This is a genomic window from Pseudoxanthomonas suwonensis 11-1, from assembly GCF_000185965.1.
Lineage (GTDB): Bacteria > Pseudomonadota > Gammaproteobacteria > Xanthomonadales > Xanthomonadaceae > Pseudoxanthomonas > Pseudoxanthomonas suwonensis_A.
Map to the genome: position 1 here is coordinate 1,842,665 of NC_014924.1, position 450,863 is coordinate 2,293,527.

Genomic DNA, 450,863 nt, shown 5'->3' on the forward strand with positions numbered 1-450,863 from the left:
GCAGCTCGCCATAGCCCAGGCGGGTGCGGTCCTCGACGAACAGCGACCAGCCCGAGCCGTTGCCCAGGCCCTGGATGGCGGGCGGCATGAAGGCGAAGGTGAAGCCCTCCTGGATCGCGGAGAAGCGGGCGTTGAGCTCGGCCGTGATCTCCTCGGCCGTGGCCTTGCGCTCGCCGAACGGCTTGAGGGTGAAGAACACCACGCCGTTGTTCGGGGTGTTGGTGAACTGCAGCGGGTTCAGGCCCGGGAACGCGACCTCGTTCTGCACCCCCTCGACCTCGGAGGCGATCGCCGCCATGCGCTTGAGCACCGCGTCGGTGCGCTCGATCGAGGCGCCCTCGGGCATCTTCACGCCGGCGATGATGTACAGCTTGTCCTGTACCGGGATGAAGCCGGCCGGCACCGCGTTGAACATCACGCCCGCGCCGAGCAGCAGCACCGCGTACACCGCGAACACCGCGCCGCGACGCCCCAGCGCACGCCCCACCGCGCCCTCGTAGCGCTCGGAGCTGCGCTTGAAGAAGCGGTTGAACGGGCGGAACAGCCAGCCGAACAGGCGGTCGATGATCCGGGTCGGACGGTCCTTCTCCGCGCCATGCGGGCGCAGCAGCTTGGCTGCCAGGGCCGGCGACAGGGTCAGCGAGTTGATCGCCGAGATCACCGTGGAGATGGCGATGGTCACCGCGAACTGCTTGTAGAACTGGCCGGTGACGCCGGTGAGGAAGGCCATCGGCACGAACACCGCGCACAGCACCAGGGCGATGGCGATGATCGGCCCGGACACCTCGCGCATGGCCAGGTGCGCCGCCTGCAGCGGCGTGGCGCCGTCCTCGATGTGGCGCTCGACGTTCTCCACCACCACGATGGCGTCGTCGACCACGATGCCGATCGCCAGCACCAGGCCGAACAGGGTCAGGGTGTTTATCGAGTAACCCAGGACGTACAGCACGGCGAACGTGCCCACCACCGACACCGGCACCGCCAGCAGCGGGATGATCGAGGCGCGCCAGGTCTGCAGGAACAGGATCACCACCAGCACCACCAGGAACACCGCCTCCATCAGGGTGGTGATCACCGACTTGATCGAGTCGCGCACGAAGATCGTGGTGTCGTAGATCGACTGGATCTCCACGCCCGGCGGCAGGGTCTGGCGGATCTCCGCCATCTTGCCTACCACGGCGTCGCGGATCTCCAGCGCGTTGGCACCCGGGGCCTGGAAGATGCCGATGGCCGCCGCGTTCTTGCCGTCCAGGCGCGCACGCAGGGTGTAGTCGCCGGCCGCCAGCTCGATCCGGGCGACGTCGGACAGGCGCACGACCTGGCCATCGGCGCCGCTCTTGAGGACGATGCCGCCGAACTCCTCGACGCTCTCCAGCCGGCCCTTGGCGTTGATCGGCAGCAGGAAGTCGCTGCCGCCGGGCATCGGCTCGGCGCCGATCTGGCCGGCCGAGACCTGCACGTTCTGCTCGCGGACCGCACGCAGCACGTCGCCGGCGGTCATGTCGCGCGCGGCGACCTTGTCCGGATCCAGCCAGATGCGCATGGCGTAGTCGCCGCCGCCGAACAGCTGCGCATCACCCACGCCGGGGATGCGCGCCAGCTCGTCCTTGACGTGCAGGCGCATGTAGTTGCGCAGGTACAGTGAGTCGTACTGGCCGTCGGTGGAGGTCAGGTGCACCACCATCAGGAACACCGGCGACTGCTTCTGGGTGGTGATGCCCTGGCGGCGCACGTCCTCGGGCAGGCGTGCCTGCGCCTGGGCGACGCGGTTCTGCACCCGCACCGCGGCCTCGTCCGGGTCGGTGCCGGGGCGGAAGGTCACGGTCAGCTGCAGCACGCCGTCGGAGCCGGCAACGGACTTGAGGTACATCATGTCCTCGACGCCGTTGATGGCCTCTTCCAGCGGCGTGGCCACCGTCTCGGAGATCACCTTGGGATTGGCGCCGGGATACACGGTGCGGACCACCACCGAGGGCGGCACCACGTCGGGGTATTCGCCGATCGGCAGCAGCGGGATCGAGATCAGGCCCGCGGCGAAGATCACAATCGACAACACGGCCGCGAAGATCGGCCTGTCGATGAAGAAGCGCGAGAAGTCCATGGGGGTGGCTCCTGGATTCGGGAAAAGAAGGGCCCGCCCTCCCCACCATCGGGAGGGGGCATCAGGGGAGGACGGGCGCCTGAAGGGCCGCGCCGGGGCGCGGCGCCAAACCGCTCAGTTCATCGCGCGGCAACCGCAGGCGTGGTGGCGGGCTTGCCCATGACCACGGCCTGGGGCTGCACCGGCATGCCGGGGAAGAACACCTTCTGCACGCCGGACACGATCACCTTGTCGCCGGCGGACAGCCCCTGCTCGACGATGCGCAGGCCATCGGCCAGCCGGCCGATCACGATGTCGCGCCGCTGCGCCTTGCCTTCCTCGTCGACCACGTACACGTACTTGCGGTCCTGGTCGGTGAGCACGGCCTTGTCGTCGACCAGCGCGGCCTCGAAGCGGCCGCTGCCCGGCAGGCGGACACGAGCGTAGAGGCCCGGGGTGAAGCGACGATCGGCGTTGTCCAGCACCGCGCGGGCGCGGATGGTGCCGGTGCCGCGGTCGACCTGGTTGTCGAGGAAGTCGACCTTGCCCTCGTGCGGGAAGCCTTCCTCGTCGGCCAGCGCGACCTGCACCGGCAGCGTGCCCTCGCGCTCGCTGGCGCGCTTGCCGCTGCGGGCCAGCTCGGCATAGCGCAGGAAGCTGCGCTCGTCGGCGTCGAAGTGCACGTGCACCTTGTCCAGCGAGACCAGGGTGGTCAGCACGCTGGCACCATCGCCGGCGCCTACCAGGTTGCCGGCGGTCACCAGCGCCCTGCCCGCGCGGCCGTCGATCGGCGCGCGCACCCGGGTCCACTCCAGGTCCAGGCGGGCGGCGTCGACCGCAGCCTGGGCCGCGGCCAGGTCGGCCTGGGCCTGGCGGGCGGCGGCGCGACGCTGCTCCCAGGTCTCGACCGAGATGGCCTGCTCCTCGGACAGCCGGCGCGCACGCTCGGCCTCGCTGCGCGAGACCTCGGCCTGGGCGCGGGCCCGGGCCAGCGCCGCCTCGGCGCGTGCCAGCTCGGCGCGGTAGCTGCGGGCGTCGATGGTGAACAGCACGTCGCCCTTCTTCACTTCCTGGCCTTCGCGGAAGTTCACCGATTCGATGTAACCGGACACGCGCGGACGCAGCTCGACGCTCTCGACCGCTTCGATGCGGCCGCTGAACTCGTCCCACTGCTGCACCGGACGCACTGGGACCTCGGCGACGCCGACTTCCGGCGGCGGCATCTGCTCGGCGGCCTGGCCGCCGGTGCAGCCGGCGAGGACGGTCAGCGCGATCGCGCCGCTGGCACCCAGCGCCAGCAGGCGGCGCGGACGGATGTGGGGTCGGATCTTCCTGTTCATGGGGGTGGCCTCGTATGGCATGGGGAGAGGGAAGTAATGCGGACGGCTTCCTGCCTCCCGCGGATCGGGCAAGTCGTTCGTGTTCATGCGGCCCATCCCGGGCCGGGCGTGCCGGACGCGGCATCGAGCACCGCGGCGAAGTCGCGGCCGAGCATTCCCGGCGGACGCTCGCCGGCGGTGTCGGCGTAACTGACGATGGAGCGCGCATCGGGACTGCTGGTGGCCAGCAGCGAGACCATGGCGCGACCGATGCCCAGCGTTCCGTGCCAGCCGGCGCAGGCGCGGCCGGTGTTGTCCGGGGTCCATACCGGCGCATCGATCGACAGCATCTGCACGCGCACGCCCAGCGGTTGCGCTTCCTCGTGCAGCACCTGGACCAGCATCCGGCTGGCGGCGATCGCGACCGAGGCGTGGCCGTAGCCGGCCCAGCCGCAGCGCGCATGCGGGCCGCCGGCCAGCAGGTAACGGTCGCCGCCGCGCCGCTTCAGCAGCGGCAGCAGGTGCCGGGCCGCGGCCAGGTGCGGGAGCACTTCCTGCTCGAAGCTGGCCGTCAGTACCGGCGCCGGCTGGTCGAGCAGGCGCGAGGTCCGGCGCACGCCGGCGGTGGCATCCACGACGCCGCGCAGCCCACGTGGCCGGCGCGAGACGCGCCGCGCCAGCTCGGCGGCGGCGCCGTCGTCGGAGACCGAGGCGACCATCACCTCCAGCCCCGGCTCGTCGGCGTGCATGGCCGCCAGCCGCTCCAGGCGCGAGGCGTCGCGCGCCACCGCCAGCACCGGGCTGCCGGCTTCCAGCAGCGCGGCGACCACGCCCGAGCCGACGCGACCGCTGGCGCCGAGCACCAGGACCTCTGGAGCCAGCATCCCGCTCATGGGATTTTTTCTCCCGTTGCCGGGATAATCCCGTCAGAGCGACCGTGGCGGCAGCGGCGGGTGGCCGGCAGGGTGACGCCGCCCTGCTGCCGCCGGCGCGGCACGGTGAACTCGCGGAAATGCCCACGGGGCCTGCTTTCCCCCATTCGCGGGAGGTGCAAGTCATTGTCGACACTGGGGGCGTCGACGCGGGAAATGAGGGCCTTGAGGCGCCGTAACAGCATGGCGGCTCTCCTTCGTCGGGGAATGGAGAGGCAAGTTACGCCTCGAATCTGGACTTGATTAGTCCGGATTAAAGGGAATAATCGTCCCGCAGCAGGTCCAATCTCCTGCCGTCACCTTCTCCCCCCAGGATTCCCCCCCCCATGGCCTACGACCTCAACGACACCCTCGTCTTCGTCAAGGTGGTCGAACAGGGAAGTTTCATCGCCGCGGCCCGCTCGCTGGGCCTGCCCAAGACCACCGTCAGCCGCAAGGTCCAGGAGCTGGAGACGCGTCTTGGCGCGCAGCTGTTGCACCGGACCACGCGCCGCCTCGGCCTCACCGAGGCCGGCAACGTCTACTTCGAGCACTGCCAGCGCATCGCCCAGGAACTCGAGGAAGCCGAGGGCGCTGTCGGCCAGCTGCAGGGCGGCCCGCGTGGCTGGCTGCGCTTCACCGTGCCCTACTCCATCGGCATCGCCTGGATCTCGCCGCTGCTGGGCGAGTTCCATGCGCGGTATCCGGAGATCCGGCTGGACATGCACATGAGCAACGACCAGGTCGACCTGATCGGCAGCGAGATCGACGTGGCCCTGCGTGGTGGTCCGCTACCGGATTCGACCCTGATCGCGCGGCGGCTGGCCGGTTTCCGCACCCAGGTGTTCGCCAGCCCGGACTACCTCAGTCGCCACGGCGAGCCGCTGCATCCGGACGAACTCCAGCACCACCGCATCCTCGCCGTGCGCAAGCACTACCACTCGCATCCGACCCGGATCACCTGGCCGCTGAGCGACGGCACCGACACCACCGAGTTCCCGATCAACCCGCTGATGGTCGCCAACGATCCGTCGGCACTGATCGGCGCGGTGCTGTGTGGCGAAGGCCTGACCCTGGCCACCGACGTGACCGCCAAGCCCTACGTGGAAAGCGGCGCGCTGCGCCGGGTGCTGGCGGGCTGGACCGGGCCGGAGGTGGACTTCAACGCGGTGTTCCCGCGCGGCCGGGTGATGTCGCCCAAAGTGCGTGCGTTCGTCGACTTCCTGGTCGAGCGCCTGAGCACCAATGCGGACTACATGATGATGCACTGCCCCGCGCGCTGCCCGCACGAGGCCGCGGCGGAGAAGGCGACCATGGAGGAGGCAAGCGTGCGCGAGGGCAAGCGCATCCTCGAGGAAGTGGCGGCCTGACTGCCCGGGGATTGGCCCCAAGAAGAAGGGGCCGCTTACGCGGCCCCTTCTTCGTCATGCCTGTCGCGTGCGTGGATCAGGAACGCACCGGCACCAGGGTGATCTCGACGCGGCGGTTGGCGGCGCGGCCGGCCTCGGTGTCGTTGCTGGCGATCGGATAACGCTTGCCGGCACCGACGGTGATGAAGCGCTGCGGATTGATGTTCTGCGACACCAGGAACTGGGTCACCGCATTGGCGCGCTGCTCGGACAGGCGCTGGTTGACCTCGTCGCCGCCGACGCTGTCGGTGTGGCCGGCGACCTCGACCACGGTCTTGTCGTACTCGCGCAGGACCTCGGCCACGCTGCTGAGCACCGGGTAGAACTGCGGGTCCAGGTTGGCGCTGTTGAAGCCGAAGGTCACGTTGCCCGGCATGTTCAGGGTGATGTTGTCGCCGTTGCGGGTGACGCTCACGCCGGTGCCCTGCAGCTTGGCGCGCAGCGCGTTCTGCTGGCGGTCCTGGTAGGCGCCGACCGAGCCGCCGGCCAGGCCACCGATGCCGGCGCCGATCAGGGCGTGCTGGCGGCGCTCGACCGCGCTGTTGCCGGTCAGCAGGCCGGCGGCGACGCCGATGCCGGCGCCGATCAGCGCACCCTTGCTGGTGCGGTTCATCTGCTGGTCGCCGGTGTACGGGTTGGTGGTCTGGCAACCGGTGGCCACGGCCGCGACCAGGGCGGCGGTGCCGAGCAGGTTCAGGGTCTGCTTGCGGAAGTTCATTAGGGGCTCCTGTTCGGACGATGCGGCATGGCCGCGGCGCCCCGGATGCTAGTCCGGGGCCCGTGAACGGACAATGTCGATCGCGCCGGGACCCGACGGACGGTTACTCGAACGAGCCCACCGCGTCGTTGGCCAGGTTGTCGAAGCGGGTGTACTCGCCGAAGAAGCGCAGCTTCACCGCGCCGGTCGGACCGCTTCGGTGCTTGCCGATGATGACCTCGGCCAGGCCCTTGTCCGGCGAGTTTTCCTTGTTGTAGTACTCGTCGCGGTAGATGAACAGGATGATGTCGGCATCCTGCTCGATGGCGCCCGATTCGCGCAGGTCGGCCATCACCGGGCGCTTGTCGGTACGCGTTTCCAGCGAGCGGTTGAGCTGGGACAGCGCCATCACCGGCACGTTGAGCTCCTTGGCCAGGGCCTTGAGCGAACGGCTGATCTCCGAGATCTCGGTGGCGCGGTTCTCGCTGTTGCCCGGCACCTGCATCAGCTGCAGGTAGTCGATCACCACCAGGCCCAGGCCGTGCTCGCGCTTGAGACGGCGGCACTTGGAACGCAGCACGTCCGGCGACAGCGCCGGGGTGTCGTCGATGAAGATCTTGGTTTCCTTCAGCATCCGGATGGCGCTGGTGACGCGGCTCCAGTCCTCGTCCTCCAGCTGGCCGGTGCGCAGGCGCTGGGCGTTGACCCGGCCGTTGGAGGAGATCAGGCGCAGCGCCAGCTGCGCGGCCGACATTTCCATCGAGAACACCGCCACCGCCTTCTTCGACTTGATCGCCGCGTACTCGGCGATGTTCAGCGCGAAGGTGGTCTTGCCCATCGCGGGACGCGCGGCAAGGATGATCAGGTCCGTCGGCTGCAGGCCGGCGGTCATGTTGTCGAACTCGGTGTAGCCGGTCGGCAGGCCGGTGATGTTGCCGCCGCTCTCGAAGCGCTTCTGCAGCACCTCGAAGGCGTCGCGCAGCGCGGTGTTGAGGCCGGTGAAGTCGGTGCGGCCGCGGGCGCCGGCCTCGGCGATGGCGAACACCTCCTGCTCGGCGCGGGCCAGTAGCTCGGCGCTGTCGCGGCCTTCCGGCTGGAAGCCGTTGTTGATGATCTCGGTGCCGACCTCGATCAGCTGCCGCAGCACCGCCTTGTCGCGCACGATCTCGGCGTAGGCGCGGATGTTGGCGGCCGACGGCGTGGTCGTGGCCAGCTCGACCAGGTAGGCGCCGCCGCCGATCTGCTCCGAATAGCCCTGCGAGTCGAACCACTCGCCCAGGGTCACCGCGTCGAACGGCTGGCTCTTCTCGGCCAGCTCGCGGATCGCGCGGTAGATCAGCTGGTGGTCGCGGCGGTAGAAGTCCTTCTCCACCAGCACGTCGCCGACGGTGTCGTACGACTCCGGCGCCAGCATCAGGCCACCCAGCACCGCCTGCTCGGCCTCGACCGAGTGCGGCGGGACCCGCAGCTGCTCGATGCGGCCATCGGCGCCATCGCGGTCACGGTCGCGTTCGCGGTCTCGGTCTTTGCGGAAGCCGGGGCGTGCTGCCATTCGGGGTGGTTCCTCGGGTTGGCCGGCGCAGCGGGCGCACGGCCGGGTGGATCAGGTGCGGCTGGCCATCGTATGCGGGGGCCGGGGCCGCCGCCATGGATAACCCTGTGCATAACGCGTGGACATCTCGCCGGACGAGACGCCCACAAAAGCGAAGGGCGCCTTGCGGCGCCCTCCGTGGGTCCTGCGGCCTGGGCCGATCAGGCTTCCGGCTCGACCACGACCTTGACGGTGGTCTCGACGTCCGCGTGCAGGGCGATCTGGACCTCGAACTCGCCGACGTGGCGGATCGGGCCTTCGCCCATGATGACCTCGCTCTTCTCGACCGGCAGGCCGGCGGCGGTGAAGGCCTCGGCGATGTCGCGCGGGCCGACCGAGCCGTACAGCTTGCCTTCGGTCGAAGCGTTGGCCTTGACGGTCACGCTGGCGCCTTCCAGCTTGGCCAGGCGGCCCTGGGCGTCGTCGAGCAGGGCCTTGGCCTTGGCTTCGTACTCGGCGCGCTTGGCCTCGAACTCGGCCAGGTTGGCGGCGGTGGCCGGCACGGCCTTGCCCTGCGGGACCAGGAAGTTGCGGCCGTAGCCCGGCTTCACGGTGACCTTGTCACCCAGGTTGCCGAGGTTGACGACCTTCTGCAGAAGGATCAGATCCATGGTGTTGCTCCTCTATCCGTTAGCCGCGGCATGGAAGCGCGGCAACGCGTGCTGTCCGGATCGGACGAATGGGTTTGCAGCCAGCAGCTGACGTGCCCCGCCAGGGGCCGCATTGGATGCGGCCCCGGGGATGCCACGGATCAGATGTCGTGGTTGTCGGTGTACGGGATCAGGGCCAGGAAACGGGCGCGCTTGATCGCGGTCGACAGCTGGCGCTGGTAGCGCGACTTGGTGCCGGTGACGCGGCTCGGAACGATCTTGCCGTTCTCGGTCAGGTACTGGCGCAGGGTGTTGAGATCCTTGTAATCGATCTCCTTGACGCCCTCGGCGGTGAACTTGCAGAACTTGCGACGACGGAAGAACTTGGACATGGGTGTGCTCCTTAGGCGGCGGCTTCGGCGTTGTCGCCGTCGGTATCGGCGGCGGCGGCAGTGCCCTCGCCTTCCTCGTCACGGCGGCGGCGCTCGCCACGCTCGGGCTTGTCGCCCTTCTCGTCCTTGCTCTTCATGATCAGCGACTGCTCGGTCTCCGGGCCATCGCGGCGGATGACCAGGTGGCGCAGGATCGCGTCGTTGAAGCGGAAGGTCTCGACCAGCTCGTCGATCGCGGCCTGGGTGACCTCGGCGTTGAACAGGACGTAGTGGGCCTTGACCAGGTTCTGGATCGGGTAGGCCAGCTGGCGGCGGCCCCAGTCTTCCAGGCGGTGGATGGAGCCACCGGCGTTCTCGATCAGGCCCTTGTAGCGCTCGATCATCGCCGGCACCTGCTCGCTCTGGTCCGGGTGGACCAGGAACACGACTTCGTAATGACGCATTGTGTTTTCCTTGTGGATGCGGCCCTTGCGGGCCTGGCAGCCCCCCGTCGACCGGGAACGGAAGCGGTGGGGCAAGGGCCCCGCGACCTGCAGGCAGGCGCGGGGAGCCGGAAATTATGCCGGCCCGGGGACTTGGACGCAAATGGCGGCTCCGGGCCGGGTCAGCTGGCCCTGGCGGGACCGGCCGCTCCGGGCCAGCCAGCAGCTGGCTCAGGCCGGCTGGGTGGTGAAGCTCTCGCCGCAGCCGCACTCGGCCTTGGCGTTCGGGTTGCGGAACACGAAGCCCTCGCCCAGGCCCTGGCGGGCGAAGTCGATCTCGGTGCCGTCCACCAGCGGCAGGCTGGTGGCGTCGACGTAGATCCGCACCCCGGCATGCTCGAACACGGTATCGCCCTCGCGCTGGTCGCGGGCCAGGTCGGCCACGTGGCCCCAGCCGGAGCAGCCGGTGCGCTCGACGCCGAAGCGCAGGCCCAGGGCCTGCGGGTCGCGCTGCAGGAAGCGCTGGACGCGCTCCAGGGCGGCGGGGGTGAGGGTGATGGCCATGATCGGGGGAACCTCCGTGAACAGCGCGCCCATTATAGGCACCGGGCACCGCGGGCCGCCGGCCCGGGCGTGGAACGCAGCGGGCCGGCCGGCACGGCGCCTCGCCTGCCGCCACGTGCAACCGCTACACTTCCGCCCTTCCAGATGGGCTTCACGACACAAGGATTCAAGCCATGACGGTGGTCAGCGTCGAACATGCGCTCGCGGGCAAAGTTGCCGCCGGCGGCGAAGTCACGGTACGCGGCTGGGTGCGTACCCGGCGCGACTCCAAGGCCGGGCTGAGCTTCGTCAACGTCAGCGACGGCTCCTGCTTCGCCCCGATCCAGGTCGTGGCCCCGGCCAGCCTCGGCAACTACGAGTCCGAGGTGAAGCACCTGACCACCGGCTGCTCGGTGATCGCCACCGGCACCCTGGTGCCCTCCCAGGGCCAGGGCCAGAGCTTCGAGATCCAGGCCTCCAGGATCGAGGTGGTCGGCTGGGTCGAGGATCCGCTGACCTATCCGATGCAGCCCAAGCAGCACTCGCTGGAATACCTGCGCGAGTTCGCCCACCTGCGCCCGCGCACCAACCTGTTCGGCGCGGTCACCCGCATCCGCCACTGCCTGGCCCAGGCCGTGCACCGCTTCTTCCACGAGCGCGGCTTCTACTGGATCAGCACCCCGATCATCACCACCTCCGACGCCGAGGGCGCCGGCCAGATGTTCCGGGTTTCGACCCTGGACCTGGCCAACCTGCCGCGCACCAAGGACGGCGAGGTCGACTTCTCGCGCGACTTCTTCGGCAAGGAAACCTTCCTCACCGTGTCCGGCCAGCTCAATGTCGAGGCCTATGCCCTGGCCCTGAGCAAGGTCTACACCTTCGGCCCGACCTTCCGCGCCGAGAACTCCAACACCACCCGCCACCTGGCGGAGTTCTGGATGATCGAGCCGGAAATCGCGTTCGCCGACCTGGCCGCCGACGCCGACCTGGCCGAGGACTTCCTCAAGTACCTGTTCCGCACCGTGCTGGACGAGCGCGCGGACGACATGGCCTTCATCGCCGAGCGCGTGCAGAAGGACGCGATCACCCGCCTGGAGTCGTTCATCAACGCGCCGTTCGAGCGCATCGACTACAGCGAGGCGATCCGCCTGCTGCAGGCGTCGGGCAGGAAGTTCGACTTCCCGGTCGAATGGGGCCTGGACCTGCAGACCGAGCACGAGCGCTGGCTGACCGAGGAGCACGTGGGCCGCCCGGTGGTGGTGATGAACTACCCCGAGCACATCAAGGCCTTCTACATGCGCCTGAACGACGACGGCAAGACCGTCGCCGCGATGGACGTGCTGGCCCCGGGCATCGGCGAGATCATCGGCGGCAGCCAGCGCGAGGAGCGCCTGGACGTGCTGGACGCGCGCATGGCCCAGTTCGGCCTCGAGCCGGAGCACTACCAGTGGTACCGCGACCTGCGCCGCTACGGCGGCGTGCCGCACGCAGGCTTCGGCCTGGGCTTCGAGCGCCTGGTGGTCTACACCTGCGGCCTGTCCAACATCCGCGACGCGATCGCCTACCCGCGCGCGCCCGGCAGCGCCGAGTTCTGATCCCCACGCCAGCCTCCACGCCCGCGACGGCGTGGAGGCAGTTGCTCTTGCGAATCACGCATCCCGAATCCCCAATCACGGCCCGCAAATGATCCTGTTCCTGGCCCTGTGTTTCGTCGGCGTGGCCATCGCCGGGGCCAGCGCCTTCGTCATCTTCTGGCCACTGACCCTGGTCCACATCCGCGACCGCCACGCCGGGGGCGCAGCCGACTTCGGCCCGGGCGCGTTCCTCGCGCCTGCCGCCCTGGGCTGGCTGCTCAGCGGGCGTTACCACGCCGTCGGGGACCGTTCCCTCAGCGGCCTGGCCACTCCGGCCCGGGTCGCGCTCATCACCATCTTCGTCGGACTGGGCATGGCCGCCCTGCTCTGGCTTGTCTCGGAGCTAGGCCTATGACACGTGACACCTGGTGGGTCGCCACCCTCGGCCGCACCCTGCACTGGGCGCGCCTGCGCGAACGCGAGGCCGGTACCGCCGAGGTGCTGGACCACGACGGCGCCCTGCACACCTACGACAGCGAGGACACCGCCCGCTCCATGCTGCTGGACGCCGACTTCGTCGAGTTCGACGGCCTGGACGAGGAGGATGCGCTGGCCCGCGGCTTCTCGCTGGACGAGCTGGCCCCGCCGCGCGCCGACGACGATGCCGCGCTGCTGCCGCTGATGACCGTGAACCTGGGGCGCGACGCCTGAGATGTACACGCCGCGCGCCTTCGCCGAGGACGACCTCGCGGGGCTCGACGGCCTGCTGGCGCGCGATCCGTTCATCACCCTGGTCACCTCCGGGGCGGATGGCCTGCCCTTCGCCAGCCACCTGCCAGTGCTGTACCGGCGCGACGGCGAGCGTGTCGGACTGGAAGGCCACTGGGCCCGCCCGAACCCGCAGGCCGGCCACGCCGGCCCCGCGCTGGTGATCGTCCACGGCCCGCACCACTACGTCTCGCCGGGCTGGTACGCGGACAAGGCCGAGGCCGCGCGGGTACCGACCTGGAACTACGCCGCCGCACACCTGTACGGCTCGCTGGAAGCCTTCACCGGAGAGGACGACCTGGCCTCGCTGGTTGCCCGCCTGGGCCAGCGCTTCGAGCCTGGCGTGGGCGGTGACTGGGCCTACGACCACGCCAATCCGCGTGAACGCGCCCAGCTGCGCGGCATCGTCGGCTTCCGTTTCCATGCCGGGCGGATCGAACTGAAATTCAAGCTCAACCAGAACCATCCGCCAGCGAATGTGCAGGGCGCGATCGACGGCCTGCGCGCGCAGCCGGGCGAGGCCGCGGCCGAGGTGGCCGCGCTGATGACCTCGCGCCTGTCCGGTCGCCGGACCTGAGCGGATTCCACGCGTGCCGTGAACGGCAGCCTCGGGGATAATGCAGCGATGAGCGAAGACCTCCACGACCTGATCTCCCGCAACCACGCCTGGTCCGAGCGCGTCCGCGCCGAAGACCCGGAGTTCTTTTCCCGGCTGTCCAAGCAGCAGGCGCCCGAGTACCTCTGGATCGGGTGCTCGGACTCGCGCGTACCGGCCAACCAGATCATCGACATGGCCCCGGGCGAGGTGTTCGTCCACCGCAATGTCGCCAATGTGGTCGTGCACACCGACCTCAACTGCCTGTCGGTGATCCAGTTCTCGGTGGACGTGCTGAAGGTCAAGCACATCCTGGTGGTGGGCCACTACGGCTGCGGCGGCGTGTATGCGGCGCTGACCCGCCAGCGCCTGGGCCTGGTCGACAACTGGATCCGCCACGTCACCGACGTGGCCGAGCACCACGCCGACTGCCTCGGGCACGCCGGCGACACCGAGGTCCAGCACGCGCGCCTGTGCGAGCTCAACGTGCTCGAGCAGGTGGTCAACGTGTGCAAGACCCACGTGATCCGCGATGCATGGGATCGCGGCCAGGAACTGACCGTGCACGGCTGGGTCTATTCCCTGCGCGACGGCCGCGTCCACCACCTGGGCATGGACGTGGACCGCATCGAGGACCTGGAGCCGAAGTACCAGGCCGCCCTCGCCCGGATCGAACAGGACCGCGACCTGCGCTGATCCTTCCCCACCAGCAGGAGCCGCCATGTTCTCCGCCCCGATCAACCTGCAGGCCTGGATCGAGGAACACCGCCACCTGCTCAGGCCCCCGGTGGGCAACAAGTGCATCCACGACGGCGACTTCATCGTGATGGTCGTCGGTGGCCCCAATTCGCGCACCGACTTCCACTGGGACGAAGGCCCGGAGTGGTTCCTGCAGCTGGAAGGCGAGATGGTGCTACGCGTGCAGGAGAACCGCGATGGCGGCCCCGGCTCGCTGCGCGAGATCCCGATCCGCGCCGGCGAGACCTTCCTGCTGCCGCCGCGCACCCCGCACTCGCCGCAGCGCATGGCCGGCGGCGTGGGCCTGGTGATCGAGCGCAAGCGCCTGCCGCACGAGCGCGACGGCCTGCTCTGGTACTGCGAGCGCTGCAACCACAAGCTGTACGAGGAATTCTTCCAGCTGCAGGACATCGAGCAGGACTTCCCGCCGGTGTTCGACCGCTTCTTCGCCTCCATCGAGAAGCGCACCTGCGGCCACTGCGGGCACGTGCACCCGCCCCGCGCCGCGGCCCCGCGCGCAGCATCCGAGGAGACCGAATGAGCGACATCGCCGCGCTGGTGCGCGAACTGGACGCAGCCGATCCGCTGCGCGGATTCCGCGACGAGTTCCTGGTGCCGCCACATGGCGGTGGCGAGCAGCGCTACTTCGTCGGCAACTCGCTGGGCCTGCAGCCGCGCGGCGCGCGCGCCCACGTCCTGGAGGTGCTGGACAAGTGGGCGGCCGAAGCGGTCGAAGGCCATTTCAGCGGCGATACCGCCTGGATGGAGTACCACCGCCTGGTGCGCGAGCCCCTGGCACGACTGGTCGGCGCGCGTCCGGATGAAGTGGTGGCGATGAACACGCTGACGGTGAACCTGCACCTGATGCTGGCCAGCTTCTACCGCCCAGACGCGCGACGCCCGGTGGTGCTGATGGAAGCCGGCGCCTTCCCGTCCGACCGCCACGCGGTGGAATCGCAGATCCGCCTGCACGGGCTGGATCCGGCCGAGTGCCTGGTCGAGGTCGAGGCGGACGAATCCAACGGCACGCTTTCCGACCAGGCCATCGCCGATGCCATCGCCGCCCATGGCCCGCGTCTTGCGCTGGTGCTGTGGCCGGGCATCCAGTACCGCACCGGCCAAGCCTTCGACCTGGCGCGGATCGCGGCGCTGGCGCACGCCCAGGGCGCCAGGGTCGGCTTCGACCTGGCCCACGCCGTGGGCAACCTGCCGCTGGCCCTGCACGATGCAGGGGCCGACTTCGCGGTGTGGTGCCACTACAAGTACGTCAACTCCGGACCCGGCGCGGTCGCCGGCTGCTTCGTCCACGAGCGCCATGGCAATGCCAATCTGCCGCGCATGGCCGGCTGGTGGGGCCATGAGGCCTCGACCCGCTTCCGCATGGCGCCGGAGTTCGTGCCGGCCGTGGGCGCCGAGGGCTGGCAACTGTCCAATCCGCCGGTGCTGGCGATGGCGCCGCTGCGCGCCTCGCTGGAGCAGTTCGAACGTGCCGGCGGCATGGCCGCGCTGCGCGCCAAGTCCGAACGGTTGACCGGACTGCTGGAACGGCTGATCCACGAGCGCCTGGCCGACACCCTGCAGGTCGTCACCCCCGCCGAACCGCAGCGCCGCGGCTGCCAGCTCTCGCTGCGCGTGGCCGGCGGCCGCGGGCGCGGCCGCGCCCTGTTCGAGCACCTGCGCGAGCGCGGCTTCCTCGGCGACTGGCGCGAGCCGGACGTGATCCGGATCGCCCCGGTGCCGCTGTACAACCGCTACGCCGACGTACTCGAGCTGGTCGAGGAAGTGGAGCGCTGGCGCGCCGGCTGAGGCCGGCGTCCCTGTTCCGTCCCGGGCGCGACCGCCCTCCCCGCTCCTCGCCCACAGGATCCCGCCTTGGACAGTCGTGACTCCCGCTCCCTGACCCTGATCGGCGCCGGCCTGGCCGGCTCGCTGCTGGCGATCCTGCTCTCCCGGCGTGGCTGGAAGGTCACCATCTACGAGCGCCGTAGCGATCCGCGGATCAAGGGCTACGAATCGGGCCGCTCGATCAACCTGGCCCTGGCCGAGCGTGGCCGCCATGCCCTGCGCGCCGCCGGCGTGGAGGAAGCGGTGATGCGCCAGGCGGTGATGATGCGCGGGCGCATGGTCCACGCCACCGACGGCAGCACCATGCTGCAGCGCTACGGCCGCGACGATTCCGAGGTGATCTGGTCGGTGCACCGTGCCGACCTCAACATGACCCTGCTGGAGGCGGCCGAACGCGCCGGCGCCACCATCCACTTCCACCGCCGCCTGCATACCGTGGACTTCGATGCCGGCTACGCACGCCTGATCGACGACCGCGACGACCAGCCACACGACATCCGCTTCGACACCCTGATCGGCACCGACGGCGCCGGATCTGCGCTGCGCGCGGAGATGGTGCATCGCGCCGGCATCGGCGAGCGCACCGAGTTCCTGGACCACTCCTACAAGGAGCTGACGATCCCGCCGGCGCCGGATGGCGGCTTCATGATCGAACCGCATGCGCTGCATATCTGGCCGCGCGGACACTACATGTGCATCGCCCTGCCCAACGACGAGCGCACCTTCACCGTCACCCTGTTCCTGCCCAACCAGGCCGCGCCGGGCAGCGGGGACCCCTGCTTCGCCAGCGTGCGCAGCGGCGCCGAGGTGCGCGCCCTGTTCGCCCGCGACTTCCCGGATGCGCTGCCGCTGATCCCGGACCTGGAGAGCGACTGGGAGAACCATCCCCCGGGCCTGCTGGGCACGCTCTACCTGGACACCTGGCACATGGGCGGACGCGCGGTGGTGCTGGGCGATGCCGCCCACGCGATGGTGCCGTTCCACGGCCAGGGCATGAACTGCGCCTTCGAGGACTGCGTGGCCCTGGCCGATGCGATGGACCGCCACGAATGCCTGGCCGATGCCTTCGCCGCGTTCGAGGCCGAGCGCAAGCCCAATGCGGCGGCTATCCAGGCCATGGCCTTGGAGAACTACATCGAGATGCGCGACCGGGTGGACGATCCGGACTTCCTGCTGCAGCGCGAACTGGAGCGGGCGCTGCAGGCGCGCCATCCCACCCGCTTCGTGCCGCACTACACCATGGTGACCTTCATGCGCGTGCCATACGCGGTGGCGCACGAACGCAGCGAGGTGCAGCGCCGCATCCTGGTCGATGCCACCGCCGGCCACGAAGACCTGTCGCAGATCGACTGGGACGCGCTGGAACGGCGCATCCAGGCCGAGCTGCCGGAACTGGACGGCGCGCGGTGAACCGCCACCCGCCGCACGCGGGCTTGCGGCAATCGCGCGCGGCCCGTCCAATACCTGCATGACCGACAGCTTCCTGTTCTACGACCTGGAGACCTTCGGCGCGGACCCGCGCCGAAGCCGCATCGCCCAGTTCGCCGCCGTGCGTACCGACCGCGAGCTGCAGGTCGTGGACGAGCCGATCAGCCTGTTCGTCAGGCCGGCCGACGACCTGCTGCCCTCACCGGTGGCCACCCTGATCACCGGCATCGCCCCGCAGCACGCACTGCGCGAAGGCCTGAGCGAGGCCGAGGCGACCGCGCGCATCGTCGAGGAAATGTCACGCCCGGGCACCTGCACCCTGGGCTACAACTCGCTGCGCTTCGACGACGAGTACGTCCGCCACACCCTGTTCCGCAACTTCTTCGATCCCTACGAGCGCGAGTGGCGCGGCGGCAACTCGCGCTGGGACCTGCTGGACGTGATGCGCCTGGCCCACGCCCTGCGCCCCGAAGGCATCGAATGGCCCAAGCGCGAGGACGGCGCGACCTCGTTCAAGCTCGAGCACCTGGCCCTGGCCAACAACGTGCGCGAGGGCGATGCTCACGAGGCGCTGTCGGACGTGTACGCGACCATCGGCCTGGCCCGCCTGCTGCGCCAGGCCCAGCCGCGGCTGTGGGACTACGCCCTGCGCATGCGCGAGAAGCGCCATGCCGCCAGCCTGCTGGACACCTTCGCCATGAATCCGGTGCTGCATGTCTCGCAGCGCTACCCGGCCGCACGCATGTGCGCGGCGGCGGTGCTGCCATTGGCCGTGCATCCGGACATCAGCAACCGGGTGATCGTGTTCGACCTGGACGGCGACGTGGACGCGTTGCTCGAACAGGCGCCAGAAGAGATCGCCGACCGCCTGTACACGCCGGTGGCCGACCTGCCGCCGGGCGTGTCCCGGGTGCCGTTGAAGGAGGTCCACCTCAACCGCTCGCCGATGCTGGTGCCATGGGGCCACCTGCGCGCGCCGGACTTCCAGCGCCTGGGCATCGACCCGGAGCTGGCGCTGGCCCGCGTCGAACGCCTGCGTGCGCACGGCCCGGAACTGGCCGAGAAGGCCCGCCAGGTCTACGCACGGGGGGCACGCGAGCGCGGCGAGGAGGACGTCGACGGCGCGCTGTACTCCGGCTTCTGCGGCGACGGCGACCGCCGCCTCTGCGTCCAGGTGCGCGCCACCGCGCCGGCCGACCTGGGCAGCCGCGCCTTCGAGTTCCGCGATCCGCGCCTGCCGGAACTGCTGTTCCGCTACCGTGCCCGCAACTGGCCGGAAACCCTCACGCCGGACGAGCGCGGGCGCTGGGATGATTACCGCCGCAGGCGCCTGCTGGCCGACAGCGGCCTGTCCGAATACACCTTCGAAACCTTCTTTGCCGAGATCGCGACGCTGCGCGCGACCCATGCCGGCGACGGCCAGCGCCTGGTGCTGCTGGACCAGCTGGAAGCCTGGGGCCGCGAGCTGCACGACGGACTATGACTGCCTACTTCAGCGAGGCCAGCCTGCGCTTCCTGCGCGGCCTGGCGCGACACAACGACAAGGCCTGGTTCCAGGCCCACCGTGCCGACTACGAGGCGCACGTACGCCAGCCATTCCTGCGCCTGATCGGCGACCTGCAACCGGCGGTGGCCGCGATCAGCCCGCACTTCCGCGCCGATCCGCGCCCGGTGGGCGGCTCGCTGTTCCGCATCCACCGCGACGCGCGCTTCTCCAACGACAAGTCGCCGTACAAGAGCTGGCAGGGCGCGCGCCTGTTCCATGAGCGCCGCCGTGAAGTGCCCGCGCCCTCGTTCTACGTGCACCTGCAGCCGGGGCAGAGCTTCGTCGGCGCCGGGCTGTGGCATCCGGAGTCCGATACCCAGCGCAAGGTCCGCCAGTTCATCTTCGACAACCCGGAGACCTGGCGGCGCTCGGCGCACGCGCGGGCATTCCGCCGCCGCTTCGACCTCGACGCCACCGAGGTGCTGGTGCGCACGCCGCGTGGTTTCCCGGCCGACTTCGAATTCATCGACGACCTGCGCCACCGCAACTGGGTGTTCTGGCGCCCGCTGGACGACGCCACCATGACCGGCCCGCGCCTGCGCACGACGCTGGAGAAGGACCTGGCCGCGTTGGGCCCGTTCGTCGACTACCTCTGCGCCGCCCTGGACCTGGAGTTCTGAGCATGGCCGCAATGCCCGTTCCTTCCCGAAAGAGCCGCTGGCGCCTGCCGCTGGTTGGCGCCGGCCTGCTCCTGGTCCTGCTGGCCGCCTGGATCGCCGCGGGCCCGTGGCTGGCGGTGCGTGGCATCGCCGACGCGCTGGAACGGCGCGACAGCACTGCCCTCGCCCGCCATGTCGATTTCCCGCGGCTGCAGGCCAACCTGCGGGCGCAGGTGCAGGACCGCATGGTGCGCGCGGCCGGTGCGGACGTGGCCTCGCATCCACTGGGGGCGCTGGCGCTGGCTGCCGCAGGCAGCGTGGCAGGCGCCGGGGTCGAGCTGGCGGCTACTCCGCAGGGCGTGGCCGCCCTGCTGCAGGGCCATGTGCTGTGGCAGCGGGTACGCGGCCGCGACCGTGGCTCCAGCGAGGGCTGGAGCGTTGAACCGGCACGTCCGTTGCGGGATGCACGGCTGAGCTATGAATCGCTTTCCCGGGCCACCGTGACCGTCCAGCATGCGCCCGGCAATACCAGCGTCTGGGTGCTGCAGCGCCAGGGCCTGCACTGGCGCCTGGTCGATGTCCGCCTGCCGGGCGACCCGGCCGCGCCGCCACCGGCCTGACGCAGCCCTGTCCGTCCGGTAGTTTTTGCAGGACCCGGAGCATCCGCCGTCCAGCCTGGAGGATCGGAATGGAACAGAAGGAACTGGAGCGCGACGTCACCCCGCAGATGTGGGAGCGCCTGGCCGCACGGCTGGACGTCGAGCTGGCGGCATTGCGCGCGGTGGCCGAGGTCGAGTCGGCTGGCAGCGGTTTCCTTCCGGCGCCGGACCGCCGGCCCAAGATCCTGTTCGAGGGCCATGTCTTCCATCGCCTGACGGCGGGCCGCTACGGCGCCTCGCATCCCAACCTCAGCCATCCGCAATGGGACCGCAGGAAGTATTCCGGGTCGCTGGCCGGCGAATGGAAGCGGCTGGACCGCGCCGCCGCGCTGGATGCCGCCGCGGCGATGCAGTCGGCCAGCTGGGGCGCGTTCCAGATCATGGGCTTCAACTACGCGCTGTGCGGCTTCGACTGCGTCGGGGCCTTCGTCGAGGCCCAGTCCTCCGGGGCCGATGGCCAGCTGGAGGCCTTCGCCAGTTTCATCGCCCGCCCGGGTTCGCCTCTGCTGCTGCCGTTGCGGCGCAAGGACTGGGCGCGCTTCGCGCGTCTCTACAACGGCCCCGGATACCGTCAGAACGATTACGACGGCAAGCTCGCCGCGGCCTATGCCCGGCATGCCGGCAGTGCGGGCGGCCGCGCCGCCGGTCGCGGCACGCGCCAGCTGCCGCCCGGGCGGCCGGAGCCGGCGGCGCCGGACCTGGCGGCGCGCCCGCCCACCGGATCGGTGCGCAGGCAGCGGCGGCGGGTCCTCAACGTCCGTCCCGACAGCGTCGACCTGCGCGACTGGGAGTACCAGCCTCCGGTCTCCTCGGCGCCAAGTGACGTGCGTTATCCGCACGACGTGCGCCCGGTCCTGGACCAGGGCGACACCTGCGCCTGCACCGGCTATGCACTGGCCACGGTGATTGAGTACCTGCTGGTGCGCGCCGGCCGCCATGTCGAACCGGTGTCGCCGCACATGCTCTACAGCATGGCCCGCCGCTACGACGAGTGGGCCGACGAGGAGGACGACGGCAGCGGCAACGACAGCGGGATCGGCTCCTCGCTGCGTGGCGCGCTCAAGGGCTGGCTACGCCACGGCGCCGCCAGCGCCCGCCTGTGGCCGAAGCCGGCGATGCCCGAACCGAAGGCCGACGCCTGCGAGGACTGGTGGACCGACGCGCTCAAGCGCCCGCTTGGCGCCTACTACCGCATCGATCCGCGCTCGCTGCGCGACATGCACGTGGCCATCGACCAGGTCGGCGCCGTCTACGCCAGTGCCTGGACCCACGCCGGCTGGGAGGAGCTGCTCGGCGATGAGCCCCTGCCACGGCCCGAGGATCCGTCCGACCTGCCGCTTATCCGGCGGCTGCGCGGCGATCCGGGCGCCGGCCACGCCTTCGCCATCGTCGGCTACACCCGCGACGGCTTCATCGTGCACAACTCCTGGGGAACGCGGTGGGGCAAGGGCGGCCTGGCCGTCCTGCGCTACAGCGACTGGCTGGAGAACGCGATGGACTGCTGGGTCGCGCAGCTGGGCGTGGTGACCTCCGAGCACGAGGCGATCGCCGAAGCCACCTCGCTGCGCACCGATGCCCAGGGCCGCTGCGCGGTGGTGTCGCGCAATCCGATCCTGGCCGCGCACGAGCTCGCCCCCTTCATCATCAACATGGAGAACAACGGCCGCCTGAGCCGGCGCGGCCAGTTCCGCACCCAGCCCTCGGACCTGGACGCGCTGCTGCGCATCCACCTGGCCGAGGCCTGCCGCCGCTGGGAAATCGGACCCGACGGCGCAGTGGACGTGGCCATCTACGCCCATGGCGGGCTCACCGACGAGGAAGCGGCGGCCGGCTCGGCGCGGCACTGGGTGCCGAAGCTGTACGAAGAGCGGATCTTCCCGGTGTTCCTGATGTGGGAGACCGGCGCGGTCAAGACGCTCTCCAACCTGATCGAGGACCGCCTGGCACCGGAACGGGAGCGCGCCGCCGGCACGCTGCGCAAGCTGCGCGAGCGCTGGAAGGAATGGTGGAACCAGCGTGTGGAGTCGGTGGCACGGCCGCTGGGGCGCCCGCTGTGGGGCGAAATGAAGCAGAACGCACTGCGCATCGGCACGAGCCCCGAGTCCGGCATCCGCCAGCTGCTCGCGCTGTACCGGGCCAACGCCCGGGCCTACGGCCTGCCGGCGCTGCGCCTGCACCTGGTCGGGCATTCGGCCGGCGCCATCCTGCACTCGCACCTGGGCGCGACCATGGCGGCCGAGGGCTTCGACCTGCGCACGGCCAGCCTGATCGCTCCGGCGGTACGCACCGACGAGTTCGACCTCACCCTGGGCAAGGCCGCGCTGAAGGCAGGCACCCGCATGCTGGTGGCGCACCTGTCGGATGCGGCCGAGCGCGCCGACCCGACCTGCAGGCCGTATGGGCACTCGCTGCTGTACCTGGTATCGCGCGCCTTCGAGGACCGGCGCGAGACGCCGCTGCTGGGCCTGGAGCGGCACCTGGTCCCGGCGCGCGCCACCCTGCCCTGGGGCGCGCGGATGATGGCCGTGGCCAGCCCGGCCAGCGAGATCACCCGCCTGCCCAGCGAACTGGTGCTGGATGGCAGCGCCAGCCGCAGCACCACCGCCGCCACCCACGGCAGCCTGGACGACGATCCGGCGCTGCAGCGGCTGATCATCGAGCTGGTGCGCAAGGCCTGAGCCGCTGGCGGCAGCGCCGCCGGCGGCCGCAGGCGCGATACCAGGTACGCGTAGCCCTGGCGGCGTCCCTGCTCAGGCCACCGCCAGCCCGTCGACCAGGGCATCCAGGGTCTCCTGCCAGGCCTGGCGGTCGGCGCCCTCGGCCACCGCCCGCGCGGCACGGTCGAACGCTGCCGACAGCAGCGCGGCCAGCGGCTCCGGGGGCAGTCGCCGCAGCAGGCCCTCGTCCATCGCCTGCGCCAGGCCCTCGCGCAGGGTGCGCCCGCCATGGCTGGCGTCGATCGCGTCCAGTGCCGCGACGCCCAGCGCCGCGGGCGCTTCGACCAGGAGCAGACGCGTGCGCCCCGGCACCGCCATCGCCTCGAGAAATGCGGCGCTGCCGGCCTTGAGTGCCTGCAGGGGCGGCAGCGATCGGGGGGTCGCCGCTTCGATCGCTGCGGCCACGGCCGCCTGCTCGGTCTCCACCACGGCCCGGAACAGGTCCAGCTTGTCGGCGAAGTGGTGGTAGAGCGCCCCGCGCGTCACGCCGGCCGCTGCCACGATGTCAGGCGTCCCGGTAGCGGCATAGCCCTGGGCGACGAACCGCCCGCGGGCCGCCTGGATCAGGGCCGCGCGGGTGGCTTCGGTACGTTCGCGATTGGTTCTGGCCATGTCACCTCTTGCATAAACATACAGTCTGTATGTATCGTCGAATTACATACGGACTGTATGTTTATGGGTCAACGGAGGCAAGCCATGAAGGTCAGCAGCTACTACCCCGTCATCCAGGCCAGCGATGTCGCCGCCACCGCCGACTTCTACCAGCGGCACTTCGGCTTCCGTCCACTGTTCACTTCCGACTGGTACGTGCACCTGCAGCTGGAGGGCCAGCCGGAGGTCAACCTGGCCGTACTTGCGGCAGGCCATTCCACCATCCCCGCCGTGGCACGCGACCTCCACGCAGGTGGCCTGCTGCTCAACTTCGAGGTCGAGGACGTGGACGCCGAGTACGCCCGGCTGACCGCTGCAGGCCTGCCGGTGCTGCTGGAACTGCGCGACGAGGCCTTCGGCCAGCGCCACTTCATCACCGCCGACCCCAACGGCGTGCTGGTCGACGTGATCCAGCCGATCCCGCCTTCCGGGGAATTCGCTTCCGCCTACGCCGACGAGGCCCTGCCCGCCTGACCCGCAAAAGGAAACGCCCGGCGCATGGCCGGGCGTTCGGTACAGCGGTGCCGGATGGATCAGGCGGCCACGGTCTCGGCCGTCTTCCGGTACTCCTCGATCTGGTCGAAGTTCATGTAGCGGTAGATCTCGGCGCCCTTCTCGTTGATCACGCCGATGTCGGCCATGTACTCCTCGCGGGACGGGATCTTGCCCAGGCGCGAGCAGATCGCCGCCAGCTCCGCCGAACCCAGGAACACGTTGGTGTTGCGGCCCAGGCGGTTCGGGAAGTTGCGGGTGGAGGTGGAGAACACCGTGGCACCCTCGCGCACCTGGGCCTGGTTGCCCATGCACAGCGAGCAGCCCGGCATTTCCATGCGCGCACCGGCGGTGCCGAAGGTGCCGTACACGCCTTCCTTGGTCAGCTCCGAGGCGTCCATCTTGGTCGGCGGCGCGACCCACAGGCGGGTCGGGATGTCGCGCTTGCCTTCCAGCAGCTTGGCCGCGGCACGGAAGTGGCCGATGTTGGTCATGCACGAACCGATGAACACCTCGTCGATCGCGGTACCGGCCACGGCCGACAGCGACTTCACGTCGTCCGGGTCGTTCGGGCAGGCCACGATCGGCTCGACGATCTCGGCCAGGTCGATCTCGATGACCGCCGCGTACTCGGCGTCGGCATCGGGCTCCAGCAGCTGCGGGTTGGCCAGCCACTCCTCCATCTTGGCGATGCGGCGCGCCAGCGAGCGGGCGTCCTGGTAGCCCTCGGCGATCATCCACTTCAGCAGCGTGATGTTGCTGGTGAGGTATTCGATGATCGGCTCCTTGTCCAGGCGCACGGTGCAGCCGGCGGCGGAGCGCTCGGCCGAAGCGTCGGACAGCTCGAACGCCTGCTCCACCTTCAGCTGCGGCAGGCCCTCGATCTCCAGGATGCGCCCGGAGAAGATGTTCTTCTTGCCGGCCTTGGCGACGGTCAGCAGGCCATTCTTGATGGCGTAGTACGGGATCGCGTTGACCAGGTCACGCAGGGTGACGCCCGGCTGCATCTGGCCCTTGAAGCGGACCAGCACCGACTCCGGCATGTCCAGCGGCATGACGCCGGTGGCCGCGGCGAAGGCGACCAGGCCCGAGCCGGCCGGGAACGAGATGCCCACCGGGAAACGGGTGTGCGAGTCGCCGCCGGTGCCGACGGTGTCGGGCAGCAGCATGCGGTTGAGCCAGCTGTGGATCACGCCGTCGCCCGGGCGCAGCGAGATGCCGCCGCGGGTGGAGATGAACTCCGGCAGGGTGTGGTGGGTCTTGACGTCGACCGGCTTCGGATAGGCCGCGGTGTGGCAGAACGACTGCATCACCAGGTCGGCCGAGAAGCCGAGGCAGGCCAGGTCCTTCAGCTCGTCGCGGGTCATCGGGCCGGTGGTGTCCTGGGAACCGACCGAGGTCATCTTCGGCTCGCAGTAGGTACCCGGGCGCACGCCCTTGCCTTCCGGCAGGCCGCAGGCGCGACCGACCACCTTCTGCGCCAGCGAGTAGCCCTTGCCGGTGTCGGCCGGCTGCTGCGGCAGGCGGAACAGGTCGGTGGCCGGCAGGCCCAGCGACTCGCGGGCCTTGGCGGTCAGGCCGCGGCCGATGATCAGCGGGATGCGGCCGCCGGCGCGCACCTCGTCGAACAGCACCTCGGACTTGACCTTGAACTCGGCGATGACCTGCCCGTCCTTCAGCGCCTTGCCCTCGTACGGGCGCAGCTCGACCACGTCGCCGTGGTTCATCTGGCCGACGTCCAGCTCGATCGGCAGGGCGCCGGCGTCTTCCATGGTGTTGTAGAAGATCGGGGCGATCTTGCCGCCCAGGCACACGCCGCCGGCGCGCTTGTTGGGGATGAACGGGATGTCGTCGCCGGTCCACCACAGCACCGAGTTGGTGGCGGACTTGCGCGAGGAGCCGGTGCCGACCACGTCGCCGACGTAGGCGACCAGGTGGCCCTTGTCCTTGAGCGACAGGATTTCCTGGATCGGGCCGCGCTTGCCGTCTTCCTCCGGGACGAACGGCGCGTCGGCGCGCCTGTTCTTCAGCATCGCCAGGGCGTGCATCGGGATGTCCGGGCGCGTGGTGGCGTCCGGGGCCGGCGACAGGTCGTCGGTGTTGGTCTCGCCCGGCACCTTGAACACGGTGATGGTCAGGCTCTGCGGCACTTCCGGCTTGCTGGTGAACCACTCGGCGTCGGCCCAGCTCTGCAGCACGCCCTTGGCGTTGGCGTTGCCGGCCTTGGCCTTCTCTTCCACGTCGTGGAAGGCATCGAACACCAGCAGGGTCTTCTTCAGGCCCTCGGCGGCGATGGCGCCGACGGTGGCGTCGTCGAGCAGCTCGATCAGCGGCGAGACGTTGTAGCCGCCGAGCATGGTGCCCAGCAGCTCGGTGGCGCGCTCGCGGCTGAGCAGCGGGTTCTTCTCGCTGCCGAAGGCCAGCGCGGCCAGGTAGGAAGCCTTGACCTTGGCGGCGTCATCGACGCCGGCCGGCACGCGGTTGGTGAGCAGGTCGACCAGGAACTGCTCCTCGCCCGCCGGCGGGTTCTTCAGCAGCTCGATGACCTCGGCGGTCTGCTGCGCGGACAGCGGCAGCGGCGGGATACCGAGGGCGGCGCGCTCGGCGACGTGGTGGCGGTAGGCTTCCAACATGGACAACTCCGGGCTTGGTAACGGAAAACGGTGGGGAATCAGGCCTGCGGCACGATCAGCCGCAGCCCCTTGAAGTAATCTCGGTAGAAGGCGTCGTTCCAGGTGACCAGGCCATCGCACTGCAGCAGTGCGTGGGCCCCGACCAGGAAGGCGGCGATGCCGCGGTGGGCGCCGCCGCGCTGGCGGTGGCGGCGGTGCATCTCGCCGGCGCGCAGCGCCGACTTGGCCTCCAGCGGGCTGAAATGGATGCCCATTTCCTCCAGCGCCTCCTGGACCTCGGCGCCACCACGCAGGGCGGCGCACAGCTCGGCCAGGGTGGTGCCGCACACGACCACCCGGCCGCCGACCAGGGCCTGCCGCAGGCAGGCCTCCACCGCGTCGGCGCGGGGGCCGTCGCTGAGCAGTTCAATCAGGACCGGGGAATCGACGGCGATCATTGCCCGGCGTCGTCGCGCAGGCGTTCGACCGCCTCTTCGGACGACTCGAAGCCGTCGAGGGCGAACTTGCCGCGGGCGCGGGAAATGGCGTCATCCACGCTCTTGCGCAGGATGATGCGGCTGCCGTCCAGCTCGACCTTCAGCAGGGTGCCCTTGGTCAGGCCCAGGGCGTCACGCACGGCCTTCGGCAGCGTGATCTGGCCACGCTCGGCCACGGTCGCTTCCATGGGGGGATCTCCGCCAGCTGGTATGCGGCCATGATACATACCATTTCATGCATACTCAATCCGGCGTACCGTCTGCTGGCCTACAGTGGGCGGGCAAAGACGGACCTGTCATGCAGACGGACCAATAATACCCAGCTGAAACCTTCAGCCGCCCCGGCGGCTCCCCCTCCAAGCCAGAGGAGCCTCGCAATGAGCGATTCCTTCGCCACCCGCAGTCGCCTTGAAGTCGGCGGCAAGTCATACACCTACGCCAGCCTCCCCAAGCTGGCCGAGCGCTTCGAACTGGGCCGCCTGCCCTACTCGATGAAGATCCTGCTGGAGAACCTGCTCCGCCACGAGGACGGGGTCACGGTGCTGCCCGAGCACATCGAGGCGGTGGCGAACTGGGATCCCACGGCCGAGCCGGATACCGAGATCGCCTTCATGCCGGCGCGCGTGGTCCTGCAGGACTTCACCGGCGTGCCCTGCGTGGTCGACCTGGCCGCCATGCGCGACGCGGTGGTCAAGCTCGGCGGCGACGCCAGCCAGATCAACCCCCTGATCCCCTCCGAGCTGGTGATCGACCACTCGGTGCAGGTGGACGTGTTCGGCAAGCCCGACGCGCTGGACATCAACGGCCGCATCGAGTTCGAGCGCAACCGCGAGCGCTACGCATTCCTGCGCTGGGGCCAGAAGGCCTTCGACGACTTCCGCGTGGTGCCGCCGAACACCGGCATCGTCCACCAGGTGAACCTGGAGAACCTGGCCCGCGTGGTCATGACCGCGGACAAGGATGGCGAGGCCTGGGCCTACCCGGACACGGTGTTCGGCACCGACTCGCACACCACCATGATCAACGGCATCGGCGTGCTGGGCTGGGGCGTGGGCGGCATCGAGGCCGAGGCCGCGATGCTCGGCCAGCCCTCGTCGATGCTGATCCCGCAGGTGGTCGGCTTCAAGCTCACCGGCAAGCTGCCGGAGGGCGCCACCGCCACCGACCTGGTGCTGACCGTCACCCAGATGCTGCGCAAGCACGGCGTGGTGGGCAAGTTCGTCGAGTTCTTCGGCGACGGCCTGCAGCACCTGCCGCTGGCCGACCGCGCCACCATCGGCAACATGGCCCCGGAATACGGCGCCACCTGCGGCATCTTCCCGATCGACGCCGAGTCGCTGAACTACCTGCGCCTGTCCGGCCGCAGCGAGGAGCAGATCGCCCTGGTCGAGGCCTACGCCAAGGCCCAGGGCTTGTGGCACACCCCGGACAGCCCGCATGCCAGCTACAGCTCGGTGCTGGAGCTGGACATGGGCGACGTGCGCCCGTCGCTGGCCGGCCCCAAGCGTCCGCAGGACCGTGTCCTGCTGGGCGACATGAAGCAGAACTACCGCGAGAACGTGGCCCTGCTGACCGCCACCCGCGACCGCCGCGACCCGGAGGTGGCCGACTTCATCGCCGAGGGCGGCACCGCCGCGGTCGGAAACGAGGCCCTGCACAAGGGTGTGGCCCATGTCGAGATCGATGGCCAGCAGGTCAAGCTGCGCGACGGCGCGGTGGTGATCGCCGCGATCACCTCCTGCACCAACACTTCCAACCCGGCGGTGATGATCGCCGCCGGCCTGCTGGCGCGTAATGCCGCTGCCCGCGGTCTCAACCGCCAGCCCTGGGTCAAGACCTCGCTCGGCCCTGGCTCGCGCGTGGTCACCGACTACCTGGACAAGGCCGGCCTGCTGAAGGAGCTGGAGAAGGTCGGCTTCTACGTGGTCGGCTACGGCTGCACCACCTGCATCGGCAACTCCGGCCCGCTGCCGCCGGAAGTCAGCGCGGGCATCGCCGCCGGCGACCTGGTGGTCACCTCGGTGCTGTCGGGCAACCGCAACTTCGAGGGCCGCGTGCACCCCGAGGTCAAGATGAACTACCTGGCCAGCCCGCCGCTGGTCGTGGCCTATGCCCTGGCCGGCACCACCGACATCGACCTGACCTCCGAACCGCTGGGCACCGGCAGCGACGGCCAGCCGGTGTACCTGCGCGACATCTGGCCGAGCAGCAAGGAGATCGGCGACACCATCGCCGCGACCATCGGCCCGGAGATGTTCAAGCAGAACTACGCCGACGTGTTCAAGGGCGACAATCGCTGGAACACGATCGATTCGCCGGACGGCGAGCTGTACGTGTGGGACGGGGCCTCGACCTACATCAAGAACCCGCCCTACTTCGAAGGCATGACCATGGATGTCGGCTCGATCAGCGACATCCACGGCGCGCGCGTGCTGGGCCTGTTCGGCGATTCGATCACCACCGACCACATCTCCCCGGCCGGCAACATCAAGAAGGACTCGCCGGCGGGCCGCTTCCTGCAGTCGCGCGGGGTGCAGCCGGCGGACTTCAACAGCTACGGCAGCCGCCGCGGCAACGACGACGTCATGGTCCGCGGCACCTTCGCCAACATCCGCATCAAGAACCTGTTCTTCGGCGGCGAGGAAGGCGGCAACACCCTGTACTTCGGCTCGAACCCGCCGGAGAAGATGTCGATCTACGACGCGGCCATGAAGTACAAGGCCGAGGGCACCCCGCTGCTGGTGATCGCCGGCAAGGAGTACGGCACCGGTTCCTCGCGCGACTGGGCGGCCAAGGGCACCAACCTGCTGGGCGTCAAGGCTGTGGTGGCCGAGAGCTTCGAGCGCATCCACCGCTCCAACCTGGTCGGCATGGGCGTGCTGCCGCTGCAGTTCAAGCAGGGGCAGAACGCGCAGTCGCTGGGCCTGGACGGCACCGAAACCTTCGACATCGCCGGGCTGCAGGACGGCGCCAGCAAGACCGCCAAGGTCACCGCGCGCAAGGCCGATGGCCGCGTGGTGGAGTTCGAGGTCCACGTGCTGCTGCTGACCCCGAAGGAAGTCGAGTACTTCCGCCACGGCGGCCTGCTGCAGTACGTGCTGCGCCAGCTGGCCCAGCGCAAGGCGGCCTGAGCCGCGTCGCCAGGGTCATGACCGGAAAGCCCCGCGGATGCGGGGCTTTCCTTTTGCGGAAGACCGATGCGGTTAGCGGCGTTCCCAGCTGGCGTGCAGCAGGCGCCAGTCCCCGCCCTCCTCGCGCCATCCCGTGGTCACGTCCCAGGCGCCGCCTCGCTCGGGGAGGAAACGGCCGCTGCCTCCGGTCGCCAGTGCGGAAAAGCGTATGGTCGCGCTGCTGCCCTGCACCTCGACTTCGGCCGGTCCGAAGGTAAGGCCGACGCGCTGGTTGGCCAGCACCTGCGCGCGGACCATCTGCTGCAGCGCATCACGATCAATGCCGCCATTGCCGACGAAATCCCCGGACACGTGCTCCATGAAGCGCGCCGGCGCACGTTCCTCCAGCGCCTGCTGCATCTGCCCAAGCGTGTTCCGCAGCTGTTCTTCAGGGGGTTCGCGCGTGCAGCCGGCCGCCAGGAGCAGCAGCGTGCATAGTGCGAGGGCCCTGGCCAGTGGCCGGGGAAACAGGTTGATAGTCGCCATCGACTTCGACTTTTCCATCCGTAACGGTATGCTCCGCACCGGAACGCCGGCCCCATGACGGCGTGGCAGAACTGATGCAGACGCAAGACTACTCCTCGGGAGGGAGCTCAATGAATCCGGATCGTCCCTGGCTGCAGAGCTATCCGAAAGGTGTGCCCGCTGAAATCGATCCGGACCAGTACCGGTCCGTGGCCGCGGTCTTCGACGCGACCGTTGCCCGTTATGCCGACCGTCCCGCCTACCGCAACTTCGGCAAGACCATCACCTATCGCGAAGCCGACGTGCTGGCCAACCAGTTCGCGGCCTACCTGCTGGGCGAGCTCGGCCTGAAGAAGGGCGACCGCGTCGCCCTGATGATGCCCAACTGCCTGCAGTACCCGATCGCCACCTTCGGCATCCTGCGCGCAGGCCTGACCGTGGTGAACGTCAACCCGCTGTACACCGCGCGCGAGCTGAAGCACCAGCTGGTCGACGCCGGCGCCGCGGCGATCGTGGTGGTCGACAACTTCGGCCACACCGTGCAGGAAGTGCTGGCCGAGACCCCGCTCAAGCAGGTGATCACCACCGGCCTGGGCGACATGCTGGGCTTCCCCAAGGGCGCCATCGTCAACTTCGTGCTGAAGTACGTGAAGAAGATGGTGCCGGAGTACGACATCCCCGGCGCCGTGCGCTTCAGGGACGCGCTGGCCGCGGGCAAGCGCCACACCCTGCCGCAGGTCGACATCGACCCGTCCGACATCGCCTTCCTGCAGTACACCGGCGGCACCACCGGCGTGGCCAAGGGCGCGATGCTCACCCACCGCAACCTGGTCGCGAACATGCGCCAGGCCTCGGCGTGGCTGAGCCCGAACGACCTGCGCCCCGGCGAGGAGGTGATCATCACCGCCCTGCCGCTGTACCACATCTTCGCGCTTACGGCGAACGGCCTGGTGTTCATGGAGCTCGGTGGCCTCAACCACCTGATCACCAATCCGCGCGACATGCCGAACTTCGTCAAGGAGCTGAAGACCTCCGGCTTCACCGCGATCACCGGCGTCAACACCCTGTTCAACGGCCTGCTCAACACCCCCGGCTTCGACGAGGTGGACTTCTCCAAGCTCAAGATCGCCCTGGGCGGTGGCATGGCCGTGCAGCGCGCCGTGGCCGAGCGCTGGAAGAAGGTCACCGGCGTGACCCTGGTCGAGGCCTATGGCCTGACCGAAACCTCGCCGGCCGCCTGCATCAACCCGCTGGACCTCAAGGAGTTCAACGGCGCCATCGGCCTGCCGATCCCCTCGACCGACGTGTGCATCAAGGACGAGGACGGCAAGGTGCTGCCGCTGGGCGAGATCGGCGAGCTGTGCATCAAGGGCCCGCAGGTGATGAAGGGCTACTGGCAGCGTCCGGAGGAGACCGCCAAGACCATCGACGCCGATGGCTGGCTGCACACCGGCGACATGGCCCGCATCGACGAGCAGGGCTTCGTCTACATCGTCGACCGCAAGAAGGACATGATCCTGGTCTCGGGCTTCAACGTGTACCCGAACGAGATCGAGGACGTGGTCGCGGCCATGCCCGGCGTGCTGGAAGTGGCCGCCGTGGGCGTGCCGAACGAGCATTCCGGCGAGGTGGTCAAGCTGTTCGTGGTCAAGAAGGATCCGGCGCTGACCGCCGAGGACATCAAGGCCTACTGCCGCCAGGCGCTGACCGGCTACAAGCAGCCGCGCCAGATCGAGTTCCGCGACGAGCTGCCCAAGAGCAACGTCGGCAAGATCCTGCGCAAGGAACTGCGTGACCCGGCGCCGGCGAAGACCGACGAGGCGCCGGCCGCGCACTGATCCAGCGCGCCCCCCGGGAAAACATCCCCGGGCCAGCACCACGGGACGAAAGGCGCGCCGCGCAACCGGCGCGCCTTTTCCTTTTGGTTCCGGGCGGTTACACGACCGCGGTGTAGGATCGCCGGCGTACGAACATCGTACGTCCATCGATCACCACCCCCTTGTCCCTGGAGAGCTGGCAATGACCACCATCGAGAAGCTGCGCCTTGCCCATTACCCCACCATCCGCGTGGAGGGACCGGCCGACGGCAGCGCGCACTGGCTCTACATGCACGCCGATGCCGACACCGGCGTCCGCCCCTGCTGCCGCTTCGAGATGCTGGAGGACATGTGGAGCTACATGAGCGCCATGACCCTGGCGCCCGACCAGCGCGCACCCGGCCAGCTGCGCCACTTCGTGCTGGCCTCGGCGGCCGGCGCCTACAACCTCGGTGGCGACCTGGACCTGTTCATGCGCCTGATCCGCGCCGGCGACCGCGGGCAGCTGCTGGCCTATGCCCGACGCTGCGTGGAAGGCGTGCACCACGTCCATACCGGCTTCGGGGGCGACGTCCACACCGTGGCCCTGATCCAGGGCGATGCCCTCGGCGGCGGCCTGGAGATGGCGCTGGCCTGCCACACCATCGTTGCCGAGGAAGGCGTGGGCATGGGCCTGCCGGAGGTGGTGTTCGGCCTGTTCCCGGGCATGGGCGCGTACTCGTTCCTGTGCAAGCGGGTTAGCCCGCGCCTGGCCGAGAAGATGATCCTCGGCGGCGAGATCCATTCCAGCGAGGAGATGCACCGGCTGGGCGTGGTCGACGTGCTGGTACCCAGGGGCGAAGGCGAGGCCGCGGTGCGCGAACTGATCCGGCAGCACCAGCGCACCCCGCACGCGCAGCTGGCAATGAACGCGGTGCGCAGTATCGGCCAGCCGGTGACCCATGCCGAGCTGCTGGCGATCACCGAGGTCTGGGTGGATACCGCACTGGCCCTGGGCGAGAAGTCGCTGCGGACCATGGAGCGGATCGTGCGTGCGCAGACCCGTCGCGCGGGCATGCAGGCGGCCTGAGCGTGCGGGGCGGCCGGCCCGGCGCGATGGCATCGCCGGGCCCTGCCGCGACCGGCGCATGGCGGATCAGTCGTTGCTGTCGCGGGCCTCGCCCGCCCGTCCGGTGCGCGCGTCAAGGGCACGCCGGCCTTCGGCCAGGGCATCGACCAGCCGTTCCAGCTGCTCGCGCCACTGGGTACGCATCTGGTATTCCGGCAGGCGCATCAGCGCCCCGCCCAGCTCGGCGACCCTGACCAGGCCCATGTTCGCCGCCACGCCCTTGATCGCGTGGGCATGGTCGCGCAGCCGCGACCAGTCGCCCTCGTCGCCGGCCTGCTGCATCGAGGCCACGCAGCCCTCCGCGTCGACCAGGCAATGGCGTACGAACTCGCGCTCGAAGGCCAGGCCCATGCCCATCGCCGCCAGTTCGTCCAGCACCGACGGATCGAGCACAGTGCCCGCATTGCCCGCGCCAGTGGAGCCGATGGTCGATACCGGTCGCGGCTCGCCCGGAAGTCCGGGCTGGCCCGGGCGACGCGAACGCTTCAGCGCCGCGTCGGCAAGTACGTCGAGCAGGCGCGATGCTGCGACCGGCTTGGCCAGGAAGGCGTAGGCCCCGGCCTTCTCGCAGCGCTGGATCGATTCGGGGGTGACGTCGGCGCTGAGGATCACCACCGGGGTCTGCGGACCGCCGCCGGCCTGGATCACGCGCAGCTGGCGCAGCAGGTCCAGCCCGCTGATGCCGGGCATGTGCAGGTCCACCACGGCCACGTCGTAGTCGCGCACGGCCATGGCGTCGAGCACCTCCTCGCCGCCGGCCACGCAGGTGACCTTGTGCCCGGCCTTCTGCAGCAGGCGCTGCAGGACCATGCGGTTGGCCTCGTAGTCGTCGGCCACCAGCACCTGCATGCTGCGCACCCGCGCGCGGTGGCGCAGGAACGGGTCGGCGAAGGCGATGACCTTGCCGTCGTCGCTGGGTGCGGCCTCGACCTCGGCTTCCTGGCCCGGCTCCAGCACCGCGACCCGGCGCGGCTCGGCCGCCGCCTGGAACGGGATCTCGAACCAGAACCGGCTGCCGCGCGGCTCCAGGTTCTCGTAGCCGATCCGGCCACCCATGGCCTCGACAAGGCCGCGGGCGATCGTCGTGCCCAGACCGGTGCCGCCATAGCGTCGGGCCAGGCCGGCGTCGGCCTGTTCGAAAGCCTCGAACAGCCGCTCGCGCATGGATTCGGGGATGCCGATGCCAGTGTCGCTGACCGCGAAGCGCAGCCGCACGACCTGGCCATCGCTGGCGCCGGCCAGCGACACATCCACCCTCACCCGCCCGGCGTCGGTGAACTTCACCGCATTGCCGACCAGGTTCAGCAGCACCTGGCGCAGGTGGACCGCATCGCCGTGCACCAGCGACGGCACCGCGTCCTCCACCACCACCAGGTACTCGAGCTGCTTCTGCCGCGCCTGCGGCTGCAGGATCAGGCCGATCGAATCCACCGCCTCGCGCGGCGAGAAGTTCTCCGGGCTGAGCTTGACCTTGCCGGCCTCGATCGCGGAGATGTCCAGCACGTCCTCGACCAGGCCCATCAGGCTGCGGGTCGAGGCCTGGATGGTGCGCAGGCACTCGCGCTGCTCGCTGTCCAGCGGGGTGGTTGAGAGCAGCTCGGTCATGCCGGCCAGGCCGTTGAGCGGGGTCCGGAACTCGTGGCTCATGTTGGCCAGGAACCGGCTCTTGGCCTCGCTGGCGCGCTGCGCCTCCTCGGTGGCGCGGGTCAGCTGGCGCAGCAGGCTGGACAGATACATCGGCACCGCCACCAGGCCGGCCAGCAGGCCCAGGCCCAGCGCACGCACCGAGTGCCAGAACTCGGTGGCCCAGACCACGGTGCCGAAGCTGGCGACCGCCATCGCCACCGCCGCCAGCAGGTAGCGGTTGCCGTAGCGCAGGCCGTTGCCGATGGTGACCCACATCACCACGATGTAGACCCAGGCCAGCGGCTCGCCCATGCGGATCATGCCGGCGGCCATCAGCCCGTAGTCGGCAAGCATGCCGACCGCGCGCCGCACGTCCGAGCGCCCGGGCCTGGCCAGCAGCCACCCGAAGATGGCCAGGCTCAGCGCCAGCCCGCCCAGCACGATCGCAAGCACGTCGCGGTACTGCACAGGGTCCAGCCCGGCGCGCGAGGACGGCAGCAGGACGTAGGACAGGATCAGCAGGATCAGGACGATGCGCACCAGCGCCTGGCCGTGCTCGCTGTCCGGCCGCCGCACCAGGCGCTGCTTCAGCCAGTCCCAGGCGCTAGCCACCGGCAGCCTCCCCGAGCGGCCGCGGCGAGGCGGCGGAGAACTGCTCGCAGATCATCAGCAGGCGCTCGCGCGCCCGCAGTAGCGCGTCCACGCAGGCCGGGTCGAACAGCCGCCCACGCTGGGCGCAGAGATAGGCCAGGGCGGCGTCGATGGTCCACGCCTCCTTGTACGGGCGCCGCGAGATCAGCGCGTCGAACACGTCGGCCACGGCCACGATCCGCGCCTCCAGCGGGATCGCCTCGCCGGCCAGGCCGTCCGGGTAGCCGCTGCCGTCCCAGCGCTCGTGGTGGCGCAGGGCGATCAGGGCACCGGCCTGGATGAAGCGGTTGGGGCTGTCGGCCAGCAGTTCGTAGCCGATCCGCGGATGGCGGCGCATGACCTCCGTTTCTTCGGGGGTCAGCTGCCCGGCCTTCATCAGCACCGAGTCCGGGATCGCGATCTTGCCCATGTCGTGCAGGGGCGCGGCCGCCTCGATGGTGCGGACCTCCTCCTCGGGCAGGCCCAGCGACTCGGCGATCAGCGAGGCCACCCGGGACATGCGTTCCAGGTGCGAGTTGGTGCCGGCGTCGCGGAACTCGATCGCCCGCGCCAGCCGCGACAGGGTCTCGCGCTCGCGCTCCTCGACCTCGTGCATGCTCGCCAGCAGGCGCTGTTCCAGCGACAGCGCGCGTTGCTTGACGGTCTCGGCCTGCTGCCGCAGCTGCAGCAGGTTGTGGCAGCGAGCGCGCAGCTCGCGCGGGCGCACCGGCTTGACCAGGAAGTCGATCACCCCGGCCTCCAGCGCGGCCTGGCGGATCGGCTCGTCGCCGACCACGGTGATCAGGATGATGGGGATGTCCCGGTGCCGCGGCAGGCGCCGGAAGCGGCGCGCGAACTCCAGCCCGTCCATCCCGGGCATGCGGTAGTCCAGCAGCAGCAGGTCGACCGGATTGTCCTCGCACCAGGCAAGCGCCTGGCGTGCATCGCCGAAGTCGTGCACCTTCAGCTCGGAGGCGATGTCCTCGATGATGTGACGAAGCATCGTGCGTGCCGATGCCTGGTCGTCGACGATGGCGATATCCAAGGCCTTGCCCGTCCCGCCCGTGGTCCCGGCAGCAGCATAGCGCGCGCGGTCCGTACCGGCACGTATACCCTGCTACCCGTCCCGGACCGCTACCCGGTCCGGCCCCTGCCCGGGCGTGCCCCGGGGGACACGCCGGGTCCAACCCCCGCCCTGCTCAGCCCGGCTGGCCGGGACGCATGTACGGGAACAGCAGCACGTCGCGGATCGAGGTGCTGCCGGTCAGCAGCATCACCAGGCGGTCGATGCCGATGCCCAGGCCTCCGGTCGGGGCCATGCCGTACTCCAGCGCGCGGATGTAGTCGGCGTCGTAGTGCATGGCCTCGTCGTCGCCGCCCTCCTTGGCCGCGACCTGCGCCTGGAAGCGCGCGGCCTGGTCCTCGGGGTCGTTGAGCTCGGAGAAGCCGTTGGCCAGCTCCTTGCCGTTGATGAACAGCTCGAAGCGGTCGGTGTAGCCCGGCTCGGTGTCCGAGGCGCGCGCCAGCGGGCTGACCTCCACCGGGTGATCGGTGATGAAGGTCGGCTGGATGAGGGTGTGCTCGACCGTGGCCTCGAAGATCTCCAACAGCAGCTTGCCCCAGCCCCAGGCCGGCTTGACCTTGATCCCCAGGCGCTCGCAGTGGCGCAGCAGGGCCTCGCGGTCGGTGCAGTCGGCGGCGCTGATCTCCGGGTTGTGGTGGCGCACGGCCTCGTCCATGCGCCAGCGCCGGAACGCCGGGCCCAGGTCGATCCTCTGTCCTTCCCACTCCACCTCGGTGGTGCCGAGGACGCTGCGCGCGGTATCGCGGATCACGTTCTCGGTCAGGTCCATGACCTCGTGGTACGTGGCGTAGGCCTCGTACAGCTCGAGCATGGTGAACTCGGGGTTGTGCCGGGTGGACACGCCCTCGTTGCGGAAGTTGCGATTGATCTCGTACACCCGCTCCAGGCCGCCGACGACCAGGCGCTTGAGGTACAGCTCCGGCGCCACGCGCAGGTACAGCTGCAGGTCCAGCGCATTGTGGTGGGTCACGAACGGCCTGGCCGTGGCGCCACCGGGGATGTAGTGCATCATCGGCGTCTCCACTTCCAGGAAGCGGCGCTCGTCCAGCCAGGAGCGGATCGCACGGATGATCTTGCTGCGCTTGACGAACACCTCGCGCGCCTCGGGGGTCACGATCAGGTCGACGTAGCGCTGGCGGTAGCGCTGCTCCACGTCGCTCAGGCCGTGCCACTTGTCCGGCAGCGGGCGCAGCGACTTGACCAGCAGGCGCAGGCTGGTGGCCTTGAGCGACAGCTCGCCGGTGCGGGTGCGGGTCAGGCCGCCCTCGACCGCGACGATGTCGCCGATGTCGAACGACTTGAACGCCTCGTAGGCCTCGCCCAGCACGTTGCCCTGCAGGAACAGCTGGATCCGGCCGGACTCGTCCATCACCTGGGCGAAGCTGGCCTTGCCCATCACCCGCTTGGCCATCAGGCGGCCGGCGATGGCCACGGTGCGCGGCAGCGCTTCCAGCGCCTCGCCGGTCCACTGCCCGGCGTCGGCGAACTCGGCCTGCAGGTCGCCGGCGTAGTCGGCGCGCTTGAAGTCGTTGGGGAAGGCGATGCCGCGCTCGCGCAGGGCCGCAAGCTTGGCGCGGCGCTCGGCGATCAGGTGGTTCTCGTCGACAGGCGCGACGGCAGGGACGGTTTCGTTGGACTGGCTCATGTTCTGGACCGGACGTGGCGCGGGGCGCGCCTGGATTCGGGGCACCCGGCGCGCTGTGGGCGCCGGGCCTGTCGTCGTGTTTGCGGACGCGGGTGGCGGGCTGGCGGCCGGGGCCGCCGCGGGTCAGGCCGCGTCGGTCCGTTTGGCGCCGACCTGCAGGCCGGCCTTGAGGCTGGCCTCGACGAACTCGTCCAGGTCGCCGTCCAGCACCTTCTGGGTATCGCTGCGCTCGATGCCGGTGCGCAGGTCCTTGATCCGGCTCTGGTCCAGCACGTAGTTGCGGATCTGGCTGCCCCAGCCGATGTCGGACTTGGTGGCTTCCACCGCGTCCTTCTCGGCGTTGCGCTTCTGGATCTCCAGCTCGTACAGCTTGGCCGCCAGCATCTTCATCGCGCGGTCGCGGTTGGCGTGCTGGCTGCGCTCGGTCTGGCATGCCACCACGATGCCGCTGGGCACGTGGGTGATGCGCACCGCCGACTCGGTCTTGTTGACGTGCTGGCCGCCGGCGCCCGAGGAGCGGTAGACGTCGGTCTTCAGGTCGGCCGGGTTGATCTCGATGTCGATCTTGTCATCGACTTCCGGCGACACGAACACCGAGGTGAAGCTGGTGTGGCGGCGGTTGTCCGAATCGAACGGGCTCTTGCGCACCAGGCGGTGCACGCCGGTCTCGGTCTTCAGCCAGCCGTAGGCGAAGTCGCCCTCCACGCGGAAGGTGGCGGACTTGATGCCGGCCACGTCGCCACCGGAGACTTCCAGCAGCTCGGTCTTCCAGCCGCGCGACTCGCACCAGCGCAGGTACATTCGCAGCAGCATCTCGGCCCAGTCCTGGGCCTCGGTGCCGCCGGCGCCGGCCTGGATGTCGACGAAGGCGTTGGCGCCGTCCATCTGCCCGGAGAACATGCGCTGGAACTCCAGCGCCTCGATGTGCTTCTCGAAGCGGTCTACGTCGGCCACCACCGCCTCGGCGGTCTCTTCGTCCTGCTCGCTCTCGGCCAGCTCAAGCAGCTCGGTGGAACCTTCAAGGCCCTCCAGCACCGAGGCGATGCCGCCGACGGTCTTCTCCAGCAGCGCGCGTTCGCGCCCCAGGGCCTGGGCCCGTTCCGGGTCGTCCCAGACGTTGGGCAGTTCCAGTTCGCGGTTTACTTCTTCCAGACGCTCTTTCTTGGCGTCGTAGTCAAAGATACCCCCGTAGCGAGACCACGCGACCGGTCAGGTCGGCGATGCGCTGGCGGATGGGATTGAGCTCGATCATGGCGGCAACAGGCAGGTGAAAAGCGGTCGCCGATTCTAGCAGGATGCCGGGCCGGCCCCGGCATCGGGGTCAGGGCCGCACGCTGCCGTTGTCCTCCTGCAGCTCGGGCTTGAACGGGATCTCCGGCGGCGGCCGCCCGTCGGCGGGCTGCTCGTCGAGGTTGGGATCGCTGATGCCGCAGCCGCCGCCCAGCTGCAGCAGCGAGACCACGCAGTTGATCCGCTTGCCGGTGCCCGGGATCGGGATGCCCACCTGCTTGATGCCCTTGCGCACCCATTCGGCCAGCAGCGACTCGCTGGGCACCCAGTATCGGTCGAAGCTGGTCGGCTCGTAGTCGTATGGCGGGCGCTTGAGCCAGGTGCCGGCCTGCTCGATCCGCTCGCGCGTCCAGGTGTCGTTGTCGCCACCCGGCGCCCCGCGGTCGGCCAGCGATTCGCCCGGGCCGCTTCCGGGCCCCTGCCCCGGCCCGCTGCCCTCGCCGGCCCCCGGCAGGCGCGCACGGCCCTGGGCATCGAACAGGCCCGGATCGCGCCGCGCGTTGTCCGACGGCGGACCCCAGCTGTCATCGGCCAGGGCCCTGGCCCAGGGATCGCCGGAGGCGGAGGCATCGCTGCGCGCGGCTTGCGCGCTACCGGGCGCGGGGGCCGGTGTGGGTGTGGCGGACGGTTGCGTTGCGGGGGGCGGATTGGCAGCCGGCACGGTCGATGCCGTGGATGCGGCGGCAGGAGCAGGGTCCACCGCCCGCGGTGCGGGAGCAGCGGCTGGCGCCGGAGCCGGAGTGGCCGGCGGCGTAATGGCCACCGGGGCCGAGGGCATCGGCAACTCGCGCTGGCGCAAGGTGGGGCCGGCGGCCGGACGCGGCTCGACGGCGGGGGGGCGGACCTGTGGCGGCGCGACCGCGATCTGCGGCAGGGGTTCAGCCACCTCGCGCTGGCGCAATCCCGGCTCGCGCAGGACCGGGACGGTCGGCTCGGTGCGTACCGCGGCCGGACGGACGGCCGGGGCTTCGACCACCGTGACTTCGCGCTGGCGCAGTTCGGGCAGGCGCGCCGAGGGCGCGGGCACCTCGGCCGCACGGACCTGCGGCACCTGCAGCGGCGGGGCCTCGACCACGGTCACCTCGCGCTGGCGCAGTTCCGGTTCGCGCGATGCCGGCAGCGGCAGGTCGATCTCGCGCGGACGCGGGGCCTGGATCGCCGGCGCCTGGGCCACTTCCACCTCGCGCTCGCGCACCTGCAGCTCCGGCTCGCGCACCGCGAGCGGACGGGTGGCCACCGGCACCGGCGGGGTCGCCACCTCGTGAATCTCGACCGGCTCCGGCAACGCGACCTCGCGCTCGCGCAGCTGCGAGGGCGCCGGCTCGGCAGGCTGCGGCTCGCGCATCGCCACCGCCGGGAGTTCGGGGGGAACGAACTGCGGCGCAAGCTCCTCTGCCTCCGCCTCAGCCGGGGACTCGGAGGTAGCAGCCGCCTGTGCCGGGGCGGGCGTCGTACCGGCGCGGACCGGCTGGCGCGCCACCGCACCGGCGGAAGCCGCCTGCGCCTGCTCCCGGGTCGCCTCGGCGGAGCCGGGGCTGGCCGCACCCTCCCCGCGCTCGACGAAGCCAATCCCGACCCGGTCGCCCCCGCCCCCGCCAGCCGTCTGTGGCGGAGGCGGCAGCAGCGACTGCAGGTAGGCGATCCACGCCAGCAGCACCACGAACAATATGTGCAGGAAGGCGCTGCCGACACCGGACACGGCGCGCAGCGGGCGCTCCTCGCGCGGTGCCCGCTCCCAGCCCTGCCGGAACAGCGCCAGGAAGGCACGCCAGCCTTCCAGCTCCTCGCCACGCGTCCGCGGCCGGGGCGGCCGCGCGGCCAGCACATCCAGGACCTGGCCGGGCGCGAGCCCCGGGCCTGAACCCGGCAGCGGCGCGGACTTCATCCACAGCGCCCAGCCGTAGGGCAGCCCGGTGCTGCGTTCCACCGGAACGCGGGCGCGCTCGCGCGCGTTGAGCACATCGATGATCCGGGCCGCCCGCGTCACCGCAAGGGCGCCCGGTCAGCCAGCGTTGCCGCGCGGCATGTACGGCGCCGAGCCGGAATCGTGGTCGGTGGCGTCGCGCACCGCGGTCACGCCGGGCACCCGCGCGATCAGGGTCTTCTCGATGCCCTGCTTGAGGGTGACGTCGGCCATGCCGCAGCCGTGGCAGCCGCCGCCGAAGCGCAGCCACACGGTGCCGTCGGCGGACACTTCCTCCACCGTGGCGCGGCCGCCATGCGAGGCCAGCTGCGGGTTGATCTCGTTCTCCATCACCCAGCGCACGCGCTCGACGATGGACGCGGCCTCGCCCGGTGCCTCGCCCTTGATCCGCGGCGCGCGGATGGTCAGCTGCGCGCCGGTGCCCTGGAACACGTAGTCGATCTCCGCGCCATCCAGCCAGCGCACGCTGTCGGAGGCCACGTACAGGGTGAAGCCGTCGCAATCCACCGCCCACTCGTCGCCGGCCAGTTCGGACGGTTCGGCGAACTCCAGCCGCGCATCGGCGCGCGGGGTACCCGGATCGACCGCGCTCAGGCGCACGCCCAGGCCGGGAATGCCCTCGCGTTCGACCAGCTTGCGGAAATGCGACTGCGCGGTGTCTGAGATATTGATCATGCGGGTATTCTAGCCGTGTCCCGGCACCCTCCCGCAGCCGGTGTGCCACGCCCGGCTGCAACGCTGCGTGCACGCCGTCGCGTGGATCATCCGCCGGCAGATGGAGACGAGAACGGCATGCCAGACCCCATTCCGCTGTCGCAGGCACGTTGCATCCCGCGCAAGGGCGCCGAACACCAGCTCGACCAGGCCCGCGTGGCCGCACTGCTGGCCCAGGTGCCCGGCTGGGAGCTGGCCGAGGAAGGCCGCGCCCTGGTGCGCACCTTCCGCTTCCGCGACTACCACCACACCATGGCTTTCGTGAACGCGCTGGCCTGGATCGCCCACCGCGAAGACCACCATCCGGACCTGGGCGTGCACTACGACCGCTGCGTGGTGCGGTTCTCCACCCACGACGTGGGCGGCCTGAGCGAGAACGACTTCATCTGCGCCGCCAAGGCGTCCGACCTGATCGAGGACTGATCCATGGACCGTGCCCTGCTCCTGCCCGCCGCCCTCCTCGGCACCCTGCTGCTGGCCGCCTGCGGCCGCGAGGACAGCGCCCCCGCCGCGCCGGTGCCGCCGCCGACCGAGGTCGCCGCGATCGACACCCCGCCGCCGCAGTACCCGATCGAGCTGGGTTGCGCCGGCATCGGCGGCCAGAGCGTGCTGCAGGTGGAGGTCGGCACCGAGGGCACGCCGACCCGGGTGACCCTGCTGCGCACCAGCGGCAACGACGACCTCGACCGCCTGGCCCAGGAGGCCGTGCAGGGCTGGAAGTTCAAGCCCGCCACCCGTGGTGGCCAGCCGATCGCGCGCACCATCCAGGTACCGGTGAACTTCACCCCACCGCAGGTGCGTCCGGACGAGTGCTTCGCGCTGGACGCCGGCCGCCGGCCCTGAGTCCGTCCACTCCCACCCGCGCCTGACGCAACGGGACCCGCATGCCCGAGATCTCCAGTTCCGCGGTGCTGGTCGCACTGGCGGTGACCTTGGCCGCCGGCCTGGCCACCGGCCTGGGCAGCCTGCTGGTGGTCTTCTCGCGCAGCCCGAACCCGCGCCTGCTCGCCTTCGGGCTCGCCTTCGCCGGCGGCGCGATGGTCTACGTGTCGCTGTCGGAGATCCTCAACAAGTCGGTCTACTCCTTCAGCCTGGCCTATGGCGAGCGGGCCGGGTTCACCGCTGCCACCTGCGCCTTCCTCAGCGGACTGCTGCTGATCATGCTGATCGACCGGCTGGTGCCGAACCCGCATGACAGCCTGGCTACCGACGACCCTGCCCTGCGCGAGCACCACCGCGAGTACGTGCGCCGGGTTGGCCTGATGACCGCGGTGGCGATCACCGCGCACAACTTCCCGGAAGGCCTGGCGACCTTCTTCGCCACCCTGGAGAGTCCAGCCGTCGGCCTGCCGCTGGCCTTCGCCATCGCCATCCATAACATCCCCGAGGGCATCGCCATCGCGGTACCGGTCTATTACGCCACCGGCAGCAAGGGCTACGCCTTCGGCGCCAGCCTCATGTCGGGGCTGGCCGAGCCGGTGGGCGCGGTGGTGGGCTATGCCCTGCTGTCCAGCGTGATGACCGACGCCGTGTTCGGCGCGGTGTTCGGGATCATCGCCGGGGTCATGGTGTTCCTGGCCATCGACGAACTGCTGCCGGCGGCCAAGCGCTACGGCAAGGGCCACGAGACCGTCTACGGCCTGGTCAGCGGCATGGGCGTGCTGGCCCTGAGCCTGGCCATGTTCAAGTGGTGAGCGCCGGGCCGGGCTGGCCCGGGCGCCTCATTCCAGCCGGTCCAGGACCTCGCGCAGCTCCGGCGGCAGCGGCGCGTTGAGGGTGTACGGGGTCCGTCCGGCGTCCAGGGCGAACTCCAGCGAGGCGGCGTGCAGGAACAGCCGGCGCAGGCCGGCCTTGTCGCGCAGGCGGCGGTTGACCTCCGGATCCCCGTACTTGTCGTCGCCGGCCACCGGGTGGCCGATGTGCTGGGCGTGGACGCGGATCTGGTGGGTGCGGCCGGTCTCGATCCGGACCTCGCAGTAGGACTGCCCACCCCGGCGCTCCAGCGCCCGGAAATGGCTGACCGAGGGCTTGCCGGCCTGGTTGACCTGGACATGGCGCTCGCCGCCCTGGCGCAGGCCCACGTGCAGGGGGGCATCCACGCTCATGGTGCCGTCGGGCATGCGCCCGGCCAGCAGGGTCAGGTAGCGCTTGCGGATGCCGCCGCCGGAACCGCCCTCGCGCATCAGCGCCTGCAACTCGGCCAGGGCCGAGCGCTTCTTGGCCACCACCAGGATGCCGGACGTGTCCCGGTCCAGGCGGTGGGCCAGCTCCAGGGTCTGCCCCGGGCGCAGGGCGCGCAGGGTCTCGATGGCGCCGAAGCTGATCCCGCTGCCGCCGTGGCTGGCCACGCCGGAGGGCTTGTCGATCACGAGGATGCGTGCATCTTCGAAGACGATCGACGCTTCCATGCGCTGCAGCAGGCCCGGCGCCGGGGTCCCGCGCTCGGCCTCCGTCTCCACCCGGACCGGCGGGATCCGGACCTCGTCGCCCCCGGCCAGCTTGCGCTCGGCCTTGGCGCGGCCGCCGTTGACCCGGACCTGGCCACTGCGCACCAGCTTGTACACCAGGCTGCGCGGGGCACCCTTGAGCTGGCCCAGCAGGAAGTTGTCCAGGCGCTGGCCGTCACGGTCTTCGGGCACCGTAACGGTGCGGGCTCCTGCCCGGGGGGATGGGTCGGTCATTGGGGGACTAATTCTGTTAGACTCGGGGGGCGATGTAAGGGTTTGATTCCGCTGGAAGAAGTCCACAGGGCCGAAAGCCCAGGCTTCCCGCGACCCCGGCACAGTACGCGACCACCGCCCCCGGGGCGGCCATGTTAGCGGCTTGCAGGCAGACCCGGCCATGGCCCGGTGGGTCAGAGCACCGGTAGCTGAACATGTCCCGCGTGGCGTCCGCGCCACCGGCCCGCCGTACCAAAAACATGAAAAGGAGCGCTCCCGCGGCCCGCCGTGGTGTTGCAGCGCTGGAAACCAGGATCCGCCCGGACGCGCAGTGCGCGAGGGTGCCGAACCCTGCCCTGACGCCGGAAGGCGGCCGGGCCGGATTCCAGTAAGGCGAACGCCAGGCGTTCCGCGCGTCGAGCGCGAAAGGAACGCAACATGAAGCGAATGCTGATCAACGCCACGCAGGCAGAGGAACTGCGCGTGGCCATCGTCGACGGCCAGACCCTGTACGACATCGACATCGAACAGCCGTCGAAGGAACAGAAGAAGTCCAACATCTACAAGGGCCGCATCACCCGCCTCGAGCCCTCGCTCGAGGCCGCCTTCGTGGAGTACGGTGCCGAGCGCCACGGCTTCCTGCCGCTGAAGGAAATCTCCCGCGACTACTTCCAGGCCGGCGTCGACCCGAACAAGGCCGGCATCCGCGAGCTGCTGCGCGAGGGCCAGGAGGTCGTCGTCCAGGTCGACAAGGACGAGCGTGGCAACAAGGGCGCCGCCCTGACCACCTTCATCTCCCTGGCCGGCCGCTACATGGTGCTGATGCCCAACTCCCCGACCCCCGGCGGCGTCTCGCGCCGGATCGAGGGCGAGGACCGGGCCGAGCTCAAGCGCGCCATGGACGCCCTGAACATCCCGGACGACATGGGCGTGATCATCCGCACCGCCGGCGTGGGCCGCGACGCGGAGGAGCTGCAGTGGGACCTGGACTACCTGCTGGCCGCCTGGCGCGCCGTCGCCGAGGCCGCGCTGAGCAAGCCGGCCCCGTTCCTGATCTACCAGGAATCGCGCCTGATCATCCGCGCCCTGCGTGACTACCTGCGCGCCGACATCGGCGAGATCCTGGTCGACACCGAGGAGATGTACAACGACGCGCGGCAGTTCATGGAACAGGTGATGCCGCAGAGCCTGCGCAAGCTCAAGCACTACACCGACGACATCCCGCTGTTCAACCGCTTCCAGATCGAGTCGCAGATCGAGAACGCCTACGAGCGCACCGTGCGCCTGCCCTCAGGCGGCGCCCTGGTGATCGACCAGACCGAGGCCCTGACCGCGATCGACGTCAACTCGGCGCGCGCCACCAAGGGCGGCGACATCGAGGAGACCGCGTTCCAGACCAACCTGGAGGCGGCCGAGGAAGTGGCCCGCCAGCTGCGCCTGCGCGACCTGGGCGGCCTGGTGGTGATCGACTTCATCGACATGTCCTCGTCCAAGCACCAGCGCGCCGTCGAGGACCGCCTGCAGAACGCGCTCAAGTACGACCGCGCGCGCGTCCAGATCGGCCGCATCAGCCGCTTCGGCCTGCTGGAGATGAGCCGCCAGCGCCTGCGCGCCAGCCTCGGCGAGTCCAGCCAGATCGTGTGCCCGCGCTGCGAAGGCCACGGCCGCATGCGCAGCATCGAGTCGCTGTCGCTGTCCATCATCCGCGTCGCCGAGGAGCACGCGATGAAGGAGAACACCGGGCAGGTGCTGGTCCAGGCCCCGGTGGAGATCGCCAACTTCCTGCTCAACGAGAAGCGCGGTGCGCTGCGCGAGATCGAGCAGCGCCACGACGCGCCGATCATCATCGTCGCCGACGAGCAGCTGCAGACCCCGCACTACGAGGTCACCCGCCTGCGCGAGAACGAGCTGGGCGAGGAGAGCAACAGGCCGAGCTACCAGCGCGGCACCCCGCGCAAGCTGCCGGTGCACGCCCTGACCAAGGCCCAGCTCAACATCCCGCCGCCGCCGGCGGTCACCCGCGTGGCCCCGCCGCGCCCGGCCCCGGTCCGCGAGGAGCGCGAGGAGACCCCGGTGCAGCCGGCGCCCGCGCCGGTCGCCGCCCCCGCCCCGTCCACCGGCGGCGGCGTGGTCGGCTTCCTCAAGCGCCTGTTCGGCGCAGCCGATCCGGCCCCGGCGCCTGCGCGTCCGGAACGCACCCAGGCCGCCCCGCAGGGCGAAGGCCGCGGCAACCGCGGCGAGCGTCCGCGCCGTGAGCGTGGCGAGCAGGGCGGCAACGGCCAGCAGGGCCAGGGCCGTGGCAAGCAGCGTGGCCAGCAGGCCCGGGGCGGCAACGCCCAGGGTGGCCAGCAGCAGCCGCAGGGCCCGAAGCAGGAGCGCCAGGAAAAGCAGGACAAGCAGGGGCGCAATCCGCAGCAGCAGCCTGCCGGCAACAAGCAGCAGTCGCAGAAGCAGGACAAGGCTCCGCGTCCGCCGAAGCAGCAGCCCGCCGAGGGCAGCACCGAGGCGAGCGCCCGTCCCGCGCAGCAGCCGCAGCGCCAGCGCAGCGAGGAGCAGCCGGCCCAGCCGGTCGCACGTCCCGCCGCCCCGGCCGATACCGAGGCCACGCTGACCACGGCCGCCGCCGTGGCCGTGCCGACTGCGGTCGCCGCGCTCGACAGCCCGGCCATGCAGCCGCAGGCCGAGGCCGGTGACGCCAGCGAGGCGACCGCCGTGGCCGATGCCGCCGCGGGCACCGAGGAAGCCGCGAACGCGGAGAGCGGCAGCCGCCGTCGCCGTGGCCGTCGTGGCGGCCGTCGCCGTCGTCGTGGTGCTTCGGCCGAAGGCAGCAACGCCGAGGGCGCCCAGGACCCGGGCGAGGACGCCGAGAGCGATGACGACAACGAGGCCGGCAACGAAGCCAGCGCCGAGGCAACCAGCCCCGCGCCGCGCGCCGACCAGCCGGAGTTCGACTTCGACGACCTGCCGGCGCCGGTGACGCCTGCCCCGGTTGCCGAGACCCCTGCCGCCGCCGAGCCGGCCACCCCGGTCGAGGCGAATGTGGTCGAGAACAGCCACGCGGACGCCAAACCGGTCGAAACCGCCGCCCCGGTCGAGGCCGCCACCGCGGCCGAAGCCGCTGTCGTGGAAGCTGCCGAACCGGCCCCGGCGCAGGCCGAACCTCCGGCTGCCAGCGTCGAGACCGCTGCCGTCGCCGCGACCCCGGGTCCGACCCCGGCCGCCGCGCCGGTGGCCACGGTCGAGGCGGTGGTCGAGGAAGTCGCTTCCGCTCCGGCAGCCCCGGCCGAGGCTGCGGCCCAGGCCGCTGCTCCGGAAGCCGAAGCTGCACCGGTCGAAACCACTCCGGCCGATGCCGCCGCGGTTGCCTCCGCGACCGCCGGCGAGCCGGTGGTCGAGACCCAGGCTGCCGACGTCGGAGCCCCGGCCGCCGCGGCGAGCGAACCGGCCGCGGACGCCGAAGCTCCGTCCGCCGACGAGCCGGCCCAGACCGCGGCCCCGGCCAACCCGGGCCCCTTCACCACCGCCGGCCTGTTCGACCAGCTGCCGGAGGCTGGGGCGCAGCCGGCCGCGCCGGAAGCTGCCGAAGCCGTGGAAGAGCCCAAGGCCGAGCCGGCTGAAGCCGCCGACGCCGGAGAAGCCAGCGAGCCGACCCCGACCGGGCAGCCGGCCGAAGAGGACCAGGCGGACGTCCCGCGTCGCCAGGACTGAGTTCCACTGGGGCAGCACGGAAAGGCCCGCCAATCGGCGGGCCTTTTCTTTTTCCGACCTCCCCGTGGAAAGAGGCCAGTGCTGAGGCTCGGCAGGTGGCGGAAGATGAAGGACCCGACCCTCTCCCCAACCTTTTCCCGCCGGGAGAAGGGCTACGCGGTCCGACACCCGGACCGCGCACAACGCACTCACGCTGGGCCAGGTCGGCACCAAGGGGCGCCCAGGCGCGCCCAAGACAAAGCCCGCCAGATGGCGGGCTTTGTCTTTCCCCTCCTCGGTGGCTGAGAGGGGCCGGCGCTTAAAGCGACTGCGCCGGATCCATCAGCCCGTAGCGCGCGGCCAGTCGCGCGAGGGCGATGCTGTCCTGCACGCCGATCTTCTCGAACAGGCGCGACTTGTGGGTGTTGACCGTCTTGGCGCTGAGCTTGAGCCGGCGCGCGATCATTTCCTGGCGCAGGCCCTGGACCAGCAGCATCGCCACCTCCAGCTCGCGCGGGGACAGGACATCGAATGGCGAACCGCCGCGCTCGACACCGGCCAGGGCCATGTTCTGGGCCACGCTGCTGCCGAGGTAGCGCTTGCCGTTGGCCACGTCGCGTACCGCGCGCAGCAGCTCGCGCGCATCGCCGGCCTTGCCGATATAGCCGGAGGCGCCGACATCGAGCAGCCGCTTCGGCAACGGTCCGTCCTCGAGCACGGATACGATCAGCACGCGCGACGGCAGGCCCTCCGCGACAATGCGCTCGGTCACTTCCAAGCCGCTGATGCCCGGCAGGTGCAGGTCGCAGAGGACCACGTCCGGTGGCACCGGCATCCTGCGCAGCTGGCGCAGCGCGTCCTCGCCATCCTCGGACTCGCCGACGATCTCGATGTCGGTCTCAGCCGCAAGGATCATGCGCAGTCCAGTGCGGACCAGCGCGTGGTCGTCGATCAGATATACCCGGATGGTCATGCCGTTCCCTCGGTATGCCCTGCGCCTTGAGCCTATCGCCCCCACTCGGGCCGCTTCAAGCTCGTGCCAGTAGCGCTTGCACAACCTCCGGCGCGACCAGGATGGGCCTGGCCTCCCCTGCTGGAACTGGCGGAGAGAGTGGGATTCGAACCCACGGAAGGTTTGACCCTTCGCCGGTTTTCAAGACCGGTGCCTTAAACCGCTCGGCCATCTCTCCGAATTTTTCGCTTCTACAACCACGCTGCTCGCGCAGCGTCGCCGGTTTTGCCTCCACTTCGTGGAGGCGCCCTCCGGCCTGTCGGCCTGCGGGTCAAGACCGGTGCCTTAAACCACTCGGCCATCTCTCCGAATTTTTCGCTTCTACAACCACGCTGCTCGCGCAGCGTCGCCGGTTTTGCCTCCACTTTCGTGGAGGCGCCTTCCGGCCGGGGGCCTGCAGGTCAAGACCGGTGCCTTGAATCGCTCGGCCATCTCTCCGGATTTTTTTGCGTCTAACGACGCAGCTAACGCGACGCTGCGGGTTCCAGACAAGTACCGAGGCTTGGCCAGCGGCAATTCCCTGGAACCAGATTTTATTAGCGACAACGCCGGCTGGCACTCCGGTGATGCCCACTCCGGTGGACTCGTCCGCCGGCGGGTCGCGGATTGTCGCATGCCAGCGGGGGGCCGGATCAGCTGGCCAGGGCCATCCCGTCGGCGTCTGCCTTGTCGCCTGGTTCGCCCTTGCGGCCGCAGTTGCCGCAATCCAGTCGCGAGGACTCGATCTGCTGCGGCAGGTGTTCGGCAAGGAAATCGATGAACACCCGCACCGCTGGCAGCAGGCCGCGGCGCGAGGCGAACACGGCGTGGCAGATGCCCTGCGGCAGCGACCATTCCGGCAGCACCACTTCCAGTTCGCCATTGCGCACGGCTTCGGCGCACACGGTTTCCGGCAGCATGGTGATGCCGAAGCCGTCCTTGACCATGGACAGCAGCAGCGGGAAGTCGAAGCCGGCCACGCGCGGCTGCAGGTTGTCGACCCGGCGCACCTCGCCGTTCGGGCCGTGCAGCTCCCAGCGCTGGTGCGCCTCGTCCTCGTGCATGCTCAGGGTCAGGTGCGAGGCCAGGTCGGACGGATCCTGCGGGCGGCCGGCACGGTCCAGGTACTTCGGACTGGCGACCATCAGCTCCTGGATCTGCCCGAAGCTGCGCATCACCAGGCTGCCATCATCGTCCAGCCTCGTGCGCACGCGGATCGCCACGTCGAAGCCTTCGTTGATCAGGTCGACGCGGCGGTTGTTGACGTGCAGCTGCAGGCGCACCTTCGGGTACTGCTCGAGGAACTTCGGCAGCAGCTTCGGCAGCTGCTGCTGGGCGATGGCCACCGGCACGCTCACCCGCACCAGCCCGCGCGGCTCGGCGCTCAGGCGGTCGACCACCTCGCGCGCGGCCTGGGCCTCGGTCAGCATGGTCTGTGCATGGCGATAGACGCTCATGCCCACGTCGGTGACCGCGAAGCGGCGGGTGGAACGCTGCAGCAGGCGCACGCCAAGGTCGGTCTCGAGCTGGCTGATGCGGCGGCTCAGGCGCGACTTGGGGATACCCAGCGCGCGCTCGGCCGCGGCGAAACCGCCATGCTCGACCACCATGGCGAAGTAGTAGAGGTCATTCAGGTCCTGCATGGCGCTATCTCCACAGGCGCAACAGATGGTGCCATCTAACCACCTTTATCCCATCCGTGCAACGATGGAAGCTGTGCCCACTCCGCGGCCACGCCGCAGCCCCATCAGAGAGAGAGCACCGCATGAAACTCCTGCATCTGGACTCGAGCGCCCTGGGCGCCAATTCGGTCAGCCGCGAACTGAGCGCGGCCATCGTTGCCAGCTGGCAGGCCCGCCACCCGGGCCTGGAGGTCGAGTACCGCGACCTGGACAGCGAACCCCTGCCCCACCTGACCGGCGCCAGCCTGGCCAAGGCCGATCCCGCCGCGGTGGCGGACGCCGAGCGCGTGCTGGAGCAGTTCCTCGCGGCAGACGTGGTGGTGATCGGGGCGCCGATGTACAACTTCAGCATCCCCTCGACCCTGAAGGCCTGGATCGACCGCATCGCGGTGGCCGGGCGCACCTTCCGCTACACCGCCAATGGCCCCGAGGGCCTTGCAGGCGGCCGCAAGGTCATCATTGCCAGCGCCCGCGGCGGCTTGTACGCCGGCTCCCCGGCCGATTTCCAGGAGCCCTTCCTGCGCCAGGTGTTCACCTTCATCGGCGTGGAAGACCTGGTGTTCGTGCGCGCCGAGGGCGTATCGCTGTCCCCCGAGCACCGCGCCAGGGCCGTGGCCGATGCATTGGCCCAGATCGACGGCGTGGTCGAGCCGGTGGCCGAAGCGGCCTGAAAACGACGGCGGCCGGTCATCGCCGGCCGCCTATCCTGGAAATCCGACCCCGGTCAGCTGATCCGGGTCGCGCCCCCCATGTAGGGCTGCAGTACTTCGGGAACGTCGATCGAACCGTCGGCGTTCTGGTAGTTCTCCATCACCGCGATCAGGGCGCGGCCCACGGCCACGCCGGAACCGTTGAGCGTATGCACCAGCTCCGGCTTGCCGGTGGCCGGGTTGCGCCAGCGCGCCTGCATGCGGCGGGCCTGGAAGTCGCCGCAGTTGGAGCACGAGGAAATCTCGCGGTAGGTATGCTGCGACGGTAGCCAGACTTCCAGGTCGTAGGTCTTGCGCGCGGAGAAGCCCATGTCGCCGGTGCACAGCAGCATGCGGCGGTACGGCAGCCCGAGCTTCTCCAGCACCACCTCGGCGCAGCGGGTCATGCGCTCGTGCTCGGCGTCGCTCTCTTCCGGGCGGGTGATCGAGACCAGCTCCACCTTCTCGAACTGGTGCTGGCGGATCATGCCGCGCACGTCGCGGCCGCCGCTGCCGGCCTCGGAGCGGAAGCACATCGAATGCGCGGTCATGCGCAGCGGCAGCTTGTCTCCGTCCAGGATCCCGTCGCGCACGATGTTGGTCAGTGGCACTTCCGAGGTCGGGATCAGGTAGCGGCGGTGCTCGCCCAGTTCGGTGGAGAACAGGTCCTCCTCGAACTTCGGCAGCTGCCCGGTGCCGCGCAACGAATCTGCATTGACGATCACCGGCACGTTGGTTTCCTCGTAGCCGTGCTCGCCGGTGTGCAGGTCCAGCATGAACTGGGCCAGGGCGCGGTGCAGGCGCGCCAGCTGGCCGCGCAGCACGGTGAAGCGCGCGCCGCTGAGCTTGGCCGCGGTATCCGCATCCAGCCAGCCGTTGCGGGCACCCAGTTCGACGTGGTCCCTGGCCTCGAACTCGAAGCTGCGCGGCGTGCCGTGGCGATGCTGCTCGACGTTGCCCGCCTCGTCCGCGCCCACCGGTACGTCATCGGCGGGCAGGTTGGGAATGCCCTGGGTGATCGCGTCGAGCCTGCCGCGGATCTCCTCCAGGCGCGCCTCGGAGGCCTTCAGCTCGTCACCGAAGCCGGCCACTTCCGCCAGCAGCGCGGAGACGTCCTCGCCCTTGGCCTTGGCCTGGCCGATCGCCTTGGAACGGGTGTTGCGCAGGTTCTGCAGTTCCTGGGTGCGGACCTGGATGGCCTTGCGCTCGGCCTCTAGCGATTCCAGCGCCTGGGTGTCGAGGGCGTAGCCGCGCCTGGCGAGGCGTTCGGCGGTGGCGGCGATCTGGGAACGGAGCAGGCTGGGGTCGAGCATTGCAGGGGCCGGAAGCGCGAAAGGTGGCGCACATTATCCCCCAACCAATGGTGCCCGCGCCCGCTACTGCGCCGGCGCTGTGCCAGAATCGACCGCTCCGTCCGCCGACACGCCGCATGAGCCGAACCGACGAACAACCCGATGGCGCGCTGCGCTACCTGCCACAGGGCCGCTGGGCCGTGGTGGCCGGCGCATTCGTGCTTGGCTGGGTGCTGTTCCTGCTGGTGGTGACCCGGCAGTCGACCGATCCGGTCCCGGGCGAGGCCGCTCCGGCCGCGGCCCTGGCTGCCCTGCCCAACGATCCCCTGCCCGCCCCGGTGCCGGCTGGCGCCAGTGCGCCGCTGCCGCAGGCGGCCGATGGCGAGGGCGCGCGCCTGGTCGAGGAACCGTCGCCTCCGCCCCCGGTGCAGCCGGAGCCGCAGCCGGCAACCCCGTCCCCGGTGGAAGTCGCGCCCGTGCAGCAGGTTGCTGCCCAGCCGCCGGCACTGCTGGCCGGGCAGGAACCGCCGCGCTATCCGGTTTCCGCCCTGCGCAGCGGCGAGAGCGGGACCGTGGTGCTGCGGGTCCAGGTCGATGCCGAGGGCCGCGCGGGCGACGTGGAGATCATCGAGCGCAGCGGCTCGCGCGATCTCGACCGGGCCGCCGCCGACGCTGCCCTGCGCTGGCGCTTCCAGCCGGCGCGTGATGCCGAAGGCCGCCCGATGCCTGGCGAGGCGATCGTCCCGGTCGAGTTCCAGACGCAGTGACGCCGCGCTCACCGCGATGAACCGTATTGCCATGTTGCAATCCGGTTCATCGCTTCAACACCTTCCGGACACATCGGCATGGCGAGACTCGATCCCGTAGTCAACGGATCGAGGAAGCGCGATGGGGACCTGGTATGAGAGCGGACGCGCCACGCCGGCGGCAGGCCATGCGGCCGGCACGAAGCGGGTCTCCCCGGTGCTGCTGGGTGGCTTGGCCATCGCGATGATTGCCCTTGCGCTGGCCTTCCATGCGAGCCGGGATGCCGACCAGGCTGGTCGCCCCGACATGCAGCTCCCCGCCTCATCTCCCGGGGGCGCCTCTGCATTCGGCGATGCCGTGGTCAACCGCCCTCCGCGCCCGCTGGCCGGCAACCCGGTCCCCAGCTATCCGCGCTCGGCGCTGCGTAAGGGCAGCGAGGGCGACGTGGTCCTGAGCATCATCGTCGGCGACGACGGTCGTCCGGTGGACGTGCAGGTGGTCGAGCGCGCCGGCACCGAGGACCCCGCCTTCGACCGCGCCGCGATCGAGGCCGCGCTGCAGTGGCGCTTCGAGCCGGCACTGCGTGATGGCGAGGCGGTTCCGTCGACGGTGCGCCTGCCGATCGAGTTCCGCCGCAACTGAGGGCCGCCGGCGCTCAGGCGGCCGGCGACTCCAGCGCGAAACCACAGCCACGCGCGAGCTGGTCGAAGCCCGGGAACGAGGTGGCGACGGTCGCGATCTCGTTGATCCGCACCTGCCCATCCGCACGCTGCCCGGCGACGCTGAAGGACATCGCGATGCGGTGGTCGTGCAGGCTCTCGATGATGCCGCCGTGCAGCTGCCCGGGATGGATGGTCGCGCCGTCGGCGGTCTCGTCCACCTGCAGGCCCAGGGTACGCAGGCCATTGGCCATGGCCGCCAGGCGATCCGATTCCTTGACCCGCAGTTCGCCCGCGCCCGTGACCACGGTCGGGCCTTCGGCGCAGGCCGCGGCCACGAACAGCGCCGGGAACTCGTCGATCATGTCCGGCACCAGCGCCTCGGGCACCTGGACGCCCCGCAGCGGCGCATGGCGCACCACCAGGTCCGCCACCGGCTCGCCACCATGGGTGGACGGGTTTTCCTCGGTGATGTCCGCGCCCATCAGGCGCAGCGCGTGCAGCAGGCCGGTACGGCGCGGATTGAGTCCGACCGCTTTCAGCCGCAGCTCCGAACCCGGGACGATGCTCGCCGCCACCAGGAAGAACGCTGCCGAGGAGAAATCCGCCGGCACCGCGATGTCGGTGGCGCGCAGGCGCTGGCCGCCACGCAGGCGGGCGCGGCCCGGGGAGAACTCGATGTCCACGCCGAACGCGGCAAGCATGCGCTCGGTGTAGTCGCGGGTCGGGTGCGGTTCGGTGATCGAGGTTTCGCCATGGGCGTAGAGACCGGCCAGCAGCAGCGCGGACTTCACCTGGGCACTGGCCACCGGCAGGGTGTAGTCGATGCCGTGCAGCGCCTGCCCGCCATGGATGCGCAGCGGCGGCGTGCCGTCGGCCCCGGTGTCGATCCGCGCGCCCATCTCCGCCAGCGGCACGGTCACGCGGCGCATCGGCCGCTTCGACAGCGAGGCGTCACCGACCAGCACGCTGTCGAAGGCCTGGCCGGCCAGCAGGCCGGCCAGCAGGCGCATGCCGGTGCCGGCATTGCCGCAGTCCAGCGGGCCGTCCGCGGCGCGCAGGCCGTCCACGCCCACGCCATGCACGATGCGGCGCGACGGCGTCGGGGTCTCGATGCGCACGCCCAGCCGCTCAAAGATCGCCGCGGTGGAGCGAGTGTCCTCTCCTTCCAGGAAACCGTCGATGGTCGAGGTGCCATCGGCCAGCGCGGCGAACATCACCGCGCGGTGCGAGACCGACTTGTCGCCCGGGATTTCCAGGGTGCCGCGCAGCGGCTGCCCGGCGCTTGCGATCCAGTGTTGCGAAGACTGCGACATCAGCTCTCCATCGTCTGCACGCCCGGCACCTTCCAGCGCCGCGAACCAATCACCAATCACCAATCACCAATCACGAATCACGAATCACCAATTACCGCCCTCAGGGCACCGCGACCGGATAGGAACCCAGCACCTTGACCTTGGCCACGTGCTGCTCCAGGTCGGCCAGCGCCTGCTTCATCGCCTCGTCCTCGACATGGCCGGCCAGGTCGATGAAGAACGCGTACTCCCACTTGGCCTGGTGCGAGGGCCGCGATTCGATCCGGTTCATGCTGATGCCATGCCGCGCGAACGGGCTGAGCACGTCGAACAACGCGCCGGGCTTGTCGTGGATGAACACCAGGATCGAGGTGCGGTCGTGGCCGGACGGCGGGAACAGGCGGCGGCCGATCACCAGGAAGCGCGTGGTGTTGTCGCGGTCGTCCTGGATGGGCTGCATGATGACCTTCTTCAGGCCATACACGTGGGCCGCGCTCTCGCCGGCGATGGCCGCGGCGTCGTCGGCGCCACGCGCGCGGCGCGCACCCTCGGCGTTGCTCGACACCGGGATCTTCTCGACCTTCGGCAGGTTGGCGCGCAGCCAGCCTGCGGTCTGGGCGAAGGCCTGCGGATGCGCGTAGATGCGCTCGATGTCCTCGATCCGGCCGCTGCGCGAGAGCAGGTACTGGTGCACCTTCAGCTCCACCTCGCCGCAGATCTTCAGCGGCGAGGTCAGGAACATGTCCAGCGTCACCTGGATCGTGCCCTGCCCCGAGTTCTCCACCGGCACCACGCCGAAGTCGGCGTTCCCGGCGTCGACTTCCTGGAACACCTCCTCGATGCTGCCCAGCGGCAGTCCGTGCGCCGAGCGGCCGAAGTGCTTGAGCACGGCCTGCTGGCTGAAGGTGCCCTCCGGGCCGAGGTAGCCGATCTTCAGCGGCTCCTGCTGGGCCAGGCAGGCGGACATGATCTCGCGGAACACATGCACCAGGACCTCGTCCGAGAGCGGGCCCTCGTTGCGGTCCACCACCATGCGCAGCACCTGGGCCTCGCGCTCGGGCCGGTAGTAGTCCACCGCCGCGGCGAGCTTGCCCTTGGCCTTGCCGACCTGCAGCGCGAACCGCGCGCGCTCGGCGATCAGTTCCTGGATGTGACGGTCGATGCTGTCGATCTGCGCACGCACGTCGGCCAGCATCGGCGCTGGCGCGGCCGGCTCGCGCGGTGCGCTTTGGCCGGCCCTGGCCTTGCCCTTGCGGGCGGCGGCGGGCGGCTTGTTCGCGCTGGTTTTCCTCGTTGCCATCTGGGGATCCGTGGTCATTGGCGGCGGCCGCTGCCGCCGCTCGCATCGCGGGAAAGGTCAGCCGTTGCGGCGCTGGAAATCGGCCATGAAGTCGACCAGCGCCTGCGCGCCTTCCACCGGCATGGCGTTGTACAGCGAGGCACGCAGGCCGCCGACGGCCTTGTGGCCCTTCAGCGCCAGCAGCCCGGCCGCCTTCGATTCGGAGAGGAAGCGCGTGGTCAGGGTGTCGTCCGGCAGGAAGAACGGGATGTTCATGCGCGAACGCACCGCCGGGGCCACCTCGTTGCGGTAGAAGCCACCGGAACCGTCGATCGCGCCGTACACCAGCGCCGACTTGGCGGCGTTGCGGCGGGCGAACTCCTCGACGCCGCCCTGCTCCAGCATCCAGCGGACCGTCAGGCCCAGCAGGTACCAGTTCCAGGTCGGCGGCGTGTTGAGCATCGAATCGCGCGCCGCGTGCGAGGCATAGGTGAAGATGTCGGCGCGCGGCTGGCCGGCGCGCTCGAGCAGGTCGCGGCGCACGACCAGCACCGAGATCCCGACCGGGCCGAGGTTCTTCTGCGCGCCGGCGTAGATCAGGCCGTACTTCGACACGTCGACCGGCTCGGAGGCGATCGAGGAACTGAAGTCGGCGAACAGCGGCGCCGCACCCACGTCCGGGGTATCGCGGAATTCGACGCCGTGGATGGTCTCGTTGGCGGTGATGTGCACGTAGGCCGCATCGTCGCTGAGCTGCCACTGCGCGCGCGGCGGGATGCTGCGGAAGCCGCCGTCCGGCTCCTCGCTGCTGGCGGCCACGTGCACGTCGACGTAGGGCCTGACCTGCCTGATCGCGGTCTTGCTCCAGTGGCCGGTGACCACGTAGTCCGCGACCTGCCCGGGCGAGGCGAAGTTCAGCGCGATCAGGGCCTGCTGGGTGGTGGCGCCGCCGGCCAGGAACAGTACGGCGTAGTCGTCCGGGATCGACATCAGCGCACGCAGGTCGGCCTCGGCCTGGGCTGCCACCGCCATGAACTCCGCGCCACGGTGGCTGAGTTCCACGATCGACGCGCCCGTCCCGTTCCAGTCCAGCATCTCCGCCTGCGCCTGGCGCAGGACTGCTTCCGGCAACGTCGCAGGGCCGGCACTGAAGTTGTAAGCGCGCGTCATGAAGCACCCGTAACAGTAGGGGCCGTAGTATGCCGCAGCGCACCAGTTGCGGGCGCAACCAAGAAAGCGTCCTGGCACGCGTGGGAACCGCCGTGCCGCGGGCGCGGTCACAGCCTCCAGAACCCCTGTGGAACCGCCTCCATGCGCCTGCGCAACCTGTCCCGGATTCCCGCCAGCGAGATCACCGACGAGGCGGTCTACCGCGACCGCCGCCGGCTGCTGGGCATGCTCGCCGCCACCCCGCTGCTGGGCCTGTCCGGATGCGCCGAGGCCGAGCCCCCGCCGCCGCCGAAGACCCGCGTCAGCGTGGCCCAGGCCCGTGCCGGTTTCGGCACCGACGAGGAGCTGACCCGCTACGAGGACATCACCAGCTACAACAACTTCTACGAGTTCGGCACCAACAAGGACGACCCCTCGCGCGCGGCGAAGACCCTGCGCACCTCGCCCTGGTCGGTGGTGGTCGACGGCGAGTGCGCCAAACCCGGCACGATCGGCCTGGAGGACCTGCTGCGCGGCATCGCCGCAGAGGAGCGCGTCTACCGCCTGCGCTGCGTGGAAGGCTGGTCGATGGTGATCCCCTGGACCGGCGTGCCGCTGGGCGAGGTGCTGAAACGCTTCGAACCGACCTCGAAGGCGAAGTACGTAGCGTTCACCACCCTCGCCGACCCGAAGCAGATGCCCGGCCTCCGCTACCGCTCGATCGACTGGCCCTACCGCGAAGGGCTGCGCATCGACGAGGCCATGCATCCGCTCACCCTGCTTGCCACCGGCCTCTACGGCAAGGCGCTGCCGCAGCAGAACGGCGCGCCACTACGCCTGGTGGTGCCATGGAAGTACGGCTTCAAGTCGATCAAGTCGATCGTCGCCATCCGCTTCACCGAGCGCATGCCGAAGACCGCATGGAACGAACTGCAGCCTTCGGAGTACGGCTTCTTCTCCAACGTCAATCCGGCCGTGGACCATCCGCGCTGGAGCCAGAAGACCGAGCGCCGCATCGCCGGCACGAAGAGCAAGCTGTTCGCCGGCCGCATCCCCACCCTGCCGTTCAACGGCTACGCCGACCAGGTCGCCTCGCTGTACGCCGGCATGGACCTGCGCAAGTGGTACTGAGTGGCGACACCAGCACCGCCCGTCCCGGCAGGGCGACTTCGCCGCGCATCATCGCCGCCAAGGCGCTGGTGCATGCGCTGGCGCTGGCCCCGGCGGCATGGCTGGGCTGGCAGGTGGCCGAGGTGTTCCGCACCGGCAGCGATGCACTGGGCGCCGATCCGGTGGCCGAGATCGAGCACTTCACCGGGCTGTGGGCGCTACGCCTGCTGCTGCTTACCCTGGCCATCACCCCGCTGCGCCGGCTGACCGGGCAAACGGTGGTGCTGCAGTTCCGGCGCATGCTCGGGCTGTACGCGCTCTTCTACGCCAGCCTGCACCTGGCTGCGTACCTGGTGCTGGACCTGGGCGGTTACTGGACCCAGCTGTTCGAGGACATCGCCAAGCGCCCGTATATCACCGTCGGTTTCCTGGCCTGGCTGCTGCTGGTGCCGTTGGCGGTGACCTCCACCCGCGGCTGGATGCGCCGTCTCGGCCGGCGCTGGGGCCAGCTGCACCGCGCGGTCTACGCCATCGGCGTACTGGCGGTGCTGCACTTCTGGTGGCTGGTCAAGTCCGACATCCGCGAGCCGGCGCTGTACGCCGGCATCCTCGCGGGGCTGCTGGGCTGGCGCCTGGTGCTGAAACTCAGGGCGCGCCGAACCACAGCAGCGCGCTGAGCGCGCCGGCCAGCAGGATCGCGGCCAGCAGCAGCCACGGCAGGCGCACGCCGTTCGACCGGGCCGGAGGCGGCGCGGCGGCCGGAGCGGCGGTTTCGGTGCTGCTGCGTGCGGGCGCGCCCGGACCGGCCGGGAACTCGACCACGAAACGGTGCTGGCCGTCGAACACGACCTGGTCGCCGGCGACCAGCACCGCATCACGCACCGGCATGCCGTTGACCACGCTGCCCTCGGCCGAGCCCTGGTCGCGCAGGAGCACGCGGGCGCCGTCGCGCTCGAGCACGGCGTGGCGCGACGCGAAGGCCGGCTCGTCGATGCGGATGTCGGCCTCGCGTGCCGAGCCCACCAGGCGCGGCTGGCCGAGGGTGAAGCAGCGGCCGTGATGGGCGCCGCCGACCCCGCGCAGGACCGCGCAGGCTTCGTGGATGGCCGCGCCGGCGGCATCGTCGACGTTCGCGGCCGGCTGCGCCGCGGCCCGAACCAGCAGTTCCACGCCGTCGGCATAGACCGCGTCGCCGGCACGCAGCAGGGCCATGCGCCTGACCGGACGGCCGTTGACGTGGATCCCACGGGCACCGCCGGCAACCTGCAGCCACAGCCCGCGCCTGTCCAGGCAGAACTGGGCCAGCAACGCGCCCGGCGCATCGCCAAGGCCGAGCGTGCCGTTGGCCTGGCGGACCAGGCGGAGTACGCCGGCGGCCAGCGGATGGTCCGCCTGCTGGCGGTTGCTGAAGTGCAGTTGCAGTGCGTGTTCTTGCATGCGTGGCAGACTATCAGCGCCATTGCGCCAGAGGCCAGTTCCGCGTGCGCGTCCCACGATATCCATGGAGTCCAGCTTGTCCCAGATCGACATCGAACACGCCCATTCGCGCACGCCCGAGCAGGTCCGCCAGGCGGTGGAGGGCATCGCCGCCAAGCTGCAGGAGCGGCACGGCCTCAGCAGCCGCTGGGAAGGCGACGTCCTGGCGCTCGGCGGCCCCGGCATCGACGGCCGCATCGAGATGCTGCCGGGCAAGGTCCGGGTGCAGGCCGAACTGGGCTTCCTGTTCTCCGCCCTGCAGGGCATGGTCGAATCGGAAATCCGCCGCGTGCTGGCGGAAAAGCTCGACTGAGGATCACGCGGTCTTTGCGTTTCGGCCGGGACACTGGCCCGAGTCCACTCACCAGAGGATCCGGCCATGACCGTTGAGAACCGCCATCGCGATACCCCCAGCGCCGCCGACGTGCAGGCCCAGGCCGGGCGCTTCGCGCGCGAACTGGGCGACTCGGCGCAGCAGGTCTGGCTGGCCGGGATCGGTGCGCTGGCCCGGGCCCAGGCCGAGGGCAGCCGCCTGTTCGAGCAGCTGGCCGAGGAAGGCCGGCAGGTCGGCAACGGCCAGTCCGGCGATACCGGCGAGCACAGCGCCGCGGCCCGGCTGGAAAGCCTGCGCCAGGCGCTGGACGGTGCCTTCGGCCGGGTCACGGCCAAGGCCACCGAGGCCTGGGACAGTGTCGGCCGTTCGTTCGAGCACCGGGTCCAGGACGCGCTGCGGCAGATGGATGTACCCACCCGCGAGGACCTGGACGCGCTGGGCGCCCGCATCGATGCCCTGACCCGGGAACTGCAGCGACGCACCAGCACCATGCCCGAGGGGGTGGTGCCGCCGGTCCAGCCCAGCGGCCCGGCGCCGGGCGTGTCCACCCCGCATCCGGACGCCGGGATCGGCTAACGCAGCATTCCACTGGTGGCGCCATACGATTTGTTGCAAAGCACAAATCGCTTGGGCAGAATCGAAGCCGGCCCGCCAGTCCAACCGCCGTTTGCTCCCCTCCCCTCTCGGCTTCCGGACTGGCGGGCCTTTTCGTGCCTGCGATCCGGCGCCTCCGGGGCCGTGTACCATCCGGCGACTGCATTCGAAGAGGCCAACGGGGAACTGATGTCCGCCTGGATCCTGGGGGGGAGCCTGGCATTGCTCACGGCAGCCGTGGGCCTGCCCTATACCTGGTACGTGCGTCGCGGCACCCATCGCTGCGCCGCCGGCCTGCGCGCGATCGCCGCGCTGCGCTGGAAGGAGCTGGCCACCCTGGTCGGCCAGGCCATGCAGCAGCGCGGGCTGCGCGACTTCCAGGGCCACCCCGGCGCACTGCATCCGGGCAGCCGCCTGCTGATGACCGACGGCAACCGGCGCTGGCTGCTGTCCTGCAAGCACGGCCGTGCCTACCGCCTGGCCCGTCGCCACATCCACCAGCTGATGGAGGAGATGGACCTGGCCGGCGCCCACCACGGCATCCTGCTGACCGAAGGCAAGGCGCGCCCCGATGCCCAGGCCTCGGCCGCCCGCCACGGCATCGAGATCATCGACGGCCGCCGCCTGTGGAGCCTGGTGCGTCCTTACCTGTCGCCGCTGGTGCTGGTCCAGATCGAGGCCGAGGCCGAGCGGCGCACGCGCCTGGAAACCCTGGGCGTGGCGATCTTCGCCCTGGTGCTGGCGATCGGCCTCGGCGCCTGGGGCGACCGCCTCGAGGCGGCCCTGTCCCGCGGCAAGGGGCCGGTGGCCGCGGAAGCCTCCACGGCGCCCGCGGGCACGGAGGCGGACCCGCCGGCCAGCCAGATGAGCGAGCCGCCGCCGCTGCCGGAGGACGCCGACATCGAAGCCTTCCCCGACGAGGCCACCCTGCAGCTTTATCGCAACGAGGTCGTGCGTTCGGTTTCCCAGAAGCCGGGCGTGGGCCGGGCGTACTGGCTCACCCACCACACCCTGGTGGTGAACCGGACCGGCAGCATCGACGCGATCTGGCCGCTGATCTGCGCCGAGCTGGAGCGCTACCCGGCGCTGCGTGCGGTGCGGGTGCAACTCAATCCGCGGCCGGGCCGCGACGAGCAGGTGCGCTGGCGGCAGTGCCGCGTCCAGTAACGCGGAAGGGTCAGACGCCGGATACGGAAAGGGCGGCCAATGGCCGCCCTTTCCGTTGATTCCCGGGCGCGCCGGTCAGCTGGCCGGCGTGGCCTCGGCACCGTCGGACGGCTGCTCCGGGGCGCCGGCAGCCACGCCTTCCTCGGCGGCCTCGTCCAGCGAGGCATCGACCCGCTCGACCGCCTGCAGGGACTCGCCCTCGCCCAGGCGGATCAGGGTCACGCCCTGGGTGTTGCGGCCGACCTGCGAGATCTCCGAGGCGCGGGTGCGCACCAGGGTGCCGCCGTCGGAGATCAGCAGGACCTCGTGCTGCTCGGACAGCTGGATCGCGCCGACCAGCCTGCCGTTGCGCTCGCTGGTCTGGATCGCGATCACGCCCTGGGTGCCGCGGCCCTTCTTCGGGTACTCGGACAGCGGGGTGCGCTTGCCATAGCCGCGCTCGGAGGCGGTGAGGATGTCGCCCTCGCCGTCCGGCACGACCAGGCTGACCACCTCCTCGCCCTCGGCCAGGCGGATGCCGCGCACGCCGGTGGCGGTACGGCCCATCGCGCGCACCTCCGACTCGTCGAAGCGCACGGCCTTGCCGTTGGAGGCGAACAGCATCACGTCGCGGCCACCGTCGGTCAGGGCCACGCCGACCAGGTTGTCGCCATCGTCCAGGTTGATCGCGATCTTGCCGCGTGCCAGGCGGAAGGCGAACTCGGTCAGCGGGGTCTTCTTGACCGTGCCGTTGCGGGTGGCGAAGAACACGAAGAAGCCTTCGGCGTACTCGCGCACCGGCAGCACCGCCTGCACCTGCTCCCCTTCCTCCAGCGGGATCCAGTTGATGATCGGGCGGCCACGGGCATTGGAGCCGGCCTCCGGCAGCTGGTGCACCGGCAGCCAGAACACCTTGCCGCTGCTGGTGAAGGTCAGCAGGGTGTCGTGGGTGTTCACCAGCCACAGCCGGTCGATGAAATCCTCGTCCTTCGTCGCCGCCGCCGAGCGGCCGCGGCCGCCACGCTTCTGCGCGCGGTAGGCCGACACCGGCTGGCGCTTGGCGTAGCCGGCGTGCGACAGGGTGACCACCACGTCTTCCGGCGCGATCAGGTCGAGGATGTCGAGGTCTTCCTCGCTGGCGCGGATCTCGCTGCGGCGGTCGTCGCCGAACTCGGCCTTGAGCTCGTTGAGCTCGGTGCGGATCACCTGCAGCAGCACTTCCGGATCCTCGAGGATCTCGATCAGGGCGCGGATGGTCTCCAGCAGCTGGCGGTATTCCTCGGTGAGCTTCTCCTGCTCCAGGCCGGTCAGGCGGTGCAGGCGCATCTCCAGGATCTGCTGGGCCTGGACCTCGGTCAGGCGGTAACGGCCCTCGACCAGGCCGACGCCGGCCGGCAGGTCGTCCGGACGCGAGGCCTCGGCGCCGGTGGCGGCCAGCAGCGCGCCGACCAGGCCCGGCTCCCAGGTGCGGTCGAGCATGCGCTCCTTGGCGACCTGCGGGTTGTCCGACGTCTTGATCAGCTCGATCATCTCGTCGATGTTGGCCAGCGCGACGGTCAGGCCTTCCAGCACGTGGGCGCGGGCGCGCGCCTTGCGCAGCTCGAAGATGGTGCGGCGGGTCACCACCTCGCGGCGGTGGCGCAGGAAGGCCTCGAGGATCTGCTTGAGGTTGACCAGCTGCGGGCGGCCGTCGACCAGCGCCACCATGTTGATGCCGAACACCGACTCCAGCTGGGTCTGCTGGTAGAGGTTGTTGAGCACCACCTCGGCGGACTCGCCGCGCTTGACCTCGATGTAGATGCGCATGCCGTCCTTGTCGGACTCGTCGCGCAGCTCCGAGATGCCCTCGATCTTCTTTTCCTTGACCAGCTCGGCGATCTTCTCGATAAGCCGCGCCTTGTTCACCTGGTACGGGATCTCGGTGACGATGATCGACTCGCGGCCGTTGTCGGCCACCTCGATGTCGGCCTTGGCGCGGATGCGCACGCGGCCGCGGCCGGTGCGGTACGCCAGCTGGATGCCGCCGACGCCGTTGATGATGCCGGCGGTGGGGAAATCCGGGCCCGGGATGTACTGCATCAGCGCGTCGACATCCAGCTCCGGCTCGTCGATCAGCGCCAGCAGGCCGTTCACCACCTCGGTGAGGTTGTGCGGCGGGATGTTGGTGGCCATGCCCACGGCGATACCGGCCGAGCCGTTGACCAGCAGGTTCGGGAACCGGGTCGGCATGACCGTCGGCTCCAGCTCCTTCTCGTCGTAGTTGGGCTGGAAATCGACGGTTTCCTTGTCGATGTCCGCCATCAGCTCGTGGGTCAGGCGCGACATGCGCGCCTCGGTGTAACGCATCGCCGCGGCGGAGTCGCCGTCGACCGAGCCGAAGTTGCCCTGGCCGTCCACCAGCAGGTAGCGCAGCGAGAACGGCTGGGCCATGCGCACCAGGGTGTCGTACACCGACTGGTCGCCGTGCGGGTGGTACTTACCGATCACGTCACCGACGATTCGCGCCGACTTGTAATAGGGCTTGTTGCTGTGCGCGCCGAGCTCGTTCATCGCGAACAGCACGCGGCGATGCACCGGCTTCAGGCCATCGCGCACATCCGGCAGCGCGCGCCCCACGATCACGCTCATGGCGTAATCGAGGTAACTGCGGCGCATCTCGTCTTCCAGGTTTACCGGGATGATTTCTTTGGCGAGATCGGTCATCTGGACTCTTCAGCTGGAACGGTCGGCGCCACCCGTGCCGGCGGCGGCGGGAGGCGCTGCGGGAGGACTCCACGCAAGCGCGCGATTGTAGCACGAACGACCACTTCCCTGCCCCTGTTTGCACGCAGAAACAAGCACTTGCGGCGCCAGGCGACGGCGTCCGGGCGGTCTCTGCCAAATGTCCATCGGCGCACTTGCGCCAGGCGGGACAACTGTGCATAGACTGTATACACAGTATGAACAGCACGCTGCACATCTCCCAGGCCGATTCGCGCCCCATGTATCTGCAGATCATGGAGCAGATCCGCGCGCGCATCGCCTCCGGCGACTGGGCCGCCGGCCGCGAGCTGCCCTCGATCCGGGCGCTGGCCGCATCGGTCAACGTCAGCGTGATCACGGTCAAGCGCGCCTACCTGGAACTGGAACAGGAGGGGGTGATCGTCACCCGCCACGGCAAGGGCTCGTTCGTGGCCGAAAGCGGCAGCACCGCACGCGAGCTGCAGCTGCAGAAGCTGGACGAGCACCTGCGCGGCGCGGCCGACATCGCCCGCCAGCTCGGCCTGTCCAGCGACGAACTCCTCGGCCGCCTGCGCGGCATTTATCCGCCGGTGAAACCGCGATGAGCCAGACCCAGCACCTCCACATGCGCGGCGTGCGCAAGTCGTTCCGCTTCTTCGGCCTGCACGACCTGGACCTGGAGCTGGAACCGGGCCAGGTGATGGGCCTGGTCGGTCCCAACGGCGCCGGCAAGAGCACCACCCTGCGCCTGGTCATGGGCATGCTCGCCCCGGACGCCGGCCAGATCCACCTGTTCGGCCATCCGATGCCGGAAGCGCAGGCCGAGGCCAAGCAGCACGCCGGCTTCGTCTCCGCCGATATGCGCCTGCTGCCCAACGCCACCCTCGGCTGGCACCTGCGCCTGCTGTCCTCGATCACGCGCTGATCGCGCTGCTGGTGGCCGGCGGCGAGACCGCGGCCAAACCGGACACGGCGGTCTACATGTTCGTCGCCTTCGCGGTGATGGCGGTCAGCATGCCGGGCCTGTTCGGCATCGGCGCCTCGCTGGCGATGGAGCGCGAGCTGGGCCTGCTGCGGTTGCGACGCGCACAGCCGGCGCCGGCAGGCGCCTGGCTGGTGGCCAAGATCGTCTGCGGCCTGGGTTTCGGCGTACTCGCCTACCTGCCGCTGCTGGCCACCGCGCTGGCCGCGGGCCGGTTGCCGCTGGCGACCGGCGGGGTCGTGCTGCTGAGCCTGGCCCTGCTGGCGGCCGCGATCCCGTTCTGCGCGATGGGCCTGATGATCGGAAGCCTGTTCCGCGGCAACGCCGCGACCGGCTACGCCAACCTGGTCTACCTGCCCGGCTGCTACCTCTCCGGACTGTTCTTCCCGATGCCGGCGTCGCTGCACTGGCAGGTGTCGCTGTGGCCGCAGTTCCATGCCAGCCAGCTGGCCATGCATGCCGGCGGCGTGGAAGGGCTGCAGTTCGAGCCGGTGCTGGTCGCGGCCGGCAGCCTGGCCGGCTTCACCGTGCTGTTCAGCGCGGTGGCGATCTGGAGGCTGGCGCGCAAGGGTTGAGCGGCAGGCAGCCGCGCGGACATGGCGCGGCTGCCAGGTGGCATCAGCCGGCGAACAGCGCCCGCATCTTCGCCAGGTCCGGCTGCTCGACCACGCCGCGCTCGGTCACGATCGCGTCGATCAGCTCCGCGGGAGTGACGTCGAACACCGGGTTCCAGGCGGCGATGCCCTCGGCTACGGTGCGCACCCCGCCCAGGCCGTGCAGCTCGCCCGGGTCGCGCTGCTCGATCTCGATGGCCTCGCCGCTGGCGGTGTCCAGGTCCACGGTCGAGGACGGCGCCACCACCATGAACTTCACCCCGTGGTGGCGGGCGGCGATCGCCAGCTGGTAGGTGCCGATCTTGTTGGCGGTGTCGCCGTTGGCGCAGATGCGGTCGGCGCCGACGACCACCCATTGCACCGCACCGGTCTTCATCAGGTGGGCCGCGGCCGAGTCGGCGATCAGGGTGGCGTCGATGCCGTCCTGCTGCAGTTCCCACACGGTCAGGCGCGCGCCCTGCAGCCACGGACGGGTCTCGCCGGCATAGACCTTGGCGATGCGGCCCTCGGCCATGCCGGCGCGGATCACGCCCAGCGCGGTGCCGAAGCCGGCAGTGGCCAGCGAGCCGGTATTGCAGTGGGTCAGCACGCCACTGCCCGGTGCGACCAGGGCAGCCCCCAGCGCGCCCATGCGGCGGTTGGCGGCCAGGTCCTCGTCGGCGATGGCCTGCGCCTCGCGGGTGGCGACCTCGCGCCAGTCCGCGCCGGCAGTGGCCAGCGCCCTGCGCATGCGCGCCAGCGCCCAGGCCAGGTTGACCGCGGTCGGACGGGCGGCATTGAGCCGCTGCAGCGCCGGCTCCAGCTTCAGCAGCGCGGCGGTGCCGTCATCGGCCTCGACCGTCCCGCTCGCCAGCACCACGCCCCAGGCCGCGGCGATGCCGATGGCCGGGGCCCCACGCACGGCCAGGTCGCGGATCGCCTGGGCGACCTCGTCGCTGTCGCGGCAGGTGACGTGCTCCACCACGAACGGCAGCTTGCGCTGGTCGAGGAGTTCCAGGGCCTCGCCGGTCCACAGGATCGGGCGGATATGGTCGTAACGGTCGAAGTCGAAGGCGGTATCCATCGCGCCATTCTAGCGGCGCGCGGCTAGTCCACCGCGAACTCGGCGCGGCAGCCCTCGTCGACCCACACCCGCTCGGCGTCCCAGCCCCAGGTGCGGTCCTTCTCGCAGGCCGAAGTGGACAGCTGCCTCACCAGCACCACCTCGCGCTCGACCGTGGTGCCGCAGCTGCGCCGGCGGCGGTCGCGCGATTCGCATTCGAGCAGGCGCGCGCCGGGCGGGAAGCCGGTCTCCGCATCGCCGATCTCGAACTCGCCCTTGCAGCCGCGGGAGACACGGATCTCGTTGCGCCCCACGTCCCAGCTCTCGCCGCGCCGGCATGGCGCCGAGGCCAGCTCGCGCAACAGGCGCACCGGCGCGCCGCGCAGGATCACAGGGCAGCTCTCGTTCCTGCCCCGGCTCGACTCGCAACGCACCACCCTGCGGGTGGCGACATCGGCACCGGGGCGGGCACGGAACTCGGCGCGGCAACCGCGCGCGACCCACACGCCCAGCGTGTCCACGCCCCAGTCGGTGTCGCGGATGCAGGCGTTCTGCGACAGCTGGCGCACCAGCACCACGCCGCGCGAGGTATCCATCGGGCAATGCACCCGGCGCGTATCCGGCGATTCGCAGCGCACCTGCTCCGGCAGCGCCGGCCTGGCCGCGGCCGCGGCCGCGGGCGTCGGCACCAGCCAGGCCAGCGCCAGCAGCGCGCCAAGCATCGCGGTGGCACCGGCACGGTTCCCCTCAGGCATCACGTCCACTTCCCGGGCAGGCATTGCCGTCGGATTGTGGTCGGCCGATGCAAACATGCGGTGAACGCCATGCGGCTTCGTTCAGGCTCGCGCGAAGTCGAACGCGAGCACGTCGGCGATGCGCGTAGTGGCCGCCAGCGCCATCAGCAGGCGCTCGATTCCCAGGGCCACGCCAGCGCAGTCCGGCATTCCGGCCTGCAGGGCGGCCAGCAGGCGCTCGTCGACCGGCGGCTGCACCGTTCCGCGGCCGGCGCGCACGCGGCCGTCGCGTTCGAAGCGGGCGCGCTGTTCGGTCGCCTCGGTAAGCTCGTGGTAGCCATTGGCCAGTTCCAGCGGGCCCAAGTACAGCTCGAAGCGCTCGGCCACCGGCGGATCGCCAGCGCGGATCCTGGCCAGCGCGCACTGGCTGGCCGGCCAGTCGTGGACCACGGTGATGCGGTCCGGCGCGAACGAGGGCTGGATCCGGTGGGTCATCAGCAGGTCGAGCCAGTCGTCGCGGTTGAGTCCCTCCGGATCGATGGCGACACCGTCCAGGCGCGCGCGCAGCTCGGCCTCGCTGGCCTGGAACGGATCGACCCCGGCCACCTCCAGGTACAGCTGGCGATAGGTCGTGCTGCGTACTTCCGCGTCGCGCCCGACCAGGGCCAGGGCCGCGCGCACCAGCTCCACGGTCTCGTCGGCCAGGCGCAGGTGGTCCCAGCCGACCCGATACCACTCCAGCATCGAGAACTCGGGGTTGTGGCGGCCGCCGGCCTCGCCGTTGCGGAACACCCTTCCCAGCTCGTAGCAGTCGCCGATGCCGGCGGCGACCAGGCGCTTGAGCGGGTACTCCGGCGAGGTGCGCAGCCAGCGCACCTCCGCGCCAGCCGAACGGTGGCCGGTGAAGCGGGTGCTGAAGCTCTCGATGTTCGGTTCGGTATTGCCGGCCTCCAAGAGGATCGGCGTCTCGACCTCGAGCACCTCGCGCTCGGCGAAGAACGCGCGCACCAGCGCGTAAAGACGCGCGCGCAGGCGCAGCGCCTCGATTCCGGCGGTCGGCGTCCAGTCGGCAGCGCTCAAGCGTGCTGCTCCAGGAAGGCCAGCAGGCGCGCCTCGTCCCAGACCTCGATGCCCAGCTCCCCGGCCTTGGCCAGCTTGGAGCCGGCGGCCTCGCCGGCGACCACGAAGCTGGTCTTCTTCGACACGCTGCCGGCGGCCTTGGCCCCCAGTGCCTCCAGCTTCTCCTTGGCCTCGTCGCGGCTCATCGAGGACAGGGTGCCGGTGAGGACCACGGTCATGCCTTCGAGCGGACCGCTGGCGACCGCATCGGCGGCCGGCAGCAGCGCACGGACCCTGGCCTGGGCCTGCGCCGAGCGCAGCAGTAGTTCGGCATTGCCCGGCGCCTCCAGCCAGGCCACCAGCGCGCTGGCGGTCTCCGGCGGCAGGCCGGCGGTCACCAGGTTGTGCAGCGGCGCATCGACCAGGGCCTGGGCGTCGAAGGCCGAGGCCAGCTGCGCGGCGCGCACCGGCGTGATCTTCGGGATCTCCAGGTCGGCCAGCAGGCTCGCCAGGTCCAGGGTCGCGCCCAGGCGCGGGTCCGGCGCATGGCTGTCGCCGATACGCACGCCGCGCTCGAGCAGGCGGTCGATCACCGCCTGGTTGCCCGGCTGGTCGAAGAAGTGCCCCAGGGCGCGCGCGACCTCGCCGCCGATGTCCGGCAGGCGCCGGAACAGTGGCCACGGCAGGTGGCGGATCAGCTCCAGGTCGCCCAGCCACTGCGCCAGCGCCTTGGCGGTGCTCTCGCCCACGTGCTGGATGCCCAGTGCGTAGAGGAAGCGCGCCAGGGTGGTATTGCGGCTGGTGTCGATCGCCGCGAGCAGGTTGTCCGCCCACCTGGTGGCGACCTTGCCGGACTTGACCCCGCTCTTTGCGGGAGCCACCGGCGTGGTGCCCTCGCGCTCGTCGGCGCGGCGCTTCATCTCCAGCAGGTCGTCCAGGGTGAGCCGGTACAGGTCGGAGACGTCGCGCAGGTAGCCGAACTCGGCCAGCGACTCGATGTAGCGCTCGCCCAGGCCATCGATGTCCATGGCCCGGCGCGAGGCGAAATGGAACACCGACTGCACCAGCTGCGCCGGGCAGCTCAGCTCGCCCGAGCAGCGCCACACCGCCGCGCCCTCCTCGCGCACCACCTCCGAACCGCAGGCCGGACAGGTGGCCGGCATCGACCACGGTCGTGCATCCGGCGGGCGCTGGTCGATCACCACCTGCACCACTTCCGGGATCACGTCGCCGGCGCGGCGCACGATCACCGTGTCGCCGTTGCGCACGTCCAGGCGCGCGACATGGTCGGCGTTGTGCAGGGTGGCGCGGGTCACGGTGACGCCGCCGACCAGCACCGGCTGCATCAGCGCCCAGGGCGTGACCGCGCCGGTGCGGCCGACGCTGACCTCGACCGACTCGACCACGGTGGTCTGTTCCTGCGCCGGGAACTTGTGCGCGATCGCCCAGCGCGGGGCGCGCGAGACGAAACCCATCTCGCGCTGGCCTTCCTGGTCGTCGAGCTTGTAGACCACGCCGTCGATGTCGAAAGGCAGGCCGTCGCGTGCCTCGCCGATGTGGCGGTAGTAGCCGAGCAGGCCATCCAGGCCGCGCACCACCTGGACCAGGTCGCTGACCGGGAAACCCCAGTCGCGCAGCTGGCGCAGGGTCGCCGAATGCGAAGGCGGAAGTTCGCCGCCCTCGACCAGGCCCACGCCATAGGCGAAGAAGCTCAGCGGCCGCTGCGCGGTGATCTTCGGGTCCTGCTGGCGCAGCGAGCCGGCCGCGCCGTTGCGCGGATTGGCCAGGACCTTGCCACCATGCAGGCGGGCGTGTTCGTTCCAGCGCTCGAAGTCGGCTCGGCCCATGTACACCTCGCCGCGCACCTCCAGCACCCTGGGCCAGCCCTTGCCGGCCAGCTGGTGCGGGATGTCGCCGATGGTGCGCAGGTTGGCGGTGACGTCCTCGCCGGTGGCACCGTCGCCGCGGGTCGCGCCCTGGACGAACACGCCGTCCTCGTAGCGCAGGCTGATCGCCAGGCCGTCGAGCTTGGGCTCGGCCGAGAACGCCAGGTCCCCGTCCTCGCGCTCCAGGCGCTGGCGGATGCGGCGCACGAAGTCGGCCACTTCCTCGTCGGTGAAGGCGTTGCCCAGCGACAGCATCGGCACCGCGTGGGTGACCGCCGCGAACCGGCCCGACGGCGTGGCGCCGACCCTGCGGGTGGGCGAATCCTCGGCCGCCAGCTCCGGATGCTCGCGCTCCAGCGCTTCCAGCTCGCGCACCAGGGCGTCGTACTGGGCGTCAGTGATGTCGGGCGCGTCCAGCTCGTGGTAGCGGCGGTTGGCGTCTTCGATCCTGCGCCGAAGTTCGGCGGCACGGTCGGCGGGAGCCGGGCTGGAAGTCATCGGAGGTACGGCGTGGTTCGGGTGCACGATCTTACCCGCCACGCTGCGGCCCCAGGCAGGCTTGCCGTCACGGCCGCGTGGACGCTAGCGTGCGGGGGACGCCACCGCCGGTACCCGCCATGAGCCCCGTGTCCCGCAGAACCTTCCTCCGCGGCAGCGGCCTGGCGGCCGCGGGCCTGGCTACCGGGGTCCTGCCGGGCACCGTGATGGCGCTGCCTCCGCCGCTTCCGGCAGCCGGTGCGGACGGCTCGCCGGTGCTGCTCAACTTCAACGAGTGCCCGCTGGGGCCCTCGCCCGCCGCGCAGGAAGCGGCGCGCGCGATCCTGCCCAGGGGCGGCCGCTACCAGTTCGGCCTGCGCGGGGAACTGGCCGCCGAGTTCGCCCGCCAGCAGGGGCTGCCGGTGGACCATGTCGCGGTGTACGCAGGGTCCAGCGAGCCGCTGGACCGCGCCGCCCTGGCCTTCACCGGACCGGATCGTTCCCTGGTCCTGCCGGATCCGACCTTCGAGGCGGTTGCCGATACCGCCGCCGCCCACGGCGCCCGCGTGCACCGCGTCCCGCTGCTGGCCGACGGCAGCCACGACGTGCGCGCCATGGCCGCCGCCGCGACCGATGCCGGCCTGCTTTACGCGTGCAATCCGAACAACCCGACCGGCTCGGTCACCGCGCGCGGGCAGCTGGAATGGCTGCTGGCGAACCGCCCGGCAGGCAGCGTCCTGCTGGTCGACGAGGCCTATATCGAATACTCCGGCGAGCGCTCGATGCTGGACCACGTGCGTGCCGGCGCCGACCTGGTCGTGCTGCGCACCTTCTCCAAGATCTACGGCATGGCGGGTATGCGCCTGGGCCTGGCCCTGGGCCGCCCGGACCTGCTGGCCAAGCTCGCTGCGTTCGGCAGCAATCCGTTGCCGGTGACCGCGCTGGCCGCGGGCCTGGCCAGCCTGCGTGATCCCGGGCTGGTGCCGGAACGGCGCCAGGCCAATGCGCTCATTCGCGAGCAGGCCATCGCCTGGCTGCAGGCGCGCGGCTATCCCTGCCTGCCCTCGCAGGCCAACTGCTTCATGGTCGACGTCGGCAGCGACGGCAAGGCCTTCAGCGCCGCCATGGCCGACCGCGGCGTGCTGATCGGCCGCGCCTGGCCGGTCTGGCCCACCCGCGTGCGGGTGACCGTCGGCACCGCCGGAGAGATGGCGCGCTTCCGCGAGGTGTTCGCTCAGCTCGCCCCGGCGCGGTCGGCCGCGGCGTAGGCCGCCAGGCGCTGGTCCAGGGTGCCGGCGTGCAGCTCGAACAGGTGCCCGTCCCAGTCGCGGAAGTACAGCGAATCGCCCTCGCCTTCGATCCGTCCACGGCCGCGCAGGATCTCCACGCCCAGGGCCTGCAGGCGCTGGCGGAACAGCGTGATTTCGGCCGCGTCCACGGCGAAGGCCAGGTGGCGGTAGCTGGGCTCGGCCAGCGGCGGCCCCTCCATCGCCACCAGCCACAGGCCACCGAGGACGAAGAACTTCTCGCGCGAGAGTGAATGTTCGCGCCCGGCGCTGTCGTACACCTCGCGCGCGCCCAGGCCCTCGCGGAACAGGCGCGCGCTGCGCTCCAGGTCGGAGACGACGAAAGTAGCGTGGCTCAGGCCGGTGATGGCCATGGCGTCGGCCCGCGGCCGCTTACCAGCGCGGGACCTTGGTCAGCGGCGGGGCTTCGTGCTGGCGGTCGTAGGCGCGCAGCTCGTCGCGGATATGGGCGATGCGCTGGCGCCCGAGGGCGTTGCGGCTGTCGTCCAGGACCACGCCGTCCAGCAGCTCGGCCATGCGCTGCACGGTCGGCAGCATCTTCTCCCAGGCGTCCAGCGCCGGGACCGGCGCCGGCAGGGTCAGGAAGAACGCGATGGCCGGGGTCTCCAGCTCGCGGATGGTGGCCATGTCGAAGCTGCCGGGCTTGATGATGCTGGCCATGCTGAACACCGGGCCGCGGTCCGGATGTCCCTCCAGCAGGCGGTGGAACACGTTCATGTGGCCGAAGACCATGCCGGTCTTCTCCGCGGCCACGACGATGTCCTCGCCGCGCAGCACGCTGCCGGCGCGAGCGGCGACGTACAGCGAGACGATCTTGTCGAAGTCCTGGATCTCGCGCTTGCCGAGGGTGCTGGTCTGGCCGGCGGTTGCCGGTTCCTCCAGGCCCAGCTCGGGCTGGCTGACGTCGTCGGCGGCGTCCGGGATTCCTTCGGCCTCCCCACCTTCGCCGGGCAGCTGCGGCTCACGGCGCGTGGCCGCCGGCGCCGGCGCGGGCGATTCGCGGCGCCTGCCCTGCTGCTCCTTGCGCGGGCGCGAGCCGAAATACCAGATCGCCAGCATCAGCAGCGCTCCTGCAATCAGGATGCCGATGCGCAGCAGGTCTTTTTCGGCCATGGGTCCAGGTCTCCGCCGTGTTCCAGTGTTGGTCCAAGGATGTCATGCCGCCGGCGCCGGAAAAACCCCGGCGTATGGCCGGGCTCAGGCCGCGCCCGCCAGGCGCGCCGCTTCCTCCAGGTCCACGCTGACCAGGCGCGACACGCCAGGCTCGCGCATGGTCACGCCGGACAGCTGGCGCGCGGCCTCCATCGTCGCCTTGTTGTGGGTGACGAACAGGAACTGCACCTTCTCGCTCATTTCCTTGACCATCGTCGCCAGGCGGCCGACGTTGGCCTCGTCCAGCGGCGCGTCGACCTCGTCCAGCAGGCAGAACGGCGCCGGGTTGAGCTGGAAGATGGCGAACACCAGGGCCACCGCAGTCATCGCCTTCTCGCCGCCGGACAGCAGCGAGATGCTGGACACGCGCTTGCCCGGGGGGCGCGCCATGATCGCCACGCCGGTATCGAGCAGGTCCTCGCCGGTCAGCTCCAGGTAGGCGTGGCCGCCACCGAACAGCCGCGGGTAGAGCGCCTGCACCCCGGCGTTGACCCGGTCGAAGGTGTCCTTGAAGCGGCCGCGGGTCTCGCGGTCGATCTTGCGGATCGCCTCTTCCAGGGTTTCCAGCGCGGCGGTCAGGTCGTCGTTCTGCGAATCCAGGTACTGCTTGCGCTGCTCGGCCTCGCCGCACTCCTGGATCGCGGCCAGGTTGACCGGCTCCAGGCGGCGCATGCGCGCCTCGATCTGGTTCACCGACTGCTCCCACTCGCGCGGGTCGGCCACTTCCGGGAGCGTGTTGAGCACTTCCTCGATGGCCTGGCCGTCGGCGGTGATCGCCTGCACCAGCTGCTCGGCCTTCAGCTGCAGGGCCTGCTGCTCGAGGCGGCGCTGGGAGATGCGCTCGCGCTGGGCCAGCGAGGCCTCGTCGCGCTGCTGGCGCGCCTGCTCGTGGCTGCGCAGCTCGTGGTCGATCGCATCCAGCACGGTACGGGCCTCGCCCAGCGCGCGCTCCACGCGCACGCGTTCGCCAAGGGCGGCCTGGTGCTCGGCCTCCAGCGCCTGCACCGGCGAGTCGCCGGTTTCCAGCTGCGAGCTGATCTCGCCCAGGCGCGACTCCAGCTGCGCGCGCTGTGCGGCCATGCGCTGCAGCGACTGGGTCAGGGAGGCGATCTGGGTGCGCTGCGATTCCAGCCCCAGGGCCAAGGCATGGGTGGCGTCGCGGCTGGCGCGCGCGGCCTCGCGGGCCATGTCGCGCGCCTCGCTGCGCTGGCGGCGCTCGGCTTCCAGCGCCTGGCGCGCGGTCTCCAGGTCGCCCATGGAAACCACCGCGTCCTCGAGCCGGGCACGTGCCTCGCGGGCCTGTTCGCGGCTGCCGTCCAGGGTCTGGACCAGCTGCGCCAGCTCGGCCTCGATGCGTTCGATGCGCTGGCGCGCGCTGTCCATGCGGCCCTGCTGGCCCTGCAGCTGGCCGGCCAGCTCGGACACGGCGCGGTGCGCCAGGTACAGCTGGCGCTGCGCATCCTCGCGCGCCTGTTCGGCGGCCAGCAGGCGCTCGCGCAGGCTGGCCAGGCGTTCTTCCAGTTCGGCCTCGCGCGCCTGCAGCTCCTCGATCGTGGTGCGCAAGGCCTGGATCTCGCGCTCGCGCAGCAGCGCGCCCTGCTTGGCGGCACCCTGGCGCGAGACCCGCACCCAGCCCTCGCCCAGGCGTTCGCCGGCGCGGGTGATGACCGAATCGCCTTCCGGCAGCTGCGCCACCAGGGCGCGGGCCTGGGCCAGGTCCTCGGCGGCATGCAGGCGCGCCAGCAGGCGACGGATCGCCAGCGGGCCACGCACCCTGGCGGCCAGCGAGGTCGGGGCGAAGCCGGCCTCGCCGTCGCCGTCGGCGACCAGGGCGATACGCCCCTCGCCGAGGTCGGCCAGGGCCTCGACCAGCTGTTCCGGGGCGTCGACCAGCACGCCTTCGATCAGCTGGCCCAGGGCGCTCTCGACCGCGTTCTCCCAGCCCTCCTCGACCACCAGGCGCTCGCCGACGCGGGCCGAGGAATCCAGGCCGCGGGCCTTGAGCCAGGCCACCGCGGCGCCCTGCTCCTGGCCGAGGGCGGCCTGCTGCAGGGTCTCCAGCGAGGACAGGCGGCCGCGCGCGGCCTGGGCCTGCTTGCGTACCTCGGCCAGTTCGGCCTGGGCGGCGCGCTGCTGGTCCTGTACCGCGGACACGTCCTGCTTGCGGGTTTCCAGCAGTTCGTTGAGGCCGTCGAGTTCGGCCTTGCGGGTCTCGTGCTCGATCTGGGCCTGCTCGAAGGCCTCGGCCAGCGATTCCACGTCCAGCCCGGCGCGTTCGGCCTGCAGGGCCTCGCGGCGGCGCTCGGCTTCCAGTGCCTGGCGGTCCAGGTAGTCGACGCGGGTACGCTCGACCTCGCCGGCGCGGGAGGCCTCGGCGGCCTCGCGACCATGGGCCTCCCAGCGCTGCTGCCAGTCGGCCAGCGCGGCCTCGGCCTCGCGCAGGGCTTCCTGGCGGAACACGTCGTCCTCGCGCAGCTGCTCCAGGCGCGGCTCGGCCTCCTCGACCGAGGCCTGCAGCGCCTCCAGCTTCTCGCGGTCGCCGCCGATGTGGCGGTCCAGCTCCTCCAGCGCGGTGGCGGCCTCGTCTCGCGCCTGGTTCAGGCGGCTGGCCAGCTCGCGCTGGTGCTGGATCTGCTGTTCGATCCGGGCCAGCACGCCGCCGACCTTGTAGACCTCGGCCTGGGCGGCGTTGAGCGCCTCGGCGGCCTCCTCGCGGCGTACGCGGCCGGTCTCGATCTCGCGCTCGGCCTCGCGCTGGCCGGCGATGATCTGCTCCAGCTTCGTCTCCTCCTGCGCCAGCTTCTCGCGCAGGCCCTGCAGCTGCTGGTCCAGCACCCGGAACTGCAGCGCCTTCCACTGCGCGTCCTTGATCTTCCGCTCCGCGGCCAGGGCCTGGTACTGCTCGGCCTGGCGGGCCTGGCGGCGCAGGTGCTCGAGCTGCTTGTCGACCTCCTCGCGCAGGTCGTTGAGGCGGTCCAGGTTTTCCCGGGTGTGGCGGATGCGGGTCTCGGTCTCCTTGCGCCGCTCCTTGTACTTGGAGATGCCGGCGGCCTCCTCCAGGTACACGCGCAGGTCCTCGGGCCGGGCCTCGATGATCTGGCTGATCATGCCCTGCTCGATGATCGAGTAGCTGCGCGGGCCCAGGCCCGTGCCCAGGAACAGGTCGGTGATGTCCTTGCGCCGGCACTTGGTGCCGTTGAGGTAGTACTGGCTCTGGCCGTCGCGGCTGACCGTGCGCTTGACCGAGATCTCGTTGAAGGCCGCGAATTCGCCGGAGATCGTGTGGTCGGAGTTGTCGAAGATCAGCTCGACCTGGGCCATCGACACCGGCTTGCGCGCCGAGGAGCCGGAGAAGATCACGTCGGTCAGCGAATCGCCGCGCAGGCGGCTGGCCGAGCTCTCGCCCATGACCCAGCGCACCGCGTCGATGATGTTGGACTTGCCGCAGCCGTTGGGACCGACGACGCCGGTCATGTTGGTGGGCAGGTGCAGCGTGGTCGGATCGACGAACGACTTGAATCCGGACAGCTTGATGGTGGACAGACGCATGCGGCGGTCGCTTCCCGTGGCGGTGCCGGGCAACGCCTCGGCCCCGCCGGTTGATGTGGTTTGCCCGGAGTTCCCGCCAACCCATTGATTTGCAATGGCGGACACGCCGGGGGACCGGCGCCGGACGGGCCAGTATAGCCGCCGGGGCGGGCTGGCTTCAGGCCTGCGGGCGGTTTGACCAGGATCAGGGCCGGCCGCGCCGCCGCTGCCTAGACTGCGCCGCATTCCATGCAGGAGAAGCGCATGCAGTACGACGTCGTGATCGTGGGGGCCGGCCCGGTCGGCCTGTGCCTGGCACGGGCGGTGGCGCCGCTGGGGCTGAAGGTCGCCCTGGTCGAGCGCCAGCCGCGCGCGGCCCTGGCCGAACCGGCCTTCGACGGGCGCGAGATCGCCCTCACCCATGCCTCGATGCGGCTGCTGGACGAGCTGGGCGTCAACGGGCGGATCCCGGCCGCGGAGATCCATCCGCTGCGCCAGGCCCGGGTCATGGACCGTGACCTGGCCGAGGCCATGGTCGTGCGCCCGCACGGCGGCCACGACCGCCTCGGCAACCTCGTCCCCAACCACCTGATCCGACGCGCGGCCTGGGAGGCGGTGCAGGCCACGCCGGGCATCGAGCTGCATGACCAGGCCAGGATCGGGTCGCTGCATGCCGGCGCGGATTCGGCCTGGGTCCAGCTGCAGGACGGCCCGCGCCTGCAGGCCCGCCTGCTGGTGGCCGCCGACAGCCGCTTCTCCGAGACCCGCCGCGCGCTGGGCATCGATGCCGACCTGCACGACTTCGGCAAGAGCATGCTGGTGTGCCGGATGCGCCACGAACAGCCGCACCACCACGTGGCCTGGGAATGGTTCGGTACCGGCGCCACCCGCGCCCTGCTGCCGCTGGACGAACACCTGGCCTCGGCCGTTCTTACCCTGCCCGGCGAACAGGCCCGCGCCCTGGCGGCGATGGACGAGGCCGCATTCGCGGCCGAGGTCGAGCGCCTGTTCGATGGCCGGCTGGGCCGGATGGAACTGGCCGGAACCCGCCACGTCTATCCGCTGGTGGCGACCTGGTCGCGGCGCTTCGTCGGACCGCGCCTGGCCCTGGCCGGCGACGCGGCCGTGGGCATGCATCCGGTCACCGCGCACGGCTTCAACCTTGGCCTGGCCGGCGTTGAGCGCCTGGCCGCCGTGCTGCGCATCGCCGTACGGCAGGGCCGCGACCCGGGCGACCCGGCGCTGCTGGCCATGTACCAGCGCCGCCACCGCCAGGGCTGCTGGCCGCTGTTCCAGGCCACGCGTGCGGTAGTCGGGCTGTACACCAACGACCGCCCGGCCGCGCGCGTGCTGCGTGCCGCGACCCTGCGCGCAGGCGCGGCACTGGCACCCTTCCGGCGGCTGGTCGCGGCCTCGCTCACCGATGCCGGGCCGGTGGACGCCAGCCCGCTGCAGCGCCTGCGCGCGGGCCTGAGCCAGTTGCGGCCGTCGTGAGGCTCAGGCCTCGCCGCGCTGGCGGTCGATCCAGGCCACGAAACGGTCGACGAAGTCCTCGAGGAAGTCGCGCGTATCCGGGCTGGTGATCCGGCCGTCGTCGGCGACCAGGCCTTCCTTGAACTGGATGAAGGCCTCCGGCTGCGGCAGCACCGCCATGTCCAGGTAGGACAGCACGTTGCGCAGGTGCTGCTGGGCCAGGGCGGTGCCGATCGCGCCGGGCGAGGCACCGGTCACCGCCGCCGGCAGGCCGGCGAAGGCGCTGTCGCCGTAAGGACGCGAGCCGATGTCGATCGCGTTCTTGAGCACGCCCGGGAGCGAGCGGTTGTATTCCGGGGTCACGAACAGCACCGCGTCAGCATCGCGGACCTGCTGCTTGAACGCCGTGCACTCCGGCGGGTAGTCGCCGTCGAAGTCCTGGTTGTAGAGCGGCAGGTTGCCGATCTCGACGTAGTCGAACTCCAGCCGGTCCTCGCCGAGCCGCTCCAGCGCGCGCGCCAGCTGGCGGTTGATCGAGTCCTTGCGAAGGCTGCCGACGATGACCGCCACCTTGCGCCTGTTCATGGGTCCTGCTCCTGCATGGGGTGGCCCGATGCTAGGAGCCGGCGCGCGTGGCCGGGGTGAAGGCGGCGTGGGCGGCTTGCCGGTACGGCGCCGCCCCGGCACTCAGAGCCCGCGGCAGTCCCGCCAATGGCGGTGCCAGGCCTGGAACATCAGCACGTTCCACAGGTGGGTATGCCACTTTCGCTGGCCGCCGAGGAAATCCCGCCAGATCGCGCCCATCCGGTCGGCATCGAACAGGCCCTCGCGGCGCATGTCCGCCGGATGCAGCAGGTCCCCGGCCCACTGCTCCAGGTCGCCGCGCAGCCACTGCCCGACCGGCGCGCCGAAACCGCGCTTGGGGCGGTCGACCATGGTGTCCGGCAGGTAGTCGCGCAGCATCCGCTTGAGCAGGTACTTGCTGCTGCCCTCGCGCAGCTTCATCCGCTGCGGCAGCGACCAGGCCAGCTCCACCACCCGCCAGTCCAGCAACGGTGCGCGCGCTTCCAGGCCGGCCGCCATGCTGGTGCGGTCGACCTTGCACAGCAGGTCGTCCGGCAGGTAGGCCATGAAGTCGGCCAGCATCATCGCCTCGGCCTCGTGGCCGCGCAGGCCCAGCGGGTCGGCCTGGTGGTAGATGGTCGGCGGCTCGTGCGCGCCCGGCACCACCGCTGCCGGGTTGCGCCAGCGCGAGACCCGGTTGCGGTAGACGTCGCCGATGCCCTGCACCCCGGACTCGGCCAGCAGGGTCGCCAGGCCGCCGGTGCGCGCCGACTCGCCACGCGCGCCGGGCACCCGCGCAAGACCGCGGCGCAGCAGGCTGGGCACGGTCCGCGCCATGCGCCAGTTGCGCAGGGCGCGCTGGTAGCGGCCATAGCCGAAGAACAGCTCGTCGCCGCCGTCGCCGGACAGCACCACCGTCACCTCCTGGCGGGCCAGGCGGCAGACCATGGCGGTGGGGATCTGCGAGGGATCGGCGAAGGGTTCGTCGAACATCGCCGGCAACTGCGGCACCACCGCCAGGGCATCGGCGCCGCCCACCTCGAACTCGGTATGCGCCGTACCCAGGTGCGCGGCAACCTCGCGTGCCAGCGGCGCCTCGTCGCGGTCGGAGTCGCGGAAGCCAATGGTGAAGCTGCGCACCGGCGCGCTGCTCTGCGCCTGCATCAGCGCGGCCACGACGGAGGAATCGGTGCCGCCGGAAAGGAACACGCCAACCGGCACGTCGGCGACCATGCGCAGGCCGACCGAGTCGCGCAGCAGCGTATCCAGCGCCACCGTCGCCTCGCCGTCGTCGCCGGCGAACGGTCTGGCGATGGCCTCGCGCATGCGTGCCCGCGGGTCCCACCAGCGGCGCTGGTCGCGGTGCGGGTCGTGCGCGGAGGCCCCGGCCGCCACGGCGGCCGTATCCAGCCGCAGCAGGCTGCCCGGCATCAGCTTGAACGCGCGCTCGTGGATGCAGTACGGCGCCGGGATGTAGTTGAAACGCAGCAGCAGGGCGAGCGCGTCGCGGTCCACCCCATTGTCGAAACGCGGGTACCTCCACAGCGCCTTCAGTTCGGAGCCGAACACCACCGCATCCCCGGCCCAGCCGTAGTACATCGGCTTCTTGCCGACCCGGTCGCGGGCCAGCCACAGGCAGCGGTCGCGCCGGTCCCACAGGGCGATGGCGAACATGCCGTTGCAGCGCTGCAGGGTGTCCTCGATGCCCCACTCGGCGATGGCCGCCAGCAGCACCTCGGTATCGGAGTGGCCACGGAAGCGGTGGCCCAGGGTCGCCAGTGCCGAGCGCAGGGGCGCGAAGTTGTAGAGCTCGCCGTTGTAGGCCAGCACGTAGCGGCCATCGGCCGATTCCATCGGCTGGTGGCCCTGCGGCGACAGGTCGAGGATGCTCAGGCGCTGGTGGGCCAGGCCGATACCGGCCTGGGCATCGACCCAGGCGCCGGCATCATCCGGACCGCGATGCTGCAGGGCCGCGCCCATTTCCCGTGCGTGCGCGGACAGCGCATCGCCATGGAGCCGGGGCTGGGCCAGCAACAGTCCTGCAAGTCCGCACATCTCAGCGGTCCAGTTCCCCGGCTGCGGCGACGATGTCGTCCTCGCCCGGGATGACGAGGAAGGCGGCACCGGCCAGTGGAGTGTACGTGTCCGCACCGACCACGCGGCGCATCGGCAGCGCGCCGTGGCCGGCCTCGACGATCGCGCTGAGCACGCCCTCGCCCACGCCGGCGCTGCGCCGGCCCTCGTCCACCACCAGCACGCGCCGGGCCGAGGCCACTTCGCGGCGGATGAAGTCCTCGTTGAGCGGCACCAGCCAGCGCAGGTCGACCACCCGCACATTCCAGCCATGCTCAGCTTCGATCCGGCGCGCGGCGCGCAGGCTCATCGGCACGCCGTTGCCATAGGTGAAGACCACCAGGTCGTCGTTGCCCTCGCCATACACCCGGCCCTCGCCCAGCGGCATGGCCCTGCCCTGTCCCGGGTACGGGAATAGCCACTGGCCGTCGCCGGCCTCGTGCAGGTCCTTGGTCATGTACAGCGCGATCGGTTCCAGGAACACCGCCACCCGGCCATCGACCTTCGCCAGCGCCGCCAGGGTGCGCAGCATCTCCACCGCATCGTCGCCGCGGCTGGGACAGCCGACCACCAGGCCGGGGATGTCGCGCAGGGCGGTGATCGAGTTGTCGTTGTGGAAGTGGCCACCGAAGCCGCGCTGGTAGCCGAGGCCGGCGATGCGCACCAGCATCGGGTTGCGGTACTGGTCGTTGCTGAAGAACTGCAGCGAGCAGGCTTCGCCGCGGATCTGGTCGCAGGCGTTGTGGAAGTACGCCAGGTACTGGATCTCGGGCAGCGGCAGCATGCCCATGTTGGCGTAGCCCTGGGCCAGGCCGAGGATCATGGTCTCGTCCAGCAGGGTGTTGAACACGCGCGAGCCCCTGAAGGCCTTCTGCAGGCCCTTGGTCACGGTGTACACGCCGCCCTTCTGCGCCACGTCCTCGCCGAACAGCAGGGTCTCCGGATACTTGGCCATCAGCTCGTGCAGGCCCTGGTTGATCTGGATCGCCAGGTGGCGCGGTGCCAGTTTCTCCGGCAGCTTCTCCTCGCCACCGTAGGCGGCGATGCGCGCTGCCTCGGGTGCCGGGCGCGCGGCCTCGGCGGCGACGGCGTCGGGCGTGTACGGCGCCAGCGGCGCGACCACCTCGGCCAGGCTGGCCAGCTTGGGCCGGCGGTCGGCCTCATCGGCCGCGGCGAAGCAGCGGCGACGGGTGGACTCGTACAGCTCCAGCAGTTCGTCCTTCGAGTACAGGCCCGACTCCAGCGCGATCGCCGCGCTGCGCAGCAGCGGATCGGTGGCCTCGACCGCGCACAGCTCCTCGATGCTGCGCCACTCGATCTCGAAGTCGGTGCCGGCGTGGCCCATGATCCGGGTGGTGCGCAGGTGCAGGAAGGTCGGCCGGCGGGTGCGGCGGCAATGCTCCACCGCCGCCTCGACCTGGCCGTAGCCGTTGGCCAGGTCCAGGCCGTCGGCATGGAAGTAGTCCAGCCCCGGCATGTTGCGGAAGCGGTTGCCGATCCAGCCATCCGGAGTCTTCACCGAGATGCCGATGCCGTTGTCCTCGCACACGAACAGCACCGGCGCCGGCAGCTTCTGGTAGGCGGTCCAAGCCGCGGCGTTGAACGCGGTCTGCGCGGTAGCGTGGTTGGCCGAAGCGTCGCCGAAGGAGCAGATGGCGATGCTGTCGTCCGGCACCGGCAAGGCGTGGCCGATGCGCCGCGCCTGTTCGATGGCCACGGCGGTGCCCAGCGCCTTGGGCAGGTGCGAAGCGATCGTCGAGGTCTGCGGCAGCACCCACAGCGGCTTGCTGCCCCATACCTTGTGGCGACCGCCGGAGGCCGGGTCCTCGGCGCTGGCGGCGAAACTCAGCGCCGAATCCATCACCGGGTCCATGCCCGGCAGCTTGCGGAAGCGCTCGGCCATGAAGCCGCCGCTGCGGTAGTGCAGGAACGCCGGATCCGTGTGCCGGGTCGCGCGCGCGACCATGGCGTTGCCCTCGTGGCCGCTGCTGCCGATGGTGTAGAAGACCTTGTTCTGCACGCGCAGCACGCGCGCCATCAGGTCCAGGTGGCGGCTGACGAGCTGCGACTCGAACAGCTCGCGGAAGCCGCGCGCGTCCAGCACGCTGCCCGGCAGCACCGGTTCGTCGTCGCGCGGACGCGACCCCGGCGTGCCGTCCCAGGCGCGCACCGCCTCGGTGAAGTTGCGGTCGCAGATCTCGGCGCGGTTGATGCCCTTCTTCCAGGCGGGGATGGCGGCAGCGTTCATGCGTGGGATGGCTCGGTGTTCCTGTGCGGGGCGGATGGCCGCCCCGGGATCGTGGAGGGTGTCGGTGCCACGCCGCGGCGCATGCATGCGTGCGCTGGCCGTGGCATCGGGGCCGCGAAGGCCGTCAGGTTTGCGGGATTCATGGCCGCGTCGCACGGCCCGCGTGCCACTCGGCACGGGTCTGGCCCCAGACCTCCGCGATGGCACCGCTCGGCGGCGGCAGCTGGTCCATGCGCAGGTAGCGCGAGCCAAGCCGGGTGGCGACGGCCTTGGAAAGGTCGTTCGCCGGCGCGATGGTATGGATCACCTCGTCCCAGCCGAGCTGGTCGAAGGCCCAGTCGATGCAGGCCGCAGCCGCCTCGGTGGCATAGCCCCTGCCCCAGCGGCTGCGCACGATGCTCCAGCCTATCTCCGGACCCGGCCAGCCTTCCGGCTGCCACGGCCCGACCCGGCCGATCCACTCGCCGCTGGCCTGCTCGATCACCGAGAACATCGCGTAACCCTGCAGGTGCCAGCTCCCGACCATCGCCGCCAGCCCGCGCCAGGCCACCGGCCGCGGCTGCAGCCCGCCGATATGGCGGGTGGCCTCCTCATCGGCCATGAACCTGGCCCAGGCGTCGAAGTCCTCCCGGCGCGGCACGCGCAGCAGCAGGCGGGGGGTTTCCAGTTGCAGTCGGGTGAGGTCCATCAGCCGGCTCCAGTGTGATCGGGGGAATGGCGATCGGCCGCGGCCAGGGTCTCAGCTCGCACGGGAACGTACCTGCCACTGCGCGCGGGTCTGGCCCCAGAGCTCGCAAGGCACGTCCGCATAAGGCTCCGGCATGCGGACAGGACCGCGGTTGCGCGAGCCCAGGCGCTGCGCGACCCGCTGCGAGGCGTGGTTGTCCGGGGCGATGCAGTGGATCACCTCGTCCCAGTCCAGCACGGTGAAAGCCCAGTCCATGGCCGCCTGCGCCGCCTCGGTCGCATAGCCGTGGCCCCAGGCCTGGGGGTGGAAGGCCCATCCGATCTCGTTGCCCGGCCAGCCATCGGGCCGCCAGGGGCCGGCCTGGCCCAGCCACAGGCCGGAGGACTTCCCGATCACCGAGAACATGGCGAAGCCCTGCAGGGCCCAGGCGCCGGGCATCTGCAGGAACCTGCGCCAGGCCGCCGCGCGCGGCTGGTGGCCGCCGATGTGGCGGCAGGCCTCCGGGTCGGCCATGAGCTCGGCGTAGCGCTCGAAATCCACGACCTGCGGCAGGCGCAGCAGCAGGCGTCCGGTCTCGATGACGGGGCCGCCGACCATGGCCGTCAGAACGCGTTGATGCCGGTCAGCTCGCGTCCGATCACCAGCTGGTGCACGGTTTCGGTGCCCTCGTAGGTGATCACCGATTCCAGGTTCAGGGCATGGCGGATGGCCGCGTGCTCGGTGGTGATGCCGGCGCCACCGAGCAGGTCGCGGCACTCGCGGGCGATGTCGATGGCCATGCGGCAGTTGTTCCACTTGGCCAGCGAGACCTGCTGCGGCTGCATGGTGCCGGCGTCCTTCAGGCGCCCCAGCTGCAGCACCAGCAGCTGCGCCAGGGTGATGCGGCGGGCCATGTCGGCCAGCTTGATCTGCGCGCTCTGGGTCGCCGCGACCGGGCGGCCGAACAGGATGCGCTCCTTGGAGTAGTTCAGCGCCTCGTCCAGGCAGGCGATGGCGGCGCCGACCGGACCCCAGGTGATGCCGTAGCGGGCCTGGGTCAGGCAGCCCAGCGGGCCCTTGAGGCCCTTGACGTTGGGCAGGCGGGCCGAGTCGGGCACGCGCACGTTGTCGAAGAACAGCGACGAGGTCACCGAAGCGCGCAGCGACATCTTGTGCTTGATCTCCTGGGCGGTGAAGCCGGGCGTGCCCTTCTCCACGATGAAGCCCTGGATGCCCTCGTCGGTCTGCGCCCAGACGATGGCGATATCGGCCAGGTTGCCGTTGGTGATCCACATCTTGGAACCGTTGATCACCCAGTCGCCGCCGTCCTTCTTGGCGTGGGTCTTCATGTTGGCCGGGTCCGAGCCGCCGTGCGGCTCGGTCAGGCCGAAGCAGCCGATCACCTCGCCGGCGGCCATGCGCGGCAACCACTGCCGGCGCTGCTCCTCCGAGCCGTAGGCGTAGATCGGGTACATGCACAGCGAGGACTGCACGCTGACGAAGCTGCGCAGGCCGCTGTCGCCGCGTTCCAGTTCCTGGCAGATCAGGCCGTAGCTGACCGCGTTGAGGCCGGCGCAGCCGTACTCCTCCGGCAGCGAGGAACCGAGCAGGCCCAGCGAGGCGATCTCCGGCACCAGCTCCTTCGGGAAGCGGCCCTGGTCGAAGCAGTCGCCGATGATCGGCAGCACCCGCTCGTCGGTGAACCGGGCCACCGCCTCCTGCACGGCGCGCTCCTCGTCGGAGAGCATGGAACGCACGTCGTACAGGTCGTAAGCGGGAAGGGCCATGTCGGATACCGTTGCGGGAAATGGTTGCGATTGTATCCACCGCGCCCTACCCCGCGGCAATGCGCGCCGCAAAAAAAAGGCCGCCCCTGGGGGCGGCCCTCGTCAGGCGCCGTGGCCTGCTCGATTACTGGCGGGCGGTGGCGCTGCCGGCGCCGGCGTCCACCCCGGCGGTGACGATCTTGCCGTCGACCACCGGCAGGCGGTCGGCCTGCGGCTCCTCGTCCAGGCGCACGGTGGCTTCCTGGCCCTGGTAGCGGTAGGTCACGTCGTAGCCGACCACCTTGTCCTCGGTGCCCAGCGCGACGCGCTCGCCCGGCTTGCTGCCCAGGCGCATGGTGCCGGTGGTGCCGTCCGGGTTGCGGTAGGTCACGTTGTAGCCGACGACCTTGCTCGACTCGGTGGTGGCGTACTCGGTGCGGCACTGGCGTTCAGTGCGGGTGACGACCTTGCCGCCCACATGGCGCTTGTCGACCTGGTTGCCGATCACGCCACCGGCGACCGCGCCGGCCGCGGTGGCGGCCTTCTTGCCCTTGCCGCCGCCGACCTGGTTGCCGATCAGGCCGCCGATGACGGCGCCGGCCACGGTGCCGCCGACGTTGCCGTCACGCTCCGGCAGGCGCTCCTGCACGACCACGTCCTCGCACACTTCGTGCGGCACGCTCTGGCTGGTGGCTTCGCGCACCGGATCGGTGGCGATCACGGTGCCGTAGCGCTTTTCCTTCTCGGTCACCGGGGCGACCGCGACGATGTCGGCGTATTCCAGCGCCGGCTCCTGCGGCAGCAGCACCTCGCTGGCCGGGGTATCACCCTCGAGCGCCGGCGCGGTGACCGCAGCCACGTCCGGGCTGGAATCACGGTTGTTCATGTATGCGGCGGTGGCGATGCCGCCGACCAGCAGGGCACCTGCTGCGATAAGAACGGTAGTGGCTTGCTTCATGGCCCTGGCTCCTGCGGGACTGTCCCGCTGTTTGACGGCCGCATTCCATCACGGCGAACCTGAACAGGAGCAGGAACAAATTTCCAACATCCGCACGCGCCCGCTGCTCCGCGGCATTCTGGTACCCAGTCCCATCCACCGGAGCCCACGTCATGGCCAACCCTATGCTGCTGCCATTCCTGGAATGGGCGCGCCGGCTGCGCTTCCCCACCCTGTTCAAGCTCACCGCCGCGGTGTTCGCGATCAGCGTGCTGCTGCCCGATCCGATCCCTTTCATCGACGAGATCGCGCTGGGCCTTGGCACCCTGGTGCTGGCCAACTGGAAGCGCCGCAAGGATCCGCTGCCGCCCCGCACGCAGGTATTGCCGCGTCGCCGCTGAGGCCCCACGGATGGAGCTGGTCGACAGCCATTGCCACCTGGACGTGGCCGAGTTCGATGCCGATCGCGACGCGGTGATCGCCCGTGCGCGCGAAGCCGGCGTGCGCCGCCAGGTGGTGCCGGCGATCAATGCGGCGGGCTGGCCCGGACTGCGCGATGCCTGCCGCGCGGCGCCGGGCCTGTACCCGGCCTATGGCCTGCATCCGGTGTTCCTGGCCGGGCACGAGCCCGCGCACCTGGACCAGCTGCGCGAATGGGTCGAGCGCGAGCGCCCGGTGGCGATCGGCGAATGTGGCCTGGATTTCTTCATCCAGGACCTGGACCGCAGCGCGCAGTCCGGCTATTTCGATGCCCAGCTGCGGCTGGCGCGGGATACCGGCCTGCCGGTGATCGTGCACGCGCGCCGCGCGGTGGACGCGGTGATCGCCGCGATCCGCCGCATCGGTGGTGCCGCCTCGGGCCAGCCCTCGCGCCTGCGCGGCGTGGTCCACAGCTTCTCCGGCAGCCCGGAACAGGCACGCCAGCTGTGGGACCTTGGCTTCCTCGTCGGCCTCGGCGGCCCGGTCACCTACGAGCGTGCCCAGCGCCTGCGCCGGCTGGTAGCCGACATGCCGCTGGAGTTCCTGCTTTTGGAAACCGACGCCCCGGACCAGCCGGGCGCCTGCCATCGCGGCCAGCGCAACGAGCCGGCACATCTGGTCGAGGTGCTGGAGACGATCGCCCGCCTGCGCGACGAGGATCCGGCGGTGATCGCCGCGGCCACCACGGCCAACGCCGAGCGCCTGTTCGGCCTGCCGCCGGCCTGACCGCTCAGCTGGCTACGGCGCAGGCGAAGCCGCCTGCCCCGGTGCTGACCGCCGGCCGCCCCTTGAGCAGCAGTTCCAGCGCCTTGCCGGCGGCGGCGAAGGCGAACGCGCCGGTGACGTGGGTCGCCGCGCCGAGCCCGCCGCCGCAGTCGAGCTTCAGCGCCGCCTGCGCATCCAGTTTCGGGCGGATGCCGCTGACGCTGCCGTCGATCTGCGGGTACTTCACGTTCTCCAGCGAGTACACCGCCGGCACGCCGAAGAAACGGTCGGGATTGCGCGGGAAGCCGAAATCCGCGCGCAGCTTCTTGCGCACCAGCGCCAGCATGGCGTCGTGCTCGGTGCGCGAGAGGTCGCGCACCCGCACCAGGGTCGGGTCGGTGCGGCCGCCCGCCGAGCCCACGGTCAGCACTGGCTGCCGCCGGCGCCTGCACCAGGCGATGGCCTCGAGCTTGGTGCGGAAGCTGTCGCAGGCATCGACCACCAGGTCATAGCCCCCGCCCAGCAGCTCCTGCAGGTTGCCCGGGGTCAGGAACTGCACCACCGGGCGCGCGTCCACCTGCGGGTTGATCAGGCGGCAGCGTTCGGCCATGGCCTCGGCCTTGCCGCGGCCGTACTGGCCGGCCAGCGCCGGCAGTTGGCGGTTGGTGTTGGACACGCACAGGTCGTCGGCATCGATCAGCACCAGGGTGCCGACCGCCGAGCGCGCCAGCGCCTCGACCAGCCACGATCCCACGCCGCCGAGGCCGACCACCGCCACGCGGCGCCCGGACAGCCATTGCGCGGCGCCAACGCCGTAGAGCCGGTCGATGCCGGCAAACCGTTCCTGCAAAGTCGCTTCCATGGCGCACATTCTACCGGCGCGCCATGCCCGGACGGCTGCAAGCAGCGGCGGCGGCCCCTTATCATTACGCGCCTTCCACCGGAGCCCGCCTGATGGCCAGCCAGCCCACCCGTAGTCCTTCCACCGCCAAGCGCTACCTCGTCGTCTTCATCATCGGCCTGATGGTCGGCGTGGTCGCGGCGGTGATGCTGCTGCGGGCGCTGCAGGCGCGCCAGGATCCGTTCCCGGGCGCGGTGATGCAGGTGATGGCGCACCAGACCCAGGCCCTGAAGGCCACCGCCGCGGCCAACCGCTGCTCCGCGCACGACTCGGTGCCGCGCCTGCAGTCGCTGCGTGCCGTGGCCAACGACCTGGAGGCGGCCTTCCCGGGCCTGGGCGACGACTCCCGCTTCGCCGGCGCCGCCAGCAGCCTGCGCGCCAACCTCGACCAGGCCCTGGCCGCGCCGCCGGCCAACTGCGCCGAGGTCACCGCGACCCTGGAGAAGATCGGCAACGACTGCCGCGCCTGCCACCAGGATTTCCGCTGAACCATCGCTGATGGTGGGCGCCCCCGGCGCCCTCCACATCGCCCGTGGTTGGCACTCCATTCACGGGGTCGCGGCAAGGATGCAGCCACGGACGCGGCCAGACCGCCTCCTCCGGACCACCGCCAAGGAGATCCATCATGAAGTCCCGCATCCTCTGCGTCGCCGCGCTCGGCACCCTCGCCCTCGCCGGCTGCGCCAGCACCTCGCCCAACTACGGCTACGGCTCGTCCTATCCGTCCGGCCCCTCCTATCCGGTGCAGCAGTCGTGCATGGACTGCGGCATCGTCACCCGCATCGACGCGATCGCTTCCGGCCGCAGCGCGCCCTCGGCCACCGGTGCGATCCTCGGCGGCATCGTCGGCGCGGTCGCCGGCCATGAGATCTCCGACAAGACCGGCGGCAGCAAGGGCAACCAGAACATCTCCGCGGCCGCCGGCGCCGCTGCCGGCGCGGTCGCCGGCAACTCGATCCAGAACCGCGTCACCGGCGACACCTACAACATCCACGTGCGCATGGACGATGGCCGCACCGTGGTCGTGAACCAGCGCGACCTCGGCGGCATCCGCGAGAACACCTACGTCCGCGTGGTCAATGGCAAGGTCGTGATCCGCTGAGCGGACCTGCCCCAACCCCGCAAAAAGAAACGGCCCGCAATGCGGGCCGTTTCGGTACTGCAGGATGTCGCCCCGCTCAGGCGGCCTGCACCGCGTCGGCCTGCAGGCCCTTCTGGCCCTGGACCACGGTGAAGGTCACCTTCTGGCCTTCCTTGAGGCTCTTGAAGCCCTGCATCTGGATGGCACGGAAGTGGACGAACACGTCCTCGCCGTTCTCACGGCTGATGAAGCCAAAGCCCTTGGCGTCGTTGAACCATTTGACGGTCCCGGTCTCGCGCTCTGCCATTACTGCTACTCCTGGAACTTTGCTGGGTGGTGGTTACGCCGTTGCCACGGCGGCTGGTTGCAAGGAGTACGCGAGGTGGAACGATGAAGCAGACCATCACCGGAGGACCTACCGCATCACGGTGACCTTGCCAAGCGCAGCGGCCCCAAACTTACCGCCGGCCCACGGCGAATGCAATCATCCCCGGGCCACCCCGATTCCCAAGGAAAACCATATGGATATAACGGTCTTGTGGTACCTGCTGGCCGGGCTGCTGGTGCTGGCCGGACTGGCCGGCGTGGTGCTCCCCGCCCTGCCCGGCCTGCCGCTGGTGTTCACCGGAATGGTGCTTGCGGCCTGGGTGGATGGGTTCGACCGGGTCGGCGGCTGGACCATCGCCGTGCTGGGGTTCCTCACGCTGCTTTCGGTCGCGGCTGACATCCTTGCCGGCGCGGTCGGCGCACGCCGCCATGGTGCAGGCCGGATGGCGGTGGCCGGGGCGGCGCTTGGCACCATCGTGGGGATCTTCTTCGGACTGCCGGGGCTGCTGCTCGGGCCGTTCGTGGGCGCGGTACTGGGTGAGCTCTGGCATACCCGGGACCTGCCCCAGGCCGCCCGCGTGGGTGTTGCGACCTGGATCGGGCTGCTGCTGGGCGCGGCCTTGAAGGTCGCACTCGCCTTCGCCATGCTCGGCCTGTTCGTGCTGGCCTGGCTTTTCTGAATACGTAACAGCACTGCAGGAGCATTCCTTGAACCGGAAGTCCCCCCTCGCCGCGGCCCTTGGCGCCGTGCTTGCCTGCGCCCCGCCCGTGCTGGCGGCGCAGGAAATCACCGCGCGACCGGCCACCGCCGACGCCTGCCTGGCGATCTCGTCCAACGCCCAGCGCCTGGCCTGCTATGACGCCGCGCTGGGCTACGCCACCCCCTCGCCCCAGGAGGCCGACTTGGCCGCCGACGCCGCCGAGCGCGCGGTCGCCGTGGTCGAGGAGGCCGTCGATGCCGGCGAGGCCGACGCCCGCCAGGCCGAGCTGTTCAAGCGCGACCTCGATCCGCAGGCCCGCGCCACCATCGCCAATGCCGGCCGCGGCTCGCTGCTGGACAGCCGCTGGGAGCTGGCCAAGGACTCCAAGCTGGGCATCTTCCAGCTGCGCGCCTACAAGCCGGTGTACGTGCTGCCGGGCTTCTGGACCAGCAAGGTCAACGCCACGCCGTCCTCGCCCAACCCGTCCAACACGGTGACCACGCCGGAGCAGCTGGACAGCATCGAGGCCAAGTTCCAGCTGAGCTTCAAGACCAAGGTTGCCGAGGACCTGTTCGGCGACAACGGCGACGTCTGGGTCGGCTACACCCAGAGCTCGCGCTGGCAGGCCTACAGCTCCGAGACCTCGCGCCCGTTCCGCGAGACCAACTACGAACCAGAAGTGATGCTGGTGTTCCGCAACAACTACAGCCTGTTCGGCTGGAAGGGGCGGATGGCCGGGATCAGCCTCAACCACCAGTCCAACGGCCGCAGCGATCCGTTCTCGCGCAGCTGGAACCGGGTGATCCTCAACGTCGGCCTGGACCGCGACAACTGGGCGCTGATGCTGCGCCCCTGGCACCGGATCGAGGAGAGCCGCGGCGACGACAACAACCCGGACATCGAGGACTACATCGGCCGCGGCGACGCGCTGCTGGTGTACAACCGCAACGGCCACGAGCTGAGCCTGACCGCGCGCCACTCGCTGCGTGGCGGCGACCGTGCCCACGGCTCGCTGCAGTTCGACTGGGGATTCCCGATCAACAACCTCCTGCGCGGCCACGTGCAGGTCTTCGATGGCTATGGCGAAAGCATGATCGACTACAACCACAAGGCCACCTACATCGGCATCGGCTTCGCCCTGCTGGAATGGTTCTGATGCGTGCGACGATCTGGCACAACCCCCGCTGCTCCAAGTCCCGCGCCGTGCTCGAGCTGCTGCGCGCGCAGGGCATCGAGCCGGTGATGTTCAACTACCTGGCGCATGCGCCGGATCCGCAGACCCTGCGCCGGGTGGCGTCCGAATGCGGCGGCGCCCGCGCCCTGGTCCGCGATGGCGAGGCGATCTACGGCGAGCTGGGCCTGGACGAGGCGGACGACGAAGCGCTGCTGGAAGCGATGCACGCGCATCCGCAACTGATCAACCGTCCGGTGGTGATCACCCGCCGCGGCGCGCGCCTGTGCCGGCCGCCCGAGACGGTGATGGAACTGCTCGAATGAGCCACGCCGCTGCACGGCCACCGCTGCCCGTGGTGGCCGGGGGCAGGCTCAGGTCCAGTCGCTGATGCCTTCGCGGCGGTAGACCTCGGCAAAACTGGGCAGCGCTTTCATCCGCCTCGCGTAATCCTGCAGCACCGGCCAGCTGTCGGTCGGCCTGGGCATGTTGCGCGACCAGCGCATCAGCATGGTCAGCACGAAATCCACCGCCGTGCGCTGCCTGCCAAGCATGTACGGGCCATTGCCCTCCAGGTGGTGGGCCACCTGCTGCCAGGCCGCTTCAAGCGCGATGCGTGCCTGGGCCTTGGCCGCCTCCCCGTTGCCCGGGCCCGCCGGCTCGGCCGGATAGAACCAGGCGCGGTAGTGCGGCATCAGCGTGTATACGCAGAAGCACATCCAGCGGTAGTAGTCGCCGCGCGCCGGGGTGCCCGGCGCCGGTGCGAGCCCGGCCTGCGGATACAGGTCGGCAAGGTGCATGGCGATGGCCGCCGACTCGGTCAGCACCTGGCCGTCGATCACCAGGGTGGGCACGCGACCGGCGGGATTGAGGGCCAGGTACTCCGGTGACTTCTGCTCGCGCCTGTCGAAGTCCAGCTGGTGCAGCTCGTGTTCAATGCCCAGTTCGACCAGCAGCCAGTGCACCACCAGCGAGGCGGTGCTTGGGGAACCATAGAGGACGACAGGCATCGCGCGGCTCCTTGGGATGGAAGCGGCGATTATCGCCCCGCCCCGGCCGCAAAAAGCACGGGCCGGCATTGCTGCCGGCCCGTCGGTGCGAAGCGATGGAGCCTGGCTCAGGCCACGACCACCGGGATCTTGCCGATCCGGGCCTGCCACTGCTTCGGGCCGGTCCTGTGCACCGATTCGCCGGTCGAATCCACGGCGACGGTCACCGGCATGTCCTTGACCTCGAACTCGTAGATCGCCTCCATGCCCAGGTCCTCGAACGCGACCACGCGGCTGGCCTTGATCGCCTTGGACACCAGGTAGGCCGAACCGCCGACCGCCATCAGGTACACGGCCTTGTTGTCGCGGATGGCATCGATCGCCGCCTCGCCACGCTCGGCCTTGCCGACCATGCCCAGCAGGCCGGTCTGCTCCAGCATCTGCCGGGTGAACTTGTCCATGCGGGTGGCGGTGGTCGGGCCGGCCGGGCCGACGACCTCGTCGCGCACCGGATCGACCGGGCCGACGTAGTAGATGAAGCGGTTGGTGAAGTCCACCGGCAGCTTCTCGCCGCGGTTGAGCATGTCGACCATGCGCTTGTGCGCGGCGTCGCGGCCGGTCAGCAGCTTGCCGTTGAGCAGCAGGACCTCGCCCGGCTTGAAGCTGGCCACTTCCTCGCGGGTGATGCTGTCCAGGTCCACGCGGCGGGCGTTGGTCGGGTTGTAGGTCAGCTTCGGCCAGTCCTCCAGCGACGGCGGGTCGAGGGCGACCGGGCCGCTGCCGTCCAGGGTGAAGTGGGCGTGGCGGGTGGCCGCGCAGTTGGGGATCATCGCCACCGGCAGGTTGGCCGCGTGGGTCGGGTAATCCTTGATCTTGATGTCCAGCACCGTGGTCAGGCCGCCCAGGCCCTGGGCGCCGATGCCCAGCGCGTTGACCTTCTCGTACAGCTCAAGGCGCAGCTCCTCGACCCGGTTGGACGGGCCGCGGGCGACCAGTTCCTGGATGTCGATCGGCTCCATCAGCGCTTCCTTGGCCAGCAGCATCGCCTTCTCGGCGGTGCCGCCGATGCCGATGCCGAGCATGCCCGGCGGGCACCAGCCGGCGCCCATGGTCGGCACGGTCTTCATCACCCAGTCGATGATCGAGTCGGACGGGTTGAGCATGGCGAACTTGCTCTTGGCCTCCGAACCGCCGCCCTTGGCCGCGACGATCACGTCCACCTTGTTGCCCGGCACGACCTTGACGTTGACCACGGCCGGGGTGTTGTCGCGGGTGTTGAGGCGCTTGCCGGCCGGATCGGCCAGCACCGAGGCGCGCAGCTTGTTGTCCGGGTGGTTGTAGGCGCGGCGCACGCCCTCGTTGACCATGTCCTCCACGCCCATGGTCGCGTCGTCCCAGCGCACGTGCATGCCGATCTCGAGGAACACGGTGACGATGCCGGTGTCCTGGCAGATCGGACGGTGGCCCTCGGCGCACATGCGCGAGTTGATCAGGATCTGCGCCATCGCGTCCTTGGCCGCGGGCGATTCCTCGCGCTCGTACGCGGCGGCGAGGTTCCGGATGTAGTCGACCGGGTGGTAGTAGCTGATGTACTGCAGCGCGTCGGCGACCGACTGGATCAGGTCCTCCTGGCGGATGGACACCGGGGTGCTGGACGGGCTGGACGAGGCGGAAGCGGTCACGGCTGGCTCATTGGCAGGCGGAAAACCCGCCCATTTTAGGCCAAAGTGGGCCTGCGACCGGGCCCCCTGTCACACCGGCACACGCTGTTCCGTCCTGGGACCAATGCAACCTGTTGATCATTTCCATCGACATCAGCACCGCCTGCTGGCCCTGGCCTACCGGCTGCTGGGCACGCGCGCGGACGCCGAGGACGTGGTCCAGGACACCTGGCTGCGCTGGCACCGGGCCGACCAGGCCGCAATCGCCGATCCGGAAGCCTGGCTGGTGACCGCCGCCACCCGGCTGGGGATCGACCGCCTGCGCGCAGCCCGGCGCCGGCGCGAGGTCTATCCGGGCCCGTGGCTGCCGGAGCCGGCCTCCGTCGCCGCCGACGCCCCGGCCGCGAACGAGCCCGCCGACGAGGCACCTGGCCCGGCGCGGGCGCTGGAGCGGGCCGAGGAGGTGTCGCTGGCCTTCCTGGCCGTGCTGGAGCGGCTGGGTCCGGAGGAGCGCGCCGCCTTCCTGCTGCGGGAAGTCTTCGACTACGACTACGCCGCCATCGCGGAACTGCTGGGACGCAACGAGGCGGCATGCCGGCAGATGGTGCATCGGGCGCGCGGCCGCGTCGCCGAGGCGCGGCCGCGCTTCGGGGTCGATCCGCGCCACCACCGCCGGCTGCTGGACAAGTTCATGCACGCCGCGCGCGACGGCGACCGCGAAGCGCTGCAGGACCTGCTCCACGCCGACGCGCAGCTGGTCTCCGATGGCGGCGGCAAGGCACTGGCCGCGATCCGTCCGCTGCATGGGGCTGAGCGCATCGCCCGGCTGTTCTGGGCCGTGGCACGCCGGCGCGACCCGGCGGTGCGCTGGCAGCTCGGCCTGGCCAACGGCGAACCGGCGATCCTGCGCTATCGCGGCGGCGAACTGGTGGGCATCACGGTGGCCACCAGCGAGGACGGACGCATCACTGCGCTCTACACCGTCGCCAATCCGGACAAGCTGGCTGTCACGAACGCATCGCCCGGTGCGTCCTCGTGGTGAAGGCGGCCATGGTGGCCGCCGCAGCAGAGAGCCACATGGACTTCCACCGCGTCGAATACCCGAAGCTTGTCCCCGCCGCATTCAAGGCGCTGTACACGGCCAGCACCGCCGTCCACGAGGGCGTCCTGGAACCCGCCCTGGTCGAACTGGTGTTCCTGCGCGTATCGCAGCTCAACGGCTGCGCCTACTGCATGGACATGCACGGGACCGCGCTGCGCAAGGCCGGCATCGAACCGCGCAAGCTCGATACCCTGGCTGGCTGGCGCGACAGTCGGTTCTTCGATGCGCGCGAGCGCGCCGCACTGGCCTGGGCCGAGGCGCTGACCACCCTGCCCTCCGGCGCGCCGGCCGATGCCACCTACGAGGCGCTGAAGGCGCACTTCGACGATGCCGGCATCGCCACCCTGACGATGGCCGCGGCCCTGATCCAGGCCTGGAACCGGCTCGGCGTGGGCCTGCAACCCGAGCTGCCCTGACCGCGACCGCTCAGCCCTGCGCGTCGAAGCGCTCGCGCAGGGCCTGGCGGTAGCGGCGGCTGCACGGCAGTACGCTGCCGTCCTTCAGGTGGACGCGCGCGTCGCCACTGTCCAGCGGCTCGATCGAGGCGACCTGGGACAGGGCGACCACGTGGCTGCGGTGGATCCGGGCGAAGCGGCCCGGGTCCAGCTGCTCCTCGACCCGGGCCAGGGTGCTGCGCAGCGGGTAATCGCGGCCACGCACGCGCAGGTTCACGTAGTTGCCCGAGGCCTGCAGCCACTCGATCTCGTCGATCGCCACCAGGAACTCGCGGCCCAGCTTGCGCACCAGGAACCGCTCCGGCCGCGGCGCGGGCCCGGCCGCCGGGCCGTCGTCCTCCACGCCGCTACCCGGCAGGCTGGCCTCGCCCTGCCAGCGCCGCATCAGGAACCGGTAGCCCTCCATCAGCACCACCATGGCGGCGAAGTCGCGTGCGTCCTTGAGGTACTCGTAGGCCAGGCCGCGCGGCCAGGGGCCGAAGTCGTAGTCAGCGCCCATCGCGGCGTAGGCCAGCTCGCGCAGGCCGACCATGGCCAGCACGTGGACCAGGCACAGCACCACGCTGGCGACGGCATACAGCGCCAGCCGCCGCCACAGCCGGTGCCAGTAGAAGGGGAAGCGGCCGGTGAACCAGGCCACGCCGGGGACCAGCACCAGCAGCCACACCAGCGCGCTGGAGCCCTCCCACACCACCGGCTCCCAGGACGCCGAACCGGCGCCCAGGCGGCGCAGGTCGATCAGGGTGGTCAGGCTGTTGCCGAGGAAGTTGGCCAGGATCAGCGCGGTCCACAGCCCCGCCTCAACCCAGGGTTTCCAGGGGAGGTAGCGCTGGTAGGACAGGGGCTGGTTCGGCATCGGCGCATTCTAGCCACCGTGTCCCGCCGGCCGGCCCCGGTTCGTCCCTGCCAGCCCGCGATCCGTCCCGGCGGGCGGTCGACTCGTCACCCTGCGTGCCGGCCACGGCCGCGCCGGTGCGAGCCTTGCCGGCCTCGACCCCGGAGCCGCCATGGATACGCCGACCTCCAGCACCACCCTTCCCGCCACCCGTCGCCACGACCTGGACTGGGTGCGGGTCTGCGCCTTCGGCCTGCTCGTCCTGTACCACGTGGGCATGTATTACGTGACCTGGGACTGGCACGTGAACAGCCCCTTCGCCAGCCACGCGCTGGAGCCGGCGATGATGCTCACCGCACCCTGGCGGCTGTCTCTGCTGTTCCTGGTCTCCGGCGTGGCCACCGCCTTCCTGCTGGCCCGGGCCCGGCGCCAGGCCGAGACCGGCGGCGGCCGGGCCAGGTTCCTAGGCGCACGCTCCTGGCGGCTGCTGGTGCCGCTGCTGTTCGGAATGGCCGTGGTCGTGGTCCCGCAGTCCTACTACGAAGTCGTGGAGAAGCTGCCCGGCGGCTACCACGACGGTTTCCTCGCGTTCTGGGGTCGCTACCTGCATGGCGACCAGGGCTTCTGCGGGCCTGAAGGCTGCCTGGTCCTGCCGACCTGGAACCACCTGTGGTTCGTGGCCTACCTGTGGGTCTACACCGTGGCGCTGTGGCTGCTCTGGCGCCTCGCCCGGCCCCTGCTGGAGCGCACCGCTCCTGTCCTTGGGCGGGCGCTGTCGGGCTGGGGCCTGCTGTTGTGGCCGGCGCTGGCGCTGGCCCTGGCGCGGCTGCTGCTGGTCGGCCGTTTCGGCTCGACCCATGCACTGGTGGACGACTGGTACAACCACGTGCAGTACTTCGGCGTGTTCCTGCTCGGATTCCTGGTGGCGCGCAGCGCCGGCTTCTGGGGTGCAGCCGAACGCCTGCGCTGGCCGGCGCTGCTGGCGTGGCTCGCCACCTGGGCCGCGCTGGCCGGCTACATGCACGCCTATGCGGACAGCGATCCGCCCGAGGCGCTGCGCATGGCGATGCGCGTGGCCTGGGGCGTGGACCAGTGGTGCGCGATCGTGGCGGTGCTGGGCTTCGCGCGGCGGCTGGCGCCGGGCGACGGCCCGCTGCTGCGCTACCTGGTGCCGGCGGTATTCCCGGTCTACATCCTCCACCAGACGCTGATCGTGGTCGCCGCGCACAACCTCAAGCCGCTGGCGCTGCACCCGCTGCTGGAAGGCCCGCTGCTGGTGGTGCTGGCGTTCGGCGCCTGCTTCGCCGCCTACGAGGTCATCCGCCGGGTGCCGCCGCTGCGGCCGCTGTTCGGGTTGCGGTACCGCGAGCGTGCGGCACCGGTCGCGGCTCAGGCCGGCGCGGCGTGCTCGACCACCAGCTGCACCGCGGCGCCGCCGCGGTAGTCGTCCGGCTGCAGGCGGTAGGCCAGGTGCAAGTGCGGCGCCGGCGCACCGCCCTGCCAGCCGCCGAAGTGGATCGCCGCCAGCGGCTCGCGCCGTTCGGGATGGCGCAGCCGCAGGCGCAGGTGGCGTTCGCCGATCGGGCGCCACTCCAGCACCTCGAAATGGCCATCGAACAGCGGCTCGGGGAAGCCCTGTCCCCACGGCCCGCCATCGCGCAGCGCCTCGGCGTGGAAACGGTCGAACTCCTGCGGCAGCAGCTCCCCGTCGCTCAGCAGCTCCGCCTGCAGCAGGCCGTCGTCCAGCGCCGCCTGCGCATGCGCCAGCCAGGCCTGTTCGAACGCCGGCAGGTTGGCCAGGTCCAGGGTCAGGCCGGCGGCCATGGCGTGGCCGCCGAAGCGCTGGACCAGGCCGGGGTGGCGCGCATCCACCGCCGCCAGCGCGTCGCGGATATGGAAGCCCGGGATCGATCGGGCCGAACCGCGCAGCACCTGCGCGCCAGGCTCGGCCGGGGCGAAGGCCAGCACCGGGCGGTGCAGGCGCTCCTTCATCTTCGAGGCCACCAGCCCGACCACGCCGGGATGCCATTCCGGGTCGAACAGGCACGGCGCCAGCGGCGGCGCGCCCTCGCCGATCCGTGCGCGGGACAGCGCGGCCTCGGCATCGTCGGTCATCGCCTGCTGCACGGCGCGGCGTTCGGCGTTGATGTCGTTGAGGATGCCGGCCAGCTCGCGCGCCCGTGCCGGGTCGTCGGTGAGCAGGCACTCGATGCCCAGGGCCATGTCCTCGAGCCGGCCCGCAGCATTGAGCCGCGGGCCGACCGCGAAGCCGATGTCCGCGGCGGTCAGGCAGGCCATGTCGCGGCCGCAGACTTCGACCAGCGCACGCAGCCCTGCACAGCCCTGGCCCGCGCGCAGGCGGCGCAGCCCGGCGGCGGCCAGGGCGCGGTTGTTCGCATCCAGCGGCACCAGGTCGGCGATGGTGCCGACCGCGACCAGGTCCAGCAGGGTCGACAGGTCGGGCTCGCCCTGCGGGAACGCACCGGCCTGGCGCAGGTGCCGGCGCAGCGCCACCAGCACGTAGAAGATCACGCCCACGCCGGCCAGGCACTTGCTCGGGAAGGCGTCGCCGGCGCAGTTCGGATTGACGATGGCATCGGCCGGCGGCAACTGCTGGCCCGGCAGGTGGTGGTCGGTGACCAGCACCTGCCAGCCGCGCGCGCGCGCCGCGGCGACGCCGGCATGGCAGGCGATGCCGTGGTCCACGGTGACCAGCAGTTCCGGCTGCAGCGCGGCCAGTTCGTCCACCAGCGCCGGCGAGAGGCCATAGCCGTGGACCATGCGGTTGGGCACCGCGTGCGAGACCCGCTTGGCGCCGAGCATCCGCAGGCCGCGCACGCCCACGGCGCAGGCGGTGGCGCCGTCGCAGTCGAAGTCGCCGACCACCACGATATGGCGGCCGTCGCGGATGGCCGCGGCGAGCAGCTCCAGCGCCGCCGCCAGGCCACCCAGCGCATCCGGCGGCAGCAGGTCGGACAGGCGCGGGCGCGCCAGCTCGAAGCGGTCGGCGCCGCGCGCGGCATAGATACGGCGCAGCAGCGGCGGCACGTTTCCGGGCCAGGACTCGCCCGGGGTGACCGGATCGCGGCGGCGGATGCGGGGTGCGGCCGGGGTCATGCGGGCCGGGATGCAGCGGTCATGCTTCCAGCGTGCGCAGCGGGCCGCGCCAGAACCGCCAGCGCTGGCCGCGGCGCAGGTGCAGCCGGGTGCCGTCCTCGAAATCCAGCAGCAGGGTGTCGAACTCGTCGCGCTCCATCGACGCCAGCAGCGGCGGCAGCACCTGGCTGCCCAGCACCTCGAGCGAACGCAGGTGGCGCAGGTCGACCAGGCTGTCGCCGATCGCACCGCGCGGCGCATCGGCCGCAGGCGCGGCGATCGCGGCACCGGACTCGCCGGCCAGGGCCTGCAGCAGCGGATCGGGACTACGCACGTTCATGTAGCCGGACTGCACGCTGTCCGGCGCGACGCCGGCGCCCCAGAACCACAGCGAATTGACCGCGACCCGGCCATGGTCGACCCGGGCACGGTTCCAGGGATGCTGGTGCAGGGCGATCTGGACCTCGGTGATCAGTGCACGCCAGCGGCGCGCGACCGCATCCTCGCCCTGCGGCAGCGCGGCGAACAGGTCGTCGCCGACCGCATCCTCCGGCGCGGTGAACTCCGGCAGCGGGGTGCCGGGCGGCATGCGCAGGTACCAGCGCGCCGGATGCGGGGCATCCAGCTCGAAGCCAGCATCGCCGAACAGCGGACGCAGGATCGGCAGCAGCGCCTGCGCGTCCAGCACGTCCATGCCCAGGCCCTCGCCCCAGCCCAGCAGGCGGACGCCGTTGAGGTCGGGCGCCACGTGCGCCGGATCGGCGCGCAGCCACAGCGAATCGCCGGCATCGCTGCCGGCATCGGCGCGGCGGGTCAACGCGGCGACCGGCCAGTGGTCGGGGGTGAGGCGGAAATGGCGGCGCAGCTGGGCGCGGCTGCCGCCCTCGAGCTGCTCGCGGTCGGCCCGCCCGCAGGCGCGCGCGGCGACCGGGGGCAGCTCGCCGGGCAACCTCGCCCGGGCCGGCAGCAGCAGCGCGATGGCGGTCATCGCCGGTGGCTCAGCCCAGGTACTCGACGCTGACGATCTCGTACTCGCGCTGGCCGGCGGGAGCGTCGATCACGATCGCATCGCCCTCCTCCTTGCCGATCAGCGCACGCGCCACCGGCGAGGAGATCGCGATCAGGCCCTGCTTGATGTCGGCCTCCAGGTCGCCAACGATCTGGTAGCGCACTTCCTCGTCGGTCTCGACGTCGGCCAAGGTCACGGTGGCGCCGAACACCACCTTGCTGCCGGCATTGAGCTTGGTCACGTCGATCAGGTCGGCGTGCGACAGCTCGCTCTCCAGCTGCTTGATCCGGCCTTCGATGAAGCCCTGCTGCTCGCGCGCGGCGTGGTACTCGGCGTTCTCCTTGAGGTCGCCGTGGCCACGCGCCTCGGCGATGGCCGCGATCACTTCCGGACGCTTGACCGTCTTGAGGTGGTCAAGCTCCTCGCGCAGGCGCTGGGCGCCTTTCAGGGTCATGGGGGCTCTCACGATTGCAGCTCCTTGTGCAGCTCCTGCAGCGACCAGACCGGGCCGGTCCCGCGGAATTCAAGCGAATGCACCAGCGCCTTGGCGCCGGCGACGGTGGTCGAATAGGTGACGCGCTGCTGCAGGGCCTCGCGGCGGATCGAGAACGAGTCGGAGATCGCCGCACGGCCTTCGGTCGTGTTGACGATGTAGGCAATCTCGCCGTTCTTGATCGAGTCGACGATGTGCGGGCGGCCTTCGGCGACCTTGTTGATCACCGTGCAGGCCACGCCGTTCTCTTCCAGCCACTGCGCGGTGCCGCGGGTGGCGACGATGCTGAAGCCGCGCTCGACCAGGGCCTTCGCCACCGGCAGCACGCGCTTCTTGTCCGGATCGCGGACCGAGACGAACGCCTTGCCCGGCTGCGGGGCCCTGATGCCGCCGGCCTCCTGCGCGCGCGCCATGGCCGCGCCGAAGCTGCGGCCCACGCCCATCACCTCGCCGGTGGAACGCATCTCCGGGCCCAGGATCGGGTCCACACCCTGGAACTTGGCGAACGGGAAGATCGCTTCCTTCACCGAGTAGTAGGCCGGGACCACTTCCCTGGTGGCGCCCTGCTCGGCCAGGCTGCGGCCGGCCATGCAGCGCGCGGCGATCTTGGCCAGCTGCACGCCGGTGGCCTTGGACACGAACGGCACGGTGCGCGAGGCGCGCGGGTTCACTTCCAGCAGGTAGACGGTGTCTTCGCCTTCCTCGTTGGTCTGGATCGCGAACTGGGTGTTCATCAGGCCGACGACATTGAGGCCCTTGGCCAGCTCGACCACCTGGCGACGCAGCTCGGCCTGGGTCGCCTGCGACAGCGAGTACGGCGGCAGCGAGCAGGACGAGTCGCCCGAGTGCACGCCGGCTTCCTCGATGTGCTCCATCACGCCGCCGATCAGGGTGTTGCCCTCGGCGTCGGCGATCAGGTCGACGTCGACCTCGACCGCGTTGTCCAGGAAGCGGTCCAGCAGCACCGGCGAGTCGTTGGAGACCTTCACCGCGTCGCGCACGTAGCGGGCCAGGTCGGACTCGCCGTACACGATCTCCATGGCGCGACCGCCAAGCACGTAGCTCGGGCGCACGACCAGCGGGTAGCCGATCTCGCGGGCCAGGGCCAGCGCCTCGTCGGCGGTGCGCGCGGTGCGGTTCGGCGGCTGCTTCAGGCCCAGCTTCTCGACCAGCTGCTGGAAGCGCTCGCGGTCCTCGGCCAGGTCGATCGAGTCCGGGCTGGTGCCGATCACCGGCACGCCGTTGGCTTCCAGCGCGCGGGCGAGCTTGAGCGGGGTCTGGCCGCCGTACTGCACGATCACGCCCTTCGGCTGCTCCAGCTCGACGATCTCCAGCACGTCCTCGAGGGTCAGCGGCTCGAAGTACAGGCGGTCGGAAGTGTCGTAGTCGGTGGAGACCGTCTCCGGGTTGCAGTTGACCATGATGGTCTCGTAGCCGTCCTCGCGCAGGGCGAGTGCGGCGTGGACGCAGCAGTAGTCGAACTCGATGCCCTGGCCGATGCGGTTCGGACCGCCGCCCAGGATCATGATCTTCTCGCGGTCGCTCGGGTTGGCCTCGCACTCGTCCTCGTAGGTCGAGTACAGGTAGGCGGTGCTGGTGGCGAACTCGGCGGCGCAGGAGTCCACGCGCTTGTACACCGGACGCACCTTGTGCGCGCGGCGCAGGGCGCGGATCGCGGCCTCGTTGGTGCCGGCCAGCTGGGCCATGCGGGCGTCGGAGAAGCCGTCGCGCTTGAGCTTGCGCAGGCGCGCGGCGTCCAGCGAAGCCAGGCCTTCGGCGGCCACGCGCTTCTCCTCCTGGATGATCTCCTCGATCTGGTCCAGGAACCACGGGTCGATGAAGGACAGCGCGTGGATCTCCTCCACGCCCATGCCGGCGCGGAAGGCGTCGGCCACGTAGAACAGGCGCTCCGGGCCGGGAGCCTTGAGCTCGCGGCGCAGGGTGGCCAGGTCTTCCTCGTCCGCCAGGTCCAGGCCGGTCGGGTCGAAACCGACCTTGCCGGTCTCCAGGCCGCGCAGGGCCTTCTGCACCGACTCGCGGAAGGTGCGGCCCATGGCCATCACCTCGCCCACCGACTTCATCTGGGTGGTCAGGCGCGAATCGGCCTGCGGGAACTTCTCGAAGGCGAAGCGCGGGATCTTGGTGACCACGTAGTCGATCGCCGGCTCGAACGAGGCCGGGGTCTTGCCGCCGGTGATCTCGTTCTTCAGCTCGTCCAGGGTGTAGCCCACCGCCAGCTTGGCCGCGACCTTGGCGATCGGGAAGCCGGTGGCCTTGGAGGCCAGTGCCGAGGAACGCGACACGCGCGGATTCATCTCGATCACGACCACGCGGCCGGTCTGGGCGTTGATGCCGAACTGCACGTTCGAGCCGCCGGTATCCACGCCGATCTTGCGCAGCACCGCGATCGAGGCGTCGCGCAGGCGCTGGTATTCCTTGTCGGTCAGGGTCTGCGCCGGGGCCACGGTGATCGAGTCACCGGTGTGCACGCCCATCGGGTCCAGGTTCTCGATCGAGCAGACGATGATGCAGTTGTCCGCGGTGTCGCGGACCACCTCCATCTCGAACTCCTTCCAGCCCAGCACCGATTCCTCGACCAGCACCTCGTGCACCGGCGACAGCTCGAGGCCGCGCTTGACGATCTCCTCGAACTCCTCGCGGTTGTAGGCGATGCCGCCGCCGCTGCCACCCAGGGTGAAGGACGGACGGATGATGGTCGGGTAGCCGACCTTGGCCTGGATCTCCACCGCCTGCTCGAAGCTCCTGGCCACCTCGGCCTTCGGGCACTCCAGGCCGATCTCCTGCATGGCCACGCGGAACAGCTCGCGGTCCTCGGCCATGCGGATGGCTTCGCGCTTGGCGCCGATCAGCTCGACGTTGTACTTCTCGAGCACGCCGTTGTCGGCCAGGTCCAGGGCGCAGTTGAGCGCGGTCTGGCCGCCCATGGTGGGCAGCAGCGCGTCGGGCTTCTCCTTGGCGATGATCTTCTCGACCGTCTGCCAGTTGATCGGCTCGATGTACACCGCGTCGGCGGTGTCCGGGTCGGTCATGATCGTGGCCGGGTTGCTGTTGACCAGCACCACCCGGTAGCCCTCCTCGCGCAGCGCCTTGCACGCCTGCGCGCCCGAATAGTCGAACTCGCAGGCCTGGCCGATGACGATCGGGCCGGCGCCGATGATGAGGATGGTCTTTATGTCGCTGCGCTTGGGCATTTCGTTCTCTGGATTGCGGGGAGCGCGCCTGGTGGCTGCGGCTCCCGGGCCGGTAGGCGTGTCGAGGGGCGGTCAGGCCGCCATCGACGCCACGAAGCGGTCGAACAGGGGCGATACGTCGTGCGGGCCCGGCGAGGCTTCCGGGTGGCCCTGGAACGAGAACGCCGGTGCGTCGGTCAGCTCGATGCCCTGGTTGGTGCCGTCGAACAGCGAGCGGTGGGTGACGCGCACGTTGGCCGGCAGGCTGGCCTCGTCCACCGCGAAACCGTGGTTCTGCGAGGTGATCAGCACGCGACCGGTGTCAAGGTCCTGCACCGGGTGGTTGGCGCCATGGTGGCCGTTGGCCATCTTCATGGTGCGCGCGCCGGCGGCCAGGGCCAGCAGCTGGTGGCCCAGGCAGATGCCGAACAGCGGGACCTTCCTGGCCACGAACTCGCGGATCGCCGCGATCGCGTAGTCGCACGGCTCCGGATCGCCAGGCCCGTTGGACATGAACACGCCGTCCGGGTCGAGCGCCAGCACCTCGGCGGCCGGGGTCTTCGCCGGCACCACGGTCACTTCGCAGCCGCGCTCGGCGAGCATGCGCAGGATGTTGGTCTTCATGCCAAAGTCGTAGGCCACCACGCGGAACTTCTTCTCCGCGGTCACGAAGGCGTTGGCGTCCAGGTCCAGCTGGCCCTCGGTCCAGGCGTAGCGCTCGGTGGTGCTGACCACCTGGGCCAGGTCCATGCCCTTCAGGCCTGGGAACTTGCGCGCCGCTTCCAGCGCGGTCTCGACGTCGATGCCCTCGCCTGCCATCAGCGCGCCGTTCTGGGCGCCGCGCTCGCGCAGCAGGCGGGTCAGCTTGCGGGTGTCGATGCCGGCGATGGCGACCACGCCGCGGGCGGCCAGCCAGTCCTGCAGCGGAGCCTCGCTGCGCCAGTTGCTGGGACGTCGCGGGACGTCGCGCACGATCAGGCCGGCCGACCAGACCTTGGCGGCCTCGTCGTCCTGCCCGGTGCAGCCGGTGTTGCCGATGTGGGGATAGGTCAAGGTGACCAGCTGGCGCGCATAGGACGGATCGGTCACGATCTCCTGGTAGCCGGTCATGGCGGTGTTGAACACCACTTCACCCACGGCCAGGCCACTGGCGCCTACGGATTCGCCCTCGAACACGGTGCCGTCTTCGAGGACGAGGATTGCGGGATGGGTCACGTCGTTCGCCTTCAGGTGGAGGAGCCCTGTCGCCGGCCCGCCAGAGGCAGGCTGCAAAAAACCGCGGACTGGCATCTCTCCGGTCCGGGCATGGGGGTAACAGGCGAGCGGGAATTGTACCGGCGACGCCCCCAAAAGGGAACGCCGCCGTTTACCTGGCGAATGGTTTCCCGGGTGACTCAGTCCTGCCCGAAAAGCAGGCCCCGCATGGTGTACAGGCCCGGCGGGCGGCCCGCGAGCACGCTCGCGGCCTGCAGCGCGCCGCGGGCGAAGATGTCGCGGTTGGTGGCGCGGTGGACCAGCTCGATACGCTCGCCCTGCCCGGCGAACTGCACCGTATGCTCGCCGACGATGTCGCCGGCGCGCAGGCTCGCGTAACGCGGCCCGGCGCCGCCGCGGGCGGCGGACTCGCCCAGGGTCAGGGCGGTGCCGGACGGCGCATCCTTCTTGTGGACGTGGTGCTGCTCGAGGATGTCGCAATCCCAGCCCTCGAGCGCGCGCGCGGCCTGCTCGACCAGGGCATTGAGCACGGCCACGCCGACGCTGAAGTTCGAGGCCCACAGCACCGGGATCGAGCCAGCGGCACCCTCCAGGGCCTGGCGCTGGGCATCGGAGATGCCGGTGGTACCGGACACCAGCGCCCGCCCGCGCTTGACGCACTGCACCAGCACCGGGTCGAAGCCCTGCGGCAGGCTGAAGTCGATGGCCACGTCGTAGTCGGGCACGCCGGAGAGCTCGGCGGCGGCGAACTGCGGGATTCCCTCCACAACCCGCTGCAGCGGCGCCCGCCCGGTGACGGCGGCGACCACCTGCCAGCGCTCCGGCGCTTCAGCTGCCAGTCGCAGCAAGGCCCGGCCCATGCGCCCGGAAGCGCCGTGAATGAGTACCCGCAGAGGCTTGTCCATAGGCCACGCAGGCTAGCCGTCCGGCATGGGCGCCGGCAAGCTCGCGGGTGGATCCATGTGGAAGCGCGGCCAGCGGCCGCGCGGATCACCAGACCAGGTCGTCGGGGACCTGGTAGCGCGGATCGGCGTAGGGATCCTCTTCCGCGGTGGCGTTGGGATCGACCTTCAGCGCCACGGCCTGCGGGAAGATCTGCTCGGCCTGGGCCAGCACCGCCCCTTCAACCAGGATGTAGCGGCCGTTGAGCTGGATCACGCCCAGCTCGCCGGCGTTGAGCCTGCGCAGCTGTTCGGCGTTGACGTAGACACGCTTGATCTTGCCGCCGTACTCGAAGTGGCGGGCGATGTCGGCCGCCTCGTCGTTGAGCACCTTGTCCTTCAGCAGCTCCTCCAGCCTGGCCCGCGCCTCGCGCCGCTGGCGCGCCTCTTCCTGGCGGCGCTGCTCGGCCTCGAGCCGCTCCTGCTTCTCCTGCTGCGCGCGTAGCGCCCAGGCCTTGCCCAGGTCCATCTCGCTGGCCGGCTTGCGCTGGGGCGCGGCGTCGCGGCGCTGGCCCGGCTTCTGGCCGGCGTCGCGGCCACGGCCACCTTGCCCCTGCGGCCCGCCCTTGCGGTTGCCGGACGGATGCTGCGGGCGCGGCTTGCCGCCGCCATCCCTGCGCGGCTGCGGGCGGCGTTCGGGCTCGGGCGCCTTGAAGCCGAGGGTGAGGAGCTGGTCGCGGAGGCTGTCGGTCATGTCTTCGGTCGGGCGCGGGCCCGGCATGCGTGGCGGCGGCGTGGCCGCCGCGCGTTCGTCGGATCAGTAGTGAGGCGGCGGCGGTTCGCTGCCGGGATCGGAGTACAGCGCGCCGCGCAGGCCGCGCAGGTCGGCCAGCACCGCCTGCAGCAGCGCGTCGGTGCGGGTGCGCTCCAGGCGCGCCTCGGCCAGCGCCTCGCTCATGTCCGACAGCGCCTGCTCCTGGAACGCCAGCCGCGTTTCCAGTTCAACCAGGCGTTGCTCGAGTTCGTCCTGCCCGTACTGCATGTCTTGCCGTTCCCTGCCGGCGCGCGTGCACCGGCGAATACTGGCCACGCCGCGGTCGCGGCGTGGCCGTGCCCTGCCTCAGCGGGCGATGTCGAGCAGCTCGACGTCGAAGGTCAGGGTCGCGTCCGGACCGATCACGCCGCCCGGAGCGCCGTTGGCGCCGTAGGCCAGGTCGGACGGGATCCAAAAGCGGTACTTGGCACCGACCGGCATCAACGCCACGCCCTCGGTCCAGCCGGCGATCACGTTGCCCAGCGGGAACACGGCGGGCTCGCCCCGGGTGTAGGAGCTGTCGAACACGGTGCCGTCCAGCAGCTTGCCCTCGTAGTTCACGCGGACGGTGTCGCTGGGCATCGGGCGCGGGCCGTTGCCCTGGCGCAGGACCATGTACTGCAGGCCAGACGGGGTGGTGATCACGCCCTTCTGCTTGCGGTTCTCGGCCAGGAACGCGGCACCCTGGCTGCGGTTGTTCTCGGCCTGGGCCTGCTGCTTGCGCACCAGGTAGCCCTGCACGGCGGCAGCGGCCTCGTCCTGGGTCATCAGCGGGGTGCCCTTGGCGAAGGCGGTACGCACGGCCTGCATCAGCACGGCCAGGTCGATGTCGTCCTTGAGCGGGGCCAGCGAGGGGCCGACCATGCGGTCGCCGACCAGCAGGCCGACCTGCTCGGCCGGCGGAACCGGCGGCTCGGCGCCCGGGGCCATGCCCGGGACGCGCTGGCCGGCACGCGCCGCCAGGGCGGTGCGCAGGGCGGCGTCGGTGGCGCGGGCCTGCTCCTCGGACTGCAGCGGCTCTTTGCCGGCGAAGGCATTGGCGACGGCGCGCTGCATGGCATCCAGGTCGACATGCGGGGCCAGCGGCTCGAACGAGCTGGCCACGTCCAGGCCCACGGCATAGCTGACCTTGTCCTTCTCGGTCGCCAGCGTGGCCTTGTCCTGGGCCATCGCCGCGCCAGTCATGACGCTCGCTCCCATCACCAGCGACGCCAGCGCGCCGCGCATGCGGTTGTTCATTCGTTACCTTTCCAATGAGGTGGATCGTTTGCCGGCGCATGGCCGGTCCGGGCGCATTGTCGCACGCGCGGCGACGGCGGTCAGCGCGTGCCGGCGGCGGCCCCGCGCGGTGCCGGGCGGGCCAGTTCGCGCTCGATCGCGGCCACCAGCGCCGGGTCGCCCGGCTCGACCTTGCTCGGCCAGTTGCCGACCACCCGCCCGCCCCGCGACACCAGGTACTTGTGGAAGTTCCAGCCCGGCTGCACGCCGGTGGCGGCGGCCAGGCGGCGGTAAAGCGGCGTGGCCTCCTCGCCGATCACGTGCACCTTCTCGTACATGGGGAACTCCACCCCGTAGGTCAGGGTGCAGAACTCCTGGATCTGGGCCTCGTCGCCCGGCTCCTGGCCGCGGAAATCGTTGGACGGGAAGCCGACCACCGAGAAACCGCGGGCGGCATAGCGCTTCTGCAGCGCCTCCAGGCCCTCGTACTGGGGGGTGAAGCCGCACTTGCTGGCGGTATTGACCACCAGCAGCACCTGCCCGGCGTGGCGCTCGGCCAGGTTCACCGGGCTGCGCGAGGCCAGCGGCCGGTACTCAAGGTCCAGCAGGTCGGCGCCCGCGGCCAGGGCCGCGCCCGGCCCCGTCATCATCAAACCCAATGCAATCAGCCACCTGGACATCTTTCTGAACTCCTGGGGTCGTGGCCTGGCATAGGCCATCAGTTGGGGTAACCGGCGTTTGACATCCCGTGTGTAGGTGTTATAGTTGAATACAACACCAGTCACCCAAAGCAGGGAGCACCATGAACCGCACTACCTACGCAGGTCGCCATTCCTGGCTCGTCGCGTCGGGCGCTGCCATGGCCCTGTGGACCTTGGCCTGGCTGCTACCCGCCCATCAGGGACGTGGGGGTGATTATGGCTCCGCCGAGGCCGTGATGGAGCGTGCCGAAGCCGAGCTGGAAGCAGCGACGGAGCGCCCGGCCCACCGGCTCCGCGCGTCGCTGTCCATGCCCTATTTCTCCTTTGCGCAGGCGCTGCGCACCCGGAGCTGACCGAATGAGCGACATCCAGTGGAGCGACGGAGCTCCGATCTACCGTCAATTGAAGGAGCGCGTGATCGCCATGATGCTCGACGGAATCCTCAAACCGGGCGATGCCCTGCCCTCGGTCCGCCAGGTGGCGGCCGAATACCAGCTCAACCCGATCACCGTCTCCCGCGCCTACCAGGAACTGGCCGACGAGGGACTGGTCGAGAAACGCCGTGGCCTGGGCATGTTCGTCACCGAGGAGGCCTCGCGGAAGCTGCGCAGCAGCGAACGCGAACGCTTCCTCACCGAGGAATGGCCCGCGGTCGTCGAGCGCATCCAGCGCCTCGGCCTGTCGGCACAGGAACTGCTCGAGTCCGTGGGGAAGAACTGACATGAATGCAACGTCTGCAACCGCTGCCGCGCCGGTCGTGTCCGCGCGCGGCCTGCGCAAGGCCTACAAGCACAAGCTCGCGGTCGCCGGCGCCGATTTCGACATCGGCGCGGGCCGCATCGTCGGCCTGATCGGCCCCAACGGAGCGGGCAAGACCACCGCGCTCAAGGCGATCCTCGGCCTGACCCGCTTCGAGGGCGAGCTGAGCGTGCTGGGGCTGGACCCGCGCACCCAGCGCGACGAACTGATGAACCAGGTCTGCTTCATCGCCGACGTGGCGGTGCTGCCGCGCTGGATGCGGGTGCGCGAGGCGATCGACTTCGTCGCCGGCGTGCATCCGCGCTTCGACCGCGCCAAGTGCGAGCGCTTCCTGGCCAACACCAAACTGGACCCGAAGCTGCGGGTGCGCGAGATGTCCAAGGGCATGATCGTGCAGCTGCACCTGGCCCTGGTGATGGCCATCGACGCGCGCCTGCTGGTGCTGGACGAGCCCACCCTGGGCCTGGACATCCTCTACCGCAAGCAGTTCTACCAGCGCCTGCTGGAGGACTACTTCGACGAACAGAAGACCATCCTGGTCACGACCCACCAGGTCGAGGAGATCGAGAACATCCTCACCGACGTGCTGTTCATCCGCGATGGCCGGATCGTGCTGTCGGCCGAGATGGAACACCTGGCCGAGCGCTACAGCGAGGTCCTGGTCGGCGCCGACCGCGCCGCCGAGGCGCGTGCCCTCGGCCCGGTCGACGAGCGCGCCCTGCCCTTCGGCAAGTCCGTTTTCCTGTTCGACGGCCTGGCGCCGGAACGCGCCGCCGCCCTCGGCGAGGTCCGCAATCCCGGACTTGCCGACCTGTTCGTGGCCCTGATGAAAGGAACCTACGCATGAATGCCATTGCCGCAAACTTCGCCGGCAACCGCTGGAACCGGACCTTCGGCTGGCTGCTGCGCCGCGAGTTCTGGGAGAACCGTGGCGGCTTCCTGTGGGCCCCGGTGATCACCGGCGGCATCGCCGTCGTCATGGCCTCGCTGCTGGCCATCGCCACCGCGATCCAGTCACGCTCGGAGGCCAATGAGGCGGTCACCAACATGGCCGCCTACCTCGGCGCCGTGGGCGCTACCGCCGACGGCCTGCTGATGACCGGCTGCAGCATGACCGGCACGGTGCTGGGCTTCGTGGTGTTCTTCTATGCCCTCGGCAGCCTGTACGACGACCGCCGCGACCGCAGCGCCCTGTTCTGGAAGTCGCTGCCGGTCTCCGATACCCAGACCGTACTGTCCAAGGCCGCCTGGGCCCTGCTGCTGGCGCCGCTGATGTCGCTGGCCATCGGCCTGGTCGTGGGCGTGATCCTGTGGCTGGTCGCCGCTGTGACCATGCTGGCCGGCAACCTGCCCGGCACCAGCGCCCTGTTCACCCACTCGCACCCGTTCACCGTCGCCGGGCACATGCTGGCGACCGTGCCGCTGGACATGCTGTGGATGCTGCCGGCGGTCGGCTGGCTGATGTTCTGCTCGGCCCTGGTGCGAAGCAAGCCGTTCCTGTGGGCGGTGGTGGTCCCGGTGCTGGGCTGCGTGATGATCAGCATCCTCGGCTTCACCGCCGGCCGCGTGGTGCCGTCGCTGGAACTGCCGCTGGGCGCGATCTGGTACGCGGCGGTGTACCGCGGACTGATGAGCGTGATGCCGGGCACCCGTGCCCTGCGCGACATCGAGAACCTGCAGAACATCAACGTCGATGACCCGAGCCAGGTGATCGTCAGGCTGTTGAACGAGGCCAGCAACTGGCACGTGCTGGGCACCTGGGACCTGTGGATCGGCGTGGCCGTCGGCGTGGGCCTGATCGCCGCCGCCATCCCGCTGCGCCGCTGGCGCGACGAAGCCTGACCCCGGCGCGCATCCAACGGAGAACCGACATGCGGAACCTGCTTCCCCTGCTGCTGTGCCTGGCCATCGTTCCCGGCACCGCCCTGGCTGAAAAGCGCTGCGACAAGTCCGAGGCGCGCGACCTGCAGCTGGACCTGGACGGCGTGCGCACGGTGCGCGTGGAAACCGCCCAGCACACGCTGCGCCTGGCCGCTGCCGCCGCCGGCCAGCACCGCATCACCGGCCGCGCCTGCGCTCCTTCCAGCGAGGCCCTGGCCGCGCTGGAGCTGGTGCAGAAGCGCGAGGGCGACACCCTGGTGGTGAGCGCGCGCGGTCCGGACTGGAAGCTGCTGGGCCTGCGCCCGCAGTCCGACGTCTGGATGGACCTGGCCGGCACCGTGCCGGACGACGTCCTGGTGCAGCTGGTGGTCGGTTCCGGAGACGTGTTCCTCGACGGTGGCGCCCGCGCCAGCGCCGATGTCGGCTCCGGCGACGCCAGGGTGCGCGACGTGCGCGGCCTGGTGACCGGCAAGGTCGGTTCGGGCGATCTCGAGGTGGTCCGCGCCGGAGCGCTGAAGGTGCTGGCAATCGGATCGGGCGACGTCAAGGCGTCCGGCATCCGTGGCGATGTCGAGGTCGGCAGCATCGGCTCCGGCGACTTCGAACTGGAAGACGCTGGCGGCAACGTGGAGATCGGTTCGATCGGCTCCGGCGACGCCGAGCTGGAGCGGATCGGCGGCACGGTCAAGGTCGGCAGCATCGGTTCCGGCGACCTCGAGGTGCTGGGCGCCGCGGCCCTGCAGGTCAGCCGGGTCGGCAGCGGCGACGTCAGCCACCGCGACGTTCCCCAGGTCGAACTCCCCCGCCGCAAGTAACCGGCCCGGAAACGAGGAGAGCATCATGCATGCACGCACGTCCGCCGCATCCCGCATCCGCCCCCTGCTGCTCACCGTGCTGCTGCCGCTGTCGGCCCTGGCCGCGCCGCCGGCAGCGGCCGGTGAACTGCGCGGAAGCCTGGCCGAGGCACGCGCCGAGGTCCGCCGCGAGATGGCCACCGCCCGCGCCGAGCTGCGGGACGAGAACCTGGAACTGGGCCAGTCGCTGCGGTTCCGCTCCGGCGGCACGCGCAGCGACGCAGCAGACAGTACGGGACCACGCGGCGAGATCACGCCGGACGGCGAGCTGCTGATCGACGGCGAGGCGGTCACGGTCGATGCACGCCAGCGCGCGCAGCTGCTGGCCTACCGCAACCAGGTGATCGAGGTTGCGCTCGCCGGCATGGACGTCGGCGAGAAGGCCGCGGAGGTCGCGCTGGAGAGCGTGGACCGCAGCGTGATCGGCCTGGTCTTCAGCGCCATGACCGGGCGCCTGGAACGGCAGCTGGAGCAGACCATCCGCACCACCCTGGAGCCCGGGATCCTGCAGCTGTGCCGCAGCCTGCCGCCGCTGCTTGAATCGCAGCAGGCGCTGGCCGCCAGCGTGCCGGAGTTCCAGCCCTATGCCACCCTGGAGCGGGACGAGGTCGAGTCCTGCGAAACTGAAATGCGGCGCGAGTTCGCGCGGATCTGAGGACGCCACCATGACCAGGTTCAATGCCCCGATGCTCGCCCTCATCACGGCAGCCATCATGGCCCTCGCCGGCTGCGGCCGCGACGCCCCGGCCCCGCCCGATCCGCCTGCGCAGCAGAGCGACTCCTTCATCACCCGCACCGTGCAGGCCGCGATGCAGCGCGCCGTGACCTCGATGGAGAAGGAGAACATCGCCATCGGCGGCAAGGGCCACACCCCGGTCAACTTCGGCGACAGCACGGCCGACCTGCCGAGGGCGGAGATCACGCCCGAGGGCGACCTGCTGGTCGAAGGCACGCGGGTGCAGCTGGACGAGGAACAGCGCCAGCTGTTGCTGGCCTATCGCAAGGAGATCGTCGAGGTCGCCAAGGCCGGCGTTGCCATCGGCATGCAGGGCGCGGACCTGGGCCTGCAGGCGGCCAAGGGCGCGCTGAAGGCCGCCTTCACCGGTGGCACCGACGAGTTCGAACAGCGGATGGAAGCGGAAGGCAAGAAGATCGAGGCCCAGGCCGAAGCCCTGATCTGCGCGCGCATGCCTGGCCTCTACGCCTCGCAGCAGGCGGTGGCCGCGCGCGTGCCGGAATTCCGCCCTTACGCGAAACTGGACCAGGACCAGGTGGACAACTGTGGCAAGGATGGACATGTCGCCAATGCCCCCACCCTCACCCTGTCGGACCTGGACCTGGGCGATGACGACGGGGCGGATGCCAACGGGACCAGCGATACCAGCCACGGCTCCGACCCGGCCAGCGAGGCCGAACAGGCCGCGCGCGGCGCCTCGCGCCAGTAGCACCTGCCGCCGCGGCCCGGCCGTGGCGGTAACATATCCGGCCCGCCGCGATCCGCGTCGCGACCGGTGCGTATCCCCAACCGTCGCGGCAGCGCCGCGACGGATTCCCAGGCCGCCCCGTAGCGGCCTTCTTTTTTGCTCAGCCCCCGCTACCGCCCGGCTTGCCGTGGATGCCGCCGCGCGCGAGCACGGCCGGATCCAGCAACGGCGCAAGCGTCTTCGCCGGCAGGCCGGTGACCTCCATCGCCACCTCCAGTACCGGACGACCTTCCTTGTAGGCCTGCTTGGCGATGGCCGCGCCCTTCTCGTAACCGATCACCGGGTTGAGCGCGGTGACCAGGATCGGGTTGCGGTCCAGCGCCTGCCTGACCACGTCGGCGCGCACCTTGAGCCCGGCGATGCAGCGGTCGGCCAGCAGCCGCGACACGTTGGCCAGCAGCTGGACGGATTCCAGCAGGTTGGCCGCGATCAACGGCAGGGTCACGTTGAGCTGGAAGTTGCCGGTCTGGCCGGCGACGGTGATCGCGGTGTGGTGGCCGATCACCTGCGCCGCGGCCATCACCGTGGCCTCCGGGATCACCGGATTGACCTTGCCCGGCATGATCGAGCTGCCCGGCTGCAGTGCCGGCAGTTCCACCTCGCCCAGCCCGGCCAACGGCCCGGAGTTCATCCAGCGCAGGTCGTTGGCAATCTTGATCAGCGCCACCGCCAGCGCGTTGAGCTGGCCGGACAGCTCCACCGCATCGTCCTGCGCGGCCAGGCCCTCGAACTTGTCCTCGGCGCTCTCGAAGCGGGTGCCGGCCAGCTGCGACAGCGCGCGTGCGGCACGCTGGCCGAAGCGCGGATCGGCATTGATGCCGCTACCGATCGCGGTACCACCCAGCGGCAGCCGGCGCAGGCGCTTGAGCGCATCCTCCAGGCGGCCTTCGGCGGACTTCAGCTGCGAGGCCCAGGCGCCGAACTCCTGGCCGAAGCTCAGCGGCATGGCGTCCATCAGGTGGGTGCGGCCGGTCTTGACCACCTTGCGCAGTTCGCGGGCGCGTTTCTCGATGGTTCGGCGCAGGTGGCGGATCGCCGGCAGCAGGTCCTCGACCACGGCCAGCTGCGCGGAAACGCGGATCGCGGTGGGCACCACGTCGTTGGAACTCTGGCCCAGGTTGACGTGGTCGTTGGGATGCACGGCGCGCTTGCCGGCCTTGCCCGAGGCATTGGCCAGGTTGGCGATCACCTCGTTGGCATTCATGTTGGACGAGGTGCCCGACCCGGTCTGGTAGATGTCCACCGGGAAGTGGGCGTCATGCCGGCCCCCGGCCACCTCCAGCGCGGCGGCGCGGATCGCGGCGGACACGTTCTTCGGCAGCAGGCCCAGCCCGGCATTGACCTCGGCCGCAGCGGCCTTGACCAGGCCCAGCGCGCGGATGAAGCCGCGCGGCATCGGACGCCCGGACACCGGGAAGTTCTGCACCGCACGCTGGGTCTGCGCGCCCCACAGCGCATCGGCCGGCACCTGCAGCTCGCCCATGCTGTCGTGCTCGACGCGCGTGCGCGGCGCCGGTGTCGCGGCAGCCGACCGCTTCGGGGGTGACTTCGCGCGCGGGCGTGCGGGGGAAGGACTCATGGCCAACTCCGGTGCGGATGGGATTACCCGAGCATAGCGCCGGCCACGTAAGACGCTGTCGGCAGCCCTGGCACAGGTTTGTTCCGCAGCTGCGCTTGCACGACGAGGGGGAGGACGTCCACAAGCAGGAGCGCTGGCTCCGGAGGGGAGCCGCGGTAGCGCGGGGGCATGACGCATTGCGCGGCTCCGCGTCCTGCTCCAACGCGCGAGCGCAGCACAGCCTTGTGCTGCTTGCGTCATGCCCCCGCGCTACCGCGTCTTCGCGAGCTTCCAGTCTCCGACCCTCCTCTTTCCCGGTCGGTGAGGCGGCATGTTTCCGCGCCCTGTCGACGCGCTCCGGGGCGCCCGGAGAGGGTGAGGGTCGGGATTCGATCCACGCGCACACGGGCCCTCTCCCCAACCCACTCCCACAGGGAGAGGGGCTATCTCCACCGAAGTCCGAAACCCAAAGGCGCAAGCGGCCGTCGTCCCAAGGGGGCATGGGGCAAGCAGGCCATGGATGGCCTGCGGTCGCGCGTTGGAGCCATGGACGGCGGAGCCGCGCGATGCCCCATGCCCCCTTGGGACGGCGGCCCCATCCGGAGCCGGTGCACCTTCCATCCCACTGTTCCGATCCGCTCCAGGCCCACCCCAGCCCCACCCCGCCCGGCACGTCCCGCCGGCACGGCTTAGACTATGCGGCTCCGTTCCCCACGCCAGCCGCCTCCCATGACGGATTCCGCCCTGCTCGCCCTGTCCCCGCTCGACGGCCGCTATGCCGGCAAGGTCGACGCCCTGCGCCCGATCTTCTCCGAGTACGGCCTGATCCGCGCCCGCGTGCGGGTGGAGATCGAGTGGCTGCTGGCGCTGGGCGCGGAGCCCGGCATCGCCGAACTGCCGGCCTTCTCCGATGGCGCGCGCCAGCGCCTGCGCGACCTCGCCACCGGCTTCTCGGTGGCCAACGCCGCCCGGGTCAAGGAGATCGAGCGCACCACCAACCACGACGTCAAGGCGGTCGAGTACTTCATCAAGGAGCAGCTGCGCGACGACGCCGAGCTCGGCCCGGCGCTGGAGTTCGTGCACTTCGCCTGCACCAGCGAGGACATCAACAACCTGTCCTACGCCCTGATGCTGCGCCAGGCCCGCGAAGAGGTGCTGCTGCCGGCGCTGGACGGCGTCACCGCCAGCCTGCGCAGTCTGGCCCACGAGCAGGCCGCCCAGCCGATGCTGTCGCGCACCCACGGCCAGACCGCCTCGCCCACCACCCTGGGCAAGGAGATCGCCAACGTGGTCGCCCGCCTGGAGCGGCAGCGCAAGCAGATCGCCGCGGTCGAGCTGAGCGGCAAGATCAACGGCGCGGTGGGCAACTACAACGCCCACGCGATCAGCTACCCGGACGTGGACTGGCCGGCGTTCTCGCAGCGTTTCGTCGAGTCGCTGGGCCTGCCGTTCAATCCCTACACCACCCAGATCGAGCCGCACGACAACGTCGCCGAACTGGGCGACGCGGTGCGCCGTGCCAACACCGTGCTGGTCGACCTGGCCCGCGACATCTGGGGCTACATCTCGCTGGGCTACTTCAAGCAGAAGCTCAAGGAAGGCGAAATCGGCTCCTCGACCATGCCGCACAAGGTCAACCCGATCGACTTCGAGAACGCCGAGGGCAACTTCGGCATCGCCAACGCCCTGTTCGAGCACTTCTCGTCCAAGCTGCCGATCAGCCGCTGGCAGCGCGACCTGACCGACTCCACCGTGCTGCGCGCCCTGGGCACCGCCTTCGGCCACACCCAGGTCGGTCTGGATTCGCTGGCCAAGGGCCTGGGCAAGCTGGAAGTGAACCCGCAGCGCCTGGACGCCGACCTCGATGCGGCCTGGGAAGTGCTGGCCGAAGCCGTGCAGACGGTGATGCGCCGCCACGGCCTGCCCAACCCCTACGAGCAGCTCAAGGCCCTGACCCGCGGCCAGGGCATCACCGCCGAGTCCATGCGGGGCTTCATCGCCTCGCTCGACCTCCCGGAGGATGCCCGCGCCCGCCTGGCGGCGCTGACCCCGGCCGGCTACACCGGCCTGGCCGAACGCCTGGCCCGCGAGATCTGATCCAGCAACCGGCCCGCACCCGCGGGCCGGTTCCGTTGCGGGGTACCGAAGCCGCCCATCTCGGCACGCATCATCGGGCTTGACCCTGCTCAAGGCGGCCCTCCTTCCCTGCGATATCCTGCGCGCGTCGCAACTGCCTGACCGCGCCCGCGCTGCGGCGTTCCACCCGCACCGCAAAGTCGACGCCATGCACCTGCTGATCAACATCGACGTCGACGACCTGGCCCGCGCCGAAGCGTTCTACCGCGACGCCTTCGGGCTGTCAGCCGCGCGCCGTTTCGGCGATGGCGCGGTGGAGATGCTGGGTGCGCAGGCTCCCATCCATCTGCTGCGCAAGCCGGCCGGTTCCAATGCCGCCGGCGACGCACGGCGTGACTACCACCGACACTGGACCCCACTCCACCTGGATGTCGTGGTCGAGGACCTGGACGCGGCCCTGGCCCGCGCCCTCGCTGCCGGCGCCCGCGCCGAGGGCGAGGTGCGCGAGGCTGCCTGGGGCCGCATCGTGCAGCTGGCCGACCCGTTCGGGCACGGCTGGTGCCTGCTCCAGTTCCTCGGCCGCGGCTACGACGAGATCGCCCAATGACCACCAAGCGCCCCACGAAAACCACCACGCGCGGCAAGACCGCCAGCGCCGCCAGGCCTGCGAAGGCCGCCAGATCCACGAAGGCTGCGAAGGCCACGAAGCCTGCGAAGGCGACGAAGTCCACCCGGGCCACCACGGCCACCCGTGCGGCCAGGCCCGCCAGCTCTACCCGGGCCGCGGCATCCCCGCGCAAGGCCGCGCCCCGCGCCCGCAGCCTGCCGTTCGAGGTCGACGCCAGCCGCAACCAGCCGCTGGGCATGTCGCCGGCGGCCTTCCTGCGCGACTACTGGCACAAGCGCCCGCTGCTGATCCGCAACGCCTTCCCCGGCTACCAGACCCCGGTGATGCCCGAGGACCTGGCCGGCCTGGCCTGCGAGGAAGGCGTGCTGGCGCGCCTGATCAGCCACGACCGCGGCAGCGACAGCTGGGACGTGCGCCACGGCCCGTTCCAGGAAGAGGACTTCCCGGACATGCCCGACCACGACTGGACCCTGCTGGTCCAGGACGTGGACAAGTGGGACGCCGACGTGGCCGCGCTGCTGGAGCAGTTCCGCTTCCTGCCGCGCTGGCGCATCGACGACGTCATGATCAGCTTCGCCGCCACCGGCGGCTCGGTCGGCGCCCATGTCGACCATTACGACGTGTTCCTGCTGCAGGCTTACGGCCACCGCCGCTGGCAGATCGACGCCTCGGTCGCGATGGGCCGCCCGGCCCCGGACCTGTCGTTCCGCGAGGACGCGGCGATCAAGCTGCTGCGCGAGTTCAATCCGAGCCACGACTGGGTCCTGGCCCCCGGCGACATGCTCTACCTGCCGCCGCTGGTGCCGCACCACGGCGTGGCCGAGGATCCGTGCCTGACCTTCTCGGTCGGCATGCGCGCGCCGGCCGCCTCCGAGCTGATCGGCGACTGGCTGGACGAGGTCCTGATCGATGCCGACGAGGCGATCCGCTACCACGACGAGGACCTGGCCCTGCCGGCGGATCCGAACGAGATCGACGTGGCGGCCATGAACCGCGTGGTCGAGGCGCTCAACGCGATCCGCATGAACGACCCGGACCGCCTGGGCGACTGGTTCGGCCGCTTCATCACCACTTACCGCGCGGCCGGCGACGTGATGCCCTCCGGCCAGGAGCTGCCGCGCGAAGGAGTTGAGGAAGTGCTGGCCCAGGGTGGGCTCCTGCACCGCCACCCGGCCTCGCGCCTGGCCTGGCGCCGCCGCCACGCCGGCCGCAACGCCAGCCTGTACTGCAGCGGCCGCGCCCTGGAACTGCCGCAGGCCGACGCCCGCCGCCTGGCCGACGCCACGGTGCTGGACCTGGCCGCCTGGCAGGCCCTGTCGGCCGCCGGCCGCGACGCCGCCTTCGCCCTGTACGAGGCTGGCCACTACGCCCTGGATGCCGGCGGCGACAGCGACGAGGCCGACGACGACGTGGAAAACGCCAGCGGATGAGCGCCAGCGTCGCCCTGGCCGACTACGCGCGCGAGCATGCGCAGGTGCATGCCGTGCGCACGACGGTGTTCGTCGAAGGCCAGGGCGTCCCCGCCGGGCTGGAACGCGACGCCCTGGACCCGCTCAGCACCCATGTGCTGGCACGGGATTCGGACGGCACTCCGGTCGGCACCGCGCGCCTGACCCCGGAGCGCCGCATCGGCCGGATGGCGGTGCTGGAATCCCATCGCGGCCGCGGCATTGGCGAGGCCATGCTGGCGGCCCTGGTCGCCCATGCACGGGCCGAAGGCTGGCCCGAGGTGGGCCTGCACGCCCAGCTGCACGCCCTGCCGTTCTATGCACGTGCCGGGTTCGTGCCCTGCGGTCCGGTGTTCACCGAGGCCGGCATCCTCCATCGCCACATGGTCCGCCGCCTGCCCGGAGCCAGCCCGGTCGAGGATGTCGACGCCGCCGCGGCGGTGGTGGTCGCCCTGGCCGGCCACGCCCGCCGCGGGCTGGGCATCTACAGCCGGGCGCTGGATCCGGGCCTGCTCGATCGCCGCGACGTGGTCGACGCCCTGCGCCGCTTCGCCACCCGCCCCGGCCGCTGCCAGGTGCGGGTCCTGCTGCAGGACGCCGGCAGCCCGCAGCGCGAGGACGCACCTCTGCTGGCCCTGGCCCAGCGCCTGCCCAGCGTGTTCGAGTTCCGCCAGACCAGCGATCCGGTCGACGACCGCTACCCCTCCGCCTACGTCTTCAACGACACCGGCGGCGCCCTGTTCCGTCCGCTTGGCCAGCGCTTCGAGGGCGAAGGCGGGATCGAGGCCGGCCACGTCGCGCGCCGCCTGGCCCATGCCTTCGACCCGGTGTGGGAACGTTCGCGCCCCTGCACCGAGCTGCGCGCGCTGGGCTGATCGCCGCGTAACCGGTTCCAGCGCACCACCTGCGCACCCCGTCACATCGCGTCCAGCGCCATCGCCGCAGCATTGCGCACGGCGAGTGTGAACAGGACCACGACAGTACATGGCCGGAACAGGCCATCCGCCCTTTGGATAAGGCCCCCCGCCGATGAATGGGGGTTATACTTTTGCGGCTTTCCGGCCCGGCCAAGGGGCCAGGTCCGGGGCCCAGCGGCGCGCCCGCCCTTCCTCCAGACGCGACATATCGTGGACAACCTACTCAAGCAGTTTGCGCAGTCTTCGCAGCTCGGCAGCAATGCCGCCTTCATCGAGGACCTGTACGAGCAGTACCTGGTCTCCCCCGACAGCGTGGACCCGAAGTGGAAAGCCTACTTCGACGGGTTCAAGGGTCGCGAAGCCGGAGACGTGCCGCACTCGGCGGTGATCGCCCACGTGGCCGAGGCCGCCCGCACTGCCGCCACCGCCGCGCCGGCCGCCCAGGGCGCCGGTGACGAGCGCGAGCGCAACGTCGGCCGCCTGATCACCGCCTACCGTTCGCGTGGCCACCTCGGCGCCAGGCTCGATCCGCTGGGCCTGACCCCGCCGATGAACCCGCCGGACCTGGGCCTGGAGTTCCACAGCCTGTCCGAGCGCGACCTGGACGCCGAGTTCAGCACCGGCGGCCTGGCCGGCCAGCCGCGGATGAAGCTGCGCGACCTGCTGGCGCGCCTGAAGGCGACCTACACCGGCTCGATCGGCGCCGAGTTCATGCACATGGCCGAGGTCGAGCAGCGCCAGTGGCTGTACCAGCGCCTGGAGCTGGCCGGCGGCGACTACAACCTCAGCGCCGAGACCCGCAAGCGCGTGCTGGAGCGGCTGACCGCCGCCGAGGGCCTGGAGCGCTACCTGCACACCAAGTACGTCGGCCAGAAGCGCTTCTCGCTGGAAGGCGGCGAATCGCTGATCCCGCTGCTGGACACCGTGATCCGCCAGTCCGGCGTGGACAAGGTCAAGGACATCGTCATCGGCATGGCCCACCGCGGCCGCCTGAACGTCCTGGTCAACACCCTCGGCAAGAACCCGCGCAAGCTGTTCGACGAGTTCGAGGGCAAGTTCGAGCACGACGCCCTGGCCCACGCCGGCGACGTGAAGTACCACATGGGCTTCTCGGCCGACATCGCCACCCCGGGCGACCCGGTCCACCTGGCCCTGGCGTTCAACCCGTCGCACCTGGAGATCGTCGACCCGGTGGTCGCCGGTTCCGCGCGTTCGCGCCAGGAGCGCCGCGGCGACACCGAGCGCTCCAAGGTCCTGCCGATCCTGATCCACGGCGACGCGGCCTTCGCCGGCCAGGGCGTGGTGATGGAGCTGTTCCAGATGTCGCAGGCGCGCGGCTTCGCCGTCGGCGGCACCGTGCACGTGGTGGTCAACAACCAGGTCGGCTTCACCACCAGCAACAAGGAAGACGCCCGCTCCACCCTGTACTGCACCGACGTGGCCAAGATGGTCGGCGCCCCGGTGTTCCACGTGAACGGCGACGACCCGGAAGCGGTGGTGTTCGTGGCCACCCTGGCCTACGAGTTCCGCCAGAAGTTCAAGAAGGACGTGGTCATCGACCTGGTCTGCTACCGCCGCCACGGCCACAACGAGGCCGACGAGCCGGCGGCGACCCAGCCGGTGATGTACCAGACCATCCGCAAGCACCCGACCACCCGCGAGCTGTATGCCAGCCGCCTGGAGAAGGCCGGCGTGATCGCCGCCGACGAGGGCAAGGCACTGGCCGACGGCTTCCGCGACAAGCTCGACGCCGGCGAGGTCACCACCGAGCTGGCCCCGTCCAAGCCGGAGGACTACGAGCTGACCATCGACTGGTCGAAGTACCTGTCGGGCAAGGTCTCCGATCCGGTCGATACCCGGGTCAAGAAGACCACGCTGCAGCAGCTGGCCAAGCTGATCAACACCATCCCGCAGGGCGTGTCGCTGCACCCGCGCGTGGCCAAGATCTACGAGGACCGCGCGAAGATGAGCGCCGGCGAACTGCCGGGCGACTGGGGCTTCGCCGAGAACCTGGCCTACGCCACCCTGCTGGCCGAGGGCCATGGCCTGCGCCTGGTCGGCCAGGACGCCGGTCGCGGCACCTTCTTCCACCGCCACGCGATCCTGCACGAGCAGAAGACCGACAGCTACTACCTGCCGCTGCGCCAGCTGGTCGACAGCCCGGAGCGCTGCACCATCATCGACTCGCTGCTGAGCGAGGAGGCGGTGATGGCGTTCGAGTACGGCTTCTCCACCACCGACCCGAACACCCTGGACATCTGGGAGGCCCAGTTCGGCGACTTCGCCAATGGCGCCCAGGTCGTGATCGACCAGTTCATCGCCGCCGGCGAGGCCAAGTGGGGCCGCATCTCCGGCCTGACGCTGCTGCTGCCGCACGGCTACGAAGGCCAGGGCCCGGAGCACAGCTCCGCGCGCCTGGAGCGCTTCCTGCAGCTGTGCGCGCTGGAGAACATGCTGGTCTGCGTGCCGACCACCCCGGCCCAGTGCTTCCACATGCTGCGCCGGCAGATGAAGATGGCCACCCGCAAGCCGCTGGTGGTCATGTCGCCGAAGTCGCTGCTGCGCCACAAGCTGGCCGTGTCGACCCTGGACGAGCTGGCCAACGGCGAGTTCCAGCACCTGATCCCGGACGCCTCCGCCGACGCGAAGAAGGTCAAGCGCGTGGTGCTGTGCTCGGGCAAGGTCTACTACGACCTGCTGGAGGACGCCCAGAAGCGCGGCCAGGACGATGTCGCCATCATCCGCGTCGAGCAGCTGTACCCGTTCCCGCGCGCCCAGCTCACGGCCGAACTGCAGCAGAAGTACACCAAGGCCACCGACGTCATCTGGTGCCAGGAAGAACCGCAGAACCAGGGTGCGTGGTACCAGATCAAGCACCACCTGCAGGCGTGCCTCGGCAAGGGCCAGGCCCTCAGCTACGCTGGCCGCAGCCGCTCGCCCTCGCCCGCCGTCGGCCATTTCGCCGACCACGTGGCCGAGCAGCAGCAGCTGGTCGCCGACGCGCTGGTCAACCCGCCCGGCAGCCAGCTCGTCGCCGAATAAGCGACGACGAACGAACACACCGCCTTTCCGCCATAACGACATACGCCCCAAGGACGCCCCATGGCCACCGAAGTCAAAGTTCCGGTCCTCCCCGAATCCGTCTCCGACGCCACCATCGCCAGCTGGCACAAGAAGGCCGGTGACTCGGTCAAGCGCGACGAGAACCTGGTGGACCTGGAGACCGACAAGGTCGTGCTCGAAGTCCCCTCGCCGGTCGACGGCGTCCTGAAGGAGATCAAGTTCTCCGAGGGCGACACCGTGACCAGCCAGCAGGTGCTGGCGATCATCGAGGAAGGCGCGGTAGCCGAGGCCGCCCCGGCGGAAGAGAAGAAGGCCGAAGCGCCCAAGGCCGAGGCCCCGAAGGCCGAGGCTCCGGCCAAGGCGGCCGCTCCGGCCCCGGCCGCCAGGACCGGCGGCGCAGAGCTGCCCCCGGGCGCCCGCGCCACCGCTGCCCGTGAAGGCGTCGACGCCTCGCAGGTCGAGGGCACCGGCCGCCGCGGCGCGGTGACCAAGGAAGACATCCTCAACTACGCCCGCACCGGCGGCGCCGGCAAGGCCGGCGGCGCGCGTCCGGAAGAGCGCGTGCCGATGACCCGCATCCGCAAGCGCATCGCCGAGCGCCTGATGCAGTCCAAGGACTCCATCGCCATGCTGACTTCGTTCAATGAGGTCAACCTGGCCAAGGTGTCGGCCGCCCGCAAGCAGCTGGGCGAGGACTTCCAGAAGACCCACGGCATCAAGCTGGGCTTCATGAGCTTCTTCGTGAAGGCCGCGGCCAACGCCCTGCAGCGCTTCCCGATCATCAACGCCTCGGTCGACGGCGACGACATCATCTACCACGGCTATTCGGACATTTCGATCGCCGTGTCCACCGACAAGGGCCTGGTCACCCCGGTCCTGCGCAACGTCGAGCGCATGGGCTTCGCCGACATCGAGCAGGGAATCGCCGACTACGCCAAGAAGGCGCGCGACGGCAAGCTGGGCCTGGACGACCTGCAGGGCGGCACCTTCACCATCACCAACGGCGGCACCTTCGGCTCGCTGATGTCGACCCCGATCGTCAACCCGCCGCAGAGCGCCATCCTGGGCATGCACACCATCAAGGAGCGCCCGATCGCCGAGAACGGCCAGGTCGTGATCGCGCCGATGATGTACATCGCGCTGTCCTACGACCACCGCATCATCGACGGCAAGGACGCGGTGCAGTTCCTGGTCGACATCAAGAACCAGCTCGAGAACCCGAACCGCATGCTGTTCGGTCTGTAAGAGCCGAGAGGCGGGGTTCGGGATTCGGGACCGGCAGCGCCACGACGCGCTGCCTCCCGCTTTTCGAATCGCGAATCACCAATCCCGAATCACAGAGCGAACGAAATGGCTGAACAATTCGACGTCGTCGTCATCGGTGCCGGTCCGGCCGGCTACCACGCCGCCATCCGCGCCGCGCAGCTGGGCCTGAAGACCGCCTGCATCGACGCCGCCCTGGGCAAGGACGGCAAGCCGGCCCTCGGCGGCACCTGCCTGCGCGTGGGCTGCATCCCGTCCAAGGCGCTGCTGGACTCGTCGCACCAGTACGAGAACATGCTGCACAAGTTCGACCAGCACGGCATCAGCTTCAAGGATGCGGCGATCGACGTGCCGAAGATGGTCGAGCGCAAGGACGGCATCGTCAAGCAGTTCACCGGCGGCATCGCCATGCTGTTCAAGGCCAACAAGGTCGCCACCTACTACGGCTTCGGCCAGCTGCAGGCCGGCAACGTGGTCAAGGTCAAGCAGCACGACGGGTCGGAGGTCGAGCTCAAGGGCACCAACGTCATCATCGCTGCCGGTTCGGATTCGATCGAACTGCCGTTCGCGAAGTTCGACGGCGAAAACATCGTCGACAACGTCGGCGCGCTGGACTTCACCGAGGTGCCGAAGCGCCTGGCCGTGATCGGCGCCGGAGTGATCGGCCTGGAGCTGGGCAGCGTGTGGAAGCGCCTGGGCGCCGAGGTCACCATCCTCGAGGCGATGCCGGAGTTCCTGCCGGCCGCCGACGCCGAGGTCGCCAAGCTGGCCGCGCGCGAGTTCAAGAAGCAGGGCCTGGACATCAAGCTGGGCGCCAAGGTCTCCAAGGCCGAGGTCACCGGCAAGGGCAAGAAGAAGGAAGTCGCCATCACCTTCGCCGACGACAAGGGCGAGCAGAACCTGGTCGTGGACAAGCTACTGGTGGCCGTGGGCCGCCGCGCCGCGACCCGCGGCCTGCTGGCCGAGGGCACCGGCGTGCAGGTCAACGAGCGTGGCCAGATCGTGGTCGACGAGCATTGCCACACCGGCGTCGACGGCGTCTGGGCGATCGGCGACTGCGTGCGCGGCCCGATGCTGGCGCACAAGGGCTTCGAGGAAGGCATCGCGGTGGCCGAGCTGATCGCCGGCCTGCCAGGCCACGTGAACTTCGACACCATCCCCTACGTGATCTACACCGGTCCGGAGATCGCCTGGGTCGGCAAGACCGAGCAGCAGCTCAAGGCCGAAGGCGTGCCGTACAAGGCGGGCAGCTTCCCGTTCGCCGCCGTCGGCCGCGCCGTGGCCATGGCCGAGGCCGTGGGCTTCGTGAAGGTGATCGCCCACGCCGAGACCGACCGCGTGCTGGGCATGCACCTGATCGGCCCGAACGTGTCCGAGCTGGTCCACGAGGGCGTGCTGACCATGGAGTTCAGCGGCTCGGCCGAGGACCTGGCGCGCATCTGCCACGCCCACCCGTCGCTGTCCGAGGCCGTGCACGACGCGGCCATGGCGGTCGACAAGCGCGCGATCCACAAGGCGAACTGAGTTCGCCTCGTGGATGCAGGCATCCGCGCTGCGGATGGCTGCATGCGTGTCGCCATCCCCGCCGTTCCGCGCCCTTGGCGCGGACCGCCCCCCAACCTGGGGGCTACGGCACAACGCCGGCTCCCGCGTGGAGCTGCGGTACAGAAGCCGGGCTATGCCCGGCTTCGCGTTTTCCGGTTCCAGCAGGACGAGGAGCTGATCCATGGACAAACAGGGACTTTCCCCGCAGGCCACCGCTGCGCTGTACGCAGGCGCCGGCGTCCTCTTCATCATCGGTGCCTTCCATGGCGGTCGCCCGGGCTTCAGCGTGGTCGGCCTGGCCTTCATTGCCCTGGCCGCGATGATCTACCTGCGCCGCAACCGGAAGCCCGACTGAGATGTCGTGCGCGTGGCGGCAGACCGGCTCCCACGCTTCCCTGCGGCCACGCCTGCGCCCAATTCCCGCCATCGCGCTTCCCGCCTGCCTTGCCGGAAGCCCAGGTGGAGGAAACCGAATGCGCGTTCGAACCCGCTGGCGCGACCGCTTCTTTCCCTCCCCTCCCCTTCCCCCTGACGGAGTGATTCCATGCGCTCGATCTGCGTCTATTGCGGCTCCAACGCCGGCAGCAAGCCGGCCTACGCCGAACGCGCCATCGCCCTCGGCGACCTCATTGCCCGCGAGGGCCTGCGCCTGGTCTACGGTGGTGGCAACGTCGGCCTGATGGGCACGGTCGCCAACGCCGTGCTGGCCGCTGGCGGCGAAGTCACCGGCGTGATCCCGCAGCAGCTGGCCGACTGGGAAGTCGCGCACCGCGGCCTGACCGAGCTGGAGATCGTTGGCTCCATGCACGAGCGCAAGATGCGCATGTTCGAGCTGTCCGACGCCTTCGTCGCCCTGCCCGGCGGCTTCGGCACCATGGAGGAGATCTTCGAAATGCTCACCTGGCGCCAGCTCGGCATCGGCAACAAGCCCTGCGCCTTCCTCGACATCGAGGGCTTCTACGCACCGCTGATCGGCATGATCGACCGCATGGTCGAGGAACGCTTCCTGCACCCGGACCAGCGTGCGGACCTCTGGTACGGCAGCGACATCAACGAAATGCTGGCCTGGATGCGGAACTACTCGCCGGCGCAGGCGAGCAAGTGGATCGACGAGAAGCGCCGCGCTGTCATGAAGTAAGCCGCGCAGGCGGTTGGGCCAATGGCGCGTGGCGACGCGTCAAACAGCAATGGCGCATTCCTGCCTGCCTGGCGCGGATCGACGAGAGGCGCCGGAGCGCCATGAAGCAAGCCGTTCCCGGGAGCCTCTCTCTGTCCGGGAGAGGAGTTGGGGGAAAGTGTCGGTCCCGCAGCATGCCCAGGACCCGGCTCTCGAGCTGCCCTCTCTCCCTCCAAGAGAGAGGGATAGCAGCCCCCCTGGTTCCCACGGGCATGGCGCCTTCTCTGGGCTGCGGCTAGAGTCGGAAGACCCCAGAGCCGTACATGCAGCCCATGACCATCCCGCACACCTTCCCCGCCTTCCGCATCCACAACGACGACGCCGGTTACCGCAGCGGCGTGGAGCCGGTCACGCTTGATGACCTGGCGCCGGGCGAGGTCGTGGTCAAGGCCGCCTGGTCCTCGGTCAACTACAAGGACGCCCTTGCTGGTACCGGCAAGGGCAAGATCCTGCGCCGCTTCCCGCTGGTGGGCGGCATCGACGTGTCCGGACACGTGGTCGCCTCCACCGATCCGAAGTTCCGCGAGGGCGACGAGGTACTGGTCACCGGCTGCGGCCTCAGCGAGACCCGCGACGGCGGCTACTCGGCCTACGTGCGCCTGCCGGCCGAATGGGTGATCGCCCTGCCCCGCGGCCTGGACCTGCGCCAGGGCATGGTGCTGGGCACCGCCGGATTCACCGCGGCGCTGGCCCTGTACCGCCTGCGCGAGAACCGCCAGCGCCCGGAGCTGGGCCCGCTGGCGGTCACCGGTGCCACCGGCGGCGTCGGCTCGATGGCGGTGGCGATCTTCAGCAAGGCCGGCTACGAGGTGCACGCGATCAGCGGCAAGGCCGACCAGGCCGGTTACCTGAAGTCGCTCGGTGCCAGCGAGGTGCTGGGCCGGGACGCCCTGGCCGCCAACCGCCCGCTGGAATCAGTGCGCTTCGGCGGCGGCCTGGACAACGTCGGCGGCCCGATGCTGGTCAGCCTGCTGGCGCAGACCGCGCCCTATGGCAACGTCGCCTCCGCCGGCCTCGCCGCGACCCCAGGCCTGGACGCGCTGACGGTGATGCCCTTCATCCTGCGTGGCGTGTCGCTGCTGGGCATCGGCTCGGCCGGCACGGCGCGCGATATCCGCGACGACATCTGGGCGCTGCTGGCGGACGAGTGGAAGCCGGCACGGCTGGACGCGATCGCCACCGCCGAAGTCAGCCTCGGCGAACTGCCCCAGGTGTTCGAGCGCATGCTCGCCGGGCAGTCGCTGGGCCGCACCGTGGTGCGGATCGACTAAGGAGCGACGGACACCCGCGCCATCGGCCAGACGAGCATACAAGCCTCGCCGAGGCCCCTCTCCACGATGGGCGAGGGCGTCCCTAGTCGTTGTTGCGCTGCCTTGCCCTGGCAGGCGACGTGCCTTACTGCGGCGCGTTCTCCAGCGGATACACCCGCACGTAGTCGACTTCCATCCAGATCGGGAAGGCCTCGTCGTCCACGCCCTGCTGGCCGGCCCAGTTGCCGCCCACCGCGAGGTTCATCAGCAGGTGGAAGCGCTGGTCGAACGGCCAGGCGTCCGGGCCGGTGCCCTCGTTGGCGAACTCGAACACCTTCTCGTCATCGATGTAGCCGTGGATGTAGTCCGGGGTCCAGTCCACACGGTAGCGGTGGAACTTCGTGTCCAGCTCCTCGACCCGCTTCTGCGCGGCGCGCTGGGTGCCCTTGGTGTGGTTGTAGGCCTGGGTGTGGACCGTCTGGTGGACCACGCCGCGGTCGAAGCCGACGTGCTCCATGATGTCGATCTCGCCCGAGCGCGGCCAGTTCCCGTACTTGTTGTCGGTCGGCAGCATCCACAGCGCCGGCCAGCTGCCGCGTGCTACCGGCAAGCGGGCGCGGAACTCGACTCGGCCGTAGCGGAAGTCGCCCTTGCCGCGCGAGACCAGGCGCGCGGAGCTGTAGCGCAGTTTCCCGGCGCGCTGGCGGTGGGCGACGATGGTCAGCAGGCCATCGCTGACGAAGGCGTTGGCCGGCTTGTCGGTGTAGTACTGCAGCTCGTTGTTGCCCCAGCCATGGCCGCCGGTGTCGTAGCTCCAGCGCGCCGGATCGGGCACGCCTTCGCCGTCGAACTCGTCCTGCCAGAGCGGCGTGCTGCCGAAGGTCCAATGGGTGCCGGCCTGCGTGCCGGCCTGCGTGCCCTGCGCGGGCTGGGCCGCCTCGTCGGCGCTGGCCGCACCGCTGGCCAGCAGGCCGAGGACCAGAACGCGGGCCCACCGCGCCATCAACGCGTTGCGTCTTGCCATTTCCTTCCCCCCCCCAGAAAGTCCGGCCGCCGGCTGCGGCCGGTGCCGGATTCTAGGCGCAACCGGCCGCGGCTGCGCCAGCACCACCGGTCGGCCTGCCCGCAGCTCAGGCTTCCGGCTGCGCCCCCCACCGTCTACACTCGCCGCAAAGGGGTAATACAACGGGGAATCAGCATGGCCCGCATTCTGATCGTGGACGATTCGCCTTCCCAGCTCCTGGGAATCCAGCGCATCGTGGAAAAGCTCGGCCACCAGACGCTCACCGCCGAGGATGGCGCGGCCGGCGTGGAGGTGGCGAAGGCCGAACTGCCCGACCTGATCCTGATGGACGTGGTCATGCCCAACCTCAACGGTTTCCAGGCCACCCGCACCCTGGGACGCGAAGCTACGACCCGCGACATCCCGGTGGTCCTGGTGACCACCAAGGACCAGGACACCGACCGCATGTGGGGCATGCGCCAGGGCGCCCGCGCCTACCTGACCAAGCCCTTCTCCGAGACCGAGCTGTCGGAAGTCATCAACCGCCTGCTGGGCGAGCGCGAAGTCGCCGCGCCGGCCGAGCCTGGCGAGCCGACCGACGGCACCGCCTGACCGGCGGGCCTCGCTGGTTGCAGCGCCCGGCGCCCGCCTGCGGGAGCCGGGCGTTGTCGTTTCCGGGGCTTGGACGGCAGGTTCCTGCTGCTGCGGAGCCCCGACACACACGGCACCGTTGTCCGCGTAGCGCGGGCCAGCAGCGCGGCCCCGCCCTATTCCCCGAACGCCTTGGCCAGGTCGCGGTAGGCCTGGCGCTGGGCCTCGTTGACCGGGGTCGGTGCCTGCACTTCCAGCTCGACGATCTGGTCGCCCGGCGGGTCGCCCGGCAGGCCGCGGCCGCGCAGGCGCAGCTTGCGGCCGGTATCCGAATCGGCCGGCACCCTCAGCTCCACCGTGCCGCCCAGGGTCGGGACCGACACCGTGGTGCCCAGCGCCGCCTGCCAGGGCTGCACCGGCAGGGTGTGGAGGATGTTGCGGCCGTCCACCTCGAACTGCGGATGAGCCTGGTACTCGACCTCCAGCAGCAGGTTGCCGCCATTGTTGCCCTGCCCGGCCAGGCGTATCGACTGGCCGGCGCGGATGCCCTTGGGCACGCGCACGTCCAGCTGGCGGCCGTTGAGGTTGATGCGCACGCTGTCGCCGCGGTAGACGGCCTCCAGCGGCACCGCAAGCTTGGCCCTGGTATCCCTGCCCGGCTGCGCGCCCGGGCCGGCCGGGCCACGCCCAGCGCCGGCACGCTGGCGCGCGAACAGGCTCTCGAAGAAGTCGCTGAAGCCGCCGCCACCCGGGCGGCCGCCCATGTCGCCGAAGACCTCCTCGAAGTCGAAGCCGGCGCCATCGAACCCGCCCGGCGGCGGATGGAACTCCTGGCCGGGACGGTAGCCGCGTGCGCGCAGCTGGTCGTAGGCGGCGCGCTTCTGCGGATCGCGCAGGGCCTCGTAGGCCTCGCCGACGGCCTTGAACTTCTCCTCGGCGTCCGGCTCCTTGCTCACGTCCGGGTGGTACTTGCGGGCGAGCCTGCGGTAGGCCGAGCGGATCTCGGCCTCGCCGGCGCCCGGCTCGACCCCGAGGATCGCGTAGTAATCCTTGAACTCCATGCAAACACCCTGCTGGTGCCCCGGCCATCGCCCGGGGCTGGAAACACGACGGCCCGCGGCGCGGACGCCACGGGCCGGGATTCTAAGGCCTGCCGCCACCACACCGTGGCAACGGCGCTGCCGATGGTGGTGCCCGCCCGCGGCTGCAGGAGGGCACCTGCGGCTTACTGCACCTCGATGCGGCGCGGCGTGGTCTCGGGACGCTTCGGGATGTCGATGCGCAGCACCCCGTGGCGGCCGGTGGCGGTGATGCCATCCGGGTCGGCGCTGTCCGGCAGGGCGAAGCGGCGGTAGAAGCTGCCCCACTGGCGCTCGCGGCGGGTGTAGCGCTCGTTCTCCTCCTTCTGCTCGCTGGCACGCTCGCCCTTGAGGGTCAGCATGCCGCGGTCCATCTGCACCTCGATGTCCTTCGGGTCCACGCCCGGGATATCGGCGAGGATCACGAAGCGGTCGGTCTCTTCGCGGATGTCCACGCGCGGCGCCCACTGGCTGGTCACCACGTCGGACTGGTCGGCCACCGCGTCGCCGAAGAAGCGCTCGAAGACCTGCTTGAACTCCTCCTGCAGGTTGCGGCCAGGCACGCTGTTGAGGGTGTTGTAACGGACGATGCTCATGTCGGTCACTCTCCTTTGTCAGGGGCCGCCAGGCGGCCATGCCCGCAAGATGGGAACGCCCGCGGCGGTTTCAACACCCCTGCACGGACGCCACGTGCTGCAGCGGCTAGACTGCATTCAGCCACCGCACGCGCGCCGCGCAGAGGAACCCGCATGACCATCCAGATTGGCGACCAGATCCCCGAAGTCGTGCTCAAGCGCATCCGCGAAGGCGTGGAAAGCGTGGACACGCCCACCCTGTTCGAGGCCCGCAAGGTGGTGCTGTTCGCGGTGCCCGGCGCGTTCACCCCGACCTGTTCGGAGAAGCACCTGCCCGGCTTCATCGAGCGCTTCGAGGACTTCCGCAACCGCGGCATCGAGGTGATCTGCATGGCGGTCAACGACCCCTTCGTGATGCAGGCCTGGGGCCGCACCCTGGACGCGCCCGAGGGCCTGCAGCTGGTCTCCGACGGCAATGCCGACCTGACTCGCGCCCTGGGCCTGGAGATGGACGCCAGCGGCTACGGCATGGGCATCCGCGCCAAACGCTTCGCCCTGTACGCCGAGAACGGCGTCGTGCGCGAGCTGTTCGTCGAGGCTCCGGGCGAGTTCAAGGTGTCCTCGGCGGACTACGTGCTGGAACACCTGCCGGCCTGAGTCCGGCCCCGAACCGGCATCAGGGCGGCGCCGCGCGCGCCGCCCCTTCCGCGTCTCCCACGGGCGTGTGCGTCGCACCCACGCCCGCCACCCGGAACTGCACCTGCGCCCAGGCCCCGTTGTCGGCCAGCGCCGACAGCAGGTGGGTACCGGCGCCGGCCGTCGCGTAGTCGTGGGCGAACGGGCGTCCGCCCTCGGTACGCGCGATCCAGCGCCCGTCCAGCAGCCACTGCACCGGCGAAGTCGTGCCCAGTGCGCGCACCTGCAGCTGCAGGCGGCCGCTCCCGCCCGGTGCCGGCGCCAGGGTGGCACGATCCGCGATCCCCGATATGTGCAGGGCGACGGTCGCCTCGCGGCCGTCGTCGGCGCAGTCCGGCGCCAGCGCCGGCAAGGCCGAGGCCTGGCGCTGGGCCGCGGTGAGCCAGGGCGAGAGCAGCGCCGGCCAGCGCGCGATCTCGGCCTCGCGAACCGGATGCTCGAGACTGCAGGAAGCGGACAGACGCAGGCCGCTGCGCGCATCAACCTGGAAGCGTTCGCGGCCCGGACTCCACAGCCGCGCCTCGCGCTCGGCGAAGGTCGGCGGAACGGCGCCATCCAGGCTCCAGGCACGCAGCCGGCGCTGGCATAGCGGCGCGGGGGTATCGGCCGCGGCGATGCCCAGCGGCCAGCACACGTCGACCGCTTCGACCGGAGCCGGCCGCGGCAGCGGGTCGGCATCGCCGGGCTGGTGCGGCAGTCCGTCCAGGGTGTCCAGCAGCAACGGCAACGCCGTGACCGCGCCGTACTGGCCGGGCAGCGGCGTGCCGTCCGGCCGTCCTACCCACACGCCCACCGTGTAGCGGCGGGTGCCGCCGATCGCCCAGGCGTCGCGGAAGCCGTAACTGGTGCCGGTTTTCCACGCCACGGGCGGCGTACGCGAGCCGAACGCGCCGCTCGCATATCCGGGCCGCGGCGCCGCCTGCAGCACCTCGCGTACGATCCAGGCCGCGCCCGGCGACAGCAGGCGCCGCTCCAGTAGCGGATCCTCGTCGCGGTAGCGCACCTGTCCGGCCACGCCGCCGCGCTGCAGAGCGGTATAGGCGCCGACCAGGTCCTCCAGTCGCGCGGAGGTACCGCCCAGGATCAGCGGCAGCCCCGGACGCGCACCGCGCGGGAAACGCAGTGGCAGGCCCGCGTGTCCAAGCCGTGCCGCGAACCGCGCCGGGCCAACCCGCTCCAGCAGGTCCACCGCCGGCACGTTGAGCGACAGCCGCAACGCCGCGGCGGCACTGACCGGGCCGTTGAAGGCCTCGCCGAAGTTGCCGGGGCGGTAGCCGCCGAAGTCCTGCGGCGCGTCCACCAGCAGGCTCTCCGAGTGGACCAGGCCCTGGTCCAGGGCCATGCCGTACAGGAACGGCTTGAGGGTGGATCCGGGCGAGCGCCAGGCCCGGACCATGTCCACGTGGCCCAGGCGTCCGCTGTCGGCGAACTCCGCCGAACCGATGTAGGCCAGGGTCTTCAGGCTGGCGTTGTCGACCACCAGCAGGGCCGCCGAGGTGCGCGGCGGCAGCGCGCTGAAGTAGGCGGCGACGCGCTCCTCCAGGTCGCGCTGCAGGTTGGCGTCGACCGTGGTCGCAAGGCGACGCGCGCGTGGATGGTCCTGGCGCAGGCGCTGCGCCAGCAAGGCTGCGTGCTGCGGGACACGCAGCGAACGCGCGACCACCGGTTCGAGCCTGGCGTCCTCGACCTGTTCCGGCGTCCACCGGCCCAGCGCCTGCATCCGCGCCAGCACCTTGTCGCGCGCCGCGCGCGCGGCTTCCGGATGGCGGTCCGGGCGCAGCCGGCTGGGTGCCTGCGGCAGCACCGCCAGCAGCGCCGCCTCGGCCGGGGACAGCGCCGCGGCCGGCTTGCCCAGGTAGGCCCAGCTGGCCGCCTCCACGCCCTCGATGGTGCCGCCGAACGGCGCGCGCTCCAGGTACAGCTGCAGGATCTGGTCCTTGGACAGGCGCATTTCCAGCTGCACCGCGCGCGCCATCTGCCGCAGCTTGCCCGGGCCGCTGCGGGTGTCGTGTCCGTCGAGGATGCGCGCGACCTGCATGCTCAGGGTCGAACCGCCGGAGACGATGCGGCCGCTGCGCAGCCACTGCCAGCCCGCGCGCGCCATCGCCACCGGATTGATGCCCGGATGCCGCCGGAACCAGCGGTCCTCGTAGGTCAGCAGCGCATCCAGGTACAGCGGCGAGACCGACTCGACCGTGGCCGGATAGCGCCAGATCCCGTCGCGGTCGGCGAACGCGCGCAGCGGCGTGCCGTCGGCGGCGGTGACCACGGTGGCGGTGCCATCGGCCCCGGGCAGCGGCGGCGGGAACGCCAGGTCCAGCACCAGCAGGAGCACGAGCACGGCGGCCAGGCCCAGGCGTAGCCAGGTCCAGGCGCGCCGGCGGCGCGATGCCCGTGTGGTGTCCGTATCCCGCCGCATCCCGTGTTCCCTGCCCGCGCAGCCGCCATTTGAAGCGATCCGGCGGCCGCGCGGAAGCCGCCTGCCCTGCACAAAAGCAAAGGGGCCGGTTGCCCGGCCCCCTGCACGTCACTCCACCGCCTGCGGATCAGCGCAGGCCGGTCTCGCTGCGGGCGATGACCAGGCGCTGGATCTCCGAGGTGCCCTCGTAGATTTCGGTGATCTTGGCGTCGCGGAAGTACCGCTCCAGCGGCATCTCCTTCGAATAGCCCATGCCGCCGTGGATCTGCACCGCCTGGTGGGTGATCCACATTGCCGCCTCGGAGGCGGTCAGCTTGGCGATCGCGGCCTCGGCCGAGAACGGCTTGCCCTGGCCCTTCAGCCACGCCGCGCGCAGCGTCAGCAGCAGCGCTGCGTCGAGCTTGCACTTCATGTCGGCGATCTTGGCCTGGGTCATCTGGAAGGTGCCGATCGGCGAACCGAAGGCCTTGCGCTCCCTCACGTACTCGATGGTCTTCTCGTAGGCGGCCCTGGCAATGCCGATGGCCTGCGAGGCGATGCCGATGCGGCCGGCGTCCAGCACGCTCATGGCGATCTTGAAGCCCTGGCCCTCGACGCCGACGACCTCTTCCGGACGCGCGACGTAGTCGGCGAACTCGATCTCGCAGGTGGCCGAGGCGCGGATGCCCAGCTTCGGCTCGGTCTTGCCGCGGTGGAAGCCCTCGCGGCTGGTGTCGATCATGAAGGCGGTGATGCCGCGCGAACCCTGCTCCGGGTTGGTGACCGCGAACAGGATGATGTAGCGGGCGACCGGACCGGAGGTGATCCAGCTCTTCTTGCCGTTGATGACGTAGCTGCCGTCGTCCTGGCGCACGGCGCGGCAGCGCATGTTCGAGGCGTCCGAACCGGACTGCGGCTCGGTCAGGGCGAACGCGCCGATCTCGCGGCCCTCGGCCACGGCGCGCACGTACAGCTGCTTCTGCTCCTCGTTGCCGTTCTTGAGGATGCCGGTGCAGAACAGCGAGTTGTTGACCGACATGATCGTGGAATGGGCCGCGTCGCCAGCGGCGATCTCGATCATCGCCAGCGCGTAGGCGACCGGGTCCATGCCGGCGCCGCCGTACTCGGCCGGCACCTCGATGCCCATCAGGCCGTTCTCGCCCAGCAGCCTGATGTTGTCCAGCGGGAACTCGCCGTTGCGGTCGAAGTGCTCGGCGCTCGGCGCGATCACTTCCTGCGCGATGCGGCGGGCCACGTCCTGCAGCATCAGTTGTTCTTCGGTGAAGCTGAAATCCACGATGACCCCTCCGGTCGGTATTTGTCGCGATTGTAACCACTACGCCATTCGCTGGCGTATGCGGTTGACCGCCGCCAGCGTGACGGCGGACAATCATCGCTATATCGCGATAGGAAGATATTCATGGATCTGGAGGACTGGTCGACCCGGCTGAAGGTGTTCGCGGACGCGACCCGGGTACGCCTGCTCGCCCTGCTGGAACTGGAGGAGCTGACCGTGGCCGAGCTGTCGGCCGTCACCCGCCTGGCCCAGCCGCGCGTGTCCACCCACCTGGCCCGGCTCAAGGAGGCCGGCCTGGTCCGCGACCGCCGCGCGGGCGTGTCCGCCTACTACCGTTTCGACGAGGCCATCCTGGACCCGGCGCAGCGCGCATTGTGGCAGGCGCTGAGCACCGGAAGCGACGACCCCCTGCTGCGCCAGGACGCCGAGCGCCTGCCGTCGGTGCTGGCGGCCCGCGCCGCCGACCAGAACTGGGCCGACAGCGTGGCCGGCGACATGGAGCGCCACTACTCCCCCGGGCGCACCTGGGAGGCGCTGGCGCGCAGCGCGCTGCCGCTGCTGCACACCGGCGACGTGCTCGACATCGCCTCCGGCGACGGCGTGCTGGCCGAGCTGCTGGCGCCGCATTCGCGCCGCTACGTCTGCGTCGACACCAGCGCCCGCGTGGTCGCCGCCGCCAGCGAGCGCCTGCGCCGGCTGGAGAACGTCGAGGTGCGCGAGGGCGACATGCACGCCCTGCCCTTCGGACCCGGCAGCTTCGACCTGGTGGTGCTGATGCACGCCCTCACCTACGCCGAACGCCCGGCGGTGGCGGTGGCCGAAGGCGCGCGCGTGCTGCGCAAGGGCGGGCGCCTGCTGCTGACCAGCCTGGCCCGGCACGAGCACAAGGCGGTGGTCGACACCTACGGCCACGTCAACCTCGGCTTTGCCGCCAAGGACCTGCGCAAGTTCGCGGAGAAGGCCGGACTGGTGGTCACCAGCCTGGAGACCGTGACCCGCGAGCGCCGCCCGCCGCACTTCGAAGTGATCTCGCTGATCGCCCACAAGCCCTGAGACCGACATGCCCCGTTCCCTGCCCTGGCTGCATCCCGAACGCGTCGCCCTGCTCGAGCGCGCCCTGCGCGAACGCATCCTGGTCATCGACGGGGCCATGGGCACGATGATCCAGCGCCACCAGCTGGAAGAGGCCGACTACCGCGGCGAGCGTTTCGCCGAAGGTTACGACCGCCAGCACCACGCCGCGCACGACGGCCACGGCCCGGGTTGCGGCCACGACCTCAAGGGCAACAACGACCTGCTGCTGCTGACCCGGCCGGAGGTGATCGAGGGCATCCACCGCGCCTACCTGGAGGCTGGCGCCGACCTGGTCGAGACCAACACATTCAACGCCACCTCGGTCAGCCAGGCCGACTACCACCTCGAGCACCTGGTGCATGAGTTGAACAGGGCCGGCGCCGCGCTGGCGCGCAAGGCCTGCGACGAGGTGGAGAAGGCCACGGACCAGCCGCGCTTCGTGATCGGCGTGCTCGGCCCGACCAGCCGCACTGCATCGATCAGTCCGGACGTCAACGATCCCGGCTTCCGCAACACCAGCTTCGACGAACTGCGCGGCGCCTATCGCGAAGCCGTGGAAGGACTCATCGACGGTGGCGCCGACACGATCATGGTCGAGACCATCTTCGACACGCTCAACGCCAAGGCCGCGCTGTTCGCCATCGAGGAAGTGTTCGAGGCACGCGGCGCGCGCCTGCCGGTGATGATCTCCGGCACCATCACCGACGCCTCCGGCCGCACCCTGTCCGGGCAGACCGCGGAGGCCTTCCACACCTCGCTCGCCCATGCGCGGCCGCTGTCGATCGGCCTGAACTGCGCGCTGGGCGCGCGTGACCTGCGTCCGCACGTGGAGGCGCTGGCTAAGGTCTCGCCGTACTACGTCAGTGCCCATCCCAATGCCGGCCTGCCCAACGCCTTCGGCGGCTACGACGAGACACCGGAGGAGATGGCCGCGACCCTGCGCGAATTCGCCGAGGCCGGCCTGCTCAACCTGGTCGGTGGCTGTTGCGGCACCACGCCCGACCATATCCGCGCCATCGCCGAGGCCGTGCGTGGACTGCCGCCACGTGTTCCCGCCGGCGCGCTGGAGCAGGCCGCATGAGCACCGCTCCCCGCCATACCCGGCTGTCCGGCCTGGAGCCGCTGGTCATCACCCCGGAGCTGCTGTTCGTCAACGTCGGCGAGCGCACCAACGTCACCGGCAGCGCGCAGTTCCGCAAGCTGATCAAGGAGGAGCGCTACGCCGAGGCGGTGGAGGTCGCGCGGCAACAGGTGGACAACGGCGCGCAGATCCTCGACGTGAACATGGACGAGGGCCTGATCGACTCGGAGAAGGCGATGACCAGGTTCCTCAACCTGATCGCCGCCGAGCCGGACATCGCCCGCATCCCGGTGATGGTCGACAGCTCGAAGTGGAGCGTGATCGAGGCCGGCCTGAAGTGCCTGCAGGGCAAGGGCGTGGTCAATTCGATCTCGCTCAAGGAGGGCGAGGAACTCTTCGTCGAGCACGCCCGCAAGGTGCTGCGCTACGGCGCGGCGGTGGTGGTGATGGCCTTCGACGAGCAGGGCCAGGCCGACACCTGCGCGCGCAAGGTCGAGATCTGCACCCGCGCCTACCGCATCCTGGTGGACGAGGTCGGGTTCCCGCCCGAGGACATCATCTTCGATCCCAACATCTTCGCCATCGCCACCGGCATCGAGGAGCACGACAACTACGCGGTGGACTTCATCGAGGCCACACGCGTCATCCGCCAGACCCTGCCGCACTGCCACGTGTCCGGCGGCGTGTCCAACGTGTCGTTCTCCTTCCGCGGCAACGAGACGGTACGCGGCGCGATCCACTCGGTGTTCCTGTACCACGCCATCAGGGCCGGCATGGACATGGGCATCGTCAACGCCGGCGCGCTGCCGGTGTACGACGACCTGGACCCGGAGCTGCGCGAGCGGGTCGAGGACGTGGTCCTCAACCGCCGCCGCGACGCCACCGAGCGCCTGCTGGAGATCGCCGAGCGCTACAAGGGCAGGAAGGGCGAGAAGAAGGTCGAGGACCTGACCTGGCGGCAGAAGCCGGTGCGCGAGCGCCTGGCCCACGCCCTGGTCCACGGCATCGATGCATTCGTCGACGAGGACACCGAGGAAGCCCGCCAGCAGGCCGTGCGCCCGCTGGACGTGATCGAAGGCCCGCTGATGGACGGCATGAACGTGGTCGGCGACCTGTTCGGCGCCGGCAAGATGTTCCTGCCGCAGGTGGTGAAGTCCGCGCGCGTGATGAAGAAGGCCGTGGCCTACCTGCTGCCGTACATCGAGGCGGAGAAGCTGCGTACCGGGGACGCCGGCAAGAACAACGGCCGCATCGTCATGGCCACGGTCAAGGGCGACGTGCACGACATCGGCAAGAACATCGTCGGCGTGGTCCTGGCCTGCAACAACTTCGAGGTGATCGACCTGGGGGTGATGGTGCCGGCGCAGAGGATCCTCGACGCCGCACGCGAGCACCAGGCAGACCTGGTCGGCCTGTCCGGCCTGATCACGCCCTCGCTGGAGGAGATGAGCCACGTGGCGCGCGAACTGCAGCGCCAGGGCTTCACCACCCCGCTGATGATCGGCGGTGCCACCACCTCGCGCGCGCACACCGCGCTGAAGATCGATCCGCACTACAAGGCCCCGGTGGTCTGGGTGAAGGACGCCTCGCGCGCGGTCGGCGTGGCCCAGTCGCTGATCTCGCCGGAGCTGCGCGCCCCGTTCGTGGCCGCCAACGAGGCCGACTACGCCGAGATCCGCGCCCGCCATGCCAACCGCGGCGATGCCAAGCGCCTGGTGTCGCTGGAGAAGGCGCGCGCCCAACGCTTCGACGGCGGCTGGGAAGGCTACGTGCCGCCGGTGCCGAACCAGCCCGGCGTGCATGGCTTCGAGTGGCCGCTGGAAGACCTGTTGCCGGTGATCGACTGGACCCCGTTCTTCCAGGCCTGGGAACTTGCAGGCAAGTACCCGGCGATCCTGCAGGACCCGGTGGTCGGCAAGCAGGCCAGCGAACTGTTCCGCGACGCCCAGGCGATGCTCAAACGCATCGTCGCGGAGAAGTGGCTCACCGCCCGCGCCGTCTACGGCATCTGGCCGGCGCACAGCCGAGGCGACGACGTGGTGCTGCAGCACGCCGACGGCCCGGCCACCCTGCACTTCCTGCGCCAGCAGGTCGACAAGCCGGCCGACCGCCCGGACTTCTGCCTGGCCGACTTCATCGCCCCGCACGACAGCGGGGTGCAGGACTGGATCGGCGCCTTCGCGGTCACCGCCGGCATCGGCATCGACGAGCACGTCGCCCGCTTCGAGGCCGCGCACGACGACTACAACGCGATCCTGCTCAAGTCCCTGGCCGACCGCCTGGCCGAGGCCCTGGCCGAGCGCCTGCACCAGCGCGTGCGCAAGGAGTTCTGGGGTTACGCGGCCGACGAGGCACTGGACAACGATGCCCTGATCGCCGAGCAGTACCGCGGCATCCGCCCTGCCCCCGGCTATCCGGCCTGCCCGGACCACAGCGAGAAGGCCGCCCTGTTCGGCCTGCTGGACGCGCCGGGCAACGCCGGCATGGCGCTGACCGAGAGCTTCGCCATGCTGCCGACCGCGGCGGTATCGGGCTACTACTTCAGCCATCCGCGCAGCCAGTACTTCGTGGTCGGCCGCGTGGGCAAGGACCAGGTCGCCGACTATGCGCGCCGCAAGGGCGTCGACCGGGCCCAGGTCGAGCGCTGGCTCGCCTCCAACCTGGACTACGACCCCGAGTGACCCCGCCCGCGGGCCCCCTGCCGCGCCGGTGGGGGCTCCGCCTACAATGGGCGACCCTTACACCGGAAACCTTCCGATGCAGCCTGATACCGTCCTCGCCGCGATCACCGGCGGCGTCTCCGGCCTGGGCCTGGCCGTGGCCCGGCGCATCGTCGCCGATGGCGGCAAGGTCGCCCTGCTCGACGTCAACGACGACAAGGGCGTCGCCGCGGTCGAGGCGCTGGGCGCCGGCAACGCGCGCTACTTCCGCACCGACGTGACCGACGAAGCCGGCGTCACCGCGACCCTTGCGGCCGCGCGCGACTTCCTTGGCGGCCTCAACGTCGCGGTCAACTGCGCCGGCATCCTCGGCGCCGGCCGCGTGCTCGGCAAGGAAGGCCCGATGCCGCTGGACGGTTTCGCCCGCACGGTGATGGTCAACCTGGTCGGCAGCTTCAACGTGGCCAAGGCCGCGGCGGCGCTGATGCAGCACAACGAGCCGGGCGAGGACGGCGAGCGCGGCGTGATCGTCAACACCGCCTCGGTCGCCGCCTACGAAGGCCAGATCGGCCAGGCCGCCTACTCGGCCTCCAAGGGCGGCGTGGTCGGCATGACCCTGCCGATGGCGCGCGAGCTGGCGCGCTTCGGCATCCGGGTCATGACCGTGGCCCCGGGCGTGTTCTGGACCCCGATGGTCGACGGCATGCCGGAAAGCGTGCAGCAGTCGCTGGCGGCGACCATCCCGTTCCCGGCGCGCCTTGGCCAGCCGGACGAATTCGCCGACACCGTCGCCTTCATCCTGCGCACCCGCTACCTCAACGGCGAGACCATCCGCCTCGACGGCGCGACCCGGTTGGCGCCGAAGTGAGGCCGTGATTGGTGATTGGTGATTCGTAATTGGCAAAAGCCACGGCAGCGGCCACCTCATGCCGAAGCGCCAACCATCGAATCACGAATAACAAATCACGCCCCCTTACGAATCACCAATTACCAATCACGAATCACGGATTCCCCAATGAAAGCCAGCGACATCAAGAAGGGCAACGTCGTCGAGTACAACAACGGCGTCTACCAGATCCGCGACATCGAGCGCAGCTCGCCGCAGGGCCGCGGCGGCAACGTCCGCTACCGTTTCATCATGTACTCGGTGCCCGGTGGCACCAAGCTGGATGCCAGCTTCGACGCCGACGACCAGCTGACCGAGGTCGAGCTGCTGCGCCGCATGGCCAGCTTCTCCTACAAGGACGGCGACGCCTTCGTGTTCCTGGATGACGAGGACTACACCCCGTACACCCTGGACCCGGCCGCGCTGGGCGATGCGGTGGGTTACATCACCGACGGCCTGGCCGGCATCTACGTGCAGGTGATCGACGAGCAGCCGGTCGCCATCCAGCTGCCGCAGCACGTGACCCTGGAAGTGGTCGAGACCCCGCCAGAACTGAAGGGCGGCACCGCGACCAAGCGCCCGAAGCCGGCCAAGCTCAGCACCGGCATCGAGATCATGGTCCCGGAGTACATCGCCAACGGCGAGAAGATCCTGGTCAACACCACCACCGGCGAGTTCGGCGGGCGTGCTGATTGATCGATCTTCCCGGCCGCGGCGGCGGCCGGGAAGACGTGATTGGTGATTCGGGATTCGGGATTCGTGGGTGGTGATTCGCAGGAGCCTCACGGCTCCCGCGTCTTCCGGGCCGAATTTCGCGTAGCCCCGATAAGCGGAGCGCATCCGGGATGCCAGGCCTGTGGGGCCCGGATTGTTCCGGGGTGTAGCACCCCGGATGCGGCCTGTGGGCTTGTCCGGGCTAGGAGTCTGCGCCCGCCAGTTCCCGCAGCCGTTCCCCTAGCCGCGCGACGTTCGCCTCGGCCCCGTCCAGGGCCTCGCGCCGCGCTGCCGGCAGCAGCGCCCTGATCTTCGCTTCCAGTTCCCGCGCCTCGGTCCTGCGGCCTTCGGCCGACGCGACCGCGGTGGCTTCCAGCCGCTCGCGTTCTTCCCGCTGCGGCAGGCCGTAGCCATCCACGCCCTGCAACCATGCTGCGGGACGGCTGAAGGCATCGCCGATCTCCAGGAACCGGCCGACGTCCCCGGCCACGCCGGCATCGGCGGCGGCGATGCGCCCCAGCCAGCGGCGCTTGAGTTCGTCGCGCGCCAGCGCCTCCTCACGCCGCAGGGCGGCCGATTCCAGCACCAGCAGCGCCGCCGCGGCCTTCAGCCCGGCCTGCTCCAGCGCCGGCCTGCGCCGTGCCGGCGGCAGCGCGATCCAGTCGCGTGCATCGCGCGCCTGCAGATCCAGCTCGTCGCGGGCGACCGCGTACATGGCCTCGTAATGGGTGCTGGCCGCCTCGAAGCGGAAACCCAGGCGCACCTGTTCGGCCGGATCCGCGGGCACCGCCGCGCCGTCGACCACGCCGCTGCGCCGCAGCCGCCGCGCGAGGGCGTTGGGGAACACCGTGCGCAACGGCAGCGCCGCCAGCCGGGGCAGCGCATCGTGCAGCAGCTTCCAGGTCTCCACCGCGCAGTTGTTGCCGACGAACAGGTAGCGCCCGTCGTAGCTCCAGTGCAGCTGTGCCGCGCGCAGGGCGACGGCCTCGATCTCGCCGCGCGACAGCGCCAGCGGGATCGCGTGCAGCTCGCGCAGCTCCACCCGGGTGTACTCGTCCACCACCTGGTCCAAAGGCAACGCGAACAGGCGCGAGGGATAGCCGCCGGTCAGGCCGCGCCAGCTGGAGATCTGCAGGTCGTCGACGAAGGCGCGGAACGACAGCACCAGGTGGTGCTGCAGGTCCAGGCGGCAGTCCGGCCCCGGCTCGCGCCCGGGCGCGCATACCACCAGGCGCAGCATCGAGTGGCCCCAGCGGCTGGCCATGCCCTCGCCGTCCCCGGCGAGCAGGTAATCCACCGCGTACACCCGTGCCGGATCCACCAGGCGCAGCGGCTCCGCACCGACGGCGGGATCCTGGACGAAGGCCAGGCCCGGGGCGCAGTCGGCAGGCGCGCGCCGGGTTACGCCGAAACGGGCGTCGAAATACGCAGCGAGCGTGGGCCGGCGGCAGGCGTAACCGGGATCCAGCAGGTAATGCTCGAGGTTGACCGCCACGTGCTCGCGCGGCGAGGCCAGCTCGTAACTGTCCGGGCTGCGGTCGCGGAAATCGTTGCGGGCGCGGCGGCCGGGGCGCAGCGCGGACTTCTGCCAGCCGGCCAGGTCGAGCAGGCGCGGATCGCGCGAGAGCCCGCCGGCGGCGGCGCGGTCGTAGAGGTGCGCCAGTTCGTGCAGCAACGCGGCCAGGGCGGGCGACTCCGTCGCGCCTGCCCCTGCATCGCCGCCCTGCTTCCAGTCCTCGAGCAGCTCGCGCCGGAGCAGGATGCGCCAGTGTTTCGCACGGCCATGCACGCCCTCGGGCAGGTCGTCGCGCCATTCAAGCGCGATTGGCCGGTCCAGGGCCTGGGCCCAGGCCGCCGGCAGGCGTTCGCTGGCGGCGGCCACCAGGCTGGCGGTGGCCGCCAGGTCGACCGCATCCACGCCAGGCGCCGGCTCGATGCGCGGCGCGGCCACGGCCGTGGCGCTGGCCAGCAGCAGGGCTGCCAGCGCCAGTTGCCGGATCATCCGGCTGCGAGGATCTTCCGCGCCAGCTCCAGGTCGCTGGCCTGGCGGGCGGCGGCGTCACGCTCGCGCAGCACGCGCAGGGCGGCCTCGAAACGGGCGCTGCGCACCCGGCCTTCGCTGGCGATGAAGCCGGCGGCGTCCTCGCGCGCGGCCTGGACCAGCTTGTCGTCGCCGGAAGTGCTGCCCGAGGAGGCGGAGCTGCCGGCCGACGAGGCACCTGCGGAAGTGCCGGCGAAGCTGGAGGCCATTGCCGGGACGGCGGCGGCCAGCAGCAGGATGGGGGCGACGGCACGGAACGGATGCTTCATGGGGAATGTCCGGTAGCGATCAAGAACGCGTGAAGACTACCGTGCCATCCGCCCGCCGTGTACCCGCCCGCCTGCGTCTGCTCAGGCGTCGAACAGCTTGCCCGGGTTGAGGATGCCGTTCGGGTCGAAGACCTGCTTCACCCCGCGCATCAGCGCGATCTCCGCCTCGCTGCGGGTGCTGGCCAGGTACGGCTTCTTGACCAGGCCGATGCCGTGCTCGGCGGAGATGCTGCCGCCGTGCTTCACCAGCGCCTGCGCCAGCAGCCTGGTCACGTGCTCGCACTGGGTGACGAAGTCGGCATCGGAGCTGTCGTCGGGCTTGAGCACGTTGATGTGAAGGTTGCCGTCGCCGATGTGGCCGAACCAGACCACCTCGAAATGCGGATAAGCCTCGCCCAGCAGGGCCTGGGTCTCCTGCAGGAACGCCGGCATCGCCGAGATCCGCACCGAGACGTCGTTCTTGTAGGGTTTGTAGCGCGCGACCGCCTCGGTGATGCCCTCGCGCAGGCGCCAGATCTGCTGGGCCTGGGCCTCGGACTGGCTGATCACGCCATCGGCCACCCAGCCCTGCTCCATGCAGTGCTCGAACGCGGCCATGGCCGCGGCCTCGGTCGCCTCGTCGTTGCTGGCGAATTCGGTGACCACGTAGAACGGGTACTCGTCCTCCAGCGGCTTCTGCGCGCCATGGGCCAGCACGTGGCGCAGGGCGCGGTCGGTGAAGAACTCGAACGCCTCCAGGCGCAGGCGGCCACGGAACTCGTTGAACACTTCCATCAGTACTTCGAAGGACGGCAGCGCCAGCAGCATCACGTTGGTCGGCGGCGGCGGATCGGTCAGGCGCAGGATCGCCTCGACCACGATGCCGAGGGTGCCTTCCGAGCCGATCATCAGCTGGCGGAAGTCGTAGCCGCTGGAGTTCTTGACCAGCGCACGGTTGAGCTGCAGCACCTCGCCGCTGCCGGTGACCACGGTCAGGCCGGCGATCCATTCGCGGGTATTGCCGTAGCGGATCACGCGGATGCCGCCGGCATTGGTGGCGATGTTGCCGCCGATCGAGCAGGAGCCGCGCGCCGCGAAGTCCACCGGATAGACCAGGCCATGCTCGGTCGCGGCGTTGTGCACCGCTTCCAGCGGCATGCCGGCCTGCACGGTGAGGGTGCGGTCGACGCGGTTGAAGTCCAGCACCTTGTTCATCCGCTCCAGGCTCAGCACCAGCTCGCCATTGGCGGCCACGGCACCGCCGGACAGGCCGGTGCGGCCGCCGGAGGGCACGATCGCGACCTTGTGGCGGTTGGCCCAGCGCACGATGCCCTGGACCTCCTCCACCGTGCCCGGCAGGGCGATGGCCAGCGGCGCCGGGTTCCAGCGACGGGTCCAGTCGCGGCCGTAGTGTTCCAGGTCGCCGGCGTCGGTCTTCAGGCGCAGGTCGGGCACCGACGCGAGCAGGTCGGCAAGGCGGGGATCGGTCATGGGATCAGTGCTGCGAGGCGGTGCGGAGCCGGCAAGCGTGCCAGTCCCGGGCCGGTCGCGTCCAGCGTGGGTGCACGGCGCGACGCGCGATGGCAGGCTGCACGCCAAGCCCTTGTTTCACCGGCAACTTTCGCCGCTGAAACTGCCGCGTCCGGGGACACACGGTGTTGCGCCAGGACGATGCCGCACTGCGGAAAACAGGGTGCGCTTCTGGCATAGTTGGCGGCTCCCGTCACAGCTGATCCGGAAGCCGCGCGCATGTCGCCCAAGAAGACCTCCTTCCCGAAATCGGACATCCGCGTGCTGCTGCTGGAGGGCGTCAGCCAGACCGCGGTGGAGACCTTCCGCGCGGCCGGCTACAGCCAGATCGAGTTCTATGAGAAGTCGCTGCCGGAGGACGAGCTGAAGGCGCGCATCGCCGAGGCCCACATCGTCGGCATCCGCTCGCGCAGCTACCTGACCGCCGACGTGCTGGCCCACGCCAAGCGCCTGATCGCAGTGGGCTGCTTCTGCATCGGCACCAACCAGGTGGACCTGGAAGCGGCCGAGCTGGCCGGCATCCCGGTGTTCAACGCGCCCTACTCCAATACCCGCTCGGTGGCCGAGCTGGTGGTCGCGCAGGCGGTGATGCTGATGCGCGGCATCCCGCAGAAGAACGCGCAGTGCCACCGCGGCGGCTGGTCCAAGTCCGCCACCGGCAGCCACGAGGCGCGTGGCAAGACCCTGGGCATCATCGGCTATGGCCACATCGGCACCCAGGTCGGCGTGCTGGCCGAGGCGCTGGGCATGCACGTGGTCTTCCACGACATCGAGACCAAGCTGTCGCTGGGCAACGCCCGTGCCGCGCAGGGCCTGGAGGACCTGCTGAGGCAGTCCGACGTGGTCACCCTGCACGTGCCGGAAACCCCGGCGACGAAGAACATGTTCGGCGCCGCCCAGATCGCGGCGATGAAGCCGGGTGCGCACCTGATCAACGCCTCGCGCGGCACCGTGGTCGACATCGACGCGCTGGCCGCGGCGCTGGAATCGGGCCATGTCGGCGGCGCCGCGGTCGACGTGTTCCCGGTCGAGCCCAAGGGCAACAACGATCCCTTCGTCTCGCCGCTGACCCGCTTCGACAACGTGATCCTGACCCCGCACATCGGTGGCAGCACGCTTGAGGCGCAGGAGAACATCGGCGTCGAGGTGGCGGCCAAGCTGGTGCGCTACAGCGACAACGGCAGCACCCTGTCGGCGGTGAACTTCCCCGAGGTCACCCTGCCCGAGCACGAGGGCAGCCTGCGCCTGCTGCACATCCACCGCAACGTCCCCGGCGTGCTGTCCAAGGTCAACGAGATCTTCAGCCGCCACGCGGTCAACATCGACGGCCAGTTCCTGCGCACCGACCCCAAGGTCGGCTACGTGGTGATCGACGTGGCCGCCGACGAGGCCAAGGTGGGCCTGCTGCGCGAGGAGCTGGCGGCGATCCCGGGCACGCTGCGGACCCGCGTCCTCTACTGAGCCGCGCCGCTCCAGCGCACGATTCGACGGGCCGGCCCTGCCGGCCCGTCCTGTTTCCGCGCCCTGCAACCTGCTGGGGTCAGCGGTCCCGTTGCATGGCCAGCCAGCGCGAGGCCATGCGCTGCATCGATTCGTCGCAGCGGGGGTCGTCCACCAGCTCGTCGATCCGGCGCCAGGCCAGGGCGTGGGACTCCTCGCCCACGACGAAGCGCTCGTCCGCACCGGCGCGGACCACGTAGCGCACGTCGTGGTGCCAGTGCCCCGGGACATCGCCGCGCGCGGGGATCCAGTGCCGGTCCAGGTCGAAGATCCGGGCGTCCTCCAGGCGCAGGCCCGGCAGGCCGGTCTCCTCTTCTGCTTCCTTCAGCGCCACCCGGGCCAGGTCGCGGTCGCCGTCGGCATGGCCACCGGGCTGCAGCCAGCGGTCAAGCTTGCGGTGGTGGGTCAGCAGGGTGCGCTGGCCGTCGGCGCTGACCACCCAGGCCGAGCCGGTGAAGTGGCCTTCCAGCCGCGCGCGGATGAACGGGTCAGCCGGATCGCCCAGCAGCGCAAGGAAGTCGTCGGCCAATCCGGCCTGTCCGGGACAGCGCTGGCGGTACTCGGACAGCTGCGCGGCCAGGATTTCGGCAGGCTCCATCAGGGGTTGGGGCTTCATTCGGGAGGCGGCCGATTATGCACGGCGGCGGGCCGCGCCGCGGCGTGCATTGCCAAGCGCCCCGACCGTTTGGCAAGGTACGGCGCTCATGTGGCCTTCAGCTGGCCGCTCAATACCCGGCCCTCGCAGGCCACCAGGGGGACTCGCGCATGCTCAACCGCCTTCTAAGTACCAAGCCCATGGAACCGGCACCGCACGTCGATGCCGGCGAGCCGGTGGAAGGCTCGCTCCAGGGCGAGGCGACGCTGCGCCGCACCCTTACCGCGCGCCAGCTGGTCCTGCTTGGCGTGGGCGCGGTCATCGGCGCCGGCATCTTCGTCCTGACCGGACAGGCCGCGGCCAACCATGCCGGCCCGGCGATCATGCTCAGCTTCGTCCTGGCCGGCTTCGCCTGCGCCATGGCCGGCCTGTGCTACGCCGAGTTCGCCTCGATGATGCCGGTCTCCGGCAGTGCCTACTCCTACGCCTACGCCACCCTGGGCGAAGGCATCGCCTGGTTCATCGGCTGGTGCCTGGTGCTGGAGTACCTGTTCGCCTCGGCCACGGTCGCGGTGGGCTGGTCCGGCTACCTGACCAGCTTCCTGACCACCACGCTTGGCGTGCCCTTCCCCGCCGAGCTGGCCGCCGCGCCGCTGGCCTGGAACGGCACCGAATTCGTGGCCACGACCGGCATCATCAACCTGCCGGCGGTGCTGATCGTCGCCGCGGTCAGCGGCCTGTGCTACGTCGGCATCACCCAGTCGGCCTTCGCCAATGCCATCGTGGTGGCGATCAAGGTCACCGTGATCGCGGCCTTCCTGGGTTTCGGCATCCAGTACATCGATCCGGCCAACTGGACTCCGTTCATTCCCGAGAACACCGGCCCGGGCAAGTTCGGCATGGAGGGCGTGATCCGCGCGGCGACCATCGTGTTCTTCGCCTACATCGGCTTCGACGCGGTCTCCACCGCCGCCGGCGAGGCCAAGAACCCGCAGCGCGACATGCCGATCGGCATCCTTGGTTCGCTGGCGGTGTGCACCCTGGTCTACATCGCCGTTTGCGCGGTGCTGACCGGCATGACCCACTACTCGCTGCTGGACACCGCCAAGCCGGTGGCCACCGCGCTGCAGGAAGTGCTCAAGGCCGATCCCACCGCCAATGTCGGCTGGCTCAAGACAGCGGTCGAGATCGGCGCCATCGCCGGCCTGTCCTCGGTGATCCTGGTGATGCTGATGGCGCAGCCGCGCATCTTCTACTCGATGTCGCGCGACGGCCTGTTGCCGCGCCTGTTCGGCAAGGTCCACCCGCGCTACCAGACCCCGCACGTGGGCACGGTCATCGTCGGCGTGATCGCCTGCATGCTGGCCGGGTTCATGCCGCTGAGCGTGCTGGGCGAACTGGTCTCCATGGGCACCCTGCTGGCCTTCGCCACCGTCTGCCTGGGCGTGTTCGTGCTGCGCTACAAGCGTCCGGAACTGCCGCGTCCGTTCCGCGTGCCGTTCTTCTGGCTGATCTGCCCGCTGGGCTTCCTCGCCTGCCTGGGCCTGTTCTGGCAGTCGTTCGCCGAGCACTGGAAGGTGTTCGTCGGCTGGACCGTGCTGGGCCAGGTGATCTATTTCTGCTACGGCTACCGCCACAGCAAGCTCAACAAGCGCTGACCACAGGCGGACACATACCGTGAGCAAGACGACGCGCGATCCCAGCATCCTCCAGGCGCTGGCTCCCCTGCTGTTCCTGGTCGCCGCGCTGGTCTGCGCGGTCAACCTGTTCGACGACACCGCCTACGGTCCCAACCAGGTGGCGCTGATGCTGGCCAGCGGCGTGGCCGCGCTGGTCGGCCTGCGCAACGGCATCGCCTGGAAGGACATCCAGGACAGCCTGGTGCACGGAGTGTCCCTGGCGGTGGTGCCGATCTTCATCCTGCTGTCGGTCGGCGCCCTGATCGGCACCTGGATCCTCAGCGGCACCGTTCCCGCGCTGATCGTGTACGGGATGAAGCTGATGCACCCGGCGTACTTCTACCCGGCCACCTGCCTGATCTGCGGCATCGTCGCGCTGGCCATCGGCAGCTCGTGGACGGTGGCCGGCACCCTGGGCGTGGCCCTGATCGGCGTGGCCCAGGGCATGGACATGTCGCTGCCGATCACCGCCGGCGCGGTGATCTCCGGCGCCTACTTCGGCGACAAGATGTCGCCGGTTTCCGACACCACCATCATTGCCCCGGCCGCGGCCGGCGCCGACCTGTTCGCGCATATCCGCCACCTGACCTGGACCACCATCCCCAGCTTCGCGATCGCGCTGGTGCTGTTCACCGTCGTCGGCTTCTCCACCGCGGCGACCCCGGTGGCCGGGGCCAGCATCGGCGAGTTGCCGCAGCTGCTGCAGTCGCACTTCCACCTCGGCTGGCACCTGCTGATCCCGCTGGTGGTGGTGTTCGGCCTGGCGGTGGCGCGCTTCCCGGCCTATCCGACGATCATGGTCGGCGCGCTGCTGGGCGGCGTGTTCGCGATCGTGTTCCAGCCGGACCTTGCGGTGGCGCTGGCCGGCAACGAGGAACTGTCCCGGCCGGTGGCCATGTTCGCCGGCGCGTGGAAGGCCATGTTCGACGGCTACCAGGCCAGCACCGGCAACGCCGCGGCCGACGCACTGCTCACCCGCGGCGGCATGGCGAGCATGCTCAACACCGTATGGCTGATCGTCAGCGCGCTGGGCTTCGGCGCGGTGATGGAGCGCACCGGCCTGCTCGAGCGCCTGATCCGCAGCGTGCTGGTGGCCGCGCGCTCGGCCGGCTCGCTGGTCGCCACGACCATCGCCACCGCCCTTGGCATGAACATCGTTGCCGCCGACCAGTACATGTCGCTGGTGCTGCCAGGCCGGCTGTTCCAGTCCGAGTACCGCCGCCGCGGCCTGGCCCCGCAGAACCTGTCGCGGGCCCTGGAAGACGGCGCCACCATCACCTCGCCACTGGTGCCCTGGAACTCCTGCGGCGCGTACATGGCCGCCACCCTCGGCGTGGCGACGCTGGATTACCTGCCGTATGCGTTCTTCAACCTGGTCGGCCCGGTGATCGCGATCGCCATGGCCCTTGCCGGGTTCAGGATCCTGCGCCTGCCGGAAGCCGCGACGGCCGCCGGCCCGGTCGCCGAGGAACGCCCGGCCGCGACCTGAAGCCGCACCGGCCGGCGTGCCGCGCGCACGCGGGCCGGGACGCCGGCACGTTAGACTTCGCCCATGGACAACACCGAGCTTCCCTACGACCCGGCGCTGCTGCGCGAACGGGCCCAGTCCCTGATCTCCAACGTGCGCGAGCTGGCCCAGCTGGGCTGGACCCCGGCGACCAGCAGCAACTTCTCCGAGCGCCTGGACGCCGGGCACGCCGCGATCACCGTCTCCGGGCGCGACAAGGGCCGCCTGGTCGAGGACGACATCATGGTCGTGGACCTGGAAGGCCGCGCCGTCGGCCGCCAGCTGCGTCCCTCGGCCGAGACCCTGCTGCACACCCGCCTGTACCGCCGCTTCCCGGAAGTCGGCTGCGTGCTGCACACCCACTCCAGGGTCCAGACCGTGGCTTCGCGGCTCTACGCCCGCGAGGGCCATGTGCGCCTGGAGGGCTACGAGCTGCTCAAGGCCTTCGAGGGCAACAGCACCCACGAGACCGCGATCGAGGTCCCGGTGTTCGCCAACACCCAGGACATGACCGTGCTGTCGGCGCAGGTGGACGAGCTGCTGGACCGCCAGCCGATGTGGGGCTACCTGATCGACGGCCACGGCCTCTACGCCTGGGGTCGCACCATGGCCGACGCCCGCCGCCACCTGGAGGCGTTCGAGTTCCTGCTCGGCTGCGAGCTCGAGCTGCGCCGGCTCGGCGCCTGAGCCTCATTCCGGCGACGCGGGGGCTGGAAACCCCGCGTCATGAGCGATCCGGCATCCAGCTGGTAATCTTCACGGTCCACGCGGCATCCCGCGGCTTCAGCAACAGGTGACCCCATGAGCCGACTGCGCATCTTCGACGAGAACCGCCCCGAACAGCCGCTGTTCGAGAGCACCGACGGCAATGCCATCGCCGCCGAGCTGGCGCGCGTGGGCGTGACCTTCGAGCGCTGGCACGCGTCCAAGCCGATCACCCCCGGTGCCAGCCCGGAGGAAGTGATCGAGGCCTACCGCACCGACATCGACCGCCTGGTCGCCGCGCGCGGCTTCAAGACCGTGGACGTGGTCAGCATCGCCCCGGACAACCCGAACCGCGAGGAGATGCGCCGGAAGTTCCTCGACGAGCACTTCCACAAGGAAGACGAGGTGCGCTTCTTCGTCGCTGGCTCGGGCCTGTTCACCCTGCACCTGGACGACAAGGTCTACGAGGTCGAGTGCGTCAAGGACGACCTGATCGCGGTGCCGGATGGCACCCGCCACTGGTTCGACATGGGCGAGTCGCCGAGCTTCGTCGCCATCCGCTTCTTCACCGAACCGGATGGCTGGGTCGGCCACTTCACCGGCACCGACATCGCCCAGCGGTTCCCGCGCTACGAACCGCAGGTGCACTGAGTCCCGCCGGCACGCCCCACCGCCCCTCGCCATCGCGAGGGGCGCTCCGTTTCAAGGATCCCGAATGACCAGCGCCATCCTCACCGACATCGAAGGCACCACCAGCAGCATCTCGTTCGTGCGCGACGTGCTGTTCCCGTACGCGCGCCGCGCCCTGCCCGGTTTCGTCGCCGGACACGGCCAGGACCCGGAGGTGCGGCGCTGGCTGGACGCGGTGGCGGTGGAGATCGGTGGCGCCTGCCAGGACCAGCTGATCGTGGAGACGCTGCAGGGCTGGATCGACCAGGACCGCAAGCACTCCGCGCTGAAGGCGCTGCAGGGCATGGTCTGGGAGGCCGGCTACCGCAATGCCGACTTCACCGCGCCGATCTATCGCGACGCGGCCGAGGCGCTGCAGCGCTGGCACGACCTGGAGCTGCCGCTGTACGTGTACTCGTCGGGCTCGGTGCCTGCGCAGAAGCTGTTCTTCGGCCACAGCGACGCCGGCGACCTGACCGGCCTGTTCTCCGGCTGGTACGACACCGAGGTCGGCGGCAAGCGCGATCCGGCCAGCTACACCCGCATCGCCGGATCCATCGGCGTGGCCCCGCACTCGATCCTGTTCCTCTCCGACGTGGTCGAGGAGCTCGACGCGGCCCGCGCCGCCGGCCTGCACACGGTGCTGGTCGACCGCCCGGAGGACTACCCGCATCCGAGGCTGGAGGATGCGGCACATGGGCACACCCGCGTAACGGGCTTCCAGGAGATCGCGCTGCCGCGCTGAGGCGACGCCCCGGCGGCGAGCCACCGGCCCCAGCCTCTGCCGTTGCTCCGGCTGTTGCTGTTGCGTTTGCGTTTGCCTTTGCTGTTGCTCTTCCCCGCCCGTTATAGCGAGCCGAGCATCGGAGTGCCGGCGGGGCGTAGAGGCCCGCATGTCTGCAAACGCAACCGCAAAAGCGACGGCAACAGCCGGCGCGGCGGCCTCGCCATCAGCCCCGGCAACGGCGGGCGGCTGGCGCCGCCGTCCGCCGGCGCTGCGGATCAGGGCTGCGCGTCCTCCAGCGCATAGCTGGTCGCCGCCACCACCTCCCCCTGCCAGCGATCGAACGCCCGCACCTCGACCCGGTGCGTGCCAGCCTCCAGCCTGGTATCCAGCGCACCGCGCCACAGATGGCCCGACGCGGTGGCTTCCGGCGATCGGTCGTAGCCGCGCAGGCTCGGCGACAGGTCGTCGGCCACGTTCTCCACCAGCAGCCGCGGGTCCGCACGCTCGACCCTGCGCATCGGCTTCCACGGGCCACCGTCGATGCGGTACTCGACCCTGGTGTCCGCGTCGCCCATGAACACGTTGGCGAACACGCCCCAGGCCGGATACGCGCCGCGGCGGAGCACCTTCGGCGCGTGCAGGGCCATGGCCGTGGTGAACGCGGGATCGCTGCCGTCCGCGCGCGCCGGACGGTACGCCAACGCGTAGGTGCCATCGCGCTCCACGGTGAGCAGTGCGTGGCCGATCGGGGTCCCGTCGCTCATGGTCGCGTCCGGGATGCCGCGTGCATCCGGCACTCCGGACCAGAACGCGCCGCAGATCGCGCCGACGTTGTACTCGTGCAGCGGCGTGGTGCCATGCCAGCCGTCGGCGGCGCCGTGCCAGTAGTGCTGCTGGTTGTGGCTGTGGCCGCTGAGCACAAGCACGCGCGGATGGTCCTTGAGCAGGGCGAACAGGCGCTCGCGGTCGGCGGCGCGGAAGGCCCCGCGGCCACGGTCGAACAGCGGGATATGCAGGCCCAGCACCAGCAACCGGTCGCGTGGCAGCTGGGCGACATAGCGCTCGATGAAGCGGAACTGGTCCTCGCGCAGGCCGCCCATGTAGCCGGCTCCTTCGCCGGGAGTGACCACCACGTCGTCCAGCAGGACGAAGGCGGCGGCGCCCTCCTCCACCGCATAGGTGTCCGGGCCGAAGGTCCGGCTCCAGGCGCGCAGCGAGCCTGCATCCGAGGTCGCGCCCTCGTCGAGGTCATGGTTCCCCGGGACGTGGAACCACGGCACGCCCAGCTGGGTGGTCACCGCATTGAGCGCCGGATAAAGATCGGTGCGGTCGTCGACCAGGTCGCCGAGGGTGACGCCGAGCGCCGCACCAGGGCGGCCCAGCGGCTCGACCACGGCGCGGCGGTAATGCTCGATGTCGCGCTCGTTCTTGACCTGGGTGTCGGTGAACACCAGCGCCTCGAAGCGTCCGTCGGCTCCCGTGCCCGGCGAGAGTGCGAAGTCGGCAGCGAAGCGCCGGCCCTTGCCTGGCACGCGTGCCCAGAACGCGGGCAGGCCGTCGGCACCGGGAATGAAGCGATGCCCAACCGGCTTGACCACGAACACCGCACTGCCCGCGGGTGCCCGCAGCCGGTACCGGCCAGCCTCGTCGGTGCGCACGAGCTGCTCGCCGTCGGACACCAGCACGCCGGCAAGGCCGGGCTCGCCGGAACCACGACCGGGCCGGCCGTCCTGCTCCTGGTAGACCACGCCGGTCACCTCGACCGTGGCCTGCGCCTGGACGCTGGCGCAGGCCAGCGCGGTGATGCAGGCCAACAGCCACGCGGCGGAACATCTGGACATGGCTTGTCCCTTCGGGGAAAAGCCGGATTCTAGGCTACCGGCCGTGCGCGACGCAGTCGTCAGTGGCCAGTGCGCTCGGCGTGGCGTTCCTCGAGGACCGCCACCGCATCGGTCAGCGACAGGCGGCGCGCGTGCAGCAGCACGGTGGTGTGGTAAATCAGGTCGGCCACTTCGCCCAGCAGGTGTTCGTCGCTCTGGGCGACGCCGGCCAGCGCGGTCTCCACGCCCTCCTCGCCCACCTTCTGCGCGATCCGGCGCACGCCGGCCTCGAACAGCCTGGTTGTGTAGCTGCCTTCCGGACGCTCGCGCTCGCGCTGGGCGACCAGCGCGTCGAGCTTGGCGAGGAAGCCGATCTCGGGTTCGACCTTGCGCGGCACGGCGTCGGTGGCGTGCGGTGCCGCCTCGAAGCAGCTGGGCCGCTGCAGGTGGCAGGTCGGGCCGCGCGGACGCGCCAGCACAAGCAGCGCGTCGGAATCGCAGTCGGCCTGCACGTCGACCAGTTCCAGCACGTGGCCGGAGGTCTCGCCCTTGGTCCACAGGCGCTGCTTGCTGCGGCTGTAGAACGTCACCAGGCGGCGGGCCATCGTGGCCTGCAGCGCCTCGCGGTCCATGTAGCCGAGCATCAGTACGCGCAGGTTGTCCGCGTCCTGGACGATCACCGGCAGCAGGCCGCCGGACTTGTCCCAGTCCAGGCCCACGGGGAATACGCCGATGCGGCCTACCGCGCCGGCGCTGGAATCTTCAGACATCACGCACCTCGACCTGCCTTTGCCGCAGGTATCGCTTGAGTTCGGGAATGGCGATCGCGCCGCTGTGGAACACGCTGGCGGCCAGCGCGCCATCGACGTCGGCACGCTCGAAGGCCTCGGCGAAATGCTCCGGCGCGCCGGCGCCGCCGGACGCCACCAGGGGCACCCTGCACAGCGCCCGCGCCTGGCGCAGCTGGACGATGTCGTAGCCGCGGCGCACGCCGTCGCTGTCCATGCAGTTGAGCACGATCTCTCCGGCGCCCAGGCGCTGGGCCTCGACGATCCAGTCCAGCGTGCGCACGCCGACCGCGCGGGTCTTGCCCGGGTCGCCGGTATTGGTCCGCACCCGCCATTCGCCGTCGGCCTCGCGGATGGAGTCGATGCCGACCACCACGCACTGCACGCCGAAGGCATCGGCCAGTTCGGACACCAGCTGCGGGCGCTCCAGGGCCGGCGAGTTCACCGAGATCTTGTCCGCTCCGGCATGCAGCACCCGGCGCGCGGTTTCCACGTCGCGGATGCCGCCGGCCACGCAGAACGGGATGTCGATCAGGCGCGCCACGCGCTCGACCCAGGCATAGTCGACCGAGCGCCCTTCCGGGCTGGCACCGATGTCGTAGAACACCAGCTCGTCGGCGCCCTGGTCGCGGTAGCGCAGGGCCAGCTCGACGATGTCGCCCATGTCGACGTGGTCGCGGAAGCGCACGCCCTTGACCACGCGGCCGTCGCGCACGTCCAGGCAGGGAATGATGCGGCGGCTCAGCATGGCGCGGCCTCCTCGACGGCCAGCGCATCGCCCAGCTGCAGCCGCCCTTCCAGCAGCGCCCGACCGAGTACGGCGCCCGCGCAACCGGCCTGGCGTGCGCCGGCCACGTCGGCCGCGTCGCGCACGCCGCCGGAGGCCTGCACCGCCACGCCCGGTGCCAGGCCCGCAAGGTGCGCGTACAGCCCGAGGTTCGGGCCGGACAACATGCCGTCTCGGGCGATATCGGTGCACAGCAGGTGGCGCAGGCCGGCGGCGGCGAAGCGAGGCAGCAGCTCGTCCAGGGTGACGCCGGCGTTCTCGGTCCAGCCGTGCACCGGCAGCTGCCACGTGCCAGCCTCGTCCTGGCGGGTGTCCAGGGCCACGGTGATGCGATCGCCGCCGAACTCGGCAAGCCAGCCGATCACCGTCTCCGGCTGGCGCACGGAAAGCGAGCCGACCACCACCCGCGCGGCGCCGGCATCGAGGATCCGGGCGACGTCGTCGCGGCCACGCACGCCACCGCCGGTCTGCACCTGCAGGCCGGTGGTGCGGGCGATATCGCCCAGCAGCGGGGCCAGGGTGTAGCCGCCGGCCTTGGCGGCGTCCAGGTCGACCAGGTGCATCCAGCGCGCGCCGGCCTCGGCGAATGCCGCCGCGCGCGGCAGCGGATCGTCTCCGTACCGGGTCTCGCGCGCATAGTCGCCCTGGGCCAGGCGCACGACGCGCCCGCCACGGATGTCCAGCGCCGGGTAGACGGTGAATCCCATCAGAAATCCATCTCCAGGAAATTGCGGAGGATGCGCGCGCCGGTGGCGGCCGAACGCTCCGGATGGAACTGCGCGCCACAGCGCAGGCCGTCATGGACCACCGCGGTGAACAGGCTGCCGTGGTCCGTGGCGGCGACGGTGGCGGCGGTGATCGGCGCGGCGTAGCTGTGCACGAAGTAGGCCTTCGCGCCCTCCTCCACGCCGTCCAGCAGCGGCGAATCGCGCAGCTTGCGCAGCCCGTTCCAGCCCATGTGTGGCACGCGGATGCAGGTCAGCTGCGGCAGGTGGTGGACCACGCCTGGCAGCAGGCCCAGGCACTCGACGTCGCCCTCGTCCGAGCGCTCGTACAGCAGCTGCATGCCCAGGCATATGCCCATCAGCGGCGCCTGCAGGCGACGCAGTGGTTCGACCAGGCCCTGTGCGTGCAGGCGGCGCATGCCTTCGGGCGCGGCACCGACGCCGGGCAGGATCACCCGGTCGGCACGCTCCAGCCCGGACGCGCTGTCGACCACCTCGGGCTGCACGCCCAGGCGTTCCAGCGCGTAGCAGACCGAACCGAGGTTGGCGCCGCCGGCATCGATGACTACAACGCGTTTGCCGCCCGCGCTCACAGGACCCCCTTGGTCGACGGCAGGGCGTCGCCCTCGCGGCGGATGGCCTGGCGCAGTGCACGCGCCAGCGCCTTGAAGCTCGCCTCGATCTTGTGGTGGTCGTTGTCGCCACTCACGGTGATGTGCAGGTTCAGGCCCGCCGCGTCGCACAGCGAGCGGAAGAAGTGCGGCACCAGCTCGGTGGGCATGTCGCCGACGCGCTCGCGCACGAAGCTGCCCTCGTAGACCAGGTACGGGCGCCCGCTGAAATCCAGCGCCGCGCTGGCCTGGGTCTCGTCCATCGGCAAGGTGAAGCCGTAGCGGCCGATGCCGCGCTTGTCCCCCAGCGCCTCGCGCAGCGCCTGGCCCAGGGCCAGGGCGGTGTCCTCGATCGTGTGGTGCTCGTCGATGTGCAGGTCGCCCTCGGCCTCGATCTCCAGGGCGAAGCCGCCGTGCTTGCCGATCTGCTCCAGCATGTGGTCGTAGAACGGCAGGCCGGTGTGGATCTTCGGATCGGCCACGCGGTCCAGGTCGACGGCGACGCGGATCTTCGTTTCCTTCGTGTTGCGCTGGACCACGGCGCGCCGCGGCGCATCGGCCAGCTCGTGGGCGATGCCGGCCCAGTCCCACTCGCCGCCAAACTGCGGGGTCTTCAGCTGGAACGCGCGGATGCCGAGGTTGGCGGCGAACTCGTTGTCGGTCGGGCGGTCGCCGACCATGGCCGAGCGCTTCCAGTCGATCGAGCGGTCCTGGATATAGGGCAGGACCAGGCCGATGCCCGGCTTGCGGGTGGGCCTGTTCTCGTGCGGCCAGCTGCAGTCGATCAGCACGTCGCGGAAGCGGATGCCCTGGCTCTCGAACACCTGCATCATCAGCTGGTGCGGGCCGTCGAAGGTGTCCCGCGGATACTCGTCCGTGCCCAGGCCGTCCTGGTTGGAGACCATCACGAACTGGTAGCCGGCGTCGCGCAGCTTGAGCAGCGCCGGGATCACGCCGCTGACGAAGCGCAGCTTCTCGTAGGCGTCGATCTGGAAATCTTCCGGCTCCTCGATCAGGGTGCCGTCGCGGTCGATGAAAAGGATGGGGGTCATGCAGCGGCTTCCAGTGCGGCCAGCACGGCCAGCACGCGTTGGTTCTGTTCGGGGGTACCGATGGTGATGCGCAGCGCGTCACCGAGCCGGGGCGCGGCGCGCTGGTCGCGCACCACCACGCCGGCGGCCAGCAGGCCGTCGAACGCGGCCTGGGCATCGTCGAAGCGCACCAGCAGGTAGTTGCCGGAGGACGGATAGACCCGGCGCACGCCCGGCGCGGACGCCAGCGCAGCGGCCAGCCGCGCGCGCTCGCTGCGCACCACGGCCACCCGCTCGGCGGTGCGAGCCAGCGCCTCGGGCGACAGGCCGGCAATGGCCAGGTCGGCGCACGGCGTCGGGATCGGGTACGGCGCCTGGCAGGCACGCAGCACGCGGATCAGCGCAGGATCGGCGATGAGGGTGCCGATGCGCGCGGCAGCCAGCGCATGCGCCTTGGACAGGGTACGCAGCACGGCGATGTTGGCGTGCTCGCCGATCAGCGTGGTCGCCGAGGGCTGCCCGGAGAATTCGCCATAGGCCTCGTCCACCACCACCAGGGCCCGGCCCGCCAGGCGCCTGGCCAGCGCGGCGATGCCGTCGAGCGGCACGTCGCCGCCGGTGGGATTGGATGGACTGCACAGGAATACCAGCTTCGCAACGCCCTGCTCCGCCGCCCTGGCGACGGCCTCCAGATCCACGGTGAAGCCGGCCGCGCCATCAACCAGCGGCACTTCCAGCAGGCGCGCATCCTGCAGGCGGGCGCTGACCGCGTACATGCCGAACACCGGCGGCGTGGTCACGATCGCGTCGCGCCGCGGCACGCACAGCGCACGCACCAGCAGGTCGATGGCCTCGTCGCTGCCACGTCCCACCAGCACCTGCGCAGGCTCGCAGCCGTACAGCCGCGACAGCGCCTGCACCAGCGGTGCAGGCTGCGGATCCGGATAGCGCCGGCAGCTGCTGCCGGAATCGGCAGGATTGGCCCAGGGACTCTCGTTGGCGTTGAGCCAGATCTCGCCGTCCAGGGCGTGGCTGCGCGCCGAGCTGTAGCCACCGAAGCCGCGCAGGTCCTCGCGGACCAGCGACAGGAGATCACCGCTCATGCCGCCGCCCCCTTCAGGCGCAGGGCCACCGCATTGGCGTGGGCGTCGAGCTGTTCGGCGCGGGCCATGGTCACCGCGCACTCGCCGATGGCGAGGATGCCCTCGCGGCTGGCAGCCTGCACGCTGACGAAGTTCTGGAAGCTGGCCACGCTCACCCCGCTCCAGGCGCGCGCGGCGCCGTTGGTCGGCAGGACGTGGTTGGTACCGCTGCAGTAGTCGCCCAGCGCCTCCGGGGTCCAGTCGCCGAGGAATACCGAACCGGCCGCCTCGACCCGGTCCAGCCACTGCCGCGGTTCGCGCAGGGCCAGGATCAGGTGTTCGGGCGCATAGGTGTTGCTGATGGCGAAGGCCTCGTCGAGCGAATCGACCAGGACCAGGCGCGATGACGCCAGCGCCTTGCGCGCGATCTCTGCACGCGGCAGCGCTTCCAGCTGGCTCGCAAGCTCGGCCTCGACGCGGTCGATCAGGGCGGCGCTGTCGGACAGCAGCAGCACCTGCGAGTCGGGACCGTGCTCGGCCTGCGACAGCAGGTCCGAGGCCACGTAGGCCGGATCGGCGCCCTCGTCGGCGATCACCAGCACCTCGGAGGGACCGGCCGGCATGTCGATCGCCGCCGCGCCGCCCTGGGCGACCTGGCGCTTGGCCTCGTCCACGTAGCTGTTGCCGGGGCCGAAGATCTTGTCGACCTTGGGCACGCTGGCGGTACCGAAGGCCAGCGCGGCGATCGCCTGGGCGCCACCGAGCTTGAACACGCGGTCGACACCGGCCAGGCGCGCAGCCACCAGCACCGCCGGATCGGCGGTGCCATCGGCGCGCGGCGGCGTGCACAGCACCACCTGGCGGCAACCCGCCAGCGCGGCGGGCACGCAAAGCATCAGCGCGGTCGAGGGCAGCGGCGCGCTGCCCGCGGGGACGTACAGGCCCACGCGAGGCACCGGGCGGATGATGCGCTCGCAGACCACGCCCGGCGCGGTCTCGACGCTGTAGCCCTTGCCCATGCCGGCGCGGTGGAAGGCCTCGATGCGCGCGGCCGCATCGGCCATGGCCTGGCGCAGTTCCGGCGACACGGCGGCTTCGGCCGCGGCGAACTCCCCGGCGCTGACCTCGAAACGCTCGAGCTCAACCTTGTCGAAGCGCGCGGTCAGTTCGCGCAGGGCCTCGTCGCCACGGCTGCGCACGGCATCAAGCACGGCGGCCACGGCCTGGCGGGTGGCATCGGCCACCACCTGCACCGGACGGGTCAGCGCCCGGGTGCGGGCAGCCTCGTCCAGCGCGGACCACTGCAGCCGGTTCCATGCCGGCTGTGCGGATGTCTCCTGCACGGCGCTCATGCCAGCGACCTCTCCACGCCCAGGACCATCAGCTGGCGCGCACCGGCGCGTTCCAGCTCCTCCAGCTGCTGCCAGCTCACCGCACCCTCGCACATGGCCTGCAGGGCCAGCGAGCCATTGACAGACGGCAGCTGCACCAGCGGGCCGGCATCGGCCAGCAGCCGCTCCAGCGCCGGCAGCGCATCGCGGTCGGCGTTGAACATCAGCAGTTTGCGCTCGCGCACCTGCAGCACGCCATCCATGCGCCGCAGCAGCATCTGCGCCAGCGCGGCGCGGGCATCGTCGAAGCCGCCCGCCGGGCCGGCCAGCACGGCCTCGCTCTCGAGCAGGGTTTCCACCGGCTTGAGCTGGTTGGCCTTGAGGGTGGCACCGCTGGAGACCAGGTCGCAGATCAGCTCCGCCGTGCCCAGGCGCGGGGCGATCTCGACCGAGCCGGACAGCTCCACCACCTGGGCATCGATCTGCTGCTCCTGCAGCCAGCCGACGAGGATGGACGGATAGCTGGTGGCGATGCGCAGGCCCTTGCCGCGAAGCTGCTCCGGGCCGGTCCATTCCCAGTCCTCGGGCACGGCCAGCATCAGCCGGCACTGGCCGAAGCCCAGGGCGCGCAGCTCGCGGTATGCCTGCGGCAGGCCGATCTGCGCACGCGCGCCGGCCTGCTCGTCCAGTTCGTTGCGGCCCACCACGCCCAGGTCGCAGACACCGTCGGCGATCAGGCCGGGGATGTCGTCGTCGCGGACCAGCAGCAGGTCGACCGGAAGGGATTCGCCATAGCAGAACAGCTTGTCGCGGCTCTCGCGCCAGCTCAGGCCGCAGGCGGCCAGCAGCTTGCGGGCGGGCTCGGCGAGGCGGCCGCTCTTCTGGATGGCGATGCGGAGGCGGTCGCGGGTGGCCGCTCCAAGGGGGGGAGTCATGGTGTCGTTTCCGCGCTGGAGGTGGCGCTCCGGCCCAGGGCCAGTGCATAGCCGCCGGCACCGCGCTCCAGCGTGCGCGCGACCCGGCCAATGGTGGTGACGCTGACCCCGGTCAGCTCGTAGATCTCGCGATACGGCACGCCCCGGAGCAGCAGCGGCACCACCGCCCAGCGGTCGACCATCGCCTCCAGCTCGGCCGGCGTGCACAGGTCGCGCAGGAAGGCCGCGACCTCCTCGCCGGTCTGCAGCGAGGCGATGGCGTCGGCCAGTACCTGCAGCGCCTGGTCGGAGGGACGCGCGGAAGCGGGGGTGGGACGGGGCTTCATCACGTATCAATGTATTAGCGTGCTAATACATTACGCCGCGACGCAGCATCGGTCAACATCCCGTCCTGCCCGGGAGGCCGCCTTTGCCGGGTTGTTCAGCGTCGGCACTATCGGTGGGGCAGGACTGGGCAGTCATCCATCCGATTGCGGGCGCACGGCCCGGCCACACCTGCTCTCCCGCCGGCGTCGCCCATACGCCTGGGCTGGGCGGTGCCGGCACGGCGATCCCGGCCGTGCGACCTCCCACTTATCCCCGTCCGACAGCCACCCCGGACCTGCCCCCGTGCCGGTCCCGACCCGGGGCCACTGCCGCGCGCAAAGCCAACGTGGCGGGGCGCTGGCGCCCTACTCCGGCAGTCAGGCCTGCGGCAGCGCTTCCAGCAGTGCGCCGGAGGCGACCAGCTCGACCATGGTGGCGACCTCGCCGTCCATCGCGCGGTCGCGGTCCAGGAATGGCACCGCCTCGCGGATGCGCAAATGCGCACGCGCCACTGCCTCGCCGGGATGGAACGCATCCGCCGCGGCCAGCTGCGCACGCAGTTCCTCGACCTCGGCCAGGAAACGCTCGCGCACGGGCGCATCCGGCGCCGGCCCGCCCTGCACCTTGCCCGCCAGCGCCTGCGCATCGGCGCGACGCGCCAGGGCACGGGCGGCGTTGATCATGTCGCGGCGCAGGTCCAGCGCCTGGGCGGCGGTGTACAGCTCCAGCGCCAGCACCTTGCCCAGGTCCTCGACCATGGCCAGCACGTGGCGCGCCTCGTTGGCGCCCATGGACACGTGGTCCTCGGCATTGGCGCTGGTCGGCACCGAATACACCGAGGCCGGGTGTGCGCGGCTGGCCAGGTCGTTGACGATGGCCGCGGCGGTGTACTGCACGATCATGTGGCCGGACTCGGTGCCGTCCTCGTTGCCGATCAGGAACGCCGGCAGGCCGTCGTTGGTGGCCGGATCGACCAGCTTGTTGAGCCGGCGCTCGGAGATCGAGGCCAGGGTCGGGATCGACGCCTTGAGGTAGCTCAGCACCAGCGCCAGCGGCATGCCGTGGAAGTGGCCGGCGGAAATCACCTGCTCCTCCACGTGCGCCGCGTCGACCTTGTCCGGGAACACCAGCGGGTTGTCGGTCACCGCGTTGAGCTCGACCTCCAGCACGCGCGCGGCCTGGGCCGCGGCGTCGCGCACCGCGCCATGCACCTGCGGGATGCAGCGCAGCGAGTAGCTGTCCTGCGGCTGGTGCTTCTTGCCGCCACGGAACGGCAGGAAGCGCTGGTAGAACTTCTCGCGGCCATGGCGCTGGTCGGCCGGCACCCAGTCCCAGCCGATGTCGAAGCGCAGCTCGCGCGATTCCGCGGTGTCCCAGCTGGAGGGCAGCCACGGCCGGAACCGCGGCACCAGGTGGTACGGGATGTCGGCCAGCGTCGAACCCGACAGCAGCCGGCGCAGGTTGGCCGCGACCCGGACCTGGCCCGGATGCGGCCGCAGCGCGTGCACCTCTTCGGCGAACGCGCCCAGGCGCCCGGCGAAGGCGTCGATGGTCATGGCCGCGGCCAGGTCGGCCGTATCGAGCATCTGCTCCAGGCGGTGCAGCGCGAGCACGCCCATGGCCAGCATCTGCGCGGTGCCGTTGTTCAGCGCGAGGCCTTCCTTGTAGGACAGCGATACCGGCTCCAGGCCGGCACGACGCAACGCCTCGGCACCGGGCAAGCGCTGGCCGTCGAGGAAGGCTTCGCCCCCGCCCAGCAGGACGATCGCCAGGTGCGACAGCGGCGCCAGGTCGCCGGAGGCGCCGACCGAACCCAGCTGCGGCACCACCGGCACGATGCCGGCGTTGAGCAGCACGGCGAGCGCCTCCAGGGTCTGCACCCGGATTCCCGAATGCCCCTTCAGCAGGGTGTTGATGCGGATGCACAGCATCGCCCGCACCACGTCGGCGGCCATCGGCTCGCCCACGCACACGGCATGGGTCACGATCAGGTTGCGCTGCAGCTCCTCGTGCAGCGAACGCCGCGACGGCACCGCGCCAGGCAGCTCGTCACGCAGCGGATGCGCGCCCAGCAGCTTGTCGGCATTGCTGCCGAAGCCGGTGGACACGCCGTAGATCGGCTCCTCGCGGCGCACCTGCTCGGCGAGGAAGTCGGCCGCGCGCGCCACCGCCTCCAGGGCGCCGGGATCCAGCGCGACCTTCGCGCCTTGGGCCACGGCGACCAGCTGGTCGCGGGTCAGGGATTGCCCGTCGAGACGGATCGTCGTCATGCGCCTGCCTGTTGCGTTATGCGGAACGGAAGGCGCCGGCGTGCCCGGCGCCGGGAGCACCGGCCCGCGCGAGGGCGGGCCGGGCGGATGGATCAGCGGCCCGCCAGGGCGCGGGCCTGTTCCAGTTCGACCTTCAGGGTCTCGGCCAGTTCGCCGCGCGGCACGTCGAACTGCTGCTCGCGCACCAGGTCCTTGACCGCGACCACGCCACGCTCCAGCTCGTCCGGGCCGGCCAGCACCACGAAACGGATGCCGGCACGCGAGGCGTACTGGAACTGCTTGCCGATCTTGCGCGGCTCCATCTGCACTTCGGTGTTGATGCCACCCAGGCGCAGGTGGCGGGCGATGTCCAGGGCGTCGGCCAGCTGGTTCTCGTCCATCAGCGCGACCATGGCCTGGACGCTGCTCTCGGCGATGCCCTCGATCAGGCCAGCCTCGCGCAGCTGCCAGAACAGCCGGGTCAGGCCGATGGAGATGCCCACGCCCGGCAGTTTCGACTTGGTGTAGTGGCTGGCCAGGTCCTCGTAGCGGCCACCGGAGCAGATCGAACCGATGCCCGGGTGCTCGACCAGCTGGGTCTCGTAGACCGTGCCGGTGTAGTAGTCCAGGCCGCGGGCGATGGAGAAGTTCAGGCAGTAGGCGGATTCCGGCACGCCCAGCGCACGCACCAGCTCCAGCACCTCGCGCAGCTCGGCGGCGCCGGCGCGCAGCACGTCGCTGGCGTTGTCGCCGGCCTCGGCCAGCACGTCGTCGATCTTCGCCAGCGCATCGGCGTGCGAGGTCGAACGCACCTCCACGAAGGCCAGGATGCGGTCCACGGCCACTGCCGGCAGGCCGAAGTCCGGACCGGCCAGGGTCTCGCGCACGTATTGGGGGCCGCGCTTGTCGATCTTGTCGACCTCGCGCAGGACCAGCGCCTGCTGCTGCGGGTCGGCTACGCCCTGGGCCTCGAAGAAGCCGCGCATGAGCTTGCGGTTGTTGAGCTGCACGCGGAACGCGCCGATGCCCAGCTCGGAGAACACCGAGTGGATCACCGCCAGCACTTCGGCGTCATAGCGGATGGACAGGGTGTCCTTGCCGATGACGTCGATGTCGCACTGGTAGAACTCGCGGAAGCGGCCGCGCTGGGCGCGCTCGCCGCGGTACACGCGCTGCATCTGGTAGCGGCGGAACGGGAAGCTCAGCTCGTGCTCGTGCTCGGCCACGTAGCGCGCCAGCGGCACGGTCAGGTCGAAGCGCAACGCCATCTCCGGCAGGCCGCCGGCCGCGCCCTCGGCGGCGGCGTTGGCCAGCGCACCGGTGGACTGCACGAAATACACCTGCCGCTCGGTCTCGCCGCCGGACTTGGTCAGCAGCACGTCGGACAGTTCGAACACCGGCGTTTCCACCGGCAGGAAGCCGAAGCGTTCGTAGTTGCGACGGATGACGTCGAGCATGCGCTGGAAGGCGATCTGCTCGCGCGGCAGCAGCTCCATGACGCCGGCCGGGGTACGGGGCCTGATCAAGCGGAAAAACTCCTGTGCCATGGGCACGGACGGGATGCAGGATTCTACCGTGTCGGCACCGCGCTCCGGCACCGGGGGGCGCGCCGGAGGGGTACAATACGCAGCATCCTGCCCAGTGTGCCCGACATGGCTTGGCCCCCGTTCGACAGTCCCTGCCTGACCCCGCCGCCCGACCAGGCGGGACCGCTGGGGCCGTGCGCGCACTGCCAGGTGCGCCACCTGGCCGTCTGCTCGGTTCTGAGCCACGAGGAAATGCACGCCCTCGACGCCGAGGCCAGCAGCCAGCTGCTCGGCCCCGGCGCGGTGCTGGCCCGCCAGGGCGATGCGCGCAAGCACGTCTTCACCGTGGTCCGCGGCGCCCTGCGCATGGTGCGCCTGGCCGCCGACGGTCGCCGCCAGGTGGCCGGCTTCGCCCTGCCGGGCGACTTCGTCGGCCTGAGCGGCTCGCCGACCTACCGCCACGACGTCGAGGCCCTCGGCGAGACCGAGCTGTGCCGCTTCGGCACCGATGCCATGCAGCGCCTGGGCACGCAGTACCCGCAGCTGCGCGACAAGCTGCTGGAGCGCGCCTGCGTGGAGCTGGATTCGGCGCGCGACCAGATGATGGCCCTGGCGCGCATGAACCCGATCGAGCGCATGGCCGACTTCCTGCTCAAGCTGTCCGCACGCGAGGCCCGCGCCGGCAACACCGGCCCGATGGTGGCGCTGCCGATGCCCCGCGCCGACATCGCCGACCACCTCGGCCTGACCGTCGAGACCGTGAGCCGCTGCCTCAGCACCCTGCGCAGCAAGGGCCTGATCGCGGTGCCCGAAACCTACCGGATCGAGATCCTGGACTTCCGCGGCCTCGAGGCGCTGCGCGCCGACTGATCCGGCCGACCCTGCGCCTCGCGCTTCGCGTCGGCGCCCTGCCCCAACCCGGACGACCCGACCCAGACGACCGAGGGTGCGGCAACCGCGCCCGGCAAGCCTGTGCGGGTGGCTGGCGATCCTGCACACACCTCAGGCCAGTCGCGGCACCCGCCCGCACCCGCTACGTCCGATCGCTACCCACGGCACCCGGCGCGGCCACCGGGAGTGTCGTCGTACGCGCTCACAAAGGACCTGGCTGGATCACCAAGCCCCACAAACGCAAAGAGCGGGCCGAAGCCCGCTCCCTGCTGGTTCCAGCGATGGCCGTGCGGATTACTCCGTCACGCCCTCGCCCTCCTCGACGGCCTTGATCGACAGGCGGATACGGCCCTGCTTGTCGACTTCCAGCACCTTGACCTTGACCACGTCGCCTTCCTTGAGCTTGTCGGAGACCTTCTCCACGCGCTCGCTGGAGATCTGCGAGACGTGGACCAGGCCGTCCTTGCCCGGCAGGATGGTCACGAACGCGCCGAAGTCCATGATCTTGGCGACCTTGCCCTCGTAGATCCGGCCCGGCTCGACGTCCGAGGTGATCTGCTCGATGCGGGCCTTGGCGGCCTGGGCAGCGGCGGCGTTGACCGAAGCGATGACGATGGTGCCGTCGTCCTGGATGTCGATCTGGGTGCCGGTTTCCTTGGTGATGCCCTGGATGGTGGCACCGCCCTTGCCGATCACCTCGCGGATCTTGTCCGGGTGGATCTTGATGGTCAGCAGGCGCGGGGCGTACTCGGACAGTTCCGCACGCGGGGCGGTCAGGGCCTTGGCCATCTCGCCGAGGATGTGCAGTCGGCCGGCCTTCGCCTGCTCCAGCGCCTGCTTCATGATCTCCTCGGTGATGCCCTCGATCTTGATGTCCATCTGCAGGGCGGACACGCCGTCGGCGGTGCCGGCGACCTTGAAGTCCATGTCGCCCAGGTGGTCTTCGTCACCCAGGATGTCGGACAGCACGACGAAGCGGTCGTCTTCCTTCACCAGGCCCATGGCGATGCCCGCCACCGGGGCCTTCACCGGCACGCCGGCATCCATCAGCGCCAGCGAGCTGCCGCAGACCGAAGCCATCGACGAGGAGCCGTTGGACTCGGTGATCTCCGAGACCACGCGCACGGTGTACGGGAACTCCTCGATGCTCGGCATCACCGCCAGCACGCCGCGCTTGGCGAGGCGGCCGTGGCCGATCTCGCGGCGCTTCGGCGCGCCGAAGCGGCCGCACTCACCCACCGAGTACGGGGGGAAGTTGTAGTGGAACAGGAAGTTTTCCTTGTACTCACCGGAGACGGCATCGATGATCTGGCCGTCGCGGGTGGTGCCCAGGGTGGTGACCACGATGGCCTGGGTCTCGCCGCGGGTGAACATCGCCGAGCCGTGGGTACGCGGCAGCACGCCGGTCTTCACGCTGATCGGGCGGACGGTGTCCAGGGCGCGGCCGTCGATGCGGACCTTGGTGTCCAGGACCGAGTCGCGCATGGTGCGGTACTCGAGCTCGCCGAACTCCTTGCCCAGCTCGGCCGGGTTCCAGCCCTCGGCGGCGACGCGGCCGGCCAGCTGCTCGGCGACGTCCTTCTTGATCGCGGCGATGGCGTCGCGGCGCTCCAGCTTGTCGCGGATCTGGAAGGCATCGGCCAGGCGGTTGCCCACGGCCTCCTTCAGCGCGGCGATCAGGGCCTCGTTCTTGGCCGGGGCGACCCACTGGCTCGGCTTGGTGCCGGCTTCGGCGACCAGCTCGTTGATGGCGTTGATGACCTTCTGCATCTCGCGATGGCCGAAGGTGACCGCGCCCAGCATCACTTCCTCGCTCAGCAGCGCGGCCTCGGACTCGACCATCAGCACGGCGTTGGCGGTACCGGCGACGACCAGCTCCAGCTTGGACTCGGCCAGCTCGGAGGCGGACGGGTTGAGGATGTACTGGCCATCCTTGTAGCCGACCTTGGCGGCGCCGATCGGGCCCTTGAACGGGGTGCCGGCCAGCGACAGGGCGGCCGAGGCACCGATCAGGGCCGGGATGTCACCGTCGATTTCCGGGTTCAGCGACATCACCGTGGCGATGATCTGGACCTCGTTCTTGTAGTCCTCCGGGAACAGCGGACGGATCGGACGGTCGATCAGGCGCGAAATCAGCGTTTCCTTCTCGGTCGGGCGACCCTCGCGCTTGAAGAAGCCGCCGGGGATACGGCCGCCGGCGTAGAACTTCTCCTGGTAATCCACGGTGAGCGGGAAGAAGTCCTGGCCTTCACGCGCGCTCTTGGCGGCGACGGCGGTGACCAGCAGTACGGTGTCGTCCATCTTGACGATCACGGAGCCGCTCGCCTGGCGGGCGACTTCGCCCGTCTCCAGGGTCACGGTGTGCTTGCCGTACTGGAAGGTTTTGGTGATTTTTGCCACGTCGGTTCCTTGGGGATCTTGCTTGCGATTGACCGGTGACGGCCCTTGCCGGCAACGGGTGGCCGGAGAAGCCCGGCCGCTTGCGGGTGTTGCGCCCCGGTTGCCCGGGAAGGAGCGCCGACGGTGGATTGCCGGGGCCCAAATGCAAACCGCGGCGCATCTCTGCGCCGCGGCGGGGGGTTACGTCAGCGACGCAGGCCAAGCTTCTCGATCAGGGCCTTGTAGCGCTCGTTGTCCTTGCGCTTGAGGTAGTCGAGGAGGCTGCGGCGGCGATTGACCAGCTGCAGCAGGCCGCGGCGGCTGTGGTGATCCTTCTTGTGGATCTTGAAGTGCTCGGTCAGCTGCTCGATGCGGGCGGTCAGCAGGGCGACCTGGACTTCCGGCGAGCCGGTGTCGTTGGTGCCGCGCGCGTTGTCGGCGATGACTTTCTGGGTGTCGATGGACATTCGATGTTTTCTCTTGGATGCGAGGCTGGCAGGAACGCGCTGGTGCGCACCGCCTGGCCCGCCGCTTGCGGAAGGTCCGCCCCTGGAACCGGCGGAAAGTGATGCCCGAAAAAGGCGCGCGAATTGTACCCCCGGGCGCGGGGCCGGACAAGGCGAATCCATGGCGCGGAGGCCGCGGACAGTGACGCCGGTCAGGAAGCCGCGGCGTACCTGAACAGGCGTTGCGGCGACAGGCGGCCGCCGTCCTCCACCTTCGCCAGGCCAAGGGCGCGACCCTCCGGGCCATACACCGCCACCGGATCGCCCGCCGTCCAAGGGCCGGCCAGGCGCTGGCCCTGGCCCAGGCGCGCGGCCTGCGCCGCGTCCAGTTCGACCCGGGGGAACCCGGCCAGGCCTGCCTCCAGCGGCAGCAGGCAGGCCTCCAGCGCGGCCTCCCCGCCGTCGTCGGCGATGGCCTGCAACTGCTCCAGCGTGTACATCGCCGGTTGGGTGAAAGGCTCGACCCACAGCCGGCGCAGGCTGGCGATATGCGCGCCGCATCCCAGCGCCTCGCCCAGGTCGCGGGCGATGCTGCGGATGTAGGTGCCCGAGCCGCAGGTCACGCGGATGTCCAGGCGCGGCGACGCCAGCGACAGCAGCTCGATGGCGTGGACCTGCACCTCGCGGACCGGGGCCTCGATCGCCTCGCCGCGGCGGGCGCGGGCGTACAGCGGCTCGCCGCCCTGCTTGAGCGCCGAGTACACCGGCGCACGCTGCTGCAGCCTGCCGACGAAGCCGGCCAGCGCGCCCACGACGGCGGCATGGTCCAGCCCGGGAACGGGCCGCTCGCGCAGCACCTGGCCGTCGGCGTCGTCGGTATCGGTGGTGGCGCCAAGCACGATGCCGGCCTCGTAGGCCTTGTCCGAGCCGAGCAGCAGGCCGGCCAGCTTGGTGGCCTCGCCGAAGCACAGCGGCAGCAGGCCGGTGGCCAGCGGATCCAGGCTGCCGGTATGGCCGCCCTTCTCGGCGCGGAACAGGCGGCGGGCCGCCTGCAGGGCGGCGTTGGAACTCATGCCCGCAGGCTTGTCCAGCAGCAGGATGCCGTCGAGCGGGCGGAACTTGGTCCTGGGGCGGTTCATCGTCGACATTGCGTCCAGCGGCGTCGGGGAGCCGGCAACACCGGCTTGCCCGGACGGCTTCCGGCGGGTGGACTCACTCGTCCGCGGGCGCCGGCGGGTTTGCCTTCAGCAGCGTCTCGATGCGCTCGCCGCGGTCGACCGAATCGTCGTAATGGAAGTGCAGTTCCGGCACGTGGCGCATCTTGACCCGGCGCGCCAGTTCCATGCGCAGCTGGTAGGCCAGCTCCTTCAGCGCCTTGACCGCCTCGGTCGAACGCTCCGGCATCAGCGCGGTCACGAACACCTTGGCGTGGGCCAGGTCGCGGGTGACCTCCACGTCGGACACGCTCACCGACGGCAGCCCGTGCTCGCGCACGGCCTCGTGCACCAGGGTGCCCAGTTCGCGGCGCAGCTGCGCCGAGACGCGGTCGGTTCGATGGAAGGATTTGGTCGCCATGTGCTGGTTCCTTGCCGGGCCTGGCCCGGTCTTGCCTTGCGGGCCCTGCCCGCTACCGCGGACCACCGGTGGCGGTCCGGAAACGGCGGGACGGCCGCGAGGGCCGTCCCGTCGTCGCGGGCGCCGGCAAGGCCCTCATGGCCGCCGGCGCCGCGCAGGTCACAGCGTGCGCTGGACCTCGATGCGCTCGAAGCACTCGATCTGGTCGCCCGGCTTGACGTCGTTGTACTCCTTGACGCCGATGCCGCACTCCGTGCCGTTGCGCACTTCCTCCACGTTCTCCTTGAAGCGGCGCAGCGATTCCAGCTCGCCCTCGAAGATGACCGTGTTGTCGCGCAGGACGCGGATCGGCTTGTTCCGCTTGACCACACCCTCCACCACCATGCAGCCGGCGACGGCGCCGAACTTGGAGCTGCGGAAGACGTCGCGGACCTCGGCGGTACCGATGATCTCCTCGCGGATCTCCACGCCCAGCAGGCCGGAAGCAACCTGCTTCACCTGGTCGATCACGTCATAGATGATCGAGAAGTAGCGCAGGTCGACGCCGTTGGCCTCGATGATCTTGCGGGCCGAGGCATCGGCGCGGACGTTGAAGCCGATCACGGTGGCCTTGGTGGTCACGGCGACGTTGGCGTCCGACTCGGTGATGCCGCCCACGCCGGAGCTGATGACGTTGATCCGGATCTCGTCGTTGGACAGCGCGGTGAGCGACTGCTTGAGCGCCTCCACCGAGCCCTGGACGTCGGCCTTGACCAGCAGGTTGAGGACCTGTTGGCCCTCGCCCTTGCCCATCTGGGCCATGATGTCTTCCATGCGGTTGCCCGCGGCCTGGACCAGGCGCGACTCGCGGCGCTTGGCGTCGCGCTGCTGCGCCACGTCCTTGGCCAGGCGCTCGTCCTTGACCACCACGAAGTCGTCGCCGGCATCCGGCACGCCGGACAGGCCCAGGACCTGCACCGGGATCGAGGGGCCGGCGGAGTTCGGCTGGCCGCCAGTCTCGTCGAACAGGGCGCGGACGCGGCCGTAATGCACGCCGCAGACCAGGTAGTCGCCCTTCTTGAGCATGCCCTGCTGGACCAGCACGGTCGCGACCGGGCCACGGCCCTTGTCCAGCGCCGATTCGATGACCACGCCGCTGGCGGTGCCTTCCGGCACGGCCTTCAGCTCGAGCACCTCGGACTGCAGGATGATCGCGTCGAGCAGGTCGTCCACGCCCAGGCCGGTCTTGGCCGACAGCTCCACCATCTGGGTGTCGCCGCCGAACTCCTCGGCCACGACCTGCTCGTTGAGCAGCTCGTTCTTGACCCGCGACGGGTCGGCGCTGGACTTGTCGATCTTGTTGATCGCCACGATCAGCGGCACGCCGGCCGCCTTCGCGTGCTGGATCGCTTCCTTGGTCTGCGGCATGACGCCGTCGTCGGCCGCCACCACCAGGACCACGATGTCGGTGATCTTGGCGCCGCGGGCACGCATCGAGGTGAACGCGGCGTGGCCGGGGGTATCCAGGAAGCTGATGACGCCCTTGGGCGTTTCGACGTGGTAGGCGCCGATGTGCTGGGTGATGCCACCGGCCTCGCCAGTCGCAACCTTGGTGCGGCGGATGTAGTCCAGCAGCGAGGTCTTGCCGTGGTCGACGTGGCCCATGATGGTGACCACCGGCGGACGCGGGGCGAGGTCGCCCTGCGCACGCTCGACGTGGGCCATCAGCTCGGTCTCGGCGTCGTCGCTGTCGGCGCGCACCGGCTTGTGGCCGAGTTCCTCGGTCACCAGCGCGGCGGTGTCGTGGTCGATGGTCTGGGTGATGGTGGCCATCACGCCCATCTTGAACAGCGCCTTGACCACGTCGCCGCCCTTGAGCGCGAGCTTCTGCGCCAGGTCGGCCACGGTGATCGAATCGCCGATGGCAACCTCGCGCACGACCGGGGCGGTCGGACGCTCGAAGCCGCCGACGCCACCATTGCTGTTGCTGCCGCCACGGCTGTCCTGGCGGCGCTGCGGCTTGCCGCGGCCACCCGGACGGGAGGCGCTGGAGCGGCGCGCACGGTCGGCGGCCGACAGGTGCAGCTGGCCGGCGAAGCGGTTGGGCGAATCGTCGTCGTCGCCGTGGCCGCCACGGCCCTTGTGCTTGGGAGCACTACGGCTGTCGTCGGCACGGGCGGCCGGACGCGCCGGGCGCGGAGCGACCGGTGCGGCGGGGGTGTCGGTATCCGGGCCCGCGACGGCGGCGCGGGCGGCGTCCTCGGCGGCCTTGCGCTCGGCTTCCAGGCGCTTGCGCTCGGCTTCCTCTTCCTGGCGCTTGCGCTCGGCGTCCTCGGCGCGCTGGCGGTCGATCTCGGCCAGGCGCTGCTGCTCGGCGAGGTTGCGCTGGCGGGATTCCTCCAGCTTGCGCAGGACCTCGGCGCGCTCGTCGTCCACCGGACCGGCGGGGGCACCGCTATCGGGGGCGGCGTCGGCCTTGTTGATGTAGGTGCGCTTCTGGCGGACCTCGACGGCGACGGTGGTCTTGCTGCGGCCACCGCCGACGGTCAGTTCCTGCACCTTGCGCCGGGCCAGGGTGATCTTCTTTGGCGCAGCGATCTCCTCGGCAGGAGCCGCGCCCTTGCCGTGGGTACGGCGCAGGAAGCCGAGAAGCTTGATCTTCTCGGCGCTGGTCACGACCTGGTCAGGGCCACTGAACTTCATGCCGGCCTCGGCCAGCTGCTCCAGCAGCTTCTCGACCGGGGTGTTGACCAGCTCGGCGAGCTTGCGAATGGTGGTTTGCTGCGACATTCGGATCCTATGCTCTGTTTGGCGCCCCCTCGCCAGAAAGAGCAAGGGAAACGCGGATTCTAAGCCCTGGCGGGTGCAGGGCGGCGTTCATCGCCGGCTCATGCCAGGCGCTCCGGACGGTTGCGCATGGCGATCATCCACCACGCTCCAGGCGGGCGATCTCCTCGGCGCGGGCGGCCAGGATGAGCGCCGCGGCGCGGGTCTCGTCCAGGCCCTCGATGCCGAACTCGACCACCTCGTCGGCAGCCAGGTCGGACAGGTCCTCGGAGGTGCGGACGCCGTGGGCGGCCAGGGCGAAGGCAGTGTCCTCGTCCATGCCTTCCAGCGCCAGCAGGTCCTCGGCCGGGCCCTCCTCGCCCATTTGCTCCTCGACCGCCAGGGCGTCGTTGAGCAGGGCGTCGCGGGCACGGGCGCGCAGTTCCTCGACGATGTCCTCGTCGAAGCCCTCCACCGCCAGCAGCTCGCCGACCGGCACGTAGGCGATTTCCTCGACCGTGCTGAAGCCCTCGGACACCAGGATGCCCGCGATCTCCTCGTCGACTTCCAGCTTGTCCATGAACAGCTGGCGGGCGACGGCCTGCTCGGCCTCGGACTTGGCGGCGACCTGGTCCTGGGTCATGACGTTGAGCTGCCAGCCGGTCAGGCGGCTGGCCAGGCGCACGTTCTGGCCGCCCTTGCCGATGGCCTGGGCCAGGCGGTCCTCGGCCACGGCCAGGTCCATCGAGTGCTTCTCTTCGTCGACGATGATCGACTGCACCTCGGCCGGCGCCATCGCGTTGATGACGAAGTTGGCCGGGTTCTCGTTCCACAGGACGATGTCCACGCGCTCGCCATTGAGCTCGTTGCTCACGGCCTGCACGCGCGAACCGCGCATGCCGATGCAGGCGCCGATCGGATCGGTGCGGTTGTCGTGCGCGATCACGGCGATCTTGGCGCGGTCGCCCGGATCGCGGGCGCAGGCCTTGATCTCGACCAGGCCCTGGCCGACTTCCGGCACCTCGAGCTTGAACAGCTCGATCATGAACTCCGGCGCGGCGCGGCTGATGAACAGCTGCGGGCCGCGGGGTTCGCTGCGGACCTCGTACAGGTAGCCGCGGACGCGGTCGCCGGCGCGCAGCACGTCGCGCGGGATGCCCTTGTCCTTCGGGATAAAGGCTTCGGCATTGCCACCCAGGTCCACGTAGATGTTGCCGCGCTCGACGCGCTTGACCACGCCGGTGACCAGCTCGCCCACGCGGTCCTTCCACGCGTCCACGACCTGCTGGCGCTCGGCCTCGCGCACGCGCTGGACGATGACCTGCTTGGCGGCCTGGGCGGCGATACGGCCGAACTCGGGGTTCTCGATCTGCTCTTCGATGTAGTCGCCGACCTCGACGCCGTCGGCCTCGTCGACCGCGTCCATCAGGCGGATCTGGCGGTCCGGCGATTCCATCACCACGTCGTCGGCCACCACTTCCCAGCGGCGGAAGGTCTCGTAGCTGCCGTCCTTGCGGTCGATCGCGACGCGGGTCACCACGTCCTGGTCGACATAGCGCTTCTTCGCGGCCGAAGCCAGGGCGGCTTCCAGCGCCTCGAAGATCACTTCGCGCGGCACGCCCTTCTCGTTGGCGACCGCGTCAACTACCAGCAGAAGTTCCTTGCTCATCTGTTTACTCCGCGTGCGGCTTGCCGGCCGCCGGCTTGTTGGATTGCTTGCCCGGATTTCCGCCCTTGCCGGGCTTCTTCCCTGGCGCCAGGCCCAGCGCTTCCCAGTCCGGGACCAGGCGCGCCTTGTCGATGTTGTCCAGTGCCACCACGAACTCGGCGTTGTCCAGGCCGAAGGCCACCTGGCCATCGGCCACGCGCAGGATCGTGCCCTGCAGGCGACGGCGGCCGTCCTGCGGCAGCTTCAGCCCGACCTTGGCCTGCTGGCCGAGGAAGCGGATGAAGTGCTCCGCGGCGAACAGCGGCCGGTCCATGCCCGGCGAGGACACCTCGAGGGTGTAGTTGCCGGAGATCGGGTCGGCCACGTCCAGCTGCGCGGAAACTTCGCGGCTGACCGCCTCGCAGTCCTCGATGGTCACGGTGCGCGCGGGCTCCTCGCCCTCGCCCGCCGCCGGCACGTCGATGTACAGGCGGAGCGTAGCGCCGCCCGGCGCCGGCAGGTATTCGACGCCCAGCAGCTCCAGCCCAAGCGACTCTACGGTCGGGGCGAGCAGCTGGACGATTTCGCTGGTCTTTTCGCTCATCTTCGGCGGCAACTCCAACGCGGTGGAACGGGACGCGGCCTCTCTCGACCGCATAAACGACAAGAGGCCCTTGCGGGCCTCTTGTGTCAGAGAGCCCTGTCGGGCTTCTCATCCGATGGTGCTGGAATCGGCGCAACGGCGGGAACATGCGCCGTTGCAAGCCCAGTCTTGAGGATCCCGCTGCCCTGGAGACCAGGAACACCGCAACAACCTCGAAAACATGGTAGCGGGGGCAGGATTTGAACCTGCGACCTTCGGGTTATGAGCCCGACGAGCTGCCAGACTGCTCCACCCCGCATCAGAAGCGGAATTATGCCGGCTTTGCCCCGATGATGCAAGCCTGCCGGCCCTTCCAGAGCCTGCCCCGTCCCGGCTGCCTGCTCCCCGGATGAGCCTTTCGGCCGTTCCGGAACCGCGCGGATCATACATGAAGCAGCGACCGCGATGCACGCCGTCCAGCGGCGATCCGTGCATCGCGTAGCGTCTTCCGTTCATGCCGGCCGCACCCGCTTCGCATCCGGGCAGGCGCGCAGCTCCAGCCTGCGATCCGCGCTGGAGCTACCCTCGAGGACAACCGGGATCCGGCGCCCCTGGAAACGACGAAGCCCCCGGCAGGACCGGGGGCTTCGCAAGCAACGCTTGCGGCGTCCTTACATGAAGGAGCGCTGGCACCACACCATGATCGGGTTCCAGGCCAGGCCCAGGGCCAGCAGGCCGAGGGCGTTGACGCCCAGCACCACGCCCAGCACGCGGTCGTTGTGCGCGACCAGCGGCGCGCCGGCCGGCTCGTCGAAGTACATGACCTTGATCACGCGCAGGTAGTAGAACGCGCCGACCACCGAGGCGATCACGCCCAGCAGGGCCAGCCACAGCATGCCGCCCTGCACCGCCGCGCCGAGCACCGCGACCTTGGTCCAGAAGCCCAGCAGCGGCGGGACGCCGGCCAGCGAGGCCATGACCAGCAGCATCAGCAGCGCCATCCACGGGCTGCGCTGGTTCAGGCCCTTGAAGTCCTCGATGTTCTCGGCCTCGAAGCCCTTGCGCGACAGCGCGATGATCACGCCGAACGCGGCGGCCGACATGATCGCGTAGCCGATGGTGTAGAACAGCGCCGCGGTGTAGCCGCGCTCGTCGCCACCGGCCAGGCCCATCAGCAGGAAGCCGATGTGGGAGACGGTCGAGTACGCCAGCATGCGCTTGATGTTGGTCTGGGCGATGGCCATCAGGTTGCCCAGTACCAGCGACAGCGCCGACAGGCCGGCCAGCAGCCACTTCCACTCCGGCGCCAGCGGACCCACGCCCATCTCCAGCAGGCGCCAGGCCATGCCGAAGGCGGCCAGCTTGGGCGCGGTGCTGACGAACAGCGCGACCGGGGCGGTGGCGCCCTGGTAGACGTCCGGCAGCCACATGTGGAACGGGGCCGCACCCAGCTTGAAGGCCACGCCGGCGACCATGAAGGCGGTACCGGTCAGCAGCAGCAGGCGCTCGTCGCTGCCATCGATCGAGGCACGGATCGCGTCCAGCTGCAGGGTGCCCGTGGCGCCGTAGACCAGCGACATGCCGTACAGCAGCAGGCCAGAGGCCAGCGAGCCGAGGACGATGTACTTCATCGCCGCCTCGGTGGCGCGCGGGTTGTCGCGGTCGGCGGCGACCAGGGCGTACGAGCTCAGCGCCAGCAGCTCCAGGCCCAGGTACACCATCACCAGGCTGCCGGCCGAAACCAGCATCATCATGCCGGCGGTCGCGAACAGCACCAGCACCGGCAGCTCGCCCTGGTACAGGTTGCGCTCGCGCAGGTAGCTCCAGCCGTAGACCAGGGTCAGGCCGCTCATCGCGACGATGGCGATCTTCATGACGTCGGCGGCGGTGTCGCGCACGAACATGCCGGACAGCACTTCGCCCTGCCCGCCCACGCCGGTGGCCAGCATCGCCAGCACCACGGCCAGGACCAGCACCGACAGGAAGTGCGTCCACACCTTGTGGCGCGCATTGATGAACAGGTCGACGATCAACAGGGCGAAGGCTCCGCCGATCAGCACCAGCTCCGGGAGCAGCGGCTGCAGCTCTGCGGCGGACGGCATCGCGAGGGACGTGGTCATCTTCGGGGAATCCTTACAGCTTGCTGGTGGCGATCTGGGTCGCCAGGTGCGCGATCGACGGTTCCATCAGGTCGGTCAGCGGCTTGGGCCACAGGCCGAACAGCAGGGTGCCGGCGGCGAACACGCCCAGCACCAGCACTTCGCGTGCGTTGATGTCCTTCAGTTCGGCGACGTGGGCGTTGGCCACCTCGCCGAAGAACACGCGGCGGTACAGCCACAGGGTGTACGCGGCGGCGGTGATCAGGGTGGTTGCTGCCAGCACCGCGATCACCGGGTGCTTCTGGAAGCTGGCCAGGATGATCATGAACTCGCCGACGAAACCGCTGGTGCCCGGCAGGCCCGCGTTGGCCATGAAGAACAGCATCGAGAAGGTGGCGAACCACGGCATCACGTTGGCCACGCCGCCGTAGTCGGCGATGCGGCGGGTGTGCATGCGGTCGTACAGCACGCCGATGCAGGAGAACATCGCGCCGGACACGAAACCGTGCGAGATCATCTGCACCATGGCGCCCTGCAGGCCCAGGCGCGCGGCGTCGACCGAGCCGTAGTCGCGCACCAGGGTGAAAGCGATGAAGCTGCCCAGGGTGACGAAGCCCATGTGCGCCACGGACGAGTACGCCACCAGCTTCTTCATGTCGTCCTGGACCAGGGCGACCAGGCCGACGTAGATCACCGCGATCAGGGACAGGGCGATGATCAGCCAGGCCCACTCGTGGCCCGCATCCGGGGTGATCGGCAGGTTGAAGCGCAGGAAGCCGTAGCCACCGATCTTCAGCGCGATCGCGGCCAGGATCACCGAACCGGCGGTCGGCGCTTCCACGTGCGCGTCAGGCAGCCAGGTGTGCACCGGGAACATCGGCACCTTCACCGCGAAGGCGATCGCGAAGGCGAAGAAGATCCAGGTCTGCTCCTTGGCGCTCAACGGCAGCGCGTAAAGGTCGGCGAGCTGGAAGCTGCCACCCTTCAGGTACAGGTAGATCAGCGCCACCAGCATCAGCACCGAGCCGAGGAAGGTGTACAGGAAGAACTTCATCGCCGCGTAGATGCGACGCGGGCCGCCCCAGATGCCGATGATCAGGAACATCGGGATCAGCATGGCCTCGAAGAACACGTAGAACAGGATCGCGTCGGTGGCGGCGAAGATGCCGACCGTCACGCCCTCGAGGATCAGGAACGCGGCCACGTACTGGTTGACCCGCTTCTGGATCGACTCCCACGCGCCGATCAGCGCCAGCGGGGTGACGATGGTCGTCAGCAGGATCAGGGCCACCGCGATGCCGTCGGCACCGAGGTTGTAATGGATGTCGTAGGCCGGGATCCAGGCATGGGCCTCGACGAACTGCAGCCCGGGGGCGGCATAGTCGAACCCGGTCACCAGGCCCACGCTCAGGACCAGGGTCAGCAGGGCCACGCCCAGCGCGGACCAGCGTGCAGCCGCGGGCCGGTCGCCCAGCGCCAGCACCAGCGCACCGCCGATGATCGGCAGCCAGATCAGGACACTCAACAGGTGGTTCGCCACGTCGTGTTCTTCCGTGCAGTCAGTTCATTGCCAGAAACGCATGAGCACGGCCAGCAGTGCGATAAGGCCGATGATCATGGCGAAGGCGTAGTGGTAGAGGTAACCGGACTGGGTGCGGCGCAGGAGCGCGGCGGCCAGGCCGATGACGCGGGCGCTGCCGTTGACGAACACGCCGTCCACGATATTGGTGTCGATCCAGCGCGAGATCCGGCCCAGCGCCAGGCCACCGCCGGCGAAGCCCTTGATCCACAGGTGGTCGAAGCCGTACTTCTCCTCCAGCACGCGCACCAGCGGGTTCAGCGAGCGGCGCAGGCGGCCCGGGACCTCCGGCTTCCACAGGTACAGCGCGGCGGCGAGCAGGAAGCCGGCCAGGGTCAGCCAGAACGCCGGCATCATCATGCCGTGCAACGCGTACTTGACCGGGCCGTGCCAGTACTCGGCACCGACCGCGGCGACGGTGTCGCGCGCCGGGTCCATGAAGTCGATCACGCCGGTGAAGAAGCTCACGGCCTGGCCCGGGACCAGCGCCTCGGCGTGGTTGCCACGCCAGTCGGTGCCGAACAGCATCGGGCCGATGGTGAAGAAACCGATCAGGATCGACGGGATCGCCAGCAGCACCAGCGGCAGGGTCACCACCCACGGCGACTCGTGCGGCTCGTGCGGCTCGTGGGCGCCATGGTGGCCATGGCCGTGGTCGTCATGGCCGTGCGCGTCGTGCGCATGCCCGTCGTGGCCATGGTCGCCGTGCACCTGGGCCTCGGCGTCGGCGTGCGCGGCCGAACCGTGTGCATGCTCGTCATGGTGCGCGACGTTGTCGCGGAAGCGCTCCTGGCCATGGAAGGTCAGGAACAGCAGGCGGAAGCTGTAGAAGCTGGTGACGATCACGCCGCCGATCACCGCCCAGTAGCCATAGGTGGCCACCCAGCTGCTGCTCTCGTGGGCGTGGTGCGCGGCGGCCTCGATGATCGTGTCCTTCGAGTAGAAACCCGAGAAGAACGGGGTGCCGACCAGGGCCAGGGTGCCGATCACGCTGGTCCAGTAGGTGACCGGCATGTACTTGCGCAGGCCGCCCATCTTGCGCATGTCCTGCTCGTGGTGCATGCCGATGATCACCGAGCCGGCCGCCAGGAACAGCAGCGCCTTGAAGAAGGCGTGGGTCATCAGGTGGAACACGGCCGCCGAGTAGGCGGACACGCCCAGGGCCACGGTCATGTAACCGAGCTGGGACAGGGTCGAGTACGCGACCACGCGCTTGATGTCGTTCTGCACGATGCCGATCAGGCCGGTGAAGAACGCGGTGGTGGCGCCGACGAACAGGACGAAGTCCAGGGTCGCCTGGGTCAGCTCGAACAGCGGCGACATGCGCGCCACCATGAAGATGCCGGCGGTGACCATGGTCGCGGCGTGGATCAGGGCCGAGATCGGGGTCGGGCCTTCCATCGAGTCCGGCAGCCACACGTGCAGCGGGACCTGGGCGGACTTGCCCATGGCGCCGATGAACAGGCACACGCAGATGATGGTCGCGACCTGCCAGGCGTGGCCCTCGAAGATCTGCACCTCGGCACCGGCGATCAGCGGCGCGCGGGCGAACACGGTGGCGTAGTCCAGGGTGCCGAACCACAGCAGCACGCCGGCGATGCCCAGCAGGAAGCCGAAGTCGCCCACGCGGTTGACGATGAAGGCCTTCATGTTGGCGAACACCGCGCTCGGCCGCTTGAACCAGAAGCCGATCAGCAGGTACGACACCAGGCCCACCGCTTCCCAGCCGAAGAACAGCTGCAGGAAGTTGTTGCTCATGACCAGCATGAGCATCGAGAAGGTGAACAGCGAGATGTAGCTGAAGAAGCGCTGGTAGCCCGGGTCCTCGGCCATGTAGCCGATGGTGTAGACGTGGACCAGCAGCGAGACGAAGGTGACGACCACCATCATCATCGCCGTCAGGCGGTCGATCATGAAGCCGACGTGGGCCGAGTAACCGGCGACGTCGAAGAAGGTGTAGACGTTCTCGTTGAACGGCGCGGCACCGCCGGCCACCAGCTGGTACAGGACCCAGCACGAGAGCGCGCAGCTGGCCGCCACGCCCAGGATGGTCGCCGACTGCGCGCCCCTGCGGCCGACCTGGCGCCCGAACAGACCCGCGATGATGCTGCCCAGCAACGGGGCCAGGACGATCAGCAGCAGGTGGGTTTTGGAGATGATCATGGTTGCCGTCTAAGTTCCAGTACGTGCCGTTCGTGCCGTGATGCCGGCGGTTCCAACCACCGGCCGCGCATGCCGCCACTTCCAATTCCGCCCGGCTGGGCCGGGTCGGGCGCCGCCGTGGCGACGCCCTGCGTATGTTGCCGCCGCGATGCGGCGTCCCTCTCCCCTGCCCGGTGGCGGGCCCTTCGGCCGCGCCACCCTGCCGGGGTGCCCCCGGGCATCAGCCCTTGAGCGTATCCACCTCGCCGACGTTGATGGTGCCGCGGGTACGGAACAGCGCCACCAGGATCGCCAGGCCGATCGCCGCCTCCGCGGCCGCGACCGTCAGGATGAAGAACACGAACAGCTGGCCAGCCGCGTCGCCGAGCTCGCGCGAGAAGGCGATGAAGTTGATGTTGACCGACAGCAGCATCAGCTCGATCGACATCAGCAGCACGATGACGTTCTTGCGGTTGAGGAAGATGCCCGCGAGGCTGATGCAGAACAGCACCGCGCCCAGCGCCAGCATGTGTCCAAGGGTGATCATGCCTGGCCCTCCCCTTCGGCATTCGGTGCAAGCGACGCTGCCTTCTCGGCCGGCATGGAGACCATGCGCAGGCGGTCGGCCGCCTTGACCCGCGACTGCTCGGCCGGGTTCTGGGTCTTGATGCCGGTGCGCTTGCGCAGGGTGATCATCACCGCCGCGATCACCGCCACGGTCAGGATCACCGCCGCGAACTCGAACGGCAGCAGGTACTGGGTGAACAGGGTCTCGGCCAGCCAGCGGGTGTTGGAGGCGTCGGCCGCCAGCGCCGCGGCGTTGTCGGCCGGGAACGGGGTCGCGGTGCGCGCCTTGACGCCGATCAGCGCCAGGACCTGGACCAGCATCACCACCGCGACCACCACGCCGACCGGCAGGAACCTGACCCAGCCCTCGCGCAGCGCGGCCACGTCGATGTCCAGCATCATCACCACGAACAGGAACAGCACCATCACCGCGCCGACGTACACCAGGATCAGGGCGACGCCGAGGAACTCGGCGCCGACCAGCAGCCAGGTGCAGGCCACGGAGAAGAAGGTCAGGATCAGGCACAGCACGGCGTTGACCGGGTTGCGCACGCTGATCACTGCGCCGGCCGAGGCGACGGCCACGGCGGCGAAGGCATAGAAGGCGATCTTGATCCAGTCCATCGTGGCCTCAGCGGTAGGCGGCGTCGGCGGCGCGACGCTCTGCGATTTCCGCCTCGAGGCGGTCACCGAGGGCGAGCAGCTGCGGCTTGGTGACGATGTTCTCGCCGCGCCTCTCGAAGTGGTACTCCATCACGTGCGTCTCCACGATCGAATCCACCGGGCAGCTTTCCTCGCAGAAGCCGCAGTAGATGCACTTGAACAGGTCGATGTCGTAGCGCGTGGTGCGGCGGGTGCCGTCCTCGCGCCGGGCGGAGTCGATGGTGATGGCCAGCGCCGGGCACACCGCCTCGCACAGCTTGCAGGCGATGCAGCGCTCCTCGCCGTTCGGATAGCGGCGCAGCGCGTGCAGGCCGCGGAAGCGCGGCGACTGCGGGAACTTCTCCATCGGGTACATCATCGTGTACTTGGGACGGAAGAGGTACCGGAAGGTCAGGGCCAGGCCCTTGACCAGCTCCCACAGCAGCAGGCTCTTGAAATAGTGGACGACTTTGTTCATCGGATCAGGCGCCCTTCTCGAACACGCCAAAGAACACCAGCAGGGCCGTTACCGCGATCCAGAAGATGGTCAGCGGGATGAAGACCTTCCAGCCCAGGCGCATGATCTGGTCATAGCGGTAGCGCGGGAAGCTGGCACGGAACCAGATGTAGGCGCTGGCGAAGAAGAACACCTTGGCCAGCAGCCACGGCCAGCCGCCCTTCCAGATCCAGTCGATCCACGGCGAGACGTCCGCCGTGACCCAGCCCTGGATCGGGCTCAGCCAGCCGCCGAGGAAGAAGATCGAGATCAGGAAGCTGACCAGGATCATGTTGGCGTACTCGGCCAGGAAGAACAGCGCGAACGCCGAACCGGAGTACTCCACCATGTGGCCGGCCACGATCTCCGACTCGCCTTCCACCACGTCGAACGGCGCGCGGTTGGTCTCGGCCACGCCGGACACCCAGTACACGACGAACAGCGGCAGCAGCGGCAGCCAGAACCACTCGAAGAAGCCGGCGTTGCCGGCCTGCGCCATGACGATGTCGGTCAGGTTCAGGCTGCCGGCGGCGATCAGCACGCCGACCAGGGCGAAGCCCATCGCGATCTCGTAGCTGACCACCTGGGCGGCCGAACGCATCGCGCCGAGGAAGGCGTACTTCGAGTTCGAGGCCCAGCCGGCGATGATCACGCCGTACACGCCCAGCGAGGTCATCGCCAGCAGGTACAGCAGGCCGGCGTTGGCGTTGGACAGCACCAGCTGGTAGTCGAACGGCACCACCGCCCAGGCCGCGAAGGCCGGCGCCAGCACGATCAGCGGCGCCAGGATGTACATCACCTTGTGCGCGCTGGAGGGCTGGATCACCTCCTTGAACAGCAGCTTGAAGACGTCCGCGAACGCCTGGAAGATGCCCATGCCCACGTACATGGGCCCGTGGCGCGCGTGCATCCAGCCGATGAGCTTGCGCTCCCAGACCACGTAGAACGCCACGGCGATGATCACCGGCATGGCGATGGTCAGGACCTTCAGCACGATCCACAGCGCCGGGCCGAGTTCGCCCAGGCCGTAGAACCACTCGCGCAGCGGTCCGACCGCGTTGATCAGCAGTTCGTTCATGCCTTCACCACCTCGACCCGGCCAGCGCCCAGCGGCGCGGTGGCGCCGTGGCCACCCTCGATCCATGCCGCACCCGCGGCGACCCGCGCATCCAGCTCGACCGGCAGGGTCGCCGTGCCGTGCGCGCCCTTGACCTTGACCACCGCGCCGGACTCGATGCCGGCCGCGTCGGCCGGGTTGAGCACGATGCGCGCGGCGACGTTGAGCGGATGCGCCTGCAGCGCGGCCGCGCGGCGGACCACCGCGTCGGTGCGGTAGATCGCCGGGACCAGGGCCAGCTCCAGGCCGCCCTCGCCCGCCGCACCGGCGGCGCCGGCACGGACCTGCACCGCGCGACCGCCTTCCAGCATGGCGCGGGCACCGGCCAGCTCGGTGAACTCGAAGCCCGGCAGGCCCAGCTCGCCACCCAGCGCACGCAGCACGCGCCAGCCCTCGCGGGCCTGGCCCGGCAGGCGGCCGGCGGCATGCGCCGACTGCTCGATGCCGTTGAGGTTGGTCAGCGTGGCCTCGATCTCGGGCAGCGCGCCGACCGGCAGGATCACGTCGGCCACCGCGCGGGTGGACTCGCAGGCGAAGTGGCTGAAGGCCACGACCTTCGCACCATTGAGCGCCTTGAGCGCCGCGGCGGTGCCGGCGAAGTCCAGCCCCGGCTCGATGCCGTACAGCACGTAGGCGCGGCGCGGATCGGCCAGCATCGCGGCGACGTCGCGGCCGGCCGGCAGCACGCCGGCACGGGCCAGGCCCACGGCGTTGGCGCCCTGCGGGATGCGGCACAGCGAGGCGCCGGTGGCGGTCGCGAAGTCGCGTGCGGCGGCGCGGATCGCGGCGGCCTGCGGATGGTTCTCGGCGATCGCGCCGACGATCACGACCGGACGGGTCGCGCCCTGCAACGCACCGCGCAGCCCGGCACCGCCCAGCACCTCGGCGAAGCGCGACGGCGCGACGATGTGCTTGCCGGCGGCAGCGAAGGTGAAGTCGAAATCGACCGGGTTGACTACGTGGATGCGCGCGCCGTGCTTGGTCTGCGCCTTGCGCAGGCGGGCATGCAGCAGCGGCAGCTCGTGGCGGATGTTGCTGCCGACCACGACGATGGCGTCGGCCTGCTCGATCTCCGCGACCGGCAGCGCGAACGGCTCGGCGACCGCGGCGTCGGAGAAGTCGCGGTTGGCGATGCGGTGGTCGATGTTGGTGGTGCCCAGGGCGGCGGCCAGCGCGGCCAGCAGGCCGCCCTCCTCGTTCGAGGTGGCCGGGTGCACCAGCACGCCCAGGTCATCGCCCTTGTTGTCGCGTAGGATCGCGGCGGCGGCGGACAGGGCCTCGGCCCAGCTCGCCTCCTTCCACTCGCCGCCCGCCTTGACCAGCGGCACGGTGGCGCGGTCGGCGGCGTCCAGGCCCTGGTGCGAGTAGCGGTCGCGGTCGGACAGCCAGCACTCGTTGACCAGCTCGTTCTCGCGCGGCACGGCACGCAGCACTTCGCCGCGGCGCGCGTGCAGGAACAGGTTCGAGCCCAGGGCGTCGTGGTAGCCCAGCGACTCCTTGGCGATCAGCTCCCACGGACGGGCGCGGAACTGGAACACCTTGTTGGTCAGCGCGCCGACCGGGCACACGTCGATGACGTTGCCGGACAGCTCGGTGGCCAGCGGCTTGCCGTCGTAGGTGCCGATCTGCAGGTTCTCGCCGCGGTACATGCCGCCCAGCTCGTACGTGCCGGCGATCTCGCCGGTGAAACGCACGCAGCGGGTGCACTGGATGCAGCGGGTCATCTCGGTGGCGACCAGCGGACCGATGTCCTCGTCCGGCACAACGCGCTTGCGCTCGACGAAGCGGCTGACCGAACGGCCGTAGCCCAGCGACAGGTCCTGCAGCTCGCACTCGCCGCCCTGGTCGCAGACCGGGCAGTCCAGCGGATGGTTGATCAGCAGGAACTCGAGCACGTTGCGCTGCGACTTGAGGGCCTTCTCGTTGCGGGTGAAGACCTTCATGCCGTCCATCACCGGCGTGGCGCAGGCCGGCGACGGCTTCGGCGCGGCGCGGCCGCCGACCTCGGTGTCGACCAGGCACATGCGGCAGTTCGCGGCGATGGCCAGCTTGTCGTGGTAGCAGAAACGCGGGATCGGGATGCCGGCCTTGTCGGCAGCCTGGATGATCATCGATCCCTTGGGCGCGGCCAGCTCGACGCCGTCGATGAAGACGGTGACGTGGTCGGGCGGAAGGTTCGGGTTGACGGGCTGCGCACTCACGCGGCCACCTCCACGTTGGAGCGGACCACCGTCCCGTCGCGCTCGTCGTCGACGAGGAAGCGCTTGTTGACGATGGCGTATTCGAATTCGTGCCAGAAGTGGCGCAGGAAGCCCTGCACCGGCCACGCGGCGGCTTCGCCGAACGCGCAGATGGTGTGGCCCTCGATCTGCCCCGCCGCGGTGCGCAGCATGTGCAGGTCGTCCAGCGTCGCCTCCAGGTTGGCGATGCGGGTCAGCATGCGGTACATCCAGCCGGTGCCCTCGCGGCACGGCGTGCACTGGCCGCAGCTTTCCTTGTAGTAGAACCGCGCGATGCGCTGGCAGGCGCGCACCATGCAGGTGGTGTGGTCCATGACGATGACCGCGCCCGAACCCAGGCCCGAACCGGCCTTCTGGATCGAGTCGTAGTCCATGGTCAGGCCCATCATCACCTCGCCCGGCAGCACCGGCATCGAGGAACCACCCGGGATCACCGCCTTGATGCGGTTGCCGTTGCGGATGCCGCCGCACAGGTCCAGCAGCTCGGAGAACGGGGTGCCGAGGCGGATCTCGTGGTTGCCCGGGCGCGCGACGTGGCCGGAGACCGAGAAGATCTTGCAGCCGCCGTTGTTGGGCTTGCCCAGGTTCATGAACCACTCGGCGCCGTTGCGCACGATCGCCGGCACCGAGGCGTAGGTCTCGGTGTTGTTGATCGTGGTCGGCTTGCCGTACAGGCCGAAGTTGGCCGGGAACGGCGGCTTGAAGCGCGGCTGGCCCTTCTTGCCTTCCAGCGACTCCATCAGCGCGGTCTCTTCGCCGCAGATGTAGGCGCCGGCGCCGAGGGCGTTGTAGATGTCGATGTCCACGCCGGAGCCGAGGATGTCCTTGCCCAGCCAGCCGTGCTTGTAGGCATCGGCCAGGGCTTCCTCGAGGTGCTCGAAGGGCTCGTGGTGGAACTCGCCGCGCAGGTAGTTGTAGCCCACGGTCGAACCGGTGGCGTAGCAGGCGATGGCCATGCCCTCGATCACCGCGTGCGGGTTGTAGCGCAGGATGTCGCGGTCCTTGGCGGTGCCCGGCTCGGACTCGTCCGAGTTGCAGAGGATGTACTTCTGCATGTCGCCCTTGGGCATGAAGCTCCACTTCAGGCCGGTCGGGAAGCCCGCGCCGCCGCGGCCGCGCAGGCCGGACTGCTTGACCATCTCGACGACGTCGGCCGGCGGGATCTTCTCGGTCAGGATCCTGCGCAGCGCCTGGTAGCCGCCGGTCTTGAGGTAGTTCTCGTACGACCACGGCTTGTCGAAGTGCAGCGTCGTGTAGACCGCCTGGTGCTCCTTCGGCGCCGGACCGACCGGGCCGTAGCCCTCGGAAATCTTCGGGTGGTGTGCCATGTGCGCCGGCCTCACTTCAGTCCGTCGAGCAGCTCGTCCACCTTCTCGGTGGTGAGCTTCTCGTGGTAATGGCCGTTGATCACGACCACCGGGGCGCCGCAGCACGCGGCCACGCACTCTTCCTCGCGCTTGAGGTAGACGCGGCCGTCGGCGGTGGACTCGCCCAGCTTGCAGCCCAGCTTCTTCTCGGCGTGCGCGACCAGGTCCTGGGCGCCGTTGAGCCAGCAGCTGATGTTGGTGCAGAACGCAACGTTGTTGCGGCCCACCGGCTGGGTCTCGAACATCGAGTAGAAGGTGGCGACCTCGTAGGCCCACACCGGCGGGATGTCCAGGTACTTGGCCACGGCGGCGATCAGCTCGTCGCTGAGCCAGCCCTGGTTCTGTTCCTGGGCCGCGTGCAGGCCCTGCAGCACCGCCGAACGCTTGCGGTCCGGCGGGAACTTGGTCAGCCAGTGGTCGATGTGCGCGCGGGTGGCGTCGCTCAGCACGACCATCGGGTCGACGTTGCGCGCGTTCTCGAAATTACCGGTGGCCTTCATCGATCCACCTCACCAAACACAAGGTCATAAGTACCGATCATGGCCACGACGTCGGCCAGCATGTGGCCGCGCACGATCTCGTCCATGGACGACAGGTGCGCGAAGCCCGGGGCGCGCAGGTGCACGCGGAACGGCTTGTTGGCGCCGTCGGAGACCAGGTAGCAGCCGAACTCGCCCTTCGGCGCCTCGACCGCGGCATAGGTCTCGCCGGCCGGCACGCAGTAGCCCTCGGAGAACAGCTTGAAGTGGTGGATCAGGGCTTCCATGTCGTCCTTCATCTCCTCCCGCTTGGGAGGGGCGACCTTGAAGTTCCTGACCATCACCGGGCCCGGGTTTTCCTTCAGCCACTTCACGCACTGGGCGATGATGCGGTTGGACTGGCGCATCTCGGCGATGCGGACCAGGTAGCGGTCGTAGCAGTCGCCGTTGACGCCCACCGGGATGTCGAAGTCCACCGCGTCGTACCTGGCGTACGGCTGCTTCTTGCGCAGGTCCCAGGCGATGCCCGAGCCGCGCAGCATCGGGCCGGTCATGCCCCAGGCATGGGCCTGCTCCGGGGTGACCACGCCGATGCCGACGGTGCGCTGCTTCCAGATGCGGTTGTCGGTCAGCAGCGTCTCGTACTCGTCGACGCGCTTGGGGAACTCGCGGGTGAAGTGCTCGATGTAGTCCAGGAGCGAACCCTCGCGCGCCTCGTTGAAGCGCTTGAGCTTGGCGCCCTTGTGCCAGGGCGACTCCTTGTACTTCGGCATGTGGTCCGGCAGGTCGCGATAGACGCCGCCCGGACGGTAGTAGGCCGCGTGCATGCGCGCGCCGCTGACCGCCTCGTAGACGTCCATCAGCTCCTCGCGCTCGCGGAACGCGTACAGGAACACCGCCATCGCGCCGAGGTCCAGCGCGTTGGAGCCGACCCACATCAGGTGGTTCAGGATGCGGGTGATCTCGTCGAACATCGTGCGGATGTACTGGGCGCGCTCGGGCGCCTCGATCCCCAGCAGGGTCTCGATCGCGCGCACGTAGGCGTGCTCGTTGCACATCATCGACACGTAGTCCAGGCGGTCCATGTACGGGATCGACTGGTTGAACGGCTTGGACTCGGCCAGCTTCTCGGTGCCGCGGTGGAGCAGGCCCACGTGCGGATCGGCGCGGACGATGGTCTCGCCGTCCATCTCCAGGATCAGGCGCAACACGCCGTGCGCGGCCGGATGCTGCGGGCCGAAGTTCATCGTGTAGTTGCGGATCTCCTGCCGCAGCGCGGCGGAGCCGGCCGGGGCCAGGCCCGGCTGGTGGTTGTCCGTAGACATCTGGGCGCTCACTTGGCGGCCTCCCGTTGTGCGGCCTCGCCTGCGGCGGTCTGGTAGCGGGCGTCGTCGCGGATCACGCGCGGCACGCCGACGCGCGGCTCGACCGAGGTCACCGGCTCGTAGACCACGCGCTTGCGCTCTTCGTCGTAGCGGACCTCGACGTTGCCGATCAGCGGGAAGTCCTTGCGGAACGGATGGCCGACGAAACCGTAGTCCGTCATGATCCGGCGCAGGTCCGGATGGCCTTCGAAGATGATGCCGTACAGGTCGAACGCCTCGCGCTCGAACCAGTTGGCGCCGCGCCAGACCCGGGTCAGCGACGGGACCACCGGCAGGGTGTCGTCCGCGGCGTAGCAACGCACGCGCAGGCGCTGGTTGTTGGCGCAGGAAAGCAGGTGGGTGACGGCCGCGAAGCGGCGCTCGGGCACCAGCACCGGCTCGATGCCGGCCTCGCCCTGCTCGCTCGGTTTCTCGCCCCAGCCGAAGCGGCCCGGGCCCTTGCCCTCGACGCCGCGGCTGAAGCCGCTGCTGGACACGTCGTCGGTGTCCCACTCGTCGCTGCCGTAACCCATGTAGTCGATGCCGCAGAGGTCGATGAGCTGTTCGAAGCCCAGCTCGTCGCGCAGGGCGAAGCAGGTGGCGAGCAGGTCGCCGGCGGAAACCTCGAGGGTGACTTCACCACGGGGCTCGGCCACGATGACCGTGGCGCCGGGGAATCGGTCGCGCAGTCGCTGGGCGAAGGTGGCAGCTGGCTCGGCCATGGGGCTTGGCGTTTCCGTCGTTCGTGCGCGCCTGGGCGCGCGGTGGATCTGAAAAGGAAGGTCAGCGGGCGATGGTGTTGTTCTTGTTCGCCGCCACCGTCTGCGTGCGCCAGATCTTCTTCTGCAGCTGCAGGATGCCGTAGACCAGCGCCTCGGCCGTCGGCGGGCAGCCGGGCACGTAGATGTCCACCGGCACGATGCGGTCGCAGCCGCGCACCACCGAGTACGAGTAGTGGTAGTAGCCGCCGCCGTTGGCGCAGCTGCCCATGGAGATCACCCACTTCGGGTCGGGCATCTGGTCGTAGACCTTGCGCAGCGCCGGGGCCATCTTGTTGACCAGGGTGCCGGCCACGATCATCACGTCGGACTGGCGCGGCGACGGGCGGAACACCACGCCGTAGCGGTCCAGGTCCAGGCGCGCGGCGCCGGCGTGCATCATCTCGACCGCGCAGCAGGCCAGGCCGAAGGTCATCGGCCACATCGAGCCGGTGCGCGCCCAGTTGACCAGTGCGTCGACGCTGGTGGTGACGTAACCCTTCTCCAGGAGCGGGTTCTCGCCGGCGGGCCGCAGGATGTCCTCGACCCGTGCTTCCGGCATCGGGTTGGTCATCAGGCGGTCGATGGTTTGGATCACTCCCATTCGAGCGCTCCCTTCTTCCAGACGTAGACGAAGCCGAGGAACAGCATGCCCACGAACAGGCCCATGGTGACCAGCGCGCGCGGCCCCAGGTCCTGGAACACGAGGGTCCACGGCACGATGAAGATGATTTCCAGGTCGAAGACGATGAACTGGATCGCGATGAGGTAGTAGCGCACGTCGAACTTCATGCGCGCGTCCTCGAACGCCTCGAAGCCGCACTCGTAGGGCGACAGCTTGCGGGGGTCCGGGCTACGGGGTCCGAGCACGCGGCCGACGATGATCAGCGCGACGCCGATACCGGTGGCCACGATCAGGAACAACAGGGTCGGCAGGTATTGGGCCAGCACGTGCGGTTCTCTCTTGCCTCTGCCCTGGAGCGGGCTTGGGTGGGCAAGGGTCGTCCGCTTGCGCGGCCTCCCCTCGCCTGTCCTGCCGCGGCCTGGCCGCGGACCTTTGCCAATGCGCCGCGCGGCACGGGAAGGTTCCCGGCCGCGCGGTTGTGCATAGCAGCGGAATTGTAGCGTCAGCAGCGATAAGGGTAAACGCTTTGCGCGTTCATCGCCGCCTCCGCAACTTCCCGCGGAAATGAAGAAGCCCGCCGAAGCGGGCTTTCTTCCCACCGGCCCGGAGGCCGGCACATCTCATTGGTGCCCAAGAGGGGACTCGAACCCCTACGACTCTCGTCGCTACCACCTCAAGGTAGTGCGTCTACCAATTCCGCCACCTGGGCTGAAACTTCGCGCCGGCTGCGGCGCGCGGCGCATTGTACGCGTTACTCGGCCGGAGTAGCAGCCTCTTGCGCATTTTCTTCCTGCGCCGGTGCCGGGACCTCGCTGGCGGCCGGCGCGGCGGCCGGGACCTCGGAGGCGGCAGCCGGCGGCGGCAGCTCGCCCGGGGCGGCGACCGGGGCAGCCGGGACTTCCAGCTGGCCCATCACGCCCAGGTCCTGCTGCACCACCGGGCGCGCGCTATGGGTCGCGTACCAGGCCATGAACAGGCTGATGCCGAAGAACACCACGGCCAGCCACTTGGTGCTCTTGGAAAGGAAGTTGGACGCGCCGCGCGCGCCGAACACGGTGCCGGAGGCACCGGCGCCGAAGCCGGAGCCGGCGGCCGCACCGGCGCCGCGCTGCAGCAGGATCAGCACGATCATGGCGATCGCCACCAGCACGTACACCACGTTGAGGATCAGCATCAGCATTGTCAGGGTCTCGCTTACCGGGCCGCCGCAGCGGCCCGGGCAATGGCAAGGAAATCGGCGGCCACCAGGGAGGCGCCACCGATCAGCCCGCCGTCCACGTCCGGCTGCGCACACAGCGCACCGGCGTTGTCGGGCTTCACGCTGCCGCCGTACAGGATCGGCAGCGAATCCGCAATTCTAGCATCGTGCCTGGCGATCTGGCGACGGATGAATGCGTGGATCTCCTGGGCCTGCTCCGGGGAGGCGGTCCGGCCCGTGCCGATGGCCCAGCACGGCTCGTAGGCCACCACGGCGTTGGCCAAGCCCCCGGCCCCGACCAGGTCCAGCACCGGCTGCAGCTGGGAGGCGATGACTTCCTCGGCACGCCCGGCCTCGCGGTCCTCCAGGTGCTCGCCCACGCACAGCACCGGGACCAGGCCGGCCTCGAGGGCCGCCTTGACCTTGCGCGCGACCAGCTCGCTGGATTCGGCGTGGTAGCGGCGGCGCTCGGAATGGCCGCACAGGGTGTAGCGCGCACCGACGTCGGCCACCATCCGCGCCGAGACCTCGCCGGTATAGGCGCCCTCGCCGTGCGGACTGACGTCCTGGGCACCGAACTGCAGGGCCGAACCCTCGAAGTCCTCGATCAGGTCGCCCAGGTAGGGCATCGGTGGCATGACCACCAGCTCCACGCCCTCGACCGGGGCCTGGCCTGCGACTTCCGCCACCAGCGAGGTGGCGAAGTCCCGCGTGCCATAGAGTTTCCAGTTGCCCGCGACGATCCTGCGACGCATGCCCGCTCCCGTATGTACGTAACCGCGCGGAAGAATACCGTGCGGTACGGGAAAGCGCGCCCTGACAACGCAGGACAGGACGCGCCTGGGTGACGCTTACTTCAGCTTGATCTCGCGCAGGCGCTGCTCGAGGAAGCCCTGGGCGGTGATCGGCTCTGGATAGCGGCTGGGGTTTTCCGCGCTCACGCAGGACGGCAGCACGTCGATCAGGAAGTCCGGGTTCGGGTGCAGGAAGAACGGCACCGAGTAGCGCGGCTTGCGTGCCGCCTCGCCCGGGGGGTTGACCACGCGGTGGATGGTCGACGGGTACACGTGGTTGGTCAGGCGCTCGAGCATGTCGCCGATGTTGACCACGATGGTGTCGCCCTCGGAGGTGAACGGCACCCACTCACCCTCGTGCGAGCGCACTTCCAGGCCGGCGGCGCTGGCGCCCACCAGCAGGGTGATGAAGTTGATGTCGCCATGCGCGCCGGCGCGCACGTTGGGGATGTCGTCGGCGGTGATCGGCGGGTAGTGGATCGGGCGCAGGATCGAGTTGCCGAAGTTGGTCTTGTCGGCGAAGAAGTCCTCCGGCAGGCCGATGTGCAGCGCCAGCGCGCTCAGCACGCGCGAACCCAGCGAATCCAGCGCCTGGTACAGGGCATAGCCGTACTCGCGGAACTCCGGCACTTCCTCCGGCCACAGGTTCGGGGCCATGACCTCGCGGTACTTGGAGTCGTCCGGGATCTCGCGGCCGATGTGCCAGAACTCCTTGAGGTCGAAGTGCTTGCTGCCCTTGGCCGTTTCCACGCCGAACGGGGTGTAGCCGCGGGCGCCGCCGCCGCCGGGCACGTGGTACTTCTTCTTCACCTCCTCGGGAAGCGCGAAGAACTTCTGGAAGGCGGCGTAGGCGTTGTCGATCAGTTCCGGCGGGATGCCGTGGTTGCTGATGCCGGCAAAGCCCCACTCGCGGTAGGCCGCACCGAGCTCGGCCACGAAGGCCTCGCGGTCGGTGTCGTAGCGGGTGATGTCGAAGGTGGGGATACGGGCGGACATGAGGGGGAATACTCCGGGGTGGTACGGCGACGGCCACCCGGCCGCCGCCCTGGGATCTGCCGGTCTCAGCCGGCCGCCTGGCGCACGGCCGCGGCAAGGGTATCGAGGGTGTGCTGCATCAGCCCTGCGTCGTCGGCCTCGACCGTGACCCGCACCACCGGCTCGGTGCCGGAAGGACGCAGGAACGCGCGGCCACGACCCTGCACCGCGGCCTGGGCCTGCTGCAGCGCCTGGCGCACGCCTTCGGCGGCGACCACGTCGGTCGCCTTCGCGCCATCGAGGCGCACGTTGATCGTGGACTGCGGCACGGTGGCCAGGCCTTCGAGGGCCTGGTCCAGGCGCTTGCCGCTGCGGCGCAGGACATCGAGAACCTGCAGCGCGCTGACGATGGCGTCGCCGGTGGTGGCGCGGTCCAGGCACAGCAGGTGGCCGGAAGCTTCGCCGCCGAGCACGCCATCACCCTCGACCAGGGCCTGGTGGACATAGCGGTCGCCGACCCTGGCCCGCTGGAACGGGATGCCCGCCTGCTCCAGCGCGCGCTCCAGGCCGTAGTTGGTCATCAGTGTGCCGACCACCGGGCCGCGCAGGCGGCCGCTGGCCTGCCAGTCGCGGGCCAGTACGTACAGCAGGCCGTCGCCGTCGACGCTGCGGCCGCTGGCGTCGACCATCAGCACGCGGTCGCCGTCGCCGTCGAAGGCGATGCCGAGGTCGGCGCCGGCTTCGGTGACCTTGGCGGCGAGGTTGCCGATATGCATCGAGCCGACGCCGGCATTGATGTTGATGCCATCCGGGGTCGCGCCGATCGCGACCACCTCGGCACCCAGCTCGCGGAACAGCAGCGGCGCGATGTGGTAGGTGGCGCCGTGGGCGCAGTCCAGCACCAGCTTCAGCCCGCGCAGGTCGAAGCCGCGCGGCACCGAGGACTTGCAGAACTCGATGTAGCGGCCGACCGCGTCGCGGGCACGCACGACCTTGCCCAGGTACTCGGATTCGACCGTGGCGAACGGCGCGTCCAGCGCGGCCTCGATCGCCAGCTCGGTGGCGTCGTCGAGCTTCTCGCCCTCGGCGGAGAAGAACTTGATGCCGTTGTCGTAGTGCGGGTTGTGCGAGGCACTGATGACGATGCCGGCATCGGCGCCCAGGGTACGGGTCAGGAAGGCCACGGCCGGCGTGGGCATCGGGCCCAGCATCTGCACGTTCACCCCGGCGGCGACCAGGCCGGCTTCCAGCGCCGACTCGAACATGTAGCCGGAGATGCGGGTGTCCTTGCCGATCACCACCACCGGGCGGGTTCCGCGCCCGGCGGCCAGGACCCGACCCAGGGCATTGCCCAGGCGCAGGACGAAATCCGCCGAGATCGGCCCCTGCCCGACCCGGCCACGGATGCCGTCGGTCCCGAAATAGCGGCGGGCGGTGCTCATGCCGCGTCCAGCGCGCCGTCGGTGTCTTCGGGCTTCGGCTGGCGGGTCATCATCGCCAGCAGGGTGGCCAGGCGGTCGCGCAGCTCGCGGCGGTCGCAGATCTGGTCGATGGCGCCATGCTCGAGCAGGAACTCCGAGCGCTGGAAGCCTTCAGGCAGCTTCTCGCGCACGGTCTGCTCGATCACGCGCGGGCCGGCGAAGCCGATCAGGGCTTCCGGCTCGGCGATGTTGAGGTCGCCCAGCATCGCGAACGAGGCCGACACGCCACCGGTGGTCGGGTGGGTCAGCACCGAGATGTACGGGATGCCGGCCGCGCGCAGGCGGCCCAGCGCGGCCGAGGTCTTGGCCATCTGCATCAGCGAGAACAGGCTCTCCTGCATGCGCGCGCCGCCGGAGGCGGAGAAGTTGACGAACGGGGCGCCCAGCTCCAGCGCGCGCTCGGCGGCCAGGGTGAACTTCTCGCCCACCACCGAGCCCATCGAACCGCCCATGTAGGCGAAGTCGAACGAGCTGGCCACCAGCGGCCTGCCCTTGAGCCTGCCTTCCATCGCGACCAGGGCGTCGTACTCGCCGGTCGCCTTCTGGGTGGACTTGATGCGGTCGGCGTAGCGCTTCTGGTCGCGGAACTTGAGCACGTCCACCGGCGCCAGGCGGGCGGCGATCTCGGTGGTGGTGCCGGGGTCGAACAGCGAGGCCAGGCGGGCGCGGGCACGGATCGGCATGTGGAAGGCGCACTTCGGGCACACCTCCAGGTTCTCCTCCAGCTCCGGGCGGTACAGCGCGACGCCACAGCGGTCGCACTTCTCCCACAGGCCCTCGGGGACGCTGCGCTTGCGGTTGGAGGCGCTTTCGGTGCGGATGCCGGAGGGCATCAGTTTGCTGAGCCAGCTCATGCGGGGCGGTCGGTTCCGTTCAGCGGCCGGATCGGCCGGTAAAGGCGCACAGTCTAGCCCAGCGCCCCCTCGCCCCGCGCATGAAACCATTTCCGTACCACTACGTATGGTACGCTGCCTACCCCCTGCAATCCATCCCCGACCCGAGATGTCCCCCAGCCTGATGCGCCACGGGATGAACCTGTGGCCCCCGTTCCTGTTCACCGGCGTCCACGTGGCCGAACTGTCGCCGGACTGGCGCCAGGCCCGGGTGGAGCTGCGCCTGCGTCCCTGGAACCGCAACTACGTCGGCACCCACTTCGGCGGCAGCCTGTTCGCCATGACCGATCCGTTCTGGATGCTGCTGCTGATGCACTGCCTGGGCCGCGACTACTGGGTATGGGACCGCGAGGGCCGGATCGAATTCCTGCGCCCGGGGCGCACCAGGGTCTCCACCACCTTCCGGGTCGACGACGCGGTGCTGGAACAGATCCGCGCCGCCACCGCCGGCGGCGAGAAGTACCTGCACTGGTTCGAGAACGACGTGGTCGACGCCAACGGCGAGGTCGTGGCCCGGGTGCACAAGCAGGTCTACATCCGGCGCAAGCCGGACCGCCGTCCGGTTCAGGGCGACTGAACCCGGCTGCCCGGGAGGGGAATTGTCCAGCCCGCCCCCGCCTCGTCCTCCCCGGATCCGGTCCCGTGGAGCGGCATCCGCAGGGTCGCCATCTCCCGGTCCAGGTGCAGCGGCCGCGTGGTGAGTCCCAGGCCCTGCGGCACGGCCGCCAGGGCCGCCTCGTCGATCGCCCCGCCCTGCCCTCGCAGCCACAACAGCGTGGCCATGGCGTCGATGCGGGCGGCGGCGTCCTGGAGCCGCATGGCATGGCCGTCGCGGCTGCTGTGGTCGATGCGGGCGAGCTTGCAGCCGGACCAGTTGAACATGCAGGCGCGCAGCCCGCCGGGCGGCACCGGGGGATGGCGCAATGGCTGGTCGCGGGCGACCATGCTGCGCGCCTCGTCGCCGCAGTACCAGGCAAAGCCGGCCGCCATCTGCGCGGTGGTGCGCCGCGGATCGAACGCCAGGAACGGCGCCCACCCGGGCACGCCCTTTTTCGCCGCATTCGATGGTGCTTCCGCAACCAGCGAGCGGATGCCGGCGATGGTGAGACGCCCCTCGTCCAGCATGGCGCTGCAGATTCCCTGGGCAACGGGTACCGGCTGCTGGAAAGCGGACCCGCACTGCCCTGGCAACGGATGGTCACGCGGCAGTTCCGCAAGCATCTGCGCCAGCAGGGTCGTATTCCCCTGCACCATCGTTGCGCCGACCAGGCTGCTGATCAGTGAATCCCCGGACTCGAGCATCCTCCGCCCCAGGGCGATGTCCGCGCAGGCATCCGCAAGGGCGAGGTCCACTTCCCCGCTGACGAAGAACCAGGCGGTGCGCGTAGCCAGCCGGGTGGCCGGCACGGTCGCCAGCGGCATGTCCGGGGTCGGCACGAACGGGTTACGGAAATGGTCGTATCCGCGCAGGTCGGCCGCGCGCTCGACCAGGCGCGCCTCACGCCGCAGCAGCTCCGCATAGGCTTCGCGGCCCATGCGTACCTGGGCCAGGCAGCCGGAGCTCCGCAGGCTGCACCATGCAGGATCACCCTCTGCCTTCCGTTCCAGCTTCGGCCAGTCGTCCAGCTGGCTGGTCCAGGCGGTCCCTTTTCCGGCCACGGCGGCATGGCGGCGGACATCGGCCTCGAGCACCTGCTGCCACTGCGATTCCGGGATGTCATGCCGGACCGTGTAGGCCGCGGCGAAGCCATCCCGGCCGCCCGAAGGTCCTGGCCCGGCTTCCACGAGCGCCAGGGCGGCGCGCTCCTCATCGCCCGGGGCGAGGACCCGGGGCGCACTCCAGGCCACCAGGCCCAGGAGCGCCAGCACGACAACCAGGACCGAAACCGCAACCAGCGAACGTCGCATTCCCTGCTTCCCCCGTGACTACCCGAATCATCCATGGGCTCCCCGGCCCGCCCCGATCTTAGGGCCGGCGCTACAATCCGCGCCATGACCCCCGCCACCCCAGCGCCGCAGCGCGCATCGCTGCAACGCCTGTTCATCACCGGACTGCTGACCCTGCTGCCGCTGTGGCTGACCTGGGTGGTGGTGAAGTTCGTCTTCGTCCTGCTTTCCGGCATCAGCAGCCCCTGGGTGGGACCGCTGTCGCGGCGCATCGCCGCGTCCTTCCCCGCCTACCTGGGCTGGTTCCAGGCCCTGTGGGTGCAGAACACCATCGCCATGCTCGCCACGCTGCTGGTGATCCTGGGCGTGGGCGTGCTGGCGCGGCGCGTGGTCGGCCAGCGCCTGCTGCGCTGGTTCGAGGCGCTGATCGCGCGGGTGCCGCTGGCCAACGTGATCTACACCAGCTCGCGCAAGCTGCTGGACATCCTCCAGACCAAGCCGGGCAGCACCCAGCGCGTGGTGCTGATCGACTTCCCGCACCGTGACATGAAGTCCATCGGCCTGGTCACCCGGGTGCTGCGCGAGGAAGGCACCGGGCGCGAGCTGGCGGCGGTGTACGTGCCGACCACGCCCAACCCCACCTCGGGCTACCTGGAGGTGGTGCCGGTGGAGCTGCTGACGCCCACCGACTGGACCGTGGACCAGGCCATGAGCTTCATCATCTCCGGCGGCGCCGTGGCCCCGGAGACCATGCCCTTCACCCGGGCCATGGACCGCTGATGGAAGCCGCCGTGGCCACGCGTCCGCTGCAGGACCGCGCGGTCCGGCTGTTCATCGTCCTGGCGGCGTTCTTCTGCGCCAACGCGGTGCTGGCCGAGTTCATCGGGGTCAAGATCTTCGCGCTCGAGGACACGCTCGGGCTGGCACCGCTGGAGTGGGACCTGTTCGGCCAGACCGGGTCGCTGAGCTTCACCGCCGGCACCCTGCTCTGGCCGATCGTGTTCATCATGACGGACACCATCAACGAGTTCTTCGGGCGCCGCGGCGTGCGCTTCATCTCGTGGCTGGCGGCCGGACTGATCTGCTACGGCTTCCTGTTCGCCTTCGTCGCGATCTCGCTGGCGCCAGCCGGCTGGTGGCGCGAGGCCGCCGCCGCCCAGGGCGTGCCCGACTACCAGGCCGCGTTCGCCGCGGTGTTCGGCCAGGGCCTGTGGACCATCGCGGGCTCGCTGGTGGCCTTCGTGGTCGGCCAGCTGATCGACGTGGCCGTGTTCCACCGCATCCGCAAGGCCACCGGCGAACGCCACGTGTGGCTGCGCGCCACCGGTTCGACCGCGGTGTCGCAGCTGATCGACAGTTTCGTGGTGATCTGGATCGCCTTCGTGCTCGGCCCGCAGAAATGGCCGACCTCGTTGTTCCTGGCGGTCAGCACGCTCAACTACGCGTACAAGATGCTGTTCGCCATCGCCCTGATCCCGCTGCTGTACCTGATGCGGCGCGCGATCATCGGCTACCTCGGCGCGGACCGCGCGCGCGAACTGCGGGAACAGGCCGCGGCCTGAACGGCGCGGTCGCGGGCCTCAACGCAGGTCCGCGATCACCACCTGCGCCGCATTGTGGCCCGGTGCGCCGGTGACGCCGCCGCCCGGGTGGGTGCCTGAGCCGCACAGGTACAGGCCCGGGATCGCCCCGCGGTAGTTCGCCTGGCCCAGCATCGGTCGTGCCGAGAACAGCTGGTTGAGGCTCAGCGCGCCATGGAAGATGTCGCCGCCGACCAGCCCGAACTCGCGCTCCAGGTCCAGCGGCGAGAGCACCTGGCGGCCCACGACCGAGGCGGCGAAGCCTGGCGCATGGCGGTCCACGGTGGCGACCATCAGGTCGGCCACCTCCTCGCGGTGGTCGTCCCAGCATCGTCCACCCGGCAGCTCCGGCGCCACGTGCTGGCAGAACAGGCTGGCCACGTGCTGGCCCGGCGGTGCCAGCGAATCGTCCAGGGTCGAGGGCACCAGCATTTCCACGATAGGCTCGCGCGACCAGCCCTGTTCGCGCGCATCGCGCCAGGCCCGGTCCATGTAGTCCAGGCTCGGCGCCAGGATGATGCCCGCGGTGAGGTGGTCGCCCTGCCCTGGCAGCGCGCTGAAATCCGGCGCGCGCGACAGCGCCACGTTCATGCGGAAGGTGCCCGAGCCGCAGCGCCAGTTGCGCATGCGCTCGGCGGTGGCCGGCGGCACCGCGTCGGCCGGCAGCAGCCGCTGGTACAGCAGCTTCGGGTTGACGTTGGCGACCACCGCGCGGGCCTTCAATGTCTCGCCGGCCGAGGTCACCACGCCGGTGGCGCGGCCGTCGTTGACCAGTACGCGCTCCACGCCCTGCCCGGTCCGGATCCGGACACCGGCGGCTTCGGCCGCGCGCGCCATCGCCTGGGTGATCGCGCCCATGCCGCCGATGGCGTGGCCCCAGGCGCCCTTGACCCCGTTGGCCTCGCCGAACACGTGGTGCAGCAGCACGTAGGCCGTGCCCGGCGCGTAGGGGCTGGCGTAGTTGCCGACGATGCCGTCGAAGCCGAACAGGGCCTTGATCGGATCGCTCTCGAACCAGCGGTCCAGGTACTCGGCGGCGGAGATGGTGAACAGGTCCAGCAGGTCCTGGCGCAGGGCCGGATCCAGCGCGTGCAGCTGCCGGCCCAGGCGCGCGGTGCGCAGCAGTCCGGGCAACGCCTGCAGCCAGCTTCCGTCGGTGACGTTGGGTGGCGGCTGCAGGGCCAGCGCGCGCAGCACGTCGGCCATCGCCTCCAGCCGCGCCTCGTAGGCCGGTAGCGCCTCGGCGTCGCGCCGGGAGAACTTCGCGACCTCCTCCGCGGTGCGGCCGGCGCCGGTAAGCAGGTAGCGTCCATCCGGCAGCGGCAGGAAGTTGTTGTGCCGGCGCAGGACCACGCGCAGGCCGTGGGCGTGCAGGTCGAGGTCCTGGATCACCTTCGGCTGCAGCAGCGACACGGTGTACGAGGCCACCGAATTGCGGAAGCCGGGATGGAACTCCTCGGTCACCGCGGCGCCGCCGACCACGCCGCGGCGCTCGAGAACGGTCACTTTCAGCCCGGCGCGGGCCAGGTAGGTCGCGCAGACCAGGCCGTTGTGGCCGCCGCCGACCAGCAGCACGTCGCATCGCGTGTCGTGTTTTCGCATGCCGCAGGTATACCACCGGGTGGCGGGGCCCGGTCAGACCACCAGGCGCGTACCCGGCTGCGGCAGTTCGACCCGGGCGCCGAACCGGCGCCCGAGTTCCCCGGCCAGCGCTTCGCGAGCACGGTCCTCGCCGTGCACCAGCGCCACTGGAGGCGCGTCGCGGAACTGCCCGTACCAGGCCACCAGGCCGCGCTGGTCGGTGTGCGCGGACAGCCCGCCGACGGTATGGATCTGTGCCGCCACCCGAACATCGTTGCCATGGATGCGCACCCACGGCGCGCGCTCGACCAGGCGCCGGCCCAGGGTGCCCTCGGCCTGGTAGCCAACGAACACCACGTGGGTGTCGCGGCGCCCGAGGCGGTGGCGCAGGTGGTGCTGGATGCGCCCGCCGTTGGCCATGCCCGAGCCGGCGATCACGATCGCCCCGGACTCGATGGCATTGATCCCGATCGATGCCGGGGTGCTGTCGGTGTAGTGCAGGTTGGGCAGGCGGAATGGCGACGGCTTCTGCCGCCATACCTGGCGCGCCTGCTCGTCGAACAGTTCGTGGTGGCGCTCGTACACCGCGACCACCTTCCCGGCCATCGGGCTGTCGAGGAAGATCCGCCAGCGCTCGAGGTTCCACTCGTTCCAGTAGCGGGCGAACCAGTACAACAGCTCCTGGCTGCGGCCAACGGCGAAGGCCGGGATCAGCACCGTGCCGCGTTCGCGCCACGCATGCTCGAACACCTCGCCCAGCTCCTGCACGGTGGAGGCGCGCTCTCGGTGATCGCGGTCACCGTAGGTGGACTCCATCACCACCAGGTCGGCCCCGGTGATGGCGGTGGGATCGCGCAGGATCGGGGTCCCCTTCGGGCCCAGGTCGCCGGAGAACACCAGCTTGCGGGCGTCGCCCCACAGCTCGACGATGGACGAACCGAGGATATGGCCCGCATCGCGCAGGGCCAGCTCGACTCCCGGCAGGATGGTGGTGCGGGCGTCGTAGTCCAGCGGCCGCAACAGTTCCAGCACGGCGGCCACGTCCTGCATGGTGAACAGCGGGGCCCGCACCGGCTCGCCATGGCGCAGGCGGCGGTTGGCGCGCTCGGCCTCGGACAGGGCCAGGGAGGCCGCGTCCTCCAGCATCACCGGCAACAGGTCGGCGGTTGCCCGCTGCAGCCAGATCGGCCCGCGGAAGCCGCGCGCCACCAGCAGCGGCAGGCGGCCGACATGGTCGATATGGGCGTGGCTGGCGACCACCGCGTCGAGGCTGGCCGGATCGAACGGGAACGCGGCGGCATTGCCGGCCTCGACCTCGCGGTTGCCCTGCAGCATCCCGCAGTCCAGCAGGACCCGCCGGCCGGCCACCGTTACCAGGTGCATCGAGCCGGTCACCCCGCCGGCCGCGCCATGGAACCCGATCTCCATGCTGCCTTCCCTCCCTCTCGCCCGGCCATTGTGCACACATGACCTCCGGCAGTCCCCCGGCCCGCGAACGGGGGCGTACAGTGCCCGGCACTGCCCCGCCCGGGGCCATAGCCATGCCCGCGAGGGCCGGAGATTTCCTAACGTGAACATGCGCAAGACCCAAGCCCTGCTGCTGCCGCTGGCCATCGCCGCCGCGCTGGCTGCCTGCTCCAAGGACGACACCGCCGCCACCCAGGCCGACGCCGCGCCCGCCCTGACCCTGGACGAGTCCAAGCTGCCGCCGGTCAACCGCTTCGACCTGGCCGACCTGGACGAGACCAAGCAGGCCTGCGACGACTTCGCCGGCTACGCCAACGGCAAGTGGCTGGCTGCCAACCCGATCCCGGGCGACCGCACCAGCTGGGGCGCGTTCGAGATGCTCGACGAGCGCTCCAACGCCATCCAGCAGCAGCTGGCCGAGCAGGCCGGCGCCGACACCGCCGCCACCGGCGTGAAGAAGATCGTCGGCGACCTGTGGGCCACCGGCATGGACGAGGCGAAGATCAACGCCCAGGGCATCCAGCCGCTGGCCGCCGACCTGGCCGCGATCGACGCGCTGTCCGATACCGCCAGCATCGTCGAGTACCTGCGCACCACCGCTGCCAAGGGCGGCAACTTCCTGTTCGACTTCGGTGCCGAAGCCGACTTCCAGGATCCGGACCTGAACATCGCCTACGCCAGCCAGGGCGGCCTGGGCCTGCCGGACAGCAAGTACTACACCGACGCGGACAAGCAGGAGATCCGCGAGAAGTACGTGGCCCACATCGCGCGCATCCTCGAGCTGTCCGGCGTCGACGCCGCCGCGGCCCAGGAGCAGGCGCAGCAGGTCATGGCCTTCGAGACCCGCCTGGCCAAGGCCTCCAAGTCGCGCGAGGACCTGAGCCGCGACGTCTCGCTGTACTACAACCCGGTCAGCCTGGCCGACGCCGACGCGCTGACCCCGAACTTCCCGTGGTCGAAGTTCTTCGAGTCGCAGGGCGTGGCCGCGCCGCAGCAGTTCTCGCTGGCGATGCCGGACTTCCACAGGGAGGTCGACAAGGCCCTGGCCGACACCGACCCGTCGGTGTGGAAGGCCTACCTGCGCTTCCACACCGTCGACGGCGCCGCGCCGTTCCTGAGCGACGAGTTCGTGCAGGAGAACTTCAACTTCTACTCGGCCACCCTGCGCGGCCAGAAGGAAATGAAGCCGCGCTGGAAGCGCGTGCTCGGCACGATCAACAACCAGGCCGGCGAAGCCCTGGGCCAGCTGTACGTGCAGGTCGCGTTCCCGGCCGAGTCCAAGGCCAAGATGGAGGCCCTGGTCGCCAACCTCGGCCAGGCGCTGGAAGCGCGCATCCAGAACCTGGAGTGGATGAGCGAGGAGACCAAGGCCAAGGCCCTGGCCAAGAACGCCGCGTTCACCACCAAGATCGGCTACCCCGACAAGTGGCGCGAGTGGGACGGCCTGGAGACCAGCCGCGAGAGCTACATCGGCAACGTGCTGGCCGCCCAGGAGTTCAACTACCGCTGGAACCTGTCCAAGATCGGCCAGCCGGTGGACAAGACCGAATGGGGCATGCCGCCGCAGATGGTCAACGCTTACTACAACCCGCTGCAGAACGAGATCGTGTTCCCGGCCGCCATCCTGCAGCCGCCTTTCTTCGACCCGCAGGCCAGCGACGAGATGAACTACGGCGGCATCGGCGCGGTGATCGGCCACGAGATGACCCACGGCTACGACGACCAGGGCAGCCGCTTCGGCGCGACCGGCAAGTTCGAGAACTGGTGGACCCCGGCCGACGCGGAAGGCTTCGCCGCCCGCACCGGCAAGCTGGTCGAACAGTTCAACGGCTACACCACCGCCGACGGCCAGAAGATCAACGGTCGCCACACCCTGGGCGAGAACATCGCCGACCTGGGTGGCCTGGCCACGGCCTATGACGCGATGAAGAAGGCCACCGAGGGCCAGCCGGACCCGATGACCGACGGCCTGACCCGCGACCAGCGCTTCTTCCTCAACTGGGCCACGGTGTGGCGTCGCAACTTCACCCCGGAAGAGCTGAAGACCCGCATCGCCACCGACGAGCACGCCCCGGCGCAGTTCCGCGCCATCGGCGCGCCGTCGAACCTGCCGGCCTTCGCCGCCGCGTTCAAGTGCGAGCCGGGCCAGCCGATGTCGCGCCAGGGCGATGCCCAGGTCGTGATCTGGTAAGGCAGGCTGCACGCGTCACTCCAGGAAGGGCCCGGCATTGCCGGGCCCTTTCTTTTGCCGGCGTTCTGGCCCCGTTGGGAGAAGTGAAGGCTGCCTAGACGCGCGCGTCACGGGGCCTCCCGCGGCGCGTTCCTAGACTGCGGCCGACTCCCCGCACCGGTCGTCCGATGCCGCACCCGCTCCGCCCCCTGTCCCTCGCCTTCGCCCTGGCGCTGTCCCTGGCTGCCGGTGGCGCTGCCGCGCAGGCGCCTGTCGAGCCCGGCAACTCGCCGCTGGCCGCTCCCGCGCAATGCACGGATTTCTACAGCCAGGCCAATGCCTCCTGGCTGGCCGCCAACCCGCCCGCCGCCGGCCCGGAGAGCGTCCTCGGCCAACTCGTCGCGCACACCCGCCAGCAGCAGCGCGAGCTGCTCGACGAGGCGATGCGCGCCCCGCGCAACGACGTGCAGAAGCGCCTGGGCGACCTGTGGGCCAGCGGGCTGGACGAGGACGCGGTGGAAGCCGACGGCGCACGCCCGATCGCACCGCTGCTGGCACGCATCGATGGCATCCGCCGCGGCAGCGACGTGCCCGCAGTGATCGGCGAACTGCACCGTACCGGCATCCCGGTGGCCTTCAACTTCGCCCCGGACTTCGACCTCAAGGCGCTGGACCGGCACATCGGCTATTTCATGCCCGGCGGCACCGGCTTGGGCGATCCGGCCTTCTATACCCGCGACAACCCATCCAACCGCGCGACCCTCGCCCGCTACCGCGACTACGTGCGCCGGATGCTGGCGCTAACCGGCTCCACGCCGGACCGCCTGGATGGCGACGTGGATGCGGTGATCGCGATCGAGACGGCGATCGCGCGTCGATCGCCCTCGAGGGTGGCGCTGGAGAATCCGTTCCGGTCCTACGTTCCGGTGAAGGTGCGTGATGTCGCCCGGACCTACCCGAACCTGCAGCTGGACCGCTTCCTGCGCGCCCAGGGCGTCAAGGACGACGTGGTCTCCCTGCCCGACCCGACCCTGTTCGCCGAGCTCGACAGCCTCGTTGCGAAGCTGCCGCCGGAACAGTGGAAGGCCTACCTGCGCTGGCGCGTGGGCGATGCCATGGCCCCGTACCTGTCGCGTGACTTCCGTGAGGCCAGTCGCGCCTTCCGCGGTGGTGGTTCCTCGCGCGAGGAACTGGTGCTGGACGCGATCAACCTGACCGCCGGGCCGATGCTGGGCCGCGAGTACGCGGCCCGCCACCTCCCCGCCGCCACGCGCCAGCGCGCTGCCGAGGTCGCCGACCAGGTGCGACGCGCGCAGATGGCCGCGGTGGACACGGCCAGCTGGCTGGACCCGGAATCGCGTGCCGAGGCCAAGGCCAAGCTGGCGGCCGTGCAGATCGAGGTAGGCGCCCCGCGCCGCGAGCTCGACTACGCGATGCCGCCCATGGACCGCGCCAGCTTCGGCGGAAACATCCTGCTGGCCTCGGCCTGGCGGCAGCGCGAGGAGATGAAGCGGATCGGACGCGGCACCCCGGACCGCCGCTGGGACGTGCTGCCGCAACAGCCGTCGGTGGCCTACGACGCCACCCGCAACCGCCTGGTCGTCACCGCCGCGGTGCTGCAGGCGCCGGTGTTCGAGGCCGGTAACCCGGCGCGCGAGTACGGCGCCTACGGCGCCCTGGTGGGCAACCAGCTCACCCGTGCGGTCGACGCCCGTGGCGCCCTGGTCGATGCCCGGGGCGAGCTGCGCAGCTGGTGGAGCGCCGCCGACCGCGGTGCGTGGAACCTGCTTGGCCAGCGGGTGGCGGCGCAGTACGCCAACCACACCCATCCGGCCCTGGCCGGTGCCCGGGTCGATGGCGCCCGGATCAAGGAACAGGCCATCTCCGACCTGGCCGGCCTGGAACTGGCGCTGGCTGCCTGGAAGCGCGCCCACCCGCAGGCCGGGCCGGAGCAGCAGCAGGCGGTGTTCTTCGCGTGGTCGCAGCTGTGGGGCCGGCGCGAACCCGCCACCGCCGCACGTCGTGGCATGCATGCGCCGGGGCCGCTGCGCAGCAACATCACCCTGTCCAACCTGCCGGAATTCGCCGAGGCCTTCGGCTGCCGCGCAGGCCAGCCTATGCAGCGTGCCGAGACCGCACAGGTGCGGATCTGGCGCTGAGCCACGTGGCCGGCGCAACGGAAGAAGGCGCGGGTGACCGCGCCTTCTTCGTTTACGCACTTGCGGCTACTTGACCCGGCGCAGGTGGTTGGGCCGGTTTGGCGGCGGCGGGCGGCGGCCGCCACCGAACGGCGGCTGGCCGCGCCAGTAGCGGATCACCAGCCAGCCGAACAGCATGCCGCCGAGGTGGGCGAAGTGGGCCACGCCCGGCTGCCAGCCGGTCATGCCCAGCACCAGCTCGGCCACGCCGAACACGATCACGAAGGTACGTGCCTTCATCGGGATCGGCGGGAACAGCAGCATCACCCGCTGGTTGGGGAACAGCATGCCGTAGGCCAGCAGCAGGCCGAACACGCCGCCGGAGGCACCAATGGTCGGATACGGCGGGGACCCGGAGGACACGGCCCACCAGCCCACCAGCAGCTGGCACAGGCCGGCACCGGCCACGGTGACCAGCCAGTAGGTCAGGAACCGACGCGGCCCCCAGGTCGACTCCAGCGGGGCGCCGAACATGTACAGCGCCAGCATGTTGAAGAACAGGTGGCCCAGGCTGCCGTGCAGGAAGCCATAGCTCAGCAGCTGCCAGGGCTGGAAGCTCTGTGCCGGCCAGAACGGGTCGAAGCCCAGCGGCGGCCACAGCATGAAGGCCGAGAAGGTGGTGTCGCCGAGGACCAGCTGCAGCAGGAATACCGCCACGTTGGCGATCAGCAGGGCCTTGGTGACGGGAGGCAGTCGCGTCGCGAACATCCGCGGCTCCATGGATGGGGGACGGCCATCATAACGGGGACGCGTTCGCGCCCCGCCACGACGCATCCATCTCAGCCCGCGTCCGGCCCCCAGACCGCGGTATCCAGGTCGCTGTGGGCGCCGGGCTGGCGACGCACGCGTCCGCCGACCACCGCCACGCCCTCGGCGCGCAGGCGCTGGCACTGCTCGCGGAAACCCGCCGAGCCTTCCGGAAAGGCGATGCGTCCGTCGGCCCTCAACACCCGGTGCCACGGCAGCGTGCGGTCGGTGTTCTGCGCCAGCACCCGCGCCGCCAGCCGTGCCCTGCCCGGCAAGCCGGCGCGACGCGCCACCTCGCCATAACCGGCGACCTGCCCGCGCGGGATCGCGCGCACGGCGGCGAGGATGCGGGCGGCGGCGTCAATGGAATCCGGCATGGGCGAAGCTTAGCGCCGCCGTGCACCGCGTCGCCCGGGCAAAAAGGAAAGGCCGCCTTGCGGCGGCCTCCCGTACGGGCTGCGGGCGGGAATCAGGCCCAGCCCATCGCCTTCATGCCGCGCAGGAACAGCCAGGCCAGGCCGCCGGCGGCCGGGATGGTCATGATCCAGGCCCAGATGATGCGCTCGATCACGCCGATCTTCAGCGCCCGCGGGTTCTTGGCGAAGCCCACGCCCATGATCGCGGTGGAGATGCTGTGGGTGGTCGAGACCGGCATGCCGAAGTGCGCAGCCAGGGTCAGCACCGTGGCCGAGCTGGTCTCGGCGGCGAAGCCGTGGATCGGGTGCAGCTTGACCATCTTGTGGCCCAGGGTCTTGATGATGCGCCAGCCGCCGGAGGCGGTACCGGCCGCCATCACCAGGGCGCAGGTCAGCACGATCCAGGTGGCGATGTGGGTGCTGTCGTTGTCACCCGGGTGCAGGAAGGCCAGCCACGACGGCAGGTTGTCCAGGGTGCCGGCGGCTTCGGCGCCCATCAGGGTCAGGGCGATGATGCCCATGGTCTTCTGCGCGTCGTTGTGGCCGTGGGCGAAGCCCATGTACGCGGCCGAGGCGATCTGCGCCTTGCCGAAGAACGCATTGACCCAGCGCGGACGAGCCAGACGGCGCAGCACGCCGCCGGCGCGGGCCATGCCGGCGATGATCGCCCACAGCAGGAGCATGATCGCCACGCCCATGACGAAGCCGGCCAGAGGCGAGGTGACCATCGGCAGGAACACCTTCCACAGCAGGCCCTTGTTCTGCGACCAGCTGCCCAGGTGCTGCGACCAGATCAGCGCGTCCCAGTTGTTGCTGGCCGCGGCCAGGCCGGCGCCGCAGAGGCCGCCGATCAGGGCGTGCGAGGACGAGGACGGCAGGCCGAACCACCAGGTGAACAGGTTCCAGCCGATCCCGCCCAGCAGCGCGCACAGGATCACCTGCGAGCTGGCCTCGACCACGTCGGTGTTGATGATGCCGGTCGCGATGGTCGCCGCCACCGCGGTGCCCATCAGCGCGCCGATCAGGTTCATCACCGCGGCCAGCGATACCGCCGCGCCGGGCGACAGCACCTTGGTCGCCACGACCGTGGCGATCGAGTTGGCGGTGTCGTGGAAGCCGTTGATGAACTCGAAGACGAGCGCGGCCAGGATCACGACCAGCACGAGGGTCAGCATGGCAGTGGCCCGTCAGCTGTTCTTGAGCGTGATCTGGTAGACCACCACGCCGGCCTCGCGGCAGCGGTCGATGGCCTTCTCCAGGATCTCGAAGAATTCCTTCAGCAGGAACATCTGCAGATGGTCCAGGCGCCCGGAGTAGATGTCGCGGTACAGCTCGAGCATCAGCCGGTCGGCCTCGTTCTCGATCGAACGCAACTTCTCGTTGAGCACGGTCATCTTGTCCAGGTTCATGTGCCGCAGGCCATGGACCATCTCCACCACCACGCCGGCGGCCTGCTCCAGCATCGCCGCGCGCGGGGCGAAGTCGATGTGGGCCAGGTGCTGGGTGGCCAGCGAATAGCGGTCGGCGAACTTCTCGACCTGCTTGGGGATCTTGTACAGCGCCGAACCCAGGGCCTCGATGTCCTCGCGCTCCAGCGGGGTCATGAAGCTGTCGACCAGGGCCTGGCCGATCTTCTCCGAGGCGGTCCGCTCGCGCTGGCGGGCCAGCTTGAACGCATCCAGGGCCGGCTGCCGGTCGGCGGCCTTCATCATCTGGTACAGGGCCTTGGTGCTGTCGTGGGCCGCGACGGCCGCCTCGTCCAGCAGCGTGAAGAACTGCTTGCCGGAGCCGAAAATGGTCTGCAGTGAGAACATCGAATGACTGTCCTCCGCCTCGGGACGGGCGGCGATCGGGCAAATTATGACAGCCTGTGCCCCGTGCCGGTACTGCCGCGGTGCAGCAATCCGCTCCTGCGGTCCTTGCACGCCACTCTGCTATCATCCGCCGCGCGCCTCCGGGCGCACCCTATGGACGACGACCCCAGCCCCCGCTCCCGCCGCGCCCTGATGGCGCCGCGCACCCAGCCCTCCCATGCCCGCCGCGGGGTCTCCCGGCGTGGCTGAGCTGCTGATCGTTTTCGCCCTGATCCTGCTGAACGGCTTCTTCGCGATGTCGGAGATGTCGGTCATGACCTCGCGCAAGAGCCGCCTCAAGCAGCTCGCGCAGGCCAGCAAGCGCGCCGCGCGCGCCCTGTCGCTGTCCGAGCGGCCCGAGAACTTCCTGTCCACGGTCCAGATCGGCATCACCCTGATCGGCATCCTCACCGGCCTGTTCGGCGGCGAGGCCATCGGCCTGGCGATCGGCGGCTGGCTGGACAACGTGTTCCCCGCCCTTGGCCAGTACGCCGCCACCCTCGGCAAGCTGCTGGCGGTGGCCCTGATCACCTACTTCACGCTGATCTTCGGCGAGCTGGTGCCCAAGCGCCTGGCCATCACCGCCCCGGAGCGAATCGCCAGCTTCGTCGCCATGCCCATGGGCTGGCTGGCGCGGATCGCCTTCCCGTTCGTGTGGCTGCTGTCGCAGAGCACCCGGCTGGTGCTGCGCGCGGTCGGCCTGGGCAAGGACCAGGTCAGCACCATCAGCGAAGAGGAGATCCGCATGCTGGTGGCGGAGAGCCACGAGCAGGGCGTGATCGACGCGCACGAGCGCGACATGATGAACCGGGTCATGCGCCTGGGCGACCGCACCGCCGACAGCCTGATGACCCCGCGCAACCGGATCGCCTGGCTGGACGCGAACGCGCCGCTGGAAGAGAACCTGCAGGCGATGCACGAGCACCGGTTCTCGCGCTATCCGGTCTATCGCGGCAGCGACGAGGACGTGGCCGGCGTGCTGGAGGTCAAGTCGCTGGTGCTGACCGCCCACGGCCTGGACGGCGACCTGTTCCACGACCTCAGGCACACATTGTTCGTGTCAGAGTCCACCCATGCGATGAAGCTGCTGGAGATCTTCCGCGAGGAACAGCAATCGATGGCGCTGGTGGTGGACGAATACGGCGAGATCCAGGGCCTGGTCACCGTCAACGACGTGATGGGCGCGGTGCTGGGCCGCCTGCAGGCGGTCGAGCACAACGACGGCGAGGCCCTGGTGGTCACCCGCGAGGACGGCTCGCTGCTGGTAGGCGGCTCGCTGCCCGCCGACGACCTGCGCGAACTGATGGGTGGCGTCGCCCTGCCCGACCCCGAGGAAGGCGACTACCACACGCTTGCCGGCATGTGCATCGCGCACTTCGGCCGCATCCCGCACGTGGGCGAGTACTTCGACTGGGCCGGCTGGCGCATCGAGGTGGTCGACCTGGACGGTGCCCGCATCGACAAGCTGCTGCTGAGCCAGCTGCCGGTCGAGGACGATGGCGAGGCCGACTGACCCGGCTGGCCCCACCCCGGCCCGCAGCGGGCTCACGCGCCTGCTCGACGGCTTCGCGCAGGGCGATCCGGACGAACTGCTCACCCTGGACCACCTGCTCGGCGACCTGGGGCGCAGCGCCTTCGGCATGTTCCTGTTCGTGTCGATCCTGCCGGGCTTCATCCCGGTACCGGGCGCCGCCGGCGTGGTCGCCGGCCCGCTGGTGGTGCTGATCGGCCTGCAGCTGATCGCCGGGCTGTCGCGGCCCTGGCTGCCACGCTTCGTCGGTCGGCGTGGCCCGCGGCGGAGCACCCTCAACCGCTTCCGCCAGCGGATCGCGCCGTGGCTGGGACGGCTGGAACACCTGGTCCGCCCTCGCCTGCAGGGGCTGGCCGGCAACCGCGCGGCCAACGCCCTGACCGGGCTCCTGATGGCGGTATTGGGCGTGCTGCTGGCGCTGCCGATCCCGATGACCAACTACGTCTTCGCCGGCCTGCTGCTCCTGTTCGCGCTGGCCCTGCTGGAGCGCGACGGCGCCCTGCTGCTGTGCCTGTGGCTGGTCTCGGCCACCACCATCGGGGTGATGGCGGTGGTCTCGGGCGAACTGGCCGCCCTGGTCGGCCAGTGGATCGACCGCCTGGGCTGAGCCGGGCTCAGGACCGGGCGGACAGCCGCGCCAGCAGCTCGCCGGCCGCCAGCGGGTGGCCCAGCCAGTAGCCCTGGATCAGGTCGCAGCCCAGCCCGGCCAGCAGGTCGCGCTGGGCCTGCTTCTCCACGCCCTCGGCCACGACGGTGATCCCCAGCGAATGGGCCATGGCCACGATCGCGCTGGTCAGGGCCAGGTCGTCGGGGTCGCGCTGCATGTCGGCGATGAAGCTGCGGTCGATCTTCAACCCGTCCACCGGCACCCGGCGCAGGTGGCTGAGGCCGGAGAAACCGGTACCGAAATCGTCCAGCCACACCTTCACGCCACTGCCGTGCAGGCGGGTCAGCAGCACGCCGGCCTGCAGCTCGTCGCTGATCAGGGCGGTCTCGGTCAGCTCCAGGTGCAGGCAGCCGGCGGGCAGCCCGGACTCGGCCAGGCACTCGGCCACGATCCCCGGCAGTTCGCCGTGGCGGAGCTGGCGCGGCGACACGTTGACCGAAACGAACGGCGGCTCGCCGCCGCACTCGCGCGCCCAGTGCGCCGCGTCCTGGCAGGCCTGGCGCAACACCCGCGGGCCGAGCTGGTCGATCAGGCCGCTCTGCTCGGCCACGTCGATGAAGGCCGCCGGCGAGATCGTGCCCAGCTCCGGGTGCTGCCAGCGCAGCAGCGCCTCGGCACCCAGGATCCGGCCGTCGCTGGTACGGCCGATCGGCTGGTAGACCACGCTGACCTCGCCGCGCTCCCAGGCGCCGCGCAGTTCCTGCTCCATGTGCGCGCGGCGCTCGACCGCGTGGTCCATGGCCCGGCTGTAGAAGCGGAAGCCGTTCTTGCCCGCGCTCTTGGCCTGGTACATGGCGATGTCGCCGTTCTTCATCAGGCCGCTGGCGCTGCTGGCGTCTTCCGGGAACAGGGTGATGCCGATCGAAGTGCCCAGGAACACCTGGCGGCCCTCGATCTCCAGCGGGTCGCGCAGCTCGGCCACCAGCACCTCGGCCAGGCGCGTGGCCAGTGGCCGCACCTCGCGGCCCTCGACCAGGATCACGAACTCGTCGCCGCCGAAGCGGGCCAGGATCGCGTTGTCCCCGCCGTGGTCGCGCACCGCGCCGCGGATGCGGGTGGCGAACTGCAGCAGCGCGGCATCGCCGGCCTCGTGGCCGAGGGTGTCGTTGACCCGCTTGAAGTCGTCGATGTCGGCGAACAGCAGGGCCAGCTCGCGCCCGGAGCCGCGCAGCTGCGACAGCCGCTGCTCCAGGTCCTCGCGGAAGGCCAGGCGGTTGGTCAGGCCGGTCAGCGGATCGGTGTAGGCGATCTGGCGCACGTCGCGGTCGTGGCGGGCCACGCTCTCGCTCATGCGGTTGAACGCGCGTTCCAGCTCGCCCATCTCGTCGCTGCGGGCGCTGGCCCGGACCTGGACGTTGTAGTCGCCGTCCTCGATCCGGCGCGCCGAGGCGGCCAGGTCGCGGATCGGCCGTACCAGCACCCGCTGGACGTACGCGGCGATGCCCAGCACCACCGCGAACAGCAGGCCCAGCAGCAGCGCCACCCAGGCGTTCTGGCGCCGCGCCAGTTCGTCGGCCCGCTCGCGCAGGCGCTGCACGTTCTGCTCCTCGAAGCGGTGCGCGACCTCCATCGACAGGCCGACCCGGACCTGGCCCAGGCGGCGACCGTCGCGGCGCACAGGGGCGATGGCCTCGAACACCTTGTCGTCGGAACGGGTGACCACGTCGGCCACCGGCGGCGCGCCGGCCGGCGGCTCGATCACCCGCATCGGGCTGTCGCCGGGGCTGCCGGCTTCCTGCACCAGGCGGCCGTGGCCGTCGTACACCTGCAGGTAGCGGATCAGCCCGTCCTTGCCCTGCTCGCGCAGCAGCACCACGATCGCGTCCTGGTCGGCCTCGTCCAGCGGCCGCGCCAGGCTGGTGGCCAGCTGCTGGGCCAGGGTGCGGGCGCGCGCATGCAGGTGGGCGTCGATCAGCTCGTGGATCGCCGCGCGGCTGAGTTGTTCGGATTCGCGGCGCATCGCGTCCTGGCGCTGCAGGACCAGGCCCAGCAGGACCAGGACCACCACCAGCACCAGCGACATCGAGGCCAGGAACCTGGCCTGCAGTCCCATGCGCAGCTTCATCGAGCCTCCGCGCCCGGGGGCCGGCGCCGGGAGGGCGCGGCCATGGCAACGGAAGGATCGGCCTGCAGGCATGCAGCCGCAATGGCCGGCGCCGGGCCGTGCCTTACTGCACCCGGCAGCGCCCGTCGCGCGGCCAGGACCGGATAGCGCATGCTCGACAACGTGAATCCCCCCTGTGACCGGCAAAGCCTAGCCGAAAGCCGCTCAGGGCGACAGCGGCCCCTTGCCTGCCTCGTTGGCCAGCCGCGCCATGCGCTGGGCGTCGGCCAGGACGCCGCGCAGCAGGCGCACCTCGTGCACGGTCAGGCCGGTCCGCAGGAACAGCCGGCGCAGCTTGCGCATGGCCGAATCCGGGGACCTGCCCTTGTGGAAGTCGATGTCGTCCAGGGTGTCGGCCAGCTGGGCGAAGAAGCCCTCCACCTGTTCGTGGCTGGCCGGCTGGGCGTCCGGCGGCGGCGGCTCGGCCGGGGCCGGGTCGGCCGCCAGCACCGCCAGCCGTAGCTCGTAGGCCAGCACCTGCACCGCGGCGGCCAGGTTGAGCGAGCTGAAGGCCGGGTCCGAAGGGATGTGGACCGAGGCGTGGCACAGCTGCAGCTCCTCGTTGGTCAGGCCGGTGCGCTCGCGCCCGAACACCAGTGCCACCGGGCCCTCGGCCGTGGCCTGCAGCGCCCGCTGCGCCGCCGCGTCCGGCTCCAGCTGCTCCAGCTGCACCCGGCGGCTGCGCGCGGTGCAGCCCAGGACCATGCGGCAGTCGGCCACGGCCTCGGCCAGGGTGGCGTAGACCGGGGCGCTGTCGAGCACGTCCTCGGCGCCGGCCGAGCGGCGGTAGGCGGTGTCGTCCAGCGGCTTCTCCGGGCTGACCAGGACCAGCCTGGACAGGCCCATGGTCTTCATCGCCCGCGCGGCGGCGCCGATGTTGCCGGGATGCTGGGTCCCGACCAGGACGATGCGGATGTCGCCGGGGCCCGGGCCGGCAGCGTGTTGGGGCTGGATTGGGGATTCGGACATGGTGCAGATGGTAAACTGCGCGACCGGCCACGAGTGCCGGCTCGCTCTTTTAATTCGCCCGCCCCCACAGCCTTTACGGAAGCCTTTGCCATGCTCAATCCCGTCGTCAACGTCATGGTCAAGGCCGCGCGCCTGGGCGGTAACGTCCTGCTGCGCAACATCAACCGCCTGGAGTCGCTCAACGTCGTCCAGAAGCAGCGCATGGACTACGCCAGCGAGGTCGATGCCGACGCCGAGAAGGTGATCGTGAAGGAGCTGCGCCGTGCCTATCCGGACTACGGCGTGCTGGGCGAGGAAAGCGGCCATACCGCCGGCCGCAACGGCCGCCTGCAGTGGGTGATCGACCCGCTCGACGGCACCAGCAACTACCTGCGCGGCTTCCCGCACTACTGCGTGTCCATCGCCCTGGTCGACAACGGCGAGCCGACCGACGCGGTGATCTTCGACCCGCTGCGCAATGAGCTGTTCACCGCCAGCCGCGGGGCCGGCGCCGTGCTCAACGACAAGAAGATCCGCGTCGCCGACCGCAAGGACCTGGGCGGCACCGTGATCGGCACCGGATTCCCGCCGCGCGAGCGCGCCCGCGCCAGCGCGCAGCTCAAGTGCGTCGATGCCCTGCTGGCCCATGCCGAGGACGTGCGCCGCACCGGCTCGGCCGCGCTGGACCTGGCCTACGTGGCGTGCGGCCGCATGGATGCCTACTTCGAAGCCGGCGTGAAGGCCTGGGACATCGCTGCCGGCGTGCTGCTGGTGCGCGAGGCCGGTGGCCGGATCTGCGACTTCCGCGGCGCCAACGCCGCGCGCATGGACGAGCGCGGCCCGGACGGCCGCCAGATCATCGCCGGCAACGTGAAGGTGGCCGACGAGCTGCAGAAGCTGGTGGTCAACACCGGCTACGCCGCGGCGTTCAACTGAGATCCGTCTGGAAAGCCGCCTGCCCTCCGGGGTAGGCGGCTTTTTTCTTGCCCGACGTTTAGCCCCCTCTGCAATCGGGATGGCTGGGGTGCGGGATGGCAACCGCGCCGCGAGTGCGGGCCGCGCCGGGCACCCTACCCCTCCCCAACCCGTCCCCCCCGGGAGGAGGGCTTTGTCGAGGCAAAAGAAAAGCCGCCCTGGGGCGGCTTTCCAATGCGGCGGACGGCGTCCGTTTACGGACGGCGCGCCAGCTCCGCCTCGTCCTTGGCCTTGGGCAGCAGGTCCTGCTTGGTGACCTTCAGGAAGCCGAGGGTCAGCAGCGGGCAGGCCAGGAAGATCGAGGACAGGGTGCCGACGACCGCGCCGATCATCTGGCTCAGGGCCAGGCCTTCCAGCGAGCCACCGCCGTACAGGTACAGGGCCAGCACCGACAGGAAGAACACCACCGAGGTGATGATGGTGCGCGACAGGGTCTGGTTGATCGAGCGGTTGAAGATCTCGTTCGGCTCGGCGCGCAGGGTGCGGAAGTTCTCGCGCACGCGGTCGAACACCACGATGGTGTCGTTGATCGAGAAGCCCATCACCGCCAGCAGGCCGGCCAGCACGGTCAGGTCGAAGTCCAGGCCGCTCCAGGCGAAGTAGCCGGCCACGACCAGCACGTCGAACATCGTGGTCAGGGTGGCCGACACCGCGAACTTGAACTCGAAGCGGAAGCCGATGTAGATCAGGAAGCCAACGACCACGAAGATCGCCGCGTACAGGCCGTTCAGGGCCAGCTCGCGGCCCACCTGCGGACCGACGAACTCGGTACGCAGCAGGGTCGCCGGGTTCTCCGCGGTGGAAACCGCCGCCAGCACGTCCTGGGCGGTGCGGTTGTTGGCATCGGTGGTGGTCTCGCCGTCGCGCGGCTGCAGGCGCACCAGCACGTCGCTGCCGCTGCCGAAGCTCTGCACCTGCGCCCCGTCGTAGCCGGCGGCGGCCAGGCGCTCGCGCACCTGGTCGACCGGCGTGGACTGGGCGAAGCGTACCTCGACCACGGTGCCGCCGGTGAAGTCCAGTGCGTAGTTGAAGCCCTTGACGATGCCGGCGATGGAGCCGACGAACAGCAGCGCGGCGATGACGATCGCCACCCAGCGCATCTTCATGAAGTCGATGCGCGGCTCGTGGGGAATGAACGAAAGCGGGAAGATGTTCATGCGTGGGTTCCTTCCCTCAGACGGCCAGGGACTTGAGCTTCTTGCGGCGGGAATACAGCAGCACCGCCAGGGCGCGCGACACGGTGATCGCGGTGAACATGGAGGCGAAGATGCCGATCACCATGGTCACGGCGAAGCCCTTCAGCGGGCCGGTGCCGAACGCGTACAGGGCCACGCCGGCGAGGATGCCGGTGAGGTTGGCGTCGAAGATGGTGCCGGACGCCTTCTCGTAGCCGTTGGCGATCGCCGCCTTCGGCGGCACGCCGGCGCGCAGTTCCTCGCGGATGCGCTCGTTGATCAGCACGTTGGCGTCCACCGACAGGCCGATCGACAGCGCCAGGCCAGCGAAGCCCGGCAGGGTCATGGTGGCGCCGAACAGCGACATCACCGCGACCACGATCAGCAGGTTGAACATCAGCGCGATGCCGGTCAGAACGCCGAACATGCGGTAGTACACGGCGAAGAACACCAGGGTGAACAGGAACGCGTACAGCACCGCGGTGACGCCGCGCTGCACGTTCTCCTTGCCCAGGCTCGGGCCGACGATCTTCTCCTCGACGAAGTCCATCGGCGCGGCCAGCGAACCGGCGCGCAGCAGCTTGGCCAGGTCGTCGGCCTCGGTCTTCTCCAGGCCGGTGGTCTGGAAGTTCTTGCCGAACACGCCGTTGATGTTGGCCACGGAGATCACCTCCTCCTTGACCCGGAAGCTGCGCACTTCCTCGCCGTTGACGACCTTCACCTGCGGGACGCGCTCGGTGTACACCACTGCCATCGGCTTGCCGACGCTGGCGCTGGTGAAGTCGAACATGCGGTCGCCGCCGACGTTGTTCAGGGTCACGCTGACCGCCGGCAGGCCGTTCTGGTCCACCGAGCTCTGCGCGGCCACCATCTGGTCGCCGGTGACGATCACGCGCTTGCTCAGCAGCACCGGCGAGCCATCGCGGCGGTAGTACACCTTGGCCTCCGGCGGCACGCGGCCGGTGGAGACGGCGTCCATGGCATTGCCCTCGATCACCGCGCGGTACTCGAGGGTCGCGGTCGCGCCGATCATGCGCTTGGCCTCGGCGGTGTCCTGCACGCCGGGCAGCTGCACGACGATGCGCTCCTCGCCCTGGCGCTGGATGATCGGCTCGGCCACGCCCAGCTCGTTGACGCGGTTGCGCAGGGTGGCGATGTTCTGCTCGATCGCCGAACCGGCGATCTGGTTGAGCTCCGCATCCGGGATGCGCACCACCAGGCGGTTGCCCTGCAGCTCGACGTTCATCGCCGGCATCGCCTGGGCCAGGGTCGTGCGCGCCTGCTCCGGGTCGGTGCCCGTGCCCAGGGTGGCGACGATGGTGTGGTCGGGACGGCGGTCGACCGCGGTGTAGCGGATGCGCTTGTCGCGCAGGGTCACCCGCACGTCCTCGGCGTAGGCGTCCACGCGCTTCTCCAGCGCGGCGTTCTGGTCGACCTGGAGGACGAAGTGCACGCCACCCTGCAGGTCCAGGCCCAGCACCATCGGCTTGGCGCCGATGCGGTCCAGCCAGTCCGGCACGGTGGAGGCCAGGTTCAGGGCGACGGTGTAGTTCTCGCCCAGGCTGCCGCGCAGGGCGTCGGCTGCCAGGGTCTGGGCGTCGGCGTCGTCGAGGCGGACCATCAGGTTGTCGCCTTCGATGGCCACCGACTTCGGCGTCACGCCGGCGGTGGACAGCTGCGCGGAGACGCGGTCGGCCAGTGCCTGGTCAAGCGCGGCGCCGCGGCTGCCGGTGATCTGCACGGCGTAGTCGTTCTGGTAGATGTTGGGCAGCGCGTACAGCGCGCTGATCGCCAGCACCACGAGGATGACGAGGTATTTCCAGCGGGGAAACTCGAGCATTGCGGGACCCCGCGCGGCCCCGCCCCGCGGGACCACGCTCAGTGGTGGAACGGACGGATCAGGCGGACTTCAGGGTGCCCTTGGGCAGGACGTTGCCGATGGCGGCCTTCTGCACGCGGATGCGCACGTTGTCGGCGATCTCGACGGTGACGAAGTTCTCGCCGATCTCGGTGACCACGCCGGCGATGCCGCTGTTGGTCAGGACCTCGTCGCCGCGCTGCAGCTTGCCGAGCATGGCCTGGTGCTCCTTCTGCCGCTTCATCTGCGGGCGGATCATCAGGAAGTACATGATCGCGATCAGGACGATCGGGAACAGCAGCATGCTGAAGCCGCCGCCCTGCGGCGCGGGGGCCGCGGCGATGATGGCGGTCGGGCTCAGGGTGGCGAGGAGGCTCATCGGTGGTTCCTGTAGAAGGCTGAAAATAGCCGGGGATTATGCCATAGGGGCGCCCGGCCCCCATTGCAACGGGGACTGGGACCTTTTTTGGTGCTCCCGGTTCCCGGGCGCATGGCCCGGAATGCAGGGTCCCGCCCTGCCCCGCCTGGCGGCGCGGGCCGTGGCCGTCCTCAGCCGGCGCCGCGGGCGGCGTAGAACTCGCGGCGGAAGGCCTCGAACCGGCCCTGCTCGATCGCAGCGCGCATGTCGGCCATCAGCTTCTGGTAGTACCAGAGGTTGTGCAGGGTGCCCAGCATCGGCCCCAGCATCTCGTTGCAGCGGTCCAGGTGGCGCAGGTAGCTGCGGGTGTAGCCGCCGCTGCAGGCCACGCAGCCGCAGCCGGGCTCGATCGGGTCCATGTCCCGCTCGTAGCGGGCGTTGCGGATGCGCACCGTGCCGAACGAGGTGAAGTAGTGGCCGTTGCGCGCGTTGCGGGTCGGCATGACGCAGTCGAACATGTCCACGCCGCGGGCCACGCCCTCGACCAGGTCCTCCGGCCGGCCCACGCCCATCAGGTAGCGCGGACGGTCCGCGGGCAGGCGCGGGTGCAGGTGCTCGAGCATGGCGTTGCGCTCGTGCTCCGGCTCGCCCACCGCCAGGCCGCCGATGGCGTAGCCGTCGAAGCCGATCTGCTGCAGGCCATCCAGCGAGCGACTGCGCAGGTCGTGGTAGACGCTGCCCTGGACGATGCCGAACAGCGCGGCGTCGTTGCCCAGCCCGTCGTGGGCATCGCGCGAGCGCCGGGCCCAACGCAGGCTCAGCTCCATCGAGCGCCGGGCCACGTCTTCGGTGGCCGGGTACGGGGTGCACTCGTCGAAGATCATGACGATGTCCGAGTCGAGCACCTTCTGGATCTTCATGCTCTCCTCCGGCCCCAGGAACACCCGGGCGCCGTCGGTCGGCGAGGCGAAGGTCACGCCCTGCTCGGTGATCTTGCGGCGGTGGGCCAGGGAGAACACCTGGAAGCCGCCGGAGTCGGTCAGGATCGGGCCGTCCCAGCGGGCGAAGCCGTGCAGGCCGCCGTGGTCGCCGATCACGTCCAGGCCCGGGCGCAGGTACAGGTGGAAGGTGTTGCCGAGGATGATCTGCGCGCCCAGCGCCTTCACCTGGTCCGGCAGGATGCCCTTGACCGAGCCATAGGTGCCGACCGGCATGAACGCCGGCGTCTCCACCGTGCCGCGCGGGAATGCCAGGCGGCCGCGGCGGGCGGCGCCATCGGTGGTCTGGAGCTGGAACTGCAGTCGGGACATCGGATCGGGCACGGCGACGGGGCCGCATATTGTCGCCGATCGCGGGCGCCGGCGTGGCCGGTGCCCACCATGGGCCACCCTGCCCGGCCGCCACCCAGCCAGCGCTGGACCGTCAGCGCTGGGCCGTCAGCGTTCGAACAGGGCGATGCTCTCCACGTGCGCGGTGTGCGGGAACATGTCCATCACCCCGGCCGAGACCAGCCTGTAGCCGCGCTCGTTGACCAGGAACCCGGCGTCGCGGGCCAGCGAACCGGGGTGGCAGCTGACGTAGACGATGCGGTCGATGTCCTGAAGCGGCAGCTGTTTGAGCACCTCCTCGGCGCCGGAACGCGGCGGATCCAGCAGCAGGCGGTCGAAACCCTGGCGCATCCACGGCGTGCCGCGCTGGTCCTGGGTCAGGTCGGCGGCGAAGAAGCGGGCGTTGGCCAGGCCGTTGCGCTCGGCATTGGCGCGGGCACGGGCCACCAGGCCCGGATCGCCCTCCACCCCCACCACCTCGCGCACCTGGCGCGCCAGCGGCAGGGTGAAATTGCCCAGGCCACAGAACAGGTCCAGCACCCGGTGGTCGGGCGAGGTGTCCAGCATCTCCAGGGCGCGGGCGATCATCTTCTCGTTGAGGCGGGCGTTGACCTGGATGAAGTCCAGCGGCTGGAACGCCAGCTCCACGTTCCACTGCGGCAGGCGGAAGGACAACTCCGGCGCCGGCTCCTCCAGCGGATGCACGCTGTCCAGGCCCTTGGGCTGCAGGAAGATGCTGAAGCCGTGCTCGCGGCCGAACGCGGCCAGGGCGGCGCGGTCTGCCTCCGGCAGCGGCACCAGGTGGCGCACGGTCAGGGCGATGGCGTCGTCGCCGGCGATGAATTCGATCTGGGGGATGCTCTCGCGCGCCTGCAGGCCGTCGACCAGGGCCGACAGCGCGACCACCTTCATCCCGATCTCCGGGATGGTCGTGTGGCACTCCTGCAGGTCGGCGACGAAGCGCGGGTCCTGCTCGCGGAAGCCCACCAGGGTCTTGTCCTTCTTGTTGACCCGGCGCACCGAGAAGCGGCCCTTGCGGCGGTAGCCCCAGCTTCCGGCGGTCAGCGGCGGCAGCACCTCGCCCGGGTGGACCTTGCCGATACGCTCCAGGTTCTCCAGCAGTACCTGCTGCTTGGCGCCGATCTGCCTGGCCTCGTCCAGGTGCTGCAGCACGCAGCCACCGCAGGTGCCGAAATGCGGGCAGCGCGGCAGCACGCGGTCCGGCGAGGCTTCCAGCACTTCCAGGGTGCGGGCCTCGTCGAAGCGGCGGCTGCGCGCGGTCAGCTCGGCGACCACCGTCTCCCCGGGCAGCGCGCCGGCGATGAAGACGGCCTTGCCGTCCTCGCGGCGGGCGACGCCGCGGCCGTCGTGGCTGAGGTCGAGGATCTGGATCTGGAACGGGGTACGGTCGAGTCGGGCCACGTGGCGGGAGCTTCGGAACGGCAAGGGGGCGGGCATTATCCCGGAATGGGACGCCCGCGTGTCCGACGCGTGAAACCATCGCTTGCGGGCCGCCGCCGCTGCGCTAGGATGCACCGGTGCCGACAGGGAGTCAGCCGCATGGGAACGCGTCACCCGCTCACGTCTCAGGCAGCACCGCGGATCCTGCTCGTCGAGGATGACGGCATCAGCCAGGCCTACATGGAGGCGGTCCTCGAAGCCGCCCCCGCCAGCATCGACCTGGTGGCCACCCGCCAGCAGGCCCTGGCCCACGGCACCGCCGAACGCCACGACCTCTGGCTGATCGACCTCTCCCTGCCCGATGGCTCGGGCATCGAACTGCTGCAGGAACTCCAGGCGCACTGGCCCGAGCCGCCGCCAGCGCTGGCCCATACCGCCCATGCCGATCCCGCCGCCCACGCCCCGGCGCTGGAGGCCGGGTTCCGCGAGGTCCTGGTCAAGCCGCTGGGTGGCAACCAGCTGCTGCAGGCGGTCCGCACCGCGCTGGCCTCGTCCGGCAGCCTGCCCGACTGGGACAATGCCGCCGCCGCGATGGCGCTCAACCACGACGACGACAACATCAGGGCCCTGCGCCGGATGTTCCTCGACGAGCTGCCCGGCGCCCGCGAGGAAGTCCTGGCCAGCGCACGCCGCGGCGACGTCGGCGCGGTCCGCGCCCGGCTGCACCGCCTGCAGGCCGGCTGCGGCCTGGTCGGCGCCCGGCGCCTGGGCGCGGCGATCGAGTCGCTGCGCCGGGCCCCGGAGTCGCCACGGGCGCTGGAACACTTCGACCACGCCGCCCTCGACCTGCTGCGCTGAGCCGCGAAGGCCCCGGATGGCCAGGCCACCCGGGGCCGCCCTGCCCTTGCCTCTGTCCCAGCCTCAGCCCAGGGTCGCCGAGCGCTCGTACCAGTCGATCCGGCGGGTCAGCAGCATCACCGTGGCCAGCACGCCGAACAGCAGCAGCGAGCCCATCAGCAGCGCGTTGTCTTCGGACACCAGCAGGCTGTAGAGCACTCCGTACAGGCCGGCCAGCAACCCGGCGAACACCCCGGCACGCCACCAGCTGCCCAGTACGCCGGACACATACACGAACTGCAGGCCGATGCACGCCGCCGCGGAGGCCAGGTAGGCACGGCCGAAGGCGATGTGTTCGGACAGGCCCAGCAGCAGCAGGAAGAAGATCGCCAGGGCCAGGCCGACCATCAGGTACTGCAGCGGGTGGATGCGCAGCCCGCGCACCAGCTCCAGCAGGGCGAAGCCGACGAAGGTCAGGACCACGAACAGCACGCCGTACTTGCTCGCGCGGTCCACCCGGGTATGCACGTCCACCGGATCGACCAGGCTGACCGCGATGCTGTCCGTGCCCAGCGCCCGCTCCGGCTCGCCGCCACGCGCGGCCCCGAGCACCTGCGAGCGCGCGCTGCTGGCCAGCGAGGACACGCTCCAGCTGGCATCGAAGCCGTCGGAGCGCACCTCGCGCCGGGTCGGAAGGAAGTCCCCGCCGAACTGCGGGTGCGGCCAGACCGACTGCAGCCGGACCTCGTTGCTGTCGCCGACCGGCACGATCGCCAGCGAGCGGGTACCGGCCAGGCCCATGCGCAGCCGCACCTGGCCAGCGGCCAGCTGGGTCGCATCCCCGGCCAGCGGTGCCAGCCGTGCGTGCAGGCCTTCGATGCTGCCGGCCAGGTCGGCGGTGCCGGGCTCCAGCCTCGCCGCGGCGCCATCGGCTTCCAACGCCGGATGGCCGACCAGGCCGCGCACGTCGTCCACGCCCAGCACCAGGTACGGGGTGCCATAGCGGCGTCCATCGACGGCCGGCAGCGGCAGCGGCTCGAACGCCGCCTGCACGTCCGCCTGCCAGCGGAAACCGAGCACGTCGTACAGCCCGATCCTGCGCAGGTCCGGCAGCAGCTCGCCGCCGGCATGGAGCGTCGCGGGCGCCTGCACCAGGTGGCCGGACACGGTCTCCTCGCGCAGTTCGACCTTGCCGGCGACGGTGGTGTTGACCTGGCGCACCGCGGTCCAGGGTACGACCCGCAGCGGGCCGACCAGCCGCTGGGGGCCGGCCATGCTTTCGGTCACCCGCTGTTCGGCCGCATCGCGGTGGACCTGCCGGTCCGCGACCACGCCGCGGATCATCGCCAGGGGAACCAGCAGCACCAGGAACAGCGCGCCGATCGTCAGGAATCGCAACAGCAGCTTTAAGGATGTCATTGGATGCTCCGCAGTGGATACGCGGCGCATGCTGGATCCCGTGCGTGGCGGCACGATGGGGCCTGTTTGAAGCGGGGGTGAAGTCGCCGCTCAGGCCAGCGGCAGGGCGATGCCGGCTTCGGCGCCCCCGCCATCGCGATTGCCCAGCCAGGCGCGGCCACCGTGCAGGCGCGCGACTTCGCGCACGAACGGCAGGCCCAGGCCGGAACTGCGCGGACGTCCATCGGGCCGCGCCAGCGAGTAGAAGCGCTCGAACACCCGCTCCAGCGCGTAGCCGGGTACGCCTGGGCCGCGGTCGAGCACCCGGATCACGGCCCCGCCCGCCTCGGCGCCCAGCGACAGCTGCACGGTGCTTCCGCGCGGCGCGAAGGCCAGGGCGTTGTCGACCAGGTTGGCCAGGGCCTGGCGCAGCAGGAAGCCGTCGCCCTCGGCCCGCAGCGGCTGCGGCGGCAACTCCAGCTGCAGCTCCAGCCCGGCACCTGCCAGGCGCGGCTCCGCCGCGGTGGCCACTTCCCCGAGCAAGGCGCCCAGGTCCACCGCTTCGCGCCGCTGCAGCCAGCCGTGCTGCTCCACCTCGGCCAGCGCCAGCAGCTTGTCGATGGTCTCGGTCAGGCGCCCCTGCTGCTCGAGGATGCTGCGGGCGAAGCGCTGGCGCTCCGGCTCCGGCAGCGGCTCCTGCAGCAGTTCGGCCGCGCCGCGGATCGCGGCCAGCGGGCTCTTCATCTCGTGGGTCAGGGACTGCACGTACTGCTCGACATAGGCCTTGCCCTCGAGCTTGCGGCGCATCTCCTCCAGCGCCTGGCCGAGGTCGCCGATCTCGTCCCGCCACGCCGGTGGCGGCGCGGCCGGCTCGCCCGCGGCCACCGCCCGGGCATAGCGGGCCAGGCGACCGATGCGCCGCGACAGCCAGGCCGTGACCAGCACCCCGACCAGGGCCGACAGCCCGATCAGCCAGGCGCCCTGCCCCAGCATGCGCCGCTGGCCGGCCTCGATGAACGGCTCCAGGCTGCTGTTGGGCCGGGCCACGGTCAGCACGCCGATCAGGCGACCCGGCTGTTCCGGGTCGAAAACCGGTGCGGCCACGTGCATGACCGTGCGCGTCCTGTCGCCCTCGACCTCGGGGCTGGAACGGGCGCCGTACTCGCCGCGCAGGGTGCGGAGCACATCGTTCCAGCGCGAATGGTCGCGTCCCAGTTCCTCGCCGCGGGAATCGAACACGACGATGCCGCGTGCGTCGGTGACCGTCACCTGCAGGTCGATGCCGTGCTTGGGCACGTCCCAGATGCGCGCGCCCGGATCGCGGCGCATGGCTTCGGCCAGGTCGCGGGCGAACCTGCCCTCGCCGATGCGCCCGGCCTTGAGGTCGGCGGCGGCCATCACCGCCAGGGTGTTGGCGGTATCGACCAGGCTCGACTCCATGGCCTGGCGCACGCCGGGCTTCACCTCGTCCACGAACACCCGCAGGACGAAGAACGCGGCCAGGCCGACGATCAGGATGAAGCCCAGGAACAGGCGCAGGCCCAGGCGCATTCAGGCCGCGATCGCGTAGCCGAGGCCACGGTGGGTGCGGATCGGGTCCGGCTCGGCGCCGGCGGCACGCAGCTTGGCGCGCAGGGTCTTGATATGGGTGTCGACGGTGCGGTCGCCGCTGGCCGCGGTGCTGTCCCAGGCCCGGTCCATCAGCTGGGCGCGGCTGAGGATGGCGCCCGGGCGCTGCAGCAGCGCCTCCAGCAGTGCGTACTCGTAGCGGGTCAGGTCCAGCACCCGGCCGCGGTAGCGGATGCGGTGTCCCGCGCGGTCCACGGCGAAATCGCCGCGCTCCTGCCAGTCCGCGCCGTCGTCCGCCGGCGCGCGCCGGCGCAGGCGTGCGCGCACCCGCGCCACCATCTCCCGCGGCGAGAACGGCTTGGACACGTAGTCGTCGCCGCCCAGCTCCAGGCCCAGCACCCGGTCGATCTCCTCGCCGCGCGCGGTGAGGAAGATCACCGGCACCTCGCTGAAAGCGCGCACCTGGCGGCAGACGTCGAAGCCGCCGATGTCCGGCAGGCCCACGTCCAGCACCAGCACGTCGACCCCGCCGGCACGCACCCGCTCAACCGCCTCGCGCCCGAGCAGGCAGTGCTCGGCCTGCAGGCCCTCGCTGCGCAGGGCATAGAGCAGCGTGTCGGCGATCGCCGGTTCGTCGTCGGCGATGAGGATCAGCGGCGCGGTCGGCATCGGCCAAGCATAGTCGCGCCCCATGGCGGCGGCTATGCTGCGCGCATGAACTACCGCCACGCCTTCCACGCCGGCAACCATGCCGACGTGCTCAAGCACGTCGTCCTGCTCGCCCAGCTGGACGCCCTGCTGCGCAAGGACTCCCCGTTCTTCGTGCTCGACACCCACGCCGGCCGCGGCCGTTACCTGCTGCAGGGCGAGGCCGCCGGCCGCACCCGCGAGGCGGTGGGCGGCATCCTGGCACTGGCCGGACGCAAGGACGCCCCCCCCGCGGTGGCGCGCTACCTGCACGCGGTCGCCGCCAACAATCCGGTCGACACCCTGCTCGCCTACCCCGGCTCGCCGCTGCTGGCCGCCCAGGCCATGCGCGAACAGGACCGGCTGGCCGCCTGCGAGCTGCAGCCGGAGGAAGCGGCGGAGCTGAAGGCGCTGTTCGCCCATGACAATCGCGTCGCGGTGCATGCGCGCGACGGCTATGACGCGGTGCGCGCCCTGCTGCCGCCGCGGGTGGACGGGGTCCGCTACGCCCGCGGCCTGGTCCTGGTCGACCCGCCGTACGAGGCCCAGGACGAGGAATACCCGAAGGTCGCCGCGGCGGTGCGCGAGGTGCTGCAGCGCTGGCCGCAGGGGGGCGTGGCGATCTGGTACCCGGTCAAGCAGCGGCGCTCGCTGCAGCCGTTCTTCCGCAAGCTGGCCGGGCTGGACGCGCGCTCGGTGCTGCTGGCCGAGCTGATGGTGCGTCCGGACGATTCGCCGCTGCGGCTCAATGGCAGCGGCATGGCCCTGGTCAATCCGCCGTGGAAACTGGACGAGGCCATCGCCCCGGCCCTGGCCTACCTGCAGAAGCACCTGGGCGAGGCCGGCGCATCGACCCGGCTGGAGTGGCTCAGGCGCGACGACGGCTGAGCGCCGTCGCCGGGCTCAGGCGGCCGGCGGGTCCTCGCCCTCGGGTTCGAAGAAGCTCCAGCGCACCACCGGGAACTGCGCCTTCAGCGCGCGCTCGACCTGGTCGATGTCCTCGAGCATGGCCGGGCCATCGTGCGAACGGCGCATGCGCGCGTGGGTGGACACCAGGACGTCGCTGCCCTGCTGCAGGGTGATCACGTGCAGCACCTCGGAAATCTCCGGGCGCCCGGCCAGGAATTCGCTGATCTGCTTCTGCAGGAACGGGTCCACGCTCTGGCCGATCAGCATGGCCTTGACCTCGATCGCCACCAGCACCGCGACCACGATCAGCAGCAGGCCGATGCCGATGGTGCCCAGCGCGTCCCACAGCGGATTGCCGGTGGCCACCGTCAGCAACACCGCGGCCAGCGCCAGCACCAGGCCGGCCAGGGCCGCCAGGTCCTCGCCGAAGATCACCACCAGCTCGGCCTGGCGGCTCTCGCGGAACCACTCCCACAGCGAGCGCCCGCCGCGGACCTTGTTGATCTCCTGCAGGCAGGCGCGCATGGAGATGCCCTCTGCGACGATGGCGAACACCAGCACGCCGGCGGCCCACCACCACTGCTCCAGCGGCCCGGGATGCTGCAGCTTGTGCACGCCTTCGTAGACCGAGAACATGCCGCCGACGCTGAACAGCATCACCGCCACCAGGAAGGACCAGAAGTAGATCGCACGGCCATAGCCGAGCGGGTATTCCGGCGTCACCGGCCGCCGCGACTGGCGCAGGCCCAGCAGCAGCAGGAGCTGGTTGCCGCAGTCGGCGAAGGAGTGGACGGTCTCGGCCAGCATCGCGCCGGAACCGGTCACGAAGGCCGCCACGCCCTTGGCCACGGCGATGGACAGGTTGGCGCCAAGCGCGAAGAAGATCGCGCGGGTGGAGTCTCCGTTTCCTGCCATCGTCGGTTCCGCTCCAGGGGGGCGCGCGGAGTCTAGCAAGCCGCCCCGGCTCCCCGCGTGCAGCCCGATGTGGGAATATCGGGGCCATGCCACGCAACCGGCTCCCCCCCTGGCACGAGGAATTCGTGCTGCCCAACCGCAGGGCCATCCTGATCCGTCCGATCCGCCCGGAGGACGCCGCGCCGCTGCACGCCGCATTCGGCCTGCTGGGGCCGGGCGAGATCCGAGTGCGCTTTGGCGGCACCGACGGCGAGCTGGACCTGGAGGCGGCCGGACAGATGGCCCGCCCGGATCCGCGCCAGGAACTGCTGCTGGTCGGCGCGGAACCCTTTGCCCCGGGCGAGGCGATGATCGCCGCCCTCGGCCGCGCCCGCCGGGTGCCCGGCACCCGCGAGGCCGAGTGCGCGATCCTGCTGGCCCGCTACGTGGCCGGCCTGGGCCTGGGCCGGCACCTGCTGCAGAAGCTGGTGAAGTGGGCCCGCGGCCGCTCGGTGGAACGCCTGTTCGGCGACATCCCGGCAACCAACACGCCCATGCGCGAACTGGCCGATTCCATGGGCTTCCAGGTCGACCCGGATGCCGACGTCCCGCCCGGCCTGGTCCGGGTGGTGCTGGACCTGGGCCGCGACTGAGCCGCTGCGTCCTGGCCGGACGAGCCGGCCGGACACGGCCCGGCGACGGCCGGCGGCTACAATGGCCGGCTCATGTCGTCGTCGAACCGAGCCGTGTCCTCCATTCCCCCGCTTCCCCGGCGTGGCCAGGCCCGCGCCTGGTGGAACGCGCCCGCCTCGCCCTCCGCGCTGGCCTGGCACCTGGTGCGCGCCGCCCGCGCCCATCCCGGTCCGCTGCTGTTCGTCGCCCGCGACACCCAGTCCGCGCACCAGGTCGAGGCCGACCTGCAGACCCTGCTCGGTAGCGACAGCGACCTGCCGGTAGTGCCGTTCCCGGACTGGGAAACCCTGCCCTACGACCGTTTCAGCCCGCACCCGGACATCATCAGCCAGCGCCTGGCCGCCCTGCAGCGCCTGCCGCGGCTGGAGCGCGGGATCGTGGTGGTGCCGGTGCAGACCCTGCTGCAGCGGCTGCCGCCGCTGCGCTACATCGCCGGCACCAGCTTCGACCTGGCCACCGGCCAGCGCCTGGACCTGGACGCGGAGAAGCGCCGGCTGGAATCGGCCGGCTACCGCAACGTGCCGCAGGTGCTGGACCCGGGCGACTTCGCCGTGCGTGGCGGCCTGCTCGACGTCTATCCGATGGGCGCGCAGGCACCGCTGCGGATCGAGCTGCTGGACGACGAGATCGATTCGATCCGCAGCTTCGACCCGGAGAGCCAGCGCTCGCTGGACCGGATCGAAGCGGTGCACATGCTGCCCGGGCGCGAGACGCCGATGGACGAGGCGAGCCTGGGGAGGGTAATGGACGCCCTGCGCGAGCGCTTCGACGTCGATACCCGGCGCAGCGCGCTGTACCAGGACCTCAAGGCCGGCATCGCCCCGGCCGGCATCGAGTACTACCTGCCGCTGTTCTTCCCGCCCGGGCGCGATGGCTCCGGGTCGACCGCCACCCTGTTCGACTACCTGCCGGTGAGCGTGCTGCCGGTGCTGGCCGACGGTGCCAGCGGCTGCGCCGACGCGTTCTGGCAGCAGACCGGCAACCGCTACGAACAGCGCCGGCACGACGTCGAGCACCCGGTGCTGCCGCCGGGCGAGCTGTACCTGCCACCGGACGCGCTGCGCGAGCAGCTCAACCGCGGCATCCGCATCGAGGTCTGCGGACCCGGGCACACCCATGCCGGCGATGCCGCCGCGCTGGGCGACCAGCCGGCGCCGGCGCTGCCGATCGCGCGGCCGGACCAGCCGCGTGCCGGCGAGGCCCTGCGCGGTTTCCTGTCCAGCTACCCGGGCCGGGTGCTGGTCGCCGCTGATTCGCCCGGCCGCCGCGAGGCCCTGCTGGAAGTGCTGCAGGCTGCCGGGCTGCAGCCGAAGACCCTGGCCGGTTTCCCCGCCTTCCTCGAGGGCGAAGAGCGCTTCGGCCTGGCCGTCGCGCCGCTGGAGGACGGCTTCGCCCTGGACGACCCGCAGCTGGTGGTGCTCACCGAGCGCCAGCTGTTCCCCGAGCGCGCCACCCAGCCGCGCCGCGCGCGCCGCGCCGGCCGCGAGCCGGAAGCCATCATCCGCGACCTCGGAGAGCTGACCGAGGGTGCGCCCATCGTCCACGAGGACCACGGCGTGGGCCGTTACCGCGGCCTGGTGGCGATGGACATCGGCGGCATGCCCGGCGAGTTCCTGGACATCGAGTACGCCAAGGGCGACCGCCTGTACGTGCCGGTGACCCAGCTGCACCTGGTCAGCCGCTACTCCGGCGCCTCGCCGGAAACCGCGCCGCTGCACTCGCTGGGCGGCGAACAGTGGACGAAGGCCAAGCGCAAGGCGCAGGAGAAGGTCCGCGACGTGGCCGCCGAGCTGCTGGAGATCCAGGCCCGGCGCCAGGCCCGCGCCGGCCTTGCGCTGGACATCGACCGCGCCATGTACGAGGGCTTCGCCGCCGGCTTCCCGTTCGAGGAGACCCCGGACCAGCACGCCGCGATCGAGGCGGTGCTGCGCGACCTGCAGTCGAGCCAGCCGATGGACCGGGTGGTCTGCGGCGACGTCGGCTTCGGCAAGACCGAGGTCGCGGTGCGCGCGGCCTTCGCCGCGGCCAGTGGCGGCCGCCAGGTGGCGGTGCTGGTGCCCACCACCCTGCTGGCCGAGCAGCACTTCCGCAATTTCCGCGACCGCTTCGCCGACTGGCCGCTCAAGGTCGAGGTGCTGTCGCGCTTCAAGTCGAAGAAGGAAATCGAGGCGGAGCTGGAGAAGGTCGCACGCGGCGAGATCGACGTGATCGTCGGTACCCACCGCCTGCTGCAGCCGGACGTGAAGTTCAAGGACCTTGGCCTGGTCATCGTCGACGAGGAGCAGCGCTTCGGCGTGCGCCAGAAGGAGGCGCTGAAGGCGCTGCGCGCCAACGTGCACCTGCTGACCCTGACCGCCACCCCGATCCCGCGCACGCTCAACATGGCCATGGCCGGCCTGCGCGACCTCAGCATCATCGCCACCCCGCCGCCGAACCGGCTGGCGGTGCAGACCTTCGTCGTGCCCTGGGACGACAACCAGCTGCGCGAGGCCTTCCAGCGCGAGCTCTCGCGCGGCGGCCAGCTGTACTTCCTGCACAACGACGTTGAAAGCATGGGCCGGATGCAGAAGCAGCTGGCCGAGCTGGTGCCGGAGGCGCGCATCGGCGTCGCCCACGGACAGATGCCCGAGCGCGAGCTGGAGCGGGTGATGCTCGACTTCCAGAAACAGCGCTTCAACGTGCTGCTGGCCTCGACCATCATCGAGTCCGGCATCGACATCCCCAACGCCAACACCATCGTCATCAACCGCGCCGACAAGTTCGGCCTGGCCCAGCTGCACCAGCTGCGCGGCCGCGTCGGCCGCTCGCACCACCGCGCCTACGCCTACCTGCTGGTGCCGCCGGACCGCCGCGCGATGAGCCCGGACGCGGAGAAGCGCCTGGACGCGATCGCCTCGATGGACGAGCTGGGCGCCGGCTTCACCCTGGCCACCCACGACCTGGAGATCCGCGGCGCCGGCGAACTGCTGGGCGAGGACCAGAGCGGCCAGATGGCCGAGGTCGGCTTCAGCCTCTACACCGAGCTGCTGGAGCGTGCGGTGCGCAGCATCCGCCAGGGCAAGCTGCCCGACCTGGACGCCGGCGAGGAGGAACGCGGCGCCGAGGTCGTGCTCAACGTGCCGGCGCTGATCCCGGAGGACTACCTGCCGGACGTGCACACCCGCCTGACCCTGTACAAGCGCATTTCCAGCGCGCGCGACAGCGAGGCCCTGCGCGAGCTGCAGGTGGAGATGATCGACCGCTTCGGCCTGCTGCCGGACGCGGTCAAGAACATGTTCGCCATCGCCGAACTGAAGCGGCAGTGCGACGCGCTGGGCATCCGCAAGCTGGAGCTTGGCGAGAACGGCGGCCGCATCGTGTTCGAGGCCAAGCCGCGGGTCGATCCCATGTCGGTGATCCGCATGATCCAGCAGCAGCCCAAGCTCTATGCGATGGACGGTCCCGACAAGCTCAAGGTACGCGTGCCACTGCCCGAGGCCGGCGACCGCTTCAACGCCGCCCGCGGCCTGCTGACGGCCCTCTCCCCCAACTGATTCCCCGACTGATCACCCAACCGGTCTCCCGACCAGGCGCCCCCACGCCTAACGCCATGTTCGATCCGTCCCTTGCACCGCCGCTGCCCGGCGGTGCCAGCGCTCCGCTCCGCGTCCTTTCCCTGGCCCTCGAACAGAGGGACGCCTACACCGAAGGTCATTGCGACCGGGTCTGCCGGCTCGCCTTCCTGCTCGGCCGGCGCTTCGACCTGGACGCCGTGCGCCTGGGCCACCTCGCCCTCGCCGCGCGCTTCCACGACGCCGGCAAGATCGGCGTGCGCGACGAGGTGCTGCTGCACCCCGGCCAGCTCGACGCGCCCGCACGCGAGGACATGCGCATGCATGCGGTCTTCGGCGAACGGCTGTTCCTGGCCACCGGACGCGAGGATGCCGCGGATGTCGCCCGCCTCATCCGCCACCACCACGAGGCCTTCGACGGCAGCGGCTATCCGGATGGCCTGGCCGGCGAAGCGATCCCGCTGGAAGTGCGCATCCTCAGCGTGGCCGACGGCTACGACGCCATGACCTCGGCCCGCCCGTACCGCGGCGCCATGCCGTCGAAGCGTGCGATGGAGACCCTCGCCGGCGAGCGCGGCCAGCGCATCGACCCCGAGGTCTACCGCCAGCTGCAGGCGGTACTGCGCGCCGGCCCGGACATCTGAGCGGCGCGGCCTAGAGCTGGGATTCCACCGGCAGCCAGCCGATCGCATGCGCGGCGGCGCGCTGCCAGGCCTTGGCCTCCGGCTCGCGGTCCCAGGTCACCGGCGGCTGCGCGGCCTCGTCGTGCCAGCGCAGTTCGCCGCCCTCCAGGTCCAGCCGGTAGGCGATCTCCGGCGCGGTCTTGGCCGCGTACAGCGCCTCGAGCTCGGCTGCCGCTCCGGGGTGCTCGAACAGCAGGCCCATCTCGGTGTTGAGGTTCATCGAGCGCGGATCGAGGTTGAACGAGCCGATGAAGCCATGGCGGCCATCGGCGACATAGGCCTTGGTGTGCAGGCTGGCGCCGCTGGAGCCGAACAGGCTGGTGTTGACCGCGCCGTGCGGCTTGAGCTCGTACAGCGCGATCCCCGCCCGCAGCAGCGGCACGCGGTAGCCGGAGTAGCCGCCATGGACCGCAAGCACGTCGTTGGCCGCCAGCGAGTTGGTGAGGATGCTGATCTCCACGCCGCGCCTGCGCATGTTCGCGAACCATTCCACCCCGGCATCGCCCGGCACGAAGTACGGCGAGATCAGCTTGAGGTCGCGCTCGGCGGTATCGACCCGCTCGACCAGCACCGGCGTCATCCAGTCCGGTCCCGGGGTCGCGCCCTCGGCCTTCCGCGGCGGATCGGAAACCAGCGTGGCCTTGTCGGTCCAGTGCACCACGCGATTGCCCTGCAGCAGCTCGCGGATCCGCTCGGAAGCGCGCAGGCGCTCGAGGTACGGGCCGGCGCGGTCGGACTCCAGGCCGGCGCCGAGGCTTTCCCGCACCTTGTCCAGGGCGTCGGGCTCGGCCTCGGCCAGCGCCGCCAGCGGGATGGCGCTGGCGCTGTTCCAGTAGCTGTCGAACACCGCCTCGGCCTGGCGCGCGGCGGTACCGACCACGGCCACGTCGGTGTCCATGAAGTTCACGTCGGCGGCGGCATCGAAGTACTCGTCGCCGATGTTGCGCCCGCCGACCACCGCGACCCGGCCGTCGGCCAGCCAGATCTTGTTGTGCATGCGCCGGTTGAGGCTGAAGAAGCGCAGCAGCAGTTCCGCACCACGGGCCAGGGTGCCCTCGCGCGACCGTGTGGGGTTGAACAGCCGCACCTCGATCAGCGGGTGGCTGTCCAGCGACGCCAGCACCGAGTGGCTGCCATGCACGTTCATGTCGTCCAGCAGCAGGCGCACGCGCACGCCGCGATCGGCGGCCAGCAGCGCCTCGTGGTGCAACATGTTGCCGGTGAAGTCGTCGTGCCAGATGTAGTACTGCAGGTCCAGGCTGCGGCCGGCCGAGCGCGCGGTCATCGCGCGCACGGCGAAGGCGTCCAGGTTGTCGCCCAGGATCACCATGCCGGTCTGCCCGGGACGTGCATCGGTGAGCGGCGCCACGGCGCGGTCGATCGGGGTCTGGTCCCCGGCCAGCGGCAGCGCCATCACCACCTCGCCGCGCGCGCTCTCGGCGAAGCGGCCATAGAAGTAGAGCGACAGCACCGAAGCCAGGGCGAACACGGCCAGGCCGATGGACAGACACTTGAGCACCTTCTTCGCCTTCGCCTTCATCGCGCCCCAGCCCCTGGATTGGTGGACGGATTGTAGGTGCATGGGCGCGAGGACAGCGCATGGGCCTGCCCGCCCCCGGCGGCCCCGGCAGCGCAGGGACACCGGCCGTGCCGCGAGCCTGGCCGGACCTGCCTGCCCGCGTTGACCGTGCGCTGGCATGCCCGGGAGAATCGGGCCGCCCTGCCCCTGGCGACCCCACCAGGCCCGGAGGCGCCGCCGGCTACGGCGGCTGTCCCGTTGGCAGCCTGTCACCCGACGGAGGAGAGGATGTCCAGCACTGGAACACTGTTGGCACCGGCCCGCGCACCGGTGCCCGGATCCGGGGTCGCCGCATGAGCCTTCATATCCGCCAGGACGATCTCTCCTCGCCCGAGGTGCAGGCACTGGTCGCCGAGCACCTGGCCGGCATGCATGGCAATTCGCCGCCGGGCCACGTCCACGCGCTGGCGATCGACAGCCTGCGTGCGCCCGGGGTCACCTTCTGGACCGCCTGGGACGATGGCGCCCTGTGCGGCTGTGGCGCGCTGAAGGAACTGGACGCGCGCAGCGGCGAGATCAAGTCGATGCGCACGCGCGCGGCCTTCCTGCGCCGCGGCGTCGGCCAGGCGCTGCTGGACCGGATCGTGGCCACGGCACGCGAACGCGATTACGCGCGCCTGCTGCTGGAAACCGGCGCGGGCCCGGCCTTCGATCCGGCGCATGCGCTGTACCTGCGCAACGGCTTTTCCTGGTGCGACGCATTCGGCGACTACGTGGCCACGGACTTCAACGTGTTCATGGCCCGCGGCCTGGATTGAACCTCGCGCAGGCGCGGCCGGCGTATCCTGCGACCAGGAACGCGAACAGGAGAGCGCCGATGCCCCTCGTTACCGTCACCGTCCGCAAGCCGAAGCCGGACACCTTCAAGTCCGGCGTGCTCGACGCCGTACACGCCGCCCTGGTCGCATCCGGGTCCCCGAGACCGACCGTTTCCAGCGGGTGATCGAGCTGGACGCGGCCGACTTCCGCTACGACCCCAGCTATCCCGACGTCGGCTCGCCACGCGGCGAGGACTTCGTCCTGGTCGAGATCCTGTGGTCGGTAGGCCGCAGCGTGAAGGTGAAGAGGCGGCTGCTGGCCGACCTGATGGAACGGCTGGCAGCGCAGGGCCTGGATCCGGAGCAGGTGATGGTGTGCTTCAAGGAAACCAGCTGGGAGAACTGGTCCTTCGCGGGCGGGCGGCTGATCCACACCTGACGGCCCGCGCTGCCCGCGCCAGCCTCCCCCCTGCCGCCCCCGCACCGGAGCCCGCATGCCGATCCGCAGTGCCACCCGGGTCGGATTCAAGCAGGACCGCTGGATCGACGTCGGCTACTGGCAGTTGCTGCTGCAGCCGGCCTGACCGCGGCGCCGGCCCACGGCACCAGCCAGCGCATCCAGCGCGCACGCCAGGCCAGGGTGAACGCCACCGCCAGCGCTCCTGCGGCCAGGGCCATCACCCACACCAGCACGGCCATGCTGGCGTGGTCGGCGGCCAGCGCCGCCAGCAGCGCAGCTGCCAGCGCCACGCCGCCAAGCACCCGCAACAGGCGGGCCTGGCCCGGCGCCAGCGCCCTGCCCCAGGCCTGGCGTGCGTGCGCTTCCATCGCCAGCGCCAGCCAGCCCAGGCCGACGACACAGCCCAGCAGGGTCGCCAGATGCAGGACGGCGTCAGGCACGTGCCGTCTCCCCGTGCGGCGCGTCGGTGCCACCGGCCACCATCGCCGCGGCCCGGGCATCGGCGCGGCGGCCCAGGTGCCGCGCGACCAGGGCGGAGGTGCCGGCTACCGCCAGCAACGAGAGATCGATGCCCGCGACCGGCCAGTAGCCGGCGCCTACGGTGCGCAGCAGGTGGTCGCCCGTGGTGATCCAGTTGAGCAGCGGCGCGCAGACCGCCAGCACCGCGACGGCCCAGGCCTGCTCGCGCCAGGCCGGATTGGGCAGGCAGCGTGCCACCGGCGCACTGCGCCAGGCCGCATGCAGCAGCGACGCCAGCCAGGTGCCCCAGAACGCCCAGCGCTCCCAGTCGCCGCGTCCCGGCAAGGATTCCGGCAGCAGGCGGTTGGCGACCAGGATCGCCAGCGTCGCCAGGACCATGCCGGTCACCGATGCGACCGCGAGCGCATCGACGATGCGCGCGCCCTGGCGCCCATGTACCGCATGCTGGCGCTTGCGCTTCTCCACGAAGAACAGGAAGCCGGTTGCGATGCACACCGCGCCGGTGAGCCCGCCCAGCACGTACAGCCAGCGCAGCAGCCAGTGGCGGAAGTGCTGCAGGTGCAGGCCGGTGAGGAACTCCGCCACGCGCCCGGCCGGCGTGGCCGGCGGATCCTCGCGCAGCAGCTGGCCGGTATCGGCCTTGAAATGGATGCCCTGCCCGACCAGGGCGATGCGGTCGGTGCCGGCGCGGTACACGCTGACGTAGCCATTGGCGTCGCCCACGTGCTGCAGCACCAGGAAGCCGACGTCACCGGCCATGCCGCGCGCCTCCCAGCGCCGCTGCGCCTCGGCGACCATCGCGTCCACGTTGGCCAGACCGGCCGGCACGCCGGAGCGGCCGTGCGGCAGGCCCAGCGCCGCGGCCTCGTGCTTCTCGTGCAGCTCGTGCAGGTCGTGCAGCTGGGTGTGGCCGACCGGGAAGTAGTAGGTCGAAGCGAAGATCAGCAGGCCGGTGAAGGCGAAGAAGAAGTGGAACGGCAACGCGACCACGCCGGTGAGGTTGTGCAGGTCCAGCACGCTGCGCAGGCGCGCCTTGCCGGGGCGGAAGGTGAACAGCTCGCGGAATATCCTGCGGTGCAGGACGATGCCGCTCACCAGGGCCGCCAGCATCGCCATCGCGGCCAGGCCGACGATCCAGAAGCCGAGGTTCTTCCAGTCCACCGTCAGGCTGTAGTGCATCGGGTAGAAGAACCCGCTGCCGATCTTCAGCTGGTCGTCCGGCAGCGGCCTGCCGTCACGCGGGTCGATGGTGCCCAGCGCGTACAGCTGCTCGTCCGGGTCCTTCGCGCCCGGCACCTCGTAGCCGGCGTAGACCGCCAGCACCGGGTCGCGATGGGTGGTGTAGGCGCTCCAGTAGGCGATGCGGTCGAAGCGCTCCGGCATCGGCCCGTCCACGCGCGGGCGCATGGCGTCGACCAGGGCCGGGTCCGGCTGCAGCCGCTCGAATGCCGGCCGCAGCACCTTTTCGAACGAGGGCATGGGCTGCGGCTCGAAGCGCGTGGCTGGCAGCGCCCAGCGGTCGATCTCGCGGTCGAACACCGACAGCGCGCCGAAGAAGAACGCGGCCATCAGGACGAATCCAAGCACCAGCCCGAACCAGGTATGCAGCCATGCCATCGCCTGGCGGAAGTTGTTGAACATGCGATGCCCCCTCAGGCGATGGTCGACTGCACGAACGAGCCCAGCGCCGCCAGCAGCGCACCGCCACCCAGCAGGCCCAACCACGCCCATGCCGGGTTGCGGCGCCCGGAGACCGCGCCCAGCAGCACCACCAGCCATGCCAGCAGGCCCAGTGCGCTGCCGAGGAACTCGGCGTCGTGGAAATCCATGCCGGCCCTGCACAGCAGCGCGGTGGAAGCGGCGATCAGGCCCCAGGCGAACGCATAGCCACCAAGCACGCCGGCGCCGACCCGCGCGGCCAGTTCCAGGCGTGGATGGCGTGAGTGGATGGACGTGGCATGCATGGCTGCGTCTCCGATGGAACCGGCGTCAGAAACGCCAGTCCAGGCTCAGGGTGTAGTTGCGCGGGGCACCGTAGTAGCCGGCGCCGTAGCGCAGGGTGTTGATGTACTTCTGGTCGCCGAGGTTGCCGGCGTTGAGCCGCACGCTGGCGTTGGGCAGGAAATCCCAGGCCGCGTAGGCGTTGACCACCGCGTGGCCGTCCTGGCTGACCGTACCGTTGGCGATGCGCGACTGCCAGCGCCCACCCACGCCCCACGAGAACGCCTCGTGCCCGGGCAGGCGGCCGCTGAGCAGCAGGTTGGCGCTGCGCCGCGGCACCCAGGCATAGGTGTCCGCGCCGTCCAGGCCATCCAGCTCCAGCGCGGTATAGCCGGCGACCAGTTCCAGCCAGTCGGTGATGCGGCCTGTGGCTTCCAGCTCGATGCCGCGCGACTCCACGTCCACGCCGGCGTAGATGTAGCTGCCCAGCTCGTTGAAGCCCACCGGCGTGGCCAGGCCCTGCTGGTCGGCCCTGAACACCGCGATGGTGGTGAGCAGGCGGCCGTCGAGCCAGCCGGCCTTGACTCCGGCCTCGTAGTTCACGCCCTTGCTGGGATCCAGGTAGCGGTCGTCCTCGTCCACCTGGTCCTGCGGCTGGTACAGGTCCGAGTAGCTGACGTAGCCCATGACCTGGTCGCTGAAGTCGTAGGTCAGGCCGGCATAGGGACTGGTGTGGCGCGTGGCCTGGTCGAACGGTGCGCCGTACAGGCTGCCGCTGCGCCGGTAGCTGGCGAAGTTGGCGCCGAGGATGGCCTTGAAGCGCTCGCTCACCGCGATCCGGGTCGCGCCGAACACGCGTTGCAGGCGCTGGTCCAGCACCGAGTACAGTTCGCGCCCGCCCCAGGCCGGTTCCGGGATGGCATCGGTGGGATACGGGAAGGCCGGCATCGGGCCCCAGCCCGGCGACGCCGGATCGGCCGCGTACTCCCAGCCATCGGTTGCGCTGCGTCCCAGGCTGGTGCCCAGCACCAGCTCGTGCTCGCGACCCAGCCACTGGAAGCGCCCGTCCAGCACCAGCGAGCCCAGGTGCGCGGTGGACTCGTCCGCCCCGCCCCACGGATAGCCGTACAGGCCAAGCCCGGTATCCGGATCCAGTCCGTCGGCGCCCTCGTAGGCATAGAACATGCGGTCGTCGCCGCTGGAGTAGCGGTAGTTGTAGGCGGCCTTCAGCTGCCAGGCCTCGCCGAGGCGATGGCTGTACTCGACGAAGGCCATGTGGTTGGTGGTGTTCCAGTACGTCCAGTCCTGGGTGGTGGTGGCGCTGGTTGGCCATTGCGCCTGGGTGCCGTCGTTGTTGCCGAACAGCAGCGCCCCCCACATGATCCCGTCGGACTTCGCACGCTGGTACGACCAGCCCACCGCCAGGGTGCCGTCCTCGCCGACCTGGCCATCGACCACGCCATAGGCGAAGTCGCGTTCGTTGCTGTTGGCGCGCAACCAGGAATCGCCCTGCTCGTGCGCGGCGACCACCCGCCCGGCCCAGCGGCCGTCGGCGGTGAACGGGGTCGAGTAGTCGGCCTCGGCGCGCAGCGTGTTCCAGGAACCGCGGCTGATCCCCAGCGAAGCCTCGCGCTCGTTGGTCGGACGCTTGCGCACGTAATTGATGGTGCCGGCGGCGTTGCCGACGCCGGTCAGCAGGCCGTTGGCGCCACGGATCACCTCCACCTTCTCGTAGCCGGCGGTGTCGAACGCACCGGTGGAGATGCCCCAGCTGTTCGGCATGCCGACGCCATCGACCTGGGTGTTGAGGATGTCGAAGCCGCGCGAGCTGTAGCTGGTGCGGTTGGTCTCCCACTCGTCCACCTGCACGCCGGTGGCCAGGCGCAGGGCCTCGTTGACGCTGTCGGCACCGAAGGCCCGCATCTGCTCCGACGACACCACGCTGATCGACTGCGGGGTCTCGCGGATCTCCAGGTCCAGGTTGGTGGCACCGCTGCTGGCGCGGCTGGCGCGCTGCGCGACCACCAGCACCGCGTCCAGCTCGGTGGCGGCGGGCTCACCGCCCTCTTCCGCCCAGGCGGGCATGGCCGGGGCGGACAGGGCCAGGCCGGCCAGGACCGCGCGCACGGCGACGGCGCTGCGGCGGCGGGCAGGCACCAGGACGGGCATGGGGACGGGAAGCAGCGGGTTACAGCGAGGACTCACGGCAGGCTCCGGGAAGGCGGGAAAGGCCGGTCGCCAATCACCCGCCGGGCGCACGCAGGCGGGCCGGAAGCGGATCCGGGCAGGCCTGGACGTGTGGGCAACGGATGGCATGGCGGTGGCGGCAGCGGGAAACGCCCTGCCCAGGCGCCTTACGCGTCCCGGACCGGGTACATGCAGCCTGCTGCCTTGGAGCGCCGCGCCTTCCCGGCGCTGCATTCGCGGTCGCTGATCCCTGCGGCCGTCCTGGGTGGAGCTGCTGTGCGCATTAAATGCGAATCGCTCTCATTACGCAAGCGCTACGCCCTGCGTCCGCAGGAAACGGCGCGATCAGGGATCGATGGCGAGGCCCTGCCGGCGACACACCGGCCCGGCCAGCAGTGCGCCCAGCACCGCGCTTGGAAAGCCGTACAGCAGCACCGGCACATAGGCCATGGACGCCCCGCCGCCCGCATCGGGCCGGATGCAGTCCACGTAGCCGGCCCACAGCAGCCATGGCGCGAACAGCGCACAGGCACCGACGGCCCGCAGCGGATTGGCGGTGAACAGCGATACCAGCGCCGGGACCAGGGGCGGCAGCACGAAGATCGCCAGGCCGACGGCGAACGCGTGCAGGTCCTGGCCATGGCAGCCGAAGCCGAGCACGGCCTGCAAGGCGAGCACGACCGTGATCGCAAGACCGCCGCCAAGCCGCGCGCGGGATCGCTGGATACGCATGGGTTTCCGCTCCCACAAAACGAAACACCCGGCCGGAGCCGGGTGTTTCGGATTGCTTACTTGGCCTTGCCCTGGGCGGCGACCGCGGCGGCGGCGCGGGCCGCGGCCTCCGGATCGCCGAGGTAGCGGTACGAGACCACGTTGAGCTCGTCGTCCAGCTCGAACTGCAGCGGGATGCCGGTGGGGATGTTGAGCTCGAGGATTTCTTCCTTCGAGACGTTGTTGAGGTACTTGTACAGCGCGCGCAGCGAGTTGCCGTGCGCGGCGACCAGCACCGTCTTGCCCGACTTCAGCGACGGGGCGATGGCGTCGTGCCAGTACGGCAGCACGCGGTCCAGGGTGGTGGCCAGCGACTCGGTCGACGGCAGCGCGTTGCGGTCCAGGCCGGTGTAGCGCGGATCGTTGGCCGGGTGGCCGGCATCGGACGGATCCATCGCCGGCGGCGGGATGTCGTACGAGCGGCGCCAGATCTTGACCTGCTCCTCGCCGTGCTTGGCCGCGGTCTCGGCCTTGTCCAGGCCCTGCAGCGCGCCGTAGTGGCGCTCGTTGAGGCGCCAGCTCTTGTGCACCGGGATCCAGTCCTGGTCCAGCTCGCCCAGGGCGAGGTTGAGGGTGCGGATGGCGCGCTTGAGGGTGGAGGTATAGGCCACGTCGAAGCGCAGGCCTTCCTCGCGCATCAGCCGGCCACCGGCGGCGGCCTCGGCGCGGCCCTGTTCGGTCAGGTCGACGTCGACCCAGCCGGTGAAGCGGTTCTCGAGGTTCCACTGGCTCTGGCCGTGGCGCAGCAGGACAAGCTTGCGGGTCACTGTGTGGGGTCTCCGGTTCGGGGGCTGGAAAGCCGGTCGATTGTAGCGGCAAGTCGCGGCGGCCAACCCGCGGCGGCAGTGCGCGCGCTCCGTGCAGAACCGTACGGCGGTGGCGGCCTGCGGAAAGCACCGTCGCGGCCGCGGGGCGCGCACCGCGGCGCGGGGCATGCAATGCTGCGCCCCGTCATCCGCCGGAGCCCGCCATGACCACGATCGTCGAACCCCGCGTCCACGACCTCGGCAACGGATTCCTGGTACGCCGCGCGGTACCGACCCTGCAGGCGCGCAGCGTCGGTCCGTTCGTGTTCGTCGACCACATGGGCCCGGTGGTGTTCGAACGCGGCCATGGCATGGACGTGCGCCCGCATCCGCACATCGGCCTGGCCACGGTGACCTTCCTGTGGGACGGCGCCATCCACCACCGCGACTCGCTGGGTTCGGACCAGGTGATCCGCCCGGGCGACATCAACTGGATGACCGCCGGCCGCGGCATCAGCCATTCCGAGCGCACCCCGGCCAGCGAGCGCGTCACCGGCAGCCAGGCCCATGGCATGCAGACCTGGGTGGCGCTGCCGAAGGCGCACGAGGAGACCGATCCGGCCTTCTTCCACCACCCCGCCGCCACCCTGCCGCAGCAGCAGCGCGACGGGGCCTGGGTACGGGTCCTCGCCGGACGCGCCTATGGGGAGGAGTCGCCGGTCAAGGTGTTCGCCGACACCCTCAACGTGGCCATCGACCTGCAGCCGGATGCGGAACTGGTGCTCGACAGCGGCCATGCCGAGCGCGCGCTCTACATCCTCGAGGGCGAAGCCCAGCTCGATGGCAAGGACATCCCCGCACGGCACCTGATCCTCCCGGACCGCGGCAGCCGTCCGGTGCTGCGCGCCCTCACCCCGCTCAAGGCGATGCTGCTGGGCGGCGAGCCGCTGGATGGCCACCGCCACCTGTGGTGGAACTTCGTGTCCAGCTCCAAGGAGCGGATCGAGCAGGCCAAGCAGGACTGGCTGGAAGGCCGCTTCGGGACGATCGAAGGCGATCCGGAGTTCATCCCCCTGCCCCAGCGCTGAACCTGAAGACTTCGTCTCAGCGCACCTGCGACGCCCACATTGCGCATACGGCTTTCGGTTAGGATGTTGCAATGCAACAGCCAGACTCCAAGCGTGGACCGTCCATGCTCTACCAACTGCATGAATTGAACCGCGCCATGATGGCCCCCTGGGTCCATCTGGCGGAGGCCAACGCGCGCATCTTCTCCGATCCCTCCAGCTGGGCCGCCCAGCTGCCGGGCGCCGAGCGGATCGCCGCCGGCAACGAACTGGTGCACCGGCTCGGCAAGGATTACGAGAAGCCGCTCTGGAACATCCACGAGGTGCAGGTCGAGGGCCGCCAGGTCCCGGTGCTGGAACAGGAGCGCCTGCGCAAGCCGTTCTGCCGCCTGGTGCGCTTCAAGCGCTACAGCGACGACGCCGCGACCATCGCCGCGATGAAGGACGACCCGGTGGTCCTGGTGGTCGCACCGCTGTCCGGCCACCACGCCACCCTGCTGCGCGATACCGTCACCACCCTGCTGCAGGACCACAAGGTCTACGTGACCGACTGGGTCGATGCGCGCATGGTGCCGGTCGAGGCCGGCTCCTTCGGCCTGGACGACTACATCGCCTACATCGAGGACTTCATCCGCCACATCGGCGCGCGCGACCTGCACGTGATCAGCGTGTGCCAGCCGACGGTGCCGGTGCTGGCCGCGGTGTCGCTGATGGCCGCGCGTGGCGAGCCGATCCCGCGCTCGCTGGTGGTGATGGGCGGCCCGATCGACGCCCGCCGCAGCCCCACCGCTGTCAACAACCTGGCCACGCGCAATCCGCTGTCCTGGTTCGAGAACAACGTCATCCACACGGTGCCGCCGCCGTACCCGGGCCAGGGCCGCGACGTGTACCCGGGTTTCCTGCAGCACGCCGGCTTCCTGGCGATGAATCCCAGCCGCCACTTCATGTCGCACTGGGACTTCTACTCGAACCTGGTCAAGGGCGACCTCGAGGACGCCGAGGCGCACCGCCGCTTCTACGACGAGTACAACGCGGTGCTGGACATGCCCGCCGAGTACTACCTGGACACCATCCGCATCGTGTTCCAGGAGTTCCTGCTGCCGCGCGGCGAGTGGGTGGTCAATGGCGAGCGGGTCGACCCGGCGGCGATCAAGGGCACCGCCCTGTTCACCATCGAGGGCGAGCTGGACGACATCTCCGGCCAGGGCCAGACCGAGGCCGCGCACGACCTGTGCACCGGCATCGCCAAGGCGCACCAGCAGCACCTGACCGTCGAGGGGGCGGGCCATTACGGCATCTTCAGCGGCCGCCGCTGGCGCGAGAAGGTCTATCCGCTGGTGCGCGAGTTCATCCGCAAGTACGCGCACGACTGAGCCACCCACCGCGTCGCTTGAAAGGAAAGGCCGCCCCACGGGCGGCCTTTCTTCTTGCCGGCTCCGGAGCGTCGGCCGGTGGGCGGCTGGTCCACCACCTTGCCTTCGGCATCGAGCACCTCGCCCCCGGCACGTCGGCGGCATCCACGCCGATGCGGATGCGCGGCCGGCCGCTTGCTCGTATCGGTGATCCCCAGCGAGGCATCGCGGTTGCGGTTGGACAGCATGATCGCGACATGCCCTCGGTGGTCTCGATGTCGCCCTCCAGGTACGGCAGGCGGCCGGCGATCGCCAGCCCGGCCATCCAGTCCCCGCCATCGGCGCTTTCGGTCTTCATGAAGCCGATGCGTTATTCCCGGACATGCGACCTCCTGCTTGCGGCATGCGGTGAAGGGCGTTCTGGAAAAGCCGGCCGGCTGGACGCCGGCCGGGAGCTGCGACTCAGACCAGCGGGTTGCGCACCAGCAGGTGCTTGGCCAGCCAGCCGTGGAAGTGACCGACCAGTCGCGCCAGGTGCAGGGTCACGAACAGCAGCAGCAGGCCGGCGGCGAATGCCAGCAGCGCGCCCAGCCAGCTTTCCGCCAGGGCGACGTGCAGCCCCTCCAGGTAGATACCCGGGCCGGTCCAGCCGAAAGCCATGGCCACCGGCGCGACCAGCAGCGACAGGCTGACCGCCAGCAGGGTCACGGTGGCGCTGAAGTACGCGGTGCCCAGCGGCAGCATCACCAGCAGGTACGCCATGGCGGTCCAGGTGCGGCCATCGGTGAACAGCTCGCCGATGCGGGTCAGCCAGGGCTTGTCGCGCTGGGTGTACGGCGGCCGCCGCGGCATGCGTACGCCCAGCAGCACTTCGACGATACGCCCTTCCACCAGCGACAGCAGCCGCACCGACAGCAGGAACAGCAGCAGCAGCGGCACGCCGATGATCAGGATCAGCAGGCCCACCGAGGTGGAAACGCCGGTGACCACCCAGGTGAAGTAGAAGACGCCGGTCGCCAGCGACAGCAGCATGTAGAACAACGCGCCGTAGGTGTACGGATCGGCGGCCACGCCGAAGAACCGCCCCAGCAGCGAGCGCCGCTTCGGCGGACGCGGCGGGCGCAGGGCGCGGTTCACGGTGACCTCGGTTTCGCGGTAGATGTCGGCGACCTCCTCCGGCGCGCCGTAGCTGCCGGCGACCGAGGCGATCACCTCGGCCTCGTCGCGGCCTGCCTGTTCGGCCAGCTCCGAGCGCAGGTATTCCTCGGCGTCGTACAGGGCGTCCTGGACCATCGCCGGATCGGCGCCGCGCAGTGCCTCGCGCAGCTGCTCCAGGTATTGCGGGATGGTGGTCGGCAGCGGCCGGCCGTGCGTGGCGTTCATGCGGTTACCCCCTCCAGGACGGAATCGACGGAATCACGGGTGGCGCGCCAGGCGGCGGCCCATTGCGACAGGACCTCGCGCCCGTCGGCGGTGATGCGGTAGCAGCGGCGCGGCGGCCCGGCGTCGGACGGCTCGACGTGGCTGTCCAGCAGTCCCGCGCCCTCCAGGTTGCGCAGCACCGGGTACAGCGCGCTCTGCTTGCCGGCCAGCACCCCGCCGCCCACCTGCTCCAGGCGCTTGGCGATGAGGTAGCCGTACAGCGGCTCGCTGGCCCGGGCCAGCACCGCCAGCAGGGTCAGCGACACGGTCCCGGCGCTGAGCTCCTTCTGGAACTTCTTCAGCTGTGCCTCGATATCGACCATGGAATCGCTCCTCGCCTGCCCGCGGCAGGCTCGAGGCCAATCTATTATCAAGTTCGGTATAGCGGATGTGCCGATAGTCACCCGGCCTGGCGGGCTGGTCCGGGGCGCCCGTCGCAGGCCAGAATCCGGGCGACATCCCCCGACGGTGACGCCCATGCCGCTGCTGCGCCCCGCCCTGCTCGCCTGCGCCCTGTGCGCCGCCGTTGCCGCCCCCTCGTTCGCCGAGGGCCAAACCCGCGGGGTCCAGCAGATCCTCGCCGATGCGCCGCTCTCGGCCTGGCGCGACCTGGACCCGGAGCGCACCCTTTACATGGACTTGGACGCCGGCCGGGTGGTGATCGAGCTGGCGCCGGCGTTCGCCCCGGCCCATGCCAGGAACATCGCCACCCTGGCGCGCGGCCACTTCTGGGACGGCACCAGCATCTACCGCGTGCAGGACAACTTCGTCGCCCAGTTCGGCGATGCCGAGGGCGAGGAGCCGGAAAAGGCCAGGGACCTCGGTCAGGCCGAGCGCAAGCTGCCGGCCGAGTTCGAGCGCGCCGCCGCCGGGCTGGTGTTCGACCGCCTGCCGGATGCCGACGGTTGGGCCGCGGAAGTCGGCTTCGCCGACGGCTTTCCCGCCGGCCGCGACCCGCGCGAGGGCAAGGCCTGGCTGGCGCACTGCTACGGCATGGTGGGCGCCGGCCGCAACGCCGAGCCGGACAGCAGCATCGGCGCCGAACTCTATGCGGTGATCGGCCAGTCCCCGCGCCAGCTGGACCGCAACATCACCCTGGTCGGGCGCGTGGTCAAAGGCATCGAACTGCTCAGCTCGCTGCCGCGCGGACCGGAGCCCATGGGCTTCTACGAGGATCCCGCACAGCGTACCCCGATCCGCTCGGTGCGCCTGGCCAGCGAGCTGCCCGCGGACGAGCGCCTCCACATCCAGGCCCTGCGCACCGACAGCGCCGCCTTCGCCGAGCTGGTGGAAGCGCGACGCAACCGCCGCGACGACTTCTACAAGCGCCCGGCCGGCCACATCGACCTGTGCAACGTGATGCTGCCGGTGCGGGTGGTCGCCAACTGAGCAGGCGCGCCAGCCGGTGGCACGGCCCGGGCGGTGTTCGCCTGAGCCGCCGCTACCGCATGCTGCCTCCGCTCAGCTGGCGCGCTGGCTGATCGCCACGCTGCCCAGGATCATCGCGCCGGCCAGCAGCATGGTCGGGGTGACCGGCTCACCCAGGAACAGCCAGGCGAACAGCGCGCCGAACAGCGGCACCAGGTAGGTCACGGTCGAGGTGCGGCCCGCACCGATGCGGTGGATCAGGCCGTAGAAGTAGATGAAGGCCAGTCCGGTGCACAGCACGCCCAGGCCGATGGTGGCGCCCCAGGCCTGCACCGACACTTCCTGCGCCGGCCAGTGGGCGATCGCCAGCGGCAGCAGCAGCACCGCCGAGCAGCCCAGGGTGATCGCCGCCGAAGCCGCCGGCGGCAGGCCGGCCATGTACCGCTTCACCAGGTTCAGGCCGACACCGTAGAGGAAGGCCGCGCTCGCGCCGGCGATCACCGCAGGCCCGACGCTCAGGCCCGACACCTTGGCCGTGGCCAGCACGACCACGCCGATGAAGCCGGTCAGCAGCGCCAGCGCGCGACGGGTGCCGATCTTCTCGCCGAAGGCCAGGTACGCAACCAGCGCGGCGAACAGCACGACCATCGCGTTGCAGATCGCGCCTATCGCCGCCGGTGCGCGCTGCGCCGCCCAGGCGAACAGCAGGAACGGCACCGCCGAGTTGACCACGCCGATCGCCGCCAGCTTCGGCCAGATGCGCAGCGGGAACTGCGCACGCGCCAGCCACAGGAACGGCAGCAGCACCAGCGCACCCAGCGCCAGCCGCAGCTCCACCAGCGCATACGGGCCGAACTCCGGCGCGGCCACGCGCATGAACAGGAACGACCCGCCCCAGACCGCGCCCAGCACGAGCAGCTCCAGCGGGGTGCGCCAGGCGGGGGCGACTGCAACGGGCGCGGGCGACACGCCGGCCTCCAGGCATTGCTTGGTGCCATCCATCGGTATCTCCTTGTGTCTCGGTACGGCCAGCCTGGCGCCATGCGGCGCAGTGGCCTCGGGGAAGATGCTGCGCCGGTGCCCGCCCTGTTCCTCGCCGTTTCCGGACATCAAGGCACCGCTTGCGATGGCGACAGCTTCCGCCCCGGCCGCATGTGGGACAAGCGCGTAGTATCGGGGTGAGCCACAAATCTGGTTTGCGTCTCCATGGTCATCCGCCCTGCCCTGCTGCCCGCGCTGGCCGTGTTCGCCGCCGCCGCGCGCCACCAGAACTTCGCCCATGCCGCCGAGGAGCTGCACCTGACCGCCAGCGCGGTCAGCCACCACGTGCGCAAGCTGGAATCGCTGCTCGGCTCCACCCTGTTCCAGCGCCACGCACGCGGCGTCACCCTGACGCCCGAGGGCCGCCAGCTGGCAGATGCGGCCACCACCGCGCTGGCCGATGTCTCGGCGGTCGCGGCCAACCTGAAGCCCGACGCGGGCACCCGCGTGCTCAAGATCAGCACCGTGCACTCGCTGGTGCACTGCTGGCTGCTGCCGCGGCTTGCGGCCTTCCTCGCGGCGCACCCGGACATCCGCCTGGAGATCGACAGCACCCCGGTGTTCGCGCGCTTCGACGAGGGCGGCCCGGACCTGGCCGTGCGCTACGGCCCGGGCCAGTGGCCCGGCCTGGTCGCCCACCACCTGATGGACGATGCGATGTTCCCGGTCGCCTCGCCGCGCCTGCCCGGGGTTGAGGCCATCCGCGAGCCACGCCAGATCGCCACCCTGCCGCTGATCTCCGACCTCACCCAGCAGGGCTGGCGCGACTGGTTCCGCGCCGCCGGCGTGCGCGGCCTGGAGCTACCGGCGATGCACAACTTCAGCGACAGCGCCGATGCGCTGCGCGCGGCGGCGTTCGGCATCGGCGCGACCCTGGCCCGGCGGCACCTGGTGCTGGACTGGCTCCAGCGCGGCGAGCTGGTGAGGCTGCCGGGGCCAGTCATGAAGGCACGGTTCTCCTACTACGCCGTGTACCCGGCGCACCGGCCGCTGTCGCCGGCGGCGTCGCGCTTCATCGACTGGATCAAGCAGGAGGCGCAGGCGGCGCCGTGGGCGGACGAACCGGGTCGCCGGACCCCGGGCGTGCGCAGGCGCAGGGCCTGACCCCGCGGCTCCTCACCCGGCCTTGAAACCGGCGTGGCTAGGCTCGCTGGCACAGACCAGGAGAGCCAGCCATGCCCCAGCTACGCCTACGCATCATCGGCAGCCATGATGACCTGCGTGCAGTGTCCGACCTGCTGCAGAGCATCGAGGGCATCGAGCATGTCGAGGAGGTCGCTGACCTGATGCCGCGCCTGGACGACGAGGATTCCAGTTCCGCCGGCCTGTCCGACGACATCGGTCCGGGCGCCCATGACCTGGAAGTGGAGGCCCCCAACGACTACACCGCCCGGCGCGTGCGCGAGGCGGTGGAGGAACTGGCGGTGCGGATGGGCCTGGTGATCGAGTTCGAGCCCGAGGAGGAGTAGTTCCTCCCCGGCCCAGGGCAGCTACATGCTGGCGCCGTCGACCTGCACCACCGTCAGCGCGCCCAGGTCCACCTCCGGCAGGCAGCGCACGTTGACCGCCATCATCCGCGCCCCCTCCTTGTTGGTGGCCTCGCTGTAGGGCGAGATGCCGCAGACCGGGCAGAAGTGGTGCTCGATGTGGCGGCTGTTGAACAGGTAGGTCCGCATCTGCTCTGGCTGCGTTGCCAGCTGGAATGACGTCGCCGGCACGAACCACAGCAGGCCGCCACGGCGCCGGCACATGGAACAGTTGCAGTCGATCACCTGCTCGATCTCGCCTTCGGCGGTGAAGGCGATCCCGCCGCAGTGGCAGCTTCCCTCGTATTTCATGGCACTCCTCCCGGTGTGGTGCGGCCAGCCTATGCCTGCAGGGCCGGTAATCCAATGGCAGGGGGCAGGCGCGTGACTCCCGGCCTATGCTCGGGGGATTCCACACCTGCCGCCGACATGAACCCCAAGCTGCGTCCCTGCCTGCTCGCCCTCGCCCTGCTCGCCCCGCTGGCCGCCTGCCAGAAGACCGAGCCCACCGACAGCGCGGCCAGCGCCGCCTCCGCCGCCGCGCCCAGCCAGGCCGACGCGGCCTTTGCCGACCTGTCCCAGCGCGCGCTCGACGGCTGGATGAAGCTGTCGCCGATCAGCGCCACCCAGATCGGCGAGCACCGCTACGACGGCGAGCTCGACGACCTCTCGGCCGAAGGCCGCCGCCAGGGGGTCGAGTTCACCCGGGGCCTGCTGTCGGAGCTGGACGCGCTGGATATCGCCAGCCTGTCGCGCGAGAACCAGGTCGACGCCGCGATCCTGCGCAACCAGCTCGAGTACGACCTGTGGAGCGAGGAGACCTATCAGTCCTGGGCCTGGGATCCGCAGCTGTACAGCGAGCTGGCGGGCGGCGCGATCTACGGCCTGATGGCGCGCGAGTTCGCGCCGCTGCCGGAGCGGCTCAAGTCCGCCACCGCGCGCATGCAGAAGATTCCCGCCCTGCTGCAACAGGCACGCGCGAACCTGGACCCGGCACGGGTACCGAAGATCCACGCCGAGACCGTGGCCCGCCAGAACGCCGGCCTGCTGGGCCTGGTCGATGCCTTCATCACCCCGTCGCTGGACCAGCTGGAAGCAGCCGACCGCCAGGTCGCCGAAGCCGCGATCGAAGGCCTGCGCGCCGCGGTCGCCGAACACCAGGAGTGGCTCGACAAGACCCTGGTCCCGAACGCGAAGGGCGACTTCCGCATCGGCGCCGAGCTGTACGACCGCAAACTGCAGTTCGCCCTGCTGTCCTCGCTGTCGCGCGCGGAGATCAAGCAGCGCGCCGAGAGCGAGCTGGAGCGCGTGCGCGGCGAGATGTACGGCATTGCCCGCACCGTGCTGGCCGACCGCGACGGTGCGCCGGCGCTGCCGGATGCTCCGACGCCGGAGCAGCAGCAGGCCGCGATCGAGGCCGCGCTGGAGCTGGCCTATGCCGAGCGCCCGGCACGCGACCGCGTTGTTCCTGACGCCGAGGCGGCGCTGGCCCAGGCCACCGAGTTCGTGAAGCAGAAGGACCTGGTCACCCTGCCCGATGCGCCGGTGGAGATCATCGAGATGCCGGAGTTCCAGCGCGGCGTGGCGGTGGCCTACTGCGACTCGCCCGGTCCGCTGGACAAGAACCTCAAGACCTTCTACGCGGTCTCGCCGATCCCCGACGAATGGAGCAGCGAACAGGTCGATTCGTTCCTGCGCGAATACAACTCGCGCATGATCCACCTGCTGAGCATCCACGAGGGCACGCCAGGCCACTACCTGGAAGGCTGGCACTCGGCGCGCCATCCCTCGACCCTGCGCGCGGTGATGCGCTCGGGCATGTTCGCCGAGGGCTGGGCGGTCTACACCGAGAAGGTGATGGCCGACGCCGGCTACCTCGACAACGACCCGCTGCTCCGCCTGGTGCAGCTGAAGTTCTACCTGCGCACCATCGCCAACGCGATCCTCGACCAGGGCGTGCACGTGGACGGCTGGACCCGCGAGCAGGCCATGGACCTGATGGTGCGCCAGACCTTCCAGCAGGAGCGTGAGGCCGCGGGCAAGTGGGTGCGCGCGCAGCTGACCTCGGCCCAGCTGCCGACCTACTTCGTCGGCGTGCAGGAGCACTTCGACATGCGCAAGGCGGTGGAGCAGCAGCGCGGCGAGGCCTTCGACCTCAAGGCCTACCACGACCAGGTGCTGTCCTACGGCGCCCCGCCGGTACGCTTCGTGCGGCAGCTGGTTCTGGACGAGGCGATTGAATAAAGCCGGGATTCGGGATTCGGGATTCGGGATTGGTGATTCGTAACAGCGGTCACGGCTTCCGGCGTTCGTAGGGACGACGGGGTGCGGATGCGTAGCCCGGATAAGCGGAGCGCATCCGGGGCTGATGGTCGTGCCACGCGCAGGGCCGCTTCCGCGATGCGCGGGCAGCGTTGCCCGGGCTACCCGTTGACTGGACGGGCCGATCTACCCGTTGACTGGACGGGCCGATCAAGCAAGCCGCAATCCATCAGGACAGGAAGGGCGCCGTTACAGCGGCGCCCTTGTCTTTCTTCCCTTGGCCCTAGGCGAGAGCCGGGAGTCGGGCGAACTCCCGGGTGCCGGCCCTCTCCCCAACCCCTCCCGATCGCGGGAGGGGCTCGTGGTTCGCCCGGAACTGTTACTCCACCGGCTCCAGCACCAGGTCCTGGAAGTCGAAGCTGAAGTCGGTGAGGTCGGAGGCGGCTTCCATGCGGGCCTCGCGCACCTTGCCGTCGGGGTCCAGGGCGAAGGTGACGAAGGCATCGCCGTTGAGCGTGCGCTCCTGCCACTTCACCAGGAAGGTGTCGTGCTGCCAGTGCTCGAGGCGGCCGACCAGCAGCGGGCTGGCGCCGAAGCGCATGCCGAGCCGGCCGTTCTCGTAGGTCACCTCCACGTCGCCGTACCAGCGATCGCGATAGGTGCCGGCATAGCCGGCCAGCGGCAGCGAGGGCTTGCTGCGCGCATCGCGTGCCTGCACCCGCTTCTTCCAGGCCTCGTCGGCGCGCTTGAGCGACTTGTCGGCTGCGGCGGCATAGGCGGCCACCCAGTCGTTGCGCTCGGCCGGCTGGATGAAGGCATCCAACACGTGCATGGTCACCGCGTTGAACGCGGCGCCGGATTCCTGGTTGGTCAGCACCACCACGCCCAGGCCCAGCTCGGGCACCAGGGTCACGCGCGAGACCTGGCCCGGCCAGCCGCCGGTATGCCAGACCAGCTTGTGGTCGCGATAGGTCGACAGGAACCAGCCCAGGCCGTAGCCGAGGAAATCCGGCCGGGTCGCCGCCAGTTCCGGCACCGCCGGCTCGCTGATGTCCACCGGCGAGTGCAGCGACCACATCTCCTTCTGCCGCTGCGGCGAGAACAGCGTCTGCTCGCGGCCTTCGGTATCGGTGTAGCGGCCACCGCCCAGCTGCGCGTTCATCCAGCGCGCCATGTCGTGCACGCTGGAATACACGCCGCCGGCACCAGGAACGTTGTGCCAGGTCAGGTTGAAGGTCGGCTGCAGCCTGGTGAAGTCCGCCCTGGCGTGGCCGGTGGCGGCGCGGTCGCCGGGATGCAGCGCATCGGCATTGGCGCGGGTATCGGCCATGCCCAGCGGATTGAAGAAGCGCTGCTGCAGGAAATCCGCATATGCCTGCCCGCTCACCTGTTCGACCAGCAGGCTGGCGGTGCCGTAGAGGATGTTGTCGTAGGCGTAGCGCTCGCGGAAGCCGGTCCTCAACGGCACATGGGCGAGGCGGCGCACGACCTCCGCGTTGTCGTAGGTGCTGCCCGGCCAGAACAGCAGGTCGCCAGCGCCCAGGCCCAGGCCGCTGCGGTGGGTGAGCAGGTCGCGCACCTGCATGTTCGCGGTCACGTACGGGTCGGACATGCGGAACCAGGGCAGGTGGTCGATGACCTTGTCGTCCCAGGCCAGCCTGCCCTCGTCCACCAGCATCGCCAGCGCAGCGGCGGTGAAGGCCTTGGTGTTGGAGGCGATCGCGAACTGGGTGTGGGCATCGACCGCGTCCGGCTTGCCGAGCTCGCGCACGCCCCAGCCGCCCTCGAACACCAGCTGGCCGTCCTTGACCACCGCCACGGCGATGCCCGGCACCTCGAAGCGCTCGCGCGCCTGTTCCACCCAGGCCGACAGCTGCGCCGGATCCAGCGTCGTCGCCGGCACCTGCGTGGTGGCAGGCGTGCCGTCGGCGGCCAGGGCCGCCAGCGGGGCCACCGGCGCGAGCGCAAGCAGGCAGGACAGGCACAGGGATGAGGGGCGCAGGGCCATGGGTAACTCCATGAGGACAGTGGCCCGATTCTAGCCGCGCGCCGCACGCGGACGCCGCCGCGCCGGACCTGCGATGCAGGCCCACGACGCCGTCTCCGTTACGATCCTCGCCCCTGCCCCCGGAATTGGCCGCCGCCATGAATGACCTGTTCGATTCCGCGCCCGCCACCACGGGCCAGACGCGCATCCATGTCGGCATCGGCGGCTGGACCTACGCGCCATGGCGCGGCGGCATGTTCTATCCGGAGAAGCTGGTGCAGCGCCGCGAGCTGGAATACGCCAGCCGCCACGTCACCGCGATCGAGATCAACGGCACCTACTACGGCGCGCAGAAGCCCGACACCTACGCACGCTGGCGCGACGAGACGCCGCCGGGCTTCGTGTTCACCGCCAAGGCGCCGAAGCGGATCATGGCCAGCCGCCGCCTCGCCGGCACTGGTGCACAGGTCGAGGACTTCGTCGGCGGCATCGCCACCCTGGGCGACCGCCTGGGCGCGATCCTGTGGCAGTTCGACCGCGGCCAGAGCCCTTCGGTGGATGCACTGGCCGATTTCGTGGCCCTGCTGCCGCGCAAGGCCGATGGCCGTAGGCTGCGCCATGCGCTGGAGCTGCGCGACGCGGCGCTGTTCACCCCGGAGCTGCTGGCCCTGTTGCGTGGCCAGAACATCGCCCTGGTTTGCGCGGGTTCGGACGAGCACCCCTCCTTCGGCGACCTCACCGCCGACTTCGCCTACGCCCGGGTAATGCAGGCCCGTGCCGGCCTGGCCGAGGGCTATACCCCGGCCGAGCTCGACGCCTGGGCCGAGCGTGCACGCAGCTGGAGCACCGGCGGGGACCCGGACGACCTGGCACACGTCGGCCCGCGCCTGGCCGATGGCCAGCCGCGCGAGGTGTTCCTGTTCTTCATCGCCGCGGCCAAGGAGCGCAACCCGGCCGCGGCCCAGGCCCTGCTACGGCGCCTGTCCGCGGGCTGAGGCCGCCGGTCGCGGCGGCGGCGCGCATTGCTGACCACCCAGCGCGGTCCATGCGAGGATGCGCGCCGATGAGCCACGCCCTCCTTTCCCGCGATCCCGTCCCTGCCCGCCACGCCCTGGTCCTGCTCGGCGTGTACGCGCTGGCCTGGCTGCTGCTGGCGATCGATCCGCTCTACCGCGAGGACTGGGCGCTGGAGAACGTGCTGGTGCTGGTCGCGGTCGCCGTGCTGCCGGCGATGTGGAAGCGCATGCCGCTGTCCTGGCCCAGCTGCATCGGCCTGTTCGTGTTCGGCCTGCTGCACGCGGTGGGCGCGCACTACACCTATTCGGAGGTGCCGTACGACGCCTTCCTCCAGGAGCACCTCGGCTTCTCGGTCGACGCCCTGTTCGGCTTCCAGCGCAACACCTACGACCGCCTGGTGCACTTCTGCTACGGCCTGCTGCTGGTGCCGACCTGCGTCGAGCTGCTGGACCGGGTGGCCGCTCCCCGCGGCGCCTGGCGCCATGTGCTGCCGGTGACCTTCGTGATGTCGCACGCCCTGCTGTTCGAGCTGTTCGAATGGATCGCCGCCAGCATCTTCGGTGGCGAGCTGGGCCAGGCCTACCTCGGCACCCAGGGCGACGAGTGGGACGCGCAGAAGGACATGGCCCTGGCCACCCTGGGCGCCGTGCTGTCGGTCACCGTGCTGGGCCTGGCCGGCTGGCTGTCGCCGCGACGCCGGTCCGCCCGGCCGGATCCATGACTTGCGCAACGGTCGCGGCGGCCACCGCCGCGCGATAATGCGCCATGCCGATGAACCCCCACAGCCGCGCCCTGTTGCAGGTCCACTTCTGCGTCCTGCTGTGGGGCTTCACCGCCATCCTCGGCAAGCTGATCCAGTTGCCGGCGCTGCCGCTGGTGTGGTGGCGGATGCTGATCGTGGTGGCCGCCCTGGCCCTGCTGCCGCGGGTCTGGCGCGGCCTGCGCACCCTGTCGCCGCGGCTGGCCGCCGCCTATGCCGGCATCGGCGTGCTGGTGGGGCTGCACTGGCTGACCTTCTACGGCGCGATCAAGCTGGCCAATGCCTCCGTGGCGGCCACCTGCATCGCCCTGGCGCCGGTATTCACCGCGGTGATCGAGCCGTGGGTGGCGCGGCGTCCGTTCCGGATGCGCGAGCTCATGCTGGGCGTGGCGGTGCTGCCGGGCGTAGCCCTGGTGGTCGGCGGCGTGCCGGATGGGATGCGAGCAGGCGTGGCGGTGGGGGCCCTGTCCGCCCTGCTGGTGGCGGTGTTCGGCTCGTTCAACAAGCGCCTGGTGGACCATGCCGACCCGCTGACCGTCACCGCGCTGGAACTGGGCGCCGGCACCCTGGCCCTGACCGCGCTGGCACCGCTGATGCCGCTGCTGATGCCGGATTTCGCCGGCCAACTGCTGGCCCTGCCCGGCCTGCGCGATGGCGGCCTGCTGCTCCTGCTGGCTTTGGCCTGCACCCTGCTGCCATTCGCCCTGGCCCTGGTGGCGCTGCGCCAGCTCAGCGCCTACGCGGTGCAGCTGATCACCAACCTCGAGCCGGTCTACGCGATCGTGCTGGCCGCGCTGCTGCTGGGCGAACAGCGCGAGCTGAGCCTGCAGTTCTACCTGGGCGTGGCCATCGTCTTGGGCGCAGTGTTCCTGGATCCGCTGCTGTCGCGCCGGCGTCCTGCCGACATGCCACCGGCACCTGACGCCGCGCGCCAACTGGTGGACTGACTCAGCTGGCCAGCTCGACCCGGTTGCGGCCGCCGAGCTTGGCCCGGTACAGCGCCGCATCCGCGCGCGACAGCGCCTGGCCGGGCAGCTCGCCCGGCTGCCACTGGGCCACGCCGATGCTGACGGTGACGCCGCTGCAATCGTCCATCGCCGCCACCGCATCGCATACCGCGTGGCAATGCTCGCGCGCCTGCTCCAGCCCGGTCGCAGGCAGCAGCGGGGCGAACTCCTCGCCGCCGTAGCGCGCCGCCAGGCCCACGTCCTTCATCTGTTCCGCGAGGACCTGGGCGACCCGCACCAGCACGCGGTCGCCCTCCGGGTGGCCCAGCGAATCGTTGATGTTCTTGAAGTGGTCCAGGTCCACGATCGCCACCGACAGCGGCGTGCCCTCCTCTTCCGCATGCCCCAGCGCTGCGCCCATCAGCTCGCCGTAGCCGCGGCGGTTGGGCAGGCCGGTCAGCTGGTCGGTGCGGGTCTGCAGCGCCAGGTCGGCGTTCTGCGCTTCCAGCAGCTGCGAGTAGTGCAGCAACTGCTGCTGGTACCAGGCGCGCTCGCGCATCTGCAGGTTGAGCGCCTCGGTGGTGCGGCGCAGTTCGATCAGGAACGCGGCCTGGCGGGCCAGCGCGCGCAGCGCCGCGGCCTCGCGCTCGCCCAGCTTGCGCGGGTGCTGGTCGAACACGCACAGGCTGCCCAGGGCATTGCCCTCGGCATCCACCAGCGGCACGCCGGCATAGAAGCGGATGCCCATCTCGCCGGTCACCACCGGGTTGCGGGCGAAACGGGGATCGCGGGTCGCGTCCTCGACCACCAGCATGTGCCGCGGATCGAGGATGGTGTGGGCACAGAAGGCGATGTCGCGCGGGGTCTCGCACGCGTCGAAGCCGAACGCGGCCTTGAACCACTGGCGCTCGGCATCGATCAGCGACACCGCCGCCATCGAGGCGCCGGTGACCGCCGTCGCCAGCGCGACCAGGTCGTCGAAGGCCTGCTCGCGCGGGGTGTCGAGCAGGCGGGTCGCGCGCAGCGCCGCCAGCCGCTCGGCCTCGTTGTCGGGCAGCGGCGGGCGCGGGGCCGGCGGCGGCAGGTCCTGGGCGCTCACCAGTCGTTGAACTGCGGGAGCAGGCCGCGCAGCTCCTCCGGGGTCAGGTTGCGCCACTGGCCGGGCTTGAGCGTGCCGAGCCTGATGTTGTCGATGCGCACGCGGCGCAGCTGGGTCACGCGGTAGTCGAACGCGGCGGCCATCAACCGGATCTGCCGGTTGAGGCCCTGCTGCAGCACGATGCGGAAGCCGAACTTGGCGATCCGGCTGGCGCGGCACGGCAGGGTCATCTGGTTGTGGATGCGCACGCCGCGCGACATGCCGCGCAGGAACTCGTCGGTCACCGGCTTGTTCACCGCCACCAGGTACTCCTTCTGGTGGCCGTTCTCGGCGCGCAGGATCTCGTTGACGATGTCGCCGTTGCTGGTCAGCAGGATCAGGCCTTCGGAATCCTTGTCCAGGCGTCCGATCGGGAAGATCCGCTGCTCGTGGCCGACGAAGTCGACGATGTTGCCCTTCACCGAGCTTTCGGTGGTGCAGGTGATGCCGACCGGCTTGTTCAGGGCGATGTAGACATGGCGGCGCTTGCCCGGCCTGGCGGCGCGCAGCTTCAGCGGCTGGCCGTCCACGCGGACTTCGTCGCCCTCGCCGACCACGGCGCCGACGCCTGCCGGCTGGCCGTTGACGGTCACCCGGCGCTCGGCGATCAGGCGATCGGCCTCGCGGCGTGAACAGAAGCCGGTTCCGGCGATGTGCTTGTTGAGTCGGACGGCTTCTTCGGTCATGGCGCCATTATCCGCCGCCACGGATCGTTGCGCCTCATCCGCAGGCACCGGCCGCGCCCGGCGTTCAACTGCGGTGCTGCCGCTCAGTCGGCCGCCAGCTCCACCCGGTCGCGGCCGCCCCGCTTGGCTGCGTACATGGCGGCGTCGGCCCGGCGCAGCAGGGCCGCGGCGTCGGTATCGTCCCGGCGCAGGCTGGTCACGCCGATGCTGGCGGTCAGCACCAGGCCGTCGAAGCCGAGGGTGCCGGCGCGTGCGGCCAGGCGGCTGCGCAGGCTTTCCATGCGCTGCACCGCGGAGGCGGCCGACACTCCCGGCAGCAGCACCAGGAACTCCTCGCCACCCATGCGCGCGGCTTCGGAGGCGCCGCGTACAGCGCCCCTGAGCGCCTGCGCAGCGGCCACCAGCACCTGGTCGCCGGCGTCGTGGCCATGGTGGTCGTTGATCGACTTGAAGTGGTCGATGTCGACGAAGGCCACGCTCAGGCCGGTGCCCTCCCGGCGCGCGGCGGCGAACATCTCCTGCAGCCGGCGCAGGCCGGCGCGGCGGTTGGGCAGCCCGGTCAGCGGATCGGTCTCGGCCAGCAGCTGGGCCTCGTCGCGCTGCCGGCGCAGGCGGCCCAGGCGCAGGTTCAGCGCATAGGCGCTGACCGCCAGGAACCAGGTGATCGCCAGCTGGATCGCCTCGGTCCGGTATTCCACCAGCAAGCGGCTGCCCGCCAGTTCCAGCAGGGCCAGGACCGCGAACGGCACCATCGCCGCCAGGGCCGGGATCACGCCCGGCAGGCGCTTCCACAGCCGGGCCAGGGCCCAGCCCAGGATCAGCAGGAACACCATGCGGAAGGCGAGTTCGACGCCCACCGCCATCGGACCCATCCACGCCGCCGGGGCGGACATCGCGACGATGCTGGCGGCCACCCAGGTCCCGCTGGTGAACAGGACCATGCGCCGGCGCACTCCGGACGCCAGGCCCGGGCCGGCGACCAGCAGCCACATGCCGCACAGCACCGCGCCCAGGCCCATGCTCGACAGGCCCACGAACCAGCGTTGCTCGTGCCCGGCCACCGGCAGCCAGGGCTCCGGATAGCCGCTCAGTCCACTGAGGGTGGCCTGCCACAACACCGACAGCGCGCACAGCAGGGCGTAGCCGAGGAAGGTCCAGTCGCGGGAGGCCGGATAGGCCATCAGTGCGGTGGCTGCCAGCACCAGCGCCACCGCCAGGCAGGCGGTGCGCACGACCAGGCGCAGGGTATCGACGTGCTGGACTTCGCTGGGCGCGCCTACGCGGATGGTCGGGATCCAGCCCGGCTTGGGTGGCGGGTTCCAGTAAACGACCACCGGATCCTCGTTGCCGGCCTGCGGCACGATGACCATGCCCACGCCGGCGCGGAAGCGCGAGTCGCGGGTACGGGCGTCATGCATGCGGCCGCAGACCGCGCGGTCGCGATACTCGAGGCGGACCTCGCCGGCGAAGGCGTTGAACACGCTGACCGCCTGCGGTACCCCGGGCCAGCCGCCCGGCGGCGGCGGCACTACGGCACGCAGGGCAGGCGGCGGCGAATCAGGGGCGCAGCGCCAGTCACGGGGGGCTTCGCGGGTGGGCGCGCCGGTGACCAAGTAGCCATCGACCGACCAGCGCCCGGCGCGGCCAAATGCGTTGACCAGCACCACCAGGACCGCGAGCAGGCCAAGCACCGCCAGGCCGACCCTCGACCAGTTCCATCCTTGCAGCCGTCCCCGGCCTTGGCTGTGCACGCGCGGTTTCACCCCGCAATGATACGGGGCAGCTCCGGGGCCTGCGTGGCGCCGCACATCATTCTTTGGAATGGTTGCGTTACCAACCACTCCACGAGCAACGCGGTAGCTGGATCAGTCGCGGCTGTGCGGCGGACCCTTGCGATGCGGCTTCGAAGGACCACGCGGACCGCCTGGACGCGGGCCACCTGGACGGAAGCGTCCACGCGCCGGCCCCGGGTTCGACGATGGCGCATGGCTGCCATCCCACGGAGTGATGCGCAGCTGCTGCCCGACCACCCAGGCCTTCTGCAGGTGGCTCATGATTTCCGGCGGCATGCCGGCCGGCAGGTCGAGGATCGAATGGTCCTCGTGGATGTCGATGCGGCCGATGTAGCGCGATTCCAGGCCGGCCTCGTTGGCGATCGCACCGACGATGTTGCCTGGCTTGACGCCATGCACGTGGCCGACCTCGACCCGGTAGGTCTCCATCCCCGGCTGCGGCGCTTCGCGCGGCGGCTTGGGCGCACGCGGGGCGCGCGGGGCGAAGTCGTCGTCGCGGCCACGCGGCGGGCGCGGGCCACGCTCGCGCTCCTCGAACGCACGCGGCTCGCGGGCCGGGCGCTGCTCGCGCGGGGCCGGCTCGTCGCGGGCTTCCAGCAGCAGCGGCACGTCGCCCTGCAGCAGGCGCGCCAGGGCGGCGGCGATCTCGGCCGCGCCCACGTCGTGCTCGGTCGCGTAGCGGTCGACCAGCTCGCGGTATTCGTCCAGGCCGCCGGCTTCCAGCGTGCCTTCGATGCGCTCGAAGAAACGCGCGACGCGGCGGTCGTTGACCGCCTGCACGGTCGGCAGGCGCATCTCCTCGATCGGCTGCCGGGTGGCGCGCTCGATCGCGCGCAGCATGCCCTTCTCGCGGGGGGTGACGAACAGGATCGCCTCGCCGCTGCGGCCGGCGCGGCCGGTACGGCCGATGCGGTGGACGTAGCTCTCGGTGTCGTACGGGATGTCGTAGTTGAGGACGTGGCTGATGCGCTCCACGTCCAGGCCGCGCGCGGCCACGTCGGTGGCCACCAGCACGTCCAGGCGGCCATCCTTGAGCTGCTGGATGGTGCGCTCGCGCTGTTGCTGCTGCATGTCGCCGTTGATCGCGGCCGCGGCCACGCCACGGGCCTGCAGCTTGTTGGCCAGCTCCTCGGTCGCGGCCTTGGTGCGCGCGAACACGATCATCGCGTCGAACGGCTCGGCCTCGAGGATCCGGGTCAGCGCATCCAGCTTGTGCATGCCGCTGACGAACCAGTAGCGCTGGCGGATGTTGGCCGAGGTGGTCGTCTTGGAGGCGATGGTCACCTCGACCGGCTCGCGCAGGTAGGTCTGGGCGATGCGCCGGATCGGCGGCGGCATGGTCGCCGAGAACAGCGCGACCTGGCGCTCGTCCGGGACCTTCTTCAGCACCGCCTCGACGTCGTCGATGAAGCCCATGCGCAACATCTCGTCGGCCTCGTCCAGCACCAGGTTCCGGAGGCCGGACAGGTCGAGGGTGCCGCGCTCGAGGTGGTCGATGACGCGTCCGGGGGTACCGACGACCACGTGCACGCCACGGCGCAGCGCGTGCAGCTGCGGGCCGTAGCCCTGGCCGCCGTAGATCGGCAGCACCTGGAAGCCCGGCATCTGCACCGCGTAGCGCTGGAACGCCTCGGCGACCTGGATGGCCAGCTCGCGGGTCGGCGCCAGCACCAGGGCCTGGGGCCTGGCCAGCTTCAGGTCCAGGTGCGACAGGATCGGCAGGGCGAAGGCCGCGGTCTTGCCGGTGCCGGTCTGGGCGGTGCCCAGGACGTCACGCCCGGACAGCAGGGCCGGGATGGTCGCGGCCTGGATCGGCGACGGGGTTTCGTAACCGACCGCCGTCAGGGCGGCGAGCAAAGGCTCGGGCAGGCCGAGTTCGCCGAAGGTCGGCGCGGCGGGGGATTCTGGTGCAGGGGATGACATCCGGGACTCCGGCGGCGGCGCCTGGCGGCGCGGCGGGAAAACATGAAAGTTCGCCATTGTGCGCTGCAACGCAGGCTTTGTCGCCCCGTTGCTGAATACGGGTCTGCAATCCGTTCAGACCATCATGCGCCGGCGGAGCGTTGAGGCACCGCGAAGCCGCGGGGAGCCCCGCCCCCTGGCTGCCCCCGCCCGGTCCAGCCGCCGCCTGCCGGGTGCCCTGCCCGGTCAGCCGCCGCCGGCCACGCCCGAACCGCTCGAGCCACCCGAAGCGCCGGAGCTGGCGTCGGCCGTGGCCGCATCGTCCGGTTCCGGAGGGCTGGCCCCGTCGGCCGTGGCCTCGGCGTCCAGCAGCACGACCTCGATCGCGTTGAACTCGGCCAGCGGACTCTCCGCCGGGCAGTCGTCGTCCGGGAAGCCCAGGCCGCGGCGCAGCTGCAGGCCGCAGGCATTGCGCGCGAACACCTCGCGCTCGCTGCGGCAGCGCTCCTCGAAGGCGCGCACCCAGCGGTCGCGGCGCTGCATGAAGTCGTCGCCGCACTTGTCCAGCAGGCGCATGCGGTCCAGGTCGTCCTGGGCGGCGTTGTTGCCGTCCAGGCCGTAGGCCGCCAGTTCGTCCTGGTTGAGCAGGCGCAGGCTGCGGTTGGGCACGGTCTTCATCACGTCGGCCAGCAGCGGCGAGGCGCCGTTGCGTTCCAGGTAGGCGCGCACGGTCCCGTACACCGCCTGCAGCTCGGTGTTGAGCTCCTGGCGGCTGGTGGCGGTGGAGCTGAGGCGGATGATGCGGTGGATGCCCACCCGCCCGGCCAGCACCCGACTGTCGCCGCCGGCCAGCACGAACACGCAGGCGCTGTGGCAGACCGAGTCCTCGCGCACCCACAGGGTCCAGTGGTGGTTGCCGATCCAGTCGCCAGCGCGGATCGCGTCCTCGACCTGGCCGCCGGTGGAGTCCAGGTCCAGCACGCGGTGGACGATGCCCAGCTCGTCGGCGGTCACCGTGACCCGCTGCACCAGGGCGGTGAACTCGGGGCTGATCTTGCCGGTATAGCGCACGCGCACGACCTGCCCTTCGCGGCAGGCCTCGACGCCCTCGCGCAGCGCTTCGCGCTCCAGCGAGGCCAGCGACGCGCCGTCGCCCTCGCGGTAGTCCAGGCTGCAGCTGATCCAGGCCTGGCCGGACAGCTCGCGCGGCGACCAGTCCACCTCGCCCTCCGGCTCGGCCGCCTGCCCCTGCGGCAACGCCTCCACCGACATGGCCTCTTCCGGCATCGGATCGCGGCTGACCGCGCCCCCCTCTTCCGGCGAGGCCACCGGCTGGGTCTGGACCTCTTCCTCATCGGCCACGAAACGCTGGCAGGCGACCAGCACCCCAATGGCCGCGGCCAGCAGCAGGACCACGGACAGGATTCGGCGGGAGGCCTTGGACATGGAAGGACGGTCGGCTTGCATGCACCCAGTCTAGGCGGTGCCCGGCCGCGCCGGACAACCGCCGATGAACGTCGACGAACGGTTCAGCGCAACAGCGGCAGCAGCACCAGCAGCAGGCCGGCCATCGAGACGCCCCATGCCAGCGAACGCAGGTAGCGCACGCCGTACAGGTACAGCGGCACGTACACCACGCGCGCCCAGAAATAGAGCTGCACCCCGAGCGAGGTCCAGGCATCGGCCTGGCCGGTGGCGACCACCGCCAGCACCGCGGCGGCGAAGAACGGGAAGGTCTCCATGAAGTTGCGGAACGCGCGGTCGGCGCGCCCGGCCCTGGGCGGGAGCGGACCCGGATCGGCATCGCGCGGCCCGGTATTCCATTCGACCCCGCGCTGGCGGGTCACCAGCATGCCGGCCAGCAGCAACTGCGCCACGCCCAGCACCACCGACCAGCCCAGATAATGGATCTCGATGCCCACGGCCACCTCCTGTGATGTAGGCCCACAGGTTAGCAACGGCGTTGGGGCTACGATATGCGCATGTCGAACGCGCGCCTGCCCCCGGTCCCGGAGCCTCCTTCCCCCGGGCCGCAAGGCCTGCTGCGCGAGATCCGCCACGTGCGCCCGCTGCCGCCTGGCCGGCTCGGTTTCTCGCTGCGCGCCGCCCTGGCCATGGGCATCCCGGTCCTCGCCGGCTGGCTGGCCGGGGATACCGCGGCCGGCATGATGGCCACCATCGGTGGCTTCACCGCCCTGTATTGCGGCGACCGCCCCTATGCCGCCCGCGCCATCGCCCTGGCGGCGGTCGCGCTGGGCTTCGCTGTGGCGGTGATGTTCGGGCTGTGGTTGCAGCCGCATGCCTGGGCCATCCTGCCGGCACTGGCCCTGATGGCGATGTTCGCGACCTGGCTGTGCAACGCCATGCGCATCGGCCCGGCCGGCGCCTACCTGTTCGTGCTCGCCTGTGCCGCCAGCACCGCGATCCCGGCCGACCACCTGCCGCCCTGGCAGGCCGGCCTGCTGGTGCTGGGCGGCGGCATGGGCGCCTGGCTGCTGCACACCGTCGGCATCCTGCTGCATCCGCGCAAGCCGGAGCGGCGCGCGGTGCTTGCCGCCGCCCGCGCGGTGGCCGCGGCGATCTCCGCCGACGCCAACGGGCATCCACGCGCCCGCCGGCGTGCGGCCCAGGCCCTCTACGACAGCTGGCAGATGCTGGTGGGCTTCCAGCCGATCCCGGCGCGCCCGAACGGCGAGCTGGCCCGGCTGCGCGGGATCAACCGCGAGCTGCACCAGACCTTCGCGGCCAGCCACGACCCCGACCTGCCGGCCGAACGCCGCGCACAACTCCTGCGCCACGCCATCCAGCTGGGTGAGGAGGTCCAGCAGGAAGCGATCCGGCGTCCGCGCACGCTGCCGGCCGGCACCGTGCCGCACGGTTACCCGCGCTCCTGGACCCTGCTGCGCGAAGGCCTGGCACCCGGCTCCAACCCGCGCCGCCAGCTGCTGCGCATCGGCATCGCCTGCCTCGCCGCCGGCCTGGTCGCCGGCGCCCTGGAACTGGAGCGCGCGTACTGGGCGGTGGCCGCGGCCCTGCTGATGCTGCACCAGGGCCTGACCTGGCCGCGCACCCTGCAACGCAGCCTCGAGCGCACCCTCGGCACCCTGGCCGGCCTCGCCCTGGCCGGCGCCATCCTCTGGCTGCATCCGACCGGGCCATGGCTGGCGCTGGCGGTGATGGCGCTGCAGTTCACCATCGAGATGGTGGTGGTCCGCAACTACGCGCTGGCGGTGGTGTTCATCACCAGTGCGGCGCTGACCATCGCCAGTGGCGGCCAGGCCGTGGACGACATCCCCGGCATGCTGCTGGCGCGCGGCGTGGACACCGTGATCGGCTGTGCCTGCGCCCTGCTGGCCTTCCGCCTGCTGCCGCCGCGCGCCAATGCACGCACCGTGGCCTCGGAGATCGGCCAGTGCCTGCTGGCGATCCGGCGGGTCTGCCCACACCTGGAGCGCGGCGAGGTGACCACGCCGCAGGCGCGGATCGACCGCCGCGACCTGCAGCACCGCAGCTTCCTTCTCGAACAGGCGCTGGACCAGGCCCTGGACGGCTCGGCGGAGGAGCGCCGCAGCGCCAGTGAGCACTGGCCCGCGGTCGCCGCCTGCCAGCGCCTGGTCTACCGGGTGCTGGCCGCGTGCTGGGACCTGGAGCGGGAAGCGGAGGCCGAGGCGCCGGCGCCGGATGCGAGCACCCTCCCGCAGGCGCCCGCGGACGATCCGGGAAGCATGGCTGCGGCGGTCGAGGCCCTGTCCAGCCTGTCGCGCGCCTGGATCCACGGCGAGCCACCGCCGCGCCTGCCACACGCACTGCCCCCGCTGTTCGCCGGCGACCTGGGCGACCTGCACCGGTTCCTGCGACAGAAGCTCCGGGCCTCCTGAGCAGGCCGGCGAAGACGCTCAGCTGGCAGTGGCGCGGCGCGTCGGCCTAGCCAGCGCGCGCGTCCTCCCCAGCTTCGATGCCGTAGTCGTCCCAGTTTCCCAGCTGGAAGCGGCGGGCCAGGTAGCGGGCGTAGGTGGCCATCGCCAGGCCGAACGCGACGCCGATGAAAGCCATGAAGCCGACGAATGTCGGCAAGGGATACGACTGCGGGGAGATCCACCACAGGAACAGCCCCAACGCGATGGCGAAGGAACCGCCGGTCAGCACCGCGTTGAAACCGAAAGACTGGAACGGCGGCGGTGCGAGATGGAAGCCGAACCGCCACAACAGCCGCCAGAGCGGCGGCACGACGTCGATGCGGCTGGCACCGAGCTTGTCCAGGTGGCGGTAGAGCGCCTGCACCCTGGCTTCGTGGTCCATTCCAATGGTCCTCGCGCTGTCGTCCAGCCCTGAAGGTACGACACGGCCGCGCCGGCCTCAACGGACCGGCGCGGCGTGGGACACACGGCTTGCTGGACTCAGAAGTCCCAGCGGGCGGACAGGGTCAGCGGGATCGACAGGCGGCTGCCGGTGTCGTTGATCCGGGCCAGGCCGAGGCCGCCGATGGCGCTGTCGTCGTCCTTGAGGTCGTCGACATAGCGCACGCCGCTGGCGAGGGTGACGCTGAAGGTCTCGGAGACCGGCATGATCACGCCCACGTCCAGGCCGGCGCTGGCCACCCAGCCGGCCTCGTAGAAGGCGGCATTGGGAATGGTGATGCCGCCGTCCGGGATCTCGAAGGTGGCGCGGATGTCGTCGGTACGCGTCGCCCCGAGCCGGGCGCCGACGAACGGACGCGAATAGCCCGGGGTACCGAAGTAGTGGCGGTAGCCGACTTCGGCCGACAGCGCCTTGTAGGTACCGAAGGTGCCGTACACCGGCAGGCCGGCCTGCAGCGCCGGCACGTAGGCCTCGCCCACCACCACCCTGCCCTCGCCTGCGCGGGTCTGGCGCACCTGGCCGAACACCTCGGCGCGGTCGCTGAGCCCGTAGGCGAACTCGAGGCCGACGGTTTCGGCCTGGTCATAGATGCGGTCGTGCTCGCGCGACTCGATCCGCAGCTCGGCGGCGACACCGGCCAGCGCGGGGTTCAGCGAGCCCAGGTCCGGAACCGGCGCGACCGCGCCCTCGTGCACGTCGCCGCTGGCCGGCGTGTCGATGCCGCCCAGCAGGGACATGGAAAGGCGGCCCGCCTCGGGGCCGGCAGCATGGGCGGAAGTCGCAAACAGCGCCGCCATCGGGACGATCAGCCAGGTACGCATCGTGGGTTCTCTCCATCCGTAGGTAAGTGACGCCGTGGCGGCGACGGCGCAGACACTAGGGACGCGGGAGTTACCCACCGGTCTAGCGGTGGCTTGTACAAACCTTGTACGTGCGCAGGGCCCTCAGGACACCACCATCCCCACAACCAGCGCGAACACCGCCATCACGATGCTGCCCACGGAGATCGCCAGGCCCAGGCCGGCAAACAGCCGGCGCCGGTCACGCTGGAACAGGCCGACCAGGCCGAGCACGGCCGCGCCCAACTGCAAGAGCAGGAACACGAACAGGAACAGGCCCACCAGCACGGCCTCGACCGACTCCTCGTCCATGCCACCCGGCGTCGCGTTCTCGAGGATGCCGGCCACCACGAACAGCATCAGCAGCATGGCGCCACCCACGCAGCCGACCACGAACGATGCGATGCCCACGCCCGAATGCCGACGCGCTACTGGCCAGGTTGCCCCCATGGATTCCCCTTCCTTAGCAGGGAAGACATGGAGGCAGTGCCACCCATACTCTCGGATGTTGTCGGAGATTCTTTGGTTCTGTGTGGCGGGATCTTCACCCATCGTCTAACGCCTGAGTTAAGCCGACTTGCGTAGTGGAGCCAAACACATGGCAAGCTCTTTCTGCCATGTGTTTGGTGTAACGAAGCAAGTTCGGCTTGAACGAATTGTTAGACCTGCGCCTTGGCATACACGGCTACCGAGTACATGGCCGACAGAGCATCCCTTGCGTCTGACTCTAGGATGCTGTCCGGGTGCGCGCGGCGAGTGAGCATGCGTTGCCCAAGGTTGTGCGGGTGGTCGAATGGTTTTAAGTGCACGAACGGATTGCGACTGAGGCGTAAGGAATCAATCTTGTCACACAGCGCAATCGGTATGACATTGAACTCTCGACAATGAGCAACGATTGCCTTGAGGCCTTGCCCAGCGACCTTCTGTTGCCCTGAGGCGTTGAGGATGCCACCAAGCCAGTGCTCCATGAAAGATGCTGCCAGGACCAAGGTTGCGACGAACTGACCGTAGACGAAGCAGCAGTCTTTAGCTTCTTGAAACACCCGCATTGATTCAAGCGGCATCATGTAACCACCGCCCTTGGGAATGATGGTGCTAAGCCAGCGTATGCGCTCAGCGCGCTCAGGGACGTTCTGCAGCTCATGCCGCTCTAGCGCCGCCTCATACTTTGGGCGTCGCTGTCTGATCGGCTTGCCGAGTAGGTCTTTCTGAACGTTGCGAGAAGGCATCTGTGCAGGTCTAACGCCTGAATTAAGCCGACCCGCGAAGCGGGTTCGGCTTGAATGAATAGTTAGGGGGCATACGCGATGCCCGAGAGCTACTCATTATGGCGAGGTCAGTCGGCGCCAGCCAAGGAGAAACAGACTGGCGGCAGCAGCCATGAAAAGGAGCGAAACAGCTACTTGTCCAAAGGCATAGCCATGCTCATAGGCCGAGCTCGGAGCGTCCGCCAGTACCGCCGAAACGCTTGTCACGAAAAGCTTCACGCCGCGGAGCAAGAAGACACAGCCCGAGAAAAAGCAGAGGTGGGGGAGATATCTACGCAGGATCGCCATGACACAGCCGACAAGTGAATGGACAGGGGAATCTATACATGCCGCCTAACGCCTGAATTAAGCCGACCCGCGAAGCGGGTTCGGCTTGAATGAATAGTAGGCCTCATTGCCGGAGACCTGCAAAAGTTCGGCTTTGATGCCCGGAGCGATGTTGACCCATCTGGTGTCAGATGCAAGCCGCAAGTCGCAGCCTTGAGAGGAAGCCGCAGCCAACACCTGCTGAAACCAGCGCGAATATGGCCACTCTCTTGGCTTGGGTGAGTAGAGCGAGCCCTTGACCGGGTCCCACTGAACCTCCATGCCCTCGCGATAAATGAAAGGAAGCGAATGCGCCGATGGAACGACGTGGAGCCGACCCTCGCCATCTATCTCCACTTGAACAATCGTGTCGTGCCCCATGTGGCCTAACGCGTGAATTAAGGCGCGCCGCAAAGCGGCGTCGGCTTGAATGAATTGTTAGCGCCCAGTGCGGCAATCACAGTCGCCCAGCGCTTCCGGAGCCAAAGAGGCCAAACGACCATGAGCGCCAGTGGCACGAACACCGTCGCGTAGCCTAGGTACTCCGCAGAGTAAGCGACAGCATTGGCGAGTGCATGGTGTCCGAGCGAAGACCAAGTTGGCGCCAGGTGAGTGAATGCCGCTAGCAAAGGCGCCTGCGCAACAAATGCTGCGACCGTTGCGCCGTAGGTCAGAAGCGTGCAAAGAGCAGAAAACGTGACCCTGCGCGGCAGGGCACCTAGACGTGCTATGCCGAGGGCAACGAAGAACGGCAGCAGGGCGACAAGTAGCCCGCCAATCACGGCCGAAAAAAAACAGGATGTAGTCCGCACTTTCCGTGGGCGCTAACGCCTAAGTTAAGCCGAGACGCGCAGTGGAGCGAAGCACATGGCAAGCTTTACCTGCCATGTGGTTTGCGTAACGAAGCGGCTTCGGCTTGAACGCATTGTTAGGCCGCGACCCTTATGTCAAGCCCAAGCATCATTGGTGGAAATACATGTCTAAGCGTCAGGGTGGGGCCGGTGCTAAGAACAAGATCCAGCGCTGAAAGTGTGCCGTCACCCATTGAGTCCCAGAGCCGCAGATCATTGATCATGGCGGGAAAGAACCGATCTAGCTCTTTGGGCATAGCTACGGAGTACTCCTCGCCCTCTCCCCAGCGCTGAACTCCTGGAGACCCCGACCAGTCACGTAGCTCGATGCCCAAGGCTGGGTACTTTCCCGCGATCGGAACCTCGCACGGGCACACTTGTACGCAGGTTGAGTCCGCAAGTTCGAGGTTGGCGGCATACGTCGCAATCTGGGGCGAGGAGCTGTCTACCCAAGCAGGATGAGTTCCAACGCTCAGCAAGCGTATCGAGAGCAGCTTTTTTCCTGTGAGTGACTCGAACTTCATAGGCCTAACACCTGAGTTAAGCCGACCCGCGAAGCGGGTTCGGCTTGAATGAACTGTTAGACGATGGCCAATGGCTCCCCTGCCGGGATGTAGTCGTAGCCCTGATGCCAAGGGAAACGATGCTGTCGATCCGGAAGAAACATGACCACCGCACTGAAGGGCTTGTCTTTGTAGTACCGCACAGCGGTGCCCAAGTACTCACCGAACCTGTCCGGGCGAACGGACTTAAAGACGACCTTATAGTCGCCTGCGAGAACGCTACCGTCTTCGACGCCGGGAACAATGATGTGTCCGCCTTTGAGCAAGTGAGCGCACTCATTAAGCAAAGCATGGGCCTTTTCCCGCTCCAACCCGAAGATCAACACCTCTGGGGAACCGTAAGACTTCCCAAAACCAATGGAATAGCTGAACTTATCCTGCCCTTCCTTAGCAGGGAAGACATGGAGGCAGTGCCACCCATAATCTCGGATGTTGTCGGAGATTCTTTGGTTCTGTGTGGCGAGATCTTCACCCATCGTCTAACGCCTGAATTAAGCCGAGCCGCGAAGCGGCTTCGGCTTGAATGAATTGTTAGGGGGCAGAGGCCGCGCACCTCCCGAGGGGAGGATGCAACCGATCTACCAGCTCCAAACCGTACAGTCCAGCATAGCCGGTACCAACTTGGGTTGCGTAGCTCTGTCGAGCGTCTGCGATTGCTTCTATGACCGGCCCAGCCGAGCCCAGTTGACGCGTGTCTACAGGGTACAGATTCCGACCTGTCCTTGCTGCTACAACTACGTACGCTGCATTGTCAGGGACAGAAACTCTTGTCCAAAGTCCGCCTTTGCCGTTTTTTGCTCCCCAGCAAAGCGGCGGTTGTGGCTGTGTATCTATTGGCCTGCGGCTAGAGTCTAGGAATGCAAGAGCAGGTGCGACAAACAGCACTGAATCAAAGCGAAAGACAGATCTTTTTCTGTCAGAGTAACTTATGAACTCCAACTCTTTGCCGTTAGATCCGGTAGGCAGCTTGAACAGGCTGGCGGTTGTCGGGCGGCCGTCAAATGAGATGATAGAGCTGGCTGGCCCAAAAGAATGCTCGCTGCTGCCGCCGCCAGTTTGTACGGGATTCATTTCATCAATCGTGACGCAGCAGCGGCTTTGCACCCCCAGTTGCTGCTCTTGCACGACGGTCATGCTTTGCGCTTGATCCTGTCGCATAGGTGTCGCAGCACACGAACACAGAGCGAATGCGAGTATGACGACTCCGAGGTACTTCATCCTGCCCCTAACGCCTGAAATAAGCCGCGCCGCGAAGCGGCGTCGGCTTGATTGAATTGTTAGGCATCACTCTCCGGATCTGGACGGCAGCGAGCCATGAACACCGAGAAAGATTTGCCTACCGGGTAGAAAGTGCTGTCCTGATAGGGGAAGCGAACATACACCGAGCCGAAGTCCGATGCCTTGAAGCACATGTAAAGGTACCCGCCCGGCTCAACCTGGCCAATTATCACCATTCCCTCTTCCGGCTCTCCCAGTAGTTCCGATTCTATGATGCTTGTGGCGGTATAGAGGCTTGTAACCACGTCCTCTGGGCCGCTGCCAGGCACTTGGACCAAGTGGCGAACAAGCAAAGGCGGCTCCAGATACTCTGTGGTGTGTGTAGTGAGGAACACGCGGTAGTCAGAAGGCAGAGCGGCGCCAAGAACTGACTCTAGCTTTCTTACCGCTTCGAAAGACATGGGTTGTGATGCCTAACGCCTGAGTTAAGCCGACCCGCGAAGCGGGGTCGGCTTGAGTGAATAGTTAGACCTGCTACCCGTGACCATGATGGAACCCGCCCTGGACGGATGAGGTCGGGCCACTAAGCTCGTCATGTAGCGACTCAAGCATGGCCGCGATGGAATCCGCAGTTGACTGCCCATACTGCTCCTGAAGCGCATTGGCGATGTGCCTGATCGTATCCGCGAGGAAGATGCCCCACGCAGACGCCTCTTCGCGCCCATTCCCTTGCCAAAGACCGATGTTGATCGTGCAGTGCTGCCCTCTCTCAGCGATCCAGGCACTAAGCATCTGGATGGCCTTTTCGTCTCGCAGCGCTGCTGGTGGGATGACTAGTGGCTTCATAGCAGGTCTAACGCCTTAATTAAGCCGCGCCGCGAAGCGGTGTCGGCTTGAATGAACTGTTAGGCGCGCTGCCACGCCCCGTAAGTTGCGAGCATATGCGACTCAAAGGCTGGTGAGCCAGTCACCTCCCAGAACGACGAGTCGACCGCCAGCAGCTCAAACACGCGTTCACCCCCAGCTAGGCCAATGAAGCGCCCGTCAATTGTCTGATAGATGCCGCGATACAGTGCGCGGAACTCTCTATCCGACCGACGTCCCCCCATCTTTGAGTAGCAGGTCGATTTGGAGTCCAATCCCCAACGAGACGGAGATTGGACGTGAAGAAGCGCTTTTCCGAAGAGCAGATCATCGGCTTCCTGCGTGAAGCCGAAGCTGGCCTACCGGTCAAGGAGCTGTGCCGCAGGCACGGCTTTAGCGAGGCCTCCTACTACCTGTGGCGCAGCAAGTTTGGCGGCATGAGCGTGCCAGAGGCCAAGCGGCTCAAGGAGCTGGAGTCCGAGAACACGCGGTTGAAGAAGCTGCTGGCCGAGCAGCTGTTCGAGAACGACGTCATCAAGGACGCCCTGCGAAAAAAGTGGTGACCGCACCGGCGCGCAGGACGCTGGTGCGGCATCTGGTGGATCGGGGGCTGAGTGAGCGACGGGCGCTGGCGATGGTGCGGATGAGCGCCAGCGCGCTGCGCTACGTCCCGCGTCCGGATGGCAACGTCGAGCTGCGCGAGCGGATCCTGGCGCTGGCGCAGCGACACAAGCGCTATGGCGTCGGGATGATCTATCTGAAGCTGCGGCAGGAGCAGTGGCCGGTGAACTACAAGCGGGTGGAACGGCTGTATCAGGAGGCCAGGTTGCAGGTGCGCCGGCGCAAGCGGAAGAAGGTGTTGCTGGGCGAGCGCCAACCGTTGCTGCGGCCGGAAGCGGCCAACCAGGTCTGGTCGATGGACTTCGTGTTCGACCGCACCGCCGAGGGGCGTGTGCTCAAGGCGTTGACCATCGTCGACGATGCCACGCACGAGGCGGTGGCGATCGAGGTGGAGCGGGCCATCTCCGGCCACGGCGTGGCCCGGGTGCTGGATCGGCTGGCGCTGACCCGCGGCCTGCCGCAGGTGATCCGTACCGACAACGGCAAGGAGTTCTGCGGCAAGACGATGGTGGCGTGGGCCCACGAGCGCGGTGTGCAGTTGCGCCTGATCCAGCCAGGCAAGCCGAACCAGAACGCCTACATCGAGAGCTTCAACGGCCGCCTACGGGACGAATGCCTCAACGAGCACTGGTTCCCGACGCTGCTGCACGCCCGCACCGAGATCGAAACCTGGCGCCGGGAGTACAACGAGGAACGACCGAAGAAGACCTTGGGCGGTCTGACGCCGGCCGCTTATGCCGAACAGTTGGCGGCCAAAGCCGCTACGATGAAACCCGGACTCTAAAGAGCCCCGCTACTGAAAGCGGGGGGACGTCGCGACATTGACAGGCCTACAGCCGTCAGCTGCTCAATCTCGAGAGCGCGATCGCCCATGCAGTCATCGATGGTGATGTGCCAGGAATCTGGTTCCACGAACCGGTCGACGTCCACGAGAAATTTCGAGATGTCAAAAAGCTCGCTGTTGGGTCCGTGTTGTCGGATGACGACCATGCGCGCCTAACGCCTGAATTAAGCCGCGCCGCGAAGCGGCGTCGGCTTGAATGAATTGTTAGCCCGCGCCTATAGGCGCTTGGCATACGCTGCAAAGACGGAAGCCGCGAATAGCCTTGGTAGTTGAAGATTTCTTACGCTTTGAATCCCAGCATCCCGGGCAGTAAAGCCCATCATCACCGGTGAACTGATAGCAACCATCTTTGCGTCCTATCGGAGATTCATCCGCCGGTTGAGCTGTAGCCTTAAGCAGCAAGTTCTCTTCTTGCAAAGTGGCAAGTCTTTCTTTGAGAGCTGCTGCTTCCAACTTGATATCAGCCAATTCGCTTGACAAGTCAGCCAGCAGGTTCTTGAACTCAGCATCTTCGATGTTCTTCGATATCTCACGCAGTCGCTTAGCGATTGTGATGGTGGTTCCAACAGTGGTGAGAATATCCATAGATCTGTCTCGCGGGCTAACGCCTGAATTAAGCCGACCGGCGAAGCCGGTTCGGCTTGAATGAATTGTTAGGCCGCAGCACCACGGCCCGCAATCTCCAATGCTTTTGCCGCCGTAAGCGGCCCATTGATCTCGGGGTCTGTGCAGGAATCAAGATCATCTGCGATGTCTGGGCCAGAGAACTCGACCCGCTCGGCCATTTGCAAAGCATCGGCAGTGTAGGCGAGCTCCCCGGCCGTAAGCTGGCCCGAAGCGAACATACGACAGAGAGCCCCTAGACCGGCTCTGTCCAGGACAAGATCAGTGTCCTCTGTGACCCTCACTGGCGCGGATCCGCCGCGGCCGAGGTGCTGTGTGTGCTCAGCCAGCTCCTCCGCAATCTCGCGCGAATAGTCTGCGGCGGAGAGCGAGCCGTTAATCAGTTTGGCAAACGAGCTAAGTCTCATGCGGCCTAACGCGTGAATTAAGGCGCGCCGCGAAGCGGCGTCGGCTTGAATGAATTGTTAGCGCCCAGTGCGGCAATCACAGTCGCCCAGCGCTTCCGGAGCCAAAGAGGCCAAACGACCATGAGCGCCAGTGGCACGAACACCGTCGCGTAGCCTAGGTACTCCGCAGAGTAAGCGACAGCATTGGCGAGTGCATGGTGTCCGAGCGAAGACCAAGTTGGCGCCAGGTGAGTGAATGCCGCTAGCAAAGGCGCCTGCGCAACAAATGCTGCGACCGTTGCGCCGTAGGTCAGAAGCGTGCAAAGAGCGGAAAACGTGACCCTGCGCGGCAGGACACCTAGACGTGCTATGCCGAGGGCAACGAAGAACGGCAGCAGGGCGACAAGTAGCCCGCCAATCACGGCCGAAAAAAACAGGACGTAGTCCGCACTTTCCATGGGCGCTAACACTTGAATTAAGCCGCGCCGCGAAGCGGCGTCGGCTTGAATGAATGGTTAGGGCTCACGCCCGTATACACAACGTAGAACGAGATGCCGCCAAGCGCTCCTAGTGCGCCGGCGTAAGTAATGAACTGCAGGTAATCAATCCAGCCCGCCAGTGTCGTGACGCCGTTGTCTAACGTTTGGACTCCGCCTGACCACGAGCTAGATTGAGTTCCAATGTACTTGTACGGCCGAGCCCAGATCGCGGCTGGCACGAGGCCAATGACGAATCCCGCCAGCAGCATGGGGCGAAAGCGGAACTTATGGACTCGTAGCAACCAACCCGCAGCCAGGATCCCAAGAACCAGCGTATGCGCGAGGGCTATAACTAAGGCTGCGATAAAGGCGAGAGGCAGCATGGGTATTGCATCTCTACCACCCACGGCAAAAAACACGAACACAAACGCCAGCGCTGGAGCCAGTGCTGCGGCCAGTGAGGCACTCACAACTGCGAAAAACTGTCTCATGAGGCCTAACGCCTGAATTAAGCCGACCCGCGAAGCGGGTTCGGCTTGAATGAACTGTTAGGCCTTGCCCAGCTCAAGCGCCAGATGATGGCAATTGAACTGCAAGCCCTTACGAAGATATAACCGGTGTGCCGCGTGCCGGGCGTACCCTGTGTCCAAATGCAAGCCCTGACACCCGTTTGCTTTGGCGTGAGCAATCAGCCAATCCATGAGCGTGCCGGCAAAGCCCCGCGAAGTTGCCTCGGGCAGGGTAGTCAGGTCGTCTATGTAGAGAACCTTGCCCCATGCCAAGAACTCGGCAAGCCGGAAACCGGCGGCGCTCTGAACCGAACCCTCATACTCCAACGCTACGATTTGGTAGGACTGGATCTGCTGCCGGCGTACTTGACATAGAAATTCCTGCTCCTGAAGGTGCGACCGGAGAGCGCTGAATGCTGGAAAGCAGGACAGAATCTCCTCATCCGAATTGGCCACGAATATGTTGCTTGTCACACGAAATCCTTCATGCAAGGCCTAACGCCTGAATTAAGCCGACCCGCGAAGCGGGTTCGGCTTGAATGAACTGTTAGGTGTGATGGCCATTCACTTGGAGCACCCTGGAATAATTTGCCGGACACCATGTACGGGAAGTCCTGCGGCGCTTGTCAGCGATACGTTGCACTGATTCCCATGCCTTGTGAAGTGAGCACGGTAAGACTCGCCCTGAACTGGCATAAAACTGTAAGTAATCGTGCATTGCCTTGAACCATACACGCCAGCGTAGTGAAAGAAGCTAAGAATGAAAGGCTGGCCTGCTGGAACCTGTTTGGTGGTGCCGCCTAGATCATCTCCGCGCGCCAACAAGCTGAACTGTGCGAGATTTGTGCCATCAGCATTGACAGAGCACTTGTCATCCGAGAATGTTTGGATACGAAGCAAGTCCGCTTTTGCCACCCCGCCAACGGATGCTTCATCAGCCGACAAAACTATCGTAGCGGTAGGCCCTTCGTGACGAGGGCTTTGATATGTCGAAACACATCCCGTAAGAATCACCGTTGCGATCAGGATATCGACTTTCATTGGACTCCCCCCAACACCTAACGCCAGAGTTAAGCCGAGACGCGCAGTGGAGCGAAGCACATGGCAAGCTTTATCTGCCATGTGGTTTGCGTAACGAAGCGGCTTCGGCTTGAACGATTTGTTAGGCCCCGGCGCGAATGCTAGGACCCGCATGCTAAGACTACTTGAGCGGGGACAGCCGACGCAGCTCGGATAGCTTTCCCCGCGACAAACAGATAACGCACCGCTTGAATCGCTGAGCGCGGACAACAACCTTACCTTCCGCAACCACGTCACCTATGGATGTGGTGATGTACTCCCGGCCTCTGCAGATCGGGCATTCCAGGATGCCATCGTGGCGCCGCCGCTTGCGCGTCACTAGGTCAGCAGGAGGACTGCTGCGGCCCCCATCAATTACTCGGAAGTCAGCCATGTCTGTCCCGGGGCCTAACGCCTGAATTAAGCCGCGCCGCGAAGCGGCGTCGGCTTGAATGAATTGTTAGGCCTTGGCAGCTTGTGCCCAAGACTTGTACGCATAGCGAATGGCACCAAACAACAAGAAGAACACTGCCATGTAATACACGGTCGATGGCGCACCCGACAAGAATGCGGCCAGAAGCATGGTGGAGCCCACAAGCACGAAGGCCGCCCACGTGTCCGGAGTTTGCCGTTGCCTCTTGTCAAGCGGAACGTCAGCCAATGACGTTGCCTCTACATCCAGCGCCGCCGCTAAGCAAACTCGGGTCTCCCTAGAGGCAGTGCCGTCAGTCTCCACCCGCTGGATCGTGCGAAGACTCAGACCGGCGGCATTGGCGAGTTGCTCTTGTGACCAGTTCCTTGCCTCTCTAAGGCGGCGTACGGATGATGGACTTAGCTTCATGTCGGGTCCCATTGGTCAGCTCCTGTGTCGGGAGCCCTGAGTGTTAAGTCTGAAGCCGCCTTTTACCACGACAATCGCCTGACTTTCACCCGCCAACGGGCTGACGGTTACCGACACAAGGCCTAACGCCTGAGTTAAGCGGAGCCGCGAAGCGGCTTCCGCTTGAACGAATAGTTAGGCCAGCGCCATGACAGAAGCGCGGCCTGCAACGCGGGCAAGCCCGCGACCTGATTGCCTGAGATGCTCACCAACCCGGCGCCTTCCCCGCGCCCTGGCCGATGCGATGACGCACACCACCTGCCCATTGCGATTCCCCTGCCGAAGCCCAACGCCCCATCCCCTGCTACCAAACACCCCAACCCTAACGCTTGAGTTAAGCCGCGCCGCGAAGCGGCGTCGGCTTGAATGATTTGTTAGCACTCACTCTACGATCACTAGCTCGCAAGAGAAGTACGTTCGTGCAAGATAGGCAGCCGACTCTATCAGATTGCGTCTCTGAGCGATGGCTTCGGCATCCGCGGTCGGACCAGACCCCAACCCTGCCTCCCCGGAGCGCCTGCGTATCACATCAACCATTTTGCGGGTCAGGGCAGAGAGACCTTCCTCTCCTAAGTCTCGACCTCGATCTCGGTTGCGTAGTGTCTCTAATGCGGACGTCAAGCTTGTTCGTTCAAGCTTCTTCGGCTCCTCTGAGCATCGATACCCGTATGTGCTGCCTTTCTCGAAGACGACATAGTGGTCATCTGGGTCTGGTAGAGACCCAATGGCTGAAGGAGCAAATGCTGCGGAGTTCTTCACCACGTTGCGAGCCAGGTAGTACCGATTCAGTTCTTTCGGAAGATGAAACTCTGGTGCAATGTAGTAGACAGCTTCTCCCGTAGCCTCAAGGTCAAGAAGAAGTTGGTGTTGTTGAGAGTGCCTAAGCGGACGCAGGTGCATCCGGTAATAGGGGAGCTTCAGCGAGAGAGAAATATGCTCTTTTGCACTTTTTCGACTCAGGTAGTCACTGAGTTTGAATTGAAGGAACACCGGGATTCCCTTAAAGGGAATCTTTACGTCGTATCCACCGCCCTTCTTTCCTTCTTCATACAGCGAAGGGAATGTGGGCGCAGCAACTACTCGAGACTTGTGATTCGCAACGAGCTCCTCAGTGACGGCGTATCCGTAGGAGAACTCAGAAATATCGGGTTTCAACGGTGCCTCCAGTGAGTGCTAACACCTGAGTTAAGCCGCGCCGCGAAGCGGCGTCGGCTTGGACGAATTGTTAGGCCTTACTGCGAGGCACCTGCGCGCTCGTTACTTGGGTGCTGTGTCGACCTGACTGTCCTGATAGCGGACCCAGTTGTCACGCGCTTTGAAAACGTCATTCGAATCGAGCTTAAAGTATCCCTTGTTCGCCTCACGCGGGAAGTTTGCACCACACGCAATCTTTAGCACTGCTTCGCCCGTGGTATCAGGCGTAACAGGAGACGGTGACGAAGGTTTGTTATTCGACTCGATGAATTCGCCACTGTTGTTGTAGGTGGACCACGACAGTGTCTGGATCGTGCGGCCAGAGCAGTTGATTCGCCAGCGGATCGCGGTCGCCCAAGAGCCGTCCGTGTCTGGTTGGCGTGTCCGTACTGTCTTCACCCACACTGATACGCCGCCAGGAGACTTTTCGACGGTGTCTGCGTCAAAGAAATACAGGGTCTTGTCGTTGCCGGCTTCCAAGTAGTTCCACGTTGCTGCCGAGGCGTGACCTCCGGCCAAGAGCAGAGCAATACCGACGAGAGTGAGTCGCTTCCTCATATTTCCCCCAAGTTGAAACATGGTGTTGATTGTAAGGCCTAACACCTGAGTTAAGCCGCGCCGCGAAGCGGCGTCGGCTTGGACGAATTGTTAGGCCCCGCCCCGGAGTTCTGCGAGCAGCGCCATGTCTGGGGCGCCATCTTGCAGGGAGCGCCAGGCAGCCAGCAACTGGTCCTTGTGCGCGGCAATCCACGCCAGGACGATCGCTTCTTCACGCGATCCGAGCCGGCCCTCAAGTCGCTTAGGAGGATCTAGCGAAAAGCTCGCTGAGTGATGTTCTCTACCGTGATCGACGTGCAGGTGCGGGAGCGGGTGACCCTTCTCTTGGTACATCTTCAGCTTGAGTCGTTGGACCTTGCGAAGTAGATAGGCGTTGAAGCCTCTGCCAAGCCTCGGATCGCCCATCGGCGGCTTAACGACGCCGAGCGAGCTTTGAAGCTGTTTCGCTAGTTCCGCAAACAGTTCTTCTGCCATAGGGGCCTAACGCCTGAATTAAGCCGAGCCGCGAAGCGGCTTCGGCTTGAATGAATTGTTAGAACACAACCTACAATCCCTTGTTCTTCTCGGCCTCACCCTCTGCGACACAGTCCGGCATGTTCTGGAACTCGTAGCGCATGACTAAGTAGCCAGTCGACATGTCGGTAGCGCCAGCTTCGAGTGCAATTGAGTCTAGATTGCTTGTCAGGTTTGAGCCCTCCTCGGTGCTCCAAAGCTTTGCGAGCGTTCGATTCTTCTTGAGGAGGTGCATCATCCAGAATTCAGGAGAGTCGTAACGCTCGCTAGTAAAGTCATACTTCTTGCCTTTTCCATATTTGCTGGTAATGGCTTTATCTAGCGCGTCAAATGCGCTCCGGACTTCATAGCCAGTGTCGCCAGATTGAATGTCCTTACCAATTGCTACGATTTTGCATAGGCCGCTTTTCTGAGAAAAGAGTAGCGAATAGGACTCAAAATCCGGGTGGGGAACGGGGACAGAGCTAGCGCGGTATATGCCTTGGCCCTGGTCGCTTTCTTCGAGACTGGGGATAGCTGCCTTAGCCTCTGCGGGAGATAGCCCCATCCTTAGTCCGAACGGGCCGTCATACGTTACGTGCGCTGCCGCCGGAGAGGGCTGCGGTGCAGCAGGATGTTCCGCTTGTGCGGAAGTGCTGGCAGGGCTCGCGTTCGGCTGGCACCCGGAGAGTGCAATGATGGAAATCAGGCATACAACCGCTTTTCGCTGCTGGAAGCGCATAAATCCCCCTATTGTGTTCTAACACCGGAGTTAAGCCGCGCCACGAAGTGGCGTCGGCTTGAACGAACTGTTAGGCCTGCTGCCACGTGCCATAAGGAACTAAGGCTTCAATGGGCGGCAGGCTTGATGGTGTTGCCAGGCCGTCAATGGACCATAAGTCCAAACCGGCAAGCAACCCTTGCTGCTCGAAAACGAACGCGCCGAAAAGATTGCCCTGTGAACCTTGCCATTGGAAGTCCGACAGGACGTGCATTGCCGCCTCAGTGGGCCGCTTGCCGGAGATGGCAAAGTCGATGCTGGCACAGCCGCACGAACAGCGGGACACAACAGCGGCTTGGTCGAGTTGGGGCAAGAACTGACTTGCCTCAGGATTGCCGTGCTCCAGAAGCCAGCGAACAACTGCGACCTCACTCTCGGTAAGGGCACGGCTCTCTGGGATTCTGGAAACCGAGTGATTCATCTAAGCAGGCCTAACGCCTGAATTAAGGCGCGCCGCGAAGCGGCGTCGGCTTGAATGAATTGTTAGCGCCCATCAAGTGTACGGGCGACGCGCAAGTCGAATGCCTTGCCTATCAAGTCCGACTGAACCTTGTCAGAGGCTTTGTAAAGGAAGACAACTTCACCGTCCGGTGAGACACGGCTCGGGCCGTCCGAACTCTTGGAGAGAAAAACTACTTCGAGGGTGTTCGGATCAGCGTCACCCGTGAAGCTAGTGGCCGGGACGTCAATGTCCATGACCGCAACGAGCCTAGTCTCTTCCATGATCTTTGCCCTCAGAGCGGCTTGATCCGCCTGCTCGTCTGCGGCAGGAAGATGAGCGGAGATTAGCAAGGCCAGAAGCGCAGTGAGACGCATTGAAATCACCTCGTGGGTGCTAACGCCTGAATTAAGCCGCGCCGCAAAGCGGCGTCGGCTTGAATGAATTGTTAGGCGGCTGAGTCAAGTCGTTCAACAGCTATTCTTGCCGCATCGCTTACAGCCAGCCACCCTGGATCTTGCCGCCAATCTGGCCATTCTTGTGACAAATTTGGAAGATGCTGCTCGAACACTCCGTGGAATTCAGCGAGAATTGCCAATTCTCCAGCGGAGAAGCACTCTCGCCACTCACGTTGCCCGCGATCCCATGTCTCCTGCGGATATCTGGGTGGACAGATCTTCTCCGCGGGGAAGTAAAGGTCATTGAACCACCCGCAGATGAGTTCATTTGGCCCAACGACCTCATTGAGATTAGCGAGATCGTCAAGGTGTTCGCGGATCGATGCGTGGTAAGCGAGTTGCCCCATAGCCGCCTAACGCCTGAATTAAGCCGACCCGCGAAGCAGGTTCGGCTTGAATGAATAGTTAGGGGGCATACGCGATGCCCGAGAGCTACTCATTATGGCGAGGTCAGTCGGCGCCAGCCAAGCAGAAACAGACTGGCGGCAGCAGCCATAAAAAGGAGCGAAACAGCTACTTGTCCAAAGGCATAGCCATGCTCATAGGCCGAGCTCGAAGCGTCCGCCAGTACCGCCGAAACGCTTGTCACGAAAAGCTTTACGCCGCGGAGCAAGAAGACACAGCCCGAGAAAAAGCAGAGGTGGGGGAGATATCTACGCAGGATCGCCATGACACAGCCGACAAGTGAATGGACAGGGGAATCTATACATGCCGCCTAACACCTAGGTTAAGCCGAGACGCGCAGTGGAGCCAGCCACATGGCAAGCTTCACCTGCCATGTGGCTGGTGGAACGAAGCGGCTTCGGCTTGAACGCATTGTTAGGCAGCTCCGTCATAGTGGAGCAAGTTTTTAGATCTGCGAAACCTGCCAAGCTCTGCCGCCCAGGCGTGACTCACTTCTAAGAGAGTGAATGCTAGGGGCCGGACGCATTCCGGAGTGAAGAATGAGTTCTCCGGCCCAAGGTCACGATTAATGAACTCAAAGATGTCGCCATGGCAGATGTTGTTTCGTTGTCGGACAACCTCCACATCTACGCGATTTGGCTTCACTGTTTGGAGTTTGCCCAAGAAATCTGCTTCTCCGGGAAATGCGAGCGCTTCCACAGGCATGCCAACTTCTTGGGCGTTTAGGATTAGGTTATTGCTCAAGACGCGGTACGGAGATAGACCATCAAGTGGCTCCCCGTCTGGCGCTCCTGACACTTGGGCGATGGTGACTCGCAAACTAGCTTCGATGCCATTGAGCAACGAAGACAATCCGGGAATGTAGTACTCATTCCTGATCGCGTCCAAGCCTTGAACAAAGAACCAATGGAACTCTGCCGCGCAGAGAGTCTCGAGGAAGTGGTTTCGCTCCTCCCACCAGGGCGCGTTATGAGCGAAGTGATCAATGATGTGTTGAGCGTGGGACTTGTCCATTCTTCTGCCTAACTACCAGTAGACCCCGACAAGGGGCGTAGCGCGAGTCTGCAGAGCGGCTGCTGTGGCGTCAATCAGGGGAAAACCCTACTGGCATCGCGGGGTTGACTGATTGTCGCGACGCTGCCGGCCCGGCAGGCTTCCGGTGAAAGACGGCAAGGAGGCTCCGATATGTCTTATGACGGCGAGGATGCCGCGATAACAGGGTGCGTAACGCCGCCCGGTGGGCCGCGGCTTCTGGACCAGGTGCGCGGGCGTCTGCGCCTGAAGCACTACAGCCTGCGCACGGAGCAGGCATATCTGTACTGGATCCGGCGGTATGTTCGGGCGTGGCTGCCGCGGCATCCGGCGGAGCTGGACGGGGCGGCGGTGGAGGCGTTCCTCACCGGGCTGGCCACGCGGGACAACGTGGCGGCCAGCACCCAGAACCAGGCGCTGGCCGCCCTGCTCTTCCTCTATCGGGAGGTGCTGGGCATCGAGCTGCCGTGGATGGAGAACGTGGTCCGTGCCAAGCGGCCGCGGCGGCTGCCGGTGGTGCTGTCGCGCGCTCAGGTGGTGCGGCTGCTGGAGCGCCTGTCCGGGCGGGAGGCGTTGATGGCCGGGCTGCTCTACGGCAGCGGGCTGCGCCTGATGGAGTGCGCGCGGCTGCGGGTCAAGGACGTGGACCTGGAGCGCAACGAGCTGACCATCCGCGATGGCAAGGGCGGCAAGGACCGGATGACGGTGCTCCCGGGCGCGCTGCGCGAGGCGCTGCTGCGCCAGCTGGCGGAGGTGCGCCTGCTGCACGCGCGCGACCTGGCCTGCGGACTGGGCCGGGTGCACCTGCCGCACGCGCTGGCACGCAAGTATCCCAACGCGGCCGCGGAGCCGGGATGGCAGTACGTGTTCCCGGCCACGCGCATTTCGGTCGACCCGCGCGACGGGGTGAGGCGGCGCCACCATATCGACGAGAAGGTGCTGCAGTCGGCGGTGCGCCGGGCGGCGCGCGAAGCCGGCTTCGACAAGCCGGTCACCCCGCACACCCTGCGCCACTGTTTCGCCACGCACCTGCTGGAGTCTGGCGCCGACATCCGCACGGTGCAGGAGCTGCTGGGCCACAAGGACGTGGCCACCACCCAGATCTACACGCACGTGCTCAACCGCGGCGCGCTCGGTGTGCTCAGTCCGCTGGACCGTTGACGGCCCTGCCCGCGCGTGCCCTGCCGCCGGATACGCGCCAATGTCTGCCACCGGGCCTCGACTGGAAATCACTGGCAGTCGACTGATTTCCATGCGCGCGCGTATCGAAATCACTAGGACGCCGGTGATCTCCATTCACCGTCGTATGGAAATCGCTGGCGCGCCAGTCTTGATCACCCGTCGCCGTATGGAAACCGCTCGGCGTCCAGTGATTTCCATTCATCCGCGTATGGAAACTGCTCGACGGCCACTGATTTCCATTCGTTCGCGTATCGAAATCGCTGGCGCGCCAGCGATTGCCACTCATCGCCGGGTGGGAATCACGCAATCAACCGTTTCTGGCCTCTACCCGGCCGGCTGCCCCCCAGGTCGAGGCTGCCCCGCACCACCGTCCCGCGTCCCGCCACGCCAGAAGCGCCATGGCGTGTGCCGGCTGCCGGGAGGTAAAGGAGGAGGTGCTGGCCCGCGAGGGCCAGGACCAGGGGCGGGACGGCAGCAGGCCACACGCCAGGGCGCCCCGGCGACCGCCGCCGTGCCTTGACCTCAGTCCCTCAGTCCCTCAGTCCCTCCGGCATTCCGGGCAGTTCGGCAAGCTGGCGACCCACTGAAGCGACGGGAACGACCGGCACGGCCGTACCCGCCGCCACCCGGGCGCCGGGCGCCCCTACCGGCCCAGCATCGGCATCTGCAGCCCCTGCTCCTTCGCGCAGTCGATGGCGATGTCATAGCCGGCATCGGCGTGGCGCATGACGCCGGTGCCGGGGTCGTTCCACAGCACGCGCTCGATGCGGCGGTCGGCGGCTTCGCTGCCGTCGCAGACGATCACCACGCCGGAGTGCTGGGAGTAGCCCATGCCCACGCCGCCGCCGTGGTGCAGGCTGACCCAGGTCGCGCCGCCGGCGACGTTGAGCATGGCATTGAGCAGCGGCCAGTCGCTGACCGCGTCGCTGCCGTCGCGCATGGCCTCGGTCTCGCGGTTGGGGCTGGCGACGCTGCCGGAATCCAGGTGGTCGCGGCCGATCACGACCGGCGCCTTCAGCTCGCCGTTGCGGACCATCTCGTTGAACGCCAGGCCCAGGCGGTGGCGCTGGCCCAGGCCGACCCAGCAGATGCGCGCCGGCAGGCCCTGGAAGTGGATGCGCTCGGCGGCCATGTCCAGCCAACGGTGCAGGTGGGGGTCGTCCGGGATCAGTTCCTTGACCTTGGCATCGGTCCTGGCGATGTCCTCCGGGTCGCCGCTCAGCGCCACCCAGCGGAACGGGCCGACGCCGCGGCAGAATAGCGGGCGCACGTAGGCCGGGACGAAGCCGGGGAAGTCGAACGCGTTGCTGCAGCCCACGTCGAACGCCATCTGGCGGATGTTGTTGCCGTAGTCGAACACCGGCACGCCCATGCGCTGGAATGCGAGCATGGCTTCCACGTGCACGCGCATGGACTTCTTGGCCAGGTCGCGCACGCGCTCGGGCACCACTTCCTGTTCCTCCTCCCACTCGGCCACGGTCAGGCCCTGCGGGAGGTAGCCGCGCAGCGGATCGTGGGCGGAGGTCTGGTCGGTGACTGCGTCCGGGCAAACGCCGCGGCGCACCAGCTCCGGCAGGACGTCGGCGGCATTGCCCAGCAGTGCGATCGAGCGGGCCTCGCCGGCCTTCGTGTAGCGACCGATGCGCTCCAGCGCGTCGTCGAGGTCGGTGGCCTGCTCGTCCACGTAGCCGGTGCGCAGGCGGAAGTCGATGCGGTCCTGGCGGCACTCGATGGTCAGGCTGCTGGCGCCGGCCATGGACGCGGCCAGCGGCTGCGCGCCGCCCATGCCGCCGAGGCCGGCGGTGAGGATCCACTTGCCGGTGAGGTCGCCGCCGTAGTGCTGGCGGCCCATCTCCACGAAAGTCTCGTAGGTGCCCTGGACGATGCCCTGCGAGCCGATGTAGATCCACGAACCGGCCGTCATCTGGCCGTACATCATCAGGCCCTTGCGGTCGAGCTCGTTGAAGTGCTCCCAGGTGGCCCAGTGCGGCACCAGGTTGGAGTTGGCGATCAGCACCCGCGGCGCGTCCGGATGGGTCGGGAACACGCCGACCGGCTTGCCGGACTGGACGAGCAGGGTCTGGTCGTCGCGCAGCTCCTTCAGCGTGGCCAGGATGGCGTCGAAGCAGTCCCAGTCGCGTGCGGCGCGGCCGATGCCGCCGTACACCACCAGGTCGCCGGGACGCTCGGCCACGTCCGGGTCGAGGTTGTTCTGGAGCATCCGGAACGGGGCTTCGGTCAGCCAGCTGCGGCAGTTGAGCTGGTTGCCGCGCGGGGCGCGGACGACGCGGGAAGGATCGTGGCGCGGATCGGACATTGCCGGGACACCTGCAAGGAATGTCCCGGCATTATCGCAGCGCCGTCGCGCCGGAAGGTTGTGCAGCGCGGTGTACGCGCCGGCGTTGGCCGGGCTCAGCGGCTGTTGCGGCGCGCTTCCTCGCGCTGCTGCAGGCGGCGCTCGGCAGCCTCGCGGTCGCGTTCGATCTGCTCTCGCTCGCGCTCGTACTCCATGCGCCTGGCCTCGAAGGCCTGGCGGTAGCGCTCGCGCTGCTCGGGCGAGGCGGCGTGCTGCATGCGGTGCTCGGTGCGCTGGCGGTCCTCGTCCATCCGCCGCCGGTTCTCCTCCAGGGCAAGGCGGTGGCGGTCGGCATTGGCCTGGCGCGCGGACTGGGTGCGCTGCTGACGCGCGGTCTCGACCTCTTGGCGCGAGCGCTCCCAGGTCTGCGGACGCTGGGACTGGTTCTCGGCCGGCCGGCTGTAGCGGTTGGGCGACACCGACTGGGCCTGGGCCAGCGGCGCCAGCGCAAGCAGCAGGATCGCGGTCATCGGCAGGATGCGCTTCGGGTGCAGGGTCGGGGTCATGCAGGCCTCCGGGTGGTTGAGCCCAGTTATAGCGCCGGACCCATAACGCCGGCCGAACGGCGCCGCGGGACCGTGCCGGCGCTCAGGGATGCTTCAGCGGCCCGGCGCGGCCCCACTCCTGCAGGATTGCGATCCGACCAAAGCGAGGTGGCGCCCGGATGCGGGTCTCTGCCAAGCTTCCATGTCTGCATGACCTCCCCACCGTGATGTCCCGCTTCCTGCACCGCTGCGCCTTCCTGTCGTTCCTGCTGCTGTCCCTGGCCGCCTGTACGGCCTCCCCCACCCGTCCCGCCGCACCGGCCACGCCGCTGCTGCTGGTCTCGATCGACGGGCTGCGCGCTGATGCCCTGGGCCGCGGCGATACCCCGGTACTCGACCGCCTCGCCCGTGACGGCGTGCATGCCGAGGGCATGCGGCCCTCGTACCCGGTGCTGACCTTCCCCAACCACTACACCCTGGCCACCGGGCTGCGCCCGGACCACCACGGCGTGGTCCACAACTCGATGAAGGACCCGCAGCTGGGCCGCTTCGTGGTCGCCGATGCCCAGGCCGCGACCGTGGCCGGCTGGTGGCAGGCCGAACCGCTGTGGACCACCGCCGAGCGCGCCAACCTCGCCACCGCGGTATGGGCCTGGCCCGGCGCCACCGCCGCCCGCGACGGCATCCTGCCGCGCCAGCGCCAGGCCTTCGACGAGACGATCCCGATGGACGAGCGGATCGAGCGCGTGGCCGGCTGGGTGACCGCGCCGCAGGGCCCGCGCCCGGCGCTGCTGGCGATGTACTTCGAGGTGGTCGATGGCGCCGGCCACGACCATGGCCCGCACGCGCAGCAGACCCGCGCCGCGATCCGCGAGGTCGACACCGCCATCGGCGAGTTGCTGTCGCGACTGGAACAGGCCGGCGTGGTCCCGAACGTGGTGGTGGTCTCCGACCACGGCATGGCCGACGCCCCGAACCTCATCGCGGTCGAGGACATGGCCGCGATGGAGGAGGCCGAGGTGGTGAGCATCGGCCAGGTGATCGGCCTGGCGCCGCGCGAGGGCCACGAGGCCACGGTGCGCGCGCGCCTGCTCGGCCGCCAGCAGCGCTACGAGTGCTGGGAGAAGCCGGCGATCCCGGCGCGCCTGCACTATGGCACCCACCCGCGCATCCCGCCGATCGTGTGCCAGATGGCCGAAGGCTGGAACGCGCTGCCGCGGGCGATGATCGAGCGGCGCGACGCCGCGGGCGTCCACAACGCCGGCGCGCACGGCTACGACCCGGATCTGCCGTCCATGCGCGCGGTGTTCCTCGCCCATGGGCCCGCGTTCCGCACCGGCATGCGCCTGCCGGTGATCGACAACGTCGACGTGTACCCGCTGCTGGTGCGCATCCTGGGCCTGCCGCTCCGGCAGGGCGATGGCGATCCGGCCACGCTGGCGCCGGTGCTGGCCAGCCCCTGAGGCCCGTTCGCATCCGGGATCCGGTCGCGGCATTGATGTCCGGAAACGGCCAGTTGGGGCTGGGCGCCGGTGCTAGCCTGCGTGCATGTCCTCCGTCGCCACCCTGCCCGATCCGCACGTCTGTGAACGTGCCCGCCTCAGCCGCGACCCGCGGTTCGACGGGCTGTTCTTCACCGCCGTGCGCAGCACCGGCATCTACTGCCGGCCGGTGTGCCCGGCGCCGCCGCCGCTGCGGGCCAATGTCGACTACTACCCCAGCGCCGCCGCGGCCGAGGCCGCGGGCTTCCGCCCCTGCCTGCGCTGCCGGCCGGAACTGGCGCCCGCGGATGGCGCGTGGCGGCGCGGCGATGCGGTGATCGCGCGCGCCCTGGCGCTGATCGACCAGGGCTTCCTGGCCGGGCATCCGGTGGCCGCGCTGGCCGCGCGCCTGGCCCTGGGCGAGCGCCAGCTGCGGCGGCTGTTCGTGCAGCGCCTGGGTGCGGCACCACTGGGCGTGCATGTCACCCGCCGCCTGCTGTTCGCCAAGCAGCTGCTGACCGAGACCCGCCTGCCGATCACCGAGGTCGCGATGGCCGCCGGCTTCGGCAGCCTGCGCCGGTTCAATGCGGCCTTCCAGGATGCCTACCGCATGGCGCCGCGCGAGCTGCGCCGCAGCCTGGAGGGACACGAGCCGGCTCCGGCCTGCCAGTCGCTGGTGCTGCGGCTGGGCTACCGCCCGCCGTACGACTTCGCGGCGATGCTGGATTTCCTGCGTGCCCGCGCCCTTCCCGGCGTCGAGCAGGTCGACGACGCGTCGTATGCACGCGTGGTCGGCGATGCGCAGGCGCCGGGCTGGCTGCGGGTCGGCGCCTGGCCTTCGCCGCGCAGCGGCCAGGTCCATGCGCTGCGGCTGGAGCTGCATGGCGTGGCGCCGGGCCAGCTGGCCGATACGGTGCAGCGGGTGCGGCGGATGTTCGACCTCGATGCCGACCCGGATGCGATCTCGGCGGTGCTGTCGGCCGATCCACGCCTGCGTCCCCTGCTGCACGAGCGCCCGGGCTTGCGCCTGCCCAGCGGCTGGGACGGACTGGAGATCGCGGTGCGCGCGGTGATCGGCCAGCAGGTCAGCGTCGCCGCGGCGCGCACGATCACCCACCGGCTGGTGCAGCGCCATGGCACGGCGGTCGCCCTGGATGGTGCGCCGGGCCTGGATCGCCTGTTCCCGGAGGCGGCGACGCTGGCGGAGGCCGATCTCGACGGCCTGGGCCTGCCGGGAAGCCGCGTCGCGACGCTGCGTGCCATCACGCGTGGCGTGCAGGAAGGAAGCGTCGGCTTCGGACCCGGGCAGACGCTGGAGGAATTCACCATGGCCTGGTGCGCGCTGCCCGGTATCGGGCCGTGGACCGCGCAGTACCTCGCGCTGCGTGCGCTCGGCCATCCGGACGCGCTGCCGGCCGAGGACCTGGTGCTGCAGAAGGCCGTGCCCACCGACGGCAGCCGCCTGTCGGCACGCCAGCTGCGCGAACGCGCCGAGGCCTGGCGCCCCTGGCGCGGCTATGCGGTGATCCACTTGTGGCGCGACGCCGCGTTGCGTGCCATCGCCGCTCCCGCCAACGAAGAAACGGAGGCAAACGCATGAGCGCCATCCATTACTGCCGGTTCGACACCCCGATCGGCCCACTGACCGTCGCCGCCAGCGACGCCGGCCTGCACGCCATCGAGTTCCCCCAGAACCGCCATCCGCAGCGGCGGATCGGCTGGATGCCGCTGGAGCACCCGCTGCTGCGCGAGGCCCGCCGGCAGCTGGAGGAATACTTCGATGGCGAGCGCCAGACGTTCGACCTGCCGCTGGCGCCGCGGGGCACGCCGTTCCAGCGCGAGGTCTGGCTGGCGCTGGCAGGCATCCCCTATGGCGCCACCATCAGCTATGCGCAGCTGGCCACCCGGGTCGGGCGCCCCGCCGCGATGCGCGCCGTCGGCGCCGCCAACGGCCGCAACCCGCTGCCCATCGTCCTGCCCTGCCACCGCGTGATCGGCGCCGACGGCTCGCTCACCGGCTTCGGCGGCGGCCTGCCGACCAAGCAGTTCCTGCTGCAGCTGGAAGGCGCGCTCCCGCGGCGCGAGGTGGCAGTGGATCTGTTTGCGCCCGTGGGTGCCGCGGAACCGTAGTGCGCGGAATAGCGCCGCATGGGGACGCGTCCCGTAAGCCCTCTCCATGTGGAGAGCTGGGAGGTCACGTAGCCCGGATAAGCGAAGCGCATCCGGGATCCAGCGTGGTCCAGGCATCAGCTTAGTTCCCGGATGCGGCCTGTGGCCTTATCCGCTACGACAGGCCCCTCCCGAACGGAGAGGAGAAAGCGCGGATCAAGCCGCGCCGATCGCCTCGCGCAGCGGGGCGAGGAAACGGCGCGCACGCGCGGCTGCATCGTCGGCATCGCTCGCCTCGGACAGGACCGACACCAGGGCCGAGCCGACCACGACGCCGTCGGCGTCGACCGCCATGGCCCTGGCGCTGGCGGCGTCCTTGATGCCGAAGCCCGCCACCACCGGCACCTTCGCGGTGGCGCGCAGTTCCTGCAGGCGGAGGCTGGCGGCGCCGGTGTCCAGGCGGTCGGCACCGGTCACGCCGGCGTAGCTGACGTAGTAGAGATAACCCTGCGCGCTGGCGCTGAGCATCGCCGCGCGCTCGGCCGAGGTCGTCGGCGAGGCCAGCATCACCAGGGCCAGGCCGGCCTCGTTGAAGGCCTCCTGGAACTGCGGCGCCTCCTCCGGCGGCAGGTCGACCAGCAGTACCCCATCGACGCCGGCGGCCACCGCCTCGCTGGCGAAACGCGCCGCGCCGCGGATCTCGACCGGGTTGAGGTAGCCCATCAGCACCACCGGCGTGTCCGCATCGCGCTCGCGGAAGCGGCGCACGCTCTCGAACACATAGGCCACGGTCGCGCCGCGGGCCAGCGCGCGTTCGGAACTGCGCTGGATCACCGGGCCGTCTGCCATCGGGTCGGAGAACGGCAGGCCGAGCTCGATGCAGTCGGCGCCGGCCTCCACCAGGGCGTGCATCACCGGGACGGTCGCCTCCAGCGAGGGATCGCCGGCGGTGATGAAGGGGACAAGGGCCTTGCGGCCATCGGTGCGCAGTCGCGCGAAGCGGGTTTCGAAGCGGCTCATGGATCGCCTGTGTGGTCGGTCGCGCCGGGCGGCGCGTTACGCGTGTGGGAGGCAGGTGGCGCCGGACGGTGCCGGCGCCGCGGTCACAGCTGGATGCCCTCGCGCGCGGCGATGGTGTGCACGTCCTTGTCGCCGCGGCCGGAGAGGTTGCACAGCACCAGCTTGTCCTTCGGCAGCTCGCGCGCCAGCTTGATCGCCTGCGCGACCGCATGGCTGGATTCCAGCGCCGGCAGGATGCCCTCGGTGCGGGTCAGCTTGTGGAAGGCTTCCAGCGCCTCCTCGTCGGTCACGCCCACGTACTCGGCGCGGCCGCTGTCCTGCAGGAAGGAGTGCTCCGGGCCCACGCCCGGGTAGTCCAGGCCGGCGGAGATCGAGTGGGTCTCGATGATCTGGCCATCGTCGTCGCACAGCACGTAGGTGCGGTTGCCGTGCAGCACGCCGACCCGGCCAGCCGACAGCGAGGCCGCATGGCGACCGGTCGCGACTCCGTCGCCGGCAGCCTCGGCGCCGACGATGCGCACGTCCCTGTCGTTGAGGAACGCATGGAACAGGCCGATGGCATTGCTGCCGCCGCCGACGCAGGCGGTGATCACGTCCGGCAGGCGGCCGTAGTCGGTGAGCATCTGCGCGCGCGCCTCGCGGCCGACCACGGCGTTGAAGTCGCGCACCATCCGCGGGTACGGATCGGGACCGGCGACGGTTCCGATGATGTAGAAGGTGTCCTGGACATTGGTGACCCAGTCGCGCATGGCCTCGTTGAGCGCGTCCTTGAGCGTGGCCGAGCCGGAGGTCACCGGGACCACGGTCGCGCCCAGCAGCTTCATCCGGTAGACGTTGATCTTCTGCCGCTCGATGTCGGTGGCCCCCATGTAGACCACGCACTCCAGGCCGAGGCGGGTGGCGACGGTGGCACTGGCCACGCCGTGCTGGCCGGCGCCGGTCTCGGCGATGATCCGCTTCTTGCCCATGCGCGCGGCCAGCAGGGCCTGGCCGATGGTGTTGTTGATCTTGTGCGCGCCGGTGTGGTTCAGGTCCTCGCGCTTGAGCAGGATCTGCGCACCGCCCACTTCCCGGCTCAGGCGCTCGGCGTGGTAGATCGGGCTGGGCCGGCCGACGTAGTGCTTGAGGTCCTTGTCGAAGGCGGCGATGAAGGCCGGATCGACCCGCGCCTGGTCATAGGCCGCGGCCAGCTCCTGCAGCGGCCCCATCAGGGTCTCGGCGACGAAGCGGCCGCCGTGCTGGCCGAAATGGCCGCTGGTGTCGGGATAGGCGTGGAAGTCCTGGATGGAGCTGGTCATCGGGGTGCCGGGCGGATCGGAAGTGGATTGACCTTAGCGCACGACAGCTTCCCAATAAAGCGATAAAGTCTGGCACGACTCGTCAGGAAAACTCACATGTCGCGGGACCTGCCGCCGCTCAATGCCCTGCGCGCCTTCGAGGCCACCGCCCGCCTGGGCAGCGTGGCCGCGGCCGCCGCGGAGCTGCACGTGACCCACGGCGCGGTCAGCCGCCAGGTCAAGCTGCTGGAGGAGGCACTGGGCACCCCCCTGTTCGTCCGTCGCGGCCGTGGCCTGGCGCTGACCGCCACCGGCCAGCGGCTGGGCGATGCCGCGGCCGGGGCGTTCGAGCCCCTGCGCAAGGCCTGGGCCGACCTGCTCGCACCCGACCCGACCTCGGCCCTGGTGCTGGGCTGCCCCGGCAGCCTGCTGGCGCGCTGGATGATCCCGCGCATGGAACGGCTGTCCGCCGACCTGCCCGGCCTGCGCCTGCACCTGGTTGCCAGCGAGGCCTCGCCCGATCCGGGCCTCAATGGCCTGGACGCGGTGCTGATGATCGGCAATCCGCCCTGGCCACCGGGCTGGCAGGTCCACCGCCTGGCCCCGGAACGGATCGGCCCGGTGCTGAGCCCGCGCCATCCCGCCCACGCGCGGCTGGAAGGAGCGCCCGCGGAAGTCCTGCTGCAGGAGCCGCTGCTGCACACCAGCTCGCGGCCCACGGCCTGGCCGGAATGGGCACGTCGCAACGGCCTGCAGCCCGAAGCCCTGCAGCTGGGGACCGGATTCGAGCACCTCTACTACCTGCTGGAAGCCGCAGCCGCCGGGCTGGGCGTGGCGATCGCGCCGGAGGAACTGGTGGCCGACGACCTGCGTGCCGGCCGCCTCGCCGCACCCTGGGGCTTCGTCGGGACAGGTGGCCAGTGGGCGCTGTGCACCCTGCGTGGCAACAGCGATGCGCGCATTCCTGCCTTCGTCGGCTGGTTGCGGACGCAGCTGGAAGGTTGAGCCCCTCCTCCGGGCACGCGCTGGGGAGGCTGTCCTCCAACGCGCGTTGCTGCGAGCCCGGACGGCCCCAACCTGCTCCTGCTCCTGCCCCCTGCCCTGCCGCTGCTCCTGCCCTGCCGACAAATGCATTCGGCGGCAAACCGAGCGGCATCGGCGGATACCGGGACTTGTCCCGGCGATCGGCTGGAACGCGCCCGGACCGGACGACATCCGAGCTGGACCCTCGATTCACGCACCAGCCGCAACGTTCCCGATGGTCGGCGGAACACGATGCGGCCGACGTCCCCCCGCTTTCAGTAGCGGGGCTCTTTAGAGTCCGGGTTTCATCGTAGCGGCTTTGGCCGCCAACTGTTCGGCATAAGCGGCCGGCGTCAGACCGCCCAAGGTCTTCTTCGGTCGTTCCTCGTTGTACTCCCGGCGCCAGGTTTCGATCTCGGTGCGGGCGTGCAGCAGCGTCGGGAACCAGTGCTCGTTGAGGCATTCGTCCCGTAGGCGGCCGTTGAAGCTCTCGATGTAGGCGTTCTGGTTCGGCTTGCCTGGCTGGATCAGGCGCAACTGCACACCGCGCTCGTGGGCCCACGCCACCATCGTCTTGCCGCAGAACTCCTTGCCGTTGTCGGTACGGATCACCTGCGGCAGGCCGCGGGTCAGCGCCAGCCGATCCAGCACCCGGGCCACGCCGTGGCCGGAGATGGCCCGCTCCACCTCGATCGCCACCGCCTCGTGCGTGGCATCGTCGACGATGGTCAACGCCTTGAGCACACGCCCCTCGGCGGTGCGGTCGAACACGAAGTCCATCGACCAGACCTGGTTGGCCGCTTCCGGCCGCAGCAACGGTTGGCGCTCGCCCAGCAACACCTTCTTCCGCTTGCGCCGGCGCACCTGCAACCTGGCCTCCTGATACAGCCGTTCCACCCGCTTGTAGTTCACCGGCCACTGCTCCTGCCGCAGCTTCAGATAGATCATCCCGACGCCATAGCGCTTGTGTCGCTGCGCCAGCGCCAGGATCCGCTCACGCAGCTCGACGTTGCCATCCGGACGCGGGACGTAGCGCAGCGCGCTGGCGCTCATCCGCACCATCGCCAGCGCCCGTCGCTCACTCAGCCCCCGATCCACCAGATGCCGCACCAGCGTCCTGCGCGCCGGTGCGGTCACCACTTTTTTCGCAGGGCGTCCTTGATGACGTCGTTCTCGAACAGCTGCTCGGCCAGCAGCTTCTTCAACCGCGTGTTCTCGGACTCCAGCTCCTTGAGCCGCTTGGCCTCTGGCACGCTCATGCCGCCAAACTTGCTGCGCCACAGGTAGTAGGAGGCCTCGCTAAAGCCGTGCCTGCGGCACAGCTCCTTGACCGGTAGGCCAGCTTCGGCTTCACGCAGGAAGCCGATGATCTGCTCTTCGGAAAAGCGCTTCTTCACGTCCAATCTCCGTCTCGTTGGGGATTGGACTCCAAATCGACCTGCTACTCAAAGATGGGGGGACGTCGCGGCAACGCTGCCCCTCGCTCAGGGATCCGGCTGCCGGTCCGAATCCATGAACCAGCGCTGGTACAGATAGCCGCACCCAAGCGCGAGGCTGACCACCGCGAGCAAGCGCGCATGCCGCTGGCAACGCCATACCGCCCCTGGAACGAGACGAATATCGCCACGCCGATGGTCGCCGCCACCGCCCCAAGCATCCCCCACCTCTTCTGGCGCCATGCAGGCGCAAGCGCCGCGATACCTACGAACGGAGCCACGAACGACGCGATGAAGAAGGTGAGCGGCGACATGGGCGAAGCGTAGCCACGCGGGGAATCGAAGTTGGCGCGAGCCGGACGGCAGCAGGGGCGACCCTGCTGCCGGCTCCGCCGGTCAGGGCTTGAGCAGCTTGGCCCGCCGCTCCGCCTGGCGCTCCTCGCGGCTGGGGTAGACCGGCTGCGAGATCTTCGGGATCTGGTCGGAGGGCGGCACTTCGACAAGGCCACCCGCCACGTCCCGCAGCTCTTCCTGGTTCATGTCACGCATATCAAGCCTCCTTGCTCTGGATGCATGTCGGTGCGAACCCCGCACCAGGGGTGCCGGCCATCCGGCCGGATTCATCAAGCCGCGGGCACGGCCAGCGCAGGCGCAGCTCCATTGCGCCACTGCTGCACGACGCGGCCGTCCTCCATCGCGAGCACGCGGTCCGCGCTGGCGATCGTCTCCGGTCGATGGGCGACGATCACACGGGTCAGGTCGAGCCCTTTGACCGCCTCGTTGACCTGCCGCTCGTTGGCCACGTCCAGATGGCTGGTCGCTTCGTCCAGGAACAGCAGCCGCGGCTCACGGTAAAGCGCACGGGCCAGGATCAGGCGCTGCTTCTGCCCGCCCGACAGCGAGCTGCCCATGTCGCCAATCAGGCTGTGGTAGCCCATTGGCATCGCCATGATCTCGTCGTGTACCGCCGCCATCCGTGCCGCCCCCTCCACCCGCTCCTGGGTTGCCTGCGGATCGAAGAAGCTGATGTTGTCGGCGATGCTGCCCGCGAACAGTTGGTCGTCCTGCATCACCGCACCGACGATGGCACGCACGTTGCGCGGGCCGAGCCTGTGCAGGTCCTGGCCGCCGATGCGGACATGGCCGGCAGTGGGCTTGAGCAGGCCAAGCAGCAGCTTGACCAGGGTGGTCTTGCCGCAACCGGAAGGCCCGACCACGGCCACCGACTCGCCCGGTTCGATGCTGAAGCTGCAATCCCGCAGCACCCAGGGTTCGCCATCGCCATAGCGGAAGCTGAGGCCTTCCACCTCGATCCGCGTATCGGCGGGCGGCAGCGCTTCCACCACGGCCTCCTCGTCGGGTGGCGTGAGCACGATGTCGGCCAGGCGCTCGCCATGCAGGCGCAGCATGCGGAATTCCACCCAGCGGTCGACCAGCGCCGCCATGCGCGCGGCGAACTGGTCCTTGTAGGCCAGGTAGGCGATCAGCATGCCGACCGAGAACACGTTCTGCAGCGCCAGCAGGGCGCCGATCCAGATCACCGCGATCCGTTCAACGCCGAACACCAGCTGGCTGGCGCCGCTGAAGCCCAGCCCCATGCGTGCAATGCGGATCTCGTGGTTGACCGTATCCACCATGAGGTTGCCGTAGGTCGCCTGGCGCTGCGCTTCCTCGCCCGCGACCTTGAGACTTTGCATACCGCGCAGTGACTCGAGCAGGTGGGTCTCCTGGCGTGCGGCCGCCACCAGCTGCTGCTCGGTGCGATCACGCACCGGCCGGTAGGCGATCGCGCGGATGCCCATGTACAGCGCCACGGCCAGCAGCGTGGCCAGCGCCAGCTTCCAGCTGTAGAGCAGCATCATTCCCAGGGTCACCAAGGCCATGAGCCCGTCGATGATCGCCTCGACGAAACTGGTGGTGAGGGTGCGCTGTATGGACTGCACCGAGGCCATCCGCGACACGATGTCGCCGATATTGCGCTTCTCGAAGAAATCCAGCGGCAGCTTCAGCAAGTGGGCGAAGACATTGCCCATCCACTGCAGGCCCAGCCGCGAGGACATGTAGACCACCGACCAGCCACGCAACAGGCCGGTACCGATCTGCAGCAACAGCGCCAGGCCGAAGCCCAGTCCCAGCACCGTCAGCAGGTCGCGGTCGGCGGAGACCAGTACCTGGTCCACCACCCATTGCATGAAGAACGGGGCCAGTACCACGAACACCTGCAGCACCACCGACAGCAACAGGATCTGGGCCAGCGCAGGCCACAGGCCGCTGACCTGGCCGGTCAGCTGCCGCGCCGACACCGTGGGCACCGCCTTGCGCGGCTGGAACTCCGGCGTCGGCACCAGCTCCAGGGCCACGCCCGTGAAGTGGCGCGAAACCTCAGGCAGCGACATCCGACGCTCGCCCAGGGCGGGATCGAAAATGGTCGCCCTGCTCCCGCCGACACGTGCCAGGACGACGAAGTGGTTGAGGTCCCAGTGCAGGATGCATGGCAACCGCAGCTGCCCCAGCTCCTCCAGCTCCAGCCGCAGCGGACGTGCGGCCAATCCCAGCCGCTGGGCGATCTGGATCAGCTGCCCCAGCCGCGCGCCCTTGAGCGACATCGGGAATTGCCGACGCAGCTCGCCCAGTCCCAGGTGCAGGCCGTGCGCGCTTGCCACCATCGCCAGCGAAGCGAGCCCGCACTCGGCCGCCTCCGCCGCGATGATGGGACGCACTTTCGCGGACAACCTGCCCGTCTGCGAGGGTGAGTTCGTTCGCATCGTCACCAGACCCATTCCCGTGCCGTCCTAGCTGCCGCTGAAGTCCTATTAGCCGCGCGCGAGGTTTCCTCGCGCGCGGAGACACACCTACGAAAGCGCTCTAGCCACGCCCCCCGGAAGCCTTGGCAGCGTCACGAAGTTCGCCACAGGTGAGGGTGAAGGTAATAACCTCCTTTGTTCCCCCATTCGTACCAGGAACACCTGCCTGGGTGGTGTTCTCAAGACGGATGGTGACCTCCTTGTCGTCCGGGAAGCCCTTGCACAGCTCCAGGCCACGCGACACAACATCCGACTGGCGTTGGTTCTCATTCCTCCCGCCCGAAACCAGATCCAGACTCTCGATTCCAAGAGTTTTCATTTTCCGACTCCTCTCGTCCTTAAGAAATGTCAGTTACGTACGTGACGCAGCAGTCTTTCGAAGCTCTCCGCAGGTGGTCTGGATCGAAACGCTAGAGTCCTGTCCGACCTTCGTAGTGCCAACGCCGAGGTTGCCCGTGTTGCTCACTGTGATAGTCACCTTGGTGCTATCCGGGAAGTTGTTGGTGTTGCAGACCCTCAATGCCCGCGCCGTGGCGGATTGCTCGCCTGCACCTCCGACTACCTGTCGCAGCTCCGTACTGGATAGAGATTTCATTGTCATGCACTCCTTCTGCTCTAAGAGGCGCTTCCTGCGCCACGGCCGGGATACCACCCGGTAATTCTTGGCTCCGCCGATCAGCCGAAACACGGCCCTTCACCGAATAGACCGGTTCCAGCAGCCATTCGATCAGCCGTCGCTTCTCGCCGAGGATGTCGGCCTCCAGCAGCATCCCCGGACGCAGCGGCTCGGGCCTGCCGTACGCCATCACCTCCTGCGCGGCGAGCGACACCGTCACCCGGTAGAACGGCTCCACCTGCCCACCCGCACTCGAGGTTGCCGGCAGTTCGCCGCCCGCTAGCGTGCTGCGGCTGATCCGCCCGACCCTGCCACGGTAGTGCCCGAACTTCTGGTACGGATAGGCCTGGTAACGCAGCAGCACGCTGTCGCCCGGCTCGATGAAGGCGATTGCGCGGCTTGGCACCAGCAGCTCCGCCTCCAGCGGACTGTCGGCGGGCAGCACGCTCAGCAGCGGCTGGCCGGCCTGCACGGCCTGGCCAGGCTTGGCCAGCTGCGCGGTGACCACGCCATCGACTGCCGCCGTCAGCACCAGCTCGCCGCGCGCCCGGGTCTCCAACTGCTCCTGCTCAAGCACGGCCAGCTCGCGGGCATGGCCGGCATCGGTGGCCGTGCGTTGTGCGGGCAGCTCGGCAAGCGCCTGCTCCAGCTGCGCGATGATGCGTCCGGTAGCGGTCGCCTGGCGCTGCAGCACCTGCATCTCGCCGACCTGGGCCAGCACCACCGACTCCTGCTGCTTGATCTGCAGCTGGCTGACGTAGCGCTCGCCTTCCAGCTGCTGCAGCCGCTCAAGGGTTTCGCGCGCCAGCCGGATCTGTTCGCGCCGCGTGCCGATTTCGGTTTCGAGCTGTGCCAGCTCGCGCCTGGTGGTCAGCAGCTGCGCGCGCAGTCCGGTTTCCTGTGCATCGAGCTGGTGCCGCTGGGCCACGTGCGCGGCGTGCAGGCCTTCACGTCGTTGCCGCAGCCGCTGTTCCAGGGCTTGACGGGTGTCGCCAATGCCGGTGATGGCACGCGGTACGGCAATCACCAGCAGCGTCTGGCCGGCCCGCACCCGCTCGCCTTCCTGCACCCTCACGGCTTCGACGACGCCGGTGGCGGGTGCGAGTACGGTGGACATGCCGCGCGTGGGCACCAGGTGCCCGCCCACAGTGGACCGTCGGGTGTAGCTGCCCAGCACGAGGAAAGTGCCGATGGCGGCGGCCACCAGCGTCGCGGCGAGCGTCAGCAGCCAGAGCGGCAGCGGCTGGGCCAGCTGGATGCCACCGAGCCAGCTGCCGCGGCGGGCCTCCAGCACCTCGCGCCGGAAAAGTTCGTCGCTCATGCGCGCGATCCTCCGCAGGCCGCGGCGACGCCACATCCCCTGGCGCACCCGGAGCCCAACCGGAAAGATCGATGCGCGTCACGGCGCGCGCTCGAGCGATAGTCTTCCTGCATCGACATCGTCCACTCCATGGACCGTGGCGACGCCTCCATGCGCCGCCCATGCCGCCAGTCATCCTGACCGGCGGCGGCGATCCTGCCGCTGGCAGCCCACGCGTTTCAAGGCCCGCGGTTGCGCACTGCATGCAACTACCGCTTGCACCTGCAACGGATGCCTCGCCCGTGCAGCGTCCGCGCCTTGCAGCAAGCGGAACTGCACAAGATGACGCACATCACGTTGCCGCGGTTGCTACGCGGCGGAAACAGGGGCTAGTCTGCGATCAATGCCACGGAATGGCAGGAGGCGCGCATGCAGCTTTCCATGAGAATCCGGATCGCACGGCAGCGGGCAAAGCTCTCGCAGGAAGCGCTCGCCCGGATGTTGGGCGTCAGCCGCGGCGCAGTCGCCAACTGGGAATGTGCGGTTGGTTCGCTCCCGGCCACTACCCGCCTCGAGCGGCTGGCGCAGGCGACCGGCGTGTGTTTCGAATGGCTGGCCACCGGACGCGGCCCGATCACCTATACCGAGCCGGTACCGAGGCCATCGACCGAGGGCGAGTGGATCGACGATCCGATCGAACGCCGGCTGGTCCAGGCCTACCGCGTTGCCAGTCGCCCCCTGCAGCGCATGCTGCTGCGGCTGGCCGAAGCGCAACTCCAGGATCCCGACGAACGCCGTCGCGCCTGACGTCCTGGTCAGACGTCCGTTGCCAAACCCGGAGAGCCCAGGCGGCAGCACGACCAGCGTGATCGTCTGACGCGGGTTGTCCGTCGCGCGCTGTTGCCACGCTGGCACCGCGGCTGTTTTTCGCGCCAGCTATCGGACCGGTGAGCAAACGTGCCGCTGGCTCCAGCCGTGCCAGCACGACCAAGCCAGGGCTGGAGAGACAGGCGGGCTGAGGTCTCCTGCTTGCCGGAACGCAGCAAGCACCAGGGGCCAGCGGACTCAGTCCAGCTCGGCGCAGTCGGCCTTGCGGACTTCGGCGACGAATCGGCGCATCTTTTCGCCGTCCTTGATGCCCGGGGAGAGCTCGATGCCGCTGGCCACGTCCACCGCCCATGGCAGGGTCGCGGCAATGGCTTCGGCGACGTTGCCGGCATCCAGGCCGCCGGCCAGGACGAAGGGGCGATGCAGGCCGGTGGGCAGCCGGCGCCAGTCGAAGGCGTGCCCGCTGCCGCCGGAGCGGCCGCCGCCGTGGCTGTCGAACAGGAACGCGGCGGCGCTGGGCCAGCGCTGCTGCAGCGACTGCGCATCCCACTCGGCATCGCCGCCCATCGGGACGGCCTTCATGTAGGGCACCCGGAACGAACGGCAGAAGGCGTCTTCCTCGTCGCCGTGGAACTGCAGCAGTGCCGGGCGGATCTGGCGCACGACCTCGCGCACTTCCTCGGCGGTGTTGTCGCGGAACAGGGCCACGGCGCTGACCATCGGGGCCATCGCCAGGCGCAGCTGGCGCGCGGCGACCGGGGTCACCTGGCGCGGGCTGCCCTCGGCGAAGATGAAGCCAACGGCGTCCACGCCCAGCTCGCTGGCCAGGCGCACGTCGCCCGGCCGCGTCATGCCGCAGAACTTGATCCTGGTCCGGTACAGCGTTCGGGTCACAGCGTCACCTCTTCCGGCAGACCCCACTCGGCGGGGTACAGGGGACGCAGGAACACCAGGCCCTGGGGCGCCGCGGTCGGCCCGGCGAGCGTGCGGTCGCGGCCGGCCAGCAGGCGCGCGATCCAGCCCTCGTCCCGGGCACCCGCTCCGACCTCCAGCAGCGAACCGACGATGTTGCGGACCATGTGGTGCAGGAACGCATTGGCCTGCACTTCGATGGAGACGGTTTCGCCACTGCGGCGGACCTGGATGTCCTGCAGGTTCCGGCGCGCGTGGGGTGCCTGGCAGTGCACGGTGCGGAAGGCGCTGAAGTCGTTCTCGCCCAGCAGCGCCTGCGCGGCGCGGTGCATTGCGTCGGCATCCAGCGGGCGCCGCTCCCAGGCCATCGTCGAGCGGTACAGCGCGGGCCGTACAGGACGATTGACCAGGGTGTAGCGATAGCGTCGTGCCCTGGCGGAGAAGCGGGCGTGAAATGCGTCGTCCACCGGCATGCACCAGCGCACGCAGACGGTGGGCGGAAGGCGTCCGGTAACGCCCAGGGTCCAGGCGCGGGGATCGCGCTCGGCGGTGCTGTCGAAATGCACCACCTGGCATTCGGCGTGGACGCCCGCATCGGTGCGGCCGGCGCAGCTGACGGTGATGGCCTGGTCGGCGACCGAGGACAGCGCGCGCTCAAGCGTGGCCTGCACCGTGCTCGGGCCGGAGGGTCCCAGGCCCTGCCAGCCCTGGAAACCTCCGCCGTCGTACTCCACGCCCAGCGCGTAACGCATCGGCGATCAGCCGATCTTGCGAAGCAGCTGGGCCGCCTCGTCGCGGGCCGCCGGATCCTGGCCGGCCAGGACCTCGCGCAGCAGGGTCCGTGCGGTTTCCACGTCACCCAAGTCCAGGTAGGCCACCGCCAGCTCCAGCCGCTCGCGGCCTGCCGGGGACGGGTTCAATGGAGTGAAGCCGACCGGATCGACGTGCCAGGCCGGGGCCTGCTCGCGCGGGGCGAGGGGCTCGGGTTCGAACTCCGGCTCGATCCCGGCATCGGGCTCGAAAGCGACCTCGGCTTCTTCCTGCGCGAACTCCGGCTCCGGGTCCGCCTCATGCTCGTCGACGTAATCCTGCTCGACCGGATGCGGCTCCAGCTCGGGCTGCTCGACCGGTACCACCGGATCGGCGTGCATCTGGGTCGACGGCGCGGCCGCTGCAAGCGAGGCGGCATCGAAGCCACGACCACCACGGCTGACCGGGATCGGCAGCGGCTTGGGCTTGCGCGCGAACCACCACGCCGCCGCAGCCGCGGCCACCAGCAGCAGGACCAGCAGCGGCCACAGGCCCATGCCCTCGCCGCGCGCGGACCGCTGCTCGACCTGTGCCAGGCGCTGCTGCGCCGCGGCCAGCTCGCTGTCCTTCAGCTCGATCAGCTTCATCTGCTGCTGCTGCAGCTTCTCCAGTTCCTCGAGCCGGCTGCGCAGTTCCTGCACTTCCGAGTCGCGGGCAGCCAGGTCTTCCTGCGCCTGGCGCAATTGTTCGTTTGCCAGCATGTCGCCCTCGCCACCACTGCCCAGTCCGGAAGTCGCCCCCTGCGTTCCATCGGCCGCGACCGCCGGAGCGATCTCCAGACGTGCCCCGTCCGCCGCCGCGGCATGCGCTGCCGGGGCCGGCGCGGCCGGCGCGTCGCGCTCCACCGTGCCCTGCTGGTCCGGCGTGCCGGCCACCGCCGGCTGCGGCACCGGCTGCGAGAGCTGGCGCCACTGCGCGGTCTGCTCGCGCACCGTGGCGCGGGCGGAAGCCGCGTCGGCGAAGTCGCCGGCGCCGGGCATGCGCAGCACGGCGCCGGCGCGGACCCGGTGGATGTTGCCGCCGATGAAGGCCTCGGGGTTGGCGCGCAGCAGCGCAACCATGGCCTGCTCGCGGCTGTAGCCGCCGCGGTCCATGCCGGCGACCACGTGGGACAGGGTCTGGCCGCGCTCGACCCGCGCCAGGGTCTCGCCCGGGGCTGCGCTGGCCGCGACCGGGGTCGGCGGCGACGGTGCGCGGACCGGTGCCGGCGCAGGCGCAGGCGCCGGAGCGGGTTCGGGAAGCGGCTCGGCGGCCGGAAGCGACGGCAGCGGCGCCGGTTCCGGCTCGCGCACGATCATGTCCGACGGCAGCGCCTGCGGCGCCTCGATCACCGGGGCCTCGATCGCCACCGCGCTCTGCGGGGCATCGACCAGGGCCGAATACTCGCGGACCAGGCGGCCCTGGCCCCAGTCGACCTCGACCAGGAAGGACAGCGCGGCCACGTCCACCGGACGGTCGCTGGTGACCCGGACCACGGCGCGGCCCTGGGCGTCGGCGGTGATCTCGAAGTCCAGCTCGCGCACCAGGCCCGACGGCGGCTGCAGGCCGACACGCGCGAAGGTCTCGGCCGAAGCCAGGCGCACGCGCGCGTTCTCCAGCTCGCCGGGCTGGTTGGAGATTATCGGAATCTCGGCCAGCAGCGGCTGGCCCGGGCCGGAAAGCACCCGGATCTGTCCAAGCCCCAGCGCGAACGCGCCACTGCTGGCCAGCAGCAGGGCAAGCGCCAGCAGCAGTTGCATCGGGCGCCAGGCGCCCTGTCCCCTCTTTTCCATGGCGCGAACTATAGCCGTTTCACGGTTCCGGCCGCAGCGGCGGGGCTTTGCGGGCATCGATGGAGGCACCTGGAAGACAAGGCCAGCGCGAACGACGGGGCACTGGCAGCGCGGACCGGGCCAGGCTCCAGGGCCTGGCCTGCACAGGCGGGCTGGTCCGGAGTCGCGCCCAACAAAAAAGCCGGGGCACATGCCCCGGCTTCCGCGTCTGATGGAGGCGGCCGGCGGCGACCGCCCTGCCCGCTCAGCCGCCGGCGGCGACCAGCTCGGCCAGCTGCACCGCGTTGAGCGCGGCACCCTTGCGGATGTTGTCCGAGACGATCCACAGGTTCAGGCCACGCGGATGGGAAATGTCCTCGCGGATGCGGCCCACGTACACCGGGTCGTTGCCCGAGGCATGGGTGACCGGGGTCGGGTAGCCGCCAGCCTTGCGGTCGTCGACCACTTCCACGCCCGGCGAGCGCTCCAGCAGTTCGCGCGCGGCCTCGGCGGTGACCTTCTTCTTGGTCTCGATGGCCACCGCCTCGGAGTGGCCGTAGAACACCGGCACGCGCACCGCGGTCGGATTCACCTGGATGCTGTCGTCGCCGAGGATCTTGCGGGTCTCCCAGACCAGCTTCATCTCTTCCTTGGTGAAACCGTTGTCCAGGAAGTCGTCGATGTGCGGGATCAGGTTGAACGCGATCTGCACCGGGAAGCGCTGCGGGTCGGCGTCCTGGAAGTTCAGCAGCGCGCCGGTCTGGCGGCCCAGTTCCTCCAGCGCCGAGCGGCCGGCGCCGGACACCGACTGGTAGGTGGCCACGTTGATGCGCTCGATGCCGTACTCGCGGTGCAACGGGGCCAGCGCCACCAGCATCTGCATGGTCGAGCAGTTCGGGTTGGCGATGATGCCGCGCGGACGGTTCTTCGCCGCCTCCGGGTTGACCTCGCTGACCACCAGCGGCACGTCGTCGTCGTAGCGGAAGGCCGAGGAGTTGTCGATCACCACCGCGCCTGCGGCGGCGAACTTCGGCGCGTATTCCTTGGAGACGCTGCCACCGGCCGAGAACAGGGCGATGTCCACGCCAGCCGGATCGAAGGTGGCCAGGTCCTGCACCTCGACCTTGCGGCCGCCGAAGTCGACGTCGCCGCCGGCCGAGCGCTCCGACGCCAGGGCGATGATCCTGTCGACCGGGAACTGGCGCTCGGCCAGGATGTTCAGCATGGTCTCGCCAACGGCGCCGGTGGCGCCAACGACTGCGACGGTGAAGCGGCGTTCTGCGTTGCTCATTGAAATGTCCGTGATTCGTGATTGGTGATTCGGAAAGCAAAGGCGCGGTGCGCGTCAGCGGGGTTCGGGGAACCTCTGCCTTGGGTGTGCGCCGTTCATGCGTGGCGCGGGCGGAGGTTCCCTATCGTTTGCCGGTCGCGGCTTTGCCGGCGCCGGTAATGGCGCCGGTGGTTTTCTTAGCGGTGACCGGGGTGGCCGGACGGCCGGCATCGGGCCCCAGGTCCAGCGCCGCCAGCAGGTTGTCCACCGCCAGCTGCACCATAGCCCGGCGGGTGGCCAGCGAGGCGCTGCCGATGTGCGGGGTCAGCACCACGTTGCGCAGGGCCAGCAGTTCCGGACGCACCTCGGGCTCGCCCTCGTACACATCCAGGCCCGCGGCGGCAAGACGACCGCTGGCCAGGGCATCGGCAAGCGCCAGCTCGTCGACCAGGCCGCCGCGGGCGATGTTCACCAGGCTGGCGGTCGGCTTCATCCTCGCCAGCGCGGCCGCGTCGATGATGTGGTGGTTGTCCTGCGAATACGGCAGCACCAGGACCAGGTGGTCGGATTGCGCCAGCAGGGTGTGGAGATCGACGTACTCCGCACCGACGCCCTGCTCGACCCCGGCCGGCAGGCGCGAGCGGTTGTGGTACAGCACCTTCATGCCGAAGCCGTGGTGGCCGCGGCGGGCAATGGCCTGGCCGATCCGGCCCATGCCGAGGATGCCCAGGGTGCTGCCGTGCACGTCGGCACCGAGCATGGTCGAGAACGACCACTGCCGCCATTGGCCTTCGCGCAGCCAGCGCTCGGACTCGGTGATCCGGCGCGCTGCGGCCATCACCAGGGCGAAACCGAGGTCGGCCGTGGTCTCGGTGAGCACGTCGGGGGTGTTGGTAGCGATGACGCCCGCCGCATCCAGCGCGGCGATATCCAGGTTGTTGTAGCCCACGCCGACATTGGCCACGGCACGCAGCTTCGGCGCCTGCGCCAGCTCGGCCGGACCGATGCGTTCGTTGAGCGTGACCAGGGCGCCGTCGGCCTCGCGCAGCGCGGCGGCCACGGCCTCCGGCGGGTGCACGGTCACCTCGCGCACCGCGTCCACCTCGCAATGGGCCGCCAGCTGGTCGACGACGTCGTCGAACAGCGGCTGCGAAACCCAGATGCGCGGAGGCGGGCTGGCCATGGCGGTCGGGTCAGCTCCCCTGCTCTTCGCCAGGCACGACGTCGCCCAGCGCACCGGCGCCGGCCGGGATGCGCGGGGTAATCGTGCCGACGTCGCCACACTGGGCGCGATGGCGCAGGGCCTGGTCCATCAGCACCAGGGCCACCATCGCTTCCGCGATGGGCGTGGCGCGGATGCCGACGCAGGGGTCATGGCGACCGGTGGTGATCACCTCGACCGGATTGCCGTGCACGTCCACGGTGGGTCCGGGCAGGCGCAGGCTGGAAGTGGGCTTGAGCGCGATCGAGGCCACCACCTGCTGGCCGGTGGAAATGCCGCCGAGGATGCCGCCGGCATGGTTGCTGGCGAAGCCCCCGGGCGAGATCAGGTCGCGGTGCCCGGTGCCCTTCTGCGACACCACGTCGAAGCCGTCGCCGATCTCCACGCCCTTGACCGCATTGATGCTCATCAGCGCCGCGGCCAGTTCGCCATCGAGCTTGCCGTAGATCGGCTCGCCCCAGCCCGGCGGCACGCCGTCGGCAACCACGGTCACCCGCGCGCCGACCGAATCGCCGGACTTGCGCAGGGCATCCATGTAAGCCTCCAGCTCCGCCACCTGCGGCGCATGCGGCCAGAAGAACGGGTTGTCCTCGACCGCGTTCCAGTCGAAACCGGCCGGGCTCACGTCGCCGATCTGGGCCATGAAGCCACGCACGGTGACGCCATGACGCTGCCTGAGCCACTTCTTGGCGATCACCGCCGCGGCCACGCGCATGGTGGTCTCGCGTGCCGAGCTGCGGCCGCCACCGCGCGGATCGCGGATGCCGTACTTCTGCCAGTAGCTGTAGTCGGCATGGCCGGGTCGGAACTGCGCCGCGATGTTCGCGTAGTCCTTGCTGCGCTGGTCGGTATTGCGGATCAGCAGCGCGATCGGGGTGCCGGTGGTGCGGCCCTCGTACACGCCGGAGAGGATCTCGACCTCGTCGGCCTCGCGCCGCGCCGAGGTGTGGCGCGACTTGCCGGTGGCGCGACGCTGCAGGTCGTGGGCGAACTCCTCCGGCGCGATCTCCAGGCCGGGAGGACAGCCGTCGATGACACAGCCGATGGCCGGGCCATGCGATTCGCCGAAAGTGGTGACCGACAGCAGCCTGCCGAAGGTGTTGCTGCTCAAGACGCGCCCCGCGTGCGGACCTTTACAAGGCCGCCAAGCATCGCACATCGGCGCGGGTGCTGCAGCGCGTCAGGAATAGGAAAAAACGTTGCCGCGGTAACGGCTTAGCTCAGCCGCGACGCGCTGCGCATGACGTCCCGCGGCGGGCACCGCGGGACGTGCCGGCGAGGCTCAGGCGCGCGCGGCGGCAAGCCCGGCGATGCGCGCGTGATGCGCCACCAGCTCGCGGCACTCGACCGCGAAGATGCCCATCTGCCCGACCTTGAACTCGATCCAGGCCAGGTCCAGCTCGGGCAGCAGCTTGACGAGGTGCTGCTCGGACTCGCCGACCTCGCAGATCAGCAGGCCGTCCTCGGACAGGTGGTCCGGCGCGTCGCGCAGGATCTTCAGCACCAGGTCCAGGCCGTCCGGACCGGCGCGCAGGCCCAGCTCCGGCTCGTAGTCGTACTCGCGCGGCAGGGCGTCGGTCTCTTCGTCGGTGACGTAGGGCGGATTGGTGACGATCAGCTCGTAACGGCGACCGGCCAGCCCGGCGAACAGGTCGGACTTCACCAGCTCGACGTTGTCCGCGTGCAGGCGCTCCTTGTTCTCCGCGGCCAGCGCCAGGGCGTCGTCGCTGATGTCCACGCCATCGACCTGCCAGTCCGGGTTGTAGTGGCCCATGGCAATGGCGATACAGCCCGAACCGGTGCACAGGTCCAGCGCGCGGTGCACCTCGCGGCCGCCCAGCCAGGGCTCGAAGCCGTTCTCGATCAGTTCGGCGATCGGCGAGCGCGGCACCAGGGCGCGCGCGTCGGACTTGAAGCTCAGGCCGGCGAACCAGGCCTCGCCGACCAGGTAGGCGGCCGGGATGCGCTCCTCGATGCGGCGGCGGAACAGCTCCAGGATCTTCGCCTTCTCGGCCGAGGTCAGGCGCGACTGGCCGTACACCGGGCTGAGGTCGTGCGGCAGGTGCAGCGCATGCAGCACCAGCTGGGTCGCCTCGTCCATGGCGTTGTCGTAGCTGTGGCCGAAGGTCAGCCCGGCCTCGTTGAAGCGGCTGCCGCCATAGCGGATCAGGTCGATGATCGTGTGCAGCTCGCTGGCCACGTCGGCGTCGGTCATGGGGGATGTGCGCGCTGGCCGCGCCGGCTGGAAAGGGCCGTGAATTATAGGGCAACGGCCGCCTTTTCCCCGGCAACGGCTATCATGGCCGGCCCGACGCCACGCCCCACGGACGCTGACGCCATGTTCAACCGCACCTTCGGCTACATCCTCGCCGTCGCGCTCGCCGCCGGCCTGGGCCTGCTGGCCGCGCGCCACCTCCTCGACCGCGACGCCGCGCCCGCCGGTCCCGCCCTGCAGACCGTGACCCTGCTGCCGCAACCGCGCGAGCTGCCGCCGTTCAACCTGCGCCAGTCCGACGGCACCCCGCTGCTGCCGGGCGAGCTGGCCGGACACTGGACCCTGGTGTTCCTGGGCTTCACCTTCTGCCCGGACGTATGCCCGACCACCCTGGCCGAGCTGGCCGGGGCGCAGAAGGAGTGGGAGTCGCTGCCCGAATCGGTGCGCCCGCGCGTGCTGTTCGTGTCGGTCGACCCGGAGCGCGACACCCCCGCCAAGGCCGGCGAGTACGCCCGCGCCTTCCACCCGGACAGCCTGGCCGCCACCGCCGATGTGCCGGCGCTGGAGAAGTTCGCCACCTCGCTGGGCTTCGTCTTCATGAAGGTGCCGGGCAAGACCTTCGACGAGAACCCGCAGGACTACAGCGTCGACCACTCGGCCAACATCGCCGTGCTCGACAGCCAGGGCCGCCTGGCCGGCCTGATCCGCCCGCCGTTCCAGCCGCAGGCGATCGCCGCCGACCTCAGCCTGCTGACCACCATGGAGCGCGGCCAGTGAGCCTGGGCACCTACCTGAGCTGGGCCCTGCCCCACCGCCTGCTGTCCTCGCTGGCGCGACAGCTGGCCTATTCGGAGAACCCGAAGCTCAAGCAGCGCTTCATCGACACGGTGGTACGCCAGTTCAATGTCGACCTGGGCGAGGCCGCCGAGCCGGACCCGACCGCCTACCCCAGTTTCAATGCGTTCTTCACCCGGGCGCTGAAGCCGGGCGCGCGCACGCCGGATCCGGATCCGCGCGCACTGCTGATGCCGGCCGACGGGCGCATCAGCCAGCTGGGCCGGATCGACGAAGACGGCCGCATCTTCCAGGCCAAGGGCCAGTCGTTCACCGCCGCCGAACTGCTCGGCGACGCCGAGGCCGCGCGCGTGTTCGCCGGCGGCAGCTTCGCCACGGTGTACCTGTCGCCGCGCGACTACCACCGCGTGCACATGCCCTGGACCGGCGTCCTGCGCGAGACCGTGCACGTGCCCGGGCGGCTGTTCAGCGTCGGCCCGGCCGCGGTGCGCACCGTGCCGCGCCTGTTCGCGCGCAACGAGCGCCTGGTCTGCCACTTCGATACCGACTTCGGGCCGATGGCCTCGGTGATGGTCGGGGCCATGCTGGTTTCCGGCGTGGAGACGGCCTGGAGCGGCGTGGAGATTCCCGAATACGGCGACGACATCACCCGCAAGGACTACCGCGGCAAGGGCATCGTGCTGGAGCGCTTCGCCGAGATGGCGCGCTTCAACTACGGCTCGACCGTGATCGTGCTGCTGCCGCCGGGCGCCGCCAACCTTGCGCCCGGCCTGCAGGCCGAGTCGCCGGTGCGGCTGGGCCAGGCGCTGGCGCACCTGGCGCACTGATCGGCGGCAGCTCCGGCATCGCGCCCGGAGCGCTTCGCATGCACGGGCTCCGGCGTAGCCCGGATAAGGCCGCAGGCCGCATCTGGGGTACCACGCGTGGCGACGCGCCAGACCGCGCCAGCGCCCCGACGTCGCAGGGGCGCGGTGCGCTTCGCTTACCCGGCTACGTGCGCGGCCCCGCGCCGTTGCCCGGGCCTGTCCTTGATGCGCGAAAGGGACCTGCTTACTTCGAGCAGCCGACGAGCTTGAGCTTCTGTCCCTGGCGCAGGGCGTAGGCCGGCGCCTTGAGCCCGTTGGCGGCCGCGACCTGCTTGACGTTGCAGCCGTGGCGCTGGGCGATCCTGCCCAGGGTGTCGCCGCGGGCCACCGTGTAGGTGCGCACCTGCGCGGACCTGGGCCGGGCCGGCTGCGGCCGGCCGGTGGCGACCGTGGTGGCCACGCCGGGAACCGGGGTGACGTTGCCGACGGCGACGGTGCCCAGCGGTCCCGCGCCCTCCAGCGCAGCGTTCGGATCCGCGGTCACCAGGGCATGGGCAAGCTCGGCGCGCGGCCCGCCCTCGCAATGGCGGTGGTACAGGCTGGCGACGCGCGCGGTCGCCGCCAGCACGGTGCCGGCCGGGATCACGGTCTCGGCGTCGTAGCGCGGGTTGAGGTTGCGCAGCGTGCGCATGTAGCCGTCGCGGTTGCCGGCATTGCCCAGGCAGACCGTGAGTTCATAGATGCTGGCCGGACGTACCAGCTTCAGCGCTGCCGGCTGCGCATGGACCTTGGGGAAGGTCACCCCGAACTGGCGCGGGTGCAGGTAGATCCAGGCCGCGGCGATCACCATCGGCACGTAGTCGCGGGTTTCCGGCGGGAACTGGTCGTAAGCCTGTACGTTCCAGAAGCCGGAGCCGCCGGTGGAGCGGTGCACGCGCAGGGCGCGGCCCTCGCCGCCGTTGTAGCCGGCCAGGGCCAGCTCGACATCGTTGTTGAGTTCGCGCAGGCGCTCGTTGAGGTAGGCGGCGCTGGCCTCGGCGGCCGAGCGCGGGTCGTAGCGCGTGTCGAAGCCGCTGCCGTCCGGGCCCAGGCCGAACCGGCGCGCGGTGGCGGGCATGAACTGCATCGGCCCGGCCGCGCCGGCGCGGGAGACCGAGTGCACGCGGCCATTGGATTCCTTGGCGAGGATTCCGAACAGCAGCGCCTCCGGCAGGCCGCGCTTCTCGAACTCCGGCCACATCAGGTGGCGCATGGCCTGGTAGTTCTCGTAGCTGGTCATCAGCTGCGGGCGCATGTCGGTCAGCCAGCGGCGGATGCCGGCCTGGATCGCGGGGTTGTAGCGGACCATGCGGTCGAGGACGTGGCGGTTGTCGTCGCCCAGCAGGCGCGCGGCGCGCACCGCCTCGGGTACGTCGGTGGCCAGGGCCGGATCGGCCTCGAGCAGCTCGTCGTCATCGCCGATCTCGTCCGGACCGGCGCCGCCGGCGTCGATACCGTCCTTGAGCAGGCGCTTGTAGCTGGCCAGCAGGTCCGACATCGGGCAGCCGCGCTGCTTCACGCAGGCGTCGATCACGTCCTCCATGTCCTCCAGCGCGGCATTGCCCTCGTCGGCACCGCGCGGGTCGCCGTTGGCGGCGAGCACCAGGGCGGCGCGGTAGCGGGATTCGGCCTGGTCCATGCGCGCGACCAGGGCATCGGCCGCGGCCCGGTCACGGGCGGAGACACGCTGGGCAAGGGCTTCGGGGGCGACGCAGGAGAGCAGCAGTACGGCCAGCAGCGGCCGCAACAACGACGGGCAGGAGGACATCGGCAGGTTTTCCAGGAGCGACCGGCAGGGTAGCCCCGGGCCCGCGACAGGGGCAACCCGCGCCGGCGCCGCTAGAATCCCGGGCAACCCAATCCACGAGGCCTCCATGGACCCGATCCTGCTCGGCAAGGGCACCACCGACGACGTCCCGGTCACCCTGCTCCCGGCCCTCGCCAACCGCCACGGCCTGGTTGCCGGCGCCACCGGCACCGGCAAGACCGTGACCCTGATGACCCTGGCCGAGGGCTTCTCGCGGATCGGCGTGCCGGTGTTCGTGGCAGACGTGAAGGGCGACGTCTCCGGCCTGGCCGTGGCCGGCGAAGGCGGCGGGAAGCTGGCCGCGCGCGCCGCCGCGATCGGGGTGCAGGACTTCGCACCGGAAGCGAGCCCGGTCGTGTTCTGGGACCTGTACGGCAAGCTCGGCCACCCGGTCCGCACCACCGTCAGCGAGATGGGACCGACCCTGCTGGCGCGCATCCTGGAACTCAACGATACCCAGGCCGGCGTGCTGGACATCGTGTTCAAGCTGGCCGACGACCGGGGCCTGCTGCTGCTGGACCTGGACGACCTGCGCGCCCTGCTGAACCTGGTGGCCGCGGAGCGCAAGGCGGTCTCGGCCGAGTACGGCCTGGTCAGCGCGCCTTCGGTGGCGGCGATCCAGCGTGCGCTGCTGCGCCTGTCCCAGGATGGAGGCGAGCAGTTCTTCGGCGAGCCGGCGCTGGAGCTGGCCGACCTGATGCGGGTCAACCATGATGGCCGCGGCGTGGTCGGCATCCTTGCCGCTGACCAGCTGATCCTAAAGCCGCGGCTGTATTCGACCTTCCTGCTGTGGCTGCTGAGCGAGCTGTTCGGGAACCTGCCGGAAGTCGGCGACCTGGAGAAGCCGAAGCTGGCCTTCGTATTCGACGAGGCCCACCTGTTGTTCGCCGACGCGCCGCCGGCACTGCGCCAGCGCATCGAGCAGGTGGTGCGGCTGGTCCGCTCCAAGGGCGTGGGCATCTACTTCTGCTCGCAGTTCCCGGACGACGTGCCGGACAACGTGCTGGGCCAGCTCGGCAACCGCGTGCAGCACGCACTGCGCGCCTACACGCCGCGCGACCAGAAGGCGGTCAGGACGGCGGCCCAGACCTTCGTGCCCAACCCGAAGCTGGACGTGGCCGCCACCCTGCCCCAGCTGGGCACCGGCGAAGCCCTGGTCAGCACCTTGCAGGCCGGCGGCATTCCCTCGCCGGTGCAGGTGACGAAGATCGCGCCGCCGCGCTGCCGGATGGGCGCGATCACCGAGGCCGAGCGCGCGCGGGTGCGCGCCACCAGCCCGGTCGGCACCCGCTACGACACCCCGGTCAACCGCGAATCGGCGGCGGAAATGCTGGCCGCGCGGGTGCAGGCGGCCACGCCCGCCGGCACGCCCGCCGCGCAGCAGGACGGCGAAGGCGGCTTCGGCCAGAAGGTCAACGAGTTCCTGTTCGGCACCAGGCGCCGCCAGGGCGTGGTCGAATCGGTGGCCAAGCAGACCGCGCGCAACGTCGGCGGTTCGGTGGGCCGCAGCGTGGGCAGCAGCATCGGCGAGTCGGTCGCCGGCAAGGTCGGCAAGAAGTATGGCGGCCAGATCGGCAACCAGATCGTGCGCGGCATCCTCGGCGGCATCTTCGGCCGGCGCTGATCCCTCCGGGCCACGCGCGCGTCCTGCCCCACCACCACTGACAGGATGCCGCCATGGGCCTCTCGTTCCATATCGACTTCGACGGGCGTTGCGAGGAGGCGTTCGCCTTCTATGCCCGGCACCTCGGCGGCCGCATCGGCACCCTGCTGCGCATCGACGATGCGCCGATGCCGGCCCCGCCGGGGCTGCTGGGGCGGCATGTACTCCACGCCAACATCCGCTTCGACGGGGTGGAGCTGGCCGGTGGCGACGTTGCGCCAGCACGGTACCGACGGCCGCAGGGCTTCTGCGTGCTGCTGGGACTGGAATCGGAGGAACGGGTACGGGCCTGCTTCGAAGCGCTGCGGGAAGGCGGTGAAGTGGTGCTGGCACCCCGGCCCACGTTCTGGTCGCCCTGCTACGCCATCGTGGTCGACCGCTTCGGCGTGCCATGGAAGCTCAACTGCGGCAGTTGAGCCGCAGCCGGCGCGACTCCCCGCCCACCCCGACAGGCGCTAGGATCACGCCCCCTCCGTCACCTGTCGCATCCGCATGTCGCGCTGGCGTCCGCCCCCCGAGAAGAGCACCGCCCTGATCACCCGTGCAGGCCATGACCGGCTCAAGGCCGAGCTGGACGACCTGTGGCGCGTGCAGCGGCCGGAGGTGGTGAAGGCGCTGGCCGCGGCGGCGGCCGAGGGCGACCGCTCGGAGAACGCCGAGTACACCTATCGCAAGAAGCAGCTGGCGGGGATCGACCGCCGGGTGCGTTACCTCAGCAAGCGCCTGCCCGCCCTGCGCGTGGTCGAGACCGCGCCCTCGGATCCGGAGGCGGTGTTCTTCGGCGCCTGGGTGGAACTGGAGCGGATCGACACCGGCGAGCTGGCCCGCTACCGCATCGTCGGACCGGACGAGACCGACGCCGCGCTGGGCCATATCAGCATCGACTCGCCGCTGGCCCGTGCCCTGCTCAGGAAACGCATCGACGACGAGGTCGAGGTGCAGCTGCCGGGCGGGCCGGCACGCTTCGTGGTGGTCGACGTCAGCTACGAATGATGGGCCTCAGTGCCACCATACGGTGACGTAGCTTGACGTCCCCACGCCCACCCGCGACCTTCCCACCTGAATCGCTCATACGCACCAGGGGAAGTGCATGACGGCAACACTCGACGCCGGCCCGGCCGGTCCAGCGAGCATCGCGCTCGCGCCCGAAACAATGGCAACCGCGCCCAAGGCGGCCCGTACCGGCATCGTGATCGATGCCTCCATCGATGTTTCGGCGGACTTCCTCGCCGACCCGGACGTGGCGGTCATCCCGATCCCGATCAGGATCGGCGGCAGCACCTACATCGACCAGCACGACCCGGAGGCCAGCGCGCGCTACATGCGCGAGAACGGCAATGGCGAAGGCGTGGCCGGCCAGTCGATACCGCTCGATGCCGCGCAGATGCGCAACTTCTTCATCGAGCGCTTCGCCCTGGACTACGACTCGGTCTACTGCCTGACGATCACCTCCACCCGCAGCCCGATCCATGACGCATGCAGCGAGGGCAGCTCGCTGGCGCTGGCCCACATCCGCGGCCTGCGCCAGGTCGCCGACATGCGGCGCCCGTTCCAGTTCCGGGTGATCGATACCCGCAACATGTTCGCCGGTTCCGGCATCGCGGCGATGGCGCTGCGCGACATGCTCGCCGCGCAGATGTCGCCCAAGGACGTCCGCGCCGAGCTGCTGCGGATCGTGGACAGCACCTACACCTATTACATCCCCGACGACCTGGGCTATGCCCGCACCCGCTCGCGCGTGCGCGGCGACCGCAGCATCAAGCTGGCGAGCGTGGTCCTGGGCAGCGCCCTGGCGATCAAGCCGATCATCCGCGGCTACCAGGGCGACACCCACCCGGTGAGCAAGTACCGTGGCCGCGCCCAGTCCTGGGGCAAGCTGTTCAAGTTCGCGGCGCGACGGGTAGCCGAGGGCCAGCTGCATACCCCGCACGTGATCGTGTCCTACGCCGGAGCGATGGGCGAACTGCACGCGACCCCGGAGCTGGGCGAACTGCGCCAGGCCTGCGAGCGCGCGGGCGTCTCCCTGCACGTGCTGCAGATGAGCATCACCGGGATGATGAACATCGGTCCCGGCGGCCTGACCCTGGCCTATTCCGGCCCGGTTCCCAACGAGGCGCCCTGAGCGATACCGGTCCACATCGCCGGATACGGAAGCGGCGCCCTGGGGCGCCGCTTTCCGTCGTGCCTTCGCCCGGAACTCAGAGCACCCGCAGGCCCAGCGGCGAGGTGTCGCCGGTCTCGGCGTACTCGACCTCGCCATAGAGGTCGTGCTCGTCGCTGCCCATGATCCGCACGTCGACGAACTCGCCCGGCTGCAGGCCGGCATCGCGGCCGTCCTGGATCTGCACGGTGCCGTCGATCTCCGGCGCATCGGCCATGGAGCGGGCGATCGCCAGCTCGCCGTCGACGAAGTCCACCAGGCAGCGCTGCACGCTGCCGACCTTGGCCTCCAGGCGCGCGGCCGAGATCTCGCCCTGGCGCTCCATGAAGCGGGCCAGGCGCTCCTGCTTGACCTCTTCCGGTACCGCGCCCGGCAGCGCGTTGGCGCTGGCGCCCTCGACCGGCGAATAGGCGAAGGCACCGACGCGGTCCAGCTGGGCCTCGTCGAGGAAATCCAGCAGCTCCTCGAACTCCTGCTCGGTCTCGCCGGGGAAGCCGACGATGAAGGTCGAGCGCAGGGTCAGTCCCGGGCAGATCGCGCGCCAGCGCTGGATCCGCTCCAGGGTCTTGTCGACCGCGCCGGGGCGCTTCATCAGTTTGAGGATGCGCGGACTGGCGTGCTGGAAAGGAATGTCCAGGTACGGCAGCACCTTGCCCTCGGCCATCAGCGGGATGACGTCGTCCACGTGCGGATACGGATAGACGTAGTGCAGGCGGGTCCAGGCATCCAGCTCGGACAGGCCCTCGCACAGCGCCTTCATCCGGGTGGCGTATTCCCTGCCGCGCCAGGTGCCCGGTGCGTAGCGCACGTCCACGCCGTAGGCCGAGGTGTCCTGCGAGACCACCAGCAGCTCGCGCACGCCGCCCTTGACCAGGCGCTCGGCCTCGCGCAGCACCTCGTCCACCGGCCGCGACACCAGATCGCCACGCATGGAGGGGATGATGCAGAAGCTGCAACGGTGGTTGCAGCCTTCGGAAATCTTCAGGTACGCGTAGTGGTGCGGGGTGAGCTTCAACCCGTAGTCCGGGACCAGGTCCAGGAACGGGTCGTGCTTCGGCGGCAGCGCCGCGTGCACCGCTTCCATCACGCTGGTGTAGTCCTGCGGGCCGGACACGGACAGGACGTCCGGATACTGCTCGCGGATCATCTCCGACTTCTTGCCCAGGCAGCCGGTGACGATGACCTTGCCGTTCTCGTTCATCGCCTCGCCGATGGCGTCCAGCGATTCGGCCACGGCCGAGTCGATGAAGCCGCAGGTGTTGACCACCACCACGTCGGCGTCGTCGTAGGTCGGGACGATGTCGTAACCCTCCACGCGCAGCTGGGCGAGGATGCGTTCGGAATCGACCAGCGCCTTCGGGCAGCCGAGGCTGACGAAGCCGACCTTGGGGTTGTGCACGGACATGGGGAAGCTCGGGGAGACGGACGGGCGCCACCGGCGGTGCCGGGCGCGAGGCGCGCGATTATACCCGCACCCCGCTGCAGCGCTTCCTGCAGCCGTCCCGGCGGCCCGCCCCCGCCGCAGACGCGGCCGGAACGCCTGCCGGCCGCATAATGGCGCCCCCCCCCCGACCGAGGACGACGCCATGGGCCAATGGATCCAGCTTGCCACCCCACGCGGGCAGGTCGCGACCTGGCAGGCCGGCCCGCCGACCGCGCCGCGCGGGGGCCTGGTGGTGGTGCAGGAGATCTTCGGGGTCAATTCGCACATCCGCGCCGTGGCCGAGGACTTCGTGGCCGAGGGCTACGCCGTGCTCGCGCCGTCGTTCTTCGACCCGGTGCAACGCGGGGTGGAACTGGACTACGACGAGGCCGGCTTCGCCAAGGGCCGCCAGCTGGCCGGCGAACTGGGTTTCGACGCGGCCCTGCAGATACTCGATGCCGCCGCGCAGCGGCTGCAGCGCTACCTGGCCGCTTTCAAGGAGCCGCGTGGCAGCGTGGGCACGGTCGGTTACTGCTGGGGCGGCACCCTGGCCATGCTCGGTGCGCTGAAGCTGGGCCTGCCCTCGGTCAGCTACTACGGCGCGCGCAATGCCGCGTTCCTCGACGACCCGGCCCTGGTCGCTGCGCCGAAGGCGCCGGTGATGTTCCACTTCGGCGAGCAGGACGCCTCGATCCCGCCCGATGCGGTGGAGGCCCACCGCCGTCAGCTGCCGACGATGGAGGTCCACGCGTACCCCGCCGGCCATGCCTTCAACCGCGAGGTCGACCCCAAGGCCTACGACAAGCCCAGCGCACGCCTGGCGCGCGAGCGCACCCTCGCCTTCTTCGCGGAACACCTCAAGTGAGCGCGGCGTTCGAGCTGGACCCGCGCCTGGCGGCCGACAGCGTGTTCGTCGCCGACGGCCCGCTGTCGCAGGTGCGGCTGATGGACGACACCCGCTTCGCCTGGTTGCTGCTGGTGCCGCGGGTGGCAGGCGTCACCGAGTGGATCGACCTGGACGGCAACCAGCAGCGCCTGCTGCTGGCCGAGATCAACCGTGCCTCGCAGGTCCTGCGCGCCACCCCCGGGATCGCCAAGCTCAACATCGGCGCACTGGGCAATATCGTCTCGCAGCTGCACGTGCACCTGGTCGGCCGACATCCGGGAGATGCCGCCTGGCCGTGCCCGGTCTGGGGCAGCGGCAGCGCGGTGCGGCACGCCCCGGATGCGTTGCAGGCGGCTGCCGCGCACTGGCGTTCGCGGCTAGGATAGGCGCCCTTCCAACAACCGGTACGCCCCATGGGTTCCAACGTGTTCGCCGCCCTCGTCCTGATCGGCGTGGGCCTGTTTTTCCTGGCCCGCAACCTGGGCTGGATCAACACCGGAATCGGGGCACTGCTGGCGACCTGGTGGCCGGCCGCGCTGGTGGTGGTCGGCGTGGTGATGCTGCTCAAGCGCAAGTAAGCGGGTGGCGCCGGATGCAATGTGTTGACTTCCGGCACCTGATTCCCGCCTGCGCCGGGAGCACCATGGCGGCATTCCAACCGAGGACGCCGCCATGCACCGCCGCCTGATTCCCGCCCTGGTCCTGATCGTGCTGGGCACGCTGTTCCTGCTGGACAACCTGGGTGTCGGCCTGGACGCCGGCCGCCTGCTCGCCACCTGGTGGCCGCTGCTGCTGATCGCTGCCGGCCTGTCGCGCCTGCTCCCGCTGGCTCCCCGCCGCGAGGATGCCCGGGCGGGCTGAGTCCGGCACCCGGCGCCAACAGGCTCCACACACGCGAAGGGCGCGGATTCCGCGCCCTTCGCCTTTCCACCGCCGGCGGGACCTCAGGTCCGCGGCAGGGTGACGCCGGTCTGGCCCTGGTACTTGCCGCCACGGTCCCGGTACGAGGTCTCGCACACGTCGTCGGCGTCGGACTGGAAGAACAGCATCTGGGCCACGCCCTCGTTGGCGTAGATGCGCGCCGGCAGCGGCGTGGTGTTGGAGAACTCCAGGGTCACGTGGCCCTCCCACTCCGGCTCGAGCGGGGTCACGTTGACGATGATGCCGCAGCGGGCATAGGTGCTCTTGCCCAGGCACACCACGAGCACGTCGCGCGGGATGCGGAAGTACTCGACCGTGCGCGCCAGGGCGAAGGAGTTGGGCGGAATGATGCACTCGTCGGCCACCACGTCCACGAAGCTCTTCGGATCGAAGTGCTTGGGGTCGACGATGGTGGAGTTGATGTTGGTGAAGACCTTGAACTCGCGCGAGCAGCGCACGTCGTAGCCGTAGCTGGAGGTGCCGTAGCTGACGATGCGCTGGCCGTCGGCGTGCTTCACCTGGCCGGGCTCGAACGGGTCGATCATGCCGTGCTGCTCGGCCATGCGCCGGATCCAGCGGTCGCTCTTGATGCTCATGCAATGGTTCCCTGGGGCAAGGCCCGTGAACGCGCGATTGTAGGGGCAAGGCGCGCGCCGGCACACCCGTCCGCCGGCGTGCGGAGCAGCGGCCGCGGCCGTCGCGGCCGCCCGGGCTTCAGCCCAGCAACTTCGAGGCGATCGGGATCGAGGCCCGCGGCCGCTGCGCCAGGCTGGCGGCAAGCGCCTCGGCCGCGGCCAGGTAGGCCTTGGCCGGTGCCGAATCCGGTGCCGAGGCGACCACCGGCGTGCCGGCGTCACCCTGCTCGCGGATGCGCAGGTCCAGCGGCAGCGAGCCCAGCAGCGGCACGCCATAGCGCTCGGCCATGGCCTGCGCCCCGCCCTGCCCGAACACGTGCTCGGCGTGGCCGCAGTTGCTGCAAACGTGCACCGCCATGTTCTCGACGATGCCCAGCACCGGCACGTCGACCTTGTTGAACATGGCCACGGCCTTGCGGGCGTCCAGGGTGGCGATCTCCTGCGGGGTGGTCACCACCACCGCGCCGGCCACCGGGATCTTCTGCGCCAGGGTCAGCTGGATGTCGCCGGTGCCCGGCGGGAGGTCCACCACCAGGTAGTCCAGGTCGTCCCAAAGGGTGTCGGAGAACAGCTGCATCAGCGCCGAGGTCGCCATCGGGCCGCGCCAGATCATCGGCGTGTCCTGCTCGACCAGCAGGCCAATGGACATGGCCTCGATGCCGAACGCGCGCATCGGTTCGATCGACTTGCCGTCCGGGCTTTCCGGGCGCCCTGACAGACCGAGCATGGCCGGTACGCTGGGGCCATAGACGTCCGCATCGAGCACGCCGACCCGCGCGCCCAGCCGGTGCAGGGCCAGGGCCAGGTTCACCGCGGTGGTGGACTTGCCGACGCCGCCCTTGCCGGAGCCGACGGCGATGACGTTGCGGATGCGCGGATGCGGGGAGAGGCCGCCCTGCACCGCGCGGGCGGGAATACGTGGGGTATTGGTTTCCATGGTGGCAGTCTAGCGGCCCTCCGGCGGAAGGGCTCAGTCCTCGTACAGGCCGGCGGCCTTGAGCCGCGCGACCAGCGGCGCCAGGCCTTCCAGGTGCCGCCGCGAGCTGCGCACCGAGCGGGAATGGACCGGCTGCCGCACCTGGGCGGCACTGGCGGTGGCGAAGACCTTGCCCGCGTCCGGCACTTCCACCGCCTCGGGGGTCCATTCCAGGCCACACCATTCGTAGATACGGCGCGACTGGCCCTCCGGATCGGTGACCAGGTCCTCGTAGCGCACGTCGAGGATCTGGCCCGGCAGCACCTGGTGCCAGTGGTCCATCAGCCGGCGGTAGGCGATGTAGTAGTCGGCCAGTTCCTCCAGGTCGTAGGAGAACTCGTAGGCGCCGAAGAACAGGGTCTTGAGGATGGCGTAGCAGCTATCCAGCGGGTCGCGGACCAGGTGGATGATCCGCGCCCTGGGCAGCGCCTTGCTGATCACGCCGCAGTACATGAAGTTGGCCGGCAGCTTGTCGATGAACAGCGGGCTGCCGCCGGCCAGCTGGCGGGCGCCGCGCATGTACTCCCGCCCCAGGGTGGCGAAATCGAGCTGCAGCGAGGCCTCGGCCACCGACAGGCCCGGATTGGAGGCCATCACCCTGGCGACGCCGTTGCCCAGCAGGTAGCCGAAGTCGGTGAGCTCGCCCGCATTGGCCACCTTGCCGGATTGCAGCAGCATGCGCTCGGCCAGGGTGGTACCGGTGCGGGGCAGGCCAAGTACGAAGATCGCGCCCTCCTCCTCCCAGCCTTCGACAGGCGCGGCCATCGCCTCGGGGGTCGCCAGGCGCTTGATCTCGTCGAGGGTGGCGTAGAAACCGCTGGGATCGTAGTTGAGGGTCGAGCGGCGCTTGCGCGCGCCGGCCATCAGCTTGGCGAAGGACTCGGCATGCTCGCCCAGGTCCTCCAGTTCCTTGGCCAGGGCGTAGAGCGCGCAGGCCTCGTCCTCGGTACGGGCGAAACCCTGCGCCAGGCGTGCACGCAGGTCCTCGACGTGGTTGTCCGCAGGTGTCTGCTTGCGCAGGGTCGAGCGCAGGTACAGGACCGATCCGGACTGCGGCGCGGCGGCCAGCAGCTTCCCGATGTCCTGCTCGGCGGCCTCGGTCTGGGCGGCATAGAAGCGGGCCACGGCCAGGTCGTAGCGCCACGGCGTGCGCTCCTCCAGGGCCAGCGCGCGCTCGTAGTGCGAGATGGCCTGCAGCAGCTGGTTGTGGTGGTAGTACAGCTTGCCCAGCTGCCACAGCAGCAGGGCATTGCCTCCGGCCTGGGCGGACAGTTCGCCGGCCAGGGCAATGGCCTCGTCGCGGCGGTAGGCGCGCGACAGCAGCCAGCCCTTCTTGATCCTGTGCTGGGGGTCGTCGGAAAGGGCGATGGCGCGATCGATATGGCCGATCGCGGCCGGCAGGTCGCTGGCCAGGCGGCTGGCTTCGGCCAGGAAGGCGCGGATGGCGGCGACGTCGGGGTAGCGGCCGGCGAGCTGCTGGCCAAGGGCGACCGCGTCGGCAGGCCGGTGCTGGCGGAGGAGTTCGTTGCCTTCCGCGATGCCGCGGGCGATTTCGGCCTGCGGGCCGGACTGCATGGACTGGCTATTCATAAACGGAGTCTAAACCAGCCCGATCTATCCGCCCAACGACGGGGACGTGACAGTTCCGAGATGCCTACGTTAAGAACCCGTTGCATTTAGCAAAAATTCAGCGTTAGTATCGGGACGCAACCATTTCCGCAGTAACGCTGGAATGTAAGCAACTCACTGTTTTTCCAGGAGATCCGCAATGCCCCGTCACACCCAAGGCCACTTCAGCAAGAGCCCGCTGGCTCTGGCCCTGGCCACCGCGCTGGCCTTCCCGGTCGGCGCCTACGCCCAGGAAGCCACCAGCTCGGCGGATCAGGAGTCGACCGACACCACCGAGATGCAGACCATCGTGGTGACCGGTTCGCGCATCGCCAAGAGCACCTACAACTCGGTGTCTCCGATCCAGGTGATCACGCGCGAAGAGTCGACCGTCGCCGGCTTCAACTCCACCGCCGGCCTGCTGCAGAGCAATGCCGTCACCGGCGGCAGCGACCAGATCAACAACGCTTACGGCGGCTACGTCGTCAACGGCGGCCCGGGTGTGAACACCCTGTCGCTGCGTGGCCTTGGCGCGACCCGCACCCTGGTGCTGGTCAACGGCCGTCGCATGTCGCCCTCCGGCTCGCGTGGTGCGGTCGGTTCGGCCGACCTGAACACCCTGCCGAACATCATGGTCGACCACGTCGAAGTCCTGAAGGACGGTGCGTCGGCGATCTACGGTTCGGACGCGGTCGCGGGCGTGGTCAACCTGGTCACCAAGAGCAAGGTCGACGGCGTGTCGGTCGAGTTCCAGACCAACGCCACCCAGAACGGCGGTGGCACCGAGACCCGTTGGGGCGCCCTGTTCGGCACCAGCGGCGACAACTGGCGTGTGTCCGGCTCGCTGGAAATCTACGACCGCGACGAAATCAAGCTGGGTCAGCGTGACTGGGCCAGCAAGTGCCCGACCCCGCTGTACGGCCGCGACGACGCGACCGGCCGCTACGGCGCCGGCGACTACATCGACCCGACCACCGGCGAGCCGAAGTGCTGGGGCCTGGATGCGGGCGGCGTGACCATCAACACCCTGGGCACCGCCTGGATGCTGGGCCGTCCGGGCCTGGGCAGCCTGGGCTACTACGGCACCTACTATCCGGAAGAGCTGCCGGGCCTGGGCCTGGGTGGCCTGGATTACTTCAACCGCTGGCGTCCGAACCCGAACGTCACCGACGGCGACCTGCCGGGCTTCGAGGGCGTGGACTACGAAGGTCGTACCACCTACGACCCGAAGATGAAGCAGGAGTCGCTGATCTCGCCGACCACCAACATCATCGGCTTCCTGCAGGGCAGCCTCGACCTGAACGCCATGGGCAATGCCGAGGCGTACTTCGAGATCCTGCAGACCCGCCGCGAGTCGAGCCAGGTCGGCTACCTGCAGCACAGCCTCGACTACCCGGTCAACAGCCCGCTGCTGGGCGAGCTGTCCTGGCTGCCGGCCTTCATGGCCGCGCCGGCCGACGGTTCGACCGGTGGTCGCAACGTCGCCGCCCGCGCCTTCATCGGCTGGGGCCTGTACAACAACAAGCAGCAGGTCGACTTCGGCCGCTACACCGCCGGCCTGCGTGGCGACCTGGCGGGCAGCTGGAACTACGACGGTCACATCAGCTACGGCCGGTCCGACGCTGACTACATGACCCAGAACCGCCTGACCGACCGCTACCGCAAGACCCTGGACGTGGTCTCCGACGGCAACGGCGGCTTCGTCTGCCGTGACGCCTCCGACGGCTGCGTCGCTGCCCCGGTCCTGAGCGCCGACGTCATCGCCGGCAACCTGCCGCAGGCCTACCGCGACTACATCATGCAGTGGACCCGCGGCAACACGGTCTACACCGAGAAGACCGCCGCCTTCGGCGTCACCGGTTCGCTGTTCGACATCCCGTTCGGCGGCACCGTCGGCGCCGCGTTCGGCGTCGAGTACCGCTCGATGGAGATCGACGACACCCCGGACATCAACTCGATCAACAGCAACCTGTACGGCTTCAGCTCGTCGACCCCGACCCGTGGCGACGACGCCGTGAAGGAAGCCTATGCCGAGTTCGAGATCCCGCTGCTGTCCGGCCTGCCGTTCGCGCAGGAGCTGACCTTCAACGCATCGGCCCGCTACACCGACTACGACTCCTACGGCTCGGATGACACCTGGAAGCTGGGCATGCTGTGGACCCCGGTCGACTGGCTGTCGTTCCGCGCTTCGCGTGGCACCTCGTTCCGCGCGCCGGCCCTGTTCGAACAGCACCTGGGCGCCAGCAGCGGCTTCGTCAACCAGAGCAACGACCCGTGTAACGGCTGGGCCGGCCTGACCGACCAGGCCAGCAACCGCTACCTGAACTGCCAGAGCCTGGGCCTGCCGAACAACTTCCAGCAGACCCAGAGCATCCAGGTGTTCACCAAGGGTGGCGCCGAGACCGGCCTGTTCGCGGAGACCTCGACCGCGAAGACCGCCGGCCTGGTGTTCCAGCCTGACTTCGGCAGCGGCTTCGGCGACCTGTCGTTCGCGGCCGACTACTTCGAGACCGAAGTCAACAACGGTGTCGCCCTGCTGACCGGCGCGCAGATCCTGTCGCTGTGCTATGCCCAGACCCCGGGCGAGTTCTCGGCCGGCGCCGGCTACTGCGGCCTGGTCCAGCGCCACGCCACCAACGCCCTGACCGTGACCACCGGCTACATCAACGTGGCCCGCGACAAGGTCCGTGGCTGGGACTACAACCTGCGCTACGGTCGTGACATCGGCGCCGGCGAGTTCGTCGCCAACGTCCAGGTCACGCACTTCCTGGAGCAGGGTGGCCAGAGCCTGCCGACCATCGAGTACCGCGATGCCAACGGCATGGTCGGCGCCCCCGACTACACCGGCCAGATGGACCTGAACTACTCCATCAACGGCTGGCGCTTCCGCTACGGCGTGGAGTGGGTCGGTGCCACCGAGAGCTACTCGTACTACGACAGGTACTTCGACACCGACTACCGTCCGACCTACCTGATGAAGACGGACGACTACTACCTGCACAACATGTCGGTGAAGTACTCGGGTGACGACTGGTCCGTGACCGCCGGCGTGCGCAACGTCGCCGACAAGGATCCGCCGAAGGTGTCGACCGGTGCCTACACCGCCATCGGCAACGCCCCGCTGTACAGCGGCTACGACTACTTCGGTCGCAACTACTTCGTGAGCTTCACGAAGAAGTTCTGATCGGTTTAGAAGTACCGTGAAACAAGGAGCCGCCGCCCTTCCGGGCGGCGGCTTTTTTACATATTCTCGCGAAGGTTTTCTGCCACCCATGGAGGGCGCCAATGAGTAGATCCAGGTTGTTTATCCTCGCAGCCGCGATGGCCGCGGCTTTCCCCGCGTTCGCCGCGGACAAGCCTGTCGCCCCGACCATCGAGCAGATGGCCGCATACCCGCAGTTCTCCGGTTTCACCCTGTCCCCCGACGGCCGCCACATCGCGGCGCTACGCGGCACCGGCGAGGACCGCGTCATCGCGGTGTGGGACACCGACGCGCTGGACAAGGCCCCGACCCTGATCGGCGCCTCGAGCATGAAGTTCAGCGCCGTGCAGTTCATCAAGAACGACCGCCTGGCGGTGGTGCTGACGCAGCCGTACGACCTGCGCGGCGGCAGCGTGGTCAAGACCTTCATCAGCAAGCTGATGATCACCGACCTTGAAGGCAAGGAGTGGCGCGAGCCGCTGCCGCAGCCGCGCGCGGCCACCCGCGAGGCCGAGCTGATGCAGGCGCTGAGCAACCCGACCGTGCTCGACTCCCTGCCCAACGACCCGCACCACATCCTGGTGGTCAACAACACCGGCAGGAACGAGGGCGACGTCTACCGCGTCGACCTGCGCACCTTCAAGGCCGAGCGCATCCAGATGTCCGAGGAGCGCGTGGCCGGCTACGTCACCGACCTGGACGGCAACCTGCGCGCGCGCCTGAAGCAGGACGTGAACCCGACCGGCGCCTACGTCTCCGCCGAGTTCCGCGAGCCGTCCGGAAAGTGGGTCGAGCACTTCCGCTCGTACGTGAAGAACCGCGACCAGACCCAGATCATCGGCTTCAGCAACGACCCGAACATCGCCTTCGTGCAGAGCAACGAGGGCGAGGACAAGACGGTCATCTACGAGTACGACATCGCCGCCCGCACCCGCAAGGAAGTGCTGTTCCAGCACCGTTTCTTCAACGCCGGCAGCGTCGTGACCAATCCCTACCGCGCCGCGGGCGAGGACTTCGGCCAGATCCTCGGCCTGACCTACCAGGGTCCGCGCGGCGACGAGGTCGAGTGGGTGCACCCGAAGATGCGCGCGCTCGACGCCGGCCTGCGCCAGGCCATGGGCATCCGCAACGAGAAGATGCGCCTGGTCGACCCGGCCACCGGCGCGTCGGCGACGATCGAGTACCCGGTCGAGAAGAACCTGTCCGTGATCGCCATGACCCCGGACATGTCGACCGTCCTGGTCTCGGTGGACGGCGCCTCGGTGCCGCCGGAGTACCACCTGTTCCGCAACGGCCAGCTGACCCTGCTGGCGAAGCAGTACCCGGACATCGACCCGCGCGCCCTCGGCCGTACCGAGCTGGTCTATTACAAGGCCCGCGACGGCCTGGACATCCCCGCGTTCCTGACCCGTCCGAACCCGGAGCTGTGCGGTCCCGGTCCGTACAACACCGTGATCCACCCGCACGGCGGCCCCTGGGCCCGCGACACCATGGACTTCGACGGCTCCATGTGGGTGCCGATGCTGGCCTCGCGCTGCAACGTCGTGCTGCGCCCGCAGTACCGCGGCTCGCAGGGCTGGAGCCGCAAGCTGTGGATGGCCGGCGACGCCGAGTGGGGCGGCAAGATGCAGGATGACAAGGACGACGGCGCCAAGTGGCTGATCGACCAGGGCCTGGCCAAGCCCGGCCACATCGCCATGTTCGGCTTCTCCTACGGCGGTTACGCCGCGTTCGCCGCCTCGGTGCGCCCGAACGGCCTGTACAAGTGCGCCATCGCCGGCGCCGGCGTGTCCGACATCCGCCGTATCTGGTCGCGCTTCTATACCAACCCGTTCTTCCGCCAGGCCCAGGCGCCGACGGTCGACGGCCTGAGCCCGCTGGACAAGGCCGAGCAGATGCAGATCCCGCTGATGGTCTACCACGGCGATCGCGACCAGACCGTGCCGATCGAACAGTCCGAGTGGTTCGTGAACAAGGCCAAGGCGGCCGGCAAGCCGGTGGTCTACCACGAGATCAAGGACTACGCCCACGGCCCGGCCTGGACCCGCCGGATCATGGCCGACCAGCTGCGCATCATCGACAACTACCTGGCCAGCGACTGCGGCGGCACCGGCCTCTGACCGCCAGCGGAACCGCCGGCGCGAGGGGCGCCGGCGGTCATCCGTACGCAAGCGGATGCTGGTATAAGTGGACCAGGCCCGCCTTGGCTGGCGGACCAACCCAAGGGAGGAAAACATGCGCAAGACCCTGCTGGCCGGCCTGATCGCCGTGCCGCTGATGGCCCTGGCCGCGGTGGCCTCGGCCGCCGATCCGGTCGTCGGCCGCTGGAAGACCATCGACGGCGAAACCGGCAAGCCCAAGTCCTACGTGGAGATCACCCAGGCCGCCAACGGCACCCTGAGCGGTCGCATCGTCGAGCTGATCAACCCGACCAAGCCGAATCCGACCTGCGACAACTGCAAGGACGACCGCAAGGGCAAGCCGATCACCGGGATGGAGATCATCCGCGGCATGAAGGCCGAGGGCGGCGGCAAGTACGCCGGCGGCACCATCCTCAAGCCGGACGAGGGCAAGGTCTACAAGTCCAAGATGGAGCTGGTCGAGGGAGGCAGGAAGCTGGAGGTTTCCGGCTGCATCGCCTTCATCTGCAAGTCGCAGGTCTGGGAACGCCAGTAAGCCCCACCGACCGCGGGTTCCTTCCAGCGACCCGGCCCAGGCCGGGTCGCTGCGTTCCGGGCGGTGGATACCGCGCAAGGCCCGGCAGCGGCCACGTGCGATAATGGCCGGCCCTCCGTGCCCGGTTTCCCCATGTCCCGCTCCACCCTGGTCACCAACGCCCTGCCCTACGCCAACGGCCCGCTGCACCTGGGCCACCTGGTCGGCTACATCCAGGCCGACATCTGGGTGCGGGCGCGGCGCGAGCGCGGGCAGACCGTCCACTACGTCTGCGCCGACGACACCCACGGCACGCCGATCATGCTCGCCGCCGAGAAGGCGGGGGTCACGCCCGAGGCCTTCATCGCCGCGACCAAGGCCGGCCACGAGCGCGACTTCCAGGACTTCGGGGTCCACTTCGACTGGTACCACTCGACCCATTCGGACGAGAACCGCGCCCTGACCGAGCGCTTCTACGCCGCGCTGGACGCGCGCGGCAGCATCGAGCGGCGTTCGATCGAGCAGCTTTACGACCCGGTCAAGGCGATGTTCCTGCCCGACCGCTACGTCAAGGGCACCTGCCCCAAGTGCAAGTCGCCGGACCAGTACGGCGACAACTGCGAGGCCTGCGGCGCCACCTACGGCCCGACCGACCTGATCGACCCGCGCTCGGCCGTCTCCGGCGCCACCCCGGAGCTGCGCGCTTCCGAGCACTTCTTCTTCAAGCTCGGCCAGTACACCGAAGGCCTGCGCGAGTGGCTCAGGGGCGACGTCGCCCTGCCCGGCGTCAAGGCCAAGCTGGCCGAGTGGATCGAGGGCGAAGGCGGCCTGCGCGACTGGGACATCTCCCGCGACGCGCCCTACTTCGGCTTCGAGATCCCCGGCCACCCGGGCAAGTACTTCTACGTCTGGCTCGACGCGCCGATCGGCTACTTCTCCAGCCTGCTGGCGCTGGCCCGCAGCGGCAACAAGGCCGGCTTCGACGAGGCGGCGATGGAACGGCTGCTGCAGCCGGGCGACCATGCCGAGCTGCACCATTTCATCGGCAAGGACATCGTCAACTTCCACGGCCTGTTCTGGCCGGCGGTGCTGGAAGGCAACGGCCTGCGCAAGCCGGACCGCCTGCACGTCAATGGCTACCTGACCGTGGACGGCGCCAAGATGTCCAAGTCGCGCGGCACCTTCATCATGGCCCGCACCTACCTGGACGTCGGCCTGGAGCCGGACGCGCTGCGCTACTACTTCGCCTGCAAGTCCTCCGGCGGCGTGGACGACCTGGACCTCAACCTGTCGGACTTCGTCGCCCGCGTGAACAGCGACCTGGTAGGCAAGTTCGCCAACATCGCCAGCCGCTGCGCCAGGCTGCTGGACGTGCATTTCGGCAACGTGCTGGCCACGCCCCCAGCGCTAGTTGATGAGACCGGCGACCTCTCGGAAGGCTGGGCCGAGACCGCACGCCAGCTGCTCGCCAATGTACGCGGACGAATCGAAACCGCGCCGGAGCTTTACACCGAGGACAATTTTGCGGCGGTAACGCGTAATGCGATGGCGGCCGCCGATATGGCCAACGAATACATCGCTGCCACCGCGCCGTGGGCCCTGGCCAAGGACCCGGCGCGGCGCGCCGACCTGCACCTGGTGCTGAGCACCGCCATCCAGGCCTTCGCCGACATCGCCGGCGTGCTCAAGCCGATCGTGCCGGGCATCATCGCCCGCGCCGAGGCCTGGCTGGGCACCACCCTGGCGGTGGACCGCCGCATCGACCTGGCCGGCCGCACCGTGGCCGCCTACACCCCCCTGTTCACCCGTATCGACCCCAAGCTGATCGACGCCATGACCGAAGCCTCCAAGGACACCCTCGCCGCCGCTCCCGCCCCCGCCCAGCCCGGGAAGAAGGCCGAGGCGAAGAAGGAGGCCGCGCCGGCTGCACCGGCCGCGGACGCGCCGCAGTACATCGGCATCGAGGACTTCGCCAGGCTCGACCTGCGCATCGGCAAGGTGCTGGAGTGCGGCTTCGTCGAGGGTTCGGACAAGCTGCTGCGCTTCCTGCTGGACGCCGGCGAACTGGGCCAGCGCCAGATCTTCTCCGGCATCCGCTCCAGCTACGGCGAGCCGGAGAAGCTGGTCGGCCGCAGCGTGGTGTTCATCGCCAACCTCGCCCCGCGCAAGATGCGCTTCGGCATCAGCGAGGGCATGATCCTGTCGGCCGGCTTCGACGGCGGCGCCCTGGCCCTGCTGGATGCCGACGAAGGCGCCCAGGCCGGCATGCCGGTGCGCTGAGGCCCGCACCCGTCGCAATCGTCCGCGCCACGAGCGCGGGCAAGGAGGGGTCGCGCGACCGCTCCTCCGCGCAGCGCGGCGATCCTGCCGCGCCGCGCATCGAAGTCCTCCCGCGTGTTCCAACCGCAAGGCATGCCAATGGAACTGGCCCTGGTCGACTTCGACCACACCGTCACCACCTGCGACACCTATGGCCGCTTCATGCGCCACGTCGCCACGCCTGAGCAGCTGGCCAGCTCGCGCTGGAGCGTCGGCCCCTGGGTGGCCGGCTACCGGCTCGGGCTGGTGTCGGCGTCCGCCCTGCGGGTGCGGGTGACCCGCAAGGTGTTCAACGGCCGCGACGCCGCGGAGATCGCCGCCATCGGCGCGGACTACGCCCGCGATGTCCTGCCCCGGGTGGTGCGTCCGGAAATGCTCGGGCGCATCGCCGAGCATCGTGCCCGCGGGCATGAGGTGGTGATCGTGTCGGGCTCGCTGGACGTCTACCTGGAACCGTGGTGCCGCAGCCACGGCGTGGATTGGATCTGCAATCGCCTGGAAAGCGAGGCCGGCCGGTTGACCGGCCGCTATGCCGGCGGCGACCGCGGTGCGCACAAGGTCGCCGACATCCGCGCCCGCTACGACCTGTCGCGCTACACCCGGATCCACGCCTACGGCGACAGCAGCGAGGACCGGGCGATGCTGGCCCTGGCCCACGAGCGCTGGTGGCGCGGCCAGCGCGTCGCCTGACTGCCCGGGCTCAATCCCCCGGCGCGGGCACCGGCTCGAAACCCACGGGCACGAAGCGCCCGTCCTCGAACACGAAGTAGTGGCGGCCGTGCCCGCGCGCGGTGTCTAGCCTGCCGTTGAGCACCAGCAGGCGGCTGTCGGCGCGATAGTCGAGCATCTCGCCCTCGCCCTCCCAGCAGCAGGCCACCGCTGGCAGCACGACAAGCCCGCCGCTGCCGCGGTCGGCGGCCAGCAGGCGCAGGCAGTCGCTGCCGCAGCCCCACTGCACCAGCACCTGGTCGCCGGCGAAGTCCGGCACGCCGGACAGGGCCTCGCGCAGCACCGGTTCCAGTTCGCGCAGGTTTGCATCCTCGATGAGCGGCACGACCGGCGCAGCAAACTCCTGCACCTGCACCGGATACGCACCGTGGGATGGCAATTGCGCCACCGCCTGCGCAGCCAGGACCGATGCCAATGCCAACATCCACGCCTTCATCCGCGTCCCTCCTGGGTTCCGCGACGAGCATCGCCCGCCCGGGAGCGTGTGTACAGGCTACGCAGCGGCGATAATGCCCGGCCCGCAACGCCGTCCACGCATGCCCTTCCCGCTTCCGCCCCTGGTCGAACGCCTCGACCGCCTGCTGCCGCAGACCCAGTGCGGCCAGTGCGGCTATCCGGGCTGCCGCCCGTATGCCGAGGCCATGGCCGCCGGCGAGGCCGGGCCGGATCATTGCCCACCCGGCGGCGACGAGGGCGCGCTGGCGCTGGCGCGGGTGCTGGGCGTGCCGCCCCTGCCCTACGACCGCAGCCGCGGCAGCTGCAAGCCACCGGCGGTGGCGGTGGTCATCGAGGCCGACTGCATCGGCTGCACCAAGTGCATCCAGGCCTGCCCGGTGGACGCCATCATCGGCGGCGCCAAGCTGATGCACGTGGTGCTGGATCCACTGTGCACCGGCTGCGAGCTGTGCGTGCCCGCGTGCCCGGTGGACTGCATCGTGATGGAACCGGCGCCGGCGGCCTGAGCGTGGCGCCGCCAGGGTTGTGGCCTCAGCGGGCGCGGTCCCGGCACACGCGCTCGACCTTGTAACCCTTCGCGCGCAGGCGCTCGACCAGGCCATCGGGGCCAAGCAGGTGCAACGCACCCACCACGACCAGGGTGTCCCCTTCCGGGCGCGCCAGGCGCGCTTCCAGCTGCGGCAGCCAGGCCTCGTTGCGGTCGACGTTGATGCGCCTGTACAGGGCCGGATGCTCGCGCTCCAGGTCCGCGCCCATCTGCCGCCACAGCGCGTCGCCATCGCCGCTGCGCCAGGCGCGATGCATGGATTCGATCGAGCCAGGCCCGGCCTCGGCCTGGTCCAGCGCCTGCTCCAGCATCTGCAGCTGCGCGTCCACCGGCATCCCGGACAGGGCGGCGATCTGGGCGGCACCCGTCTCCAACCCGGCGGTGGGCTTGCCGGCGGCGGCTGCGGCGTCCATCAGGTGCCGGTCCAGGCCCAGTGCCGGATCCAGGCCCTGCTGCTGCAGTTGCAGCAGCGACAGGGTCAGGCCGACGAACCACGGATCGAAGCCGGACAGCCGCTCCAGCGGCAGGCCCCTGGCATCGGCATATGCGCGCAGGCGCGCCGACAGGCGCGGGCCGAGGTCGCCCTCGAGCGTCCCGGGCCGCTTACGCTGCGCCGCCTGCACCATGGTGGCCGCCAGCCGGGGCGAGTTCGCCTCGTCCGGCGACAGCTCGAACACCACGCTTCCGGCGCCGGCCAGCGCCTCCTGCACCTCGCGGGCGACCGGATAGTCGCCCGGGCGCAGCATGTGGAAGGAGCCGAGCAGGTAGACCGCATTGTCCGCGTCGGAGACCTTCCACAGCAGCGGTTTCGGCGGCGCGGCCAGGGCCTGCAGCGACAGCAGCAATCCCAGCAGCAGCGCCGCCAGGCCGGCGAACCGGCGCGGGCGCGGAACAGCCACCGCGAGGCGACGCATCAGTGCACCTTGCCGGTGTAGTTCTTCTCGCCGGCGGTGATGGCCAGGTCCAGCCGGTTCTCCGGCGGCGGCAGCGGGCAGGTGGCGAACAGGGTGAACGCGCACGGCGGGTTGTAGGCGCGGTTGAAGTCCAGCACCACCTTGCCGCTGGTGCCGGGCCAGGGTGCATCGAGGAAACGCCCGGCCGGGTAGCTGCCGTGGCCGCTGGTGCGGTCGGCCAGTACGAAGAACAGCCCTTCATCCGGGCCGCCCAGTGCCTCGAGGCGATAGACCTGGCCGTCGCGTTCGAACTCCACCGCGCCGGGGTTGGGTGATTCGCCCTGGGTGCCGACGATGTCTGCGATCGGCAGGGTCTTGCCCGGCGGATGAGCAATGAAGCGGCCTTCGATGCGCCAGGACGGATCGGCTGGCCAGTACTGCAGGCCGGCGAACTGCAGCCGGGTCGGCGCATCGGCGTGGCGCACGCGCAGGGCGTGGCGGTCGCCGCGCTGGACCAGGTTGAGCTTGCCCTTGCCCTCGTCGAAGCCGATCACCGCCGGCTCCGAGTCGCGGTCGCTGTACAGCCGCGTGCGTCCCTTGAGCGGTTCGTCGTTGAGTGTCAGTTCGACGCCCTGCTCCGGCTCGAACCAGTAACGGCCCTGGCCGTCGCGGGTCACCAGGCCCATGCGCGCCGGGCCGAAGGCCATGCGCATGGTGTTGCCGATGCGCTCGCCGCTGCCGATGTAGTGCGCCTTGAGCTCGAGCCAGTGCAGGCCGACCAGGCTGGTCCAGCCATCCGGGCGCAGCAGTTCCTCCAGGCGCTGGTCGCGCCACTTCTGCTCCTCGGCCTGGAACGCCCTGTTGGCTGCCGCCAGCGCCGCGTCGTCGGCACCGGCGCCCTGGCCATCGCCGCCACCGCAGCCCGCGGCCAGCACCAGCAGCGCAGCCATCCCCATGGCCCGCGCCAACCTCATCTTCCCCTCAGGAACCATCGATCGATCTCCCCCAGACTGAAGCGCGCCCAGGTCGGGCGGCCGTGGTTGCATTGCCCGGAACGCTCGGTGGCTTCCATGTCACGCAACAGGGCGTTCATTTCCGGAATGGTCAGGCGCCGGTTGGCGCGCACCGCGCCATGACAGGCCATGGTCGAAAGCAGCTCGTCGCGCGCGGCGGCCACCCGGCGGGTGGCGCCGTGCTCGCGCAGGTCGGCCAGCACGTCGCGCAGCAGCGCCTCGGGATCGGCATGCGCGAGCAGCGCCGGCACGCTGCGCACGGCCAGGGTCTGCGGGCCGCTGCGGGTGACCTCGAAGCCGAGCTGGACCAGGGTCTCCGACTCGCGTTCGGCGACGTCGGCATCGCGCTCGCCCACCGCCAGCGACAGCGGCACCAGCAGCGGCTGTGCGCGCAGGCCGATGCCGTCGTGCGCGGTCTTCAGCCGCTCGTAGCCGATGCGCTCGTGGGCGGCGTGCATGTCCACCACCACCAGGCCCTCGGCGTTCTCGGCAAGGATGTAGATGCCGTGCAGCTGCGCGATGGCGTAGCCCAGCGGTGGCACCTCGCCCTGGGCTTCAGGCAGCGCCATGTCCTGGCGCGGCAGCACCGGCATGGCCGAGGCGCCGGAGCTGTTGCCCGGCTCGCCATACAGCGCGGCATATGCGCCCGCGGCCTCGTCCACGCGCAGGCCCAGCGGCTGCGGGGCCGGTGTCCACGGCACGAAGGGACGCGCGCCGGCACCGTTGTCCAGCGGCGACGGTGCGGCGGAGGCGGAGGGCTGCCAGCCCATCGGCGCCTGCCCCGGCATCGCGCTGGCGGCCACGCCGGTCTCGACGCCGGCGCGGGTCTGCGCCAGCGCTTCCTGCAGGGTGCGGAACACGAAGTCGTGGATCAGGCGCGCGTCGCGGAAGCGCACCTCGTGCTTGGCCGGATGCACGTTGACGTCGACCCGGGTCGGATCGAGTTCCAGGAACAGCACGTAGGCCGGCTGGCGGCCGTGGTAGAGCACGTCCTGGTAGGCCAGCTTCACCGCGTGGGCGACGCTGCGGTCGCGCACCGCGCGGCCGTTGACGTACAGGTACTGCTGGTCGGCGCTGGCTCGCGAGTAGTGCGGCTGCGCGATCCAGCCATGCAGGCGCAGGCCGGCGCCGCTGTGGTCGATGCGCAGGGCGCTGCGGGCGAAGTCCTCGCCCAGGGTCTCGCCCAGGCGCGCCGCCGCGTCCAGGTCGCCGGCGCGGTAGCGGCGCGAGGGCTTGCCGTTATGGCTGACCCGCAGCTCGACATCCGGACGGGCCAGCGCCAGCGAGCGCAGCCATTCCTCGATATGGCCCAGCTCGGTGCGCTCGGCGCGCAGGAACTTGCGCCGTGCTGGCACGTTGTAGAACAGCTCGCGCACTTCGACCGTGGTGCCCGGCGCGTGCGCCTTGGGCACGATCTCGCCGACCCGGCCACCGTCCACGTGCAGCGCGGCGCCGTGTTCGGCATCGCGCGGCCGCGAGGCCAGCATGAAGCGGCTGACCGAGGCGATCGAGGGCAGCGCCTCGCCGCGGAAGCCGAGCGTGGCCACCGCCTCGAGGTCGTCGAGCGAGGCGATCTTGCTGGTGGCGTGGCGGCTGATCGCCAGCGGCAGTTCCTCCGGCGGGATGCCGCCGCCATCGTCGCGGATCCGGATCAGGCGGATGCCGCCCTCCTCCAGGTCGATGTCGACCCGCGTCGCGCCAGCGTCCAGCGCGTTCTCCACCAGCTCCTTGACCACCGAGGCCGGGCGTTCGACCACCTCGCCGGCGGCAATCTGGTTGATCAGGGTGTCGGGAAGCGGTCGGATCGGCACGGCATCACGGCGGCACGCGGCCGTCAGGAGAATCAGGCGTGATGATAGCCGCCGCGGTGGCGGCACGCCGGCCCGGCGTATGGATCAGGGCGTGCCGCCGGTCCCGCTTGCGGCGACCAGGTCGGCCTCGGCACGCATCGCGAACAGCGTGCCCGGCGGCGGCTGCCGGCTGAAGTAGGTGGTGATGCCGTCGAGCACGGCGCCAGCCACCTTGCGCTGGAACGATGGATCGACCAGGCGCGCCTCCTCCTCCGCATTGGAGATGAAGGCGGTCTCGACCAGCATCGCCGGCATGTCCGAGGTGCGCAGCACCGCGAAGTTGGCGCGCTCGATGTTCGGCTTGTGGTTGTTGCCCACGCGCTTGAGGCCACCAAGCACGTGCACCGCCGCGTCCTCGGAGGCACGCATGTGGCCGCTCTGGGCCAGGTCCAGGAGCACGTTCGCGAGCACGGCCTCGGTCTGCTGCAGGCGCACGCCACCGACCAGGTCGGCCGCGTTCTCCTTGTCCGCCAGCCAGCGCGCACGCTGCGAGGACGCGCCCTTGGTGGAGAGCACGTACACCGAGGAGCCGCGTGCGTTGCGGTTCTCGGCCGCGTCGGCGTGGATCGAGATGAAGATGTCGGCCTTGGCCGCACGTGCGCGCTGGGCGCGCATGGGCAGCGGGATGAACACGTCGCTGTCGCGCACCAGGAAGGCCTTCAGCCCGGGCGTGGCGTTGACCTGGCGCGCCAGCTCGCGCGCCATGGCCAGGGTCACGTCCTTCTCGCGCTTGCCGGTCGGACCGACGGCGCCGGGATCCTGGCCGCCATGGCCGGCGTCTATCGCCACGACCAGCGGCCGCGCCGAGGAGGCATTGGGCAGCGCGCGCACCGGCGCCGGGGCGGCGGCGACGCTCTCCGTATCCGGGGTCGCAGTGGCCGGGGTCGCGGGCGAAGTGGAAGCAGGAGACGGGGCCGATGCCACGCTGGCGCCAGCACGACCCTCGAGGATCGCCTGCGGCGACACGCCGGGCGCAGCAGGCGCAGTCGCGGTGGTCGACCCAGGCGTCGAGGCGGCGGGCACGACCGCCTGCGCGGCCGGCGGGTTCGCACGGCCGGCCTGCACCACCTGCGCGGTCAGCAGGGCGGTGGCACGCGCGGCTTCGGCACGGGCATCGGCATCGCTGGCCGCGGTGTTACTGGCGGTAGCGGTGGCGGGAACCGGGCTGGTGGTGGCTGGCGCCGTAGCGGCACCTGTCGCGGCGCCGGCGGCGGCGGTAGCCCGGGCAGCCGCGGTGGCCGTCGCCGCCGGTCGGGCCGGTCCATCGCCGGGCCATTCGATCACCAGGCGGGCGCCGCCCGGCATGGATTCGGTGCGCACCGGCAGGCTGGCCACGGGCTCGGCCAGCTCGAAAACGATGCGGTAGGTGCCAGGCACCGGCTGGCCGGTGCGCACGCCGGTCACCAGACCGGTGGGCGCGGGCAGCTTGAGGCCGGCAGCGGCATGGGACTCGGGCAGATCCACCACCAGGCGGTGGGGGCCGGCCAGGGTCATGGTCTTGAACTCGCCAGCGCCCTGCAGCTGGACCTCGGCACGGGTGCCGGTGGCGCCCTGCTGCAGGCTCAGGCCCTTGATCTCGCCGGCCAGCGCCTCGCCCACGCAGCCGGCCGCGGCGAGCGCGAGGCCCGCCGCCAGCACGCCGATTCGGGCGACCAGATGGCACATGGGCCGGATTCAACCATCTGCCCGCGTGCATTGCAAGTGAAATTCCCTTATGAATCCGCCACCTGGGGAACCTTCTTGCGATCAACCGGCAGGAAGAGGCTGCAACCGCCCATTCAGGTCGAGCCCGGCCAGCCAGTTGTGGCCCGCCTGGCTCAGCGCCTCCAGCCGCGCGGTACGTCCTGTCCCGGCAACCGCCAGATGCACGGCCAGGTCGGCTTTTGGCAGGGCACCGAGGCCGCGCTCGGGCCACTCGACCAGCCACAGCGTGGCCTCGTCGCCGTCCAGGCCAAGGAAATCCAGTTCGCCGGCATCGGCTATGCGGTAGAGGTCCAGGTGCCAGGCCTCGCCACCGGCAACCGGATAGCGCTCGACCAGGGTGTAGGTGGGACTGCGGACCGGCCCCTGTACGCCCAGGGCGCGCAGCAGGGCGCGCGCCAGGCTCGACTTGCCGGCGCCAAGGTCGCCATGCAGGTGGACCACCGCACGCGGCGGCCGGCTCGCGGCCAGGGCGTGGCCCAGTTCGTCGGTGGCCTCGGGGCCGGGAAGTTCGATCTGCATCAGGAAACTGCCTGCGAAGAAGGGGGATTGGCCAACCGCCGCAGCCACGGCAGCAGGTCGGACGGCAGCAGGCCGCGCTGGCCGCCCTCGCCTGCCGCGGCGTCGCCGGCGAGGCCGTGCAACAGGGCGCCGGCACATGCAGCCTGGAACGCGTCCAGGCCCTGCGCACGCATCGCGGCGATGGTGCCGGTGAGCAGGTCGCCCATGCCGCCGGTAGCCATGCCCGGATTGCCGGCATCCAGCACGCAGGGCAGCTCGCCCGGCGCGGCGATGATCGAGCCGGCACCCTTGAGCACCACCACGCACTGGTAGCGCTGCGCGAGTGCGGAAGCCGCTGCATGACGGTCGGCCTGCACCTCGGCGATGCTGCTGCCGAGCAGGCGAGCAGCCTCGCCCGGATGCGGGGTGAGGATCGCGTCGCCCGGCTGCACCGGCGCTTCGGCCAGCAGGTTCAGCGCATCGGCATCAAGCACGCGTGGCAGCGCGCTTTCGAGCACCTTGCGGTAGAGCGGCGCGCCCCACCATGAGCTGCGGCCGAGGCCCGGGCCGCAGGCGATCACGCTGGCGCGGCCGAGCAATGGCACCAGCGCGTCGGCATCCTCCACCGCATGCACCATCGCCTCCGGGCGTCGCGCCAGCAGTGCGGTCACGTGCGCTTCGCGGGTCGCGGCGCTGGCGAGTCCGGCACCGCTGCGCAGGGCGGCTTCCACCGCCAGCAGCACCGCGCCACCGCCACCATGGTCGCCACCGACACAAAGCACGTGTCCGGAGCGGCCCTTGTGGCTGTCGCGCAGGCGCGGCGGCAACCACTGGCCCAGCGCGGAGGCATCGAGCAGGCGTGCGCAGGGCGAGGCATGTTCCGCGTAATCGGCGGCATCGACCTGCAGCGTGTCCAGCAGCAGCTCGCCCACATGGTCCAGCGCTGTACCGGTACGAAGACCGGCGTGGTGGACGATGAATTGCAGGGTGCATTCCGCACGCAGGGCGACACCGGGCGCGCTGCCGCGGTCCGCGTCGATGCCCGAGGGCACGTCGAGCGCGAACACCGGCGCCTGCGCGGCATCCAGCGCTTCGACCAGGGCGGCCAGCGACGTGCGAGGCGCCGACGCCAAGCCGATGCCCAGCAGCGCATCGACCAGCACGTCGGCCTCATCCAGCGCGCAGGGAAAACCTTTACTGGTGCCGCCCGCAGCCGCGTAGTCGGCGGCCGCGCGCAGCGCCAGCGGCGTACGTGGCTCCACACCTTCCGGCAGCACCACGCGGACATCGAACCCGGCTTGCAGCGCGAGCCGGGCCAGCACGAAGCCGTCGCCGCCGTTGTTGCCGCCACCACAGGCAACCACGATCCGTCGCGCCCGGGGCCAGCGTTCGCGAAGTACCCGCCAGGCGGCCGCACCGGCGCGCTGCATCAGCACATAGCCGTCGCCTCCGAGCATGGCGGTGGCCTCCTGGTCGATCCGGCGGGCGGCGCGCGTGTCGAACAGCAGGGTGGCGGTCGTAGGCATGGGCCAATTCTAAGCCCGCGCCAGGGCCGGCGTTGGCGGGCGGCTCCTATAATCGGGGCATGTCCCCCACCCTGCCCGCAAGCCCGGCCGAGCCCGCGGCGATCGATCTCGTGGCCGCCACCCGACGGGTGCGCGAGCTGGCGCGCGAGCACGGTTTCCAGCGCTGCGGCATCAGCGGCGTGGACCTGGCCGAGGACGAGGCGCATCTGCGCGACTGGCTGGCCCAGGGCCTGTACGGGACCATGGAATGGATGGCACGCCACGGCACCGCGCGCAGCCGCCCGCAGGAGCTGGTACCGGGCACGGTGCGGGTGGTCTCGGTGGGCCTGGACTACGGCCAGGACGACGAGGCCGCCTGGCAGACCCTGGCCGATGGTCGCCGCGCCTATGTCGCCCGTTACGCGCTGGGCCGCGACTACCACAAGCTGATGCGCAACCGCCTGCAGAAACTGGCCGAGCGCCTGCAGCAGGAATTCGGCAGCTTCGGCTACCGGGTGTTCGTCGACTCGGCGCCGGTGCTGGAGCGCGCGCTTGCGCGCAACGCGGGCCTGGGCTGGATCGGCAAGCACACCTGCCTGATCGACCGGGATGGCGGGTCCTGGTTCTTCCTCGGCGAGATCTACCTGGACCTGCCACTGCCGGTGGACCCGCCGGCCAGCGCGCACTGCGGCACCTGCAGCCGCTGCATTCCCGCATGTCCCACCGGCGCGATCACCGCGCCCTACCGGGTCGACGCGCGACGCTGCATCTCCTACCTGACCATCGAGCACGACGGCGCCATTCCCGCGGACCTGCGCCCGGCGATGGGCAACCGCATCTTCGGCTGCGACGACTGCCAGCTGGTCTGCCCCTGGAACAAGTTCGCGCGGCGCACCGACGAACCCGATTTCCGCGCGCGCAACGACCTCGACCGGGCCACCCTGGCCCAGCTGTTCGCCTGGGAAGAGGACGAGTTCCTGCGCCGCACCGAAGGCAGCGCGATCCGTCGCAGCGGCCACGAGCGCTGGCTACGCAACATCGCCGTGGCCCTGGGCAACGCGCCGACCACGCCCGAAGTCATTGCCGCACTCGAGTCGCGGCGCGGGCATCCTTCGGCGCTGGTTCGCGAGCACGTGGCCTGGGCGCTGGAGCGGCATGGCCGGTGATGGGATTCGTGATTCGTGATTCGTGATTCGTGATTCGTGAATGGTGATTGGTGATTGGTGAGTCGGGATTGGATGCGGGTTCCCTAGGTTGCGGCATTCGCCGGGACGACGGGGTTGCTGGAGGGATCCGTAGCCCGGATAAGCGCAGCGCATCCGGGACCCGGGACGGACACGACCGAAGGTGGTCGAGTGCGTCTGCAAGCCTCTCTCCCATGGGGTAAGGCGGAATCGCCGCTTGGGCACCCGACCCTCACTCCTGCCCCTCTCCCAGCCGGAAGGGGAGCCACAGGAACGAAACCGCGGCCCGCAAAGCGCCGGAAGACGCGGCACGCCGGGGTATGGCGCAAGCAGGCCATGGATGGCCTGCGGTCGCGCGTTGGAGCCATGGACGGCGGAGTCGCGCGATGCGTCATACCCACGCGCTGCCGCGGCCCCGTCCGAAGCCAGCGCCCTTGATGCCGTTGCGTTTGCTGGTTTCCTCGCATCCAGCCTTCACTCCCTCCCCAGCCAGTCACCGGCGCCGCGCACTTCGCCGCGCTATGCTGTCCCGCCGCCTGCAGTGCCCGTGATGCCCGAGCAGAACTCCATCCTCACCCCCGCCCAGCTCAACACGCTGGCGCGCGACCTGCTGGAAAGTGCGTTCCCGCTGGTCTGGGTCGAGGGTGAGCTGGGCAACGTCACGCGGCCGGCTTCCGGGCACCTGTACTTCAACCTCAAGGACGCGCGCGCCCAGGTGCGCTGCGCGATGTTCAAGCCCAAGAGCCAGTGGCTGAAGTTCGCCCCGCGCGAGGGCCTGAAGGTGCTGGCCCGTGGCCGCCTTACCCTGTACGAGGCACGCGGCGACTACCAGCTGGTGCTCGACCACATGGAAGAGGCCGGCGAAGGCGCGCTGCGTCGCGCCTACGAGGCACTGAAGGCCAGGCTCGAGGCCGAAGGCCTGTTCGACCCCGCACGCAAGCGCCCGCTCCCGGCTTGGGTGCGGCGCGTGGCGGTGATCACCTCGCCCACTGGCGCCGCCGTACGCGACGTGCTGAGCGTGCTTTCCCGCCGCTGCCCGCTGCTGGACGTGGAGATCCTGCCCAGCCTGGTGCAGGGCGACACCGCCGCTCCGCAGATCACCTCGCTGTTGCAGCGCGCCGGCGCCAGCGGCCGCTACGACGCGATCCTGCTGGCACGTGGCGGCGGTTCGCTGGAAGACCTGTGGGCGTTCAACGACGAACGCCTCGCCCGCGCCATCGCCGACTCGCCGGTGCCGGTGGTCTCCGCGGTCGGGCACGAGACCGATTTCACCCTGGCCGACTTCGCCGCCGACGTGCGCGCCCCCACGCCCTCGGTCGCCGCCGAACTGCTGGTGCCGGACCGGCGTGACCTGCTGGCCCGCATTGGCAGCCTGCACGGGCGCCTGCATGGAACCCAGGGCCACCGCCTGCGCCAGGCCATGCAGCGTGCCGACCGTGCCGCGCTGCGCCTGCAGGCGCAGTCGCCCCGGAACCGCCTGCGCCTGCTGGGCCAGCGCCAGGAGGCCCTGCGCCGGCGCCTCGAGACCCGCTGGCGCGAACAGCTGCAGCAGCACCACGCCCGCGTGCGCCATGCCGGCGCGGTATTGCGCGCGCACCATCCGCAGCGGCAACTGGCGCGCTTGCGTGAACGCCTGCAGCGGCTGCGCGCGCGGCCCCAGGCGGCCATCGCCCGCGTGCTGCAGCGTGATGCGCTCAAGCTGCGTGCGCTGGCCCGCTCGCTGGAGGCCTGCAGCCCGCTGGCCACGGTCGCCCGCGGCTACTCCATCGTGACCACCGCCGAGGGCGCGCTGGTGCATTCCACTGCGCAGGTGGCTGCGGGCGACCGGGTACAGGCGCGGCTGCGCGATGGCAGCGTGGTGCTGTCGGTGCAATCAGTCAGGCCGGATCCGCCGCCGCAACCGTGAATCCGGCCGCGCGCCTTCTTCGCGCACGTAGGCGAAGGCGCTGCGTCCGGAGGCGTCTGGTCCTCGCTGACGGCCCTGGTCGGACCTTGATCCCACTGCCCGGCCTCCGGAATTGCGGCGGTCGGCTTCGACCGGCGTTGCGCGCGCGGCGGCGCAGCCATGCGCGGGATCCGCGGGCGCGGCTCCCCTGATTCCAGGCAATGCGGCGCCAGCCATGGGCCGTTGGTGCCGCGTCGCCGCGGGCTGGTGCTCGCGAACCATCCGTTGGCGCTTCGCGCGCGTGGCAGCTCCAGCATGCCGCGAGAGGACCGTGTCACCGCGGCGTCATGCGCGTGTCATCTGCGCGGCATGGGCCTCGGCCAGGCTTGCCGCAAAAGCGGAGACGGCCCATGCGCTACGCCCTGGTCACCGAAACCTGGCCTCCCGAGGTCAACGGGGTCGCGCTCACCGTGCACGGGCTGGCCCTGGGGCTGCACGAACGCGGGCATGCAGTGGAGGTCGTGCGGCCAAGCCAGCCGGCGGCCGCCGGTGGCGACGACGGCCTGTCCACCCTGCTGCTGCCCGGCGCGGCGCTGCCGCGCTATCCCGGCCTGCGCTTCGGGCTGCCGGCGGCCGGCGTGCTGCGGCGCCACTGGAGCCGCACGCGCCCGGACGCGATCTACGTCGCCACCGAAGGCCCGCTGGGCTGGTCGGCACTGCGCGCGGCGCGGCGCCTGGGGATCGCGGTGGCCAGCGGCTTCCACACCCGCTTCGACCACTACATGCGCGACTACGGCCTGCCCTGGCTACAGCCTGGCGCGCTGCGCTGGATGCGCTACTTCCACAACCAGGCCGACGCGACCCTGGTTCCCACCGCCGAGCTGGAACACATGCTGCGCGCCCAGGGCTTCCAGCGGGTCGTCCGGCTCGCGCGCGCGGTGGATACCGCCCAGCTGTCGCCCGTGTTCCGCGACCGGGCGCTGCGGCGCCTGTGGGGTGCCGGTGCCGGCAGCCTGGTGGTGGTCCATGTCGGCCGCATCGCCCCGGAAAAGAACCTCGATCTGGCGGTACGTGCATTCCGCGCGCTGCAGCAGCAGCGGCCCGATGCCCGCTTCGTGTGGGTGGGCGATGGTCCGGCACAGGCGGCGCTGGCGCGCCACAACCCCGACTTCGTGTTCTGCGGCGTGCAGCGCGGGCAGGCGCTTGCGCGCCACTTCGCCAGCGGCGACCTGTTCCTGTTTCCCAGCCGCAGCGAGACCTTCGGCAACGTCACCCTGGAGGCCATGGCCAGCGGGGTGGCGACGGTGGCTTTCGACGCCGGCGCCGCGCGCGAGCACCTGCGCGGCGGCGTGCATGGCGTACTTGCCCGGGACGACCCGGACTTCATCGCCGGCGCGGTGGCGCTGGCGGGCGACAGCGACGCGCGCCGCACCATGGGCGCGGCCGCGCGCGCGGCAGTGCTGCGCCTGCATCCGCGGCAGGTGGCCGCCGACTTCGACGCATTGCTGGCACAGCTCGCCCGCCAAGGAGCCCGTGATGGACATCTCGCCGCCTGAATCCCTGCGTCCGCCCTGCCCGCCCCTGCGCCGGCGCCGCGGCGTGCGGCTGGACGCACGCGAGCGCAGCTGGTGCCGGCGTGCCAACCGCTGGGGCAGACGCGGGCTGGTGCGCGGCTACTTCGCGATGGCCAGCCGGCTGGGCGATGGCGTGTTCTGGTATGCGCTGATGGCGGCGATGGCATTGCTCGGCGGCTTCCACGGACTGGCTGCGGCCATGCACATGGCGCTGATCAGCCTGGTATCGCTGGCCCTGTACCGCGGCCTCAAGCGCTGGACCCGCCGCCCGCGGCCGTTCGCGGCCGACGGACGCATCCGCGCCTGGGTGACGCCGCTGGACGAGTTCAGCTTTCCCTCCGGCCACACCCTGCACGCGGTCGGCTTCAGCGTGGTGGCACTGGCCTACTACCCGGCGCTGGCCGTGCTGCTGGTGCCGTTCACGGCCTCGGTGGCGGTATCGCGGGTGGTGCTGGGACTGCATTACCCCAGCGATGTGCTGGCCGCCACTGCGCTGGGCCTGGCCCTGGGCGGTGGCTCGCTGTGGCTGCTGGGGGCGCCCTAGCCCTGGTCGGTCGCGCCTGGGTCGGGCAGCGCGGCGAAGCCCTCGACCCGCGCGCGGGTGATCGCCGGCGCCAGTTGCCCGGACCAGTCGCGGTCGTTGGCGACCTGGGCAGTGGCACGGGTGGCTTCGAGGTGGTCGAAGTCCAGTTCGGCGATCGCCCAGGTCTGGCCGTGGCCGGCGCGGGCGAGGACCCCATCGGACGGGAAGCCGACGTCCATCGGGGCGTAGATCGCGGCATCGCCGGTATTGGCGTCCAGCGCCGGGCTCCACGGCGCCGCGCCCGCGGTCACCGCCTGGGCCACGAAGAGCCGATTCTCCAGCGCACGTGCCAGGCAACCCACGCGCACGCGGGTGGCACCGGCGTCGGTATCGGTGCAGCTGGGCACCAGCAGCAGGCGCGCGCCGGCCTCGTACTGGGCGCGCACCGGCAGCGGGAACTCGCTGTCGTAGCAGATGCTGATCCCCGCGCGCACGCCGCCCAGGTCCATCACCTTCAACGCATCTCCGGGGACGATCACCCCGGTGCGCTTCTCGAAGCCTGTCAGCTGCAGCTTGTCCTGCCACTGGTAGCCGCCATCGGGCGCGAACAGGTCGGTGCGGTTGCGGTAGCGGCCACCGCCGATATCCAGCAGGAAACTGCCGGCCGCGACATGCATGCCGGTCTCGCGCGCCAGTCCGGCAAACAGTGCCAGCCAGGCGGCGCGGTGCTGCTGGATCGCCTGCAGCGAAGCGTGCAGGTCGGAGTACACCTGCGGGCCATGGAGCGCAGCGAGCTCCAGCGACAGGTATTCGGGCAATACGGCCACGCGCGCGCCGGCGGCCGCGGCCTCGAGCAGCAGCGCGCGCTGGCGTACGGCGAAGGCTTCCCAGTCCGCGGGCTGGCCGACTTCGTAGCGGCAGGCGGCGACCTTCACGGGCTCTCCTTCCAGTCGCGCAGCCAGAACGTCAGCGCATGCTCGACCTCGCCACGGCCGATCTCCTCCCAGGGCAGGCGCACGGCCAGGCCCGGCAGGCGCGCGTAACCGCGGCGGTGCCAGAACACGTCGTTGGGACGGTAATCGGGCGGGCGGCGCGGATCTTCCGGCTCGCGGTCGACCGCGCAGAACGCGGTCCAGCGGAAGCGTCCGAGGCTGCGCGCATGCGCCTCGCGCGCATCGAAGAACGCGTGGCCGATGCCCAGGCCGCGATAGCCGGGCAGCAGTACGGACTCGCCGAAATAGAACACCTGCGCGGCCGGCAGGCCGGCCTGCTGCAGCGGTGCGACGAAGGCATCGGCGTCGTCCAGCAGCGGCAGCCCGGTGGAGGCGCCGACCACCCTGCCCTCGTCCAGGGCCAGCACCAGCACGCTGTCGCGAGAGTCGACGTAGGGCCGCAGGTAACTGCGTTCGTACTCGCTGGCGCTGTCGCCGTCGTAGAGGTACGGCCACTCGCGGAATACCGCCACCCGCAGGCGGGCGACCTGGTCGAGCCATGGTTCTATTTCGGGACCGTGGAAGCTGCGGATCTGCGGCATGGATGGCATCCGCCGATTCTAACGGCGGCGAACGTGCCGCCGTCAGCCCGCGCCACGCCCCAGGCGTTGCAGCTGGCCAGCCATCTCCCACGAGGCCAGCGGTCGTGGACCGAGATGGTGCGCGAGCACCGCGCGCAGCGGCAGGCGCAGGCTGGCCAGGTCCTCGGCGTCCGGCTGCACGTCGGCGGCCAGCGCCAGCAGCGCACGCCCGGTGGCGGCGGCATTGCGCTCGCCATGGCCACGGTCGCTCAGCAGGCGGCGCGCGCCATGCTCCGGGTCGAGCCGGTAGCGCGCCGCCGGATCCACCGGTTCGCCATCGCCATCCACGTCCAGTTCGAAGCCCACGCCCAGCGCGCCGAGCAGGTCGCGTTCGAAGCGGCGCAGGGTCCAGGCCAGCGAACCACCCTCGACCAGGGCGGCGCGGGTGCGGGCGTAGGCGTCGAACAGATCCGGCAGCGGGTCCTGGCGCGGCGCCAGGCGCAGCACCAGTTCATTGAGGTAGAAGGCGGCCAGCTGCACCTGCCCGCACAGCCGCGGCGCCGAATCCAGGGCCTCGGCGCCGCGCAGCTGGGCCAGTTCCCCGGCCAGCACCGCGTCGAAACGGATGTGCTGCAGCGGCTGCAGCGCGGCACGCAACACCTGCCGCTTGGGCGAACCCACGCCGCGGGCGACCAAGCCCAGGCGGCCGTGGCCCTCGCTTAGCACCTCGACCAGCAGGCTGGTCTCGCGCCACGGGCGGGCATGCAGGACGAAGGCGGTTTCGCCCTCGATGCGCATGTCAGCAGCCGCCGGCCATGCCGCGGCTTACTCCTGGCCGTAGCCGAAGGCCTTGAGCGCGGCCTCGTCGTCGGACCAGCCCTCGCGCACGCGCACCCAGGTCTCCAGGAACACCTTGCGCCCGAACAACCGCTCCATCTGCTGGCGCGCCTTGCTGCCGATCTCGCGCAGGCGGGCGCCGGCCTTGCCGATCACGATCGGCTTCTGGCCCTCGCGCTCGACCCAGATCACCGCGCCGATGCGCAGCAGGGCGCCGTCCTCGGCGAAGCGCTCGATCTCCACCGTGGTTGCGTACGGCAGCTCGTCGCCGAGCTGGCGCATCAGCTGCTCGCGCACCAGCTCGCCGGCCAGGAAGCGCTGGCTGCGGTCGGTAATCTCGTCCTCGTCGTAGACCGGCGGTGCTTCGGGCAGCAGCGCCAGGACGTCGGCCACCAGCGCCTCCAGGCCCTTGCGTTTGAGCGCGGAGACCGGGTGCACGGCGGCGAACTGGCGGTCCTTGCTGACCTCGGCCAGGAATGGCAGCAGGGTGCTCTTGTCCTTGAGCCGGTCGACCTTGTTGACCACCAGCACCACCGGGATGCCGGCGTCGCTGAGGACCTTGAATGCGTGGCTGTCTTCCTCGTCCCAGCGGCCGGCCTCTACCACCAGCACGGCGGCATCGACGTCCTCGACCGCGCCGCGGGCGGTGCGGTTCATCACCCGGCTCATCGCCGAGGCCTTGAACCGGCCCTCCTGGCGGTGCAGGCCGGGGGTGTCGACCAGCAGCATCTGGCCGCCCGGCACCGTGGCGATGCCCAGCAGGCGATGCCGCGTGGTCTGCGGGCGATTGGAGACGATGCTGACCTTGGCCCCGACCAGGGCATTGACCAGGGTGGACTTGCCGACGTTCGGGCGGCCGACGACGGCTACGCTGCCGCAGCGATGGGAGGCTTCGTTGTTTCCGGGATTCACGTATTGGACCGTCTATGGCTGCCGGAGCGGGGGCTCCAGCCATTCCAGCACTGCCGCTGCCGCGGCCTGTTCGGCCAGGCGGCGCGAGGTGCCCTGCCCTTCGGCGCTGGCCGGAGGCTCGCTCAGGGTACACCGGGCGAGGAACACCTTGGCGTGATCCTCACCGCTTTCGGAGACCAGCTCGTAGGCCGGCAGGGGTTTGCCCCGGCCTTGGAGCCATTCCTGCAGGCGGGTCTTGGCGTCCTTGCCGGGCTGGCCGACCGGCAGCGCGGCGATGGACTGCTCGAACCAGGGCAGCACGTGGGCCCGGCAGGCGTCGTAGCCGGCGTCCAGGTAGATGGCCGCGACGACCGCCTCGAGGGCGTCGGCCAGGATCGAATCGCGGCGGAAGCCGCCGGACTTCAGCTCGCCCGGCCCGAGGGTCAGGCGCTCGCCCAGCTGCAGCTCGCGGGCGATGACCGCCAGCGAGGCCTCGCGGACCAGTTCGGCACGGGCCCGGGTGAGGACGCCCTCGTCGGCCTTGGGCCAGCGCTGGTACAGGGCCTCCGCGGCGATCAGGTTGACCACCGCGTCGCCGAGGAACTCCAGCCGCTCGTTGTGCGGGGAGCCGGCGCTGCGGTGGGTCAGCGCCTGTTGCAGCAGCGACGGATCGGCGAACGCATGGCCGATCCGGTCGCGCACTACGGTGCGGTCATTCCTCGCCACTACCACCGCGCCGGGTAAGCGCCTGGCTGGCGTCGAAGTTGCCCACCACGTCCAGGTTGTAGACCAGCGGACGACGCACCTCGTAGCTGACGTTCATCACCCAGCCGCCGTCGGCGCGCTCGAACTTCACGTTCTGCGGCTTCACGTTCTCGGAATAGTTGATGTACAGGCGGCGGAAGAACAGGTCCTGGATGCGCGCAGGATTCATGTCCGCCACGCCCGGCTCGTTGGACAGGCCCTTCAGGGCCGACTTCACCGCGTAGTACTCCTGGTACATCGGGAACAGCTTCATCCCGATGTAGGCCGCGAAACCCAGTACCGCCAGCACCACCAGGAACCCGATAAGGCTGAGACCGCCCTGCTTGCGCTTCATTGCCATTCCCCCAAAGGGCGCCATGCGCCCTACTTGATCGACGTCCCGATCCGCGAAGGATCGAAACTCCCCGTGCAGAACCAACCCTCGCAGTTCAGCCAGATCAGGAACGCCTTGCCGCGGAGGTTCTCCTCCGGCAGGAAGTGCGTCTGGGTCCAGAACCGGCTGTCCTCGCTATTATCACGATTGTCGCCCATGACGAAATAGTGGCCCTCCGGCACGGTCCACTCGCCCTGGCCGGACGGCGCGGCGCGGTCGATCCACTCCAGCACGCTGTGGTCGCGGCCGGGCAGGTGCTCGGTCAGCAGGGTCGCGCCGTTCATCTCGGCACCGCGGCCCTGGCCCACGTACTCGCCGATCGGGGTGTACCGCATCGCCTCCCCGTTGATGTACAGGGTGTCGCCGCGAAAGGCGATCTGGTCGCCGGGCAGGCCGACCACGCGCTTGATCCAGTTCTGGTCGGGGTCGTGCGGCGGCTTGAACACCACCACGTCGCCGCGCGCCGGCTCGCCCAGGGCGACGACCTTGTGGTTGTTCACCGGCAGGCGCAGGCCGTAGGAGAACTTGTTGACCAGGATGAAGTCGCCGATCAGCAGGTTCGGCATCATCGAGCTGGACGGGATCTTGTACGGCTCGGCGATGAAGCTGCGCAGCACCAGCACCGCGGCCAGGACCGGGAAGAACGCACGCGAGTAGTCCACCACCGCCGGCTCCTCGTCCAGCAGCCCCGCGGTCGCGGCGCGGCGCCTGGCGAAGAACAGCCGGTCCAGCAGCCAGATGATGCCGGTGGCGAAGGTCAGTACCACCAGGCCGATCTCAAACCATTTCATGCTCAGTCCTTGCGACGGATTCCGGGGGGGCGCCGGGCGCGGCCGGGGGCGCCGCGCCGGTGCGTCACTTGCTGTCCACCTGCAGCACGGCGAGGAAGGCCTCCTGCGGGATCTCCACCCGGCCGACCTGCTTCATGCGCTTCTTGCCTTCCTTCTGCTTCTCCAGCAGCTTCTTCTTGCGGCTGATGTCGCCGCCGTAGCACTTGGCCAGCACGTTCTTGCGCAGCGCCTTGACCGTGGAGCGGGAGATGATCTGCGAGCCGATCGCGGCCTGGATGGCCACGTCGAACTGCTGGCGCGGGATCAGGTCCTTCATCTTCTCGCACAGCTCGCGGCCGCGGCGGTCGGCGTGGCTGCGGTGGACGATGATCGACAGGGCGTCCACGCGGTCGCCGTTGATCAGGGTGTCCACGCGCACGAACGGGCCGGCGTCGAAGCGCAGGAAGTGGTAGTCCAGCGAGGCGTAGCCGCGGCTGACCGACTTGAGCTTGTCGAAGAAGTCCAGCACCACCTCGGCCATCGGCAGCTCGTAGCTGATCTGCACCTGGCTGGCCATGTAGGTGATGCCCAGCTGGACGCCGCGCTTCTCCTCGCACAGCTTGATGATGTTGCCGATGTACTCCTCGGGGGTGAGGATGTTGGCGCGGATGATCGGCTCGCGGACTTCCTGGATCAGGTTGGCCTGCGGCAGCTTGGCCGGGTTGTCCAGCGGCATCACCGTGCCGTCGGTCCTCAGCACCTCGTAGACCACGGTCGGCGCGGTGGTGATGAGGTCCAGGTCGTACTCGCGCTCCAGGCGCTCCTGCACGATCTCCATGTGCAGCATGCCGAGGAAGCCGCAGCGGAAGCCGAAGCCCATCGCCTCCGAGCTTTCCGGCTCGAAGCGCAGCGCGGCGTCGTTCAGGCGCAGCTTCTCCAGCGCCTCGCGCAGGTCCGGGTAGTCCTCGGCGTTGACCGGGAACAGGCCGGCGAACACGCGCGGCTGCATTTCCTGGAAGCCGGGCAGCGCCGACGGCGCCGGGTCGCCGGCCAGGGTCAGGGTGTCGCCCACGGGGGCGCCGTGCACGTCCTTGATCGAGGCGGTGATCCAGCCCACTTCACCGGCACGCAGCGCAGGCAGTTCCTTGCGCTTGGGGGTGAACACGCCGACCTTGTCCACTTCGTGGGTGCGACCGGTCGACATCACCAGGATCTTGCTCTTGGCCTTGATCTCGCCCTGCATCACCCGCACCAGCGAGACCACGCCCAGGTAGTTGTCGAACCAGGAATCGATGATCAGCGCCTGCAGCTTGTCGGTGTCGCGCGGCTGCGGCGGCGGGATGCGGTGGACGATCGCCTCCAGCACCTCGCCCACGTTCAGCCCGGTCTTGGCGCTGACCGCGACCGCGTCGCTGGCGTCGATGCCGATCACCGCCTCGATCTCGGCCTTGGCGCGGTCGATGTCGGCGGTGGGCAGGTCGATCTTGTTGAGCACCGGCACCACTTCCAGGCCCTGCTCCACCGCGGTGTAGCAGTTGGCCACGGACTGGGCCTCGACGCCCTGGGCGGCGTCGACCACCAGCAGCGCGCCCTCGCACGCGGCCAGCGAACGGCTGACCTCGTAGGAGAAGTCGACGTGGCCGGGGGTGTCGATGAAGTTCAGGAAATAGGTGTTCCCGTCCTTGGCCTTGTACGGCAGGGACACGGACTGGGCCTTGATGGTGATGCCACGCTCGCGCTCGATCGGGTTCGAATCGAGCACCTGGGCTTCCATCTCGCGCGCCTGGAGGCCGCCACACAGCTGGATGATGCGGTCGGCGAGGGTCGACTTGCCGTGGTCGACGTGGGCGATGATGGAGAAGTTGCGGATGAACCGCATGGAATCTGAAGACATGAGGGGCGGCGGTCTCGGCCGTCGTCGGGTAGCTGCGGATTATCGCACGCCGCACGGGGTTCCACGGGTTGCCCGTGGACTCCCGGCCCGTACACCCCGCGGATCGGTGCCCGGCCATGCGGGCCGGGCACCTGTCCGGTTCATTCCTGGCCGCGCACGGTCAGGGCGACGAAGCTGGTGGCCCCGCTCGGGGCACGGACCAGCAGCATCACCGCGTCGCCATCGGCGGCCGAACGCAGCTCGCGCTCCAGCGCGGCCACGCTGCCGACCGGGGTACGGCCGACACGCAGGATCACCATGCCCGGGGCCAGGCCGGCCTCGCGGGCCTCGGCGCTGTCCACGCCGGTGATGCGCACGCCCTCGTTGGCGCCCAGGCCCAGCTGGCGCCTGGTGGCGGCATCCAGGTCGGACACCCGCAGGCCGATGCGGCCGGCCGGCACCGCGGCCTGGGCAGCCGGACGCGGGGTGGCGCGGGCATCGCCCGGGGCCTCGCCCAGGGTCACGCCCAGCTCGCGCTTGCGGCCGTCACGCATGACTTCCAGGCGGGCCTTGGAGCCCGGCTGCAGCATGCCGATCATCGGCGGCAGGTCGCTGCTGCGGTTCACCGCCTGGCCGTTGACCGACAGGATCACGTCGCCGATCTCCACCCCGCCCTTGGCCGCGGCGCTGTCCGGCTCGACGCTGTTGACCAGGGCGCCGGTGCTGCTGGACAGGCCCAGGGCCTTCGCACGGGCTGCATCGATCTCCTGCACCACCACGCCGAGCATGCCGCGGCTGACCTTGCCGGTCTTCTTGATCTGCTCTGCCGCGTTCATCGCCAGGTCGATCGGGATGGCGAAGCTCACGCCCATGTAGCCGCCCGAATTGCTGAGGATCTGCGAGTTGATGCCCACCACCTCGCCGGAGGTGTTGAGCAGCGGGCCGCCGGAGTTGCCGCGGTTGATCGCCACGTCCGTCTGGATGAAGGGCACGTACTGCTGGCCCTGGCCCTGGCCGCCACTGCGGCCCAGGCCGCTGACGATGCCCGCGGTGACCGACTGCTCCAGGCCCAGCGGCGAACCGATCGCCACCACCCACTGGCCCGGGCGCAGGGCCGAAGAGCTGCCCAGGCGCAGCGCCGGCAGGCCGCTGGCGTCCTTGCCCTCGAGCTTGAGCAGGGCCACGTCGTAGCCCTCGTCGCTGCCGACCAGCTTGGCCTGCAGCTCGCGGCGGTCGGCCAGGCGCACGGTGATCGCCTCGGCACCGTCGACCACGTGGTGGTTGGTCAGGATGTAGCCGTCGCCGATCAGGAAGCCGGAACCGACCGCGCGCGAGGGCGAGGCCTCTGGCATGCCGAAGCCGGGGCCGAAGAAGCGGCGGAAGATCTCCGGCATCTCCTCCTCGCCCGGCATGCCGCGCGAGGCGGTGCGCGCACCCACCCGGGCCTCGATGTTCACCACGCCAGGGCTGACCTGCTCCACCAGGCGGGTGAAGTCGGGAAGACCGGTCACCAGCGGCGCCGCGGGCGCGGCCGGGGCAGCGGTGGTGGCGAGGGCGGCCGGCGCGGCCGGGGACGGGGACGGCTCCCGGGCGCAGGCGACGAGCGGAAGGCTCAGCGCCATCGCGACCAGCAGGGGATTGCGCACGCGTGCAGTCATGTACGGGACCTCATCGTTGCATGGGGAAAACTGGCACGGCCTGCCGCTGCCACCCACGACGCAGGTGGCGATGGAAACGACAGGTGGCCGGGACGCCAGTCAGCGCGACGGCGTGTCTTCGGCGGGGGCTTCACCGGCCTGCGCCGGCACGTTGCCGTCGCCGTCGTTGGCCGGCAGCGCAGGCTCGAACGGATAGAACGGACGACTGGCCTGGCCGGATTGTGCGCCGGCTCCGCCGAAGCTGGCGGTGAAGGCGCCCGACGGCTGCGGCAGCACCGCCCGCGGCCAGGGCCGGGCATGCGGCGTGGCGGCCGAGGCGAACGGATCCCGGGCGGTGGCCTGGCCGGCGAACGGTGCAGCCGGCAGGCTGGCCACCGCGGCACCGGAATCGACCTGGCTGGAAGCGGCCGGGGCGACGACCTCGCGCACCGAGGCCACCATCGGCAGCGGTTCGGGGGCCACCGGCTGGACCCGGGCCGGGCGCGGCGCCGGACGGGCCGCGGTGGCGGCTCCAGGTTCGGCGGCCGCCAGATGGGTGATCGGCCGCGGCTCAGGCACGGCTGGCAGCGGCGCCGGCTCGACCTCGACGGACCGGGCCGGAAGATCCGGCGTGCTGGCCACGGTCGTCGCGGGAATCCCGGCCTCCAGGCCCGGCCCGCGACCCTGGCCCATGAACAGCGCGACCACCGCGACCGAGGCCGCCAGCGCCGCGGCGCCACCACCCCAGCGTGCCCAGCCGCGGCGGGCGCCGTCATGGGTACCGGTCGCGGCGACCTGGACGCCCTCCTCGCGGATGGCCACGGCCACCGCGGCGGCGAAGCCCGGGGCGGCCATGCGCCCGAGCCGGCCACGCATGGCCTCGCCGTAGAGCTGCCAGCGCTCGTAGCCATCGGCCAGCTCCTGGTCGTGCTCCAGCCGGCGCAGCAGGAAGCGCGCCTCGTCCGGCGCCAGGGCGCCATCGACGAGTGCCGACAGCTGCTGGCGGTAGTGGAGTTCCAGCCGGTCGACGCCGGCGGCGTCGTTGCGGGTGTTGGGATCCTGGCTCATGGTCTGTTTCGTTCCCGGGTAGCGCTTTGGACCTCGAGCAGCGGCCGAAGTTCAGCGTCGATCGCTTCGCGGGCCCGGAAGATGCGCGAACGCACCGTGCCGATCGGGCAATCCATCTTCTGCGCGATCTCGTCGTAGCTCAGGCCCTCCACCTCGCGCAGGGTGATGGCGGTCCTCAATTCCTCCGGCAGCGCGTCCACCGCCTTCATCACCGTCCGCTCCAACTCCTCGCGCATGGCCTCGCGCTCGGGGGTGTCGGTGTCGCGCAGGCGGGTGCCGACGTCGTACTGCTCGGCGTCGCTGGCGTCGATGTCGTCCGTCGGCGGGCGCCGGTTGTGGGCGACCAGGTGGTTCTTGGCGGTGTTCACTGCGATCCGGTGAAGCCACGTATAGAACTGGGCGTCGCCGCGGAAGTTGCCGATCGCGCGGTAGGCGCGCACGAACGTGTCCTGGGCGACGTCCTGGCACTCGCTCCAGTCCTGCACGTAGCGGCCGATCAGGGCGACGATCCGGTGCTGGTACTTGCGCACCAGCAGGTCGAACGCCGCCGTCTCGCCACGCTGCACGCGACGGACCAGTTCGAGGTCCAGTTCCTGGGGTGGATCCTTTTGCGTTCCTTCGGCCATGCCGGGCCGTACTCCTGTCGGCGCGGCCGAGCCGTGCCATGTGACCGCCACCGCCGGGAAAAGTTCAGCGACCTGGCGCGGGCCGCTTCCGGACTGCACATTCTGACCTGCCCGGACCGCCCGATGCAGGAACTTAACCGGCGGCCACTTACCGTCGCGCGAGGCCGTCCATACGGCCAACCGCACGCCCCGGGGACTGTTATGGGATTTGACGCGGCAGAAACAACCTCGGGATGATAGCCGCCCCTTCCATACACAACCGGATGGTTCTCCCATGCTCCCAGGTCTCGACGGACTCCGATTCAGCCACTGGCAAGCCGCCAGGCGAGACGACGGAGTCGTGGTACTGGCGCTGGACCGCTCCGATGCGGCGGTCAACGCGCTGTCGCAGGACGTTCTGATCGAGCTGGGGGACATCGTCGAGCGCCTAGCGATCGACCCGCCCCGCGGCGTGGTGTTCAGCTCGGCCAAGGCCAGCGGCTTCATCGCCGGCGCCGACCTGAAGGAGTTCCAGGAATTCGACCGCCGCGGCACGGTCAACGACGCCATCCGCCGCGGCCAGGCGGTGTTCCAGAAGGTGGCCGAGCTGCCCTGCCCGACCGTGGCCGCGATCCACGGCTTCTGCATGGGCGGCGGCACCGAGCTGGCCCTGGCCTGCGACTACCGCGTGGCCAGCAGCGACCCGTCCACCCGCATCGGCCTGCCGGAAACCCAGCTGGGCATCTTCCCCGGCTGGGGCGGCAGCGCACGCCTGCCGCGCCTGGTCGGCGCCCCGGCGGCGATGGACATGATGCTCACCGGCCGCCGCCTGGCCGCGAAGGCCGCACGCAACATCGGCCTGGTCGACAAGGTGGTCGAGCCGGCCGTGCTCGAGGACACCGCCGCGGCACTGGCGCTGAAGGGCCTGGAGCGTCCGTTCGGCCAGCGCTTCAAGGGCTGGGCGACCAACACCTGGCTGGCGCGGAAGATCCTGGCGCCGCAGATGGCCAAGCAGGTCGCGCGCAAGGCGAAGAAGGAGCACTACCCTGCCCCGTACGCGCTGATCAACACCTGGGCGCGCAGCGGCGGCGCCGGGATCCAGGCCCGCCTGGACGCCGAGCGCCGCGCGGTGGTCAAGCTGGCCGCCAGCCCGACTGCGCGCAACCTGATCCGCATCTTCTTCCTCAGCGAGCGGCTCAAGGGCCTGGGCGGCAAGGATCACGGCATCGCCCACGTGCACGTGGTCGGTGCCGGCGTCATGGGTGGCGACATCGCCGCCTGGGCGGCCTACAAGGGCTTCACCGTCACCCTGCAGGACCGCGAGCAGCGCTTCATCGATGGCGCCCTCGCACGCGCGCAGGAACTGTTCGCCAAGCGGGTCAAGGACGATGCCAAGCGCCCGGCCGTGGCCGCGCGCCTGCAGGGCGACCTGGCCGGCGACGGCGTGGCGAAGGCCGACCTGGTGATCGAGGCGATCATCGAGAACCCGGAGGCCAAGCGCGAGCTGTACCAGTCGCTGGAGCCGCGCATGAAGCCGGACGCGCTGCTGGTCACCAACACCTCCTCGATCCCGCTGGACGAGCTGCGCGGCCACATCGCGCGCCCGGCGCAGTTCGCCGGCCTGCACTACTTCAATCCGGTGGCGCAGATGCCGCTGGTGGAGATCGTGCGCCACGCCGCGCTGGATCCGGCCACCGAGCAGCGCCTGGCGGCGTTCTGCAAGGCACTGGACAAGTTCCCGGTGCCGGTCGCCGGCACCCCGGGCTTCCTGGTCAACCGCGTGCTGTTCCCGTACATGCTCGAGGCCGCGCACGCCTACGCCGAGGGCATCCCCGGCGCGGTGATCGACAAGGCGGCGGTGAAGTTCGGCATGCCCATGGGCCCGATCGAGCTGATCGACACCGTGGGCCTGGACGTGGCCCAGGGCGTGGGCGCCGAGCTGTCGCCGTTCCTGGGCCTGCAGCTGCCGGCGGCGCTGTCCACGGTCGAGCCCGGCAGGCGCGGCAAGAAGGACGGCCAGGGCCTGTACACGTGGCAGAAGACCGAGAAGGGCAGCAAGCCGGTCAAGCCGGAGGTGCCGCAGGGTTACAAGGCCCCGGAGGACCTGGAGGACCGCCTCATCCTGCCGCTGCTCAACGAGGCGGTAGCCTGCCTGCACGATGGCGTGGTCGACGATGCCGACCTGCTCGATGCCGGCGTGATCTTCGGTACCGGCTTCGCACCGTTCCGCGGCGGCCCGATCCAGCACATCCGCGCCACCGGCGCCGACGTCCTGCTGGAGAAGCTCAAGACGCTGCAGGCGCGCCACGGCGAGCGCTTCGCCCCGCGCCAGGGCTGGGACAGCGCGCTGCTGCGCCAGCCGCCGGTGTAAGCCGCGGCCACGCCGCGCCGGCGCACGCCGACGCGGCAGATGGCTGGAACAGGACGGGGCGGCCAATGGCCGCCCCGTTGCGTTTGCCACATCCGGCAGCGCAGCGGATGCCGCTTATTCGATGCCGGCCTCGTGCAGCATCCGTCGCAGGAACGCGATCTGGGCGTCGCGGCGGTCCGGCCCGTCGTAGCGGCGCACGATCCACCACTCGCGCGCGGTGGTGGACTGGCCCGGCTCCAGGGTCACGAAGGGCGCGTGGACTTCGAGCTCCATCAGGCTCGGATAGGCCGGGTCCGGGCGCCAGTCCAGGTACAGCTCGACCTGGCCCTGCTCCGGATGGATGCGCTCGACCGGCTGCTTCTCGAAATGGATCACGAAGGCCTGGCCGGCGTTGAAACCGGCGATCCAGCCGGCCTCGGGCTGGATGAACACCTTGCCGCGCCGGCCCTGCAGGCCCTCGCCCGGCGGCAGCAGTTCCAGCGAGAACAGGCCGTCGTCGCTGCTGGTCACCAGCGCGTCGTAGCCGTCCTCGGTATCCGAGCGCACGCGCACGCCGCTGCCATCGGCGGCCACCGGCACGTAGACCCGGGTGTCCGGCGGCACCCGCGAGTTGAACCAGATATCGCGCGACACCGGCTCCTTGCGGATGTTGCGCATCTCCACGGCGAGCTCGGCGCGCTCGTGGGAAAGGTCGAAGCCCTGCACCAGCTGCACGCCGCTGACCGGGCTGGCGGCGCCCTCCAGCACCAGGCGGGTATCGCCCTGCTCCAGCACCCGGGTCTTCCCATGCGACAGCCAAGGATCCGGCGGCCACACCGCGGCAGCCTTGCGCCGCGCCTGGTTGAGCGTCTGTCCGGTCCACCACTGCGACTGCGGTCCGGTCCAGACCTCGTGCCCCATGTACGGGATGTTGTCGGCATTGGCCGACACCTTCGGATCGGGCTGGCTGTCCACCGCCTCGCCCACGCGCAGCAGGTTGGGCGCGCCGGGCAGCGAGATATGCAGCATGCGTCCGCCCAGCCGTGGCGAGACTTCCAGCTGGAGTTGCGGACTCTCCAGGCGCACGCGTGCCTGGTCGTTGCCATCGGCGGTCGCGGCCGTGGGCGCCAGGCCCAGGGCCATCGCCAGCAGCGCGGTTCGCACGGGGGAACTGCTCTGGGCCATCGGCTCCACCTCGGTTGGCCAACCGCCATGCGCCCGCGCCCGGTGGCGCAGCCGCAGGCGGGCGGGTTCACATGGTGTGGGTCGGCTTCTCGGCGTTGACCTGGCCGGCCAGCAGGGTCTCGATGCGGTTCTTGACCGCATCGCCGTCGGCGCCTTCCGGGAACTGCACGCCGATGCCGGCGGTGCGGTTGCCCTGCGCGCCGACCGGCGTGACCCAGACCACCTTGCCGGCGATCGGCAGGCGCTCGCTGGAATCGGGCAGGGTCAGGAGCAGGAACACCTCGTCGCCGAGGAAATAACGCTTGGGCGTGGGCACGAAGATGCCGCCATTGCGCACGTAAGGCATGTAGGCGCCGTACAGTCCCGCCTTGTCCTTGACCGCCAGCGACAGGATGCCCTGGCGTCCGCTTGCAGCACTCATCGTTTTCCCCCGTTCCTGCGCGGCTAAGTCGTCGTACTGCGTGCCAGGTCGCGCCAGCCAAGCAGCAGGTCCGCCATCACCAGGTCGGCCCGAACGGTGCTGCGCAGCAGCTCGCGGGCGCGGTTGGCGTTGTCGAACCAGGCCGCCAGCTTGTGCAATCGGGCCGGATCGGTCAAGCCGGCCGAAGCCTCGCCCACGGCGTGTTCCGCGGCATGGCGCAGGCGCTCATCGCCGCGGTCGTCGGCACCCCAGCGCTGGGCCACTTCCAGCGGATCGGCGCGGCCGGCGCCAATCGCGGCCAGGTCCGCGGCCACGGTCTTGCGCAGGGCCAGGCCATCGCCTTCCAGCCAGCTGGCGGCCAGGCCGGGGTGGCCACGCGCCGCAGCCAGCGCCTCGGCCGCGGCCTCGGCGGCATGGCCACGGGCCTGCAGCCAGGCCATGGATTCCGCGCGCGGCGGCAGGCGCATCTCCAGCCGCTGGCAACGGCTGCGGATGGTGGCCGGCAGGCGCGCCGGGCTGGCCGAGACCAGCCACAGGTAGCGGCCCGGCAGCGGTTCCTCGAGGGTCTTGAGGATCGCGTTCCAGGCGCTGTAGTTGACCGCGTCGGCCGGCTCGACCACCGCCACCCGCGAGGTGAAGCTGGCCGACACCTCCAGCCGCTCGGACAGCTGGCGCATCTGCTCGATCACGATCTCGGTACGCATGCGCGCCGGCGTGGGCTTCAGCCGCCACTCGTAACCGACGAAGATCAGGTCCGGGTGGGCGCTGTGGCCATTCGGCTGGGCCAGCGAACCGTCGGGGCGGGTCTCGACCGGGTCGCGCTGGGTGCGGGTAGCGAACAGCTCGCAGCTGCGGCAGCGGCCACAGGCGCGGCCATCGGCCCGCGAATCGCACAGCACGTACTGGGCCAGCGCCTCGATCACCGCGCGCTTGCCCAGCCCGGCCGGGCCGCACAGCAGCAGGGCGTGGCCGAGGCGGCCGGAATCCAGGGCCGCGGCAGCCTGGTCGTACAGGCGCCGCTGCCAGGGCGCGAAGGCGTCCAGGCTCATGCCTGCACCTGCCGGTCCAGCCATGCGGCCACGGCCGCGGCCACGTCATGTCCCACCGCCTGCGGCGGCTGGGCGGCGTCGATCAGGGCGAAGCGCTCCGGTTCGGCCTGCGCGCGCTGGCGGAAGCCGCGGCGCACGCGCTCGAAGAACTCGTCCTGCTCGCTCTCGATCCGGTCCGGGAACAGGTCGCGGCCGCTGGTGCGGGCACGGCCCTGGCGCACGTCCAGGTCCAGCAGCAGGGTCAGGCCCGGGCGCATGCCCACGGTGCGCTGCTCCAGGTCGGCGATCCACCGTGGATCCAGTCCGCGGCCGGCGCCCTGGTAGGCGTAGCTGGAGTCGGTGAAGCGGTCGCTGACCACGAACGCGCCACGCTCCAGCGCCGGGCGCACCACCTCGGCCACGTGCTGGGCGCGGGCGGCGAACATCAGCAGCAGCTCGGTCTGCGGGTGCAGCGGTTCGGCCACGTCCTGGCCGGGCGCGGAACGGGCCAGCAGCAGTTCGCGGATACGCTCGGCCAGCGGCGTGCCGCCGGGTTCGCGGGTCTGCACCACCTCGTGGCCACGCGCGGCCAGCAGCTCGCGCACCGCCGCCAGCGCGGTGCTCTTGCCGGCGCCCTCGCCGCCTTCCAGGCTGACCAGGCGCGGATGCATCGGCAGGGCTGCACTCACTGCTTCTGCTCCGCTTCGCCCTGCGCCGGGCAGTTGCGCTTGCGCTGGAAGCAGTCGACCGCGCGGTTGTGCTCGGCGTAGGTGGCCGAGAACACGTGCGAGCCGTCGTTGCGCGAGACGAAGAACAGGGCGTCGCCCGGGGCCGGGTTCACTGCCGCTTCCAGCGCGGCGCGGCCGGGCATGGCGATCGGGGTCGGCGGGAGGCCGGGACGGGTATAGGTGTTGTACGGCGTATCGGTGGTCAGGTCGCGCTTGCGGATGTTGCCGTCGTAGGCGCTACCCAGGCCATAGATCACGGTCGGGTCGGTCTGCAGCAGCATGCCTTTCTGCAGGCGGCGCGAGAACACGCCGGCGATCTGCGGACGCTCGTGCGCCTGCCCGGTTTCCTTCTCCACGATCGAGGCCAGGATCAGCGCCTCCTCGGGCGAGCGCAGCGGCGTGTCCGGCGCGCGCTTCTCCCAGGCCTGGGCCAGGGCCTGCTCCATCGCCGCGTGCGCACGGCGCAGGATGTCCAGGTCGCTGTCGCCACGCTGGTACAGGTAGGTCTCGGGCAGGAAGCGGCCTTCCGGATGCTGGCCGGAATGGCCCAGCGCTTCCATCAGCGCCGCATCGTCCAGCTCGGTGGCCTCGTGCAGCAGCGGGTCGGCCGCGGCCAACGCGGCGCGCAGCTGGCGGAAGTTCCAGCCCTCGACGATGGTCACCCGGTAGTGGATCACCCGTCCGTCGCGCATGCGCTGCAGCAGCTCGCGCGGAGTGATGCCCGGCTCCAGCGCGTATTCGCCGACCTTGAGCCGGCCGGCCGCGCCCAGCTGCCTGGCCAGCAGCCGCCACTCGATGTCGTGCCCGGCGGTGATGCCGGCCTCGCGCAGGCGCGCGATGACCCGGCGCGGGCCGTCGCCGCGCTCGATGCGCACGCTGCCGGGCGCCTCGCCGGTCCAGGCCGGGCTGTCGGCAAACCGCTGGTAGTGGCTCCAGCCCCAGGCCGCCGCGCCGCCGGCCAGGACCAGCACCGCGAACAGCAGGCCCAGCGCGACACCGAATACACGCTTACATCCGCCGGCCACGTCCACCTCGTTCCCTTACAGGACGCTCAGGATACCGCGCCGCACGCATGCACCGCCGCTCATGCCTGCGGCACCAGCGCCCGCAGCAGGCCGCGCGCCTTGGCCCGGGTCTCGTCCAGCTCGCGCTCGGGCACGGAGTCGACCACGATGCCGGCGCCGGTGCGGAACACCGCGGTATTGCCGGAGACCTCGGCGCTGCGGATCAGGATGTTCAGGTCCATGTCGCCATTGCGGCCCAGCCAGCCGATCGCGCCGGTGTAGGCGCCGCGCGGCACCTGCTCCAGCTCGGCGATGATCTGCATGCAGCGCACCTTGGGGCAGCCGGTGATGGTGCCGCCGGGGAACACCGCGGCGATCACCTCGCCGGGCGTGGCATCGGCGCGCAGCCGGCCGCGCACGTTGCTGACGATGTGGTGGACATGGGCGTAGCTTTCCACCGTCATCAGCTCGTCGACCTCGACGCTGCCGGGCGTGCACACGCGGCCCAGGTCGTTGCGTTCCAGGTCGATCAGCATCACGTGCTCGGCGCGCTCCTTGGGATGCCCCACCAGCTCGCGGATGCGCTCGCCATCGTCGTCGCCGGGAAACCGCGGACGGGTGCCGGCGATCGGACGGGTCTGCACCTCGCGCCCGTGCACCGATACCAGCCGCTCCGGCGAGGAACTGGCCACCGCCCAGCCCTCGCCCGCGAACAGGCCTGCAAACGGGGCGGGATTGGCCTGGCGCAGGCGCGCGTACAGCGCGGCCGGATCCAGAGGTGCGTCGAAGGCGGCACGCCAGCCGCGCGAAAGATTGACCTGGAACACATCGCCGGCGCGCAGGTAGTCGAGCACGCGCCCTACCCCCTCGATGAAGCGCTCCGGCTCGTCCTCGGCGATTTCCGCGGGCGGTTGCCAGGCAGGCAGCGGCGCCAGCGTGCCGCAAGCTTCGATGTCCGCGCGGACGCGCTCGAGCAGGCGCTCCTGCCCCGGCTCGGCGATGGCCACGCACTCGCCGCTGGCGCGGTCGCGCAGGACCGCCGCCGGGCATCGCAGGGCCAGCGCCGGCGGACGTCCGTCCTCGCGCCGTGGCAGGCGCAGCACCGGCTCGACCTGCGCGGCCAGCTCGTAGTCCAGCAGCAGGGCCCAACCGCCCAGGAAGGGCCAGCGCGGGTCGGAGGTGTCGTCCCGTTCGCGCTGCCACCAGGCATCCAGCGCCTGCAGGAAGGTTCCAGCGTGTGCCGCTCCTTCGAGGTCGCGGCTGACGCCATCGCCATCCAGGCGCAGGCCACGGCCGTCGGCGACCAGCAGCAGGTCCCAGCGCCCCTGGACGGTGCCGGAAGCTACCGATTCAAGCAGCAGCGGATAGCGCGCCGGCGCCTGCCGGTGCAGGGCCAGCAGGTCGAAGGACGCCGGAAGCGCGAGCGGTTGCAGCATGCGTTGGACGGTTCCGGCGGGCGCCGGCCGGAGCCGGCGCCGCGACCGTCAGATGCGGCCGAACACCAGGGTGCCGTTGGTGCCGCCGAAGCCGAAGCCGTTGGACACGGCCACGTCGACCTTGGCCTGGCGCGCCACGTTGGGCACGTAGTCCAGGTCGCAGCCCTCGCCCGGGTTCTCGAGGTTGATGGTTGGCGGGACGATGCCGTGGTGGATCGCCAGCACCGAGAAGATCGCCTCGACGCCGCCGGCGGCACCCAGCAGGTGGCCGGTCATCGACTTGGTCGAGCTGACCATCATCTTGTAGGCGTGGTCGCCGAAGGCGCGCTTCATCGCCAGGGTCTCGGCCAGGTCGCCCAGCGGGGTGGAGGTGCCGTGCGCGTTGAGGTAGTCCACCTTCGAAGGGTCGATCTTCGCGTCGCGCAGCGCGGCCAGCATGCAGCGCGCGGCGCCGTCGCCATCCTCGCTCGGGGCGGTCATGTGGTTGGCGTCGGCACTGGCGCCGAAGCCCAGCAGCTCGGCATAGATGCGCGCGCCGCGGGCCTTGGCGTGCTCATATTCCTCCAGCACCAGGATGCCGGCACCGTCGCCCAGGACGAAGCCGTCACGCTCCACGTCCCACGGCCGCGAGGCGCGCTCCGGATCGTCGTTGCGGGTGGACATGGCCTTCATCGAGCAGAAGCCGCCCATCGAGGTCGGCGAGGAGCCGCGCTCGGCGCCGCCGGCAACCATCACGTCGGCGTCGCCGTGCTGGATCAGGCGCATCGCCGTGCCGATGGAATGGTTGGAGGTGGCGCAGGCGGAGACGGCCGAGAAGTTCGGTCCCTTCAGCCCGCGGATGATGCTCAGCTGGCCCGGCAGCATGTTGATGATGGTGCTGGGCACGTAGAACGGCGAGATCTTGCGCGGGCCGCCCTCGAGGTACTTGGCGGTCTGCTCCTCGATGCCGAGGATGCCGCCGATGCCCGAACCGATGATCGCGCCCACGCGCTCGGCGTTGGCGTCGGTGATCTCCAGGCCGGAGTCGTCCAGGGCCATGAAGGACGCCGCCAGTCCGTAGTGGATGAACGGCTCCATCTTCTTGGCGTCCTTGGGCGGCAGGAACGCGGTGGGGTCGAAATCGCGGATCTCGCCGGCGATGCGGGTGGCATAGGCGCTCGCATCGAAATGCGTGACCGGGCCGATGCCCGACCTGCCGTTGACGATGCCGTCCCAGCTGCTGGCCAGGTCGTTGCCCAGCGGCGAGACCATGCCCATGCCGGTGATGACGACGCGACGCTGACTCATTGGCGGCTCCTGCTTCTCACGGTGCGGGGATGCGCATGCCGCGGCCGCTGCGGCCGGACATGCACGGGGCCGCATGCAGCGGCCCCGTCGAATGTGGTCGCCGCGGACCACGCGGGTCCGCGGGCATGGCTCGCGTCAGCTCTTGACGTGGGCCTTGATGTAGTCGATCGCCTGCTGGACCGAGGTGATCTTCTCGGCCTCTTCGTCCGGGATCTCGCACTCGAACTCTTCTTCCAGGGCCATCACCAGCTCGACGGTGTCGAGCGAGTCGGCGCCCAGGTCGTCGACGAACGATGCGCTGTTGGTCACTTCCTCTTCCTTGACGCCGAGCTGTTCGACGACGATTTTCTTGACGCGCTCTTCGATGGTGCTCATGGGTTTGCTGCTCCAGGCGGAGTGGTTGTTGGTCGAACCGGCGCCAGAATGCGCGGCCCGGGTTTCACTGATCCACAAGGCGGATAGTGTAGTCAAAAGCCGTGGCCACTGGCACCCGCTTAAAAATGCAGGCGGTTCAGTGGGTTGCGCGACCTTTGGGGTCTGTTGGGGCGGGTACCGGAGCCTATATCAGGCCATGTACATGCCGCCGTTGACGTGAAGGGTTTCGCCGGTGATGTAGTTGGCGTCCGGGCCGGCGAGGAAGGCCACGGCGCGGGCGATGTCCGCCGGCTCGCCGAGGCGGCCCAGCGCGATCTGGCCCAGCATCGCCTCCCTGGCGTCGGCCGGCAGGTCGCGGGTCATGTCGGTATCGATGAAGCCCGGGGCGACCACGTTCACGGTCACGCCGCGGCTGCCGATCTCCTTGGCCAGCGACTTGCTGAAGGCGATGATGCCGGCCTTGGCCGCGGCGTAGTTCGCCTGGCCCGCGTTGCCGGTGGCGCCGATCACCGAGGCGATGTTGACGATGCGGCCCTTGCGCGCCTTCATCATGCCGCGCATCACCGCCTTGCAGCTGCGGTAGACGCTGGTCAGGTTGGTGTCGAGGATGGCCTGCCAGTCCTCGTCCTTCATGCGCATGAGCAGGTTGTCGCGGGTGATGCCGGCGTTGTTGACCAGGATCGAGACCGCGCCGAACTCCTTGGTGATCGAGTCGATCAGCGCTTCCACCGCGCCCGGCTCGTTGACGTCGAGCCTGCGGCCATGGCCACCCTTGCCCGCCAGGCGCTCGCCGATGGCCTGCGCGCCGTTGTCGCTGGTGGCGGTGCCGATGACGGTGGCGCCGCGGGCGGCCAGCTCGTCGGCGATGGCCGCGCCGATGCCGCGGCTGGCACCGGTAACAAGGGCGATCTCGCCGCTCAGGGGCAGGTTGCTCATGTCGACTCCTGGTTCGTATTCAGTGGGGGCCGCGCCGCGGCCCCGCGGAGGTCAGCGCCAGTCGGCCAGCGCGGCGTCGAAGTCCGCGGCTGCGCCGATGGCGCGCGCGTCCAGCGACTTGTCGATGCGCTTGGCCAGGCCGGCCAGCACCTTGCCGGGCCCGCACTCGGCGATGTGGGTGGCGCCACCACCGGCCAGGGCCTGGACGCAACCGGTCCAGCGTACCGGCAGGTAGAGCTGGCGCACCAGCGCGTCGCGGATCGCCTCGACGCTGTCGTGGACCTGGGCGTCGACGTTCTGCACCACCGGCAGCGACGGCGCCTGCCACTGCAGGCCGGACATCGCCTCGCCCAGGCGATCGGCGGCCTGGCGCATCAGCGGGGTATGGGAAGGCACGCTCACCGCGAGCTTGACCGCCTTGCGCACGCCACGCTCGGCCAGCAGGGCCAGCGCGGCGTCGACCGCGGCGGCGTCGCCACCGATCACGATCTGGCCGGGCGAGTTGTAATTGGCCGGGACCACGATGCCGCTGGACGAGGCCTGGGTGCAGACCTCCTCCACCACCGCGTCCTCGGCACCGAGTACCGCGGCCATCGCGCCGGTACCGGCGGGGGCGGCATCCTGCATCAGCTGGCCGCGCAGGCGCACCAGGCGGGCGCCGTCATGCAGCGACAGCGCACCTGCTGCGACCAGGGCGGTGTACTCGCCCAGGCTGTGGCCGGCCAGCTGCGCCGGCTGGGCACCGCCCTGGGCCTGCCACGCGCGCCAGACAGCCACGCCAGCGGCCAGCAGGGCCGGCTGGGTGAACTCGGTGCGGTTGAGCTGGTCCTCGGGACCTTCCTGCGACAGCGTCCACAGGTCGACACCGGCGCCCTCGGAAGCCTCGGCGAATGCTTCGCGCACCCGGGGGTGCGCCGCCGCCAGTTCGGCGAGCATGCCGATCGACTGGGAACCCTGACCGGGGAAAACAAAAGCAAGCGTCGGCTGGGTCACGTGCTGTCGCGGATCGAAGAAGGACGGCGATGATACGGGCGGAACGCGTCGTTTGTCTGTACGACCGCGTATGTGCAGGTGCCCGCGCGACGCCTCGCGCATGCCCCGGAAACGGCGAAAGGCCGCACGAAGGCGGCCTTTCAATGGTCGTTCGGCGACGCCGGCGACTCAGTAGCGCAGCAGCGCCGAGCCCCAGGTGAAGCCGCCACCGAACGCTTCCAGCAGCAGCAGCTGGCCACGCTGCACGCGGCCCGAGCGCACCGCCTCGTCCAGCGCCAGCGGCACCGATGCGGCCGAGGTGTTGCCATGGCGGTCGACGGTGACCACCACGCGGTCCATCGACATCTCCAGGCGCTTGGCCGTGGCTTCGATGATGCGCAGGTTGGCCTGGTGCGGGATCAGCCAGTCGAGGTCGCCCTTGCCCAGGCCGTTGGCCTCGAGCGTCTCGTCGACCACGCCGTCCAGCGCCTTGACCGCGTGCTTGAACACCTCGTTGCCGGACATCAGGATGCGCACGCCGGCATTGGTGGCGTCCTTGTCGAAGCCGCTGGACACGCCCGCCGGGCAGTGCAGCAGCTCGCGCTTGCTGCCATCGGCGTGCAGGTGCGTGGACAGGATGCCGGTCTCGCTGTCGGCCTTGAGCACGACCGCGCCGGCGCCGTCGCCGAACAGCACGCAGGTGGTGCGGTCGTTCCAGTCGACGATGCGGGTAAGGGTTTCGGCGCCGATCACCAGCGCGGTGCGCGCGGCGCCGGTCTGGACGAACTTGTCGGCCACGCTCAGGGCGAACACGAAGCCCGAGCAGGCGGCGTTGACGTCGAAGGCGGGGCAGCCGGCGATGCCGAGCTTCTGCTGCACCAGGCACGCGGCGGACGGGAAGATCACGTCGGGCGTGGTGGTGCCGACCACGATCAGGTCGATCTCGTCGGGCGAGATGCCCGCGGCCTCGATCGCCCTCAGCGCGGCCTCGTAGGCCAGGTCGCTGGTGGCCTGCCCTTCGGCGGCCACCCGGCGCTCGCGGATGCCGGTACGCGTACGGATCCACTCGTCGCTGGTGTCGACCACCTTGGCCAGGTCGTCATTGGTGACCACCTTCTCCGGCAGGTAGCTGCCGGTTCCGGCGATGCGCGAATAGATCCGCTCGCTCATGCGTACTCCCGCAGGGAAGGCTCCCGCGGGAGCCGGAGATTGGCCGCAAGCCGGACGGGCGCGGGGCGCCCGTCCGGATCGGGTTCTCAGTCTTCCTCGACCACCGAGGTCTTGGTGGCGATGACCTTCTTGCCGCGGTAGTAACCGTCAGCGGTCACGTGGTGGCGCAGGTGGATCTCGCCGGTGGTCGGGTCGGTCGACAGCTGCTTGGCGGTCAGCGCGTCGTGCGAACGGCGCTGGCCACGGCGGGACGGGGTGACACGGGATTTCTGCACAGCCATGGGATTGCTCCAAACTCGGTTGAATTGCGTGTTCTGGTAAAGCCTCGAAGCCACCCGCCGGTGCCGTTCCAGGGCGCCTTTGCGCGGCGGCGCGGCCGTCCTACTTCTTCTTCAGGGCCGCCAGCGCCGCGAACGGGCTGGCTGCCTGCTGTTCTTCCTCGCTGGCCGACCAGGTGCGGTCGACCGGCTCGCTGTCCGGGGCGACCGGGACCACCGGCAGGGCGAGCACCAGCTCGTCCTCCACCAGGTCCAGCGGCCTCAGCATGCCGTCCTCCGGCACGAGCAGCGGCTCGTACCCGGGCGGCAGCGCGGCTTCCTGCTCCTCGTCGCGGATCAGGCCCAGGCGCTGCACCGCCTTCACCGGAAACACGAAGCGCTCCAGGCTGCGCTGGCAGACCAGCGGCAGGCCGGCATCCAGCGTCAGTTCGATGAACGGCACCTGCAGGGCGTCGTGGCCGAACTCAAGCGTGAAGCTACATTCACCTTCGGTGTCGGCAAGGCTGTCCGCAAGACGCGACAGCGCCGAAAGCGCCACCCGCCCATCGAACTGACGCCTCGCGGCGACCATCCTCCAGGCGTCCAGCGTTTCGGGGACCTGCACAGCGGGCGCACCAGCGGACATAAGCCGCTGAATGTTAAGGACCGCGATGCCCCATGTCAAACCCGCGTCATGAACGTTTGCCGGCTGGCGCGGTTGGCGGGAGACTGGCGCGCCCATTTGACCACGAACCACCCATGCTCGTCCTTGCCTCGACCTCTCCCTACCGCCGTGAACTGCTGCAGCGCCTGCGCCTTCCCTTCGAATGCGCGCGCCCGGAGGTGGACGAAACCCCGCTGCCCGGCGAGGAGGTGGCGCCACTGGTGCGACGCCTGGCCGCGGCCAAGGCCGGCGCCGTGGCCGCGGCCCGCCCGGGCGACTGGGTGGTCGGCTCCGACCAGGCCGCCGAGCTGGACGGCCGCATCCTCGGCAAGCCCGGCGGCCGCGAAGGCGCGGTGGCCCAGCTGGCCTCGATGAGCGGGCGCGTGGTGCGCTTCCATACCGGCGTATGCCTGCACGGCCCCGGTGGCGTGTTCGCCGCCGGCGACGTGACCCGGGTCCACTTCCGCACCCTCGCCCGCGACGAGATCGAGCGCTACGTCGACGCCGAACAGCCGTTCGACTGTGCCGGCAGCTTCAAGTGCGAGGGCCTGGGCATCACCCTGTTCGAGGCGATCGAGTCGCATGACCCCACCGGCCTGGTCGGGCTGCCGCTGATCGCGCTGGCCGGCCTGCTGCGCAAGGCCGGCTACGCCCTGCCCTGACCCCGCCGACTGCCCCGCCGCGCAGCCACCCGCGGCGGCTCATCCGGCCGGGCAGCGCGGGGTGTCGACCTTCTGCATCCAGCCATCCTCGGTGCTGCCGTCGCGTCCATGCACGCGCAGCGCCAGGCGGTGGCTGCCCGGCGCGATCCACGCCGGCAGGGTCCCGGCCGCATGGAAGCCGACATGCGGATGGCCCGGATCGCTGCTGTTGCCCCAGTACGCGGCCACCTGCGGCGCCTCCCTGCCGTACTCGGTGCGCGCCAGCACCCGGCCGTCGAGCAGCAGCTCCACCGCTTCCACCCCGACCCCGTCCTTGAACGCCCAGCCGCTGGCCTCGTACTGGCACGCCAGTTCGCCTCCGGGTGCGGGCGCGTCGATCCAGGCCAGGGCCGGCAGGGTGCACTGCCCCTCCGCGCGGCCCGGCGGCAGGCGGAACAGCAGGAAGCGCTGGGCCAGGTTGTCGACCCCGACGACCTGCGGTGGCGGCAGCGGGCCGACCCACTCGCACAGCGACTGGTAGTACTGAAGCAGTTCGCGGTAGCGCACGTCGCTGGCGGAGACCACCAGCAGCACCGGGGTATCCAGCGGCCGCTCGACCAGCAGGCCCCACAGCGCCAGCTGTGGCGCGCGTCCGTGGTGGGCGTTGAGCGGGTGCGGCAGCACCCGGATGTCCGGATCGCCCATGGCGAAGCCCAGCTCGGCCCCGACCTTGAAGCTGTCGGCCACCAGCGCGGTGCCGTCGGGCATGTCGGCCAGCGCCTTGCGCACCTCGCCAGCCAGCTGCTCCCAGCCGGCGAAATTGCGCGGGTAGTGCTTGCTGCCCGCCAGCTCGGCACGCACCGGCGGCAGGGACACCGCCAGCAGCCAGCCCAGCGCGAGCACGGCGCCGGCGGCGGTGGTCGCCCAGGTCGCGATGCGCCAGCCGCGCGGCCATCCCTGCAGCAGCAGCGCAGCCATCGGCAGCAGGGCGAGCCAGGCCGGCAGCGGCCAGTGGAAGCTCACCCGCTCGGCATCGGCGAAGAAACCCAGCACGAAGAAGCCGGCGGCGACGAACACCCCGAACAGGCCGAGGAACCGCCACGGTGGCCGCAGCGCGCGCGGCGGCCGCGCGCAGCGCCAGCCGGCCAGCAGCATCGCCGCCAGCAGCAGCGGGGTCACAACGACGGCCTGCACCGGCAGGAACAGCAGTCCACCTGCATGCAGCGACCACGGGTGGCGGTCGACCAGCTGGAAGCGCACCCCGGCATCGCCATGGTCCAGGTTCCACAGCAGCAGCGGCGCCCAGGCCAGCAGGCCCACCGCCAGCGCCAGCAGCACCCGCGGATCGGCCAGCAGCCGGCGCCCGTGCGGGACCAGCAGCAGGGCCGCGCTGCCGGCCACCAGCACGCCGCCGAAGCGGTAATGGCTCAGCGCGCCCAGGGCCAGGCCGATGCCCAGCTCCAGCACCATCAGTGCAGTGACATGGCGCAGCAGGCGCGTGCCCGCGTGCAGGCACAGCACCGTGGCCAGTGCCAGCGGCACGTCCGGCAGGGCCAGCACGCCCAGGGTGCCGACCAGTGGCATCAGCACCGCAAGGCTGCCGGCATGCCAGCCGGCCTGTTCGCCGAACCAGCGCGCGCCGATCCGCACCACCCACCACGGCACGATCGCGCCCATCAGCAGGAACGGCAGGCGCAGGGCCAGCAGGTGGTCGCCGCCGATCCAGGTCCCCAGCCGGGCCAGCCACGCGGTCATGCCCGGCAGGTCGGAATAGGCCGGGGCCAGGTGCCGGCCCTCCTGCCAGTAGAACGCCTCGTCCACGAACAGCGGCAGCTGCGCCGCCACCGCGAGCTTCACCAGGCAGGCCGCGATCCAGAGCAGGAGGAAGGCCCGGCGCGCCCCGGTCCCGGACTGCATACCCGGTACACTCCCGACCCATCCGGACAACGCAGGCATGCGATGGCGAACTCCACGGAACGACAGCCTCCGATCCTACCCGACGCGCTGGCCCGCGCCCTCCACCAGGCGCAGGCGCAGGTCAACGCGATGGTGCTGGGCAAGGCCCACGAGGTGCGGCTGGCGTTCGTCGCCCTGCTCGCCGGCGGCCATGTGCTGATCGAGGACCTGCCCGGGCTGGGCAAGACCACCCTCGCCCACGCCCTCGCCGCGACCGTCGGCCTGTCGTTCCAGCGCGTGCAGTTCACCTCCGACCTGCTGCCGGCCGACGTGCTGGGCGTGTCGGTGTACGACGCGGCCGCACGCGGCTTCCAGTTCCATCCCGGTCCGGTGTTCACCCAGGTGCTGCTGGCGGACGAGATCAACCGCGCTCCGCCGCGTACCCAGAGCGCGCTGCTCGAAGCCATGGCCGAGCAGCAGGTGACCCTGGACGGCGTGACCCACCGCCTGCCCGACCCGTTCTTCGTGATCGCCACCCAGAACCCGGTGGACCTGTCCGGCACCTTCCCGCTGCCGGACTCGCAGCTGGACCGCTTCCTGCTGCGCTTCTCGCTGGGCTACCCCGGCGCCGAGGCCGAGCGCGCCCTGCTGACCGGCGCCGACCGTCGCGAACTGATCGCCCAGGCCGCCCCGGTGCTGGGCGAGGGCGATGTCGCGGCCCTGCGCCAGGCCGCGATCCGGGTGCATGCCAGCGACGCGCTCATCGACTACGTGCAGGCCCTGCTCGCGCGCAGCCGCCGCCATCCGGGCGTGCGGGTGGGCCTGTCGCCGCGCGCCGGCCTGGCGCTGCTGCACGCGGCCCGCGCCTACGCCCTGCTGCTGGGCCGTGGCCACGTGGTGCCGGAGGACGTGCAGGCGCTCTTCATCGCCGTCGCCGGCCACCGCCTGGTGGCCGAGGCGGAAGCCGGCGAAGGCGCCGCCCTGGCCAAGTCCGTGCTGCACGCGGTGCCGGTGGACTGATGCGCCTGCCGGGGGGAGCGGGGGAACGGATCCGCGCGCTGCTGCGGGCGCTGGAGCCGCCCCGCGCGCCGGAAGCCCTGCCGCTGGCGGTCGACCGCCGCCGGGTCTATGTCCTGCCGACCGGCTTCGGCCTGTTCTATACCGTGCTGGTCCTGGCCATGCTGCTGGGCGCACTGAACTACAACAACAACCCGGCCCTGCTGCTGGCGCTGCTGCTCGGCGCCTCCGGGTTGGCCAGCCTGATCGCCACCCACCTGCAGCTGTCCGGGCTGCGGGTCGAGGCGGTCTCGGCCGAGCCGGTCCCGGCCGGGCAGACACTGGCCCTGCGCCTGGCCCTGTCCAGCCGCGACGGCCGCGCCCGCCGCGGGCTACGCATCGACCGGGAAGGAACGGAGGCCTGGGCCGCGATCGCCGGCAACGATTCGGCCGAGGTCGTGCTGCCGGTGGCCACCACCCGCCGCGGCTGGCTGGAGGCTGGTCGCATCCGTATCTCGACCACCCAGCCACTGGGCCTGGTGCGCGGGTGGTCGCGGATCTGGCCACGGCAGCGCCTGCTGGTGTATCCGCGCCCGGAGGCCAGTCCGCCACCGCTGCCGGACAGCGCCGGCACCCTCGGCCGCGGCCGTCCCGATCCGCTGGGCGAGGAACCGCACCAGCTGCGCGCCTACCGCGCCGGGGACCCGCCGCGGACCATCGCCTGGAAGCACAGCGCGCGTCGCGACACCCTGGTGGTGCGCGAGTTCGAGCGCGCCGAAGGCCGCGAACTGGTACTCGACTGGCGCGACCTGTCCGCCCTGGCGCTGGAGCCGCGGATCTCGCGCCTGGCCGCGTGGATCGACCAGGCCGAGCGCGAGGGCCGCCGCTACCGCCTGCGCCTGCCGGCCCAGGACGACATCGGTCCGGGCCAGGGTCCCGAGCACCGCCACGCCTGCCTGCGCGCGCTGGCCCTGCTGCCGGATGCCGCGCCATGACTCGCGCCACCGTCCCGCTGCCGCCGGCCACCCGCGCCTGGGCCCTGGCCACTGCCGGCCTGGGCCTGCTGCCGCTGCTGCTGCTCCTGCCCCCGGGCCTGGCCGCTGGCCTGGCAGCGACCGCGGTGGCGGCGACCGCCGGCTCCTGGCGCCGGCCGTTGCCCTCGTGGCTGCGCCTGCTGCTGACCCTGGCCATGCTCGCCCTGGTGTTCGCGCTGATGGGCCCGCGCATGGGCCGCGACACCGGCTGCGCCCTGCTGGCGGCGATGCTGGCGATCAAGCCGGCCGAGTCCCACGCGCTGCGCGATGCGCGCAGCCTGCTGGGCTTCTCGCTGTTCGCCCCGTTCGCCGCGTTCCTGCTCGACCAGGGCCCGCTGACGATGCTGCTGGGCCTGGGCGCGGTGCTCGGCGCCCTGCTGACCCTGCAGCGCCTGGCCGATGCCGAGGCCCATGCACCGCCGCTACCGCCCGGCCAGCGCCTGCGCGCGATGGGCCGGCTGGTGGCGATCGGATTGCCGCTGGCGCTGGCGGCGTTCTGGCTGTTCCCGCGGCTGCCCTCGCCGCTGTGGGGCGTACCGGAACGGGCCATCGCCCGGCCCGGCCTTTCCGATCGCATGGAGCCGGGTGCCTGGCTGGATTTCATGACCGACGACCGTCCAGCGCTGAGGGTGCGCTTCGACGGACCGTCCCCGGCGCCGGAAGAGATGTACTGGCGCGGCGCCGTGCTCTGGAACTTCGACGGCCGCGCATGGACACGTGATCCACGCCTCGACTTCCTGCCAGCCCCCGAGCGCGAGCACTCCGCCGTGGAGTGGGCCTACGAAGTGGAGATGGAAGCCACCGATCGCCGTCTGCTGGTTGCCCTCGACCTGCCTACCCATGCACCGTCTGGCGCGCGCCTCGGCTACGACATGGCGCTTACCAGCGTCCGCGCCCTGGCTACGCCCACGCGCTGGCAGTTGCAGTCCAGGCCACCGCGCAGCCTGGAGCCGGACCTGCACCCGGTTGCCCGCCGGTTCGCGCTTGCCCTGCCGCCCGAAGTCAACCCGCGCACGCGAGCCCTCGCCGCGAAGTGGCGGAAGGAAGCCGGCGCCGATGACGCAGCGATCATCGAGCGCGCCTTGCGGATGATCCGGTCCGATTTCGCCTACACCCTCGACGTGCCCCTGCCCGGCCGCGATGCCGCCGACGAGTTCCTGTTTGCGCAGAAGCGCGGCTACTGCGAACAATTCAGCTCCGCCTTCGCGGTGCTGATGCGCGCTGCCGGCATCCCAACCCGGGTGGTGGTCGGCTACGCCGGCGGCTACCCCAATCCGTTCGGCGACTACTGGATCGTGCGCCGCGAAGACGCCCATGCCTGGAACGAGGTGTGGCTGGAGGGGCGCGGATGGGTGCGGGTCGATCCCACCGCCGCGGTGGCGCCGGAGCGCATCTACGACACCCTGGAACAGCGACGCGCGCTCGCGGATGCCGGCGGCGGCCTGCAGTCCCTGCGCCTGGACAATCTGGGCGACTTCGCCGACTGGCTGCGCCGCGGCTGGAACGACCTGGTGCTGGGTTTCGATGCCGAGCGCCAGCAGGCCCTGCTGCAGCCGCTGGGCCTGCAGCGGCTGCAGCCGTCGCAGCTGCTGGCGGCATTCTGCGCGCTTGCGGCGCTGGCACTGGCTGCGATGGCCTGGTGGCTTGCGCGCGGCGAACGCGAACGCGATCCCCTGCTGCGCGCCTGGCACCGGCTGGGCCGCCGTTATGAACGGTTTGGCCTGGGCCGCGCCCCGCACGAGCCCGCGATGGACTGGGCACGGCGCGTCGCCGTCGCCCGTCCCGAGGCGGGCAAGGATCTGCTCGCGCTCAGCCGCCGTTTCGTCGAATCGCGCTACGCTCCACGCCACGGGGGATTGCGCCAGCTGGTCACGGACCTGCGGCGGCACCGCCCCTGATCTTCACCGGAGGCCGCCATGACTTTGCGCAACACCGTCCGATTCCTCACCGCTGCTGCCGGCCTGTCGCTGCTGGCCGCCTGCGCCACTGCGCCGCAGCCGCTGCAGGGCAGCTTCCCGCAGGTCACCCCGCAGCAGGCGGTGGCCGCCACGCCCGGCAGCAGCCCGGTGCGTTGGGGTGGCCGCATCGTCGAGACCCAGCCCAAGCAGGACCGCACCTGCTTCCAGATGGTGGCCATGCCGCTGAACGCCACCGGCCGCCCGCAGAGCAACTCGGCCGACGTCACCCAGGGCCGCTTCGTCGCCTGCCGCGCCGGCTTCTACGACCCGGCGGTGTTCACCCCGGGCCGTGAAGTCACCTTCGTCGGCCGCGTAGAGGGCACCGAAAGCGTGCGCATCGGCGAGTACGACTACCACCTGCCGCAGCTGGCTGCCGACGTGGTCTACCTGTGGCCGGAAGTGCGCGAGGTCGAGGTGGTGGTTCCGCCCTACCCCTACGGCCCTTACGGCCGCCCCTACTGGGGGCCGTACCGCGCCGGTTGGGGCGGCTGGTGGTGGTGAGCCGGCACGCCGCGCAATGATCGATGCAGGAACGCCGCCTTCGGGCGGCGTTCTTGTTTCCGGGATTCGCACCCTCCGCCCGGACGGAGCAGGCGCAGGTTCGCCGGAACGAACAGCTACCGGCACGAGGCCGCGCCGCCTGAAGCCCGCGCTCAGGCCCCGAAGTGCCCCAGCGGCGCGCCCGCCAGCAGGTGCAGGTGGACATGGAACACGGTCTGCCCCGCGTGTTCGCGGCAGTTCATCACCACCCGGTAGCCGTCCTGGGCCAGGCCCTCGCGGCGCGCGTACTCGGCCGCAGCCAGCATCAGCCGGCCGAACAATTCGGCGTGCTCGGGACGCGCATCATCCAGCGTGGGGATGGCCTCGTGCTTGGGAATGAACAGCACGTGCACCGGCGCCTGCGGGGCGATGTCCCGGAAGCCGAGGATGTCGTCGTCCTCGTACACGATGGTCGCCGGGATTTCGCGGCGGATGATCTTGCCGAAGATGGTGTCGCTCATGGTCCATGTGGCGGTTTGCGTGGATCGCTGCAGCTTAACCCAGCAAAGCCCTTCTCCCCCGGGAAAGCGGTTGTGGAGTGCTCCATGTAGCCCGGATAAGGCCGAAGGCCGCATCCGGGGCCGCGCGGGTCCGGCGCAGGGGCCTGCCAGGACATTGCCCCAGGGGCACGCACAAGGACTGCCACGATTGACCGGCAAGCCGGCCCGGGTGCGCTTCGCTTACCCGGGCCACGCGAGCTGCCGTGGCATTGGCCCGCGCCCAACGACGCGGGCGTTCGCCGGCATGCGTGCCAGTGGCGCGCAATCTTCCCGCCTGATCCCGCTGGAAAAAGCGGCGCAAGGCCGTCAGGGCATCTCCGCGCGGGTGCCGAAGGCGTGGGACAGGGTGCCGCGGTCCACGTATTCCAGTTCACCGCCCAGCGGCAGGCCCTGCGCCAGGCGGCTGGGACGCACGCCGTGCTGGCGGGCCAGCTGGGCCAGGTAGTGCGCGGTGGCCTCGCCCTCGACCGTGGCGCTGGTGGCGATGATCATCTCGCTCACCTCGCCCGCCGCCAGGCGCGTGCCCAGCGTCTCCAGGCCAAGCTCGCGCGGGCCGACGCCGTCCAGCGGCGACAGCCGTCCCTGCAGCACGAAGTACACGCCGCGGTAGCCGGTGGCGGTCTCGATCGCGAGGCGGTCGGCCGGGGTCTCGACCACGCACAGCTGCTGGCGGTCACGCGAACCACTGGCGCAGACCGCGCAGACCTCGTCCTCGCTGAAGTCGCGGCACTGCGCGCAGTGCCCGATCCTCTCCACCGCCTCGGCCAGCACCGTCGCCAGCCGCTTGCCGCCCTCGCGCCCGCGCTCGAGCACGTGGTACGCCATGCGCTGCGCGCTCTTGCGCCCGACACCGGGCAGCACGCGGAAGGCTTCGATGAGTTCTTCGAGAAGCATGGGATTCGTGATTCGAGATTGGGGATTGGAAGGGCCGCCGCGCTCCGGGGTGCGGCGCCGGCGGCCTGTGGCATCAAGCGATCACTGCGGTTGCTGCTAGCTCTTCCGAATCACGAATGACCAATAACGAATCACCCTCTTCAGAACGGCAACTTCATTCCCGGCGGCAGTGGCATGCCCGCCGAGGCGGCGGCCATCTTCGCCTTGGATTCGGCGTCGATCTTGTTCGAGGCGTCGTTGAACGCGGCGGCCACCAGGTCCTCGACCATCTCCTGGTCGGACAGCAGGCTGGGGTCGATCCGCACCTTGCGGCACTCCTTGGTGCCGGTGAGGGTCACGCTGACCATGCCGCCGCCGGCGCTGCCGGTGACCTCGAGCTTGGCCAGTTCTTCCTGGGCGCGCTGCAGGTTCTCCTGCATCTTCTGCGCCTGTTGCATCAGCTGGGCGATATTGCCGCGCATCGGTTCAGTTCTCGTCTACGGGTCGGATGGAATCAGGCACGACGCGGGCGCCGTGCTGTTCGACCAGGCGGCGTACCGTCGGGTCGTTGAGGAAGGCCTGCTCGGCCGCGGCCTGGCGCGAACCGCGCTCACGGTCCATGCGCTGGTGAAGGGTTTCGGCCGGCGCCTCGCCGGTCTGGACCACGATCTTCGGCGGCGCGCCCAGCTGTCCGGCCAGGGCCTCGGCCAGTGCGCCCACCGAGCGCTCGGTGCGCAGGTATTCGAAGCCCGGGTCCAGGGCCAGGGTCAGCACGCCATCGACATGGCTGACGAAGGCGGTGTTGGACGCCAGCTGCCGGGCCGGGCCGCCGAGCTCGCAGGCGGAGACGCGCTCCAGCCAGTCCTCGGCATCGGCGATCACCGGACCACCGGTCGGCGCGCGCGGCGCTGCGGGTGCGGCGACCTGCGGTGCAGGCGGAGCGACCGGTTCGGGCCGCGGCTCCTGCTCCGGCTTCGCAGCCGGCGCGGCGGGCTTCATCACGATGCCCGCCTCCAGCGCATCGGCGGCGAGAGGATGCGCGCTGCCGGTCGGCGCACGCGGCGCGGCCGGGGCCTGGTCGCGCTCGTCCGGCCAGGACGGCGCGGTGGACGCGCCGCGGGCCGGTGCGGGAGCGGGCGCCGGCGGCTGCGGGCGCGCCGCCTGGGTCGCAGGCACCTCCCACGGCGGCAGGTCGGAAGGATCGGCGGCGATCGTGGCCGGACGCGCGGGTTCGGCCGATGGCGCAGGCGGTACCGGCGCGGCGGGAACCGCGATGGCGGCGTCCGGTGCAACCGGCACGGCGGCCCGCGGGGTTGCAGGCGCAGCGGACGCACCCGCGCCCGCAGGCGCCGACGACGCGCGCTGGCCACCGCCGGAGGCCGATGCCCCGGTGCCCGCGCCACCGCCAGTCGGCGGCACGCCGGCATCTGCCTCGGGCCGGAACGCCAGCATGCGCAGCATGCTCATCTCGAAGCCGACCCGCGGCGCCGGGGCCAGGTCCAGGTCGCGGCGACCGTTGATCGCCATCTGGTACCAGATCTGGACCACCTCCGGCCGCACCCGGCCGGCATAGGCGTCCACGTCGATGCCCTCGTCCTCGCGGCGGGCGCCCGGCACCAGCTGCCGCACCTGGATGCGGTGCAGCGCCTCGGCCAGCGCCTCCAGCACGTTGCCCCAGTCCGGCGCGAACCCGGCCAGGGTCTCGATCGTGCCCAGCAGGGCCTCGCCGTTGCCGTCGGCCAGCGCGTCCAGCAGCGCCGCGACCTGGGTGCGGTCGACGCTGCCGAGCATGGTCTGGACCACGTCCTCGCGCAGGGCGCCACCAGCATAGGCGATGGCCTGGTCCAGCAGCGACAGGCCGTCGCGCAGGCTGCCATCGGCCGCGCGCGCCAGCTGGCGGATCGCCGAGGCATCGGCCTCGATGCCTTCGGCCGCCAGGATCTTGGTCATCTGGCCTTCGATCTGGCCCTCGTCCAGCCGCTTGAGGTTGAACTGCAGGCAGCGCGACAGCACCGTGACCGGCAGCTTCTGCGGGTCGGTGGTCGCCAGCAGGAACTTCACGTGCCCCGGCGGCTCCTCCAGGGTCTTCAGCAACGCGTTGAACGCCGCCTTGGAGAGCATGTGTACCTCGTCGATCAGGTACACCTTGTACTGCCCCCGCGAGGGCATGTACTGCGCGTTCTCGATCACCTCGCGAACGTCGTCCACGCCGGTGTTGGAGGCCGCGTCGATCTCCAGCAGGTCGATGTAGCGCCCGGCATCGATGTCCATGCAGGCCGCGCACTGGCCGCAGGGCTCGGCGCTGGTGCCCTTCTCGCAGTTCAGCGACTTGGCGAAGATGCGGGCGATGGTGGTCTTGCCCACGCCGCGGGTGCCGGTGAACAGGAATGCGTGGTGGACCCGCCCGGTATCGAGGGCGTTGCCCAGGGCGCGTACGACGTGCTCCTGCCCGACCAGTTCGGAGAACCGCTTCGGGCGCCACTTGCGGGCAAGAACCAGGTAGGACATCGGCAGACCACGTTCGGCCGGGCTTCCGGCAGGACCGGCATTGTGCCATGCCCGCCCCGCCGACCGCCCCGCGCTTGTGGCAAGCCGGCGCGAGCGCTAGAATCGCCGGCCCTGCAGGCCGTCACGACGACCCGCCAGGTTCCGGAGAGGTGTCCGAGTGGTTGAAGGAGCACGCCTGGAAAGTGTGTAAGCGTCTAAACCGCGCTTCGGGGGTTCGAATCCCCCTCTCTCCGCCAGATACGCAAAAGGGCCCCCGCAAGGGGGCCTTTTTGCGTATCTGGGGACGGGAGGGGACTTGATGAGAGCCCCAACGGGTTCGACCACCCGCGAAGCGGGTGGACACGACGGCGAAGCCGTCGCCCGAAGGGCAAGGCGCGCAGCGCCGCAGTGCATCCCCCTCTCTCCGCCAGATACGCAAAAGGCCCCCCGCAAGGGGGCCTTTTTGCGTATCTGGGGACGGGAGGGGACTTGATGAGAGCCCCAACGGGTTCGACCACCCGCGCAGCGGCTCGCAATCCCCCTCCACCAGTCGCCCGCCTGCCATCCCCGCGCAGCAGATGGACACTACGGCCAAGCCGTTGCCCGAGGGGCAAGGCCTCAACGAGACCTGTGACTCCCCATCTTTCCGCCAGAAAAGCAAAGGCCCCCGCAAGGGGGCCTTTTTGCGTATCTGGCCAAGTGAGGGGCTGGTTCGAACCCCACGGCTCGGCCACCCGCGCAGCGGGTGGCGCGAGTCGCGAAGCGGCTTGCAATCCCCCTCCATCAGTGGCCAATCCACCGTCCCCGCACAGCGGGTGGACACGACGGCGAAGCCGTCGCCCGAAGGGCGAAGCCCCAACGGGCTGAGTGAATTCCCTCTCCGCCAGAAGCGGAAAGCAAAGGCCCACGCAGGAGGCCCTTTTCCTATCTGGCCGAGAGAGGGGCTGGTTCAGCGGTGGCGCGGACAAGTGCCGGCACTTCCGTACGCGCCTGGGCGGAGCCTGCCCGGACGGCATCGACGTGTACTTCGAGAACGTCGGCGGCGCGGTGCTCGATGCGGTGCTGCCACTGCTGAACCAGCATGCGTGCATCCCCTGTGCGGGTTCATCGCCCACTACAACCAGGACGGCCACGCCTCCGGGAAGGACCGGAGCGCCGCCCTGCTGGCCACCCTGCTGTCCAGGCGCGCGCGGATGGAAGGCTTCATGATCCTCGACCACTACGCCACCCGCTTCGCCGCGTTCCGGCGCGACATCGGCCAGTGGGTCGACGAGGGTCGCGTGGTGCTGGGGAGGACATCGTCGACGGCCTGGAACAGGCACCGGCGGCACTCGCCGGCCTGCTGCACGGACGCAACCTCGGGAAGCTGGTGGTGAACGTGGCGGGATTAGACACCTCCCGCCGGACCGCGACAGCTCTATGCTGTGGGCCCAGGCGACCGCCATGGAGGCACTGGAATGACCGCGACCAGGCATGGACTGCGGCGCGAACACGCGATCCTGGCGACCTGCCTCGGCTGGCTTGGCCTGGCCACCGCCCACGCCGCCCTCGCCCCGCAGTACTACCAGCAGGCCCGCGAGAACGCGGCCAGCCACCTGCAGCTGCGGATCGACGAAGTGGTCCTGCTGCCGGACCAGCAGTCCGGCAACTGCGAGGTGCGGGCCACGGTGCTGCGCGACTTCCGTGAAAAGGCGGAGCCGGGCACGCCACTGCGCTTCCATCTCAACTGCCAGACCCCGGAGGTCACGCCGATGCCGGGCTCCAGTGCCTGGCACGACTACGAACGACTGCGCGATGCGCGCTTCGCCGAGGGCTTCTTCAATGCCAGCGCACCTGTGCATGGCCAGCTGGCGATCATCGCGGCCGAACGCGAAAGCCCCTGGTGCGAGGCCACAAGCGGCCGCTGCGACCTGGCGCCGGCCGAGCCGGCCGGTACGGCGCGGGTGCTGGAGTGCGTGGTCGAAGGCGAACCGCCGGAGCGGATGCGCGTCGGCGACGGCACCTGGCAGGAATGGGATGGCGCCGCGTTCTCGCCGCAGCTGTGCGGTCGCCACGCCAGCGACCGGCGCCAGCGCGTGGCCTGGAGCTGCGACTGGCAGCCGCATGCATGGACGCTGGAATATGCCTCGGTCGACAGCCAGAGCCAGGGCGTCTACCGCCGGGTGGAAATCCTGGATCCGCGCACCGGCGCCTACCACCGCCGCATCACCGAGGACACCTTCGTGCTCGAAAGCGGCTCGCGGCTGGAGTTCAACCACTACGGGCAGTGCCGGCCGGTGCCGGACTGAATCGCACGCCCCTCGCCTGGTGGCGGCGGCTTCCGTGTTTTTCCGACCCGGGAAAAGGTGGCGGCCCCGCCGGCTTGCCTCGGCGCCCGCGTCGATCGATACCGTTGCTGCCTTCCGGCCCTGGCGGGATTTTCGACCTAGCGTCGCGAGGGGCCGACGGGGCCACCATAGACGCGGGCCGCGCAGCGCGCGGCCCGGTGAGGCGCGCATTCTAGCCTATCGGCGCAGCGCGACGCCAACGCTGGTTCAGCGACGTCGCGGCGGCAGCGCCACTCAGGGCGCCGCCTGCCTCGCCCCGGCCGGCACGATCGCCAGCGCATCCGGCTCGTTGCCGGTGGGCCAGCGCTGGACCACCTTCCACTTCGCGGTATCGACCACGGCGACCTGGTTGCCGCCGCTGATGGCGACGTAGACCCGGCTGCCGTCGGGATCGGCGATTGCGCCGATGGGCAGCGCGGCGCGGCCGAGCATGGTTTCGCGGTACTCGACCCCCGGCTCGGCCAGCGGCACCACCGCCACCGGGGCGCGGTCGCGCACCGAGAACACGCCCAGGGTGGCGGCGCGGGCGTTGGTCACCAGGGCGTGCAGGCCGTCGGCGGTGAAGGTGACCCGGATCGGGAAGCCGGGGCTGTCGAGCATGGCCACCATGTCCAGGGTTTCCGGGTCGTGCACGGTCACGGTGCCGGCCTCGCGGTTGCCGACCCAGACCGAGCCGTCGCGGGCCACGGCGATGCCCTCGGCGCCATCGCCGGCGGGCTTCTCCAGCACCTCGCCGGTGGCCAGCTCGACCCGGGCCACGGTGCCGGCCTCGACCTTGCTGACATAGGCATGCCGCCCGTCCGGCGAGAGCGCGACCATGTGGCCCTTGCCCGGGCCGATGTCGAACTCCCGGGCGATGCGGCCCTCCAGGTCCACCTTGACCAGCGCGTCGCTGCCCTCGGTGGTGACCAGCACGTACGCGCCGTCGGCAGTGAAGCGCATGCCGTGCGGGCGGGTGTTCCTGCCCAGGTCGATCCGGCGCAGCAACTGTCCGCCGTGGGCGTCGTACACGCCCAGGGTGTGGCCGGGCTCGCGGTGGCCGTACTCGCTGACCACGGCGATGCGGCCATCGCGGCTGACCACGATCTCGTGCGGCGCCGGCGCGGTCGCGGCTTCGCCCAGGCGCTGGCCGTCGGCCAGCGACAGCCGCCACAAGGTGTCGGCCGACTTGTTGCCGACCAGCAGGGTGCCACTGGGCCCAGGGGTGCCGGCGGCGGCGTCGCCGGCATGAACGGCGAAGGCACCAAGGGCGATCAGGGAAGCGGCCAGGCGCAGGGGGAATGCGGAAGCCATGGGGAAGCGATCTCCGGGTCAGGACGTCGCGGGCGGGCTGCCGGGTTCGTCCGGGTGCAGCCACTGTGCCGGGCCGTCGGTATAGCGTTCGTGTTTCCAGATCGGGACCCGCGCCTTGACCTGGTCGATCACATAGCGGCAGGCGTCGAAGGCCGCGTCGCGGTGGGCGGCACTCGCGCCGACCCACACCGCCAGGCCGCCGATCGGCAGCTCGCCCACCCGGTGCACGCAGTGCACGCCGGCGATGGCGAAGCGCTGGACCGCCTCCTCGACGATGCGCTCGCCCTCGGCCACCGCCAGGCTGGCATAGGCCTCGTAGCACAGGCCGCTGACCGGCCGGCCGTCGTTGTGGTCGCGGATCCAGCCCTCGAAGCTGGCATAGGCGCCGGCCTCATCGCGCTGCAGGCCCTGGCGTCGCGGGGCGATGTCGAAGTCGCTGTCGGCCAGCTCGAAGCGGGCCAGCGGGCGCGGTGCATCCATCTCAGCCTCCCGAGACCGGCGGGATGAAGGCGACCTCGCCGCCGTCGCGCGGCGGATCGCACCAGGCGGCGAAGGCGCCATCCATCGCCACCCGCAGGCGCTCGCGCGGCCAGGCCAGGCCATGGCGGGCGGCGGCCTCGGCGTACAGCGCGGCCAGGTCGGCGGCGGCGGTGTCGACCTCCTCGCGCTCACGGCCGGTGGCCTCGCGCAACGATGCGAAGTACAGCAGCACCACCCTGGCCATCAGCCCACCTTCCCGAAATCGCGCTTGCCGCCCTGCTTGCCCAGCAGTTTGGCCGGGCCCAGGACGATGGCGTGCGACAGCGCCTTGGTCATGTCGTACACGGTCAGCGCCGCCACGGTGGCCCCGGTGAGGGCCTCCATCTCCACGCCGGTGCGTGCGGTGGTGCGCGCGGTGCATTCGATCCGCAGCTCACGCTCGCCATGCCAGTCGATGGCGATGCGTACGCCGTCCAGCGGCAGCGCGTGGCAGAACGGGATCAGCTCGTGGGTGCGCTTGGCGGCCATGGTGCCGGCGATCACCGCGGTGTCGACGATGCCGCCCTTGTTCGAGCGCATGCCGCTGGCACGCAGCTGCGCCGCCACCGCCACCGGGAACGCGACCTTGCACTGCGCGGTGGCGCTGCGCGCGGTCACGTCCTTGGCCGAGACGTCGACCATGGCCGGACGGCCCTGGGCGTCGACATGGGTCAGCGCGGCGGGCGCGCGGGGGGATCTGCTGCGTGTGGCCACTCAACCTCCGATCAGGTACATCTCGATGGGCCGGCGCGCGGGCGCCTGGCCGCGGATCTCGCTGTAGCGGTCGTCGCGGGCCGACCACAACCGGGCGACAGCCTCGGCCACGCCATGTTCGCCGCCGGCCAGGGCCGGCCTGAGGTCATGTCCGCTGCCGGCGAACAGGCAGGTATAGAGCTGGCCGTCGGCGGAGACGCGGGCACGGTGGCAGTCGCCGCAGAACGGCGCGCTGACCGAATTGATGAAGCCGACCTCGCCCCCGCCATCGGCGAACGCGTAACGTTGCGCCACCTCGCCGGTATAGCCGGCGGCCAGCGGCCGCAGCGGCCAGCGCGCGGCGATGCGATCGCGCAGCTCGTCGGCGCGCACCACCTGGGCCGGGTCCCAGCCATTGCAGGTGCCCACGTCCATGTATTCGATGAAGCGCACCACGTGGCCGGTGCCGCGGAAATGCTCCAGCAGCGGCAGCACCTGGTGGTCGTTGGTCCCGCGCAGGACCACGCAGTTGATCTTCAGCCGGCCGAAGCCGGCGGCCGCGGCGGCGGCGATGCCTTCCAGCACCGTGGCGACCTCGCCGCGGTTCCCGGACATGGCCCGGAACACGCCAGGATCCAGCGCATCCAGGCTCACCGTCAGCCGGCGCAGCCCGGCCTCGCGCAGGGCGCGGGCCTGGGCCGCCAGCAGCGCGCCGTTGGTGGTCAGGGCCAGGTCCTCGATCCCGGGGATGCGCGCCAGCCGCGCGATGAGTTCCGGCAAGTTCCGGCGCAGCAGGGGCTCGCCGCCGGTCAGGCGCAGCTTGCGCACGCCGACCTGGACGAAGCCGCGCACCAGGGTCTCGATCTGGTCGAAGGACATGCGGCTGGCGGCGCTGGTGCCGTGGTCGTCGGGCACGCGGTCGGCCGGCATGCAGTAGCCGCAGCGGAAATTGCAGGCGTCGATCACCGACAGGCGCAGGTCGCGCAATGGCCGCCCGAGCCGGTCCCGGGGCAGCGCCGCGCTGGCCTGCACCGCGCTCATGAGGGCAGCGCCGCCGGCGCGGTGGGCGGGGCCAGGTCCAGCACCTGGCCGGGGCGGCCGACGGCATAGCCGCGGGCGGCCAGGGCATCGCCGTCGGCCGCGCTGGCGTAGTGGTACAGGACCATGCGCTGGCGCAGCCCGGCCGGATACTCGCGCTCGAGGTCGTCGATGCCGGTATGCGAGGGATTGCCGACCAGGCCGCAGTCGTGGGCGATGCGCTCGCCCTCGCTGGCGTAGCGCGCCAGGGCCTCCGGGATCGGGCGGGTGTCGCCGCTCCACACCAGGCTGCCCTGCAGGCGCAGGCCGAACGCGGTGTCCGGCCAGTGGTGGCGGACCGGGAACACCTCCAGGCGCAGGCCGTCGTGCCAGAAGGCCTCGCCCACCGGCACCAGCTGGAACGCGTCCCAGAAGTTGGCCCCACCCTCGGCCAGCACGTTGGGATAGTCGCCGACGCGCCGGTGCAGCAGCGGCACCACCGGCGCCGGCACGTACAGGCGGATGCGGCCGCGGCGCTCCGGGTTGAAGTAGGCGGAGACGAACAGGCGCTCGAAGCCGGCCACGTGGTCCAGGTGGACGTGGGTGACGAACAGCGCCTCCGGATGGCCACCGTACTGCTGCTCGTAGGCGGTCAGGCCCTCGGCGCCGCAGTCGATGGTCAGCCAGGGCTGGCCGCCGCGCTCGATGGTCGCCATCGGCGAACCCAGCGCGACCGCCGAGGCGTTGCCTACGCCATGCAGGCGCAGCGACCAGGGAGCGGCACCTGCGTTGATGTCCATCAGCAGCCCCGGCTCCAGGACAGTTCGTAGGCGCGGCGCAGGCGCGAGAAGTCCTTCTCCACCTCGTCCACGCTGCGCGGGCCGCGCAGCTTGAGCAGCGAGCGCAGCAGCCGGCGCAGGTTGGCCTCGCGCCAGCCGGTGGCGGGGATGCGCATGCGCCCCCGGTCGAAATCGATCAGCCAGCCGCGGCCGTTGCCGTCGAACAGGATGTTGTGGGCGTTGAGGTCGGCGTGCTCCAGGCCTTCGCGGTGGAAGCGCGCGATCAGGCGACCGGTCTCCTCCCAAGGGGCGCCGCTGCCGGCGACCAGGGCGCGGTCGGCCAGCGAGCGCACCCCGTCCAGGCGCTCCAGCAGGATCGCGGCCCGGTAGAAAGCGCCTTTGCGCACGTAGGAAGCCGCCAGCGGCCTCGGCACCGGCAGGCCGCGGCCGATCAGCAGGCGCATCAGCCGGAACTCGGCGAAGCTGCGGGTGCGCTCGGCGCCGCGCCAGACATAGCGGTCGCGGCTGACGCTGGCGGCCAGGCCGCCGCGCAGGTAATGGCGCAGCACGCAGGCACCGAACGGCGCGTCCACGAACCAGGCGCTACCGCGACCGCCTGAAGCCACCGGGCGGGCACGTTCGCCCCATGAAGCGGGCACGAACAGTTCCGGCCCGGCTTGCCGCAGCCGTTCACGGTCGAACAGAATGGCGCCATAACCGCTGCCGGCGCGGTAGGGCGACAAGGCTTCGTTTGCGTCGAACGCGACCATCCTCGCGAGTCTAACAACACCCCGAGACCGATGCGTCCTTCGATCTGCCTGTTGCGCCTGTCCGCCCTCGGCGACGTCACCCACGTGGTCCCGCTGGTGCGCACCCTGCAGCGCGCCTGGCCCGGCGCGCACCTGCACTGGATCATCGATCCGGGCGGCAAGCGCCTGCTCGACGGGCTCGAGGGCGTCACCTTCCACGTCTATAACAAGAAGACCGGTCTGGCCGGCATGCGCGCCCTGCGCCGCGAGCTGCCGCCGGAGCGCTTCGGGATCCTGCTGCAGCTGCAGGTTGCCGCCCGCGCCAACCTGCTGTCGGCCTTTGTGCCGGCGCGGCGCCGGGTCGGCTACGACCGCTCGCGCTCCAAGGACCTGCACGGACTGTTCATCAACGAGCGCATCCCGGACCGCCCCGGCATCCACGTGCTGGATGCGATCGGCAGCTTCTGCGAGCCACTGGGCCTGGTCCAGGACAGGGTCGAGTGGAACCTGCCGGTGCCGGACGACGCCTACGAATGGGCCGCCGCGCAGTGGCCGGACGATGGCACCCCGGTGCTGATGATCTCGCCCTGCTCCAGCCACCAGCGCCGCAACTGGTACCCGGACCGCTACGCGGCCCTGGCCGACCACGCCGCCTCGCGCGGCTGGCGGGTGGTGCTGTGCGGCGGCCGCAGCGAGCTGGAGCGCAGCACCACCGATGCCATCCTCGCGGCGATGCGAAGCCCGGCGCTGGACCTGGTCGGCAAGGACACGCTCAAGCAGTTGCCTGCCCTGCTCGAGCGCGCCGACCTGCTGGTCACCCCGGACTCGGGCCCGATGCACATCGCCAACGCCATGGGCACGAAGGTGCTGGGCCTGCACGCGGCCAGCAACCCCGCCCGCAGCGGGCCGTACTCGGACCGCCGCTACTGCGTCGACCGCTACGACGCCGCTGCGCGCAAATACCTGGGCAAGCCGGCCCCGGCGCTCAAGTGGGGCACCAAGATCGAGCACGACGGGGTGATGGAGCTGGTCACGGTGCAGGACGCGATCGAGGCCTTCGAGCGCTACCGCAGCGACCATGGCCGCTGACCCGGTGGGCCCGGCGTGACCGTCCGGGCCGGCACGCGCAACCCGGGCCCTGCGCTGCCCGCCACGGCGGTGCTGGGCCTGTTCGTGGTGTCGGGCTTCGCCGGCCTGGTCTACCAGTCGCTGTGGTCGCACTACCTGGGCCTGGTACTCGGGCACGCGGCGTACGCGCAGAGCCTGGTGCTGGCGATCTTCATGGGCGGCATGGCCCTGGGTGCCTGGGGCGCGGCGCGGCTGGGCCTGCGCTGGCGCCGGCTGGTGCTGGCCTATGCCGTGGCCGAGGCCGCGATCGGCGTGCTGGGCCTGGCCTTCCATCCGGCCTTCGTCGGCTACATGCGGGTATCGGAGGGACTGCTGGGCGCGCTGGGTGACGGCGTGGCCGCGCAGCTGTACCCATGGCTGACCGCGGCGGTGCTGATCCTGCCGGCCTGCATCCTGCTGGGCGCGACCTTCCCGCTGCTGAGCGCGGGCTGGATCCGTGCCCGCCAGGGCCAGGACGCACGCGTGCTGGGCGGCCTGTACTTCGCCAACAGCATCGGCGCGGCCGGCGGCGCGCTGGCTGCGACCTTCCTCCTGCTACCCAGGCTGGGCATGCCCGGCGCGCTGGTGGTGGCCGGAATCGCCAACCTGCTGGTGGCGGGCGTGGCAGCGTGGCTGGCGCGTGGCGAAGGGGTGGATGCCCCGCTGGCGCAGGAGGCTTCCGTTCCCGCCGGCGACACAGCGGCCGCGCGGTCACCGGTGCTGCGCGTGGTGCTGTGGGCCGGGCTGCTGTCCGGCGCGTGTTCCTTCGTCTACGAGATCGGCTGGATCCGCCTGCTCAACCAGGCCCTGGGCACGACCGCGCACAGCTTCGAGCTGATGCTGGCCGCCTTCCTGCTCGGCCTGGCCGGCGGTGGCGCCTGGGTGCAGCGGCGCGGGGCGCGGCTGGACGATCCGCTGCGCACCGCCGGCTTCGCCCAGGTGGCGATGGGCGTGACCGCGCTGCTGTCGCTGCTGGCGTTCGCGCAATCGTTCGAATGGACCGCGGCCCTGGTCCAGTCGCTGGCGCGCAACGATGGCGGCTACCGGCTGTTCCTGATGGGCAGCGCCGGCGTGGCGATGGCGGTGATGCTGCCGGCGGCGTTCTTCGCCGGCACCACCCTGCCGCTGTTCACCCTGGCCCTGCTGCGCGCGGGTGGGGGCGAGGGCTCGATCGGACGGCTGTACGCGGCCAATACCGTCGGCGCGATCGCCGGCGTGCTGCTGATGACCCATGTGCTGGTGCCGCTGCTGGGCGTGCGCCTGGGCCTGGTGCTGGCGGCAGTGGGCGACATCGCCATCGGCTTCTGGCTGCTGGCGCACGCGCGCAACGAACTGCAGCCGGCGCGGCTGGCGGTGCTGTCGGGCCTGGCCATCGCCGGCCTGCTGGCGGCGCTGGTGTGGGGCCGGCCTGATCCACGCACCCAGCTCTCCGGCGCGTTCCGCACCGGCCATGCGCGGCTGGACGATTCGCTCGAGGTGCCGTTCCTGCGCGACGGCAAGACCGCGACCATCGGCGTGGTCCGTTCCAGCGCCCACGGCACCCTCTCGCTGCTGACCAACGGCAAGTCCGACGGCGCCATGGCCCTGGACCTGGACCGTCCGCCCGGCGGCGACGAGCTGACCATGGTCAGCCTCGGCGCGCTGCCGCTGGCCCTGCATCCGCAGCCGCGCCAGGTCGGCGTGATCGGCTGGGGCCTGGGCCTGTCGACCCATACCCTGCTCGGCAGCGACCGGGTGCAGCGGGTGGAGACGGTCGAGATCGAGCCCCTGGTCCACCGTGCCGGCGCGCAGCTGTTCGGGCGGCGGATCGGGCGGGCGCTGGACGACCCGCGCTCGCAGGTGCACTTCGACGACGCGCGGCGGTTCTACGCCAGCGGCCAGCGCAGCTACGACGTGATCGTGTCCGAGCCGTCCAACCCTTGGGTCAGCGGCGTGGCCGGGCTGTTCACCACCGAGTTCTACCGCTTCCTGCACGGCCACTTGGCCGAGGACGGGCTGCTGGTGCAGTGGCTGCAGACCTACGAGATCGACGATGCGCTGCTGGCCTCGATCCTGGCGGCGCTGCTGGAGAACTTTCCCGACGCACGCCTGTACCTGGCCCAGGACAACGACCTGGTGGTGGTGGCCTGCCGCAGCACATGCCCGGCGGCCGACGCCGCGCGCCTGCGGGTCACCGGCGAACTGGCGCGCGAGACCGCGCGGGTCGGGCTGGATGGCGACGCGGCCCTGGCCGTGCGCGAGCTCGGCGGCCGCGCCCTGCTGCAGACCTACGTGCGTGCGCTGCGTGCCAGCGCGCACAGCGATTTCCACCCGCTGGTCTCGCTGCAGGGGCCGCGCACCCGCTTCCGCGCCGACCGCGCCGACACCCTGCAACGCCTGGCCGACAACGGCCTGCCGGTGCTGGACCTGATGGAAGGGCGACGCCTGCCACCTGCCAGCGACAAGATCGCCGCCCTGCCCGGCCACAGCCTGCTGCTGGCACGCCAGCGCGCGCTCGCACTGGCCGCGGCGATGTCGGGCGGCACGTACGGCACGCCGCTGCCCACGCGCCAGCACGAGCTGGCCGAGGCCGAGAGCGAACTGCAGTCGCTGCTGGGGATGTCGCAGGGCACGGTGGGCGACCTGGCCACCTGGACCCGCAATGCCGCCGCCATCGCGGCCGCCACCCTGGGCCACCTGCCGCCGGAGGACCTGGAACGGGCCTGGATAGCCCCGGCGTGGATCCACCACGACGCCCAGCCGGCACCCGTGCGCGCGGTGCTGGACCTGTACGCGGCCGCGGCCGCACGCGATGGCGAAGGAATGCTGCGCCTGGGGGAGGCGCTGCTGCAGCGGCCGGAGGCCTATCCGCTGGAACTGCAGGAGCAGGCGCTGCTGCTGGCTCAGCTCGGTGCGCTGGGCTCAGGCAGGCCCGGCGAGGTCGAGCGCCTGCACCAGGGCTACGGCATCGCCCTGCCCCACAGCGACCGCCTGCGCATGGTGCGGCACATGGTCCGCATCCGCGCCCTGGAAGAGCTGGAAGCCGCGCGCGCCGCTCAGGGCGCGTCGCCGGTCCGGTAGTCCTGGTAGGACTTCTCCTCGACGTAGGCCGAGCCCAGGGCGAGGTTGATCTCCTTCTTCACCCGGGCGCGCTCGTCGTTCTCGAAGTACACGCTGCGGGCCAGGCGCACGAACTCCTCGTCGAACTCCTGGGCGCGCTCCTTGAGCCGGATCTCGTCCTCGATGTCCCACAGCCGCTCGTTGACCGCCTTCAGCTGCGCGCGCAGCTGGGCGATGTCGCCACCGGCGGCCGGATGAGCCATCCAGGTCTGCTCCAGCGCCGACAGCTCCTTGCGCACGTTGGCCAGCTTGGCCTCGTCGCTCATGCGCTCGGACTTGATCTGCAGGATCGCGATCTTGTCCAGCAGTTCGCCAAAGGACACGGGGACGAGGATTTCGGACATGGGGACAAGCCGCTGCGTTGGAAAGGCGCCAGTCTAGCGAATGGGGCCGGCTGGCAGCTGAAGGCCCCTCTCCGTCCGGCGGGGGCTGGAGTGCGCCGCGCGCCCCGACCGTTCGTCGGCAGGCAGCGAAGGAATGAGACGTTTCCGACGGCCCACGCCGGAGCACGTCCATAGGATCGGACCGAACTGGAACCGTGCTGGCGGTCACCCATCAGCCAGTGACCGCCAGCCCAAGGTAGCCGGCGCCGACGGCGGCCGGCTCGCTCAGCAAGGCCAGTGCAACACACTCCTGGAGAGGGGCTTCAAATGAAGAGGATCACCATACCCGCAGTCGCACTCGCGGCCGGCCTGGCCGCGGGCACCGCCGCGGCATCCGACGGCACCATCACCTTCCAAGGCGTCATTACCGCCGCGACCTGCACCGTTGCCGTGAACGGTGGCACCGCGACCGCTTCCATCACCCTGCCCACCGTTTCCAGCAGCATCCTCGCCGCCAACACCGAGTCGGCGGGCGACTCCGCGTTCATCCTCGAGCTGTCCGATTGCGACCTCGACACGCTGACCGACGTGATGCCCTACTTCGAAGTCGGCCCGAACGTCGACCTGGCCACCGGCCACCTCAACAACACGGGCACCGCGACCAACGTGCAGGTCCAGCTGTTCTACGGCCAGGACGCGAGCAAGGTGGTCAGGATCGGCAGCCTCGAACAGCTGGCGGACGCCAACGCCAACTGGCTGGCGGACGACGGCACCCTGACCTTCGGCGCACGCTATTACGCCGCCGGGGCGGTCGTACCCGGCAGCGTCGTGACCTCCGTGACCTACTCGCTCGTCTACCGGTAGGCGCCATCCGCGGGGAAGCACGCTCCCCGGCATCCCCGGCGCGGCACCCAGCCGCCGCGCCGGTGTCGTTCCCTCCGCTACCGGAAGGCGACCACACCATGTCCCGATCGACCGCTGCTGCGCTGGCGGCATTCATCGCGCTCGCCTCCAGCCCTGGCACCACCGGTGCCAGCGTGGTGGTGGACGGTACCCGCGTGGTGTATCCGGCCGCCAGGCGCGAGGTCACCATCAACCTGCGCAACCCGGGCGAGACGCCTTCGCTGGCACAGTCCTGGCTGGACGCCGGCAATGCCGAAGCGAGCCCGGGCGATGACCCGGTGCCGTTCGCGCTCACTCCGCCCATCTTCCGGCTCGATCCCGGCCGGACCCAGACCTTGCGCCTGACCTACACCGGCGAGCCGCTGCCGACCGACCGCGAATCGCTGTTCTGGCTCAACGTGCTCGACATCCCGCCGCGGGCTCCGCTCAACCCGGATGCGCCAAACCGCCTGGAACTGGCCTTCAAGCACCGGCTGAAGCTGTTCTTCCGGCCCAGGGGACTGCCCGGCAGCGCGTTGGAAGCGCCCGCACGGGTGCAGTGGCGCCTGCGTCGCGACGGCGAGCGGCTGCAGCTGGAGGCGGTCAATCCGACCCCGTTCCATGTCTCGCTGAGCGTGATCGAACTGGGGACCGGCGAAGCCAGGCAGGCGATCCACGCCGGCATGCTGGCGCCCCTGTCCAGCCACAGGTTCGACCTGCCGGACGGCTTGCAGGTGCCGGCCACCGGCTTGCCACTGGAATACCGCTTCATCAACGACCAGGGTGGCACCGCCACTGGCGCGGCGGTGGCGGCGCCCTCGCCGGACTGACCCGCCAACCCACGCCATGGCGATGCGACGCGACAGGTCCTGCCCCCCGCTGGCGCCACTGGCCACCGCCCTGCTGCTTGCCCTGCCCGCCGCCCACGCCGAAGAGGCCGCACCACCGCCTGTGGAGATCGAGTTCAACAGCGACTTCCTGCGCGGCACCGGCGGACAGCAGGTCGACATCTCGCGCTTCGGACGCGGCAATCCGGTGCTGCCCGGCGACTACCTGGTGGACGTGCAGCTCAACGGCCACTGGCTGGGCCGCTTCCAGGTGCGTTTCATCGTGCCGCCCGGCGGCGGCAGCGCCATGCCCTGCATCGACCGCAGCATCCTCGACCAGCTGGCGCTGGATACGGCGAAACTCGCCGACGACGCACGTGCGGCGTTGGCCGTGGCACGCGAAACCGGCTGCGCCGACCTGGCGGCGCTGGTGCCGGATGCACGCATCGATTACGACCAGTCGCGCCTGCAGCTGGCGGTAAGCATTCCGCAGGCCCTGCTGCGTCGCTCCGCCCGTGGCCATGTCAGTCCGGAGTTCTGGGATCCCGGGGTGACCTCGGCCACCCTGGCCTACCAGCTCAACGCCTACCAGCGCGACAACGCTGCCGGGAGCAGCAGCAGCGGCTACCTGGGCCTGACCGGTGGCTTCAATTTCCAGGGCTGGCACCTGCGCCAGCGCGGCACCCTCACATCGGCACCGGGCAATCCCCATCGTTACCGCAACCTCGCCAGCCATGCGTTGCGCGACATCCCGGCCTGGCGCAGCACCCTGGCCCTGGGCGATGGCTTCAGCGACGGCGCCGTGTTCGACAGCATCGCCTACCGTGGCGTGGCACTGGCCAGCAACGACCTCATGCTGCCCGAGTCGATGCGCGGCTACGCGCCGGTGGTGCGCGGCGTGGCGCGCAGCAACGCGCTGGTGCGTATCGAGCAGAACGGCAGCCTGCTGCTGGAACTGAACGTCCCTGCGGGGCCGTTCGAGATCGACGACCTGTACCCGACCGGCTACGGCGGCGACATTGTAGTGACCGTACTCGAGGCGGATGGCAGCCAGCAGCGTTTCAGCGTGCCGTATGCGTCGGTACCGCAGCTGCTGCGGCCGGGAGCCTGGCGCTACTCGATCGTGCTCGGCGAGCTGCGCGATACCCGCGCCGCCAATGGCGACCGCCTTGCCCAGGCGACGCTGCAACGTGGACTCGGCGACCGCTTCACCGGCTATGGCGGCGTGCTGTCGAGCGGTCACTACCGCGCCCTGCTGCTGGGATCGGCATTCAACACAGGCATCGGCGCCTTCGCCGTGGACGTAACCTCGGCAGAAGCGGACATCCCGCGCGCCGGACCGCAACGTGGCCACGGCCTGCGACTGGGCTACAGCAACCAGCTGCCTGCGACGGGCACGGTAATGATGCTGTCGGCGAACCGCCACTCCTCGCGCGGCTACTGGACCTTTGCCGACACCCTCGCCGGCCGCCAGGCGGTACGCGCCGGCCTGGATGCGGATGCGATCCACCGGCCGCGCGAGCGGCTGCTCGTGCTGCTGAGCCAGCCATTGGGCGCGCGCGGCGGTGCGCTGTTCCTCAGCGGCAGTTCGCAGCGATACCGCGGACGGGAGCACGCCGACACCCAGTACCAGGCCGGCTACAGCAACAGCTTCAGCCCGTACCACCTGCGCATCGGCTACAACCTGGCGCTGGGCCGGCAGCGCGATCCGCTGAGCGGCAGGTACGGGCGGCATGCGCAGTTCTCGCTCTCGTTCCCGCTGGGCAGTTCGCCGCGGGCACCTTCGGTGTCGGCCAGCCTCAGCCACGACGTGCTCGGGGGCGGGTCGCGGCGCATGGGCCAGCAGAGCCTGCACGGCAGCCTCGGCCGCGACAACACCTTCGGTTACGGACTCTCGGCGAGCCAGCAGCCACGGCAGGATGCGCTGGCAGCCAACATCCAGTACCGCGGCAGCCATGCCACCGTATCGGCCGGTGCCAGCCGCAGTGGCGACTACCGCCAGCATTCGTTCGGCGCGATGGGTGCCGTGGTCTGGCATCGGGGCGGGCTGGGCTTCGCCAACCAGGCCGGCGACACGCTGGCGGTGATCGAGGCACCCGGCGCGGAAGGTGCGCGGGTCGCCAACCAGGCCGGTACCCGCATCGATCGTCGCGGCCATGCGGTGGTGAGCCAGCTGGTGCCGTACCGGATGAACACCGTGCGCATCGATCCGGAAGGTTCCGGGTTCGATGTCGAGTTCCGCAGCACCAGCCAGCAGGTCGCGCCCTATGCGCACAGCGTGGCGCGGATCCGCTTCGAAACCACCAGCGGGCGCGCGGTGCTGTTCCGGGTCCGGCGCGCCGATGGCTCCGCGGTGCCGTTCGGCTCCAATGCGCTTGACGCCAACGGCGCGGAGGTCGGACTCGTGGGCCAGGACGGCCAGCTGTTCGTGCGTGGCGTCGAGGAACGCGGCTGGCTGCGCCTGGCCTGGGGCGATGGCGAGGACCAGCAGTGCCGTTTCGGGTACCAGCTGCCGGCCGACGCGGGGGAACGGCTGCTGAAGCAGGACGCGACCTGCACCGCGGACGATCCATAGGTGAGCAGCCATGCACGGGAGATCCAGTCGATGAGGACAGTCGCCATGCCCGGAACCCCGCTGCCATGCAGGCTGCTGGCCGCGATGCTGGCCCTGCTGGCAGGGATGGACGCGGCCTGGGCGATCCAGGTCACGATCACGCCCGCCGCACCGGTGTTTTCGCCATCAGGCCCATACGCGATCGGGCGCGATACGCCGGTCGGTGGCCAGGCGCTGGCCACGGCCTACAGCAACATCTCGGCCACGGAGTTCAGCGGGACCTGCGCCATCACCCAGACGTTCCAGGTGATCGGCAGCGAGCTGGTATCGCTGTCGGGCAACTACGCAACGGGCGTACCCGGAATCAGCGTGAACTTCCACGTGGTCGACGGCGGAAGCCGGACCAGGCTCACCGGGCCGGGAAGCATATCGATCCCCAGGCTGCTCGACGGGCCCGGTGAACTCCCGGGCATCGAAGCCACGCTGGTGGTGACCGGTCCGGTCGGTGCCGGCACGCTGGATAACGGGAGCCTGCCGACGCTGCTGGCCTCCACCTCCGCCGAGGGCGTGGGCTGCCTGCTCCTGCCCCAGATGCAGACCATCACGCCTGTCGTCACCGAAGGGGGGGTATCACTGGTCGGCTGCGAGGTGACCACGCCATCGATCAACGTCACCCTGCCCACCATATCGACCAGGGCATTGCATTCGAGCGGCAGCACCGCCGGCGACACCACGTTCGACATCGGCCTGGCCTGCCAGCCCGGCACCACGGTGCACGTCGCCCTGACCGACAACGCCCATCCCGCAAACCGGAGCGAGCTCCTGGGCCTGCTCGCCTCCTCGACCGCTGGAGGAGTGAAGCTGCGCCTCTACCGCGATGACAACCCCGCGTTGCCGATGAGCTTCGGACCCGACAGCCCGGAGCCCGGTGTCGACGGCCAGTGGACGGTTGGCCCCTCGGGGAGCACCAGCGGGATCCGGCTGACGGTGCAGTACTACCGGGATGGCAGCGAGGGCGATCCGCTGCGCCCGGGGACGGTGGTCGGGCAGGCTACTTTCACATTGAGTTATTACTAGCCGGGCTGCGGGTGCATGGGGAACCAGCTCCGCTTCCCGGCCAGCTGCGCAGGACGGCATCGAAGTGATTTCCGGTCCCGCATGGGACTAGGGATTCCCTCGGCCCTTGCGGGGCCTTGCCCTCAGGGCGGCTTCGCCGTGTAGACCACTGCCGCGCGCGGTCGAACCAAGGGGTCTGAACCAGTTCCCACCCTTCCTGTCTGGCACACGAGAAAGAGCCACGGTGAGCGAGTTCGCGTCGTGTTGGGGGGGGTCGAACCAGATCCCTCCACTCTGTCGGGCGCACGAAAAACGGCCCCTCTGAGAGGGCTGGCGTCCTGTTGATGGACTCACTCGGCCCCTGCGGAGCCTCGCCCTCCGGGCGGCTTCGCCATGCAAACCGCTGTCGCGTTTTGTGATGAGGCGCTTTGCGCCTCGCGCCACCCGCTCCGTCGGACGTACAAAAGGACCCGTGAGAGAGCTGGCGTCGTGTGGGGGGGGGATTCACTCGGCTCCTGCGGAGCCTCGCCCTCCGGGCGGCTTCGCCGTGCAAACCGCTGTCGCGGTTTGTGACGAAGCGCTTTGCGCCTCGCGCCACCCGCTGCGCGGGTGGTCGAACCTAGGGGTTCGAACCAGGCCACCCCTCACCGGATGCAAATAAAAAGGCCCCGCGAGGGGGCCTTTTTATTTGCGTCTGGCGGAGAGGGGGGGATTCGAACCCCCGAGGCGCTATAAACGCCTGCCTGATTTCGAGTCAGGTACATTCAACCACTCTGCCACCTCTCCGGTGGCCCGGCCGCGGCCGGGGCGGGAATGATACGTGGCGCGGCGCGCGCGGACAAGCAGCACGCACGCATGAACCGCATGGCAGCCACGGCTTGCCCGCGGCACGGCCGGCCCGGATGATTGCACGCTACTCCAGCGCACTGGTCGCCCCGGGCTTTCATGATCGAATTCGGACACCTCACCCACCCCGGCCTGCGCCGGGCGTTGAACGAGGACACGTATTACGGCGACAGCGAGCTGGGGCTGTGGCTGGTGGCCGATGGCATGGGCGGACACGCCTGCGGCGAAGTGGCCAGCGCGCTGGCGCGCGAGGCGATCGTGCGCGAGGTGCGCCAGGGCACGCCGCTGGCCCAGGCCCTGCGGGTGGCCGACGAGGAGATCATCCGTGCCTCCCGCCGCCGCAACGACGCCCTGCCGATGGGCACCACCGCCGTGGTGCTGCGGGTCCAGAGCGACCGTTTCGAGGTGGCATGGATCGGCGACAGCCGCGCCTACCTCTGGCGCGACGGGCGCCTGGCCCAGCTCAGCCAGGACCACAGCTACGTGCAGGAGCTGATCGCCCAGGGCAGCCTGACGCCGGAGGAAGCGCGTTCGCATCCGCAACGCAGCGCCGTGACCCAGGCCCTCGGCGTGACCGATCCTGCCCACCTGAAGGTGGCGACGATGTCGGGCGAGCTGCGCCCGGGCATGCAGCTGCTGCTGTGCAGCGATGGCCTGACCGAGGAAGTGGACGACGCGCGCATCGCCGAGGTCCTGGACTACCAGGACTGCAGTGCGCAGGAATGCGTGGACATCCTGGTGGCCGCGGCGCTGGATGGCGGCGGCTCGGACAACATCACCGCGGTGCTGGTGCGCTGCCACTGAGGCATCGCACGCAGGCCCCAGCGCAGCTCAGGCCGGCTGCAGCTCGGCTTCCGGTTCCGGCAGCGGTTCGTACTGGTCCCACAGGGCGCGCCCGGCCTTCTTGCGCAGGCGCTCCAGGCGCCGGGCGTGCGCCTCGAGCTCTTCCGGCTGGGCACTGATGCGCGGACGCTCGCCGGAGACAGGTGCGAAGCTGACCGTCGTGACCACGGGACCGCGCGATGCGGCCTCGACATCGCCGAAGCCGATCTCCTCCTGGCCGGAGGTCAGGGCGATATAGACGTCGGCGAGGATCTGGGCATCGAGCAGCGCGCCGTGCAGCTGGCGATGCGAGTTGTCCACGCCCAGCCGCTTGCACAGCGCGTCCAGCGAGTTGCGCTGGCCGGGGTAGCGCTCGCGCGCCAGCAGCAGGGTATCGACCACGCTGCAGCGGTCCACGATCCGGCCCAGGTGGGCGCCGCAGCGCGACAGCTCGTAGTCGAGGAAGCCCAGGTCGAACGCCGCGTTGTGGATGATCAGCTCGGCGCCGTCGATGTACTCGAGGAACTCGTCGACGATCTCCTCGAAGGCCGGCTTGTCGGCCAGGAACTCGAGGGTCAGGCCGGTGACTTCCTGCGCGCCGGCTTCGAAGTCGCAGTCCGGCTTCAGGTAGCGGTGGAAGTTGCGTCCGCTGGGGCGGCGCTCCAGCAGCTCCACGCAGCCGATCTCGACCACGCGGTTGCCCTTCTTCCACTCAAGGCCGGTGGTTTCGGTATCGAGGATGATCTGGCGCATCGGCGCAAGTTTACCGCGCCGCGGCCCGGGCCTGCTGGGAGGCGGCACGCGCGATCGCGTCCACGCGCTCGTTGTCCGGGTCGCCGTTGTGGCCCTTCACCCAGCGCCACTCGATCTTGTGGCGCTGGCAGGCCGCGTGCAGCCGCTCCCACAGGTCGCGGTTCTTGACCGGGTCGCCGCCGGCCGTCTTCCAGCCGCGGCGCACCCAGCCGGGCATCCATTCGGTGATGCCCTGGCGCACGTACTGGGAGTCGGTGAACAGCACCACCTCGCAGGCCTCGGTCAGCGCCTCCAGGGCGCTGATGGCGGCCATCAGTTCCATGCGGTTGTTGGTGGTGTCCGGCTCGCCGCCGGACAGCTCGCGCTCGTGGCCCTTGTAACGCAGCAGCGCACCCCAGCCGCCAGGCCCGGGATTGCCGGAGCAGGCGCCGTCGGTGTGGATCTCGATCTTCTTCATTCAAATCCTGTGGTTCAGGCCGCCGGGGCGGTGCCCGGTCGCCAGCCTGCCGGCACCGGTCCGACCGGCGCGAGCGCGCGCTTCTCGAATTCCAGCACGCATCCGGCGCGCAACGATGCCGTGCCCCCGCCGGGATTGCCAGCACTTTCGCGTGGCCGCCAGCGCGGACCGACGCAACGCGGCGGCGCCACCGCGACCAGCCCCAGGGCCTGCAGGCGCTGCACCCAGCTGGTCACCGGACGCGCCACGACCCCCGCCAGCCCGGCGCGCAGGCGGTAGGGGCTGCACGGGTTGAACGTGCACAGCCACAGCCGGCCGCCGTCCATCAGCACCCGCTCGCACTCCTCCAGCAGCGGCTGCAGGCCGGCCGAAGGGGCGTGCTGGATGACCACGCTGGCCAGGCATCCGCTGGCCACCGGCAGCGGCAGGCGGCAGCGCACTCCGCCCAGGTAGCCCTCGTGCCCGCCATGCAGCAGCAGCCCGCGCGCGGCGGGCGGAGTCCACTCCTCGGGAGCCTCCGGGCACAGCCACAGCCAGGGCTGGACGGGCCGTTCAGCCAGCCGCTGCAGCACCCACTGGCGCTCCGCCGCCAGCAGGATCCGCCCCTGCGGGGCACTGAACCAGGCCGGGGCACCGGGTTGACGACGGGTGTCGGGCGCAGGCATGGTCCCGATTCTATGCGACCGACCCCGCTGCCGGCATTGCAGGACAACTATGTCTGGGCCATGGGTGCAGACAGGGCGCTGGTGGTGGATCCCGGCTCGGCCGAGCCGGTGCTGGCCGCCGCCTCGCGCGGGCTGGTGCCCGCCGCCATCCTGCTTACCCACCACCACGGCGACCACTGCGCCGGGGTGCCGGAACTGCTCGAGCGCTGGCCGGCACTGCCGGTGATCGCCCCGGAGGACCCGCGCATCCCTTACGCCAGCGAGCGCGCCGTGGATGGAGCAAGGCTGCAGGTCGCCGGCCGCGAAGTACGGGTGATCGCCGTGCCCGGGCACACCAGCAGCCATGTCGCCTACCTGGTCGATGGCGTCCTGTTCTGCGGAGATACCCTCTTCAGCCTGGGATGTGGCCGCATGTTCGAAGGAGATGCCGAACAGATGCACGCTTCCCTGCAACGCCTGGCCGGCCTCCCGGGCGAAACCCTGGTCTGCTGCGGCCACGAATACACCCTGGCCAATGCCGCTTTCGCCGTGGCCGTGGAGCCCGGCAACCCCGCCCTTGCCCGCCGTCGCGCCGAGGCCGTGGCCCAGCGCCAGGCTGGCGAGCCGACCCTGCCGGTGACCCTGGCCAGCGAGCTCCAGACCAACCCCTTCCTGCGCTGCGCCGAGGCGGCCGTGCGCGAGGCTGCCGCGGCCCGCCTCGGCCACGCCCCGCGTAGCGATGCGGAGTGTTTCGGCGCCCTGCGCGCCTGGAAAGACGGGTTCGCCGCGTGAGGCGCGCCTGGCCAGCGGCCCTGGTGGCGATGTCCTGCGTGGCTTTCGCGCAGGAGGCTCCACCCGCCGCCGTGGACCCGGTACCACCGGTCGATGCAGCCGCTCCGGGCTTCCTGCCGGCCCCGGCCGAAGATGCAGCGACGGGCGATGCAGCCATGCCCGAAGGCATGCGCAACGGACGCGAGATCTTCCAGGCCTTCCGCGAAGGCCTGGCCGAACCCGGCTGCGACGCCGGCACCACCCGCTACCAGGCCCATTTCCGCCACGCCCCCTCGCGCCTGGCCGATCCGGACAGCGATGTCCTGCCGCTGTTCGGCTACGTGGTCGAAGCCCTGCGCGAGGCGCACCTGCCAACCGAGTACGCGCTGATCCCGTTCGTCGAGAGCGGCTACGCGCCCGGGGCGCGCAACGCCGCCGGCCCGGCCGGCCTGTGGCAGTTCATCACCCAGACCGCGCGCGACCAGGGCGTGCCGGTGCACAAGGGCTACGACGGCCGCCTGTCGCCGGCCGAGTCCACCCGTGCGGCGGTCGAGTACCTGCGCAAGCTCAACGGCATGCTCGGTGGCAACTGGCGGCTGACAGCCATGGCCTACAACGCCGGCGAGTCGCGCGTGCTGCAGGCCCTGCGCCGCACTGGCGCCGGCGCGCTGGAAGCCAAGCCCTCCTCGCTGCAGGGCCTGTCGCCGATCACCTATGCCTACGTGGACAAGCTCCACGCCCTGGGCTGCGTGCTGAAGCAGGCCGGCGAGCAGGACGAGTGGCTGGCGCGGCTCGACCGCCCGGTGCTGGCGCTGGAAGCGCGACCGCTGGAAGGCGCCGGCAACCTGCACGCGTGGGCGATGGGCAATGGCCAGGACGCGGACCTGCTGCGCCGGCTCAATCCTGCACTGGCCCACCGCTGGACCAGCCCGCCGCTGGCCCTGGTGCCGGCAATCGCCGCGCCGCCGCCGGTGGCGCTGGATGCGATCCGCGCCACCGCCCCGGCCAATGAGCCGGCCGCTGCCGCGACCGCCACGGCCGCAACCGGCAACGCCCGCGTGCATACCGTGCGCAGCGGCGAATCGGCCTGGGCCATCGCCCGCCGCTATGGCGTCGCGGTGCGGAAGCTGCTGGAGCTCAACAACCTCGGCCCGAACAGCGTGCTGCGGCCGGGAATGAAGCTGCGCATCGAGGATTGAGGCGGCTGCTGTCGCCCGTTGCGGCCTGCCGCAGCGCGCCCTTCGCGACATGGGTGTCGCGTAGCGGCGCTGCGCGCCCCAATCAACCAAGACCGCCGGCGCGCATCCCGACCTGCAGGCATCTCCTGAACGTTGCGCGGGCCACGGCAACGAAGTCCGGTTCGCAGGCGTGCGCGGACGCAATGCCCTGCACCGCCTCACGACCGGGGTAACGCCGGCTCCCCGCCCACGGCGAAGCCAACGAACGCGCAAAGAAAAAGGCGCGGACCTTGCGGGCCCGCGCCTTCGTCATACAGCCAGCCCGGTCAGAGCTGGCTTTCGTCGACCTGCACCTTGAACTGGCTGCGGACGCGACGGATGTAGTCCTGGGCCATGGTCGCACCATCGACCTGGGCGAACTGCTGGCGCAGCATGGCGCGCTGCTCCTGCGGAAGTTCCTCCGGCTTGCCCGGGTGCACGGCGTTGACCGCGAACACCGCCTGGCGGCCATCCGGCAGGGCGAAGCGGCCAAACGTGGCCTTGCCCTCTTCCGGCACCGGCGCGCTGAAGATCGCGCGGTTGGCTTCCGGGGTCGGCGCCGGGGCGCCACGCGGCAGGCCCGGCAGCGGCATGACCTCGCCTTCGCTGCCGACCACGGCGGCCATGGCCTCGCCCTTGCGCAGGCGTTCCAGCGCCGCTTCGGCAGCGGCGATCGCGGCCTTGCTGGTGCGGTCTGCACGCACCGCGGCCTCGACCTCGGCGCGGACGTCGGCCAGCGCGCGGGCGGCGGCCGGCTGGTGCTCGACCACGCGGATGACCACGTTGTGCTGCGGGCCGATCTCGATCGGATCGCTGGCGGTGCCGTCCTCGACCAGTTCCTCGGAGAACGCGGCGCGCTTGACCTCCGGCGCGGCGGCGATGCCGACCATGTCATCGCGGCTGAACGGGCCGAGCTTGCGCAGCTCCAGCTTCAGCTCGTTGGCGGCCGGCTCCAGCGAGGACGGATTCTCGTAGGCCAGGTCGGTCAGGCGGCCGAGCAGCTCGCTGTAGGCGCGCTCGCGATCGGCCTGGGCCTGCTCGCGGGCCAGCTCCTCGCGCACTTCCTCGAACGGCTTCAGCGCGCCGGGCTGCACTTCGCGCAGCTGCAGCACATGCCAGCCGAACTCGGTCTTGACCGGGCCGCTGGTTTCGCCGGCCTGCATGGCGAACAGGGCCTGCTCGAAGGGCTCGACCATCATGCCCTGCTCCACCCAGCCCAGGTCGCCGCCGGTATCGCGCGAACCCGGGTCCTCGGAATGCTCGCGCGCCAGGGCGGCGAAATCGGCGCCCGGCGCGGCGGCCTGCCCGGCCAGCTGCTTCGCCTTGGCCTCGGCCGCGGCGGCGTCGCCACCTTCCGGCACGCGCACCAGGATGTGCGAGGCCAGGCGGCGCTCGGGATCACCGAAGCGCTGCTTCTCGGCCTCGTAGCGCTCGCGCAGGGTGGCCTCGTCGGCAGCGGCCGGTTCCGGCACCTGCAGGGCGGTCACTTCCACGTACTCGATGGCCACCTTTTCCGGGCTCATGAAGTCGGCGGTATGCGCCTCGTACCAGGCCTTGGCGTCGGCGTCGGTCACCGGCGTGGTGTCCTCGGCGATCTCCGGCATCAGCGCCAGCTCGACGTCACGGGTCTCGCCGGACAGGCGCAGCAGGCGGTCGAGTTCGGCATCGGTGACGAAGGCCGAGCTGCCCACGCCGACCGGCACCAGCGACTGGCGCAGGGTCGTGCGCACCAGGTCCTCGAACTGGCGCGGGGTGCGCGGCGGGAACTGCGAGGACAGCGCCATCTGGTAGGCGTTCTGGTCGAACTTGCCGTCGACCTGGAAGGCCGGGATCGAGGCGATGTACTCGCGCACCGCCGCGTCGGAAACGACCACGCCGTCGCGGGCCGATGCCAGCAGCATCACCTTCTCGTCGACCAGCTCGTCCAGGATGCGGCGCTTGTTCTCGATGCCCTCGAACTCGCGCGGATCGAAGGCCTCGCCCTGCTGCTGGCGGGCCAGCATGCGCGCCTGCTCCAGGCGCTGGCGGAAATCCTCGACGCTGACTTCCTCGTGCTCCCATAGCAGGGAGACCGGCCAGAAGCCCGGCGCGCCCTTCCACCAGGACGGCGGCGCCTTGACCTGGGCGACGTTGTTGGCACCCATGCCACCGAGGTAGCTCTGGTCGACCACGAAAAGGAACGGGATCATCAGCAGGGCGATGATGATCGTGGCGGCCCATCCCGAAGACCGATCACGGAGTTTCTGCAGCATTGTTGGCCCGGTAGGTAAGCGGCGAATGTAAGCCGCGCAGTGTAACCCGGGCGGGCGCCCTGCGGATTGTCCGCCGCGGCGCCGGCCGGCCCCGCCCGTCGGCCGCTGGACCCAGGCCGGGCGACCGCGGTTGGTGCCCACGCCCATCACACAAGCGGGCCACGATCGGCGCGCCGCCGCGCCGCCTGTCGCATGTCATTACATACGTGTCGCGCCGACTGGCGACGCCGTGTTCTTCGAAGACGGATCGACACCGAGTGCGCTTGTACGCGCGTACAGCGACATCGCCTCATGCAGGCCAACACGCGCATCGGCACGCGGGACCGCGGAAAAGAAAAAACCCCCGGTTTCCCGGGGGTTTCTCTTGAAAAATGGCGGAGTGGACGGGACTCGAACCCGCGACCTCCGGCGTGACAGGCCAGCATTCTAACCGACTGAACTACCACTCCGCGTGAGACAGCTATTGTAAGACGATTTTTCGGTTTGTGGAAGACCGTCTTACAAATTTTTTCACATCGTTGCCGAAGCTGGTGGGTGCTGAGGGTTTCGAACCCCCGACCCTCGCCTTGTAAGGGCGACGCTCTACCGCTGAGCTAAGCACCCGGGTCAGGCATCCCGCCTCGGCAGCGGGCCGATCAGTTTACAGCGTCCTTCAGGGCCTTGCCAGCCTTGAACGCCGGATTCTTCGAGGCCTTGATCTTGATGGTCTCGCCGGTCTTCGGGTTACGGCCGGTACGGGCGGCGCGCTTGCGGACCTGGAAAGTGCCGAAGCCGACCAGGGTCACGGCGTCGCCCTTCTTCAGCGCCTTGGTGACCGAGTTGACCACTGCATCGACCGCACGGGAGGCCTCGGCCTTGGTGATTTCGGCTTCGCTGGCGACGGCGTCGATCAGATCGGTTTTGTTCATTCGTAGTTACTCCCTGTGCGGCCAAGCCGCGAGATATGTGACCGGGTCGCATCCGTGGAGCGTGCCGGCAAGTCTGGTTCCGCGGACTGGCCGGGCCAGTGGCGGGTGCGCCCGTTATACAGGGCGCTCCCATGGGCCGCAAGCCGGAAATGCAGCAATGGCGGGCTTTTCATGCCATTGCCGCGGTCCGACGCAAGCGTCCTCGCGGGCGCTCAATGCTTTACGTCGGTCCGGTCCTGCGCAGGACGCTGCCTGCGGCCGCCGCTCCGTCCACCGCCGCGGACGGCCGCCTTGGCGGCGGCAGGCGCCAGCGGGCGCTCCAGCGCCAGGTCCAGCACCTCGTCGATCCATTTCACCGGGACGATCTCCATGCCGTCGGTGACGTTGGCCGGGATATCGGCCAGGTCCTTGCGGTTCTCCTCCGGGATCACCACGGTGCGGATGCCGCCGCGCAGCGCCGCCAGCAGCTTCTCCTTGAGGCCGCCGATGGCGGTGACCTTGCCGCGCAGGGTGATCTCGCCGGTCATGGCGATGTCCGCGCGCACCGGCACCTTGGTCAGGGTCGACACCAGCGCGGTGACCATGGCGATGCCGGCGCTGGGGCCGTCCTTCGGGGTGGCACCATCGGGCACGTGCAGGTGGACGTCCTGCTTCTGCAGGAAGTCGACCTCGATGCCCAGCCGCTCGGCGCGCGCGCGCACCACCGACAGGGCCGCCGAGGCGGATTCCTTCATGACGTCGCCCAGCTGGCCGGTCAGGATCAGCTGGCCCTTGCCCGGGACCAGGGTGCCCTCGATCTGCAGCAGGTCGCCGCCGACCTCGGTCCAGGCCAGGCCGGTGACCAGGCCGATCTCGTTCTGCTCCTCGGCACGGCCGAAGTCGAAGCGGCGCACGCCCAGGTACTTATCCAGGTTGGCGGCATCGACCTGCACCAGCGCGCCCTTGCGCCTGGCCGGCGCCTTGCGCGCGGCCTTCTTCGCCGGCTCGGGGCCGCGCAGCGCGATCTCCTTGACCACCTTGCGGCAGATCTTGGCGATCTCGCGTTCGAGGTTGCGCACGCCGGACTCGCGCGTGTAGTAGCGCACGATGTCGCGGATCGCGTCCTCGGCGATCGACAGCTCCTCCGGCTTGAGGCCGTTGGCCTTCTGCTGCTTCGGCACCAGGTAGCGGGTGGCGATGCTCAGCTTCTCGTCCTCGGTGTAGCCCGGGATGCGGATGACCTCCATGCGGTCAAGCAGCGGCCCCGGGATGTTCAGCGAGTTGGAGGTCGCCACGAACATCACTTCGGACAGGTCCAGGTCGACCTCCAGGTAGTGGTCGTTGAAGCTGTGGTTCTGCTCCGGGTCCAGCACCTCGAGCAGCGCCGAGGACGGATCGCCGCGGAAGTCCATCGACATCTTGTCGATCTCGTCCAGCACGAACAGCGGGTTCTTCGTGCCGACCTTGTTGAGGTTCTGCACGATGCGGCCCGGCATCGAACCGACGTAGGTCCGGCGATGGCCACGGATCTCGGCCTCGTCGCGCACGCCGCCAAGCGACATGCGCACGAACTTGCGGTTGGTGGCCTTGGCGATGGACTGGCCCAGCGAGGTCTTGCCCACGCCCGGCGGGCCGACCAGGCACAGGATCGGGCCCTTCATCTGCTTGACCCGCGACTGCACCGCCAGGTACTCGAGGATGCGTTCCTTGACCTTGTCCAGGCCGTAGTGGTCGGCGTCCAGGGTGTCCTGCGCGGCCTTGAGGTCCTTGCGCACCTTGCTGCGCTTCTTCCACGGCACGCCCAGCAGCCAGTCGAGGTAGTTGCGGACCACCGCGGCCTCGGCCGACATCGGCGACATCTGCTTGAGCTTGTTGAGCTCGCTCTTGGCCTTGGTCTCCACCGCTTTGGGCATGCCGGCCTCGGCGATCTTGCGCGCCAGCTCCTCCAGTTCGCCCGGCGAGTCGTCGAGGTCGCCCAGCTCCTTCTGGATCGCCTTCATCTGCTCGTTGAGGTAGTACTCGCGCTGGCTGCGCTCCATCTGCGACTTCACCCGGCCGCGGATGCGCTTCTCCATCTGCTGCACGTCGATCTCGCCCTCGACCAGGCCCACCAGCAGCTCCAGCCGCTCGCCGGTGTCGAAGGTCTCCAGCAGGCGCTGCTTGTCGGCCAGGCGCACGCCGATATGGGCGGAAATGGTGTCGGCCAGGCGGCCTGGCTCCTCGATCCCGGACAGGGTCTGCAGCAGCTCCGGGGGCAGCTTGCGGTTGGTCTTGACGTACTGCTCGAACAGGCCGGACAGGGTGCGCGCCACCGCCTCGATCTCGCGCGGGTCGCGGCTGCTGTCGGCCTCGACCAGCTCGCCACGGCCATGCAGGGCGCCGTCGCGTTCGGCGATGTCGCCGACCTGCATGCGCGCCGTGCCCTCGACCAGCACCTTGATGGTGCCGTCGGGAAGCTTCAGCAACTGCAGGACGGTGGCCAGGGTGCCGACGGTGTAGAGGTCGCCGGCCTGGGGGTCGTCGGTCTCGGCGGACTTCTGCGCGACCAGCAGGATCTGCTTGTCGCCCTCCATCGCCTGCTCAAGGGCGCGCATGGACTTGTCCCGGCCGACGAACAGCGGGATCACCATGTGCGGGAATACCACCACGTCGCGCAGGGGCAGGACGGGCAGTTCGAGGGCGTCGGATCGGGTGCGGGACATGGAGGCTCCGGAAAACTTTGGCCACGGCCGGGGGCCGCGTCACCCCGTTATGGGGGCTCTCCGGAACCGTTGCAAGACGCACCCGCAATCGCCTTCCGGATCAATGACTTGGGAAAAGAAAGCCCCCGTCACCTGGCGGTGGCGGGGGCCGGATGCAGCGTCTGCCGGGCGGCGGCCGTCAGTCGGCCGAAGCCACCTTGGGCGGGGCCGCCGGCGGGGTCTGGTAGATCAGGTACGGCTCGGTCTTGTGCTCGATGACCGACTCGTCCACCACCACCTTGCTGACGTTCTCCTGCGACGGCAGGTCGTACATGGTGTCCAGCAGCACCGACTCGACGATGGTGCGCAGGCCGCGGGCGCCGGTCTTGCGCTTGAGCGCCTTGCGGGCGATCGCCGACAGCGCGTCGGGCCGGAACTCCAGCTCCACGCCTTCCATCTCGAACAGCTTCCTGAACTGCTTGGTGATCGCGTTCTTGGGCTCGGTCAGGATCTTGACCAGCGCGGGCTCGTCCAGCTCCTCCAGGGTCGCCACCACCGGCAGGCGGCCGACGAACTCCGGGATCAGGCCGAACTTGATCAGGTCCTCCGGCTCGACCTCGGCCAGCAGCTTGCCGGTGTCGGCCTTGACCTTGCTGCTCTTGACCTTGGCGCCGAAGCCGATGCCGCCGGCATCGCTGCTGCGCTGCTGGATGATCTTGTCCAGGCCGGCGAACGCGCCGCCGACGATGAACAGGATGTTCTTGGTGTCCACCTGCAGGAATTCCTGCTGCGGATGCTTGCGCCCGCCCTGCGGCGGCACCGAGGCCACGGTGCCCTCGATCAGCTTCAGCAGCGCCTGCTGCACGCCCTCGCCGGACACGTCGCGGGTGATCGACGGGTTCTCGCTCTTGCGCGAGATCTTGTCGATCTCGTCGATGTACACGATGCCCTGCTGCGCCTTCTCGACGTCGTAGTCGCACTTCTGCAGCAGCTTCTGGATGATGTTCTCCACGTCCTCGCCGACGTAGCCGGCCTCGGTGAGCGTGGTCGCATCGGCGATCGTGAACGGCACGTTGAGCAGCCGGGCCAGGGTTTCGGCCAACAGGGTCTTGCCCGAGCCGGTCGGACCGACCAGCAGGATGTTCGACTTGGCCAGCTCGACGTCCTCGTTGCGCTGGCGGCTCTCGATGCGCTTGTAGTGGTTGTACACGGCCACGGCGAGGGTCTTCTTCGCCCGCTGCTGGCCGATCACGTACTGGTCCAGGACCTCGAGGATCTCGCGCGGCTTGGGCAGCGAGCTACGCGCCGACTGCGCCTTCTCCTCGAGTTCCTCGCGGATGATGTCGTTGCAGAGCTCCACGCATTCATCGCAGATGAACACGCTGGGGCCGGCGATCAGCTTGCGCACCTCGTGCTGGCTCTTCCCGCAGAAGGAGCAGTAGAGGATCTTGTTGCCGTCGCCGGTACGGCCTTGCCGGTCTTCGCTCATGCTTTTGCTTTTCCAGTATTGCGTCCCGCCGGGGCGGGTTTGGGGCCGAGAATAGCACAGGGCCGGAACCGCGCCAGAAGCGCGCCGGACCCGTTTCCCGGTGGGGTGTGAAGGGGGGCCGCGGGGTCTTCACGCCCAGCGGCCGGCCCGTCAGCCGGCCTGGATCGACTCGTCCGGGCGGCGCTCCAGGACCTCGTCCACCAGCCCGTAGGCCTTGGCCTCGGCGGCGCTCTTGAAGTTGTCGCGCTCGGTGTCCCGGGCGATGGTCTCGATGCTCTGGCCGGTGTGCTGGGCCAGGATCTCGTTCAGGCGGGCGCGCATGGACAGGATCTCGCGCGCGTGGATGTCGATGTCGGTGGCCTGGCCCTGGAAGCCGCCCAGCGGCTGGTGGATCATCACCCGCGAGTTGGGCAGGGCGTAGCGCTTGCCAGCGGCGCCGGCGGCCAGCAGCACGGCGCCCATGGAGGCGGCCTGGCCGACGCAGATGGTGCTCACGTCCGGCTTGATGTACTGCATGGTGTCGTAGATGGCCATGCCCGCCGTCACCAGCCCGCCCGGCGAGTTGATGTACAGGCTGATGTCCTTCTCCGGGTTCTCCGCTTCCAGGAACAGCATCTGGGCGATGATCACGTTGGCGACGTGGTCCTCGACCGGGCCGACCAGGAAGATCACCCGCTCCTTCAGCAGGCGGGAATAGATGTCGTAGGCGCGCTCACCGCGGCTGGTCTGCTCGACCACCATCGGGACCAGGTTAAGGGCTTTGGTCGGAATCATGCTCATGCTCGAGGCGCCTCTTGCGTCATTGGGGGTGCTTGGCCGGAAGCTCCGGCCGGCTGCGGCGGCGGGTGGGTTCAGCCAGCCCGCCGCCACGGCGCCATCATGCCCGGATCGCTTCCTGGAACGACAGCGCCTGCTCGGTGTGCTGGGCGCGCTCGGCGATCCAGTCGATCACCTGCTCTTCCATCACCCGGGCCTGCAGTCCCTGCATCAGCTGGGGGTCGTTGCGGTACATCTCAATGACCGCCTCCGGCTCCTCGTAGGTCGAGGCGATCAGGCGCAGGGTGTCGTTCAGGCGCTTGGGGTCCAGGCGCAGCTCGTTGCGGCGGGCGACCTCGCCCACCAGCAGGCCGGCCAGGACGCGCTTGCGCGCCGGCTCCAGGAACTGCTGCCAAGCGTCGGCCGGCGGCTGGCCCGGGTCGCGGCCGGTGCTGCGGCGGATCTGCTCGACCTGCTGGGCCAACATGCCGCGGGCCTCGTTCTCGACCACGCGCGGCGGCAGCTCGACGTGGGCCCAGGTGGCGGTCAGCTGCTCGCCGACCTCGCGGCGCAGGCGGTTCATCAGCGCACCCTTGAGCTCGCGCTCCAGGTTGGTGCGGATGTCGTCGCGGAACTTGTCCATCTCGCCGCTCTTGACGCCGAAGCTCTTGATGAACGCGGCATCGACTTCCGGCAGGACCGGCTCGGAGACCTGCTGCAGGACCACGTGGACCTGGGCGGTCTTGCCGGCCAGCTCGGCCTGGCGCCAGTTTTCCGGGAAGGCCACGTCGATGACGTGCTCGCTGCCCTGCTCCAGGCCGGCCAGCGCGGCCTCCAGCGCCGGCAGCAGCTGGGCCGAGCCGATCACGGTGGAGAAGCGCTCCTCGCCCTCGGCCGGCTGGCGGAAGTCGCCGACCTGGGTCCACAGGGTGCCGACGACCATGTCGCCCTCGGCCGCCGCGCGCTCCACCTTGTTCCAGGTGCGGCGCTGCAGGCGCAGGTTCTCGATCATCTGGTCGATGTCGGCGTCGGTGACCTCGGCGGTGTGGCGGATCACCTGCAGCTTGGCGACGTCGATCTCGCCGAAGTCCGGCACCACCTCGAAGGTGGCGACGAAGTCCAGCTCGCCCTCGCCGGCGCGATCGATGCGCGGCGAGCCTGCCAGCTGCAGCTCGTTCTCGCGGATCGCCGAGTCGAAGGCCTGGCGGACCAGGGCGCCGAGCACCTCGGCCTTGACCTGCTCGCCGAAGCGCTGCTCGACCACCTTGGCCGGGACCTTGCCCGGACGGAAGCCCTTGATGCGGACGGTGCGCGCGATCTCGCGCAGGCGGCCACTGACGCCGGCCTCCAGCTGCTCCGCCGGCAGGCTGAAGTTAAGGCGACGCTCGAGGTTGCCCGTGGATTCGACGGAAACTTGCATGTGGTTCGGCTCCTGCGCCGCGGCGCATGCCGCGGGTCGATCGGTTTAGGTGGACGGACAGCGCCGACATCCTGCCGGCGTGCGCGGAAAACGCGGTAGTTTGGCCGATCCCCGGCGGGCGCGCCAGTATTCGTCACGATGCCATTGACAGGCGCATCGCGCATTCAGGACAATAGCCGGCCTTGCGGAGCGGTGGTCGCTCCGGGAGCCGGATTCCGGCCTGCCGGAGCCGGAACCAGAACGCCGGGGTATAGCGCAGTCTGGTAGCGCGCCTGCTTTGGGAGCAGGATGTCGGGGGTTCGAATCCCTCTACCCCGACCATCCTGCTGCGACAGCAGGGCGATGCGAAACCGTGTTGTGCGCCTGTAGCTCAACCGGATAGAGCACCGGCCTTCTAAGCCGGCGGTTGCAGGTTCGATTCCTGCCAGGCGCGCCAGTACGGGCGGATGGCGGGTAACCGTTCCGGAAGTTGTTCCAAATGTGGTGGCTGTAGCTCAGTTGGTTAGAGTACTGGATTGTGATTCCAGTGGTCGGGGGTTCGAATCCCCTCAGCCACCCCACCCTTCAAAGTCGGTGCCGCGGAAAGATTTTTTCAATCCCGGTATTGCAAGGGTCGCAAAGTGTCATTACACTGCGCGGCTCAGGTTTCAGGGGCCGTTAGCTCAGTTGGTAGAGCAGCTGACTCTTAATCAGTAGGTCCAAGGTTCGAATCCTTGACGGCCCACCACCCTGTAGAAAGCGCCCGGCATCGCCGGGCGTTTTTCGTTGTAGAACCGCATGCGCGGGGCGGCATGCGGGGCGCGCTAGAATGCGCCGCACGCGAAAGTGGCGGAATTGGTAGACGCACTGGATTTAGGTTCCAGCGGGTAACCCCCGTGCGGGTTCGAGTCCCGCCTTTCGCACCATCCCCTGCTGCCCGCGCCGACGGCGCACGCAGCGCACCAGCCCGGCCGCTCAAGACGACCATGCCGGCCCTGCCACGCGGGGCCCGGCGCCAGCGTGGGCCCGGAATGCCAGGCGGTCGCATCCGCCGGTCGGCCGGTCATGCCCTGCTCCGCCTGCTGCCTGTATCCTTCGGGCAGTCCAATCATTCGACGGAGCGAAAGCATGCGCAGCGGCAATCCCGCACTCAAGGAATCCACCTTCCTCGACCTCGGCAGCGGCACCGTCGTGTCGCGCGACGGCGGTGCGATGACCCTCAACGGCACGGTCAACAAGACCGGCATCCTGCTGCTGCTGGCGGTGCTGACCGCCTCCTTCGCCTGGTCGCAGGTGCAGGTCACCGAGTACGGCGTGACCGGCATGGGCTATGTCTGGGGCGGCCTGATCGGCGGCTTCATCCTGGCCCTGGTCACCATCTTCAAGAAGGAATGGGCGCCGGTGACCGCGCCGGCCTACGCGCTGGTCGAGGGCCTGTTCCTGGGCGCCATCTCCTCCATGTTCGAGGCGCGCTACCCAGGCATCGTGATGCAGGCGGTGATGCTGACCTTCGGCACCCTGTTCGCCCTGCTGTTCGCCTACCGCAGCGGCCTGATCCGCGCCACCGAGAACTTCAAGCTCGGCGTCGTGGCGGCCACCGGCGGCATCGCCCTGGTCTACCTGGCCACCATCGTGCTGGGCTTCTTCAACATCCAGATCCCCTTCATCCACGAGTCCGGCCTGATCGGCATCGGCTTCAGCCTGTTCGTGGTGGTGATCGCGGCCCTGAACCTGGTGCTGGACTTCGACTTCATCGAGACCGGCGTCGAGCAGGGCGCGCCGAAGTTCATGGAGTGGTATGGCGCCTTCGGCCTGATGGTCACCCTGGTGTGGCTGTACATCGAGTTTCTGCGCCTGCTGGCCAAGCTGCAGTCGCGCGACTGACCGCCTGCCGCTGGCGGAACAGGAAAGGGCGCCCCCGGGGCGCCCTTTTCTTTTGCCTGGCTTTCCCACCGGGTGGCTACCAAAAGAAACGGGGCGCCGAAGCGCCCCGTCCTTTCGTGCCGTTGTCGCCGCCGTGGTCAGATGCGGCTGGCGATGGCCTTGGCGAAACCCATGGTGGTGCCGGTGCCGCCCAGGTCGCCGGTCAGCGAGTCCTTGGCTTCCAGGGTCGCCACGATGGCCTTGCGCAGGCGCTCGGCGTTCTGCGGCTGGCCGATGTGGTCCAGCATCTGCGCGGCCGCCAGCAGCAGGGCGCAGGGGTTGGCGATGCCCTTGCCGGCGATGTCCGGCGCGGTGCCGTGCACGGCCTCGAAGATCGCCGCGTTCTCGCCGATGTTGGCGCCCGGGGCCAGGCCCAGGCCGCCCACCAGGCCGGCGCAGAGGTCGGAGATGATGTCGCCGAACAGGTTGGTGGTGACCAGGACGTCGAACTGCTCCGGACGCATCACCAGCTGCATGCAGGCGTTGTCCACGATCATTTCCTGGAACTCGATCTCCGGGTAGTTCGCGGCGACCTCGCGGGCGACGTTCAGGAACAGGCCCGAGGTCGACTTGATGATGTTCGCCTTGTGCACCGCGGTGACCTTCTTGCGGCCGGTGGCCCTGGCCAGCTCGAAGGCGTAGCGGACGACGCGCTCGGAGCCCTTGCGTGTGACCTTGGCGCCGGAGACCGCGACCTCGCCGTCGGCCGACACTTCCTGGCCCTCGGCCAGGTAGGCGCCCTCGGTGTTCTCGCGCACCGTGATCATGTTGATGTTCTCGTAGCGCGAACGGGTGTTCGGGAACGAGATGGCCGGGCGCACGTTGGCGTACAGGTCGAAGTGGCGGCGCAGGCTGACGTTGATCGAGGTGAAGCCGCCACCGACCGGGGTGGTCAGCGGGCTCTTCAGGGCGACCTTGTTGCGCGCGATGGACTCCAGGGTCTCCTTCGGCATCAGGTCGCCGTGCTTCTCGAGCGCGACGATGCCGGCGTCGGCGAACTCGTACTCCAGGCCAGCGCCAAGCTGGTCGAGCACGTGCAGGGTCGCGTCCATGATCTCCGGGCCGATGCCGTCGCCGCGGATGACCGTGATCTTCTGGGTCATGTGGATAGTTCCAGACAGGCGCGGCAGGGCCCGGGGGCGGGTCCGGCTGCGCGGGGAGGGGAAAGTTGTTGCTGAAATTATGCCCCATCCGGGCTGAATACCGCCTCAGACCTTGGCAGCATGGGCCCTCCGGCGGCCTGGAGCCCCTCCCCCGCCGGCGGCTCAGCCGTGGTCGTGGGCCGCCGGTTCCCCGGCCTCGCCCGCCTCCAGGCTGTCCAGGAAGTCCACGGCCCGGCGCAGGTGCGGGATCACGATCGAGCCGCCGACCACCAGGCCGACCGAGAAGGCCTCGAAGAACTCGTCGCGGTTGACCCCGGCCTGGCGGCACTGGGCCACGTGGTAGCTGATGCAGTCATCGCAGCGCAGCACCAGCGAGGCCACCAGGCCGAGCAGCTCCTTGGTCTTCACGTCCAGGGCGCCGGCCTGGTAGGTCTGGGTGTCCAGGGCGAAGAACCGGCGCACGACCTGGTTGGGCTCGGCCAGGATGCGCTGGTTCATGCGCTGGCGGAACTCGGTGAACTCGCGGATGCGGTCCTCGCCGCCGCTCATGCGCCGGCCTCCGGGGCCTGGCCGTCCAGCAGCGGCAGCAGCTTGCCGGCGCGGTGCATGGCCATCATGTCGTCGTAGCCGCCGACGTGGAAATCGCCGACGAAGATCTGCGGCACGCTGGTACGGCGGGTGATGGCCATCATCTTCTCGCGCTCGGCCGGATCCAGGTCCACGCGGACCTCGGTCCACTCCCGGCCCTGGCTCTTGAGGAAGTTCTTCGCCGCCACGCAGTACGGGCAGACGGCGGTCGAATAGATGCGGATGGCGGGGGATGCTTCGGACACGGGAAACTCCGGCGGTGTTACGGGGTCGAAGCAGCTATGGTATCGGGCCACGGAGAAAGCGCGCGTAACGCTCCGTCCCACCCGGCCCCACCGTCGTTCCAACCGCCGGCCCGGCGCACGCGCATGCCCGGGCCATCCACGGAGTACCGCGCTTGCCCGCACGCCGCCCCCTCGCCGCCGCCCTGCTGCTGACGCTGATGCTGGCCCCGAACGGCCCGGCACCGGCCCAGGAAGGACTGCGCCTGCCGGACATCGGCTCGTCGGCCGGCGAGCTGCTCACGCCGGCGCGCCAGGAGGAATACGGCGGGATGATGCTGCGCGAGCTGCGCAACTACGGCTACCTGCTGGACGACCCGCTGGTCGACGACTGGCTGCAGTCCATGGGCAACCGCCTGGGCGCGCACAGCGACCGGCCGGAGCAGCACTACACGCTGTTCATGATGCGCGACCGCCAGGTCAACGCCTTTGCCACCCTGGGTGGCTACATCGGCGTCAACGCCGGCCTGGTCCTGACCGCCGAGCGCGAGGACGAGGTGGCCGCGGTGCTGGCCCACGAGATCTCCCACGTCACCCAGCAGCACGTGCTGCGCGGGGTCGAGCGCGCCCAGCGCGACCAGGTGCCGATCCTGCTGGGCATGCTGGCGGCGATCGTCGCCGCCCAGGCCGCCGGTGGCACCTCGTCCGGCGAGGCCTCGCAGGCGGCCATCGTCAGCGCCATGGGCCTGATCCAGCAGAACCAGATCAACTACACCCGTTCCAACGAATCGGAAGCCGACCGCATCGGCATCCGCACCCTGGCCCGCAGCGGCTACGACGTGGATGCGATGGCCGACTTCTTCGCCCGGCTCTCGTTCGCCACCCGCGGCAATTCCGGTGGCTACAGCGTGCCGGAGTACCTGCGCACCCACCCGGTCAACACCACCCGCATCAGCGAGGCCAAGCAGCGCGCGGACCAGATCCGCGGCCGCACCGTCACCGCCACCACCACGGTCGGCGACGAGGAAGGCAACAGCCTGTCGCGGGTCGAGCGCGTGACCGCGACCGGCCCGACATTTACCCAGGCGCCGCCGCTGCCTGCCGGACGCAGCAATCCGCTGCTGCCGGCCGGCCTTGAACTGGCCTCGCTGGGCGCGACGGCCTCCGGTGCGACCGGCTATTTCCCGTGGGCCCAGGAACGCCTGCGCGCGCTCAGCGCGACCACCGTCGATACCGCCGTTCGCGAATACGAGGCCCTTCGCCGTGCCAGCCCCAACGGGCTCACCCCGGCCCAGCGCTACGGCCTGGCCGTGGTCCGCCTGGCCGGCGAACCGGCGGTCGCGGCGACCGAGCTGCGCCGCCTGCTGGACGAGGATCCGCAGAACCTGTGGGTGGAGCTGGCCCTGGCCGAGGCCGAATCGCAGGCCGGACGACATGATGCGGCCAATGCCCGGCTGGACCAGCTGCTGCGCCGGCATCCGGGCAACCGCCCGGTGGCCCTGACCTACGCCCGGGTGCTGGTTGCCCAGGGCGGCGAGGCTGCCGGCCGCCGCGCCCAGGAGGTGCTGCGCCCGCTGCTGGCCCAGGCCGGCGACGACCCGGTGTTCCAGCAGACCTTCGCCCGCGCCTGCGAACTGGCCGGCGACAGCGCGCGCGCCGGCGAGGCCTATGCCGAGGCCGCCTTCCTCAACGGCCGCCCGGAGCAGGCGCTGATCCAGCTGGAAAACCTGAAGAAGCGTGGCGACCTGGACTACGTGGCCCGCGCCCGGGTCGATGCGCGCATCGCCAGCATCACCCCGACCGTGCTCGAGCTGCGGCGCCAGGGCGTGCGCGATCCGGACATGCAGCGCCGCTGAACAGGCGCCAGCGCGGTTGTAGTAAACCTGTAACGCAACGGTAGTCTAATGGCCGGCGATACAGGGAGGCCCTCGTGCAGAAGCAGATCCTCATCGTCGACGACGAACCCGCAATCCGCGACATGGTGGCGTTCGCCCTGCGCAAGGGCGACTACGAGCCGGTGCACGCCGGCGACGCGCGCGAGGCCCAGGCCGCGATCGCCGACCGCGTTCCCGACATGATCCTGCTGGACTGGATGCTGCCCGGCACCAGCGGCCTGGAACTGGCCCGGCGCTGGCGCCGCGAGGCGCTGACCCGCGAGGTCCCGATCATCATGCTCACCGCCCGCGGCGAGGAGAACGACCGGGTCGGCGGCCTCGAGGCGGGGGTCGACGACTACGTGGTCAAGCCGTTCTCCTCGCGCGAACTGCTGGCGCGGATCCGCGCGGTGATGCGTCGCTCGCGCGAGGACGACGAGGACGGCAGCGTGGCGGCCGGCAACCTGCGCATCGACGGCGCCGCGCACCGCGTATTCGCCGGCGACGCCCCGGTGGCGATCGGCCCGACCGAGTACCGCCTGCTGCATTTCTTCATGACCCATCCGGACCGCGTGTACAGCCGGGCCCAGCTGCTGGACCACGTCTGGGGCGGCAGCGTGTACGTGGAGGAACGCACGATCGACGTGCATATCCGCCGCCTGCGCCGGACCCTGGAGCCGTTCGGGGCCGATGGCATGGTGCAGACGGTGCGCGGCGCCGGCTACCGCTTCTCGGCCGCGGCCTGAGCCGACCGTGCGGATGGACAGCCAGCCCGATCCCCGGTCCCTCGCTGCCGCGCGCTTCAACGATCCCGATGCCGCGCCCGCCCCGCTGTCGGCGGCGGACGATGCGGCACGCCTGCGCGCGGCCTGGCGCCGCACCCTGGGTTCGGCCCTCCTGGTCCTGGCCGGGGCGGCGCTGGCAGGCTTCGCCATCGGCCGGCCCGCGGCGCTGCTGGCGCTCGCGGCGGTGGCGCTGCTGGCCTGGCACTACTGGCGCCTGCACCGGGTACTGGGCGACCTGGCCGGCCGCCAGCCGGAACCTGGCCGCGGCCGGGACGCGTGGGGCGAGCTGGACCGGCGCCTGCGCCGCAACCAGGCGCAGATGCGCGGGCGCCAGCGACGACTGCTGGACATGCTGCGTGCCTACCGCGCGGCGACCGCGGCCCTGCCGGACGCGGTGGTGGTGGTCGACCGCAACACCCAGCGCATCCTCTGGTTCAACCGCGCCGCCACCGACCTGCTGGGCCTGCAGCATCCGCGCGACGTGGGCGCCCCGGTGGCCGAGCGCCTGCAGCCGCTGCCGATGGCGCAGTGGATGGCATCGGGCCGCAACGCCGAGCCGATCCTCGATGCCCCCGCCCCGGCCGACGAGCGCCTGCGCCTGACCCTGCGCCTGATCCCCTATTCCGACGACTACTGGCTGCTGGTGGCGCGCGACGTCAGCAAGTTGCTGCACCTGGAGCAGATGCGGCGGGACTTCGTCGCCAACGTCTCGCACGAGCTGCGCACGCCGCTGACCGTGGTCCACGGGTACCTGGACATGCTCGACGGCGAGGAAATGCCCGAGTGGGCACCGATGCTGGCGGAGATGCAAAAGCAGTCGCAGCGCATGACCCAGCTGGTGGAGGACCTGCTGACCCTCTCCCGCCTGGAGTCGCGCGAGAGCCTGCCGGAAGAAACGGTGGCGATGGCGCCGGTGCTGGCGACCCTCAGGCGCGAGGCCGAGGCCTTCAGCCAGGGCCGCCACGTGATCGAGGTCCGCGACCTCGCCGGCTGCGACCTGCTGGGCTCCACCCGCGAGCTGCACAGCGCGTTCTCCAACCTGGCCACCAACGCGGTGCGCTATACGCCCAGCGGCGGGACCATCACCATCGAGTTCTCCCGCAGCTCCGACGGCGGCGCGGTGCTGGCGGTACACGACACCGGCTACGGCATCCCCGCCGAGCACATCCCGCGGCTGACCGAACGCTTCTACCGCGTGTCCAGCAGCCGCTCGCGAGAGAGCGGCGGCACCGGGCTGGGGCTTTCCATCGTCAAGCACGTGCTGGGACTGCACCAGGCCCGGCTGTCGATCCGCAGCAGCGTCGGCCAGGGCAGCGTGTTTGCCTGCCACTTCGGGCCGGAGCGGGTGCGTCCGGTGCATGATCAGGCCACCCACGGGGCCACGCCGTGAACCTACAGGATGTCGATGCCGAGATGAGTACCGGGAACCTGCAGCCGGTCGCGCTGCCCAATGCCCAGGAACCGGCCGATCCGCTGCGCGATCCAGGGCTGTACCTCAACCGCGAGCTGTCGCAGCTGGATTTCAACTTCAGGGTGCTGGCGCAGGCGCTGGACCCGCAGGTGCCCCTGCTGGAGCGGCTGCGCTTCCTGTGCATCTCCTGCACCAACCTCGACGAGTTCTTCGAGATCCGCACCGCCGCCGTGCGCCATGCGGCGCAGCTGGGATTGCCGCCGGCGTCCGACGGCATGGCGCCGGCGCAGCTGCTGGAATCGATCCATGCGCGCGCCACCGAGCTGGTCGAGGCCCAGTACCGCTGCTGGAACCAGGTGCTGCGCCCGGCGCTGTCGGAGGCCGGGGTGCGGATCCTGCCGCGCCAGGCCTGGGACACGCGCCAGCGGCGCTGGCTGCGCGCGTACTTCCGCAACAACGTCATGCCGGTCCTGTCGCCGCTGGGCCTGGATCCCTCGCACCCCTTCCCGCGCATCCTCAACAAGTCGCTCAACGTGGTGGTGGTGCTGGAGGGCATGGATGCGTTCGGGCGCCCGGGCCACCTGGCCATCGTGCGCGCGCCGCGCTCGCTCAACCGCATCGTGGAGCTGCCCCCGCGCCTGCGCGGCAAGAACGAGCAGGCCTTCGTGCTGCTGTCCTCGATGCTGGCGGCCTTCGTCGACGAGCTGTTCCCGGGGATGACGGTCAAGGGCGCGTACCAGTTCCGCGTCACCCGCAATTCGGAGCTGGTGCTGGACGAGGACGAGGTGGAGAACCTCGCCTTGGCCCTGCGCAGCGAGCTGGTGGGGCGCGGCTACCGCCCCGCCGTGCGCCTGGAGATCGCCCACGATTGCCCGCGCCCGATCGTCCGCACCCTGCTGCAGAACTTCGAGCTGGGCGACAACGCGGTCTACTACATCGACGGACCGGTCAACCTCAACCGGGTGATCCAGGTGCACGAGCTGGTGCAGCGGCCCGAGCTCAAGTACCCGGCCTTCAGCCCGCGCAACCGGCTGGAGGACGGCAACGCGTTCGAGACGGTGGCCCGCGGCGACGTGCTGCTGCACCACCCGTTCGATTCCTTCAGCGCGGTGCTGGAACTGCTGCAGCAGGCGTCGGTGGACCCGGACGTGCTGGCGATCAAGCAGACCCTCTACCGCACCGGCAAGGACTCGGCCATCGTCGATGCCCTGGTCCAGGCCGCGCGCAACGGCAAGGACGTCACCGTGGTGGTGGAGCTGCGCGCGCGCTTCGACGAGGACGCCAACCTCGGCGTGGCCGACCGCCTGCAGGAGGCCGGCGTGCAGGTGGTGTACGGCGTGGTCGGCTACAAGACCCACGCCAAGATGCTGCTGGTGGTGCGGCGCGAGGGCCGGCGCCTGCGCCGCTACGTGCACTTGGGTACCGGCAACTACCACGGCGGCACCGCGCGGGCCTACACCGACCTGGGCCTGCTCAGTGCGGATCCCGAGATCGGCAACGACGTGCACCTGCTGTTCCAGCAGCTCTCCGGGCTGGCGCCGTCGATCCGGCTGCGGCGCCTGCTGCAGTCGCCGTTCACCCTGCACAGCGGGCTGCTGGAGCGGATCGGACGCGAGACCCGGCTGGCACTGTCCGGGCGCAACGGCCGCATCATCGCCAAGATGAACGCGCTCAACGAGCCGCAGGTGGTGCGCGCGCTCTACCAGGCATCCCAGGCCGGGGTGCAGATCGACCTGATCGTGCGCGGCGCCTGCACCCTGCGACCGGGCGTGCCGGGGGTCTCGGACAACATCCGCGTGCGCTCGATCGTCGGCCGCTTCCTCGAGCACAGCCGGGTGTACTGGTTCGGCAACGACGGCCGCCCGGAGATGTACTGCGCCAGCGCCGACTGGCTGGAACGCAACCTGCTGCGGCGGGTGGAGATCTGTTTCCCGATCCTGGACCCGGCGCTGGCCGAGCGGATCGAGCGCGAGGTGCTGCAGAACTACCTGGCCGACAACCTCAACGCCTGGGAACTGCAGCCTGACGGCCGCTACCGCAAGTGCGTGCCCGCGGACGACGAGGCGCCGCACTCGGCGCAGCAGGCCCTGCTGGACGCGCTTTGACCACGGTCGGGGACGGTCGCGGGCCGGGCATCCGCTAAGATTCGCCGATGCCCTATTCCTCCCAATCCCGCCCGCAGGTCCAGGACGGCGATGCGCTGGCAGCGATCGACCTCGGCTCCAACAGCTTCCACATGGTGCTTGCCCGCTATTCGCTGGGCGAGCTGAGGGTGGTCGACCGCCTGCGCGAGACCGTGCGCATGGCCGACGGCCTGGACGGCGACGGCGGGCTGGCACCGGAGTCGCGCGCACGCGCGCTCGATTGCCTGGCGCGCTTCGGCCAGCGCCTGCGCGGCGTCGAACGCTTGCACGTGCGCGCGCTGGCCACCAACACCGTGCGCCGCCTGCGGGAGCCGCAGGCGTTCCTGGCCGAGGCCGAGGCGGTACTGGGCCATCCGGTGGAAGTGGTTTCCGGCCGCGAGGAGGCGCGCTTGATCTACCTGGGCGTGGCCCATGCGCAGCCGCCCAAGCCGGGCCAGCAGCGACTGGTGATCGACATCGGCGGCGGCTCCACCGAGTTCATCATCGGCCGCGGCCTGCAGACCATCGAGCGCGAAAGCCGCCAGGCCGGCTGCATCGCCTCGACCCGGCGCTTCTTCCCCGGCGGCAAGCTGTCGAAGAAGCGCTGGAGGGAGGCGCTGGCGGTGATCAGCGCCGAGTTCCGCCAGTTCGCCGGGCTGTACCGCGCGCGCGGCTGGGACGAGGTGCTCGGCTCCTCCGGCACCCACAAGTCGATCAGCGAGATCTGCGTGGCGATGGGCCTGACCAAGGGCGCGATCACCGCCGAGGCGCTGCCGCAGGTACGCGAGCGCCTGCTGCAGGCACGCAACATCGACGAGATCGACCTGCCCGGCCTGTCCTCCGAGCGCCGCCCGATCATCGCCGGCGGCATCCTGGTGCTGGAGGCCGCGTTCCAGGCCCTGGGCCTGCAGAAGCTGCTGGTCAGCAAGGCGGCCATGCGCGAGGGCATCCTCTACGACATGCTCGGCCGCGGCAGCGAGAACGATCCGCGCGACATCTCGGTGCAGGCCCTGATCCAGCGTTACGGCATCGATCAGGTACAGGCCGCGCGGGTGCAGGCCACCGCGCTGCAGCTGTTTTCGCAGGTGGCCGAGGCGTGGGCGCTGGACGAGGACGACGCACGCATGCTCGGCTGGGCCGCCAACGTGCACGAGCTGGGCCTGGCCATCGCCCATGGCCACTACCACCAGCACGGCGGCTACATCCTCGAGCACTCCGACATCTCCGGCTTCTCCCGCCAGGAGCAGCAGGTGCTGGCGGCGATGGTGCGCACCCACCGCCGCAACGTGCCCAGGTCGGCGTTTGATGCCCTGCCCGACCGCCTGCTACTGTCGGCGCGGCGCAAGTCGGCGCTGCTGCGGCTGGCGGTGCTGCTGCACCGCTCGCACGAGAGCGATGGCCTGCCGCCGCTGCGGCTCGTCGCCGACGGCCCGCGCCTGCGCCTGGAGCTGCCGCAGGCCTGGCTGGAAGACCGCGCCCTGCTGCGTGCAGACCTGGCCGACGAGAAGAAAGGCATGGCCGGGCTGGGCATCGAGTTCGAGCACGTCCCGACCTGATCCCGGCGACGGCGGTGCCGGCCGGTGTTTTTCTTCTGCGGCGTTAACCCCATCGGCGCTGCTGGCACGTTTGCATGCCTGGACCCACCCGAGAGCCGGCCCATGCGTACCAACCCGCTGACCCATGCCACCTTCGCCTGTGCAGCCGTCATGGCGCTGCTGCTGGGCGCCTGCAGCACCCCGACCCGGACCGCCGGACCGGCCGCCGATGCCACCATGGACGAGTTGGCCACGGTCCAGGCCCAGGCCCGGGCCAGGCACGAGGCCCGTGCCGCCGCGGAGCGCTCGCGGGTCCGCGAAGCGGCAGCGCTGCACACGCCATTCGCTCCTTCCCCCGCTTCTGCCAGCGCCCCCACGGCCGCGCTGGCCTACCGGATCGCGCCGCCGCCACCTCCGGTGCGGCCGCTGCCGCGCCCCGAGACCAACACCGAGACCTACGAGGCGCGCGAGGACAATCCCGTGCGGCGCGCGCGCGAAGTCCCGGTCTCGACCTTCTCGGTCGACGTGGACACCGGCAGCTACGCCAACGTGCGGCGCATGCTGCGCGACGGCTACCGCCCGCCGGCGGACTCGGTGCGGGTGGAGGAGATGCTCAACTACTTCGACTACGGCCACCCCGCCCCGGCCTCGCGCGAGGTGCCGTTCAAGGTGACCACCGAACTGGCGCCGGCGCCGTGGAACCCGGCGCGGCAGCTGCTGATGGTCGGGATCAAGGGCTACGACGTGGACAAGCGCGAGCTGCCGCCGGCCAACCTGGTGCTGCTGGTCGACACCTCCGGCTCGATGGACGATCCGGCCAAGCTGCCGCTGCTCAAGCGTGCCTTCGCCCAGCTGGTGCCGCAGCTGCGGGCGAAGGACCGGGTCTCGATCGTGGCCTATGCCGGCCATGCCGGCCTGGTGCTGCCGCCGACCCCGGGCAACCGCCACGGCGAGATCCTGGCCGCGCTGGAGGGCCTGCACGCGGCCGGCAGCACCAACGGCGGCGAAGGCCTGCGCCTTGCCTATGCGATGGCGCGGCAGGGCCATGTCGAGGGCGGGGTCAACCGGATCCTGCTGGCCACCGACGGCGACTTCAACGTCGGCATCACCGACCGCAACGCCCTGCTGACCCTGGTCGCCGACCAGCGCCGCTCCGGCATTGCCCTGTCCACCCTCGGCTTCGGCTCGGGCAACTACAACGACGCCATGGCCGAGCGCCTGGCCGATGCCGGCAACGGCCAGCACCTGTACATCGACACCCTGGACGAGGCGCGCCGGGCGCTGGTGCAGCAGATGCAGGCGACCCTGCTGACCATCGCCAACGACGTGAAGGTGCAGCTGGAGTTCAACCCGGCCGTGGTCGCCGAATACCGCCTGGTCGGCTACGAGAACCGGCTGCTGCGCGAGGAAGATTTCGCCAACGACCGCGTGGACGCCGGTGACATCGGTGCCGGCCACGAGGTAACCGCGCTGTACGAGATCACCCTGGCCGGTTCCGGTGCCGAACGCCTGCCGCCGCTGCGCTACGGCGAGGCCGCGCCGGCCGCGGCAGCGAAGGCCAATGAACTGGCCCACCTGCGCCTGCGCTACAAGCTGCCCGGCCAGGACGAGAGCCGCCTGATCGAGACCCCGGTGCTGCGCTCGTCACTGCGCACGCAGGCCAGCGAGTCGCTGCGGTTCGCTGCGGCGGTCGCCGGCTATGCCGACCTGCTGCGCGGCGGCAGGTACGTCGACCGCTGGAGCTGGGACGACGTCGAACGCACCGCGCGCGGCGCCCTGGGCCAGGACCGCTTCGGCCTGCGCCACGAGTTCGTGCGCCTGGTGGATTCGGCGCGTGCGCTGACCAGGGCCGATGCGGAGCGCGGCGAGCCCGAAGCCTGAGCAAGCGCCTGATCCCTCTCCCGCCATGAAGCCCCTCTCCGCATGGGAGAGGGGTTGGGGTGAGGGTCGGTAGCACTGCTTGGCCCGCGGACTGCGCGGTACCTGACCCGACTCTGCTCCGACAACCCGCACTTCGCGCAAGGACGTGCTGCCCGCTGCGCATCCTGGCAGGCGGGCGAACAGTCACCACCGCCGCCAGCGCCTGCCTTTCGCCCACCCGCTCCGCACCGCAGCCCACGTCCCCAGGACACAGGCGTCCGCCGGCACGCGCGCCAGTAGCACGCAAGCGTGCCGCCTCAGCCCAGCAGATGCTCCAGCACCGCCATGCGCACGGCGACGCCGTTGGCGACCTGGCGCAGGACCCAGGACTGCGGGCCGTCGGCGACCTCGTCGGTGATCTCCACGCCGCGGTTGATCGGGCCCGGGTGCAGCACCGCCGCGTTCGGGGCAGCGCGGCGCAGGCGCCCGGCGGTGAGGCCGTAGCGGGCGTGGTAGTCCTCCAGCGAGGGCACCAGGCCCTCCTCCATGCGCTCGCGCTGCAGCCGCAGCATCATCACCGCGTCGACGCCTTCCAGCATCGCGTCGAAGTCACTGCCAACCGCGCAGCCGCTGGTGACGTCCGTTTCCGGCAGCAGCGATTCCGGGGCGCAGACGCGGATCTCGCCGGCACCCAGGGTGCGCAGCGCGTGCAGGTCGGAACGGGCAACGCGCGAGTGCTTGACGTCGCCGACGATCAGCACCTTGAGCCTGGAGAAATCGCTGCCCTTGGCCTGGCGGAGGGTCAGCATGTCCAGCAGGCCCTGGGTCGGGTGCGCGCTGCGGCCATCGCCGGCGTTGACCAGGGCTGTGCCCTCGCCTGCCGCGTCGGCCAGCGCCTGCACCGCGCCGTCGTCCGGATGGCGCACGACGAAGCCGCGCACGCCCATCGCCTCGAGGTTGCGCAGGGTGTCGCGCGCGGTCTCGCCCTTGCGGGTGGACGAGGTGGAGGCGTCGAAGTTGAGCACGTCGGCGCCCAGCCGCTGCGCCGCCAGCTGGAACGAGCTGCGGGTGCGGGTCGAGGGCTCGAAGAACAGGGTGCAGACCGCGGTGCCGGCCAGCACCGTGCGCTTGCCCACGCGACCGACGGCGGCGTCGCGGATCTGGCCGGCGCGGTCGAGCAGCTGCAGCAGGGTCGCGCGCGGCAGGCCGTCCAGGGTCAGCAGGTGGCGCAGGCGTCCGTCGGAGTCGAGTTGGGGCGTCATCGGTGGTGGTCCTGTGGGGCCGGCGGCGCCGGCACGGTCGGCGTGGGAAACGGTGCGGTCAGGGCGGCGCGGCCAGCCCGGGGAAGGACAGCCAGCGTTCGATGATCACGGCGGCGGCCTCGGCGTCCAGGTTCTCGGCATCGCGACGGCGGCGGGTGCCGCTGGCGCGGGCGCGGGCGAAGCGCTGGGCGGCCTCGACCGAGCTGGAACGCTCGTCGACCATGCCCACCGGCAGGCCGTAGCGCTCTCGCAGGGCATGGGCAAAGGCGCGGGCGCGGCGGCGCGCCGGCTGGTCCTCGCCGTCCAGGGTCAGGGGGTCGCCGACGATCAGGCCACCCGGACCCCACTGGCTGCGCAGCCTGTCGAGCGCGGCCCAGTCCGGGCCGGCGGCATGCACGTTGACCACCGCCACCGCGCGCGCGCCACCGAAGGCGCTGCCCACCGCCACGCCGATCCGGCGCGAACCAACGTCGAACCCGAGCACGATCGCCTCGGGCGACGGCAGCGCGGGCGCGTGGGCCTCAGGCATGCCCGCTGTAGCCCGCCAGGCGGAACAGGTCCACGCCGATGCGGTTGGCCGCGGTCTGCCAGCGGTCGTCCAGCGGCAGCTCGAACAGCACCCCGGCGTCGGCCGGCACGGTCAGCCAGGTATTCTCGGACAGCTCGTGCTCGAGCTGGCCCGCGCCCCAGCCGGCGCAGCCCAGGGCGACGATTGCATTGACCGGGCCCTCGCCGGCGGCCATCGCCTCCAGCACGTCCCGCGAGGTGGTCAGGTACAGGCCGTCGGCGACCTTGAGGCTGGAATCCCAGGCCTGCCCGCCGTCGTGGATCACGAAACCGCGCTCCTGGTGCACCGGGCCGCCGTGCAGCACCGGGCGTGCGCACAGCGCCGCGTCCTCGCTGCCGATCCCCATCTGCGCCAGGACCTGGCCCAGGGTGTATTCGGAAGGACGGTTGACCACCACGCCCATGGCGCCGTCGTCGTCGTGCTGGCAGACCAGGGCGACGGTACGGGCGAAGTTCGGGTCGGCCAGCGATGGCAGCGCGACCAGCAGCTGGTTGGCGAGGTTGTCTTGGGGGGCGGACATGCGCCCATTCTAGCCGGCGGCGCGCACGGGCCGGCGCGCTCCTGCGACAATCCGGGCATCCCGACGAGTTCCCGCGCCCATGCCTGGCTATTGCGACATCGCCCCGGGCCATCCGCTGCACGGCCCCTACCACGACCACGAGTACGGCGTGCCCCAGCGCGAGGAGCCGGTGCTGTTCGAGCGCCTGCTGCTGGAGATCAACCAGGCCGGACTGAGCTGGGAGACGATGCTGCGCAAGCGCGAGGGCTTCCGCCGCGCCTACGACGGCTTCGACGTGGCGAAGGTGGCGGCCTACGGCGAGGCCGACCGCGCCCGCCTGCTGGCGGACCCGGGGATCATCCGCAACCGGCTCAAGGTCGAGGCGGCGATCCACAACGCCGGGGTGATCCTGCGCATGCGCGACAGCCATGGTGGCTTCGCCAGCTGGCTCGACGCCCACCATCCGCTGGACAAGGCCGGCTGGGTGAAGCTGTTCAAGCGCACCTTCCGCTTCACCGGCGGCGAGATCACCGGCGAGTTCCTGATGTCGCTGGGCTACCTGCCCGGCGCCCACCGCCCGGACTGCCCGGCCCACCAGCGCCTGCTGGCCAGCCACGCCCTGCCCTGGATGGACGCGGCCGGCTGAGCCTTCACCGGTCCGTGCCCGCACTGCGGGCCATGATCGGGCCATGGCCATCCGCATCGGCATCTCCGGCTGGCGCTACGCCCCCTGGCGTGGCGTGTTCTACCCGTCCGCGCTGCCGCAGCGGCGCGAACTGGAGTACGCCGCGCACAGCTTCGCCAGCATCGAGCTCAACGGCTCGTTCTACTCGCTGCAGTCGCCCGCCAGCTGGGAGGCGTGGGCCGGGCAGGTGCCACGCGACTTCGTGTTCACGGTGAAGGGTCCGCGCTACATCACCCACATGCTGAGGCTGCGCAACATCGAGGCTGCGCTGGCGAACTTCTTCGCCTCCGGCGTGCTCCTGCTGGTGCGCCACCTCGGCCCCCTGCTGTGGCAGTTGCCACCGTCGATGCGTTACGAGCCGGAGGTGCTGGACGCCTTCCTGGCGCTGCTGCCGCGCGATACCGACGCCGCGCTGGCGCTCGCCCGCCGGCACGAGCCGGAGCGGATGCAGGGCCGCACCGCCCTGCCGGAAGGACCCAACCGGCGCCTGCGCCACGCGCTGGAGATCCGCCACGAGAGCTTCGACGATCCCCGCTTCATCCGCCTGCTGCGGCGGCACCGCGTGGCCCTGGGGGTCTCCGACACGCCCGACCGCTTCCCCTATGTCGAGGACGTGACCGCCGGCTTCATGTACCTGCGCCTGCATGGCGACACCGAACTGTACCGAAGCGGCTATTCGGACGAGGCGCTGGACCGCTGGGCGGCGCGCATCCGCCGCTGGGCCGACGGCGGGGAGCCCGCCGACGCCCGCAGGTATTCGGACTCCCCGGCGCCACGGGCCAAACGCCGCGACGTGTACTGCTATTTCGACAACGACGCCAAGGTGCGGGCACCGTTCGACGCCCAGGCGCTGTACGAGCGCCTGGCCCGCTGAGCGCTCAGACGCCCATGTAGCGGTTGGGCCGGTGGTTGAACATCAACACCAGGCTCAGCATCACCGCGCCGAGGGCCGAATAAAGCACCCGGTCCGGCGTCAGCACCAGCAGGGCAGCGGCCATCAGCACCGCGTCGAACACCAGCTGCACGGTGCCGGCGCTGATCCCGCGGCTGCGCTGCAGGTGCACGGCGAGGATGCCGACGCCGCCAAGGCTGGCGCGATGGCGGATGAAGAACAGGATGCCCAGCCCGCACAGCACGCCGCCGACGATGGCCGAGAATGCCGGGGTCATGTAGCCCCAGCCTGCCCAGCGCGGCAGCAGGTCGGTGGCCAGGCCGGTGGCACCGACGGCGAGGAAGGTCTTGAGGGTGAATTCCCAGCCCATCCGCCGCACCGCGATCCAGTAGAAGGGCAGGTTCACCAGCACGAACACCAGGCCGAAGCTCCAGCCGAAGGCGTAATGCAGCAGGAAGGACACGCCGGCCATGCCGCCGACCATGATCCCGCCGTGCGCGAACACCGACAGGCCCAGGGAGGCGACCAGGGTGGCCAGGACCATGCCCTGCACGTCCTCGGCCACGCTGTGGTGGAAGGCGCGGGTATCGGCGGCGGTGCCGGCCGAATCCGGTGGCGGGGTCAGCGGCCCGGACGTGACCACGACGCCGTCGTCGGGCAGCACGTCCTCGCCGGGCCGGAGGTCGGAGTCGGGGAAGGTCACGGGGCGGGGTGTCGCGGTGGGGGCGCGTATTAGACACCAGACCCATGTGAAGTTGCACTTGAAACGGAGCCGGGCCGCCCGGAAGGATTCGCCACCCCTGCCCTGCCGGTGAGGCCGCCCGAAACGCAAAAGGCCGCCCGGAGGCGGCCCCCTGCGCGACGCTGGCCGGAATCCCGGCTCAGCGCACCTCGGCGATCTCGACCCCGTCCAGCCCCTGCGACAGGGTGCGGGCGTCGCCGCCCTGGGAGAGCTTGATGCGCAGGCGCACCTCGTTCTGCGAGTCGGCGTAGCGCAGCGCGTCCTCGTAGGAGATCTCGCCGGCCTGGTACAGCTCGAACAGGCTCTGGTCGAAGGTCTTCATGCCCAGGTTGGTCGATTCCTTCATGACCTCCTTGAGCTTGTGGATCTCGCCGTCGCGGATGTAGTCCTGCACCAGCGGCGTGCCCAGCAGGATCTCCATCGCCACGCGGCGCCCCTTGCCGTCGGGGGTCGGCACCAGCTGCTGCGCGACCACGCCCTTGAGGTTCAGCGACAGGTCCATCAGCAGCTGGCTGCGGCGATCCTCGGGGAAGAAGTTGATGATGCGGTCCATCGCCTGGTTGGCGTTGTTCGCATGCAGGGTGCACAGCACGAGGTGGCCGGTCTCGGCGAAGGCGATGGCGTGGTCCATGCCCTCGCGGGTACGCACTTCGCCGATCATGATCACGTCCGGGGCCTGGCGCAGGGTGTTCTTCAGCGCGGCCTCCCAGCTGTCGGTGTCGATGCCGACCTCGCGCTGGGTGACGATGCAGCCCTCGTGCTTGTGCACGAACTCGATCGGGTCCTCGATGGTGATGATGTGGCCGGTCGAGTTCTGGTTGCGGTAGCCGATCATCGCCGCCAGCGAGGTCGACTTGCCGGTGCCGGTGGCGCCGACGAAGATGATGATGCCGCGCTTGGTCATCGCCAGGGTCTTGATGATCGGCGGCAGGTTCAGCTCCTCCACCGTCGGGATCCTGGTCTCGATCCGGCGCAGCACCATGCCCACCTGGTTGCGCTGGTAGAAACAGCTGACGCGGAAGCGGCCCACGCCGGCGACGCCGATGGCGAAGTTGCACTCGTGGGTCTTCTCGAACTCCTCGCGCTGGGCCGGGGTCATCACGTTGAGGACCATGTCGCGGCTCTGCTGCGGGGTCAGCGGCGTCTGCGTGATCGGCGTGATCTTGCCGTGGACCTTCATCGCCGGCGGCATGCCCGCGGTGATGAACAGGTCCGACGCCTTCTGGTGCGCCATCAGCTTGAGGAACGAGGTGAAATCCATGGTGCTCATTGGGGCTCCTGCGGAGCGGTGATTCGTGATTGGTGATTGGTGATTCGAAAAAGCAGAGCGCCTTTCCTGCTCACCCATCCACGTCCACGATCACGGCTTTTACGAATCACGAATCACGAATCACCAATCACGCGCCTTTTCGATCACTCGAAGAGGCGCTTGTCCTTGGCGTATTCCTTCGCCTGCTGGCGCGTGACCAGGCCGCGCTTGACCAGGTCCTGCAGGTGCTGGTCGAGGGTCATCATTCCGTACTGCTGGCCGGTCTGGATCGACGAGTACATCTGCGCGACCTTGTCCTCGCGGATCAGGTTGCGGATGGCCGGGGTGCCAACCATGATTTCCCAGGCCGCGGTACGACCGCCGCCGACCTTCTTCAGCAGCGCCTGCGAGATCACCGCGCGCAGCGATTCGGACAGCATCGAGCGCACCATCGGCTTCTCGCCGGCGGGGAACACGTCGATGATGCGGTCGATGGTCTTGGCCGCCGAGCTGGTGTGCAGGGTGCCGAACACCAGGTGGCCGGTTTCCGCGGCGGTCAGCGCCAGGCGGATGGTCTCCAGGTCGCGCATTTCGCCGACCAGGATGTAGTCCGGGTCCTCGCGCAGCGCCGAGCGCAGGGCCTCGTTGAAGCCGTGGGTATCGCGGTGCACTTCGCGCTGGTTGATCAGGCACTTCTGCGAGGTGTGCACGAACTCGATCGGATCCTCGACGGTGAGGATGTGCCCGTACTCGTTCTTGTTGATGTGGTCGATCATCGCCGCCAGCGTGGTCGACTTGCCCGAGCCGGTCGGGCCGGTCACCAGGATCAGGCCCTGCGGCTGGTCGATGAGCTGGCGGAAGATCGGCGGGCAGCCCAGGTCCTCCAGCGTGAGGACCTCGGACGGAATGGTGCGGAACACCGCGCCGGCGCCGCGGTTCTGGTTGAACGCGTTGACGCGGAAACGGGCCAGCGAGGGAATCTCGAACGAGAAGTCGACCTCGAGGAATTCCTCGTAATCCCGGCGCTGCTTGTCCGACATGATGTCGTACACCAGCGCGTGGACCTGCTTGTGGTCCAGGGCGGGAATGTTGATCCGGCGGACGTCGCCATCGACGCGGATCATCGGCGGCAGGCCCGCGGACAGGTGCAGGTCCGAGGCCTTGTTCTTGACCGAAAAGGCCAGCAGTTCGGCGATATCCATGCGTGAGTTTTCCCCTGAATTCCCCAACCAGCCCAGTCCGTTGCGGGCTGGCGTGCAATGTCCCCTTGGCGGCAGTATAGCGCCCGATTCCCCCCTGCCAATCCCGGCCTTCACCGTGCCCGACCAAGCCCCCGCCGCCCGCCTCCAGGACGTCCTCGCGCGCATCGAAGCCGCCGCGAAGGCCGCCGGCCGCCCCTGCCCGCGCCTGCTGGCGGTGTCCAAGCTGCAGCCGGCCGGGGCCGTGGCCGCCTTGGCCGCGGCCGGGCAACGGGCCTTCGGCGAGAACTACGTGCAGGAGGGCGCGGCCAAGCGCCAGGCCCTGGACCCGGCGCTGGACGCCGGTCTGGAGTGGCACCTGATCGGCCACCTGCAGTCGAACAAGGCCGCCGTGGCCGCGCGCACCTTCGGCTGGGTGCACAGCGTGGACCGGACCAGCGTGATCGACGCCCTCGCCGCCAGGCGCGACCCGGCCGCCGCCCCGCTCAACGTGCTGCTGCAGGTCAACGTCGAGGGCGAGGAAGGCAAGGGCGGCTGCCGCCCTGGCGAGGTCGAGGCCCTGGCCGCCGCGGTCGCGGCGCAGCCGCGCCTGGCCCTGCGCGGGTTGATGGCGATCCCGGTGCCGCACCCGGATCCGGAGGACCGTCGCCCTGCATTCCGGGCGATGAAGCAGCTGTTCGACGCGCTGGCCGCGCGCCATCCCGGCGTCGACACCCTGTCGATGGGCATGAGCGACGACTTCGCCGTGGCGATCGCGGAAGGCGCGACCCTGGTGCGTATCGGCACCGCCCTGTTCGGGCCCCGCCCGCCGCGCTGAGGCCACCGCGCACTGGCGCTAGACTGCGGCTTTTCCAGCGCAGGTAGCGTCCATGCCCAGCAGCCCTGTCGAACTTCCCGTGATCGCCTTCATTGGCGGCGGCAACATGGCCCGCAGCCTGGTCGGCGGACTGGTCGCGCGTGGCGCCGATCCGGCGCGCATCCACGTGGCCGAGCCGGCCGATGCGCTGCGCGAGGCATTGGCCGCCGACTTCGGCGTGCACGTGCATGCCGAAGCCAGCGCGGCGGCGGAAGGCGCCGGGCTGTGGTTGCTGGCGGTCAAGCCGCAGGTGATGCGCTCGGTGTGCGAATCGCTGGCCGGGATCGCGGCGCGCGAGCGGCCGCTGCTGGTCTCGATCGCCGCCGGCATCACCGTCGCGCGCCTGCGCGAATGGCTGGGCGCCGAGGCCGCGGTGGTGCGCTGCATGCCCAACACCCCTGCTCTGCTCGGCGCGGGTGTGACCGGCCTGTATGCCGGCCCCGGCGTGGACGAAGGCCAGCGTGCGCAGGCGGAGGCATTGCTGTCCGCCGCCGGCGCCACCGTGTGGATCGACCAGGAACCACTGATGGATGCGGTGACCGCGGTCTCCGGCAGCGGACCGGCCTACGTGTTCCTGCTGGCCGAGGCGATGCAGGCGGCGGCGCGCGCCGAAGGCCTGGATGCGGCGCAGGCGCGCACCCTCGTCGTGCAAACCCTGCTCGGCGCGGCGCGGATGCTGGACGAGACCGGCGAGCCCGCCGACGAACTGCGCCGCCGCGTCACCTCGCCCGGCGGCACCACCCAGGCCGCGATCGAACGCTTCCAGGCCGATGGATTCGAAGCCCTGGTCGCGCGCGCGATCCACGCCGCGCGCGTGCGCGGCGCCGAGCTGGCGGGAGGCTGAGATGCGTATCCCGACCTCCGGCCTGAAGGCCTTTGCACTCTCCGCCGTGCTGCCGCTACTGGGCGCCTGCTCCGGCGGCCAGGCACCGACCCCGGCCCAGTTCGTGCCGCCGACGCCGGCGGTCGCCGAACTGGGCGGTCAGCTGCGCGCCCGTTACACCCTGGTGCCGACCCTCGCACTGGACCAGGCGATGGCCCGCGGCTACGGCATCGAGCGCCGCGAGGGCACGGCGCTGCTGCTGGTCGCCCTGCGCCATGACGAGGGCGACGGCAACGAGCGCGGTGTCGAAGGCGAGGTGCGGGCGCAGGCGCGCGACCTCTCCGGCCGCCAGCAGCAGGTGGCAATGCGCACCCTGCGCAGCGGCGACTACGTCGACCACGTCGGCCTGGTGGACATCGGGCCCCGCGACGTCATCCGCGTCGAAGTCGATGCAGTGGTCGAAGGACGCAGCTACCGCTTTGATTTCCAAAGAAACCTGTGACGCGCTTCCGTTGCATCCGTACGCCATCGCAAGGTATGGTCTGGCCGGGAGCGTCGCCGTGGGCAGGGAGCCCGTGGCGGCAAGGGGGAAAACACACGTAGCTGGCCGCGGTGCCTGCACCGCCGGGAGCCTTGCGCGCCCGAAAGGACCAGTGGGGCATTTCTGGACCGCAGACGCGGTCCCCTTGGGGACGCTTTCAATGCAAAAGACGCTGATCTCGCTCGCCTTCGCACTGGGCATAGCCGCTTCTTCCACCGCGGCCGCCGCGGAGTGCCCGTCTTTGCCGCAGGGAACCGGCGTGGAATGGCAGGAAGCCGAGGGCACGAACTACAAGGTCTGCCGCGCCATCGACGAGGCCGGCACCCAGCTGCTTGGCGTGATGCTCACGCCGGAGCCGCAGCTGAAGCTGCGCCGTCGCAACCGGGTCGAGGAAGGCATGGTCGGCCGCCACGAGGTCCACTGGTACCGCCCGGAGATCGTCGAGCCCGGCGCCGCCGAAAAGCGGGTCACGGTGATCGAGCTGGACGACGACCGCTATGCGCAGATCTGGCTGGACGCGAACGATCCGGCCCAGCTCAAGCGCGCGATGCACATCGCGCGCCTGATGGCACTCTACTGACGATGGTGGCGCCGGCACTGGCCGGCGCCTGCCTTCGCACGACTCAGAACCGGCCTTCCTGGTAATCCACGAAGGCCTGCATCAGTTCCTGCCTGGTGTTCATCACGAACGGGCCGTAGCGCGCCACCGGTTCGCGCAGCGGCCTGCCGGCGACCAGGATCAGCCGCGCCGGCACCCCGCCTGCGCGCAGCACCAGCCTTGCACCGCCGCCCAGCACGCCCATCTCGCGTGCCTGCAGCGGGCGCGCGTCATCGCCCTCGCCCAGTCCGACCGCGCCCTCGAACACGTAGGCGAAGGCGTTGTGGCCTTCGGGCAACACGAACTCCCACGACGTGCCCGCGGCCAGGCTGATGTCCAGGTACAGCGGATCGGTGGCCGGCTGCTGGATCGGTCCGTCCACGCCATCGACGCGGCCGGCGATCACCTTGACCTCCACGCCCATGGCAGGCCGCACCACCGGGATGCGGTCGGCGGCGAACTCCTGGTAGCGCGGATCGGTCATCTTGTCGCGCGCCGGCAGGTTCACCCACAGCTGGAAGCCGCGCATGCGGCCGGACTCCTGCTCCGGCATCTCCGAATGCACCAGGCCGCGGCCGGCGGTCATCCACTGCACGCTGCCAGGCGTGAGCAGGCCCTCGTTGCCGTGGTTGTCGCGATGGCGCATGCGCCCGTCGAGCATGTAGGTCACGGTCTCGAAACCGCGGTGCGGATGCTCGGGGAAGCCGGCGATGTAGTCCTCGGGCCGGTCGGTGCCGAACTCGTCCAGCATCAGGAACGGATCCAGGTCGGGCAGCTCCGGTCCGCCGATGACGCGGGTCAGGCGCACGCCGGCGCCGTCGGAGGTGGGCATGCCGCGGACCTTGCGCAGCAGGCGCACCGGCTCGCCCTGGGTGTGGGTGCTCATGTCGCTCTCCATGGTGGACTGCCCCGGAGGATGGGGCCGGCCGCGGCCGTCCGGAACGGCCACGCGGACGAAGAACCGTTGCGCTGGCGGAACGGTGCCTGGGCACCGCTCGGCGGATACCGCCTTAGCTGTTGTCCTGCAGGGCCAGCTGCATGTCGCGCTGGCGGCGCTTGTCCTCGCGGTACATCAGCCACCAGCCGATCACCGCCGCCAGCGAGACGGCCATCATCAGCAGCGTCGCCAGGGCGTTGATCTTGGGGCTCACGCCCAGCCGCACCGAGGAGAAGATCTTGATCGGCAGGGTGGTCGATTCCGGGCCGGAGACGAAGCTCGCGATCACCACGTCGTCCAGCGACAGGGTGAAGGCCAGCAGCCAGCCGGAGACCAGGGCCGGGGCGATGATCGGCAGGGTGATCAGGAAGAACACCTTGACCCGGTTGGCGCCCAGGTCCATCGCCGCCTCCTCCAGCGACTTGTCCAGCTCCTGCAGGCGCGAGGACACCACCACGGTCACGAAGGATACGGTCAGGGTCACGTGCGCGATCCAGATCGCGACCATGCCCTTGGACGGCAGGCCCAGCGCGCCCCCCACCGAGACCAGCATCAGCAGGATCGACAGGCCGATGATCACCTCCGGCATCACCAGTGGCGCGGTGACCAGGGCGCCGAACAGGGTCTTGCCGGGGAAGCGACGGAAGCGGGTCATCACCATCGCGCCGAGGGTGCCGACCACGGTGGCCGCGGTGGCGGTCCAGAACGCGATGCGCAGGCTGACCCAGGCCGCGTCCAGCATCTGCCGGTCGCGCATCAGCTCGCCGTACCACTTCACCGAGAACCCGGCCCAGACCGTGGCCAGGCGCGAGGAGTTGAAGGAGTACACCACCAGCAGCACGATCGGCAGGTACAGGAAGGCGAAGCCGAGGACCAGCACCGCCCAGCGCAGCATGCGCAGGCCAAGGGGCGTGTTCATGCCAGCCGCCCTTCCAGCGTCCGCTGCTGGGATCGGTTGAAGATGAGGATCGGCACCAGCAGCAGGAGCAGCATCACGATCGCCACCGCCGAGGCCGCCGGCCAGTCGCGGTTGTTGAAGAACTCGCCCCACAGCACGCGGCCGATCATCAGCGTGTCCGGGCCGCCCAGCATTTCCGGGATCACGAACTCGCCCACGGTCGGGATCATCACCAGCATGCAGCCGGCGACGATGCCCGAACGCGACAGCGGCAGGGTGATGCGCACGAACGCCTTCCACGGCCGCGCGCCGAGGTCGTAGGCGGCCTCGAGCAGGCGGTTGTCCAGCTTCACCAGGTTGGCGTACAGCGGCAGGATCATGAAAGGCAGGTAGCAGTAGACGATGCCGATGTAGGCCGCCAGCGGGGTGTAGAGGATCCGCAGCGGCGCATCGATCAGGCCGGTCCACAGCAGGAAGCGGTTGAGGATGCCATTGGCGTCGAGGATGCCGATCCAGGCATAGACCCGGATCAGGAACGAGGTCCAAGACGGCAGCACCACCGCCATCAGCGCGATGTTGCGGGTGGACGGGTTCATCCTCGCGATGAAGTACGCCATCGGGTAGCCGATCAGCAGGCAGAACGCGGTGGAGACCACCGCGATCCTGATCGAGCTGAGGTAGGCCAGGCCGTACTGCGCGTCCATGAACAGCGCCGCGTAGTTGCCGAGGTTCAGGCGCAGGTGCAGCGCCTTGTCCACCACCTCCACGATCGGGGTGTACGGCGGCATGGCGATGGCCAGCCGCGAGAACGAGATCTTCAGCACGATCAGGAACGGGATCGCGAAGAAGAACAGCAGCCACAGGAAGGGGATGGCGATCACCGCCCAACGCCCCGACGGCAGGTAGCGGGACAGCGTGCGCAGGTTCATGACAGCAGCACCACGCCGTCGCTGTCGCGCCACCATACCCAGACCTCGTCGTTCCAGGTCAGCTCGTCGCTGGCCCAGCGCTGCTGGTTGGCGAAGTTGACCATCAGCTTGGAACCGCTGGGCAGGCGCACGTGGAACACCGAGTGGCTGCCGAAGTAGGCGATGTCCTCGATGATGCCGCGGGCCTTGTTGTACGGCTGGTCGGGTTCGGCCTTGCCTATGCCCAGCTTTTCCGGGCGCAGGGCGAAGGACACCGGCTGGCCCTCGAAGCCGGTGATGCCGTGGCCGATGTAGATCGGCGCGTCGAAGAATGGGGTGCGCAGGGTCACGTAGTCCGGCTGGTCGTCGTCGATCACCGCGTCGACCAGGTTGACCGAACCGATGAACTCGGCGGCGAAGCGGTTGGCCGGCTGCTCGTAGATCTCGTCCGGCTTGCCGACCTGCTGGATCCAGCCCTGGTCCATCAGCGCGATGCGGCTGGCCATGGTCATGGCCTCCTCCTGGTCGTGGGTGACCATCACGCAGGTCACGCCGGAGGACTCGATGATGTTGACCAGCTCCAGCTGCATGCGCGAGCGCAGCTTCTTGTCCAGCGCGCCCATCGGCTCGTCCAGCAGCAGCAGCTTCGGCCCCTTGGCCAGCGAACGGGCCAGCGCCACGCGCTGCTGCTGGCCACCGGAGAGCTGGTGCGGCTTGCGCTTGGCCAGCTTGCCCAGCTGCACCAGCTCGAGCATCTCCCCGACCCGCTTGCGCACCGCGTCGCGCGACAGGCCATCCTGCTTCAGGCCGAAGGCGATGTTCTGCTCGACGGTCATGTGCGGGAACAGCGCGTAGGACTGGAACATCATGTTGATCGGCCGCTCGTACGGCGGCAGCTCGTTCATGACCTCCCCGTCCAGCACGATCCGGCCCTTGGTCGGCTGCTCGAATCCTGCCAGGCAGCGCAGCAGGGTCGACTTGCCGCTGCCGGAGCCACCCAGCAGGGCGAAGATCTCGCCCTTGCGGATGTCCAGGCTGACATCGTCCACGGCGACGAAGCCGTCGAATTCCTTGCGCACGTTCTCGATGCGCAGGTACCCGCCCGCTTCGCCGCCAGCGGCGGGGGTCGGGGTAGCGCGTTCGGGGCTTGACGCCATGTTTACTCCATTGGCAGGCATGGGGGGCGGGCCGCCGGGAGCGGCCCGCACCTGCGGTAAGCGGGCAGCCTAACGGCCGCTCTTCAGTTCGGTCCAGATCCGGGTGTAGAGGCGGTCCACCTCGGGCGGGATCACCGCCAGCATGAACAGCTTTTCCGACACTTCCGGCGGCGGATAGATCGTCGGGTCATTGCGGATTTCGTCGTCCACTTGCGCCAGCGAGGCCGGCACGGGGTTGGGGAAGCTGACGTAGTTGGTGTTGGCCGCGGCCACGTCCGGGCGCAGCAGGAAGTCGATGAAGGCGTAGGCCTGGTCGACGTTCCTGGCATCCTTGGGGATGGCCAGCATGTCCACGAACAGCGGCGCGCCTTCCTTCGGGATCGAATAGGCGACCTTGACCCCGTTGCCGGCCTCGTCGGCGCGGTCGCGGGCCTGCAGCACGTCGCCGGACCAGCCCATCACCAGGCAGGCGCTCCCATTGGCCAGGGCATCGATGTACTGGCTGGAGTGGAAGCTGCGGATGTGGGGACGGATCTTGGCCAGCAGCGCGGCGCCCTTGCGGATCACCTCGGGGTCGGTGCTGTTGGGATCCTCGCCCAGGTAGTTCAGCGCGGCCGGGATCGCCTCGGTCGGCGTGTCCAGGATCATCACGCCGCAATGGGCCAGCCTGGACACGTTCTCGGGCTTGAACAGCAGGTCCCAGCTGTTGGCGACCTCGGTGCCGCCAAAGGCCTCGGTGACCTTGTCGACGTTGTAGCCCAGGCCGGTCGTGCCCCACAGGTAGGGGATCGAATACTGGTTGCCCGGGTCCTGCACGGCGATGCGCTGCATCAGTTCGGGGTCGAGCCCGGCGTAGTTCTGCAGGCGGGAGGTGTCCAGCGGCTGGAACACGCCGGCCTGGATCTGGCGGCCAAGGAACTGCAGGGAGGGCACGACCACGTCGAAGCCGGAGCCGCCGGCCAGCAGCTTGGCTTCCAGCACCTCGTTGCTGTCGAACACGCCGTAGGTGACCTTGATCCCGGTTTCCTCCTGGAAGCGGGGGACCGTGTCCTCGGCGATGTAGTCGGACCAGTTGTACACATGCACCACCCCGGCGCCGGAAGGCTTGCCGCCCTCCTTGCCGGTTTCGCCCGACTGGCCGCACGCGGCCAACCCGAGCACCATCAGACCAAGCAACCCAGCCTTGCACGTACCCATCGCATCCCCTTTGCCCCATCGGGCGAGTGGTGGTCCCCGGCGCCATGGCAGGGGACGGCGGCCGGATCACTCCGGCTGCCGCCCTGACAGGCCGCGGCCCTCCGACGGATGCGAAACCGGCGCCGCCTCGGCGGCGCCTGGCGGCCGGGTCAGCGGCCGGTCTTGATCTCCGTCCAGAGCCGCGTGTACAGCTTGTCCGTCTCCGGCGAGTTGATCGCGTAGGTGAACATGCGCTCGGCCACGTCCTCCGGCGGGTAGATCGTCGGATCGTTGCGGATCGCCTCGTCCACCAGCGGCGTCGCGGCGCTCACCGGGTTGGCGTACTGGATGTAATTGGTGTTGTTGGCGGCCACCTGCGGCTCGAGCAGGTAGTTGATGAACGCGTACGCGTTCTCCGGGTGCTTCGCATCGGCCGGGATGGCCAGCATGTCGAACCACTGCGGGGCGCCTTCCTTCGGGATCGAATAGGCGACGTTGACGCCGTTCTCCGCTTCCTCGGCGCGGTCGCGGGCCTGGATGATGTCGCCGGACCAGCCCACTGCCAGGCAGGTGCTGCCATTGGCCAGCGAGCTGACGTACTGGCTGGAGTGGAAGTTCTGCACGTACGGGCGGATCGACTTGATCAGGTCGGCGGCCTTCTGCAGCTTTTCCGGGTCCTCGCTATGCGGATCCTCGCCCAGGTAATGCAGGGCGATCGGCAGCATGTCCGCGGGGGTATCCAGCAGGGTCACGCCGCAGTCCTTCAGCTTGCTGATGTTCTCCGGCTTGAAGACCAGGTCCCAGCTGTCGGCGACGTCGGTGGAGCCGAAGATCTCGGTGATCTTGTCGACGTTGTAGCCGATGCCGGTGGTACCCATCATGTAGGGCACGCCGTACTCGTTGCCCGGATCCTGGCCGGCGATGCGCTCGAGCACCTTCGGGTCCAGGTTGGCCAGGTTCGGGATCCTGCTCTTGTCGAGCTTCCTGAACACGCCGGCCTGGATCTGGCGGCCGAAGAAGTTCAGGGTCGGCACGACGACGTCGTAGCCGCTGGAACCGGCCAGCAGTTTGGTCTCCAGCACTTCGTCGCTGTCGTAGACGTCATAGGTGACGCGGATGCCGGTCTGCTCCGTGAAGCCGGGGATGGTGTCCTCGGCGATGTAGTCGGAGTAGTTGTAGACGTTGAGGACCTTCTCCTCGGCGCCACCTCCCGGCCCCTGCGCGGCATCGTCCTTGCCGCCACAGGCGGCAAGCAGGGTGGCGGCAATGCCCAGGGTGAGCAGGCGGAGCTTCATCGTAGGTGTCCTCGGGGGGATGGGTTCAGGCGGTTCAGGTTAGCGCTGGCGAGGGGCTTTGCCCATCCCTTTCAGCGGCCGATCGCCTCCGCGGTCTCGCCCAGGGCCTTCCACGCCTTTTCGAACAGCTCGTCCACCTGCTCGCGGGTCAGCACCAGCGGCGGCGACAGCAGCATGGAGTCGTACGTGGCGCGCAGGATCAGGCCGTGGCGCAGTGCGGTATCGCGGCACAGGCCGCCGACCTTGCCACGCTCGGGGAAGAACTCCCGCCTGCCCTTGTCCGGGACCAGCTCCAGCGCGCCCATCATGCCGACGATGCGGGCCTGGCCCACCAGCCGGTGCTCGCCCAGTTCGGCCCAGCGCTGGGCCAGGTACGGGGCGACCTCCTCGCGGGCGGTGTCCACGATCCGCTCCTCGCGCATGATCCGCAGGTTCTCCAGCGCCACCGCCGCGCACACCGGGTGGCCCGAATAGGTGGCGCCGTGGGCCAGCTCGCCGCCGACGTCCTTCAGCACCCCGGCCACGCGGTCGTTGAACAGCGCCGCGCCCAGCGGGATGTAGCCGGAGGTGATGCCCTTGGCGATGGTCATCACGTCGGGCTGGATGCCGAAATGCTGGCTGCCGAACCACTGCCCGGTACGGCCGAAGCCGCAGATGACCTCGTCGGCCACCAGCAGCACGTCGTACTGGCGGCAGATCCGCTCGATCTCCTTCCAGTAGCTCATCGGCGGGATGTACACGCCGATGGCGCCCATCACCGGCTCGCCGATGAAGGCCGCGACCCGGTCCGGGCCCAGCTCCAGGATCTTCTGCTCCAGGCGGCGGGCGGCGACCAGCCCGTACTCCTCCTCCGACAGGTCGCCGCCGTCGGCGAACCAGAACGGCGGGTCGATGTGGTGGATGTCCGGGATCGGCAGCCCGCCCTGCTCGTGCATGCCCTTCATGCCGCCCAGGCTGGCGCCGGCAACGGTAGTGCCGTGGTAGCCGTTGTGGCGGCCGATGAAGATGTTCTTCCGCGGCTTGTCCTGGACCGCCCAGAAGTGCCGCACCAGGCGCAGGATGGTGTCGTTGGCCTCGGAGCCGGAGTTGACGAAGAAGGCGTGGTTGAGGTCGCCCGGCGCCAGCCCGGCCAGCTCGGCCGCCAGGCGGATGGTCGGCTCGGTGGTGCACTGGAAGAAGCTGTTGTAGTAGGCCAGCTGCTCCATCTGCCTGGCCGCCGCCTGGCCCAGCTCCTTGCGGCCGTAGCCGATGTTCACGCACCACAGGCCGGCGAAAGCGTCCAGCAGCTTGTTGCCCTCCGCATCCCAGACGTAGCAGCCCTCGCCCCGTACCAGTACCCGGGTACCCCGCTTCGCCAGCGCGGCGTTGTCGTTGAACGGGTGCAGGTGGTGGACGGCGTCCAGGCGCTGGAGTTCGGGAAGGTCGATCGGGGCCATGCGGCGTTGTCCTTCGGGTTTTCGGGCCGTGCGCCGGCGGCCGGCGCGCGGCGGGTCAGACGTTCAGCAGCAGGAACTCGCGCTCCCAGGAGCTGATCACGCGGAAGAAGGTCTCGTATTCCTTGCGCTTGACCGACACGTAGGCGCGCACGAAGCGCGGCCCCAGCAGGGTCGCCAGCGGGGTGCAGGTCTCCAGCTCGTCCAGCGCCTCGCCCAGCGAGCGCGGCAGGTCGTAGCCCAGTTCCTTGGCGCTGACCTCGGTCGGGGCGGTCGGGGTGAGCTGCTCGCGGATGCCCAGCAGGCCGCAGGCCAGGGTCGCGGCCATGGCCAGGTACGGGTTGGCGTCGGAGCCGGCGAAGCGGCTCTCCACGCGCTGGTTCTCCGGGGTGTCCATCGGCACGCGCAGGCCGCAGGTGCGGTTGTCGAAGCCCCAGCGCACGTTGCTCGGCGAGACCTCGCCGAACATCAGCCGCCGGTAGGAGTTCACGTTCGGGGCGAAGAAGGCCATCGCCATCGGCACGTACTTCTGCAGGCCAGCCAGGTAGTTGCCGAACACCGGGCTGAACTCGCCCGGCTTCTTCCCGGTGAACACGTTGCGGCCCTTGCGGTCCACCAGGCTCTGGTGGATGTGCATCGCGCTGCCGGGCTCGGTCTCCATCGGCTTGGCCAGGAAGGTGGCGTACACGCCGTGGCGCATCGCCGCCTCGCGCATGGTGCGCTTGAACAGGAACACCTGGTCGGCCAGCGACAGCCCGCCGGCGTGGGTGAAGTTGACCTCCAGCTGCGCCGCGCCGGACTCGTGGATCAGGGTGTCCACGTCCAGCTCCATCGCGTCGCAGTAGTCGTACATCAGGTCCAGGATCGGGTCGAATTCGTTGACCGCGTCGATCGAGTACGACTGCCGCGCCGTCTCCGGGCGGCCGGAGCGGCCGGCCGGGGGCAGCAGCGGGAAATCCGGGTCGGTGTTCTTCTGCACCAGGAAGAACTCCAGCTCCGGCGCCACCACCGGACGCAGGCCTTCCTTCTCGTACTCGGCCAGTACCTTGCGCAGCACGTTGCGCGGGGCCAGCTCGTGCGGATGGCCGTCCTTGGTGTAGCAGTCGTGGATGATCTGGGCGGTCGGGTCGGTGGCCCAGGGCACCATCCGCACCGTATCCGGATCCGGCCGCAGCAGCATGTCCGAGTCCGAGGGGGAGGTCAGTTCGTAGTAGTCGTCCGGATAGTCGCCGGTGACCGTGGTGGCGAAAATACCTTCCGGCAGGCGGGTGCCGTAGTCGTGGCTGAACTTGTCGGCGGGGATGATCTTGCCGCGCGCATTGCCGGTGATGTCCGGCACCAGGCACTCCACCTCGGTGATGTGCCGCTCCTTGAGCCAGCGCCGGAGCGAGTTCTCCTGCTGCTGTTCGGTGCTCGGCTCGGGTTTTCGGGTGCGTTTGCGGGTACTCATGCGGTTGTCCGGGTGCGGTCGGGGGCCGGCGTGGCGGCGCGGCGTTCGGCCCAGGCCCGGCATGCATCGCCGAACGCGCGGAAGATCGCCAGGTAGAAGGGATTGGAGCTGACCTGCCATTCGGGATGCCACTGCACCCCGAGCAGGAAACCGGGGCCGGTGCCGCGGAAGGCCTCGACCAGGCCGTCCGGCGCTCTGGCCTCGGCGACCAGGCCCTCGCCCAGACGGGCGATGCCCTGGCCGTGCAGCGAATTCACCCGGACCCGCGAGGTGCCGGCCAGTGAGGCCAGCAGGCCGCCGGGGACCAGGTCGACGTCGTGCGCCGGACCGTACTGCGCG

The 450,863-nt window shown here is 70.0% G+C and carries 409 protein-coding genes, 12 tRNA genes, 1 other RNA gene and 2 pseudogenes (2 of these 424 running past the window's edge); 163 read left to right on the plus strand and 261 right to left on the minus strand.

Annotation, left to right across the window (positions count from 1 at the left end; all coding sequences use genetic code 11):
- From PSESU_RS08380 to PSESU_RS08390, 3 genes are all read right to left on the minus strand, one after another.
- A protein-coding gene (locus PSESU_RS08380; RefSeq protein ID WP_013535339.1) for an efflux RND transporter permease subunit crosses the window boundary here: on the minus strand, positions 1-2,101 show its 5' portion. It extends 1,079 nt beyond the left edge of the window; only the first 2,101 of its 3,180 coding nucleotides appear in the window; the start codon lies at positions 2,099-2,101; its stop codon lies beyond the left edge, outside the window.
- Positions 2,102-2,220: 119 nt separating this feature from the next.
- Positions 2,221-3,420, minus strand: coding sequence for an efflux RND transporter periplasmic adaptor subunit (locus PSESU_RS08385; RefSeq protein ID WP_013535340.1), 1,200 nt, complete (start codon positions 3,418-3,420; stop codon positions 2,221-2,223).
- A gap of 83 nt (positions 3,421-3,503) precedes the next feature.
- The gene (locus PSESU_RS08390; protein ID WP_013535341.1) at positions 3,504-4,292 is read right to left on the minus strand and encodes an SDR family NAD(P)-dependent oxidoreductase; all 789 of its coding nucleotides are present in this window, start codon (positions 4,290-4,292) and stop codon (positions 3,504-3,506) included.
- A gap of 365 nt (positions 4,293-4,657) precedes the next feature.
- On the opposite strand from PSESU_RS08390, the gene PSESU_RS08395 reads away from it, so the two are divergent.
- Positions 4,658-5,680, plus strand: a complete 1,023-nt coding sequence (locus PSESU_RS08395; RefSeq protein WP_013535343.1) for a LysR family transcriptional regulator — start codon at positions 4,658-4,660, stop codon at positions 5,678-5,680.
- A 76-nt stretch (positions 5,681-5,756) separates the two neighbouring features.
- Here PSESU_RS08395 and PSESU_RS08400 read toward each other — a convergent pair whose 3' ends face one another.
- The 6 genes from PSESU_RS08400 to PSESU_RS08425 all read right to left on the minus strand — a co-directional run bounded on the left by PSESU_RS08400 (position 5,757) and on the right by PSESU_RS08425 (position 9,975).
- Entirely contained in the window at positions 5,757-6,437 is a 681-nt protein-coding gene (locus tag PSESU_RS08400; protein ID WP_013535344.1) for an OmpA family protein, read from the minus strand.
- A 103-nt stretch (positions 6,438-6,540) separates the two neighbouring features.
- The gene (locus PSESU_RS08405; RefSeq protein ID WP_013535345.1) at positions 6,541-7,968 is read right to left on the minus strand and encodes a replicative DNA helicase; all 1,428 of its coding nucleotides are present in this window, start codon (positions 7,966-7,968) and stop codon (positions 6,541-6,543) included.
- Between the two features lie 200 nt (positions 7,969-8,168).
- Positions 8,169-8,618, minus strand: a complete 450-nt coding sequence (rplI, locus tag PSESU_RS08410) for a 50S ribosomal protein L9 (protein ID WP_013535346.1) — start codon at positions 8,616-8,618, stop codon at positions 8,169-8,171.
- Between the two features lie 140 nt (positions 8,619-8,758).
- Entirely contained in the window at positions 8,759-8,989 is a 231-nt protein-coding gene (gene rpsR / locus PSESU_RS08415) for a 30S ribosomal protein S18 (RefSeq protein ID WP_013535347.1), read from the minus strand.
- Between the two features lie 11 nt (positions 8,990-9,000).
- Positions 9,001-9,432 (minus strand): 30S ribosomal protein S6, encoded by a 432-nt coding sequence (gene rpsF, locus PSESU_RS08420; protein ID WP_013535348.1) that lies wholly within the window; start codon positions 9,430-9,432, stop codon positions 9,001-9,003.
- Positions 9,433-9,642: 210 nt separating this feature from the next.
- Positions 9,643-9,975, minus strand: a complete 333-nt coding sequence (locus PSESU_RS08425) for a HesB/IscA family protein (RefSeq protein ID WP_041764704.1) — start codon at positions 9,973-9,975, stop codon at positions 9,643-9,645.
- A 173-nt stretch (positions 9,976-10,148) separates the two neighbouring features.
- Between PSESU_RS08425 and asnS the strand changes: the two genes are divergently transcribed.
- From asnS to PSESU_RS16415, 12 genes are all read left to right on the plus strand, one after another.
- On the plus strand, positions 10,149-11,549 hold the full coding sequence (gene asnS, locus PSESU_RS08430) for an asparagine--tRNA ligase (RefSeq protein ID WP_013535350.1): 1,401 nt from the start codon (positions 10,149-10,151) through the stop codon (positions 11,547-11,549).
- 88 nt (positions 11,550-11,637) lie between these two features.
- Positions 11,638-11,943 (plus strand): hypothetical protein, encoded by a 306-nt coding sequence (locus PSESU_RS08435; protein WP_013535351.1) that lies wholly within the window; start codon positions 11,638-11,640, stop codon positions 11,941-11,943.
- A complete protein-coding gene (locus PSESU_RS08440) occupies positions 11,940-12,239 on the plus strand; it encodes a hypothetical protein (protein ID WP_013535352.1) in 300 nt (99 codons plus the stop codon). Before PSESU_RS08435 ends, PSESU_RS08440 begins: the two co-directional genes overlap by 4 nt.
- 1 nt (position 12,240) lies before the next feature.
- Positions 12,241-12,873 (plus strand): FMN-binding negative transcriptional regulator, encoded by a 633-nt coding sequence (locus tag PSESU_RS08445; protein ID WP_013535353.1) that lies wholly within the window; start codon positions 12,241-12,243, stop codon positions 12,871-12,873.
- Positions 12,874-12,921: 48 nt separating this feature from the next.
- Complete coding sequence (can, locus tag PSESU_RS08450; protein ID WP_013535354.1) at positions 12,922-13,587, plus strand: carbonate dehydratase; 666 nt, start codon at positions 12,922-12,924, stop codon at positions 13,585-13,587.
- Between the two features lie 25 nt (positions 13,588-13,612).
- The gene (locus PSESU_RS08455) at positions 13,613-14,170 is read left to right on the plus strand and encodes a 3-hydroxyanthranilate 3,4-dioxygenase (protein ID WP_013535355.1); all 558 of its coding nucleotides are present in this window, start codon (positions 13,613-13,615) and stop codon (positions 14,168-14,170) included.
- Positions 14,167-15,435 (plus strand): kynureninase, encoded by a 1,269-nt coding sequence (kynU, locus tag PSESU_RS08460; RefSeq protein WP_013535356.1) that lies wholly within the window; start codon positions 14,167-14,169, stop codon positions 15,433-15,435. Before PSESU_RS08455 ends, kynU begins: the two co-directional genes overlap by 4 nt.
- A gap of 66 nt (positions 15,436-15,501) precedes the next feature.
- Entirely contained in the window at positions 15,502-16,884 is a 1,383-nt protein-coding gene (locus PSESU_RS08465) for an FAD-dependent oxidoreductase (RefSeq protein WP_013535357.1), read from the plus strand.
- A gap of 58 nt (positions 16,885-16,942) precedes the next feature.
- Complete coding sequence (gene sbcB, locus PSESU_RS08470) at positions 16,943-18,385, plus strand: exodeoxyribonuclease I (protein WP_013535358.1); 1,443 nt, start codon at positions 16,943-16,945, stop codon at positions 18,383-18,385.
- Positions 18,382-19,068, plus strand: a complete 687-nt coding sequence (locus tag PSESU_RS08475) for a DUF2461 domain-containing protein (protein WP_013535359.1) — start codon at positions 18,382-18,384, stop codon at positions 19,066-19,068. Before sbcB ends, PSESU_RS08475 begins: the two co-directional genes overlap by 4 nt.
- Before the next feature lie 11 nt (positions 19,069-19,079).
- Positions 19,080-19,667 carry a DUF2939 domain-containing protein gene (locus PSESU_RS08480; protein ID WP_155942744.1) on the plus strand — a complete coding sequence of 196 codons (588 nt, stop codon included), beginning with the start codon at positions 19,080-19,082 and terminating at the stop codon, positions 19,665-19,667.
- Positions 19,668-19,735: 68 nt separating this feature from the next.
- The gene (locus PSESU_RS16415; RefSeq protein WP_013535361.1) at positions 19,736-22,384 is read left to right on the plus strand and encodes an N-acetylmuramidase domain-containing protein; all 2,649 of its coding nucleotides are present in this window, start codon (positions 19,736-19,738) and stop codon (positions 22,382-22,384) included.
- Between the two features lie 72 nt (positions 22,385-22,456).
- Here the strand turns inward: PSESU_RS16415 and PSESU_RS16550 are convergent, their stop codons facing one another.
- Positions 22,457-23,035: a TetR family transcriptional regulator gene (locus PSESU_RS16550; protein WP_013535362.1), complete on the minus strand. Its 579-nt coding sequence runs from the start codon at positions 23,033-23,035 to the stop codon at positions 22,457-22,459.
- Between the two features lie 84 nt (positions 23,036-23,119).
- On the opposite strand from PSESU_RS16550, the gene PSESU_RS08500 reads away from it, so the two are divergent.
- Entirely contained in the window at positions 23,120-23,548 is a 429-nt protein-coding gene (locus PSESU_RS08500; RefSeq protein WP_013535363.1) for a VOC family protein, read from the plus strand.
- Between the two features lie 59 nt (positions 23,549-23,607).
- Here the strand turns inward: PSESU_RS08500 and acnB are convergent, their stop codons facing one another.
- Genes acnB through PSESU_RS08515 form a run of 3 tightly spaced genes read right to left on the minus strand, consistent with a single transcriptional unit; the run spans position 23,608 to position 26,863 of the window.
- Complete coding sequence (gene acnB, locus PSESU_RS08505) at positions 23,608-26,199, minus strand: bifunctional aconitate hydratase 2/2-methylisocitrate dehydratase (RefSeq protein WP_013535364.1); 2,592 nt, start codon at positions 26,197-26,199, stop codon at positions 23,608-23,610.
- A gap of 38 nt (positions 26,200-26,237) precedes the next feature.
- A complete protein-coding gene (locus PSESU_RS08510; RefSeq protein WP_013535365.1) occupies positions 26,238-26,636 on the minus strand; it encodes a type II toxin-antitoxin system VapC family toxin in 399 nt (132 codons plus the stop codon).
- Complete coding sequence (locus PSESU_RS08515; RefSeq protein ID WP_013535366.1) at positions 26,633-26,863, minus strand: AbrB/MazE/SpoVT family DNA-binding domain-containing protein; 231 nt, start codon at positions 26,861-26,863, stop codon at positions 26,633-26,635. The genes PSESU_RS08510 and PSESU_RS08515 overlap by 4 nt, the downstream gene beginning before the upstream one ends.
- A 189-nt stretch (positions 26,864-27,052) precedes the next feature.
- Between PSESU_RS08515 and acnA the strand changes: the two genes are divergently transcribed.
- Complete coding sequence (gene acnA, locus PSESU_RS08520; RefSeq protein ID WP_013535367.1) at positions 27,053-29,806, plus strand: aconitate hydratase AcnA; 2,754 nt, start codon at positions 27,053-27,055, stop codon at positions 29,804-29,806.
- A gap of 72 nt (positions 29,807-29,878) precedes the next feature.
- Here acnA and PSESU_RS08525 read toward each other — a convergent pair whose 3' ends face one another.
- On the minus strand, positions 29,879-30,349 hold the full coding sequence (locus PSESU_RS08525; RefSeq protein WP_233275205.1) for a nuclear transport factor 2 family protein: 471 nt from the start codon (positions 30,347-30,349) through the stop codon (positions 29,879-29,881).
- A 92-nt stretch (positions 30,350-30,441) separates the two neighbouring features.
- Between PSESU_RS08525 and PSESU_RS08530 the strand changes: the two genes are divergently transcribed.
- Together PSESU_RS08530 and PSESU_RS08535 are read left to right on the plus strand one after the other, a co-directional pair.
- The gene (locus PSESU_RS08530) at positions 30,442-32,148 is read left to right on the plus strand and encodes a long-chain fatty acid--CoA ligase (protein WP_013535369.1); all 1,707 of its coding nucleotides are present in this window, start codon (positions 30,442-30,444) and stop codon (positions 32,146-32,148) included.
- Positions 32,149-32,329: 181 nt separating this feature from the next.
- Positions 32,330-33,196, plus strand: a complete 867-nt coding sequence (locus tag PSESU_RS08535) for a crotonase/enoyl-CoA hydratase family protein (protein WP_013535370.1) — start codon at positions 32,330-32,332, stop codon at positions 33,194-33,196.
- A gap of 66 nt (positions 33,197-33,262) precedes the next feature.
- Here PSESU_RS08535 and PSESU_RS08540 read toward each other — a convergent pair whose 3' ends face one another.
- The 6 genes from PSESU_RS08540 to PSESU_RS08565 form a co-directional block, all read right to left on the minus strand.
- Complete coding sequence (locus PSESU_RS08540) at positions 33,263-35,473, minus strand: ATP-binding protein (RefSeq protein WP_013535371.1); 2,211 nt, start codon at positions 35,471-35,473, stop codon at positions 33,263-33,265.
- Positions 35,466-36,536, minus strand: coding sequence for an HD-GYP domain-containing protein (locus tag PSESU_RS08545; RefSeq protein WP_013535372.1), 1,071 nt, complete (start codon positions 36,534-36,536; stop codon positions 35,466-35,468). The genes PSESU_RS08540 and PSESU_RS08545 overlap by 8 nt, the downstream gene beginning before the upstream one ends.
- 154 nt (positions 36,537-36,690) lie before the next feature.
- Positions 36,691-38,220: a lysine--tRNA ligase gene (gene lysS, locus PSESU_RS08550; protein ID WP_013535373.1), complete on the minus strand. Its 1,530-nt coding sequence runs from the start codon at positions 38,218-38,220 to the stop codon at positions 36,691-36,693.
- Positions 38,221-38,343: 123 nt separating this feature from the next.
- A protein-coding gene (gene prfB / locus PSESU_RS08555) for a peptide chain release factor 2 (RefSeq protein WP_013535374.1) occupies positions 38,344-39,472 on the minus strand; the annotation gives its coding sequence in 2 pieces (ribosomal slippage) (positions 38,344-39,396 and positions 39,398-39,472; 1,128 coding nt in all).
- Positions 39,473-39,541: 69 nt separating this feature from the next.
- Entirely contained in the window at positions 39,542-41,497 is a 1,956-nt protein-coding gene (locus tag PSESU_RS08560; protein ID WP_041764032.1) for a hypothetical protein, read from the minus strand.
- A 15-nt stretch (positions 41,498-41,512) separates the two neighbouring features.
- Entirely contained in the window at positions 41,513-42,109 is a 597-nt protein-coding gene (locus tag PSESU_RS08565; RefSeq protein ID WP_013535376.1) for an NfuA family Fe-S biogenesis protein, read from the minus strand.
- 117 nt (positions 42,110-42,226) lie between these two features.
- Between PSESU_RS08565 and PSESU_RS08570 the strand changes: the two genes are divergently transcribed.
- Genes PSESU_RS08570 through zupT form a run of 3 tightly spaced genes read left to right on the plus strand, consistent with a single transcriptional unit; the run spans position 42,227 to position 43,842 of the window.
- Positions 42,227-42,571: a 4a-hydroxytetrahydrobiopterin dehydratase gene (locus PSESU_RS08570; RefSeq protein WP_013535377.1), complete on the plus strand. Its 345-nt coding sequence runs from the start codon at positions 42,227-42,229 to the stop codon at positions 42,569-42,571.
- A gap of 3 nt (positions 42,572-42,574) precedes the next feature.
- Positions 42,575-42,991: an energy transducer TonB gene (locus tag PSESU_RS08575; protein WP_013535378.1), complete on the plus strand. Its 417-nt coding sequence runs from the start codon at positions 42,575-42,577 to the stop codon at positions 42,989-42,991.
- Positions 42,992-43,032: 41 nt separating this feature from the next.
- Positions 43,033-43,842, plus strand: a complete 810-nt coding sequence (zupT, locus tag PSESU_RS08580; RefSeq protein WP_013535379.1) for a zinc transporter ZupT — start codon at positions 43,033-43,035, stop codon at positions 43,840-43,842.
- Positions 43,843-43,869: 27 nt separating this feature from the next.
- On the opposite strand, the gene PSESU_RS08585 is transcribed toward zupT, so the two are convergent.
- A complete protein-coding gene (locus tag PSESU_RS08585) occupies positions 43,870-44,829 on the minus strand; it encodes an RluA family pseudouridine synthase (protein ID WP_013535380.1) in 960 nt (319 codons plus the stop codon).
- 426 nt (positions 44,830-45,255) lie between these two features.
- Between PSESU_RS08585 and PSESU_RS08590 the strand changes: the two genes are divergently transcribed.
- Positions 45,256-48,516, plus strand: a complete 3,261-nt coding sequence (locus PSESU_RS08590; RefSeq protein ID WP_155942864.1) for an Rne/Rng family ribonuclease — start codon at positions 45,256-45,258, stop codon at positions 48,514-48,516.
- Between the two features lie 298 nt (positions 48,517-48,814).
- Here the strand turns inward: PSESU_RS08590 and PSESU_RS08595 are convergent, their stop codons facing one another.
- The 3 genes from PSESU_RS08595 to PSESU_RS08605 all read right to left on the minus strand — a co-directional run bounded on the left by PSESU_RS08595 (position 48,815) and on the right by PSESU_RS08605 (position 51,129).
- On the minus strand, positions 48,815-49,468 hold the full coding sequence (locus tag PSESU_RS08595; protein WP_013535382.1) for a response regulator: 654 nt from the start codon (positions 49,466-49,468) through the stop codon (positions 48,815-48,817).
- 127 nt (positions 49,469-49,595) lie between these two features.
- Positions 49,596-49,685: transfer RNA gene (locus tag PSESU_RS08600), tRNA-Ser, on the minus strand.
- 454 nt (positions 49,686-50,139) lie between these two features.
- Positions 50,140-51,129, minus strand: a complete 990-nt coding sequence (locus tag PSESU_RS08605) for a LysR family transcriptional regulator (RefSeq protein WP_013535383.1) — start codon at positions 51,127-51,129, stop codon at positions 50,140-50,142.
- Between the two features lie 122 nt (positions 51,130-51,251).
- Between PSESU_RS08605 and PSESU_RS08610 the strand changes: the two genes are divergently transcribed.
- Complete coding sequence (locus PSESU_RS08610) at positions 51,252-51,839, plus strand: FMN-dependent NADH-azoreductase (protein ID WP_013535384.1); 588 nt, start codon at positions 51,252-51,254, stop codon at positions 51,837-51,839.
- A 53-nt stretch (positions 51,840-51,892) separates the two neighbouring features.
- Here the strand turns inward: PSESU_RS08610 and serS are convergent, their stop codons facing one another.
- A complete protein-coding gene (serS, locus tag PSESU_RS08615) occupies positions 51,893-53,170 on the minus strand; it encodes a serine--tRNA ligase (RefSeq protein WP_013535385.1) in 1,278 nt (425 codons plus the stop codon).
- 116 nt (positions 53,171-53,286) lie between these two features.
- On the opposite strand from serS, the gene PSESU_RS08620 reads away from it, so the two are divergent.
- Together PSESU_RS08620 and PSESU_RS15695 are read left to right on the plus strand one after the other, a co-directional pair.
- Positions 53,287-53,916 carry an energy transducer TonB gene (locus PSESU_RS08620; protein ID WP_013535386.1) on the plus strand — a complete coding sequence of 210 codons (630 nt, stop codon included), beginning with the start codon at positions 53,287-53,289 and terminating at the stop codon, positions 53,914-53,916.
- Between the two features lie 121 nt (positions 53,917-54,037).
- Positions 54,038-54,538 (plus strand): energy transducer TonB, encoded by a 501-nt coding sequence (locus PSESU_RS15695; RefSeq protein ID WP_013535387.1) that lies wholly within the window; start codon positions 54,038-54,040, stop codon positions 54,536-54,538.
- Positions 54,539-54,551: 13 nt separating this feature from the next.
- On the opposite strand, the gene aroA is transcribed toward PSESU_RS15695, so the two are convergent.
- The 3 genes from aroA to serC all read right to left on the minus strand — a co-directional run bounded on the left by aroA (position 54,552) and on the right by serC (position 58,299).
- Positions 54,552-55,871, minus strand: a complete 1,320-nt coding sequence (gene aroA / locus PSESU_RS08630) for a 3-phosphoshikimate 1-carboxyvinyltransferase (RefSeq protein ID WP_013535388.1) — start codon at positions 55,869-55,871, stop codon at positions 54,552-54,554.
- Positions 55,872-55,971: 100 nt separating this feature from the next.
- Positions 55,972-57,150: a prephenate dehydratase gene (gene pheA, locus PSESU_RS08635; protein ID WP_013535389.1), complete on the minus strand. Its 1,179-nt coding sequence runs from the start codon at positions 57,148-57,150 to the stop codon at positions 55,972-55,974.
- Between the two features lie 57 nt (positions 57,151-57,207).
- Positions 57,208-58,299, minus strand: coding sequence for a 3-phosphoserine/phosphohydroxythreonine transaminase (gene serC / locus PSESU_RS08640; protein ID WP_013535390.1), 1,092 nt, complete (start codon positions 58,297-58,299; stop codon positions 57,208-57,210).
- 141 nt (positions 58,300-58,440) lie between these two features.
- On the opposite strand from serC, the gene msrP reads away from it, so the two are divergent.
- Both msrP and msrQ read left to right on the plus strand, forming a co-directional pair.
- Positions 58,441-59,409 carry a protein-methionine-sulfoxide reductase catalytic subunit MsrP gene (gene msrP, locus PSESU_RS08645; protein ID WP_013535391.1) on the plus strand — a complete coding sequence of 323 codons (969 nt, stop codon included), beginning with the start codon at positions 58,441-58,443 and terminating at the stop codon, positions 59,407-59,409.
- Positions 59,406-60,065 carry a protein-methionine-sulfoxide reductase heme-binding subunit MsrQ gene (msrQ, locus tag PSESU_RS08650; protein ID WP_428992115.1) on the plus strand — a complete coding sequence of 220 codons (660 nt, stop codon included), beginning with the start codon at positions 59,406-59,408 and terminating at the stop codon, positions 60,063-60,065. Before msrP ends, msrQ begins: the two co-directional genes overlap by 4 nt.
- Here msrQ and PSESU_RS08655 read toward each other — a convergent pair.
- The gene (locus PSESU_RS08655) at positions 60,034-60,825 is read right to left on the minus strand and encodes an FHA domain-containing protein (protein ID WP_013535393.1); all 792 of its coding nucleotides are present in this window, start codon (positions 60,823-60,825) and stop codon (positions 60,034-60,036) included. The genes msrQ and PSESU_RS08655 overlap by 32 nt on opposite strands.
- Before the next feature lie 76 nt (positions 60,826-60,901).
- Between PSESU_RS08655 and PSESU_RS08660 the strand changes: the two genes are divergently transcribed.
- The 3 genes from PSESU_RS08660 (at position 60,902) to PSESU_RS08670 (ending at position 62,959) form a co-directional block, all read left to right on the plus strand.
- Positions 60,902-61,177: a polyhydroxyalkanoic acid system family protein gene (locus PSESU_RS08660; protein WP_041764728.1), complete on the plus strand. Its 276-nt coding sequence runs from the start codon at positions 60,902-60,904 to the stop codon at positions 61,175-61,177.
- Between the two features lie 66 nt (positions 61,178-61,243).
- A complete protein-coding gene (locus PSESU_RS08665; RefSeq protein ID WP_013535395.1) occupies positions 61,244-61,774 on the plus strand; it encodes a phasin family protein in 531 nt (176 codons plus the stop codon).
- A 207-nt stretch (positions 61,775-61,981) separates the two neighbouring features.
- The gene (locus tag PSESU_RS08670; RefSeq protein ID WP_049782435.1) at positions 61,982-62,959 is read left to right on the plus strand and encodes a restriction endonuclease; all 978 of its coding nucleotides are present in this window, start codon (positions 61,982-61,984) and stop codon (positions 62,957-62,959) included.
- Between the two features lie 75 nt (positions 62,960-63,034).
- Here PSESU_RS08670 and gyrA read toward each other — a convergent pair whose 3' ends face one another.
- Positions 63,035-65,641, minus strand: coding sequence for a DNA gyrase subunit A (gene gyrA, locus PSESU_RS08675; protein WP_013535397.1), 2,607 nt, complete (start codon positions 65,639-65,641; stop codon positions 63,035-63,037).
- A 236-nt stretch (positions 65,642-65,877) separates the two neighbouring features.
- On the opposite strand from gyrA, the gene PSESU_RS08680 reads away from it, so the two are divergent.
- From PSESU_RS08680 to PSESU_RS08690, 3 genes are read left to right on the plus strand one after another with little or no spacing between them, the layout of a single operon-like run.
- Complete coding sequence (locus PSESU_RS08680; protein ID WP_013535398.1) at positions 65,878-66,264, plus strand: GntR family transcriptional regulator; 387 nt, start codon at positions 65,878-65,880, stop codon at positions 66,262-66,264.
- The gene (locus PSESU_RS08685) at positions 66,261-66,584 is read left to right on the plus strand and encodes an ATP-binding cassette domain-containing protein (protein ID WP_013535399.1); all 324 of its coding nucleotides are present in this window, start codon (positions 66,261-66,263) and stop codon (positions 66,582-66,584) included. The genes PSESU_RS08680 and PSESU_RS08685 overlap by 4 nt, the downstream gene beginning before the upstream one ends.
- Before the next feature lie 11 nt (positions 66,585-66,595).
- The gene (locus tag PSESU_RS08690; RefSeq protein ID WP_013535400.1) at positions 66,596-67,216 is read left to right on the plus strand and encodes an ABC transporter permease; all 621 of its coding nucleotides are present in this window, start codon (positions 66,596-66,598) and stop codon (positions 67,214-67,216) included.
- A 43-nt stretch (positions 67,217-67,259) separates the two neighbouring features.
- Here the strand turns inward: PSESU_RS08690 and mtnA are convergent, their stop codons facing one another.
- The 4 genes from mtnA to ligA form a co-directional block, all read right to left on the minus strand.
- Positions 67,260-68,318: an S-methyl-5-thioribose-1-phosphate isomerase gene (mtnA, locus tag PSESU_RS08695; RefSeq protein WP_013535401.1), complete on the minus strand. Its 1,059-nt coding sequence runs from the start codon at positions 68,316-68,318 to the stop codon at positions 67,260-67,262.
- A 23-nt stretch (positions 68,319-68,341) separates the two neighbouring features.
- Entirely contained in the window at positions 68,342-69,019 is a 678-nt protein-coding gene (locus PSESU_RS08700; RefSeq protein WP_428992116.1) for a DUF3011 domain-containing protein, read from the minus strand.
- A gap of 114 nt (positions 69,020-69,133) precedes the next feature.
- Positions 69,134-70,111 carry an EF-P lysine aminoacylase EpmA gene (gene epmA, locus PSESU_RS08705; protein WP_013535403.1) on the minus strand — a complete coding sequence of 326 codons (978 nt, stop codon included), beginning with the start codon at positions 70,109-70,111 and terminating at the stop codon, positions 69,134-69,136.
- Positions 70,108-72,474 (minus strand): NAD-dependent DNA ligase LigA, encoded by a 2,367-nt coding sequence (ligA, locus tag PSESU_RS08710; RefSeq protein WP_013535404.1) that lies wholly within the window; start codon positions 72,472-72,474, stop codon positions 70,108-70,110. The genes epmA and ligA overlap by 4 nt, the downstream gene beginning before the upstream one ends.
- A gap of 119 nt (positions 72,475-72,593) precedes the next feature.
- Between ligA and PSESU_RS08715 the strand changes: the two genes are divergently transcribed.
- On the plus strand, positions 72,594-73,721 hold the full coding sequence (locus PSESU_RS08715; RefSeq protein WP_013535405.1) for a pyridoxal phosphate-dependent aminotransferase: 1,128 nt from the start codon (positions 72,594-72,596) through the stop codon (positions 73,719-73,721).
- Here the strand turns inward: PSESU_RS08715 and fosX are convergent.
- The 3 genes from fosX to smc all read right to left on the minus strand — a co-directional run bounded on the left by fosX (position 73,688) and on the right by smc (position 78,461).
- The gene (gene fosX, locus PSESU_RS08720) at positions 73,688-74,113 is read right to left on the minus strand and encodes a FosX/FosE/FosI family fosfomycin resistance hydrolase (protein ID WP_013535406.1); all 426 of its coding nucleotides are present in this window, start codon (positions 74,111-74,113) and stop codon (positions 73,688-73,690) included. The genes PSESU_RS08715 and fosX overlap by 34 nt on opposite strands.
- A 19-nt stretch (positions 74,114-74,132) precedes the next feature.
- Positions 74,133-74,873 (minus strand): cell division protein ZipA, encoded by a 741-nt coding sequence (gene zipA, locus PSESU_RS08725; protein ID WP_013535407.1) that lies wholly within the window; start codon positions 74,871-74,873, stop codon positions 74,133-74,135.
- A gap of 84 nt (positions 74,874-74,957) precedes the next feature.
- The gene (gene smc, locus PSESU_RS08730; RefSeq protein ID WP_041764037.1) at positions 74,958-78,461 is read right to left on the minus strand and encodes a chromosome segregation protein SMC; all 3,504 of its coding nucleotides are present in this window, start codon (positions 78,459-78,461) and stop codon (positions 74,958-74,960) included.
- 243 nt (positions 78,462-78,704) lie between these two features.
- Here smc and ubiM point away from each other — a divergent pair, with 243 nt between their 5' ends.
- Complete coding sequence (ubiM, locus tag PSESU_RS08735) at positions 78,705-79,934, plus strand: 5-demethoxyubiquinol-8 5-hydroxylase UbiM (RefSeq protein ID WP_013535409.1); 1,230 nt, start codon at positions 78,705-78,707, stop codon at positions 79,932-79,934.
- 3 nt (positions 79,935-79,937) lie between these two features.
- Here the strand turns inward: ubiM and PSESU_RS08740 are convergent, their stop codons facing one another.
- The 7 genes from PSESU_RS08740 to PSESU_RS08770 all read right to left on the minus strand — a co-directional run bounded on the left by PSESU_RS08740 (position 79,938) and on the right by PSESU_RS08770 (position 88,189).
- Positions 79,938-80,498: an NADPH-dependent FMN reductase gene (locus tag PSESU_RS08740; RefSeq protein ID WP_013535410.1), complete on the minus strand. Its 561-nt coding sequence runs from the start codon at positions 80,496-80,498 to the stop codon at positions 79,938-79,940.
- Positions 80,499-80,600: 102 nt separating this feature from the next.
- Complete coding sequence (gene asnB / locus PSESU_RS08745; protein WP_013535411.1) at positions 80,601-82,532, minus strand: asparagine synthase (glutamine-hydrolyzing); 1,932 nt, start codon at positions 82,530-82,532, stop codon at positions 80,601-80,603.
- Between the two features lies 1 nt (position 82,533).
- Positions 82,534-84,798, minus strand: a complete 2,265-nt coding sequence (locus tag PSESU_RS08750) for a thiamine pyrophosphate-dependent enzyme (protein WP_013535412.1) — start codon at positions 84,796-84,798, stop codon at positions 82,534-82,536.
- A 139-nt stretch (positions 84,799-84,937) separates the two neighbouring features.
- Positions 84,938-85,486, minus strand: a complete 549-nt coding sequence (locus PSESU_RS08755) for a GNAT family N-acetyltransferase (RefSeq protein ID WP_013535413.1) — start codon at positions 85,484-85,486, stop codon at positions 84,938-84,940.
- A 51-nt stretch (positions 85,487-85,537) separates the two neighbouring features.
- Positions 85,538-86,083 (minus strand): GNAT family N-acetyltransferase, encoded by a 546-nt coding sequence (locus PSESU_RS08760; RefSeq protein ID WP_013535414.1) that lies wholly within the window; start codon positions 86,081-86,083, stop codon positions 85,538-85,540.
- Positions 86,084-86,088: 5 nt separating this feature from the next.
- Positions 86,089-87,252 carry an acyl-CoA dehydrogenase family protein gene (locus tag PSESU_RS08765; protein WP_013535415.1) on the minus strand — a complete coding sequence of 388 codons (1,164 nt, stop codon included), beginning with the start codon at positions 87,250-87,252 and terminating at the stop codon, positions 86,089-86,091.
- 124 nt (positions 87,253-87,376) lie between these two features.
- Positions 87,377-88,189, minus strand: a complete 813-nt coding sequence (locus PSESU_RS08770; protein ID WP_013535416.1) for a glycine zipper 2TM domain-containing protein — start codon at positions 88,187-88,189, stop codon at positions 87,377-87,379.
- 152 nt (positions 88,190-88,341) lie between these two features.
- Here PSESU_RS08770 and PSESU_RS08775 point away from each other — a divergent pair, with 152 nt between their 5' ends.
- Together PSESU_RS08775 and PSESU_RS08780 are read left to right on the plus strand one after the other, a co-directional pair.
- Positions 88,342-88,569, plus strand: coding sequence for a DUF6116 family protein (locus tag PSESU_RS08775; RefSeq protein ID WP_013535417.1), 228 nt, complete (start codon positions 88,342-88,344; stop codon positions 88,567-88,569).
- A 10-nt stretch (positions 88,570-88,579) separates the two neighbouring features.
- On the plus strand, positions 88,580-89,374 hold the full coding sequence (locus tag PSESU_RS08780) for a TatD family hydrolase (protein ID WP_013535418.1): 795 nt from the start codon (positions 88,580-88,582) through the stop codon (positions 89,372-89,374).
- A gap of 4 nt (positions 89,375-89,378) precedes the next feature.
- Here PSESU_RS08780 and PSESU_RS08785 read toward each other — a convergent pair whose 3' ends face one another.
- Positions 89,379-90,215 (minus strand): tRNA threonylcarbamoyladenosine dehydratase, encoded by an 837-nt coding sequence (locus tag PSESU_RS08785; protein WP_013535419.1) that lies wholly within the window; start codon positions 90,213-90,215, stop codon positions 89,379-89,381.
- 92 nt (positions 90,216-90,307) lie between these two features.
- Here PSESU_RS08785 and PSESU_RS08790 point away from each other — a divergent pair, with 92 nt between their 5' ends.
- Positions 90,308-90,742 carry a cytochrome c gene (locus PSESU_RS08790; protein ID WP_013535420.1) on the plus strand — a complete coding sequence of 145 codons (435 nt, stop codon included), beginning with the start codon at positions 90,308-90,310 and terminating at the stop codon, positions 90,740-90,742.
- 137 nt (positions 90,743-90,879) lie between these two features.
- A complete protein-coding gene (locus tag PSESU_RS08795; protein WP_013535421.1) occupies positions 90,880-91,356 on the plus strand; it encodes a glycine zipper 2TM domain-containing protein in 477 nt (158 codons plus the stop codon).
- Between the two features lie 76 nt (positions 91,357-91,432).
- Here PSESU_RS08795 and PSESU_RS08800 read toward each other — a convergent pair whose 3' ends face one another.
- Complete coding sequence (locus tag PSESU_RS08800; RefSeq protein WP_013535422.1) at positions 91,433-91,642, minus strand: cold-shock protein; 210 nt, start codon at positions 91,640-91,642, stop codon at positions 91,433-91,435.
- Positions 91,643-91,856: 214 nt separating this feature from the next.
- Between PSESU_RS08800 and PSESU_RS08805 the strand changes: the two genes are divergently transcribed.
- Genes PSESU_RS08805 through arsC form a run of 3 tightly spaced genes read left to right on the plus strand, consistent with a single transcriptional unit; the run spans position 91,857 to position 93,860 of the window.
- Positions 91,857-92,342, plus strand: coding sequence for a DUF456 domain-containing protein (locus PSESU_RS08805; protein ID WP_013535423.1), 486 nt, complete (start codon positions 91,857-91,859; stop codon positions 92,340-92,342).
- 28 nt (positions 92,343-92,370) lie between these two features.
- Entirely contained in the window at positions 92,371-93,519 is a 1,149-nt protein-coding gene (locus PSESU_RS08810) for a phospholipase A (protein WP_013535424.1), read from the plus strand.
- Positions 93,519-93,860, plus strand: a complete 342-nt coding sequence (gene arsC / locus PSESU_RS08815; RefSeq protein ID WP_013535425.1) for an arsenate reductase (glutaredoxin) — start codon at positions 93,519-93,521, stop codon at positions 93,858-93,860. Before PSESU_RS08810 ends, arsC begins: the two co-directional genes overlap by 1 nt.
- Before the next feature lie 48 nt (positions 93,861-93,908).
- On the opposite strand, the gene PSESU_RS08820 is transcribed toward arsC, so the two are convergent.
- Both PSESU_RS08820 and PSESU_RS08825 read right to left on the minus strand, forming a co-directional pair.
- Positions 93,909-94,544: a glutathione S-transferase family protein gene (locus tag PSESU_RS08820; protein WP_013535426.1), complete on the minus strand. Its 636-nt coding sequence runs from the start codon at positions 94,542-94,544 to the stop codon at positions 93,909-93,911.
- A gap of 107 nt (positions 94,545-94,651) precedes the next feature.
- Positions 94,652-96,166 (minus strand): fumarate hydratase, encoded by a 1,515-nt coding sequence (locus PSESU_RS08825; protein ID WP_041764040.1) that lies wholly within the window; start codon positions 96,164-96,166, stop codon positions 94,652-94,654.
- A gap of 142 nt (positions 96,167-96,308) precedes the next feature.
- Here PSESU_RS08825 and PSESU_RS08830 point away from each other — a divergent pair, with 142 nt between their 5' ends.
- Together PSESU_RS08830 and PSESU_RS08835 are read left to right on the plus strand one after the other, a co-directional pair.
- Entirely contained in the window at positions 96,309-97,226 is a 918-nt protein-coding gene (locus PSESU_RS08830) for an RNA polymerase sigma-70 factor (RefSeq protein ID WP_013535428.1), read from the plus strand.
- A 35-nt stretch (positions 97,227-97,261) separates the two neighbouring features.
- Positions 97,262-97,702, plus strand: a complete 441-nt coding sequence (locus tag PSESU_RS08835) for a carboxymuconolactone decarboxylase family protein (RefSeq protein ID WP_041764740.1) — start codon at positions 97,262-97,264, stop codon at positions 97,700-97,702.
- A gap of 10 nt (positions 97,703-97,712) precedes the next feature.
- On the opposite strand, the gene PSESU_RS08840 is transcribed toward PSESU_RS08835, so the two are convergent.
- On the minus strand, positions 97,713-98,597 hold the full coding sequence (locus tag PSESU_RS08840) for a LytTR family DNA-binding domain-containing protein (protein ID WP_013535430.1): 885 nt from the start codon (positions 98,595-98,597) through the stop codon (positions 97,713-97,715).
- A gap of 151 nt (positions 98,598-98,748) precedes the next feature.
- Between PSESU_RS08840 and PSESU_RS08845 the strand changes: the two genes are divergently transcribed.
- Positions 98,749-100,020 (plus strand): acyltransferase family protein, encoded by a 1,272-nt coding sequence (locus PSESU_RS08845; RefSeq protein WP_013535431.1) that lies wholly within the window; start codon positions 98,749-98,751, stop codon positions 100,018-100,020.
- On the opposite strand, the gene recJ is transcribed toward PSESU_RS08845, so the two are convergent.
- The 10 genes from recJ to PSESU_RS08895 form a co-directional block, all read right to left on the minus strand.
- Complete coding sequence (gene recJ, locus PSESU_RS08850) at positions 99,966-101,693, minus strand: single-stranded-DNA-specific exonuclease RecJ (RefSeq protein ID WP_013535432.1); 1,728 nt, start codon at positions 101,691-101,693, stop codon at positions 99,966-99,968. The two genes, PSESU_RS08845 and recJ, sit on opposite strands and share 55 nt — an antisense overlap.
- A 19-nt stretch (positions 101,694-101,712) precedes the next feature.
- A complete protein-coding gene (locus PSESU_RS08855) occupies positions 101,713-102,660 on the minus strand; it encodes a 2,3-bisphosphoglycerate-independent phosphoglycerate mutase (protein ID WP_013535433.1) in 948 nt (315 codons plus the stop codon).
- Between the two features lie 10 nt (positions 102,661-102,670).
- A complete protein-coding gene (gene greA, locus PSESU_RS08860; protein WP_081459306.1) occupies positions 102,671-103,147 on the minus strand; it encodes a transcription elongation factor GreA in 477 nt (158 codons plus the stop codon).
- A complete protein-coding gene (carB, locus tag PSESU_RS08865; RefSeq protein WP_013535435.1) occupies positions 103,144-106,386 on the minus strand; it encodes a carbamoyl-phosphate synthase large subunit in 3,243 nt (1,080 codons plus the stop codon). Before carB ends, greA begins: the two co-directional genes overlap by 4 nt.
- A gap of 72 nt (positions 106,387-106,458) precedes the next feature.
- Positions 106,459-107,580 carry a glutamine-hydrolyzing carbamoyl-phosphate synthase small subunit gene (gene carA, locus PSESU_RS08870; protein ID WP_041764043.1) on the minus strand — a complete coding sequence of 374 codons (1,122 nt, stop codon included), beginning with the start codon at positions 107,578-107,580 and terminating at the stop codon, positions 106,459-106,461.
- Between the two features lie 179 nt (positions 107,581-107,759).
- The gene (gene dapB, locus PSESU_RS08875) at positions 107,760-108,485 is read right to left on the minus strand and encodes a 4-hydroxy-tetrahydrodipicolinate reductase (RefSeq protein WP_081459307.1); all 726 of its coding nucleotides are present in this window, start codon (positions 108,483-108,485) and stop codon (positions 107,760-107,762) included.
- Between the two features lie 85 nt (positions 108,486-108,570).
- Complete coding sequence (locus tag PSESU_RS08880; RefSeq protein ID WP_041764743.1) at positions 108,571-109,215, minus strand: DUF2058 family protein; 645 nt, start codon at positions 109,213-109,215, stop codon at positions 108,571-108,573.
- Positions 109,216-109,278: 63 nt separating this feature from the next.
- Positions 109,279-109,503 (minus strand): SlyX family protein, encoded by a 225-nt coding sequence (locus PSESU_RS08885; protein WP_013535439.1) that lies wholly within the window; start codon positions 109,501-109,503, stop codon positions 109,279-109,281.
- Between the two features lie 78 nt (positions 109,504-109,581).
- Positions 109,582-110,514, minus strand: coding sequence for an FKBP-type peptidyl-prolyl cis-trans isomerase N-terminal domain-containing protein (locus PSESU_RS08890; RefSeq protein ID WP_013535440.1), 933 nt, complete (start codon positions 110,512-110,514; stop codon positions 109,582-109,584).
- Positions 110,515-110,594: 80 nt separating this feature from the next.
- Complete coding sequence (locus tag PSESU_RS08895) at positions 110,595-111,173, minus strand: glutathione peroxidase (protein WP_013535441.1); 579 nt, start codon at positions 111,171-111,173, stop codon at positions 110,595-110,597.
- A gap of 122 nt (positions 111,174-111,295) precedes the next feature.
- On the opposite strand from PSESU_RS08895, the gene PSESU_RS08900 reads away from it, so the two are divergent.
- Genes PSESU_RS08900 through PSESU_RS08930 form a run of 7 tightly spaced genes read left to right on the plus strand, consistent with a single transcriptional unit; the run spans position 111,296 to position 116,133 of the window.
- On the plus strand, positions 111,296-111,547 hold the full coding sequence (locus tag PSESU_RS08900; RefSeq protein ID WP_013535442.1) for a hypothetical protein: 252 nt from the start codon (positions 111,296-111,298) through the stop codon (positions 111,545-111,547).
- 4 nt (positions 111,548-111,551) lie between these two features.
- A complete protein-coding gene (locus PSESU_RS08905; protein WP_013535443.1) occupies positions 111,552-111,914 on the plus strand; it encodes a GntR family transcriptional regulator in 363 nt (120 codons plus the stop codon).
- Position 111,915: 1 nt separating this feature from the next.
- Entirely contained in the window at positions 111,916-112,800 is an 885-nt protein-coding gene (locus tag PSESU_RS08910; RefSeq protein ID WP_013535444.1) for an ABC transporter ATP-binding protein, read from the plus strand.
- The gene (locus PSESU_RS08915) at positions 112,797-113,795 is read left to right on the plus strand and encodes an ABC transporter permease (RefSeq protein ID WP_013535445.1); all 999 of its coding nucleotides are present in this window, start codon (positions 112,797-112,799) and stop codon (positions 113,793-113,795) included. The genes PSESU_RS08910 and PSESU_RS08915 overlap by 4 nt, the downstream gene beginning before the upstream one ends.
- Positions 113,796-113,824: 29 nt before the next feature.
- Positions 113,825-114,649 (plus strand): hypothetical protein, encoded by an 825-nt coding sequence (locus PSESU_RS08920; RefSeq protein WP_013535446.1) that lies wholly within the window; start codon positions 113,825-113,827, stop codon positions 114,647-114,649.
- Positions 114,650-114,674: 25 nt separating this feature from the next.
- Positions 114,675-115,343 (plus strand): hypothetical protein, encoded by a 669-nt coding sequence (locus PSESU_RS15700; protein WP_013535447.1) that lies wholly within the window; start codon positions 114,675-114,677, stop codon positions 115,341-115,343.
- A 10-nt stretch (positions 115,344-115,353) separates the two neighbouring features.
- Complete coding sequence (locus tag PSESU_RS08930) at positions 115,354-116,133, plus strand: hypothetical protein (protein WP_013535448.1); 780 nt, start codon at positions 115,354-115,356, stop codon at positions 116,131-116,133.
- A 139-nt stretch (positions 116,134-116,272) separates the two neighbouring features.
- Here the strand turns inward: PSESU_RS08930 and PSESU_RS08935 are convergent, their stop codons facing one another.
- Positions 116,273-117,751 (minus strand): class II fumarate hydratase, encoded by a 1,479-nt coding sequence (locus tag PSESU_RS08935; RefSeq protein ID WP_013535449.1) that lies wholly within the window; start codon positions 117,749-117,751, stop codon positions 116,273-116,275.
- A 708-nt stretch (positions 117,752-118,459) separates the two neighbouring features.
- On the opposite strand from PSESU_RS08935, the gene purB reads away from it, so the two are divergent.
- The 10 genes and pseudogenes from purB to PSESU_RS08985 all read left to right on the plus strand — a co-directional run bounded on the left by purB (position 118,460) and on the right by PSESU_RS08985 (position 131,118).
- Positions 118,460-119,827, plus strand: a complete 1,368-nt coding sequence (purB, locus tag PSESU_RS08940; protein WP_013535450.1) for an adenylosuccinate lyase — start codon at positions 118,460-118,462, stop codon at positions 119,825-119,827.
- A gap of 187 nt (positions 119,828-120,014) precedes the next feature.
- Positions 120,015-120,413 (plus strand): VOC family protein, encoded by a 399-nt coding sequence (locus PSESU_RS08945; protein ID WP_013535451.1) that lies wholly within the window; start codon positions 120,015-120,017, stop codon positions 120,411-120,413.
- A 215-nt stretch (positions 120,414-120,628) separates the two neighbouring features.
- Positions 120,629-121,855, plus strand: a pseudogene (locus PSESU_RS08950) (JmjC domain-containing protein); the annotation flags it as partial.
- A gap of 5 nt (positions 121,856-121,860) precedes the next feature.
- Entirely contained in the window at positions 121,861-122,757 is an 897-nt protein-coding gene (locus PSESU_RS08955; RefSeq protein WP_013535453.1) for a GNAT family N-acetyltransferase, read from the plus strand.
- A 252-nt stretch (positions 122,758-123,009) separates the two neighbouring features.
- The gene (locus PSESU_RS08960) at positions 123,010-125,841 is read left to right on the plus strand and encodes a 2-oxoglutarate dehydrogenase E1 component (RefSeq protein WP_013535454.1); all 2,832 of its coding nucleotides are present in this window, start codon (positions 123,010-123,012) and stop codon (positions 125,839-125,841) included.
- Positions 125,842-125,901: 60 nt separating this feature from the next.
- Entirely contained in the window at positions 125,902-127,107 is a 1,206-nt protein-coding gene (gene sucB, locus PSESU_RS08965; protein ID WP_013535455.1) for a dihydrolipoyllysine-residue succinyltransferase, read from the plus strand.
- Between the two features lie 105 nt (positions 127,108-127,212).
- Entirely contained in the window at positions 127,213-128,649 is a 1,437-nt protein-coding gene (gene lpdA, locus PSESU_RS08970; protein ID WP_013535456.1) for a dihydrolipoyl dehydrogenase, read from the plus strand.
- A gap of 202 nt (positions 128,650-128,851) precedes the next feature.
- Positions 128,852-129,025 (plus strand): hypothetical protein, encoded by a 174-nt coding sequence (locus tag PSESU_RS08975; protein ID WP_013535457.1) that lies wholly within the window; start codon positions 128,852-128,854, stop codon positions 129,023-129,025.
- 189 nt (positions 129,026-129,214) lie between these two features.
- A complete protein-coding gene (locus PSESU_RS08980; RefSeq protein WP_013535458.1) occupies positions 129,215-129,808 on the plus strand; it encodes a TIGR00730 family Rossman fold protein in 594 nt (197 codons plus the stop codon).
- A 311-nt stretch (positions 129,809-130,119) separates the two neighbouring features.
- On the plus strand, positions 130,120-131,118 hold the full coding sequence (locus PSESU_RS08985) for a YhdH/YhfP family quinone oxidoreductase (protein WP_081459308.1): 999 nt from the start codon (positions 130,120-130,122) through the stop codon (positions 131,116-131,118).
- A 124-nt stretch (positions 131,119-131,242) separates the two neighbouring features.
- Here PSESU_RS08985 and PSESU_RS08990 read toward each other — a convergent pair whose 3' ends face one another.
- Positions 131,243-132,100 carry a glycoside hydrolase family 16 protein gene (locus tag PSESU_RS08990; protein ID WP_233275206.1) on the minus strand — a complete coding sequence of 286 codons (858 nt, stop codon included), beginning with the start codon at positions 132,098-132,100 and terminating at the stop codon, positions 131,243-131,245.
- A gap of 195 nt (positions 132,101-132,295) precedes the next feature.
- On the opposite strand from PSESU_RS08990, the gene PSESU_RS08995 reads away from it, so the two are divergent.
- Positions 132,296-132,712: a response regulator gene (locus PSESU_RS08995; RefSeq protein WP_013535461.1), complete on the plus strand. Its 417-nt coding sequence runs from the start codon at positions 132,296-132,298 to the stop codon at positions 132,710-132,712.
- A 155-nt stretch (positions 132,713-132,867) separates the two neighbouring features.
- On the opposite strand, the gene PSESU_RS09000 is transcribed toward PSESU_RS08995, so the two are convergent.
- Positions 132,868-133,752, minus strand: coding sequence for a DnaJ C-terminal domain-containing protein (locus PSESU_RS09000; RefSeq protein ID WP_013535462.1), 885 nt, complete (start codon positions 133,750-133,752; stop codon positions 132,868-132,870).
- A gap of 164 nt (positions 133,753-133,916) precedes the next feature.
- The gene (locus PSESU_RS09005; protein WP_013535463.1) at positions 133,917-134,366 is read right to left on the minus strand and encodes an Hsp20/alpha crystallin family protein; all 450 of its coding nucleotides are present in this window, start codon (positions 134,364-134,366) and stop codon (positions 133,917-133,919) included.
- Between the two features lie 153 nt (positions 134,367-134,519).
- On the opposite strand from PSESU_RS09005, the gene PSESU_RS09010 reads away from it, so the two are divergent.
- Positions 134,520-135,002, plus strand: coding sequence for a peroxiredoxin (locus tag PSESU_RS09010; RefSeq protein ID WP_013535464.1), 483 nt, complete (start codon positions 134,520-134,522; stop codon positions 135,000-135,002).
- A 19-nt stretch (positions 135,003-135,021) separates the two neighbouring features.
- Here PSESU_RS09010 and pbpC read toward each other — a convergent pair whose 3' ends face one another.
- Entirely contained in the window at positions 135,022-137,460 is a 2,439-nt protein-coding gene (pbpC, locus tag PSESU_RS09015; RefSeq protein ID WP_013535465.1) for a penicillin-binding protein 1C, read from the minus strand.
- Positions 137,461-137,587: 127 nt separating this feature from the next.
- Positions 137,588-138,757, minus strand: a complete 1,170-nt coding sequence (locus tag PSESU_RS09020; RefSeq protein ID WP_428992117.1) for an acyl-CoA dehydrogenase family protein — start codon at positions 138,755-138,757, stop codon at positions 137,588-137,590.
- Between the two features lie 102 nt (positions 138,758-138,859).
- On the opposite strand from PSESU_RS09020, the gene PSESU_RS09025 reads away from it, so the two are divergent.
- The 5 genes from PSESU_RS09025 to yeiP all read left to right on the plus strand — a co-directional run bounded on the left by PSESU_RS09025 (position 138,860) and on the right by yeiP (position 145,133).
- A complete protein-coding gene (locus PSESU_RS09025; RefSeq protein ID WP_013535467.1) occupies positions 138,860-139,789 on the plus strand; it encodes an ArsR/SmtB family transcription factor in 930 nt (309 codons plus the stop codon).
- A gap of 7 nt (positions 139,790-139,796) precedes the next feature.
- The gene (locus PSESU_RS09030) at positions 139,797-140,891 is read left to right on the plus strand and encodes a homocysteine S-methyltransferase family protein (RefSeq protein ID WP_013535468.1); all 1,095 of its coding nucleotides are present in this window, start codon (positions 139,797-139,799) and stop codon (positions 140,889-140,891) included.
- Complete coding sequence (gene metH, locus PSESU_RS09035; RefSeq protein WP_233275207.1) at positions 140,795-143,572, plus strand: methionine synthase; 2,778 nt, start codon at positions 140,795-140,797, stop codon at positions 143,570-143,572. The genes PSESU_RS09030 and metH overlap by 97 nt, the downstream gene beginning before the upstream one ends.
- A 76-nt stretch (positions 143,573-143,648) precedes the next feature.
- Entirely contained in the window at positions 143,649-144,419 is a 771-nt protein-coding gene (locus PSESU_RS09040) for an SDR family NAD(P)-dependent oxidoreductase (RefSeq protein WP_013535470.1), read from the plus strand.
- Between the two features lie 147 nt (positions 144,420-144,566).
- Positions 144,567-145,133 (plus strand): elongation factor P-like protein YeiP, encoded by a 567-nt coding sequence (yeiP, locus tag PSESU_RS09045; RefSeq protein WP_013535471.1) that lies wholly within the window; start codon positions 144,567-144,569, stop codon positions 145,131-145,133.
- A gap of 220 nt (positions 145,134-145,353) precedes the next feature.
- On the opposite strand, the gene PSESU_RS09050 is transcribed toward yeiP, so the two are convergent.
- From PSESU_RS09050 to PSESU_RS09060, 3 genes are all read right to left on the minus strand, one after another.
- Positions 145,354-147,153: a DUF4105 domain-containing protein gene (locus tag PSESU_RS09050; protein ID WP_013535472.1), complete on the minus strand. Its 1,800-nt coding sequence runs from the start codon at positions 147,151-147,153 to the stop codon at positions 145,354-145,356.
- Positions 147,150-147,461 carry a DUF2388 domain-containing protein gene (locus tag PSESU_RS09055; RefSeq protein ID WP_013535473.1) on the minus strand — a complete coding sequence of 104 codons (312 nt, stop codon included), beginning with the start codon at positions 147,459-147,461 and terminating at the stop codon, positions 147,150-147,152. The genes PSESU_RS09050 and PSESU_RS09055 overlap by 4 nt, the downstream gene beginning before the upstream one ends.
- A gap of 81 nt (positions 147,462-147,542) precedes the next feature.
- A complete protein-coding gene (locus PSESU_RS09060) occupies positions 147,543-148,931 on the minus strand; it encodes an FAD-binding oxidoreductase (RefSeq protein WP_013535474.1) in 1,389 nt (462 codons plus the stop codon).
- Between the two features lie 258 nt (positions 148,932-149,189).
- Here PSESU_RS09060 and serA point away from each other — a divergent pair, with 258 nt between their 5' ends.
- Positions 149,190-150,431 carry a phosphoglycerate dehydrogenase gene (serA, locus tag PSESU_RS09065; RefSeq protein ID WP_013535475.1) on the plus strand — a complete coding sequence of 414 codons (1,242 nt, stop codon included), beginning with the start codon at positions 149,190-149,192 and terminating at the stop codon, positions 150,429-150,431.
- A 79-nt stretch (positions 150,432-150,510) separates the two neighbouring features.
- Here the strand turns inward: serA and PSESU_RS09070 are convergent, their stop codons facing one another.
- A complete protein-coding gene (locus tag PSESU_RS09070; protein ID WP_041764054.1) occupies positions 150,511-151,068 on the minus strand; it encodes an NUDIX hydrolase in 558 nt (185 codons plus the stop codon).
- Positions 151,069-151,235: 167 nt separating this feature from the next.
- On the opposite strand from PSESU_RS09070, the gene PSESU_RS09075 reads away from it, so the two are divergent.
- The 5 genes from PSESU_RS09075 (at position 151,236) to mtnC (ending at position 156,370) form a co-directional block, all read left to right on the plus strand.
- The gene (locus PSESU_RS09075) at positions 151,236-152,723 is read left to right on the plus strand and encodes an amino acid permease (protein ID WP_013535477.1); all 1,488 of its coding nucleotides are present in this window, start codon (positions 151,236-151,238) and stop codon (positions 152,721-152,723) included.
- 19 nt (positions 152,724-152,742) lie between these two features.
- Positions 152,743-154,233, plus strand: coding sequence for a Na+/H+ antiporter NhaC (gene nhaC, locus PSESU_RS09080; RefSeq protein ID WP_013535478.1), 1,491 nt, complete (start codon positions 152,743-152,745; stop codon positions 154,231-154,233).
- Between the two features lie 63 nt (positions 154,234-154,296).
- Positions 154,297-154,938: a methylthioribulose 1-phosphate dehydratase gene (locus PSESU_RS09085; RefSeq protein WP_013535479.1), complete on the plus strand. Its 642-nt coding sequence runs from the start codon at positions 154,297-154,299 to the stop codon at positions 154,936-154,938.
- A gap of 114 nt (positions 154,939-155,052) precedes the next feature.
- Positions 155,053-155,607: a 1,2-dihydroxy-3-keto-5-methylthiopentene dioxygenase gene (locus PSESU_RS09090; protein ID WP_013535480.1), complete on the plus strand. Its 555-nt coding sequence runs from the start codon at positions 155,053-155,055 to the stop codon at positions 155,605-155,607.
- Positions 155,608-155,671: 64 nt separating this feature from the next.
- Positions 155,672-156,370 (plus strand): acireductone synthase, encoded by a 699-nt coding sequence (gene mtnC / locus PSESU_RS09095; RefSeq protein WP_013535481.1) that lies wholly within the window; start codon positions 155,672-155,674, stop codon positions 156,368-156,370.
- Between the two features lie 257 nt (positions 156,371-156,627).
- Here mtnC and PSESU_RS09100 read toward each other — a convergent pair whose 3' ends face one another.
- From PSESU_RS09100 to hisS, 12 genes are all read right to left on the minus strand, one after another.
- Complete coding sequence (locus tag PSESU_RS09100; protein WP_013535482.1) at positions 156,628-158,193, minus strand: calcineurin-like phosphoesterase C-terminal domain-containing protein; 1,566 nt, start codon at positions 158,191-158,193, stop codon at positions 156,628-156,630.
- 59 nt (positions 158,194-158,252) lie between these two features.
- Entirely contained in the window at positions 158,253-158,942 is a 690-nt protein-coding gene (gene hisIE / locus PSESU_RS09105) for a bifunctional phosphoribosyl-AMP cyclohydrolase/phosphoribosyl-ATP diphosphatase HisIE (RefSeq protein WP_013535483.1), read from the minus strand.
- A complete protein-coding gene (hisF, locus tag PSESU_RS09110) occupies positions 158,935-159,708 on the minus strand; it encodes an imidazole glycerol phosphate synthase subunit HisF (RefSeq protein ID WP_013535484.1) in 774 nt (257 codons plus the stop codon). Before hisF ends, hisIE begins: the two co-directional genes overlap by 8 nt.
- The gene (gene hisA / locus PSESU_RS09115) at positions 159,702-160,454 is read right to left on the minus strand and encodes a 1-(5-phosphoribosyl)-5-[(5-phosphoribosylamino)methylideneamino]imidazole-4-carboxamide isomerase (RefSeq protein ID WP_013535485.1); all 753 of its coding nucleotides are present in this window, start codon (positions 160,452-160,454) and stop codon (positions 159,702-159,704) included. The genes hisF and hisA overlap by 7 nt, the downstream gene beginning before the upstream one ends.
- Positions 160,454-161,065, minus strand: coding sequence for an imidazole glycerol phosphate synthase subunit HisH (gene hisH / locus PSESU_RS09120; protein ID WP_013535486.1), 612 nt, complete (start codon positions 161,063-161,065; stop codon positions 160,454-160,456). The genes hisA and hisH overlap by 1 nt, the downstream gene beginning before the upstream one ends.
- Positions 161,062-162,135: a bifunctional histidinol-phosphatase/imidazoleglycerol-phosphate dehydratase HisB gene (gene hisB, locus PSESU_RS09125; protein WP_013535487.1), complete on the minus strand. Its 1,074-nt coding sequence runs from the start codon at positions 162,133-162,135 to the stop codon at positions 161,062-161,064. Before hisB ends, hisH begins: the two co-directional genes overlap by 4 nt.
- Positions 162,132-163,217: a histidinol-phosphate transaminase gene (gene hisC / locus PSESU_RS09130; protein ID WP_013535488.1), complete on the minus strand. Its 1,086-nt coding sequence runs from the start codon at positions 163,215-163,217 to the stop codon at positions 162,132-162,134. Before hisC ends, hisB begins: the two co-directional genes overlap by 4 nt.
- Entirely contained in the window at positions 163,214-164,548 is a 1,335-nt protein-coding gene (gene hisD, locus PSESU_RS09135; protein WP_013535489.1) for a histidinol dehydrogenase, read from the minus strand. Before hisD ends, hisC begins: the two co-directional genes overlap by 4 nt.
- Positions 164,545-165,462, minus strand: a complete 918-nt coding sequence (gene hisG / locus PSESU_RS09140; RefSeq protein WP_013535490.1) for an ATP phosphoribosyltransferase — start codon at positions 165,460-165,462, stop codon at positions 164,545-164,547. Before hisG ends, hisD begins: the two co-directional genes overlap by 4 nt.
- Positions 165,459-165,788 carry a YerC/YecD family TrpR-related protein gene (locus PSESU_RS09145; protein ID WP_013535491.1) on the minus strand — a complete coding sequence of 110 codons (330 nt, stop codon included), beginning with the start codon at positions 165,786-165,788 and terminating at the stop codon, positions 165,459-165,461. The genes hisG and PSESU_RS09145 overlap by 4 nt, the downstream gene beginning before the upstream one ends.
- A 357-nt stretch (positions 165,789-166,145) precedes the next feature.
- Entirely contained in the window at positions 166,146-168,038 is a 1,893-nt protein-coding gene (locus PSESU_RS09150) for an HAL/PAL/TAL family ammonia-lyase (protein ID WP_013535492.1), read from the minus strand.
- A gap of 92 nt (positions 168,039-168,130) precedes the next feature.
- Positions 168,131-169,543 (minus strand): histidine--tRNA ligase, encoded by a 1,413-nt coding sequence (gene hisS, locus PSESU_RS09155; RefSeq protein ID WP_041764760.1) that lies wholly within the window; start codon positions 169,541-169,543, stop codon positions 168,131-168,133.
- Positions 169,544-169,669: 126 nt separating this feature from the next.
- Here hisS and PSESU_RS09160 point away from each other — a divergent pair, with 126 nt between their 5' ends.
- Positions 169,670-170,413 (plus strand): Crp/Fnr family transcriptional regulator, encoded by a 744-nt coding sequence (locus PSESU_RS09160; protein WP_013535494.1) that lies wholly within the window; start codon positions 169,670-169,672, stop codon positions 170,411-170,413.
- 315 nt (positions 170,414-170,728) lie between these two features.
- Here the strand turns inward: PSESU_RS09160 and pnp are convergent, their stop codons facing one another.
- The 28 genes from pnp to accD form a co-directional block, all read right to left on the minus strand.
- Positions 170,729-172,834 carry a polyribonucleotide nucleotidyltransferase gene (gene pnp / locus PSESU_RS09165; protein ID WP_013535495.1) on the minus strand — a complete coding sequence of 702 codons (2,106 nt, stop codon included), beginning with the start codon at positions 172,832-172,834 and terminating at the stop codon, positions 170,729-170,731.
- 185 nt (positions 172,835-173,019) lie between these two features.
- A complete protein-coding gene (gene rpsO, locus PSESU_RS09170) occupies positions 173,020-173,280 on the minus strand; it encodes a 30S ribosomal protein S15 (protein WP_013535496.1) in 261 nt (86 codons plus the stop codon).
- A 191-nt stretch (positions 173,281-173,471) separates the two neighbouring features.
- Positions 173,472-174,398, minus strand: a complete 927-nt coding sequence (gene truB, locus PSESU_RS09175) for a tRNA pseudouridine(55) synthase TruB (protein ID WP_013535497.1) — start codon at positions 174,396-174,398, stop codon at positions 173,472-173,474.
- 73 nt (positions 174,399-174,471) lie between these two features.
- Positions 174,472-174,834 carry a 30S ribosome-binding factor RbfA gene (rbfA, locus tag PSESU_RS09180; protein WP_013535498.1) on the minus strand — a complete coding sequence of 121 codons (363 nt, stop codon included), beginning with the start codon at positions 174,832-174,834 and terminating at the stop codon, positions 174,472-174,474.
- Positions 174,835-174,993: 159 nt separating this feature from the next.
- The gene (gene infB / locus PSESU_RS09185) at positions 174,994-177,603 is read right to left on the minus strand and encodes a translation initiation factor IF-2 (RefSeq protein ID WP_013535499.1); all 2,610 of its coding nucleotides are present in this window, start codon (positions 177,601-177,603) and stop codon (positions 174,994-174,996) included.
- Positions 177,604-177,736: 133 nt separating this feature from the next.
- A complete protein-coding gene (gene nusA, locus PSESU_RS09190) occupies positions 177,737-179,248 on the minus strand; it encodes a transcription termination factor NusA (protein ID WP_013535500.1) in 1,512 nt (503 codons plus the stop codon).
- Between the two features lie 4 nt (positions 179,249-179,252).
- Complete coding sequence (gene rimP / locus PSESU_RS09195) at positions 179,253-179,831, minus strand: ribosome maturation factor RimP (RefSeq protein WP_013535501.1); 579 nt, start codon at positions 179,829-179,831, stop codon at positions 179,253-179,255.
- A 221-nt stretch (positions 179,832-180,052) separates the two neighbouring features.
- Positions 180,053-180,129 (minus strand) — tRNA-Met (locus tag PSESU_RS09200).
- A gap of 352 nt (positions 180,130-180,481) precedes the next feature.
- A complete protein-coding gene (gene nuoN / locus PSESU_RS09205; RefSeq protein ID WP_013535502.1) occupies positions 180,482-181,930 on the minus strand; it encodes an NADH-quinone oxidoreductase subunit NuoN in 1,449 nt (482 codons plus the stop codon).
- A gap of 13 nt (positions 181,931-181,943) precedes the next feature.
- Positions 181,944-183,449 (minus strand): NADH-quinone oxidoreductase subunit M, encoded by a 1,506-nt coding sequence (locus PSESU_RS09210; protein WP_013535503.1) that lies wholly within the window; start codon positions 183,447-183,449, stop codon positions 181,944-181,946.
- A gap of 24 nt (positions 183,450-183,473) precedes the next feature.
- Complete coding sequence (gene nuoL / locus PSESU_RS09215) at positions 183,474-185,651, minus strand: NADH-quinone oxidoreductase subunit L (protein ID WP_013535504.1); 2,178 nt, start codon at positions 185,649-185,651, stop codon at positions 183,474-183,476.
- A 220-nt stretch (positions 185,652-185,871) separates the two neighbouring features.
- Entirely contained in the window at positions 185,872-186,177 is a 306-nt protein-coding gene (nuoK, locus tag PSESU_RS09220) for an NADH-quinone oxidoreductase subunit NuoK (protein WP_013535505.1), read from the minus strand.
- Positions 186,174-186,821, minus strand: a complete 648-nt coding sequence (locus PSESU_RS09225) for an NADH-quinone oxidoreductase subunit J (RefSeq protein ID WP_013535506.1) — start codon at positions 186,819-186,821, stop codon at positions 186,174-186,176. Before PSESU_RS09225 ends, nuoK begins: the two co-directional genes overlap by 4 nt.
- A gap of 7 nt (positions 186,822-186,828) precedes the next feature.
- Entirely contained in the window at positions 186,829-187,317 is a 489-nt protein-coding gene (gene nuoI, locus PSESU_RS09230) for an NADH-quinone oxidoreductase subunit NuoI (RefSeq protein WP_013535507.1), read from the minus strand.
- Positions 187,318-187,321: 4 nt separating this feature from the next.
- The gene (gene nuoH, locus PSESU_RS09235; RefSeq protein WP_013535508.1) at positions 187,322-188,413 is read right to left on the minus strand and encodes an NADH-quinone oxidoreductase subunit NuoH; all 1,092 of its coding nucleotides are present in this window, start codon (positions 188,411-188,413) and stop codon (positions 187,322-187,324) included.
- Positions 188,410-190,653 carry an NADH-quinone oxidoreductase subunit NuoG gene (gene nuoG / locus PSESU_RS09240; RefSeq protein ID WP_013535509.1) on the minus strand — a complete coding sequence of 748 codons (2,244 nt, stop codon included), beginning with the start codon at positions 190,651-190,653 and terminating at the stop codon, positions 188,410-188,412. The genes nuoH and nuoG overlap by 4 nt, the downstream gene beginning before the upstream one ends.
- Complete coding sequence (gene nuoF / locus PSESU_RS09245; protein ID WP_013535510.1) at positions 190,650-192,020, minus strand: NADH-quinone oxidoreductase subunit NuoF; 1,371 nt, start codon at positions 192,018-192,020, stop codon at positions 190,650-190,652. Before nuoF ends, nuoG begins: the two co-directional genes overlap by 4 nt.
- 11 nt (positions 192,021-192,031) lie before the next feature.
- Positions 192,032-192,559 carry an NADH-quinone oxidoreductase subunit NuoE gene (gene nuoE / locus PSESU_RS09250; protein ID WP_013535511.1) on the minus strand — a complete coding sequence of 176 codons (528 nt, stop codon included), beginning with the start codon at positions 192,557-192,559 and terminating at the stop codon, positions 192,032-192,034.
- Positions 192,556-193,863: an NADH-quinone oxidoreductase subunit D gene (locus tag PSESU_RS09255; RefSeq protein ID WP_013535512.1), complete on the minus strand. Its 1,308-nt coding sequence runs from the start codon at positions 193,861-193,863 to the stop codon at positions 192,556-192,558. The genes nuoE and PSESU_RS09255 overlap by 4 nt, the downstream gene beginning before the upstream one ends.
- An 8-nt stretch (positions 193,864-193,871) precedes the next feature.
- Positions 193,872-194,624: an NADH-quinone oxidoreductase subunit C gene (locus PSESU_RS09260; RefSeq protein ID WP_013535513.1), complete on the minus strand. Its 753-nt coding sequence runs from the start codon at positions 194,622-194,624 to the stop codon at positions 193,872-193,874.
- A gap of 61 nt (positions 194,625-194,685) precedes the next feature.
- Entirely contained in the window at positions 194,686-195,264 is a 579-nt protein-coding gene (locus tag PSESU_RS09265) for a NuoB/complex I 20 kDa subunit family protein (RefSeq protein WP_013535514.1), read from the minus strand.
- Positions 195,255-195,611 carry an NADH-quinone oxidoreductase subunit A gene (locus tag PSESU_RS09270; protein ID WP_013535515.1) on the minus strand — a complete coding sequence of 119 codons (357 nt, stop codon included), beginning with the start codon at positions 195,609-195,611 and terminating at the stop codon, positions 195,255-195,257. The genes PSESU_RS09265 and PSESU_RS09270 overlap by 10 nt, the downstream gene beginning before the upstream one ends.
- A gap of 298 nt (positions 195,612-195,909) precedes the next feature.
- Positions 195,910-195,994, minus strand: a tRNA-Leu gene (locus tag PSESU_RS09275).
- 42 nt (positions 195,995-196,036) lie between these two features.
- On the minus strand, positions 196,037-196,465 hold the full coding sequence (gene secG / locus PSESU_RS09280; RefSeq protein ID WP_013535516.1) for a preprotein translocase subunit SecG: 429 nt from the start codon (positions 196,463-196,465) through the stop codon (positions 196,037-196,039).
- A gap of 14 nt (positions 196,466-196,479) precedes the next feature.
- Positions 196,480-197,238 (minus strand): triose-phosphate isomerase, encoded by a 759-nt coding sequence (gene tpiA / locus PSESU_RS09285; protein WP_013535517.1) that lies wholly within the window; start codon positions 197,236-197,238, stop codon positions 196,480-196,482.
- A gap of 96 nt (positions 197,239-197,334) precedes the next feature.
- On the minus strand, positions 197,335-198,273 hold the full coding sequence (locus PSESU_RS09290) for an isopenicillin N synthase family dioxygenase (protein WP_013535518.1): 939 nt from the start codon (positions 198,271-198,273) through the stop codon (positions 197,335-197,337).
- Positions 198,274-198,338: 65 nt separating this feature from the next.
- Entirely contained in the window at positions 198,339-199,694 is a 1,356-nt protein-coding gene (gene glmM, locus PSESU_RS09295) for a phosphoglucosamine mutase (RefSeq protein WP_013535519.1), read from the minus strand.
- Positions 199,691-200,587: an acetyl-CoA carboxylase, carboxyltransferase subunit beta gene (gene accD, locus PSESU_RS09300; protein ID WP_013535520.1), complete on the minus strand. Its 897-nt coding sequence runs from the start codon at positions 200,585-200,587 to the stop codon at positions 199,691-199,693. Before accD ends, glmM begins: the two co-directional genes overlap by 4 nt.
- A gap of 148 nt (positions 200,588-200,735) precedes the next feature.
- Between accD and PSESU_RS09305 the strand changes: the two genes are divergently transcribed.
- Positions 200,736-201,203, plus strand: a complete 468-nt coding sequence (locus tag PSESU_RS09305) for a DUF4442 domain-containing protein (protein WP_041764059.1) — start codon at positions 200,736-200,738, stop codon at positions 201,201-201,203.
- On the opposite strand, the gene PSESU_RS09310 is transcribed toward PSESU_RS09305, so the two are convergent.
- Positions 201,191-202,534: a hypothetical protein gene (locus tag PSESU_RS09310; protein ID WP_013535522.1), complete on the minus strand. Its 1,344-nt coding sequence runs from the start codon at positions 202,532-202,534 to the stop codon at positions 201,191-201,193. The genes PSESU_RS09305 and PSESU_RS09310 overlap by 13 nt on opposite strands.
- Before the next feature lie 84 nt (positions 202,535-202,618).
- Between PSESU_RS09310 and PSESU_RS09315 the strand changes: the two genes are divergently transcribed.
- Positions 202,619-203,293 (plus strand): DUF502 domain-containing protein, encoded by a 675-nt coding sequence (locus tag PSESU_RS09315; protein WP_041764061.1) that lies wholly within the window; start codon positions 202,619-202,621, stop codon positions 203,291-203,293.
- Positions 203,293-204,075: a queuosine precursor transporter gene (locus PSESU_RS09320; RefSeq protein ID WP_013535524.1), complete on the plus strand. Its 783-nt coding sequence runs from the start codon at positions 203,293-203,295 to the stop codon at positions 204,073-204,075. Before PSESU_RS09315 ends, PSESU_RS09320 begins: the two co-directional genes overlap by 1 nt.
- Before the next feature lie 18 nt (positions 204,076-204,093).
- On the opposite strand, the gene PSESU_RS09325 is transcribed toward PSESU_RS09320, so the two are convergent.
- Both PSESU_RS09325 and PSESU_RS09330 read right to left on the minus strand, forming a co-directional pair.
- Positions 204,094-205,695: a phytoene desaturase family protein gene (locus PSESU_RS09325; RefSeq protein WP_013535525.1), complete on the minus strand. Its 1,602-nt coding sequence runs from the start codon at positions 205,693-205,695 to the stop codon at positions 204,094-204,096.
- Positions 205,696-205,728: 33 nt separating this feature from the next.
- On the minus strand, positions 205,729-207,102 hold the full coding sequence (locus PSESU_RS09330; RefSeq protein WP_013535526.1) for an MBL fold metallo-hydrolase RNA specificity domain-containing protein: 1,374 nt from the start codon (positions 207,100-207,102) through the stop codon (positions 205,729-205,731).
- Between the two features lie 166 nt (positions 207,103-207,268).
- On the opposite strand from PSESU_RS09330, the gene PSESU_RS09335 reads away from it, so the two are divergent.
- Positions 207,269-209,332, plus strand: coding sequence for a M13 family metallopeptidase (locus tag PSESU_RS09335; protein ID WP_041764767.1), 2,064 nt, complete (start codon positions 207,269-207,271; stop codon positions 209,330-209,332).
- A 167-nt stretch (positions 209,333-209,499) separates the two neighbouring features.
- Positions 209,500-211,470 carry a M13-type metalloendopeptidase gene (locus tag PSESU_RS09340; protein ID WP_013535528.1) on the plus strand — a complete coding sequence of 657 codons (1,971 nt, stop codon included), beginning with the start codon at positions 209,500-209,502 and terminating at the stop codon, positions 211,468-211,470.
- 66 nt (positions 211,471-211,536) lie between these two features.
- Here the strand turns inward: PSESU_RS09340 and PSESU_RS09345 are convergent, their stop codons facing one another.
- From PSESU_RS09345 to PSESU_RS09360, 4 genes are all read right to left on the minus strand, one after another.
- Positions 211,537-212,217, minus strand: a complete 681-nt coding sequence (locus PSESU_RS09345) for a rhomboid family intramembrane serine protease (protein ID WP_013535529.1) — start codon at positions 212,215-212,217, stop codon at positions 211,537-211,539.
- A gap of 71 nt (positions 212,218-212,288) precedes the next feature.
- Positions 212,289-212,633, minus strand: a complete 345-nt coding sequence (locus PSESU_RS09350) for an MGMT family protein (RefSeq protein ID WP_013535530.1) — start codon at positions 212,631-212,633, stop codon at positions 212,289-212,291.
- A 92-nt stretch (positions 212,634-212,725) separates the two neighbouring features.
- Positions 212,726-213,847 carry an inorganic phosphate transporter gene (locus PSESU_RS09355; RefSeq protein WP_013535531.1) on the minus strand — a complete coding sequence of 374 codons (1,122 nt, stop codon included), beginning with the start codon at positions 213,845-213,847 and terminating at the stop codon, positions 212,726-212,728.
- Positions 213,848-213,859: 12 nt separating this feature from the next.
- Positions 213,860-214,486, minus strand: a complete 627-nt coding sequence (locus tag PSESU_RS09360) for a DUF47 domain-containing protein (protein WP_013535532.1) — start codon at positions 214,484-214,486, stop codon at positions 213,860-213,862.
- A gap of 241 nt (positions 214,487-214,727) precedes the next feature.
- Here PSESU_RS09360 and PSESU_RS09365 point away from each other — a divergent pair, with 241 nt between their 5' ends.
- On the plus strand, positions 214,728-216,038 hold the full coding sequence (locus PSESU_RS09365) for a hemolysin family protein (RefSeq protein ID WP_041764065.1): 1,311 nt from the start codon (positions 214,728-214,730) through the stop codon (positions 216,036-216,038).
- Positions 216,022-216,663: an exopolysaccharide biosynthesis protein gene (locus PSESU_RS09370; protein WP_013535534.1), complete on the plus strand. Its 642-nt coding sequence runs from the start codon at positions 216,022-216,024 to the stop codon at positions 216,661-216,663. The genes PSESU_RS09365 and PSESU_RS09370 overlap by 17 nt, the downstream gene beginning before the upstream one ends.
- Positions 216,664-216,670: 7 nt before the next feature.
- Here PSESU_RS09370 and PSESU_RS09375 read toward each other — a convergent pair whose 3' ends face one another.
- Entirely contained in the window at positions 216,671-218,788 is a 2,118-nt protein-coding gene (locus PSESU_RS09375) for a putative bifunctional diguanylate cyclase/phosphodiesterase (RefSeq protein ID WP_013535535.1), read from the minus strand.
- A gap of 204 nt (positions 218,789-218,992) precedes the next feature.
- Complete coding sequence (locus PSESU_RS09380; RefSeq protein WP_013535536.1) at positions 218,993-219,796, minus strand: RNA methyltransferase; 804 nt, start codon at positions 219,794-219,796, stop codon at positions 218,993-218,995.
- 90 nt (positions 219,797-219,886) lie between these two features.
- Here PSESU_RS09380 and PSESU_RS09385 point away from each other — a divergent pair, with 90 nt between their 5' ends.
- The gene (locus PSESU_RS09385; protein WP_013535537.1) at positions 219,887-220,711 is read left to right on the plus strand and encodes an inositol monophosphatase family protein; all 825 of its coding nucleotides are present in this window, start codon (positions 219,887-219,889) and stop codon (positions 220,709-220,711) included.
- Between the two features lie 233 nt (positions 220,712-220,944).
- Here PSESU_RS09385 and secF read toward each other — a convergent pair whose 3' ends face one another.
- The 5 genes from secF to rlmD form a co-directional block, all read right to left on the minus strand.
- Positions 220,945-221,907 (minus strand): protein translocase subunit SecF, encoded by a 963-nt coding sequence (secF, locus tag PSESU_RS09390; RefSeq protein WP_013535538.1) that lies wholly within the window; start codon positions 221,905-221,907, stop codon positions 220,945-220,947.
- Positions 221,908-221,923: 16 nt separating this feature from the next.
- Complete coding sequence (gene secD / locus PSESU_RS09395) at positions 221,924-223,765, minus strand: protein translocase subunit SecD (RefSeq protein WP_013535539.1); 1,842 nt, start codon at positions 223,763-223,765, stop codon at positions 221,924-221,926.
- 58 nt (positions 223,766-223,823) lie between these two features.
- Complete coding sequence (yajC, locus tag PSESU_RS09400) at positions 223,824-224,162, minus strand: preprotein translocase subunit YajC (protein WP_013535540.1); 339 nt, start codon at positions 224,160-224,162, stop codon at positions 223,824-223,826.
- Between the two features lie 170 nt (positions 224,163-224,332).
- Positions 224,333-225,451 carry a tRNA guanosine(34) transglycosylase Tgt gene (tgt, locus tag PSESU_RS09405; RefSeq protein WP_013535541.1) on the minus strand — a complete coding sequence of 373 codons (1,119 nt, stop codon included), beginning with the start codon at positions 225,449-225,451 and terminating at the stop codon, positions 224,333-224,335.
- A gap of 126 nt (positions 225,452-225,577) precedes the next feature.
- Positions 225,578-226,927, minus strand: coding sequence for a 23S rRNA (uracil(1939)-C(5))-methyltransferase RlmD (rlmD, locus tag PSESU_RS09410; RefSeq protein WP_013535542.1), 1,350 nt, complete (start codon positions 226,925-226,927; stop codon positions 225,578-225,580).
- A gap of 102 nt (positions 226,928-227,029) precedes the next feature.
- On the opposite strand from rlmD, the gene PSESU_RS09415 reads away from it, so the two are divergent.
- Positions 227,030-227,728: an Hpt domain-containing response regulator gene (locus PSESU_RS09415; protein ID WP_013535543.1), complete on the plus strand. Its 699-nt coding sequence runs from the start codon at positions 227,030-227,032 to the stop codon at positions 227,726-227,728.
- 63 nt (positions 227,729-227,791) lie between these two features.
- Here the strand turns inward: PSESU_RS09415 and creD are convergent, their stop codons facing one another.
- From creD to creB, 3 genes are all read right to left on the minus strand, one after another.
- Positions 227,792-229,126: a cell envelope integrity protein CreD gene (gene creD / locus PSESU_RS09420; RefSeq protein WP_013535544.1), complete on the minus strand. Its 1,335-nt coding sequence runs from the start codon at positions 229,124-229,126 to the stop codon at positions 227,792-227,794.
- 90 nt (positions 229,127-229,216) lie between these two features.
- Positions 229,217-230,656 (minus strand): two-component system sensor histidine kinase CreC, encoded by a 1,440-nt coding sequence (creC, locus tag PSESU_RS09425; protein WP_013535545.1) that lies wholly within the window; start codon positions 230,654-230,656, stop codon positions 229,217-229,219.
- Entirely contained in the window at positions 230,657-231,367 is a 711-nt protein-coding gene (gene creB / locus PSESU_RS09430; protein WP_013535546.1) for a two-component system response regulator CreB, read from the minus strand.
- Positions 231,368-231,388: 21 nt separating this feature from the next.
- Here creB and PSESU_RS09435 point away from each other — a divergent pair, with 21 nt between their 5' ends.
- Complete coding sequence (locus tag PSESU_RS09435; protein WP_013535547.1) at positions 231,389-232,249, plus strand: 23S rRNA (adenine(2030)-N(6))-methyltransferase RlmJ; 861 nt, start codon at positions 231,389-231,391, stop codon at positions 232,247-232,249.
- A 15-nt stretch (positions 232,250-232,264) separates the two neighbouring features.
- Here the strand turns inward: PSESU_RS09435 and PSESU_RS09440 are convergent, their stop codons facing one another.
- Positions 232,265-233,185 (minus strand): cation diffusion facilitator family transporter, encoded by a 921-nt coding sequence (locus tag PSESU_RS09440; RefSeq protein ID WP_013535548.1) that lies wholly within the window; start codon positions 233,183-233,185, stop codon positions 232,265-232,267.
- A gap of 86 nt (positions 233,186-233,271) precedes the next feature.
- On the opposite strand from PSESU_RS09440, the gene PSESU_RS09445 reads away from it, so the two are divergent.
- The 3 genes from PSESU_RS09445 to PSESU_RS09455 all read left to right on the plus strand — a co-directional run bounded on the left by PSESU_RS09445 (position 233,272) and on the right by PSESU_RS09455 (position 238,052).
- Positions 233,272-233,817: a GNAT family N-acetyltransferase gene (locus tag PSESU_RS09445; protein ID WP_013535549.1), complete on the plus strand. Its 546-nt coding sequence runs from the start codon at positions 233,272-233,274 to the stop codon at positions 233,815-233,817.
- Between the two features lie 72 nt (positions 233,818-233,889).
- Positions 233,890-237,390, plus strand: coding sequence for a transcription-repair coupling factor (gene mfd / locus PSESU_RS09450; protein ID WP_013535550.1), 3,501 nt, complete (start codon positions 233,890-233,892; stop codon positions 237,388-237,390).
- Between the two features lie 56 nt (positions 237,391-237,446).
- Positions 237,447-238,052, plus strand: coding sequence for an HD-GYP domain-containing protein (locus tag PSESU_RS09455; protein ID WP_013535551.1), 606 nt, complete (start codon positions 237,447-237,449; stop codon positions 238,050-238,052).
- Positions 238,053-238,062: 10 nt separating this feature from the next.
- On the opposite strand, the gene PSESU_RS09460 is transcribed toward PSESU_RS09455, so the two are convergent.
- A complete protein-coding gene (locus PSESU_RS09460) occupies positions 238,063-239,631 on the minus strand; it encodes a phospholipase D family protein (RefSeq protein WP_013535552.1) in 1,569 nt (522 codons plus the stop codon).
- A gap of 332 nt (positions 239,632-239,963) precedes the next feature.
- On the opposite strand from PSESU_RS09460, the gene PSESU_RS09465 reads away from it, so the two are divergent.
- Together PSESU_RS09465 and PSESU_RS15705 are read left to right on the plus strand one after the other, a co-directional pair.
- Positions 239,964-240,428 (plus strand): GNAT family N-acetyltransferase, encoded by a 465-nt coding sequence (locus PSESU_RS09465; protein ID WP_041764070.1) that lies wholly within the window; start codon positions 239,964-239,966, stop codon positions 240,426-240,428.
- Positions 240,429-240,609: 181 nt separating this feature from the next.
- Positions 240,610-240,867 (plus strand): tautomerase family protein, encoded by a 258-nt coding sequence (locus PSESU_RS15705; RefSeq protein WP_203415156.1) that lies wholly within the window; start codon positions 240,610-240,612, stop codon positions 240,865-240,867.
- Positions 240,868-240,953: 86 nt separating this feature from the next.
- On the opposite strand, the gene PSESU_RS09475 is transcribed toward PSESU_RS15705, so the two are convergent.
- The 6 genes from PSESU_RS09475 to gpmA all read right to left on the minus strand — a co-directional run bounded on the left by PSESU_RS09475 (position 240,954) and on the right by gpmA (position 247,034).
- Entirely contained in the window at positions 240,954-241,328 is a 375-nt protein-coding gene (locus PSESU_RS09475) for a DUF3325 domain-containing protein (RefSeq protein WP_013535554.1), read from the minus strand.
- A complete protein-coding gene (locus tag PSESU_RS09480) occupies positions 241,321-243,009 on the minus strand; it encodes a PepSY-associated TM helix domain-containing protein (RefSeq protein WP_013535555.1) in 1,689 nt (562 codons plus the stop codon). Before PSESU_RS09480 ends, PSESU_RS09475 begins: the two co-directional genes overlap by 8 nt.
- An 11-nt stretch (positions 243,010-243,020) precedes the next feature.
- Positions 243,021-243,332 (minus strand): hypothetical protein, encoded by a 312-nt coding sequence (locus PSESU_RS09485; protein ID WP_013535556.1) that lies wholly within the window; start codon positions 243,330-243,332, stop codon positions 243,021-243,023.
- Positions 243,333-243,357: 25 nt separating this feature from the next.
- Complete coding sequence (locus tag PSESU_RS09490) at positions 243,358-245,514, minus strand: TonB-dependent siderophore receptor (protein WP_233275209.1); 2,157 nt, start codon at positions 245,512-245,514, stop codon at positions 243,358-243,360.
- A gap of 327 nt (positions 245,515-245,841) precedes the next feature.
- Positions 245,842-246,228 carry a hypothetical protein gene (locus tag PSESU_RS09495; protein WP_013535558.1) on the minus strand — a complete coding sequence of 129 codons (387 nt, stop codon included), beginning with the start codon at positions 246,226-246,228 and terminating at the stop codon, positions 245,842-245,844.
- A 56-nt stretch (positions 246,229-246,284) separates the two neighbouring features.
- A complete protein-coding gene (gene gpmA, locus PSESU_RS09500; protein WP_013535559.1) occupies positions 246,285-247,034 on the minus strand; it encodes a 2,3-diphosphoglycerate-dependent phosphoglycerate mutase in 750 nt (249 codons plus the stop codon).
- A 203-nt stretch (positions 247,035-247,237) separates the two neighbouring features.
- Between gpmA and PSESU_RS09505 the strand changes: the two genes are divergently transcribed.
- The gene (locus tag PSESU_RS09505; protein ID WP_013535560.1) at positions 247,238-248,101 is read left to right on the plus strand and encodes a pirin family protein; all 864 of its coding nucleotides are present in this window, start codon (positions 247,238-247,240) and stop codon (positions 248,099-248,101) included.
- 104 nt (positions 248,102-248,205) lie between these two features.
- Positions 248,206-249,453, plus strand: a complete 1,248-nt coding sequence (locus PSESU_RS09510; protein ID WP_049782318.1) for a polyhydroxyalkanoate depolymerase — start codon at positions 248,206-248,208, stop codon at positions 249,451-249,453.
- Between the two features lie 441 nt (positions 249,454-249,894).
- Here the strand turns inward: PSESU_RS09510 and PSESU_RS09515 are convergent, their stop codons facing one another.
- Both PSESU_RS09515 and PSESU_RS09520 read right to left on the minus strand, forming a co-directional pair.
- Positions 249,895-250,815 (minus strand): sensor domain-containing protein, encoded by a 921-nt coding sequence (locus tag PSESU_RS09515; RefSeq protein WP_013535562.1) that lies wholly within the window; start codon positions 250,813-250,815, stop codon positions 249,895-249,897.
- On the minus strand, positions 250,812-251,177 hold the full coding sequence (locus PSESU_RS09520; protein WP_013535563.1) for a PadR family transcriptional regulator: 366 nt from the start codon (positions 251,175-251,177) through the stop codon (positions 250,812-250,814). Before PSESU_RS09520 ends, PSESU_RS09515 begins: the two co-directional genes overlap by 4 nt.
- A 154-nt stretch (positions 251,178-251,331) precedes the next feature.
- Here PSESU_RS09520 and PSESU_RS09525 point away from each other — a divergent pair, with 154 nt between their 5' ends.
- The gene (locus PSESU_RS09525; RefSeq protein ID WP_013535564.1) at positions 251,332-252,243 is read left to right on the plus strand and encodes a peptidylprolyl isomerase; all 912 of its coding nucleotides are present in this window, start codon (positions 251,332-251,334) and stop codon (positions 252,241-252,243) included.
- A gap of 72 nt (positions 252,244-252,315) precedes the next feature.
- On the opposite strand, the gene PSESU_RS09530 is transcribed toward PSESU_RS09525, so the two are convergent.
- Positions 252,316-253,224 carry a DMT family transporter gene (locus PSESU_RS09530; protein WP_013535565.1) on the minus strand — a complete coding sequence of 303 codons (909 nt, stop codon included), beginning with the start codon at positions 253,222-253,224 and terminating at the stop codon, positions 252,316-252,318.
- 204 nt (positions 253,225-253,428) lie between these two features.
- On the opposite strand from PSESU_RS09530, the gene PSESU_RS09535 reads away from it, so the two are divergent.
- Positions 253,429-254,367, plus strand: a complete 939-nt coding sequence (locus PSESU_RS09535) for a LysR substrate-binding domain-containing protein (RefSeq protein ID WP_013535566.1) — start codon at positions 253,429-253,431, stop codon at positions 254,365-254,367.
- A 71-nt stretch (positions 254,368-254,438) separates the two neighbouring features.
- Positions 254,439-254,732, plus strand: a complete 294-nt coding sequence (locus PSESU_RS09540; RefSeq protein ID WP_013535567.1) for a hypothetical protein — start codon at positions 254,439-254,441, stop codon at positions 254,730-254,732.
- A gap of 21 nt (positions 254,733-254,753) precedes the next feature.
- Here the strand turns inward: PSESU_RS09540 and PSESU_RS09545 are convergent, their stop codons facing one another.
- On the minus strand, positions 254,754-255,101 hold the full coding sequence (locus tag PSESU_RS09545; RefSeq protein ID WP_013535568.1) for a GFA family protein: 348 nt from the start codon (positions 255,099-255,101) through the stop codon (positions 254,754-254,756).
- Positions 255,102-255,230: 129 nt separating this feature from the next.
- Between PSESU_RS09545 and PSESU_RS09550 the strand changes: the two genes are divergently transcribed.
- Positions 255,231-257,033 carry a DUF885 domain-containing protein gene (locus tag PSESU_RS09550; RefSeq protein ID WP_041764790.1) on the plus strand — a complete coding sequence of 601 codons (1,803 nt, stop codon included), beginning with the start codon at positions 255,231-255,233 and terminating at the stop codon, positions 257,031-257,033.
- Positions 257,034-257,430: 397 nt separating this feature from the next.
- Here the strand turns inward: PSESU_RS09550 and PSESU_RS09555 are convergent, their stop codons facing one another.
- Complete coding sequence (locus PSESU_RS09555; RefSeq protein ID WP_013535570.1) at positions 257,431-259,059, minus strand: serine hydrolase; 1,629 nt, start codon at positions 259,057-259,059, stop codon at positions 257,431-257,433.
- 137 nt (positions 259,060-259,196) lie between these two features.
- Here PSESU_RS09555 and PSESU_RS09560 point away from each other — a divergent pair, with 137 nt between their 5' ends.
- The 3 genes from PSESU_RS09560 to PSESU_RS09570 all read left to right on the plus strand — a co-directional run bounded on the left by PSESU_RS09560 (position 259,197) and on the right by PSESU_RS09570 (position 261,762).
- The gene (locus PSESU_RS09560) at positions 259,197-260,033 is read left to right on the plus strand and encodes a DUF72 domain-containing protein (RefSeq protein WP_013535571.1); all 837 of its coding nucleotides are present in this window, start codon (positions 259,197-259,199) and stop codon (positions 260,031-260,033) included.
- A 68-nt stretch (positions 260,034-260,101) separates the two neighbouring features.
- Positions 260,102-260,776, plus strand: a complete 675-nt coding sequence (locus PSESU_RS09565) for a DUF2238 domain-containing protein (protein WP_013535572.1) — start codon at positions 260,102-260,104, stop codon at positions 260,774-260,776.
- 44 nt (positions 260,777-260,820) lie between these two features.
- Positions 260,821-261,762, plus strand: a complete 942-nt coding sequence (locus PSESU_RS09570; protein ID WP_013535573.1) for a DMT family transporter — start codon at positions 260,821-260,823, stop codon at positions 261,760-261,762.
- A 1-nt stretch (position 261,763) separates the two neighbouring features.
- On the opposite strand, the gene PSESU_RS09575 is transcribed toward PSESU_RS09570, so the two are convergent.
- The 6 genes from PSESU_RS09575 to PSESU_RS09600 all read right to left on the minus strand — a co-directional run bounded on the left by PSESU_RS09575 (position 261,764) and on the right by PSESU_RS09600 (position 269,209).
- Positions 261,764-262,861: a GGDEF domain-containing protein gene (locus PSESU_RS09575; protein WP_013535574.1), complete on the minus strand. Its 1,098-nt coding sequence runs from the start codon at positions 262,859-262,861 to the stop codon at positions 261,764-261,766.
- Positions 262,858-263,586, minus strand: a complete 729-nt coding sequence (locus PSESU_RS09580) for a pseudouridine synthase (RefSeq protein WP_013535575.1) — start codon at positions 263,584-263,586, stop codon at positions 262,858-262,860. Before PSESU_RS09580 ends, PSESU_RS09575 begins: the two co-directional genes overlap by 4 nt.
- Positions 263,587-263,669: 83 nt before the next feature.
- On the minus strand, positions 263,670-265,337 hold the full coding sequence (locus PSESU_RS09585) for a GGDEF domain-containing protein (protein ID WP_203415157.1): 1,668 nt from the start codon (positions 265,335-265,337) through the stop codon (positions 263,670-263,672).
- Positions 265,338-265,451: 114 nt separating this feature from the next.
- Positions 265,452-267,302 carry a DEAD/DEAH box helicase gene (locus PSESU_RS09590; protein WP_013535577.1) on the minus strand — a complete coding sequence of 617 codons (1,851 nt, stop codon included), beginning with the start codon at positions 267,300-267,302 and terminating at the stop codon, positions 265,452-265,454.
- A 225-nt stretch (positions 267,303-267,527) separates the two neighbouring features.
- Complete coding sequence (locus PSESU_RS09595; RefSeq protein ID WP_013535578.1) at positions 267,528-268,727, minus strand: hypothetical protein; 1,200 nt, start codon at positions 268,725-268,727, stop codon at positions 267,528-267,530.
- An 83-nt stretch (positions 268,728-268,810) separates the two neighbouring features.
- Complete coding sequence (locus PSESU_RS09600) at positions 268,811-269,209, minus strand: MAPEG family protein (RefSeq protein WP_041764074.1); 399 nt, start codon at positions 269,207-269,209, stop codon at positions 268,811-268,813.
- Between the two features lie 54 nt (positions 269,210-269,263).
- Between PSESU_RS09600 and PSESU_RS09605 the strand changes: the two genes are divergently transcribed.
- On the plus strand, positions 269,264-271,159 hold the full coding sequence (locus tag PSESU_RS09605; protein ID WP_013535580.1) for an FUSC family protein: 1,896 nt from the start codon (positions 269,264-269,266) through the stop codon (positions 271,157-271,159).
- Positions 271,160-271,205: 46 nt separating this feature from the next.
- Here the strand turns inward: PSESU_RS09605 and PSESU_RS09610 are convergent, their stop codons facing one another.
- The 9 genes from PSESU_RS09610 to PSESU_RS16625 all read right to left on the minus strand — a co-directional run bounded on the left by PSESU_RS09610 (position 271,206) and on the right by PSESU_RS16625 (position 277,531).
- Positions 271,206-271,580 carry a DUF6404 family protein gene (locus PSESU_RS09610; RefSeq protein WP_013535581.1) on the minus strand — a complete coding sequence of 125 codons (375 nt, stop codon included), beginning with the start codon at positions 271,578-271,580 and terminating at the stop codon, positions 271,206-271,208.
- A 98-nt stretch (positions 271,581-271,678) separates the two neighbouring features.
- A complete protein-coding gene (locus PSESU_RS09615) occupies positions 271,679-272,461 on the minus strand; it encodes a hypothetical protein (protein WP_013535582.1) in 783 nt (260 codons plus the stop codon).
- 123 nt (positions 272,462-272,584) lie between these two features.
- Positions 272,585-272,890, minus strand: a complete 306-nt coding sequence (locus tag PSESU_RS09620; protein ID WP_155942747.1) for a hypothetical protein — start codon at positions 272,888-272,890, stop codon at positions 272,585-272,587.
- 248 nt (positions 272,891-273,138) lie between these two features.
- The gene (locus tag PSESU_RS16170; protein WP_155942748.1) at positions 273,139-273,708 is read right to left on the minus strand and encodes a hypothetical protein; all 570 of its coding nucleotides are present in this window, start codon (positions 273,706-273,708) and stop codon (positions 273,139-273,141) included.
- Positions 273,709-274,092: 384 nt separating this feature from the next.
- A complete protein-coding gene (locus tag PSESU_RS16175; protein WP_155942749.1) occupies positions 274,093-274,434 on the minus strand; it encodes a hypothetical protein in 342 nt (113 codons plus the stop codon).
- A 547-nt stretch (positions 274,435-274,981) separates the two neighbouring features.
- Entirely contained in the window at positions 274,982-275,428 is a 447-nt protein-coding gene (locus PSESU_RS16180) for a hypothetical protein (protein ID WP_155942750.1), read from the minus strand.
- A 56-nt stretch (positions 275,429-275,484) separates the two neighbouring features.
- Positions 275,485-275,943 (minus strand): DUF4262 domain-containing protein, encoded by a 459-nt coding sequence (locus tag PSESU_RS15710; protein ID WP_013535585.1) that lies wholly within the window; start codon positions 275,941-275,943, stop codon positions 275,485-275,487.
- Positions 275,944-276,744: 801 nt separating this feature from the next.
- Positions 276,745-277,146, minus strand: coding sequence for an SMI1/KNR4 family protein (locus PSESU_RS16185; protein ID WP_155942751.1), 402 nt, complete (start codon positions 277,144-277,146; stop codon positions 276,745-276,747).
- Between the two features lie 73 nt (positions 277,147-277,219).
- Complete coding sequence (locus tag PSESU_RS16625) at positions 277,220-277,531, minus strand: DUF5076 domain-containing protein (RefSeq protein WP_013535588.1); 312 nt, start codon at positions 277,529-277,531, stop codon at positions 277,220-277,222.
- 317 nt (positions 277,532-277,848) lie between these two features.
- Here PSESU_RS16625 and PSESU_RS09640 point away from each other — a divergent pair.
- Positions 277,849-278,954, plus strand: a protein-coding gene (locus tag PSESU_RS09640; protein WP_155942714.1) for an IS3 family transposase whose coding sequence is annotated in 2 segments (ribosomal slippage) — positions 277,849-278,107 and positions 278,107-278,954 — 1,107 coding nt in all. Because the reading frame shifts where the segments join, the coding sequence is not laid out codon by codon here.
- Between the two features lie 264 nt (positions 278,955-279,218).
- Here PSESU_RS09640 and PSESU_RS16190 read toward each other — a convergent pair.
- From PSESU_RS16190 to PSESU_RS15950, 11 genes are all read right to left on the minus strand, one after another.
- Positions 279,219-279,599 carry a hypothetical protein gene (locus tag PSESU_RS16190; RefSeq protein ID WP_155942752.1) on the minus strand — a complete coding sequence of 127 codons (381 nt, stop codon included), beginning with the start codon at positions 279,597-279,599 and terminating at the stop codon, positions 279,219-279,221.
- Between the two features lie 900 nt (positions 279,600-280,499).
- A complete protein-coding gene (locus tag PSESU_RS16195) occupies positions 280,500-280,994 on the minus strand; it encodes a hypothetical protein (protein WP_155942753.1) in 495 nt (164 codons plus the stop codon).
- A gap of 57 nt (positions 280,995-281,051) precedes the next feature.
- A complete protein-coding gene (locus tag PSESU_RS09655) occupies positions 281,052-281,468 on the minus strand; it encodes a GNAT family N-acetyltransferase (RefSeq protein ID WP_233275210.1) in 417 nt (138 codons plus the stop codon).
- A gap of 108 nt (positions 281,469-281,576) precedes the next feature.
- Positions 281,577-282,053: a hypothetical protein gene (locus tag PSESU_RS16200; protein WP_155942754.1), complete on the minus strand. Its 477-nt coding sequence runs from the start codon at positions 282,051-282,053 to the stop codon at positions 281,577-281,579.
- 478 nt (positions 282,054-282,531) lie between these two features.
- Positions 282,532-282,924: a helix-turn-helix domain-containing protein gene (locus PSESU_RS16630; RefSeq protein WP_428992097.1), complete on the minus strand. Its 393-nt coding sequence runs from the start codon at positions 282,922-282,924 to the stop codon at positions 282,532-282,534.
- Positions 282,925-283,332: 408 nt separating this feature from the next.
- Complete coding sequence (locus tag PSESU_RS16205; RefSeq protein WP_013535590.1) at positions 283,333-284,106, minus strand: hypothetical protein; 774 nt, start codon at positions 284,104-284,106, stop codon at positions 283,333-283,335.
- A 102-nt stretch (positions 284,107-284,208) separates the two neighbouring features.
- Positions 284,209-284,625, minus strand: coding sequence for a surface-adhesin E family protein (locus tag PSESU_RS16210; protein WP_203415158.1), 417 nt, complete (start codon positions 284,623-284,625; stop codon positions 284,209-284,211).
- 168 nt (positions 284,626-284,793) lie between these two features.
- Complete coding sequence (locus PSESU_RS15945) at positions 284,794-285,177, minus strand: DUF4160 domain-containing protein (RefSeq protein ID WP_155942756.1); 384 nt, start codon at positions 285,175-285,177, stop codon at positions 284,794-284,796.
- A 70-nt stretch (positions 285,178-285,247) separates the two neighbouring features.
- A complete protein-coding gene (locus PSESU_RS16215; protein ID WP_013535592.1) occupies positions 285,248-285,937 on the minus strand; it encodes a hypothetical protein in 690 nt (229 codons plus the stop codon).
- Between the two features lie 70 nt (positions 285,938-286,007).
- On the minus strand, positions 286,008-286,397 hold the full coding sequence (locus tag PSESU_RS16220) for a hypothetical protein (RefSeq protein ID WP_155942757.1): 390 nt from the start codon (positions 286,395-286,397) through the stop codon (positions 286,008-286,010).
- A 1,295-nt stretch (positions 286,398-287,692) separates the two neighbouring features.
- Positions 287,693-288,292, minus strand: coding sequence for a hypothetical protein (locus tag PSESU_RS15950; protein ID WP_081459311.1), 600 nt, complete (start codon positions 288,290-288,292; stop codon positions 287,693-287,695).
- Between the two features lie 171 nt (positions 288,293-288,463).
- Between PSESU_RS15950 and PSESU_RS09670 the strand changes: the two genes are divergently transcribed.
- The gene (locus tag PSESU_RS09670; protein WP_013535594.1) at positions 288,464-289,471 is read left to right on the plus strand and encodes an integron integrase; all 1,008 of its coding nucleotides are present in this window, start codon (positions 288,464-288,466) and stop codon (positions 289,469-289,471) included.
- 664 nt (positions 289,472-290,135) lie between these two features.
- Here the strand turns inward: PSESU_RS09670 and hutU are convergent.
- Both hutU and PSESU_RS09680 read right to left on the minus strand, forming a co-directional pair.
- Positions 290,136-291,809, minus strand: coding sequence for a urocanate hydratase (hutU, locus tag PSESU_RS09675; protein WP_013535595.1), 1,674 nt, complete (start codon positions 291,807-291,809; stop codon positions 290,136-290,138).
- Positions 291,810-291,904: 95 nt separating this feature from the next.
- Complete coding sequence (locus PSESU_RS09680; RefSeq protein WP_013535596.1) at positions 291,905-292,354, minus strand: hypothetical protein; 450 nt, start codon at positions 292,352-292,354, stop codon at positions 291,905-291,907.
- Positions 292,355-292,560: 206 nt separating this feature from the next.
- Here PSESU_RS09680 and PSESU_RS09685 point away from each other — a divergent pair, with 206 nt between their 5' ends.
- The 3 genes from PSESU_RS09685 (at position 292,561) to PSESU_RS09695 (ending at position 295,944) form a co-directional block, all read left to right on the plus strand.
- Positions 292,561-293,796, plus strand: coding sequence for an ectonucleotide pyrophosphatase/phosphodiesterase (locus tag PSESU_RS09685; protein ID WP_041764086.1), 1,236 nt, complete (start codon positions 292,561-292,563; stop codon positions 293,794-293,796).
- Between the two features lie 85 nt (positions 293,797-293,881).
- Entirely contained in the window at positions 293,882-295,414 is a 1,533-nt protein-coding gene (locus PSESU_RS09690) for a DNA-3-methyladenine glycosylase 2 family protein (protein WP_013535598.1), read from the plus strand.
- Positions 295,411-295,944, plus strand: coding sequence for a methylated-DNA--[protein]-cysteine S-methyltransferase (locus tag PSESU_RS09695; RefSeq protein WP_013535599.1), 534 nt, complete (start codon positions 295,411-295,413; stop codon positions 295,942-295,944). Before PSESU_RS09690 ends, PSESU_RS09695 begins: the two co-directional genes overlap by 4 nt.
- Before the next feature lie 195 nt (positions 295,945-296,139).
- On the opposite strand, the gene trpA is transcribed toward PSESU_RS09695, so the two are convergent.
- On the minus strand, positions 296,140-296,943 hold the full coding sequence (gene trpA / locus PSESU_RS09700) for a tryptophan synthase subunit alpha (protein ID WP_013535600.1): 804 nt from the start codon (positions 296,941-296,943) through the stop codon (positions 296,140-296,142).
- A gap of 83 nt (positions 296,944-297,026) precedes the next feature.
- Positions 297,027-298,241 carry a tryptophan synthase subunit beta gene (gene trpB, locus PSESU_RS09705; protein ID WP_013535601.1) on the minus strand — a complete coding sequence of 405 codons (1,215 nt, stop codon included), beginning with the start codon at positions 298,239-298,241 and terminating at the stop codon, positions 297,027-297,029.
- Between the two features lie 96 nt (positions 298,242-298,337).
- Between trpB and PSESU_RS09710 the strand changes: the two genes are divergently transcribed.
- Positions 298,338-299,225 (plus strand): LysR family transcriptional regulator, encoded by an 888-nt coding sequence (locus PSESU_RS09710; protein WP_013535602.1) that lies wholly within the window; start codon positions 298,338-298,340, stop codon positions 299,223-299,225.
- Positions 299,226-299,534: 309 nt separating this feature from the next.
- Here PSESU_RS09710 and PSESU_RS09715 read toward each other — a convergent pair.
- The 5 genes and pseudogenes from PSESU_RS09715 to PSESU_RS09730 all read right to left on the minus strand — a co-directional run.
- Positions 299,535-300,640, minus strand: a protein-coding gene (locus PSESU_RS09715; protein ID WP_155942714.1) for an IS3 family transposase whose coding sequence is annotated in 2 segments (ribosomal slippage) — positions 299,535-300,382 and positions 300,382-300,640 — 1,107 coding nt in all. Because the reading frame shifts where the segments join, the coding sequence is not laid out codon by codon here.
- A gap of 435 nt (positions 300,641-301,075) precedes the next feature.
- On the minus strand, positions 301,076-301,228 hold the full coding sequence (locus PSESU_RS16225; protein ID WP_013535604.1) for a hypothetical protein: 153 nt from the start codon (positions 301,226-301,228) through the stop codon (positions 301,076-301,078).
- A 74-nt stretch (positions 301,229-301,302) separates the two neighbouring features.
- Positions 301,303-303,444, minus strand: a complete 2,142-nt coding sequence (locus PSESU_RS09725) for a peptidase domain-containing ABC transporter (RefSeq protein WP_428992098.1) — start codon at positions 303,442-303,444, stop codon at positions 301,303-301,305.
- 100 nt (positions 303,445-303,544) lie between these two features.
- On the minus strand, positions 303,545-303,802 hold the full coding sequence (locus PSESU_RS16230; protein ID WP_013535606.1) for a hypothetical protein: 258 nt from the start codon (positions 303,800-303,802) through the stop codon (positions 303,545-303,547).
- Between the two features lie 376 nt (positions 303,803-304,178).
- A pseudogene (locus PSESU_RS09730) lies at positions 304,179-305,420 on the minus strand (HlyD family secretion protein); the annotation flags it as partial.
- Between the two features lie 408 nt (positions 305,421-305,828).
- Here PSESU_RS09730 and PSESU_RS09735 point away from each other — a divergent pair.
- Positions 305,829-306,206, plus strand: a complete 378-nt coding sequence (locus tag PSESU_RS09735; protein WP_013535608.1) for a helix-turn-helix transcriptional regulator — start codon at positions 305,829-305,831, stop codon at positions 306,204-306,206.
- Positions 306,207-306,464: 258 nt separating this feature from the next.
- On the opposite strand, the gene PSESU_RS09740 is transcribed toward PSESU_RS09735, so the two are convergent.
- From PSESU_RS09740 to prmB, 7 genes are all read right to left on the minus strand, one after another.
- Entirely contained in the window at positions 306,465-307,121 is a 657-nt protein-coding gene (locus PSESU_RS09740; protein WP_013535609.1) for a phosphoribosylanthranilate isomerase, read from the minus strand.
- Positions 307,118-307,891, minus strand: a complete 774-nt coding sequence (gene truA, locus PSESU_RS09745) for a tRNA pseudouridine(38-40) synthase TruA (protein WP_013535610.1) — start codon at positions 307,889-307,891, stop codon at positions 307,118-307,120. The genes PSESU_RS09740 and truA overlap by 4 nt, the downstream gene beginning before the upstream one ends.
- A 6-nt stretch (positions 307,892-307,897) precedes the next feature.
- Entirely contained in the window at positions 307,898-309,721 is a 1,824-nt protein-coding gene (locus PSESU_RS09750; protein ID WP_013535611.1) for a type IV pilus assembly protein FimV, read from the minus strand.
- Positions 309,722-309,965: 244 nt separating this feature from the next.
- A complete protein-coding gene (locus PSESU_RS09755) occupies positions 309,966-310,991 on the minus strand; it encodes an aspartate-semialdehyde dehydrogenase (protein ID WP_013535612.1) in 1,026 nt (341 codons plus the stop codon).
- A gap of 121 nt (positions 310,992-311,112) precedes the next feature.
- On the minus strand, positions 311,113-312,153 hold the full coding sequence (locus PSESU_RS09760; protein ID WP_013535613.1) for a 2-hydroxyacid dehydrogenase: 1,041 nt from the start codon (positions 312,151-312,153) through the stop codon (positions 311,113-311,115).
- A gap of 10 nt (positions 312,154-312,163) precedes the next feature.
- Complete coding sequence (gene aroC / locus PSESU_RS09765) at positions 312,164-313,303, minus strand: chorismate synthase (RefSeq protein WP_041764089.1); 1,140 nt, start codon at positions 313,301-313,303, stop codon at positions 312,164-312,166.
- A 171-nt stretch (positions 313,304-313,474) separates the two neighbouring features.
- Entirely contained in the window at positions 313,475-314,407 is a 933-nt protein-coding gene (prmB, locus tag PSESU_RS09770) for a 50S ribosomal protein L3 N(5)-glutamine methyltransferase (RefSeq protein ID WP_013535615.1), read from the minus strand.
- A gap of 123 nt (positions 314,408-314,530) precedes the next feature.
- On the opposite strand from prmB, the gene PSESU_RS09775 reads away from it, so the two are divergent.
- Positions 314,531-315,184 carry an SCO family protein gene (locus PSESU_RS09775; RefSeq protein ID WP_013535616.1) on the plus strand — a complete coding sequence of 218 codons (654 nt, stop codon included), beginning with the start codon at positions 314,531-314,533 and terminating at the stop codon, positions 315,182-315,184.
- The gene (asd, locus tag PSESU_RS09780; protein ID WP_013535617.1) at positions 315,181-316,029 is read left to right on the plus strand and encodes an archaetidylserine decarboxylase; all 849 of its coding nucleotides are present in this window, start codon (positions 315,181-315,183) and stop codon (positions 316,027-316,029) included. The genes PSESU_RS09775 and asd overlap by 4 nt, the downstream gene beginning before the upstream one ends.
- A gap of 223 nt (positions 316,030-316,252) precedes the next feature.
- On the opposite strand, the gene PSESU_RS09785 is transcribed toward asd, so the two are convergent.
- Complete coding sequence (locus PSESU_RS09785; RefSeq protein WP_013535618.1) at positions 316,253-317,815, minus strand: transglycosylase SLT domain-containing protein; 1,563 nt, start codon at positions 317,813-317,815, stop codon at positions 316,253-316,255.
- Between the two features lie 106 nt (positions 317,816-317,921).
- Between PSESU_RS09785 and PSESU_RS09790 the strand changes: the two genes are divergently transcribed.
- The 4 genes from PSESU_RS09790 to PSESU_RS09805 all read left to right on the plus strand — a co-directional run bounded on the left by PSESU_RS09790 (position 317,922) and on the right by PSESU_RS09805 (position 321,639).
- On the plus strand, positions 317,922-319,478 hold the full coding sequence (locus tag PSESU_RS09790) for a helicase HerA-like domain-containing protein (protein ID WP_013535619.1): 1,557 nt from the start codon (positions 317,922-317,924) through the stop codon (positions 319,476-319,478).
- Positions 319,479-319,531: 53 nt separating this feature from the next.
- Entirely contained in the window at positions 319,532-319,933 is a 402-nt protein-coding gene (locus PSESU_RS09795; RefSeq protein ID WP_013535620.1) for a VOC family protein, read from the plus strand.
- A 76-nt stretch (positions 319,934-320,009) separates the two neighbouring features.
- Entirely contained in the window at positions 320,010-320,510 is a 501-nt protein-coding gene (gene greB, locus PSESU_RS09800) for a transcription elongation factor GreB (RefSeq protein ID WP_013535621.1), read from the plus strand.
- Positions 320,511-320,670: 160 nt separating this feature from the next.
- A complete protein-coding gene (locus PSESU_RS09805; RefSeq protein ID WP_041764093.1) occupies positions 320,671-321,639 on the plus strand; it encodes a DegV family protein in 969 nt (322 codons plus the stop codon).
- 76 nt (positions 321,640-321,715) lie between these two features.
- Here PSESU_RS09805 and rimO read toward each other — a convergent pair whose 3' ends face one another.
- Positions 321,716-323,083 (minus strand): 30S ribosomal protein S12 methylthiotransferase RimO, encoded by a 1,368-nt coding sequence (gene rimO / locus PSESU_RS09810; RefSeq protein ID WP_013535623.1) that lies wholly within the window; start codon positions 323,081-323,083, stop codon positions 321,716-321,718.
- Between the two features lie 181 nt (positions 323,084-323,264).
- Here rimO and PSESU_RS09815 point away from each other — a divergent pair, with 181 nt between their 5' ends.
- From PSESU_RS09815 to PSESU_RS09830, 4 genes are all read left to right on the plus strand, one after another.
- Positions 323,265-323,966, plus strand: a complete 702-nt coding sequence (locus PSESU_RS09815) for a dienelactone hydrolase family protein (protein WP_013535624.1) — start codon at positions 323,265-323,267, stop codon at positions 323,964-323,966.
- Positions 323,963-324,373: an HIT domain-containing protein gene (locus PSESU_RS09820; RefSeq protein WP_013535625.1), complete on the plus strand. Its 411-nt coding sequence runs from the start codon at positions 323,963-323,965 to the stop codon at positions 324,371-324,373. Before PSESU_RS09815 ends, PSESU_RS09820 begins: the two co-directional genes overlap by 4 nt.
- 27 nt (positions 324,374-324,400) lie before the next feature.
- Positions 324,401-324,565, plus strand: a complete 165-nt coding sequence (locus PSESU_RS16420; RefSeq protein ID WP_013535626.1) for a LiaI-LiaF-like domain-containing protein — start codon at positions 324,401-324,403, stop codon at positions 324,563-324,565.
- Positions 324,566-324,659: 94 nt separating this feature from the next.
- Positions 324,660-324,848 (plus strand): LiaI-LiaF-like domain-containing protein, encoded by a 189-nt coding sequence (locus PSESU_RS09830; RefSeq protein WP_013535627.1) that lies wholly within the window; start codon positions 324,660-324,662, stop codon positions 324,846-324,848.
- A gap of 83 nt (positions 324,849-324,931) precedes the next feature.
- Here the strand turns inward: PSESU_RS09830 and dcd are convergent, their stop codons facing one another.
- From dcd to PSESU_RS09845, 3 genes are all read right to left on the minus strand, one after another.
- Positions 324,932-325,504: a dCTP deaminase gene (gene dcd / locus PSESU_RS09835; RefSeq protein WP_013535628.1), complete on the minus strand. Its 573-nt coding sequence runs from the start codon at positions 325,502-325,504 to the stop codon at positions 324,932-324,934.
- Between the two features lie 118 nt (positions 325,505-325,622).
- Complete coding sequence (apbC, locus tag PSESU_RS09840; protein WP_013535629.1) at positions 325,623-326,480, minus strand: iron-sulfur cluster carrier protein ApbC; 858 nt, start codon at positions 326,478-326,480, stop codon at positions 325,623-325,625.
- A gap of 33 nt (positions 326,481-326,513) precedes the next feature.
- Positions 326,514-328,109, minus strand: coding sequence for a tetratricopeptide repeat-containing sulfotransferase family protein (locus PSESU_RS09845; protein WP_081459312.1), 1,596 nt, complete (start codon positions 328,107-328,109; stop codon positions 326,514-326,516).
- A 178-nt stretch (positions 328,110-328,287) separates the two neighbouring features.
- Here PSESU_RS09845 and PSESU_RS09850 point away from each other — a divergent pair, with 178 nt between their 5' ends.
- The 5 genes from PSESU_RS09850 (at position 328,288) to PSESU_RS09870 (ending at position 336,993) form a co-directional block, all read left to right on the plus strand.
- The gene (locus PSESU_RS09850) at positions 328,288-331,311 is read left to right on the plus strand and encodes a TonB-dependent receptor domain-containing protein (RefSeq protein WP_013535631.1); all 3,024 of its coding nucleotides are present in this window, start codon (positions 328,288-328,290) and stop codon (positions 331,309-331,311) included.
- A gap of 137 nt (positions 331,312-331,448) precedes the next feature.
- Entirely contained in the window at positions 331,449-333,449 is a 2,001-nt protein-coding gene (locus tag PSESU_RS09855) for an alpha/beta hydrolase family protein (protein ID WP_233275211.1), read from the plus strand.
- A 115-nt stretch (positions 333,450-333,564) separates the two neighbouring features.
- Entirely contained in the window at positions 333,565-334,005 is a 441-nt protein-coding gene (locus PSESU_RS09860; protein ID WP_013535633.1) for a DUF2147 domain-containing protein, read from the plus strand.
- A gap of 132 nt (positions 334,006-334,137) precedes the next feature.
- The gene (gene metG, locus PSESU_RS09865) at positions 334,138-336,264 is read left to right on the plus strand and encodes a methionine--tRNA ligase (RefSeq protein WP_013535634.1); all 2,127 of its coding nucleotides are present in this window, start codon (positions 334,138-334,140) and stop codon (positions 336,262-336,264) included.
- 138 nt (positions 336,265-336,402) lie between these two features.
- Positions 336,403-336,993 carry an HAD family hydrolase gene (locus PSESU_RS09870; protein WP_013535635.1) on the plus strand — a complete coding sequence of 197 codons (591 nt, stop codon included), beginning with the start codon at positions 336,403-336,405 and terminating at the stop codon, positions 336,991-336,993.
- Between the two features lie 10 nt (positions 336,994-337,003).
- Here the strand turns inward: PSESU_RS09870 and PSESU_RS09875 are convergent, their stop codons facing one another.
- The gene (locus tag PSESU_RS09875) at positions 337,004-337,456 is read right to left on the minus strand and encodes a hypothetical protein (RefSeq protein ID WP_233275212.1); all 453 of its coding nucleotides are present in this window, start codon (positions 337,454-337,456) and stop codon (positions 337,004-337,006) included.
- Between the two features lie 112 nt (positions 337,457-337,568).
- On the opposite strand from PSESU_RS09875, the gene rnfB reads away from it, so the two are divergent.
- The gene (gene rnfB, locus PSESU_RS09880; protein ID WP_013535637.1) at positions 337,569-337,994 is read left to right on the plus strand and encodes an Rnf electron transport complex subunit RnfB; all 426 of its coding nucleotides are present in this window, start codon (positions 337,569-337,571) and stop codon (positions 337,992-337,994) included.
- A gap of 25 nt (positions 337,995-338,019) precedes the next feature.
- Here rnfB and PSESU_RS09885 read toward each other — a convergent pair whose 3' ends face one another.
- The 6 genes from PSESU_RS09885 to PSESU_RS09910 all read right to left on the minus strand — a co-directional run bounded on the left by PSESU_RS09885 (position 338,020) and on the right by PSESU_RS09910 (position 345,519).
- On the minus strand, positions 338,020-338,949 hold the full coding sequence (locus PSESU_RS09885) for a TraB/GumN family protein (protein WP_013535638.1): 930 nt from the start codon (positions 338,947-338,949) through the stop codon (positions 338,020-338,022).
- Positions 338,949-339,884 (minus strand): DUF1684 domain-containing protein, encoded by a 936-nt coding sequence (locus tag PSESU_RS09890; protein WP_428992099.1) that lies wholly within the window; start codon positions 339,882-339,884, stop codon positions 338,949-338,951. Before PSESU_RS09890 ends, PSESU_RS09885 begins: the two co-directional genes overlap by 1 nt.
- 14 nt (positions 339,885-339,898) lie before the next feature.
- Complete coding sequence (gene mutL, locus PSESU_RS09895; protein WP_013535640.1) at positions 339,899-341,752, minus strand: DNA mismatch repair endonuclease MutL; 1,854 nt, start codon at positions 341,750-341,752, stop codon at positions 339,899-339,901.
- A gap of 84 nt (positions 341,753-341,836) precedes the next feature.
- Positions 341,837-343,456: an N-acetylmuramoyl-L-alanine amidase gene (locus tag PSESU_RS09900; protein WP_013535641.1), complete on the minus strand. Its 1,620-nt coding sequence runs from the start codon at positions 343,454-343,456 to the stop codon at positions 341,837-341,839.
- 81 nt (positions 343,457-343,537) lie between these two features.
- Entirely contained in the window at positions 343,538-344,014 is a 477-nt protein-coding gene (tsaE, locus tag PSESU_RS09905; protein ID WP_013535642.1) for a tRNA (adenosine(37)-N6)-threonylcarbamoyltransferase complex ATPase subunit type 1 TsaE, read from the minus strand.
- On the minus strand, positions 344,014-345,519 hold the full coding sequence (locus PSESU_RS09910) for an NAD(P)H-hydrate dehydratase (RefSeq protein WP_013535643.1): 1,506 nt from the start codon (positions 345,517-345,519) through the stop codon (positions 344,014-344,016). Before PSESU_RS09910 ends, tsaE begins: the two co-directional genes overlap by 1 nt.
- Positions 345,520-345,578: 59 nt before the next feature.
- Between PSESU_RS09910 and queG the strand changes: the two genes are divergently transcribed.
- The 4 genes from queG to PSESU_RS09930 all read left to right on the plus strand — a co-directional run bounded on the left by queG (position 345,579) and on the right by PSESU_RS09930 (position 350,685).
- On the plus strand, positions 345,579-346,664 hold the full coding sequence (gene queG / locus PSESU_RS09915) for a tRNA epoxyqueuosine(34) reductase QueG (RefSeq protein ID WP_233275213.1): 1,086 nt from the start codon (positions 345,579-345,581) through the stop codon (positions 346,662-346,664).
- A 568-nt stretch (positions 346,665-347,232) separates the two neighbouring features.
- Entirely contained in the window at positions 347,233-348,588 is a 1,356-nt protein-coding gene (gene xseA / locus PSESU_RS09920; protein WP_013535645.1) for an exodeoxyribonuclease VII large subunit, read from the plus strand.
- Positions 348,589-348,977: 389 nt separating this feature from the next.
- On the plus strand, positions 348,978-350,123 hold the full coding sequence (locus tag PSESU_RS09925) for a glycosyltransferase family 4 protein (protein WP_013535646.1): 1,146 nt from the start codon (positions 348,978-348,980) through the stop codon (positions 350,121-350,123).
- Positions 350,104-350,685, plus strand: a complete 582-nt coding sequence (locus PSESU_RS09930; RefSeq protein ID WP_013535647.1) for a phosphatase PAP2 family protein — start codon at positions 350,104-350,106, stop codon at positions 350,683-350,685. The genes PSESU_RS09925 and PSESU_RS09930 overlap by 20 nt, the downstream gene beginning before the upstream one ends.
- Here the strand turns inward: PSESU_RS09930 and PSESU_RS09935 are convergent.
- The 11 genes from PSESU_RS09935 to rpoE all read right to left on the minus strand — a co-directional run bounded on the left by PSESU_RS09935 (position 350,682) and on the right by rpoE (position 361,017).
- Positions 350,682-351,599 (minus strand): carbon-nitrogen hydrolase family protein, encoded by a 918-nt coding sequence (locus tag PSESU_RS09935; RefSeq protein WP_013535648.1) that lies wholly within the window; start codon positions 351,597-351,599, stop codon positions 350,682-350,684. The genes PSESU_RS09930 and PSESU_RS09935 overlap by 4 nt on opposite strands.
- Positions 351,596-352,198, minus strand: a complete 603-nt coding sequence (locus PSESU_RS09940) for a GNAT family N-acetyltransferase (RefSeq protein ID WP_013535649.1) — start codon at positions 352,196-352,198, stop codon at positions 351,596-351,598. The genes PSESU_RS09935 and PSESU_RS09940 overlap by 4 nt, the downstream gene beginning before the upstream one ends.
- A 42-nt stretch (positions 352,199-352,240) precedes the next feature.
- Complete coding sequence (gene recO, locus PSESU_RS09945; RefSeq protein WP_013535650.1) at positions 352,241-352,975, minus strand: DNA repair protein RecO; 735 nt, start codon at positions 352,973-352,975, stop codon at positions 352,241-352,243.
- Between the two features lie 27 nt (positions 352,976-353,002).
- A complete protein-coding gene (gene era, locus PSESU_RS09950; protein ID WP_013535651.1) occupies positions 353,003-353,926 on the minus strand; it encodes a GTPase Era in 924 nt (307 codons plus the stop codon).
- Between the two features lie 12 nt (positions 353,927-353,938).
- Complete coding sequence (gene rnc, locus PSESU_RS09955) at positions 353,939-354,631, minus strand: ribonuclease III (protein WP_013535652.1); 693 nt, start codon at positions 354,629-354,631, stop codon at positions 353,939-353,941.
- Complete coding sequence (locus PSESU_RS09960) at positions 354,618-355,004, minus strand: DUF4845 domain-containing protein (protein ID WP_041764100.1); 387 nt, start codon at positions 355,002-355,004, stop codon at positions 354,618-354,620. Before PSESU_RS09960 ends, rnc begins: the two co-directional genes overlap by 14 nt.
- 29 nt (positions 355,005-355,033) lie before the next feature.
- Entirely contained in the window at positions 355,034-355,834 is an 801-nt protein-coding gene (gene lepB, locus PSESU_RS09965; protein ID WP_013535654.1) for a signal peptidase I, read from the minus strand.
- 64 nt (positions 355,835-355,898) lie between these two features.
- Positions 355,899-357,692, minus strand: a complete 1,794-nt coding sequence (gene lepA / locus PSESU_RS09970; RefSeq protein WP_041764101.1) for a translation elongation factor 4 — start codon at positions 357,690-357,692, stop codon at positions 355,899-355,901.
- Positions 357,693-357,847: 155 nt separating this feature from the next.
- Positions 357,848-359,344 (minus strand): Do family serine endopeptidase, encoded by a 1,497-nt coding sequence (locus PSESU_RS09975; RefSeq protein WP_013535656.1) that lies wholly within the window; start codon positions 359,342-359,344, stop codon positions 357,848-357,850.
- Between the two features lie 99 nt (positions 359,345-359,443).
- The gene (locus PSESU_RS09980) at positions 359,444-360,391 is read right to left on the minus strand and encodes a sigma-E factor negative regulatory protein (protein ID WP_013535657.1); all 948 of its coding nucleotides are present in this window, start codon (positions 360,389-360,391) and stop codon (positions 359,444-359,446) included.
- Positions 360,388-361,017: an RNA polymerase sigma factor RpoE gene (gene rpoE / locus PSESU_RS09985; RefSeq protein WP_013535658.1), complete on the minus strand. Its 630-nt coding sequence runs from the start codon at positions 361,015-361,017 to the stop codon at positions 360,388-360,390. Before rpoE ends, PSESU_RS09980 begins: the two co-directional genes overlap by 4 nt.
- A 274-nt stretch (positions 361,018-361,291) precedes the next feature.
- Here rpoE and PSESU_RS09990 point away from each other — a divergent pair, with 274 nt between their 5' ends.
- Positions 361,292-363,367: a 3-hydroxyacyl-CoA dehydrogenase NAD-binding domain-containing protein gene (locus PSESU_RS09990; RefSeq protein ID WP_013535659.1), complete on the plus strand. Its 2,076-nt coding sequence runs from the start codon at positions 361,292-361,294 to the stop codon at positions 363,365-363,367.
- A gap of 114 nt (positions 363,368-363,481) precedes the next feature.
- Here the strand turns inward: PSESU_RS09990 and PSESU_RS09995 are convergent, their stop codons facing one another.
- From PSESU_RS09995 to PSESU_RS10055, 13 genes are all read right to left on the minus strand, one after another.
- Positions 363,482-364,510, minus strand: coding sequence for a DUF4380 domain-containing protein (locus PSESU_RS09995; RefSeq protein WP_155942870.1), 1,029 nt, complete (start codon positions 364,508-364,510; stop codon positions 363,482-363,484).
- 88 nt (positions 364,511-364,598) lie between these two features.
- Positions 364,599-364,952, minus strand: coding sequence for a PilZ domain-containing protein (locus PSESU_RS10000; protein ID WP_013535661.1), 354 nt, complete (start codon positions 364,950-364,952; stop codon positions 364,599-364,601).
- 23 nt (positions 364,953-364,975) lie between these two features.
- Entirely contained in the window at positions 364,976-366,001 is a 1,026-nt protein-coding gene (locus tag PSESU_RS10005) for a hypothetical protein (RefSeq protein ID WP_013535662.1), read from the minus strand.
- A complete protein-coding gene (gene tmk, locus PSESU_RS10010) occupies positions 365,998-366,669 on the minus strand; it encodes a dTMP kinase (protein ID WP_013535663.1) in 672 nt (223 codons plus the stop codon). The genes PSESU_RS10005 and tmk overlap by 4 nt, the downstream gene beginning before the upstream one ends.
- Positions 366,666-367,733, minus strand: a complete 1,068-nt coding sequence (gene mltG / locus PSESU_RS10015; protein ID WP_013535664.1) for an endolytic transglycosylase MltG — start codon at positions 367,731-367,733, stop codon at positions 366,666-366,668. The genes tmk and mltG overlap by 4 nt, the downstream gene beginning before the upstream one ends.
- A 59-nt stretch (positions 367,734-367,792) precedes the next feature.
- On the minus strand, positions 367,793-369,148 hold the full coding sequence (locus tag PSESU_RS10020) for an aminodeoxychorismate synthase component I (RefSeq protein WP_013535665.1): 1,356 nt from the start codon (positions 369,146-369,148) through the stop codon (positions 367,793-367,795).
- A 48-nt stretch (positions 369,149-369,196) separates the two neighbouring features.
- Positions 369,197-370,435 (minus strand): beta-ketoacyl-ACP synthase II, encoded by a 1,239-nt coding sequence (fabF, locus tag PSESU_RS10025; protein WP_013535666.1) that lies wholly within the window; start codon positions 370,433-370,435, stop codon positions 369,197-369,199.
- 135 nt (positions 370,436-370,570) lie between these two features.
- Positions 370,571-370,810, minus strand: coding sequence for an acyl carrier protein (gene acpP / locus PSESU_RS10030; RefSeq protein WP_013535667.1), 240 nt, complete (start codon positions 370,808-370,810; stop codon positions 370,571-370,573).
- 189 nt (positions 370,811-370,999) lie between these two features.
- Positions 371,000-371,746 carry a 3-oxoacyl-ACP reductase FabG gene (fabG, locus tag PSESU_RS10035; RefSeq protein WP_013535668.1) on the minus strand — a complete coding sequence of 249 codons (747 nt, stop codon included), beginning with the start codon at positions 371,744-371,746 and terminating at the stop codon, positions 371,000-371,002.
- 51 nt (positions 371,747-371,797) lie between these two features.
- On the minus strand, positions 371,798-372,739 hold the full coding sequence (fabD, locus tag PSESU_RS10040; RefSeq protein WP_013535669.1) for an ACP S-malonyltransferase: 942 nt from the start codon (positions 372,737-372,739) through the stop codon (positions 371,798-371,800).
- A gap of 168 nt (positions 372,740-372,907) precedes the next feature.
- The gene (locus tag PSESU_RS10045; protein WP_013535670.1) at positions 372,908-373,888 is read right to left on the minus strand and encodes a beta-ketoacyl-ACP synthase III; all 981 of its coding nucleotides are present in this window, start codon (positions 373,886-373,888) and stop codon (positions 372,908-372,910) included.
- An 86-nt stretch (positions 373,889-373,974) separates the two neighbouring features.
- On the minus strand, positions 373,975-374,169 hold the full coding sequence (rpmF, locus tag PSESU_RS10050; RefSeq protein WP_013535671.1) for a 50S ribosomal protein L32: 195 nt from the start codon (positions 374,167-374,169) through the stop codon (positions 373,975-373,977).
- Positions 374,170-374,269: 100 nt separating this feature from the next.
- Positions 374,270-374,791: a YceD family protein gene (locus tag PSESU_RS10055; protein ID WP_013535672.1), complete on the minus strand. Its 522-nt coding sequence runs from the start codon at positions 374,789-374,791 to the stop codon at positions 374,270-374,272.
- Positions 374,792-374,904: 113 nt separating this feature from the next.
- Here PSESU_RS10055 and PSESU_RS10060 point away from each other — a divergent pair, with 113 nt between their 5' ends.
- Positions 374,905-375,471: a Maf family protein gene (locus PSESU_RS10060; RefSeq protein WP_013535673.1), complete on the plus strand. Its 567-nt coding sequence runs from the start codon at positions 374,905-374,907 to the stop codon at positions 375,469-375,471.
- 39 nt (positions 375,472-375,510) lie between these two features.
- Here PSESU_RS10060 and PSESU_RS10065 read toward each other — a convergent pair whose 3' ends face one another.
- The gene (locus PSESU_RS10065; RefSeq protein WP_013535674.1) at positions 375,511-377,367 is read right to left on the minus strand and encodes an ArnT family glycosyltransferase; all 1,857 of its coding nucleotides are present in this window, start codon (positions 377,365-377,367) and stop codon (positions 375,511-375,513) included.
- Positions 377,368-377,409: 42 nt separating this feature from the next.
- Here PSESU_RS10065 and PSESU_RS10070 point away from each other — a divergent pair, with 42 nt between their 5' ends.
- From PSESU_RS10070 to PSESU_RS10085, 4 genes are read left to right on the plus strand one after another with little or no spacing between them, the layout of a single operon-like run.
- A complete protein-coding gene (locus PSESU_RS10070) occupies positions 377,410-378,366 on the plus strand; it encodes an AAA family ATPase (protein WP_013535675.1) in 957 nt (318 codons plus the stop codon).
- Positions 378,366-379,337 carry a DUF58 domain-containing protein gene (locus tag PSESU_RS10075; protein WP_013535676.1) on the plus strand — a complete coding sequence of 324 codons (972 nt, stop codon included), beginning with the start codon at positions 378,366-378,368 and terminating at the stop codon, positions 379,335-379,337. The genes PSESU_RS10070 and PSESU_RS10075 overlap by 1 nt, the downstream gene beginning before the upstream one ends.
- Entirely contained in the window at positions 379,334-381,274 is a 1,941-nt protein-coding gene (locus tag PSESU_RS10080) for a transglutaminase TgpA family protein (RefSeq protein ID WP_013535677.1), read from the plus strand. Before PSESU_RS10075 ends, PSESU_RS10080 begins: the two co-directional genes overlap by 4 nt.
- An 18-nt stretch (positions 381,275-381,292) precedes the next feature.
- Positions 381,293-381,835, plus strand: a complete 543-nt coding sequence (locus PSESU_RS10085) for a Slp family lipoprotein (RefSeq protein WP_013535678.1) — start codon at positions 381,293-381,295, stop codon at positions 381,833-381,835.
- A gap of 152 nt (positions 381,836-381,987) precedes the next feature.
- Here the strand turns inward: PSESU_RS10085 and PSESU_RS10090 are convergent, their stop codons facing one another.
- From PSESU_RS10090 to dnaX, 4 genes are all read right to left on the minus strand, one after another.
- Positions 381,988-382,335: a histidine triad nucleotide-binding protein gene (locus PSESU_RS10090; protein WP_013535679.1), complete on the minus strand. Its 348-nt coding sequence runs from the start codon at positions 382,333-382,335 to the stop codon at positions 381,988-381,990.
- Positions 382,336-382,680: 345 nt separating this feature from the next.
- Entirely contained in the window at positions 382,681-383,268 is a 588-nt protein-coding gene (gene recR / locus PSESU_RS10095; RefSeq protein ID WP_013535680.1) for a recombination mediator RecR, read from the minus strand.
- Between the two features lie 140 nt (positions 383,269-383,408).
- The gene (locus tag PSESU_RS10100) at positions 383,409-383,729 is read right to left on the minus strand and encodes a YbaB/EbfC family nucleoid-associated protein (protein WP_013535681.1); all 321 of its coding nucleotides are present in this window, start codon (positions 383,727-383,729) and stop codon (positions 383,409-383,411) included.
- A 4-nt stretch (positions 383,730-383,733) separates the two neighbouring features.
- Positions 383,734-385,755, minus strand: coding sequence for a DNA polymerase III subunit gamma/tau (gene dnaX / locus PSESU_RS10105; protein WP_013535682.1), 2,022 nt, complete (start codon positions 385,753-385,755; stop codon positions 383,734-383,736).
- Between the two features lie 143 nt (positions 385,756-385,898).
- Here dnaX and PSESU_RS10110 point away from each other — a divergent pair.
- The 3 genes from PSESU_RS10110 to PSESU_RS10120 all read left to right on the plus strand — a co-directional run bounded on the left by PSESU_RS10110 (position 385,899) and on the right by PSESU_RS10120 (position 388,022).
- Positions 385,899-385,991 (plus strand) — tRNA-Ser (locus PSESU_RS10110).
- Positions 385,992-386,819: 828 nt separating this feature from the next.
- Positions 386,820-387,110, plus strand: a complete 291-nt coding sequence (locus PSESU_RS10115) for a hypothetical protein (RefSeq protein WP_049782327.1) — start codon at positions 386,820-386,822, stop codon at positions 387,108-387,110.
- Positions 387,111-387,191: 81 nt separating this feature from the next.
- Entirely contained in the window at positions 387,192-388,022 is an 831-nt protein-coding gene (locus PSESU_RS10120; protein ID WP_013535683.1) for a hypothetical protein, read from the plus strand.
- Positions 388,023-388,085: 63 nt separating this feature from the next.
- Here PSESU_RS10120 and ffs read toward each other — a convergent pair.
- The 8 genes from ffs to PSESU_RS10155 all read right to left on the minus strand — a co-directional run bounded on the left by ffs (position 388,086) and on the right by PSESU_RS10155 (position 393,132).
- An RNA gene (ffs, locus tag PSESU_RS15805) (signal recognition particle sRNA small type) lies at positions 388,086-388,182 on the minus strand.
- Positions 388,183-388,295: 113 nt separating this feature from the next.
- Positions 388,296-389,354 carry an SMP-30/gluconolaconase/LRE-like region-containing protein gene (locus tag PSESU_RS10125; protein WP_013535684.1) on the minus strand — a complete coding sequence of 353 codons (1,059 nt, stop codon included), beginning with the start codon at positions 389,352-389,354 and terminating at the stop codon, positions 388,296-388,298.
- Positions 389,355-389,372: 18 nt separating this feature from the next.
- Positions 389,373-389,834: a molybdenum cofactor biosynthesis protein MoaE gene (locus PSESU_RS10130; protein WP_013535685.1), complete on the minus strand. Its 462-nt coding sequence runs from the start codon at positions 389,832-389,834 to the stop codon at positions 389,373-389,375.
- Between the two features lies 1 nt (position 389,835).
- Positions 389,836-390,081, minus strand: a complete 246-nt coding sequence (locus PSESU_RS10135; RefSeq protein ID WP_203415197.1) for a MoaD/ThiS family protein — start codon at positions 390,079-390,081, stop codon at positions 389,836-389,838.
- Positions 390,078-390,587, minus strand: coding sequence for a cyclic pyranopterin monophosphate synthase MoaC (gene moaC / locus PSESU_RS10140; RefSeq protein WP_013535687.1), 510 nt, complete (start codon positions 390,585-390,587; stop codon positions 390,078-390,080). Before moaC ends, PSESU_RS10135 begins: the two co-directional genes overlap by 4 nt.
- Positions 390,588-391,607 carry a GTP 3',8-cyclase MoaA gene (gene moaA, locus PSESU_RS10145; protein WP_013535688.1) on the minus strand — a complete coding sequence of 340 codons (1,020 nt, stop codon included), beginning with the start codon at positions 391,605-391,607 and terminating at the stop codon, positions 390,588-390,590.
- Positions 391,604-392,383 carry an MBL fold metallo-hydrolase gene (locus PSESU_RS10150; protein ID WP_013535689.1) on the minus strand — a complete coding sequence of 260 codons (780 nt, stop codon included), beginning with the start codon at positions 392,381-392,383 and terminating at the stop codon, positions 391,604-391,606. The genes moaA and PSESU_RS10150 overlap by 4 nt, the downstream gene beginning before the upstream one ends.
- Positions 392,383-393,132, minus strand: coding sequence for a 3-deoxy-D-manno-octulosonic acid kinase (locus PSESU_RS10155; RefSeq protein WP_013535690.1), 750 nt, complete (start codon positions 393,130-393,132; stop codon positions 392,383-392,385). The genes PSESU_RS10150 and PSESU_RS10155 overlap by 1 nt, the downstream gene beginning before the upstream one ends.
- 30 nt (positions 393,133-393,162) lie before the next feature.
- On the opposite strand from PSESU_RS10155, the gene PSESU_RS10160 reads away from it, so the two are divergent.
- A complete protein-coding gene (locus PSESU_RS10160; RefSeq protein WP_013535691.1) occupies positions 393,163-394,200 on the plus strand; it encodes a glycosyltransferase family 9 protein in 1,038 nt (345 codons plus the stop codon).
- Between the two features lie 15 nt (positions 394,201-394,215).
- Positions 394,216-397,278, plus strand: a complete 3,063-nt coding sequence (locus PSESU_RS10165; protein ID WP_013535692.1) for a spermine synthase — start codon at positions 394,216-394,218, stop codon at positions 397,276-397,278.
- On the opposite strand, the gene PSESU_RS10170 is transcribed toward PSESU_RS10165, so the two are convergent.
- Positions 397,254-397,661, minus strand: coding sequence for a DUF6165 family protein (locus tag PSESU_RS10170; protein ID WP_013535693.1), 408 nt, complete (start codon positions 397,659-397,661; stop codon positions 397,254-397,256). The two genes, PSESU_RS10165 and PSESU_RS10170, sit on opposite strands and share 25 nt — an antisense overlap.
- A 306-nt stretch (positions 397,662-397,967) precedes the next feature.
- On the opposite strand from PSESU_RS10170, the gene PSESU_RS10175 reads away from it, so the two are divergent.
- The 4 genes from PSESU_RS10175 to PSESU_RS15715 all read left to right on the plus strand — a co-directional run bounded on the left by PSESU_RS10175 (position 397,968) and on the right by PSESU_RS15715 (position 402,980).
- A complete protein-coding gene (locus tag PSESU_RS10175; RefSeq protein ID WP_013535694.1) occupies positions 397,968-398,504 on the plus strand; it encodes a fimbrial protein in 537 nt (178 codons plus the stop codon).
- A gap of 98 nt (positions 398,505-398,602) precedes the next feature.
- A complete protein-coding gene (locus PSESU_RS10180) occupies positions 398,603-399,352 on the plus strand; it encodes a fimbrial biogenesis chaperone (RefSeq protein WP_013535695.1) in 750 nt (249 codons plus the stop codon).
- 22 nt (positions 399,353-399,374) lie between these two features.
- Positions 399,375-401,924: a fimbria/pilus outer membrane usher protein gene (locus PSESU_RS10185; RefSeq protein WP_049782329.1), complete on the plus strand. Its 2,550-nt coding sequence runs from the start codon at positions 399,375-399,377 to the stop codon at positions 401,922-401,924.
- Positions 401,925-402,980 carry a fimbrial protein gene (locus PSESU_RS15715; protein WP_049782330.1) on the plus strand — a complete coding sequence of 352 codons (1,056 nt, stop codon included), beginning with the start codon at positions 401,925-401,927 and terminating at the stop codon, positions 402,978-402,980.
- Between the two features lie 674 nt (positions 402,981-403,654).
- On the opposite strand, the gene PSESU_RS10195 is transcribed toward PSESU_RS15715, so the two are convergent.
- A tRNA-Ser gene (locus PSESU_RS10195) sits at positions 403,655-403,745 on the minus strand.
- 159 nt (positions 403,746-403,904) lie between these two features.
- Between PSESU_RS10195 and PSESU_RS10200 the strand changes: the two genes are divergently transcribed.
- Positions 403,905-404,609: a PP2C family protein-serine/threonine phosphatase gene (locus PSESU_RS10200; RefSeq protein WP_013535698.1), complete on the plus strand. Its 705-nt coding sequence runs from the start codon at positions 403,905-403,907 to the stop codon at positions 404,607-404,609.
- A gap of 27 nt (positions 404,610-404,636) precedes the next feature.
- Here PSESU_RS10200 and dnaQ read toward each other — a convergent pair whose 3' ends face one another.
- The 3 genes from dnaQ to PSESU_RS10215 are packed head-to-tail and all read right to left on the minus strand — an operon-like array spanning position 404,637 to position 406,502.
- Positions 404,637-405,380 carry a DNA polymerase III subunit epsilon gene (dnaQ, locus tag PSESU_RS10205; RefSeq protein WP_013535699.1) on the minus strand — a complete coding sequence of 248 codons (744 nt, stop codon included), beginning with the start codon at positions 405,378-405,380 and terminating at the stop codon, positions 404,637-404,639.
- A 10-nt stretch (positions 405,381-405,390) separates the two neighbouring features.
- On the minus strand, positions 405,391-405,837 hold the full coding sequence (rnhA, locus tag PSESU_RS10210) for a ribonuclease HI (protein WP_013535700.1): 447 nt from the start codon (positions 405,835-405,837) through the stop codon (positions 405,391-405,393).
- A 14-nt stretch (positions 405,838-405,851) separates the two neighbouring features.
- Positions 405,852-406,502: a hypothetical protein gene (locus PSESU_RS10215; protein ID WP_013535701.1), complete on the minus strand. Its 651-nt coding sequence runs from the start codon at positions 406,500-406,502 to the stop codon at positions 405,852-405,854.
- 12 nt (positions 406,503-406,514) lie between these two features.
- Between PSESU_RS10215 and gloB the strand changes: the two genes are divergently transcribed.
- The gene (gene gloB, locus PSESU_RS10220) at positions 406,515-407,273 is read left to right on the plus strand and encodes a hydroxyacylglutathione hydrolase (RefSeq protein WP_013535702.1); all 759 of its coding nucleotides are present in this window, start codon (positions 406,515-406,517) and stop codon (positions 407,271-407,273) included.
- A 29-nt stretch (positions 407,274-407,302) separates the two neighbouring features.
- A complete protein-coding gene (locus PSESU_RS10225) occupies positions 407,303-408,451 on the plus strand; it encodes a lytic transglycosylase domain-containing protein (RefSeq protein WP_049782441.1) in 1,149 nt (382 codons plus the stop codon).
- 305 nt (positions 408,452-408,756) lie between these two features.
- Here the strand turns inward: PSESU_RS10225 and PSESU_RS10230 are convergent, their stop codons facing one another.
- The 8 genes from PSESU_RS10230 to tig all read right to left on the minus strand — a co-directional run bounded on the left by PSESU_RS10230 (position 408,757) and on the right by tig (position 417,954).
- Positions 408,757-410,721, minus strand: coding sequence for a peptidyl-prolyl cis-trans isomerase (locus tag PSESU_RS10230; protein WP_013535704.1), 1,965 nt, complete (start codon positions 410,719-410,721; stop codon positions 408,757-408,759).
- A gap of 372 nt (positions 410,722-411,093) precedes the next feature.
- Positions 411,094-411,170 (minus strand) — tRNA-Asp (locus PSESU_RS10235).
- A 79-nt stretch (positions 411,171-411,249) separates the two neighbouring features.
- Positions 411,250-411,324: transfer RNA gene (locus PSESU_RS10240), tRNA-Val, on the minus strand.
- 32 nt (positions 411,325-411,356) lie between these two features.
- On the minus strand, positions 411,357-411,629 hold the full coding sequence (locus PSESU_RS10245; RefSeq protein ID WP_013535705.1) for an HU family DNA-binding protein: 273 nt from the start codon (positions 411,627-411,629) through the stop codon (positions 411,357-411,359).
- 212 nt (positions 411,630-411,841) lie between these two features.
- Entirely contained in the window at positions 411,842-414,310 is a 2,469-nt protein-coding gene (lon, locus tag PSESU_RS10250) for an endopeptidase La (protein WP_013535706.1), read from the minus strand.
- Positions 414,311-414,488: 178 nt separating this feature from the next.
- Positions 414,489-415,778 carry an ATP-dependent Clp protease ATP-binding subunit ClpX gene (clpX, locus tag PSESU_RS10255; RefSeq protein ID WP_013535707.1) on the minus strand — a complete coding sequence of 430 codons (1,290 nt, stop codon included), beginning with the start codon at positions 415,776-415,778 and terminating at the stop codon, positions 414,489-414,491.
- 150 nt (positions 415,779-415,928) lie between these two features.
- Complete coding sequence (gene clpP, locus PSESU_RS10260; RefSeq protein ID WP_428992100.1) at positions 415,929-416,552, minus strand: ATP-dependent Clp endopeptidase proteolytic subunit ClpP; 624 nt, start codon at positions 416,550-416,552, stop codon at positions 415,929-415,931.
- A gap of 103 nt (positions 416,553-416,655) precedes the next feature.
- Complete coding sequence (gene tig, locus PSESU_RS10265; protein ID WP_013535709.1) at positions 416,656-417,954, minus strand: trigger factor; 1,299 nt, start codon at positions 417,952-417,954, stop codon at positions 416,656-416,658.
- Between the two features lie 244 nt (positions 417,955-418,198).
- On the opposite strand from tig, the gene PSESU_RS10270 reads away from it, so the two are divergent.
- From PSESU_RS10270 to PSESU_RS10295, 6 genes are all read left to right on the plus strand, one after another.
- Positions 418,199-418,275 (plus strand) — tRNA-Pro (locus tag PSESU_RS10270).
- Between the two features lie 38 nt (positions 418,276-418,313).
- Positions 418,314-418,390: transfer RNA gene (locus PSESU_RS10275), tRNA-Arg, on the plus strand.
- Between the two features lie 47 nt (positions 418,391-418,437).
- Positions 418,438-418,514, plus strand: a tRNA-His gene (locus PSESU_RS10280).
- 91 nt (positions 418,515-418,605) lie between these two features.
- Positions 418,606-418,681 (plus strand) — tRNA-Lys (locus PSESU_RS10285).
- Between the two features lie 92 nt (positions 418,682-418,773).
- Positions 418,774-418,859 (plus strand) — tRNA-Leu (locus PSESU_RS10290).
- Positions 418,860-419,061: 202 nt separating this feature from the next.
- Positions 419,062-419,817, plus strand: coding sequence for a Bax inhibitor-1/YccA family protein (locus tag PSESU_RS10295; RefSeq protein ID WP_013535710.1), 756 nt, complete (start codon positions 419,062-419,064; stop codon positions 419,815-419,817).
- Positions 419,818-419,954: 137 nt separating this feature from the next.
- On the opposite strand, the gene PSESU_RS10300 is transcribed toward PSESU_RS10295, so the two are convergent.
- The 3 genes from PSESU_RS10300 to grxC all read right to left on the minus strand — a co-directional run bounded on the left by PSESU_RS10300 (position 419,955) and on the right by grxC (position 421,792).
- Positions 419,955-420,959 carry an isocitrate dehydrogenase gene (locus PSESU_RS10300; protein WP_013535711.1) on the minus strand — a complete coding sequence of 335 codons (1,005 nt, stop codon included), beginning with the start codon at positions 420,957-420,959 and terminating at the stop codon, positions 419,955-419,957.
- Between the two features lie 162 nt (positions 420,960-421,121).
- Positions 421,122-421,508 carry a carboxymuconolactone decarboxylase family protein gene (locus PSESU_RS10305; protein ID WP_013535712.1) on the minus strand — a complete coding sequence of 129 codons (387 nt, stop codon included), beginning with the start codon at positions 421,506-421,508 and terminating at the stop codon, positions 421,122-421,124.
- Entirely contained in the window at positions 421,505-421,792 is a 288-nt protein-coding gene (grxC, locus tag PSESU_RS10310; protein WP_013535713.1) for a glutaredoxin 3, read from the minus strand. The genes PSESU_RS10305 and grxC overlap by 4 nt, the downstream gene beginning before the upstream one ends.
- A 197-nt stretch (positions 421,793-421,989) precedes the next feature.
- On the opposite strand from grxC, the gene PSESU_RS10315 reads away from it, so the two are divergent.
- The 6 genes from PSESU_RS10315 to PSESU_RS10340 all read left to right on the plus strand — a co-directional run bounded on the left by PSESU_RS10315 (position 421,990) and on the right by PSESU_RS10340 (position 431,377).
- A complete protein-coding gene (locus PSESU_RS10315; protein WP_049782442.1) occupies positions 421,990-423,624 on the plus strand; it encodes a M48 family metalloprotease in 1,635 nt (544 codons plus the stop codon).
- 74 nt (positions 423,625-423,698) lie between these two features.
- Positions 423,699-424,388, plus strand: a complete 690-nt coding sequence (phoB, locus tag PSESU_RS10320; RefSeq protein WP_013535715.1) for a phosphate regulon transcriptional regulator PhoB — start codon at positions 423,699-423,701, stop codon at positions 424,386-424,388.
- A gap of 13 nt (positions 424,389-424,401) precedes the next feature.
- Positions 424,402-425,817, plus strand: coding sequence for a phosphate regulon sensor histidine kinase PhoR (gene phoR, locus PSESU_RS10325; RefSeq protein ID WP_013535716.1), 1,416 nt, complete (start codon positions 424,402-424,404; stop codon positions 425,815-425,817).
- Positions 425,818-425,840: 23 nt separating this feature from the next.
- Positions 425,841-427,943 carry a polyphosphate kinase 1 gene (gene ppk1, locus PSESU_RS10330; protein WP_013535717.1) on the plus strand — a complete coding sequence of 701 codons (2,103 nt, stop codon included), beginning with the start codon at positions 425,841-425,843 and terminating at the stop codon, positions 427,941-427,943.
- Positions 427,944-427,990: 47 nt separating this feature from the next.
- A complete protein-coding gene (gene ppx / locus PSESU_RS10335) occupies positions 427,991-429,517 on the plus strand; it encodes an exopolyphosphatase (RefSeq protein ID WP_013535718.1) in 1,527 nt (508 codons plus the stop codon).
- A 102-nt stretch (positions 429,518-429,619) separates the two neighbouring features.
- Positions 429,620-431,377 (plus strand): vWA domain-containing protein, encoded by a 1,758-nt coding sequence (locus PSESU_RS10340; protein ID WP_013535719.1) that lies wholly within the window; start codon positions 429,620-429,622, stop codon positions 431,375-431,377.
- A 296-nt stretch (positions 431,378-431,673) separates the two neighbouring features.
- Here the strand turns inward: PSESU_RS10340 and PSESU_RS10345 are convergent, their stop codons facing one another.
- From PSESU_RS10345 to PSESU_RS10355, 3 genes are read right to left on the minus strand one after another with little or no spacing between them, the layout of a single operon-like run.
- Positions 431,674-432,618 carry an aspartate carbamoyltransferase catalytic subunit gene (locus PSESU_RS10345; RefSeq protein WP_013535720.1) on the minus strand — a complete coding sequence of 315 codons (945 nt, stop codon included), beginning with the start codon at positions 432,616-432,618 and terminating at the stop codon, positions 431,674-431,676.
- Positions 432,619-432,676: 58 nt separating this feature from the next.
- Complete coding sequence (ruvX, locus tag PSESU_RS10350; RefSeq protein ID WP_013535721.1) at positions 432,677-433,147, minus strand: Holliday junction resolvase RuvX; 471 nt, start codon at positions 433,145-433,147, stop codon at positions 432,677-432,679.
- Complete coding sequence (locus PSESU_RS10355) at positions 433,140-433,706, minus strand: YqgE/AlgH family protein (RefSeq protein WP_013535722.1); 567 nt, start codon at positions 433,704-433,706, stop codon at positions 433,140-433,142. Before PSESU_RS10355 ends, ruvX begins: the two co-directional genes overlap by 8 nt.
- 79 nt (positions 433,707-433,785) lie before the next feature.
- Here PSESU_RS10355 and PSESU_RS10360 point away from each other — a divergent pair, with 79 nt between their 5' ends.
- Positions 433,786-434,331 carry a DNA-3-methyladenine glycosylase I gene (locus tag PSESU_RS10360; RefSeq protein ID WP_013535723.1) on the plus strand — a complete coding sequence of 182 codons (546 nt, stop codon included), beginning with the start codon at positions 433,786-433,788 and terminating at the stop codon, positions 434,329-434,331.
- A 43-nt stretch (positions 434,332-434,374) separates the two neighbouring features.
- Complete coding sequence (locus PSESU_RS10365) at positions 434,375-435,244, plus strand: DUF72 domain-containing protein (RefSeq protein ID WP_013535724.1); 870 nt, start codon at positions 434,375-434,377, stop codon at positions 435,242-435,244.
- 4 nt (positions 435,245-435,248) lie between these two features.
- Here the strand turns inward: PSESU_RS10365 and PSESU_RS10370 are convergent, their stop codons facing one another.
- The 3 genes from PSESU_RS10370 to PSESU_RS10380 all read right to left on the minus strand — a co-directional run bounded on the left by PSESU_RS10370 (position 435,249) and on the right by PSESU_RS10380 (position 438,455).
- Positions 435,249-435,923, minus strand: a complete 675-nt coding sequence (locus PSESU_RS10370) for a YitT family protein (protein WP_041764836.1) — start codon at positions 435,921-435,923, stop codon at positions 435,249-435,251.
- A 220-nt stretch (positions 435,924-436,143) separates the two neighbouring features.
- Positions 436,144-437,274 carry a PilT/PilU family type 4a pilus ATPase gene (locus tag PSESU_RS10375; protein WP_013535726.1) on the minus strand — a complete coding sequence of 377 codons (1,131 nt, stop codon included), beginning with the start codon at positions 437,272-437,274 and terminating at the stop codon, positions 436,144-436,146.
- A 143-nt stretch (positions 437,275-437,417) separates the two neighbouring features.
- The gene (locus PSESU_RS10380; RefSeq protein ID WP_013535727.1) at positions 437,418-438,455 is read right to left on the minus strand and encodes a type IV pilus twitching motility protein PilT; all 1,038 of its coding nucleotides are present in this window, start codon (positions 438,453-438,455) and stop codon (positions 437,418-437,420) included.
- A gap of 52 nt (positions 438,456-438,507) precedes the next feature.
- Between PSESU_RS10380 and PSESU_RS10385 the strand changes: the two genes are divergently transcribed.
- The 4 genes from PSESU_RS10385 (at position 438,508) to PSESU_RS10400 (ending at position 441,252) form a co-directional block, all read left to right on the plus strand.
- Positions 438,508-439,269 carry a YggS family pyridoxal phosphate-dependent enzyme gene (locus PSESU_RS10385; RefSeq protein ID WP_013535728.1) on the plus strand — a complete coding sequence of 254 codons (762 nt, stop codon included), beginning with the start codon at positions 438,508-438,510 and terminating at the stop codon, positions 439,267-439,269.
- Between the two features lie 52 nt (positions 439,270-439,321).
- Positions 439,322-440,152 (plus strand): pyrroline-5-carboxylate reductase, encoded by an 831-nt coding sequence (proC, locus tag PSESU_RS10390; RefSeq protein WP_013535729.1) that lies wholly within the window; start codon positions 439,322-439,324, stop codon positions 440,150-440,152.
- Between the two features lies 1 nt (position 440,153).
- Positions 440,154-440,633, plus strand: a complete 480-nt coding sequence (locus PSESU_RS10395; RefSeq protein ID WP_013535730.1) for a DUF4426 domain-containing protein — start codon at positions 440,154-440,156, stop codon at positions 440,631-440,633.
- Between the two features lie 199 nt (positions 440,634-440,832).
- Entirely contained in the window at positions 440,833-441,252 is a 420-nt protein-coding gene (locus tag PSESU_RS10400; protein ID WP_013535731.1) for a hypothetical protein, read from the plus strand.
- Positions 441,253-441,295: 43 nt separating this feature from the next.
- Here the strand turns inward: PSESU_RS10400 and PSESU_RS10405 are convergent, their stop codons facing one another.
- The 9 genes from PSESU_RS10405 to PSESU_RS10445 form a co-directional block, all read right to left on the minus strand.
- Positions 441,296-442,156, minus strand: a complete 861-nt coding sequence (locus PSESU_RS10405; protein WP_013535732.1) for a pirin family protein — start codon at positions 442,154-442,156, stop codon at positions 441,296-441,298.
- A gap of 124 nt (positions 442,157-442,280) precedes the next feature.
- Entirely contained in the window at positions 442,281-443,126 is an 846-nt protein-coding gene (locus PSESU_RS10410; RefSeq protein WP_013535733.1) for an ABC transporter permease subunit, read from the minus strand.
- Positions 443,123-444,034, minus strand: coding sequence for an ABC transporter permease subunit (locus PSESU_RS10415; RefSeq protein WP_013535734.1), 912 nt, complete (start codon positions 444,032-444,034; stop codon positions 443,123-443,125). The genes PSESU_RS10410 and PSESU_RS10415 overlap by 4 nt, the downstream gene beginning before the upstream one ends.
- A complete protein-coding gene (locus PSESU_RS10420; RefSeq protein ID WP_013535735.1) occupies positions 444,031-445,170 on the minus strand; it encodes an ABC transporter ATP-binding protein in 1,140 nt (379 codons plus the stop codon). The genes PSESU_RS10415 and PSESU_RS10420 overlap by 4 nt, the downstream gene beginning before the upstream one ends.
- Positions 445,171-445,239: 69 nt before the next feature.
- Entirely contained in the window at positions 445,240-446,367 is a 1,128-nt protein-coding gene (locus PSESU_RS10425; RefSeq protein ID WP_013535736.1) for a polyamine ABC transporter substrate-binding protein, read from the minus strand.
- A 149-nt stretch (positions 446,368-446,516) separates the two neighbouring features.
- Complete coding sequence (locus tag PSESU_RS10430) at positions 446,517-447,641, minus strand: polyamine ABC transporter substrate-binding protein (protein WP_013535737.1); 1,125 nt, start codon at positions 447,639-447,641, stop codon at positions 446,517-446,519.
- Between the two features lie 71 nt (positions 447,642-447,712).
- Positions 447,713-449,077 (minus strand): aspartate aminotransferase family protein, encoded by a 1,365-nt coding sequence (locus tag PSESU_RS10435; protein WP_013535738.1) that lies wholly within the window; start codon positions 449,075-449,077, stop codon positions 447,713-447,715.
- Positions 449,078-449,132: 55 nt separating this feature from the next.
- Positions 449,133-450,524, minus strand: coding sequence for a glutamine synthetase family protein (locus PSESU_RS10440; protein ID WP_013535739.1), 1,392 nt, complete (start codon positions 450,522-450,524; stop codon positions 449,133-449,135).
- Positions 450,521-450,863 carry the final stretch of a gamma-glutamyl-gamma-aminobutyrate hydrolase family protein gene (locus tag PSESU_RS10445; RefSeq protein WP_013535740.1) on the minus strand. Its footprint extends 446 nt past the window's final position, so the window shows 343 of its 789 coding nt (coding positions 447-789); the start codon falls outside the window, past its right edge — the gene reads right to left on this strand; its stop codon occupies positions 450,521-450,523. Before PSESU_RS10445 ends, PSESU_RS10440 begins: the two co-directional genes overlap by 4 nt.

Excerpts from the sequence above, each read along its gene's own strand:
- PSESU_RS08385 (WP_013535340.1), bottom strand. The coding sequence starts at position 3,420 with ATGAACAGGAAGATCCGACCCCACATCCGTCCGCGCCGCCTGCTGGCG.
- PSESU_RS08390 (WP_013535341.1), bottom strand. The coding sequence starts at position 4,292 with ATGAGCGGGATGCTGGCTCCAGAGGTCCTGGTGCTCGGCGCCAGCGGT.
- PSESU_RS08395 (WP_013535343.1), top strand. The coding sequence starts at position 4,658 with ATGGCCTACGACCTCAACGACACCCTCGTCTTCGTCAAGGTGGTCGAA.
- PSESU_RS08400 (WP_013535344.1), bottom strand. The coding sequence starts at position 6,437 with ATGAACTTCCGCAAGCAGACCCTGAACCTGCTCGGCACCGCCGCCCTG.
- PSESU_RS08405 (WP_013535345.1), bottom strand. The coding sequence starts at position 7,968 with ATGGCAGCACGCCCCGGCTTCCGCAAAGACCGAGACCGCGAACGCGAC.
- rplI (WP_013535346.1), bottom strand. The coding sequence starts at position 8,618 with ATGGATCTGATCCTTCTGCAGAAGGTCGTCAACCTCGGCAACCTGGGT.
- rpsR (WP_013535347.1), bottom strand. The coding sequence starts at position 8,989 with ATGTCCAAGTTCTTCCGTCGTCGCAAGTTCTGCAAGTTCACCGCCGAG.
- rpsF (WP_013535348.1), bottom strand. The coding sequence starts at position 9,432 with ATGCGTCATTACGAAGTCGTGTTCCTGGTCCACCCGGACCAGAGCGAG.
- PSESU_RS08425 (WP_041764704.1), bottom strand. The coding sequence starts at position 9,975 with ATGGCCATCACCCTCACCCCCGCCGCCCTGGAGCGCGTCCAGCGCTTC.
- asnS (WP_013535350.1), top strand. The coding sequence starts at position 10,149 with ATGACGGTGGTCAGCGTCGAACATGCGCTCGCGGGCAAAGTTGCCGCC.
- PSESU_RS08435 (WP_013535351.1), top strand. The coding sequence starts at position 11,638 with ATGATCCTGTTCCTGGCCCTGTGTTTCGTCGGCGTGGCCATCGCCGGG.
- PSESU_RS08440 (WP_013535352.1), top strand. The coding sequence starts at position 11,940 with ATGACACGTGACACCTGGTGGGTCGCCACCCTCGGCCGCACCCTGCAC.
- PSESU_RS08445 (WP_013535353.1), top strand. The coding sequence starts at position 12,241 with ATGTACACGCCGCGCGCCTTCGCCGAGGACGACCTCGCGGGGCTCGAC.
- can (WP_013535354.1), top strand. The coding sequence starts at position 12,922 with ATGAGCGAAGACCTCCACGACCTGATCTCCCGCAACCACGCCTGGTCC.
- PSESU_RS08455 (WP_013535355.1), top strand. The coding sequence starts at position 13,613 with ATGTTCTCCGCCCCGATCAACCTGCAGGCCTGGATCGAGGAACACCGC.
- kynU (WP_013535356.1), top strand. The coding sequence starts at position 14,167 with ATGAGCGACATCGCCGCGCTGGTGCGCGAACTGGACGCAGCCGATCCG.
- sbcB (WP_013535358.1), top strand. The coding sequence starts at position 16,943 with ATGACCGACAGCTTCCTGTTCTACGACCTGGAGACCTTCGGCGCGGAC.
- PSESU_RS08475 (WP_013535359.1), top strand. The coding sequence starts at position 18,382 with ATGACTGCCTACTTCAGCGAGGCCAGCCTGCGCTTCCTGCGCGGCCTG.
- PSESU_RS08480 (WP_155942744.1), top strand. The coding sequence starts at position 19,080 with ATGCCCGTTCCTTCCCGAAAGAGCCGCTGGCGCCTGCCGCTGGTTGGC.
- PSESU_RS16415 (WP_013535361.1), top strand. The coding sequence starts at position 19,736 with ATGGAACAGAAGGAACTGGAGCGCGACGTCACCCCGCAGATGTGGGAG.
- PSESU_RS16550 (WP_013535362.1), bottom strand. The coding sequence starts at position 23,035 with ATGGCCAGAACCAATCGCGAACGTACCGAAGCCACCCGCGCGGCCCTG.
- PSESU_RS08500 (WP_013535363.1), top strand. The coding sequence starts at position 23,120 with ATGAAGGTCAGCAGCTACTACCCCGTCATCCAGGCCAGCGATGTCGCC.
- acnB (WP_013535364.1), bottom strand. The coding sequence starts at position 26,199 with ATGTTGGAAGCCTACCGCCACCACGTCGCCGAGCGCGCCGCCCTCGGT.
- PSESU_RS08510 (WP_013535365.1), bottom strand. The coding sequence starts at position 26,636 with ATGATCGCCGTCGATTCCCCGGTCCTGATTGAACTGCTCAGCGACGGC.
- PSESU_RS08515 (WP_013535366.1), bottom strand. The coding sequence starts at position 26,863 with ATGGAAGCGACCGTGGCCGAGCGTGGCCAGATCACGCTGCCGAAGGCC.
- acnA (WP_013535367.1), top strand. The coding sequence starts at position 27,053 with ATGAGCGATTCCTTCGCCACCCGCAGTCGCCTTGAAGTCGGCGGCAAG.
- PSESU_RS08525 (WP_233275205.1), bottom strand. The coding sequence starts at position 30,349 with ATGGAAAAGTCGAAGTCGATGGCGACTATCAACCTGTTTCCCCGGCCA.
- PSESU_RS08530 (WP_013535369.1), top strand. The coding sequence starts at position 30,442 with ATGAATCCGGATCGTCCCTGGCTGCAGAGCTATCCGAAAGGTGTGCCC.
- PSESU_RS08535 (WP_013535370.1), top strand. The coding sequence starts at position 32,330 with ATGACCACCATCGAGAAGCTGCGCCTTGCCCATTACCCCACCATCCGC.
- lysS (WP_013535373.1), bottom strand. The coding sequence starts at position 38,220 with ATGAGCCAGTCCAACGAAACCGTCCCTGCCGTCGCGCCTGTCGACGAG.
- PSESU_RS08565 (WP_013535376.1), bottom strand. The coding sequence starts at position 42,109 with ATGATCAATATCTCAGACACCGCGCAGTCGCATTTCCGCAAGCTGGTC.
- PSESU_RS08570 (WP_013535377.1), top strand. The coding sequence starts at position 42,227 with ATGCCAGACCCCATTCCGCTGTCGCAGGCACGTTGCATCCCGCGCAAG.
- PSESU_RS08575 (WP_013535378.1), top strand. The coding sequence starts at position 42,575 with ATGGACCGTGCCCTGCTCCTGCCCGCCGCCCTCCTCGGCACCCTGCTG.
- zupT (WP_013535379.1), top strand. The coding sequence starts at position 43,033 with ATGCCCGAGATCTCCAGTTCCGCGGTGCTGGTCGCACTGGCGGTGACC.
- PSESU_RS08585 (WP_013535380.1), bottom strand. The coding sequence starts at position 44,829 with ATGACCGACCCATCCCCCCGGGCAGGAGCCCGCACCGTTACGGTGCCC.
- PSESU_RS08590 (WP_155942864.1), top strand. The coding sequence starts at position 45,256 with ATGCTGATCAACGCCACGCAGGCAGAGGAACTGCGCGTGGCCATCGTC.
- PSESU_RS08595 (WP_013535382.1), bottom strand. The coding sequence starts at position 49,468 with ATGACCATCCGGGTATATCTGATCGACGACCACGCGCTGGTCCGCACT.
- PSESU_RS08605 (WP_013535383.1), bottom strand. The coding sequence starts at position 51,129 with ATGCAGGACCTGAATGACCTCTACTACTTCGCCATGGTGGTCGAGCAT.
- PSESU_RS08610 (WP_013535384.1), top strand. The coding sequence starts at position 51,252 with ATGAAACTCCTGCATCTGGACTCGAGCGCCCTGGGCGCCAATTCGGTC.
- serS (WP_013535385.1), bottom strand. The coding sequence starts at position 53,170 with ATGCTCGACCCCAGCCTGCTCCGTTCCCAGATCGCCGCCACCGCCGAA.
- PSESU_RS08620 (WP_013535386.1), top strand. The coding sequence starts at position 53,287 with ATGAGCCGAACCGACGAACAACCCGATGGCGCGCTGCGCTACCTGCCA.
- PSESU_RS15695 (WP_013535387.1), top strand. The coding sequence starts at position 54,038 with ATGGGGACCTGGTATGAGAGCGGACGCGCCACGCCGGCGGCAGGCCAT.
- aroA (WP_013535388.1), bottom strand. The coding sequence starts at position 55,871 with ATGTCGCAGTCTTCGCAACACTGGATCGCAAGCGCCGGGCAGCCGCTG.
- pheA (WP_013535389.1), bottom strand. The coding sequence starts at position 57,150 with ATGGCAACGAGGAAAACCAGCGCGAACAAGCCGCCCGCCGCCGCCCGC.
- serC (WP_013535390.1), bottom strand. The coding sequence starts at position 58,299 with ATGACGCGCGCTTACAACTTCAGTGCCGGCCCTGCGACGTTGCCGGAA.
- msrP (WP_013535391.1), top strand. The coding sequence starts at position 58,441 with ATGCGCCTGCGCAACCTGTCCCGGATTCCCGCCAGCGAGATCACCGAC.
- PSESU_RS08655 (WP_013535393.1), bottom strand. The coding sequence starts at position 60,825 with ATGCAAGAACACGCACTGCAACTGCACTTCAGCAACCGCCAGCAGGCG.
- PSESU_RS08665 (WP_013535395.1), top strand. The coding sequence starts at position 61,244 with ATGACCGTTGAGAACCGCCATCGCGATACCCCCAGCGCCGCCGACGTG.
- PSESU_RS08670 (WP_049782435.1), top strand. The coding sequence starts at position 61,982 with ATGTCCGCCTGGATCCTGGGGGGGAGCCTGGCATTGCTCACGGCAGCC.
- gyrA (WP_013535397.1), bottom strand. The coding sequence starts at position 65,641 with ATGACCGATCTCGCCAAAGAAATCATCCCGGTAAACCTGGAAGACGAG.
- PSESU_RS08680 (WP_013535398.1), top strand. The coding sequence starts at position 65,878 with ATGAACAGCACGCTGCACATCTCCCAGGCCGATTCGCGCCCCATGTAT.
- PSESU_RS08685 (WP_013535399.1), top strand. The coding sequence starts at position 66,261 with ATGAGCCAGACCCAGCACCTCCACATGCGCGGCGTGCGCAAGTCGTTC.
- mtnA (WP_013535401.1), bottom strand. The coding sequence starts at position 68,318 with ATGGATACCGCCTTCGACTTCGACCGTTACGACCATATCCGCCCGATC.
- PSESU_RS08700 (WP_428992116.1), bottom strand. The coding sequence starts at position 69,019 with ATGCTTGGCGCGCTGCTGGCGCTGGCCTGGCTGGTGCCGACGCCCGCG.
- ligA (WP_013535404.1), bottom strand. The coding sequence starts at position 72,474 with ATGACTTCCAGCCCGGCTCCCGCCGACCGTGCCGCCGAACTTCGGCGC.
- PSESU_RS08715 (WP_013535405.1), top strand. The coding sequence starts at position 72,594 with ATGAGCCCCGTGTCCCGCAGAACCTTCCTCCGCGGCAGCGGCCTGGCG.
- fosX (WP_013535406.1), bottom strand. The coding sequence starts at position 74,113 with ATGGCCATCACCGGCCTGAGCCACGCTACTTTCGTCGTCTCCGACCTG.
- zipA (WP_013535407.1), bottom strand. The coding sequence starts at position 74,873 with ATGGCCGAAAAAGACCTGCTGCGCATCGGCATCCTGATTGCAGGAGCG.
- smc (WP_041764037.1), bottom strand. The coding sequence starts at position 78,461 with ATGCGTCTGTCCACCATCAAGCTGTCCGGATTCAAGTCGTTCGTCGAT.
- ubiM (WP_013535409.1), top strand. The coding sequence starts at position 78,705 with ATGCAGTACGACGTCGTGATCGTGGGGGCCGGCCCGGTCGGCCTGTGC.
- PSESU_RS08740 (WP_013535410.1), bottom strand. The coding sequence starts at position 80,498 with ATGAACAGGCGCAAGGTGGCGGTCATCGTCGGCAGCCTTCGCAAGGAC.
- asnB (WP_013535411.1), bottom strand. The coding sequence starts at position 82,532 with ATGTGCGGACTTGCAGGACTGTTGCTGGCCCAGCCCCGGCTCCATGGC.
- PSESU_RS08750 (WP_013535412.1), bottom strand. The coding sequence starts at position 84,798 with ATGAACGCTGCCGCCATCCCCGCCTGGAAGAAGGGCATCAACCGCGCC.
- PSESU_RS08755 (WP_013535413.1), bottom strand. The coding sequence starts at position 85,486 with ATGGACCTCACCCGACTGCAACTGGAAACCCCCCGCCTGCTGCTGCGC.
- PSESU_RS08760 (WP_013535414.1), bottom strand. The coding sequence starts at position 86,083 with ATGGTCGGCGGCCCCGTCATCGAGACCGGACGCCTGCTGCTGCGCCTG.
- PSESU_RS08765 (WP_013535415.1), bottom strand. The coding sequence starts at position 87,252 with ATGGCCCTTCCCGCTTACGACCTGTACGACGTGCGTTCCATGCTCTCC.
- PSESU_RS08770 (WP_013535416.1), bottom strand. The coding sequence starts at position 88,189 with ATGAAGCAAGCCACTACCGTTCTTATCGCAGCAGGTGCCCTGCTGGTC.
- PSESU_RS08775 (WP_013535417.1), top strand. The coding sequence starts at position 88,342 with ATGGCCAACCCTATGCTGCTGCCATTCCTGGAATGGGCGCGCCGGCTG.
- PSESU_RS08780 (WP_013535418.1), top strand. The coding sequence starts at position 88,580 with ATGGAGCTGGTCGACAGCCATTGCCACCTGGACGTGGCCGAGTTCGAT.
- PSESU_RS08785 (WP_013535419.1), bottom strand. The coding sequence starts at position 90,215 with ATGGAAGCGACTTTGCAGGAACGGTTTGCCGGCATCGACCGGCTCTAC.
- PSESU_RS08790 (WP_013535420.1), top strand. The coding sequence starts at position 90,308 with ATGGCCAGCCAGCCCACCCGTAGTCCTTCCACCGCCAAGCGCTACCTC.
- PSESU_RS08795 (WP_013535421.1), top strand. The coding sequence starts at position 90,880 with ATGAAGTCCCGCATCCTCTGCGTCGCCGCGCTCGGCACCCTCGCCCTC.
- PSESU_RS08800 (WP_013535422.1), bottom strand. The coding sequence starts at position 91,642 with ATGGCAGAGCGCGAGACCGGGACCGTCAAATGGTTCAACGACGCCAAG.
- PSESU_RS08805 (WP_013535423.1), top strand. The coding sequence starts at position 91,857 with ATGGATATAACGGTCTTGTGGTACCTGCTGGCCGGGCTGCTGGTGCTG.
- arsC (WP_013535425.1), top strand. The coding sequence starts at position 93,519 with ATGCGTGCGACGATCTGGCACAACCCCCGCTGCTCCAAGTCCCGCGCC.
- PSESU_RS08820 (WP_013535426.1), bottom strand. The coding sequence starts at position 94,544 with ATGCCTGTCGTCCTCTATGGTTCCCCAAGCACCGCCTCGCTGGTGGTG.
- PSESU_RS08830 (WP_013535428.1), top strand. The coding sequence starts at position 96,309 with ATGCAACCTGTTGATCATTTCCATCGACATCAGCACCGCCTGCTGGCC.
- PSESU_RS08835 (WP_041764740.1), top strand. The coding sequence starts at position 97,262 with ATGGACTTCCACCGCGTCGAATACCCGAAGCTTGTCCCCGCCGCATTC.
- PSESU_RS08840 (WP_013535430.1), bottom strand. The coding sequence starts at position 98,597 with ATGCCGAACCAGCCCCTGTCCTACCAGCGCTACCTCCCCTGGAAACCC.
- PSESU_RS08845 (WP_013535431.1), top strand. The coding sequence starts at position 98,749 with ATGGATACGCCGACCTCCAGCACCACCCTTCCCGCCACCCGTCGCCAC.
- recJ (WP_013535432.1), bottom strand. The coding sequence starts at position 101,693 with ATGACCCCGGCCGCACCCCGCATCCGCCGCCGCGATCCGGTCACCCCG.
- PSESU_RS08855 (WP_013535433.1), bottom strand. The coding sequence starts at position 102,660 with ATGACCGCCATCGCGCTGCTGCTGCCGGCCCGGGCGAGGTTGCCCGGC.
- carB (WP_013535435.1), bottom strand. The coding sequence starts at position 106,386 with ATGCCCAAGCGCAGCGACATAAAGACCATCCTCATCATCGGCGCCGGC.
- dapB (WP_081459307.1), bottom strand. The coding sequence starts at position 108,485 with ATGGACAAGCCTCTGCGGGTACTCATTCACGGCGCTTCCGGGCGCATG.
- PSESU_RS08880 (WP_041764743.1), bottom strand. The coding sequence starts at position 109,215 with ATGACCGACAGCCTCCGCGACCAGCTCCTCACCCTCGGCTTCAAGGCG.
- PSESU_RS08885 (WP_013535439.1), bottom strand. The coding sequence starts at position 109,503 with ATGCAGTACGGGCAGGACGAACTCGAGCAACGCCTGGTTGAACTGGAA.
- PSESU_RS08890 (WP_013535440.1), bottom strand. The coding sequence starts at position 110,514 with ATGAACAACCGCATGCGCGGCGCGCTGGCGTCGCTGGTGATGGGAGCG.
- PSESU_RS08895 (WP_013535441.1), bottom strand. The coding sequence starts at position 111,173 with ATGTCCAGGTGGCTGATTGCATTGGGTTTGATGATGACGGGGCCGGGC.
- PSESU_RS08900 (WP_013535442.1), top strand. The coding sequence starts at position 111,296 with ATGAACCGCACTACCTACGCAGGTCGCCATTCCTGGCTCGTCGCGTCG.
- PSESU_RS08905 (WP_013535443.1), top strand. The coding sequence starts at position 111,552 with ATGAGCGACATCCAGTGGAGCGACGGAGCTCCGATCTACCGTCAATTG.
- PSESU_RS08910 (WP_013535444.1), top strand. The coding sequence starts at position 111,916 with ATGAATGCAACGTCTGCAACCGCTGCCGCGCCGGTCGTGTCCGCGCGC.
- PSESU_RS08915 (WP_013535445.1), top strand. The coding sequence starts at position 112,797 with ATGAATGCCATTGCCGCAAACTTCGCCGGCAACCGCTGGAACCGGACC.
- PSESU_RS08920 (WP_013535446.1), top strand. The coding sequence starts at position 113,825 with ATGCGGAACCTGCTTCCCCTGCTGCTGTGCCTGGCCATCGTTCCCGGC.
- PSESU_RS15700 (WP_013535447.1), top strand. The coding sequence starts at position 114,675 with ATGCATGCACGCACGTCCGCCGCATCCCGCATCCGCCCCCTGCTGCTC.
- PSESU_RS08930 (WP_013535448.1), top strand. The coding sequence starts at position 115,354 with ATGACCAGGTTCAATGCCCCGATGCTCGCCCTCATCACGGCAGCCATC.
- PSESU_RS08935 (WP_013535449.1), bottom strand. The coding sequence starts at position 117,751 with ATGAGTCCTTCCCCCGCACGCCCGCGCGCGAAGTCACCCCCGAAGCGG.
- purB (WP_013535450.1), top strand. The coding sequence starts at position 118,460 with ATGACGGATTCCGCCCTGCTCGCCCTGTCCCCGCTCGACGGCCGCTAT.
- PSESU_RS08945 (WP_013535451.1), top strand. The coding sequence starts at position 120,015 with ATGCACCTGCTGATCAACATCGACGTCGACGACCTGGCCCGCGCCGAA.
- PSESU_RS08955 (WP_013535453.1), top strand. The coding sequence starts at position 121,861 with ATGAGCGCCAGCGTCGCCCTGGCCGACTACGCGCGCGAGCATGCGCAG.
- sucB (WP_013535455.1), top strand. The coding sequence starts at position 125,902 with ATGGCCACCGAAGTCAAAGTTCCGGTCCTCCCCGAATCCGTCTCCGAC.
- lpdA (WP_013535456.1), top strand. The coding sequence starts at position 127,213 with ATGGCTGAACAATTCGACGTCGTCGTCATCGGTGCCGGTCCGGCCGGC.
- PSESU_RS08975 (WP_013535457.1), top strand. The coding sequence starts at position 128,852 with ATGGACAAACAGGGACTTTCCCCGCAGGCCACCGCTGCGCTGTACGCA.
- PSESU_RS08980 (WP_013535458.1), top strand. The coding sequence starts at position 129,215 with ATGCGCTCGATCTGCGTCTATTGCGGCTCCAACGCCGGCAGCAAGCCG.
- PSESU_RS08985 (WP_081459308.1), top strand. The coding sequence starts at position 130,120 with ATGACCATCCCGCACACCTTCCCCGCCTTCCGCATCCACAACGACGAC.
- PSESU_RS08990 (WP_233275206.1), bottom strand. The coding sequence starts at position 132,100 with ATGGCGCGGTGGGCCCGCGTTCTGGTCCTCGGCCTGCTGGCCAGCGGT.
- PSESU_RS08995 (WP_013535461.1), top strand. The coding sequence starts at position 132,296 with ATGGCCCGCATTCTGATCGTGGACGATTCGCCTTCCCAGCTCCTGGGA.
- PSESU_RS09000 (WP_013535462.1), bottom strand. The coding sequence starts at position 133,752 with ATGGAGTTCAAGGATTACTACGCGATCCTCGGGGTCGAGCCGGGCGCC.
- PSESU_RS09005 (WP_013535463.1), bottom strand. The coding sequence starts at position 134,366 with ATGAGCATCGTCCGTTACAACACCCTCAACAGCGTGCCTGGCCGCAAC.
- PSESU_RS09010 (WP_013535464.1), top strand. The coding sequence starts at position 134,520 with ATGACCATCCAGATTGGCGACCAGATCCCCGAAGTCGTGCTCAAGCGC.
- pbpC (WP_013535465.1), bottom strand. The coding sequence starts at position 137,460 with ATGCGGCGGGATACGGACACCACACGGGCATCGCGCCGCCGGCGCGCC.
- PSESU_RS09025 (WP_013535467.1), top strand. The coding sequence starts at position 138,860 with ATGGATCTGGAGGACTGGTCGACCCGGCTGAAGGTGTTCGCGGACGCG.
- PSESU_RS09030 (WP_013535468.1), top strand. The coding sequence starts at position 139,797 with ATGCCCCGTTCCCTGCCCTGGCTGCATCCCGAACGCGTCGCCCTGCTC.
- PSESU_RS09040 (WP_013535470.1), top strand. The coding sequence starts at position 143,649 with ATGCAGCCTGATACCGTCCTCGCCGCGATCACCGGCGGCGTCTCCGGC.
- yeiP (WP_013535471.1), top strand. The coding sequence starts at position 144,567 with ATGAAAGCCAGCGACATCAAGAAGGGCAACGTCGTCGAGTACAACAAC.
- PSESU_RS09050 (WP_013535472.1), bottom strand. The coding sequence starts at position 147,153 with ATGATCCGGCAACTGGCGCTGGCAGCCCTGCTGCTGGCCAGCGCCACG.
- PSESU_RS09055 (WP_013535473.1), bottom strand. The coding sequence starts at position 147,461 with ATGAAGCATCCGTTCCGTGCCGTCGCCCCCATCCTGCTGCTGGCCGCC.
- PSESU_RS09060 (WP_013535474.1), bottom strand. The coding sequence starts at position 148,931 with ATGACCGATCCCCGCCTTGCCGACCTGCTCGCGTCGGTGCCCGACCTG.
- serA (WP_013535475.1), top strand. The coding sequence starts at position 149,190 with ATGTCGCCCAAGAAGACCTCCTTCCCGAAATCGGACATCCGCGTGCTG.
- PSESU_RS09070 (WP_041764054.1), bottom strand. The coding sequence starts at position 151,068 with ATGGAGCCTGCCGAAATCCTGGCCGCGCAGCTGTCCGAGTACCGCCAG.
- PSESU_RS09075 (WP_013535477.1), top strand. The coding sequence starts at position 151,236 with ATGCTCAACCGCCTTCTAAGTACCAAGCCCATGGAACCGGCACCGCAC.
- PSESU_RS09085 (WP_013535479.1), top strand. The coding sequence starts at position 154,297 with ATGGACAACACCGAGCTTCCCTACGACCCGGCGCTGCTGCGCGAACGG.
- PSESU_RS09090 (WP_013535480.1), top strand. The coding sequence starts at position 155,053 with ATGAGCCGACTGCGCATCTTCGACGAGAACCGCCCCGAACAGCCGCTG.
- mtnC (WP_013535481.1), top strand. The coding sequence starts at position 155,672 with ATGACCAGCGCCATCCTCACCGACATCGAAGGCACCACCAGCAGCATC.
- PSESU_RS09100 (WP_013535482.1), bottom strand. The coding sequence starts at position 158,193 with ATGTCCAGATGTTCCGCCGCGTGGCTGTTGGCCTGCATCACCGCGCTG.
- hisIE (WP_013535483.1), bottom strand. The coding sequence starts at position 158,942 with ATGTCTGAAGATTCCAGCGCCGGCGCGGTAGGCCGCATCGGCGTATTC.
- hisF (WP_013535484.1), bottom strand. The coding sequence starts at position 159,708 with ATGCTGAGCCGCCGCATCATTCCCTGCCTGGACGTGCGCGACGGCCGC.
- hisA (WP_013535485.1), bottom strand. The coding sequence starts at position 160,454 with ATGGGATTCACCGTCTACCCGGCGCTGGACATCCGTGGCGGGCGCGTC.
- hisB (WP_013535487.1), bottom strand. The coding sequence starts at position 162,135 with ATGACCCCCATCCTTTTCATCGACCGCGACGGCACCCTGATCGAGGAG.
- hisC (WP_013535488.1), bottom strand. The coding sequence starts at position 163,217 with ATGAGCGGTGATCTCCTGTCGCTGGTCCGCGAGGACCTGCGCGGCTTC.
- hisD (WP_013535489.1), bottom strand. The coding sequence starts at position 164,548 with ATGAGCGCCGTGCAGGAGACATCCGCACAGCCGGCATGGAACCGGCTG.
- hisG (WP_013535490.1), bottom strand. The coding sequence starts at position 165,462 with ATGACTCCCCCCCTTGGAGCGGCCACCCGCGACCGCCTCCGCATCGCC.
- PSESU_RS09145 (WP_013535491.1), bottom strand. The coding sequence starts at position 165,788 with ATGAAGCCCCGTCCCACCCCCGCTTCCGCGCGTCCCTCCGACCAGGCG.
- PSESU_RS09150 (WP_013535492.1), bottom strand. The coding sequence starts at position 168,038 with ATGACGACGATCCGTCTCGACGGGCAATCCCTGACCCGCGACCAGCTG.
- PSESU_RS09160 (WP_013535494.1), top strand. The coding sequence starts at position 169,670 with ATGGCTTGGCCCCCGTTCGACAGTCCCTGCCTGACCCCGCCGCCCGAC.
- rpsO (WP_013535496.1), bottom strand. The coding sequence starts at position 173,280 with ATGTCCATCGACACCCAGAAAGTCATCGCCGACAACGCGCGCGGCACC.
- truB (WP_013535497.1), bottom strand. The coding sequence starts at position 174,398 with ATGAACCGCCCCAGGACCAAGTTCCGCCCGCTCGACGGCATCCTGCTG.
- rbfA (WP_013535498.1), bottom strand. The coding sequence starts at position 174,834 with ATGGCGACCAAATCCTTCCATCGAACCGACCGCGTCTCGGCGCAGCTG.
- infB (WP_013535499.1), bottom strand. The coding sequence starts at position 177,603 with ATGTCGCAGCAAACCACCATTCGCAAGCTCGCCGAGCTGGTCAACACC.
- nusA (WP_013535500.1), bottom strand. The coding sequence starts at position 179,248 with ATGAGCAAGGAACTTCTGCTGGTAGTTGACGCGGTCGCCAACGAGAAG.
- rimP (WP_013535501.1), bottom strand. The coding sequence starts at position 179,831 with ATGAGCGAAAAGACCAGCGAAATCGTCCAGCTGCTCGCCCCGACCGTA.
- nuoN (WP_013535502.1), bottom strand. The coding sequence starts at position 181,930 with ATGACCACGTCCCTCGCGATGCCGTCCGCCGCAGAGCTGCAGCCGCTG.
- nuoL (WP_013535504.1), bottom strand. The coding sequence starts at position 185,651 with ATGATCATCTCCAAAACCCACCTGCTGCTGATCGTCCTGGCCCCGTTG.
- nuoK (WP_013535505.1), bottom strand. The coding sequence starts at position 186,177 with ATGATCACCCTTGGACACATGCTGGCGCTGGGCGCGGTGCTGTTCTGC.
- PSESU_RS09225 (WP_013535506.1), bottom strand. The coding sequence starts at position 186,821 with ATGGACTGGATCAAGATCGCCTTCTATGCCTTCGCCGCCGTGGCCGTC.
- nuoI (WP_013535507.1), bottom strand. The coding sequence starts at position 187,317 with ATGAACAAAGTCGTCCACTATTTCAAGAGCCTGCTGCTGTGGGAGCTG.
- nuoH (WP_013535508.1), bottom strand. The coding sequence starts at position 188,413 with ATGAACGAACTGCTGATCAACGCGGTCGGACCGCTGCGCGAGTGGTTC.
- nuoF (WP_013535510.1), bottom strand. The coding sequence starts at position 192,020 with ATGGCACACCACCCGAAGATTTCCGAGGGCTACGGCCCGGTCGGTCCG.
- nuoE (WP_013535511.1), bottom strand. The coding sequence starts at position 192,559 with ATGAAGGCCACCGGTAATTTCGAGAACGCGCGCAACGTCGACCCGATG.
- PSESU_RS09255 (WP_013535512.1), bottom strand. The coding sequence starts at position 193,863 with ATGTCTACGGACAACCACCAGCCGGGCCTGGCCCCGGCCGGCTCCGCC.
- PSESU_RS09260 (WP_013535513.1), bottom strand. The coding sequence starts at position 194,624 with ATGGCCGAGCCAGCTGCCACCTTCGCCCAGCGACTGCGCGACCGATTC.
- PSESU_RS09265 (WP_013535514.1), bottom strand. The coding sequence starts at position 195,264 with ATGGGAGTGATCCAAACCATCGACCGCCTGATGACCAACCCGATGCCG.
- secG (WP_013535516.1), bottom strand. The coding sequence starts at position 196,465 with ATGCTGATGCTGATCCTCAACGTGGTGTACGTGCTGGTGGCGATCGCC.
- tpiA (WP_013535517.1), bottom strand. The coding sequence starts at position 197,238 with ATGCGTCGCAGGATCGTCGCGGGCAACTGGAAACTCTATGGCACGCGG.
- PSESU_RS09290 (WP_013535518.1), bottom strand. The coding sequence starts at position 198,273 with ATGTCCGCCCGTATCCCCACCTTCGACATCACCCGCTACGACACCGAC.
- glmM (WP_013535519.1), bottom strand. The coding sequence starts at position 199,694 with ATGAGCACCGCCCGCCGCTATTTCGGGACCGACGGCATCCGTGGCCGG.
- accD (WP_013535520.1), bottom strand. The coding sequence starts at position 200,587 with ATGAGCTGGCTCAGCAAACTGATGCCCTCCGGCATCCGCACCGAAAGC.
- PSESU_RS09305 (WP_041764059.1), top strand. The coding sequence starts at position 200,736 with ATGTCCCCCAGCCTGATGCGCCACGGGATGAACCTGTGGCCCCCGTTC.
- PSESU_RS09310 (WP_013535522.1), bottom strand. The coding sequence starts at position 202,534 with ATGCGACGTTCGCTGGTTGCGGTTTCGGTCCTGGTTGTCGTGCTGGCG.
- PSESU_RS09315 (WP_041764061.1), top strand. The coding sequence starts at position 202,619 with ATGACCCCCGCCACCCCAGCGCCGCAGCGCGCATCGCTGCAACGCCTG.
- PSESU_RS09320 (WP_013535524.1), top strand. The coding sequence starts at position 203,293 with ATGGAAGCCGCCGTGGCCACGCGTCCGCTGCAGGACCGCGCGGTCCGG.
- PSESU_RS09325 (WP_013535525.1), bottom strand. The coding sequence starts at position 205,695 with ATGCGAAAACACGACACGCGATGCGACGTGCTGCTGGTCGGCGGCGGC.
- PSESU_RS09330 (WP_013535526.1), bottom strand. The coding sequence starts at position 207,102 with ATGGAGATCGGGTTCCATGGCGCGGCCGGCGGGGTGACCGGCTCGATG.
- PSESU_RS09340 (WP_013535528.1), top strand. The coding sequence starts at position 209,500 with ATGCCGCACCCGCTCCGCCCCCTGTCCCTCGCCTTCGCCCTGGCGCTG.
- PSESU_RS09345 (WP_013535529.1), bottom strand. The coding sequence starts at position 212,217 with ATGTTCGCGACGCGACTGCCTCCCGTCACCAAGGCCCTGCTGATCGCC.
- PSESU_RS09350 (WP_013535530.1), bottom strand. The coding sequence starts at position 212,633 with ATGCCGGATTCCATTGACGCCGCCGCCCGCATCCTCGCCGCCGTGCGC.
- PSESU_RS09355 (WP_013535531.1), bottom strand. The coding sequence starts at position 213,847 with ATGCTGACCCTCGTGCTGGTCGTGATCCTGGCCGCGCTCGTCTTCGAG.
- PSESU_RS09360 (WP_013535532.1), bottom strand. The coding sequence starts at position 214,486 with ATGTTCTCACTGCAGACCATTTTCGGCTCCGGCAAGCAGTTCTTCACG.
- PSESU_RS09370 (WP_013535534.1), top strand. The coding sequence starts at position 216,022 with ATGGCGAGGCCGACTGACCCGGCTGGCCCCACCCCGGCCCGCAGCGGG.
- PSESU_RS09375 (WP_013535535.1), bottom strand. The coding sequence starts at position 218,788 with ATGAAGCTGCGCATGGGACTGCAGGCCAGGTTCCTGGCCTCGATGTCG.
- PSESU_RS09380 (WP_013535536.1), bottom strand. The coding sequence starts at position 219,796 with ATGTCCGAATCCCCAATCCAGCCCCAACACGCTGCCGGCCCGGGCCCC.
- PSESU_RS09385 (WP_013535537.1), top strand. The coding sequence starts at position 219,887 with ATGCTCAATCCCGTCGTCAACGTCATGGTCAAGGCCGCGCGCCTGGGC.
- secF (WP_013535538.1), bottom strand. The coding sequence starts at position 221,907 with ATGAACATCTTCCCGCTTTCGTTCATTCCCCACGAGCCGCGCATCGAC.
- secD (WP_013535539.1), bottom strand. The coding sequence starts at position 223,765 with ATGCTCGAGTTTCCCCGCTGGAAATACCTCGTCATCCTCGTGGTGCTG.
- yajC (WP_013535540.1), bottom strand. The coding sequence starts at position 224,162 with ATGAGCCTCCTCGCCACCCTGAGCCCGACCGCCATCATCGCCGCGGCC.
- tgt (WP_013535541.1), bottom strand. The coding sequence starts at position 225,451 with ATGTCCCGACTGCAGTTCCAGCTCCAGACCACCGATGGCGCCGCCCGC.
- rlmD (WP_013535542.1), bottom strand. The coding sequence starts at position 226,927 with ATGCCCGCCCCCTTGCCGTTCCGAAGCTCCCGCCACGTGGCCCGACTC.
- PSESU_RS09415 (WP_013535543.1), top strand. The coding sequence starts at position 227,030 with ATGGGAACGCGTCACCCGCTCACGTCTCAGGCAGCACCGCGGATCCTG.
- creD (WP_013535544.1), bottom strand. The coding sequence starts at position 229,126 with ATGACATCCTTAAAGCTGCTGTTGCGATTCCTGACGATCGGCGCGCTG.
- creC (WP_013535545.1), bottom strand. The coding sequence starts at position 230,656 with ATGCGCCTGGGCCTGCGCCTGTTCCTGGGCTTCATCCTGATCGTCGGC.
- creB (WP_013535546.1), bottom strand. The coding sequence starts at position 231,367 with ATGGGGCGCGACTATGCTTGGCCGATGCCGACCGCGCCGCTGATCCTC.
- PSESU_RS09435 (WP_013535547.1), top strand. The coding sequence starts at position 231,389 with ATGAACTACCGCCACGCCTTCCACGCCGGCAACCATGCCGACGTGCTC.
- PSESU_RS09440 (WP_013535548.1), bottom strand. The coding sequence starts at position 233,185 with ATGGCAGGAAACGGAGACTCCACCCGCGCGATCTTCTTCGCGCTTGGC.
- PSESU_RS09445 (WP_013535549.1), top strand. The coding sequence starts at position 233,272 with ATGCCACGCAACCGGCTCCCCCCCTGGCACGAGGAATTCGTGCTGCCC.
- mfd (WP_013535550.1), top strand. The coding sequence starts at position 233,890 with ATGTCGTCGTCGAACCGAGCCGTGTCCTCCATTCCCCCGCTTCCCCGG.
- PSESU_RS09455 (WP_013535551.1), top strand. The coding sequence starts at position 237,447 with ATGTTCGATCCGTCCCTTGCACCGCCGCTGCCCGGCGGTGCCAGCGCT.
- PSESU_RS09460 (WP_013535552.1), bottom strand. The coding sequence starts at position 239,631 with ATGAAGGCGAAGGCGAAGAAGGTGCTCAAGTGTCTGTCCATCGGCCTG.
- PSESU_RS09465 (WP_041764070.1), top strand. The coding sequence starts at position 239,964 with ATGAGCCTTCATATCCGCCAGGACGATCTCTCCTCGCCCGAGGTGCAG.
- PSESU_RS09480 (WP_013535555.1), bottom strand. The coding sequence starts at position 243,009 with ATGTTCAACAACTTCCGCCAGGCGATGGCATGGCTGCATACCTGGTTC.
- PSESU_RS09485 (WP_013535556.1), bottom strand. The coding sequence starts at position 243,332 with ATGCATGCCACGTCCATCCACTCACGCCATCCACGCCTGGAACTGGCC.
- PSESU_RS09495 (WP_013535558.1), bottom strand. The coding sequence starts at position 246,228 with ATGCGTATCCAGCGATCCCGCGCGCGGCTTGGCGGCGGTCTTGCGATC.
- PSESU_RS09505 (WP_013535560.1), top strand. The coding sequence starts at position 247,238 with ATGACCACGATCGTCGAACCCCGCGTCCACGACCTCGGCAACGGATTC.
- PSESU_RS09510 (WP_049782318.1), top strand. The coding sequence starts at position 248,206 with ATGCTCTACCAACTGCATGAATTGAACCGCGCCATGATGGCCCCCTGG.
- PSESU_RS09515 (WP_013535562.1), bottom strand. The coding sequence starts at position 250,815 with ATGAACGCCACGCACGGCCGGCCGCTGCCGACCACCATCCCGCAATAC.
- PSESU_RS09520 (WP_013535563.1), bottom strand. The coding sequence starts at position 251,177 with ATGGTCGATATCGAGGCACAGCTGAAGAAGTTCCAGAAGGAGCTCAGC.
- PSESU_RS09525 (WP_013535564.1), top strand. The coding sequence starts at position 251,332 with ATGCCGCTGCTGCGCCCCGCCCTGCTCGCCTGCGCCCTGTGCGCCGCC.
- PSESU_RS09530 (WP_013535565.1), bottom strand. The coding sequence starts at position 253,224 with ATGGATGGCACCAAGCAATGCCTGGAGGCCGGCGTGTCGCCCGCGCCC.
- PSESU_RS09535 (WP_013535566.1), top strand. The coding sequence starts at position 253,429 with ATGGTCATCCGCCCTGCCCTGCTGCCCGCGCTGGCCGTGTTCGCCGCC.
- PSESU_RS09540 (WP_013535567.1), top strand. The coding sequence starts at position 254,439 with ATGCCCCAGCTACGCCTACGCATCATCGGCAGCCATGATGACCTGCGT.
- PSESU_RS09545 (WP_013535568.1), bottom strand. The coding sequence starts at position 255,101 with ATGAAATACGAGGGAAGCTGCCACTGCGGCGGGATCGCCTTCACCGCC.
- PSESU_RS09555 (WP_013535570.1), bottom strand. The coding sequence starts at position 259,059 with ATGGCCCTGCGCCCCTCATCCCTGTGCCTGTCCTGCCTGCTTGCGCTC.
- PSESU_RS09560 (WP_013535571.1), top strand. The coding sequence starts at position 259,197 with ATGAATGACCTGTTCGATTCCGCGCCCGCCACCACGGGCCAGACGCGC.
- PSESU_RS09565 (WP_013535572.1), top strand. The coding sequence starts at position 260,102 with ATGAGCCACGCCCTCCTTTCCCGCGATCCCGTCCCTGCCCGCCACGCC.
- PSESU_RS09570 (WP_013535573.1), top strand. The coding sequence starts at position 260,821 with ATGCCGATGAACCCCCACAGCCGCGCCCTGTTGCAGGTCCACTTCTGC.
- PSESU_RS09580 (WP_013535575.1), bottom strand. The coding sequence starts at position 263,586 with ATGACCGAAGAAGCCGTCCGACTCAACAAGCACATCGCCGGAACCGGC.
- PSESU_RS09590 (WP_013535577.1), bottom strand. The coding sequence starts at position 267,302 with ATGTCATCCCCTGCACCAGAATCCCCCGCCGCGCCGACCTTCGGCGAA.
- PSESU_RS09595 (WP_013535578.1), bottom strand. The coding sequence starts at position 268,727 with ATGTCCAAGGCCTCCCGCCGAATCCTGTCCGTGGTCCTGCTGCTGGCC.
- PSESU_RS09605 (WP_013535580.1), top strand. The coding sequence starts at position 269,264 with ATGTCGAACGCGCGCCTGCCCCCGGTCCCGGAGCCTCCTTCCCCCGGG.
- PSESU_RS09610 (WP_013535581.1), bottom strand. The coding sequence starts at position 271,580 with ATGGACCACGAAGCCAGGGTGCAGGCGCTCTACCGCCACCTGGACAAG.
- PSESU_RS09615 (WP_013535582.1), bottom strand. The coding sequence starts at position 272,461 with ATGCGTACCTGGCTGATCGTCCCGATGGCGGCGCTGTTTGCGACTTCC.
- PSESU_RS16170 (WP_155942748.1), bottom strand. The coding sequence starts at position 273,708 with ATGCCTTCTCGCAACGTTCAGAAAGACCTACTCGGCAAGCCGATCAGA.
- PSESU_RS16175 (WP_155942749.1), bottom strand. The coding sequence starts at position 274,434 with ATGGGGCACGACACGATTGTTCAAGTGGAGATAGATGGCGAGGGTCGG.
- PSESU_RS16180 (WP_155942750.1), bottom strand. The coding sequence starts at position 275,428 with ATGAAGTTCGAGTCACTCACAGGAAAAAAGCTGCTCTCGATACGCTTG.
- PSESU_RS15710 (WP_013535585.1), bottom strand. The coding sequence starts at position 275,943 with ATGGGTGAAGATCTCGCCACACAGAACCAAAGAATCTCCGACAACATC.
- PSESU_RS16185 (WP_155942751.1), bottom strand. The coding sequence starts at position 277,146 with ATGTCTTTCGAAGCGGTAAGAAAGCTAGAGTCAGTTCTTGGCGCCGCT.
- PSESU_RS16625 (WP_013535588.1), bottom strand. The coding sequence starts at position 277,531 with ATGAAGCCACTAGTCATCCCACCAGCAGCGCTGCGAGACGAAAAGGCC.
- PSESU_RS16190 (WP_155942752.1), bottom strand. The coding sequence starts at position 279,599 with ATGGATATTCTCACCACTGTTGGAACCACCATCACAATCGCTAAGCGA.
- PSESU_RS16195 (WP_155942753.1), bottom strand. The coding sequence starts at position 280,994 with ATGAGACAGTTTTTCGCAGTTGTGAGTGCCTCACTGGCCGCAGCACTG.
- PSESU_RS16200 (WP_155942754.1), bottom strand. The coding sequence starts at position 282,053 with ATGAAAGTCGATATCCTGATCGCAACGGTGATTCTTACGGGATGTGTT.
- PSESU_RS16630 (WP_428992097.1), bottom strand. The coding sequence starts at position 282,924 with ATGGGACCCGACATGAAGCTAAGTCCATCATCCGTACGCCGCCTTAGA.
- PSESU_RS15945 (WP_155942756.1), bottom strand. The coding sequence starts at position 285,177 with ATGGCAGAAGAACTGTTTGCGGAACTAGCGAAACAGCTTCAAAGCTCG.
- PSESU_RS16215 (WP_013535592.1), bottom strand. The coding sequence starts at position 285,937 with ATGCGCTTCCAGCAGCGAAAAGCGGTTGTATGCCTGATTTCCATCATT.
- PSESU_RS16220 (WP_155942757.1), bottom strand. The coding sequence starts at position 286,397 with ATGAATCACTCGGTTTCCAGAATCCCAGAGAGCCGTGCCCTTACCGAG.
- PSESU_RS15950 (WP_081459311.1), bottom strand. The coding sequence starts at position 288,292 with ATGGACAAGTCCCACGCTCAACACATCATTGATCACTTCGCTCATAAC.
- PSESU_RS09670 (WP_013535594.1), top strand. The coding sequence starts at position 288,464 with ATGTCTTATGACGGCGAGGATGCCGCGATAACAGGGTGCGTAACGCCG.
- hutU (WP_013535595.1), bottom strand. The coding sequence starts at position 291,809 with ATGTCCGATCCGCGCCACGATCCTTCCCGCGTCGTCCGCGCCCCGCGC.
- PSESU_RS09680 (WP_013535596.1), bottom strand. The coding sequence starts at position 292,354 with ATGACCCCGACCCTGCACCCGAAGCGCATCCTGCCGATGACCGCGATC.
- PSESU_RS09685 (WP_041764086.1), top strand. The coding sequence starts at position 292,561 with ATGTCCCGCTTCCTGCACCGCTGCGCCTTCCTGTCGTTCCTGCTGCTG.
- PSESU_RS09690 (WP_013535598.1), top strand. The coding sequence starts at position 293,882 with ATGTCCTCCGTCGCCACCCTGCCCGATCCGCACGTCTGTGAACGTGCC.
- PSESU_RS09695 (WP_013535599.1), top strand. The coding sequence starts at position 295,411 with ATGAGCGCCATCCATTACTGCCGGTTCGACACCCCGATCGGCCCACTG.
- trpA (WP_013535600.1), bottom strand. The coding sequence starts at position 296,943 with ATGAGCCGCTTCGAAACCCGCTTCGCGCGACTGCGCACCGATGGCCGC.
- trpB (WP_013535601.1), bottom strand. The coding sequence starts at position 298,241 with ATGACCAGCTCCATCCAGGACTTCCACGCCTATCCCGACACCAGCGGC.
- PSESU_RS09710 (WP_013535602.1), top strand. The coding sequence starts at position 298,338 with ATGTCGCGGGACCTGCCGCCGCTCAATGCCCTGCGCGCCTTCGAGGCC.
- PSESU_RS16225 (WP_013535604.1), bottom strand. The coding sequence starts at position 301,228 with ATGCGTGACATGAACCAGGAAGAGCTGCGGGACGTGGCGGGTGGCCTT.
- PSESU_RS09725 (WP_428992098.1), bottom strand. The coding sequence starts at position 303,444 with ATGCGAACGAACTCACCCTCGCAGACGGGCAGGTTGTCCGCGAAAGTG.
- PSESU_RS16230 (WP_013535606.1), bottom strand. The coding sequence starts at position 303,802 with ATGAAAACTCTTGGAATCGAGAGTCTGGATCTGGTTTCGGGCGGGAGG.
- PSESU_RS09735 (WP_013535608.1), top strand. The coding sequence starts at position 305,829 with ATGCAGCTTTCCATGAGAATCCGGATCGCACGGCAGCGGGCAAAGCTC.
- truA (WP_013535610.1), bottom strand. The coding sequence starts at position 307,891 with ATGCGTTACGCGCTGGGCGTGGAGTACGACGGCGGAGGTTTCCAGGGC.
- PSESU_RS09750 (WP_013535611.1), bottom strand. The coding sequence starts at position 309,721 with ATGGAAAAGAGGGGACAGGGCGCCTGGCGCCCGATGCAACTGCTGCTG.
- PSESU_RS09755 (WP_013535612.1), bottom strand. The coding sequence starts at position 310,991 with ATGAGCAACGCAGAACGCCGCTTCACCGTCGCAGTCGTTGGCGCCACC.
- PSESU_RS09760 (WP_013535613.1), bottom strand. The coding sequence starts at position 312,153 with ATGGCCAGCCCGCCTCCGCGCATCTGGGTTTCGCAGCCGCTGTTCGAC.
- prmB (WP_013535615.1), bottom strand. The coding sequence starts at position 314,407 with ATGACCGACGCCGACGTGGCCAGCGAGCTGCACACGATCATCGACCTG.
- PSESU_RS09775 (WP_013535616.1), top strand. The coding sequence starts at position 314,531 with ATGTTCAACCGCACCTTCGGCTACATCCTCGCCGTCGCGCTCGCCGCC.
- PSESU_RS09785 (WP_013535618.1), bottom strand. The coding sequence starts at position 317,815 with ATGTCCTCCTGCCCGTCGTTGTTGCGGCCGCTGCTGGCCGTACTGCTG.
- PSESU_RS09790 (WP_013535619.1), top strand. The coding sequence starts at position 317,922 with ATGGACCCGATCCTGCTCGGCAAGGGCACCACCGACGACGTCCCGGTC.
- PSESU_RS09795 (WP_013535620.1), top strand. The coding sequence starts at position 319,532 with ATGGGCCTCTCGTTCCATATCGACTTCGACGGGCGTTGCGAGGAGGCG.
- greB (WP_013535621.1), top strand. The coding sequence starts at position 320,010 with ATGTCGCGCTGGCGTCCGCCCCCCGAGAAGAGCACCGCCCTGATCACC.
- PSESU_RS09805 (WP_041764093.1), top strand. The coding sequence starts at position 320,671 with ATGGCAACCGCGCCCAAGGCGGCCCGTACCGGCATCGTGATCGATGCC.
- rimO (WP_013535623.1), bottom strand. The coding sequence starts at position 323,083 with ATGTCCGTGCACAACCCCAAGGTCGGCTTCGTCAGCCTCGGCTGCCCG.
- PSESU_RS09815 (WP_013535624.1), top strand. The coding sequence starts at position 323,265 with ATGGGCCAATGGATCCAGCTTGCCACCCCACGCGGGCAGGTCGCGACC.
- PSESU_RS16420 (WP_013535626.1), top strand. The coding sequence starts at position 324,401 with ATGGGTTCCAACGTGTTCGCCGCCCTCGTCCTGATCGGCGTGGGCCTG.
- PSESU_RS09830 (WP_013535627.1), top strand. The coding sequence starts at position 324,660 with ATGCACCGCCGCCTGATTCCCGCCCTGGTCCTGATCGTGCTGGGCACG.
- dcd (WP_013535628.1), bottom strand. The coding sequence starts at position 325,504 with ATGAGCATCAAGAGCGACCGCTGGATCCGGCGCATGGCCGAGCAGCAC.
- apbC (WP_013535629.1), bottom strand. The coding sequence starts at position 326,480 with ATGGAAACCAATACCCCACGTATTCCCGCCCGCGCGGTGCAGGGCGGC.
- PSESU_RS09845 (WP_081459312.1), bottom strand. The coding sequence starts at position 328,109 with ATGAATAGCCAGTCCATGCAGTCCGGCCCGCAGGCCGAAATCGCCCGC.
- PSESU_RS09850 (WP_013535631.1), top strand. The coding sequence starts at position 328,288 with ATGCCCCGTCACACCCAAGGCCACTTCAGCAAGAGCCCGCTGGCTCTG.
- PSESU_RS09855 (WP_233275211.1), top strand. The coding sequence starts at position 331,449 with ATGGCCGCGGCTTTCCCCGCGTTCGCCGCGGACAAGCCTGTCGCCCCG.
- PSESU_RS09860 (WP_013535633.1), top strand. The coding sequence starts at position 333,565 with ATGCGCAAGACCCTGCTGGCCGGCCTGATCGCCGTGCCGCTGATGGCC.
- metG (WP_013535634.1), top strand. The coding sequence starts at position 334,138 with ATGTCCCGCTCCACCCTGGTCACCAACGCCCTGCCCTACGCCAACGGC.
- PSESU_RS09870 (WP_013535635.1), top strand. The coding sequence starts at position 336,403 with ATGGAACTGGCCCTGGTCGACTTCGACCACACCGTCACCACCTGCGAC.
- PSESU_RS09875 (WP_233275212.1), bottom strand. The coding sequence starts at position 337,456 with ATGTTGGCATTGGCATCGGTCCTGGCTGCGCAGGCGGTGGCGCAATTG.
- rnfB (WP_013535637.1), top strand. The coding sequence starts at position 337,569 with ATGCCCTTCCCGCTTCCGCCCCTGGTCGAACGCCTCGACCGCCTGCTG.
- PSESU_RS09885 (WP_013535638.1), bottom strand. The coding sequence starts at position 338,949 with ATGCGTCGCCTCGCGGTGGCTGTTCCGCGCCCGCGCCGGTTCGCCGGC.
- PSESU_RS09890 (WP_428992099.1), bottom strand. The coding sequence starts at position 339,884 with ATGGGGATGGCTGCGCTGCTGGTGCTGGCCGCGGGCTGCGGTGGCGGC.
- PSESU_RS09900 (WP_013535641.1), bottom strand. The coding sequence starts at position 343,456 with ATGTGCCATCTGGTCGCCCGAATCGGCGTGCTGGCGGCGGGCCTCGCG.
- tsaE (WP_013535642.1), bottom strand. The coding sequence starts at position 344,014 with ATGCAGATCGAACTTCCCGGCCCCGAGGCCACCGACGAACTGGGCCAC.
- PSESU_RS09910 (WP_013535643.1), bottom strand. The coding sequence starts at position 345,519 with ATGCCTACGACCGCCACCCTGCTGTTCGACACGCGCGCCGCCCGCCGG.
- queG (WP_233275213.1), top strand. The coding sequence starts at position 345,579 with ATGTCCCCCACCCTGCCCGCAAGCCCGGCCGAGCCCGCGGCGATCGAT.
- xseA (WP_013535645.1), top strand. The coding sequence starts at position 347,233 with ATGCCCGAGCAGAACTCCATCCTCACCCCCGCCCAGCTCAACACGCTG.
- PSESU_RS09925 (WP_013535646.1), top strand. The coding sequence starts at position 348,978 with ATGCGCTACGCCCTGGTCACCGAAACCTGGCCTCCCGAGGTCAACGGG.
- PSESU_RS09930 (WP_013535647.1), top strand. The coding sequence starts at position 350,104 with ATGGACATCTCGCCGCCTGAATCCCTGCGTCCGCCCTGCCCGCCCCTG.
- PSESU_RS09940 (WP_013535649.1), bottom strand. The coding sequence starts at position 352,198 with ATGCCGCAGATCCGCAGCTTCCACGGTCCCGAAATAGAACCATGGCTC.
- recO (WP_013535650.1), bottom strand. The coding sequence starts at position 352,975 with ATGCGCATCGAGGGCGAAACCGCCTTCGTCCTGCATGCCCGCCCGTGG.
- PSESU_RS09960 (WP_041764100.1), bottom strand. The coding sequence starts at position 355,004 with ATGAAGCGCAAGCAGGGCGGTCTCAGCCTTATCGGGTTCCTGGTGGTG.
- lepB (WP_013535654.1), bottom strand. The coding sequence starts at position 355,834 with ATGAAATGGTTTGAGATCGGCCTGGTGGTACTGACCTTCGCCACCGGC.
- lepA (WP_041764101.1), bottom strand. The coding sequence starts at position 357,692 with ATGCGGTTCATCCGCAACTTCTCCATCATCGCCCACGTCGACCACGGC.
- PSESU_RS09975 (WP_013535656.1), bottom strand. The coding sequence starts at position 359,344 with ATGACTGCACGCGTGCGCAATCCCCTGCTGGTCGCGATGGCGCTGAGC.
- PSESU_RS09980 (WP_013535657.1), bottom strand. The coding sequence starts at position 360,391 with ATGAGCCAGGATCCCAACACCCGCAACGACGCCGCCGGCGTCGACCGG.
- rpoE (WP_013535658.1), bottom strand. The coding sequence starts at position 361,017 with ATGGCCGAAGGAACGCAAAAGGATCCACCCCAGGAACTGGACCTCGAA.
- PSESU_RS09990 (WP_013535659.1), top strand. The coding sequence starts at position 361,292 with ATGCTCCCAGGTCTCGACGGACTCCGATTCAGCCACTGGCAAGCCGCC.
- PSESU_RS10000 (WP_013535661.1), bottom strand. The coding sequence starts at position 364,952 with ATGAGTGCTGCAAGCGGACGCCAGGGCATCCTGTCGCTGGCGGTCAAG.
- PSESU_RS10005 (WP_013535662.1), bottom strand. The coding sequence starts at position 366,001 with ATGAGCCTGGACGCCTTCGCGCCCTGGCAGCGGCGCCTGTACGACCAG.
- PSESU_RS10020 (WP_013535665.1), bottom strand. The coding sequence starts at position 369,148 with ATGCTGCAACCGCTCGCGCTTCCGGCGTCCTTCGACCTGCTGGCCCTG.
- fabF (WP_013535666.1), bottom strand. The coding sequence starts at position 370,435 with ATGAGTCAGCGTCGCGTCGTCATCACCGGCATGGGCATGGTCTCGCCG.
- acpP (WP_013535667.1), bottom strand. The coding sequence starts at position 370,810 with ATGAGCACCATCGAAGAGCGCGTCAAGAAAATCGTCGTCGAACAGCTC.
- fabG (WP_013535668.1), bottom strand. The coding sequence starts at position 371,746 with ATGAGCAACCTGCCCCTGAGCGGCGAGATCGCCCTTGTTACCGGTGCC.
- PSESU_RS10045 (WP_013535670.1), bottom strand. The coding sequence starts at position 373,888 with ATGAGCGAGCGGATCTATTCGCGCATCGCCGGAACCGGCAGCTACCTG.
- rpmF (WP_013535671.1), bottom strand. The coding sequence starts at position 374,169 with ATGGCTGTGCAGAAATCCCGTGTCACCCCGTCCCGCCGTGGCCAGCGC.
- PSESU_RS10055 (WP_013535672.1), bottom strand. The coding sequence starts at position 374,791 with ATGTCCGCTGGTGCGCCCGCTGTGCAGGTCCCCGAAACGCTGGACGCC.
- PSESU_RS10060 (WP_013535673.1), top strand. The coding sequence starts at position 374,905 with ATGCTCGTCCTTGCCTCGACCTCTCCCTACCGCCGTGAACTGCTGCAG.
- PSESU_RS10065 (WP_013535674.1), bottom strand. The coding sequence starts at position 377,367 with ATGCAGTCCGGGACCGGGGCGCGCCGGGCCTTCCTCCTGCTCTGGATC.
- PSESU_RS10070 (WP_013535675.1), top strand. The coding sequence starts at position 377,410 with ATGGCGAACTCCACGGAACGACAGCCTCCGATCCTACCCGACGCGCTG.
- PSESU_RS10075 (WP_013535676.1), top strand. The coding sequence starts at position 378,366 with ATGCGCCTGCCGGGGGGAGCGGGGGAACGGATCCGCGCGCTGCTGCGG.
- PSESU_RS10080 (WP_013535677.1), top strand. The coding sequence starts at position 379,334 with ATGACTCGCGCCACCGTCCCGCTGCCGCCGGCCACCCGCGCCTGGGCC.
- PSESU_RS10085 (WP_013535678.1), top strand. The coding sequence starts at position 381,293 with ATGACTTTGCGCAACACCGTCCGATTCCTCACCGCTGCTGCCGGCCTG.
- PSESU_RS10090 (WP_013535679.1), bottom strand. The coding sequence starts at position 382,335 with ATGAGCGACACCATCTTCGGCAAGATCATCCGCCGCGAAATCCCGGCG.
- recR (WP_013535680.1), bottom strand. The coding sequence starts at position 383,268 with ATGCTTCTCGAAGAACTCATCGAAGCCTTCCGCGTGCTGCCCGGTGTC.
- PSESU_RS10100 (WP_013535681.1), bottom strand. The coding sequence starts at position 383,729 with ATGCGCGGCAATATCGCCCAGCTGATGCAACAGGCGCAGAAGATGCAG.
- dnaX (WP_013535682.1), bottom strand. The coding sequence starts at position 385,755 with ATGTCCTACCTGGTTCTTGCCCGCAAGTGGCGCCCGAAGCGGTTCTCC.
- PSESU_RS10120 (WP_013535683.1), top strand. The coding sequence starts at position 387,192 with ATGACCGCGACCAGGCATGGACTGCGGCGCGAACACGCGATCCTGGCG.
- PSESU_RS10125 (WP_013535684.1), bottom strand. The coding sequence starts at position 389,354 with ATGGCTTCCGCATTCCCCCTGCGCCTGGCCGCTTCCCTGATCGCCCTT.
- PSESU_RS10130 (WP_013535685.1), bottom strand. The coding sequence starts at position 389,834 with ATGGATGCACCGCGCCCGCTGGCCCGCTTCGAGCTGGCCGACAGCGAC.
- moaA (WP_013535688.1), bottom strand. The coding sequence starts at position 391,607 with ATGAGCGCGGTGCAGGCCAGCGCGGCGCTGCCCCGGGACCGGCTCGGG.
- PSESU_RS10150 (WP_013535689.1), bottom strand. The coding sequence starts at position 392,383 with ATGGACATCAACGCAGGTGCCGCTCCCTGGTCGCTGCGCCTGCATGGC.
- PSESU_RS10155 (WP_013535690.1), bottom strand. The coding sequence starts at position 393,132 with ATGGTCGCGTTCGACGCAAACGAAGCCTTGTCGCCCTACCGCGCCGGC.
- PSESU_RS10160 (WP_013535691.1), top strand. The coding sequence starts at position 393,163 with ATGCGTCCTTCGATCTGCCTGTTGCGCCTGTCCGCCCTCGGCGACGTC.
- PSESU_RS10170 (WP_013535693.1), bottom strand. The coding sequence starts at position 397,661 with ATGTCCGAAATCCTCGTCCCCGTGTCCTTTGGCGAACTGCTGGACAAG.
- PSESU_RS10175 (WP_013535694.1), top strand. The coding sequence starts at position 397,968 with ATGAAGAGGATCACCATACCCGCAGTCGCACTCGCGGCCGGCCTGGCC.
- PSESU_RS10180 (WP_013535695.1), top strand. The coding sequence starts at position 398,603 with ATGTCCCGATCGACCGCTGCTGCGCTGGCGGCATTCATCGCGCTCGCC.
- PSESU_RS10185 (WP_049782329.1), top strand. The coding sequence starts at position 399,375 with ATGCGACGCGACAGGTCCTGCCCCCCGCTGGCGCCACTGGCCACCGCC.
- PSESU_RS10200 (WP_013535698.1), top strand. The coding sequence starts at position 403,905 with ATGATCGAATTCGGACACCTCACCCACCCCGGCCTGCGCCGGGCGTTG.
- dnaQ (WP_013535699.1), bottom strand. The coding sequence starts at position 405,380 with ATGCGCCAGATCATCCTCGATACCGAAACCACCGGCCTTGAGTGGAAG.
- rnhA (WP_013535700.1), bottom strand. The coding sequence starts at position 405,837 with ATGAAGAAGATCGAGATCCACACCGACGGCGCCTGCTCCGGCAATCCC.
- PSESU_RS10215 (WP_013535701.1), bottom strand. The coding sequence starts at position 406,502 with ATGCCTGCGCCCGACACCCGTCGTCAACCCGGTGCCCCGGCCTGGTTC.
- gloB (WP_013535702.1), top strand. The coding sequence starts at position 406,515 with ATGCGACCGACCCCGCTGCCGGCATTGCAGGACAACTATGTCTGGGCC.
- PSESU_RS10225 (WP_049782441.1), top strand. The coding sequence starts at position 407,303 with ATGTCCTGCGTGGCTTTCGCGCAGGAGGCTCCACCCGCCGCCGTGGAC.
- PSESU_RS10230 (WP_013535704.1), bottom strand. The coding sequence starts at position 410,721 with ATGCTGCAGAAACTCCGTGATCGGTCTTCGGGATGGGCCGCCACGATC.
- PSESU_RS10245 (WP_013535705.1), bottom strand. The coding sequence starts at position 411,629 with ATGAACAAAACCGATCTGATCGACGCCGTCGCCAGCGAAGCCGAAATC.
- lon (WP_013535706.1), bottom strand. The coding sequence starts at position 414,310 with ATGTCCCGCACCCGATCCGACGCCCTCGAACTGCCCGTCCTGCCCCTG.
- clpX (WP_013535707.1), bottom strand. The coding sequence starts at position 415,778 with ATGAGCGAAGACCGGCAAGGCCGTACCGGCGACGGCAACAAGATCCTC.
- clpP (WP_428992100.1), bottom strand. The coding sequence starts at position 416,552 with ATGATTCCGACCAAAGCCCTTAACCTGGTCCCGATGGTGGTCGAGCAG.
- tig (WP_013535709.1), bottom strand. The coding sequence starts at position 417,954 with ATGCAAGTTTCCGTCGAATCCACGGGCAACCTCGAGCGTCGCCTTAAC.
- PSESU_RS10295 (WP_013535710.1), top strand. The coding sequence starts at position 419,062 with ATGCGCAGCGGCAATCCCGCACTCAAGGAATCCACCTTCCTCGACCTC.
- PSESU_RS10300 (WP_013535711.1), bottom strand. The coding sequence starts at position 420,959 with ATGACCCAGAAGATCACGGTCATCCGCGGCGACGGCATCGGCCCGGAG.
- PSESU_RS10305 (WP_013535712.1), bottom strand. The coding sequence starts at position 421,508 with ATGAGCGGCGGCGAGGACCGCATCCGCGAGTTCACCGAGTTCCGCCAG.
- PSESU_RS10315 (WP_049782442.1), top strand. The coding sequence starts at position 421,990 with ATGCTGGCCCCGAACGGCCCGGCACCGGCCCAGGAAGGACTGCGCCTG.
- phoR (WP_013535716.1), top strand. The coding sequence starts at position 424,402 with ATGGACAGCCAGCCCGATCCCCGGTCCCTCGCTGCCGCGCGCTTCAAC.
- ppk1 (WP_013535717.1), top strand. The coding sequence starts at position 425,841 with ATGAGTACCGGGAACCTGCAGCCGGTCGCGCTGCCCAATGCCCAGGAA.
- ppx (WP_013535718.1), top strand. The coding sequence starts at position 427,991 with ATGCCCTATTCCTCCCAATCCCGCCCGCAGGTCCAGGACGGCGATGCG.
- PSESU_RS10340 (WP_013535719.1), top strand. The coding sequence starts at position 429,620 with ATGCGTACCAACCCGCTGACCCATGCCACCTTCGCCTGTGCAGCCGTC.
- PSESU_RS10345 (WP_013535720.1), bottom strand. The coding sequence starts at position 432,618 with ATGACGCCCCAACTCGACTCCGACGGACGCCTGCGCCACCTGCTGACC.
- ruvX (WP_013535721.1), bottom strand. The coding sequence starts at position 433,147 with ATGCCTGAGGCCCACGCGCCCGCGCTGCCGTCGCCCGAGGCGATCGTG.
- PSESU_RS10355 (WP_013535722.1), bottom strand. The coding sequence starts at position 433,706 with ATGTCCGCCCCCCAAGACAACCTCGCCAACCAGCTGCTGGTCGCGCTG.
- PSESU_RS10360 (WP_013535723.1), top strand. The coding sequence starts at position 433,786 with ATGCCTGGCTATTGCGACATCGCCCCGGGCCATCCGCTGCACGGCCCC.
- PSESU_RS10365 (WP_013535724.1), top strand. The coding sequence starts at position 434,375 with ATGGCCATCCGCATCGGCATCTCCGGCTGGCGCTACGCCCCCTGGCGT.
- PSESU_RS10375 (WP_013535726.1), bottom strand. The coding sequence starts at position 437,274 with ATGAGCACCATGGATTTCACCTCGTTCCTCAAGCTGATGGCGCACCAG.
- PSESU_RS10380 (WP_013535727.1), bottom strand. The coding sequence starts at position 438,455 with ATGGATATCGCCGAACTGCTGGCCTTTTCGGTCAAGAACAAGGCCTCG.
- proC (WP_013535729.1), top strand. The coding sequence starts at position 439,322 with ATGCCCAGCAGCCCTGTCGAACTTCCCGTGATCGCCTTCATTGGCGGC.
- PSESU_RS10395 (WP_013535730.1), top strand. The coding sequence starts at position 440,154 with ATGCGTATCCCGACCTCCGGCCTGAAGGCCTTTGCACTCTCCGCCGTG.
- PSESU_RS10400 (WP_013535731.1), top strand. The coding sequence starts at position 440,833 with ATGCAAAAGACGCTGATCTCGCTCGCCTTCGCACTGGGCATAGCCGCT.
- PSESU_RS10405 (WP_013535732.1), bottom strand. The coding sequence starts at position 442,156 with ATGAGCACCCACACCCAGGGCGAGCCGGTGCGCCTGCTGCGCAAGGTC.
- PSESU_RS10410 (WP_013535733.1), bottom strand. The coding sequence starts at position 443,126 with ATGAACACGCCCCTTGGCCTGCGCATGCTGCGCTGGGCGGTGCTGGTC.
- PSESU_RS10415 (WP_013535734.1), bottom strand. The coding sequence starts at position 444,034 with ATGAACCTGCGCACGCTGTCCCGCTACCTGCCGTCGGGGCGTTGGGCG.
- PSESU_RS10420 (WP_013535735.1), bottom strand. The coding sequence starts at position 445,170 with ATGGCGTCAAGCCCCGAACGCGCTACCCCGACCCCCGCCGCTGGCGGC.
- PSESU_RS10425 (WP_013535736.1), bottom strand. The coding sequence starts at position 446,367 with ATGGGTACGTGCAAGGCTGGGTTGCTTGGTCTGATGGTGCTCGGGTTG.
- PSESU_RS10430 (WP_013535737.1), bottom strand. The coding sequence starts at position 447,641 with ATGAAGCTCCGCCTGCTCACCCTGGGCATTGCCGCCACCCTGCTTGCC.
- PSESU_RS10435 (WP_013535738.1), bottom strand. The coding sequence starts at position 449,077 with ATGGCCCCGATCGACCTTCCCGAACTCCAGCGCCTGGACGCCGTCCAC.
- PSESU_RS10440 (WP_013535739.1), bottom strand. The coding sequence starts at position 450,524 with ATGAGTACCCGCAAACGCACCCGAAAACCCGAGCCGAGCACCGAACAG.